This window comes from Paenalcaligenes sp. Me52 (genome assembly GCF_050487965.1).
Classification (GTDB): Bacteria; Pseudomonadota; Gammaproteobacteria; order Burkholderiales; family Burkholderiaceae_B; genus Paenalcaligenes.
This window is the reverse complement of sequence record NZ_JBKQFO010000001.1, coordinates 346,029-807,401: the sequence shown is the minus strand read 5'-3', so window position 1 is coordinate 807,401 and position 461,373 is coordinate 346,029. Positions and strand designations below refer to the sequence as shown.

At 50.6% G+C, this 461,373-nt stretch carries 419 protein-coding genes, 9 tRNA genes, 1 pseudogene and 1 riboswitch (2 of these 430 running past the window's edge); of the genes and pseudogenes, 209 read left to right on the top strand and 220 right to left on the bottom strand.

The genetic code is table 11. From position 1 onward, the window contains the following. Together ACLO87_RS03745 and ACLO87_RS03740 are read right to left on the bottom strand one after the other, a co-directional pair. On the bottom strand, window positions 1-299 hold the 5' portion of the coding sequence (locus ACLO87_RS03745; RefSeq protein ID WP_135866357.1) for an ArsR/SmtB family transcription factor. Its footprint begins 43 nt before the window's first position; the window shows 299 of its 342 coding nt (coding positions 1-299); its start codon is at window positions 297-299; its stop codon lies beyond the left edge, outside the window. Between the two features lie 80 nt (window positions 300-379). Beyond that, complete coding sequence (locus tag ACLO87_RS03740; protein WP_430222821.1) at window positions 380-1,252, bottom strand: MBL fold metallo-hydrolase; 873 nt, start codon at window positions 1,250-1,252, stop codon at window positions 380-382. A gap of 75 nt (window positions 1,253-1,327) precedes the next feature. Between ACLO87_RS03740 and ACLO87_RS03735 the strand changes: the two genes are divergently transcribed. After that, window positions 1,328-1,639, top strand: coding sequence for an ArsR/SmtB family transcription factor (locus ACLO87_RS03735; RefSeq protein WP_135865628.1), 312 nt, complete (start codon window positions 1,328-1,330; stop codon window positions 1,637-1,639). 46 nt (window positions 1,640-1,685) lie between these two features. Then, window positions 1,686-1,880 (top strand): YgaP family membrane protein, encoded by a 195-nt coding sequence (locus ACLO87_RS03730; protein ID WP_430222820.1) that lies wholly within the window; start codon window positions 1,686-1,688, stop codon window positions 1,878-1,880. A 799-nt stretch (window positions 1,881-2,679) separates the two neighbouring features. Here the strand turns inward: ACLO87_RS03730 and ACLO87_RS03725 are convergent. The 4 genes from ACLO87_RS03725 to ACLO87_RS03710 form a co-directional block, all read right to left on the bottom strand. Next, window positions 2,680-4,074: an amino acid permease gene (locus tag ACLO87_RS03725; protein WP_135865631.1), complete on the bottom strand. Its 1,395-nt coding sequence runs from the start codon at window positions 4,072-4,074 to the stop codon at window positions 2,680-2,682. Between the two features lie 233 nt (window positions 4,075-4,307). Next, on the bottom strand, window positions 4,308-5,801 hold the full coding sequence (putP, locus tag ACLO87_RS03720) for a sodium/proline symporter PutP (RefSeq protein ID WP_430222819.1): 1,494 nt from the start codon (window positions 5,799-5,801) through the stop codon (window positions 4,308-4,310). Window positions 5,802-5,890: 89 nt separating this feature from the next. Beyond that, window positions 5,891-9,826, bottom strand: a complete 3,936-nt coding sequence (gene putA / locus ACLO87_RS03715; protein ID WP_430222818.1) for a trifunctional transcriptional regulator/proline dehydrogenase/L-glutamate gamma-semialdehyde dehydrogenase — start codon at window positions 9,824-9,826, stop codon at window positions 5,891-5,893. Window positions 9,827-10,011: 185 nt separating this feature from the next. Further along, window positions 10,012-10,719: a peptidoglycan DD-metalloendopeptidase family protein gene (locus ACLO87_RS03710; protein WP_430222817.1), complete on the bottom strand. Its 708-nt coding sequence runs from the start codon at window positions 10,717-10,719 to the stop codon at window positions 10,012-10,014. A gap of 331 nt (window positions 10,720-11,050) precedes the next feature. On the opposite strand from ACLO87_RS03710, the gene ACLO87_RS03705 reads away from it, so the two are divergent. Beyond that, window positions 11,051-11,124: transfer RNA gene (locus tag ACLO87_RS03705), tRNA-Cys, on the top strand. A 397-nt stretch (window positions 11,125-11,521) separates the two neighbouring features. On the opposite strand, the gene ACLO87_RS03700 is transcribed toward ACLO87_RS03705, so the two are convergent. Further along, window positions 11,522-12,733 carry a hypothetical protein gene (locus ACLO87_RS03700; RefSeq protein WP_430222816.1) on the bottom strand — a complete coding sequence of 404 codons (1,212 nt, stop codon included), beginning with the start codon at window positions 12,731-12,733 and terminating at the stop codon, window positions 11,522-11,524. Between the two features lie 151 nt (window positions 12,734-12,884). Between ACLO87_RS03700 and ACLO87_RS03695 the strand changes: the two genes are divergently transcribed. Together ACLO87_RS03695 and ACLO87_RS03690 are read left to right on the top strand one after the other, a co-directional pair. Continuing rightward, on the top strand, window positions 12,885-13,214 hold the full coding sequence (locus tag ACLO87_RS03695) for a hypothetical protein (protein WP_135866557.1): 330 nt from the start codon (window positions 12,885-12,887) through the stop codon (window positions 13,212-13,214). Between the two features lie 154 nt (window positions 13,215-13,368). After that, window positions 13,369-14,313 carry a 5'-nucleotidase gene (locus ACLO87_RS03690; protein ID WP_430222815.1) on the top strand — a complete coding sequence of 315 codons (945 nt, stop codon included), beginning with the start codon at window positions 13,369-13,371 and terminating at the stop codon, window positions 14,311-14,313. A gap of 148 nt (window positions 14,314-14,461) precedes the next feature. Here ACLO87_RS03690 and ACLO87_RS03685 read toward each other — a convergent pair whose 3' ends face one another. Continuing rightward, complete coding sequence (locus ACLO87_RS03685) at window positions 14,462-15,328, bottom strand: pirin family protein (protein ID WP_430222814.1); 867 nt, start codon at window positions 15,326-15,328, stop codon at window positions 14,462-14,464. 109 nt (window positions 15,329-15,437) lie between these two features. Between ACLO87_RS03685 and ACLO87_RS03680 the strand changes: the two genes are divergently transcribed. Together ACLO87_RS03680 and ACLO87_RS03675 are read left to right on the top strand one after the other, a co-directional pair. Then, window positions 15,438-16,343 carry a LysR family transcriptional regulator gene (locus ACLO87_RS03680; protein WP_430222813.1) on the top strand — a complete coding sequence of 302 codons (906 nt, stop codon included), beginning with the start codon at window positions 15,438-15,440 and terminating at the stop codon, window positions 16,341-16,343. A gap of 283 nt (window positions 16,344-16,626) precedes the next feature. Beyond that, on the top strand, window positions 16,627-18,144 hold the full coding sequence (locus ACLO87_RS03675; protein ID WP_430222812.1) for a tetratricopeptide repeat protein: 1,518 nt from the start codon (window positions 16,627-16,629) through the stop codon (window positions 18,142-18,144). A 107-nt stretch (window positions 18,145-18,251) separates the two neighbouring features. Here ACLO87_RS03675 and ACLO87_RS03670 read toward each other — a convergent pair whose 3' ends face one another. From ACLO87_RS03670 to ACLO87_RS03655, 4 genes are all read right to left on the bottom strand, one after another. After that, on the bottom strand, window positions 18,252-18,584 hold the full coding sequence (locus ACLO87_RS03670) for a YggL 50S ribosome-binding family protein (protein WP_135862198.1): 333 nt from the start codon (window positions 18,582-18,584) through the stop codon (window positions 18,252-18,254). 76 nt (window positions 18,585-18,660) lie between these two features. Beyond that, a complete protein-coding gene (locus ACLO87_RS03665) occupies window positions 18,661-20,064 on the bottom strand; it encodes a sensor histidine kinase (RefSeq protein ID WP_430222811.1) in 1,404 nt (467 codons plus the stop codon). Continuing rightward, a complete protein-coding gene (locus ACLO87_RS03660) occupies window positions 20,054-20,722 on the bottom strand; it encodes a response regulator transcription factor (RefSeq protein WP_430222810.1) in 669 nt (222 codons plus the stop codon). Before ACLO87_RS03660 ends, ACLO87_RS03665 begins: the two co-directional genes overlap by 11 nt. A gap of 21 nt (window positions 20,723-20,743) precedes the next feature. Beyond that, the gene (locus ACLO87_RS03655; protein WP_430222809.1) at window positions 20,744-21,070 is read right to left on the bottom strand and encodes a PepSY domain-containing protein; all 327 of its coding nucleotides are present in this window, start codon (window positions 21,068-21,070) and stop codon (window positions 20,744-20,746) included. A gap of 172 nt (window positions 21,071-21,242) precedes the next feature. Here ACLO87_RS03655 and ACLO87_RS03650 point away from each other — a divergent pair, with 172 nt between their 5' ends. Together ACLO87_RS03650 and ACLO87_RS03645 are read left to right on the top strand one after the other, a co-directional pair. Then, complete coding sequence (locus ACLO87_RS03650; RefSeq protein ID WP_430222808.1) at window positions 21,243-21,548, top strand: PepSY domain-containing protein; 306 nt, start codon at window positions 21,243-21,245, stop codon at window positions 21,546-21,548. 66 nt (window positions 21,549-21,614) lie between these two features. After that, entirely contained in the window at window positions 21,615-22,931 is a 1,317-nt protein-coding gene (locus ACLO87_RS03645) for a ferredoxin reductase family protein (protein WP_430222807.1), read from the top strand. 4 nt (window positions 22,932-22,935) lie between these two features. Here ACLO87_RS03645 and ACLO87_RS03640 read toward each other — a convergent pair whose 3' ends face one another. Continuing rightward, a complete protein-coding gene (locus ACLO87_RS03640; RefSeq protein WP_430222806.1) occupies window positions 22,936-23,577 on the bottom strand; it encodes a LysE family translocator in 642 nt (213 codons plus the stop codon). A gap of 92 nt (window positions 23,578-23,669) precedes the next feature. Between ACLO87_RS03640 and ACLO87_RS03635 the strand changes: the two genes are divergently transcribed. The 8 genes from ACLO87_RS03635 to ACLO87_RS03600 all read left to right on the top strand — a co-directional run bounded on the left by ACLO87_RS03635 (window position 23,670) and on the right by ACLO87_RS03600 (window position 29,809). Then, entirely contained in the window at window positions 23,670-24,581 is a 912-nt protein-coding gene (locus ACLO87_RS03635; RefSeq protein WP_135862211.1) for a LysR family transcriptional regulator, read from the top strand. Window positions 24,582-24,638: 57 nt separating this feature from the next. Further along, a complete protein-coding gene (locus ACLO87_RS03630) occupies window positions 24,639-25,295 on the top strand; it encodes a hypothetical protein (protein ID WP_430222805.1) in 657 nt (218 codons plus the stop codon). A 32-nt stretch (window positions 25,296-25,327) separates the two neighbouring features. Further along, window positions 25,328-25,963, top strand: coding sequence for a DUF2946 family protein (locus ACLO87_RS03625; RefSeq protein ID WP_430222804.1), 636 nt, complete (start codon window positions 25,328-25,330; stop codon window positions 25,961-25,963). Further along, entirely contained in the window at window positions 25,960-26,550 is a 591-nt protein-coding gene (locus tag ACLO87_RS03620; RefSeq protein WP_135862217.1) for an NUDIX hydrolase, read from the top strand. Before ACLO87_RS03625 ends, ACLO87_RS03620 begins: the two co-directional genes overlap by 4 nt. Window positions 26,551-26,552: 2 nt before the next feature. Continuing rightward, the gene (gene aat, locus ACLO87_RS03615) at window positions 26,553-27,317 is read left to right on the top strand and encodes a leucyl/phenylalanyl-tRNA--protein transferase (protein WP_430222803.1); all 765 of its coding nucleotides are present in this window, start codon (window positions 26,553-26,555) and stop codon (window positions 27,315-27,317) included. After that, complete coding sequence (locus ACLO87_RS03610) at window positions 27,314-28,036, top strand: arginyltransferase (RefSeq protein ID WP_135862221.1); 723 nt, start codon at window positions 27,314-27,316, stop codon at window positions 28,034-28,036. Before aat ends, ACLO87_RS03610 begins: the two co-directional genes overlap by 4 nt. Window positions 28,037-28,054: 18 nt before the next feature. Next, a complete protein-coding gene (locus ACLO87_RS03605; protein ID WP_135862223.1) occupies window positions 28,055-29,098 on the top strand; it encodes a quinone-dependent dihydroorotate dehydrogenase in 1,044 nt (347 codons plus the stop codon). Window positions 29,099-29,224: 126 nt separating this feature from the next. Further along, the gene (locus ACLO87_RS03600; protein ID WP_135862225.1) at window positions 29,225-29,809 is read left to right on the top strand and encodes a TetR/AcrR family transcriptional regulator; all 585 of its coding nucleotides are present in this window, start codon (window positions 29,225-29,227) and stop codon (window positions 29,807-29,809) included. 95 nt (window positions 29,810-29,904) lie between these two features. Here ACLO87_RS03600 and phaP read toward each other — a convergent pair whose 3' ends face one another. The 4 genes from phaP to ACLO87_RS03580 form a co-directional block, all read right to left on the bottom strand. Further along, window positions 29,905-30,495 carry a TIGR01841 family phasin gene (phaP, locus tag ACLO87_RS03595; RefSeq protein WP_135862226.1) on the bottom strand — a complete coding sequence of 197 codons (591 nt, stop codon included), beginning with the start codon at window positions 30,493-30,495 and terminating at the stop codon, window positions 29,905-29,907. A 244-nt stretch (window positions 30,496-30,739) separates the two neighbouring features. Further along, window positions 30,740-31,537, bottom strand: coding sequence for an IclR family transcriptional regulator (locus ACLO87_RS03590; RefSeq protein WP_135862228.1), 798 nt, complete (start codon window positions 31,535-31,537; stop codon window positions 30,740-30,742). 64 nt (window positions 31,538-31,601) lie between these two features. Beyond that, complete coding sequence (locus ACLO87_RS03585) at window positions 31,602-32,399, bottom strand: competence/damage-inducible protein A (protein WP_135862230.1); 798 nt, start codon at window positions 32,397-32,399, stop codon at window positions 31,602-31,604. Window positions 32,400-32,432: 33 nt separating this feature from the next. Further along, window positions 32,433-33,218: an EI24 domain-containing protein gene (locus ACLO87_RS03580; protein WP_135862231.1), complete on the bottom strand. Its 786-nt coding sequence runs from the start codon at window positions 33,216-33,218 to the stop codon at window positions 32,433-32,435. Between the two features lie 79 nt (window positions 33,219-33,297). Here ACLO87_RS03580 and ACLO87_RS03575 point away from each other — a divergent pair, with 79 nt between their 5' ends. After that, the gene (locus ACLO87_RS03575) at window positions 33,298-33,684 is read left to right on the top strand and encodes a thioredoxin family protein (RefSeq protein WP_430222802.1); all 387 of its coding nucleotides are present in this window, start codon (window positions 33,298-33,300) and stop codon (window positions 33,682-33,684) included. Here the strand turns inward: ACLO87_RS03575 and ACLO87_RS03570 are convergent. The 3 genes from ACLO87_RS03570 to ACLO87_RS03560 form a co-directional block, all read right to left on the bottom strand. Further along, window positions 33,661-35,037 (bottom strand): DEAD/DEAH box helicase, encoded by a 1,377-nt coding sequence (locus ACLO87_RS03570; protein WP_135862235.1) that lies wholly within the window; start codon window positions 35,035-35,037, stop codon window positions 33,661-33,663. The genes ACLO87_RS03575 and ACLO87_RS03570 overlap by 24 nt on opposite strands. A gap of 108 nt (window positions 35,038-35,145) precedes the next feature. Beyond that, window positions 35,146-35,484 (bottom strand): AzlD domain-containing protein, encoded by a 339-nt coding sequence (locus tag ACLO87_RS03565; RefSeq protein WP_135862236.1) that lies wholly within the window; start codon window positions 35,482-35,484, stop codon window positions 35,146-35,148. Next, complete coding sequence (locus tag ACLO87_RS03560) at window positions 35,481-36,164, bottom strand: AzlC family ABC transporter permease (RefSeq protein WP_135862238.1); 684 nt, start codon at window positions 36,162-36,164, stop codon at window positions 35,481-35,483. Before ACLO87_RS03560 ends, ACLO87_RS03565 begins: the two co-directional genes overlap by 4 nt. A 282-nt stretch (window positions 36,165-36,446) precedes the next feature. Between ACLO87_RS03560 and ACLO87_RS03555 the strand changes: the two genes are divergently transcribed. After that, window positions 36,447-36,641, top strand: a complete 195-nt coding sequence (locus ACLO87_RS03555) for a zinc-finger domain-containing protein (protein WP_135862239.1) — start codon at window positions 36,447-36,449, stop codon at window positions 36,639-36,641. A 67-nt stretch (window positions 36,642-36,708) separates the two neighbouring features. Beyond that, on the top strand, window positions 36,709-37,800 hold the full coding sequence (locus ACLO87_RS03550) for a YheT family hydrolase (RefSeq protein WP_430222801.1): 1,092 nt from the start codon (window positions 36,709-36,711) through the stop codon (window positions 37,798-37,800). Between the two features lie 2 nt (window positions 37,801-37,802). Here the strand turns inward: ACLO87_RS03550 and ACLO87_RS03545 are convergent, their stop codons facing one another. From ACLO87_RS03545 to ACLO87_RS03535, 3 genes are read right to left on the bottom strand one after another with little or no spacing between them, the layout of a single operon-like run. Further along, entirely contained in the window at window positions 37,803-39,290 is a 1,488-nt protein-coding gene (locus tag ACLO87_RS03545; protein WP_430222800.1) for a M48 family metalloprotease, read from the bottom strand. Window positions 39,291-39,306: 16 nt separating this feature from the next. Continuing rightward, complete coding sequence (locus tag ACLO87_RS03540) at window positions 39,307-40,170, bottom strand: cytochrome c oxidase assembly protein (RefSeq protein ID WP_135862245.1); 864 nt, start codon at window positions 40,168-40,170, stop codon at window positions 39,307-39,309. A 27-nt stretch (window positions 40,171-40,197) separates the two neighbouring features. Beyond that, window positions 40,198-40,536 carry a hypothetical protein gene (locus ACLO87_RS03535; protein WP_135862247.1) on the bottom strand — a complete coding sequence of 113 codons (339 nt, stop codon included), beginning with the start codon at window positions 40,534-40,536 and terminating at the stop codon, window positions 40,198-40,200. Window positions 40,537-40,946: 410 nt separating this feature from the next. Here ACLO87_RS03535 and ACLO87_RS03530 point away from each other — a divergent pair, with 410 nt between their 5' ends. From ACLO87_RS03530 to ruvA, 6 genes are read left to right on the top strand one after another with little or no spacing between them, the layout of a single operon-like run. Further along, window positions 40,947-42,104 (top strand): FAD-dependent monooxygenase, encoded by a 1,158-nt coding sequence (locus ACLO87_RS03530; RefSeq protein WP_430222798.1) that lies wholly within the window; start codon window positions 40,947-40,949, stop codon window positions 42,102-42,104. A gap of 40 nt (window positions 42,105-42,144) precedes the next feature. Beyond that, on the top strand, window positions 42,145-43,155 hold the full coding sequence (dusB, locus tag ACLO87_RS03525) for a tRNA dihydrouridine synthase DusB (RefSeq protein WP_430222797.1): 1,011 nt from the start codon (window positions 42,145-42,147) through the stop codon (window positions 43,153-43,155). 38 nt (window positions 43,156-43,193) lie between these two features. Continuing rightward, window positions 43,194-43,433, top strand: a complete 240-nt coding sequence (locus ACLO87_RS03520; RefSeq protein WP_135861587.1) for a helix-turn-helix domain-containing protein — start codon at window positions 43,194-43,196, stop codon at window positions 43,431-43,433. Between the two features lie 25 nt (window positions 43,434-43,458). After that, window positions 43,459-45,051 carry a bifunctional phosphoribosylaminoimidazolecarboxamide formyltransferase/IMP cyclohydrolase gene (gene purH / locus ACLO87_RS03515; RefSeq protein ID WP_430222796.1) on the top strand — a complete coding sequence of 531 codons (1,593 nt, stop codon included), beginning with the start codon at window positions 43,459-43,461 and terminating at the stop codon, window positions 45,049-45,051. Then, window positions 45,051-45,593: a crossover junction endodeoxyribonuclease RuvC gene (ruvC, locus tag ACLO87_RS03510; RefSeq protein WP_430222795.1), complete on the top strand. Its 543-nt coding sequence runs from the start codon at window positions 45,051-45,053 to the stop codon at window positions 45,591-45,593. The genes purH and ruvC overlap by 1 nt, the downstream gene beginning before the upstream one ends. A gap of 10 nt (window positions 45,594-45,603) precedes the next feature. Continuing rightward, on the top strand, window positions 45,604-46,188 hold the full coding sequence (ruvA, locus tag ACLO87_RS03505) for a Holliday junction branch migration protein RuvA (protein ID WP_135861584.1): 585 nt from the start codon (window positions 45,604-45,606) through the stop codon (window positions 46,186-46,188). On the opposite strand, the gene ACLO87_RS03500 is transcribed toward ruvA, so the two are convergent. Next, window positions 46,144-47,166 (bottom strand): threo-3-hydroxy-L-aspartate ammonia-lyase, encoded by a 1,023-nt coding sequence (locus tag ACLO87_RS03500; protein ID WP_430222794.1) that lies wholly within the window; start codon window positions 47,164-47,166, stop codon window positions 46,144-46,146. The two genes, ruvA and ACLO87_RS03500, sit on opposite strands and share 45 nt — an antisense overlap. A 119-nt stretch (window positions 47,167-47,285) precedes the next feature. Between ACLO87_RS03500 and ruvB the strand changes: the two genes are divergently transcribed. Continuing rightward, the gene (gene ruvB, locus ACLO87_RS03495) at window positions 47,286-48,356 is read left to right on the top strand and encodes a Holliday junction branch migration DNA helicase RuvB (RefSeq protein ID WP_135861583.1); all 1,071 of its coding nucleotides are present in this window, start codon (window positions 47,286-47,288) and stop codon (window positions 48,354-48,356) included. Here ruvB and recQ read toward each other — a convergent pair. The 4 genes from recQ to ACLO87_RS03475 form a co-directional block, all read right to left on the bottom strand. Next, complete coding sequence (gene recQ, locus ACLO87_RS03490; protein WP_430222793.1) at window positions 48,345-50,168, bottom strand: DNA helicase RecQ; 1,824 nt, start codon at window positions 50,166-50,168, stop codon at window positions 48,345-48,347. The genes ruvB and recQ overlap by 12 nt on opposite strands. Before the next feature lie 94 nt (window positions 50,169-50,262). Continuing rightward, window positions 50,263-52,014 (bottom strand): ClcB-like voltage-gated chloride channel protein, encoded by a 1,752-nt coding sequence (locus tag ACLO87_RS03485; RefSeq protein ID WP_430222792.1) that lies wholly within the window; start codon window positions 52,012-52,014, stop codon window positions 50,263-50,265. Between the two features lie 35 nt (window positions 52,015-52,049). Beyond that, on the bottom strand, window positions 52,050-53,099 hold the full coding sequence (locus ACLO87_RS03480) for a cytochrome d ubiquinol oxidase subunit II (RefSeq protein WP_135861580.1): 1,050 nt from the start codon (window positions 53,097-53,099) through the stop codon (window positions 52,050-52,052). Beyond that, entirely contained in the window at window positions 53,096-54,433 is a 1,338-nt protein-coding gene (locus ACLO87_RS03475; protein WP_135861579.1) for a cytochrome ubiquinol oxidase subunit I, read from the bottom strand. The genes ACLO87_RS03480 and ACLO87_RS03475 overlap by 4 nt, the downstream gene beginning before the upstream one ends. A gap of 113 nt (window positions 54,434-54,546) precedes the next feature. On the opposite strand from ACLO87_RS03475, the gene ACLO87_RS03470 reads away from it, so the two are divergent. The 4 genes from ACLO87_RS03470 (at window position 54,547) to minE (ending at window position 58,275) form a co-directional block, all read left to right on the top strand. Then, entirely contained in the window at window positions 54,547-56,304 is a 1,758-nt protein-coding gene (locus ACLO87_RS03470; RefSeq protein ID WP_430222791.1) for a glutamine--tRNA ligase/YqeY domain fusion protein, read from the top strand. Between the two features lie 2 nt (window positions 56,305-56,306). Continuing rightward, window positions 56,307-57,083 (top strand): septum site-determining protein MinC, encoded by a 777-nt coding sequence (minC, locus tag ACLO87_RS03465; protein WP_430222790.1) that lies wholly within the window; start codon window positions 56,307-56,309, stop codon window positions 57,081-57,083. 102 nt (window positions 57,084-57,185) lie between these two features. Continuing rightward, window positions 57,186-58,001, top strand: coding sequence for a septum site-determining protein MinD (minD, locus tag ACLO87_RS03460; RefSeq protein WP_135861576.1), 816 nt, complete (start codon window positions 57,186-57,188; stop codon window positions 57,999-58,001). Window position 58,002: 1 nt separating this feature from the next. Continuing rightward, entirely contained in the window at window positions 58,003-58,275 is a 273-nt protein-coding gene (gene minE / locus ACLO87_RS03455) for a cell division topological specificity factor MinE (protein ID WP_135861575.1), read from the top strand. Window positions 58,276-58,449: 174 nt separating this feature from the next. On the opposite strand, the gene ACLO87_RS03450 is transcribed toward minE, so the two are convergent. From ACLO87_RS03450 to ettA, 3 genes are all read right to left on the bottom strand, one after another. Next, on the bottom strand, window positions 58,450-58,683 hold the full coding sequence (locus tag ACLO87_RS03450) for a glycine zipper 2TM domain-containing protein (protein ID WP_135861574.1): 234 nt from the start codon (window positions 58,681-58,683) through the stop codon (window positions 58,450-58,452). Window positions 58,684-58,798: 115 nt separating this feature from the next. Then, window positions 58,799-59,335 carry an isochorismatase family protein gene (locus ACLO87_RS03445; protein WP_135861573.1) on the bottom strand — a complete coding sequence of 179 codons (537 nt, stop codon included), beginning with the start codon at window positions 59,333-59,335 and terminating at the stop codon, window positions 58,799-58,801. Window positions 59,336-59,353: 18 nt separating this feature from the next. Further along, window positions 59,354-61,027 (bottom strand): energy-dependent translational throttle protein EttA, encoded by a 1,674-nt coding sequence (ettA, locus tag ACLO87_RS03440; RefSeq protein ID WP_135861572.1) that lies wholly within the window; start codon window positions 61,025-61,027, stop codon window positions 59,354-59,356. Window positions 61,028-61,195: 168 nt separating this feature from the next. Here ettA and ACLO87_RS03435 point away from each other — a divergent pair, with 168 nt between their 5' ends. Beyond that, the gene (locus ACLO87_RS03435; RefSeq protein WP_135861571.1) at window positions 61,196-61,669 is read left to right on the top strand and encodes a hypothetical protein; all 474 of its coding nucleotides are present in this window, start codon (window positions 61,196-61,198) and stop codon (window positions 61,667-61,669) included. Between the two features lie 3 nt (window positions 61,670-61,672). Here ACLO87_RS03435 and ACLO87_RS03430 read toward each other — a convergent pair whose 3' ends face one another. Both ACLO87_RS03430 and ACLO87_RS03425 read right to left on the bottom strand, forming a co-directional pair. Then, the gene (locus ACLO87_RS03430; protein WP_135861570.1) at window positions 61,673-62,608 is read right to left on the bottom strand and encodes a glycosyltransferase family 2 protein; all 936 of its coding nucleotides are present in this window, start codon (window positions 62,606-62,608) and stop codon (window positions 61,673-61,675) included. Between the two features lie 138 nt (window positions 62,609-62,746). Further along, window positions 62,747-62,875 (bottom strand): hypothetical protein, encoded by a 129-nt coding sequence (locus tag ACLO87_RS03425; protein ID WP_278249003.1) that lies wholly within the window; start codon window positions 62,873-62,875, stop codon window positions 62,747-62,749. Between the two features lie 148 nt (window positions 62,876-63,023). On the opposite strand from ACLO87_RS03425, the gene uvrA reads away from it, so the two are divergent. From uvrA to ACLO87_RS03410, 3 genes are read left to right on the top strand one after another with little or no spacing between them, the layout of a single operon-like run. Further along, window positions 63,024-68,633, top strand: a complete 5,610-nt coding sequence (uvrA, locus tag ACLO87_RS03420) for an excinuclease ABC subunit UvrA (protein ID WP_430222789.1) — start codon at window positions 63,024-63,026, stop codon at window positions 68,631-68,633. 3 nt (window positions 68,634-68,636) lie between these two features. Continuing rightward, window positions 68,637-69,749, top strand: coding sequence for an aminodeoxychorismate synthase component I (pabB, locus tag ACLO87_RS03415; protein WP_430222788.1), 1,113 nt, complete (start codon window positions 68,637-68,639; stop codon window positions 69,747-69,749). A 10-nt stretch (window positions 69,750-69,759) separates the two neighbouring features. Then, window positions 69,760-70,386, top strand: a complete 627-nt coding sequence (locus ACLO87_RS03410) for an aminotransferase class IV (protein WP_430222787.1) — start codon at window positions 69,760-69,762, stop codon at window positions 70,384-70,386. Here ACLO87_RS03410 and ACLO87_RS03405 read toward each other — a convergent pair. Next, entirely contained in the window at window positions 70,383-71,174 is a 792-nt protein-coding gene (locus tag ACLO87_RS03405) for a tRNA threonylcarbamoyladenosine dehydratase (protein ID WP_430222786.1), read from the bottom strand. The genes ACLO87_RS03410 and ACLO87_RS03405 overlap by 4 nt on opposite strands. A 218-nt stretch (window positions 71,175-71,392) precedes the next feature. Here ACLO87_RS03405 and ACLO87_RS03400 point away from each other — a divergent pair, with 218 nt between their 5' ends. Genes ACLO87_RS03400 through purU form a run of 4 tightly spaced genes read left to right on the top strand, consistent with a single transcriptional unit; the run spans window position 71,393 to window position 74,032 of the window. Then, window positions 71,393-71,977, top strand: coding sequence for a gamma-glutamylcyclotransferase (locus ACLO87_RS03400; RefSeq protein WP_135861589.1), 585 nt, complete (start codon window positions 71,393-71,395; stop codon window positions 71,975-71,977). Between the two features lie 2 nt (window positions 71,978-71,979). After that, window positions 71,980-72,609 (top strand): pyridoxamine 5'-phosphate oxidase, encoded by a 630-nt coding sequence (gene pdxH / locus ACLO87_RS03395; protein WP_135861565.1) that lies wholly within the window; start codon window positions 71,980-71,982, stop codon window positions 72,607-72,609. 19 nt (window positions 72,610-72,628) lie between these two features. After that, window positions 72,629-73,141, top strand: coding sequence for a flavin reductase family protein (locus tag ACLO87_RS03390; protein ID WP_135861564.1), 513 nt, complete (start codon window positions 72,629-72,631; stop codon window positions 73,139-73,141). A 39-nt stretch (window positions 73,142-73,180) separates the two neighbouring features. Beyond that, window positions 73,181-74,032 carry a formyltetrahydrofolate deformylase gene (gene purU / locus ACLO87_RS03385; RefSeq protein WP_135861563.1) on the top strand — a complete coding sequence of 284 codons (852 nt, stop codon included), beginning with the start codon at window positions 73,181-73,183 and terminating at the stop codon, window positions 74,030-74,032. Between the two features lie 938 nt (window positions 74,033-74,970). Here purU and ACLO87_RS03380 read toward each other — a convergent pair. Beyond that, a complete protein-coding gene (locus ACLO87_RS03380) occupies window positions 74,971-75,864 on the bottom strand; it encodes a LysR family transcriptional regulator (RefSeq protein WP_135861562.1) in 894 nt (297 codons plus the stop codon). 149 nt (window positions 75,865-76,013) lie between these two features. On the opposite strand from ACLO87_RS03380, the gene ACLO87_RS03375 reads away from it, so the two are divergent. From ACLO87_RS03375 to ribB, 3 genes are all read left to right on the top strand, one after another. After that, window positions 76,014-77,711: a thiamine pyrophosphate-binding protein gene (locus ACLO87_RS03375; RefSeq protein ID WP_430222785.1), complete on the top strand. Its 1,698-nt coding sequence runs from the start codon at window positions 76,014-76,016 to the stop codon at window positions 77,709-77,711. Between the two features lie 17 nt (window positions 77,712-77,728). After that, complete coding sequence (locus ACLO87_RS03370; protein ID WP_135861560.1) at window positions 77,729-78,922, top strand: acyl-CoA dehydrogenase; 1,194 nt, start codon at window positions 77,729-77,731, stop codon at window positions 78,920-78,922. Between the two features lie 150 nt (window positions 78,923-79,072). Beyond that, a riboswitch (FMN riboswitch) is annotated at window positions 79,073-79,242 on the top strand. Window positions 79,243-79,354: 112 nt separating this feature from the next. Beyond that, entirely contained in the window at window positions 79,355-80,041 is a 687-nt protein-coding gene (gene ribB / locus ACLO87_RS03365) for a 3,4-dihydroxy-2-butanone-4-phosphate synthase (protein ID WP_430222784.1), read from the top strand. Here the strand turns inward: ribB and ACLO87_RS03360 are convergent. Beyond that, on the bottom strand, window positions 80,038-80,667 hold the full coding sequence (locus ACLO87_RS03360) for a TetR/AcrR family transcriptional regulator (protein ID WP_135861558.1): 630 nt from the start codon (window positions 80,665-80,667) through the stop codon (window positions 80,038-80,040). The genes ribB and ACLO87_RS03360 overlap by 4 nt on opposite strands. Window positions 80,668-80,754: 87 nt before the next feature. Here ACLO87_RS03360 and ACLO87_RS03355 point away from each other — a divergent pair, with 87 nt between their 5' ends. Together ACLO87_RS03355 and ACLO87_RS03350 are read left to right on the top strand one after the other, a co-directional pair. Beyond that, window positions 80,755-81,975, top strand: coding sequence for an arabinose transporter (locus ACLO87_RS03355; protein ID WP_430222783.1), 1,221 nt, complete (start codon window positions 80,755-80,757; stop codon window positions 81,973-81,975). Then, complete coding sequence (locus tag ACLO87_RS03350; RefSeq protein WP_430222782.1) at window positions 81,968-82,705, top strand: siderophore-interacting protein; 738 nt, start codon at window positions 81,968-81,970, stop codon at window positions 82,703-82,705. The genes ACLO87_RS03355 and ACLO87_RS03350 overlap by 8 nt, the downstream gene beginning before the upstream one ends. Before the next feature lie 25 nt (window positions 82,706-82,730). Here ACLO87_RS03350 and ACLO87_RS03345 read toward each other — a convergent pair whose 3' ends face one another. Continuing rightward, a complete protein-coding gene (locus ACLO87_RS03345) occupies window positions 82,731-83,645 on the bottom strand; it encodes a LysR family transcriptional regulator (protein WP_430220677.1) in 915 nt (304 codons plus the stop codon). A gap of 204 nt (window positions 83,646-83,849) precedes the next feature. Here ACLO87_RS03345 and ACLO87_RS03340 point away from each other — a divergent pair, with 204 nt between their 5' ends. The 9 genes from ACLO87_RS03340 to ACLO87_RS03300 all read left to right on the top strand — a co-directional run bounded on the left by ACLO87_RS03340 (window position 83,850) and on the right by ACLO87_RS03300 (window position 92,244). Further along, on the top strand, window positions 83,850-85,187 hold the full coding sequence (locus ACLO87_RS03340) for an aminotransferase family protein (protein WP_430222781.1): 1,338 nt from the start codon (window positions 83,850-83,852) through the stop codon (window positions 85,185-85,187). 79 nt (window positions 85,188-85,266) lie between these two features. After that, the gene (locus ACLO87_RS03335) at window positions 85,267-86,034 is read left to right on the top strand and encodes an ABC transporter substrate-binding protein (RefSeq protein ID WP_430222780.1); all 768 of its coding nucleotides are present in this window, start codon (window positions 85,267-85,269) and stop codon (window positions 86,032-86,034) included. 12 nt (window positions 86,035-86,046) lie between these two features. Further along, window positions 86,047-86,709, top strand: coding sequence for an amino acid ABC transporter permease (locus ACLO87_RS03330; protein WP_135861661.1), 663 nt, complete (start codon window positions 86,047-86,049; stop codon window positions 86,707-86,709). Window positions 86,710-86,712: 3 nt separating this feature from the next. Further along, a complete protein-coding gene (locus ACLO87_RS03325; protein WP_135861662.1) occupies window positions 86,713-87,471 on the top strand; it encodes an amino acid ABC transporter ATP-binding protein in 759 nt (252 codons plus the stop codon). 21 nt (window positions 87,472-87,492) lie between these two features. After that, on the top strand, window positions 87,493-88,188 hold the full coding sequence (locus tag ACLO87_RS03320; protein ID WP_430222779.1) for a CoA transferase subunit A: 696 nt from the start codon (window positions 87,493-87,495) through the stop codon (window positions 88,186-88,188). Then, the gene (locus tag ACLO87_RS03315; RefSeq protein ID WP_430222778.1) at window positions 88,175-88,822 is read left to right on the top strand and encodes a 3-oxoacid CoA-transferase subunit B; all 648 of its coding nucleotides are present in this window, start codon (window positions 88,175-88,177) and stop codon (window positions 88,820-88,822) included. The genes ACLO87_RS03320 and ACLO87_RS03315 overlap by 14 nt, the downstream gene beginning before the upstream one ends. Before the next feature lie 17 nt (window positions 88,823-88,839). After that, window positions 88,840-90,147 carry an ArgE/DapE family deacylase gene (locus ACLO87_RS03310; RefSeq protein ID WP_430222777.1) on the top strand — a complete coding sequence of 436 codons (1,308 nt, stop codon included), beginning with the start codon at window positions 88,840-88,842 and terminating at the stop codon, window positions 90,145-90,147. After that, window positions 90,144-91,337, top strand: coding sequence for an acetyl-CoA C-acyltransferase (locus ACLO87_RS03305; protein WP_430222776.1), 1,194 nt, complete (start codon window positions 90,144-90,146; stop codon window positions 91,335-91,337). Before ACLO87_RS03310 ends, ACLO87_RS03305 begins: the two co-directional genes overlap by 4 nt. Window positions 91,338-91,428: 91 nt before the next feature. After that, entirely contained in the window at window positions 91,429-92,244 is an 816-nt protein-coding gene (locus ACLO87_RS03300; protein ID WP_430222775.1) for an alpha/beta fold hydrolase, read from the top strand. Window positions 92,245-92,255: 11 nt separating this feature from the next. Here the strand turns inward: ACLO87_RS03300 and ACLO87_RS03295 are convergent, their stop codons facing one another. The 6 genes from ACLO87_RS03295 to mog all read right to left on the bottom strand — a co-directional run bounded on the left by ACLO87_RS03295 (window position 92,256) and on the right by mog (window position 97,757). Continuing rightward, the gene (locus tag ACLO87_RS03295) at window positions 92,256-93,284 is read right to left on the bottom strand and encodes an L-threonylcarbamoyladenylate synthase (protein WP_135861667.1); all 1,029 of its coding nucleotides are present in this window, start codon (window positions 93,282-93,284) and stop codon (window positions 92,256-92,258) included. After that, entirely contained in the window at window positions 93,277-94,449 is a 1,173-nt protein-coding gene (locus ACLO87_RS03290) for a 5-(carboxyamino)imidazole ribonucleotide synthase (protein ID WP_430222774.1), read from the bottom strand. The genes ACLO87_RS03295 and ACLO87_RS03290 overlap by 8 nt, the downstream gene beginning before the upstream one ends. Before the next feature lie 23 nt (window positions 94,450-94,472). Next, on the bottom strand, window positions 94,473-94,982 hold the full coding sequence (purE, locus tag ACLO87_RS03285; protein WP_135861669.1) for a 5-(carboxyamino)imidazole ribonucleotide mutase: 510 nt from the start codon (window positions 94,980-94,982) through the stop codon (window positions 94,473-94,475). Window positions 94,983-95,002: 20 nt separating this feature from the next. Beyond that, window positions 95,003-95,884, bottom strand: a complete 882-nt coding sequence (locus tag ACLO87_RS03280) for a phosphoribosylaminoimidazolesuccinocarboxamide synthase (RefSeq protein WP_430223718.1) — start codon at window positions 95,882-95,884, stop codon at window positions 95,003-95,005. 104 nt (window positions 95,885-95,988) lie between these two features. Then, window positions 95,989-97,053 (bottom strand): class II fructose-bisphosphate aldolase, encoded by a 1,065-nt coding sequence (fba, locus tag ACLO87_RS03275; RefSeq protein ID WP_135861670.1) that lies wholly within the window; start codon window positions 97,051-97,053, stop codon window positions 95,989-95,991. Window positions 97,054-97,136: 83 nt separating this feature from the next. Beyond that, entirely contained in the window at window positions 97,137-97,757 is a 621-nt protein-coding gene (mog, locus tag ACLO87_RS03270; protein WP_135861671.1) for a molybdopterin adenylyltransferase, read from the bottom strand. A 97-nt stretch (window positions 97,758-97,854) separates the two neighbouring features. On the opposite strand from mog, the gene ACLO87_RS03265 reads away from it, so the two are divergent. Continuing rightward, window positions 97,855-98,694 carry an NAD-dependent epimerase/dehydratase family protein gene (locus ACLO87_RS03265; RefSeq protein WP_430222772.1) on the top strand — a complete coding sequence of 280 codons (840 nt, stop codon included), beginning with the start codon at window positions 97,855-97,857 and terminating at the stop codon, window positions 98,692-98,694. Between the two features lie 18 nt (window positions 98,695-98,712). Here the strand turns inward: ACLO87_RS03265 and ACLO87_RS03260 are convergent, their stop codons facing one another. From ACLO87_RS03260 to tkt, 3 genes are read right to left on the bottom strand one after another with little or no spacing between them, the layout of a single operon-like run. Then, complete coding sequence (locus ACLO87_RS03260; RefSeq protein ID WP_430222771.1) at window positions 98,713-99,909, bottom strand: phosphoglycerate kinase; 1,197 nt, start codon at window positions 99,907-99,909, stop codon at window positions 98,713-98,715. A gap of 60 nt (window positions 99,910-99,969) precedes the next feature. Further along, complete coding sequence (gene gap / locus ACLO87_RS03255) at window positions 99,970-100,986, bottom strand: type I glyceraldehyde-3-phosphate dehydrogenase (protein ID WP_135861674.1); 1,017 nt, start codon at window positions 100,984-100,986, stop codon at window positions 99,970-99,972. 15 nt (window positions 100,987-101,001) lie between these two features. Beyond that, window positions 101,002-103,047, bottom strand: a complete 2,046-nt coding sequence (gene tkt, locus ACLO87_RS03250; RefSeq protein ID WP_430223717.1) for a transketolase — start codon at window positions 103,045-103,047, stop codon at window positions 101,002-101,004. A gap of 165 nt (window positions 103,048-103,212) precedes the next feature. Here tkt and ACLO87_RS03245 point away from each other — a divergent pair, with 165 nt between their 5' ends. Then, on the top strand, window positions 103,213-103,962 hold the full coding sequence (locus ACLO87_RS03245) for a 16S rRNA (uracil(1498)-N(3))-methyltransferase (RefSeq protein WP_430222770.1): 750 nt from the start codon (window positions 103,213-103,215) through the stop codon (window positions 103,960-103,962). A gap of 6 nt (window positions 103,963-103,968) precedes the next feature. Here ACLO87_RS03245 and ACLO87_RS03240 read toward each other — a convergent pair whose 3' ends face one another. The 3 genes from ACLO87_RS03240 to ACLO87_RS03230 all read right to left on the bottom strand — a co-directional run bounded on the left by ACLO87_RS03240 (window position 103,969) and on the right by ACLO87_RS03230 (window position 108,172). Then, window positions 103,969-104,451, bottom strand: coding sequence for a barstar family protein (locus ACLO87_RS03240; RefSeq protein ID WP_135861676.1), 483 nt, complete (start codon window positions 104,449-104,451; stop codon window positions 103,969-103,971). Window positions 104,452-104,834: 383 nt separating this feature from the next. After that, window positions 104,835-107,126 (bottom strand): NADP-dependent malic enzyme, encoded by a 2,292-nt coding sequence (locus ACLO87_RS03235; protein ID WP_135861677.1) that lies wholly within the window; start codon window positions 107,124-107,126, stop codon window positions 104,835-104,837. A gap of 119 nt (window positions 107,127-107,245) precedes the next feature. Then, window positions 107,246-108,172, bottom strand: a complete 927-nt coding sequence (locus ACLO87_RS03230; RefSeq protein ID WP_430222769.1) for a hypothetical protein — start codon at window positions 108,170-108,172, stop codon at window positions 107,246-107,248. Window positions 108,173-108,264: 92 nt separating this feature from the next. Between ACLO87_RS03230 and ACLO87_RS03225 the strand changes: the two genes are divergently transcribed. Next, the gene (locus ACLO87_RS03225; protein WP_430222768.1) at window positions 108,265-109,425 is read left to right on the top strand and encodes a pyridoxal phosphate-dependent aminotransferase; all 1,161 of its coding nucleotides are present in this window, start codon (window positions 108,265-108,267) and stop codon (window positions 109,423-109,425) included. 61 nt (window positions 109,426-109,486) lie between these two features. Here ACLO87_RS03225 and ACLO87_RS03220 read toward each other — a convergent pair whose 3' ends face one another. Further along, complete coding sequence (locus tag ACLO87_RS03220; protein WP_430222767.1) at window positions 109,487-110,320, bottom strand: lytic transglycosylase domain-containing protein; 834 nt, start codon at window positions 110,318-110,320, stop codon at window positions 109,487-109,489. Window positions 110,321-110,395: 75 nt separating this feature from the next. Here ACLO87_RS03220 and ubiD point away from each other — a divergent pair, with 75 nt between their 5' ends. Beyond that, complete coding sequence (gene ubiD, locus ACLO87_RS03215) at window positions 110,396-111,940, top strand: 4-hydroxy-3-polyprenylbenzoate decarboxylase (RefSeq protein ID WP_430222766.1); 1,545 nt, start codon at window positions 110,396-110,398, stop codon at window positions 111,938-111,940. Between the two features lie 41 nt (window positions 111,941-111,981). On the opposite strand, the gene ACLO87_RS03210 is transcribed toward ubiD, so the two are convergent. The 5 genes from ACLO87_RS03210 to dacB all read right to left on the bottom strand — a co-directional run bounded on the left by ACLO87_RS03210 (window position 111,982) and on the right by dacB (window position 115,468). After that, the gene (locus ACLO87_RS03210; RefSeq protein ID WP_135861682.1) at window positions 111,982-112,368 is read right to left on the bottom strand and encodes a hypothetical protein; all 387 of its coding nucleotides are present in this window, start codon (window positions 112,366-112,368) and stop codon (window positions 111,982-111,984) included. Continuing rightward, the gene (locus ACLO87_RS03205) at window positions 112,361-112,768 is read right to left on the bottom strand and encodes a phage holin family protein (RefSeq protein ID WP_430222765.1); all 408 of its coding nucleotides are present in this window, start codon (window positions 112,766-112,768) and stop codon (window positions 112,361-112,363) included. The genes ACLO87_RS03210 and ACLO87_RS03205 overlap by 8 nt, the downstream gene beginning before the upstream one ends. A 64-nt stretch (window positions 112,769-112,832) precedes the next feature. After that, entirely contained in the window at window positions 112,833-113,150 is a 318-nt protein-coding gene (locus ACLO87_RS03200; RefSeq protein ID WP_135861684.1) for a DUF883 family protein, read from the bottom strand. Window positions 113,151-113,307: 157 nt separating this feature from the next. After that, window positions 113,308-113,943 (bottom strand): uracil phosphoribosyltransferase, encoded by a 636-nt coding sequence (gene upp, locus ACLO87_RS03195; RefSeq protein ID WP_135861685.1) that lies wholly within the window; start codon window positions 113,941-113,943, stop codon window positions 113,308-113,310. Window positions 113,944-114,031: 88 nt separating this feature from the next. Further along, on the bottom strand, window positions 114,032-115,468 hold the full coding sequence (dacB, locus tag ACLO87_RS03190; RefSeq protein ID WP_135861686.1) for a D-alanyl-D-alanine carboxypeptidase/D-alanyl-D-alanine endopeptidase: 1,437 nt from the start codon (window positions 115,466-115,468) through the stop codon (window positions 114,032-114,034). 134 nt (window positions 115,469-115,602) lie between these two features. On the opposite strand from dacB, the gene queA reads away from it, so the two are divergent. The 10 genes from queA to lnt all read left to right on the top strand — a co-directional run bounded on the left by queA (window position 115,603) and on the right by lnt (window position 126,769). After that, on the top strand, window positions 115,603-116,670 hold the full coding sequence (queA, locus tag ACLO87_RS03185; RefSeq protein ID WP_430222764.1) for a tRNA preQ1(34) S-adenosylmethionine ribosyltransferase-isomerase QueA: 1,068 nt from the start codon (window positions 115,603-115,605) through the stop codon (window positions 116,668-116,670). Next, complete coding sequence (gene tgt, locus ACLO87_RS03180; protein WP_430222763.1) at window positions 116,667-117,803, top strand: tRNA guanosine(34) transglycosylase Tgt; 1,137 nt, start codon at window positions 116,667-116,669, stop codon at window positions 117,801-117,803. Before queA ends, tgt begins: the two co-directional genes overlap by 4 nt. A gap of 92 nt (window positions 117,804-117,895) precedes the next feature. Then, the gene (yajC, locus tag ACLO87_RS03175) at window positions 117,896-118,240 is read left to right on the top strand and encodes a preprotein translocase subunit YajC (RefSeq protein WP_135861689.1); all 345 of its coding nucleotides are present in this window, start codon (window positions 117,896-117,898) and stop codon (window positions 118,238-118,240) included. A gap of 59 nt (window positions 118,241-118,299) precedes the next feature. Next, a complete protein-coding gene (gene secD / locus ACLO87_RS03170) occupies window positions 118,300-120,174 on the top strand; it encodes a protein translocase subunit SecD (protein WP_430222762.1) in 1,875 nt (624 codons plus the stop codon). Window positions 120,175-120,186: 12 nt separating this feature from the next. Continuing rightward, window positions 120,187-121,149 carry a protein translocase subunit SecF gene (gene secF, locus ACLO87_RS03165; protein WP_135863743.1) on the top strand — a complete coding sequence of 321 codons (963 nt, stop codon included), beginning with the start codon at window positions 120,187-120,189 and terminating at the stop codon, window positions 121,147-121,149. 159 nt (window positions 121,150-121,308) lie between these two features. Further along, window positions 121,309-122,703, top strand: a complete 1,395-nt coding sequence (gene miaB / locus ACLO87_RS03160) for a tRNA (N6-isopentenyl adenosine(37)-C2)-methylthiotransferase MiaB (RefSeq protein ID WP_135863745.1) — start codon at window positions 121,309-121,311, stop codon at window positions 122,701-122,703. Beyond that, on the top strand, window positions 122,700-123,740 hold the full coding sequence (locus tag ACLO87_RS03155) for a PhoH family protein (RefSeq protein ID WP_430222761.1): 1,041 nt from the start codon (window positions 122,700-122,702) through the stop codon (window positions 123,738-123,740). Before miaB ends, ACLO87_RS03155 begins: the two co-directional genes overlap by 4 nt. Continuing rightward, a complete protein-coding gene (gene ybeY, locus ACLO87_RS03150) occupies window positions 123,730-124,221 on the top strand; it encodes an rRNA maturation RNase YbeY (protein ID WP_430222760.1) in 492 nt (163 codons plus the stop codon). Before ACLO87_RS03155 ends, ybeY begins: the two co-directional genes overlap by 11 nt. A 59-nt stretch (window positions 124,222-124,280) precedes the next feature. Then, window positions 124,281-125,156: an HlyC/CorC family transporter gene (locus tag ACLO87_RS03145; RefSeq protein WP_430222759.1), complete on the top strand. Its 876-nt coding sequence runs from the start codon at window positions 124,281-124,283 to the stop codon at window positions 125,154-125,156. Next, entirely contained in the window at window positions 125,096-126,769 is a 1,674-nt protein-coding gene (gene lnt, locus ACLO87_RS03140; RefSeq protein WP_430222758.1) for an apolipoprotein N-acyltransferase, read from the top strand. The genes ACLO87_RS03145 and lnt overlap by 61 nt, the downstream gene beginning before the upstream one ends. A 19-nt stretch (window positions 126,770-126,788) precedes the next feature. Here lnt and ACLO87_RS03135 read toward each other — a convergent pair whose 3' ends face one another. After that, window positions 126,789-128,918, bottom strand: a complete 2,130-nt coding sequence (locus tag ACLO87_RS03135) for a putative bifunctional diguanylate cyclase/phosphodiesterase (protein ID WP_135863756.1) — start codon at window positions 128,916-128,918, stop codon at window positions 126,789-126,791. A 340-nt stretch (window positions 128,919-129,258) separates the two neighbouring features. Between ACLO87_RS03135 and ACLO87_RS03130 the strand changes: the two genes are divergently transcribed. The 3 genes from ACLO87_RS03130 (at window position 129,259) to ACLO87_RS03120 (ending at window position 129,553) form a co-directional block, all read left to right on the top strand. Next, window positions 129,259-129,334: transfer RNA gene (locus tag ACLO87_RS03130), tRNA-Ala, on the top strand. Window positions 129,335-129,363: 29 nt separating this feature from the next. Further along, window positions 129,364-129,439, top strand: a tRNA-Glu gene (locus tag ACLO87_RS03125). A gap of 37 nt (window positions 129,440-129,476) precedes the next feature. Next, window positions 129,477-129,553 (top strand) — tRNA-Asp (locus ACLO87_RS03120). 184 nt (window positions 129,554-129,737) lie between these two features. Here the strand turns inward: ACLO87_RS03120 and ACLO87_RS03115 are convergent. Continuing rightward, window positions 129,738-130,331 carry a pseudouridine synthase gene (locus ACLO87_RS03115; RefSeq protein ID WP_430222757.1) on the bottom strand — a complete coding sequence of 198 codons (594 nt, stop codon included), beginning with the start codon at window positions 130,329-130,331 and terminating at the stop codon, window positions 129,738-129,740. A gap of 283 nt (window positions 130,332-130,614) precedes the next feature. Here ACLO87_RS03115 and ACLO87_RS03110 point away from each other — a divergent pair. Further along, a tRNA-Glu gene (locus ACLO87_RS03110) sits at window positions 130,615-130,690 on the top strand. A 37-nt stretch (window positions 130,691-130,727) separates the two neighbouring features. Further along, window positions 130,728-130,804 (top strand) — tRNA-Asp (locus ACLO87_RS03105). A 104-nt stretch (window positions 130,805-130,908) separates the two neighbouring features. Here ACLO87_RS03105 and ACLO87_RS03100 read toward each other — a convergent pair. The 3 genes from ACLO87_RS03100 to ACLO87_RS03090 form a co-directional block, all read right to left on the bottom strand. Continuing rightward, window positions 130,909-131,520: a LysE family translocator gene (locus ACLO87_RS03100; protein WP_430222756.1), complete on the bottom strand. Its 612-nt coding sequence runs from the start codon at window positions 131,518-131,520 to the stop codon at window positions 130,909-130,911. 77 nt (window positions 131,521-131,597) lie between these two features. Then, window positions 131,598-132,407: a helix-turn-helix transcriptional regulator gene (locus ACLO87_RS03095; RefSeq protein WP_430222755.1), complete on the bottom strand. Its 810-nt coding sequence runs from the start codon at window positions 132,405-132,407 to the stop codon at window positions 131,598-131,600. An 18-nt stretch (window positions 132,408-132,425) separates the two neighbouring features. Further along, entirely contained in the window at window positions 132,426-133,346 is a 921-nt protein-coding gene (locus ACLO87_RS03090; protein WP_135863759.1) for a LysR family transcriptional regulator, read from the bottom strand. A gap of 153 nt (window positions 133,347-133,499) precedes the next feature. On the opposite strand from ACLO87_RS03090, the gene ACLO87_RS03085 reads away from it, so the two are divergent. Then, window positions 133,500-134,213, top strand: a complete 714-nt coding sequence (locus ACLO87_RS03085; protein WP_135863761.1) for a pirin family protein — start codon at window positions 133,500-133,502, stop codon at window positions 134,211-134,213. A gap of 52 nt (window positions 134,214-134,265) precedes the next feature. Next, complete coding sequence (locus tag ACLO87_RS03080; protein WP_135863763.1) at window positions 134,266-134,865, top strand: nitroreductase family protein; 600 nt, start codon at window positions 134,266-134,268, stop codon at window positions 134,863-134,865. Between the two features lie 72 nt (window positions 134,866-134,937). Here ACLO87_RS03080 and ACLO87_RS03075 read toward each other — a convergent pair whose 3' ends face one another. Continuing rightward, window positions 134,938-136,218: an acyl-CoA thioester hydrolase/BAAT C-terminal domain-containing protein gene (locus tag ACLO87_RS03075; protein ID WP_430222754.1), complete on the bottom strand. Its 1,281-nt coding sequence runs from the start codon at window positions 136,216-136,218 to the stop codon at window positions 134,938-134,940. Window positions 136,219-136,517: 299 nt separating this feature from the next. Between ACLO87_RS03075 and bioB the strand changes: the two genes are divergently transcribed. Together bioB and ACLO87_RS03065 are read left to right on the top strand one after the other, a co-directional pair. Next, window positions 136,518-137,537, top strand: a complete 1,020-nt coding sequence (gene bioB / locus ACLO87_RS03070) for a biotin synthase BioB (RefSeq protein ID WP_430222752.1) — start codon at window positions 136,518-136,520, stop codon at window positions 137,535-137,537. Window positions 137,538-137,549: 12 nt separating this feature from the next. Then, the gene (locus ACLO87_RS03065) at window positions 137,550-138,407 is read left to right on the top strand and encodes an EamA family transporter (RefSeq protein ID WP_135863991.1); all 858 of its coding nucleotides are present in this window, start codon (window positions 137,550-137,552) and stop codon (window positions 138,405-138,407) included. Here ACLO87_RS03065 and ACLO87_RS03060 read toward each other — a convergent pair. From ACLO87_RS03060 to ACLO87_RS03040, 5 genes are all read right to left on the bottom strand, one after another. After that, window positions 138,355-139,713: an MFS transporter gene (locus ACLO87_RS03060; RefSeq protein WP_135863993.1), complete on the bottom strand. Its 1,359-nt coding sequence runs from the start codon at window positions 139,711-139,713 to the stop codon at window positions 138,355-138,357. The genes ACLO87_RS03065 and ACLO87_RS03060 overlap by 53 nt on opposite strands. Before the next feature lie 101 nt (window positions 139,714-139,814). Next, window positions 139,815-140,318 carry a peroxiredoxin gene (locus ACLO87_RS03055; protein WP_135863995.1) on the bottom strand — a complete coding sequence of 168 codons (504 nt, stop codon included), beginning with the start codon at window positions 140,316-140,318 and terminating at the stop codon, window positions 139,815-139,817. Window positions 140,319-140,515: 197 nt separating this feature from the next. Continuing rightward, window positions 140,516-141,841: a TRAP transporter large permease gene (locus ACLO87_RS03050; protein WP_135863996.1), complete on the bottom strand. Its 1,326-nt coding sequence runs from the start codon at window positions 141,839-141,841 to the stop codon at window positions 140,516-140,518. Beyond that, window positions 141,838-142,458: a TRAP transporter small permease gene (locus tag ACLO87_RS03045; protein WP_430222751.1), complete on the bottom strand. Its 621-nt coding sequence runs from the start codon at window positions 142,456-142,458 to the stop codon at window positions 141,838-141,840. The genes ACLO87_RS03050 and ACLO87_RS03045 overlap by 4 nt, the downstream gene beginning before the upstream one ends. A 136-nt stretch (window positions 142,459-142,594) precedes the next feature. Then, window positions 142,595-143,581, bottom strand: coding sequence for a TRAP transporter substrate-binding protein (locus ACLO87_RS03040; protein WP_135864000.1), 987 nt, complete (start codon window positions 143,579-143,581; stop codon window positions 142,595-142,597). Between the two features lie 184 nt (window positions 143,582-143,765). On the opposite strand from ACLO87_RS03040, the gene ACLO87_RS03035 reads away from it, so the two are divergent. The 6 genes from ACLO87_RS03035 (at window position 143,766) to ACLO87_RS03010 (ending at window position 148,837) form a co-directional block, all read left to right on the top strand. Continuing rightward, on the top strand, window positions 143,766-145,658 hold the full coding sequence (locus ACLO87_RS03035) for a PAS domain-containing sensor histidine kinase (protein ID WP_430222750.1): 1,893 nt from the start codon (window positions 143,766-143,768) through the stop codon (window positions 145,656-145,658). Continuing rightward, window positions 145,651-146,292 (top strand): response regulator transcription factor, encoded by a 642-nt coding sequence (locus ACLO87_RS03030; protein WP_135864004.1) that lies wholly within the window; start codon window positions 145,651-145,653, stop codon window positions 146,290-146,292. The genes ACLO87_RS03035 and ACLO87_RS03030 overlap by 8 nt, the downstream gene beginning before the upstream one ends. 80 nt (window positions 146,293-146,372) lie before the next feature. Next, window positions 146,373-146,912 carry a cyclic pyranopterin monophosphate synthase MoaC gene (moaC, locus tag ACLO87_RS03025; RefSeq protein WP_135864006.1) on the top strand — a complete coding sequence of 180 codons (540 nt, stop codon included), beginning with the start codon at window positions 146,373-146,375 and terminating at the stop codon, window positions 146,910-146,912. Beyond that, window positions 146,905-147,162 (top strand): molybdopterin converting factor subunit 1, encoded by a 258-nt coding sequence (gene moaD, locus ACLO87_RS03020; RefSeq protein ID WP_430222749.1) that lies wholly within the window; start codon window positions 146,905-146,907, stop codon window positions 147,160-147,162. Before moaC ends, moaD begins: the two co-directional genes overlap by 8 nt. Window positions 147,163-147,164: 2 nt before the next feature. Next, window positions 147,165-147,623 (top strand): molybdenum cofactor biosynthesis protein MoaE, encoded by a 459-nt coding sequence (locus ACLO87_RS03015; protein WP_135864015.1) that lies wholly within the window; start codon window positions 147,165-147,167, stop codon window positions 147,621-147,623. 8 nt (window positions 147,624-147,631) lie between these two features. Beyond that, a complete protein-coding gene (locus ACLO87_RS03010) occupies window positions 147,632-148,837 on the top strand; it encodes a molybdopterin molybdotransferase MoeA (protein WP_430223716.1) in 1,206 nt (401 codons plus the stop codon). 20 nt (window positions 148,838-148,857) lie between these two features. Here the strand turns inward: ACLO87_RS03010 and mobA are convergent, their stop codons facing one another. The 3 genes from mobA to ACLO87_RS02995 all read right to left on the bottom strand — a co-directional run bounded on the left by mobA (window position 148,858) and on the right by ACLO87_RS02995 (window position 151,781). Further along, entirely contained in the window at window positions 148,858-149,448 is a 591-nt protein-coding gene (mobA, locus tag ACLO87_RS03005; RefSeq protein WP_430222748.1) for a molybdenum cofactor guanylyltransferase MobA, read from the bottom strand. Between the two features lies 1 nt (window position 149,449). After that, a complete protein-coding gene (moaA, locus tag ACLO87_RS03000) occupies window positions 149,450-150,523 on the bottom strand; it encodes a GTP 3',8-cyclase MoaA (protein WP_430222747.1) in 1,074 nt (357 codons plus the stop codon). A gap of 154 nt (window positions 150,524-150,677) precedes the next feature. Further along, complete coding sequence (locus tag ACLO87_RS02995) at window positions 150,678-151,781, bottom strand: substrate-binding domain-containing protein (RefSeq protein ID WP_135864014.1); 1,104 nt, start codon at window positions 151,779-151,781, stop codon at window positions 150,678-150,680. A 198-nt stretch (window positions 151,782-151,979) separates the two neighbouring features. Here ACLO87_RS02995 and ACLO87_RS02990 point away from each other — a divergent pair, with 198 nt between their 5' ends. The 7 genes from ACLO87_RS02990 (at window position 151,980) to ACLO87_RS02960 (ending at window position 159,802) form a co-directional block, all read left to right on the top strand. Then, the gene (locus ACLO87_RS02990; protein WP_135866643.1) at window positions 151,980-152,486 is read left to right on the top strand and encodes a formate dehydrogenase subunit gamma; all 507 of its coding nucleotides are present in this window, start codon (window positions 151,980-151,982) and stop codon (window positions 152,484-152,486) included. Then, window positions 152,483-154,054 (top strand): formate dehydrogenase beta subunit, encoded by a 1,572-nt coding sequence (locus ACLO87_RS02985; RefSeq protein WP_430222746.1) that lies wholly within the window; start codon window positions 152,483-152,485, stop codon window positions 154,052-154,054. The genes ACLO87_RS02990 and ACLO87_RS02985 overlap by 4 nt, the downstream gene beginning before the upstream one ends. A 10-nt stretch (window positions 154,055-154,064) precedes the next feature. Beyond that, window positions 154,065-157,001 carry a formate dehydrogenase subunit alpha gene (gene fdhF, locus ACLO87_RS02980; protein ID WP_430222744.1) on the top strand — a complete coding sequence of 979 codons (2,937 nt, stop codon included), beginning with the start codon at window positions 154,065-154,067 and terminating at the stop codon, window positions 156,999-157,001. Window positions 157,002-157,015: 14 nt separating this feature from the next. After that, the gene (gene fdhD / locus ACLO87_RS02975; RefSeq protein ID WP_135865234.1) at window positions 157,016-157,864 is read left to right on the top strand and encodes a formate dehydrogenase accessory sulfurtransferase FdhD; all 849 of its coding nucleotides are present in this window, start codon (window positions 157,016-157,018) and stop codon (window positions 157,862-157,864) included. A 16-nt stretch (window positions 157,865-157,880) separates the two neighbouring features. Next, window positions 157,881-158,138 carry a formate dehydrogenase subunit delta gene (locus ACLO87_RS02970; RefSeq protein ID WP_135865236.1) on the top strand — a complete coding sequence of 86 codons (258 nt, stop codon included), beginning with the start codon at window positions 157,881-157,883 and terminating at the stop codon, window positions 158,136-158,138. 107 nt (window positions 158,139-158,245) lie between these two features. After that, complete coding sequence (locus tag ACLO87_RS02965; RefSeq protein ID WP_135865238.1) at window positions 158,246-159,655, top strand: L-lactate MFS transporter; 1,410 nt, start codon at window positions 158,246-158,248, stop codon at window positions 159,653-159,655. 12 nt (window positions 159,656-159,667) lie between these two features. After that, window positions 159,668-159,802, top strand: coding sequence for an MFS transporter small subunit (locus ACLO87_RS02960; protein WP_135865240.1), 135 nt, complete (start codon window positions 159,668-159,670; stop codon window positions 159,800-159,802). 169 nt (window positions 159,803-159,971) lie between these two features. Here the strand turns inward: ACLO87_RS02960 and ACLO87_RS02955 are convergent, their stop codons facing one another. Continuing rightward, a complete protein-coding gene (locus ACLO87_RS02955; RefSeq protein ID WP_135865242.1) occupies window positions 159,972-160,439 on the bottom strand; it encodes a universal stress protein in 468 nt (155 codons plus the stop codon). 94 nt (window positions 160,440-160,533) lie between these two features. Continuing rightward, on the bottom strand, window positions 160,534-160,875 hold the full coding sequence (locus ACLO87_RS02950; RefSeq protein WP_135865243.1) for a protein tyrosine phosphatase family protein: 342 nt from the start codon (window positions 160,873-160,875) through the stop codon (window positions 160,534-160,536). Between the two features lie 175 nt (window positions 160,876-161,050). Here ACLO87_RS02950 and ACLO87_RS02945 point away from each other — a divergent pair, with 175 nt between their 5' ends. Both ACLO87_RS02945 and ACLO87_RS02940 read left to right on the top strand, forming a co-directional pair. Further along, window positions 161,051-161,464, top strand: a complete 414-nt coding sequence (locus tag ACLO87_RS02945; protein WP_430222743.1) for a group III truncated hemoglobin — start codon at window positions 161,051-161,053, stop codon at window positions 161,462-161,464. Beyond that, window positions 161,455-161,895: an RrF2 family transcriptional regulator gene (locus ACLO87_RS02940; protein ID WP_430222742.1), complete on the top strand. Its 441-nt coding sequence runs from the start codon at window positions 161,455-161,457 to the stop codon at window positions 161,893-161,895. The genes ACLO87_RS02945 and ACLO87_RS02940 overlap by 10 nt, the downstream gene beginning before the upstream one ends. Window positions 161,896-162,711: 816 nt before the next feature. On the opposite strand, the gene serA is transcribed toward ACLO87_RS02940, so the two are convergent. The 3 genes from serA to ACLO87_RS02925 form a co-directional block, all read right to left on the bottom strand. Next, window positions 162,712-163,917: a phosphoglycerate dehydrogenase gene (serA, locus tag ACLO87_RS02935; RefSeq protein ID WP_430222740.1), complete on the bottom strand. Its 1,206-nt coding sequence runs from the start codon at window positions 163,915-163,917 to the stop codon at window positions 162,712-162,714. Window positions 163,918-164,070: 153 nt separating this feature from the next. Beyond that, window positions 164,071-165,024 (bottom strand): cytochrome-c peroxidase, encoded by a 954-nt coding sequence (locus ACLO87_RS02930; RefSeq protein ID WP_430223715.1) that lies wholly within the window; start codon window positions 165,022-165,024, stop codon window positions 164,071-164,073. 292 nt (window positions 165,025-165,316) lie between these two features. After that, window positions 165,317-166,513 (bottom strand): amino acid aminotransferase, encoded by a 1,197-nt coding sequence (locus ACLO87_RS02925; protein ID WP_135865252.1) that lies wholly within the window; start codon window positions 166,511-166,513, stop codon window positions 165,317-165,319. A gap of 198 nt (window positions 166,514-166,711) precedes the next feature. Between ACLO87_RS02925 and ACLO87_RS02920 the strand changes: the two genes are divergently transcribed. Then, the gene (locus tag ACLO87_RS02920; RefSeq protein ID WP_430222739.1) at window positions 166,712-168,814 is read left to right on the top strand and encodes an LTA synthase family protein; all 2,103 of its coding nucleotides are present in this window, start codon (window positions 166,712-166,714) and stop codon (window positions 168,812-168,814) included. A 31-nt stretch (window positions 168,815-168,845) separates the two neighbouring features. Further along, window positions 168,846-170,240: an amidase gene (locus ACLO87_RS02915; protein WP_430222738.1), complete on the top strand. Its 1,395-nt coding sequence runs from the start codon at window positions 168,846-168,848 to the stop codon at window positions 170,238-170,240. Window positions 170,241-170,290: 50 nt separating this feature from the next. On the opposite strand, the gene ACLO87_RS02910 is transcribed toward ACLO87_RS02915, so the two are convergent. From ACLO87_RS02910 to ACLO87_RS02895, 4 genes are read right to left on the bottom strand one after another with little or no spacing between them, the layout of a single operon-like run. Further along, window positions 170,291-171,742, bottom strand: a complete 1,452-nt coding sequence (locus tag ACLO87_RS02910; RefSeq protein WP_430222737.1) for a TolC family protein — start codon at window positions 171,740-171,742, stop codon at window positions 170,291-170,293. Continuing rightward, a complete protein-coding gene (locus ACLO87_RS02905; protein WP_430222736.1) occupies window positions 171,739-173,571 on the bottom strand; it encodes an FUSC family protein in 1,833 nt (610 codons plus the stop codon). Before ACLO87_RS02905 ends, ACLO87_RS02910 begins: the two co-directional genes overlap by 4 nt. Beyond that, window positions 173,571-174,629: a multidrug transporter subunit MdtN gene (mdtN, locus tag ACLO87_RS02900; RefSeq protein WP_430222735.1), complete on the bottom strand. Its 1,059-nt coding sequence runs from the start codon at window positions 174,627-174,629 to the stop codon at window positions 173,571-173,573. Before mdtN ends, ACLO87_RS02905 begins: the two co-directional genes overlap by 1 nt. Window positions 174,630-174,634: 5 nt before the next feature. Further along, window positions 174,635-174,901 (bottom strand): YtcA family lipoprotein, encoded by a 267-nt coding sequence (locus ACLO87_RS02895; RefSeq protein ID WP_135864971.1) that lies wholly within the window; start codon window positions 174,899-174,901, stop codon window positions 174,635-174,637. 126 nt (window positions 174,902-175,027) lie between these two features. Here ACLO87_RS02895 and ACLO87_RS02890 point away from each other — a divergent pair, with 126 nt between their 5' ends. Then, complete coding sequence (locus tag ACLO87_RS02890; RefSeq protein WP_430222734.1) at window positions 175,028-176,671, top strand: Na+/H+ antiporter; 1,644 nt, start codon at window positions 175,028-175,030, stop codon at window positions 176,669-176,671. A gap of 111 nt (window positions 176,672-176,782) precedes the next feature. Here ACLO87_RS02890 and ACLO87_RS02885 read toward each other — a convergent pair whose 3' ends face one another. After that, window positions 176,783-177,271 (bottom strand): GNAT family N-acetyltransferase, encoded by a 489-nt coding sequence (locus ACLO87_RS02885; protein WP_430222733.1) that lies wholly within the window; start codon window positions 177,269-177,271, stop codon window positions 176,783-176,785. Window positions 177,272-177,319: 48 nt separating this feature from the next. Then, window positions 177,320-177,628, bottom strand: a complete 309-nt coding sequence (locus ACLO87_RS02880) for a glycine zipper domain-containing protein (RefSeq protein ID WP_430222732.1) — start codon at window positions 177,626-177,628, stop codon at window positions 177,320-177,322. A gap of 257 nt (window positions 177,629-177,885) precedes the next feature. Between ACLO87_RS02880 and ACLO87_RS02875 the strand changes: the two genes are divergently transcribed. The 5 genes from ACLO87_RS02875 (at window position 177,886) to yfaE (ending at window position 184,016) form a co-directional block, all read left to right on the top strand. Further along, window positions 177,886-178,620, top strand: a complete 735-nt coding sequence (locus ACLO87_RS02875; protein WP_430222731.1) for a response regulator — start codon at window positions 177,886-177,888, stop codon at window positions 178,618-178,620. Continuing rightward, window positions 178,617-179,675, top strand: coding sequence for an ATP-binding protein (locus tag ACLO87_RS02870; protein WP_430222730.1), 1,059 nt, complete (start codon window positions 178,617-178,619; stop codon window positions 179,673-179,675). Before ACLO87_RS02875 ends, ACLO87_RS02870 begins: the two co-directional genes overlap by 4 nt. 595 nt (window positions 179,676-180,270) lie before the next feature. Further along, complete coding sequence (gene nrdA, locus ACLO87_RS02865; protein ID WP_430223714.1) at window positions 180,271-182,532, top strand: class 1a ribonucleoside-diphosphate reductase subunit alpha; 2,262 nt, start codon at window positions 180,271-180,273, stop codon at window positions 182,530-182,532. 18 nt (window positions 182,533-182,550) lie between these two features. Beyond that, a complete protein-coding gene (gene nrdB / locus ACLO87_RS02860; protein WP_135865470.1) occupies window positions 182,551-183,705 on the top strand; it encodes a class Ia ribonucleoside-diphosphate reductase subunit beta in 1,155 nt (384 codons plus the stop codon). Beyond that, on the top strand, window positions 183,702-184,016 hold the full coding sequence (gene yfaE / locus ACLO87_RS02855) for a class I ribonucleotide reductase maintenance protein YfaE (RefSeq protein ID WP_135865471.1): 315 nt from the start codon (window positions 183,702-183,704) through the stop codon (window positions 184,014-184,016). The genes nrdB and yfaE overlap by 4 nt, the downstream gene beginning before the upstream one ends. Before the next feature lie 61 nt (window positions 184,017-184,077). Here yfaE and ACLO87_RS02850 read toward each other — a convergent pair whose 3' ends face one another. The 5 genes from ACLO87_RS02850 to ACLO87_RS02830 are packed head-to-tail and all read right to left on the bottom strand — an operon-like array spanning window position 184,078 to window position 189,916. Continuing rightward, on the bottom strand, window positions 184,078-184,956 hold the full coding sequence (locus ACLO87_RS02850) for a phosphonopyruvate hydrolase (RefSeq protein WP_430222729.1): 879 nt from the start codon (window positions 184,954-184,956) through the stop codon (window positions 184,078-184,080). Between the two features lie 10 nt (window positions 184,957-184,966). Next, the gene (locus ACLO87_RS02845; RefSeq protein ID WP_430222728.1) at window positions 184,967-186,193 is read right to left on the bottom strand and encodes a pyridoxal phosphate-dependent aminotransferase; all 1,227 of its coding nucleotides are present in this window, start codon (window positions 186,191-186,193) and stop codon (window positions 184,967-184,969) included. A 7-nt stretch (window positions 186,194-186,200) separates the two neighbouring features. Continuing rightward, complete coding sequence (locus tag ACLO87_RS02840) at window positions 186,201-187,859, bottom strand: ABC transporter permease (protein ID WP_430222727.1); 1,659 nt, start codon at window positions 187,857-187,859, stop codon at window positions 186,201-186,203. Beyond that, entirely contained in the window at window positions 187,856-188,920 is a 1,065-nt protein-coding gene (locus ACLO87_RS02835) for an ABC transporter ATP-binding protein (protein ID WP_135865473.1), read from the bottom strand. Before ACLO87_RS02835 ends, ACLO87_RS02840 begins: the two co-directional genes overlap by 4 nt. Window positions 188,921-188,932: 12 nt before the next feature. Further along, window positions 188,933-189,916 (bottom strand): ABC transporter substrate-binding protein, encoded by a 984-nt coding sequence (locus tag ACLO87_RS02830; RefSeq protein WP_135865475.1) that lies wholly within the window; start codon window positions 189,914-189,916, stop codon window positions 188,933-188,935. A 121-nt stretch (window positions 189,917-190,037) separates the two neighbouring features. Here ACLO87_RS02830 and ACLO87_RS02825 point away from each other — a divergent pair, with 121 nt between their 5' ends. After that, on the top strand, window positions 190,038-190,931 hold the full coding sequence (locus ACLO87_RS02825) for a LysR family transcriptional regulator (RefSeq protein WP_430222726.1): 894 nt from the start codon (window positions 190,038-190,040) through the stop codon (window positions 190,929-190,931). 52 nt (window positions 190,932-190,983) lie between these two features. Here ACLO87_RS02825 and ACLO87_RS02820 read toward each other — a convergent pair whose 3' ends face one another. After that, window positions 190,984-191,235 carry a DUF2061 domain-containing protein gene (locus ACLO87_RS02820; RefSeq protein WP_430222725.1) on the bottom strand — a complete coding sequence of 84 codons (252 nt, stop codon included), beginning with the start codon at window positions 191,233-191,235 and terminating at the stop codon, window positions 190,984-190,986. A 643-nt stretch (window positions 191,236-191,878) separates the two neighbouring features. On the opposite strand from ACLO87_RS02820, the gene ACLO87_RS02815 reads away from it, so the two are divergent. Next, window positions 191,879-197,104 (top strand): retention module-containing protein, encoded by a 5,226-nt coding sequence (locus tag ACLO87_RS02815; RefSeq protein WP_430222724.1) that lies wholly within the window; start codon window positions 191,879-191,881, stop codon window positions 197,102-197,104. A gap of 68 nt (window positions 197,105-197,172) precedes the next feature. Here ACLO87_RS02815 and ACLO87_RS02810 read toward each other — a convergent pair whose 3' ends face one another. The 4 genes from ACLO87_RS02810 to ACLO87_RS02795 all read right to left on the bottom strand — a co-directional run bounded on the left by ACLO87_RS02810 (window position 197,173) and on the right by ACLO87_RS02795 (window position 201,809). Beyond that, a complete protein-coding gene (locus tag ACLO87_RS02810; protein ID WP_430222723.1) occupies window positions 197,173-198,327 on the bottom strand; it encodes an MFS transporter in 1,155 nt (384 codons plus the stop codon). 229 nt (window positions 198,328-198,556) lie between these two features. After that, window positions 198,557-199,174 carry a flavin reductase family protein gene (locus ACLO87_RS02805; protein WP_135866807.1) on the bottom strand — a complete coding sequence of 206 codons (618 nt, stop codon included), beginning with the start codon at window positions 199,172-199,174 and terminating at the stop codon, window positions 198,557-198,559. A 7-nt stretch (window positions 199,175-199,181) separates the two neighbouring features. After that, window positions 199,182-200,135, bottom strand: coding sequence for a carbon-nitrogen hydrolase family protein (locus ACLO87_RS02800; RefSeq protein WP_135866805.1), 954 nt, complete (start codon window positions 200,133-200,135; stop codon window positions 199,182-199,184). 21 nt (window positions 200,136-200,156) lie between these two features. Beyond that, on the bottom strand, window positions 200,157-201,809 hold the full coding sequence (locus tag ACLO87_RS02795) for an MFS transporter (RefSeq protein ID WP_135866803.1): 1,653 nt from the start codon (window positions 201,807-201,809) through the stop codon (window positions 200,157-200,159). A gap of 188 nt (window positions 201,810-201,997) precedes the next feature. On the opposite strand from ACLO87_RS02795, the gene ACLO87_RS02790 reads away from it, so the two are divergent. Beyond that, window positions 201,998-202,810 (top strand): IclR family transcriptional regulator, encoded by an 813-nt coding sequence (locus ACLO87_RS02790; protein ID WP_430222722.1) that lies wholly within the window; start codon window positions 201,998-202,000, stop codon window positions 202,808-202,810. Between the two features lie 144 nt (window positions 202,811-202,954). On the opposite strand, the gene ACLO87_RS02785 is transcribed toward ACLO87_RS02790, so the two are convergent. From ACLO87_RS02785 to tyrS, 6 genes are all read right to left on the bottom strand, one after another. After that, window positions 202,955-203,045: transfer RNA gene (locus tag ACLO87_RS02785), tRNA-Ser, on the bottom strand. 39 nt (window positions 203,046-203,084) lie between these two features. Further along, window positions 203,085-204,206 carry a bifunctional diaminohydroxyphosphoribosylaminopyrimidine deaminase/5-amino-6-(5-phosphoribosylamino)uracil reductase RibD gene (ribD, locus tag ACLO87_RS02780; protein WP_430222721.1) on the bottom strand — a complete coding sequence of 374 codons (1,122 nt, stop codon included), beginning with the start codon at window positions 204,204-204,206 and terminating at the stop codon, window positions 203,085-203,087. Between the two features lie 19 nt (window positions 204,207-204,225). Beyond that, entirely contained in the window at window positions 204,226-204,699 is a 474-nt protein-coding gene (gene nrdR / locus ACLO87_RS02775) for a transcriptional regulator NrdR (RefSeq protein ID WP_135863710.1), read from the bottom strand. 36 nt (window positions 204,700-204,735) lie between these two features. Next, window positions 204,736-205,986: a serine hydroxymethyltransferase gene (gene glyA / locus ACLO87_RS02770; RefSeq protein WP_135863712.1), complete on the bottom strand. Its 1,251-nt coding sequence runs from the start codon at window positions 205,984-205,986 to the stop codon at window positions 204,736-204,738. Window positions 205,987-206,169: 183 nt separating this feature from the next. Continuing rightward, entirely contained in the window at window positions 206,170-206,796 is a 627-nt protein-coding gene (locus ACLO87_RS02765) for a YbhB/YbcL family Raf kinase inhibitor-like protein (RefSeq protein ID WP_135863714.1), read from the bottom strand. A gap of 19 nt (window positions 206,797-206,815) precedes the next feature. Continuing rightward, window positions 206,816-208,042, bottom strand: a complete 1,227-nt coding sequence (gene tyrS, locus ACLO87_RS02760; RefSeq protein WP_135863716.1) for a tyrosine--tRNA ligase — start codon at window positions 208,040-208,042, stop codon at window positions 206,816-206,818. Window positions 208,043-208,285: 243 nt separating this feature from the next. Here tyrS and ACLO87_RS02755 point away from each other — a divergent pair, with 243 nt between their 5' ends. Beyond that, a complete protein-coding gene (locus ACLO87_RS02755; RefSeq protein WP_135863718.1) occupies window positions 208,286-209,674 on the top strand; it encodes a M23 family metallopeptidase in 1,389 nt (462 codons plus the stop codon). A 48-nt stretch (window positions 209,675-209,722) separates the two neighbouring features. Further along, the gene (locus ACLO87_RS02750; RefSeq protein ID WP_430223713.1) at window positions 209,723-210,826 is read left to right on the top strand and encodes an anhydro-N-acetylmuramic acid kinase; all 1,104 of its coding nucleotides are present in this window, start codon (window positions 209,723-209,725) and stop codon (window positions 210,824-210,826) included. Window positions 210,827-210,856: 30 nt separating this feature from the next. On the opposite strand, the gene erpA is transcribed toward ACLO87_RS02750, so the two are convergent. The 7 genes from erpA to pmbA all read right to left on the bottom strand — a co-directional run bounded on the left by erpA (window position 210,857) and on the right by pmbA (window position 216,942). Then, window positions 210,857-211,225, bottom strand: a complete 369-nt coding sequence (gene erpA, locus ACLO87_RS02745; protein WP_135863720.1) for an iron-sulfur cluster insertion protein ErpA — start codon at window positions 211,223-211,225, stop codon at window positions 210,857-210,859. A 41-nt stretch (window positions 211,226-211,266) separates the two neighbouring features. Further along, the gene (locus ACLO87_RS02740; RefSeq protein WP_430222720.1) at window positions 211,267-212,022 is read right to left on the bottom strand and encodes a DUF6776 family protein; all 756 of its coding nucleotides are present in this window, start codon (window positions 212,020-212,022) and stop codon (window positions 211,267-211,269) included. 47 nt (window positions 212,023-212,069) lie between these two features. After that, window positions 212,070-213,140, bottom strand: coding sequence for an N-acetyl-gamma-glutamyl-phosphate reductase (gene argC, locus ACLO87_RS02735; protein WP_135863723.1), 1,071 nt, complete (start codon window positions 213,138-213,140; stop codon window positions 212,070-212,072). Between the two features lie 175 nt (window positions 213,141-213,315). Continuing rightward, window positions 213,316-213,708 carry a 30S ribosomal protein S9 gene (rpsI, locus tag ACLO87_RS02730; RefSeq protein ID WP_135863725.1) on the bottom strand — a complete coding sequence of 131 codons (393 nt, stop codon included), beginning with the start codon at window positions 213,706-213,708 and terminating at the stop codon, window positions 213,316-213,318. 9 nt (window positions 213,709-213,717) lie between these two features. Beyond that, on the bottom strand, window positions 213,718-214,146 hold the full coding sequence (gene rplM, locus ACLO87_RS02725; protein ID WP_135863727.1) for a 50S ribosomal protein L13: 429 nt from the start codon (window positions 214,144-214,146) through the stop codon (window positions 213,718-213,720). Window positions 214,147-214,328: 182 nt separating this feature from the next. Then, window positions 214,329-215,435 (bottom strand): TRAP transporter substrate-binding protein, encoded by a 1,107-nt coding sequence (locus tag ACLO87_RS02720; protein ID WP_135863729.1) that lies wholly within the window; start codon window positions 215,433-215,435, stop codon window positions 214,329-214,331. A 139-nt stretch (window positions 215,436-215,574) separates the two neighbouring features. Next, the gene (pmbA, locus tag ACLO87_RS02715) at window positions 215,575-216,942 is read right to left on the bottom strand and encodes a metalloprotease PmbA (protein WP_135863731.1); all 1,368 of its coding nucleotides are present in this window, start codon (window positions 216,940-216,942) and stop codon (window positions 215,575-215,577) included. Between the two features lie 61 nt (window positions 216,943-217,003). Here pmbA and yjgA point away from each other — a divergent pair, with 61 nt between their 5' ends. Both yjgA and ACLO87_RS02705 read left to right on the top strand, forming a co-directional pair. Continuing rightward, the gene (gene yjgA, locus ACLO87_RS02710) at window positions 217,004-217,540 is read left to right on the top strand and encodes a ribosome biogenesis factor YjgA (protein ID WP_135863733.1); all 537 of its coding nucleotides are present in this window, start codon (window positions 217,004-217,006) and stop codon (window positions 217,538-217,540) included. Window positions 217,541-217,551: 11 nt separating this feature from the next. After that, a complete protein-coding gene (locus tag ACLO87_RS02705) occupies window positions 217,552-218,226 on the top strand; it encodes an alpha/beta hydrolase (RefSeq protein WP_135863735.1) in 675 nt (224 codons plus the stop codon). A 20-nt stretch (window positions 218,227-218,246) separates the two neighbouring features. On the opposite strand, the gene ACLO87_RS02700 is transcribed toward ACLO87_RS02705, so the two are convergent. The 6 genes from ACLO87_RS02700 to ACLO87_RS02675 all read right to left on the bottom strand — a co-directional run bounded on the left by ACLO87_RS02700 (window position 218,247) and on the right by ACLO87_RS02675 (window position 227,934). After that, window positions 218,247-219,623 carry an efflux transporter outer membrane subunit gene (locus ACLO87_RS02700; protein ID WP_430222719.1) on the bottom strand — a complete coding sequence of 459 codons (1,377 nt, stop codon included), beginning with the start codon at window positions 219,621-219,623 and terminating at the stop codon, window positions 218,247-218,249. 3 nt (window positions 219,624-219,626) lie between these two features. Continuing rightward, entirely contained in the window at window positions 219,627-221,597 is a 1,971-nt protein-coding gene (locus ACLO87_RS02695; RefSeq protein WP_135865079.1) for an ABC transporter permease, read from the bottom strand. Next, window positions 221,591-222,721: an efflux RND transporter periplasmic adaptor subunit gene (locus ACLO87_RS02690; RefSeq protein ID WP_135865081.1), complete on the bottom strand. Its 1,131-nt coding sequence runs from the start codon at window positions 222,719-222,721 to the stop codon at window positions 221,591-221,593. Before ACLO87_RS02690 ends, ACLO87_RS02695 begins: the two co-directional genes overlap by 7 nt. Window positions 222,722-222,760: 39 nt before the next feature. Continuing rightward, on the bottom strand, window positions 222,761-223,921 hold the full coding sequence (locus tag ACLO87_RS02685; RefSeq protein WP_430222718.1) for a YncE family protein: 1,161 nt from the start codon (window positions 223,919-223,921) through the stop codon (window positions 222,761-222,763). Between the two features lie 32 nt (window positions 223,922-223,953). Next, a complete protein-coding gene (locus tag ACLO87_RS02680; RefSeq protein ID WP_430222717.1) occupies window positions 223,954-226,404 on the bottom strand; it encodes a TonB-dependent siderophore receptor in 2,451 nt (816 codons plus the stop codon). Window positions 226,405-226,542: 138 nt separating this feature from the next. Then, on the bottom strand, window positions 226,543-227,934 hold the full coding sequence (locus tag ACLO87_RS02675) for an aminotransferase-like domain-containing protein (RefSeq protein WP_430222716.1): 1,392 nt from the start codon (window positions 227,932-227,934) through the stop codon (window positions 226,543-226,545). 115 nt (window positions 227,935-228,049) lie between these two features. Between ACLO87_RS02675 and ACLO87_RS02670 the strand changes: the two genes are divergently transcribed. After that, window positions 228,050-228,910 (top strand): DMT family transporter, encoded by an 861-nt coding sequence (locus ACLO87_RS02670; protein WP_135865088.1) that lies wholly within the window; start codon window positions 228,050-228,052, stop codon window positions 228,908-228,910. 4 nt (window positions 228,911-228,914) lie between these two features. Here the strand turns inward: ACLO87_RS02670 and ACLO87_RS02665 are convergent, their stop codons facing one another. The 3 genes from ACLO87_RS02665 to cynR form a co-directional block, all read right to left on the bottom strand. Further along, entirely contained in the window at window positions 228,915-229,910 is a 996-nt protein-coding gene (locus ACLO87_RS02665) for a FecR family protein (protein WP_430222715.1), read from the bottom strand. Continuing rightward, a complete protein-coding gene (locus ACLO87_RS02660; protein ID WP_430222714.1) occupies window positions 229,894-230,403 on the bottom strand; it encodes an RNA polymerase sigma factor in 510 nt (169 codons plus the stop codon). Before ACLO87_RS02660 ends, ACLO87_RS02665 begins: the two co-directional genes overlap by 17 nt. Before the next feature lie 283 nt (window positions 230,404-230,686). Further along, complete coding sequence (gene cynR / locus ACLO87_RS02655) at window positions 230,687-231,574, bottom strand: transcriptional regulator CynR (RefSeq protein WP_135867200.1); 888 nt, start codon at window positions 231,572-231,574, stop codon at window positions 230,687-230,689. Window positions 231,575-231,684: 110 nt separating this feature from the next. Here cynR and ACLO87_RS02650 point away from each other — a divergent pair, with 110 nt between their 5' ends. Further along, the gene (locus ACLO87_RS02650; protein ID WP_135866410.1) at window positions 231,685-232,341 is read left to right on the top strand and encodes a carbonic anhydrase; all 657 of its coding nucleotides are present in this window, start codon (window positions 231,685-231,687) and stop codon (window positions 232,339-232,341) included. Window positions 232,342-232,426: 85 nt separating this feature from the next. Here ACLO87_RS02650 and ACLO87_RS02645 read toward each other — a convergent pair whose 3' ends face one another. Beyond that, a complete protein-coding gene (locus ACLO87_RS02645) occupies window positions 232,427-233,818 on the bottom strand; it encodes a heavy metal sensor histidine kinase (protein ID WP_430222713.1) in 1,392 nt (463 codons plus the stop codon). Beyond that, a complete protein-coding gene (locus ACLO87_RS02640) occupies window positions 233,808-234,479 on the bottom strand; it encodes a heavy metal response regulator transcription factor (protein ID WP_135866406.1) in 672 nt (223 codons plus the stop codon). The genes ACLO87_RS02645 and ACLO87_RS02640 overlap by 11 nt, the downstream gene beginning before the upstream one ends. A gap of 165 nt (window positions 234,480-234,644) precedes the next feature. On the opposite strand from ACLO87_RS02640, the gene msrP reads away from it, so the two are divergent. The 5 genes and pseudogenes from msrP (at window position 234,645) to ACLO87_RS02615 (ending at window position 237,800) form a co-directional block, all read left to right on the top strand. Further along, on the top strand, window positions 234,645-235,640 hold the full coding sequence (msrP, locus tag ACLO87_RS02635; protein WP_430222712.1) for a protein-methionine-sulfoxide reductase catalytic subunit MsrP: 996 nt from the start codon (window positions 234,645-234,647) through the stop codon (window positions 235,638-235,640). After that, window positions 235,640-236,275 (top strand): protein-methionine-sulfoxide reductase heme-binding subunit MsrQ, encoded by a 636-nt coding sequence (locus ACLO87_RS02630; RefSeq protein WP_430222711.1) that lies wholly within the window; start codon window positions 235,640-235,642, stop codon window positions 236,273-236,275. The genes msrP and ACLO87_RS02630 overlap by 1 nt, the downstream gene beginning before the upstream one ends. A gap of 216 nt (window positions 236,276-236,491) precedes the next feature. Next, a complete protein-coding gene (locus ACLO87_RS02625; RefSeq protein ID WP_430222710.1) occupies window positions 236,492-236,806 on the top strand; it encodes an ArsR/SmtB family transcription factor in 315 nt (104 codons plus the stop codon). Continuing rightward, window positions 236,803-237,159: an SRPBCC family protein gene (locus ACLO87_RS02620; protein ID WP_430222709.1), complete on the top strand. Its 357-nt coding sequence runs from the start codon at window positions 236,803-236,805 to the stop codon at window positions 237,157-237,159. Before ACLO87_RS02625 ends, ACLO87_RS02620 begins: the two co-directional genes overlap by 4 nt. A 36-nt stretch (window positions 237,160-237,195) precedes the next feature. Further along, window positions 237,196-237,800 (top strand): annotated as a pseudogene (locus tag ACLO87_RS02615) (ATP-dependent Clp protease proteolytic subunit). Between the two features lie 151 nt (window positions 237,801-237,951). On the opposite strand, the gene ychF reads toward ACLO87_RS02615, so the two are convergent. From ychF to ACLO87_RS02570, 9 genes are all read right to left on the bottom strand, one after another. After that, the gene (gene ychF, locus ACLO87_RS02610; protein WP_430222708.1) at window positions 237,952-239,043 is read right to left on the bottom strand and encodes a redox-regulated ATPase YchF; all 1,092 of its coding nucleotides are present in this window, start codon (window positions 239,041-239,043) and stop codon (window positions 237,952-237,954) included. A 66-nt stretch (window positions 239,044-239,109) separates the two neighbouring features. Next, complete coding sequence (locus tag ACLO87_RS02605) at window positions 239,110-239,925, bottom strand: CPBP family glutamic-type intramembrane protease (protein ID WP_430222707.1); 816 nt, start codon at window positions 239,923-239,925, stop codon at window positions 239,110-239,112. Next, window positions 239,925-240,521 carry an aminoacyl-tRNA hydrolase gene (pth, locus tag ACLO87_RS02600; RefSeq protein ID WP_430222706.1) on the bottom strand — a complete coding sequence of 199 codons (597 nt, stop codon included), beginning with the start codon at window positions 240,519-240,521 and terminating at the stop codon, window positions 239,925-239,927. Before pth ends, ACLO87_RS02605 begins: the two co-directional genes overlap by 1 nt. 108 nt (window positions 240,522-240,629) lie before the next feature. Then, window positions 240,630-241,238: a 50S ribosomal protein L25/general stress protein Ctc gene (locus ACLO87_RS02595; protein WP_135862398.1), complete on the bottom strand. Its 609-nt coding sequence runs from the start codon at window positions 241,236-241,238 to the stop codon at window positions 240,630-240,632. Window positions 241,239-241,329: 91 nt separating this feature from the next. After that, on the bottom strand, window positions 241,330-242,280 hold the full coding sequence (locus tag ACLO87_RS02590) for a ribose-phosphate pyrophosphokinase (RefSeq protein ID WP_166407318.1): 951 nt from the start codon (window positions 242,278-242,280) through the stop codon (window positions 241,330-241,332). A 105-nt stretch (window positions 242,281-242,385) separates the two neighbouring features. Beyond that, a tRNA-Gln gene (locus ACLO87_RS02585) sits at window positions 242,386-242,462 on the bottom strand. Window positions 242,463-242,466: 4 nt separating this feature from the next. Then, a complete protein-coding gene (ispE, locus tag ACLO87_RS02580) occupies window positions 242,467-243,399 on the bottom strand; it encodes a 4-(cytidine 5'-diphospho)-2-C-methyl-D-erythritol kinase (protein ID WP_430222705.1) in 933 nt (310 codons plus the stop codon). 5 nt (window positions 243,400-243,404) lie between these two features. Then, on the bottom strand, window positions 243,405-243,941 hold the full coding sequence (locus ACLO87_RS02575) for an outer membrane lipoprotein LolB (RefSeq protein WP_430223712.1): 537 nt from the start codon (window positions 243,939-243,941) through the stop codon (window positions 243,405-243,407). Between the two features lie 54 nt (window positions 243,942-243,995). Further along, window positions 243,996-245,771: a tetratricopeptide repeat protein gene (locus ACLO87_RS02570; RefSeq protein WP_135862404.1), complete on the bottom strand. Its 1,776-nt coding sequence runs from the start codon at window positions 245,769-245,771 to the stop codon at window positions 243,996-243,998. 88 nt (window positions 245,772-245,859) lie between these two features. Between ACLO87_RS02570 and mutM the strand changes: the two genes are divergently transcribed. Then, entirely contained in the window at window positions 245,860-246,687 is an 828-nt protein-coding gene (gene mutM, locus ACLO87_RS02565; protein ID WP_135862406.1) for a bifunctional DNA-formamidopyrimidine glycosylase/DNA-(apurinic or apyrimidinic site) lyase, read from the top strand. On the opposite strand, the gene ACLO87_RS02560 is transcribed toward mutM, so the two are convergent. Further along, a complete protein-coding gene (locus ACLO87_RS02560; RefSeq protein ID WP_430222704.1) occupies window positions 246,684-248,102 on the bottom strand; it encodes an FAD-binding oxidoreductase in 1,419 nt (472 codons plus the stop codon). The genes mutM and ACLO87_RS02560 overlap by 4 nt on opposite strands. A 101-nt stretch (window positions 248,103-248,203) precedes the next feature. Here ACLO87_RS02560 and ACLO87_RS02555 point away from each other — a divergent pair, with 101 nt between their 5' ends. Further along, on the top strand, window positions 248,204-249,589 hold the full coding sequence (locus ACLO87_RS02555; RefSeq protein WP_135862409.1) for a phosphomannomutase/phosphoglucomutase: 1,386 nt from the start codon (window positions 248,204-248,206) through the stop codon (window positions 249,587-249,589). On the opposite strand, the gene ACLO87_RS02550 is transcribed toward ACLO87_RS02555, so the two are convergent. From ACLO87_RS02550 to ACLO87_RS02515, 8 genes are all read right to left on the bottom strand, one after another. Next, window positions 249,578-251,899 carry a glycosyltransferase gene (locus ACLO87_RS02550; RefSeq protein ID WP_430222703.1) on the bottom strand — a complete coding sequence of 774 codons (2,322 nt, stop codon included), beginning with the start codon at window positions 251,897-251,899 and terminating at the stop codon, window positions 249,578-249,580. The two genes, ACLO87_RS02555 and ACLO87_RS02550, sit on opposite strands and share 12 nt — an antisense overlap. A gap of 4 nt (window positions 251,900-251,903) precedes the next feature. Further along, entirely contained in the window at window positions 251,904-253,013 is a 1,110-nt protein-coding gene (locus ACLO87_RS02545) for a glycosyltransferase family 4 protein (RefSeq protein WP_430222702.1), read from the bottom strand. A 19-nt stretch (window positions 253,014-253,032) separates the two neighbouring features. Beyond that, window positions 253,033-254,142 (bottom strand): glycosyltransferase family 4 protein, encoded by a 1,110-nt coding sequence (locus ACLO87_RS02540; protein ID WP_135862416.1) that lies wholly within the window; start codon window positions 254,140-254,142, stop codon window positions 253,033-253,035. Window positions 254,143-254,179: 37 nt separating this feature from the next. Then, complete coding sequence (gene murJ, locus ACLO87_RS02535; protein WP_430222701.1) at window positions 254,180-255,493, bottom strand: murein biosynthesis integral membrane protein MurJ; 1,314 nt, start codon at window positions 255,491-255,493, stop codon at window positions 254,180-254,182. A gap of 32 nt (window positions 255,494-255,525) precedes the next feature. Beyond that, window positions 255,526-256,551, bottom strand: coding sequence for an SDR family oxidoreductase (locus ACLO87_RS02530; protein WP_135862420.1), 1,026 nt, complete (start codon window positions 256,549-256,551; stop codon window positions 255,526-255,528). A gap of 10 nt (window positions 256,552-256,561) precedes the next feature. Next, window positions 256,562-257,836 carry a Vi polysaccharide biosynthesis UDP-N-acetylglucosamine C-6 dehydrogenase TviB gene (gene tviB / locus ACLO87_RS02525; protein WP_135862422.1) on the bottom strand — a complete coding sequence of 425 codons (1,275 nt, stop codon included), beginning with the start codon at window positions 257,834-257,836 and terminating at the stop codon, window positions 256,562-256,564. 44 nt (window positions 257,837-257,880) lie between these two features. Then, complete coding sequence (locus ACLO87_RS02520) at window positions 257,881-258,993, bottom strand: MraY family glycosyltransferase (protein WP_135862432.1); 1,113 nt, start codon at window positions 258,991-258,993, stop codon at window positions 257,881-257,883. An 84-nt stretch (window positions 258,994-259,077) separates the two neighbouring features. Further along, entirely contained in the window at window positions 259,078-260,043 is a 966-nt protein-coding gene (locus ACLO87_RS02515; RefSeq protein WP_135862424.1) for a LysR family transcriptional regulator, read from the bottom strand. A gap of 166 nt (window positions 260,044-260,209) precedes the next feature. On the opposite strand from ACLO87_RS02515, the gene uraD reads away from it, so the two are divergent. The 3 genes from uraD to ACLO87_RS02500 all read left to right on the top strand — a co-directional run bounded on the left by uraD (window position 260,210) and on the right by ACLO87_RS02500 (window position 261,653). After that, entirely contained in the window at window positions 260,210-260,743 is a 534-nt protein-coding gene (uraD, locus tag ACLO87_RS02510) for a 2-oxo-4-hydroxy-4-carboxy-5-ureidoimidazoline decarboxylase (protein ID WP_135862426.1), read from the top strand. Window positions 260,744-260,848: 105 nt separating this feature from the next. Further along, window positions 260,849-261,346 carry an ureidoglycolate lyase gene (locus tag ACLO87_RS02505; RefSeq protein WP_430222700.1) on the top strand — a complete coding sequence of 166 codons (498 nt, stop codon included), beginning with the start codon at window positions 260,849-260,851 and terminating at the stop codon, window positions 261,344-261,346. 112 nt (window positions 261,347-261,458) lie between these two features. Further along, window positions 261,459-261,653, top strand: a complete 195-nt coding sequence (locus tag ACLO87_RS02500) for a tautomerase family protein (RefSeq protein WP_430222699.1) — start codon at window positions 261,459-261,461, stop codon at window positions 261,651-261,653. Here the strand turns inward: ACLO87_RS02500 and ACLO87_RS02495 are convergent. Next, a complete protein-coding gene (locus ACLO87_RS02495; RefSeq protein WP_135865016.1) occupies window positions 261,650-262,573 on the bottom strand; it encodes a LysR family transcriptional regulator in 924 nt (307 codons plus the stop codon). The two genes, ACLO87_RS02500 and ACLO87_RS02495, sit on opposite strands and share 4 nt — an antisense overlap. 115 nt (window positions 262,574-262,688) lie before the next feature. On the opposite strand from ACLO87_RS02495, the gene gcl reads away from it, so the two are divergent. From gcl to pyk, 6 genes are all read left to right on the top strand, one after another. Further along, window positions 262,689-264,464, top strand: a complete 1,776-nt coding sequence (gcl, locus tag ACLO87_RS02490; RefSeq protein ID WP_430222698.1) for a glyoxylate carboligase — start codon at window positions 262,689-262,691, stop codon at window positions 264,462-264,464. 24 nt (window positions 264,465-264,488) lie between these two features. After that, a complete protein-coding gene (hyi, locus tag ACLO87_RS02485; RefSeq protein WP_430222697.1) occupies window positions 264,489-265,268 on the top strand; it encodes a hydroxypyruvate isomerase in 780 nt (259 codons plus the stop codon). Next, the gene (glxR, locus tag ACLO87_RS02480; protein ID WP_430223711.1) at window positions 265,244-266,188 is read left to right on the top strand and encodes a 2-hydroxy-3-oxopropionate reductase; all 945 of its coding nucleotides are present in this window, start codon (window positions 265,244-265,246) and stop codon (window positions 266,186-266,188) included. The genes hyi and glxR overlap by 25 nt, the downstream gene beginning before the upstream one ends. Before the next feature lie 118 nt (window positions 266,189-266,306). Continuing rightward, complete coding sequence (locus ACLO87_RS02475; protein WP_430222696.1) at window positions 266,307-267,569, top strand: glycerate kinase type-2 family protein; 1,263 nt, start codon at window positions 266,307-266,309, stop codon at window positions 267,567-267,569. A gap of 24 nt (window positions 267,570-267,593) precedes the next feature. After that, a complete protein-coding gene (locus tag ACLO87_RS02470; RefSeq protein WP_135865005.1) occupies window positions 267,594-267,989 on the top strand; it encodes a GlcG/HbpS family heme-binding protein in 396 nt (131 codons plus the stop codon). Between the two features lie 20 nt (window positions 267,990-268,009). Beyond that, window positions 268,010-269,428 (top strand): pyruvate kinase, encoded by a 1,419-nt coding sequence (gene pyk, locus ACLO87_RS02465; RefSeq protein WP_135865003.1) that lies wholly within the window; start codon window positions 268,010-268,012, stop codon window positions 269,426-269,428. A 298-nt stretch (window positions 269,429-269,726) separates the two neighbouring features. Here the strand turns inward: pyk and coq7 are convergent, their stop codons facing one another. Continuing rightward, window positions 269,727-270,341 carry a 2-polyprenyl-3-methyl-6-methoxy-1,4-benzoquinone monooxygenase gene (gene coq7, locus ACLO87_RS02460; RefSeq protein ID WP_430223710.1) on the bottom strand — a complete coding sequence of 205 codons (615 nt, stop codon included), beginning with the start codon at window positions 270,339-270,341 and terminating at the stop codon, window positions 269,727-269,729. Between the two features lie 288 nt (window positions 270,342-270,629). Between coq7 and ACLO87_RS02455 the strand changes: the two genes are divergently transcribed. The 3 genes from ACLO87_RS02455 to ACLO87_RS02445 are packed head-to-tail and all read left to right on the top strand — an operon-like array spanning window position 270,630 to window position 272,352. Continuing rightward, entirely contained in the window at window positions 270,630-271,052 is a 423-nt protein-coding gene (locus tag ACLO87_RS02455) for an OsmC family protein (RefSeq protein WP_135864999.1), read from the top strand. 5 nt (window positions 271,053-271,057) lie between these two features. Continuing rightward, window positions 271,058-271,858 (top strand): thymidylate synthase, encoded by an 801-nt coding sequence (locus tag ACLO87_RS02450; protein WP_135864997.1) that lies wholly within the window; start codon window positions 271,058-271,060, stop codon window positions 271,856-271,858. After that, a complete protein-coding gene (locus tag ACLO87_RS02445; protein WP_430222695.1) occupies window positions 271,855-272,352 on the top strand; it encodes a dihydrofolate reductase in 498 nt (165 codons plus the stop codon). The genes ACLO87_RS02450 and ACLO87_RS02445 overlap by 4 nt, the downstream gene beginning before the upstream one ends. Before the next feature lie 208 nt (window positions 272,353-272,560). Here the strand turns inward: ACLO87_RS02445 and gcvH are convergent, their stop codons facing one another. The 7 genes from gcvH to apbC form a co-directional block, all read right to left on the bottom strand. Continuing rightward, complete coding sequence (gcvH, locus tag ACLO87_RS02440) at window positions 272,561-272,941, bottom strand: glycine cleavage system protein GcvH (RefSeq protein ID WP_430222694.1); 381 nt, start codon at window positions 272,939-272,941, stop codon at window positions 272,561-272,563. 46 nt (window positions 272,942-272,987) lie between these two features. Then, window positions 272,988-274,214 (bottom strand): BaiN/RdsA family NAD(P)/FAD-dependent oxidoreductase, encoded by a 1,227-nt coding sequence (locus tag ACLO87_RS02435; protein ID WP_430222693.1) that lies wholly within the window; start codon window positions 274,212-274,214, stop codon window positions 272,988-272,990. Then, window positions 274,214-276,475 carry an arginine/lysine/ornithine decarboxylase gene (locus ACLO87_RS02430; protein ID WP_135863177.1) on the bottom strand — a complete coding sequence of 754 codons (2,262 nt, stop codon included), beginning with the start codon at window positions 276,473-276,475 and terminating at the stop codon, window positions 274,214-274,216. Before ACLO87_RS02430 ends, ACLO87_RS02435 begins: the two co-directional genes overlap by 1 nt. Window positions 276,476-276,485: 10 nt before the next feature. Further along, entirely contained in the window at window positions 276,486-277,052 is a 567-nt protein-coding gene (dcd, locus tag ACLO87_RS02425) for a dCTP deaminase (RefSeq protein WP_135863179.1), read from the bottom strand. Window positions 277,053-277,125: 73 nt separating this feature from the next. Next, entirely contained in the window at window positions 277,126-280,689 is a 3,564-nt protein-coding gene (locus ACLO87_RS02420) for a translocation/assembly module TamB domain-containing protein (protein WP_430222692.1), read from the bottom strand. Further along, window positions 280,686-282,455: an autotransporter assembly complex protein TamA gene (locus ACLO87_RS02415; protein ID WP_135863183.1), complete on the bottom strand. Its 1,770-nt coding sequence runs from the start codon at window positions 282,453-282,455 to the stop codon at window positions 280,686-280,688. The genes ACLO87_RS02420 and ACLO87_RS02415 overlap by 4 nt, the downstream gene beginning before the upstream one ends. 26 nt (window positions 282,456-282,481) lie before the next feature. Beyond that, window positions 282,482-283,570 carry an iron-sulfur cluster carrier protein ApbC gene (gene apbC / locus ACLO87_RS02410; protein ID WP_135863185.1) on the bottom strand — a complete coding sequence of 363 codons (1,089 nt, stop codon included), beginning with the start codon at window positions 283,568-283,570 and terminating at the stop codon, window positions 282,482-282,484. Window positions 283,571-283,676: 106 nt separating this feature from the next. Here apbC and ACLO87_RS02405 point away from each other — a divergent pair, with 106 nt between their 5' ends. From ACLO87_RS02405 to ACLO87_RS02395, 3 genes are all read left to right on the top strand, one after another. Further along, on the top strand, window positions 283,677-283,955 hold the full coding sequence (locus ACLO87_RS02405) for a hypothetical protein (protein WP_135863187.1): 279 nt from the start codon (window positions 283,677-283,679) through the stop codon (window positions 283,953-283,955). An 87-nt stretch (window positions 283,956-284,042) separates the two neighbouring features. Beyond that, the gene (metG, locus tag ACLO87_RS02400; protein WP_430222691.1) at window positions 284,043-286,112 is read left to right on the top strand and encodes a methionine--tRNA ligase; all 2,070 of its coding nucleotides are present in this window, start codon (window positions 284,043-284,045) and stop codon (window positions 286,110-286,112) included. A 159-nt stretch (window positions 286,113-286,271) separates the two neighbouring features. Next, on the top strand, window positions 286,272-287,213 hold the full coding sequence (locus ACLO87_RS02395) for a LysR family transcriptional regulator (protein WP_135863191.1): 942 nt from the start codon (window positions 286,272-286,274) through the stop codon (window positions 287,211-287,213). Window positions 287,214-287,230: 17 nt separating this feature from the next. Here the strand turns inward: ACLO87_RS02395 and ubiE are convergent, their stop codons facing one another. Next, window positions 287,231-287,995: a bifunctional demethylmenaquinone methyltransferase/2-methoxy-6-polyprenyl-1,4-benzoquinol methylase UbiE gene (gene ubiE / locus ACLO87_RS02390; RefSeq protein WP_135863193.1), complete on the bottom strand. Its 765-nt coding sequence runs from the start codon at window positions 287,993-287,995 to the stop codon at window positions 287,231-287,233. 177 nt (window positions 287,996-288,172) lie between these two features. On the opposite strand from ubiE, the gene phoB reads away from it, so the two are divergent. Next, window positions 288,173-288,883, top strand: a complete 711-nt coding sequence (gene phoB / locus ACLO87_RS02385; RefSeq protein WP_135863195.1) for a phosphate regulon transcriptional regulator PhoB — start codon at window positions 288,173-288,175, stop codon at window positions 288,881-288,883. Further along, a complete protein-coding gene (gene phoR, locus ACLO87_RS02380; RefSeq protein ID WP_135863197.1) occupies window positions 288,880-290,172 on the top strand; it encodes a phosphate regulon sensor histidine kinase PhoR in 1,293 nt (430 codons plus the stop codon). Before phoB ends, phoR begins: the two co-directional genes overlap by 4 nt. Before the next feature lie 52 nt (window positions 290,173-290,224). On the opposite strand, the gene ilvA is transcribed toward phoR, so the two are convergent. Then, the gene (gene ilvA / locus ACLO87_RS02375) at window positions 290,225-291,733 is read right to left on the bottom strand and encodes a threonine ammonia-lyase, biosynthetic (protein ID WP_135863199.1); all 1,509 of its coding nucleotides are present in this window, start codon (window positions 291,731-291,733) and stop codon (window positions 290,225-290,227) included. Between the two features lie 120 nt (window positions 291,734-291,853). Between ilvA and ACLO87_RS02370 the strand changes: the two genes are divergently transcribed. From ACLO87_RS02370 to ACLO87_RS02355, 4 genes are all read left to right on the top strand, one after another. After that, window positions 291,854-292,417, top strand: a complete 564-nt coding sequence (locus tag ACLO87_RS02370; RefSeq protein WP_135863201.1) for a YqaA family protein — start codon at window positions 291,854-291,856, stop codon at window positions 292,415-292,417. A 235-nt stretch (window positions 292,418-292,652) separates the two neighbouring features. Next, a complete protein-coding gene (locus tag ACLO87_RS02365) occupies window positions 292,653-296,588 on the top strand; it encodes a DUF3683 domain-containing protein (RefSeq protein WP_430222690.1) in 3,936 nt (1,311 codons plus the stop codon). 124 nt (window positions 296,589-296,712) lie between these two features. Further along, window positions 296,713-297,915 (top strand): nicotinate phosphoribosyltransferase, encoded by a 1,203-nt coding sequence (pncB, locus tag ACLO87_RS02360; RefSeq protein ID WP_135865067.1) that lies wholly within the window; start codon window positions 296,713-296,715, stop codon window positions 297,913-297,915. Between the two features lie 29 nt (window positions 297,916-297,944). Continuing rightward, window positions 297,945-298,433 carry a HugZ family pyridoxamine 5'-phosphate oxidase gene (locus ACLO87_RS02355; protein ID WP_430222689.1) on the top strand — a complete coding sequence of 163 codons (489 nt, stop codon included), beginning with the start codon at window positions 297,945-297,947 and terminating at the stop codon, window positions 298,431-298,433. A gap of 741 nt (window positions 298,434-299,174) precedes the next feature. On the opposite strand, the gene ACLO87_RS02350 is transcribed toward ACLO87_RS02355, so the two are convergent. The 7 genes from ACLO87_RS02350 to ACLO87_RS02320 all read right to left on the bottom strand — a co-directional run bounded on the left by ACLO87_RS02350 (window position 299,175) and on the right by ACLO87_RS02320 (window position 306,766). Continuing rightward, window positions 299,175-299,750 (bottom strand): adenine phosphoribosyltransferase, encoded by a 576-nt coding sequence (locus tag ACLO87_RS02350; RefSeq protein WP_135865071.1) that lies wholly within the window; start codon window positions 299,748-299,750, stop codon window positions 299,175-299,177. 117 nt (window positions 299,751-299,867) lie between these two features. Continuing rightward, window positions 299,868-301,526 (bottom strand): thiol reductant ABC exporter subunit CydC, encoded by a 1,659-nt coding sequence (gene cydC, locus ACLO87_RS02345; RefSeq protein WP_430222688.1) that lies wholly within the window; start codon window positions 301,524-301,526, stop codon window positions 299,868-299,870. Further along, window positions 301,523-303,304 (bottom strand): thiol reductant ABC exporter subunit CydD, encoded by a 1,782-nt coding sequence (gene cydD / locus ACLO87_RS02340; RefSeq protein WP_430222687.1) that lies wholly within the window; start codon window positions 303,302-303,304, stop codon window positions 301,523-301,525. The genes cydC and cydD overlap by 4 nt, the downstream gene beginning before the upstream one ends. Window positions 303,305-303,306: 2 nt before the next feature. Continuing rightward, on the bottom strand, window positions 303,307-303,444 hold the full coding sequence (cydX, locus tag ACLO87_RS02335; protein ID WP_430220904.1) for a cytochrome bd-I oxidase subunit CydX: 138 nt from the start codon (window positions 303,442-303,444) through the stop codon (window positions 303,307-303,309). Window positions 303,445-303,461: 17 nt separating this feature from the next. Then, complete coding sequence (cydB, locus tag ACLO87_RS02330; RefSeq protein ID WP_135863068.1) at window positions 303,462-304,616, bottom strand: cytochrome d ubiquinol oxidase subunit II; 1,155 nt, start codon at window positions 304,614-304,616, stop codon at window positions 303,462-303,464. Window positions 304,617-304,629: 13 nt separating this feature from the next. Then, on the bottom strand, window positions 304,630-306,204 hold the full coding sequence (locus tag ACLO87_RS02325; protein WP_135863070.1) for a cytochrome ubiquinol oxidase subunit I: 1,575 nt from the start codon (window positions 306,202-306,204) through the stop codon (window positions 304,630-304,632). Continuing rightward, window positions 306,197-306,766, bottom strand: coding sequence for a GbsR/MarR family transcriptional regulator (locus ACLO87_RS02320; protein WP_135863071.1), 570 nt, complete (start codon window positions 306,764-306,766; stop codon window positions 306,197-306,199). The genes ACLO87_RS02325 and ACLO87_RS02320 overlap by 8 nt, the downstream gene beginning before the upstream one ends. Window positions 306,767-306,923: 157 nt before the next feature. Between ACLO87_RS02320 and ACLO87_RS02315 the strand changes: the two genes are divergently transcribed. The 10 genes from ACLO87_RS02315 to ACLO87_RS02270 all read left to right on the top strand — a co-directional run bounded on the left by ACLO87_RS02315 (window position 306,924) and on the right by ACLO87_RS02270 (window position 314,444). Beyond that, window positions 306,924-307,913 (top strand): KpsF/GutQ family sugar-phosphate isomerase, encoded by a 990-nt coding sequence (locus tag ACLO87_RS02315; protein WP_430222686.1) that lies wholly within the window; start codon window positions 306,924-306,926, stop codon window positions 307,911-307,913. Window position 307,914: 1 nt separating this feature from the next. Then, window positions 307,915-308,523: a KdsC family phosphatase gene (locus ACLO87_RS02310; protein ID WP_135863075.1), complete on the top strand. Its 609-nt coding sequence runs from the start codon at window positions 307,915-307,917 to the stop codon at window positions 308,521-308,523. A gap of 8 nt (window positions 308,524-308,531) precedes the next feature. After that, window positions 308,532-309,137, top strand: a complete 606-nt coding sequence (gene lptC / locus ACLO87_RS02305; RefSeq protein ID WP_430222685.1) for an LPS export ABC transporter periplasmic protein LptC — start codon at window positions 308,532-308,534, stop codon at window positions 309,135-309,137. An 8-nt stretch (window positions 309,138-309,145) separates the two neighbouring features. Then, window positions 309,146-309,769 carry a lipopolysaccharide transport periplasmic protein LptA gene (gene lptA, locus ACLO87_RS02300; RefSeq protein WP_135863078.1) on the top strand — a complete coding sequence of 208 codons (624 nt, stop codon included), beginning with the start codon at window positions 309,146-309,148 and terminating at the stop codon, window positions 309,767-309,769. A 9-nt stretch (window positions 309,770-309,778) separates the two neighbouring features. After that, complete coding sequence (gene lptB, locus ACLO87_RS02295) at window positions 309,779-310,555, top strand: LPS export ABC transporter ATP-binding protein (protein ID WP_430222684.1); 777 nt, start codon at window positions 309,779-309,781, stop codon at window positions 310,553-310,555. A gap of 153 nt (window positions 310,556-310,708) precedes the next feature. Next, complete coding sequence (gene hpf, locus ACLO87_RS02290) at window positions 310,709-311,035, top strand: ribosome hibernation-promoting factor, HPF/YfiA family (protein ID WP_135863082.1); 327 nt, start codon at window positions 310,709-310,711, stop codon at window positions 311,033-311,035. 157 nt (window positions 311,036-311,192) lie between these two features. Next, window positions 311,193-311,681 carry a PTS sugar transporter subunit IIA gene (locus tag ACLO87_RS02285; RefSeq protein WP_135863084.1) on the top strand — a complete coding sequence of 163 codons (489 nt, stop codon included), beginning with the start codon at window positions 311,193-311,195 and terminating at the stop codon, window positions 311,679-311,681. Beyond that, window positions 311,656-312,591: an HPr(Ser) kinase/phosphatase gene (gene hprK / locus ACLO87_RS02280; RefSeq protein WP_430222683.1), complete on the top strand. Its 936-nt coding sequence runs from the start codon at window positions 311,656-311,658 to the stop codon at window positions 312,589-312,591. The genes ACLO87_RS02285 and hprK overlap by 26 nt, the downstream gene beginning before the upstream one ends. A 72-nt stretch (window positions 312,592-312,663) precedes the next feature. Further along, window positions 312,664-313,539 (top strand): RNase adapter RapZ, encoded by an 876-nt coding sequence (gene rapZ / locus ACLO87_RS02275; RefSeq protein WP_430222682.1) that lies wholly within the window; start codon window positions 312,664-312,666, stop codon window positions 313,537-313,539. After that, window positions 313,536-314,444, top strand: coding sequence for a septal ring lytic transglycosylase RlpA family protein (locus ACLO87_RS02270; protein ID WP_430222680.1), 909 nt, complete (start codon window positions 313,536-313,538; stop codon window positions 314,442-314,444). The genes rapZ and ACLO87_RS02270 overlap by 4 nt, the downstream gene beginning before the upstream one ends. Here the strand turns inward: ACLO87_RS02270 and rsmI are convergent, their stop codons facing one another. Beyond that, window positions 314,445-315,383, bottom strand: a complete 939-nt coding sequence (gene rsmI / locus ACLO87_RS02265; protein ID WP_430222679.1) for a 16S rRNA (cytidine(1402)-2'-O)-methyltransferase — start codon at window positions 315,381-315,383, stop codon at window positions 314,445-314,447. A 34-nt stretch (window positions 315,384-315,417) separates the two neighbouring features. Here rsmI and ACLO87_RS02260 point away from each other — a divergent pair, with 34 nt between their 5' ends. The 6 genes from ACLO87_RS02260 (at window position 315,418) to ACLO87_RS02235 (ending at window position 319,604) form a co-directional block, all read left to right on the top strand. Next, window positions 315,418-315,879 (top strand): YraN family protein, encoded by a 462-nt coding sequence (locus ACLO87_RS02260; RefSeq protein WP_430222678.1) that lies wholly within the window; start codon window positions 315,418-315,420, stop codon window positions 315,877-315,879. Window positions 315,880-316,033: 154 nt separating this feature from the next. After that, a complete protein-coding gene (locus ACLO87_RS02255; RefSeq protein WP_135863109.1) occupies window positions 316,034-316,627 on the top strand; it encodes a phosphoheptose isomerase in 594 nt (197 codons plus the stop codon). Then, window positions 316,627-317,349 (top strand): BON domain-containing protein, encoded by a 723-nt coding sequence (locus ACLO87_RS02250; RefSeq protein WP_135863093.1) that lies wholly within the window; start codon window positions 316,627-316,629, stop codon window positions 317,347-317,349. Before ACLO87_RS02255 ends, ACLO87_RS02250 begins: the two co-directional genes overlap by 1 nt. Continuing rightward, a complete protein-coding gene (locus ACLO87_RS02245; RefSeq protein WP_135863095.1) occupies window positions 317,346-317,855 on the top strand; it encodes a TlpA disulfide reductase family protein in 510 nt (169 codons plus the stop codon). The genes ACLO87_RS02250 and ACLO87_RS02245 overlap by 4 nt, the downstream gene beginning before the upstream one ends. A 91-nt stretch (window positions 317,856-317,946) precedes the next feature. Then, entirely contained in the window at window positions 317,947-318,846 is a 900-nt protein-coding gene (argB, locus tag ACLO87_RS02240) for an acetylglutamate kinase (RefSeq protein ID WP_135863097.1), read from the top strand. After that, window positions 318,846-319,604, top strand: a complete 759-nt coding sequence (locus ACLO87_RS02235; protein ID WP_430222677.1) for a pyrimidine 5'-nucleotidase — start codon at window positions 318,846-318,848, stop codon at window positions 319,602-319,604. Before argB ends, ACLO87_RS02235 begins: the two co-directional genes overlap by 1 nt. On the opposite strand, the gene ACLO87_RS02230 is transcribed toward ACLO87_RS02235, so the two are convergent. The 4 genes from ACLO87_RS02230 to gpmA all read right to left on the bottom strand — a co-directional run bounded on the left by ACLO87_RS02230 (window position 319,601) and on the right by gpmA (window position 324,238). After that, a complete protein-coding gene (locus tag ACLO87_RS02230) occupies window positions 319,601-320,353 on the bottom strand; it encodes a HesA/MoeB/ThiF family protein (protein ID WP_135863101.1) in 753 nt (250 codons plus the stop codon). The genes ACLO87_RS02235 and ACLO87_RS02230 overlap by 4 nt on opposite strands. A gap of 12 nt (window positions 320,354-320,365) precedes the next feature. Continuing rightward, window positions 320,366-321,856: a S41 family peptidase gene (locus ACLO87_RS02225; RefSeq protein ID WP_135863103.1), complete on the bottom strand. Its 1,491-nt coding sequence runs from the start codon at window positions 321,854-321,856 to the stop codon at window positions 320,366-320,368. A gap of 116 nt (window positions 321,857-321,972) precedes the next feature. Beyond that, window positions 321,973-323,490, bottom strand: coding sequence for a murein hydrolase activator EnvC family protein (locus ACLO87_RS02220; RefSeq protein ID WP_430222676.1), 1,518 nt, complete (start codon window positions 323,488-323,490; stop codon window positions 321,973-321,975). A gap of 1 nt (window position 323,491) precedes the next feature. Then, window positions 323,492-324,238, bottom strand: coding sequence for a 2,3-diphosphoglycerate-dependent phosphoglycerate mutase (gene gpmA / locus ACLO87_RS02215; RefSeq protein WP_135863107.1), 747 nt, complete (start codon window positions 324,236-324,238; stop codon window positions 323,492-323,494). Window positions 324,239-324,329: 91 nt separating this feature from the next. Here gpmA and ACLO87_RS02210 point away from each other — a divergent pair, with 91 nt between their 5' ends. From ACLO87_RS02210 to ACLO87_RS02195, 4 genes are read left to right on the top strand one after another with little or no spacing between them, the layout of a single operon-like run. Then, entirely contained in the window at window positions 324,330-324,740 is a 411-nt protein-coding gene (locus ACLO87_RS02210; RefSeq protein ID WP_135867045.1) for a rhodanese-like domain-containing protein, read from the top strand. Window positions 324,741-324,767: 27 nt separating this feature from the next. Then, on the top strand, window positions 324,768-325,025 hold the full coding sequence (gene grxC / locus ACLO87_RS02205) for a glutaredoxin 3 (protein WP_135867043.1): 258 nt from the start codon (window positions 324,768-324,770) through the stop codon (window positions 325,023-325,025). Window positions 325,026-325,068: 43 nt separating this feature from the next. After that, on the top strand, window positions 325,069-325,581 hold the full coding sequence (gene secB / locus ACLO87_RS02200; RefSeq protein WP_135867041.1) for a protein-export chaperone SecB: 513 nt from the start codon (window positions 325,069-325,071) through the stop codon (window positions 325,579-325,581). Window positions 325,582-325,586: 5 nt separating this feature from the next. Continuing rightward, window positions 325,587-326,633, top strand: a complete 1,047-nt coding sequence (locus ACLO87_RS02195) for an NAD(P)H-dependent glycerol-3-phosphate dehydrogenase (RefSeq protein WP_430222675.1) — start codon at window positions 325,587-325,589, stop codon at window positions 326,631-326,633. On the opposite strand, the gene ACLO87_RS02190 is transcribed toward ACLO87_RS02195, so the two are convergent. The 3 genes from ACLO87_RS02190 to ACLO87_RS02180 are packed head-to-tail and all read right to left on the bottom strand — an operon-like array spanning window position 326,634 to window position 328,586. Next, the gene (locus ACLO87_RS02190) at window positions 326,634-327,500 is read right to left on the bottom strand and encodes an MOSC domain-containing protein (RefSeq protein WP_430222674.1); all 867 of its coding nucleotides are present in this window, start codon (window positions 327,498-327,500) and stop codon (window positions 326,634-326,636) included. A 30-nt stretch (window positions 327,501-327,530) separates the two neighbouring features. After that, complete coding sequence (locus tag ACLO87_RS02185) at window positions 327,531-327,998, bottom strand: tRNA (cytidine(34)-2'-O)-methyltransferase (RefSeq protein WP_135861817.1); 468 nt, start codon at window positions 327,996-327,998, stop codon at window positions 327,531-327,533. A gap of 15 nt (window positions 327,999-328,013) precedes the next feature. Next, window positions 328,014-328,586 carry a ComF family protein gene (locus ACLO87_RS02180; RefSeq protein WP_430222673.1) on the bottom strand — a complete coding sequence of 191 codons (573 nt, stop codon included), beginning with the start codon at window positions 328,584-328,586 and terminating at the stop codon, window positions 328,014-328,016. Between the two features lie 246 nt (window positions 328,587-328,832). Between ACLO87_RS02180 and ACLO87_RS02175 the strand changes: the two genes are divergently transcribed. Then, the gene (locus tag ACLO87_RS02175) at window positions 328,833-329,735 is read left to right on the top strand and encodes a methyltransferase domain-containing protein (protein WP_135861813.1); all 903 of its coding nucleotides are present in this window, start codon (window positions 328,833-328,835) and stop codon (window positions 329,733-329,735) included. A 70-nt stretch (window positions 329,736-329,805) separates the two neighbouring features. Here ACLO87_RS02175 and ACLO87_RS02170 read toward each other — a convergent pair whose 3' ends face one another. From ACLO87_RS02170 to rsmB, 4 genes are all read right to left on the bottom strand, one after another. Continuing rightward, on the bottom strand, window positions 329,806-330,525 hold the full coding sequence (locus ACLO87_RS02170) for a response regulator (RefSeq protein ID WP_135861812.1): 720 nt from the start codon (window positions 330,523-330,525) through the stop codon (window positions 329,806-329,808). 9 nt (window positions 330,526-330,534) lie between these two features. Beyond that, window positions 330,535-332,835, bottom strand: coding sequence for a sensor histidine kinase (locus tag ACLO87_RS02165; RefSeq protein ID WP_135861825.1), 2,301 nt, complete (start codon window positions 332,833-332,835; stop codon window positions 330,535-330,537). Then, complete coding sequence (locus tag ACLO87_RS02160; protein ID WP_430222672.1) at window positions 332,835-333,434, bottom strand: DUF4390 domain-containing protein; 600 nt, start codon at window positions 333,432-333,434, stop codon at window positions 332,835-332,837. The genes ACLO87_RS02165 and ACLO87_RS02160 overlap by 1 nt, the downstream gene beginning before the upstream one ends. A gap of 78 nt (window positions 333,435-333,512) precedes the next feature. Beyond that, window positions 333,513-334,850, bottom strand: coding sequence for a 16S rRNA (cytosine(967)-C(5))-methyltransferase RsmB (gene rsmB, locus ACLO87_RS02155; protein WP_430222671.1), 1,338 nt, complete (start codon window positions 334,848-334,850; stop codon window positions 333,513-333,515). 137 nt (window positions 334,851-334,987) lie between these two features. Here rsmB and ACLO87_RS02150 point away from each other — a divergent pair, with 137 nt between their 5' ends. Next, on the top strand, window positions 334,988-335,509 hold the full coding sequence (locus tag ACLO87_RS02150; protein WP_135861809.1) for a gamma carbonic anhydrase family protein: 522 nt from the start codon (window positions 334,988-334,990) through the stop codon (window positions 335,507-335,509). Further along, window positions 335,506-336,525, top strand: coding sequence for a UDP-glucose 4-epimerase GalE (gene galE, locus ACLO87_RS02145; RefSeq protein ID WP_430222670.1), 1,020 nt, complete (start codon window positions 335,506-335,508; stop codon window positions 336,523-336,525). Before ACLO87_RS02150 ends, galE begins: the two co-directional genes overlap by 4 nt. Window positions 336,526-336,821: 296 nt before the next feature. Here galE and rarD read toward each other — a convergent pair whose 3' ends face one another. From rarD to pdxR, 3 genes are all read right to left on the bottom strand, one after another. Beyond that, window positions 336,822-337,718 carry an EamA family transporter RarD gene (gene rarD, locus ACLO87_RS02140; RefSeq protein WP_430222669.1) on the bottom strand — a complete coding sequence of 299 codons (897 nt, stop codon included), beginning with the start codon at window positions 337,716-337,718 and terminating at the stop codon, window positions 336,822-336,824. Between the two features lie 316 nt (window positions 337,719-338,034). Then, complete coding sequence (locus tag ACLO87_RS02135) at window positions 338,035-339,486, bottom strand: NAD-dependent succinate-semialdehyde dehydrogenase (protein WP_135861805.1); 1,452 nt, start codon at window positions 339,484-339,486, stop codon at window positions 338,035-338,037. Between the two features lie 195 nt (window positions 339,487-339,681). After that, a complete protein-coding gene (gene pdxR, locus ACLO87_RS02130; protein ID WP_135861803.1) occupies window positions 339,682-341,166 on the bottom strand; it encodes a MocR-like pyridoxine biosynthesis transcription factor PdxR in 1,485 nt (494 codons plus the stop codon). A gap of 298 nt (window positions 341,167-341,464) precedes the next feature. Here pdxR and ACLO87_RS02125 point away from each other — a divergent pair, with 298 nt between their 5' ends. The 3 genes from ACLO87_RS02125 to ACLO87_RS02115 are packed head-to-tail and all read left to right on the top strand — an operon-like array spanning window position 341,465 to window position 344,599. Beyond that, window positions 341,465-341,761, top strand: coding sequence for a cupin domain-containing protein (locus ACLO87_RS02125; RefSeq protein WP_135861802.1), 297 nt, complete (start codon window positions 341,465-341,467; stop codon window positions 341,759-341,761). 34 nt (window positions 341,762-341,795) lie between these two features. Beyond that, complete coding sequence (locus ACLO87_RS02120; RefSeq protein WP_135861800.1) at window positions 341,796-343,052, top strand: Zn-dependent hydrolase; 1,257 nt, start codon at window positions 341,796-341,798, stop codon at window positions 343,050-343,052. A gap of 50 nt (window positions 343,053-343,102) precedes the next feature. Beyond that, window positions 343,103-344,599 carry an aldehyde dehydrogenase gene (locus ACLO87_RS02115; protein ID WP_135861798.1) on the top strand — a complete coding sequence of 499 codons (1,497 nt, stop codon included), beginning with the start codon at window positions 343,103-343,105 and terminating at the stop codon, window positions 344,597-344,599. 381 nt (window positions 344,600-344,980) lie between these two features. On the opposite strand, the gene ACLO87_RS02110 is transcribed toward ACLO87_RS02115, so the two are convergent. From ACLO87_RS02110 to ACLO87_RS02085, 6 genes are all read right to left on the bottom strand, one after another. Continuing rightward, complete coding sequence (locus ACLO87_RS02110) at window positions 344,981-346,636, bottom strand: thiamine pyrophosphate-binding protein (protein WP_135861796.1); 1,656 nt, start codon at window positions 346,634-346,636, stop codon at window positions 344,981-344,983. Window positions 346,637-346,876: 240 nt separating this feature from the next. Continuing rightward, complete coding sequence (locus tag ACLO87_RS02105) at window positions 346,877-347,785, bottom strand: HpcH/HpaI aldolase/citrate lyase family protein (RefSeq protein ID WP_430222668.1); 909 nt, start codon at window positions 347,783-347,785, stop codon at window positions 346,877-346,879. 10 nt (window positions 347,786-347,795) lie between these two features. After that, window positions 347,796-349,079 (bottom strand): TRAP transporter large permease, encoded by a 1,284-nt coding sequence (locus ACLO87_RS02100; protein WP_135861794.1) that lies wholly within the window; start codon window positions 349,077-349,079, stop codon window positions 347,796-347,798. A 2-nt stretch (window positions 349,080-349,081) separates the two neighbouring features. Next, window positions 349,082-349,567 carry a TRAP transporter small permease gene (locus tag ACLO87_RS02095; protein ID WP_135861793.1) on the bottom strand — a complete coding sequence of 162 codons (486 nt, stop codon included), beginning with the start codon at window positions 349,565-349,567 and terminating at the stop codon, window positions 349,082-349,084. 3 nt (window positions 349,568-349,570) lie between these two features. Then, complete coding sequence (locus tag ACLO87_RS02090; RefSeq protein WP_135861791.1) at window positions 349,571-350,554, bottom strand: TRAP transporter substrate-binding protein; 984 nt, start codon at window positions 350,552-350,554, stop codon at window positions 349,571-349,573. Between the two features lie 33 nt (window positions 350,555-350,587). Continuing rightward, a complete protein-coding gene (locus ACLO87_RS02085) occupies window positions 350,588-351,313 on the bottom strand; it encodes a FadR/GntR family transcriptional regulator (protein ID WP_135861789.1) in 726 nt (241 codons plus the stop codon). 531 nt (window positions 351,314-351,844) lie between these two features. On the opposite strand from ACLO87_RS02085, the gene gabT reads away from it, so the two are divergent. After that, a complete protein-coding gene (gabT, locus tag ACLO87_RS02080) occupies window positions 351,845-353,110 on the top strand; it encodes a 4-aminobutyrate--2-oxoglutarate transaminase (RefSeq protein ID WP_430222667.1) in 1,266 nt (421 codons plus the stop codon). A gap of 176 nt (window positions 353,111-353,286) precedes the next feature. Then, entirely contained in the window at window positions 353,287-353,979 is a 693-nt protein-coding gene (locus ACLO87_RS02075) for a dienelactone hydrolase family protein (RefSeq protein WP_430222666.1), read from the top strand. A 22-nt stretch (window positions 353,980-354,001) separates the two neighbouring features. Here ACLO87_RS02075 and ACLO87_RS02070 read toward each other — a convergent pair whose 3' ends face one another. Next, window positions 354,002-354,781 carry an alpha/beta hydrolase gene (locus ACLO87_RS02070; protein WP_135865988.1) on the bottom strand — a complete coding sequence of 260 codons (780 nt, stop codon included), beginning with the start codon at window positions 354,779-354,781 and terminating at the stop codon, window positions 354,002-354,004. Window positions 354,782-354,869: 88 nt separating this feature from the next. Here ACLO87_RS02070 and ACLO87_RS02065 point away from each other — a divergent pair, with 88 nt between their 5' ends. The 13 genes from ACLO87_RS02065 to dhbA all read left to right on the top strand — a co-directional run bounded on the left by ACLO87_RS02065 (window position 354,870) and on the right by dhbA (window position 370,857). Beyond that, window positions 354,870-355,922 carry a FecCD family ABC transporter permease gene (locus tag ACLO87_RS02065; RefSeq protein WP_135865986.1) on the top strand — a complete coding sequence of 351 codons (1,053 nt, stop codon included), beginning with the start codon at window positions 354,870-354,872 and terminating at the stop codon, window positions 355,920-355,922. A gap of 6 nt (window positions 355,923-355,928) precedes the next feature. Next, window positions 355,929-356,714 (top strand): ABC transporter ATP-binding protein, encoded by a 786-nt coding sequence (locus ACLO87_RS02060; protein WP_135865984.1) that lies wholly within the window; start codon window positions 355,929-355,931, stop codon window positions 356,712-356,714. Between the two features lie 67 nt (window positions 356,715-356,781). Continuing rightward, window positions 356,782-357,903 (top strand): ABC transporter substrate-binding protein, encoded by a 1,122-nt coding sequence (locus tag ACLO87_RS02055; protein ID WP_430222665.1) that lies wholly within the window; start codon window positions 356,782-356,784, stop codon window positions 357,901-357,903. Next, a complete protein-coding gene (locus tag ACLO87_RS02050) occupies window positions 357,903-358,679 on the top strand; it encodes an alpha/beta hydrolase (protein WP_135865980.1) in 777 nt (258 codons plus the stop codon). The genes ACLO87_RS02055 and ACLO87_RS02050 overlap by 1 nt, the downstream gene beginning before the upstream one ends. Before the next feature lie 158 nt (window positions 358,680-358,837). After that, window positions 358,838-359,530: a 4'-phosphopantetheinyl transferase family protein gene (locus tag ACLO87_RS02045; protein ID WP_430222664.1), complete on the top strand. Its 693-nt coding sequence runs from the start codon at window positions 358,838-358,840 to the stop codon at window positions 359,528-359,530. Between the two features lie 8 nt (window positions 359,531-359,538). After that, window positions 359,539-361,182, top strand: coding sequence for a (2,3-dihydroxybenzoyl)adenylate synthase (locus tag ACLO87_RS02040; protein ID WP_430222663.1), 1,644 nt, complete (start codon window positions 359,539-359,541; stop codon window positions 361,180-361,182). Next, entirely contained in the window at window positions 361,179-361,418 is a 240-nt protein-coding gene (locus ACLO87_RS02035; RefSeq protein ID WP_135862051.1) for a phosphopantetheine-binding protein, read from the top strand. The genes ACLO87_RS02040 and ACLO87_RS02035 overlap by 4 nt, the downstream gene beginning before the upstream one ends. Before the next feature lie 27 nt (window positions 361,419-361,445). After that, window positions 361,446-365,420 (top strand): amino acid adenylation domain-containing protein, encoded by a 3,975-nt coding sequence (locus tag ACLO87_RS02030; protein ID WP_430222662.1) that lies wholly within the window; start codon window positions 361,446-361,448, stop codon window positions 365,418-365,420. A gap of 5 nt (window positions 365,421-365,425) precedes the next feature. Next, the gene (gene entS, locus ACLO87_RS02025; protein ID WP_135862050.1) at window positions 365,426-366,664 is read left to right on the top strand and encodes an enterobactin transporter EntS; all 1,239 of its coding nucleotides are present in this window, start codon (window positions 365,426-365,428) and stop codon (window positions 366,662-366,664) included. Window positions 366,665-366,844: 180 nt separating this feature from the next. Further along, window positions 366,845-368,155: a YncE family protein gene (locus ACLO87_RS02020; RefSeq protein WP_430222661.1), complete on the top strand. Its 1,311-nt coding sequence runs from the start codon at window positions 366,845-366,847 to the stop codon at window positions 368,153-368,155. A 64-nt stretch (window positions 368,156-368,219) separates the two neighbouring features. Next, on the top strand, window positions 368,220-369,443 hold the full coding sequence (locus ACLO87_RS02015; RefSeq protein ID WP_430222660.1) for an isochorismate synthase: 1,224 nt from the start codon (window positions 368,220-368,222) through the stop codon (window positions 369,441-369,443). Continuing rightward, complete coding sequence (locus tag ACLO87_RS02010) at window positions 369,440-370,084, top strand: isochorismatase family protein (RefSeq protein ID WP_430222659.1); 645 nt, start codon at window positions 369,440-369,442, stop codon at window positions 370,082-370,084. The genes ACLO87_RS02015 and ACLO87_RS02010 overlap by 4 nt, the downstream gene beginning before the upstream one ends. Beyond that, window positions 370,084-370,857 (top strand): 2,3-dihydro-2,3-dihydroxybenzoate dehydrogenase, encoded by a 774-nt coding sequence (gene dhbA / locus ACLO87_RS02005; RefSeq protein WP_430222658.1) that lies wholly within the window; start codon window positions 370,084-370,086, stop codon window positions 370,855-370,857. The genes ACLO87_RS02010 and dhbA overlap by 1 nt, the downstream gene beginning before the upstream one ends. Window positions 370,858-371,023: 166 nt before the next feature. Here dhbA and ACLO87_RS02000 read toward each other — a convergent pair whose 3' ends face one another. The 5 genes from ACLO87_RS02000 to apaG all read right to left on the bottom strand — a co-directional run bounded on the left by ACLO87_RS02000 (window position 371,024) and on the right by apaG (window position 376,444). Then, the gene (locus tag ACLO87_RS02000; protein WP_430222657.1) at window positions 371,024-372,559 is read right to left on the bottom strand and encodes an EAL domain-containing protein; all 1,536 of its coding nucleotides are present in this window, start codon (window positions 372,557-372,559) and stop codon (window positions 371,024-371,026) included. A 240-nt stretch (window positions 372,560-372,799) separates the two neighbouring features. Then, complete coding sequence (locus ACLO87_RS01995; protein WP_135862042.1) at window positions 372,800-373,543, bottom strand: DsbC family protein; 744 nt, start codon at window positions 373,541-373,543, stop codon at window positions 372,800-372,802. A 26-nt stretch (window positions 373,544-373,569) separates the two neighbouring features. Then, window positions 373,570-374,757, bottom strand: a complete 1,188-nt coding sequence (locus tag ACLO87_RS01990) for an FAD-dependent monooxygenase (protein ID WP_430222656.1) — start codon at window positions 374,755-374,757, stop codon at window positions 373,570-373,572. Further along, a complete protein-coding gene (mltA, locus tag ACLO87_RS01985) occupies window positions 374,754-376,061 on the bottom strand; it encodes a murein transglycosylase A (RefSeq protein WP_135862039.1) in 1,308 nt (435 codons plus the stop codon). The genes ACLO87_RS01990 and mltA overlap by 4 nt, the downstream gene beginning before the upstream one ends. Before the next feature lie 8 nt (window positions 376,062-376,069). Then, window positions 376,070-376,444, bottom strand: coding sequence for a Co2+/Mg2+ efflux protein ApaG (gene apaG / locus ACLO87_RS01980; RefSeq protein ID WP_430222655.1), 375 nt, complete (start codon window positions 376,442-376,444; stop codon window positions 376,070-376,072). Window positions 376,445-376,553: 109 nt separating this feature from the next. On the opposite strand from apaG, the gene rpe reads away from it, so the two are divergent. After that, window positions 376,554-377,252, top strand: a complete 699-nt coding sequence (gene rpe / locus ACLO87_RS01975) for a ribulose-phosphate 3-epimerase (protein ID WP_135862035.1) — start codon at window positions 376,554-376,556, stop codon at window positions 377,250-377,252. Between the two features lie 3 nt (window positions 377,253-377,255). Here rpe and ACLO87_RS01970 read toward each other — a convergent pair whose 3' ends face one another. Beyond that, window positions 377,256-379,064, bottom strand: a complete 1,809-nt coding sequence (locus ACLO87_RS01970; protein ID WP_135862034.1) for a GGDEF domain-containing protein — start codon at window positions 379,062-379,064, stop codon at window positions 377,256-377,258. 194 nt (window positions 379,065-379,258) lie between these two features. On the opposite strand from ACLO87_RS01970, the gene ACLO87_RS01965 reads away from it, so the two are divergent. From ACLO87_RS01965 to ACLO87_RS01940, 6 genes are all read left to right on the top strand, one after another. After that, window positions 379,259-379,945: a phosphoglycolate phosphatase gene (locus ACLO87_RS01965; RefSeq protein WP_135862032.1), complete on the top strand. Its 687-nt coding sequence runs from the start codon at window positions 379,259-379,261 to the stop codon at window positions 379,943-379,945. A 254-nt stretch (window positions 379,946-380,199) separates the two neighbouring features. Continuing rightward, window positions 380,200-381,720 carry an anthranilate synthase component I gene (gene trpE, locus ACLO87_RS01960; RefSeq protein WP_135862030.1) on the top strand — a complete coding sequence of 507 codons (1,521 nt, stop codon included), beginning with the start codon at window positions 380,200-380,202 and terminating at the stop codon, window positions 381,718-381,720. A 49-nt stretch (window positions 381,721-381,769) separates the two neighbouring features. Then, complete coding sequence (locus ACLO87_RS01955; protein ID WP_135862029.1) at window positions 381,770-382,333, top strand: anthranilate synthase component II; 564 nt, start codon at window positions 381,770-381,772, stop codon at window positions 382,331-382,333. Between the two features lie 25 nt (window positions 382,334-382,358). Then, window positions 382,359-383,390, top strand: coding sequence for an anthranilate phosphoribosyltransferase (trpD, locus tag ACLO87_RS01950; protein ID WP_430222654.1), 1,032 nt, complete (start codon window positions 382,359-382,361; stop codon window positions 383,388-383,390). Between the two features lie 104 nt (window positions 383,391-383,494). Next, entirely contained in the window at window positions 383,495-384,289 is a 795-nt protein-coding gene (gene trpC, locus ACLO87_RS01945; protein ID WP_430222653.1) for an indole-3-glycerol phosphate synthase TrpC, read from the top strand. 10 nt (window positions 384,290-384,299) lie between these two features. Continuing rightward, the gene (locus ACLO87_RS01940) at window positions 384,300-385,028 is read left to right on the top strand and encodes a uracil-DNA glycosylase (RefSeq protein WP_430222652.1); all 729 of its coding nucleotides are present in this window, start codon (window positions 384,300-384,302) and stop codon (window positions 385,026-385,028) included. A 315-nt stretch (window positions 385,029-385,343) separates the two neighbouring features. On the opposite strand, the gene ACLO87_RS01935 is transcribed toward ACLO87_RS01940, so the two are convergent. Then, a complete protein-coding gene (locus ACLO87_RS01935; protein ID WP_135864978.1) occupies window positions 385,344-386,567 on the bottom strand; it encodes a CaiB/BaiF CoA transferase family protein in 1,224 nt (407 codons plus the stop codon). 242 nt (window positions 386,568-386,809) lie between these two features. On the opposite strand from ACLO87_RS01935, the gene ACLO87_RS01930 reads away from it, so the two are divergent. Then, window positions 386,810-387,001, top strand: a complete 192-nt coding sequence (locus ACLO87_RS01930) for a hypothetical protein (protein ID WP_135864979.1) — start codon at window positions 386,810-386,812, stop codon at window positions 386,999-387,001. A gap of 56 nt (window positions 387,002-387,057) precedes the next feature. After that, a complete protein-coding gene (locus ACLO87_RS01925) occupies window positions 387,058-387,183 on the top strand; it encodes a hypothetical protein (RefSeq protein WP_430220988.1) in 126 nt (41 codons plus the stop codon). Window positions 387,184-387,308: 125 nt separating this feature from the next. On the opposite strand, the gene ACLO87_RS01920 is transcribed toward ACLO87_RS01925, so the two are convergent. The 5 genes from ACLO87_RS01920 to ACLO87_RS01900 all read right to left on the bottom strand — a co-directional run bounded on the left by ACLO87_RS01920 (window position 387,309) and on the right by ACLO87_RS01900 (window position 394,725). Then, a complete protein-coding gene (locus ACLO87_RS01920) occupies window positions 387,309-389,354 on the bottom strand; it encodes a UvrD-helicase domain-containing protein (RefSeq protein ID WP_430222651.1) in 2,046 nt (681 codons plus the stop codon). Window positions 389,355-389,366: 12 nt separating this feature from the next. After that, a complete protein-coding gene (locus ACLO87_RS01915) occupies window positions 389,367-391,463 on the bottom strand; it encodes a primosomal protein N' (protein ID WP_430222650.1) in 2,097 nt (698 codons plus the stop codon). Between the two features lie 282 nt (window positions 391,464-391,745). After that, the gene (gene hemE / locus ACLO87_RS01910; protein ID WP_135864985.1) at window positions 391,746-392,819 is read right to left on the bottom strand and encodes a uroporphyrinogen decarboxylase; all 1,074 of its coding nucleotides are present in this window, start codon (window positions 392,817-392,819) and stop codon (window positions 391,746-391,748) included. A 32-nt stretch (window positions 392,820-392,851) separates the two neighbouring features. Continuing rightward, on the bottom strand, window positions 392,852-393,655 hold the full coding sequence (locus tag ACLO87_RS01905; protein WP_430222649.1) for a hypothetical protein: 804 nt from the start codon (window positions 393,653-393,655) through the stop codon (window positions 392,852-392,854). Between the two features lie 134 nt (window positions 393,656-393,789). Beyond that, window positions 393,790-394,725 (bottom strand): cation diffusion facilitator family transporter, encoded by a 936-nt coding sequence (locus ACLO87_RS01900; RefSeq protein ID WP_135864987.1) that lies wholly within the window; start codon window positions 394,723-394,725, stop codon window positions 393,790-393,792. Window positions 394,726-394,854: 129 nt separating this feature from the next. Here ACLO87_RS01900 and ogt point away from each other — a divergent pair, with 129 nt between their 5' ends. Beyond that, window positions 394,855-395,412 carry a methylated-DNA--[protein]-cysteine S-methyltransferase gene (gene ogt / locus ACLO87_RS01895; protein ID WP_135864989.1) on the top strand — a complete coding sequence of 186 codons (558 nt, stop codon included), beginning with the start codon at window positions 394,855-394,857 and terminating at the stop codon, window positions 395,410-395,412. A gap of 32 nt (window positions 395,413-395,444) precedes the next feature. Continuing rightward, window positions 395,445-396,278: a bifunctional DNA-binding transcriptional regulator/O6-methylguanine-DNA methyltransferase Ada gene (gene ada, locus ACLO87_RS01890; protein ID WP_430222647.1), complete on the top strand. Its 834-nt coding sequence runs from the start codon at window positions 395,445-395,447 to the stop codon at window positions 396,276-396,278. Window positions 396,279-396,397: 119 nt separating this feature from the next. Here the strand turns inward: ada and ACLO87_RS01885 are convergent, their stop codons facing one another. From ACLO87_RS01885 to ACLO87_RS01875, 3 genes are all read right to left on the bottom strand, one after another. Continuing rightward, a complete protein-coding gene (locus ACLO87_RS01885) occupies window positions 396,398-398,128 on the bottom strand; it encodes a porin (protein ID WP_430222646.1) in 1,731 nt (576 codons plus the stop codon). Between the two features lie 227 nt (window positions 398,129-398,355). Continuing rightward, window positions 398,356-398,880: a carboxymuconolactone decarboxylase family protein gene (locus ACLO87_RS01880; protein WP_430222645.1), complete on the bottom strand. Its 525-nt coding sequence runs from the start codon at window positions 398,878-398,880 to the stop codon at window positions 398,356-398,358. Between the two features lie 18 nt (window positions 398,881-398,898). Next, window positions 398,899-400,230: an aspartate aminotransferase family protein gene (locus ACLO87_RS01875; protein ID WP_430222644.1), complete on the bottom strand. Its 1,332-nt coding sequence runs from the start codon at window positions 400,228-400,230 to the stop codon at window positions 398,899-398,901. A 164-nt stretch (window positions 400,231-400,394) separates the two neighbouring features. Here ACLO87_RS01875 and ACLO87_RS01870 point away from each other — a divergent pair, with 164 nt between their 5' ends. The 3 genes from ACLO87_RS01870 to ACLO87_RS01860 all read left to right on the top strand — a co-directional run bounded on the left by ACLO87_RS01870 (window position 400,395) and on the right by ACLO87_RS01860 (window position 403,492). Next, a complete protein-coding gene (locus tag ACLO87_RS01870) occupies window positions 400,395-401,285 on the top strand; it encodes a MurR/RpiR family transcriptional regulator (protein ID WP_135866636.1) in 891 nt (296 codons plus the stop codon). 239 nt (window positions 401,286-401,524) lie between these two features. Continuing rightward, on the top strand, window positions 401,525-402,562 hold the full coding sequence (locus ACLO87_RS01865) for a C45 family autoproteolytic acyltransferase/hydolase (protein ID WP_430222643.1): 1,038 nt from the start codon (window positions 401,525-401,527) through the stop codon (window positions 402,560-402,562). Between the two features lie 6 nt (window positions 402,563-402,568). Further along, a complete protein-coding gene (locus ACLO87_RS01860; RefSeq protein ID WP_430222642.1) occupies window positions 402,569-403,492 on the top strand; it encodes a MurR/RpiR family transcriptional regulator in 924 nt (307 codons plus the stop codon). A gap of 60 nt (window positions 403,493-403,552) precedes the next feature. On the opposite strand, the gene argE is transcribed toward ACLO87_RS01860, so the two are convergent. The 6 genes from argE to ACLO87_RS01830 form a co-directional block, all read right to left on the bottom strand. After that, window positions 403,553-404,719, bottom strand: a complete 1,167-nt coding sequence (gene argE / locus ACLO87_RS01855) for an acetylornithine deacetylase (RefSeq protein WP_430222641.1) — start codon at window positions 404,717-404,719, stop codon at window positions 403,553-403,555. Next, on the bottom strand, window positions 404,712-405,389 hold the full coding sequence (locus tag ACLO87_RS01850; RefSeq protein WP_430222640.1) for a DUF1028 domain-containing protein: 678 nt from the start codon (window positions 405,387-405,389) through the stop codon (window positions 404,712-404,714). The genes argE and ACLO87_RS01850 overlap by 8 nt, the downstream gene beginning before the upstream one ends. Window positions 405,390-405,404: 15 nt before the next feature. Beyond that, a complete protein-coding gene (locus ACLO87_RS01845) occupies window positions 405,405-405,836 on the bottom strand; it encodes a RidA family protein (RefSeq protein ID WP_135861965.1) in 432 nt (143 codons plus the stop codon). A gap of 38 nt (window positions 405,837-405,874) precedes the next feature. Beyond that, the gene (locus ACLO87_RS01840; protein WP_430222639.1) at window positions 405,875-407,158 is read right to left on the bottom strand and encodes a flavin-containing monooxygenase; all 1,284 of its coding nucleotides are present in this window, start codon (window positions 407,156-407,158) and stop codon (window positions 405,875-405,877) included. Window positions 407,159-407,334: 176 nt separating this feature from the next. Beyond that, complete coding sequence (locus ACLO87_RS01835; RefSeq protein ID WP_135861961.1) at window positions 407,335-408,741, bottom strand: sodium:solute symporter family protein; 1,407 nt, start codon at window positions 408,739-408,741, stop codon at window positions 407,335-407,337. A gap of 22 nt (window positions 408,742-408,763) precedes the next feature. Further along, on the bottom strand, window positions 408,764-408,970 hold the full coding sequence (locus ACLO87_RS01830) for a DUF3311 domain-containing protein (protein ID WP_135861959.1): 207 nt from the start codon (window positions 408,968-408,970) through the stop codon (window positions 408,764-408,766). Between the two features lie 329 nt (window positions 408,971-409,299). Between ACLO87_RS01830 and ACLO87_RS01825 the strand changes: the two genes are divergently transcribed. After that, complete coding sequence (locus tag ACLO87_RS01825) at window positions 409,300-410,238, top strand: LysR family transcriptional regulator (protein WP_430222638.1); 939 nt, start codon at window positions 409,300-409,302, stop codon at window positions 410,236-410,238. Between the two features lie 96 nt (window positions 410,239-410,334). On the opposite strand, the gene ACLO87_RS01820 is transcribed toward ACLO87_RS01825, so the two are convergent. From ACLO87_RS01820 to ACLO87_RS01805, 4 genes are all read right to left on the bottom strand, one after another. Beyond that, on the bottom strand, window positions 410,335-411,207 hold the full coding sequence (locus tag ACLO87_RS01820) for an outer membrane protein OmpK (RefSeq protein WP_135861955.1): 873 nt from the start codon (window positions 411,205-411,207) through the stop codon (window positions 410,335-410,337). 189 nt (window positions 411,208-411,396) lie between these two features. Further along, a complete protein-coding gene (locus tag ACLO87_RS01815) occupies window positions 411,397-412,881 on the bottom strand; it encodes a nucleobase:cation symporter-2 family protein (protein WP_135861954.1) in 1,485 nt (494 codons plus the stop codon). 472 nt (window positions 412,882-413,353) lie between these two features. Continuing rightward, complete coding sequence (locus tag ACLO87_RS01810; RefSeq protein ID WP_430223709.1) at window positions 413,354-414,151, bottom strand: EamA family transporter; 798 nt, start codon at window positions 414,149-414,151, stop codon at window positions 413,354-413,356. A gap of 164 nt (window positions 414,152-414,315) precedes the next feature. Beyond that, entirely contained in the window at window positions 414,316-415,485 is a 1,170-nt protein-coding gene (locus ACLO87_RS01805) for a benzoate/H(+) symporter BenE family transporter (protein ID WP_430222637.1), read from the bottom strand. 333 nt (window positions 415,486-415,818) lie between these two features. On the opposite strand from ACLO87_RS01805, the gene ACLO87_RS01800 reads away from it, so the two are divergent. Then, window positions 415,819-417,651, top strand: coding sequence for an ABC transporter ATP-binding protein (locus ACLO87_RS01800; RefSeq protein ID WP_430222636.1), 1,833 nt, complete (start codon window positions 415,819-415,821; stop codon window positions 417,649-417,651). Between the two features lie 75 nt (window positions 417,652-417,726). On the opposite strand, the gene ACLO87_RS01795 is transcribed toward ACLO87_RS01800, so the two are convergent. Continuing rightward, a complete protein-coding gene (locus tag ACLO87_RS01795; RefSeq protein WP_430222635.1) occupies window positions 417,727-418,971 on the bottom strand; it encodes an MFS transporter in 1,245 nt (414 codons plus the stop codon). 384 nt (window positions 418,972-419,355) lie between these two features. Here ACLO87_RS01795 and ACLO87_RS01790 point away from each other — a divergent pair, with 384 nt between their 5' ends. After that, on the top strand, window positions 419,356-420,009 hold the full coding sequence (locus tag ACLO87_RS01790; RefSeq protein ID WP_430222634.1) for a hypothetical protein: 654 nt from the start codon (window positions 419,356-419,358) through the stop codon (window positions 420,007-420,009). Between the two features lie 3 nt (window positions 420,010-420,012). Here the strand turns inward: ACLO87_RS01790 and ACLO87_RS01785 are convergent, their stop codons facing one another. From ACLO87_RS01785 to ACLO87_RS01775, 3 genes are all read right to left on the bottom strand, one after another. Beyond that, window positions 420,013-422,448 carry a TonB-dependent siderophore receptor gene (locus tag ACLO87_RS01785; protein WP_430222633.1) on the bottom strand — a complete coding sequence of 812 codons (2,436 nt, stop codon included), beginning with the start codon at window positions 422,446-422,448 and terminating at the stop codon, window positions 420,013-420,015. A 272-nt stretch (window positions 422,449-422,720) separates the two neighbouring features. Then, a complete protein-coding gene (locus ACLO87_RS01780) occupies window positions 422,721-423,713 on the bottom strand; it encodes a FecR family protein (protein WP_430222632.1) in 993 nt (330 codons plus the stop codon). 84 nt (window positions 423,714-423,797) lie between these two features. Then, a complete protein-coding gene (locus tag ACLO87_RS01775) occupies window positions 423,798-424,304 on the bottom strand; it encodes an RNA polymerase sigma factor (RefSeq protein ID WP_135861940.1) in 507 nt (168 codons plus the stop codon). A gap of 162 nt (window positions 424,305-424,466) precedes the next feature. On the opposite strand from ACLO87_RS01775, the gene ACLO87_RS01770 reads away from it, so the two are divergent. From ACLO87_RS01770 to ACLO87_RS01750, 5 genes are all read left to right on the top strand, one after another. After that, window positions 424,467-424,982: a MarR family winged helix-turn-helix transcriptional regulator gene (locus tag ACLO87_RS01770; protein ID WP_135861938.1), complete on the top strand. Its 516-nt coding sequence runs from the start codon at window positions 424,467-424,469 to the stop codon at window positions 424,980-424,982. 153 nt (window positions 424,983-425,135) lie between these two features. Then, window positions 425,136-425,774, top strand: a complete 639-nt coding sequence (locus ACLO87_RS01765; protein WP_430222631.1) for a hypothetical protein — start codon at window positions 425,136-425,138, stop codon at window positions 425,772-425,774. 369 nt (window positions 425,775-426,143) lie between these two features. After that, window positions 426,144-429,497: an autotransporter family protein gene (locus tag ACLO87_RS01760; protein ID WP_430222630.1), complete on the top strand. Its 3,354-nt coding sequence runs from the start codon at window positions 426,144-426,146 to the stop codon at window positions 429,495-429,497. Window positions 429,498-429,674: 177 nt separating this feature from the next. Then, entirely contained in the window at window positions 429,675-430,127 is a 453-nt protein-coding gene (locus ACLO87_RS01755; protein ID WP_430222629.1) for an energy transducer TonB, read from the top strand. Window positions 430,128-430,167: 40 nt separating this feature from the next. Further along, the gene (locus tag ACLO87_RS01750; protein ID WP_430222628.1) at window positions 430,168-430,596 is read left to right on the top strand and encodes a hypothetical protein; all 429 of its coding nucleotides are present in this window, start codon (window positions 430,168-430,170) and stop codon (window positions 430,594-430,596) included. Between the two features lie 68 nt (window positions 430,597-430,664). On the opposite strand, the gene ACLO87_RS01745 is transcribed toward ACLO87_RS01750, so the two are convergent. From ACLO87_RS01745 to ACLO87_RS01695, 11 genes are all read right to left on the bottom strand, one after another. Then, window positions 430,665-431,720: a DUF72 domain-containing protein gene (locus ACLO87_RS01745; RefSeq protein WP_430222627.1), complete on the bottom strand. Its 1,056-nt coding sequence runs from the start codon at window positions 431,718-431,720 to the stop codon at window positions 430,665-430,667. Window positions 431,721-431,884: 164 nt separating this feature from the next. Beyond that, entirely contained in the window at window positions 431,885-433,174 is a 1,290-nt protein-coding gene (locus tag ACLO87_RS01740) for a TRAP transporter large permease (protein WP_430222626.1), read from the bottom strand. Beyond that, window positions 433,174-433,581, bottom strand: coding sequence for a TRAP transporter small permease (locus ACLO87_RS01735; RefSeq protein WP_430223708.1), 408 nt, complete (start codon window positions 433,579-433,581; stop codon window positions 433,174-433,176). The genes ACLO87_RS01740 and ACLO87_RS01735 overlap by 1 nt, the downstream gene beginning before the upstream one ends. Before the next feature lie 118 nt (window positions 433,582-433,699). Then, window positions 433,700-434,707 carry a TRAP transporter substrate-binding protein gene (locus tag ACLO87_RS01730; RefSeq protein ID WP_430222625.1) on the bottom strand — a complete coding sequence of 336 codons (1,008 nt, stop codon included), beginning with the start codon at window positions 434,705-434,707 and terminating at the stop codon, window positions 433,700-433,702. 55 nt (window positions 434,708-434,762) lie between these two features. Continuing rightward, window positions 434,763-436,310: an aldehyde dehydrogenase (NADP(+)) gene (locus ACLO87_RS01725; RefSeq protein WP_430222624.1), complete on the bottom strand. Its 1,548-nt coding sequence runs from the start codon at window positions 436,308-436,310 to the stop codon at window positions 434,763-434,765. Window positions 436,311-436,329: 19 nt separating this feature from the next. Then, a complete protein-coding gene (gene araD1 / locus ACLO87_RS01720; protein WP_430222623.1) occupies window positions 436,330-437,322 on the bottom strand; it encodes an AraD1 family protein in 993 nt (330 codons plus the stop codon). Between the two features lie 18 nt (window positions 437,323-437,340). Continuing rightward, entirely contained in the window at window positions 437,341-438,513 is a 1,173-nt protein-coding gene (locus ACLO87_RS01715) for an L-rhamnonate dehydratase (protein WP_430222622.1), read from the bottom strand. Window positions 438,514-438,537: 24 nt separating this feature from the next. Then, window positions 438,538-439,554: a 4-hydroxythreonine-4-phosphate dehydrogenase PdxA gene (locus ACLO87_RS01710; RefSeq protein WP_430222621.1), complete on the bottom strand. Its 1,017-nt coding sequence runs from the start codon at window positions 439,552-439,554 to the stop codon at window positions 438,538-438,540. A gap of 10 nt (window positions 439,555-439,564) precedes the next feature. Beyond that, window positions 439,565-441,073: a tripartite tricarboxylate transporter permease gene (locus tag ACLO87_RS01705; protein ID WP_430222620.1), complete on the bottom strand. Its 1,509-nt coding sequence runs from the start codon at window positions 441,071-441,073 to the stop codon at window positions 439,565-439,567. A 15-nt stretch (window positions 441,074-441,088) separates the two neighbouring features. Then, on the bottom strand, window positions 441,089-441,580 hold the full coding sequence (locus ACLO87_RS01700) for a tripartite tricarboxylate transporter TctB family protein (RefSeq protein ID WP_430222619.1): 492 nt from the start codon (window positions 441,578-441,580) through the stop codon (window positions 441,089-441,091). Window positions 441,581-441,668: 88 nt separating this feature from the next. Next, window positions 441,669-442,688 (bottom strand): Bug family tripartite tricarboxylate transporter substrate binding protein, encoded by a 1,020-nt coding sequence (locus ACLO87_RS01695; protein WP_430222618.1) that lies wholly within the window; start codon window positions 442,686-442,688, stop codon window positions 441,669-441,671. A gap of 189 nt (window positions 442,689-442,877) precedes the next feature. Here ACLO87_RS01695 and ACLO87_RS01690 point away from each other — a divergent pair, with 189 nt between their 5' ends. Together ACLO87_RS01690 and ACLO87_RS01685 are read left to right on the top strand one after the other, a co-directional pair. Continuing rightward, window positions 442,878-443,822: a LysR family transcriptional regulator gene (locus ACLO87_RS01690; protein ID WP_430222617.1), complete on the top strand. Its 945-nt coding sequence runs from the start codon at window positions 442,878-442,880 to the stop codon at window positions 443,820-443,822. Between the two features lie 201 nt (window positions 443,823-444,023). Next, on the top strand, window positions 444,024-445,652 hold the full coding sequence (locus ACLO87_RS01685; protein WP_430222616.1) for a hypothetical protein: 1,629 nt from the start codon (window positions 444,024-444,026) through the stop codon (window positions 445,650-445,652). A 160-nt stretch (window positions 445,653-445,812) separates the two neighbouring features. Here ACLO87_RS01685 and ACLO87_RS01680 read toward each other — a convergent pair. Then, a tRNA-Gly gene (locus ACLO87_RS01680) sits at window positions 445,813-445,886 on the bottom strand. Between the two features lie 120 nt (window positions 445,887-446,006). On the opposite strand from ACLO87_RS01680, the gene trmB reads away from it, so the two are divergent. The 3 genes from trmB (at window position 446,007) to lysM (ending at window position 447,483) form a co-directional block, all read left to right on the top strand. Further along, complete coding sequence (trmB, locus tag ACLO87_RS01675) at window positions 446,007-446,711, top strand: tRNA (guanosine(46)-N7)-methyltransferase TrmB (protein ID WP_135864189.1); 705 nt, start codon at window positions 446,007-446,009, stop codon at window positions 446,709-446,711. Window positions 446,712-446,740: 29 nt separating this feature from the next. Further along, entirely contained in the window at window positions 446,741-446,941 is a 201-nt protein-coding gene (gene thiS / locus ACLO87_RS01670) for a sulfur carrier protein ThiS (RefSeq protein WP_430221025.1), read from the top strand. Window positions 446,942-447,039: 98 nt separating this feature from the next. Continuing rightward, window positions 447,040-447,483, top strand: a complete 444-nt coding sequence (gene lysM / locus ACLO87_RS01665; protein ID WP_135864193.1) for a peptidoglycan-binding protein LysM — start codon at window positions 447,040-447,042, stop codon at window positions 447,481-447,483. A gap of 146 nt (window positions 447,484-447,629) precedes the next feature. Here the strand turns inward: lysM and ydiJ are convergent, their stop codons facing one another. Further along, on the bottom strand, window positions 447,630-450,677 hold the full coding sequence (ydiJ, locus tag ACLO87_RS01660) for a D-2-hydroxyglutarate dehydrogenase YdiJ (RefSeq protein ID WP_135864195.1): 3,048 nt from the start codon (window positions 450,675-450,677) through the stop codon (window positions 447,630-447,632). A gap of 127 nt (window positions 450,678-450,804) precedes the next feature. On the opposite strand from ydiJ, the gene ACLO87_RS01655 reads away from it, so the two are divergent. Next, entirely contained in the window at window positions 450,805-451,710 is a 906-nt protein-coding gene (locus ACLO87_RS01655) for a LysR substrate-binding domain-containing protein (RefSeq protein ID WP_135864197.1), read from the top strand. 2 nt (window positions 451,711-451,712) lie between these two features. Here the strand turns inward: ACLO87_RS01655 and ACLO87_RS01650 are convergent, their stop codons facing one another. The 4 genes from ACLO87_RS01650 to ACLO87_RS01635 are packed head-to-tail and all read right to left on the bottom strand — an operon-like array spanning window position 451,713 to window position 455,444. Next, on the bottom strand, window positions 451,713-452,621 hold the full coding sequence (locus ACLO87_RS01650) for an amidohydrolase family protein (RefSeq protein ID WP_430222615.1): 909 nt from the start codon (window positions 452,619-452,621) through the stop codon (window positions 451,713-451,715). Window positions 452,622-452,627: 6 nt separating this feature from the next. Next, complete coding sequence (locus ACLO87_RS01645; protein WP_135864201.1) at window positions 452,628-453,908, bottom strand: TRAP transporter large permease; 1,281 nt, start codon at window positions 453,906-453,908, stop codon at window positions 452,628-452,630. Next, window positions 453,905-454,402 carry a TRAP transporter small permease gene (locus ACLO87_RS01640; protein ID WP_135864202.1) on the bottom strand — a complete coding sequence of 166 codons (498 nt, stop codon included), beginning with the start codon at window positions 454,400-454,402 and terminating at the stop codon, window positions 453,905-453,907. Before ACLO87_RS01640 ends, ACLO87_RS01645 begins: the two co-directional genes overlap by 4 nt. Before the next feature lie 43 nt (window positions 454,403-454,445). Beyond that, window positions 454,446-455,444, bottom strand: a complete 999-nt coding sequence (locus tag ACLO87_RS01635; RefSeq protein WP_430222614.1) for a TRAP transporter substrate-binding protein — start codon at window positions 455,442-455,444, stop codon at window positions 454,446-454,448. A 334-nt stretch (window positions 455,445-455,778) separates the two neighbouring features. Between ACLO87_RS01635 and ACLO87_RS01630 the strand changes: the two genes are divergently transcribed. Continuing rightward, window positions 455,779-457,389: an amidohydrolase family protein gene (locus ACLO87_RS01630; protein WP_135866018.1), complete on the top strand. Its 1,611-nt coding sequence runs from the start codon at window positions 455,779-455,781 to the stop codon at window positions 457,387-457,389. A gap of 72 nt (window positions 457,390-457,461) precedes the next feature. On the opposite strand, the gene ffh is transcribed toward ACLO87_RS01630, so the two are convergent. Continuing rightward, a complete protein-coding gene (ffh, locus tag ACLO87_RS01625; RefSeq protein ID WP_430222613.1) occupies window positions 457,462-458,922 on the bottom strand; it encodes a signal recognition particle protein in 1,461 nt (486 codons plus the stop codon). Between the two features lie 94 nt (window positions 458,923-459,016). Between ffh and ACLO87_RS01620 the strand changes: the two genes are divergently transcribed. Genes ACLO87_RS01620 through ampD form a run of 3 tightly spaced genes read left to right on the top strand, consistent with a single transcriptional unit; the run spans window position 459,017 to window position 460,710 of the window. Next, entirely contained in the window at window positions 459,017-459,868 is an 852-nt protein-coding gene (locus ACLO87_RS01620; RefSeq protein WP_135866014.1) for a cytochrome C assembly family protein, read from the top strand. Then, complete coding sequence (locus ACLO87_RS01615) at window positions 459,861-460,118, top strand: PP0621 family protein (RefSeq protein WP_135866012.1); 258 nt, start codon at window positions 459,861-459,863, stop codon at window positions 460,116-460,118. The genes ACLO87_RS01620 and ACLO87_RS01615 overlap by 8 nt, the downstream gene beginning before the upstream one ends. Then, entirely contained in the window at window positions 460,102-460,710 is a 609-nt protein-coding gene (ampD, locus tag ACLO87_RS01610; protein WP_430222612.1) for a 1,6-anhydro-N-acetylmuramyl-L-alanine amidase AmpD, read from the top strand. Before ACLO87_RS01615 ends, ampD begins: the two co-directional genes overlap by 17 nt. 7 nt (window positions 460,711-460,717) lie before the next feature. Here ampD and ACLO87_RS01605 read toward each other — a convergent pair whose 3' ends face one another. Then, a protein-coding gene (locus tag ACLO87_RS01605) for a helix-turn-helix domain-containing protein (protein ID WP_430222611.1) crosses the window boundary here: on the bottom strand, window positions 460,718-461,373 show its 3' portion. 13 nt of this gene lie beyond the right edge of the window; only the last 656 of its 669 coding nucleotides appear in the window; its start codon lies off the right edge, out of view — the gene reads right to left on this strand; its stop codon occupies window positions 460,718-460,720.

The window sequence follows — 461,373 nt, the reverse complement described above, 5'->3', positions numbered from 1 at the left end:
TCCCACAAGGTTTGCATTAACCGCATCGTGCTGGGATCAGCCAAACGGTAATACACGTATTTGCCTATCTTTTCTGTCTCTACTACGCCCTCTTGCCGCAGCACAGCTAACTGCTGCGATAAGGTAGGCTGATGTATGCCTGTTCGCGCCTCTAACTGCCCTACATTCAATTGCTCAAAGGCAATCTGGCACAGCAACATCAAGCGATCTTCATTGCCTAAGGTTTTGAGCAATGCACATGCTTTGCCCGCGTGCTCACGCATCTTTTCTGGCGATAAATGGATGGAAGGTGTGGTCATGGTAAGGATTCACTGAAAACAATATATTTAATTATATATTGTTGAATAAAAAATCTACCATCCTCTTCCTACATAAGGGGTTAACTCGTCCACTTCACCGGAATTTTCAGATACGACACGCCATTATTTTCAGGCTCGGGTAAGTTCCCTGCTCGGATATTCACTTGCACCGATGGCAGCAACAGCACCGGAGCAGCCAAGGTAGCATCACGTGTTTCGCGCAACGTTACATAGGCGGTTTCATCCACCCCGTCGTGTATGTGAATGTTCTTGGCACGTTGCTCAGCCACCGTGGTTTCCCACGCATATTCATCACGCCCTTCTGCTTTGTAGTCATGGCACATGAACAAACGAGTATGCGGTGGCAACGCTAGTATTTTTCGTATGGACTGGTACAACTGCTTGGCACTACCACCGGGGAAATCTGCACGAGCCGTGCCGTAATCTGGCATAAACAAGGTATCGCCCACAAACACAGCATCGGCAATTTTGTAAGCCACACAAGCCGGTGTATGACCAGGCGTATGCAAGACCTCTATACGCAAATTGCCTAAGGAGAGCACCTCGCCATCGCTCAGCAAGGTATCAAACTCCACACCCTTACCCGACACATCATGCACATTGAACACCTCGCTAAAAATGCGCTGCACCGTACAGATATGTTCGCCTATCGCTACCTTCGCCCCTGTGTGCTGCCTTAAAAATGGCGCTGCACTTAAATGGTCCGCATGCGCATGGGTTTCCAAGATCCACACAATCTTCAAATCTTGCTCGGCAGCATAATCCAGCAATTTCTGTGCTGAGCGCGTAGACACCGCACCACTGCGGTGGTCGTAGTCCAAAACAGGATCAATCACTGCCGCCTGCTTAGTCGCGGGATCAGACACCACATAACTCACGGTATAAGTGGGTTCATCAAAAAAAGCCTGTATATGAACAACATCCTTAGACATGGCATTTTCCTTTCACTGGATTTTTTAATTTAGAATATGCTAAATTAGATAAAACTAAAATACAAGACCCACATCATGACAGCCTCACCAGACTCCATCGCGTTCTTACAAAAAGGTGCTAGCCAAGCGGCAGCTATGCTGCGTACTGTCGGGAACGAACACCGATTACTGATTCTATGCTTATTGATAGAACATCAAGAAATGACGGTAGGCGCATTAAATAGTTACGTAGACTTAAGCCAATCGGCGCTGTCGCAACATCTGGCCAAGATGCGAGAAGAAAACCTGATCACTTACAGACGTGACGCCCAAACCCTGTATTACCGCATCGCCGATCCAAAAATTGAGCAGTTAATTAGTACCCTGAAAACCATTTTCTGTCCGTAAAAAACGGATTACACCCATTACGTACCTGTGTACAACTGGAGTCCATATGAAAACCAACGTAGGCGGTATAGATAGAATTTTGCGCGTCGTTATAGGGCTAGTCTTGGTGATACTTGCCAGCAGCGGCACGGTAGGCTGGTGGGGTTGGCTGGGCTTGATTCCACTGCTAAGTGGCTTGTTCCGTGTTTGCCCGTTGTACTCGATGCTGGGAGTTAATACGTGCGGGGCATGCCGTAAGTAAGAGTGTGTGATGAGTGCTGCATCAACACACTCACCATCAGCTGCTGTAGCTAGCACTGCGAAAAATATTTTTTAATTTGACCACCAAATAAAAAAACACTTTCCTCCGTTTTCCCTCCGTCGCTTGCCACGGTTTTAGTGTGGTTGCTGTTGAAGATGGTGAGTACTTCTATGGCCAAGGAAGAGGCATGTTTAGCAATCTCTGAAGATGCCTGCTTCCTCTCTGTGTTGATAATTTCGGCACTTGCTACCCTCTCAAAACAACTCGGCTGCCTTTTCTGATGGTACAGCCAACATTACAGACGATCTCAAAAACCGCTTACCAATTGGATCAAGCCGTGCCAACGCCCCAAAAGAAAGGGCTGTAAGCATCATCACATTCAGAACAATCGGGGGGTGGAGGGAAACTTTTTTGATTTGGTGTCTCAAATCACAAAAAGCTTTTCCGCAATCCCCAGCGTATGCGATGAATGCTGTTCCCCCCTACAGACTGCTATAGCCGTAGACGGCAGAAGAAAGGGCTGTAAACCTCACACACTCACAACAACCGGGGGACGTAGAGGAAACTTTTTTGATTTGGTGTCTCAAATCACAAAAAGTATTCCTGCAGTTCCCGGCGCGTGCGATGAACTCTGCCGCAACGTGCTCACCAGCAACAGAAGCCCCCTCGGTTTGACGTGCAATGAATACAGCATATCAACCTACTCAGTACTACTCATAAAACACAAAACCAAAAAAACTAACAGCCATAAAAAAACCGCCCGTAAACACGAGCGGTTTTCTTTGCGAATAGACCAGCGTTATTCTGCTGCCACAACTGGAGTAGCCGTGGCTGCCTGACGGCGATCCACAATCACACCTAACAGCACAATCACCAACGCTAAACCTGTGGTGTAGAGCACTTCTGTACGGTATGTACCCTCAATCACCATCACAATCAGCGCACTGATAATAGTGACAATCACCGCGTAGGTTAACCAAGGGAACAACCACATCTTGAAGCTAAGCTCGCGCTTTTCTTTGATCAGCTTACGACGCATACGCAATTGCGAGAAAGCAATACACAGGTACACATACAACGCAATCGTACCGGTAGCTTGCATCAGCACATCGTAAATATCCATCGTCTCAGTTGCCGTCAAATACACAGCCACCAACGCAAACACACTGGACACCACCACACCTACGTACGGTGTACCGGTGCTGCGACCTACTTTCTGGAATGACTTAGGTGCATCACCACGACGTGACAAGGAATACAGCATGCGAGATGAGGTGTAGAGTGCCGAGTTAAAGCAACTGCACACTGATGTCAGCACCACAAAGTTCACGATTTCGCTGGCATGAGGGATACCCAATGCATTCAAAGTAACGGCATACGTACCTTCTGTGGATAACTCCAAGCCTGGGCTGTTATAAGGAATCAAACACACCACGATGAAAATCGAACCCACATAGAACAGTGAAATACGCCATGCTACGGAACGTGTGGTCTGCACAATGGCCTTACTAGGGTTCTCGGATTCTGCCGCCGCAATGGTCACGATTTCCGCACCAATAAACGCAAACATCGCCCCCAGCAACGCCACCACCACCGCCCCAAAGCCATTAGGCATGAAACCTTGTGATGTCAGGTTAGACCACCCTTGGGTAGTGCCTGAAGGCCATAGATGCACGATCGCAAGCGAGCCAATGATAATAAACAGCACAATGGCAACTACTTTGATCAAGGCGAACCAGAACTCGAACTCACCGTAATTGCGCACGTTCATGAAGTTAACAACCATTAACCCCGCGGTCACAATCAGCATGTAGCCCCAGATAGGAATCATAGGGAACCAACCGTGCAAAATCGCTCCGGCCACGTAGGCTTCCCATCCCATCAATAACGACCAGAAACTCCAATACAGCCAGCCAATCGTAAACCCAGCCCAGTGACCAATAGCTCGGTCGGCATAGGTAGAAAAAGACCCTGTATCAGGCTGAGCAACGGCCATCTCGCCCAGCATTCGCATTACCAAGATTACGAGCGCTCCTCCGCCCATATACGCCAGAATGGCAGCCGGTCCAGCATTCGCAATTACTTTCCCGGATCCTACAAATAACGCTCCACCAATGACTCCTGCTATAGATAGCATAGTCAAGTGACGGGATTTCAGCCCGCCCTTTAACTTATTTTCTTCTGCGCAACTCATTTTTGCCGCCTTTTAAAACGGATTAACTCTTAATGCCCATTAAGTGTTTGACAAGATAGTCATGGAATGTGTTTTGCCCTCCTTTGCAGACAATTGAACTAGTAATAATTATTTTTTAATGGCAAAACTATAACGCCATATGTCTCAACAGTACGTTTTTTTGTCTAAAAATTTATGATGTAAGACAAGAAAACGGGGCTTAAACCCCGTTTTCTTGAATACTTCTAGTCCTATTAGTGACTAACGTGACTCAGATCTTCTTTAACCGAATCAAAGACTTCAGTCACACTGCGCTGCGGCTCTTTGCCCATCACGCTCACTATCACGATTGCGATAGCACCCAAGATAAAGCCTGGGATAATCTCGTACAAGCCGAACCAAGCGTAGTGATTCCAAATCAGTACCACTACCGCACCCACGATCATGCCTGCCAGCGCGCCGTTGCGAGTCATTCTGCGCCACAACACGGACAGCAAAATCACTGGACCAAAGGCCGCACCAAAACCTGCCCATGCATAGCTCACCATAGACAGCACACGGCTATTTGGATCCCATGCCAAGATAATGGCCACAATGGCTACCAGCAATACCATCGCACGACCAAACCACACCAATTGCGCATCTGTAGCATCGCGTTTGATGAAGGTTTTGTAGATATCTTGAGTCAGTGAGCTTGAGCACACCAGCAACTGCGCCGACAAGGTACTCATCACCGCAGCCAAAATAGCGGCCAACAAAATACCAGCAATCCATGGGTTAAACAGCAACATGGACAACTCAATAAACACACGCTCAGAGTTCGCATTCACGCCAGCAGCTTGGCCTGGGTTCGCGGAGAAGTACGCAATACCGAAGTAACCCACTGCTACGGCACCAGCCAAACACAGAATCATCCATGTCATACCGATACGGCGTGCGTTAGGGATAGTTTTTACCGATTCTGCTGCCATGAAGCGCACCAGAATGTGAGGCTGACCAAAGTAGCCCAGACCCCATGCCAACAAGGAGATCACACCCACGAATGAGGCGCCCTGCCACAAATCAGCATGCAAAGGGTTAATAGCAATCACTGCAGCGTTTGCATCCGCAAAGCCACCAGCGCCCAAGATCACCACCAGAGGGGTCAAGATCAGCGCGGTAAACATCAAGGAAGCCTGAATGGTGTCTGTCCAGCTCACCGCCAAGAAACCACCAATGAATACATAAGCAATGGTGCAGAATGCGCCCACAAACATCGCTGTGGTGTACGACATACCGAACATGCTTTCAAACAATCTGGCACCTGCCACCACACCGGATGCACAATACAGCGTGAAGAACACCAGAATTACCACGGCTGACACAATGCGCAGCACGTTGGATTTATCGTCGAAACGATTTGAGAAAAAGTCAGGTAATGTCAGCGCATTCCCAGATTTTTCGGTGTACACACGTAAACGTGCGGCCACGAAGCGCCAGTTTAGATACGCCCCCAAGGTTAAGCCAATGGCAATCCAGGATGCGGAGATCCCGTTGTCATAGACCGCGCCTGGTAAGCCCATCAGCAACCAACCGCTCATATCCGAAGCCCCAGCGGCAAGTGCCACCACGAAAGGCCCCAGTCGGCGTCCGCCCAAAATATAGTCGGACAAGTCATTTGTAGCCCTGTAGCCCAGCCATCCGATCAACAGCATCCCTACGATATAGATTACGAACATGGTCGTAATCTGCATATTGGCTATTTGCATAGCATTCTCCCTTTTGAGGCAGACAAGGGGTGTAAAACCCCTTGTCCCTGCACATTGCTATCCGTGCATATCGCTTGTTGTAGTAAAAATTAGACTACTGCCATTAGCGTGGCATTCCCTCCCGCAGCCGCGGTGTTTACGCTAAGAGAACGTTCTGCTACCAGCAGCTCCATCCTATAGAGCTGACCATTAGCCAACTCTGCACTGGTACGACCCTGCGCTTGTAACACTGGGCCATCCTGCTCCGCTAAGAACTGCGATAGCGATTTCAGCGCATCACAATCCCCCTCGAATACCACACCCCCTACGCGACGTGTCATCGCGTCTTTCAGAGAGTCCACCACAACCACCTGCTTACGAGCAGCTTCAGGCAGTTGGGTTAAAACGGGTTCCAAAACTTCTGCAGCAACACCTTCACGCACGATCAGTGCTTCGTTACCACATGCCAAGCTAGTCGCTACCTGTACCAACAAACCATGTTTGGTGGCTGGCACACACACGACTGCACCACGGCCTTGTAGGCTGTAGGTGTTCGTTTCGCCGGTAGGCCCTGGCAACTCAACGCGTGTGTTGAACAACGACACTGCAGACAAGTGTTTCAAGCTTTGGCTTAGATCTTTTTCGCCATGTTTGTCGGCCCACTGCTGCAGGCTTTCCAAGGCTTCGTTGCTAGCGGTTTTTTGTGCTTTACCACCCAGTACCAACTGGTCTGGACGCTGGCTTAACAAACGATTCAAGTAAATAGGACCGCCCGCTTTAGGACCTGTACCCGACAAGCCTTCACCACCAAATGGCTGTACACCCACTACCGCACCCACAATATTGCGGTTCACATACATATTGCCGGCGTGTACTTGGGCTACCAAACGGTTGATGGTTTCATCAATACGTGAATGCACCCCAAAGGTCAGGCCGTAGCCAGTGTCATTGATGGCTTTCACCAATGCATCTTGCTCGGAACGCTTGTAGGTCATGACGTGCAGCACAGGGCCGAACACTTCACGCTCTACATCAGAAAGGCTCTTGATCTGGATGATGGTTGGCGGCACAAAAGTACCGTGCTGGCATGCATCGCCCAACGGTAACTGCTCCACATCAAAACCACGGCTGCGCATAGTATCAATGTGGCTGCGGATATTGCCTTGTGCTTCAGCATCAATCACGGGGCCCACATCGGCGTACAACACGTCAGGGTTACCTACTCGCAGTTCACGCATCGCGCCACGCAACATGGTGATCACGGTGTCAGCTACGTCTTCCTGTACACACAAAATACGCAGAGCCGAACAACGCTGACCAGCCGAGTCAAAGGCCGAGTTCAGTACGTCAGCAATCACCTGTTCTGGCAATGCAGAAGAGTCCACGATCAACGCATTCTGGCCACCGGTTTCAGCAATCAGCGGGATAGGTTGACCATTGTTATTCACACGCTGTGCCAAGGTAGTAGAAATACGTTTAGCCACTTCGGTAGAACCGGTGAACATCACGCCTTGAACACGATCATCGCCCACTAACATCGCGCCCACATCGCCCTCACCAGGCAACAGTTGCACAACATCGTGTGGCACACCCGCTTCGTGCAAGAAGCGAATACCTTGGGCTGCAATCAAGCCAGTCTGTTCAGCGGGTTTAGCCAACACGGTATTACCGGCAGCCAATGCCGCAGACACCTGACCCAAGAAAATAGCCAGCGGGAAGTTCCAAGGGCTAATACACACCACAGGGCCCAAAGGACGGTGGCTGTCATTAGAGAAATGCTGGTCGATACGATTAGCGTAGTAGCGCAAGAAGTCTACCGCTTCACGAATCTCTGCTACAGCGTTAGCAAAGGTTTTACCCGCTTCACGCACGATCAAACCAATCATGGTGGTTTGCTGGGCTTCCAACAAATCAGCCGCACGCAGCAAGCAACGCGCACGCTCTTCTTCGGTTGTGGACTGCCAAATTGGTGCTGCCGCGACTGATCGTGCCAACGCGGCATCCACTTCAGCAGCAGAGCTGAAAATCACTTTACCCACTACATCGCGATGGTCTGCAGGGTTCAGTACAGCTTGTTCACGCGCTTCATCTACCACAGCCAATGTAGCAGGGCTGGCGTGCCAGTTGTTGGTAGTGCTGGACAACAGCGCTGCCGACAACGATGCCAAACGGTGTTCGTTGGACAAGTCCAAACCTTGGGAATTCTGACGGTTCTCGCCCTGCGCTTTGTACAGCTCTGCTGGCAGCGGAATCATAGGGTGAGGTGCGCCTACTGGGCTGATGCTTTCAGCTTCATCAATAGGATCACGAATCAGCTCATCAATAGAGACGTTTTCATCAGCAATACGGTTTACGAACGAGGAGTTCGCACCGTTTTCCAGCAAGCGTCGTACCAAGTACGCCAACAGTGTTTCGTGTGTACCCACTGGTGCGTAAATACGGCAAGGACGTGCCAATTTACCTTGGCTAACAGGACCAACCACTTCTTCGTACAGCGGCTCACCCATACCATGCAAGCACTGGAACTCGTACTGACCCAAGTAGTAGCTAGAGCCTGCCATTTCATAAATAGCAGCCAAGGTTAAGGCGTTGTGTGTCGCAAACTGCGGGAAGATCGCATCCGGCGCGCTCAACAGTTTTTTCGCACATGCCAAGTAAGCGATATCGGTGTAGATTTTGCGGGTGTAAACAGGGTAGCCTTCCAAGCCATCAACCTGCGCACGTTTAACTTCTGTATCCCAGTACGCGCCTTTCACCAAACGCACCATCAAACGGTGATTAGTGCGTCTACCCAAGTCGATCACGTAGTCGATCACGTATGGAGCACGTTTTTGATAGCCTTGAATCACAAAGCCAATACCGTTCCAACCTGCCAGATCTGGGTCCTGACACAAGGCCTCTAATAGATCCAACGAAATTTCCAGACGATCCGCTTCTTCCGCGTCGATGTTCAGACCCACATCGTATTGGCGTGCCAACATCGTCAACGCTTTAACACGTGGCAACAACTCGCTCATCACACGGTCGTACTGAGCACGTGAGTAACGGGAGTGCAGCGCAGACAATTTGATGGAAATACCGGGGCCTTGGTAAATACCTTTGCCGCCTGATGCTTTACCAATTGCGTGAATGGCTTGCTCGTAAGATGCGTAGTAGCGTGCCGCGTCTTCTTCGGTCATCGCTGCTTCGCCCAACATATCGTAGGAGTAGCTAAAGCCTTTGTTTTCCCATTTTCTGCCATTTGCCAAAGCGTCAGAAATGGTTTCACCACACACAAAGTGCTCGCCCATCAAACGCATCGCCATGTCCACACCTTTGCGGATCAATGGCTCACCACCTTTGCTGATCAATCGACCAATGGCGGAACTCAAACCTTTTTCACTGCTGGTGCTGACCAACTTGCCGGTCAACATCAAGCCCCATGTTGCGGCATTCACAAACATAGAGCCAGAGCTCAAGTGTGACTGCCATTCGCCTTTGCTCACTTTGTCGCGAATCAACGCATCACGGGTGGCACGGTCAGGAATACGCAGCAAGGCTTCAGCCAAACACATCAAGGCCACGCCTTCTTGGCTAGACAATGAGAACTCGTGAATCAAGCTGTCTACGCCACTGCCTTGGCCTTTAGCACGCAACGCTGTCACCAGCTTACGGGCTAACTCACGTACTTTAGCTTGATCTTTACTGCGCGCTTGGCTAATCAAGCCAGGCAAACAGTCTTCTTCGGCGCGACGGTAGGCGCTAGTGATCGCAGCACGCAACACAGATTGCGGCGCAATAGATTGGGCAAATTCCAAGAACGGCTGTGTAGGCTCATTGTCGCCCACGCTCAATCCGGCTTGTTCCAGATCCACCCCTTTCTCACCCTCTGTCTGGGCAAGATAGGCTAAGGATGGCGGTAACTTACCCGACTCGATTTCTTCCAAAAACGAAAAAATGGCTTGCTTGATGAACCAATGCTGGGTTCTTCCAATGCGTTCAGCCGCCTCGCGTATACGCCCGCGTAATTCGGCGTCTACTTTCACCCCTAGTGTCGTTGCACTCATAACCCTCTCACTTACAGACAGAGAGGTTGCAACCTTATAAATTTAAAAGGTGCAACCTTAATAATAGATATGCGAATTCTAGGTGCAACCTTTTTGAAGTCGTATAGGTACTTACCCTAGATCACAGGGAAAACTGTTTCGTACACTTACAAAAAAGCCCGGGTTTACCGGGCTTTTTTACATCATCACTTCTTAGGCAGATAGCGCAGGGCATCTACCGGTTTACCGTTATAACGCAGCTCAAAATAGAGCTGCACCTGCGATGTACCCGAATTTCCCATCTCGGCAATGGTTTGACCTTGAGTCACCGTTGCCCCCTCGGACACCAGCAAGCGACGGTTATGCGCATATACCGTTAAAAAGTTATTAGCGTGGTTCACGATCAACAAATTACCGTAGCCACGCAACCCATCACCTGAATAAATCACTTTACCTGCCGCCGCCGCTTTGACTGGCGTACCTGCTGTATTAGAGATATATACACCTTGAGAGTGCGCTGCCGACACACCACGCTTAGACGTACCTGCTGCCGGCCAAATCAAATTAATATTGCGCGGCGCGGCCACTGAGTTGGTAGACGCATTACGCGGCGGCAACGCGGTACTGCTGCCTGCACTGCCTGTAGGCCCGCTTGACGCTGCCGCAGGCGCTGCCGAACCACCTTGTACTTTCAAGCGCTGCCCCACCGTTATACGGTTAGGGTTAGAAATATTATTCATGCGCATCAGTGACGACAAACTTTGATTATGCTGACGCGCCACCTTACTTAAGGTGTCGCCACGCTGCACCACATAATAGCCATCCTTAGTTCCACTCGTGCTTCCACATGCCGCCAACGTCACTGCCACAGCGCCATACAGCACCCAGCGCAATACAGAAGTACGACCAGACATGAAACGGGAATAAAGCGATAACAAAGACACGGTATCAGGCTCACACCAAAGTAAAAGCAGTCTTAACACTGCGCAAACAGTAGCATAGCAAGAATTACAGCTAGGCAAAAACCCCGCTTGTAACGTTGACGGAACCTAACAATGACGGCAACACCTGAAATTTCATGTACACAAAAGGCCAACATTAACGCCACACACCTTGCCAAACCGTCCTATACACGCTATAGTTCTTTTCTTTTGGAGCAACGCGCTCAGGTCTGCATCGTACTTGTACGGCTGCATGAAACCATCGCGAATTACTCCAAAAATAATTTCCGCAAGGAAATGCTATGGCGCAATGGCAGATAGGTTATGCACCGGATTGCAAATCCGTGTAGGTCGGTTCGATTCCGGCTTGCGCCTCCAAGAATTTAAGAAAGCCCCTAGGTTTAACGACCTAGGGGCTTTTTGTTTCATCAACCATATCAGTAAGTGTAGGGGTTTTGTTACTTGCGGATAATCTAGTACGTTAATAGTTCTATTCCGAAAAATAGACACGAAAACAATCAAATCAAAATTCTGCCAGTACAACCTTACTCCATTTTCAATGGTCAATTACTACACAGCAAATTTATAAAGAAAATATATTTCCACTGCTACTAAAAATACAAAAAACCGACCAAATTTATTATCAAAAATCCATTAACATAAAAAATATTGTCCGAAAATTAAGCGTGAACCCATTAAACTATATCGACCTAAGACTCCGAACAAAAAAATCAATACATTTAAAAAACCAAAGAATTTTAAATTCCAAAAAAATCTAAAAATCCAAGTCCTTCAAAACGTAAGCATTTTTTCTCATAATATCATTTAAATAAAAAACAACACAACCAAAACCAGAAATTTGCCTAGTTATTACTCCACATTTAAAAATATACTCAGCAACACTCAAATTAAAGAAATCACTAGAGCCCTCACTAGACTTATACATCAAAGAATTCTTATTAGTATCATGCCTGATCCATCCATGATATATTGCATTTCTTAGCTTACTATCATACTCACTTGTTTCATTATACAAAAAATCATTATTAACTAAGTTATTTCTTTTCTTTGCAGCATCAGATTTTGAATATTTATAAAGATCTATATTTTCCAAAGAATCAAAATCCCTACCATTCAATATATTATTAAAAGCTGTCAAAACCACTAACTGCTTAGACCTTTCTTCAAATGCAGATGCATAATACTTGGAAATATCATCAAAAAAATCAGACGTAACAAATCCATTTTCAGGAAATTCCCTAGAGTTTTTAACATAAATAAAAGCCTCTCTATGATATTTAAAATTCTTAAAATACTCATTCAATATAGAAAAAATACCATCCATTCTTTCTTTTTTTATGAATTCACTATACCAACATAAAAATTTTCTGAAATTTACACTATTCTTATCATAAGTTTTTTTTACAAAATCATACCACCCAGAGTCTCCATAAACCTCTTTATGAAAGCAACATAAGGCATAATCAATTCCTTTTTTTCTACCAGAATCATTACCTAATACCCCTTCAATTTTACGGCTGGAAAGAAAATACTCACCAACCCCATAAAGCCTATAAGCAGATGAAATACTACCCCAAAAATCAAGAATAATATTTGTTTCATCTCTATAACTAATAAATTTACCCCCAATAGAATCAAAATCCGCCAATCCTCTATCCTTTATAAGAGAATTGACCTCCCTTATAGACGGAAAAAAAAATGGATTTCTAGAATCCTCCTCATTAACAATAAAATCAGAAGACAAAAATAAAGTTTCTAAGCTCGCACCATCACCATCATAGATACTCAATCCAGAAAAACTCTCAATTTCCACCACACCTTCAGATAAATCCAAAACCAGAGTCATTGGCTCTTTGCATCTTAAGCATTTAAACTTATGCTCTTGCTTATCCAAATGACCAATTTGAACTCTTAAAGCAAAAACATCATTACAAGTACTACAAACCACTGGCAATCTACTTATCACATTCACCTCCAAAGAAAACTCTTATTATCATAAAGAACAAAATAGAAAACAAACATACAATTATTGCAGTATTCAGAAAATAGAGAAAACTGTCACACCTCCACCGCCCCCCCCCAAGTACAATACCCTCGACTTACACACTGGAAGCACGATGGATAGAAACACAGAAGACCGCTTTACCGCGTTTTTGCACAGTAAAGCAAATGAGATGAAAAGAGAGCTGAAGTACACCCCTAGGCAGTTTATTGCCATGTTGGGTAGTGACGGTGGTTTGGCTACGGCTCAAAAATTGGTGCGCAAGGAAGAGCTGTCCTACGGTATATCTGAGCTGTACATGGGTAACAGACTGGATCTATCCATAGAGGCGTTGATTCTAGAGACTGAATGGATCAGCTACTTCGATGAAGAGTTGTTAGCACAAGCAGAAAAGAAGCTTAAAAAACTGAATTACCCCTACACACGATACGCAGAAAACGATTAACTGGCTGTGATCGTGATAGTTATCGCCAAGGCTTAGGCTTACCCCTAAGCCTTTTTGTTGACCATCGTTTTCAGGCTCTGCGCTTGCACGTAGAATAAGTGCTCATTACCCAGATACATTGTCTTTCGCACACAGCACTTCACAGGGAACCGGTTTGGCATACGAACTAGAACACCGCCTTGTTATAGGCCTCGCCTCCAGCGCGTTATTTGATCTATCCGAGACAGATAGAATTTTCCGCACCGAAGGTGAAGAGGAATACCGTAAGCATCAGCGCGAGAATCAAAGTATTCCGCTTACCCCTGGCGTGGCTTTCCCTTTTATTAAGCGTTTGCTGTCGCTAAACGATGTGCGCCCTGATGACCCGCCTGTTGAGGTTGTGCTGCTCTCGCGTAATGATCCTGATACCGGCATGCGGGTGATGCACTCTATTCGCCATCACCATTTAGATATCTCACGCGCCGTGTTTTTAGAAGGCGGTAACCCACACCGCTATATTCCAGCGTTTTCTATTTGTTTGTTTTTATCGGCCAATGAAACTGATGTACAGCAAGCGACACTATCCGGCTACCCTGCAGGGCAAGTGCTACCTTCTACGCATTTAGACACCCAAGGTGATGATGAGCTTAGAGTAGCCTTTGACTTTGATGGTGTGCTGGCCGACGATGAAGCCGAAACGGTATTCCAAGCGAACAAAGATTTAAACGAGTTTCATGTTCATGAGCAAAGCAAGATTAATGTGCCGCTAAACCCCGGCCCACTGCTGCCCTTTCTACAAAAGCTTTCTGAAATTCAGCAGCTAGAACGCCAGCGTTCTGAGGTAGACCCGTCGTACACACCTAAGCTGCGGCTAATTATCGTCACCGCTAGAAATGCCCCCGCCGAAGAACGCGTGATCAACACTATGCGTAGTTGGGGCATCAATGTGAATGAGGCATTTTTCTTGGGTGGCGTGGAAAAGAAACGGGCATTAGAAGTGATCAACCCGCACATTTTCTTTGACGATCAGAAAACACACCTAGTGCCCGCGTCGGACATTCTGCCAGCGGTGCATGTACCTTTTGGTATTACCAACAGCGTGAAGTCCAAAATTAGCTAAATAAAAAACACACTATTGAGCCGCAGCCCAATAGTGTGAACATGAAAAACTCGCTATTTCTACCCTACTGCCACTTACCGTGCTGAATCCAGCACCTCTTGGGGTTGGGGACAGCACCCTGATCAAGGGTGCTGTGGTTGTTGCATCATTAATGTGGGATTTGCCCGAAATTACCGCTATTGAAGTCTTGCAATGCTTGCTCTATTTCTTGCGAGCTGTTCATCACAAAGGGGCCATACCCTACTACTGGCTCATCAATAGGCTCACCGCTTAGCAGCAGCACAATGGCATCGTTGTTGGCTTCCACAGAAACGGTTTGACCCGCTCTATCCAACACCACCATTTGTGATTCACGGGCAATGGTTTGGCCATTCACCTGAATCGTGCCATGCAGCACCACCAAAGCGGTTGTCCACCCATCAGGCAATTCCAGCGTGCTGTAGCTGCCTTGTTTCAAGCGCATATCCCATACGTTCATAGGCGTAAAGGTATGGGCTGGGCCGCGTTTACCCTCTAGCTCACCAGCGATAATTCGGGCCACACCCGCACCATCAGGCAAATTCACCTGTGGGATAGCGCTGTCCACAATGGCTTGATAGTTAGGTGGGGTCATTTTGTCTTTGGCTGGCAGGTTCACCCACAGTTGCACCATTTCCAGTGCACCTCCGGATTTAGTGAAAGCCTCAGAGTGAAACTCCTCATGCAAAATACCCGCACCCGCTGTCATCCACTGCACGTCACCGGGGCCAATCACACCACCTTGGCCGGTAGAATCCATGTGAGCCACTTCGCCTTTGTAGACGATGGTCACGGTTTCAAACCCACGGTGAGGGTGCTGCCCTACACCACGCGGCTGCGAGGTAGGAGTGAAATCGGTAGGGCCTGCATAGTCCAACAGCAAGAATGGACTCAGCTGTTTAGCGTGTGTGTGGTACGAGAACATTGAGCGTACTGGAAAGCCATCACCCACCCAGTGAGGACGTGGTGCGCTGTAGATGCCAAGAATTTTTTTCATGTGACTCTCCTGTTGAGGTATCGTTAGAGCTATCTTATTCTTGTGCTCTTTTTGCGTGTAGCCCCTTAAAATAAGGCTCAGTGTCCTATTTATGGAACGATAAATAACCATGCAAGACTTGAACGATCTGTATTACTTTGTGCAGGTGGTGGATAACGGGGGCTTTGCTCCTGCGGGTCGCGCCTTGGGTGTGCCCAAGTCCAAACTCAGCCGCCGTGTCGCCATCTTGGAAGAACGCTTAGGCGTGCGCTTGCTACAGCGCTCTACCCGCCGCTTTGCCGTCACCGAGATTGGTCGCACCTATTACGAGCACTGCAAAGCCATGCTGGTGGAAGCTGAGGCCGCTCAAGAGGTGATCGATGCATCTCGTGCTGAGCCACGTGGTGTCATCCGCATGAGCTGCCCTATTGCTCTGCTACACGCCCATGTGGGTGGGATGTTGGCCGACTTCATGAAAGAGTGCCCACACATCAGTATCTATTTAGATGCCACCAACAGACGGGTGGATGTGGTGAGTGAGGCCATTGATATCGCTATTCGTGTGCGCCCGCCGCCATTGCAAGATAGCGACTTGGTGATGCGTGTGCTGTCTAACCGTAGGCAGTGTTTGGTGGCCAGCCCCAGCTTGCTGCAAGAACACGAGTTTCCAGCCGTTCCTGCCCAGCTTAATGGTATGCCCAGCCTAAGCCTAGGCAGCCCGCAAAATGAGCACAGCTGGACGCTATACGGCCCCGATCAAGCGCAAGCCACAGTGCACCACAACCCTCGCTTTGTCACCACCGACATGACGGCGCTACGAAACTCTGCCTTAGCAGGCGTAGGTATAGTGCAATTGCCTTTATTGATGGTGCGCGAGCATCTGAATACAGGAGCTTTGGTACGCATCGTGCCGGAATGGGAACCTAAGCCTGAAATCATTCACGCCCTCTTTCCATCACGACGTGGACTATTACCTTCGGTGCGAGCCTTGCTGGATTACCTGGCCAAACGCTACGAGGAAATAGACGAGGAATAACGCTCATCGCGCTGTCATCCCCCTATAGCTCAGCTCAGGCTGGGCTATTTTTAGGGCTACTGGCACGTCTTAGCCTACAAGCACATATTTCCTCACGGGTGGCGATAACAGCGTGATTCTCGTGTTTTGTTGTGACCACGGGACATCCTTACACTATTTAACCCTCTTCATGCCTAAGCATTGTTACTCTGCCTCCACCTAAACATGGGCAAGTTTATGTATTCGCGCCCTATGCGAAACGACTAATTAGTCTAAAATTGGCGCGAAACAACAGGAGAGGTTAATGGGTTTTTTTTCTAAATTACTACAACGTTTGACGGGATCATCCTCCCAAAATTCTGCACCTGCGCAGTCGCAACAGAATCGTGCTGACTACGCACATGGCGAGATGGAAAGCTATGATGCTGTCATCACGCGCTATGGCAATTCCACCGAAGTACAGTTTCAAGAGCAAGTTGCTAAAGCCTTGCGCAACAAAGGTATTGCACAAAGTGAGCGTGGCGACTACCAAGCTGCATTGAGCACCTTCAATGACGTTGTGACACGTTTTGGTGAGTCCACTGAACCCGTCTTGCAAGAGTTGTTAGCTAGAACCCTTCTGAGCCGCGCTACGGCACAAGACGAGCACGGCGATCCTCATGCTGAAATGGCTACCTACGACGAAATGGTTCGCCGCTTTGGTGCGTCGGAGACCCCAGTGCTGGCAGGCTTGGCCGCTAGAGCCTTGTTGAATAAAGGCATCACACTAGGCCAACTGGAAGACCCCAAAGCCGAAATGGCTGTCTACGATGAGATCGTAAGTCGTTACGGTGACTCTGATGAGCTGGTGTTGCAGCAATGGGTTGCCCGTGCCTTGATGAACAAAGGTATTACTCAGGGTCAACAAGACGACTCTCAAGCCGAAATCGTTACTTACGACGAACTGTCTAAACGTTTTGGTGCATCCGATGACGAAGTTCTGCAAGATCAAGTTGCTAGAGCTGTTGTCAACAAAGGCATTACGCAAGGCATGCTGGACGATCACGAAGGCGCTATTGTGACCTTTGATGGTCTGGTTGCTCGTTACGGTTCTTTTGACACAGAAGAGCTGCAAGATCAAATCGGTAAAGCACTGGTAAACAAAGCCGTTGCGCTGGATCAGTTGGGCCGTCATGACGAAGAAATCGCCGTGTACGACGAGATCATTCGCCGCTTTGGTGATTCCACTCTACCGAACATGCAAGAACGTGTAGCGAAATCGTTGCTGAACAAAGGCATTACACAAGCCCAAGCCGATGATTTCCAAGATGCGCTGAAAACCTACGACACCCTGATTAACCGTTACGATGCGTCCGCTTCTATTGACGTGCAAGAACGTATCGCCAGCGCGATGCTGAACAAGGCACTGTTGTACGATCAACGCGATGAGCACGACAAAGAAGTTGAAACCTACGATGAAATTATTCGTCGTTTCAGCAACTCTGAGTCTACTTACATCCAAGAGCGTGTTGGTCGATCCATGATCAACAAAGCCATGGTAATGGATCAAAGCGGCGATCACCGCAAAGAGATGGCGCTGTACGATGAAGTAATCCAACGCTACAGTGGTTCCCCAGAGCAAGCGCTGCAAGAGTTTGTCGCTCGATCCCTGATGAACAGCGGTATTACGCTGGACGATATGGGTGATCTAAAAGGTGCAATTCGCAGCTACGACGAGCTGATCAAACGCTTTGGTGAGTCTACCGACGAGAACCTGCAAGAGTTTGTAGCTAAAGCGCTGGTTAACAAAGGCGCAGTACAAGGTAGACTGGGCTCGGCCTAATCTACGCAACGCTATTGCAAGGTGGGCCTAACGTCCACCCACAAAAAAGGCCAGGAATTTTCCTGGCCTTTTTTTGACTGTAGCCGCTGTGGCTACCTCACCCAAGCTTATTCGCTTTGGTTGATGTCAGCCAATTCGCTCACAACTACGTCGGAGCATTTAGCTTGTTCGCTCAGCCATTTCTGAACAGCTGCACGATCATCTTCGCTTGGAGAGTCGTAACGGCCAGCAGCCACTACAAAACCGCCGAAGGATGTGCTGTTTACACCGCCACCCAACAACAAGTTACGGTCTTCGATGAAAGCAGTGAAAGATTCCACCAGCGCATCGATTTCTGTTTCGCTTTCCATTGCTAGCGTGCAAGAGAATTCAAATCCCAGTACGACGAATTCACCGGTGTACAGTTTTTTTCTCAAGCGTCTGCTGCGTTGTTTTGCCATCTTTATACCTTTGCCTTAGCAATTTACATGGTATGGGCCATACTGCACTATGCACACACGCCCACTCATCCCGCTATTACACCACACCCGGCAAGCGTAGCGCCATCTTCAAGCCGCCTAGCTCAGAACGCTCGGCCTGTATGCTGCCTTGGTACAACTCCGCCATTTCAGCCACTATATGCAGCCCTAAGCCAGAACCGGGGATCTGATTATCCAACCGCACACCACGCTTAAATGCAGCAATACTTTCTTCTGCCGATAAACCCGGGCCATCGTCTTCTACTGAAAACACCACCCATGGCCCCTCTGCATAGGCAGTTACTTGCACCTGTGCACGTGCCCATTTGCACGCGTTATCCAGCAAGTTACCCAGCATTTCATGCAGATCTTGCTCTTCCCCTTTAAACGATAAACCCACAGGATTAACCTGCGCCTGAATCGTTAATTGACGCCCTACATATAAACGCTGCATGGTACGCACCAAAGCTGACACAGCAGGCTCCACAGGGGTAAACAACCCGCTAGCCTGCATAGCCGCCGCCGCTCTGGCTCGCGCTAAATGATAGTCAATTTGCCTACGTGCTATAGACACCTGCTCACTGACTAACGCCCCCAATTGCCCTGAGTCGTTATAGGCGGCATTTTCCAAAATACTCAAAGGCGTTTTAATGGCGTGCGCTAAGTTACCTGCTTGAGTACGAGCACGTTGCACGATATCAGTATTTGTGGTGAGTACGGCGTTGAATTCATCCACCAAAGGCTGCACCTCATTGGGGAATTCGCCTTCCAACTGCGACGCTGTACCTTTACGAACCAAGGCAAGTTTCTGACGCAATCTACCCAGTGGGCGCATACCCCCTGCAATCAACGCTACAGACGCTACCCCCATACCCAAGGCTAATGCTCCCAATGCCACACTCAACATGGTTGTAAAGTGCGCCAAGGGTTCATTCAAATTTTCTTGGTCTGCCGCGACAACTAAACGCCAATACTGATGCGCCTCGTCTTCGTCGCTTAAGGTAATACGACGTGACAACACTTCTAGGGTTTTCAAGGTGGGGGAATCGTAGGTGTACAGCATGTCACGCTTACCGTCTTCTGGCTCAGGGCCTGCCGGTAACACCTGATCCCATAGCGAACGTGAACGCAACACCCCAGCTTGTTGGATATTACCTGCTGCATCTAGGCTATCCACCTGCCAATATAAACCTGATAAGGGTTGCTCTAGACGCGGATCACTTAACGCCACCACCAATGCCGGCGTACCATCCTCCAAGGAAAACGCCCCCGTTAGCTGGTTTAAGTGCAAATTTAATTCATTACGAAATTGCTGCGAAGCGTGCTGCGCAAACAGCTGCTGCAATGCCCACCCCGCCACCGCCACTGACACTACAATCCAAATCAAACTGCCCACCAACATGCGAAATCGCAGCGATTGTCCACGTTTTGGTTTAGCCGATTGTGCAGACTTAGTTGTCATTATTCGTTGCCAACCTATAGCCCATGCCGCGCACCGTTTCTATAAACCCCTCGGGTAATTTGCGTCGTAAGCGGGCAATAAACACATCAATGGTGTTGGAATCTCGATCACCATCTTGGGCATAAATAGCGTCTATCAGTGCCGAACGAGACACCACCTCGCCGGGTTGGCGCATCAATACTTCCAATACTTTGTATTCGTGACTGGTCAAGCTTAAAGGCTGTTCATTCACTAGAACTCGCCCACTAACAGTGTCCATCACCACTGGCCCACACTGCCATTGCGCACTAGCGTGCGCACCTGTTCGTCTATTTAAGGCGCGCAACCGGGCTAATAGCTCCTCCATATGAAAGGGCTTCGTTAAGTAATCATCAGCACCAGCATCAATACCTGCTACTTTTTCATACCAATGATCGCGGGCAGTAAGTATCAAGACAGGCATCGTCAGCCCTTCAGCACGCCAACGCTTCAGCACACTAATGCCATCCATTACCGGCAAACCCAAATCCAATACCACAGCATCGAAGTGCTCAACACTACCCAGATAGTGGCCTTGCTCACCATCGGCAGCGCTATCCACCACATGACCAGCGGCTTGTAGCGCTGTGACTAACTGCGCTTGCAAGGTGGGTTCATCTTCTACAACCAGAATACGCATTTGCCCCTCTGCTGGTATGGATTACTTGCTTTTCACCCTAAGCACGTCGCCTGTGCGGGCATCCAAAATGAGTTTGAGCCGTTGCCCCGATGCTTGCAGCACCTTAATTTCATACACCAACAAGCCGTCTTCATCCTCAAGCTCTACCTCTACCACCTGACCGGGATAAGCGCTTTCTATAGCATCCAATAGGCTTCGTAGTGGCATGATCTCGCCTGCTTCTACTGCACGGCGTGCCTGTTCATGATCTGAGCGACTGGCATCGGCAGGGCCTACCATCATTGCTAGACCCAAACCACCCGCTAAAAAAAGTGCCGCAATCTTTCTGCTTACTGTGTTCTTCCACATACTTACCTCTGCAAACGCAAAGTGTGACTAGACCCTTTTTATACCGTTTGTAACATGAACAGAACATGAACAAGCGCTTCAGAATAGGTTCATACAGGAAGGCGCAAACTACTCAACATGGATTCCACCTTTGCGAATCTTTTCTTCATGTTGACGATTAGGAGTCTACCTTATGAAAACCCGCCACGCTGTTATCACTAGTGTTTTGTGTTCCGCTCTGTTACTGGGCGGTGCTGCTCAAGCACAAACCCAACCTACTACCGCTGCTGCCCCTCAGGCCACTAGCCAGCAACAAACCGCATTGACCATTCGCGATGTTTACGACCGCCTAGAAAAACAAGGCTACAAGAACTTCCGCGAAATTGAACGTGAACACCGCCACTTTGATGTGAAAGCCGATGATGCACAAGGCCAGCGCGTCAAAGTACGTGTAGACATGTACACCGGTGAGGTACTGCGCAGCCGCTTTGATGACTAAGCCCCGCTTGCTCAGTCCTACTCAGGGCTGAGCCCCCCACTTTATCTACCCGTTTGGAGAATACACATGATTGGGACACGCAAGGCCTTAGTAGCATTTAGTGGCGCATTTGGCCTCGCCTGGTTATTGGAACTGTTTCTAGCTGCTCCGCTTACTGGAGACAGCCTGTGGATTTTGCGACAGCAATCGCTATACATCACAGGAATACTATCCATTGCCTTCATGTCTCTATCTATGTTTCTCGCTGCCAGACCTGCGTGGTTAGAAAAGCCCTTAGGCGGTTTAGACCGCATGTATGTCTTGCATAAACAAAGTAGTATTTGGGCCATTGTCATGGCCGCCGCTCACTGGCTGAGCAAATTAGCGAGTGGCCCTATACGCGATCTTATTGGTACTGAAAACCGCCCTGCTCGCGACATTGTGCTGTACGGCATGGAAAGCCTGCGCGGCATTGCCAAAGACATGGGCGAATGGACGCTGTATCTGATGTTCGGCATGTTAGTACTCAGCTTGTGGAAACTGTTTCCTTACCGCCCTTGGCGACTACTGCACCGTAGTATGCCTGTGCTGTACTTGGTACTGGTGTTCCACACCATTGCACTAAGCCCTATGCGTTACTGGCTGCAACCCTTAGGTGTAATGTTGCTGGTCATGATGGTATTGGGTAGTTGGGCCGCCCTGCGTGCCTTGAGTAACCGTATTGGTAAACAGAAAAAACACCACGGTGTGGTGCAATCTGTGACCCCGCACGATGACTTGGTAGAGGTGCAATGTAAGGTGGATAGCAACTGGCAACACCACGCAGGCCAATTCGCATTGGTCACCTTTGATGCTAAAGAGGGTTCACACCCGTTCACGATTTCTAGCGCCTGTCTGCCCGGCACTGGTTTAGTCAGCTTTCACATCAAAGCGTTAGGTGACTACACCTCTACCTTGGCAAACTCGGTACAACCGGGACAAACCGTCACCATTGAAGGCCCTTATGGTTGTTTTAACACCCAAGATGCCGACGACCGTTACGAACAAGTATGGGTAGCAGGTGGTATAGGTCTTACCCCTTTCTTAGCCATGTTGCAGCAACGTCAGCAGTACGCTACTGACACACGCACATCGGTACACATGCACTACTGTACTCGTGATGCAGCGCAAGATGCCTTACTGCCTACCTTGCAACAGTTATGCGTGGAAGATGGCCATGTAGAGCTGACCCTACACGATGCCGCCTGTAAGCAGCGCTTTAGCGCCCAACAACTGCCTACTGCCTCTGCTTTCCAAGTATGGTTCTGTGGTCCCAAAGGCTTACGTAGCGCGCTGAAAACTGGCATTGAGTCACTGCAACTGCGCTGCAAAGGCTTTCACCACGAAATGTTTGATATGCGCTAAGGCCTTATACGCTGCCCAGCAACAAGCGCAACGCAAACCCCACTAATACAACGCCCATCCCGCGGTCTACCCAGTAGCCACTGCGGGTAAAGCGTTGTCGTACTTGCTGATTAGAAAACAGCAAACACACCAACACAAACCAAGCGGCATTCACCAAACACATCCACAACCCATACAGCGCTTGTACGGACAATGGCGTTGTGGCTTGCACTACTGATGTAAACACTGCCAAAAAGAATAGCGTCGCTTTAGGGTTTGTGGCATTGGTCATAAAACCAATCCAAAACGAGCGTGAGGCACTCTGCCCTGCATCTTCTGGTTTGCAATCTGGGTCTAGCGCATCCGGCGATGTAGGTTTGCTGCGCAAGAAGTTAATCCCCAAATACAGCAAATACGCGCCCCCAATAAACTTGGCTGCAGTCATTAACCACGGCGTGGTGTGCATCAATGCACTCACCCCGATTAGGGTGTACAACACATGCACAGAAATACCCGCTCCAATACCTAAGGCCGTAAAAATCCCCGCACGTCGGCCAAAACGCACACTTTGTCTAATCGTAATGGCGAAATCTGGCCCGGGGGCCAACACCGCCAAGAAGTGAATCAGCGCTAATCCTAAAAATTCCTGCCAATATGTTGCCAACATGCTCAACTCATACCTGTGGGATTCAAGGTGATTATTGTAGCCACCTCTTAGTGCTGCGATAATCATCCAAAATATCAAATAATTATTTCCCTATGAGCACAAATCAATTACTGCCTTTACTGGCTGAAATGGCGATATTTGTTAGGGTGGTAGAGGTAGGCAGTTTTTCTGAAGCCGCTCGCCAGCTAGGTTCTACGCCCTCTGCGGTTAGCCGCGCTATTGCACGGTTAGAAAAAGCGTTGGGTAATCGCTTGCTACAACGCACCACCCGCAAGCTACGCTTAAGTGATACAGGCAAAGCGGTGTACGCCCACTGCCAAGATATGTTGCATGCCGCCCAAGCAGCTATTGAGGTGTCCGGCCATCACCATGAAGAACCATATGGACAATTACGCCTCAGCGTTCCTAAAGCGGTAGGCCATTTTTTAATTCACCCTCATATTCCAGATTTTCTCGCACGTTACCCAAAAGTAGATATTTCCATGCGTTTGGATGACCGCTATGTAGACCTGATTGATGACGAAGTAGACGTTGCCATACGCATCACCAATCAACCACCACCCGGGCTGATGGGTCGCCCCTTGCTGTCTATTGAACACCTATTGTGCGCCACACCAGAATACTTAGCGCAACATGGCACGCCACAGCACCCGCACGACCTTAAACAACACAGCTGTATTTACTTAGGGGAAGAACCCAGTGACTCGCGTTGGAAGTTCACTCAAGGCAATAAACAGCTCACCGTACAAGTGCAGGGGCGCTATGCCGCCAACCATACCGGCGTGCGTTTAGACGCCGTACTGCAAAATCTAGGTATAGGTAGCCTACCTTTTTTCACCGCGCGACAGGCTTTGGCAACGGGTCGTATTGTGCCTGTACTACCTGAGTGGAATTTCAAAACCAATTACAGCGGCATGGCATGGGCACTGTATCCGCCCACCCGGCATTTACCCTCCAAACTACGGGCATTCTTAGAATTTCTCTCAGATCGCCTAGAGCACTAGTAGCCACCATATAAACTGCCTCATAATAGAGTCTTGGCCTTTTTACACCGCATCTCGATGAAACGTTCCCATATAGAGCAGCTGAAACAGCGTGCTAAACAATTCCACCAGCACCAGCCTCTGCCATTATTGCAAGGTCTATACAACCTGCAGCGCCTAGGCCGTTCAACCGATGCCTTCACGTATGAAGCCAATGCTATCTTTGTGCAAAATGACCATCGTGTGTATTTGCACTGGGAACACCCTCGTCTGCGTTACATGCGTCTGGTCGAAGAGCTGGCATGGCAACAGTTGCAGCACCAACCTACCTTGGAACAAGAGTTGTGGATTGCGGATAACAGCGCGAACTACCGCAACCTAAGCTTGTCATCGCACCAACTCTTAAGCTGGTCACCTGCTTCGCACGAAGCCAGACAAGCCTTCTACCAAGAACTTAGCCAAAAGATTCAAGAAGTGGGTCAAGACACCGACTTCCATATACGCCCTGAGCTGCGTAGCTACTGGACTACACAAGGTCGTGTGGTAGAACTTTGTTGCCCCATAGAGGTGCGTAACATTCAAGACCTACAAGCACTCACCACCTTAGCTAAACAACTGCTACAAGGTGAGCAAAACGTACAAAGCTTGTATGGTGATGCCGACTACACACAAGCTGATTGGGCGCGTGAATTTACATCCCCCTCTTCGGCAGCCACGCCTATAATGCCTGAGTGACTGTTTGATAACGCTGCTCAAGCGTAGATCTGATGGATGAACTTGTGCTGCAAGGCCAGCAAAAATGGCCTAATGTTCCGCATGCTTATGGCTACTTGGCGCTTTCAGCACAGGGCCATTGGCATATTTATGCTACCCCCCATGCTGCACCTGACTTTGCTGCATCAAGCCGCGTTACCTCGCCGGCATTGCAGCATTTCATTGAGCGCAACTATGCAGCAGATGAACGCGGTTGCTGGTACTTTCAAAATGGCCCACAGCGCGTTTATGTGATGCTGGAAAAAGCACCTTTGTTGCTGCGATTGAATGCAGAGCTACAACTGTGCAGCCATACACACCATCCTATTGAACAGACCTCAGCGTGGTATATCACCGATCTGGGTGAGCTTTATCTACAAAGCCCCGAAGGTTGCGGTCTGATTGCTGGCAGAGATCTGCCTGCGCTGGCAGAACAATTACGTCTTAGCGATGACATCTCGTTGCTGGACTATCTGGAACATCACGATCCCCAAACCCTGCATGGCAAAGCGTTACAGTACCACTGTGCAATGTTAGCCATACCGCAAAGTGCTACGGTGTACTACACTCAGGATCAAGATCTGCCCGGGCTATCCGGCTTTGTTAGGCTCCCTGCCCCCACTCCTATCACAGACCAATCATCATTATGAGCAGCCCCTCTCCCGAATTTTATTTTCCCGTTCCACGCAGTCAAAAATATTGCAGTCAATGCGCTCATCCCCTGACACAAATGGTGCCTCCTGAGGACAACCGTCTGCGTGATGTATGTGAGAACTGTGGGGCTGTGCATTACCAAAACCCGCGTAACGTAGTGGGTGTGCTGCCTATTTGGGACGGCAAAATTTTGCTGTGCAAACGCGCGATTGAACCGCGCTATGGGTTGTGGACCTTACCCGCAGGCTTTATGGAACTCAATGAAACCACCGCAGAAGGGGCATTGCGGGAAACAGATGAAGAGGCCGGGGCATCGGTAGAGTTAAGCAAACTATACACGGTGATTGATGTACCTCACGCCGAACAAGTGCACTTTTATTACTTGGGTAATTTGCGTAGCCCTGAACTCAATCCTGGGCCAGAAACGCTGGAAACCATGTTTGTCACCCCCGACGAAATCCCTTGGGATGACTTGGCTTTCCGCACGGTACGCACCACCTTAGAACACTACTGCAACGACGTGAAACGTGGCCGTTTTGATTCTCACTTCTACGCACTGGAAACCCCTTTCCACATACGCTAGTCATGACCACTCTGGCGCTGCTGTCACCCCATAGTCCTTTTCCTCCTGTGGAAGCCGCCTTACCAGGCGGTTTACTGGCGGTGGGTGCAGACTTAAGCTTGCAACGCCTGATTACCGCATATCAACACGGTATTTTTCCATGGTTTAGCAAAGGTGACCCCATATTGTGGTGGAGTCCCGATCCGCGCATGGTACTGGCTACTGAGCACTTCAAGCTGTCGCGTTCCTTAGGTAAAAAGTGTCGGCAAATTGCTAGACAAGAACAAGCACCTAACGCTTCCATACAAGTACATACGGATAGAAGCTTTAGTGACGTCATACGCCATTGCTCGGAAACCCGTGCCGAACAAGGCACGTGGATCACACAAGACATTATGGATGCCTACGAACGTATGCATCACGCTGGGTACGCCCACAGCGTAGAAACCTGGGTAGATGGCCAGTTGGTAGGTGGGCTGTATGGCATTTGCATGGGCCGCTTCTTCTTTGGCGAGTCCATGTTTGCCTTGCAAACGGATGCCAGCAAAATTGCCCTCTATTACTTAGTACAGTTTTTGCGTGCCAATCAGGTGCCCTACATAGATTGCCAACAAGAAACTGCCCACTTGGCTAGCCTAGGTGCTACCGCGATGCCTAGGGCTGATTTTGTACACCTGCTACAACAAGGACAGCGTCATGCCGCACCAACGTGGCATCAAGGACAACTGCTGCACGATGGTGTGCTATGTTCAACAGTCCACCTCTTAGCAGATCAGAGCGCCCTATGATGCATGCGCCAGACCCCACCGTACAACCTTTGCAGTTTTACACCACTGCGCCCTACATCTGCAGTTACCTGCCTAAACGACAAGCACGTTCCAAGGTTGCAGTTCCTGCCGATGCCATTAGCTCCAGCACGTATTCACAATTGGTGGATCAGGGCTTTAGACGTAGTGGCACATTTGTGTATAAACCCAACTGCCAACAATGTAAGGCCTGCACCTCGTTACGCATTGATGTGCATAACTTTAAGGCAGACCGTACTCAGCGCCGTGTGTGGAAACGTCTGCAGCACCTGAGTGTGCAATTGCTGCCACTAGCATGGAACGAAGAGCACTACTTGCTGTATCGCGACTATCAGGCACAACGCCACGACTTGCATCAAGACGACCACGAGGTGCGTGCGCAATATGCCCAGTTTTTATTGTCCAGTCAGGTGGACTCCCGTTTAATTGAGTTCCGTGACCCCGAGACACAAGCGCTAAAAATTGTGGCGCTTTGCGATATGCTCGACCAAGGGCTCTCTGCGGTCTATACTTTTTTTTCGCCAGACTCTACAGAGAGTCTGGGAACTTATGCCATACTTTGGCAAATACATTTATGCCAATCCTTGGGGCTACCTTGGCTATATCTAGGCTACTGGATTGAGCAGAGCCGGAAAATGGCCTACAAGACCCGATTTACTCCCTACCAGCTTTTACAAAACGGGAGTTGGTCGGCCCCCTAACCCTAGTTCTTTGTGCCTATGTCTCTACTATTCAAAAGTTACGCTGCTGTTCGCCCACTTCTGTTTTCCATGGATGCAGAGCAGGCCCACAACTTTACTTTGCAGCGCTTGAGTACTCTGCACCAGAACCCGGTTACTCAACGCTTGCTACCCAAACCACCCGAAGGTAAACCCATTCAACTAATGGGGCTAACCTGTAAAAACCCGGTGGGTTTGGCTGCCGGCTTGGACAAAAATGGCGCGCATATTGATGCGCTGGCGAGCTTGGGCTTTGGTTTTGTAGAGGTGGGCACCGTGACCCCTCTAGCACAGCCTGGCAACCCACAACCACGCCTGTTCCGATTGCCAGAGCGCCAAGCACTGATCAACCGTTTTGGTTTTAACAACGATGGTTTAGATACCTTCTTAAGCAATGTCAAACGCAGCAACTGGCGTAAGCAAGGCGGTATTTTAGGGCTGAATATTGGTAAAAATGCCAGCACACCTATTGAAGCGGCTGTGGATGATTACCTCAAAGGTTTGGTAGGTGTCTACCCTGAAGCGGATTACATCACCGTCAACATCTCGTCGCCCAACACACAAAACCTGCGTGCGCTACAAGCGGCTGACGAACTGAATAGCCTGCTACGTGCCTTGTCCGAGAAGCGCAAAGAACTAAGCGATCAACATCAGCGCTATGTACCCATCGCCGTCAAAATCGCTCCTGATTTGAACCAAGAGCAAATTGCCGCTATTGCTGACAGTCTGCGCGAAAACGGTATTGATGGCGTGATTGCTACGAACACCACATTAAGCCGTGAAACCGTAGAAGGCTTACCACACTCAGATGAGCAAGGCGGTTTGTCTGGCCCTCCGGTACATGCCCTGTCATTGTCTGTTATTCGAGGCCTGCGCCGCCAATTAGGCGATGACTTCCCCATTATTGGGGTAGGTGGTATTCAATCTGCACACGATGCCCAAGACAAGCTGGATGCAGGCGCTAATGCCGTGCAGTTGTACACCGGCTTAATCTACCGTGGCCCGGCACTGATTCATGAATGCATTCGTGCCCTGAAAGACTAAAGCTATAGTCCTCACAGTTGAAAAGGCAGAGCCGCATACGCGCTCTGCCTTTTTCTTTAGCTACTACCTTGCGGGTTCTTTGCTCCCCAGCGACAATACATGCATACCGTATGTAAGGAGAACGCAATGGCCAGACGCACCCGCGCCGAAATGGAAGAAACCCGCCAACAGCTCATCACATCAGCCAGACAAGCTTTTAGTGAACACGGCTATGCCGACACCTCCATGGATGAGTTAACCGCTCAGGCAGGCTTTACTCGCGGTGCGTTATACCATCACTTCGGGGATAAGAAAGGCTTGCTGCAAGCCGTAGTAGAGCAAATAGACGCCGAAATGGATGCACGTCTACATACCATTTCCAGCAGCGCTGACGATGCATGGGAAGGCTTTTGCGCCCGTTGCCGTGGCTATTTAGAAATGGCTTTAGAGCCTGAAATACAGCGTATTGTGCTGCGTGATGCCAAATCGGTTTTAGGTGGTGCCACACCGGAATCTCAACGCCATTGCATCAGTTCTATGCAAGGCTTGATCCAGAACCTGATTACACAAGGTACGGTTGCCAGCGTTGACCCACAAGCACTAGCGTCATTGATTTACGGCAGTTTGGCCGAAGCGGCCTTTTGGATTGCCGACGGTGAAGATGGCAACACTAGGCTTAGCCAAAGCATCACGGCACTAGACCTGCTGTTACGTGGCCTGCGCGCGCACTAGACAAAAAGTAGACAAAAAAATCCCCCGAACCAGCCGGGGGAAAATATACAACGCAGATGAGGTACTGGCAGCCCTACTGGCTGCCATGCAGCATATTAAGCTGGTGTGGAAGCAGCGCGTGTTGCACGGCTTACAGTTTTCTCTACAGCTTCAGCAGCTTTTTCTGTTGCTTTAACAGCGGCGTTACGTGCAGCAGTGATGTTGGAATCAACCACATCGCTTACTTGGCGACCAGCTTTAACCATGCTGTCAGCCACGTGAGTGGAGTTCAACACAGCCGTTTTAACCATTGCAAAGAAGCTTTCGCTACCGGCTGGAGCATTTTTCTCGGCTTGCTCAATCAGTTGGCTAACTTGCTGTTGGTTTTGGTTGATTTGAGCTTCTGTCAGGTTGCCCAGATCACGTTGCAGACCGGCAATGATGTCAAACACTTGCTGGCTGTAGTTCAGTGCGCCTTCAGCGGAAGGCTGCAACAAAGTAGTAGCGAAGGAAGATGCTTGCTCTGGGTTTTTCAGGCTAGCAACTTGTTGGCTTTTTTCAGCCAAGTTTTCCAAAGAGGATTTGAACACTGTCAGGTTCAAATCGATCAGCGCTTCAAAACCAGCAAACATGCGATTTTGTGCTGCGACCAAGTTATCCAAATTGGCTTTGCCTGTGGCGATGAATTGCTGTTGTGGGGTGCTCATGTCGTTAACCTCGGTGGAGTAAAGAGTAAGGATACAGCTTACGAGGAAGGCTGACCGTTAACGCTACCCTACGGTTACCTTCATGTTGCAACGCAACATAACAATCATTTTACATCTTACTTTGCTGTGGTCAAGTACATACGACCAAATAGTTGGTTTGCATGCACAACAGAGAGCTTTTTATTATCAGTAGGTTATATAGATATAAAAAAACCGGACTACGTTTTACGGTGTCCGGCTATTTTTAGTGACCATGTCCCAATGCGTGGGAAATAGTTTTAGCGGTACTCATTAATACCGGTATCCAATCATCACGCATACGCTCTGCAGGGGCTGATAACGACAAACCAGCCAGTAGTTTGCCCGTGTCATCGTAAATACCTGCTGCTATACAACGCACACCCAATTCCAGCTCTTCGTTATCACGCGCGTAACCGTGACGTCGCACTAAGGCCAGCTCGCGATCCAGATCTTCGATTTGTGTAATGCTGTTGCGTGTGGTGCCAGACAGCCCGGTACGCATCACATAAGCACGTACTTGGCGGCTTTCCCATGTAGACAAAAACAATTTGCCAGTAGACGTTAAGTGCAATGGGGCATGACCACCAATGGCTCTTACCACCTGCATGCCAGAGTTTTCACTCCACGCACGCTCTACATACACAATTTCGTCAGCTTGTTGCAAAGACAGGTTTACCGTTTGTCCGGTAATGCGATGCAATTCGCGCATAGGCTCTAACGCTACAGCACGTACGTCCAACCGCCCTTTTACCAATGAGCCCAATTCCAGCAAGCGCATACCCAAACGGTACAAGCCGCTGTCCACACGCTCCACATAACGCCCCACTACCAAATCATTCAGAATTCGGTGTGCAGTAGAGGTATGCAGGCCTGTAGCCTTAGAAAGATCTTTCAGGGGAACAGGTTCAGATTGACGTGCCAATTCATCCAGAAGGATCATGGCGCGCTCCAGTACTTGAATGGTGATTACACCTGAGCCAAACGGAGAACTGGAGGAAGGATTAGTAGCTGGTCGTGACATAAGATTATTTGATGCAGCGCAACATTCCCATATTATGGAAATGTATCAACTAAAGCAAGTCATTTTAGGAAGCGGAGAGCTCACCACCCAAACGTTCTACTTCTAGCCGTAAAAACTGCAGGGCCGCTGCCGCCGCTTGAGCTTCGCCTTTTACGCCCAGTTCGATGTGGGGGCGTCCGCCCTCCTCACCTACGCTAGGCAAACTAAAGACTTTAATTCCTGGCCATTGTTGCTCTACTGATTCCAGCGCTGGAGTAATACGCGATTCTGGCAAACTAAAGGCCAAAAAAGAATACTCCATGGTTGGCTGCAAATGCTGCAACGCTTGATAACGCGTATCTAGCGTCCATTTCATCATGGGCCAAGCCATCACAGGAAAACCAGGCATGAAGGTATGGTTCTGTATATAGAAGCCGGGAATCTTATTAAACGAGTTTGGGACAATCTCTGCCCCTTCAGGAAACACACCCATTTGCAAACGTTGTTGGTTTTCAGGGTGGTTAGGGTCTGCACTGCCTTTACCTGCAGCGGCCATTTCTTGGCTACGCTCGTTAATCAGCGCAGCCGCCTCTGGGTGCAGTTGTAGCGGCACCCCTAAGGCGCGCGCAGCAGCTTGTCGTGTTTGGTCATCGGGCGTAGCACCAATACCACCACAGCAAAACACAATGTCAGGGCTTGCAAAACTACGGCGTAGTGTAGCTTCGATGTGATCCGCGTCATCCGAGATAATTTCGGCGCCGTGCAGCTTCATACCGCGTTGCCCAAGCATCTCTACCAAACTAGCGAAATGCTTGTCTTGACGTCGTCCAGAAAGAATTTCATCACCAATAATAATCAGGCGAATTCGTTGTTGCTCTGCCATGCCGTATGCTATCCCATCAATGACAAAATGCCATTATCCTCTAGTTAGGCGCTCTTGAGAACGTAACTGGTGCAATTGCTGCAACGAGAAATGAGAAAAGGCTAACGCCGAGAACACCGGCAGCACTAACCAGGCTGGCGGCAAAAAGTTTAGCAGCGCCATTGCCAGCCCTAACAGCCAGTATTCACGCTTGTTCTTCGCCATAATTTCGTCGCGCTCAGCACCATCCGCATGCTCAACCAACGAGTCCATACGTAGCAAACGGGTAAACAAGAAACTACCCCAAAACAACGGCACTAAGAATCCCAAAAATGGAATGAGCCAAAGTGGCATGGTTAATACCCAACCCACCATAAAAATAATGCCCACACTGATTGCATTCGACACGCTCAACAGCGTGGCATTACTGCTCTCTTGTTTGAGGTCTGGGTAATATTTTTGCTGCACATGGCTTAGCGCCAAGGGCATCACAAAAATAGAGGCAACGATCATTCCCAGCGCACCCGAGGCCGGAAAAATAATTAACACCACGATAATAGGGATCAGGCTCGCGCTTAAGCTAAACCAGCTCAACCACCCTTGTTGCGCAAACCACCCGTCAGTCTGATTCACCCACGCGGAATGATCCATCCAATTACCTACATATAGGCTTAATGGAGTCCACAACGTCCAGATCATAATGATCGCCCCCACCAATGCCACGGCTATAGGCAGCAGCAAAGCTGCCAGCATTTTGGGGTGTAACTGTGAAATAGCGGCTTGTTTTAGGGTAAACAGCACGCGTCCCACGCTAGAAGAAAAAGGTTGTTGCGTCGTCATCAAAACATCTACAAAGGTTGAATGGGGCTATGATAATGCATACTTAGACACTTCTAACCTATAACGTTCAACCACCACCATGCATTTTTTACCTGACGACCTACCAGCCCTGCAACAGCGTCTACAAGGGCCACACCCAGAACTGTTGGTAGTGTGTTACTGCGCCGCATGGTGCAAAACTTGTACAGCCTATCAACCACTGTTCACGTCATTAAGCGCACAGTATCCGCACGCTGTTTTTGTATGGGTAGATGTGGAAGAGAATGAAGAACTGCTGGGCGATGCCGATGTAGACGACTTCCCCACTCTATTAGTGCAAAACAGCGCAGGCACGCTATTTTTTGGCAGCGTACTGCCGCACATAGAGCATTTACAACGATTGCTGGATCATGCCGCAGAAATGCCCGTGCTCACTGACACGGGCCCTGGGCAGTTTACTGACTTAGTAGCGGCCGCCACCAAGTAACACACCTACCGAACGCTTACGGGTCTCGCCATTACTAGAGCGGGACTCTTGCGTTGCGTCAGCTGCTGCAGATTGTGGCTGATAAGGTTTGGTGAAGAAATCATCCAACGGCGCTTGATTACGGCTATAGCTACGACGACTGTTGCCGCTGCTGTTGCTCTTACCACTGTTGCTACGCTCGCGCGGCTCGGCCAACTGCGGAACTTCTTGTTTAATCTTTCTACCGATCAGCTTTTCTATAGCATCTAGCAACTGTTGCTCAGCCGGTGAGTACAACGAAAACGCCTCACCACTCGCCCCAGCACGACCTGTACGACCAATACGGTGTACATAGTCTTCAGCATTAAATGGCAAGTCTACGTTAATCACGCAAGGCACACCGGCCACGTCTAAACCACGCGCTGCTACATCAGTAGCCACCAGCACATCTAATTCTTCTGCTTTAAACGCATCCAATACTTTCATGCGCTCAAGCTGGCTTTTATTGCCGTGAATAGACTCGGCTTTCAAGCCATCACGTTCCAACTCACGCGCTAGGCGTGCCGCACCCGCTTTGGTGTTGGTGAACGCAATCACTTGCTTCAAGCCTTTGGACTTCACGATATGACTAACCGCCGCGCGCTTTTGCTCGGGGCGTAAGGCATACACCACCTGAGTCACGGTATCAGCGGTAGCGTTACGTGCTGCCACTTCGATGGTGACAGGGTCACGCAAGAAGTTAGAGGCTAGTTTGCGAATTTCAGGGCTAAAGGTAGCCGAGAACAACAAGCTTTGGCGCTGCTTAGGCAACATCTGCACAATACGCAGCAAATCGGGCATAAAGCCCATGTCTAGCATACGGTCAGCCTCATCCAGCACCAAAATGCCGACTTGAGACAAGTTCACCGTTTTTTGTTCAATGTGATCCAACAAGCGCCCTGGTGTGGCCACCAGAACTTCGCACCCACGACGCAGCGTATCTTTCTGAGGTGCTATATCTACACCACCAAACACGACTGCTGAACGCAATGGCGTACCTTTAGTGTACAAACGCACGCTAGCAGCCACTTGGTCAGCTAATTCACGGGTGGGTGTCAGAATCAATGCGCGCACAGGATGACGAGCAGGCGATGCACTGCTATTAGCCAACGGCATCAGTCTATGCAAGATAGGCAGCGAAAACGCTGCCGTTTTACCGGTTCCTGTTTGCGCCGCCCCCATCACGTCTCGGCCATCCATCACAGGAGGCAAAGCTTGTGCTTGTATGGGCGTAGGTTGACTATAGCCAGCGCCTAAAACGGCGGCAAGAATGGCCGGATGTAGGCCAAAGTCAGAAAAAGATTGTGTAACGTCGAAACTTGTGGCTTCTTTCATGGAAAAAGTATAAGACCTGAGTGGCATGTCATCAGGTGAATGCAAGGGCAAGGGAGCATCATCACGACGCCATCCCGTTTACTATATGGGCCCGAGGCAGGCCGGTAATCAGGCAAAGAAGTACTTCAACAGCCAAAACATCACCATACCCGCAATAATCACGACAAGCGTGCTACGCGTACGCAAATAAGCCAGTACCGCAAAGATTGCTGCAATTGCCTTGATATCAATTTCAGGGCCCCCGCCTGCTCGCCAAGGCAGAAGTTCGGGAACAATAATAGCAATCAGCGCTGCCACCGGTGCATAACGCAACGCTCGGCGTACCGAGTCCGGCAATGGTAGGTGGTCACCAATTAACCAATAACCGGAGCGGGTTATTAAGCTGCATACAAACAGCAACCCTATAACCGCTAAAACATACCAATCATACTGCCATTGCGTACTCATGGGGTCGTCCTCTTGCGTTGCAGTTGTTCAACTACCACGCCCGCTATCACGCCACAGATGACGGCAGCAAGCAAGCCCAAGCGCAGTGGCAACAGTTGCCCAGCCCATGCCACAACACCCGCCACCACGAGACAAGCGAAGAGCGGACGCGTCGCTACCAACGGTAACAAAACTGCCAGCAACGCCAACACCGCCGCAAATTCTAACGACCAATCATCAGGAATAAAGGTGCCAAAAAAGATGCCGGCAATAGACGCAACTTGCCAAATCACCCAACCAGGTACTACCGCACCCATCAAATACCACACGTGTTGGGGAATACCGCGCTGGGCACTTTCACCGAAACGCGCCATGAACAGCACAAAGCTAATATCGCCGGTTAGATACCCCAACCCTAAACGCTTCTTCCAGCTTAAGTGCCTAAAGAAGGGATACATAGCAGCTGAGAAAATCACAAACCGTATATTCACAATACAGGCCGCCACGAAAACCAGCCATAACGGTGAATGAGACTCGATCAAAGGAAGTGACGTCAACTGCGCAGAGCCGGCATATACCAATACCGTCATCCACGAAGCCATTGCTTCTGTAAGGCCTGATTTCAGCATAGCTACGCCAGTCACAAACCCCCACACGGAGGTAGCGATCATGGTGGGCAGCAAGTCTTGTACCCCTTGCATAAACCACGCCCGCCGCGTTGCATCCGGCCAGTGCCGTTTTATTTTTCTAATTGCTCCCACAACCCTTTCTCTACACGCAGTTTCTATGCTTTCATGTGGATAAATGGTAGCGCAATTCCCCTACACACCCCAGACGCAACCACGGAGTTATGGGATCAAAACAACAAACTGCTCATACACCAAACAGAAAGCAAACAGAATCTTACTGAACCGCCTAAGCCCGCATGGGCTTGCTACAATAGACGGCATGGAAAAAACACCTTGTTGATACAGGATCGCACCATGAGCAACACGCAACACCAAAACGACATTATTGAAGTACCTAGCGAAGACCTTCCCGTACATTGCCCAGGTCCACACACACCTTTGTGGAATATGCACCCACGCGTGTTTATTGACACCAGCAAAACTGGCGAAGCTAGCTGTCCTTACTGCGGTACTACGTACAAAGTGATCGGTGATCATTCTCACCACTAAGCTTTTCACGTTCACTGCTGCCTAGCATGACTGCCTGCTTAGGCTCATCTCCATTACGCTTCATCCTGTGACAGCCAAACTCGATCTCTCGCCGTGCCCTCTTCCCGTCTGGTTACCCGGAGGACACCTGCAAACCATTTACAGCGCGTATTGTGCCCAACACCACAATATTGCGTTTGTACGAGAGCGCGTGGACACCCCGGATGGCGACTTCGTTGATTTAGATTGGGCTGGCCCCGGTTTATTTGCCGACCGCCTTGCCGATGGCACCATGGCAGGCAAAGATGCCCATCTGCAAAAAACGGCTGCGCGTCGTTGGCTGCAACCCGAAGATTGGAAAAGCCTAACCCAGCACCACAACCTACAAGCCTTGGTTTTGTTTCACGGCTTGGAAGGCAGCAGTAACAGCCATTACGCTCAGGCTATCGCTCAGTACTTTCGTGCTCGTGGCTGGGTAGTGGTGGTAGCCCACTTCCGTGGCTGTTCCGGATTCCCTAATCGTATGGCGCGCGCCTACTACTCCGGCGACAGCGAAGAGATTGCTTTCATGCTGCAAACCGTACGACAACGCCTACCCCAAGCCAGTTGGCACACCGTAGGGGTATCGTTGGGCGGTAATGCCATGCTTAAGCATTTGGGTGAACACGCCGAACAAACCGATTGGATCAAAGCCAGCGCTGCCGTTTCTGTACCCACAGACTTAGTAGCCTGTGGTGAACGTTTATCTACGGGATTTGTAGGCCGCTATATTTATTGTCCGTATTTTCTACGTAGCATGAAAAGCAAGATTTTTGACAAGTCACGCCGCTTCCCCGGCATGATCGATATCCTGCGCTTAAACCATGCTCGTACACTGCGTGACTTTGATGATGTATACACTGCTCCCATGCATGGTTTTAAACACGCATTGGAATATTGGACCAAGTCATCCAGCAAACAGTTTTTGAATCGCATCCAAATACCCACGCTGGTGCTGAATGCGCGCAACGACCCATTTGTACCGCCTAGCTCCTTGCCTACGCTGCAAGACGTATCTGAACACGTAGTGCTGCACCAGCCATCTCAAGGCGGACACGTAGGCTTCACTACCGGCGCCTTTCCCGGCAACATCAATTGGTTGCCGGCACGATTAGCGCTGTTCTTTGAAACCGGCCAATAAGCTTAAGAGCGGAAACGTTCTAACAACAAACGCTCGGACTCCAAGCGGCTACGCAGTTCCCTAATTTGCACATCCAGTTCAGACTGCTCATAGAAGTCTTTACTGCGTGAGCGTGCTTGCTGTAACTGCTCTACCGCTGTAGGTAGCGCACCAATCATTTGGTAATACTTCGCCATCGCCTTACGTGCAGCAATAGGCTCGCCCAAGCGCTCATAGCCTTCTGCCAGCAATTTTTGGAATTGCGGAATATGTGGCCACTTGCGTAAAGCTGTCGTTAAATAATCTACTGCTTGCTGCTCTTGACGCTGTTGCTGCAACGACTGCACATACACCAAAGCCACTGCTTGGCTATCCGGCCATCTTCGGCGCGCCTGATCTGCCAATGTAGCCGCTTGCTGGAATTCACCTTGGCCTTGCGCCAAGTTAATAGCCAATACATCTAGTGCACTAGCCTGATACCGCCCACCGTCACGAGCAGCAGCCAAATGCTGTTCAGCAGTAGCAAAATCTCTGCGCTGCCACGCGGCATACGCTAAGCCATACTCGGCAGCCGATCGCTGCACACCACTGCCACTTTCAGCCTCGCTACGCATGGCTTGCATGGCATTTTGCAGGTTACTTCCGCTTTTAGCCTGTATTACCCGTAGCGCCGCACGCACATACCAGAAGGCCGGATCTTGGTGGAAGTTCTGTCCGCTCAGCGACGTTATACGACTTTCTATATCAGACAAACGCTGCAATGACAGCGGGTGAGTACTCGCATAGACGTTACGCGGCCCTTCATTCAAGCGCGAGACCTCCATCAAGCGCTTAAACATGTCTGCCATACCGGTAGGGTCGTACCCTGCTTTTTGTAGCATTTGAAAGCCCACACGGTCAGCCTCTTGCTCAGCCTGCCTGGAAAACCCCAGTTGTCTATCTATAGCAGCCGCTTGACCAAAGGTTGCCACACCCATCGCCAAATCTGCACTACCGGATAAGGCGGCCAGCAGCGCTCCCACCATCGCCGCAATCATAATATGACCCGACTGCGAACTTTGTGTCATGCCGCGTGCAATGTGGCGCTGCGCCACGTGGGCAATCTCGTGCCCTATTACGGATGCGAGTTCAGCCTCACTTTTAGAAGCCAATACCAAACCGCTGTTAATCCCTATATAACCACCCGGTAACGCAAACGCGTTGATTTCAGGATCACGTAGCGCAAAGATGGTGATGTTCTGCTGTAAAGAGTCAGGCGCATATTTGGCCAGACGCTGCCCTACTTCACTTAAATACTGCTCAACCATCAAGTCGGCAATATAAGTAGGATCACGACGCCCTTGCTCCATAATGGCGTCGCCCAGCAGTTTTTCTAGTCCGGGGGTCAATTCCGCGCCGGATGCCGCCCCCATGGACGGTATACCCACAGGTTGCGCCTGAACCATGACGGTTGGCTGTACCAACAAGGAAAGCGCCAGCGCTGATGACAGCAAGGTTCGCTTGAAACTCATAACCATTCCTTCCGAGTTAGGAGGCGCTTTTTTTTAGTTGCGCAACAGCGGAGTTTTTACGTAGCGGCAAAGGCAGACGATTACGGCTAGACAAGCGCATAACCGTTGCCAACGCATAGATAACACCGAAGGTTTCTACCAAACCAGCCAATACCCACATGATGATTCCGCCCATGCCTTGGTCTTCCAACGCATTAATAGAGGGGATCGCCCGACCACATAAATCAAAAATGGGGTAGAGATCATTAGCAGAAAAGGTAATCCATACACCCACAATAATTTGTGGCGTCATGGTGATAATGGGCGACAACACCCTACCTACTGGCCGCATGGCTGCAGGTGGGCTTGGACGTCTATCCAAAATCAAATTCCAGTACAGCACACCACTAATCACTACTGACCAATTCATGAAGCGATACAAACGCCAATCAATCATGGAGTAGAACTGCGGAATAGGCAGTAACCAGATGAGAACAAAGAATACGAATAAAAAGGGAATTAGGATGGGGTGTGTGAGCAGACGCTCAGTCACTTTACCTATGCCAGTTTCACGGAAATCGCGCAATTTATAGCGCCATGACATAGGTAGCCCAGCACGCATCACCTGCCCAGGGTAGGCACCCATGATGATGAGTGGACCTAAGTGGTGTAACACCAAGTGCTGCAAACGGTGGATAAAGAACATGCGCTCAGCATAATAATCCACGCGAGTATGCAGCGAGAGATACAGCATGATCAGGCCTACCCAGAACAACCACTGCCTGAATCTACCTACGTGGTGCACCTTGGCACCACGCCAGAATAGCCATGCGCTGGCGATGAACACCACCACCAGCGTAGGAGAGAATTCCCAAGGGGTAAGCCAGTCAATAACGATCATGAGAGCCCGTATTCAACATAACAGGCTCTAGTTTAATGCATTACTGCGCTGACGCGGTTCCCATTGCACATTCAAAATAGAAGGATGATCGCGCAGCCTGCGGGCTTGCGTCATCAGCTCTGGGCGCATCTCTGGTGGGCAACTGATGGTTACACACGCCTTGGCATTTTCATGCGAAGCATGTTCCACACTTAAGTTGCTCACACGCAGGCCTGCTGCCTGAAAGTCGGTATAAATACGTTTGCGCACAGACGCCATATCTTGACGCATGCACAACACAGACAGCCGCGACTCAGAAGCCGATGCTGGACGAATCACAGGCTGCTGTACACCAGCCCGACGTAAAAAACGATTGAAGATTTTCATCGCCATCTCCCATCTCCCGGCAACGCGAGACGCGCCCAGGATCAAAAACATAGAGGGACAGTAATGACGTGAGATTCTAGTGAGGAATAACACGCCCTTTTGCTTTGTGTAGCACCAGGGCGTGGCTGTGTAGAGAAGGCTCTAGCCTAACGCGCCTGGTTAATAAGTTGCCAGCCAATGCTGGCTGCTACTTTCACCGGGGTCTGGATTCACCACACAGTCCTTATAAAGTTAAGTTGGCAATATTTTAGCCAATCTAGCCCAATGACTCAAGCCGCGACCACATAACGCGCTCTATGCGCAACATCAGTACCACAGGCTGTAAAAAGCCGTTCGGTTTTAGCATTATCAAGGCTTGGCCAGCAGGCATCCGTTACAATGCCAGCACTCTTTGCTTTGACTCAAACGCCATGCACGCCACTGATTACGATCTAGTCATTTGCGGCGCCGGGCCGGTAGGTTGCGCCCTAGCATTACAGCTAGCACAACTGGCTCCCGATCCCAGCCGCATCGCCCTTATCGGCCGCCCCCTGCCTGAGCACAGCACGGTTACGCCTGGAGATCCACGCGCCTTAGCGTTGAATCACGGCAGTGCCATGCTGCTGCAAGGCTTGCAAGCGTGGCCAGACACGGGCTTGGCCACAATGGAAACCGTGCATGTTTCCCAGCAAGGCAGATTAGGCCGAGCGTTGATAGAAGCGTCAGAATTACAGGTACCGTTTTTGGGTGCCGTCATACGCTATGACACCCTTTTGCGCACCTTACATGCCGCTATTGCGCGCAGCCCCATACAGTTCTTACACGCTGACATCGATGCGACAAAAAGTCTGCAGAACGCCAACCTGATCGTGACTAACCAAGGTCAGTTCAGCACCCGCGTACGAGTGCTCTCAGATGGCGTGCGTCCGCAAGGCATGCATAGCAATTACAAACAGCACGGCGTGATTAGCACCCTTCGCAGCCAACTACCAAAAAAAGGGTGGGCGTACGAACGTTTCACCCAAAATGGCCCCTTCGCCCTGCTACCCCACCCAGATGGCGACGATTTGTATGCCTTGGTATGGTGCAACCCACCAGAAATCGCAGCCAATCTTGCGGCCATGCCCGAGGAAGAGTTCAACCGACACGCACAAGCCGCTTTCGGCTCACGCATGGGAAACTTAAGCGTTGTAGAAAAACGATCGGTGTTTCCATTAAGCATGTACGCAGGCGCTACGTTGCCCGACCACCACACTGTAACCATTGGTAATGCGGCGCAAACCTTGCACCCAGTTGCGGGTCAGGGGTTAAACTTAGGACTGCGCGATGCAGCGCAACTTGCGCAAGTGCTACGCCCTTGGCTAGCCTGCCCCACAAATGATGCTGCACCCGTACTTGCCCACTATGCCAACACGCGACGACAAGACCGATGGCTGACCCTTGGTGTCACCGACATACTGCCGCGTGTTTTCAGCACCACCAATCCACTCGTACAACATGCCTGTGGCTTGGGTTTGCTAAGCATGGACCTGTTTGCTGCAACGAAAAACACCTTAGCCACGCACCTGTTGCAAGGCACCCGAATCTGAACCTTGGCCTGCATTGCGCAGGCCTCACTATCTCTGTTTTATGCATATAGGCTCCTGGTCCTTCGCTAACCCCGTCTTTGTTGCCCCTATGGCAGGGGTAACGGATCGTCCTTACCGACGCCTGTGCAAGGCGTTGGGGGCTGGGCATGCAGTATCAGAGATGGCAGCAAGCAACCCCAAACTATGGAATAGCGTTAAGACTTCCAGACGCATAGACCATCAAGGCGAAACCGCGCCTATTGCCGTACAAATTGCTGGCTCAGACCCTGAAATGATGGCTGAAGCCGCTCGCTTCAATATAGAGAAAGGCGCACGCATCATTGATATCAACATGGGGTGCCCCGTCAAAAAAGTCTGTAATGTTGCCTCCGGCTCCGCCTTGCTGCGTGACGAGCCACGCATTGCTGCTATTTTGGAAAGTGTTGTAACTGCCTGTCAGCCCCTAGACGTACCGGTTACACTTAAAACCCGTACTGGCTGGGATAGAGAGTCTAAAAATGCGTTGCGTATTGCCCGCTTAGCACGTGAAAGCGGCATTGCAGCACTCACCTTACATGGCCGCACACGCTGCGACCTGTACCAAGGTGAAGCCGAATACGACACCATTCGTCAAGTTAAGCAAGAGGTAGATATACCCCTTATTGCTAATGGGGATATCGATAGTCCCGAAAAAGCCAAATACGTACTACAGTACACTGAAGCAGACGCAATTATGGTCGGCCGGGCAGCCCAAGGCCGTCCCTGGATTTTCAGAGAAATTAATCATTACCTGCAACATGGCGAGCACCTCGCCCCACCCACCTTTGGTGAGTTGCGCGATGTGTTGCTGGAACACCTAGAAGACCATTACGCCTTCTACGGTGAGTTCACGGGAGTACGCACTGCCCGTAAACACATAGGGTGGTATTTCGCCCATCTTCCGGATATCCGGACGTGGTTAGATCAGATTAACAAGATCGAAACTACCCACGAACAGTTTCACGCTATATCGCAGTGGTTTGATCAACGCGATCCTACTGCACCTTTTGTAAACGAACCTGCTGTTGCCTGATCGGAACAGCGTTGCCTGTTACACCCAATTTAGAAAATATGTCTACTACCAACCCACTAGAACAATCTGTCAGAGACCGCCTAGAGCGTTATTTTGCTGACCTAGGCGAATCTGAGCCGCGCGATATGCTGGCCATGGTCATCAGTTGTGTCGAACGCCCTGTTCTTCAAGTGGCACTGGAGCGTACCCAGGGCAACCAGTCCAAAGCAGCCGAAATGCTGGGTATTACCCGCAGCACGCTGCGCAAAAAGCTGCAATCGCATAATCTACAACCCTGATTCTTAACTACTCTCGTCTACTCTCATGAAAATCCAGACCGCTTTGCTCTCGGTTTCCGACAAAACCGGCATTGTTGATTTCGCCCAAGCACTAGCTAGCCGTGGTGTGCGCCTGCTTTCCACTGGTGGCACAGCTAAGTTGCTGAAAGAAGCCGGCTTGTCCGTTACCGAAGTGGCCGAGCACACCGGCTCCCCAGAAATTCTGGATGGCCGCGTTAAAACCTTGCACCCAAAAATTCACGGTGGCCTGTTGGCTAGACGTGACGATGCAGCTCACCTGAAAACACTGGAAGAGCACGGCATCAGCCGCATCGACCTGTTGGCAGTGAACTTGTACCCATTTCGCGAAACCATTGCGAAGAAAGACTGTAGTTTTGGCGATGCCATCGAAAACATCGATATTGGCGGCCCAGCTATGTTGCGTGCAGCGGCGAAAAACCACGGTGGCCCAGCAGGTGGCGTAACCGTTGTGATCGACCCTCTGGATTACAGCCGTATCTTGGCTGAAATGGATGCTGACGAAGGTCGTACCAGCTACGCATTGCGTTTGGAATTGGCTGGCAAAGTATACGCACACACAGCCTCTTACGACGGTGCTATTGCTTCTTACCTGAGCAGCCTGACTAACCCTGAGCCTGCCGCTGAAAGCACACCTGAGCGCGAAGAATGGCCTCAAGTATTGAGCCTACAATTGCACCAATCTCAAGCATTGCGTTACGGCGAAAACCCACACCAAAGCGCAGCCTTCTATAAAGACCAAGAAGTAGGCCGTGGTTTGCTGGGTAACTACCAACAACTGCAAGGCAAAGAACTGTCCTACAACAACATTGCCGATGCGGATGCAGCATGGGAATGCGTACGCAGTTTTGACAACGGCGCATGTGTGATTGTTAAGCACTCCAACCCTTGTGGCGTAGCCTTGGGTGACACACCATTAGCAGCCTACCAACAAGCGCTGAAAACTGATCCTACGTCGGCATTTGGTGGCATCATCGCCCTGAACCGTACCGTAGATGCTGCAGCAGCAACAGCCATCAGCGCTCAGTTCTTGGAAGTCTTGCTGGCCCCTTCTTACTCCCCAGAAGCGCTGGATATTCTGGCTCAGAAGAAAAACGTACGCGTGTTGGTAGTACCTGATGGTCAATCCCATAACGACTTCAACGTGAAGCGTGTGGGCGGCGGCTGGTTGGTACAAACTCCTGACACCTACCGCGACGCTGTGGAAAACTTCAAAGTGGTTTCCGAGAAGCAGCCTACAGAACAGCAATTGCAAGACATGCTGTTTGCATGGAACGTGGCTAAATACGTGAAATCCAACGCCATTGTGTTTACTGCTGGCGGTATGACATTGGGCGTAGGCGCTGGCCAAATGAGCCGCGTAGATTCCGCACGTATTGCTTCTATTAAAGCCTCTAACGCTGGTCTGACCCTGCAAGGTTCAGCCGTTGCGTCTGATGCTTTCTTCCCCTTCCGTGATGGTCTGGACGTGGTTGCTGATGCAGGCGCTACCTGCGTGATTCAACCCGGTGGCAGTATCCGTGACGATGAAGTAATTGCAGCCGCTAACGAACGCGGTATTGTGATGATCTTCACTGGCACACGCCACTTCTATCACTAATGCGCATACTTGGCATTGACCCTGGCCTACGACGTACCGGTTTCGGTGTGATCGAGGCTCAGGGGTCCAGCTTGACCTATGTGGCCAGTGGCACCATCGTGGTGCCCACTGAGCTAGCTCTCTCAGAGCGTTTAAAGGTCATTTTGGATAACGTGCGCGAAGTCGTTGGCCTGTATACGCCTGATCAGGCGGCCATTGAACACGTGTTCGTCAATGCCAATCCGCAATCTACCCTACTACTGGGGCAAGCCCGTGGCGCTGCACTGTGCGCCTTAGCGGACAAGAACCTCCCGGTCATGGAATACACCGCCCTACAAATCAAAAAAACCACAGTAGGTCGCGGTCACGCTGCCAAAGAACAAGTACAAATGATGGTGCAACATCTGCTGCGTCTGGATGGCCCTCCTGCACCTGATGCCGCCGATGCCTTAGCATGTGCCATCTGCCATGCCCATCACTATCCACTGACCAGCCGTTTAGGTATTCAGCTGGAACAAGCAAGCTCTACACCCCGCATACGCGGAGGCCGACTGATTTCTTAATGGAGTCCTCATGATTGGACGCATTACAGGCACGCTCATTGAAAAACAGCCCCCCACCATTTGTGTGGATGTAAACGGTGTGGGCTACGACATTGATGTGCCCATGAGCACCTATTACGATTTGGGTGAACTGAACAGCCGTATCTCGCTGTTTACCCACCTCACGGTGCGCGAAGATGCACACGTACTCTACGGTTTTGGCAACGCCTCTGAGCGCGCTGCATTCCGTACCTTGATCAAAGTAAGCGGCATTGGCGCGCGCACTGCCTTGTCTATTTTGTCAGGGCTCAGCGTGCAAGATTTAGCGGCTGCCATTCATCAGCAAGACGCGAGCCTACTTACCACTGTTCCTGGCATTGGCAAAAAAACAGCAGAGCGTTTGTTGTTGGAATTGCGTGGGAAATTTTCTGCAGACAGCGCGATTGCTGCCAACCTGCCTGAGCAGGCACATAACGAACGCAGTGACATTCTGAATGCCTTGCTCGCTCTGGGTTACAACAACACCGAAGCCAGCAAAGCACTTAAAGCTCTACCCGAAGACGTGTCGGTATCAGACGGCATCCGGTTGGCACTGCAAAGCCTGTCCAAGCGCTAAATACTTGCATAGCTGCAGGCTATCCAAATTACCACCACTGACTATCACCCCTACACGCTTACCGCGAATCTGCTCGGCAGCCTGCACGGCTGCTGCTGCAGCCAAACAGCCAGTAGGCTCTACTACCATCTTCATACGTTCAGCAAAGAAACGCAGCATATTGAGCAACTGCTGATCGTTCACAGTCACTATGTCAGTCACATTCTGCGTGATGATATTGAAGGTGGTGGTAGATAAGGACTGCGTTTGCGCGCCATCCGCAATAGTTTGTGGCGTAGCAATACGCACCAACTGACCTTGACGCAACGACTGCTGCGCATCATTACCCAGTTCTGGCTCTACACCAAACACCTTGCATGCTGGCGATAACGCTTTAGCGGACAGTAATGAACCCGACAGCAAACCACCACCACCTATAGGCACAAACAACTGATCCAGTTCGCCTACATCGTCAAATAACTCTTTTGCTACGGTGCCCTGCCCTGCGATGATGCCTTCATCACCAAAAGGTGGAATGAAATACAGGCCTTGCTCAGCGGCCAATTGCCGCGTCAGGCTGTCTCTATCATCAAGATGACGGTCATACTCCACAATGGTGGCGCCATAACCTTGGGTAGCTGCTTTTTTAGCCTGGGGGGCATCAGCAGGCATCACTATCGTTGCATGCACACCTTGCATGCGCGCAGCCAATGCCACGGCCTGTGCCATGTTGCCAGAAGAATACGTTATGACGCCTCGCGCTCGCTGTTCCGGCGTTAGCCGGGCAACCGCGTTGTAGCCCCCTCGGAACTTAAATGCACCTACACGCTGGAAGTTTTCACATTTAAAGAAAACTTCTGCGTCCAACCAGGCATTCAAGGTAGAGGATTGCAATACCGGTGTACGATGCGCCACACCTTTTAAACGCTGTTCAGCCCGCTCAATCTCTTCAAAATCGAGCCCATTCGACACAGCATACATCTTCGTAAATTCTCCCATGGCTCTGTCATAGAGCAGACAGATAAGTAAAGCATTATGCCACCAGCGAGGCTTGCGCGACACTCCCACGGGACTATGTGATTGGTGTACCATACTGTGTATTCATTCAGTGAACTGCTATGGCCATTTATTCAGACTCTCTTCGCAGCGATCCGTCCCCAGCACCTCGTATGGTTGAGGCTACTGCACAGTCTCCCAACGAAGAATCCATCGAACGCGCACTACGCCCTAAAACGCTGCATGACTACGTAGGTCAGCAGCGTGTACGCGATCAATTAGAGATCTTCATTACCGCTGCGCGTGGCCGTCACGAAGCACTGGATCACGTGCTGCTATTTGGCCCTCCGGGTTTGGGTAAAACCACGCTAGCGCATATCGTGGCGCAAGAAATGGGGGTACGTCTGCACCAAACCTCTGGCCCTGTACTGGAAAAACCCGGTGACTTAGCTGCTTTGCTGACGAATCTGGATAAAAACGATGTGCTGTTCATCGATGAAATCCACCGACTATCGCCCGTGGTAGAAGAAATCCTCTACCCCGCCATGGAAGACTATCAAATCGACATTATGATTGGCGATGGCCCGGCCGCCCGCAGCGTCAAAATCGATTTGCAGCCCTTCACTTTAGTAGGCGCTACAACACGCGCCGGGATGCTCACCAACCCACTGCGTGATCGTTTTGGTATTGTCTCCAGACTAGAGTTCTATAACACCGCCGATCTACAGCATATTGTGGAGCGCAGCGCACGCTTATTGAATGTGGAATGTGTGGGTGACGGCGCTCAAGAAATTGCCCGACGCTCTCGTGGCACACCACGTATCGCTAACCGCTTACTGCGTCGTGTACGTGACTACGCTGACGTCAAAGCCAACGGCACGATCAGTTCACAAACAGCTAACGATGCCCTAGCATTGCTAGAAGTTGACCCATTAGGCTTAGACTTAATGGACAGAAAATTACTGGAAGCCATCATTCATCGTTTTGATGGCGGCCCTGTAGGCGTAGACAGCTTGGCTGCGGCCATTGGCGAAGAACGCGACACTATCGAAGACGTGATAGAACCCTATCTGATTCAACATGGGTTTATGCAACGCACCCCCCGTGGGCGTACCGCTACCCGTATGGCATGGACACATTTGGGGCTTACGCCTAGTGCTAACGTAGCCGCTGGTGGTGCGTTATTCGACTAACGATTCAGCAACGCTGGCCACGCAGGCCAGCAAATCGTCACCGTAGGCTTTAAGCTTACGCACGCCCACACCCGAAATACAGCGTAAATCGTCTAAATCTTGAGGCTGCTCTATGGCTATCTGCCTCAAGGTCGCATCATTAAAAATAATGTAGGCGGGCACTTCGTGCTCTTTTGCCACCACGGAACGCCACTCACGCAAAGCTTGGAAAAAGGGCTGAGCTTCAGGCGGCACCTGTGTGGCGGGTTTACTGCTGCGTGTAGCCTTGGAGGCAATAGTGGCTTCACGTCTGAACATCAGTTGCTGCTCACCTTTAAGCACCGGCCTGGCCTTTTCCGTTAACCCCAAAGTACCGTAACCTTGCGTGTCCACGGCCAACACATTGAGTGCCAACAACTGTCGCAATACGCCACGCCAGCCTTGGTCGTTAATATCACTGCCTATACCAAACACGCTGAGGCTTTGATGGCCGTACTCTTTGACTCGCTCAGTTTCTTTGCCGCGCAAAATATCAATCAAGTGCCCTGCACCAAAGCGTTGGCCTCGCTCTCGCCATAAACGATATACCGCTGACAATAATTTCTGAGCAGCTACCGTGCCGTCCCATGATTCTGGGGGCTGCATACACGTATCGCAGTTTTGGCAGTTATGTATGGTCTCGCCAAAATACGCCAATAACGATTGGCGTCGGCAGCTCACGGTTTCGCATAAGCCCAACATGGCATCCAACTGACGTCCTTGTGTACGCCGGTGGCTTTCCTCGGCCTGTGAGTCACTAATCATGCGATGCAACTGCACCACGTCTTGCAAACCATACGCTAACCATGCTGTAGCCGGTTCACCATCGCGGCCTGCACGCCCGGTCTCTTGGTAATAGCCTTCAATAGATTTGGGTAAATCAATGTGCGCCACAAACCGCACATCGGGCTTATTCACCCCCATACCAAAGGCGATGGTCGCCACCATCACCACCCCATCCTCTCGCAGGAAGCGGGATTGGTTCTGCGCACGTACCGCCGCACTTAAGCCAGCATGGTACGGCAACGCATTAACACCTTCTCGTACTAAGAACTCAGCCGTATCCTCTACTCGCGCACGCGATAAGCAATACACAATACCGCTTTCGCCCGGATGCTCATCTCGAACCAAACTCAATAACTGACGACGCACATCGTTTTTCTCTACGATGCGATAGCAAATATTGGGCCTATCAAAGCTGGACACAAAATGCTCAGCATGATGCAGCGATAAACGCTCAGCAATTTCATGACGAGTTTCGGCTGTGGCCGTAGCCGTCAGTGCGATACGCGGTACATCTGGCCAACGCTCGGCCAAATAAGACAAGCCCAAATACTCAGGACGGAAGTCATGCCCCCACTGGGACACACAGTGCGCCTCGTCAATGGCAAACAAGGCAATATGGCCACGTGCCAGCAAATCTAGGCAACGGTCAGTCAACAAACGCTCGGGAGCCACATACAACAGGTCTAGCTCACCTGCCAGAAACGCACGCTCAACCTCACGGGTTTGCGCCCATTCTTGAGTGGAGTTTAAATAGGCCGCACGCACCCCTAGCTCGGTCAGGGCATCAACCTGATCTTGCATCAACGCAATAAGGGGGGAAATCACAATGCCTGTACCCGGCCGTATCAGGGCGGGAATTTGATAACACAGCGACTTACCGCCACCGGTTGGCATTAATACCAGCGCATCACCGCCAGTTACTACTTGTTCGATAATCGCGCGTTGGTCTCCCCTGAAGGCATCATAGCCAAACACATTTTGCAGGGTTTCCAGAGCGGGATCAGACATGAAAATTTTCAATTAAAACAAGAGATAAGCGTGCTGCAGAAAGGGCAACGCTTTGACTTCAGCCCGTAGACTGTACCAGAAAACCCTAGGCGACTCACGATTTGGTGCTATTAAAAACTGCTGTAACTTCTGCCGCATCCAGAGAGCGCTTGATGGCCGTATATTTTTCCAACAACGCCGATTTATAGACTACCCCCAGTAAACGGGGTTCGGCCTCTTCGCTTAACACTGGCAAACGCTCACCACTAAAACTCACAAAGTAATCTTGAGCTTCATCCAAACTCATATTAGGCGTTAAGGTTTTCACAAAGTCTGGGCGCAACACATCAGCCAAAGTGAGTTTTTCGGTGTCCAAGTGATGCAATAACAAGCGGGTTAAATCTTGTTGAGCCACCACCCCTTGGAACACATTATTCGCATCCACCACGTACACGTATTTGACGGGGTAATCTAAGAACATCTGCAACGCTTCGCTAATCTTGGCGTCGTCTTTGAGTACGGTTTCGGCGGGCCGTACCAGCTCGTTCAAACGCGTATGCCGCAAGGTGCTACGCAAACGTTCGTTTTGTTCGCGTACTAGTACCACGTCATACATAGCAACTTCGGCGAGTAAGCGTGCCACAAAATATGCCACTACCGTCGCAACAATCAGTGGCAACACCAACGCATAGCTAAGCGTCATTTCAAACAGCATCAAAATAGCCATGAGTGGCGCACTAGTAGCCGCGCCCAAAAACGCCCCCATGCCCACTAAGGTAAACAGGTGCAAGGGAATGCTCAGACCCGGCACCACAGACAACAACAGTTGCCCACACAAGGTACCAAATGCAGCACCCACAAATAGCGCTGGGGTAAACACACCACCAATAGCCCCAGAACCTACGGTTAACGCTGTAGCCAACACTTTAGCAAACAGCATCCCTACCACCATGTACCATGCCCAAGGTTCATGCAATAAGGCAGTCACTACGCTATAGCCATTACCCGCCACATCAGGGATAGCAATCAGCAGTAAGCCTAGCAGCACACCCCCTACGGCCAAACGCAAAAATAGCGGGATACCTGTGCGCTCAAAGTAGGATTTAAATACCGTCATCAGTTTCAGAAAACCGGGTGCTGCCACGCCTACCAAGACACCCAGTAGCACAAACACCCAGATATCCATGCCTACCACGCTTTGCACGTCAGGCATCTCGTATAAGGGCTGATAAATCCCCACGATACGCATGGTTAGGTTGGCTACTGCTGCCGCCACTAATAAGGGGCCTAGGCTTTGTATATTTAACGTACCCAGTACGATCTCGGCCACAAACACCGCACCCGCTAAAGGAGTGCCATACGCAGCGCTCACGCCTGCTGCGCCACCACAGGCAACCAACAAGCGCAGGTGTGTTGCGCCCACCTGCAGCAAACGCCCCAACATCGATGCCACTAGCGAGGCCAAGTGGATCATGGCCCCTTCCCTACCGATGGATCCACCCGTCGCTACCGTAAACAAGGAAGACAACGTACGCAACAACCCTTGGCGAATAGACAAGCGCCCATCGCCCAAGGTAACAGCTTCCATATAGTCATCGGCCATAGTACTTTTGCGCCGCTTTGCTAGCCACAACAAGATACCGGCCACCAACCCGCCAATAGTAGGCAGCAATAAACGCCACCACCATGACAAGTCACGCATCACATCGGAAATTTCTCCGGATTGCCCCGTTAATAAACGTTGCACCAGAAACATGGCTTCATGAAACAGCCAAATTGATAGGGCGCCAGCAATACCCATTAACACAGCCCAACCCAGCACCCACAGCATGGTAGATGCTTGCCCCAGCTTTTGTCGGGTAGACATAAGCCCGGGGGATGAACTTGGGGTGTCCTGCACTGTTAACCTCTGAACTCAGGAGGCTGAGGCGGTTTAGAAAGCCCGAACATTCCCTTATAAACCCAAATATTGAAGAGCAACATGATAGGAATGATCAGTACTGCCACACCACCCACTATTTGCATCACGGGCAATGAGGCTGCCGCATCCCAGATGGTGATTTCATCCAGCACCAAAAAGGGGAAAAAACTAAAGGCCAAACCGGACATCACGGCAACAAACACTAGCAGGGTCAGCATAAACGGCAATGCGGTTGTGCGGTAACTACTGTTAATCATGCGCTGTAAACACATCTCTAGTGAGATAAAGCACAGCAACAAGGCGCCCCACAACACCAACACAACCACACGCTGTAGACCTTCACTCCATTTCAGCAGTACACCGGGGTTCGCCAACGCCAGCACCACCGACGCAGCAATCGCTCCAGCAGCAAACCAACGTACGGTCACGCTTCCCCAGCGCACAGCTCTAGCACGCAGCTCGCCGGCTTCACGCATAATTAACCAGCTAGCACCCAGTAACGCGTACGCTGCAACAGAGCAGAGCCCCATGAAAATACTGAACCAAAAGTAGCCTGCGCCGCTATTAAAGCTGACCACCACTTTGGCTAACAACACACCGTGTACAAAGGCTGTAATCACCGAGCCCACACCAAAGGCCACTTGCCACTTGGCTTGCAATTCAGCGGGGGCACGTAAGCGCATTTCAAAACTGACCGAACGCAGCAAGACGCCTAAGGCTAATCCACATAGCGGTAAGTACAAGCTGCCCATCACGGCTTCCCACGCATAGGGGAAAGCGCAGAAAAACAGCACCATACCCAAGAACAGCCAGTACTCATTGGCATCGCGCCATGGACTAAGCAAGGACAGCATACGTGGGCGCAGTGCCGCAGGCGCAATCAGCGACAAGCTGCCTACGCCTATATCAAAACCATCCAGAATAGTGCCCGCCAGCACAACCACAAAAAACAGCCCTAAGAATACCAGCGGCATCCAGAACACAGGGTCAGTAATGGCCAGCCCCATCGCATTAGCTAAGACTTCTATCATGCACGTCCCCTTCTACGAGCCACCGGCACCACACCGTAACGCACGATATAGCGAACCAGCATGAAAAATCCTACTAAGCAAAAGCCATAGACAACGGCATAGCTCACCAATGAAGCCAAGGCTGACTCAAACGGTACGTCGGAAAATACGTCGGTAAACTTGATAGACCCGTTCACCATATACGGCAAGGCACCTGAGAAGTGGTACAACAAGCCTACAACTAGTAGTAGCCATCCGGCTGCGCCCATAGCGATTAACACTCTACGCCAGCCTACGGACAATGCAGAAGGGTCGTAATGCTGTGGTCGTACGCGCCAGCATGTCAGTACAGAAACCAGGAGAATTGCAGCACCTAACAGTAATGCAATTCTGAAGCTGAAAAAAACTAGTGCTACTGGCGGCAAACTACTTTGCCCTTCCAAGTGCAGATACTCACCAGTTTCAGATAGTGGGATCCACATCGCCCCCATACCTCGCCAGCCATAGCTATATAAGTTACCGGCTTCGGGGCCTGCTGGATACGCAATAAATGGCCAAAACACTTCGGTGTTTGCATGCCAGCGCGCTACTGTGGCGAGAGCTTTTAAAGGTTCGTATTGCACTACCATTTGCCCATAGCCCCATACTGCGGCCACTAGCAAGACTGTGCTTAGCAACAACACCCACAGCACCAACCTAAAAGCACGGCGCTCACTTTCATCGGCTGGCCTTCGCAAACTCTTAGCCGCTGTGACTGCCATCACAAAGCAGCAGGCAACCACCATGCTCAACAGCAAAAACACCGCCAATTGCCATACAAAGGCAGGACCTGTTAGCAGCTCATACCAATCGGTAACCAGATAGCCCTTATCTTGCCACTGCACGCCTGTAGGAACCTGCATCCATGACGACAAGGCAATCAAAACACTCACCGTTACGGTACTACCTATAGCTACTATCGCTACCACAATAGTGTGCAGCCAATGAGGTAAGGTCCTGTAAGCAAAGAGCATTAAGCCCAAGAAGCCACTTTTAAAGACTAAGGTTACGGCCAAGGCTAACGCGATCAATGGCCCAGATACTTCGCTGGTACGGCTACTAAAACCTGGCCACAAACTACCTAATTGAATCAGTATGGGCAAGCTGGAAGCAAAGCCCAACACCACGGTTAACGCAAATACCCGTACCCAAAAACGGTAGCTAGCCAGCCAAACTGAATGCAAGCCAGACAAGGTACGTAACCTAAATATCAGCAACAGCCACGCAAGTCCAAGCTCCATTGCAAAGAAGATTGCCATGAAGCTCAGACTGCTAAAAAACTGCAACTGTGATAACCAAAGGGCAGAATGCGTCATAATGTCAGCTAGTTTAGAACGTGTTTATGAATTGTGCTGATGAAAAGCGCATGATATGAACAGAACATGGCAAAATGGGTGATTCACCCGATTATTTTCTTTGTATTTTACGTATGACCACTGAATCTACAACGGCTCCTGTTTCGAATTTCCTACGCTCCATTATCGACCAAGATCTGAAGGCTCAGCGTCATGCGTCCAAACGCTGGGGCGGAAAACCAGGTCCAGAGCAGGTACACGCCGCTGCAGACATAGACCCTGCCCGCATTCGCACTCGCTTCCCTCCCGAACCAAACGGTTATTTGCACATTGGCCATGCCAAAAGTATTTGCCTGAACTTCGGTTTGGCACGCGACTATTTAGGCGCCTGCCATTTGCGTTTTGACGACACCAACCCTGAAAAAGAAGAACAGGAATACGTAGACGCCATTATTGATATGGTGCACTGGTTAGGCTTCGATTGGAATTTCCAAAATGAAACTAACTTGTACTTTGCCAGCGATTATTTCGATGACATGTACGCGTTTGCTGAAGCGCTGATCAAAGCCGGCTTCGCTTACGTAGACGAACAAAGTCCAGAGCAAATGCGTGAAACCCGCGGCACCTTAAAATCGCCCGGCACTAACTCTCCATGGCGTGATCGCCCTGTAGAAGAGTCTCTGACATTGCTACGTGAAATGCGTGATGGAAAACATCCAGACGGCAGCATGGCGTTGCGCGCCAAAATTGATATGGCATCGCCCAACATCAATATGCGCGACCCTGTTATGTACCGTATTCGTCATGCTGAACACCACCGCACTGGCAACAAATGGTGCATTTACCCTATGTACAGCTGGGCGCACCCAGTAGAAGACGCACTGGAAAAAATTACGCACAGTATCTGTACGCTGGAATTTGAAGACCAACGCCCCTTCTACAACTGGACATTAGAGCGTCTACGCGACTTAGGCTTCTTGGCTGACCCACTGCCACAACAGTACGAATTTGCACGCCTATACCTAAGCTACGTGGTCACCAGCAAACGCAAACTGCGTCAATTGGTAGTCGAAAACCACGTTAACGGTTGGGACGATCCACGTATGCCTACCTTGGCTGGCTTGCGCCGTCGTGGTTACACCCCTGAAGCTATTCGTCTATTCTGCGAACGCATTGGTGTGTCCAAAGCCGATTCCCGTATTGATTACAGCATTCTGGAACAAGCACTGCGTGACGATCTGGACCCTAAAGCACCTCGTAGCGTTGCGGTGTTGGATCCTATCAAACTGATCATCACCAACTACCCGGAAGGTCAAAGCGAAGAGTGCTCTGCACCTGCTCACCCCAAAGACTCCGAAGCAGGCGTACGCACCTTCCCATTGAGCCGCGAGTTGTGGATTGAGCGTGACGACTTCCGTATTGAACCAGAGAAAAAATACTTCCGTCTGTACCCTGGCAACACCGTACGCCTGAAATACGGCTACGTCGTAACATGCACAGGCTACAAGCAAGACGACAACGGCAATGTTACTGAAGTGTATGTAGAGTACATGCCTGAAACAAAGAGCGGCACGCCCGGAGCAGACTCCGTCAAAGTAAAAGGCAATATCACATGGATTAGCGTACCTCACGCCATCCCTGCTCAAGTACGTCTGTACGACCGCCTGTTCAGCGATCCACATCCAGACACCGGTGACAAAGACTTCTTAGCATTGCTGAACCCTAACTCGCTGACTACCGTAGACGCATGGGTAGAGCCTGGCTTGGTAGCTGAACCTGGTGCTCGCTGGCAGTTTGAGCGTTTGGGTTACTTTATGGCTGATCCTATTGAGTCCACGCCAGAAAAACCTGTACTGAATCGTACAGCCACCTTGCGTGATACTTGGGTGTAATAATGTCTGGAACACGTAAAGGTCCTCAGGCGCTAGACTTCAAAAGCGCCACCTTATACACCGTACGACTGGTCCTGCACAGCAGCGACCAAGACGAACTACTGACTGCATTGGCACAGCGCATGCACGACGCAGGTTCCTTCTTCGAGAACGAACCTGTAGTCGTGGATGCCAGCCAGTTAGCTGACGACGCTTCGTTGGACTGGACTGCCCTACTGGAAGCCCTGAACACTCACAAACTTAACGCTGTGGGCGTGGTGGCCAATGGTGCATTGTTGAAGGCCGCGCAAGACGCTGGTTTACAAGAAGTAGACCTTTCTAATGCGCCTACGCGACCAACGGCTAGCCCTAACGTACCTGAAGCTGAAGTGCCTACGCTGTCTACCGCACAGGAACACAGTGCAGAACCCGCCGCTGTTACCCCTGAAATCATCACCCAGATCGCTCCTGCAGCGATGGTCATCAACCGACAATTACGTTCTGGTCAACGCATTTACGCGCGTGATACTGATTTAGTAGTGATTGGTGTGGTAGGTCAAGGCGCCGAAGTCATCGCCGATGGTAACATCCACGTGTATGGCCCCTTGCGCGGTAAAGCGATGGCAGGAGCCCGTGGCGACACCAACGCTCGCATTTTCACTACCGAGTTAGACCCGGAACTGATTGCGATTGCTGGTGTGTACCGCGTCGTGGAAGAACCGCTGGAAAAACCGGTGCATAAACAACCCGCTGTGATCCAGCTAGAAGGCGAGAACCTGAGTATCCACCCGCTTTCTTAACAGTTGATTACAAATGAAGTCTGCCAAGCAGTTACACTTGCCAGATGCGTCCCGTACGGCCTAGCCGTATAACCGATCAAAAACCTGAGGAATAGCTCTATCATGACGCGAATTGTTGTGGTGACATCCGGTAAAGGTGGTGTAGGCAAAACCACCACTAGCGCCAGTTTTGCTTCCGGCCTTGCCATGCGCGGCCACAAAACCGTAGTAATCGACTTTGACGTAGGCTTGCGTAACCTGGATCTCATCATGGGTTGCGAACGTCGTGTGGTTTACGATTTTGTTAATGTCATCCAGGGTGAAGCCACGCTACATCAAGCCCTGATTCGCGACAAACAGCTTGAAAACCTGTATATCCTGCCAGCCTCACAAACTCGTGATAAAGATGCGCTGAGCAAGGATACTGTTCGCAAGGTTCTGGATGACCTGAAAGCCATGGACTTTGAGTTCATCGTCTGCGATTCCCCTGCTGGGATTGAAACAGGTGCATTGATGGCCTCCTACTTTGCAGACGATGCATTGGTGGTCACCAACCCTGAAGTATCTTCTGTACGTGACTCTGACCGTATGTTGGGTATTTTGTCTGCTAAATCCCTGCGCGCAGAAACGGCTCAAACCCCTATTAAAGAGCACCTGCTCATTACACGTTACAGCCCTAAACGTGTACTTGATGGTGAAATGCTTTCCCTCAAAGATGTGGAAGACATTTTGCGCATTAAGTTAATTGGCGTGATTCCAGAATCCGAAGAAGTCTTGCAAGCCTCCAACCAAGGTGTACCCGTGATCCATGATCGCGGCTGCGATGCAGCAGCAGCGTATCAAGACGTGGTTGATCGTTTTCTAGGTGACGAAAAACCCCTGCGTTTTGTTGATTACGAGAAGCCAGGCCTGTTTAAACGCCTTTTCGGAGGAAAGTAATATGTCTTTCCTTTCTTTGCTACTGGGCAAGAAAAAAACGTCTGCCAATGTTGCCAAGGATAGACTGCAGCTAATTTTGATTAATGAACGGGGCAAAGGTGGCGTTACGCCTGATTACCTTCCCCGCTTGCAAAAAGAGCTGATTGAGGTTATCTCACGCTACGTCAGCATTAATCCTGACGACATCAAGGTCAACCTGGAACGCCAAGACGACCTAGAAGTTCTGGAAGTGAAAATTGAAATGCCACAAGCAGAAAACGAAAAGGCTAGTTAATTCATAGCCCTCGTTTTCCTGTGGTGTAAGGCATTGCCCTTACATTAAAAAGGCCTGAGTCCACACTAGAACTCAGGCCTTTTTGCTATAGTTTTGCCCACAAAAAAAGCTTGCCTAGAATAGACAAGCTTTTTAGTTTTCGCCTGACTATGCATCAGGCTGATGTACTACTGCTTAGTTGGAGTTCTTGCCGATTTGATCACCGATCAAACCACCCAAGGCTGCACCGCCAATAGTGCCCAATACACCGCCATCCGTAATCACAGCACCAGCTAAACCACCAACCCCAGCGCCGGATACCGCACCTTTTTGACGGCCAGTCATGCCATCCCAAGCGGTACATCCTGCTACAGATGCTAACAACGTTACCAAAACACCAACTTTAGCAATACGGCTGTGAATTTTCATGACGATACTCCTTAAAACTCTGTCAGATAGATATAGCTTAACGGACTTCACTGTCAGGAACGTGTACGGTTTACGACAAATTGTATGGAGAAGAAACAGCCCACTCCAACTTATTTCATTTTACCAGCTTCAACACCGACTTAAAGGCGGGGTTTGCTGGTGTTTCCAACCACTCAAATAAGGCCATTTCCATGGTGACACTTTCTAAACCATGGTATGCCCAACGCTTGCAAGCAGCCTCGTAACTGGAGGGCAAACGTGAACCTATGCCATCTAACACCAAAATAGGATGATAGCCCGCCTGATGCAAGCTCAAGCCTGTTTGCAGTACACAAATATGCGCTTCTGCCCCCAACAACAAAACCTTAGGTCTATGCGTAGGCAGGCTCTCGCGTACCGCTGGTTCACGCAACGCATCAAAATGCGTTTTGGCGATCACTGAATCTACATGCGGCAACAACGACGGATGTGTAGGCCCTATTTTGTCAGGCCAATGCTCGGTAGCCACTACGGGTACCGAGCATAGCTTTGCCCCCTCTATGAAGCGCTGTACTCGCTCCAACAATGCCTCGTGATCCGCAATAGCAGGCAATAATTTCTCCTGCATATCAATCAATAACACACTGCACTGATGTGCTTTCAATAACGCCATAGAGGACTCCTTTAAGGATTATTTCAGGGCTTTGTAACGAATACGTGTAGGTTTGGCAGCTTCCTCACCCAAACGACGACGTTTATCTTCCTCGTACTCTTGGTAGTTACCAGCGAAAAACTCCACATGGGAATCGCCTTCGAACGCCAAAATATGAGTAGCAATACGGTCCAAGAACCAACGATCATGGCTGATCACCATCACACAACCGGCGAATTCCAGCAACGCGTCTTCCAAGGCACGCAATGTTTCAACGTCCAAATCGTTAGACGGCTCATCCAGCAGCAACACGTTACCGCCAGAGATCAATGTCTTGGCCAAGTGCAAACGACCACGCTCACCACCGGACAACTCGCCCACGATCTTGTTCTGATCGGAACCACGGAAGTTGAAACGGCCTACGTATGCACGGGCAGGCATTTCAAAGCGGCCTACGGTCAGGATGTCGGAGCCTTCCGAGATCGCATCAAATACCGACTTATCGTTAGGCAATGAGTCACGCGACTGATCAACATAAGACAAGTTCACTGTTTGACCAATCTCTACGCTACCGGAATCTGGTTGCTCTTCGCCAGCAATCATGCGGAACAGCGTGGATTTACCCGCACCGTTAGGACCGATAATCCCAACAATCGCGCCTGGTGGCACTTTGAAGCTCAGGTCTTCAATCAGCAAACGATCGCCGAAGGACTTATTCACGTTTTTGAACTCAATCACTTCGTTACCCAAACGCTCTGCTACAGGAATAAAGATCTCCTGAGTTTCATTACGTTTTTGGTACTCGTGGGATGCCAATTCCTCAAAGCGATTCAAACGTGCTTTGGACTTAGCCTGACGGCCTTTAGGATTCTGGCGCACCCACTCCAGCTCTTTCTGAATGGTACGTTGGCGAGCGCTTTCAGACGCTTCCTCTTGCTTCAGGCGATCTTCTTTTTGCTCCAACCACGAGCTGTAGTTACCTTTCCAAGGAATACCGTGCCCACGGTCAAGCTCTAGAATCCACTCAGCAGCGTTATCCAAGAAGTATCGATCGTGCGTCACCGCCACAACGGTACCGGGGAATTTGCTCAAGAACTGTTCCAACCAATGCACGCTTTCCGCATCCAAGTGGTTAGTAGGTTCGTCTAGCAACAACATATCTGGTTTGGACAGCAGCAACTGACAGAGCGCTACACGGCGCTTCTCACCACCAGACAGGTTAGCGATTTTGGCATCCCATGGCGGCAAGCGCAGTGCGTCTGCAGCAATTTCCATTTGGGTAGCGATGTCATCACTGCCGCTAGTGGCAGCCGCTTCAATAATTGCTTCCAGCTCACCCTGCTCAGCAGCCAATGCATCGAAGTCAGCATCGGGCTCGGCATAGGCAGCGTACACTTCTTCCAGACGCTGTTTAGCGGTAAATACTGCACCCAAACCCGCCTCTACTTCTTCGCGTACGGTGTGCTCTGGGTTCAGCTTAGGTTCCTGCGGCAGGTAGCCAATGTTCAACCCCGGCATGGGGATGGCTTCACCTTCAATTTCTTTATCCACACCTGCCATAATTTTCAGCAAGGTAGACTTACCTGACCCGTTCAGACCCAGCACACCAATTTTGGCACCAGGAAAGAAAGACAGGGAGATATCACGTAGAATCTGACGTTTGGGAGGGACGATCTTGCCCACCCGGTTCATGGTGTATACAAACTGAGCCATAAATACTCGATGCTAAGAAAAAGGGGAAATAGCAAAGCCCCAATTGTAGGCCAGGCACGGCTCATTACGCTAATGTCAGACGCAACAATGCGGGAAAGCTGCAACCACTGACAAGCCAAAGCTGTGCATCTGCTTTAAAATGATTTTTTATTCTTTTACGACATAAACATGACTGACTCCGCTTCCCTGCTGTTCACCGAAGCCGATATAGACCTGCTGGCACGCACTGCAGACGCCTTGAGCGCCTACTTAGGCAAACCAGTACTCGCCGAAGTCATGGATGCTGGTGAAACGGGTTTTGAATGGGTGATATTCGCCATTCCACTGAATGTGGAAGATGACTCCACCGACATGACGGTTGTGCAAATAGGCGGCGCTAACTCTCGCTTATTGGGTAGCCAAGGTGGTGTGCAATTAGCCGAAAACGAAACCTACAGTTGTAGATTCTTGTGGGCCGTGCAGCGTATAGACATGGAAGGCATACGCTACGTGAAGCTCGACGAGCAAGGCGATGATGTGGGTTGGAGCGAAACGCTGAACGAACTGCTGCCTTTCGACCTAAGCATTGACGACGAGCCTGACGATGAAGAAAGCGATGCACAGATCTTCATCCCCGACGCCCCAAGCCGCACCCTGCACTAATAATTAACGTCGTTTATCCCGCATATATAACGCCCATCCTACTGGCCACATAAGTGCCACCAACAGATGGGCGGTTATGCCTTTCAAGGTATAGCAAGGCGGTTTAGTCTGCTGCGTGGCTTTGCAATGCAACCTGAAACGCGTGTAGCGCGCTGCCGCTTTCAGAAACTCTACCGGTGCATACCTAAACCACGGCATACAGTTGCTCAACGTATCTTGTGCGAGCAACCACAACCCCAGTGCATGTTGTTGGCTATGCCGCCCTTGGTTAGACAACGAGTCTGCGCTGTCGTAATACACCCTAAATACCTGATTCACAAAACGGGTCAAAAATCCGGCTCGCGCAATGGCACGCCACACTAGGCTTTCAGGCACGAAACCCGATACGTGTTCTGGGAACGGGAACTGCCTCAACACCATAGTGTTTAAACAGCCAAACTTCTCGCCCCGCACTTTGTATTGAAAGTTTAGGTCTAACGAGGTCACATCCAAGGGGTCCTCTGGAAACCTATCGCCCACGACCTGGCCGTCTGGCCTTTGGCACAGTCCAACTACCGCTACATAAAAGTGCCGGGACTCAGCAGGGATATTCAGCCACTCTTTTTCTAAGCGACTCAGAGCGTCATCCAGCAGACTATCATCGCTATCTAACGCCACGATCAACTCGCCCTGCGCTAGACGCACCCCTGTATTAAAGGCTGTTTTTTTATGTTGATTAGGTTGCCAGTGATACACAATGGGGAAATTAGCCTCGCCCTGCCAACTCTGTATCAAGCTACGAGTTTCGTCAGTGGATCCATCGTCCACCACCACCCACTCAAAGTTTCGTACGGTCTGTGCACAGAGGGAACGGTAAACCCGCTCTAAGGTATGAGCACGGTTGTAAGACGGGGTCAGTACCGTAAACCGGTACGCCCAACAGGCAGTTGCAGGAGCCATACACCCTCACAAAAGGGAAGTGTTGAGTGAACACCAACTATATTGCTACAAACAGGCATAAAAAAACCACATCCTACTTTCGTAGTTGTGGTTTTTTTATGCTAAAGCATACTGGGCGGAAATCCGCCTACACTACACTTAGGCGCGTTTTACTTTCTCAAGCATTTTGAACACGCCCTTAGGGGAGCGAATGAACAAACGTTTGAAAGCTTTACCCAGGCAACGACGCTCAAGCGTGTTGCGGCGAGTGCGTTTGATTTCTGCCATGCTGATCTCCGAATTCTATAACCCGGCGACAAATAAAAAGCCGCCTTTAGGGACAATCCGAAATTCTACCGTAAACCGCGCTAAGATACAAAGAACCGCGGTCTAATCCTTGGCTACTTTCCTTCCTAACTGTCGTTTTCTCTGCACCATGAGCTCTCAAATACGTCTGTATGGCGCCCGCCAAAACAACCTAAAAAACCTGGATGTCAGCTTTAACAGAGGCGAACTGACAGTGCTAACGGGTGTATCTGGCTCAGGAAAAAGCTCGTTAGCCTTTGATACCTTATATGCTGAAGGCCAGCGCCGCTACGTAGAAACCTTCTCTCCGTATGCGCGACAGTTTTTGGATCGTATGGACAAACCACAGGTAGACCGTATAGAAGGTGTGCTGCCTGCCATTGCCATCGACCAAGTTAACCCTGTGCGTAACTCGCGCAGCTCAGTAGGCACCATGACTGAGCTGAACGACTACCTAAAACTGCTCTATGCCCGTTTAGGAAAACTGTACTGCCGCAGCTGTGCCCACGAAGTAAAACCAGATAGCGCGCAATCCATCGCTGAAGACTTGCAGCAACGCTGCGCAGAGCACGATCCCCGCTTAGTGATTAGCTTTGCTGTCACTGTTCCCGCTAACTTCACCCAAGAAGAAGTAGAAAATTTCTTGGCGCAGCAAGGCTACACCCGCGTTCACAAAGAAAAGCCAGAAGACGCGGTATCTCTGCGCACACTCTATGTAGTGCAAGACCGATTCCGCCTAAGCAAAGCCGAACCCGCACGACTGATGGAAGCCTTAGATGCTGCCCTCACCCACGGTAACGGACAAGTCAGTATCTTTGCATCTCAATCCGCTGACGGTCCTGAACAGGAATGGCGCTACAACAATCGCCTACACTGCACACGCTGCGATATTGATTACCAAACTCCGCTGCCCAGTACCTTTTCGTTCAACTCGCCGTTAGGGGCATGTGAACATTGCCGTGGCTTTGGTCGCGTTATGGGCATTGATTACGGCTTGGTCATTCCTGACGAAAACAAAAGCTTGTTGGAAGGCGCTATACGCCCCTGGCAAAGTGCCTCAAACAAGCAATGCCAAGACGATATGCAACGCTATGCACCTGCTGCTGGCGTACGCTTATCTGCTCCATGGAACACCCTCAGCGAACACGAAAAACATTGGGTAATCTACGGTGCAGACGATTGGAAAGAAAGCCGCAAAGCATGGGAAACCCAATGGTATGGTGTGGCCCGCTTCTTTGATTGGTTAGAAAGTCGTAGTTACCGTATGCACGTGCGAGTGATGCTGTCTAAGTATCGCAGCTACACTCCCTGCCCACACTGCAAAGGCTCGCGTTTAAAACCGGACGCCTTGTTGTGGCGTGTAGGCACCGAATCGCATGATGCCGAAGGCAGTTATCAGCGCTTCATGCCTGTACGCGCGCTGTGGAGCCAAGCACAGCTAGACGCCCTACCCGGCGTACACATCCACGACTTGATGCGTATGCCCATAGATCAGGTCAATGAGTACTTCAAACACTTCCAAACCGGTGGTGTTTTTGATGTAGCTACAGCATTACTGCGCGACGAAGTATGCTCGCGACTGCAATTCTTGTGTGATGTGGGCTTGGGCTATTTGTCCTTAGACAGACAAAGCCGCACCTTATCCGGTGGTGAGGTTCAACGTATTAACCTGACAACGGCACTGGGCACCTCTTTGGTGAACACCTTATTTGTGTTGGATGAACCATCCATAGGTTTGCACCCTCGTGATATGCACCGCATCGTAGAGGTAATGCACCGTCTGCGTAACAACGGCAATACCCTGGTGGTGGTAGAACACGATCCACAAGTCATGGTGGCCGCAGACCGCATTATGGATATAGGCCCCGGCCCCGGTGAACGCGGTGGGCAAATTCTGTTTGATGGCGCGCCTAAAGATCTGCGCAACGCCAACACGCTCACTGGCGATTACCTCAGTGGTAGAAAACGCATACTCGCCCCCAACCCTATGCCGGTGCAAGACAATACACCGCGCCTATTGTTGGAAAACGTCAGCGCTCATAACCTGAAAAATATCAACGTCTCTATTCCATTAGGGCGCTTGGTGTGCGTGACTGGGGTATCCGGTTCAGGCAAATCCACGCTTATTCAAGATGTACTGTACCCCGCCATCCTCAAACACAAAGGCTTAGCTACCGAAGCTCCTGGTGAATTTGGGGCGCTGCTAGGGGCAGAACAGATCGCTGAAGTCTTTATGGTGGATCAAAGCCCCATAGGCAAAACAGCGCGTTCCAACCCGGCCAGTTACGTGGGTGCGTTTGATCCCATACGCAAACTCTTTTCCCGTGCACCGCTGGCACTGGAACGCAGCTATACCCCCGGCATGTTCAGCTTCAACAGTGGCGAAGGCCGCTGCCCTACCTGTGGCGGCACTGGCTTTGAACATATAGAGATGCAGTTCTTGTCAGACGTGTATTTACGCTGCCCTGACTGTGATGGCAAACGCTTCCGCCCCGAAGTGCTAGAAGTAGAAATTGAACACTTAGGTAAACGCGCCAACATTGCCGATGTTTTAGACATGACTGCGCACGAAGCACTGGCATTCTTTGCTGGCCTGCGCGATGTACAACTGGCCCTGACGCCGTTATGCGACGTGGGCTTGGATTACCTGAAATTAGGGCAACCCGTGCCCACCCTATCAGGTGGTGAAGCACAGCGATTGAAACTGGCTGGCCACTTGGCTGGTGCAGCAAAAAGCCCTCTCGCCCAAGCCAGAGTCGCCAAAAAAGGTAACCTATTCCTGTTTGATGAGCCCACTACTGGCCTGCACTTTGATGATATCGCCAAACTGATGCTGGCCTTCCGCAAGTTGTTGGCAGCCGGGCATTCATTAGTGGTGATTGAGCACAATCTGGATATGGTACTGGCAGCCGACTGGGTGATAGACCTAGGCCCTGATGGTGGCTTGTATGGTGGCGAACTGGTCGCCACGGGCACACCTGCCGACCTGATGCTCAGCACCTCGTCCTACACTGGTAAAGCCTTAAAAGAATACCAAGCTAGCATTGTGGGCGAAGGCGCTATCCCTATGCCGGCAATCAAAGAGCCTGCTGCATCGTATGAGCTGCAAAATGTGATCAGCATTTTGAATGCCAAAGAGCACAACCTACAGAATATTAACGTCACCATTCCTCGCGATACCTTTACCGTGATTACCGGTGTATCGGGCTCGGGGAAATCCACCTTGGCCTTCGACATTCTGTTCAATGAAGGTCAGCGCCGTTATTTAGAATCGCTGAATGCATACGCACGCTCTATTGTGCAGCCTGCAGGTAAGCCAGATGTAGATGCCATCTATGGCATTCCGCCTACCGTGGCTATCGAACAGCGCACCAGCCGTGGGGGGCGTAAGTCTACTGTGGCCACGATGACAGAAATCCACCACTTCCTACGCTTGTTGTATGTGAAGTTGGCCACGCAATACTGCCCTACTTGCCATGTGCCCGTTGAGCCGCAAACGGCAGAGCAGATCGTGGCGCAAATCATGACGCAGCATCGTGGTGAACACATAGGTATTTTGGCGCCGTTGGTCAGTGCCCGCAAAGGCTACTACACCGACTTGGCCACATGGGCTGGCAGCAAAGGCTACAGCCATCTGCGTGTGGACGGTGAGTTTATCCCAGTCTCGCCATGGCCGCGCCTAGACCGCTATAAAGAGCACAGCATTGATCTGCCTATTGCTGATCTGATCGTAGACCCCAAAGAAGAACAAGCGCTTCGACAAGCGCTGCACACAGCGTTGGATCACGGCAAAGGTAGCGTGATCGTACTGGCCCCTATTAGCCAAGCCACTAGCGGCACCGTAGAAAGCAGACGCGACAGTGGCCTGCAATTGCAACCGAACACACAGCGCTTTTCTACTAAACGCTCTTGCCCATGCTGCGCCACCAGTTTCCCTGAACCTGATCCGCGCATGTTCTCGTATAACTCCAAGCACGGTTGGTGCCCTAGCTGTTTTGGCACAGGCTTGCAGTTAAAAGGTTTCACTAGTGAGCAAAGCGGTGAAGAAGCTAGCTGGACCACCCAATATGAAGGCGAGGCCCATACCTGCCCAAGCTGCCAAGGTAAACGGTTAAACCCTGTGTCGCTGGCTTTCTCGTGGCGCGACCGCTCTATTGCCGAGCTAGCTGCTCTGCCTGTGGATGAAGCCTGCTCCTTCTTTACCGGCCTGAATACCAAAGGTCGCGAAGAAGATATTGCCCGCGACTTACTGGCTGAAATACGTAGCCGCCTGCACTTTATGGAAGAAGTGGGGCTGGGGTATTTAGCCTTAGACCGCGCCGCCCCCACCCTGTCCGGTGGTGAAGCACAGCGTATACGTCTCGCATCACAACTGGGATCAAACCTGCAAGGGGTGTGCTACGTATTGGATGAACCCACCATTGGGCTGCACCCACGCGACAACAAAATTCTGTTGAACGCCATGCAAAGGCTGGAGTCCAACGGCAATACGTTGGTGGTGGTGGAACACGACGAAGACACCATACGCCAAGCCAAACACATTATCGATATGGGGCCAGGCGCTGGTTCTCGCGGCGGTAAAGTGGTTGCCGAGGGAACGGTAGAAGAAATCATGCAGAACCCTGACTCCCTGACAGGTCGCTATCTGCGTCAGCCTATTGTTCACCCTATGCAGCCACGCCGTCCCATCAACGATGAACATCCTATGCTCACCGTAGTAGGCGCACACCTGCATAACCTGCGTAATGTAGAGGCTCAAGTACCTATAGAACGTCTAACCGTGGTCACTGGTGTATCAGGCTCAGGAAAGTCCACCTTCGCCCGCGAAGTGCTGCTGGATAACCTGCTGCGTACGCTGCCCAAACGTGAAGATGGCCCATGGCAAGGTTGTGTCAGCATCAAAGGCTGGGAACCTTTAGACCGTGTGTTAGAGGTAGACCAAACACCTATTGGTAAAACACCGCGCTCTTGCCCTGCCACCTACATTGGCTTCTGGGACAACATCCGTCGCCTATTAGCCGACACCCGCGATGCCAGAATGCGCGGTTGGAATGCCTCTCGCTTCTCGTTTAATACCGGCGATGGTCGCTGCGCGGCCTGCGGTGGCCAAGGGATGTTGACGCTAGAAATGAGCTTCTTGCCAGACATTAAAGTGCCTTGCGAAAGCTGCCACGGTCAACGCTTCAACGACGATACCCTCAGCATACGCTGGCAAGGTAAAAACGCTGGCGAGATTCTGAAAATGGAAGTGGATGAAGCGGTAGAGTTCTTTGCTACCAGCCCCAAAATTGCCCGCCCATTGAAGCTGATGCAAGACGTAGGCTTGGGATATTTAACCTTAGGCCAAGCCTCGCCCACCTTATCGGGTGGTGAAGCACAGCGCGTTAAACTGGTGACCGAACTCAGCAAAGCCCGTTTGGACGAAGGTGTGATCCGCACAGGTAGAGCCAGCCGACTGCCCCACACCTTGTATGTGCTAGACGAGCCTACTGTTGGTCTGTCTATTCCCGATACCGAAAAACTGATCCATGTGCTGCACCGTCTTACCGATGCGGGCAACACGGTCATGGTGATTGAACACAACTTGGATGTGATTGCCGAAGCCGACTGGATTGTAGACTTAGGCCCCGAAGGGGGTTCTGGTGGTGGTCGTTTGGTAGTACAAGCAGACCCAGACGTTGTTCGTCGCACCAAAGCCTCCCATACCGGTATGGCTCTCAACGAATTTTTAACCCCCTGATTCATGTATTGTCGTTTTGAAAACCGCCTGACTCGTCAGGCGTTAGTGCTAGAAAACCCAGTTGATCGCGTGGCTGCTTACCATGCAGACGAATTGCCGGCGGTCTTTGAGGCTATTCGTCGCGCTCAGCAAAAAGGGCTGTGGACAAGTTTATTGCTGGACTATGAGTTAGGCGCTGCCATGTTGGGCATAGCCCAAACCACAGGCTCTAGTGCAGCCCCTTTGCTCACCGCCCAGTTTTATCACTCTGCACAACATACCCAACCGTGGGAGTCCGCAGAACACGAACCCACTTTGCGCTGTACATTAGTACAGAAAAAAGCAGATTACATTCGTGCCATAGAACGCATACGCACTGACATTCACAACGGCGAATACTACCAAGCCAATTACACCGTCCCCATTCACGTACACAGTGACCAAGCGCCCGAACAGGTGTACAGAGCATTGGCTCAACGTCACCCCACAGCCTACTCGGCGTTCATCCAAGACGAAGACCGCCAGATCGCCTCGTTTTCTCCAGAGCTATTTGTAGAACGCACAGGTGATCTACTACGCGTGCGCCCCATGAAAGGCACTCGCCCACGCTTCACTGATCCAATTGAAGATCAAGCTTCTGCCCACGCCTTACGCCACAGTGAAAAAGACTGTGCGGAAAACGTCATGATTGTTGATTTGCTGCGTAATGACTTGGGGAGGTTGGCACGCCCAGGCAGCGTTAAGGTGGAATCCTTACTGAGTGTGGAACAGTACCCCTCGGTGTGGACCATGACATCCACCATCCAAGCGCTGTGTGATGAACACGATATTGAACAACTGCTACTGGCTTTGTTCCCTTGCGGCTCCATCACTGGTGCACCCAAACTGGCTGCAATGACCGCTTTACAAGCCCTAGAACAACGCCAGCGCGGTATTTATTGCGGCAGCATAGGCTGGCTAGCACCTCAGGGGGATTTCCGCTTTAACGTGGCAATACGCACGCTGGAGTTCCACACCAATCATGAGGCCATTTTTGGTGTGGGCGGAGGCATTGTGCACGATTCCGATCCCGAACTAGAATGGCAAGAACTGCTTTGGAAAGCACGTATTCTGGGCAGCCCTATTCTTACCCAATAAGGACGAAGTCATGAGCATACATCCCACGCTAATTGAAACCATGCGCGTAGAACATGCCCAGATCGCCCTGCTGCAACCGCATTTAGATCGCTTGCAACGTTCAGCACAGCAACTGAATTACACCTTTTGCCGCGACAACATCAGCGCACACATAGCACAGTACGTAGCCTCACTTGAAGATGGGGTGTGGCGCTTGCGTCTTACCTTGGATAACGAAGGGCAGCCCGTTTTAGAACACTCTGCTCTTGCACCGGATATAGAGCCTGTGCCTATCCTGCTGGCAGACACTCCCTTACCCGAAAGCCCCTGGTTAGGCATCAAAAGTAGCCATAGACCGTGGTACCAAGCCGCCACCCAAACGTTGCTCCATCAGCCACAATTGTTTGATGTGATTTTCTGCAATCAACAAGGCGAGCTATGCGAAGGCAGTCGCAGCAATATTTATGTGCAACGCGATGGCGAGTGGCTTACACCGCCTTTACGCTGTGGACTATTACCGGGGGTAATGCGTGAACAATTGCTGCAAAGCGGCCAAGCTAAAGAAGCGGTGTTAACCCCCGCTGACTTGCAACACGCGCAAGCCATACGGGTATCCAATGCCTTACGTGGCTGGCTGAATGCCACACTGGTGAATTAACCCGCCTGTTTCGCCACAATCCTATTAATGGCTAATTGCGCAGCGGCCAGCCCCATGCTGGCCGTTAGTGTCACTGCTGAACCATAACCCGCACACGACAACCCTTGTGGCGCTTCTGGGCTTTCCCCCTGCTTCCACAGTTCAGGCATTACAGCGGTCTCTTCCACCCACAAACATGTCACACCCATTTTAGGAATGCGTGCGCCCTTTTCTGCTTTGGGTCTAGGAAAACCGTGTTGGCGGCGTAATTGATTACGTAATCTGGCCAATAATGCATCGTGCGAGGTTTGTGAAAGGTCACTGCTACGCAACGCCAACACATCACGTTTTCCACCAGCAGCACCGCACACAATCAAAGGCACCTTGCACCGCTTAGCCTCCACCACCATCGCTAACTTAGCGCTAATCTGATCGGTGCAATCAATCAACACATCAGGCTGCAACTGCAGCAGCTCAGCGATGTTGTCGGCACTGACAAAATCATCCACGATCTCTACCTGAGCCTGTGGATTAATGTCCGCGATACGTTCGGCCATGGCCAGAGCTTTGGCCTTACCGATGGTGCTACCTAAGGCGGGTAACTGGCGATTAATGTTGGATTCGGCAATATGGTCCAAATCGATCAGCGTGATTTTCCCTACGCCATGACGCGCCACCGCTTCCGCACACCAGCTACCCACCCCGCCAATACCGGCGATCATAATGTGTGCAGCGGCAAAGCCAGCTGTACTGCCTGCACCGTATAAACGGTCCAGAGCACCAAAACGTCGTTCAAAGCTTTCGCTCATTGCTACTATCCTTTGCATTCAAAACAGCGCGCTTGCGTGAATTACCCCACATTTTAACGCGTGGTTTCGCCAGTCGTGGCCGGTTGTTCTACAATACAAGACTATATTCTGTCAATGGAATCTTCTACTAAGCCATTACCGTGAACACCTATCCTGTTTCTGACGTACCCACTCCCGCATCCTTTAAGGTGCTTAGTGACGCTGAACGTAATCAATCCATGCAACATAGCTTGGCACACTGGACTCCCGGAACGGATGTCTGGGTCTATGGCTACGGTTCTTTGATCTGGCGCCCAGAATTTGATTTTCTGGAGCAACGTCATGCCAGATTGCATGGTTACCACCGCTCGTTGTGTTTGTGGTCGCACATCAACCGCGGCACTCCGGAACGCCCGGGAGTAGTTTTTGGTCTGGATAATGGTGGCTCATGTCGTGGTATGGCCTTTAGGATTGCCGGTCACGAAGTACCCGAAGCCTTTGACGCCTTATGGCGCAGGGAAATGCCTAGCGGTGCATATATTCCGCGCTGGTTGCCATGCCATACCGAACACGGCATGGTGAATGCACTGGTGTTTGTGATGAACCGCAGCTATCAAGGCTACGTGCCCCGCATGCCGTTAGAGCAGTTGATCCATGTGATTTATGGTGCTCACGGCATCAATGGCCCCTGCATTGAATACGTAATGGAAACAGCCGAGGCCCTAAAAAGGTCTAAAATTGAAGACAAACGACTGCAATCCTTAGTGCAAGCATTGCAAAACAGTTCGTCACTACTCTCTTCCTCAGCTTTACAGACAGCCTGACCATGAAACTTTCTGATTACCGCAACGAATACACCCGATTCACGCTGGACGAAAGCGGGCTGGACCCTAATCCCCGTGTTCAGTTTCACCACTGGCTAAAAGAAGCCATGGACGACAATGCCATTGAGCCTACTGCCATGACATTGTCCACCGTGAATGCCGAAGGCCAACCTACCTCACGCATTGTTTTGCTGAAGAACTACGAAGAAGATGGTCTGCGTTTCTTCACAAACTTCGACTCACGTAAAGGCCAAGACTTGGCCCATAACGACCGTGCTTGCTTGATGTTCTTCTGGCCTAGCCTGCACCGCCAAGTACGTTTTGAAGGCCGTGTACACAAGCTGAGCGCGGAAATTGCTGAGGAATACTTCCACAGCCGCCCTGTAGAATCCCGTATCAGCGCGCTTGCTTCACCACAAAGCCAGCCCGTACGCCGCAGCGATCTAGAACAACGTGTGCAAGAGTTGCAAAAACAGTATGGTGATCACCCACCACGCCCAGAAAACTGGGGCGGCTACGTGTTAGTGCCTGAGCACATTGAATTTTGGCAAGGTCGTGCCTGCCGTTTGCACGACAGATTTGTGTTTAATCTCACAGATTCTGAGTGGACTGTATCGCGTTTAGCGCCTTGATATGGTAGTGTATGCCGCCATGTCTGAACAGCTTTCTCCCCCTGCATTTGATACACCTTTTTTCAAATCTGCGCTAAGCCGCTTTGCTACAGGTGTCACCGTAATTACTACCGAAGGGCTCGCGCCTGAGTGCGAGCCGTGGGGTCTTACGGCCAGTTCATTTAACACGTTATCGCTGGACCCTCCACTCATCGTTTGGTCGCTGGATAAAAAAGCCCGATCATTGCCACACTTTCTACACGCACCAAGCTACGTCATCCACGTGCTGGGGGCTTCTCAAGAAAAAATGGCCAAACGCTTTGCAATGGGCCCTCAAGCCGAACGTTTTCACGGCCATCCATTAGGTCGTGCACCGGGTGGCACCTTAATGCTGGAAGATCAGGGCTTGTGCGCCTGGTTCGAGTGTCGCAATGTTAGCCAACATGAAACAGGCGATCACTACCTGTTTATTGGTCAGGTAGAACACTGTATGCACACTGATACCGCCCCTCTGATTTATCACGCCAGCAAGTTTGCGCTGACCCCGCGTTAAGCTTTACCAAACAATTTTAATTATCTTCTACACCTCACAATGTCTGACTACATCCTGACCCTTTCCTGTCCTGATCGCACAGGTATCGTCCACGCCGTTACTGGTTGGCTGCTGGAACAACACGGTAACGTGGTTCAAGCCCAGCAATTTGGCGATGCAGAAACCGAGCGTTTCTTCCTGCGCATTCACTTTTCTTTGTCAGGTAAAGAGACCAATGTCACAGAACTGAACGAGGCCTTTTCTCCACTGGCCACCGAGTTCAACATGGATGCTCACATCTATGATGCCAGCCGTAAAGCACGCATCTTGATTCTGGTCAGCCGTCAGGGTCACTGCTTGAACGACTTGTTGTTCCGCACACATAGTGGTCAGTTGCCTGTAGAAATTGCAGCGGTGTTGTCCAACCACCAAGACCACGCCACGCTGGCATCGTCTTACAACATCCCCTTCCACCACCTACCTGTTACGGCTGAAACCAAGCAAGAACAAGAACAACAAATTCTGCGTTTCGTAGACACACTGGGTATTGATCTGGTTGTGTTGGCCCGTTACATGCAAATCTTGTCACCTGAACTGTGCCGTGCGTTGTCTGGTCGTGCCATCAACATTCACCACAGTTTCTTGCCTAGCTTCAAAGGCGCACGTCCTTACCACCAAGCGCATGCTCGCGGTGTGAAGATCATTGGTGCAACGGCTCACTACGTGACTGAAGATTTGGATGAAGGCCCAATCATCGAGCAAGATATCGAGCGCGTGAACCACTCTATGAGTGCCCACGAACTGACCCAAGTGGGTAGTGATGTGGAATCACTGGTGCTGTCCCGCGCAGTAGCGGCACACGTTCAGCATCGTATTTTGCTGAACGGTCAGCGTACGATTGTGTTCCGTTAAGACGGTAAGCTGTTGTACAGGGGCTGAGTTTTCTCTTCCCCTAGGTAGCTAGACTGAAGAACCTCTGGTGTTGTTGCGCCAGAGGTTCTTTGTTTTTGCTGTGCTAGCCACTACAGTCAGTGGTGGGAACTTTGATACCGCATTCATCGCACATGTCGGGGAACTGCAGGAATACTTTTTGTGATTTGAGACACCAAATCACAAAAGTTTCCTCTCCGTCCCCCGGTTGTTCTGAGTGTGGATAGGTTTACTGCCCTTTCTTCAGTAATAGTGGCTTCGTATTTGGGTATCCTGCTTGGCTCTCGGTTACTTGCTAAGGTGGCTGCGAGAATGCCACATTCATCGCACGCGCTACCAGTAATGAGTATGCGTGGTGCTGTATTCATCGCACATGTCGGGGAACTGCAGGAATACTTTTTGTGATTTGAGACACCAAATCAAAAAAGTTTCCTCTCCGTCCCCCGGTTGTTCTGAGTGTGGATAGGTTTACTGCCCTTTCTTTTGTGTTATTGGCACAGCTTGATCCAATTGGGATGCAAGTGTTTAGATCTTCTGTAATGTCAGCTGTACCATCAGAAAATACAGTTTAGTTGTTTCGATGAAGGCAGAAAATGCCGAGATTATCAGCACACAGAATAGGTAGGCGTCTTCAGAAACTGCTAAACATGCCCCTTCATCTGCCACAGAAGTACCCATTAGCTTCAACGGCAACCACACTAAAAACCGTGGCAAGCGATGGAGGGAAAACGGAGGAAAGTATTTTTTTATTTGGTGGTCAAATTAAAAAATACTTTTCGCAGTGCTAGCTACAGCAGCCAGTGGTGAGTACGTTGGTGCTGCATTCATCGCTCACGTTGAGAATTGCAGGAGTACTTTTTGTGATTTGAGACACCAAACCACAAAGACTTCCTCTCAGTCCCCCGAAATCCTAAATATCGTTAGCCCTTCGCCGGCAATCCCAATCTACGTTTCAACCAATCCCTGAAGGCCACTAACGCTTCCATATTTTCGTTATCCACAGGATAGCTGAAGAAATAAGCCTCGCGCCCAGCCAAAGTACCTTCGTGCGCCGTCACTAAACTGCCGTTTTGCAATTCGGTCTCAACGAGAAATCTTGGGATTAGCCCTACACCCATACCAGCACGCACCGCCAACAGAGTTAAGGAAAACAGTTCATAACGTGGTCCAGCTTCGGCCAACGGTAAGTGCTCAAGCCCCTGTTCTCGATACCACATGCGCCATGCATCTGGCCTAGAGATCATGTGCAAGTGCGTCATCTTTTGTATCTGGCCTTGGGCATGCTCCAAGGTAGCAGGTGTGCACACTGGCACTAGGTCACTTTCCTCAAATAGCTTGATGCCCTGCGTGCGTGGCCATAGTTGTGCGGCGTGATAAATAGCCGCATCAAAGGGGTTATCCGCAAACTGAAAGGGCAATGTGCGTATGGATAAGTTGATGGTGATGTCGGGACGCACTTTGGCAAACTCAGCCAGAATGGGCATCAACCACACTGTCGCCAACGTGGGCAGAACGGCTAAGTGCAAACTGCGCCCCAAGGCTGAGCGCGTCATCAAACTGAGCGTGTCTTTTTCCAGTTGTTCTAGATGCAAACGTACGCGCGCAGCGTATTCTGCCCCCGCATCCGTCAATGCAATACGACGTCGTACTCGTGTGAGCAATTGCACGCCTAGGCTTTCCTCTAGCCCGGAGACCTGTCGGTACACCGCACTATGTGTGAGCGACAGCTCTTCTGCCGCACGCGAAAATGACCCCAATCGCGCAGTGGCTTCAAACGCCTGTAACGCCCCTAAACTTGGTACTCCGTGTCTCATGGTTTACCCGTATCCCATAACAAATGTTGCGCTGCAACTATCTGCTGCACCAAACATTCTCTACTATATTTTTTGGTCGTGCATTTAACACACGATGTTGTGCAATTTTATCAATTGATTTGTGCCACAAACGCACATAACCTGCAACTATGACTACTACTACAAAAACACATATGCAACACTCCCGTTTAGGTGGCCATCTGCTGGTAGACCAGTTGGTCAAACAAGGTGTTGAGCACGTATTCTGCGTGCCAGGTGAAAGTTACCTGGCCGTATTAGACGGGCTGCACGACGCCAAGGTTGATATTACCGTATGCCGTCAAGAAGGAGGCGCAGCCATGATGGCTGACGCTTATGGCAAGCTGACGGGCCAACCCGGGATTTGTATGGTCACACGTGGCCCCGGTGCATCCAACGCACTGGCTGGCATACACATTGCTAAACAAGATTCCACCCCTCTGATTTTATTTGTAGGCCAAATCGAACGAGGCATGCGCGAGCGCGAAGCCTTCCAAGAAATGGATTACCGCGCTGTGTTTGGTACGCAGTGCAAATGGGTAACTGAGATCGATCAGGTTGATCGCATTCCTGAAATCATTGCTCGCGCCTTTCATATTGCCACCAGCGGACGTCCCGGCCCAGTAGTCATAGCCTTGCCGGAAGACATGCTGGTAGAAACCAGCACCGCCCCTGATGCTCGTATTCCTGAGCCTGTCAGTGGTGGCCTAAGTAGTAGTCAATTGCAGTCACTGGATAGCCTACTGTCTAACGCCAAAAAACCATTGGCGATTCTGGGTGGTAGCGGCTGGACAGCGGAAAGCCGCAAAGCTTTCCAAGATTTTGCTGAAAAGAATCACCTACCAGTTGCCGTACAGTTCAGACGGCAAGCGCTGTTTTCAGCAGACCACCCTAACTACATTGGGGATGTGGGCTTGGGCGTGAATCCTAAACTGATTGCTGCCATCAAAGAAGCCGACACAATTTTGCTGTTGGGTGGACGTATGTCCGAGGTGCCTAGCCAAAGCTACACCTTGTTTGATATTCCTACCCCGCATCAAACCCTGATCCATGTACACCCCGACATCAGCGAGCTAAACCGCACCTACCAAAACACGCTTGGTATTGCCCTTAGCCCCAAAGATTTCGTGGCTGCTTTGCCTGAACAGCTAAGTAACAAAGCAGATGCAGAACGCGTCAAAACGCTGCATCAAAGCTATTTGGACTGGAGCAACCCAGACGCCATTCGCAGCCCTGGCAAGTTCCAGATGGCGGATGTAATGCGTCATTTGCGTACTGCTTTGCCCGCTGATGCCATTATGTGTAACGGCGCTGGCAACTATGCAACGTGGCTACACCGCTTCCACCGCTTTAACAAATTTGGTACACAGCTAGCCCCTACCTCTGGCTCTATGGGCTATGGTTTACCTGCTGCGGTAGCGGCCAAACGTATTAATCCTGAATCCACCGTAGTCTGCTTTGCGGGTGACGGCTGCTTCATGATGCACGGCCAAGAATTTGCCACAGCCGTGCAATACGACCTGCCTATTATCGTTTTGCTGATTGATAACGGTATGTACGGCACCATCCGTATGCACCAAGAACGTGAATACCCTGGCCGTGTTTCTGCCACGGTATTGAACAACCCCGACTTCGCCCGTTATGCTGAAGCCTTTGGTGGCTACGGCGAACGGGTAGAAAATAGTGCCGATTTCCCAGCCGCTTTTGAACGAGCACGGGCAAGCGGCAAACCCGCCATTTTGCATTGTTTGCAGGACCCCCAAGCCATTACACCAAGTATGAGTTTGGACCAGATCCGCGAACATGCGCTTAACACTCAACATCGTTAGAACACTAGGAGAATCACATGTCCAGCAAGCCTTCTTTTCACTGGGAAGACCCTCTCTTGCTATCCACGCAGTTGACGGAAGAAGAGCGTATGGTGCGCGATGCGGCGCATGCGTATGCCCAGGAAAAACTGGCACCTCGCGTGCTGGAAGCTTTCCGCAATGAGCAAACAGATGTATCCATTTTCCGTGAAATGGGTGAGCTGGGCTTGCTGGGACCAACTATTCCTGAAGAATACGGTGGCTCTGGCCTGAACTACGTGTGCTACGGTTTGATCGCTAGAGAAGTGGAATACGTAGACTCCGGTTACCGTTCCATGATGAGCGTACAGTCCTCTTTGGTGATGGTACCTATCAACGAATTCGGTAGCGAAGAGCAGAAAAAGAAATACCTGCCTAAACTGGCTTCCGGCGAATGGATCGGTTGTTTTGGTTTGACAGAGCCTAACCACGGTTCCGACCCAGGCGGCATGGAAACACGCGCCGTTAAAACTAGCGACGGCTACCTGCTGACCGGTGCCAAAATGTGGATCACTAACTCCCCTATCGCGGATGTATTCGTTGTATGGGCGAAGGTAGTTGGCGGTGAAGACGACGGCAAAATCCGTGGCTTCATCTTGGAAAAAGGCATGAAAGGTTTGTCCGCTCCTGCTATACACGGCAAAGTTGGTCTGCGTGCTTCCATCACGGGTGAAATCGTCATGGACGAAGTGCCTGTATCAGAAGCTCAAATGCTGCCTAAAGTGACTGGTCTGCGTGGCCCATTCACTTGCTTGAACTCCGCTCGTTACGGTATTGCTTGGGGTGCTCTGGGTGCTGCAGAAAGCTGCTGGCACACTGCACGTCAGTACACACTGGATCGCAAACAGTTTGGTCGCCCCTTGGCTGCTAACCAATTGATCCAGAAAAAACTGGCCGACATGCAAACTGAAATCACATTGGGCTTACAAGGTTGCTTGCGCTTGGGCCGCATGAAAGACGAAGGTATTGCTGCTGTAGAAATCACCTCCATCATGAAACGCAACTCTTGCGGTAAATCTTTGGATATTGCACGTTTGGCACGTGACATGCTGGGTGGTAACGGTATCTCCGACGAGTTCGGTGTTGCCCGCCACTTGGTGAACTTGGAAGTTGTGAACACCTATGAAGGTACACACGACGTTCACGCCCTGATATTGGGCCGTGCACAAACAGGTCTGCAAGCCTTCTATTAATCAAAAGCAGTGCTGGTCTTTTTTACGTGAAGATCCGCTTTTTTGGAGCACCCTTACCCAAGGGTGCTTTTTTTTGCTTATAACCAAACGCGAGTTGAACGCCGTGGCTAGGCTCTATAAAATCGAGTGATTGGTACTTCTGCCAATACTAAGCGTCTTCAGGGCGGGGTGTAACTCCCCACCGGCGGTAGGTAAAGCAACAGCATCGCGCTGATTGGTCTTTATAAGCCCGCGAGCGCCCATGCAGCAATGCGTGGGGTCAGCAGATCTGGCACACAAACCAGAGCCGACGGTCATAGTCCGGATGAAAGAAGATGTGTGGTATTACACGACCTCATCACGTAGGCACGCGCCTAGGAATTGGGTATCGTGTGTGCTGCTGCATGCCCCGAAAACGTCTTCTCATTATTGTTGTCTACGAGGAGCGTTTATATGTCTCATACCACTCTAGCAGAGCGCGCAGCGCCTGCCCTTGCGAACTTCCCTTCTACCACTGAAGCTGTACACCAACGCGTGTATGCTGCCTTAGATGCTGTGCGTGCCGGTATTCCTGTTGTAGTCATGGATGACTATGACCGCGAGAACGAAGCTGACCTAATCTTTGCTGCTGAATGCTTGTCTGAAAGCGGCATGGCGCAAATGATCCGCGATGGCAGTGGCATTGTCTGCCTATGTCTGACTGAAGACACTCTGGCTCGTTTAGGCTTACCGCAAATGGTGCCCAACAACGAAAGTCCCTACGGTACTGCGTTTACCGTCACCATTGAAGCGCGTGAAGGCGTTACCACCGGTGTGAGTGCTCGCGACCGACTGACCACTATTCAGGCAGCTATCGCCCCCACAGCACAGCCTCATGATTTGATCCGCCCCGGACACGTATTCCCGTTGCGCGCTCATCCGGGTGGCGTATTGGCCAGACAAGGCCATACCGAAGGCTCCGTATGTTTGGCTGCCTTAGCTGGCTTACGCCCTATGGGCGTGTTGTGCGAGTTGATGAACCCAGACGGCACCATGATGCGTGGCGATGATGTATTTGACTACGCCGAGCGTAATCAATTGCCCGTACTGGCCATCGCCGATCTGGTGACCTACTGTCAAGACACGGGTTCAGTGTATTAACAGGGACTAGGCTGTCTGCTCAACAAGTAGCCAGCCAAGGTATCCACAATCGCCTGCTCTACATCGTCCATAGAATGCTGCGGCAATGGCGTAATCACTGCCGCATGAATCAGCGCCTCCATCGTCTGTAATACCACCCAGGTGGCTAAATCCAGATTGGTGGGGGCGACTTCATTGCGGTGGTCTTCCAGCAATTTCCGTATACGCAAAAAGATGCTTTGATCCGCAGGGCTTTGATCCCGTGGTGCATCAAAAAACGGAAACTCTTTCTCTAGCACCCTATGCAATTCAGGTGATACCTGATGGGCTGCCAGCAACGCATGCACAATAGCTCGCAAATGCTCATATAGGCTACGTGGCTGTGCAGTCACTAATACGGTTTCTATGGCTGCCTGCATTTCTGCGGCATGCCGTTCATGTAACGCCGTGATCAGTGAATCCTTGTTAGGAAAGTACTGATACACCGATCCCACACTAACTCCGGCACGTTCTGCCACCACATTGGTATTGGTGCCAGCATAGCCTCGTTCGGTTAAAACGCGAGCCGTTGCTTCCAAAATTGCTTCTACTAACGCCCTAGAACGGGCTTGACGCGGGACGCGCCGTGGTTGAGGTAAGGCTTCCATATACGCCATCCAAACATGAGTTTTCAACGTGAGTAAACATTCATATTATATCAAATATCGAGTAAATGCTCATGTTCGGAGTTTTTCATGTCTGGTCGTTTGAAGGCTACCTCTGCCGCCACGGCGGCATCACCAGTAGCGAATATTTTTGTGACGTTGCTGCCTATTACCTTGGCAGTGTTTATAGGTTTTCTCACCATCGGGCTACCTTTACCCGTTCTGCCTCTGCATGTGCATGACGGGTTGGGAATGAGCACGTTGGTGGTTGGGATTGTGATAGGTGCACAATTTGCTGCCGCTCTACTTTCCCGTGCATGGGCTGGCAATTTAGCCGATACCCGTGGTGCTAAACGCGCCGTAGTCATGGGCTTTCTTTTGGCCTCAAGTTCGGGGATTGCTTACCTAGCCTCCTTGGCTTTCACCCAGTCCCCCACTACCTCTGTGTGGATACTGCTTCTAGGACGTGTGCTGCTAGGCTGCGGTGAAAGCTTGGTCGTCACCGGGGCACTCAGTTGGGGCGTAGGTCTGGTGGGCCCACAAAATGCGGGCAAAGTCATGGCATGGGTAGGTATTGCCATGTACGGTGCATACGCTGTGGGAGCTCCCGTTGGTGTTGCTATCAATGACCTACAAGGCTTTGCTGGTATCTCTGTCGTGGCGGCGGTACTGCCCATTCTTTCTCTGGCTGTGATTGCCAACCTACGCTCCTTACCACCCACGGCGAATCGTCGTACTCCTTTCTACAAAGTGTTGGGCCTTGTATGGGGGGCAGGGATGGGCTTAGCGCTGTCCAGCGTAGGCTTTGGGGTGATTACTGCCTTTATCGCGTTGCTCTTTGCTGCGCACGACTGGGGTAATGCCTCGCTCGCCTTCACGGCCTTTGGTTTAGCCTTCATCGCTGCGCGTATTTTCTTTGGCCACTTACCCGACAAACTGGGTGGCGCTCGCGTTGCACTGGTTTGCGTACTCATCGAAGCGTTGGGCCAACTGCTGATCTGGGGTGCAGATACCGCCGTCATTGCTTACGTTGGTGCAGCCCTTACCGGTTTTGGTTACTCGCTTGCTTTCCCTGGTTTTGGCGTAGAAGCCGTGCGCCGTGCGCCACCACAAAACCGTGGTGTAGCCATGGGTGCTTATGTGGCTTTCTTAGATATTTCGTTAGGAATTACCGGCCCTGCATTGGGTGCTGTAGCCGGTACATGGGGCGTTGATGCCGTGTATTTGGTGGGTGCTATTGCCGTAGCGTCCTCCTTGCTGGTCGCGGTACGCCTGTTGATTTCAGCACCCAAAGGAACACAACATGTCTGAAGTAATACAAAAGCCTCGTACCGCCCGCGCCGTAGGCGTGGTGCGTGATGTACATGCCGTCACTCCACTGATGCAACGCATTACCGTTGGTGGCGACGAAATTGCTGAATTTTTAACCGTAGAAGGCGTGACTGAGCCTGCTGCATGGGTGAAAGTCTTTCTACCTTCTGGTGAAGGTAGGGCCTACACCATCCGCCATATAGACCACGAAGCAGGTACTGTGGATCTGGATTTTGTACTGCATGGCACAGATGCTGACTCTGGCCCTGCATCATTCTGGGCATCGCAAGCCACTGCAGGTGAACATCTAGGTATTGCTGGCCCGCGCAGTGGGGGCTTCTCTCTACCTTGCGATGCTGAATGGGTACTTATTGCTGGTGATACTACTGCCTTACCCGGTATACAAAGTATTACGGCTCAGCTTCCACCTGAAATTGATGCCCGCGTCTTTATTGAAGTGCCAGATAAACTGGAGCAACAACCCATACCCAGCCCTGCTATCTTGCGTACACAGTGGGTCATCGCATCGTCTGAGCCTTGCCAAAATCTGTGCAAAACACTGCTGTCGCAATCGCTGCCCGTAGGCCCTGGCTATATCTGGATAGCGGGTGAGTCTACCGCCATACGCACACTGCGACTGCATTATTTGCAAGATTTAGAGCTACCTAAGCATCGCGTTAGTGCCAAAGGCTATTGGAAAGCTGGCGAAGGCGATCACAAAGATTCGTAACGCCTACGTCCTTTACCTTACGAGCTTAGTGCCCCATCTGCGTATACTTCGTTAAGTCAGGCAGATTGTTTTTCAGTAACTCAATCAGCCTGTTTTCAGACCAGTTCTGTTTATATACCAAACCAAAACGGTATTTAAACGCTGGTCTGAATGGCTTAATAGACAAGCCACCATTAGTATTCATGTCATGCGCCGTCAGCGGGTTAATCAACCCCACCCCCACGCCATTCGCGACCAAACTGCAAATACTGGCGATATTGGATTCGGTTTTCCCTGCAATATTCACCCCATGTTGAGCAATCAACAGCAGCAACTGATCTGCCGCCAAGTTAGGCTGATTAGGAATCACCAAATGCTGATCTTGTAAGTCTTCCAGCCCTATTTGTTCACGCGATGCCAAAGGATGATCGGAAGGAATCAAGCACACCGCCTCAACATCAAACAGTTCCTCTACCACCAGCGACTGCGTAGACACTGGTAGCGTGACAAAACCAGCATCAAATAAGCCTGACTCCACGCCGCGTACAATTTCGGGGCTAGATAAAATGTCGAAGGAAAAACTGTAGTGCGGATTAATGCGCAGTACGCTGGCGATCAGTTGCGGCACATAACCAAAGCCTAACGCCGGTGCAGACACCAGACGTAAGCGCGACACCCCAAACTCACGCAACGCCACAATACTGTGCTTCATTTCTTCTAAATTACCAATCAAGCGCAGTATCTCGTTATACAGCTCATCGGCCTCGGGTAACGCCACCAAGCGTTTTTTATGCCGCATGAACAACTGTATGCCTATGTTCTCTTCTAGTTGTGCCAGTGAACGACTTACCCCCGATTGCGTAATACCCAAATCTTTGGCGGTACGGGTCGCCGTACCCGTTTCGTATAACACTTTGAAAATAATCAGGGATTTCAATGAATTCAGATTGATATCCGACATAAAGCTTGGTCTCCGAATAGCCGTCATCATCCGCCTATCTCTGCAGCGTTACGGCTCTTTTTACTTGTTAATCTGGCCCCAAAGTTGATGATTAAAAATCATCAAATAATGAAAAAACATTATAATTTACAATAAAAAAACACACACCTATAATCTGCTCAAATACCTCAAATCTTGAACCTTTTCTTTAGTTCAGAGATAACAATGACCACAAATACCGAGACAGACAACAGCCCACTTTTTTATCAAGCCAATACCCAGCTGCCGCTGGTCAGCCATGCTGACGGCGTGTATCTGTGGGATCAATCCGGCAAACGCTATTTGGATGGTTGCTCGGGCGCAATCACCTGCAACTTGGGGCATAACCACCCCAAGATCAAAGCAGCCATGAAAGCTCAACTGGATAAAGTGGCCTTCAGCTATCGCACCCAGTTTGAAAGCTCCGAAGCCATTGAGTTGGCTTCCATGCTGGCCGACATGACGGATCGCTACCTGAACAAAGTATTCTTTGTAGGCAGCGGTTCCGAGGCCGTAGAAAGCGCCATCAAATTAGCCAGACAATACTTCTTTGCGACCAACCAACCGCAACGTACACGTTTTGTCTCGCTCACACCGTCCTACCACGGCAGCACCTTAGGTGCGTTGGGGCTAACCAGCTACTTCCCATTGGAAGAGCCTTTCGAACCCATCACCAATACCGCGGTGAAAGTACCTTCTCCGGATTTGTACCGCTATACCGAAGCGACACTGGAAGAGCACATTGCTGCCGTCTTAGCTGAAACCGAAAAACGCATTGAGGCCGTAGGTGGGGACACTATTGCCGCCATCGTTATCGAACCCGTAGGCGGTGCCAGTACCGGCGCTCGCATGCTGACTCAGCAATACTTTGAAGGCATCCGTGCTCTGTGTGATCGTTATGGTTGCCTGCTGATTTTTGATGAAGTGCTGGCAGGTATGGGCCGTACCGGTCAATGGCTGGCCTATCAAAACTGGGATGTTAAACCTGACATCGTGTCACTGGCTAAAGGCTTGGGCGCAGGGTACTACCCCATTGCAGCTATCTTGTCTCGTGGCGAAATCGTGAATGCAGTTATGGCATCGGGCGGCTTCCAACACGGTCACACCTATGCAGGTAACCCGATGGCATGTGCTACAGGTGTAGCCATTATGCGTACCATGCTGGACGACGACATTATTGCCAAGTCCAGAGAAACCGGTGCTTACCTAGGTCAGCAGTTACATCAACTGGCTGAAAAACACCCCATCGTTGGTCATGTACGCGGCATAGGCATGCTGTATGGCATAGAGTTAGTACAAGATCGCGATACTAAAGAACCTTGGCCTGCCGAACTGAATATCTTTAACAAAGTGACTCAGATCGCTAAAAGCAAAGGCTTGTTGATTTACCCACGCCGTACGCTAAACGGCCTTAAAGGCGACCACTTCTTGGTCTGCCCACCCCTGACGATTACACCAGCAGAAATAGACACATTAATCCAATTGCTGGACGAGACACTGACAGAGCTGCGTAGCTCTCTCTAAGACCAGGCTTTGCCTTTTGTTCTGCCCCCACTCACCGGGGGGCAGAACGCCTGGTGTACACAAAAAAAGGAGGACAATCATGATAAAAATTGCCATTGCCACGGCATCCCTAACGTTGGGCCTGCTTGGTCCGGCACATGTTCACGCTGATACGCCTGATCATGGTCTTAAAAACCAAACGCTTTCTTTTGCAATGACGGGCGCTTACCCACCCTTCAGTTTTGTCAATGAACGCGGTGAGCTTACCGGCTTCGATATAGAAATAGGCAATGAGGTTGCCAAAAGACTAGACGTCAAAGCACAACCCCTTACCACCGCGTGGGACGGCATTATTGCCGGACTGATGGCCGATCGTTACGACACCATCATAGGCTCCATGGCCATTACCCCTCAGCGCCTAGAAGCCATCGACTTCTCCGAGCCCTATTACCGTGACGGTGCTCAACTCTTCGTGAAACAAGGTTCAGGCTTACAAAGCATTGAAGACCTCAAAGGCAAAACCATTGGCGTCACCCTAGGCACTACCTTTGAAGACTGGTTGCGTCAGAACGTACCAGAAGTCGAAGTACGTACCTACAAAGGCGATCCACAAATCATCATGGATGTAATGACTGGACGTTTATCTGGTTTCGTCACCACTCGCCTCACCGGCCTGATGGCCATTAAAGAACGCAACGCCCCCATGGAAATGGCGGGTGACCTTTTGTACCAAGAAGAAGTCGGTATTGCGATCAAAAAAGGCAGACCTGAGCTGCAACAAGCCATCAACACCGCCTTGCAAGACATGCGTGACGACGGCACTTACACCCAAATCAGTGAAAAGTACTTCGGTACAGACATACGCTAAAAAGAGATTCTCATGTTTGACTGGAGCATCATTGCACAGTACCTGCCCGTACTTTCCGAGGCAGCTCTGTTGACCCTCTATTTGTCTATCGTTTCGCTTGTCCTAGGCCTGATCTTTGGCCTAGGAGCGGCGTTAGCCAAACTGTCCCACAACCCTATTTTGAATGTGATCGCCAGCTTTTACGTATGGTTGATTCGTTCTACTCCGCTGTTAATTCAGCTGTTCTTGATTTATTACGGCTTGCCTCAGTTGGGCTTTGACCTATCGCCCTTTACGTCGGGTGTATTGGGCTTGGCATTAAACGTAGGTGCTTATAACGCAGAGACCATTCGTGCAGGGATTCAATCCGTGAACTTCGGCCAAACCGAAGCTGCGCTGTCTATTGGTATGTCGCGTGCTAAAGCCATGCGCCGCATTATTTTGCCGCAAGCCATTCGCAACATTATTCCACCACTGGGTAATAACTTCATCATTCTGGTGAAGGATACCTCGCTGGTTTCCACCATCACTTTGGTGGAGCTCACCATGAAAACCCAACAGTTGGTGGGCACCACCTACAAGCCTTTCGAGCTGTACTTGGGTGCTACCCTGCTGTACGCCATCATGACCACGGCTATCGCCTTGTTGCTGCGCTTGGTTGAAAAACGTCTACACCTGAAAACAAGCCGGAGATAAGCCATGACAAAACCTATTATCCGTATTAAAGGTCTGAAAAAAAGCTATGGTGACCTAGAGGTATTGCGCTCTGTAGACTTAGAGATCATGCCCGGTGAAGTGATTGTGGTGATTGGCCCCAGTGGTTCAGGAAAAAGTACATTGTTGCGCACGGTAAACCATCTTGAAGTTCCTACCGGTGGCACGATTTTCCTCAAAGATACGCTGATCAATGACACCAGCCTTAAAGGCCGTGCCTTTGAGCGTCACCTGTGCCATATACGTACCAACTTGGGCATGGTGTTCCAGCACTTTCATCTGTTCCCGCACTTGAGCATCCTGCAAAACATTATTGAAGGCCCCACTCAAGTACTGAAGCGCGATAAACAGCAATCTATAGAACAAGCTGTAGAACTGTTGAACAGCGTAGGTTTGGCAGACAAAAAAGACGTCTATCCTGACTTGCTCTCTGGTGGTCAAAAGCAACGTGTTGCCATTGTGCGCGCACTGGCGATGAACCCCGACGTAATGCTGTTTGATGAACCCACCTCAGCACTGGACCCTGAACTGGTAGGCGAAGTGCTAAGCGTGATGGAGTCCTTAGCGACTAAGGGTATGACCATGATGGTGGTCACACACGAAATGGACTTTGCTCGCAAGGTGGCTGATCGCGTCATTTTTATGGACGGCGGTTACATCATCGAGCAAGGCACACCTGAGCAGATTTTCAATAACCCCCAGCATGAGCGCACCCAGAAATTCCTGGCCAGCATTCACCTCTAGTTTTATCGGTTAGTGAACAGCATGAATAAATGTATTTCTTTGGAATCCGCAATTGCTCAGATTCCGTCCGGCGCCAGCATTATGGTTGGTGGCTTTGGCAGCCCCGGCACTCCATTTGCGTTGATTAATGAGCTACTGCGTCAAGGTCAAACCAACCTAACTTTGATCAAAAACGATGCCAATGAAATGGGCTTAGGCATCAGCAAGCTCATTGAGGCAGGCCGCGTACGCAAACTGATCGCCACGCACATTGGCTTAAACCGTAATGTGATCGAACAGATGAATGCCGGCACCTTAGAGGTAGAGTTTTATCCACAAGGTATTTTGGCAGAGAAGATCCGTACTGCTGGCGCAGGCAGCTACGGTTTTTTATCCGACATTGGCCTGAACTCCGAAATCACCGCAGCTGATGATGTGTTGTCATGGAAAGGCGATCGCTACAAAGTAGAAATGGCTCTGCAAGCCGACTTTGCCTTGATACACGCTGCGCGTGCAGACCATCTAGGTAACTTGTCTTACCACGGTTCTGCCATCAACTTTAATCCATTGATGGCCATGGCTGCAGAGCATGTGATTGCGGAAACTGCAAACTGCTGCCCACCCGGCGAACTGCCCCCTGCCGTTGTACAAACCCCCTGCGCTTTTATTAAGAATGTGGTGGTACTAGACGGCTTGTCTACTGAATACGGAGTGATGGCTCATCATGTCAAACACTGATCGCATCATCGCGCGCGCTGCCCGCGAAATTACTCCCGGCAGCATTGTGAACCTCGGCATTGGCTTGCCTGCTCAAGTGGTGAACTACTTACCCGATAATTTGGAAGTGTTGATTCACGCTGAAAACGGCATTCTGGGTGTAGGTCCACAACCGGCTGTGGACAACATTGATCCACAAATGATTGACTCAGCGGGTAACTACGTCACCACCTTGGCGGGTGGTAGTCACTTCGATAGCGCCGTGTCCTTTGCCATGATCAGACGTGGAAAACTGGACCTCACCATGATTGGTGCGTTTGAAGTAGACCAACACGGTAACTTGGCTAACTGGAAAATTCCTGGCAAGTTCTCGCCCGGCATTGGTGGGGCCATGGAATTGGCTCAAAAAACCCCTCGTATCGTCGTACTCAGCACGCACTGCGATAAATACGGCAATTCCAAAATCCTTAAAGAATGCCGTTTGCCTCTGACCGCAGAACGCTGTGTGTCACGCATCATCACCGATAAAGCCGTCATGGATGTCACGCCTGAGGGTTTACTACTGGTAGAAAAAGCGTCCGACGTCACGCTAGATGAGCTCATTGCCATGACCGAAGCACCGCTCATTCTGCCTGAACACATCGCGGAATTCTAAGCGCAAAGGGAATCAATGTGAGTCACAACACTACTTTTCCCGCCGTACGCGACATTACGGCGGCGGAGCAGCGCATCCTAAACAGTTGCGATAGCGTCTTTGAAGAGGTACTGGAATTCACCGAAAACATGGTGAGTCAGTACGGCGTACTAAACCACGAGCAAGGCGTTTTGGATGTGGTTGAGGACAGGCTGACACGTCTAGATCTCGCTCCACAACGTGTGCACATGAAGCACCATGCCTTGTGCAGCCACCCACTGTACGCCCCCGTGGATTGGGATCACGACCATAAATACAACTTGGTCTCCCAACTTAACCCCGGTGCTGCAGGTAAATCGTTGGTGCTAAATGGTCACTTGGATGTGGTCAGCGCTGAACCTTCTGATATGTGGTCACGCCCTCCACACCAACCTTGGCGTCATGAAGGCTGGTTGTATGGCCGTGGTGCAGGTGATATGCAATCAGGCGTAGCCGCGATGATCTATGCGGTACACGCCATACGACACGCTGGCTTTACGATTACCTCGCCATTAACCATACAGGCTGTGGTAGAAGAAGAGTGCTCAGGTAACGGTACATTAGCCTGCTTAAACCAAGGTTTTGGTGGTGACTTTGCGCTGATTCCTGAACCTTTTGGCGCACAGATTTACACGGGCCAAGTGGGTGTGCTGTGGTTCAAACTTACCGTCAAAGGTAAACCGGCACACGTGCTGGACACCTCTGCGGGGATCAACGCCATTGAAAAGCTGCAACGCTTGATTCCGTGGCTAAAAGGCTTAGAGGCCGAGCTAAACGAGCACCATAGACAAGCCCCTTACGACACGATGGCACAGCCCTTCAACTTGAACATAGGCAAGATGGAAGGTGGCAACTGGGCATCCAGCGTGCCTTCACATGCACAGCTAGAAGCCCGCATAGGTTTCCCGCCCGGCATGTCTGCCAATGAAATCATGCAAAAGGTCAGTGACTGCATTGAAGAAGCCATCGCCAAAGACCCTGCTTTTGCAGACCAGCGCCCTATTCTACGTTTCCATGGTTTCCGTTCTGAAGGCCACTTGGTAGACATGAAACACGATGGCATACGTGAGCTTTCTGCCGCACACCAAAGCCTGACACATGCTGAGCCGGCCCATTATTTGTCTACATGTACAACTGACCTGCGCGCGTTCCACTTCTACAGTCGCACCGCTGGCACTTGCTATGGTCCTGTCGCGCAAAACATTCATGGTGTAGATGAGTGCGTCAACATCGAATCCATACGTCAAACCCTTAAAACCTATGCACTGTTCATCAGCCGCTGGGGGCAGTTGGAGTCTCGTTCATGAACCCCGTATACCTGAGTTACTACAAACGCTCGGCCTTTAGTCGTGCTAATTCGCGCAAGCCTGAAGTAGACAGTTTTGCCGAACAACGTGCCGATGTCTTATTGGCCCATTTGATTGATCATTGCTTGGAAGACAATGGACTCAATGCCGATAGCGTAGACGACTTGAGCATTGGTTGCGCCTTGGGCGTTAAAGAACAATGGAGCTTCGGCGGGCGTTACCCCTTGCTATTAAGCCAGTTAGGTGACCAGTGTGCTAGCCGTAGCATTGACCAACAATGCGGCTCCGGTATTGCTGCGCTACGTGCTAGTGCACTGAACATTGCATCAGGAGCAGCGGACTTGGCGATTGCAGGCGGCTACGAACACATGACGCGTATCCCTATGGGCCCCAGCCTGTTCCAAGAGGGTACGCTGACAGTTCCACAACTTTCTGCCGCGATACAAAACAGCAAAGCCTACGACATGACACACGCCATGAACATGGGGCTCACTGCGGAAAACTTAGCTGCCTTTGCTGGAATTAGTCGTGAGCAAATGGACCTCTTCGCCGTGCGTTCCCATGAGCGTGCCGCACAAGCACAAGCAGATCAGTATCTGGCGGGAGAAATCATAGCGCTGCCTGCCGTAGAAAACGGTGCAGCAACGGTACACCTCGACAGTTGCATACGTGCAGGCACCACAGCAGAAGCCCTATCCGAGCTGAAAACCGTGTTCAAAGAAGATGGTGTGATTAGTGCGGGTAACAGCTCTCCTCTGACTACCGGTGCAGCGTTAGGATTGCTGGCCTCGGAATCTGCCATACAGCAATACAACCTCACCCCTATGGCCCGTATTGTGGCGTGCGTAGACCGTGGTGTGCGCCCAGAAATGATGGGGCAAAGCGTAGTCCCGGCCGTGCAGCGTTTGCTACAACAAACCGGTTTCAGCGTGTCGGATATTGATTTCTGGGAAATCAACGAAGCCTTTAGCGTGGTACCGCTGTATGCCATTCAATCGCTAGGCATTGATGCTGAACGCGTTAACGTGCATGGTGGTGCCTTGGCACTGGGCCACCCACTAGGCGCAACAGGCATACGCTTAGTCGGCACACTGGCACGCACACTGCATCAACAACAAGGTCGCTACGGCATTGCTGCTGCCTGCATAGGTGGCGGGCAAGGTATTGCCATGCTCATTGAACGCGTCTAATAAGCCCGCACAGCCTAACGGGGGTACTGAGAGCCATACGTGGTTTTCACGTATACTCAAAAGGTTTTCCTTCGTTAGGCTAGGCTTTACCATGCGTCAACCTGCTACACATCAAACGCTGCAAATCACCGAAGACGGCAACTTGCTGGACATTGAGTATCAATGGGTAGGTAGCCAAGACCCTCAAGCGCCACTGCTGGTGTTTTTACATGAAGGGTTAGGCAGTATTAATCATTGGTCTTTCTGGCCCGAAGAGCTGGCCTCTTTCTTAGGCTGCCGTGGCTTACTGTACTCACGTCCAGGCTACGGTCAAAGCACACCACGCAACCCTAACGAAGACTTACCCATCAACTACCTGCATCGTGAAGCACAACAGCGTTTGCCTGCTGTGTTGGCTGCTTTAGGCTTAGCCCACGAGCGCCCCATTTTGTTTGGTCACAGCGATGGCGGCTCTATCGCCCTATTGAATGCAGCTATGGACAACAGTGCTGCACGCGCCATCATTTGTGTTGCCCCACACATCAATGTAGAACCCTTTATGCACCACGGGTTAGAACATTGCATCAACTGGTACGACAGTGGCGATCTGCGCCAACGACTGGCTCGTTATCACCAAGATGTAGATGGCACCTTCAAACCATGGAGCCGTGCGTGGAGCAGCCCTGACTTCCAGAAAAACTGGAACATAGAAAGTGATGTAACGAACATCCAATGCCCTACGCTGCTGATACAGGGCGACGAGGATGAGTACTCATCCTTGCATCAAGTGTATGGGGTGCAATGCTTAGTGCCTCATGCTGAGGCACTGGTGTTGGCAGGCATCCGGCATAGTCCACATTTTGAACAGCCGGAACGCCTTAAGAAGCGCTGCTTGCGCTTCTTACAAGACCACAACTTGCTAGATTAAATAGCAGCGATTTATTCGAACGCGGCAGCCGCTCTGTTGAGTCTGTCTGCCACAGCCAGCCATTCTGCCGTAGTAGGCAACTGCTCAATATAGAAGGCATCAAAACCTTGCTCATCCAGCTCACGCAGCAATGCATACAACGCGTGTGCAAAGTGTGCTGGCTGACTAGGTAACTCTACCCACTGCAACCCAGCGGCTAACGCTGCGGGAGCTTTCCCAAAGCCTAACAACCCTACCTTCTTAGGTGCTGTAGCCTCGGCTGCTTTGGCGTGCAACGCTGCACGCGACAAGCTAAAAAGTGGTGTTGTTGGTGCATAGTGAGCTTTTAAGCTACCCGACACACGTGGTGCATGGTGCTTAGCCCCTATTTGTACCGAACGCCCTAGTGCTGCCTCTATTTGTGCCACGCTAATGCCGCCAGGGCGCAAGACGGCCACTTCACCGGTAGTCGCCACACGTGATACATCCACAATGGTGGACTCAATCCCTACCTCGGCAGGGCCACCCTCCAAGATCATCTTGGGCTGCAATACACAACCTTTGAATTCTTGTTGTACATGGTAAGCCTGCGTAGGCGAAATACGCCCAAAACGGTTTGCGGATGGCGCAGCCACTCCACCCTGCCCACCTTTGCACTTAGCAAAAGCAGTCAACAAGGCTTGTGCTACCGGGTGCGATGGGCATCGTACTCCTACGCTATCTTGTCCACCGGTAATTTGCAGCGGCACATGATCTGCCTTAGGCAAAATCAAGGTTAACGGGCCAGGCCAGAAACACTCTACCAAGCGCCAACCTTCATCGGGAATTTGTTTGGCCCAATAGTACAAATCAGCCCCGGGGGCGACGTGCACAATCACCGGATGATTGCTAGGACGTCCCTTGGCTTCATAGATACTGGCCAGCGCTGCTAGGTTTTCCGCATCTGCCCCTAAACCGTAAACGGTCTCGGTAGGAAATGCGACTAGCTCGCCGGCATATAGCAATTCAGCAGCCTGCTGCACAGACTGCGCATCAGACGGGCTGATTACAGTCTCATGCATGGTACACAAAACCCAAAGGCAATGCGGCTTGTGCTGCACGTTGTTGTGCTTCTTCCAGCGTGCTACCGATCACGTTGATATGACCCATCTTGCGGCCTTTACGGGCTTCTGCTTTGCCATACAAATGCAAGCATGCACCCGGAACAGCCAACACACCCGCCCAATCAGGCTCACGGTATGTGCCTTGCTCGTCAAACCACAAGTCACCCAACAGGTTCAACATCACGGAATAGCTGTGTGAGGTTGCAGAACCCAGCGGCAAACCGGCCATCACACGCGCTTGTTGTGCAAACTGGCTGGTCACACACGCATCCATCGTGAAGTGACCACTGTTATGGGGACGTGGTGCGATCTCGTTAGCAATCACCGAGCCGTCTTGCAGAATGAAAAATTCCACACAGAACACACCGTAGTAACCCAAGGTCTGCGCAATTTTCGTGGCAGCAGTAATGGCTTCTTGGTACACCGGCAAGTTAGCGGATGCCGCTGTGGAAACTGCCAAGATACCGTCACGGTGCTCGTTATGTGAAGGTACAAATGCCGCCACATCACCGTTTAGCGATCGTGCCATCACCACAGAAATTTCATCTTTCAATGGCTGCAAAGCTTCTAGCACACAGGGTACTTCGCCAAATTGAGCAAACGCATTCAGCGCCTCTTCACGGCTGCTCACACGTGCTTGGCCTTTACCGTCGTAACCCAAACGTGCTGCTTTCAAAATGCCGGGGAACAATGCCGCATCGGCATTTTGCAAATCTGCTTTGCTGTGTATAGGCGCATAAGGCGCCACAGGTACACCTGCAGACACGATAAACGCTTTTTCAGTAATACGGTCTTGTACAACCGCTACGGCAGATGAAGAAGGCGTCACACGACTGCCTTGCTCCAAGAACTGCAAACTGGCTGCTGGTACGTTTTCAAATTCAGTCGTGATGGCTTTGCACTGTGCCGACAACGCACGCAAACCTTCTTCATCATCGTAAGCGGCGCGAATATGTTTGTCCGCTACAGCGCCCGCAGGGCTGTTGAGATCGGGATCCAACACAGCCACTTTGTAGCCCAAGCTTTGGGCTGCATGACAAAACATACGTCCCAATTGACCGCCACCAATCATACCTAGCCAGTCGCCAGGTTGGATCACGGCCTCGTTTGTAACCTTGTTCATATACTGCTCGTTTCGCTTAAAAATCAGGCTTGCTCAGGTGGAGGCACCTGCATGTTACGTGCCACTTCAGTTTGGCGCGCACGGAATGCGTTTAACTTCACACGCAACGCATCATCATACATAGCTAAGTTAGCCACCACATGCAATGCGGCATTGGCTGCACCGGCTTCGCCAATAGCAAAGGTTGCTACAGGCACGCCTTTAGGCATTTGTACGATAGATAATAGCGAGTCTTCGCCACGCAAGTAGCGTGATGGCACCGGTACACCATAGACCGGCACTTCAGTTAGGGCTGCCAACATACCTGGCAAATGCGCAGCACCACCCGCACCAGCAATAATGGCTTTCATGCCAGTTTCACTGGCTTTACGACCATATTCCACCATATCCAACGGCATACGGTGAGCCGATACCACTAGGGTTTCAAAGGCAATACCAAACTCTTCCAGAATGGCGGCTGCATTTTGCATTACCGGCCAGTCGCTGGAAGACCCCATGACTACCCCTACTGTTACGGGTGCTACTGTGCTCATGTCCTTACTTACTCCGCGTATTACTTAGTCAATTTGTCCAAGGCTTCTTGGTACTTGGCAGCCGTGCGAGCAATCACATCAGCAGGCAAACGTGGCGCTGGCGGTGTTTTGTCCCAATCTTGGGTTTCTAGCCAATCACGTACAAACTGTTTATCAAAGGAAGCTGGGCTAGTACCAACTTGGTAGCTGCTCGCATCCCAGAAACGGGAAGAGTCTGGTGTCAGCACTTCATCCATCAAGTGCAATACACCGTCTTCGTCCAGACCAAACTCAAATTTTGTGTCGGCAATGATAATGCCGCGCGTTGCTGCGTAAGCAGCGGCTTCTTTGTACAAACGCAATGTGATGTCACGAATTTGCTCAGCCAACGACTGGCCTACTTCTGCCACAACGTGCGAGAAGCTGACGTTTTCATCGTGAGAGCCCATTTCTGCTTTAGCAGCAGGTGTAAAAATAGGCTCAGGCAATTGGCTAGCTTGTTGCAAACCCGCAGGCAGTGGAATGCCGCAGATTGCGCCTGTTTTTTGATATTCTTTCCAGCCCGAACCAATAATATAGCCGCGTGCTACGGCCTCTACCATGATAGGTTTTAAACGCTTTACTACTACCGCACGGTCTTTAACCTGAGCTTGCTCATCTGCAGCCACCACGTCAATAGCACGTACAGTTGTAGAGTGATTAGGTACGATGTGCGCCAGCTTCTTCAGCCAAAACTCCGTCATGTTCGTCAGCACAGCCCCTTTACCAGGGATGGGATCATCCATGATCACATCAAAAGCTGACAATCTATCGGAAGCAACCACTAGAAGTTTATCGTCTCCCACCTCGTACATGTCACGCACTTTACCGCGTGCCAACAAAGGTAGGGATTTCAGAGTGGATTCGAAAAGCGCCTGTTGCACCATGTTTTCCTTAAAAAAGCGCCTTGCTGCGGGCGAGCAGCAAGTCAGAGGGACCTAACCCCGCAAACAAATCAGGCCATCCGTGGGATGGCCTGTATTAAGCCTTACTGTACCTTTTGGGCCAGTTCGCCCGAGGCATAACGGCGGGCAATTTCATCCAAGGCTATAGGTTTGATTTTGGATGCATTACCTGCAGTACCAAACTGCTCGTAACGAGCTACACACACTGCTTTGGCAGCAGCACGTGCTGGTTTCAGGTATTCACGTGGATCAAACTTGTCTGGATATGTAAACAAGAAACGGCGGATCGCAGCAGTCATCGCCAAACGGATGTCTGTGTCGATGTTTACTTTACGCACACCGTATTTGATGGCTTCTTGAATTTCCGCTACGGGCACACCGTAGGTTTCTTTCATGTCGCCACCGAATTCACGGATTTCAGCCAACAACTCTTGTGGCACGCTAGAACTACCGTGCATCACCAAGTGCGTGTTAGGCAAACGAGCGTGGATTTCTTTCACGCGCTGGATGGACAAGATATCGCCTGTAGGTTCGCGAGTGAACTTGTACGCACCGTGGCTAGTACCAATAGCAATCGCCAACGCATCCAACTGAGTGCGACGAACGAAGTCAGCGGCTTGCTCTGGGCTAGTCAGCAACTCGTCTAGTGTCAACACGCCATCAAAGCCGTGACCGTCTTCTTTGTCGCCTTGCATGGTTTCCAATGAACCCAAGCAACCCAACTCGCCTTCTACTGTCACGCCCAACTTGTGAGCCATCTCTACGACGCGACGAGTCACGTCTACGTTGTATTCGTAGTCAGCAACTGTTTTACCGTCTTCTTCCAAAGAACCGTCCATCATCACGCTGCTAAAGCCCATCTCGATGGCGCCTTTACATACAGCTGGTGACTGGCCGTGATCTTGGTGCATCACCACAGGAATGTGCGGGTAGCTTTCAACGGCGGAACGAATCAAACCTTGCAGGAATTTTTCGCCTGCGTATTTGCGGGCGCCTGCCGAAGCTTGCATGATAACGGGGCTATCAGTCTCAGCTGCCGCTTCCATGATTGCCTGGACCTGCTCCAGATTGTTCACGTTAAATGCGGGAATGCCGTAGCCATTTTCAGCCGCATGATCCAACAGCTGACGCATGGAAACCAAGGCCATGAAGATCTCCTGAGTACTTGAATAAAATAACTAAATCACCCGTAATTTTACGGGTGAAAACGAATTCTTGCTTGTTTTGCGTATTATTGTTTAGGCCTACGTGCCGATTTTGGGCGAAATGCCGACACTATGTGCTCGTGTGTTTCCACATACGGGCCACCAATAAGATCAATGCAGTAAGGCACGGCCGCAAAAATACCGGGCACTACAACGTTACCTTGATCGTCTCTCAAACCTTCTAGCGTTTCTTTGATCGCTTTAGGCTGACCGGGCAAGTTCAAAATCAATGCCGCATGATCAGCCGTTTCGCGCAGCACACCCACTTGGCGTGACAAAATCGCTGTCGGTACAAACTTCAAACTAATTTGGCGCATTTGCTCACCAAACCCCGGCATTTCGCGTGTAGCTACTGCCAAAGTGGCTTCAGGTGTCACATCTCTACGCGCTGGCCCCGTACCACCAGTGGTCAACACTAGGTCACAACCCAACTCATCCACCAACTCTTTCAAGGTGGCCGAGATAGTGTCTGTGTCATCGGGTACTAAACGCGACACGCACTGTGCAGGCTGCACCAACGCTGCCGCTAACCATGACTCCAAGGCAGGGATACCTTCATCTTGATATTGACCGCCTGAAGCTCTATCAGAAACCGACACCAGCCCCACCAACAATTCATCTGGATGCGTACGCTGTAATTTTTTCACAAGTCCCTCACAGTACAATGGAACAAACTATTTACTATGCCCAAAAAGCAGCCGTAGCGCAAACGCATAACCCACCGTCAACCTAGGAGTTTTTGCCATGTCAGCCCAGCCACTTACCGGAATTTTATACGCAGGCGCAGGCGACATTGCCAAACGCTGTTATCAACAGCTTAAACACCTCGCCGTTCCGCAGTGGGCCTTACGTCGTAACCCCAACCCAGCAGAAGCCGACATACCTTCTATTCAAGCGGACCTCACCCAAGCAGATAGCCTGCAGCAACTACCTGTGTGCAGCCATGTACTGTATACCGCGACACCTAGCGAACGCTCCGAAGCGGGTTATGCTGCCGTTTACGAAACCGGCCTAAATAACCTATTAAACGCGCTGGATCTTACTGCCTTACAACGCTTTGTTTTTGTATCGTCCACCGCCGTCTACGGTGCGAGTGAATCTTGGATAGATGAACGCAGCCCTACTGCCCCTGCTCAATTCAATGGCATAGCCTTAGTAAAAGCTGAACAGTTATTGCGCGAACGCTTGGGAGACAAACTAGTAGTCATTCGCTTTAGCGGCATCTACGGCCCAGAACGCCTGCAATGGCTGCAACGTTTACGTAAACCGGGTTGGGTCGTCCCCTCTTCACCCGGCAATTGGGCAAACCGCATACATATTGATGATGTGGTGCAAGCGTGCAGTCTACTGCTACAACACCCACATCCCGAAGCTCTGTATGTGGGCACCGACGACACGCCATTAGAACAAATAGACCTATACACCAGCTTGGCCGAATATCTAGGGATCACCCCACCACAGCGCGATGATCAAGCTCCCGCTCAAGGCAAGCGTTTTAGTAACCAACGTTTAAAACAGCTAGGCTGGACACCAAAATGGCCTGACACCCTAGCAGGTTATCAGGCCATTTTGAGCGCGTTATAACTCCCAACTACGTTAGGCTTACTCCGCTGCGCGTTCCTGCAATACCGCTACGGCAGGCAAACTTTTACCTTCCAGGAATTCCAGGAAAGCGCCGCCGCCAGTCGAGATATAGCCAATCTTATCGGCCACATCAAAGGCTGCAATCGCTGCCAAGGTGTCACCACCACCAGCGATAGAGAAAGCGTTTGAGTCAGCAATAGCTTGTGCCAACACGCGTGTGCCGCCTGCAAAATTCGGGAACTCAAACACGCCCACTGGGCCGTTCCACACAATAGTGCCTGCGTTGCGCAAAATGCCCGCCAACTGTTGAGCTGTTTCAGGACCGATGTCCAAAATCAGATCATCGTCTTCTACATCTGTAGCCGCTTTCACGGTAGGTTCAGCGTCAGTAGCAAAGCTTTTGGCACACACCACATCCACAGGAATAGGTACTTCAGCACCACGCTCTTTCATCACCGCGATGACTTGGCGCGCTTCGTCTAGTTGGCTTTCTTCTACCAGAGACTTACCTACTTTCAGGCCCTTAGCCAGCATGAAGGTGTTGGCAATACCACCGCCCACGATCAACTGGTCTACTTTGTTCGCCAAGGCCAACAAAATGGACAGCTTAGTAGAAACTTTTGCACCGCCCACTATCGCCACCAAAGGACGAGCTGGGTCAGTCAACGTACGGCTCAACGCATTCAGCTCGGCTTCCAACAACGGACCAGCACAAGCAATAGGAGCGTAACGCGCCACACCTTCGGTAGAAGCTTGAGCACGGTGAGCCGCGCCAAATGCATCATTCACGTAGATGTCGCACAATGCAGCCATTTTTCGAGCCAGTGTTTCGTCATTGGCTTTTTCGCCAACATTGCAGCGGCAGTTTTCCAACAGCACGATCTGACCCGGAGCGATATCTACCCCTTCGATCCAATCGCGTTGTAGGGGTACGGAAACGCCCAGCAGCTCACTCAAACGCTCAGCAATAGGAGTCAGTGTGTCGCGAGGCATTATTTCGCCTTCTTTGGGACGGCCCAAATGGCTCATCACCATCACGGCGGCGCCGGCATCCAATGCCATGTGAATGGCTTCCAGCGACGCACGAATGCGTGTGTCCTCAGTAATAGCACCGCCGGCCATCGGTACGTTCATATCGGAACGTATCAGCACGCGCTTGCCTGCCACTTGGCCTTCGGCCACCAGTTGGCTTAGTGTTTTAATCGTAGTAATCATGATTGCTTTATCCTAGGCACGACAAAGGCGGGGAACCCCCGCCTTTTTGAGCCGCTGAATTTATTTGGCGGTCATCATCGCATGAGCCGTATCCAGCATACGCACGGAGAAAGCCCATTCGTTGTCGTACCATGCAGCAACTTTCACCAAGTTACCACCCGATACTTTAGTCAGCATAGAATCCACAGTGCTAGACGCTGTGCTGTGGTTGTAGTCGGTGGACACCAGCGGTTCATCGCTGTAGTCCAGCACGCCTTTCAATGCACCTTGGGAGGCTTTTTTCAGGATGCTGTTTACTTCTTCTACGCTGGTAGGACGAGCCGACATAAATGTCAGATCAACCATGGACACGTTGATGGTCGGCACGCGTACAGCGTAACCATCCAACTTGCCGTTCAACTCTGGCAATACCAAACCTACTGCTGCAGCTGCACCAGTTTTAGTTGGGATCATGCTCATTGTGGCTGCACGCGCACGGCGCAAATCTTTGTGCGCAACGTCGATCAGCACTTGGTCGTTTGTGAAAGCGTGAATAGTAGTCATCAAGCCGTTCACAATTCCCAACTCTTGGTTCAAAGGCTGAGCCAATGGTGCCAAGCAGTTAGTGGTGCAAGAAGCGTTAGACACAACGGTATCAGTCGCTTTCAGCACGTTGTGGTTCACACCGTACACGATAGTCGCGTCTACATCTTTGCCACCAGGAGCAGAGATCAACACTTTCTTAGCACCAGCTTGCAAATGCGCGCTTGCTGCTTCTTTGGTTGTGAAGCGGCCTGTGCAATCCATGACCACGTCTACGTTCAGTTCACCCCAAGGCAATTTAGTAGGATCACGCTCGGACAACAAACGAATACGGTCACCGTTGATAACCAAGTACTCTTTGCCTTCCAGCTCTACCTCGGCGTTGAAACGGCCATGTACCGTATCAAAACGTGTGAGGTGTCTAGCCACTTCGTCTTGGCCAGGAGCGTTAATCGCTACGATTTCAATACCGTGTTTCTTACCGTACTCGTAGTGAGCACGCAGTGTCATACGGCCAATACGACCATAGCCATTGATAGCGACGCGAATCGTCATCTTGGATCTCCTAATTTACAGAATCTTTTCTACAGCTTCGACCAACTTCTCAGTGGTCAGACCAAAGTGCTTGAACAGTACATCAGCCGGCGCAGACGCACCGTAGCTGTCTATACCCAGAACCGCACCATCTAGGCCTACATATTTGTGCCACAAGCCAGTGGAACCTGCTTCAATCGCCACACGAGGCAAACCAGCAGGCAACACGGCATCACGCCACGCTTTATCTTGTGCATCAAAGATATTGGTGCAAGGCATGGAAACCACGCGCACTGGAATACCTTTTTCTGCTAATTCAGTTTGTGCTTTCAACGCCAGTTCTACTTCAGAACCTGTAGCCATGATGATGGCACGTGCGTTAGCCGCATCACGCAATACATAACCACCGCGCGCAATCGCTGCAACGGTTTGGCTATCACGCTCAATGAAAGGCAGATTTTGACGGGACAACAGCAGCGCACTTGGGCCACCGTCTTTCACGTTCAAACCTACGCTTGCTGGACGGCGAACGGATTCAATCCATGCCACAGCAGTTTCAGTGGTGTCGCAAGGACGCCATACGTGCAGGTTAGGAATCAAACGCAAGCTGGAAGCATGCTCGATGGACTGGTGAGTAGGGCCGTCTTCGCCCAAACCGATGGAGTCGTGTGTGAACACGTGCACCACGCGCTGTTTCATCAACGCAGCCATACGAATGGCATTACGTGAGTAATCAGAGAATGTCAGGAAGGTACCGCCAAATGGCAGGTAACCACCGTGCAATGCCATACCGTTCATCACGGCAGCCATACCGAACTCACGCACACCGTAGTTGATGTGACGACCGAACTGTACGCCGTCGTCGGTTGCACGCACAGGAGCAACGCCAGGCCAGTTAGTCAGGTTAGAACCGGTCAAGTCAGCCGAACCACCCAGCATTTCAGGCAAGCCATCTACCAGACCTTCAATGGCCAACTGGGAGGCTTTACGTGTAGCAACGGTTTGTGCTGCCGCTTGGGTTTTGTTCAGTAACTCTTGAGCCAACTCGTCGAAGTTAGCAGGCAATTCGCTGCGCAGACGACGGGCCAGTTCTTTAGCCAGTTCTGGGTGTGCAGCTTGGTATGCGGCAAAACGCTGTTCCCACTCGGATTGAGCAGCAGCACCTTTGCTGCGGCCATCCCAGTATTCGTACACGTCTGCTGGAATTTCAAAAGCAGCATGAGGCCAGCCAATGGCTGCGCGTGTGGCAGCAATTTCTTCATCACCAAATGGAGCACCGTGAGATTTCTCGGAGCCAGCCAGTTTAGGTGAACCCTTACCAATTACTGTCTTACAGCAAATGATGGTTGGGCCGTTGCCTTCTTTAACGTAGGCTTTGGCTGTTTGTACTGCTTTTTCCAGTGCCTCTACGCTGTGGCCATCAACGTTTTCTACAACGTTCCAGCCGTAACTACGGAAGCGCTCTGGTGTGTTATCGCCAAACCAAGATTCCACTTTACCGTCAATGGAGATGCCATTGTCGTCGTAGAACACGATCAATTTGGACAGTTTCAAGGTACCTGCCAACGAGCATGCTTCATGGGAAATACCTTCCATCAAGCAGCCATCGCCCACAAACGCATACGTGTTGTGATCCACAACATTATGGCCTGGACGGTTGAATTCTTTAGCCAGCAAGGCTTCGGCCAATGCCATACCTACGGCGTTGGAAATACCTTGTCCCAATGGGCCTGTGGTAGTTTCCACACCAGCGGTTTCGCCCACTTCAGGGTGGCCTGCGGTACGCGAGTGCAATTGACGGAAATTACGCAGCTCTTCCATAGGCAGATCGTAGCCTGTCAGATGCAACAGGGCATAAATCAGCATGGAGCCGTGGCCGTTAGACAATACGAAGCGGTCACGATCAAACCACGCAGGATCAGCTGGGTTATGTTTGAGGTGGCGTGTCCACAGCACTTCGGCAATTTCTGCCATCCCCATAGGCGCACCAGGGTGACCCGATTTAGCTTGTTGCACGGCATCCATCGCCAGTGCACGAATGGCATTCGCCATGGGCGATACGGAGGAAGAGGATAAGTCCATTGGAAACTCTTGAAGGGCAAATGACACTGTGGCCTGCCCCATCATCAACAGGTAGTTATTAAAGCCATTCATTTTACCACCGCAATGCCCGCTGCACCGCCACCCAAGCACTCCAGAGCTCGGTTATGCTGTAACAAGCATGACTCTTCAAACTCAGCCAAGCATATGAATCTGCCACGTTTTTTTTGTGAAATAGACCTGCAAACAGGCACTACCGTTGAACTTAGCACCGAGCTGGCCCACTATATGCTCCGTGTTTTACGTCTCAAAGACCAATCTAAGGTCTGGCTTTTTAATGGCCAAGGCGGACAATTTTTGGCATCTTTACAACATCAAGGTAAAGGTGTGCTAGCACACTTGCTGGAATTTCAAGATCTTGAACGCGAGCTTCCGCAACGCATTACGGTTGCCCAAGGCTTAGCCTCTGGCGACAAAATGGATTGGATTGCAGAAAAATGCACCGAGGTAGGCGTCACTGCCCTCGCCCCCATTGCCGCTCGCTACAGTGTTCTACAACTGCAAGGCGACAGACTACAAAAGCGTGTACAACACTGGCAAAAAGTTGCCCGATCAGCCAGCGAACAATGTGGGCGCAACCGCGTCATGCACGTATCGCCCCCACAACAACTGGCAGCCTTTCTACAGTCGCTCCCTAGCTCTGCTCATACACGCGTTATTTTTTGTGATCCAGACGCTGAGCACGACTTAGACAGCGCTTTGGCGGAAGTCTCCGACTGGCCTGATGCTCATATAGTGTTTTTGATTGGCCCAGAAGGTGGGTGGTCAGAAGAAGAAAAGGCCCAAGCAATCGCTGCTGGGGCCTTGTCTATGCGTTTCGGTGCTCGTATTTTGCGTACCGAAACCGCTGCTATCGCATTGGTATCAGCAGCCAGCGCAAGAATGGGCTGGCTGTAGTCATTCTCAATCTTCGTAGCTTGGTTCCACGTCACCACCTGAGTATGGCGTGGGCGCTACACCAGGCTCAGCATCAGGGTGCTTGCCTGCGTGAATAACAGTGTAGGCAAACATCTTGTCTTTAGTGCTGACAAAGTCGGCCACATCATTACACACACTCAAAATAGCCTGCGCATGGGTTTCCAGCGCGGGGTCACCTGTGTGCAATTTATCAAACCACAGATACAACCCTGTTTTTTGATCCAAAACGGTATCGCACAAACAATCATAGAGCGCATCCAGATCACTACCGAAAAAGTCGGGGTAATCCACTGCCTTCACAATAGCGCGCAGTACTGCTGAACAACTACGAGCGCGATCACAATCTACTTCACCTACTGTGATCTCGGCCGCTTGTGCCATGGTGAAAATTTTACTTTTTTGTGCATCGGTTGCATTAATCAGGCCACCCTGCTGCAACAGCTCTTGCAAATTGAGGCTTTGACTCATTGCGATGCCCTTCTAAAAACGTTGACTTCCTGTCGATCCATAATACCTGCTCAATCTGAACCGATCAGCCTTTTACCTCTGGCTAATCCGAACAATAAATTAGAAACTTGTCTATCGCCAGTACATTCGTCATGACTGAGAATTTTCCGTTGACGGTAAGAGACGTGCGGTGCGCACAGAAACAACCCGTAACGTTTTTATCTTAGGCGATATTTAGACGTAGCGAATGGGTTTTTAATCCATTTAGCAGTCTCTGTGCAAGCGGTCGAAGAATCCGTTTCTTTCCCTCAACACTTCAATTCAGGTATTGCAAAATACCTACAATAGCATACGCACAAAAAAACTGGCCTGCGCTCCGTTAAGAGGCAGGCCAGTAGCGAAACTTAGTCGCGTGCGGTGTTGGCATCCACCACCGTCAGTGCCGTCATATTGATAATACGACGTACCGAGGAGCTGGAGGTCATAATGCTGATAGGAGCATTAGCGCCTAGCAAGAATGGGCCTACAGCAACGTTACCACCTGCCTCTGTTTTTAACAGGTTGTAAGCGATATTACCGGCATCTACGTTCGGGCAAATCAGCAAGTTTGCTGCGCCATTCAACGTAGTGTGAGGCAGAATGCGTTTACGCAGGCTTTCATCCAATGCACAATCACCGTGCATTTCACCATCTACTTCTAGCTCAGGCGCTTGTTGACGGATTAAATCCAACGCTTCGCGCATTTTGCCGCCAGATGACGAGCTGCCTGTACCAAAGTTAGAACGGGACAACAACGCTGCTTTAGGCTCGATGTTCAGCTCACGCATACGACGTGCAGCCGCAATCGTGATTTCAGCGATCTGTTCTGCGTCGGGGTTGTCATTAACATGTGTATCAGCCAATGCCACGGTACGTTCACGCAACAGCAAGATGTTCATCGCACTGTAGGTTTTCGCACCAGGACGTTTACCAATCACTTCGTCAATGAACTGCAAGTGGTTAGCGTAGCTACCCACGGTACCGCAGATCATGCCGTCGGCTTCGCCCAGATGCAGCATCATGGCACCAATCAGAGTAAAGCGACGACGCATCTCTACGCGTGCCATTTCTTTGGTCACGCCATCGCGGCAACGCATTTCCCAGTAGGCTGTCCAGTAACGGTTAAAGCGATCATCTTGCTCTGGGTTGGTGACATCTACGTCAACACCCAAACGAATACGCAAGCCAAAACGCTCAATACGTTGTTGCAACACGGCTGGGCGGCCAATCAGGATAGGTGTAGCCAATTTCTCGTCTACGATTACCTGTACCGCACGCAGCACACCTTCGTCTTCGCCTTCTGCGAACACAATACGTGATTTGCCGCCGTTTTTAACAATCTCTTTAGCTGCACCATACACAGGCTTCATGAAAGCGCCAGAACGGTACACAAACTGCTGCAACTGGTAGACGTATGCGTCTAGGTCTTCGATAGGACGTGTAGCAACGCCTTCGTCCATACCGGCTTTAGCAACAGCAGGAGCTATACGTGCGATCAGGCGAGAGTCAAAGGGTTTTGGAATCAGGTACTCAGGACCAAACTCCAGATTCTCGATGTTGTAAGCCGCAGCAACCAGCTCATCTTGCTCTTCACGCGCCAATTGGCAAATAGCGTGTACAGCCGCAATTTCCATGCCACGTGTAATGGTGGTTGCACCAATATCCAGCGCGCCACGGAAGATGTACGGGAAGCACAGCACGTTGTTGACTTGGTTAGGGTAGTCAGAACGACCTGTAGCAATCACCACGTCATCACGTACCGCGTGTGCGTCTTCGGGCAGAATTTCTGGGTTAGGGTTAGCCAACGCCAAGATCAGTGGGCGAGCAGCCATGCGTGCCACCATTTCTGGTTTCAACACGCCACCAGCAGATAAGCCCAAGAATACGTCGGCATTCTCAACCACATCGGCCAATTTACGTGCATCTGTATCTTGTACAAAACGCTCTTTGGTTTCATCCATCAAGACGGTACGGCCTTTGTAGACCACGCCTTCGATGTCTGTCAGCCAGATGTTTTTCATTGGTAGGCCTAGGTCTACCAACAACTCCAAACACGCCAAAGCAGCTGCGCCCGCGCCGGACACTACCACTTTTACTTCTTCTAGCTTTTTGTCTACCACTGCCAAACCGTTCAGGAATGCAGCAGCCACACAGATAGCTGTACCGTGCTGATCGTCGTGGAAGACAGGGATCTTCATGCGTTCACGCAGCTTTTTCTCTACGATGAAGCACTCTGGCGCTTTGATATCTTCTAGGTTGATACCACCGAAAGTGGGTTCCAAACCAGCAATGATATCTACCAGTTTCTCTGGATCGGTTTCATTGATCTCGATATCGAATACATCGATACCAGCAAAGTTCTTGAACAGAACAGCTTTACCTTCCATCACAGGCTTAGATGCCAATGCACCAATATTGCCCAGACCCAGTACAGCAGTACCGTTGGTGATAACACCAACCAAGTTGCCACGACCGGTGTAACGGAACGCATTTTGCGGGTCAGTTACGATTTCCTCACACGCGGCTGCAACACCTGGAGAATACGCCAACGCCAGATCACGCTGGTTGGATAACTGCTTAGTAGGTGTCACTGACAGTTTGCCAGGGCGACCTTGCTCGTGATACTCGAGCGCTGCCTTGCGAAGATTTTCATCCATAACGTTTAACCACTTACTCTAGAAATTCAAATACTAAATACAGGGCTAACCCTAAAGAGCCCCATTCTATCCTCTAGGTCACACGGAACACATGCTGCAGGGCAGCAAAAATAGTAGAACTATAGTTTTAGCCCATCCCACTCTTGGGCAGGGTGTGTAAAATTCCCTTGCGGATCAAAGCATTGCTTCACTTCCATCTCTATATCGGCGGCGGCAATCTGTAGGCTTTTTTCACGCAGTAAACCAGCTTGTGAATGCTCCCACACAGCCTCTGTGGATAAACAGCGCGCATCCAACACCACCCACTCCAACCAACCTAGATCGCCCCCACTACCTAATAGTAGGTGAGCTAAGTTCAAATCATGATCTGCCTGCACAGGCAGCAAGGCATCTAATCTATAGCGTGCTTCCCACAGCGGTAACGCCAAACACGCTTGCCCCATTTCACTATTTTGCAACTGAAACAGCTGAGGCACCATTTGACGCAACCGTGGCGTATTCAACGGTTTGGTGTTGTTCTGCCCAAAAGCCCCCAAACTCGATACCGTGCCATCGTCCATGACTAATGATGCATGAACCACACCCGACAAGTGAGTGTGGCCTGTGCGCCAGCTTTGGCTGTGTCTATCTAGCAACCACGCCGCAATCGTCCACTCTGCTGGCCACGCCGCTAAACCGCGTAAGCCCGCTTCGCTTAGCTCTCCCAACAAGCAGCCTGGCTGCACAAACCAGTGCCCGTTTTCCGGCTGCAAAATCTGAAATTTATTCAAGTTTTTGGGATCTACCCACAAGGTGGGTAACGTGTCGTCACTTTGCCGGTGAGGCACACCCTCTACCCCCATCATGACCTGATGCAAGGCACAGAGGTTGCGAGCGTGATGTACATCTGCCGGTGTTTCTGGCGTAAAACATAATTGCTCCCCGCCCAACACTCGCTTCTCACCTTGCGCTTTTTGGCCCAGTTGTAAGCAGAACTGATCCCATGCACTGACCTGCTCCACATGCCTACGACCCGACAGAAAAGCCCGACGCGATTCAGAATGCATTGTATTTTCCTGCCATATGCTTATGATTAATGGGTTAATCCTGACTCAGCCACCGCTGCAATGCGGCCTTTTATACCGAGATTCTCTGCTTTATGTTTCGCCCAGCGCATCGAACTGCACACATCACTCCCTTTCATGCGGTAGAACTGTTCAAAGAAGCCAATGCCTTGATAGCTCAAGGCAAAGATATTATCAGCCTGGGCATAGGTGAACCAGACTTCACCGCCCCTGCCGCTGTAGTACAGGCACTACATGCAGCGAGCGAAGCCGGGCGTAGTCAGTACACTCCACCGCTGGGTGAGCCCGCTCTGCGTGCTGCCATCAGCCGTTACTATCAAAGCTTTTTTGGCGCCACTCAAGTCACCCCTGATCGTATTGTAGTCACCGCTGGCGCATCTGGCGCACTAACCCTAGCAGCCTTGGCCTTGATCAATCCCGGTGATGAAGTGCTGATGCCCGACCCCTCCTACCCAGCCAACCAAAATTTTGTGACGGCCGCTGGTGGTAAAACGGTTTTAGTGCCTACAACGGCTGAGCAACGTTTCCAACTCAACGCTGAACACGTACGCCAACACTGGAACGAGCGCACACGTGGAGTGCTGATTGCTTCTCCAAGCAACCCTACCGGTGCCACCATTAGTCGTGAAGCGTTGCAAGAACTGATTACCGAAGTACGTGCTCGTAACGGTTTCATCATCATGGATGAAATCTACCTAGGCATTTACTACGAAGAACAGCCCCTGAGCGCGCTGACACTAGACGATGACATCATTATCATCAACAGTTTCTCTAAGTACTTCCACATGACTGGTTGGCGACTGGGCTGGATGATTGTTCCCCCTGCGCTGATTCCTACCATTGATCGTATGGCCGCTAGCTTAGCTATTTGTGCACCAGCGCTGGCGCAACACGCTGCCTTAGCTTGCTTCACAGAAGACAGCATGGCAATTTATGAAGAGCGTAGGTTGGCATTTAAAGCACGCCGTGATTTTCTGTTATCAGCCTTTGAGCAAATTGGTGTAGATGTACCCGTCAAACCTGACGGCGCTTTCTATATCTACGCTGATATTAAAGCGCACAGCAACGACAGCGAAGATTTCTCCAAACGCTTGTTGCACGAAGCCGGCGTCGCTGCCGTACCCGGCCGCGACTTTGGCCCTAGCATGGCACACCACACCCTGCGCTTCTCATACTCCACATCCTTGGAACGCCTGCACGAAGCCGTAGAACGTATGCGCCGTTTCTTAGCCTAAGAAGCTCGGCTAGCCTACTAACAAAAACGCCACGTAATTATCGTGGCGTTTTTTGTGAGCATTAATCGCGTATAGGTATCCCTGATGCCAGCGCCATACGTCGACGCTCTGCCAGTACACGTGCACCGTATCCTCCATCGCTAGGGCCAGTAGCCCCCACGTAACACGCTAAAGCACCGGTTAATGAGCCCCTACGCTTTCTACAGTCGTACAAAATCTGTGTGCCTGCTCGAATATTGGCTTCTGGGCTAAACACAGCTAGTTCTCGCTCTACGTAATTCTCTAGCTTATCGCGGTGCACTCGGGTCATCACCTGCATCAAACCTTGTGCTCCGGCATGACTTTCCGCAAAAGGATTGTAGCTAGACTCTATCGCGATAACTGCCAAAATCAGCTGTGGATCTATGCGTTTTTCAGCTCCCACCGTGAAGGCCGTTTGCACCAATGCTCCCGACACACTGTGCGCGATTTTATATTTGCGCGCAATGTAGCTGCGTAAAGCCTGAAACTGCGTTTTGGATATGCTATTCACATTAGCGCCGGCTACAGTGCGCTGTAAGGTATCCACAAAACCTTGATAGGCAGAATACTCCACCACCTCCTCTTCAATAGGGGGAGGCGGTTCATTACCTTCTTCAGTGACTTCTTCCTTATTGGCGTCCGGCATCATCCACGCGAATTGTGCGAAATTGTCGTTATTCAGCACTTCAGGGCGTAGAGCATCTACCATCACCGAGTACAACTGACGGGCCTGTTCTCGGATCGACGGCACAACCAGCCCCGCCGCGATCGTTACCAGCACAGCAATACCCAAGTAAATCGCACACATATGTACGAACTCGCTAATGCGATAACGTACGAGGCGTAAGCCTTGATGTGCCCAGTCTGGATTCATGTCCGGACTCCTTCTTAATCCTGTAGGTATAATCTTAACAACCTTTACCCCAGAAAACCGGAGTATCTCTTCACAGTGAAATACCGCGACTTACGAGATTTCATCGCCCAGCTTGAGCAGCACGGCGAGCTAAAACGCATACAAACACCAGTGTCTACACACTTGGAAATGACAGAAATCGGGGATAGAGTCCTGAACGCAGAAGGCCCCGCACTGCTGTTTGAAAATGCCATGCATCAGGGCAAAAAAGCCACAATGCCGGTGCTCACTAACTTATTTGGTACCCCTAAACGAGTTGCCTGGGGAATGGGAGCACAAGAGGTTTCCGCCCTACGTGAGGTAGGCGAACTACTGGCCACCCTACGTGAACCCGAAGCCCCTCGCGGCTTGCGTGATGCTTTCTCTAAAGTATCCATGCTGAAGTCGGCACTGTGGGATATGGCCCCAAAAATGATACGTAACCCCGCCTGCCAAGAGATTGTATTGGAAGGTGACGACGTAGATTTAAACGACATTCCCCTACAACACTGCTGGCCTGACGATGCAGCACCACTGCTGACTTGGGGTTTGGTGATCACCAAAGGCCCACACGCCAAACGCCAAAACCTGGGCATTTACCGCCAACAGCAAATAGGCCGTAACAAGCTCATCATGCGCTGGTTATCACACCGCGGTGGTGCGCTGGATTTCCGTGACCATGCCTTGGCCAACCCAGGAAAGCCTTTCCCTATCGCTGTAGCACTGGGATGTGACCCTGCCACTATTCTGGGTGCGGTGACTCCTGTGCCGGATAGCTTGTCTGAGTACCAGTTTGCTGGCCTATTACGTGGTTCACGCACCGAACTGGCTAAAGCCATCGGTAGTGACCTGTCTGTACCCGCCTATGCTGAGATTGTTCTGGAAGGCCACATTCTGCCTGCCGATCACCCCGACGCATTGCCCCCTGTAGTACCTGAAGGCGCACCTGCTCCGCACAACAGTGCTTACGAACAGGCACTGGAAGGCCCTTATGGCGACCACACCGGTTACTACAACGAGCAAGATTGGTTCCCCGTCTTTACCGTAGATCGCATCACGATGCGCCGCAACCCTATTTACCACAGCACCTACACAGGCAAACCGCCTGATGAACCTGCGGTATTGGGCGTGGCGTTGAACGAAGTGTTTGTACCGCTACTTAAACGCCAGTTGCCAGAGATCGTAGACTTCTACCTTCCACCCGAGGGTTGCAGCTACCGTTTAGCGGTCGTATCCATCCGCAAACAATACGCTGGCCATGCTAAGCGCGTGATGTTTGGGGTGTGGAGTATTTTGCGTCAGTTCATGTACACCAAGTTCATCGTGGTAGTCGACGAAGACATCAACACCCGTGATTGGAAAGAAGTGATCTGGGCCATGACTACACGCATGGACCCTGTGCGTGACACCGTTCTGGTAGAAAACACACCCATTGATTATCTAGACTTCGCCTCACCCGTATCGGGACTGGGCGGCAAAATGGGTATGGACGCTACCAACAAGTGGCCAGGCGAAACCAACCGCGAGTGGGGCCGCTCCATCAACATGAGTGATGACGTGAAAAAACGTGTGGATGATTTGTGGGCTGATCTGAAGCTGTAATCGCCTACCGCGCGGCAGAAAAAAACCCTGAGCACTACTGCTCAGGGTCCCATAACACGATCGCTACGTTCATCATCGCCCTGGCGCTTCTTGGCCGAGCGTGAGGTAAACATACGGAACAAACGCCAACCTATTAGCGCAGCAGCCCCAGTTTTCAGTTTTTTACCCCCAACGCCACCCAACAGCGATGAGAACAATGACAACAGCAAGGGATAGCGCGTGGATGCAGAGAACAGCAAACTCCCCCAACCACCCAACAAACTACTGCGTCCAGCTCCTAGTGCAGAGCTAAGCAAATTTGCAGGTTGAATTTTCCCGCTGAACGTTTGTACTTGCTTACGTAAATCATCACGTTCTATCGCGGCACGAGCACGCAGCAACTCAATGCGAATTTCAGCGTCTAGCTCTTTATTGCGTCTGTTACTCATGATTGCCCCCCCCTGCCTCATCGCGTGACGATTGGCGTAAGTTCTCAATCACTTGTATGTCTTTTTTGATTTCTTCGACGGTCGCTTCAAACGGATATGACCCCGAATTCAAACGACGCATTACCATCAAACCAAAGCTCAGCCCTAAGACGGCATACACCACAAACAAGCTGGCTATAGCCCAATAACGGTACTCCGTAGGCCAAAACAAAAGCGCAATAAACAGCGTAAATACCAGCAATGCTAAGGTGCTAAAGAGTAGCGCACCAAACAGCATCACCATGATGCGTGCCAATCTTGCTTTTTGCTGACCGGCTTCTACCGCCGCCAATTCCAAACGGGTGCGGAAGATCGCCAGAACGGTGCAACCTATGTCGCCCACAGATTGTCGTAATGTCATGTGACCTCTTTGCAATAAAACGGCCGCCTGAGTTCAGGCAGCCGTAGTGAACAACCGGAGGTGATTAGCGACGGCTTACCAACATACCAAATAGCAAACCTACTACTGCAGCCACACCAATGGCTTGCCAAGGATTGTCATGCACGTAGTGATCCGTTGCTTTCACTGCTTGACGACCACGCTCCACAACGGCTTCCTGCGTATCATGCAAGACTTCACGTGTGTTGCGCAGCGCACGCAATGCGCTTTCACGCAATTCCGTTGCTTTATCACCGGAGGCAGAAGCGGCTTCACGCAACAATTTCTCGGCTTCGTCCAAGCTGCTTTTCACATCGTCGATGAAGTTTTCTTCCACTGCTTGTACACGTTTTCTAGTCACCATAGTTCGCTCCTTGAAAAGCAAAAAGTTGAACAGTCTGCAGATCCTACTTTCATAGCACCTGCTGCACTACGTCTACATTAAGCTTACCTGATTTTTACAACTAGCCTGAAGGCCCTCGTTACAAGATTTGTAAAAATTAGATTCAGCTCAAACTTCCTTAAATTTTCTGGCGAGTACCAAAAATTCTATCACCGGCGTCACCTAGGCCTGGCACGATGTAACCATGCTCGTCCAAACGCTGGTCAATAGAAGCAGTATATACATGCACGTCAGGGTGGGCATCTTCGACGGCCTTAACGCCCTCAGGTGCAGCCACCAACACCAATGCACGAATGTTCTTGCAACCGGCTTTTTTCAGCATATCAATGGTTGCAACCATCGAACCGCCGGTTGCCAGCATAGGGTCAATAATCAGAGCCAAACGCTGATCTAACTCACCTACCAAACGCTCAAGGTAGGTTTGCGCTTGCAAGGTTTCTTCATTACGTGCAATACCCACTACGGATACTTTAGCACCGGGGATCAGGCTTAACACGCCATCTAGCATCCCTATGCCCGCACGCAAAATAGGTACAACCGTCACCTTCTTACCTGCCAGCTTTTCCACATCAACCTGGCCACACCAGCCTTCGATTGCTGTAGTTTCCAGCGGTAAATCTTTACACGCCTCGTAAGTTAGCAACGCCGCAATTTCCTGAGACATCTCACGGAAGTTTTTAGTGCTTAGATCCGCACGGCGCATCAAGCCCAGTTTGTGGCGAATCAAAGGGTGGCGTATTTCATGTATGGGCATGGAAACTATATTCCTTATCGTTAGAATCCTGACACGGTGCCAGTCTGACACCGCACCAGCTCTCTATTTTAAACCAAACTGCGAGAGACTAACGACCTGCCAGCCATTTCACTAGCGCATCATCAAAAGGACGCACCACATCAGAGCGTGGATCGTTCACCAAACTCACCATGATGTACCGCTTACCTTGGCTGTCTACTACATAACCCGCCAACGCACGTGCATCACGCAACGTACCCGTTTTCAGGTGGGCACGCCCCTCGGCATCGCTATTTCTAAAGCGACGCCCTACCGTACCATCTACCCCTGCAATCGCTAGGGAAGAAATAAATTCTGGCATGTAATTAGAGCGCCATGCTTGTTGCAGCATTTGCGCCAACCCTTGAGCAGTCAATCGTGCTTCGCGCGACAACCCTGAACCGTTATCAATGCGCCAACCTTGTGTATTCACACCTTGGCGATTCAATACCTGCTCTACCGCACGCTCAGCCGAAGCTGTGGTCGCCCCACGGCCTTGCAAGTTTTCACCGGCAGACAGCAGCAGCATGGTGGCCATCAGGTTATTACTTTGCTTGTTAATCATGCGAATTTGTTCTAGCAGCGGGCGAGAGTCATGCCACACCATAGTCTTGGCGTTACCAGGAATGCTGCCGGCTTTCACATCACGCGACAAAGTACCTCCCAGCTCTTTCCACAACATGCGGAATACGGCCTCAAAAAACTCAGGCTGAGAGTGAGACAGTCTGTAAACGCTAAATTCACCACATGAACCAGCGGCTCTACCACTCAGGGAAATCACAACATTACCTGCGGTTTGCCCTACTCGTGTGCTAATTGCTGGTGAGCCTGGGCAACTACCATTGGCCCATTCCACATTGCCTTCCACGCGTACGCCAGGTAGCGGGGGATCAACAAATGCCAGCCACTGTTTAGTATCGGCATCGGGTTGCAACACAATGCGAGAAGCCCCCAAACCCACCACCATCGCATCAGGGCTAGCGTTATAAGGTCTGTCGCCTGCCCCATCAAAAGCGTAAGGATCAGTAGAGATAGTGCCAAAGACGGATCTATCTATCACGACATCGCTAAGATTTTTTACACCACGCATGCGTAATTCGCGCAGTAAATTCCAGAGCTCAGGAATAGTCAGAAAAGGATCACCGCCTGCTTTGATATACAGCGGCCCTTGCAATGAGCCTTGAGCATCTATCACGCCCCCTTGCTGCGCCATCAAGCTGGTTCGCCACGTATGCTCCGGCCCCAAGGTAGACAGTGCCGCCCATGTGCTGACCATTTTCATGACAGAAGCCGGGTTACGCGGCACAGTTGGGTTATGGCTAATCAGTACATTGCCATCCACATCCTGCACCACTAGCGACAAAGCGCTATCGGGTAACCCTGTGCTTTTCCAAATTCGTTCCAGATCGTCTGGTAATCCCTCTATACGCGCTTGTACAGCGGTCAGAGGTAGAAACAACGCTACGCAACACAACAGGCTTTGACACAGACGATATAGGGATTTCATAACATGCTCTGGCGGCAGAAAATCAAAGCATCAGCATAACGAAATTTCCCTTGTAAGAGTGCAAAACCAAACGTTTTTTCTGCAACAGCGTTAAAATGGCGGGTTTCCCACCTTGCACGGCCAAAGTTTCTGTTATGCCCGTTGATCCCTCTTTGGAACTCTCCCAGTTTGACTACGATCTGCCGCCTGAGCTGATTGCCCAGACTCCAGCAGCCACGCGTACCGGTAGCCGTTTGCTACATCTGAACGCAGCAGGCCAGCTCACCGATATGCAATTCAGCCAGATCAGCCAACTTTTGCGTCCAGGCGATCTACTGGTGTTCAACAACACCAAAGTGATCAAAGCCAGACTACTGGGTGAAAAACAAAGCGGCGGAAAAGTAGAAGTACTGGTAGAGCGTATTACCTCTGCTCACCAAGCGCTTGCGCACATACGTGCTAGCAAATCGCCCAAACCAGGTACTCGTTTGGTACTGGCTGATGGCCAACTGGAAGTCACTGTCACAGGCCGTCAAGACGCGTTGTTTGAACTATCGTTTGAGCAGCCCGCCTTAGAGGCACTGGAACAATTCGGTGCCACGCCTCTGCCCCCTTATATTCAGCAAGTACCTACTGCCGAAGATGATCAACGCTATCAAACTGTTTACGCTGAAGCCCCTGGTGCAGTGGCCGCTCCTACGGCGGGTTTGCACTTTGATGAAAACCTGTTGAACAGTTTGCAAGAACTGGGCGTAGATCAAGCCTTTGTCACCCTGCATGTGGGTGCGGGTACCTTCCAACCGGTACGCAGTGAGCAGCTTAGTGAACATCAAATGCACGCCGAACGTTTCTTCGTACCCGCCCAAACCTTAGAAAAACTACAACGCACTCGTGAACAAGGCGGACGCATTATTGCCGTAGGTACCACCAGCGTGCGTGCACTGGAATCTGCCGTGCGTTATCAAGAATGCAATGGCCACCAAAACGCTGATGGCAGCATTGAAGGCGATACCCGTTTATTTATTACACCGGGCTACACCTTTACGTGGGTAGATGCCTTGGTCACTAACTTCCACTTGCCGCAGTCTACCTTGCTCATGCTAGTTTCTGCGCTGTCCAAACTCCCCTTTATTCAGCAGGCATACAGCCATGCTATAAAGCAACATTACCGTTTTTTCAGTTATGGCGATGCCATGTTTATTGAGGCCGCCCAACAATCATGAGTGGATTAGATTTCAAGCTACTTAAACGTGATGGCAAAGCCCGTCGAGGCCAAGTCACGTTGAATCACGGCGTGGTTCAAACTCCTATTTTTATGCCTGTGGGCACGTATGGCAGCGTCAAAGGCATGCTGCCACATGAGCTGACCGAAATTAAATCGCAGATTATTCTGGGCAATACCTTCCACTTGTGGCTGCGCCCTGGCACTGAAGTCATTAGACAGCACGGTGGTTTGCATGGCTTTATGCAATGGAATGGCCCTATTCTTACCGATTCGGGCGGTTTTCAGGTATTTAGCCTTAAAGGTATGCGCAAGATCACCGAAGAAGGCGTGAAATTTGCCTCGCCCATTAACGGCGACCAAATGTTTTTAACACCTGAAGAATCCATGCGCATTCAACATGCGTTGAATTCCGATATCGTCATGGTGTTTGATGAGTGTACGCCCTATCTTATAGATGAGCGCCCAGCTACTCACGAAGAAGCCGCTAAATCCATGCGTATGTCATTACGCTGGGCTAAACGTTCTCGCGATGAGTTCAACGCATTAGAAAACCCCAATGCCTTGTTTGGCATTGTGCAGGGCGGCATGTACGAGGATCTCCGCGAAGAATCCTTAGCTGGCCTGACTGACATTGGCTTTGAGGGCTACGCTATAGGCGGTTTGTCAGTAGGTGAGCCCAAAGAAGACATGTTCCGCATTCTGCAGCACACTACCCCTCGTTTGCCTGAACACGCCCCTCGCTACCTAATGGGTGTAGGCACACCAGAAGACTTGGTAGAAGGCGTGAGCCAAAGCGTGGATATGTTTGACTGCGTTATGCCTACCCGTAACGCACGTAATGGGTGGTTGTTCACACGCTTTGGCGACGTAAAAATCCGTAATGCGCGTTACCGCGATGACACCAGACCACTGGATCCTAGTTGCCATTGCCACACCTGCCAGAACTTTTCGCGCGCGTATTTGCATCATTTGCAACGATCCAATGAAATCGCGGGTGCTCGCTTGAACACTTACCATAACTTGCATTTTTATTTGCAAATCATGCAGGAAATGCGCGATGCTATCGAAGCTGAGCGTTTTGAAGAGTGGAAAGCGGCTTTCGCACGCGACCGTTCCCGCGGTATAGAATAAGTCTTACAGACGAAGAAGATGTCGCTACAATAACGCTTTGCTTACATAAAGCTTAATTTTTTAAGAACAATTCCGATCACACAGGAGCCTCTATGTCTATTGCTGACATTCTGACAGTTATCCCCGCCCAAGCCGCAGCCGGTGGCGAAAACGCTTTGGTAGGCATGCTGCCTATCATTTTGATGTTCGTCATCTTGTACTTCCTGATGATCCGTCCTCAAATGAAACGTCAGAAAGAGCACCGTAATCTGGTAGCCAACTTGAGCAAAGGCGACGAAGTGATCACATCCGGTGGTTTGCTGGGCAAAATCACAAAAGTGCAAGACAACTACGTTACTGTTGAAGTTGCTTCCTTGGCCGAAAAGCCTGTGGAAATCCTAATGCAACGTCAAGCTGTTGGTTCTGTTCTGCCTAAAGGCACTATCAAAAGCTTGTAATTCCCTCTCCAGCCCGAACATCCGTTCGGGCTTTGTGTACCGTTTCTGCCGAAGTACCCATGAACCGTTATCCTATCTGGAAGTATCTCACTGTACTGGTCGCACTGATCATAGGCGTGATCTACACACTGCCTAACTTCTATGGCGAATCGCCAGCAGTGCAGGTAGCCTCCGCCAAGTCCACGGTCAAAGTGGATTTAAGCACCTTGTCGCGCGTTGAAAGTATTTTGCAACGTCACAACCTTGTATCCACGGGGTCCTATTTCGAGCAGCACGGTACCTCCGGCACTATTCGTGTACGGTTTGACTCAACCGACACTCAGTTCCGCGCCAAAGACATTATTGAGCGTGAACTGGTACCCGACGCAGCCGACCCTGAATACACCGTAGCCCTGAACTTGATGCCCGCATCCCCCAGTTGGTTGACTGCCATTGGCGCACAACCTATGCACTTGGGTCTGGATTTGCGTGGTGGTGTTCACTTCCTGCTGGAAGTAGACATGCAAGGCGCTCTGACAGGTCGTTACGAGTCCTTGGCCTCCGAAGTTCGTACCGCATTACGTGAAGCTGACATTCCGCAAAAAGGCGTAGAGCGTCAGAACTTATCGTTGGTCGTGAACTTTGGTTCTACCGAAGCACGTTCCGATGCCATCACGGCATTACGTCGCCAAATTCCTGATCTGCAATTCGTCAATGGCGGCCAAGATGGCAGCATCGAATTGATAGGCACGCTGTCTGAGACAGCACTGATTCAGGCACAAACAAACGCCCTGCGTCAGAACATCACTACATTGCGAAATCGTATTAACGAGCTGGGCGTATCTGAACCCGTGATTCAGCAACAAGGTGCTGATCGTATTGTGGTGCAGTTGCCTGGTGTGCAAGACGTAGCCAAAGCCAAAGAAATTCTGGGCCGTACAGCTACCTTGGAAATCCGCCTAGTGGATGACTCCCCAACTGCTACTGCCGCCTTAATGGCCGGTACTGTACCGTTTGGTTTGGAGCGTTACACCGACCGTGATGGTCGCCCATTGCTGCTGCGTCGTCAGATTGTACTGACAGGTGAAAACCTGCAAGATGCGCAACCTGGTCGTGACCAACAAACTCAACAACCCACTGTTAACCTGACACTGGATAACAAAGGTTCCCGCATTTTCCGTGACGTTACTCGCAACAACGTCAACAAACGCATGGCTATCGTGCTGTTTGAGAAAGGCAAAGGCGAGGTTGTTACTGCCCCTGTAATCCGTTCGGAAATCCCTAACGGCCAAGTACAGATCTCCGGCAGCATGAACGCTCAGGAAGCCACCGATATCGCCCTGCTGCTACGCGCAGGTTCGTTGGCTGCTCCGATGAAAATTATTGAAGAACGTACTATTGGCCCAAGCTTGGGTGCAGAAAACATCAAACAAGGTTTTGATTCCACTCTGTACGGCTTTATCGCCATTGCGATCTTCATTATCATTTACTACCAGCTGTTTGGTGTGTTCTCTACACTGGGTCTGACCTTCAACGTTTTGCTGTTGCTGGCCATGCTATCCATGCTTCAAGCCACACTGACCTTACCAGGTATCGCTGCGATTGCGTTGACACTGGGTATGGCTATTGACGCCAACGTGCTGATTAACGAGCGTATACGTGAAGAGTTACGAAACGGCGCAAGCCCGCAGCAAGCGATCAACTTAGGTTTTGACCGTGCTTGGGCCACCATTTTTGACTCCAACTTGACCAGCTTGATCGTTGGTATTGCGTTGCTGGCATTCGGCTCCGGCCCCGTACGAGGCTTTGCGGTGGTGCACATTCTGGGCGTTCTAAGCTCAATGTTCTCCTCCGTCGTGGGTGTACGTGCCCTGGTAAACCTGTGGTATGGCAAACGTCGTCGCCTACAGAGTCTGGCTATCGGCCAGGTCTGGAAACCTGATAACAAACAGTAAGCTGGGAATAACATGGAATTTTTTAGAATTTCCCGCACTATCCCCTTCATGCGCCACGCGTTGGTGCTGAACTTAATTAGTGCCATTTTCTTTGTTGCAGCGGTATTTTTCATTGTTACTCGAGGCTTCAACCTGTCTATTGAGTTCACTGGCGGCACCGTCATTGAAGTCAACTACGAAGAAGCTGTACCGCTAGACGATGTACGCCAAACCATTGGCGGTCTAGGCTACCGTGACTACCAAGTGCAAAACTTTGGTACACCACGCGATGTCATGATTCGCCTTCCTACCCATGGCGATGGCGACACTAACGCCAGTACCGAGCAAAGCCGTGCCGTATTAAGTGCATTGCAAGCAGCAGATGCCGCCAGCAGCAACAAAGTTGAACTGCGCCGCGTTGAGTTTGTAGGCCCACAAGTGGGTCAAGAGCTGGTGCATAACGGCTTGATGGCTCTGCTCTTTGTAGTGGTAGGTATCATGGTGTACTTGGCATTCCGCTTTGAGTGGAAGCTTGCTGTCTCTTGTGCGCTGGCCAACTTGCACGACGTGGTGATCATTTTGGGCTTCTTTGCCTTCTTCCAGTGGGAATTCTCTCTGGCAGTACTGGCAGGTGTGCTGGCGGTATTAGGTTACTCCGTGAACGAGTCTGTGGTGGTTATGGACCGTATTCGTGAGAACTTCCGCAAACAGCGCCGCATGTCCACCTCTGATGTGATTGACACCTCCATCACTCAAATCATCTCGCGTACTGTGATCACTCACGGTTCCACTCAGATGATGGTGTTGTCCATGCTGTTCTTTGGTGGCCCCACACTGCATTACTTCTCACTGGCGCTAACCATCGGTATCTGGTTTGGTATTTACTCCTCCGTGTTTGTGGCAGCTGCAATTTCCATGTGGCTAGGCATTACCCGAGAAGACTTGATCAAACCCGTCAAAAAAGACGAAGACTCCGAAGCAGAAGTGCTTGGGTAAACAAAAAAGCCAGAGTTCTTACTCTGGCTTTTTTTATGCCTATTTTCCGCACATACACCACACCTGCAACACCAGCATCACAGTCGCCCTGCCGGTCGCGTTATACTAGATGCTTTCATTTTTTTGCCCCCGGGGTCTACACCCGCCACGGCACCTATCATGCAAGATACCATCTCTAGCTCTCCTGCTACTCAAGACGAGCAGCTCCCTACCCGCAAACTGTTTATTCGCACCTTTGGCTGCCAAATGAATGAGTACGACTCGGAAAAAATGGCCGACGTACTGAATCAGCAAGGCCCTGTGGAATTAACATCCAATCCTGATGAAGCGGACATCATTCTGTTCAATACCTGTTCCGTGCGCGAAAAAGCGCAAGAAAAAGTCTTTTCTGACTTAGGTAGAGTGCGTCACCTCAAACAGCAAAACCCCAATCTGGTGATTGGCGTGGGTGGCTGTGTAGCAAGCCAAGAAGGCCAAGCTATTGTTGAACGCGCTCCCTTTGTAGACGTGGTATTTGGCCCGCAAACTCTGCACCGCTTGCCTGAACTGATCAAGCAACGCCGTCATAGTGGCCGTTCGCAGGTAGACACCAGTTTCCCTGAAATTGAGAAATTCGATCACCTACCGCCTGCCCGTATTGATGGTTCTACCGCTTTCGTATCCATCATGGAAGGCTGTAGCAAATACTGTAGCTTCTGTGTGGTGCCGTACACACGCGGTGCTGAAGTATCTCGCCCCTTCGAAGACGTATTGATCGAAGTCGCTGACTTGGCAGACCAAGGCGTAAAAGAAGTCACCTTGCTAGGCCAAAACGTGAACGCTTACCGTGGCCCTATGCAAGACAGCACCGAAATTGCTGACTTTGCGATGCTGCTGGAATACGTACACGACATTCCTGGTATTGAGCGTATTCGCTACACCACCTCTCACCCCAAAGAGATGACTACCCGTTTGATCGAAGCGCACGGCAAACTACCTAAACTGGTACCGTTCCTGCACTTACCCGTACAAGCTGGTAGCGATCGCGTGCTCGCAGCGATGAAGCGCGGTTACACATCCTTGGAATTCAAATCTATTGTCCGCCGCTTGCGTGCTGCTCGCCCTGGTATCACCTTATCGTCCGACTTTATCGTGGGCTTCCCAGGTGAAAGCGAAGACGATTTCCAAAAAACACTGCAACTGATTCAAGATGTAGGCTTCGACACTTCTTTCTCGTTTGTGTACTCTCGCAGACCCGGCACACCTGCCGCTGATCTCGAAGACACCACCAGCAAAGAAGAAAAATTTGAGCGCCTACACCGCCTGCAGGCCTTGATCAACGAACAGGCCACGGCTATTGGTGAAGCCATGGTTGGTACCGAGCAGCGTGTGTTGGTAGAGCGTTTGTCCCGCCGTGACGAAAACGAAGTGATGGGCCGTACCGAGAACAACCGCATTGTGAACTTCCCTGCAAATTCCCGCCTCATAGGCCAAATGGTGACTGTACGCATCACACAAGCGATGACCAACACGCTACGTGGTGAAATGGTGACCTCGGAAACTACTACTGCATGAGCCAACACGACACATCAACCGACCCTATTCACACCATCCACCTAGATGGTGACAACACCCATCTGGCCAACTTTTGTGGGCCACTGGATGAAAACCTGAAACAGATTGCCCACGCCTTTGACGTTACGCTCAAACGCCGTGGCAATCACATCACCTTGCAAGGTAACGATTTACGCCTCGCCACGGAAGCCGTTGAGTGGTTTCACAACAGAGCCGTACACAAAGCACTGAGCATTGATGATATTCAGCTAGGGTTGGTTGAGCTGAAAAGCCGTGAACAACGCACGCAATCAACCAGTGGCAAAGGCAAGCATCGCAACAGCCTGCCACTGGTTGACGCCAGCACACCTGCTCCTGCCTTGGATGATGACGAGCTTAATCTGCGTACCCGTCGCAGTGACCTGCGTCCGCGCACCCCACGCCAACGTGATTACCTAAGCCAGATTCTTAGCCACGACATCAGTTTTGGTATTGGCCCTGCCGGTACAGGTAAAACCTTTTTAGCAGTAGCCTGCGCCATTGATGCGCTGGAGCGCGAAGCGGTACAACGCATTGTGCTGACTCGTCCTGCGGTAGAAGCAGGCGAACGCCTAGGCTTCTTGCCTGGCGACTTAAACCAGAAAATTGATCCCTATCTGCGCCCGCTCTACGATGCACTGTACGACTTGATGGGCTACGACAAAGTACAACGTTTGTTTGAAAAACAAATGATTGAGGTCGCACCATTGGCCTACATGCGTGGTCGTACACTGAATCACAGTTTTGTGATCCTGGATGAAGCACAAAACACCACATCCGAACAAATGAAGATGTTCCTGACCCGCATTGGCTTTGGCAGCAAAGCCGTCATCACAGGCGACCCTACACAAGTAGATTTGCCACGAGGACAGCGCAGTGGTCTAGAGCATTCTGTGCGCGTACTGCAAGCTGTGCCTGGCATTGCCATTACCCAACTAACCAGCAAGGACGTCGTACGTCACCCGCTGGTTGCCCGAATCATTGATGCCTACGAAAGCCATCAGAACGATGAAAACTGAACTACACCTCAGCATCCAATACGCCAGTGACTGCCAAGATATTTTGCCTCGCTGGCGCTTGCGCAACTGGGTACAAAAAGCACTGGATAACGCCGTAGCTGTCTACCACGAAGCCGGAGAAGTACCTCCTTTTACCTGTGCTCAATTTGCACTGCGTATGGTGGGCCCAGAAGAAATGACCGAACTGAACGGTCAATACCGTGACAAAGCCTACGCGACCAACGTACTGACTTTTGAGTATGGCGTAGACGAAAACCAGCGTATTACTGCCGACATCATCATCTGTGATGAGGTACTGAAACGCGAGGCGGTAGAACAAAAGAAAACACTTTTACAACACGCTGCACACCTCACCGTGCACGGTGTGTTGCACGCTCTGGGTTACGATCATATTGACCCAGAAGATGCGGAAGATATGGAAAGTTTGGAAATAGAGATTCTTCAATTACTGAAAATCCCTAACCCTTATCTGGCAAAATAACTATTACTTGCCCGCTGTTTCGGTTATGCTCAGTGTTTTAATTACGCGTCCAATGGACAATGTCAGACTCACATTCATCAGACCCTGAGCCCCGAAAGAAGAAGCGTCTATCCCGTTTAAGTGGGATATTTAAACGCCGCCCTGAACCCGAAGATCGCGAAGACATCAAAGCGATACTTCAAAGTGCCCAACAACGAGGCATCATAGACAGCGAAGCCGCTGCCATGATCTCCGGTGCACTGGATGTTGCCAGCAAAACTGTGGCAGACATCATGGTTCCCCGCGCAAAAATCGACCTACTGGATATTTCCACCCCTCTGGCAGAACTGCTGCCTATCATCATCGAAACAGGTCGTTCCCGTTTCCCGGTGTATGAAAATGACAGGGACAACATCATTGGTATCTTATTAGCCAAAGATCTCTTGCTCTCCATTGCCAACCCAGGCATTGATTTGCGACCTTTGGTAAGACCAGCCGTCTTTATCCCTGAGACCAAACGCTTAAACGTTCTGCTGCACGAGTTCCGTGTCAGCCGAAACCACATCGCCATCGTCATTGATGAGCACGGCAGCACTGCCGGCTTGATCACCATGGAAGACGTGTTAGAGCAAATCGTAGGTGACATCGAAGACGAATACGATGACGAAGCCGAACAAACCATCTTCCAAACTGGCCACAACGGCTGGCGTGTGATGGCGATTACCGAAATCGAAGATTTCAACGATGCATTCGGCACACATCTTACCGACGACGAATTCGACACCGTAGGTGGTTGGCTAGGCGCCGAATTAGGACACATTCCCCGTCGTGGCGAAACCCTAACAAGCCAAGGTCTACGCTTTACTGTCTTACGTGCTGACCCTAAACGGGCACTATGGCTGCACGTACAACGCGACCTCCCGAACACGGACGATTCCTCTACTCCTACGCCATGAACGTCAGTTCCTCTAAGTCACGGCAATCCAATTACTTTTTAGTGCTGCTAGCTGGTGTCGTACATGCCACCAGCTTTGCACCTGACCCACTGCCTCTGCAGGCTCTGCCTTTCGTCCAACTCATTACATTGGCCGTTTTATTTGCCTGCAGCATTAACGCCAACAGCACACGACAAGCGTTGCTACAAGCATGGCTATTTGGGGTAGGTAATTTTGCGACTGGGCTGTATTGGCTCTACATCAGCATGCACGACTTCGGCCATTTGCACCCTGCACTTGCCGTGCTTGCTGTGGCGTTGTTAGCCGCTGCCCTAGCCTTCTTTATCGTCGCAGCTATCTGGCTTATACGCCTACTGCAACCACGCCGTGGACGCCCTTGGTTACAAGCCCTGCTGCTAGCCACGATCACCGCATCGGTATGGACGCTCTTTGAGTGGTTGCGCGGTAGCCTGCTAACAGGTTTTCCGTGGCTTAACATCGCTTACGCTCACGTAGATGGTTTCTTTGCGGGGTGGGCTGCCATATTGGGTAGCTATGCCATTAGCTGGAGCGCCGCTTTTTGTGCCGCTGCACTCAGCCTCTTAACACCATCGCAAATGCAGAAAAAATCACCTGCTGTTGCGTTGTTGGTGAGCATATTCATTGGAGCTGCAAGCTTATATTGGCAACAAATAGAGTGGGCAAAGGCAGAAGGCTCGCCCATATTAGCCAGGCTGGTCCAAGGCAATGTGCCACAGTCACAAAAGTTCGACCCGCAATACCTGCTAGATGGCATTCGCTCCTATCAACACATGAGTGCGCTGCCACCCAAAGAGCCCGGTGCTGAGCCACAAATCATTGTGCTGCCTGAAACCGTTGTACCCATGATGCAGTATTTAATCCCTGAGCAAGAATGGCAGGTCTGGATTGATATTGCTAAGCGACAAAACGCGACGCTGATTCTGGGCGTGCCTATGTCCGACCCCAACAATCCGTCTTACTACACCAACAGTTTGATCACGATTGGGCCAGACACCAGTGCGGCAGAAATACTGCAGCGCCAAACCATGCAGTACAACAAGTACCACTTGGTGCCTTTTGGTGAGTTCGTACCCCAAGGCTTCCGTTGGTTCATCGATATGATGCAAATTCCTTTAGGTGAATTTGCTCGTGGTGACACACGTCAACGTAACTTTTCCCTAAACAATCTATTGATTGCCCCTAACATCTGCTACGAAGACGTGTTTGGTGAAGAGATTATCCGCGCAGTACAACCTGCAGAATACGACAACGGTGCCAACCTACTGGTCAACAGTAGCAATCTAGCCTGGTTTGGCGACTCGTGGGCGTTGCGCCAGCATCTGCAGATGTCCAGAGTAAGAGCAATGGAAACTGCTAGACCTATGCTGCGCGCAACCAATACTGGTGCCACAGCAGCCGTTGATCATACTGGTGCGATTATCGCCATGGTGACACCAAATCAACGAGCCATCTTGGATGTGGAAATCCAAGGCATGAGTGGGCTTACCCCGTACGTACGCTGGGGCAATACGCCTATTATTGCGTTCTCGCTCTTAGTGTGTGTGCTCGCAGGAGCAGGACGCATACTGCGCCGTCGCTCCACCCAAGACTAATCTAGGCAATAAACTGGCGTTACTGATAACGCCAGTTTTGCATCCACTGTTGAAACTGCTCGGCAGGCACAGGTGGGCAGAATAAAAAGCCTTGCAAGTAATCACAGCCAGCATCTTGCAGTAAGCTTAGCTGCACCTCTGCACTCACGCCCTCAGCAATGACCTCCATACCCAACTTATGTGCCATCACAATCATGGCATCACATAAGGCTTGGTCTTCCGAACCAGGCTCAATATTGCGCACAAAAGACTGGTCAATCTTGATGAAATTGATGGGGTAACGTTTCAAGTAGGTAAGTGACGAGAAACCCGTGCCGAAGTCATCCAAGGCGATAGCAATGCCGGCATCCCGGAACACCCGCAAAATCTTGGTGACGTTGGCATTGGTATCCAACAGCAAGCGCTCAGTGATCTCTATCACTATAGACGACATATCCAGACCAGCTGATTCTATACGCTGCAGCCAATCTTTAGGGTTCACACCATTCGCGTAAAACTGGGCCGGAGACACATTCACACTGATCTGAAAATCTTTACCAAAAGACTGCCATGCCACAGCCTGATCTACTGCCGCATTGAACACCCAGTTACCTATCTCTACGATCAAACCAGAATCTTCCGCAAACGGGATAAACTCCGATGGTGGCACTAAGCCTAACTCTGGATGCAACCAACGTATCAAGGCTTCTGCCTTGCACACCTTACCAGTTTGCACATCAATAATGGGTTGGTAGTACAGCCTAAACTGGTTCTCAGCCAACGCAATATGCAAATCACGCGAAAACTGTACACGTGCTTGCACCGCTTCTCGCATCGCCGGTAAGAAGAAACAGTATTGATTGCGCCCGCACTCTTTGGCGGCGTACATAGCCATGTCAGCATTTTTGAGCAGCTCACCTGCATCGTTTGCATCGGCCGGATACATCGTGACGCCTAAGCTAGCAGAAATCATCGCCACTTCTTCACCTAACTTGTATGGCTTCGCCAATGTACCTAGTATCTGCTGGCAAATTCGCTCTACTACCGATAAATCCTCTACGCCCGCAACAATCACTGTGAACTCATCGCCACCTAATCGCGCTACGGCATCGGTATCTCGCACGCAAGTTTGTAATCGCCTACCCACTTCTTTCAGCAACTCATCGCCTACGTTATGCCCCAAGGTGTCATTCACATCTTTGAACATATCCAGATCCAGAAAGATCAGCGCAAAGGGGCTACCTTCCTGAATGGATTTCTGCATGGCCTCATGCAAACGGCCTTGGAAACGCTGCCGATTAGGCAAATTGGTCAAATGATCATAATTAGCCTGACGCCACACCAAGGCTTCACGTTTTTTATGACTTGTAATGTCAGAAAAAACGCCTATGCGCCTATACACCGTACCGTCAGGGTTCCAGCTCGTACTAATGTGTAAACGCTCGGCATATTCTTCGCCATTTTTACGGCGATTCCAAATATCTCCCTGCCATTGGCCAGACTCAGCCAGCTCCGCCCACATTTTTTGATAGAACTGGGGACTTTGTTTGCCAGACGCCAAAATATTCAACCGCTGCCCTAGCACCTCATCAATGGCATAACCAGTAATAGCACTGAATGCCGGGTTCGCATCCACCACGATGCCGTCTTCATCGGTCACCACAATAGCTTCAGAGGTACTCTCATACACTAGCCCTGCTAATCTGGCAGACGCTTCGTACTGTTTGCGAACACTGATATCGTTCACCAGCACAATAGATGCTTGATCTTCCCCCCAAGGGACTACAACCGAGTACACCTCTACATCGAGCAACTTACCTTTAGGCGTTTGCCATCTACACTCGTAATGCACATCTTCTATTGAATGCGCCACCTTTTCTGTTTTCCCCGCACACGCTGGCAACGCATAAGGCTGCAGTCGCAAGGAGGAATAGTTCAAGGTTTGCTTGAGTGTTCCCTCTGCACTATCCAGCATGTGCTGCAATACTGAATTAGCAAACAGAAAACTATCGCGCTGCACCACTGCCACCCCAAGCAGGGCTGTACTCAGCAATTTAGACACCATGTGTTCTAAGCTGCTCTGAGCCGACGACTGTTGTCGTAACACCTCCGCCAACTCTACTAATGTTGTACTGGAGAAATCATCAGAGCAAGAATCAAGTTTTTTCATTCGTGATGCAAAAAATCGCGGAGTAAAAAGATGCGCGTGAATCAGCGTTGCCAACCACACAACCCTGAATAGCCTACAGAGCCTAAAAACGGAGTACAGAAGATACAGCAGGCTATAGCGAGTCAAAAGAACGAACTCCACCTGATAACGGCCTCTTTGATGGTTTCTTAACTATTTTTGTCAGATTTGATTTCTTAACCCTAAAAAATGTGTCAAAAAACTACAAACCAAATTCACCAGAGAGGTTTTAGGCCTTTTTATCAAAAAACTTGCACAAACTCTAAAACTCATGCATAATTTCATTTCTTCGTTGATGCAGCAGTGAAATGCAAACATCTAAGGGGGTATAGCTCAGCTGGGAGAGCGCTTGCATGGCATGCAAGAGGTCAGCGGTTCGATCCCGCTTACCTCCACCAAAAAAACGAAGAAGCAGTTTAAGTCCTACGTCCCCATCGTCTAGAGGCCTAGGACACTACCCTTTCACGGTAGGTACCGGGGTTCGAATCCCCGTGGGGACGCCAAAGCTTGCTTTGGAAAAGAGTTAAACATACTACTGCTGGAGCGGTAGTTCAGTTGGTTAGAATACCGGCCTGTCACGCCGGGGGTCGCGGGTTCGAGTCCCGTCCGCTCCGCCAAGAATTTAAAAGAAGCCTTTGAGAAATCAAAGGCTTTTTTGTTTTCTACGCTCTATAGAAATCACCACCGCATGCGTGATCCCCTTAGTTCCTTGGCACTTCTTTCCCGCTCACTTACCCATTGCCACAGCAGAGCATTCTCACGGCGTAGCTAGCCACGAGCCAAAGCAACAAGCCCTGTCCACTACAGCATAACTTCGCGCCATTCCCCAGGTTGCAAGCCATTCAATTGCCATTCACCAATACGCACTCGCACCAAACGTAAGGTTGGCAATCCCACCGCAGCCGTCATACGTCGTACTTGTCGGTTTTTACCTTCGCTAATCGTTAGGCTAATCCAGCTTGTTGGAATACTCGCTCTATATCGTATGGGTGGATTACGCGGCCAAAGCTCGGGGTCATTAAGTAACTCCGCCTTCGCGGGCTGAGTCATACCATCTTTAAGCAACACACCTTGTCGCAACTGTTGTAGCTGCTGCTCCGTTGCCGCTCCCTCTACCTGCGCCCAATAAGTTTTAGACATTTTATGGCGTGGTTCTGCAATGCGCGCTTGCAAACGCCCATCATTCGTCAGCAACAACAGCCCTTCGCTATCCCTATCAAGACGCCCCGCCGGATACACCTCTTTTACGGGCACATAATCCGCTAATGTTTGCCTACCTTGATCATCACTGAATTGCGTCAACACACCATACGGCTTATTCAACACAATCAACCTACTGCGCTTAGCCACTGGCTGCACAGTTTTTTCGCGTTTATTGCCATATCCGTTTCGCATTATTTACTTCCTTCGCTCTGCACTATCTTGACCACCAACCCAGTGATGGGACACAGATTATCGCATCCCGCTCAGTAAAGCAGCCATCACTACTTTTTATGCGCACCAGTTGAACCAAAACCAAGCACAAACTGATGCAGAGCTGCGCTCAAAAGCCACCCGCACCAACAATGTCATTGCCATGGCTACTTTTATAAAAATAGTTAACAATATTGCATAAAAGTGTTGACATGAAAAAGAAATCGTTGCTATACTCTTTTTCTTAGCTGGTTGAAGTCCTAAAGTCCCCATCGTCTAGAGGCCTAGGACACTACCCTTTCACGGTAGGTACCGGGGTTCGAATCCCCGTGGGGACGCCAAAAATTATTTTGGCAAAGCTTCAAACATACTACTGCTGGAGCGGTAGTTCAGTTGGTTAGAATACCGGCCTGTCACGCCGGGGGTCGCGGGTTCGAGTCCCGTCCGCTCCGCCAAGAATTCAGAAAAAGCCTTTGAGAAATCAAAGGCTTTTTTCTTTTCTAGCCCCCCCCTCTAATCACTACCCGTGATCCCCCACACTTCCGCAAGCCAGTACTCTTTATCGCTGCGTTAACGCTAACTGCATCGAAAGCCCCAAGAAAGCAGCACCGAACAAACGTCGCATCCATACTTGCACACGCTCATTGGTAATGACATAGCGCCTCACGCTCACCGCACACGCACCATACAGCATAAAAACCAACTGCGACATCAGCATAAACACAGCACTTAGCCATAACATTTGGCTCATAGGCATTGCTGTATCCACACGCACAAACTGCGGCAAGAACGCAAAAAAGAAAATCGACAGCTTTGGATTCAGCAGATTAATCAAGACAGCGGAAAGAATCACACCTTTGTTTGACCGCTCTACCGGCGTATCTTCAAAACGCAATGCGCCCTGTGCCCGCAACATAGCTATGGCCATGTAGATCAAATACACCACTCCCACATACTTAAGCAGTTGAAATGCCATTGCGCTAGTATGCAGCACCACAGCCAACCCGCTTATTGCCACCAACACGTGCGGAACAATCCCTAAAGTACAACCTAGGGCTGCCACCATGCTGGCGCGCAAACCACCCGACAACCCCGCCGCAATCGTATAGATCACGCCAATCCCTGGCGACACAATAATCATTAACGAAGTCAGCACAAACTCCATACTCATAAAAAAGCCTCCATCACAATGAAGGCCTCACTATCTCAGTATGTGTTCAGCGTATCTTGGACGAAATTGCAGCCGCACTACGAACAGCGCCGTGCATATAAACCGGGTGAGAACCCAAAGCTGCGCACAAAATGCCGTGTCATATGACTTTGATCTGAAAAGCCACTGGCATACGAGGCCTCGGCCAACGCCACACCTTTGCTAATCAAACGCTTAGCCAAATGCACTCGTTTCTGCACCACATAAGCATGCGGCGTTAAGCCTGTCAGTCGAGAAAAAGCACGCACTAATTGGAAACGACTTAAGCCCGCCTCATTCGCCAACTTCGCTAAAGACAGTTCAGCCAGAGGATCATCATCAATCATGTTTTGCGCCTTAGAAGCAGCGCTACCCAATAGCGACGAAGCAGGGATAGGCCTATCTACAAATAACTCCAGCAACAAGAGCAAATGCTCCTCCAAAGCCAAATGCATAGGATGCGTAAGCGGTTTGGTTAAAGCACTATACAAGGCACTAAACCGTTCTGCCGCATACGGCCGCGTTAAGACTGGGTACGCGAGCTCATGCCAAGCAAACCCCGTATCTGCTGTCATCTCTGTGAATTGCGTAGCAATAATCGCCGGATCAAAGTACAGCATGTGCCACCTACGCACATCCCCTATAGGCATACCATCATGCACCTCAGCGGGATTCACAGAAATCAAATCACCCGCAGTCGCCTCTACTTGCCCTCTACCACTTGAGGAACGCTGCGCGCCCTGAATAAGCATTCCTATGCCGTACTGCTCATGCACATGCTTAGCAAAATGACGGCCGCTCTCGGCTTCTACAATCTCAATACCTAAATCAGCTATGCGCTTTATGCTGAAAGCATGTCTGGACACCATAGCCTCCTGATCTGGTAATTACTCAGCCCGCACCCACGGCGCCTGAGCCAAACTACTAGCCAAGTAATCCATAAATACCTGCACCCGCATGGGTCGCTTGCGACCTGGTGGCGTCACCAATGACAGCGAAACAGACTCGGCTTCCCAATCTTGCATCACATGACGCAACTCACCGCTTTGCAGATGCTGCCATACCAAGAAGTCAGGCAACAATGCCAGCCCCAACCCATCCAACAAAGCTGGCTGCAATCCATCAGAGTTATTGGCACGCAACGATACTGGTGGCAAATGCTGCACGAATTCGCCTTTTATTGGGTGCTTGAAACGCCAGCTCATACCCGCTTTGGAGTAGGTGTAAAGCAAGGCCTTGTGATGTGCCAACTCCATAGGGTGTTTGGGCTCGCCGTACTCTTTTAAATAGGCGGGCGCCCCCACCAACAAAATACGTACTTTGCAGATATTACGCGCCAACAAACTGGAATCCACCAAGTTTGAAATACGCACCGCCACATCAAAACCCTCGGCCACTAGATCTACATGCTCATCATTGAACTGTATATCTAGCTCCACTTCAGGATTAGCTTTTAAAAACGTAGGCAATAACGGCGCCAAACTAGACAGACCAAAAGACATAGGCGCAGACACTCGAATCATGCCACGCAAGCTTTGTGACTGCTCAGTGATCTCGGCCTCTACCGCTTCACCCTCTTCCAATATACGGGTAGCACGCTCTAATGCCACATGCCCACTTTCAGTCAGCGACATGCTGCGCGAAGTACGATGAAACAGCATGGTTTTCATACGCTGTTCTAATCGGGTAATCGCTTTGGAGACTGTCGCGGGAGATAACGATAACTCTTCTGCTGCGCGCGCAAACGACCCCGTGGAAGCCACGGTAGCAAAGATAGCCCACGCCTCAAGATCTGGTAGTTTTCTCATGTAGTTCACAGCAAAAATTTCATGTATCCACCCACTTACTCTAGTGATCACATCAAAAATGGAAAGGATGCTATTCCTGATTTTGGATTCTCAGTGGAGTTTTGGACTCGTACACTAGACACATGATAAAGATTGTTCTGACAAGGAGCAGCCATGATTGAACATCGTCCTTTTACTAGCTTAGGTGGCGCACACCACGGCTGGCTAGATGCTAAACATCACTTTTCCTTTGCTGAGTATTACGACCCTAAACGTATGCACTGGGGCGCTCTACGTGTCTGGAACGATGATACCATCGAATCGAGCACCGGCTTTCCGCCACACCCTCACTCAGACATGGAAATCATTACCTATGTACGTGAAGGTGCCATCACGCACCAAGACAACCTGGGCAACCAAGGTCGCACCGAAGCGGGTGATGTGCAAGTTATGAGCGCAGGCACTGGCATTGTGCATTCTGAGTACAACCTAGAGCCTACTACTACACGCATCTTCCAGATTTGGATTCTGCCCACCCAACGCGGTGTAGCACCGTCTTGGGGCGCTAGACCATTTCCTAAAGATGATCGCGCCAACCGGTTTGTGGTACTGGCCAGTGGCTTCGCTGAAGATGGCGATGCCCTACCTATACGCACCAATGCTCGCGTATTAGGCGCCACCCTCAAAGCCGGTGAAAGCATTGACTATGATTTTGCGTCACCAGAACGGTATGGCTACTTAGTACCTGCCAGCGGTCAGGTGAAAGTGAATGACAACCTGATTCTGAATGCCAGAGATGGGGCCGCCATTCACCAAGAATCTACGATACGTATCACAGCCATCGAAGATGCTGAGTTGGTATTTGTAGATGCACCTGCTGTGAATTAACCGTTATTATTACCCGCTATTTTTGACCAAACACTCAAACAGGAACATCACCATGAGCAACACCTACCTTGCCGCACTAAAAAACCGTCGCACACAATACGCTTTGGGCAAAACACTGCCTATGTCACAAGCTGACGTGACTACCCTGATCCAAGATGCTATTCGTCTGTCGCCTTCTTCTTTCAACTCACAAAGCTCCCGCGCTGTGATCTTGTTTGGCAAAGAAAGCGAGAAATTCTGGGACATCGTGAAAGCTGAATTGCGCCGTATTGTTCCTGCCGAGTCGTTTGCTCCTACCGAAGCCAAAATCAACAGCTTCGCCGCCGGTGCAGGTACTGTGTTGTTCTATGAAGATCAAGACACCGTACGTGGCTTGCAAGAGAAGTTTGCGGCCTATGCAGACAACTTCCCTATCTGGTCTGAGCAAGCTAGTGGTATGGCTCAGTTGGCTGTGTGGACAGCATTGGCAGAGGCTGATATTGGCGCCAGCTTGCAGCACTACAACCCTCTGCCAGACGAAGCGGCCGCTAAAGAGTGGAACTTGCCTGCATCATGGAAACTGCGTGCACAAATGCCATTTGGCTCTCACGAGCAAGAGATTGGCGACAAAACTTTCATGGATGATGCAGAACGCTTCTACGTATTTGCCTAATCACCCTTGAGTGTTTGCTGCTCAAACCTATACAGCCCTTCACAATGAAGGGCTGTATTTTTTGCGCCATCGTTATTGGCTGACAGTACGCAGAAACTCTAGAACGGCAGCCCAAGACTCACGCCCAGCCCATGCATCGGCATAAGGCTGCCCACCGGTCGTGCATAACAATCTAGAAACAGGGTGCAAATACGTAGATTGCGACGTAGGCACATACGGAAAACGTATGGCATGGCCAGCATGTGGTGTGTTAATCCATTTCACCAGCGCAGGTTCAGCCCTGGATGCCAAGCGATCTACCACCATCTGACAAAAACGGCTGGCAGGCCACACCCCATCATCGGTACCTGATGACAACAACACAGGCCCTTGTATGCGCTCTACAGGAATACGTGCAGCATCCATAGCCGCTATATCTTGCAGTGCTGTCTGTATGGCCAACTCATGCCTATGTGGCACGCTGCTATCAAACGCATCCCAAGAAGCATGACTATTATTTTGCCAAAGATGACACAAAGGCTCGCCCTGCAATAACCATGCTGGCGCCTCTCTACCCTCATCAGGATCAGCCGCATTTTGTGAGCTGTGCACAAAAGCACTGGGAGCAAATGCAATCACAGCTGACACCGCTTGGGGATACGTAGCGGCTAACAATAGGGCAAGCTCAGCCCCTCTGGAAAAACCACTGATTGCCACAAAGTCGTTCAGAGGCTGCACGCGTGTACGTAACCACGCTAATGCCTGCTGAAAATACTCTAGATCAGTATGAGAAATATAGTCAGAGCGCCCAGGCACCCTAAAGTAGCCTAATGCCAAAGCCGCGTAACCATGTGACGCATAAAGCGCAGCTTGATGCTCTTGCACGCCACCTTCTGAACCACCCAGCACCATTACTGCAGGGCAAGGGAGAGCGCTCTCGGGTAGAAACAATACGCCGTAGACGCCATCTTCTTCTACTTCGATGCGCTTCACACCTGCCGCAGCGACTCGCTGTATTAAGGTAGCGCTCACATCATTTACACCGCTACGCACACCTATGGTGGTGACCAGCGGATCAAATACCGATTGATTAAATACCTCGCGAGCCATTTCTACCTGCGGTAACTGTGACCAAATTAAGCCCATTGCATCGGCCACATCATAGGTGCTGTTTTCGGACTCAGGCACTTGCTTAGCCAGCTCTACGTACCCTCTATCATCTGCCACAAACTCTGCATAACTAGTCCAGCGCACGCCCCGCCTTACCGTTGAAGCACTGATAGCGACAGTTTCACCTGGAACTGCCCCGCGTATAGAGATCTGGCGCGGAACATCTATCCCTGCGTCCGCAGGTGCCACCACTAGATTGAGCATGCCACTCTCCTGTCATTATTTGAGTACCGATCAAGCCTACACCCAGCCTACCTACATTACCGCATTTGCCGAATATTTTGCCGCATCACTCCCCCTACACTCTATTTGTAATATTTATTTACACCATTGTATGTAACAAAAATTAACACCAATAGAGCGAAGTAAGGTTATAAAAATGCATATTTATCCTTATTTTCTGCTTCTTACGCTTTTTCAATGACACATTTATCGCCGCAAACCAACTTTAATTTGTCACACACTTCCCTATAGTGAGACCTCTGTTTTCAAGGAGATTGGACATGACCGCTCTTCATATCGCCCCCTGGTCCGTCAACGCTGTTTTAGCTCTGTACGAACAACCTTTTATGGACTTAGTTTGGCAAGCCCAGACCGTACATAGACAACATCACGATGCCAATCGTATACAGCTATCTAGTTTGCTTTCTATTAAAACGGGCGGCTGTCCTGAGGACTGCTCGTACTGCTCCCAATCATCCAAATACAATACCGGCATTAAGTCTGAAAAACTGCTAGATAAAGAAGCAGTTATTGAGGCTGCCTTGAATGCCAAAGCTAACGGCGCTACGCGTTTTTGCATGGGTGCGGCATGGCGTTCTCCTAGCGAAGCACAGTTGGATAAAGTGATTGAGTTGATTCAAGCCGTAAAATCATTAGGGATGGAAAGCTGTGTGACCTTAGGTATGCTAAAGCCCGGTCAAGCAGAACGACTCAAAGAAGGTGGCTTGGATTACTACAACCACAACCTAGATACCTCAGAAGACTACTACAGCAAGATCATCACTACACGCAGCTATCAAGATAGGCTAGATACCTTAGACAGAGTACAAGCTGCGGGCTTGAATACCTGTAGCGGTGGCATTGTTGGCCTAGGTGAGTCCCGCGAACAGCGTGCCGCACTGATTACTCAGTTAGCCAATCGCAACCCCTACCCTGAATCGGTACCCATCAACCAACTGGCTCCCATTCCCGGCACACCCATGGCCGATAATGCAGCATTGGATGATTTAGAATTCGTACGTACTATCGCTATTGCGCGTATCACGATGCCTACCGCAGCAGTACGTTTGTCAGCAGGCCGTTCCAGCATGAGCGACACCATGCAAACCTTATGCTTTATGGCTGGCGCGAATTCTATTTTCTATGGCGATCAATTGCTCACCACCGAGAACCCACAGTTCATGGCTGATAAGCAACTGCTGCAATCATTAGGGTTAAATAGCCACTGCTATACACAACCGCACGACGCGCACACCGCACACACAGCACCTGGCCCACAAGCCGTGCTAGAAGCCCTGTAACTCTGAACCACCATGCACTTACTTCTTTTCAGCATTGTCTGCAGCGTAGGCGTTTCCATCTTCTTGAAGTTGGCTCGCCGCTATCAGTTAGATGTAGGTCAGGCTGTTGCTATCAACTATCTGACAGCTATTTCGCTGTGCCTACTGTTGCTGCGCCCCGATCCCATGAGCGTGCTCGCAGGGAACACACCATTTTGGGTATTGGGCAGCTTAGGATTTCTATTGCCCAGTGTCTTTGTCATTATGGGCAAGGCAGTTGAACAAGCAGGTATAGTGCGTAGCGATGCTGCCCAACGACTATCGTTACTCATTCCATTACTGGCAGCCGTACTGATCTTTGGCGAATCTATTAGCGGTACCAAAGGCTACGGCATAGCCCTAGCCCTACTGGCGTTGTTGTGCCTGTTGTCTCGCCCCAAAGCCGCAACTAACACCCTCACCCAACCCCGCAACAATCACGCCTCTCTCTGGCTGGTCGTCGTGTGGGTAGGTTTTGGGGTGATCGACATTTTGTTTAAGCAACTATCCAAAGCTGGCGCACAATTTGCAGGCAGCTTGGTCGTTAGCTTTACCATTGCTGGGCTGGTAATGCTGGCATGGCTGCTGCTACAACGTACTCGTTGGTCTACGCGCAGTCTGCTCTCTGGAGTACTGTTAGGCGCATTGAACTTCAGCAATATTTATTTCTATATACGCGCCCACCAGCATTACTCCGAGAACCCCACCCTCGTATTTTCTGCCATGAACATTGGCGTGATCAGTATGGGTACACTGATAGGAGCAGGGTTCTTTAAAGAAAAACTATCTTGGCTCAATATTATTGGGATTGTTTTGGCTGTTGGGGCGATTCTGCTGCTGTTTCCCCGTTAAGTGAAGCCTCCGGCTCCGGCGGGGTGAATTCATCCAGCTCGGGGCCTTCGTCTTCGATGACTGGGTCGTGAGAAATATCACTGCTAATATCCACCCTAGGGTCTAGCACTACCGCCACACTGGACTCAGGCATAGGCACGAACTCAGTAGGCGCATCAGGACTTAAATGCTCACCGGTCACTTTCTGTGGTCGTACGACTAAGATCAATGATGCGCTACATGCCGCCACAAACATATAGAACAACGCGCTGCTTAGTGAGTTCATCAACACACCCACCAGCAACGGACCAATACAGGCCCCTAAGCCGTACATGATGTACAAGATGGCACTCAAGCCTACCCTACGCTCTGGGTCTACGTTATCGTTCGCCAGCGCTGTACCCAACGGATACAAGGTGAATTGCAAAATACCAATGGCCGCCCCCAACCCCAACAAGGCCTGAAACGGGATATCTAACCACCCCCATAGAGGGATCGCTAACACCGTCAAACTAATGGCATTAATACGTATCAACACCACGCGATTGAAACGATCAGCCAGCCACCCTACTGGCCACTGCGCCACCACACCTGCTGCCACCGAGACCGCCACGAACAACGCAGCCTCGTCATTGCCCAAACCTACTCGTACTCCATACACAGGCGCTAAACCGTAGAACGAGCCAGTAATCATGCCCGAGACAAACAACACCGCCATAGACATGGGCACACGCTCAAAGTAGTAGCGTGCATTAATAGGTGCTGGCACTTGCAGGGCCGGACTCATGCGTCTAGTAAGTGCGATAGGCACCAAACTAAATACCGCACACATGGCCACAAACACCAGCGGTTTGTAATCCAGCTCAGGGAACAGCGTCAGCACCACCTGCCCTAGCACCGTACCCAAACTGGACATCAGCATGTAAAACGCAAAAACCACGCCGCGCTTTTCATTATCAGTTTGCTCGTTTAGCCAGCTTTCAATGCCCATGTACTGGGTCACCATGGCCGCACCAGCCAAAAAGCGCAGACCCAGCCAGAACCACATGTTGTCTACGAGTATCTGCGCCAGAATACAGACCGTTAGTATCGCGGCGCTCGCTGCATACGCACGTATATGGCCTACCCCAATGATCAATCGATGACCCGCTCGCGCGCCCACCACCAAACCAAAGTAATACGCTGCAATCAGACCACCGATCCATACCTCAGACACGGATTGTTCTGATAATCGCAAACCAATAAACGTATTGAACAGGCCCGAGCCTGTTAACAACACTAGGGTTGCCAAATACAAGGAGAAAAATGCGCCTACAGAGCCTGCCATGCCACGGTCCATTCTCTAAAAAATTGCCGACCCAAAGGTCGGCAGATTTACTTCAATCTATCCCCTTTGCGCACGCAACACCAAGGGGAAAGCTTTCTGCCCTACAGCTGTTTCAACAGTGTCTCGGCATCGCTACGCTCGTAGCCACCACCATCTTCCAGATTCAGGATTTTGACCACACCGTCTTCCAGCAATGCGGAGTAACGACGTGAACGCACACCCAAGCCCTTAGCTGTCAAATCCAGCTCTAGACCCAGTTTGGCTGTCCAGTCGCCACTACCATCTGCCAACAGGCGTACTTTGCCGTCAGCTTTTTGATCTTTAGCCCATGCGCCCATTACGAAAGCATCGTTAACAGCTACGCACCAGATTTCGTCCACGCCTTTAGCTTTGAATTCAGCCGCTTTAGCAATAAAGCCTGGCAAGTGCTGCTCAGAGCAAGTAGGTGTGAATGCACCAGGAACAGCAAACAGTACAATTTTCTTGCCTGCTACTGCATCTGCTACTTGAAAGCTATTTGGGCCCAGCGCGCATGTGTCTGTCGCTGTATGTACGTATTCAGCCAATGTGGCGTTAGGTACTTTGTCACCAACTTTAATTGTCATGGTTTCTCCACCTCATAAACCTGCAAAAACTACGGCTATGCCGTTCACTGTAAATATGATGCCGTATTCTGCATGACAATCTCGTAGACAGCCTCATAACACTGCATCACTCGTCTACATGATACAACAAGACCTGGGGGTGACAGGCACCTACCAGGTCTTGTTTGTATCAAGCCATAACCTCTATATCTAGATCGCTATAGCCAGCCTGTCAGTCGTGGGAACCACAGGGTCACTTCAGGGATGAAGGTTATGATCATCAAGAAGGTCAAACCTGTGAGCAACCATGGAATGGTGGACTTGGTCACTTCCGTTAACCCTAGCTTCGATATACTCGACGCCACATAGAGGTTTAACCCCACCGGAGGCGTTGCTAAGCCGATCTCCATGTTCACCACTAGCATGATCCCAAAGTGTACTGGGTCCATACCCAATTTCATCGCTACCGGGAACAGAATAGGTGCCATGATCAGAATCAGACCGGATGGCTCCATCACCATACCGATGATCAACAGCAGCACGTTCACGAACAGCAAGAACGCTACCAAACCCATGCCCTGATCAACAATCCACGCCGCAATATCTTGAGGGATTTGCTCGGAGGTCAAAATGAAGGCAAACATCACTGCGTTGGTAATGATGTACAGCAGCATTGCACTCATCGCGGCAGATTCCAACACAATCTTGCGCACGTCTTTGAGCTTAACGTCTTTGTATACCCACACCGCAATCACGAATGCATACACCGCACTGATGGCAGCCGCTTCCGTTGGTGTGAACACGCCACTGTAAATACCGCCCATTACCACAACCACTAGCATCAGACCCCATACGGAATCTTTAAAAGCAGCCCAGCGCTCACGCATACTGGCTTTAGGCATACGTGGGTAATCCAGCTTCCATGCGCGATACATGGTGGTCATACCCAGCATGAAAGCCAAGATCAAACCTGGCACCACACCCGCAATAAACAACTGACCAATAGAGGCTGTACCAACACGTACACCATCTGGGCCTTCTACCATCATGCCGCTGGTAGCAACCGCATACATCACCATCACAATGGAAGGTGGCAGCAAGATACCCAGACCACCCGATGTGGACACGATACCGGTACCAAACTGTACTGGGTAACCCTGTTTAGCCATGGCGGGAATCATGATGGAACCAATAGCCGCAACAGTTGCTGGAGACGAACCACTAATAGAGGCAAACAGAGCACATGCCAATACCGCAGCCAAACCCATACCACCCGGCAAGTGACCTACCATTGAGGACGCAAACCGGATCATCCGCTGCGCCACCCCACCGTGTGTTAAAAAGCCCCCCGCCAAGATAAAGAACGGGATCGCCATGATTTCAAACTTCTCAATACCGGTGAAAAGCTTGAGAGCAATACTGTCCATAGGCACGCTGGTCATGGTGAACAAGAACGTCATCACCGTCAGACCTAACGCAATGGATACCGGCATCCCTGTGAGCAGTAGTACGCCTAACAGCGCGAAAATAATAAAACTGGTCATGCGGATTCTCCGTCTTTCCTCATATCATCCAACCACTCTTCGCCAGGCTCTTCGTGCTCGTATTCGCCTTTATTGAGGAACGCGTACAACGCCTGCAAGAAACGGAAACACATCAACGCTGAACCAGCTGGCACCGCAAGGTAAACAATCCACACAGGCACTTCCAAGTCAGCCGATACTTGAGCTGTCTGGCTGATGCCATACACGAAACTGCCACCAATCCATGCCACCAGTGCCGTAAACAACGCACCACCCAGCAAAGAGATCACGATCAGTACTTTGCGTTTACCAGGTGACACCGCATTCACCAGCACGTCTACACCCACGTGAATGCCTGTGCGCACACCGTAGGCTGCACCAAACTTAGCCATCCACACGAACAGGTAAATACACAGTTCTTGCGCCCACAGCATGTTCACACTCACCACTGAACGGTAGGCAGACCTAAACATGGAGGACATTTGCTGATATTCATGTGCTCTGGACCACGCGACCATATCCGCTAGTAGGGACACAGAGTAACGCTGCGTCACGGACACGAAAATAATCAGTACGGCCGCAATCATCAACAAAGAGATAAATATCTCTTCAAACTTATCTAAAAAACGTAGAAACATGGCTTCTCCGAGACCCGCATACCCCACGCAGCACCGCTACAGTGGGGTGTGGTCAAGCCTATAAGATGTGGTCTATACCACCGACCAGAAAACCAGAAAAACTGGCGCATGCCTGCGCCAGTTAAAGATTTGGTTTTTATTCGACCGCTTTGTACACAGCGTCAATGGTTTCCTGACCAATGCGGGAAGCCATTTGCTGATGCACAGGGCGCAACTGTTTAATCCACTCTTGACGCTCTTCGTCAGTCAGATCGTAGAAAGTGGTTTTGCCAGATGCTTTCATCGCAGCCATGGACTCGTCGTTTTCTTGCTGAGCAATTTCGTTCGCGTACTCAGTAGCCTCTTCCATCGCTCTTTCTAACTGTGTACGGGTTTCTTCATCCAGACCTTCCCAGAACTTCTTGTTCACGATCACGGCATAACCCAAGTAACCGTGGTTAGACGTAGTCGCGTGTTTCTGCACTTCGTGCATTTTCTGGGTGTACATGTTGGATGGTGGGTTCTCTGTACCATCTACCACGCCAGTTTGCAGGCCTTGGTATACCTCAGAGAAAGCCATTACCTGTGGCACGGCATCTAAAGCTTGCATCTGGGCTTCCAATACCTTGGAAGACTGAATACGCATTTTCAGACCCAAGAAATCGTCAGGAGTGTGCAAAGGAGAGTTTGCACTCATGACTTTGAAACCATTATCCCAGTAGGCCAAACCTTTAATGCCTTTAGGCTCTAGTTTTGCCAGCAAATCTTTACCAACTTGGCCGTTGGTGACTTTACGCAGATCATCTTTGTTTTCAAAGATAAATGGCAAATCGAATACTTCAAATTCACGCACACCCAATGGACCAAACTTAGCCAAGGATGGGGCTAGCATTTGCACCGCGCCCAATTGCAAGGCTTCCAGTTCCTCTTTATCCTTGTACAGTTGGGAGTTTGGATATACCTCTACCACTACATTGCCATTGGTATATTCTTCAGCCAGTTGTTTAAAACGGTCTGCGCCTTTACCTTTTGGTGTATCAGGGGCCACCACGTGACTGAACTTGATCACGAGTGGATCAGCAGCCCACGCGCTAGATGCCATCAGTGCTGAAGCAACCAGCGTCAGTGTAAAGATCTTTTTCATTCTTTCCCCTCCATGACCCTGCAGGTCTATTTGCAAATGTTATAAAAAAACCAATATCCCGCAGAGTAAAAATATTTTTTTTCTTCCTCTATTGTGGAAATCCGAAGTAAGCACCTATATGCGTATTTTTAGCAGCACTTTTCAGGGTAAACACCTAAGCGGTTCATCCAGGTTAAATGCCTTTATGAGCTACGCACCGATAATAGCGATCGCTATTATCGTGATCCTGATTACGCTGTTTATTCTGTTATTACGTAAAGATAGGGTGGATGAGTTACGTACCAAACTGATTGAAGATGCTCTATGGGTAGAGCAAAACTTGTTCTTCCAATTACGCACACACGAAGAGAACCTAGAACGCCTCGCCTTGGAAATCAGCAAAGGCCAAGACCCAGAGGTAGTGCTCACCCGTTTAGAGCACATCAAAGGCATACATCCTGAATTACAAATTATTAGTTGGTTCGACCTACAGCGTGATGAACCGCTGACGTTGCCTCGAGGCTATAACGCACAACCCATCACCGCCCCCTTGCCGCGTTTCAAAGCGTGGTTTCCTGCCCGTAAAGACGAACAGCTAAACGAAGTACTAGTGGATTTCCAAGTCCCTATTTTTGGGGCGAACAATCAACCTACTGGTCTGTTACGTACATCCCTGTCGCTTAACCAGCTACTGACCAGCCAAATACCGTGGTGGGTAGCCGGACAATATGAAATTGTGCTGGTGGATAACAATAGCGATAGGGTCATTGCCAGACGCGTCAACACAGCGCTCAAAACCAGCGAACTGAGCTACAGCATGTCGGTAGACCCGCCGTTACACGGCGTACGGCTGCAATTAAAGCCTTACACCTCTGGCTCTACCTCTACCCAAACACTGCTGATCATCGTGATCGTAGGTTTGGCGCTTTTTGCCATCATCAGTTTATTAGTGCAGTACTACTACGCCCGCAAACGCCAACAAGCAGAACACGCCTTACTAGACGAGCAAGCTTTTAGACGAGCCATGGAAAACTCCATGACTACCGGTATGCGTGCTCGTGATTTAGAAGGTCGTATTCTGTATGTGAACCCAGCTTTCTGTAGGCTGGTAGGCTGGGAAGCCAATGAAATTACTGGCCTAGCGCCCCCTATGCCGTGGTGGCCGCCCGATATGGTGAATGAGACGCTAGATAGGCATTATCAACAAAATCGCATGCCTACTGCCCAAAGCTTTGAAACACGCTTTCAACACCGTGACGGCTCTATCCTAGATATACAGGTGCACGAAGCCCCGCTGATTAACAATCAAGGTAAACACGTGGGCTGGATGGGTTCGATTATTGATATTTCATCACGCAAAGCTCAAGAGGAACGTACTAGCCAACAAGCCGAGCAGCTACAAAAAACCGCCCACTTAATGAGCATGGGCGAAGTGGCCTCAACCTTGGCACACGAACTGAATCAACCGTTATCCGCCGTTGCTAGTTATGCCGCAGGTTGCCTGAACTTACTAGAAGATACAGACAGTAGCCCTGACGATCTACGTAGTGGGCTGCAAAATCTTGCTGCGCAAAACAAACGCGCAGGGGAAATCGTACGACGCACTAACGACTTTGTGCGTAAGCGCGAGCCGTTGCTAAAGCAAGAACAGTTGCGCCCCATAGTGCTGGATAGCCTAAGCTTTATCCACAATGAGATGCTGAAGCACAAAGTACGTGTGATGCTGGATATTCCTGAAGCCGATCTGTACGTGATGGCAGACCGCATCATGATTGAACAAGTGTTGTTCAACCTACTGCGTAACGCATTGGAAGCACTCAAAAACCAGCCACTTGATCAGCGTAAAATAGACATCAACATTCAAACTCGTGGCCAATACGCCTTAATAGCCATCAGCGACCAAGGGCCCGGCGTTGCTCCTGAAATGATGCCTTTGCTGTTCCAGCCTTTTTCCACCAATAAGGTCAATGGCATGGGAATAGGATTAAACATCTGTAGATCGATCATTGAACTTCACCGAGGTACGTTATGGTATGAGTCTTCTGCCAGCCACGGTGCCACTTTCGTCTTTACCTTACCGCTTGCCAAACATGACTAACGCACGTTCACCAGCCATCGTACATATTATTGATGATGATCAGGCTATACGAGACGCCCTAGCATGGTTGTTCAAAACCCGTAAAGTGCCTACCGAACAGTGGGACTCGGGCGAAAGCTTTCTGCAAGCCTGGCATCCCGAATTAAACGGCTGTTTGCTACTCGACATACGTATGGAAGGCTTATCGGGCCTAGAAGTGTTTGATCAGTTGCTAGAAAAAGGAGCGACACAACCCGTGATCTTTTTAACAGGACACGGCGATCTGCCCATGGCGGTAGCATCACTCAAACGAGGCGCTGTAGATTTCATTGAAAAGCCATTCAATGACAACGACCTGGTGGATAGGGTGTTGGAAGTTCTCAAAGACTATCAACTGCACCGTGATGAGCACCTGCGTCAGCTAGAGTGGCACGACAAACTGGCCTCATTATCGGCGCGTGAAAAACAAGTGTTGCAACTCGCTCTACAAGGCATGCTGAACAAACAAATTGCCGAAGTGCTGGACGTTAGCATGCGTACCATTGAAGTACACCGCGCCCGTATTTTGGAAAAAACCGGCACCAAGAATTTGTTGGAATTAGCCCGTATCTGTGGGAACGAACATTTCCTGCCCGCCGATAACCTTGAATCCTGAGCCAGTTCAATACTGTGCCACTATGACATGCCTATAATAAGGCAACCCAGTAGATCAACTTCTAGCTTCTGTTTCTCATCATGGCGAATACACCTTCCTCTACCGGCTTCGGTATCCCCGGCTCAGACGCTCGTTTGAGTCACCTTGACGAAAGCGGCAGCGTTCGCATGGTGGACATCAGCCATAAAAACCTCAGTGCACGTTCTGCTACCGCATACGGGCGCGTACGTCTGGGCGAACACGCCTTTGCCTTACTTTCTGCACAAGATAATGCTAAAGGTGAAGTGCTAACCACCGCGCATATTGCCGGGATTCAAGCGGCCAAACGCTGCGCAGAACTCATTCCTTTATGCCATAGCCTGCCGTTGGCTGTGGTCACTATAGAATTCACCATCGACGCCCCCAACAGCAGTGTGATTATCCACGCCACCTGTAAAACCACTCATGGTACCGGAGTAGAAATGGAAGCCATGACCGCATGCAGTGTGGCTGCACTGACTATTTATGACATGTGCAAAGCCGCCGACAAAGGCATCGTGATTGAAACGCTGCGCCTGCTGCACAAATCAGGTGGAAAAAGCGGGGAATGGCATGCCACAGAGGAGTCCGCTCATGACTAATGCATCGTCCATTACTGTGCTGTATTTTGCCCAAGTAGCAGAGCTTATAGGCACACGCCAAGAAAACTGGCCCTTGTCTGCCGAGTTGTCCGTAGCTGATTGGGTTGAAAGCTTGGTTGCACGCTATCCACAATTAGCACCACTACAACGCCGATTAAAAATTGCCGTCAATCAAGAATACGCACACAAACAAACACTAATACGCGTCGGTGATGAGGTTGCTGTGTTTGAGCCTGTCACTGGAGGCTAATGATGGTCACCGTACAAGAAGCCGATTTCAACGCGCAAGAACTGATACAGCAACTGTACGACCAGCACCCTGGTCATACCGGCGCTTTGCTGAGCTTTATTGGTTATGTACGCGACTACCAACCCGAACACCCAACTGAAGCCCTGATACTAGAACACTATCCGGGCATGTGCGAACGCGAAATCGAAGCCCTTTGCACGCAAGCCAAAGAACGTTGGGACATTCTGGCCACACGTGTTGTACACCGCGTAGGCACCTTGCACCGTGATGAACAAATTGTATTTGTGGCCGTCAGCAGCATTCATCGTGGCGAAGCCTTCAAGGCCTGCGAATACATTATTGATGCACTTAAAACTCGCGCCCCCTTCTGGAAACGCGAACAACTGCAAGACGGCCAAAAAATCTGGGTACAGCAACATGAGTCTGATGCCCAAAAAACTGCTTTATGGGATAACGACTGATCATGAGCCTGCTAGATTTTGATATTGCCCAACAACGCCTGGTAGATGCAGGAAAACCGCTAGAGCGCACAGAGTCAGTTCAGTTGCAGCATGCCCGAGGCAGGGTGCTGGCAGAAACAGTCAATGCCGCATTGAACATTCCGCCTGCTGATAACAGTGCGATGGACGGCTACGCCATTCGTTTTGCTGATTACCATGCCGATAAAGCGTTACCCATACAACAACGCGTGTATGCCGGTGATGTGCCTGAAGCACTGCAACCTGGCTATGCAGTACGTTTATTCACAGGCAGCTTAATTCCTGCCAATGCCGATACCGTCGTCATTCAAGAGTTGTGTTCAGAAGAAGATAATCAACTGCGTATTTTGGAGGCGCCATTCAAAGGCCAACACGTACGTTATGCCGGCGAAGACATGGCGCAGCAGCAGCCTATTTTGCAACGCGGTACGTTGCTAGATAGCAGCCATATTGCCATGTTGGCAGCACAAGGTATTGTTGACGTACCCGTATATGGTCGCTTGCGCGTTGGGATTCTCACCACTGGCAACGAACTCACTGAGCCCGGCCAACCCTTAAAAACCGGGCAAATTTATAACTCTAATGCCTCTATGCTGCGCGCCTTAGCTCAAGAAATGCAGACAGAGGTTACGCACGTTATACACGCTCCCGATACCTTAGAAAGCATTCAGTCGGCGTTAGAAAAACTCAGCCATGACTGCGATCTCGTACTGACCGTAGGTGGTGTGTCCGTCGGTGATAAAGATTTAGTCAAACCTGCTATTGAGGCTGCTGGCGGTGAGTTACAGCTGTGGAAAGTGCGCATGAAACCCGGCAAACCTGTCGCGCTGGCTAAGCTGAACAACACACCTATCATTGGCCTGCCGGGCAATCCCGTATCGGCCTATGCCGTATTTGCCTTGATGGTGACGCCTTTGGTTCGTGTGCTGCAAGGTCGCTCACAAGCCTTGCCGCGTACCAGCTACGGCAAGCTAGACTGCGATGCAACCCTGCATGGGACCCGCGAGGAATTTTTACGCGTGCAAGCCATTACGCATGAAGATGGCTCATTACACCTCACGCCCTACCCTCAGCAAGGCTCTGGCATTATTAGTTCTTTAGCGTGGGCTACCGGCTTAGCTAGAGTACCTGCCGACACCGATGTCACGCCAGGCACTCAAGTACGTTATTACGACTTTGCCCACTGGTGCGCGTAAAAGCACCCAGCGATTGGCAGCTAGCGGCGTAGTGATTGTGCTTGCTGCCAATCTTCAGGTGTATTCACATTCAAGAATTCCGCCTCAGCAGCTTCACCAAAGTGCAGGGCTTTAGCCTGTATAGCCGCATACCAGCTTTGCACCCTACGTTGCCCCTGTGCCAAATACTCATCTAAGGATGGAGCTAGGTCTGTGCGCAAGATCGCGCATAACGGATGCGTTTGAGCGGCGCATGCATAATGCACTGTCGTAGCAGGCGACTGTTTAGCCTGCTCTACCAGCATACTAATCACCTGATCTGACACAAAAGGGCTATCTACAGGAAGCGTCACAATGTATTCAGCCTGACTACGACGCATCACCGCTAGCATTCCTGCCAACGGCCCTTGAGCTTCGTACTCGCCATCACCCACCACTTCGCCCCACGCCGCATAATCGGCCTGATGTGCATTGGCACTAACAAAGAGTTTCTGACAATAAGGGCCTAAACGTTTGGCGGCATGGCCAGCAAAAGATAGCCCCTCTAACGTAAGCAAACCTTTATCCACTGCCCCCAAGGCTTGCATGCGGCGGGACTGCCCACCCGCTAGAATCAGGCCATCAATACGCATCTCAACCACCTATGTAGCTCATCTCTACTTTTTCTGCCTTGTGCCCTACTTCACCACGCACTTCAGAATAACGGTCTTTTCTGGCGCGCCATGTACCGGCTAATAAGCCAGCCAAAGCATCATCGGTCGCCCCCGCTCGTAGCGGGCCACGCATATCTACACCTTGGGAAGCAAATAAGCACAGGAACAAACGCCCTTCTGGGGATAAGCGTATACGGGAACAGTCGCCACAGAAAGGTTGGGATACGCTGGTGATCATACCGACTTCACCTGCGCCGTCCAGATAGCGATAGCGCCCCGCTACTTCTCCTGTGTAATTCGCTTGTACAGGTTCCAAGGGATAATGCTCATGAATACGGGCAACGATCTCAGCGCCTGTAATCACTTCCTTCATGTTCCAACCATTACTATTACCCACATCCATATACTCAATAAAACGCAGTATATGTGGCGTATTACGGAAGTATTCGGCCATAGGCACGATTTGGTCGTCGTTCAAACCCTTGCGCACCACCATGTTGACTTTGACGGGGAAGAGGCCTTCAGCACTGGCTTTTTCTATACCGTCCAAAACTTGGCGCACCGATACTTTACTATCACTTAAATGGGTAAAACGCGCATCTTCCAAAGCATCCAAACTTACCGTGACACGGTTTAAGCCCGCTTGCTTCAAATCACGCGCTTTTGCGGCCAGTAACGTACCATTAGTCGTCATGGCCAGCTCTACCGGCTTCCCCTCAACGGTGCGCAACTGGGCCAACATGTGTACTAAGTCTTCCACACGTCTGCGCAGCAACGGCTCACCGCCGGTGAGGCGAATTTTGCGTACGCCCATGCGTACGGCTAACTCCGCAACACGGGTAATTTCTTCAAAACTCAATAACTGTTTCTGCGCTAAGAATTCGTGCTCTGGCCCGAATATCTCGCGCGGCATACAGTATGTACAACGGAAATTACATTTATCCGTAACGGAAATACGCAAATCATGCAGTGGACGCCCTAACTGATCCCTCACCCCGCTTTCGGCAAGAGGGATCACTCGTGGTGATGCCTGCTTGGGAGACGAATTTGTCATGCTTGTAGTGTGCTGATTAATTTGTGTAAGGCTTTTATTCATGGCCCCTCCGCAGTACCGTAACGGAGAAATTATTTTATGGTTCCATTATCAGCTATCACGCTGATATTGAAGATTTTTCGCAGCAAAAGTGTTGCGCATACCGTTCGCTAGGCTACGATATAGCGGGCAACTTTTCCGTACCAAAAGCTTCATCCAAACTCATCACCGTACCTATGCCTTCAGCCTGATAGCCTATTAACTGACTCATATAGCCGCGGTAGTCGTCGCCTCGTATTAAGGCTAAAAACCGCTTAATCAGTTCAGACTCCAGGATGTCTTTGTGTACCGCGAAGAAGTAACGTTCTCTGGCAATAGGGATGAAATCCAGCCCACATCTACAGGCAGCCGTTTCTACTCCGAAGCCCACATCAGCCATGTCGCTAGCAACGTGTGCTGCCACCGCCATGTGCGTTAGCTCGGTGCTGTCATAACCTTGGATATTGTTGGAATCCAGATTTAAGTCTTGGATAATCAGCCCCAACAAATGACGCGTACTAGAACCTATTTGTCGGTTCACAAAGCGCACATCGGGACGCAATAGATCTTCTACACCACGTACCCCTTTAGGGTTGCCGTGCTGTACAAACAATCCGGTATTGCGATCACTCAAGAAAATCAATTGGTGCTGATCTGGGCGTAACCATGCACTGTAATGGTGCAACGCCTGAGACTGGTACTTACCTAGTGGTACTTGGAAACCTGCAATGTCGCACTCACGTCGCAACAGCGAGTTCAAAGCCTCTATAGCTGTTCTATAGCGTAGTTCTAGCGGCAAGTACGACAAGTCATTAGCCAGACGCATCAAGCCCTCTACCGCAAAGCCATGGCTAGCATGCAAGCGCAAGCGCGGTGGCTCGGTTGCATATAACCTAGAGAGTTCTTCTTGCAGTTCGGACGCCATACTTTCTAGCATAGGCGTCAAACGAGCATGTACACGGCGGTTTGCCCACAACAATCTTTTAGAAAATTGTGTCAGGGTTGTCCCTTGTCTGCGCGATGTTTCAATGAGGGTAGCTTGGAACTGTTGTTCCGCCTGACGCAATACCCCCCACGCATGCCTATATGACAAAGAACAGGCCTTAGCCGCCCCGGTAATATTTCCGGTGCTTTCGATAGCGCCCAATAAATTCAACACTTCGCCTAATTTAAAGGCGACGCCATCGTGATTTTCCAGTACCCATTCGGCCTCAATTTGGGCCTTAAATTGGTTGCTCATCTACTGTCCTTTTGATGAGTAATAACCCTTAATTATGCAATTTTTTGCATATTACGCTTGTTTAATATGCAACTGTTTTCCTATTGATATATTTGTGTTTGCTTTGTAGATTAAGGAAAAACATTATTTATATTATGCAAATAAATTCATATAAGCAACCTCAGAATACCCAAATTCTGATGTTTTAGGATGTACACCATGCATATCCCCTCTCATGCCAGTCAGTTCGAACCCGCTGACGGCCAGTATCAAGCAATCGTGGACGCCGCTATCGCCGCCCACGCCCACAAAAAGGGTAATTTGCTACCTATCCTGCATCATGTACAGGATGAAATCGGCTACCTACCCGACAGCGTAGTCGTGCTGGTCGCTCGTGCGCTTAGCCTATCGCGTGCGGAAGTACATGGCGTGATCACTTTCTACAGCCATTTCCGTCAGAAACCCGCTGGTAAACATGTGTTGGAAGTCTGTATGGCCGAGGCCTGTCAGGCCATGCGTAGCGAGGCCTTGGCTGAGCACGCACGTCAAAAGCTGTCCTGTGATTTCCACCAAACTTCGCCCGATGGCGAAGTTACTCTTGAGCCTGTGTACTGTTTGGGCCTCTGTGCCCAATCTCCTGCTGTGATGCTAGATGGAAAACCGCACGCACGCATGAACCCTGATCGCTTGGATGCACTGCTTGCCAAGGAAGGAGCGCAGAAATGAGCACAGCCCCTTTACGACTTTATGTACCCGCCGACACCGCAGCTGTTGCCATGGGTGCCGATGATGTAGTTGCTGCCATTCTGCAACATGCTGCCCAGAAAAATGTAAACGTTGAGCTAGTACGTAATGGCTCACGCGGCATGCTATGGCTAGAACCTTTGGTTGAAGTCAGCACGCCTGAAGGCCGCGTTGCCTTTGGTCCGGTAACCCCTGATGACGTAGAAAGTCTCTTTGCTGCTGAGTGGAAAACGCACCCACTGTGCCACGGTCTCACCGAAGAAATTCCATACCTAAAAAACCAAGAGCGTCTGACTTTCGCCCGTGTAGGTGTGATTGATCCGCTGAACCTGGATGAGTACCAAGCTCACGGTGGTTTTGAAGGCTTGAAACACGCCCTAACCATGGCACCGGCTGACATCGTCAAAATGGTGACGGATTCTGGTTTGCGTGGACGTGGTGGTGCGGCCTTCCCTACAGGTATCAAATGGAACACCGTTCTGAACGCTAAAGCAGACCAAAAATACATTGTCTGTAATGCCGACGAAGGTGACTCTGGTACGTTTTCTGACCGTCTCTTGATGGAAGGCGACCCCTGTACGCTGATTGAGGGCATGACCATTGCTGGTTTGGCAGTGGAAGCTACCTCTGGTTATATCTACGTGCGCTCCGAATACCCATTGGCTATTCAGGCACTAGACCAAGCCATCCAACGTGCTTATGAAGCGGGCTGGTTGGGCAAGAATATTGCTGGCAGCGGCAAAACCTTTGATCTAGAAGTGCGCAAAGGCGCAGGTGCTTACATTTGCGGTGAAGAAACATCCTTGCTGGAAAGCTTGGAAGGTAAACGTGGTGTGATCCGCTTCAAACCACCACTGCCAGCGCTGCAAGGTTTCTTGGGTAAACCTACCGTCGTCAACAACGTTATCTCGCTGGCTTCGGTGCCTACCATTTTGGCTAAAGGCGCTGAATACTACCGTGACTTCGGTATGGGACGTTCACGTGGCACCTTGGCCTTCCAATTAACTGGCAACCTGAAGCAAGGTGGCCTAGTAGAAAAAGCCTTTGGTATTACCCTGCGCGAACTGCTGTACGACTACGGTGGTGGTTCGGCGACTGGCCTGCCTTTACGTGCCGCCCAGGTCGGTGGCCCATTGGGTGCGTACCTGCCTGAAAAACACTGGGATGTGCCGATGGATTACGAAGCCTATGCTGCCGTATCCGCGATGGTAGGCCACGGTGGTATTGTGGCTTTCGACGAAACCGTAGACATGGGCCACATGGCTGAATACGCCATGAAGTTCTGTGCCATCGAATCCTGTGGTAAATGCACCCCCTGTAGAGTGGGTTCTACCCGTGGTGTGGAAGTTATTCAGAAAATCCGTCGTAACGAAAAACGAGAAGACAACGTAGAACTGTTGCGCGATCTCTGTGACACCATGCTTGCTGGCTCACTGTGTGCGTTAGGTGGCATGGCCCCTGTGCCTGTGCTGTCCGCCCTTGAGCACTTCCCCGCCGACTTTGGTCTGGAATCGAAGGCAACTGCAGACGCAAGTCAGCAACCCGCCTAAGGAGCCCACTATGCTAGAAACAGTTGCCGTACGCGAACGCGATCTAGGGACTCCGGCATCCCTAAGCACCACCATGATTGAACTGACCATTGATGGTCAGCACGTCGTGGTGCCTGAAGGTACTTCTGTGATGCGCGCTGCAGCCCTGAGCGGCATCAATATTCCTAAACTCTGTGCCTCTGACATGCTGGAGCCTTTTGGTTCTTGCCGTGTCTGTTTGGTAGAGATTGAAGGTAGACGCGGTACGCCAGCGTCATGTACCACCCCTGCAGAACAAGGCATGGTGGTAACTACCGAAAACGAAAGACTGAACAAACTGCGTAAAAACGTAGTTGAGCTGTACGTTTCTGATCACCCGCTGGACTGCTTAATGTGTCCTGCTAACGGTAATTGCGAACTGCAAGACACCGTGGGTGTGGTGGGCCTGCGTAACGTGCGTTACGGCTTTGAAGGCGCTACCCACGTACACGAAAGCAAAGACACCTCTAACCCCTACTTCACCTACGATTCCTCGCACTGTATTGTGTGTAGTCGTTGCGTACGTGCCTGTGAGCAAGTGCAAGGTACCTTTGCTCTGACCGTAGAAGGTCGTGGTTTTGAGTCCCGTATTGCAGCCGGTCAGAGCGACAACTTCATCGACAGTGACTGTGTGTCCTGTGGTGCGTGTGTACAAGCCTGCCCTACTTCTGCATTGATGGAAAACTCCGTCATTGACCTAGGCCAACCCGAACACGCCGTCATCACTACATGCGCTTACTGTGGCGTGGGTTGTGGTTTCAAAGCCGAAATGAAAGGCGAAGAAGTGGTACGCATGGTGCCGTGGAAAGACGGTAAAGCCAACCGTGGCCACTCCTGCGTTAAAGGCCGTTTCGCCTTCGGTTACGCCACACACGCGGATCGTATTCTGAAACCCATGATCCGTAAAAGCATCCAAGATGCATGGACCGAAGTATCGTGGGAAGAAGCGCTGAATTACGCAGCGTCTGAAATCCGTCGTATTCAAGACAAATATGGCCGTGACTCTGTAGGCGGTATTACATCTTCACGTTGCACTAACGAAGAAACCTACTTGGTTCAGAAATTGGTGCGTGCGGCATTCGGTACCAACAACGTGGATACCTGTGCTCGTGTGTGTCACTCCCCTACCGGTTATGGTCTGAAGCAAACACTAGGCGAATCTGCGGGTACACAAACCTTTGACTCGGTGATGCACACTGACGTAGTGATCGTGATTGGTGCCAACCCTAGCGATGCTCACCCTGTATTCGCGTCACGCCTGAAACGCCGTATACGCGAAGGCGCACGTCTGATCATTGTTGATCCTCGTGCTACTGAGCTGGTGGATTCTCCACACATCAAGGCCGACTACCACTTGCCACTGCGCCCAGGTACTAACACTGCCATGCTGACGGCATTGGCACACGTGATTGCTACCGAAGGCCTGATCGCTGAAGAATTTGTACGCGAACGCTGCGAAGACCAGTCCTTTAACGACTGGCGTGAGTTTGTCAGCCGCCCAGAGAACTCTCCAGAGGCTACTGAGGACATCACTGGTGTTGCTGCGCATTTGGTACGTGGTGCCGCACGCTTGTACGCGACTGGTGGTAACGGTTCTATTTACTACGGTTTGGGTGTTACTGAGCACAGCCAAGGTTCTACAACCGTGATGGCTATTGCTAACTTGGCGATGGCTACCGGTAACATTGGCCGCGAAGGCGTGGGCGTGAACCCACTGCGTGGTCAGAATAACGTGCAAGGTTCGTGTGACATGGGTTCGTTCCCACACGAGTTGCCAGGCTACCGTCACATTTCCAACAACGAAGCACGTAGCGAGTTTGAAAGCGAATGGGGCGTAACACTGCAACCTGAACCTGGCCTGCGTATTCCTAATATGTTTGATGCAGCCCTAAGCGGCTCATTCAAAGGCTTGTACTGTCAAGGTGAAGACATTGTTCAGTCTGACCCTGACACTCAGCACGTTGCGGCTGCCTTGGCATCGATGGAGTGCATTATCGTTCAAGACCTGTTCCTGAACGAAACCGCTAAGTACGCTCATGTGTTCTTGCCTGGCTCTTCCTTCATGGAAAAAGACGGCACCTTCACCAACGCCGAACGCCGTATTTCTCGCGTACGCAAAGTGATGGAACCCAAAAACGGCATGGCAGACTGGGAAGTGACCTGCGCGTTGTCCAACGCCTTGGGTTACCCAATGCTGTACAAACACCCACGCGAAATCATGGACGAAATCGCACGCCTCACACCTACCTTTACGGGTGTGTCGTACCAGCGCATTGATGAGCTGGGCGGTAGCGTACAGTGGCCATGTAACGAAGAAGCGCCTGAAGGCACCCCAACCATGCACATTGATGAGTTCGTGCGCGGTAAAGGTAAATTCATCATTACGCAGTACGTACCTACGGATGAGCGCAGCACCCGCAAGTTCCCCTTGCTGCTCACTACCGGTCGTATCTTGTCGCAGTACAACGTGGGTGCACAAACCCGTCGTACCGCTAACGTGGCATGGCACAAAGAAGACATTCTGGAGCTACACCCACACGACGCGGAAGACCGTGGCATTCGTACCGGCGACTACGTAGCCGTGAAAAGCCGTGCTGGTGAAACCGTGCTGCGTGCTACGGTGACATCCCGTATGCAACCCGGCGTGGTCTACACCACCTTCCACTTCCCTGAATCGGGTGCAAACGTGGTTACCACCGACAGCTCTGACTGGGCTACTAACTGCCCTGAGTACAAGGTAACAGCGGTACAGATCAGTAAAGTCACGTCTGGCCAAGTATCCGACTGGCAGTCACGCTGGTCACGCTTCAACGAAATCCAACAGCAGTTGTTGGACGAAGCGCGAGCACCTGAAGCGGAAGAAACCGCTGCAGTGGCAACAGCCCCTACCAGTCAGGAGAAAAAGCCCGCACTGAGTACCCAGAACTAAGAGTGGGAGGCGTCATGCTCACGGATGAATGCATCTCCCTCAATCAGGCCGAAGATGGTCTGGCAACGTTTCAAATCGTCAGGTGCGAGACCTCTAGTCTTGCACTGAGCGAACTGCCGGACCTCATCGCGCAAGAAGTGCCTATCGCGCTGCAATTCAATGGCATTAGCCATGCAGTGTTGCTAGGCACCCCTCTGGACTTGGAAGACTTGGCCGTTGGTTTTTCCTACACCGAAGGCATCGTACGCAGCAGTAGTGATATTTACGATATACAGGTGCAGCATACGCCAGACGGCATTGTGATCGATCTAGACATTGCCAGCGCATGCCTGCAACAGCTCAAGCTGCGCAGGCGGCAACTGGCAGGCCGTACAGGCTGTGGTTTATGCGGTTTAGAAAGTCTACAAGACGTAAAACGCGCGTTACCAGCTTTGCCTGAACCTGCTTATAATGTGGCCCCTGCCACGGTAGTTCGGGCCTTGCACCAGTTGCGCCAACAGCAAGTTCTGCACGAGAAAACCGGTGCTACCCATGCGGCGGCACTGGCCAACCAAGCAGGTGAGATTCAAGTTATTCGTGAAGATGTAGGCAGACACAATGCGCTGGACAAGCTCATTGGCCACCTACTGCGTCATGACGCCATGGCAATGGCCGCACAAAGTCTAGCGTTGGTTTCCAGCCGCGCCAGTTTTGAGATGGTACAGAAAACAGCTGCTGCTGGTATTCCTACCTTAGTCGCCGTTTCTGCACCCACTACCCTTGCCACACAACTCGCAGAGGAACTCAACCTATTACTCATAGGTTTTGGACGTGAACAGCATTTCAATGTTTACAGTCACCCACAACGTTTAACTTCTTTTTAATTTTGGGCGATGGATTATGAATAGTAAAAGCCTGATACCGATGGTCAATCGCATAGGAACTTTTTTTGAGTCTCAACCTAATCGTGAGGAGTCTCTAGAAGGTATTGCCAACCATATCCGCTTGTTCTGGGATCCCCGCATGCGGCAATCATTGTTCAACTACATAGATGAACATCCTGATGGCAAAAGTGACAAGGGCGAACTCTCTGCCATAGTCATGGAGTCAATCACTCGCTACAGGGCCAAACTGGATCCTGCAGCACTAACCGCCTGAGCTGTTTGTAGTACCTGACCGGGGCAGTCTATCCCCGGCTCCTAACTTCCTAAAAAACAATAGTACTAAGCGCCTTATTACAAGCATAAGCGCATAAGGAGACAAATATGAGCATATCCAACGCTCAAGCTTCCAATGGCTTTTTCAGTAAAGCCCGTATTACGGCAGGCCCTGGTTTTAACCGCTGGATGATTCCTCCAGCTGCTCTGGCTGTGCACCTGTGTATTGGTCAGGCTTATGCTTTTTCTGTTTTCAACGAACCCATGACTCGACTGCTGGGGATCACCTCCTCGGCACCCGATGACTGGACACTCCCTACCTTAGGCTGGATTTTCAGCTTGGCCATCGTCTTCCTGGGTTTATCCGCTGCATTCGCGGGTAAATGGTTGGAAGAAGTAGGCCCCCGCAAAGCCATGTTCACGGCTGCCTGCTGTTTTGGCGGTGGTTTTATGGTCGCGGCGCTAGGTATACACCTGCACCAGATTTGGCTTGTCTATTTAGGCTATGGAGTGCTGGGTGGTATAGGGTTAGGTGTAGGCTATGTTTCACCTGTTTCCACCCTCATAAAATGGTTCCCCGATAAGCGCGGTATGGCAACTGGTATGGCCATCATGGGCTTTGGTGGTGGTGCCTTTATTGCCTCGCCACTGTCTGTAGGGTTGATGGATTACTTTGCCTCCCCCACATCTATGGGCGTTACCCAAACCTTTGTGGTGATGGGGTGTTTGTACTTTATTTCCATGACCATTGGTTCGCTGGCCGTGCGTATTCCCGCACCAGACTGGAAACCTGAAGGTTGGACACCACCCGTAGTACAAAACGCTCTGATTTCCCGTAATCACGTGCATATTGACCAAGCCTTGAAAACACCGCAATTTTGGTTGCTGTGGTGGATTCTGTGCTTGAACGTGACCGCTGGTATTGGGGTACTGGGCCAAGCATCGGTCATGATCCAAGATAGTTTTGCTAGCATCACACCAGCCGCAGCAGCTGGGTTTGTGGGCTTACTGTCCTTAGCCAATATGTTGGGTCGTTTCTTCTGGTCATCCGTATCCGATTACATTGGCCGCAAGACCACCTACATGATCTTCTTCATCTTGGGCTCTGTACTGTACTTCACCGTACCGGGCTTTGGTTCTGCTGGTAACGTAGCGCTGTTCGTAATTGCGTACTTCGTGATTATGTCTATGTATGGCGGTGGCTTCGCGACTATTCCTGCCTACTTAGCTGACCTTTTCGGTACACGCTTTGTGGGTGGTATTCACGGCCGTCTGTTAACCGCATGGTCAGTAGCGGGTGTGCTGGGCCCTGTACTGGTGAACTACATTCGCCAGTACCAAGTCGATAATGGTGTACCCGCATCGCAAGCCTACACCACCACCATGTACATCATGGCGGGGCTATTAGTGGTTGGTTTCTTGTGCAACCTGATGGTTCGCCCTGTCAGTGCCAAACACCATATGCCTTCCGATAAACCTGCGGACGCATCACTGCGCTCTCTGCAGCCCGCTGAGTAACAGGAGACCGTTATGACACAACCTACCTCTACCACTGTCAAAAAGACCTCTCCCGTGCTGTTAGCGCTGTTCTGGCTATACGTAAGCATCCCTTTGCTTATCGGTGTATGGGAAACGCTGTTAAAAGCCAGCGCCCTGTTTAAATAAGCAATAAAAATGCTACTGTGCCCAGCGCAGTAGCATTTTCTATTTCCCTATACCTTGGCTACCGTTCGGTGTGAGTTGCACCTTTCACACAGAAACCAAGCAGCTTACACACAATAAAAAAGCCACTTTGCGTGGCTTTTTTATTTGCTCAACAACAGCGCAGCAATACTTAGTCGTTCTCTTGTTGATTGACACGGTACACCAGTACTGCGCAGCGAGCCATGTTCAATACTTTGGCAGTTACGCTACCCAGCAACAAGCGGGACAAACCGCTACGGCCGTGTGAGCCGATGAAAATCAGGTCGCAACCTTCTTCTTCAGCTGCTTTTACCAGACCATCAGCCACGTTGAAGTTGGACACGGAACGGGAAGTTACTGGCACGCCAGCAGTTTCTGCGCGATCCAATACAGCTTTCAAGTATTTATTCGCTTGCTCAGAAGCCGTTTTTTCGTAGTCTTCGTCGGTGATAGCATAGGCAGCTGCCATACCATCAAAACCCACGGTGGCTGCAAAAGGCTGAGTAACGTGCAACGCTACCACTTCGGCACCAATCTGCTTGGCAAAACATACACCTTTGTTGGCTGCCTGAGCGGACAACGCGGAACCATCTGTAGGGATCAGAATTTTTTTGAACATGAGAGTACTCCCCATTGAATAAATACGATTATCAATAGCCTAAGCCTATTACTCCGTCGCAGCAATACTGAATTACCGCAATACTTGAGTTATATCAGGCTTCCGTGGCCGCATAGTACAAGTTGGCACAACGCGTGCCGGTACGACAATATGCCAAGATGGGCTGAGGCATACTTTGCAGCAAACCAGCAAAGGTCTCTACGTTATCTACTGTCATCTGGCCGCTAATCACTGGCTGATACACCACTTGCAGCCCAGCGGTTTTTGCGGCGTTCATTACATCGTCCGAGGCAGGCTGATTCGCGCCACCCTCACCGTCTGGGCGATTAATAATCACACTTTTAAATCCGGCTTCGGCTACTGCTTGCATATCGTCTGCACTCAGTTGAGGGGCCACGGCAAAATCATCATTAATACGGTGAAAATCAAATGCCATCCTACACTCCGAAAATACTGAAAATCATCAAGCCCCTATAGTAAACAGTAGTCATCACTTTGTGATAGCCCTTTTTCACCCTGTCACCAGACTATACGTCTTTTATGCTTGACCACTCTCAGACACAATCATAAGATGATTTTTATATTCATCTTTAAGCGCAGCGTTTCTTGCCATGACACTAGACACTTATACCGAAGCTGAGATTCACCAGTTGGTGCATGACTTTTATGACGACATACGTCAACACGACGTACTAGGCCCTATCTTCAATAAACACATACAAGACTGGGATCATCACTTAGCCATCATGGTGGACTTCTGGTCTTCCTTGCTGTGTCGTAGCGCACGCTACTCTGGCTCGCCCATGATGAAACATGCTCGTTTATCCGAACTTAGCGCCGAGCTATTCTGTGCATGGCTGGCTCAGTTTGAGATCAGCACTGCACGCCACCCTAATCAACAACTAGCGCGTCATGCCCGCGAGTTCTCTAAGCGCATCGCCCGCAGCTTGTGGATGGGCTATCAAATTGACAAAAACCCAGACCAGCCCCCTCGTGAACTGAACTGTGGCGAGTCATGCGCTTAAACCGCAGCAGTGATCACGCGCTGCGGTTAATGATGTACTTAGCAGCCAACCCCGAACAACGCCACACCATCGCAGACATCGCCGCCCACCACGACATTTCCCGCATGCACCTGATGAAGATTGCTCACCAACTGAGCCTACACCGTTGGATAGATAGCAGTCGTGGCAAAGGAGGCGGGCTACAGCTAGCACGGCCCGCCCACACCATACTCATAGGTCAACTGCTGCGCCAGACCGAAGCAGACTGCCAACTAGTGGAATGCATGGGTCCAGAGTCATCCTGTGTGCTGCAAGGCTGCTGCAAACTGACCGGCATACTCTACGGGGCATTGCAGGCTTTCTTTGCCCACCTAGATCGTTATACCCTGGCTGATCTGGTTAATGATGATGGGCTACAACGAATACTGCAGCCTCAAAAGAAAGGGCTGTAAACCTACCCACATTCAGATCAACCGGGGGACGGAGAGGAAACTTTTTTGATTTGGTGTCTCAAATCACAAAAAGTATTCCTGCAGTCCCCCTGCGTGTGCGATGAATGCAGCACCAACAGACTCACCACTGGCTGCAGTAGCTAGCACTGCGAAAAGTATTTTTTAATTTGACCACCAAATAAAAAAATACTTTTCTCCGTTTTCCCTCCGTCGCTTGCCACGGTTTTCATTGTAGTTGCCGTTGAAATGAGTGCGTACTTCTGTGGCCAATGAAAGAGGCATGCTTACCAATTTCTGAAGAGACCTGTTTATCCTGTGTGCTGATAATCTCGGTACTTACTGCCTCCATAAAAATAACTGAGCTGTATTTTCTGATGGTATAGCTGACATTACCAACGATCTAAAAACCTGCTTCCAAATTGGATCAAGATTTGCTACAACACCCAAAAGAAAGGGCTGTAAATCTCACCACTAACTGCCGTAGCTTGCAACGAGTTAGGGATATGTTGCCATTGAAGGGGATGGATAATTCTGTCGCTGAAAATACCGCGACTCAAGAAAGGGCTATAAACCTACCCACATTCAGATCAACCGGGGGACGGAGAGGAAACTTTTTTGATTTGGTGTCTCAAATCACAAAAAGTATTCCTGCAGTCCCCCAGCATGTGCGATGAACACAGCACCACGCCTACGCACCACTGCTAGTCCTAGCCCTCATCTGCCCCCACCTCAGCAATAAGTACCGCCATAAACAAAAAACCTCTGGCTACACACCAGAGGTTTCTCTACAACCTACGCACTATAAGCAGAAGCTGCTTACGCTTTCAACGCATCACACCGTACAGTGCCAGGTTGTACACGCAGTTTATTCAGAATCTCATCAGAAACTGGTGCATCCACATCTGTCACGGCGTAGCCCAGTTGACCACGCGTTTGCAGTTGCTGGCCGACAATATTCAAACCGCTTTCTGCCAACACATTACTAAGCGCCCCCATCGCACCGGGAACGTTCTGATGCATGTGCAAAATACGCGCTTCACCAGCACATTCTACGTAAGGCACCTCAGGGAAGTTCACTGCCCCTTTAGTCGCACCACTACGTGAGAACAGCACCAGTTTTTCGGCTACTTCACGGCCAATGTTTTCTTGAGACTCTTGTGTGCTGCCACCAATGTGCGGTGTCAGAATCACGTTATTCAAACCACGCAGTGGACTATCCAACGGCTCATTCACGCCTTTAGGTTCGGTTGGGAACACGTCTAGTGCTGCACCCGCCAAATGACCGCTTGTCAGCGCTGCGTGCAAGGCATCAATGTCTACCACCGTACCACGCGACGCGTTGATCAAAATAGAGCCTGGCTTCATCTGCGCCAGTGTTTGCTCATTAATGATGTTCTTAGTGCGTTCGCCACCGGGTACGTGCAAGGTCACGATATCGGACTGTTCCAACAAACGCTTCAGGGATACAAAAGGTTTGGTATTGCCCAAAGGTAGTTTGGTTTCTACGTCGTGGAACAACACACGCATACCCAAAGCCTCTGCCAAGGTACCAATTTGCGAACCAATATTCCCGTAACCAATAATACCCAGTGTTTTGCCGCGAATTTCGTAAGCGCCGTCTGCTGATTTATCCCAGAAGCCTTGATGTACACGGGCGTTCTTTTCAGGAATACGGCGCAACAGCAAAATAGCTTCGCCCAACACCAACTCGGCCACCGAACGGGTATTGGAGAACGGTGCGTTAAACACAGGAATACCGGCTTGCGCAGCAACGTTCAAATCAACTTGGTTGGTACCTATACAAAAACACCCAATAGCCTGTACTGAAGGCGCTGCCAACAATACATTCTGATCCAACTGGGTACGAGAGCGTATACCTACAATATCCGCGCCAGACAGCGCGTCCAGCAGCTCTTCACCATTGAGCGCAGACTTATACGTCACGATATCGGTATAGCCGGCTGCTTCAAATACTTCGCGAGCACTGGGGTGAATATTTTCGAATAGAACAATACGCTTCATGAGAGTTCCCAGAACAAATAGGATAAAAATAGTACTGTTTATATCGTAAACCCTGCCCCAAGTTAATAGCAAGTGCAGAACACTGCTGTGCAGCTACGCCACACCCACAAAAAAGCCCAGCGCAGTGCCGGGCTTTCTAGGCATAACCGTTGATTAGGAATCAAACGGTGTAGGACGTGGTGTGTCATCAGCCGATGGCGGCAGGATTGGCAACACGATTTGTGGCTGCTTACCTGTCAGCGACTTCAGGAACGCCACGATTTGGGCATTTTCTTCAGGTGTAAATTTCTTGCCCAACTGCAATCTACCCATGATGTCTACCGCTTCAGGCAAGGTGTTTACCGCACCATCGTGGAAGTAAGGATAAGTCATTTCTACGTTACGCAGGGTAGGCACTTTGAAGTTGAAACGATCCGCATCAATACCCGTTACCGCTGCACGACCTTCGGCCGCATTCGCTGTTTGGTATGGCTCAATTAGACCCATTTTCTGGTAGGAGCTACCACCCAAGTTTGGACCGTTGTGACACGCAATACAGCCACTGTTTTTAAACAGCTGGTAACCCGCTAACTGCTGATCTGTGATGGCATCTTTATCGCCTTTCAACCATAAGTCAAAAGGAGAGTCTGGTGTGACCAGCGTCTCTTCAAATGCTGCAATCGCATCGGTCACTTCGTCTATACCAATAACAGGCTTGTTGTACACAGCCTGAAACTCAGCAACGTACTGAGGAATAGAGTTCAACATGCCAACAGCCAATTCATGGGTAAAGCCCATTTCCATTGGGTTAGCAATAGGACCACCGGCCTGTTCGCGCAAATCACCAGCACGACCATCCCAGAACTGTGCCAAGTTCAGGCTGGAGTTCAAGACGGTTGGGGAGTTGATAGGGCCTTGCTGCCATTTGTCCCCGATAGAGGTAGGCAGGTTATCTGAACCACCACGGCTCATGTTGTGACACGAGTTACAGGAAATAAACCCAGATTTGGACAAACGTGGTTCAAAGAACAGTTTTTTACCCAACTCGATTTTGGCTGGATCGCCTGCTTTTGCTTCGGGAATTGGTTGCACTGGTTCATTGCTTTGCGCCATGGCAAAGCTAGACATACCCAGTGCAATCGACAAAGCAAGTACAGAGGCTCTTAATGGCTTCATAATGACTTCCTTCAAATTAAGTAGTGCCAGAATGACGGCAGGTAGAATCTTGGTAAAACCCTACTGCTGTCACAACTACTCTAGCCCCCTTCCTCTGGTCGTCCTTTGAGCCAACTCAAGTACCATTAAAACTTTGTCACATTTGCGGTAACAGTGCCCTAAATGCGACAGGCAAAAAAAAGGCCCATGAAATGGGCCTTAAAAATAGACTTGCGCCATACAGCACCATGTACCTTTTTGGTATTTACGGTGCTACTACAGCGGCTACAGCGTCCACGAAGTAATCGATATTGCCGCTATTCAAACCAGGTACGCAAACGCGACCGGATTCCAGCATGTACACACCAAACTCATCGCGCAAGCGCAGGATTTGCTCTTTGGTCAAACCGGTGTAGCAGAACATACCGAACTGATCCACAAAGTAGCTGGAGTCATAGTTCGGTGCTTTTTGCTTCAGCTTTTCATGAGCCAGTTTACGCATGGTCGCAATACGATCACGCATTTCAGCTACTTCAGCATCCCACTGTTTGAACAGTTCAGCGTCTTGCAACACGGCGGCAATCGCTTGAGCACCTTGTGTAGGTGGGTTGGAATACACACGACGAATCGTGGCTTTCAACTGACCTTGTACGCGGTTCGCTTCTTCTTTACTTTGGCATACGATGGACAATGCACCGCAACGCTCGCCGTAGTAAGAGAAGTTTTTAGAGAAGGAGCTAGCAACCAAGAAAGTCAGGCCAGCATCTACCATGCTGCGAATAACGGAAGTGTCTTCTTCCAGACCACGACCAAAACCTTGGTAAGCGATATCCACAAATGGAATCAGGTTGCGCTCTTTCAGCACAGGGATCAACTGAGCCCATTGCTCTGCGCTAGGATCAACACCAGTAGGGTTGTGACAGCACGGGTTCAACACCACGATAGTGTGTGCTGGCAACGCGGCGATGTCTTCCATCATGGCTGTGAAATTCAAGCCTTGAGTTTTAGCATCGTAATAGCGGTATGACGACGTAGGCACGCCAGCACCTTGGAACACTGCGTAGTAGTTATCCCAAGCTGGATCGCTCACACGTGCTTCAGCAGCAGGAAATGCTTTGTGCAGGAAGTCGGCACCAATTTTCAGTGCACCCGTACCACCCAGCGTTTGCACGGTGACAACACGCTCGTCTTTAACAGCAACGCTGTCAGCACCAAACAACAACTTCTGAACAGCCTGACGGTAGCTAGCCAGACCTTCCATAGGCAGATACGCTCGTGGCTTTTTCAACGCCGCGCTGCGCTTCTCCGCTTCCTGGACTGATGCCAGTAAGGGAATTTTCCCTTCTTCATCATAGTAAAGGCCAATAGTCAGGTTCACCTTATCTTTACGTGGGTCAGCTTGGAACAGCTCAACCAACTTAAAGATAGGATCGCCAGCATATGCGTCAATATGTTCAAACATTATTGAAAATCCTCAGGATTCATGCGTTCACATCATTCAATCAGGAACGCTTGCTATAAAACCGATGCAATTATCATAGAACCACATCTTAGTGAATTGTACTCATGCAAGGGGCCATTTGTCCGCACAGTTCCCAGCTATACTGTATCCATCGCATACAGACAACATATTCAAACCTAAAATAGCCTCCTGCACTTCATGCGCACCGTCTTTCACGCTTCACCCAACCACACTTTCCGTACTCGCTGGTCTTGCCTGTTTCGCACTGTATGGATGCTGATACTGCTGGCTGTACTAGGATTAGCACTGGCCAGATTTGCCCTACTGTACTTTCAGGGGCCCGCCAACATTTCATTGTTCCAAGCAGATGTGGGGCGCGCATTCTGGATAGGTCTACGCTTTGATCTTAAATTCTTGGCCATCCTAATGGGGCCTTTTATTTTGATCAGCTTGGTGTTTTATAGGGTCTCAGCAACACTTTGGAAAGGTTTTTACGCCTTCTTCCTGATTTACGCCTTTGTATTGCTGGTAGCGCTGAATCTGCTGAGCGCAGTGAACTTCTATTACTTCACCTTTTACCAAGGCCCCATCAATGCCTTGATCTTCGGTTTTGCTGAAGACGACACCTCTGCCGTTGTGCAAACCATGTGGCAAGACTTCCCTGTCATTTCGTTGCTAGCCCTAATCTTGATTGGTAGCAGCATGCAATGGTGGTTGGCTAAACGGTGGGGGCAATACCGACTATCGCATCCTCTTTCACACAGCAGTGCCGCTGGTTTAGCTGTGCTAGTGATTGGTAGCGTTGCAGTATTGGTCTTGCTGGGACGTGGCAGCATAGGCAAGTTTCCATTACGCAGCATGCACATGACGGTTTCACAGGATGCGTTTGTGAATAGTATGGTGCCCAGTGGGCTACATGCGTTGGATTTAGCTCGTAAAGAACGTAGCAGCAACGATCTGGGTAAAGATCCTGATAAAGCCCTACGCTTAGCAGGCTTTGCTACGTGGCAAGAGGCTGCTCAACAATGCTATGCAGACCCTACCCAAGCCATCGACGATACCAGTTTGCTATTTCAGCAATACCCTGCCACGTACACAACCGATACTCCAGCACCTCATGTTGTGGTAGCGCTGATGGAGTCATGGGGACGCCATCTAATGGACTATGACGACCCCAAACAAAACGACGTTTTGGGTCAATTGCGTCCTTGGGTAGAAGGCAAAGCTGACTACTTTGACCATGCTATTTCCTCTGATAACGGTACACACCCAAGCCTAGAAGCAGTGCTGCTAGACACGCCCATCTCGCCGCTTACGCAAAGCCGCTATGGTTATCAAAGCTACGACACCTCACGTATCAAGCCTTACAAAGATGCAGGTTACCGCACCATCTTCTTGACGGCAGGCCCTGGTAGCTGGCGACAACTGAACACCGTTTTGCTACGCCAAGGCTTTGATGAAGTACACGACGAAAACGACATTCGCACGCGCTTCCCTGATGCGTCTTCCCACACATGGGGCTTAGATGACGAGTGGATGTTCAAATATGCGGCCGAACTGCTCAAAGACGCTGATGAGCAAGGTGAAAAAGTCATGCTGTTTATGCTGTCTGTCACCAATCACCCGCCTTATCGCATTCCTGCCCACTACACACCGGCAGCATTGGATACGGCTGCGCTGGGCTCAGACATGGCTACAGATGCCGCCACCGGCTTATCTATTTTGCAGACTTACCAGTATGCCAACAATGCGCTGGGTGAGTTCCTCAACACTCTAGAGCAGCAAAAATTGCTGGATCACACGCTGTTTGCTGCCTCAGGAGATCACAACGGCCGAACATTGTTCGCCTACCCTGACAACACAAAACTGGCCTATAAGTTTGGTGTGCCAATCCTGTTCTACATTCCTACTGCTTACAGAGACGATGACGTGCCTGTGGACCTACACGCGTGGAGCAGTCACCAAGACATATTCCCAACACTATGGGCGCATTCTTTACCTGCTCAAACGCTCCCCCGCTCATCCGGTCGCGACTTGTATACGCCGTCACCCACAGAAGCCACGGCAGTATCGTTATCCTCATCAGATGGCGGGCGAGGTGTCTCCATCAGTCGTGAGGGTGCCATCAGCAACTTGTGGAAACCCCATTACCTGAGTTGGAATGAGCGTGGTGAACTACAACCTACTGACACCCCTTCAGCCCAACTCGTGGCACAAGGAAAACGTCAGTTGGCTTGCCTAGCACTGAGCGACTGGCGCATTCGCCATCAAGCTATTTCGGCTACGCAGCATAAGCACTAATACCAGCAACAATCAGAATACGAGACTACCCATGACCACACAGACAGCTTCCTTACAGTCTTTGCACCAACAGCTACGCGATGGCGTGCTCAGCGCCCACACTTTGATGCAAGCGTGCGCACAAAACTATGCCCAACACGAACCTGTGTTGCAAGCCTATAAACACTGGAATGGCGCAGCCGCACAGAAACAAGCTGACGCCATTGATAGTTTGCTTAAACAAGGTATTGATCTGGGTCCATTGATGGGGATTCCTACATCCGTCAAAGACTTGTACGGCGTGCCTGAGATGCCTGTGTTTGCAGGTTCCTCTCATGCACTGCCCAGCAACTGGCAACAAGCAGGTCCTGTGGTACGTAGTTTGTTGTCTCAGCTCGCCCCCATTACCGGCAAAACCCATACAGTGGAATTTGCCTTTGGCGGCATAGGAACAAATGCCCACTGGGGTACACCCGTTAACCCATGGTCTGTACAAGGTGAGCACCGTGTACCTGGCGGTTCTAGCTCTGGTGCAGGAGTAAGTTTGCTGCAAGGTAGTGCGTTGTTAGCACTGGGTACAGACACCGCTGGCTCGGTACGTATACCAGCATCGTTTACCGGTACAACCGGGTTGAAACTGAGTGCTCAGTTGTGGTCAAACCAGCATATTGTGCCGCTATCCCCTACTCTGGACACCCCCGGGTTGCTAGCACGTAGCGTAGAGGATTTAGCATTTGCTTTCTGCGCGATGGATAGCCGCATTAATCACGATGACAGCGCAGTACCAACCTTACACAACCTACAAGGTTTGCGCATTGGTGTACCGGAGCACTTCTTCTGGGATGACGTATCGCCCGATATTGAACAACTCATACGCCAAACCTTAAACAAATTCGAGCAATGGGGCGCCACCTTAGTACCTGTACACATTCCTCACTGCAATGAGGTGTATGACGTGTTTAAAGTGGGTGGATTAGGTGCGCCTGAGCTGTCCGACCTGTTGCACAACAGCTTGCCTGAGTGGTTAGACCGTTTAGACCCTATGGTGCAAATGCGTGTAGAGGCCGCCAGCACCATGACATCTAACGAATACCTGCGCCGACGCCGCGTGTTGCGCACGGGTGCTGAGCAAGTTAAACCGCTATTCCAAATGGTAGATGTGGTGATGACTCCCACTATCGCTATTGCCCCACCTACTATTGAAGCGATGCGCCAAACCGATGCGTACCGCCACGCTAACCTGCTGACACTGCGCAATACCTCTATCGCTAACTTACTGGATTTGTGTGCGTTGAGTATGCCGGTAGGTGCAGACAGCTTGGGCCTACCTGTAGGCTTGCAGTTGATGTGCGCAAATAGACAAGAACGACGCTTGTTATCTATTGGTCGTGCCATAGAAAAACAACTGGGTACAGGCCAGCAGATTCTAGGTACTCCAGCGCTGTAACCGTCGCGCATGACTCACAACAAACAGGCCGCATCATGCGGCCTGTTTTGTTATTCACCCATCACAAAGGCTAAGTTCGCCGCAGCGATTAACGATGCACTGTGCGCATCCACCTGCGCTTGCTTGGCCAGCAGCACGGCACTGGCTGCTTCGGTTGCCATGGTAATGGTGCCCACACCTACTTGGTAAGCATCCAATGCAGCGTCATACGCTGTCTCTGCTGCGTTCACTAAATCGGTCGCGGTTTGATAGCTTTGTAATGCTGAGTCCAACATGGTTTCAGCAGCGATAATTTCACGCAATGCATCACGCTGCAACGCTTGCAAAGTGTTTTCTGCTTCTTGCCTATGGATCTCTGCTTTACTCAATAAGGTACTGCGCAAGCCACCGTCAAAGATAGGGATGCTCACACCCACCAACACCCCAGTAGAAGTAGAGCGGTTGGTTAACCCAGGTAAAGGAATAGGTAGGTCTTGCACATCAAACTGTGTGCGATTTTTCGCGAGTACAGCGCCCATAAAGACGCTAGGCATAAAGTCAGCCTTAGCCACTTTAACGCCTGCTTCTGCGGCTTTTAATGCCGCATATGCTGCCGCTACATCGTCCCGCTCCAGGATGGCTTTCTGTAATACCTGTTCTGTCATGGGGTCAGCGGGTGCCGGTAAACGGTGATCTACCGCTGAAGCAATATTGACCTGTTCGGCGGGGTTCACACCCACCACTTTCAACAAAGTCAGGTACGCATTTTTCTCTAGACCTTGGCTGGTCACCACATACAACTTGGCTTGAGCTACGGCCTGCTGCGCCATCACCAGATCTAAACGTGTCGCCACACCCGCGTTCAAACGCGCCGTCACCGCGTCTTCTACTGCTTGGTAATTTTTCAGAGCCTCTTGCGCTAACTGTGCTCGGTGTCTGGCCGTGTTGTATTGATAAAACTGATCCGTCACATCACGTATGACTTTTTTATGCACGGCGTTAAACAGCACATTACTCGCGAACGAGATATGTTCAGCCCCTTCTAACAAGGCTTCACGCTTACCGAAGTCAAACAGTAACCACCCTAGGGTTAAGGCAGGTACCACGCCCTCTACCGAGGTACGGATACGATCACCGCCCCCCAGATTCGCTAAGGGGGATGGTCTAGAGGAACGCTGATGCCCTGCAATCACGTTGGCACTTAACACCGGCAAAAAGGTGGCTTCTACCAAGCCCACTGACAACGCTGCCTCACGTGCTCGGTTCCACGCCTGTCGCGTTTCCATGTTGTTGCGCTGACCTAAATCTATAAGTTCAGCCAAGCCGTACTCGTGCCCTTCTTGCAGCGTTACCCCTGCAGGTTGGTAAACCATAGAAGCCACCATGCTTCTATTTCCCTGCCACGGCTTATCATGCTGTTCCGGTGCGCGCTCTATGCTGGTGTACGCGCAGCCACTGAGCAGCGCCCCCAGTGTAATCACCGTCATTCGTTTCAGTGCCGTTGTACGTAATGGCTCTTTCATTCTTGTCCCTTTGCCATAGCCAACGAGCCCACATCGTCCGTTGCGCTATCCAACAGCTGTTGATCCAATTGTTCTAAGGCCTGCACTAACTCGGCTGCCTGTTGTTCCGTAATGTCTTGCTGCGGGAAGGCTGCCTGCAAATACAACGCTTCTAAGGCATCGGGCATAGTTAGCAATACCTGCTGTTGCTGTGTAGCGGGGCGTAAGGCAGTAGGTTCAAAGTGCCGCATCACCAACTGCTCTCTTACCGTTGCCACTTCACCCACAATGTACTCACCCACATCCTGCCATTGCGATGCTTGCCATGTAGGCTGCGCAGCGGCTTTTTCTCGCCACCAACCTAGCAACTGCTGTAAACGCTGCGTTACCGCTTTAGTGGTGCTCCACGGCCAAACCCGCGTAAACATCACATACATCACGGCGTTCCCCAGCAACACCCCTAGAATACGATCCATCGCTACCGACAGCTCTACATCCGGCCCAAAACCTTGTAGTACCGTCAGCAAAAATGCGAGGCCAATTTGTACGCCAGCATATGAAATACGCTCAGAGCCTACTGACACCCACGCGGCACATAAGGTACCTGCAAACACCAGTAGCATCAGCTCGCCTATGGACGTCATGTATGGCATCAACAATAAGAGCGAGCCTACACCTAACGCTGCACCAATCAAACATCCCACGATACGTAGAGTCAGCTTGTGTACCGTTTCACCTGTAGTGCCCAAGGCCACCACGTAGCAGGTAATCATGGCGGTGTGTATATCTTGCCATTGCAAAGCGGTGTACACCAGATAACAAATGATGGCCGCTGCGGTCGTTTTCAGCGCGTAATACTGGTAGGTAGGATTGCTTCGTGCATCCGGCAAAAAGAAACCCGACGTAGGGCTTTTTTCTTTTGGTGGCAAAGACTCCACCACATGCTCTACCAAATACGCGATACGTTGCCAGGCGCTATTAGGCAGTTGCAACGTCGGCACAGTGGCATCTTCGGCTGCTTCACCACACAACACGGCAGCAGCCCATGCCTCGCAACGTTGTGCCAACCACTCGGCGCTATCTGCATCACGCTGTGATGATCGTGTTAGAGCCTTACACGCTAATAACAACTGATAGCTATTGTGTTGCAGTGCTTGTATGCGCTGCAGTTCGGCGCGTGGGCTCAAACTAAAGAGCTTCACAAAAATAATGGTTTTAGTGAGGAAATCATTGCCCTCACGCAAAGCCGTTTCTAAGTCTGACGGATCAGCTGTTTGTCGCAGGCTGGTAGCAATCAACTGCAAACGCTCTGCTAATCGCTGGCGGGTCAACCGGCGTGGCGAAGGCCCTACCACCGCTAAGAAGGCTAACAAGACGCCCATGGGGGTCAGCGCCATTAACCATGCATACAAAATGGCGCGGGTCGCGACTTCACCAAAAGGTACGTAGCCCACCAGCGTCATAATGAATGCCACTACTAAGGCCAAAATACTGCCTGCCGGCCCTAGCTTGCTGGCGGCACCTAAATAAAGAAAGACAAACGAGCCCACTGCAATAATGGTCATGATCCACAACGGGCTTTCTACAGCCAGCCGGGTCAACATGAACAGCATCACCACCACTAACGACACCAGCACACAAATGCCAATGGCCATCAGCATACTTTCAGCAGTATTGGGGCGAATCAGAAACAGCACTAAATAGCAGCCAATCGCTACCAGTGGTATTTGATAAATCATGAACACCATAGCGGTGAGCGAACAAATCGCCGCTACACGCCACGCCATCCCTAGCCTACCTTCAAAAGGTACTAGCTCTGCTTTGATGGCTTGCCACAGTGCTGCCGACATCAGTGCTCCTGACACGCATCGCCAGAGCGTATAGAGACGGAGGCAGATGCTCCCATGCGCATTAATTCAGCAGGAGGGTTATCTAATTGGACACGCACGGGGAAGCGCTGTGCCACCCGAACCCAGTTCAGTGACTTCTGAACAAAAGGCAATGAGCGCGGTAGCGACAACATGTCTTCGGTGCTTACTCCCCAGCCAATATCTACCACCTTACCTTCTATAGTGCGCTTAGGCGCCATCATGGTATAGACCGTCGCGCACGACCCCAACTCTATGGCGGGTAAATCGGTTTCGCGGTAGTACGCCGTAGCAAACCAGTGATCAGAATTAATCAACGTGAATAACGATTGGTCAGGCAACAAGCGCTCGCCTTCCGACACATGCAGGCCCACTACTAAACCATTATTAGGGGCTCGTATAACAGTGTCATCCAACGCTTTTTCAGCTAACGCCAAGGCAACTTGTGCAACTTCCAAGGTCGCTTCGGCGGCGGCTGTTTCACCAATCAACGCTTCAGCCGCTTCGGCTTGCGATTGGGCTTGGGTTAGGCTCACACGTGCATCACGCTCTACCGTTACGGCCGTATCCAATTCTTGTTTGGTCACATAGCCTTTTTGAGCCAAAGGGCGTAAACGTTGTACGGTTCGGCTCGCTAATTCTAAATTCGTCTGTGCCCGGCGTATTTGCTCATCGGCAATAGACGCATTAGAGGTTTCAGCGCGTATATGACGTTTAATGGTTGCCAAGGTTGCCGTCGCTACAGCCACTTCGGCTTTAGCTTGCTGCACACGCAACTCATAGACTTCAGGATCTAAACGAAACAACACCGCATCTTTAGTGACGCGATCACCCTCTTTCACATTCAGTTCTATGATTTTCCCTGGCACAGCAGAACTAATATGCACAATCTCTGCTTGAATGGTGGCATCTTCTGATACAGGGTGATTTTTAAGAAAACCCCAAAAAAGATAACCAATGAATACTGCCAGGGCGACCACCAGCACAGCGATTACCCGTGCCAGATTTTTTTTTGCAGGATGCTGTCTGGTATCAGCCATAACGTTCAACGCGGAGAATAAATAAAAGCGAACGCCATGGTGCACAACACCACCATGGACACATAAACCAATAAACGTGCAGGTATATATTCTTCTATGCCTGTACGTATCATCACCATTCTAATCAGCAGCACGATAGGAATAGAGACGCCTACGCCTATTAACCAAGAAGGGAAATACGAGCCGAATAAAAGAAAAGATGGTGCTCTAGCCTGGCCACACCCAGATAAGGTGGCTATAAAAAAAAGAAACAACAGCTTAAGGGGTTTCATTCACAATACCTTTGAGCCAGGACACGACAAACTCGTAAAATGCAAACAAGATAGTAACACTGCCCCCATCGATCAAACGATGCCCCTTTAGGCTTTCAGTAGAATAAAGACAACAGAGGAAAAACCGTGGAACTGATCAGTCTTATTCTGACCATTTTTATTGCAGTTTTAATTAGCGGTGCCATATTACGGGTTTTACCCATTCCCTTTCCGTTGCCGCTTATTCAGATAGCCTTGGGTATGTTGATTTCGGGCGTGTTTAATGAGGGAATTACGCTTAATCCAGATATCTTCTTTTTCCTCTTTCTGCCACCACTCTTGTTTATGGATGGTTGGCGTATTCCCAAAGACAGCCTACGTCGCGATAGGTTAGGCATTTTCCATCTAGCCTTTGGCTTGGTGCTGATTACGGTTCTGGGCCTCGGGTATTTGATCAATTGGATGATCCCAGCCATGCCTTTGCCAGTGGCGTTTGCCTTGGCAGCTATTGTGTCTCCCACAGACGCTGTAGCGGTATCCGGGATCACGCGCAAACTGCCCGTACCTAAACGCATCATGTCGCTCTTAGAAGGCGAGGCACTATTTAATGATGCCAGTGGTTTGGTGGCCTTCAGGTTGGCGGTAGCCGCGACGGCGACTGGCACCTTTGTCTTGTCATCAGCCACCCTGTCTTTTTTATGGGTAGCCATCGTAGGGCTGTTAGCCGGTGTGGTGATTGCCCGCGCACTGATTTTCGTTCGCAATCAATTCATCAGACGCTATGGGGAAGAAGCGGGTTCAGAAATACTCTTTAGCCTGCTGATGCCGTTTTGTGCTTACATGCTGGCAGAACACTTAGAGGCCTCAGGCATTCTTGCGGCCGTAGCGGCTGGTATTACCTTGGCACACTCCGACCTGTCTGGTCTAGAAGGCGCAATGACTCGCGTACGCCGCTACGTCGTATGGGACATGCTGCAATTCACCCTAAACGGTACGATGTTCGTGTTACTGGGCGAGCAGTTACCGGGGATTTTCCACGGTGCGATGGACGTGGTTCGCGAAACCGGCCACCAAAACCCGAGTTGGATGCTGCTCTATGCCTTGGTCATTTGTATAGTGCTATCGCTTTTCCGATTCGTGTGGGTAGCTGCCATCTTGTGGGTATTAAATAAGCTGCCCAAACGCTATCGCCCCCAAAACCTGCCAGAACAATTAAGCTCACGCGTATTGTGGTTGATTTCATTTGGTGGGGTAAGGGGAGCTGTCACCTTAGCTGGTGTGATGTCATTGCCCCTAACTTTAGGGCCTAACACCCCTTTCCCCGCCCGAGACTTGGCTATTTTCCTTGCGGCCAGTGTAATTATTGTCTCACTGATCTCAGCCAGCATTGCCCTACCCTATTTTCTAAAAAATCAGGCTAAAGCCCAGTACACCGAGCGTGAAGAACAACGTTTACTTGCCTGGAATAGCGCCCACGACGAAGCCAACCGAATTCTGGCCACCCTTGTGGAAAAAGAAAAGGAGCTGTATCACGACTTCTTTGAGCATCATGGTGAAGACACCCTACAACGTGTGCTCGATAATTTGCATGAAGCCTTAGGCAGTCCAGATCAATCCGACACTCAAAGCGTGACGCGCCAACAATACGAGATGGAAATGCGTTTAACCAAAGCCGCTCTACACGCGGCTCGCAGCACTATTTTTAAGCTCGCCAGACAACAGAAGATCTCTGATGAACTTGCACGTGAAATGACTCATCGCCTAGATATGAACGAGATGCGTCTGGGATAAAAGTAGGTTATCCCCCGCCCCTGTGTATAACACTGAGGACAAAGCGGGGGTAATAGCGCCAACGCTAACAACGACGTTGGCTAGCTATGTGCTGATCAAAAATTGATCACATTACGAAAAACGGCGCTTCATCCACACCGCTTCGCCACCATAGCTTTCACACGTAGCAGCCGAAGCAGCTTGCGCTTCAAAACCGTAGCGAGACCAGAAAGGCGTAGAGCCTTGCACGGCAATCAAACTCACCGACGCAACATTCATGCGCTGCACGTTGTCCATCACGTGCTGCACCAATAGATTCGCCACCCCTTTGCCTCGGGCTAAAGGAGAAATCGCTAAATCGTGTAAATGCCAACTTTTGACTGGCAAACCAGCTTGCAGATTTTCGTGCAAACCTGGTGGCTCTTCGGTATGCCACGGGTGATTCAGCAAATAGCCCAATATCGTATTGTGATCATCTACACACACCACATTGTGCTGCGGTGCAGATGCCCATTTGCTACGTAGTACTGCTTCATCCTCAAGAATATCTGCTGCATACGACTGGGCTTGAATGCGCAAAATATCAGCCCAGTTAGCAGATTCTATGATTTGAATCCTCATAAAACACTCTTCATCAACAACAAAACATGCTGCCTAAACGCAGCCTTACTAGCGATGATGACGTCTTTTATGCTTGTTGTGGTTGTGTTTATGCCAACCGTTGTCGTGTCTATACCCATGACGCCCTGCACGACGATCACGATGTGACTCAGACGTTAATACATTACCAAGCAGACCACCCACAGCGGCTGCACCCAATGTAACGCCTGTATCACCATCGGACAGCACAGCGCCTGCGGCGGCTCCTAGCCCAGCACCGATCACCGTATTGGCGGTTTTATCAGAGACTGCCCAAGCAGGTGTTGCTAAGGCCACCGCTAAACCACCAGCCATCATCAATCGTGTAAAAATTTTCATGCTACTTCTGCTCCGTCTACGCACCTACCGTGCCAACTACTACACTGGAGGCAACCGTAGCATGAAGCCCCAAACCCATTATTGCCATTTGAAACAAATCGCATCTAAACGTGTAAATTACAAGAAAAAACACGCTGCTCAACAGCCGCACTCTCTATATAGTCAGTAGCCATCACTACCCTCTGATACCAATAGGATATATATCTACAAGGTGATAGATATAGAATGCTAAGCATCCGTTATAAGAAGGAATTTCTGTGCTGATACAGCCCACTCGTTCTACGCCTAAAAACTTATCGCAAGCGTTAATTTTGATTGTTGAAGATGAACACGAAATCGCTGCTATTTTAGAAGCCTATCTAGAACGCAGTGGCTTACGCACTGTCCACGCCCCCGATGGTCATAGTGCATTAACACTGCATCAAAGCCTAAAGCCTGATCTCATTTTGCTGGACATACAGCTACCCGGCATGGATGGCTGGCAAGTGCTGAATGAAATACGTCATAAAAGCGATACCCCTACCATCATGCTGACAGCGTTGGATCAGGATGTGGATAAGTTAATGGGGCTGCGCATCGGTGCCGATGACTACATCGTCAAACCCTTTAATCCCGCTGAAGTCGTTGCTCGGGTGCAAGCGGTATTACGTCGTACACGTGTACAAACGGTAGACACCCGACAAGTCATACGTGTGGGCGACTTTCAAATTGATCTGGAAAGCCACGAAGCTTGTGTATTTAAAGATGGTCAAGCCATCACACTAGATATCACCCTCACTGAGTTCAAGCTATTGGAATGCATGATGCGCACACCCAATCGCGCTTTCTCTCGCGGTGAATTGCTAGAAGCCTGCTTGCCTGAAGGTGATTCACTAGAGCGCACCGTAGATAGCCACATCAGCAAGCTGCGTAAGAAAATCGAACAATTAGGTATAGAAGGCGTGCCAACCAGTGTACGTGGCATAGGCTATAGATTTGGGAATCGCTCATGAGCCAGCGCTTTGGCCTGCGTCGCCTCGCCATCCTCTCGCTAGGCTTACTGGTATTTTGCGTACTCTTACTGTGCTTTGTAGGCTCTTATGTGTTCTACAGCATACTAGCGATCTATTCGCCAGACAGCATAGACGAAGACACCATGTTTACCAGCGTAGACTTGGCTTGGTTAGGCGCAATCTTCATCATCACCCTAACCAGTGCAACGCTGATTGCCATCAAACTATCACGACGCATTTTGTCGCCACTGGAATCGGTAATACAAAGCCTACGCCAAGTGGCTGAGGGCAATCTGCATGTACGCGCCATTTCCAGCAAGAACTCCCCCAATGAAACCTCGCAATTGGTGGATGACTTTAACTCCATGGCCGAGCGTTTAGAGTCCATGGAAACACAGCGCTCATTTTGGAATGCCGCCATTGCGCACGAGTTACGTACTCCTGTGACGATTCTGCGAGGGCGCTTGCAAGGCCTGACCGACGGGGTATTCACGCCTGATGCTGCCTTGTTTCAAGGGCTGCTGCACCAAGTTGAAGGGTTAAACCGACTGATTGAAGACTTACGCATCTTGAGTCTGAAAGAAAGCGGCCACTTGGAACTAGACCTCTTCCCGGTCAATTTGAGTGACGATATAGAGTCGGTAGTACAAATGTTCAAACCTACGCTTGAAGCCAGAGGCTTTAGCGTACAAGCCCATTATGAAAATACCCGCGACGTACTGTGCGATCCTGTACGCATCCGTCAGGCATTAATTGCCTTACTTGAGAACGTACAAAAACACGCTCTACCTGGCGAGGTCGTGGTCAGTGCCTACGCAACTGACCACCAATGCCGTATCAGCGTGGCAGATAGCGGCCCCGGCATTGAACCCGAGCAAGCCTTGAACATCTTCGATGCTTTCCATCGTGTGGAACCCTCCCGCGCACGCCACAGTGGCGGCACAGGACTAGGACTGGCAGTAGTCAAAGCTATTGCAGAAGCGCATGGCGGCACGGCGTCCTGCCATGCCTCACTCAATCAAGGCACCTTGCTACGTATAGAGTGGCCGCTTTAGCAACATTTCACATACCAAAAACTAGTGGATTACCCTAGGTTACTGGCGTATCATCGTGCTCTTTCGCACTCAGGCAACGAGTGTAACGACCAGCAAATTGCTCATGACAGCACAGGAAAAAGCTTCCTGCGCGCTAAAACGCCATGCCCGAACTGGTCACAATCGTATTTGGTTGTAACAGAAGCCCCCTAAACTCCCCTCCAAAAAGCGGCATGCTTATTGGGTGTTATCAGCTAAAAAAACTGTCACTTTAGCTTACACAATAGGGGCAAAGCCGCGACCAGAAACGCCTTTATTCGCCTCCCTTAACGTGTTCAACTGCTACATGGAAGGGAAAGTATTAGGCGAAATAGCCACAGAGTTGCCACACACAAATCCACTACATATGGTGTATACTCTCAGCCGTAAACACTATATATAGATGTATATCTAGTGACCAAGCTTTCTACACAAAAGATGTGCTAACGCGCTGACCTATTGCTTCCAACGTTCTTTAGGTACACCCGCCTCCTCTGATCGAGGCGACATTCTTTCTTTTGTGCATCACACAGTCCAAACACATTTTCCAGGTAGCCAAATGAACCAAACCACACAAATGATGGTCACTAAGCGCGATGGACGGGTTGAACCCATCGACCTAGACAAAATTCATCGCGTTATTGACTGGGCCGCCAAAGACCTGAACAACGTATCCGTTTCCCAAGTAGAGCTGCAATCACATATTCAGTTTTACGATGGCATCCGTACTAACGATATTCACGAAACCATTATTAAGTCTGCGGCAGATTTGATCTCTGAAGAGACGCCCGACTACCAGTATTTGGCCGCTCGTTTAGCTATTTTCCACCTACGTAAAATTGCCTACGGTCAGTTTGAACCGCCTCACCTGTACGATCACGTGAAGCATCTGACAGAAATCGGCAAATACGATCCTCATCTGCTAGCCGACTACAGCCGCGAAGAATTTGACCAGATCAATGACTTTATTGATCACTGGCGCGATATGGATTTCTCCTACGCTGCCGTCAAACAGCTGGAAGGTAAATACTTGGTGCAAAACCGAGTCACCAAACAGATCTACGAAAGCCCACAGATGTTGTACGTGCTGGTAGCAATGTGCTTGTTTGCCAAGTACCCTGCCGAGCGCCGTCTGGACTACATCCGCCGCTTCTACGAAGCTATTTCACTGTTCAAAATCTCGTTGCCTACGCCCATTATGTCTGGCGTACGTACACCAATGCGTCAGTTCAGCTCCTGCGTATTGATCGAGTGTGATGACAGCCTAGACAGCATCAACGCAACCACTAGCGCTATCGTGAAATACGTATCGCAACGTGCTGGTATTGGTATTAACGGTGGCCGCATCCGCGCGCTGGGTAGTGAAATCCGTGGCGGCGAAGCGCAACACACTGGTTGTTTGCCTTTCTTCAAAATGTTCCAAGCGGCCGTTAAATCGTGCTCGCAAGGTGGCGTACGCGGTGGCGCAGCAACGCTGTTCTACCCTCTTTGGCACTTGGAAGTTGAATCACTGCTGGTTCTGAAAAACAACCGTGGTATTGAAGAAAACCGTATCCGTCACTTGGATTACGGTGTACAGATTAACCGTACGCTGTATCAGCGCCTGATCAAAAACCAGAACATCACTCTGTTCTCACCGCACGACGTGCCTGATCTGTACGAAGCCTTCTTCGCAGACCAAAACGAATTCGAGCGCTTGTACACCCAATACGAACAAGACAGCTCCATCCGTAAGCGCAGCATGCCTGCTGTAGAACTGTTCTCGTTGATGATGCAAGAGCGTGCCAGCACTGGCCGTATCTACATTCAGAACGTTGACCACTGCAATACGCACAGCCCATTTGATTCCAAAAAAGCACCGGTACGTCAGTCCAACCTGTGCATGGAAATTTTGTTGCCTACCAAACCGCTGGAAGACATCAACGATCCAAATGGCGAAATCGCGCTTTGCACGTTGTCTGCTTTCAACTTGGGCGCATTGGAGTCCTTGGACGAACTGGAAGGTTTGGCCGACCTGATCGTACGCGCATTGGATGCGCTGCTGGATTACCAAGACTACCCTGTTAAAGCCGCACAAATCTCTACCGAAAAACGCCGTTCATTGGGCGTAGGTGTGATCAACTACGCTTACTACTTAGCGAAGAACAACACACGCTACTCTGATAACAGCGCATTGGGTCTGACACACCGTACGTTTGAAGCTATTCAGTACTACCTGCTTAAAGCGTCCATGCAATTGGCGCAAGAGTTTGGTCCGTGCGAAGCCTTCAACGAAACCAACTACGCTGCTGGTTTGTTGCCTATTGATACCTACAAAAAAGACTTGGATGGTGTCAGCGCAGAAGCTCTGCAATACGACTGGGAAGCACTACGTGCCGAGATCCTAAAACACGGTCTGCGCAACTCCACTCTGACCGCCTTGATGCCTTCGGAAACGTCCAGCCAGATCGCCAATGCCACAAACGGTATTGAGCCTCCTCGCGGTGTGGTGTCCGTGAAGCAATCCAAAGACGGTATCTTGCGTCAGGTTGTGCCTGAGCTAGATAGACTCAAAAACCAGTACGAATTGCTGTGGCAAATGCCTAATAACGATGGCTACCTGCGTTTGGTAGGCATCATGCAGAAGTTTGTGGATCAGTCCATTTCTGCCAACACCAACTACGACCCTCAACGTTTCGCCGACGGTCGAGTTCCGATGCAACAGCTGCTCAAAGACTTGCTGCACGCTTACAAGCTGGGCGTGAAAACGCTGTACTACCACAATACCCGCGATGGGGCAGATGATGCTCAGGGCGTTGCAGCCGAAGACGACTGCGCAAGTGGCGCGTGCAAGATTTGATACTGAGGTACTCCAAAGATGAATGACAGTACTCAACCAAGTACTTACAGTACTTTTTCGCGTAACGACAACGACCAGCTCAAAGAACCTATGTTCTTTGGGCAACCGGTTAACGTTGCTCGTTACGATCAGCAAAAGTACCCAATTTTTGAAAAACTGATTGAGAAACAACTCTCGTTCTTCTGGCGTCCTGAAGAAGTCGATATCACACAAGACCGTATCGACTACCAAAAACTGCCAGATCACGAAAAGCACATTTTCATCAGCAACCTGAAATACCAAACGCTGCTGGACTCCATTCAAGGGCGTAGCCCCAACATGGCGTTCCTGCCGCTGGTATCGTTGCCTGAGCTGGAAACATGGATTGAAACGTGGGCGTTTTCTGAAACCATTCACTCACGTTCCTACACCCACATCATTCGCAACATCGTGAACGACCCTTCCGTCGTGTTCGATGACATCGTACGTAACGAAAACATCAAGCTGCGTGCTGCCGATATTTCGTCCTACTACGACGACCTGATTCGTGATGCCATGTTCTACTCGCAACTGGGTACAGGCAAACATATCATCAACGGTGTAGAGCACGACATTAATCTCTACTCGCTGAAAAAACGCATGTACCTGTGCATCATGAATGTGAACATTCTTGAGGCCATCCGTTTCTACGTGAGTTTTGCGTGTTCTTTCGCGTTTGCTGAGCGCAAACTGATGGAAGGTAACGCCAAGATCATTCGCTTAATCGCACGCGACGAAGCCCTGCACCTGACTGGTACCCAGCACATTCTGAACATCATGCGCTCCGGCCAAGATGATCCTGAATTTGCGCAAGTGGCTCAAGATTGCGAACAAGAGTGTTTTGACATGTTCAGAGACGCTGCTATTCAGGAAAAACAATGGGCAGAATACCTGTTCCGTGACGGTTCCATGATCGGTCTGAACAAAGACATTTTGAGCCAGTACGTTGAGTACATCACCAACATCCGTATGGAAGCAGTGGGCTTGAAACCAGCGTTTGAGCGTATCAAAAACAACCCAATTCCTTGGATCAACACGTGGTTGTCTTCGGATACGGTACAAGTTGCACCACAAGAAGTAGAGCTTAGCTCGTACTTAGTGGGTCAGATCAATGCCGAAGTCTCGGTTGATGACTTGAGCAATATCGAACTGTGACCACCGTCACCACCAGCAGTACAGTCATCCGTGTCCTAGACGGGGAAAGCTTGCTGGAGGCATTGGAACGCACAGGCCACGAGGTCGAATTCCAATGCCGCAGCGGCTACTGTGGCATGTGCAGAGTTCCGTTAATAGACGGCGAAGTGGACTACCCCGATCCGCCGTTGGCTTTCATAGGCCCTTCGGAAATTCTGCCCTGCTGCTGCCGCGTGACCCAAGCGATTACCATAGAATGCAGAATCACCCGCGTACCCGAGCAATTGCAGTTTGATATGCCAGGTAAACAGTTGGAACTGCCAGAAGAATAAGAAAAAGCCCTCACAGTTTGTGTAGGGCTTTTTTCTTGTACTCCTAAACAGTGCAACCTGCTTACCGCAAAAACTCGCTCTCCAGCTTACGCATCGCCGCGTCGCCTTGTAAGTCCAAAATATCTTTCACTGTAGGCAAAGCCGCATTCACGTTTTGTATGCCACCATCAGCACGGATTTGGGCAAACACCGAGCGCATGGCTTGCACTGCCGCACGAATGGCATGATTACCGTAAATCACAATCCCTACTTTTTTCAGGTCACGGATTGCTTGCTCCGTTAACTGTGGATAAGCGGTTGGCACCAACACCAATGGCACTTTGCCGGACCAACCGTTAATGAACTCCACAATCTCGTCCGGTGTTTTCTGCTTAGAGTGAATCAAGATGGCATCGGCACCTGCTTCGGCATATGCCTCTGCTCGGCGCAAGGCTTCCTCTTGCCCCAAACCTGCAATCAGCGCTTCTACACGTCCTACTACTACAAAGTTAGGGTCGTGCCGGGCAGCACACGCCGCAGCGATTTTCCCTTGAAATTCCTCTATGCGTACTAATTCTTGGCGGCCATCGCTGCGCAAGCTCGTGTCTTTAGGAAAGCTTTTATCTTCCATTACAATCGCCGATGCGCCCGCCGCTTCGTATTGTGGAATCACATAGCTCACATTGATGGCATTACCAAAACCAGTATCGATGTCTGCAATCAGAGGGATGGAGGTACGCTGTGCAATCGCACGCATCATATCCAAATGCTGGCCCATAGACAGAATATTGGCGTCTGGCACAGCAAAGCTGGCAGAAAGCTCGAAACCGCTGCCCCAGATGGCATCAAAACCCGCCTCTTCCGCCAATACAGCAGCCAATGGATTGTGTGCCGCCATTGCCGTTTGAAAACGGCCCGACTCTAGTGCCGAACGTAGTTGTTGGTGTTTAGTGGTAGTCATCATCTGTCTCCTAGAACGATTCGCAAGCGGTTTTGATGCGGCTTAACGCGGCTTCCAAATCGCTGTCTGAAGCGGCATAGGACAAACGTAAGTATCCTGGCAAACCAAAGGCCGACCCAGGCACACCCGCTACGCCTGCTTCACGCAACAAATACAAGGCGAAATCTTGATCAGTAGCGATCAACTGGCCTATAGCATTACGTTGCCCCAATAGTGCTTGGCAATCAATCAACGCATAGAAAGCACCATCCGGTTTCAGGCACGACAAGCCCGGTGTTTGCGCTATAGAGTCCAACAGGTTGTCTCGTCTACGTTGATAGTGGCTGACAAATTTCCCTAAGAAATCCATAGGGCCATCCAACGCAGCAATGGCAGCATACTGGCTGATAGTGCAGGTGTGTGATGTTGCTTGAGATTGCACCAAATTCATGGCTTTGATCAGCTCAAGCGGGCCGGCAGCATAGCCTACGCGCCAGCCGGTCATAGCAAAAGCTTTGGAGACACCATTAATGGTCAATGTGCGTGCAGCCAAGTCTGGCGCAATAGCCGCTGGGGTAGAAAAAGCCACGTCTTCGTAACGGATTTTTTCATAAATATCATCCGCCATAATCCACACATGTGGGTGACGACGCAGCACCTCTGCCAGTGCGTTCAGCTCTTGCTTGGAGTACACCGCACCACTGGGGTTAGATGGCGAATTCAGCATTAGCCACTTGGTTTTGGGCGTGATGGCATCTTCCAACTGCTCTGGCGTTAGCTTAAAACCCGTATCGGCACCACAACGCACCAATACAGGTTTACCACCGGCTAACACCACCATTTCTGAATACGACACCCATGCTGGCACAGGGATGACTACCTCATCACCCGCTTGCACAGTCGTCTGCAAGGCGTTGTACAGAGTTTGCTTAGCCCCACACCCTACTTGAATTTGGTCAGGGCTATATACCAGCCCATAATCACGCTCAAACTGGCGACTTACCGCCTCGCGTAATGCCAGTAATCCGGCCACTTCTGTGTAGTAGGACTTGTTTTCATCAATAGCTTTTTTCGCTGCATCCAGCACATGCTGTGGTGGCGCAAAGTCTGGCTCACCCTGGCTTAAAGTAATCACATCACGACCTTCGCGGCGCAACTGATTGGCTAAGCGGGTCATTTCTTTGGTTGCGGACGGCTTGGCTGACAACACCCGTTGAGCAAAAAAACCGTTGTCCTGAGAACTGGAACTGTGGTCCATGGGAGTCCTATATCTTTAATCTACAAACAAAACGAGCAAACAATAAGGGGATGAAAATGCTCAGCAATAAGATCACGCTGTACGCACTGGCTTGGGCTAAGCGCCCACTATCCACTAACTGAAAAATCTCAATAGGCATGGTGTTCATGCCACCAAAATACAAAACCACCGTTGCGGACAACTCCGACAACGTAGTGATCCACATTAAAACGGCTGCCGCCCATACGGCTGGCATCACCAAGGGCAGCACTACTCGCACAAAACTGCGAAATGGCGACACACCTAAGCTGATAGACGCCTCTTCAATAGAGGACTTTAGGTTAAACATAGGCCCCATTGCGGCACGTACACTGGTAGGAACTCGACGCAAGAAGTACGCCAATCCCATAATCATCCACGTACCGGTTAGTACCAACCAGCCACTGTTAAAGGCATTGATTAGCGCTATACCCAACACGGTGCCTGCGATGGTCAGAGGCAGCATGACTACGGCATCCAAACAATGCGTTAACCACGAACGTCGCTTGGTAATTAAATACGCCGTCAGCACCGAGAACACCACACCACCTATGGTGGCAATAGTGGCTAAAAACAAAGAGTTGTACAAAGGTTCTGGCGCACGCATCAAGGCGTGCTCCATGTGCTGCAATGTCCAAGAGCCATAACGTAAAACGGGCCCCATAGACTTAGTAAAAGCCGTTACACACACCACCACGACCGGCACAATAGACACCAGCACCACACTACACACAAACACCACGGCAAGCGCCGAAGGAATCCCTGAAATGCGAATGGCGAGAGGCGTTCTACCTGACTCCATTTGGTACTGACGACGCTCAACAATGCCTTTTTGCACCATCAGCACCAACAACCCCAACACAATCAACACTGTCGCCAAGGTGCTTTGCATTTGCGGGCTACCACCCATTTCACTCACAAATTCGTTGTAAGTTTTAACGGCTAAAACCGGGGTATGTGCCCCCAACAAAGCAGGTACACCAAAATCACCTATAACGTGCATAAACACAATCAACGCACCTGCGCCTATAGCAGGCAGCATCAACGGTTGCGTGACAGTAAACAGGACTTGCATGGGCGGCCTGCCCAAACTGGTAGCAGCCTCCTCTAAAGACCTGTCCATACTTTTCAAGCCGGCCAAAATAGGCACAAACGCATACACATAGTTGGTAAGCGTCATTACGAAAATCAGCCCCCACCATGAGAACAAGGAAGGTAACTGTACGTCCCATGCGCTTAACCAGTTGTTGACCAGGCCTTGCTTACCCAGCACTACTATCCATGACGCGGCCACCACCACATCGGGCACTACTAACGTAAGTAAAGGCAACGCACCAATCAATGCAGCAACAGGGAACGACAAACGCGCTAGCACGAGAGCCAACCCACCGCCCAACAGCACGCTAGTGCAGGTCACCGCAACGCCTAGAATCAGCGTATTTACCAAGGCATCTCGGTAGGACGCTTCTGACCAAAAACGCTGAAAACCGTTAAAGGAGAGTTGGCCAGAGTCATCTCGCCACGCATCCATCATCACGCCCAAAATAGGCCACAACAGAAAATAGCCCAGCACTAACAAGCTCAGCAGTGCCCACGCCAACCAGACAGGATCTCGACGTAATGGCCCTAGCAACGTAGATGCCATCATGAGCCCCTTACCAAAACAGCATCAGCAGGTATAGCTAGCCACACCTGATCCTGTACTTTTTTGCGTTCGCCATAGGTGTGACTCCACGCATTTAGCCATAGGTCACCACATGCTGTGCGCACCTTGTAACGTGTCAGAGCCCCCAAGAACTCTACGGTTTGTATTTGCCCGGCGATCACAGCCTCTTGCTTATCAACTGCTTCTACAAAACGCAGTTTCTCGGGCCTTACTGCCAAACACAAACCTTGTTCCCATGGTCTGGAATGCAACGAATGCAACACGCCCGCACTACTACTAAAGCGCCTCACCTCAGCCACGCTTTTAATCAACTCTTGTTGCAGGGGGATGATATTGGCGCCACCCACAAAGTCTGCCGTGAATCGCGTTTCTGGTTGAGCATAAATAGCGTGTGGCGTCCCTACCTGTACCACTTCACCACTACGCATCACCGCAATATGATCAGAAATAGACAAAGCCTCTTCTTGATCATGCGTTACAAACACGGTGGTTAGTCCAGCCTCTTTTTGCAGTTCACGCACCATGTCGCGAAGCTCTACACGCAGCTTCACATCCAACGCTGACAACGGCTCATCCAGCAGTAACACACTAGGCTTAATCACTAGTGCACGCGCCATTGCCACACGTTGACGTTGCCCACCGGAAAGCTCTGACGGCATGCGATCAGCCAACGTGGCCAAGCCCACACGAGCCAACATTTTCAATGAGGCTGATTTCGCATCAGACTTGGAATAGCCACGTGCCCATAAGCCATAATTCACGTTATCCAAAACCGATCTATCAGGAAACAGGGCATAGTCCTGAAACACCATCCCTACATTGCGTTTATGGGCTGGGATTCGAGTGACATCCTGATCACCAAAATAAATTTGCCCCGCATCAGGACGCACAAACCCCGCCAACATCCGTAACAAGGTGGTTTTACCGCACCCAGACGGCCCCAAGAGAGTGAAAAAGGAGCCGCTAGGAATGGTCAACTGCAATGCATTAAACAGTTGCTGCTGACCATAAGACTGCGAGATGGAAGAAAACACTAAGTCCATACTGTCCTCAAGTTAACGCGCAGCAACCAATGCACGCCACTCAGCTAGAAAAGCTTCGCGCTCTTCACCCATTTTCTGATCGCTCAACTCAAACTGTTTAATGCTGCCCAGATCAGGTAAGTCCACGACGGCATTCACAGAAATATCCTCGCGCAGTGGGCGACGGAACGCCGTTTCTAGCACCAATGTTTGTGCGTCTTTAGACGCTAAGTAGTCATAGAACTTCTTAGCATCTTCACTGTTCTTGCCATCCTTAATCAACGCCATCCCTTCGGGTGACAAGAAGGTGCCCTCGGCGGGATACACTAACTTGATCTCGTCCATACCACCATCTACATATTGGTAAGCGGCGTACTCCATCGTGACACCCACAGGGAACTCGCCCAGTGCCACCCCTTCATAGGCTCCCGCTGTAGTACCTACAAACACCGCATTCTGTACTACCTTTTTGTATAGCTCCTCACCCATCAAGGCTTTCAAACCATACAACGCCACATAAGAGGAACTGCTACGCTCAGGATCAGGAATCACAATCTTGTTTTTCCATTCTGGTTGCCCTAAATCTTCCCAACTGGTTGGCGCTTTCAAACCATCTAATTGCTTGTCATTTACCATCAACACGCTGACATGCGTATTGGTGCCCAACCACAGTTGCTCCGGACCATGAAAGGCGGCGGGAATTTGCTCTGCCTCGGTCGTTTGGTACGACTCAAAATACGGTGCATATTGTGACAAAGTGGAAAAACCGCCAGACCAGAAAATATCCCCTAATGGATTCTGCGCTTCAGCCTTAATACGTTGCATCAACGCACCACTACCGGCTCGCACCACTGACACTGAAATGTCTGGGTGCTTTTTGGTGAATTCATCGATAACGCGGTTCACTACCTCAACATTATTAGAGGAGTACAACACCACTTCTCCAGCGTGAGCAGAGCCAAAAGCCCCTGCCATGACCATGAGTAAAACTGATAGCTTGCGTGTGATTTTTTGCATGAAAAACTACCTTTTTCGTAATTGAAACGAGATTTTCATACATGCTATATAGGCTATATGACTAGAAAGTTACATCCCACCCTAACTATGCGCATAGCGCCATTAAGGATGAGTTTTAGTCATGATGAAGGATCTACCGCTCACAGCATTGCGTGTTTTTGTTGTTGTTAACCAATACGGCAGTTTTACTAAGGCTGCCCACGCCTTGGGAATTACACAAAGCGCCGTGAGTAGGCACATTGCCCACTTGGAACAAGTTTTCAAAGCGCCACTATTTTTGCGGCAAGGCCCTCGCATACACCCTTCAATCATTGGCCAACAACTCAATGACAACATCAAAGATGCCATGATGACCATTGAGCTAACCGCTCAGCAGTTAGCTCAAAAAAACCATCATCACAACCGATTGCAGGTGCGCACCTCTACCCCAAGTTTGGCCATGACAGTGATCGTGCCTATGCTGGGCTCCTATACTCAGCAAACAGGTGTACAAGTAGATTTGATCACATCGCTTTCCGCACCCTCTATGCAGGATAGCTACGATGTATTGATCAGCCGAGATCTACATTTAGAAGGCTGTGAACATTGGGAACTACTGCAGGAGGAGTTAATTTGCGTAGGACAGCAAGAGTTAATTAATCAGGTACAGCACCTACCGCCTGCGCAATGGCCTTTGGTGACGTCACGATCACGCCCCGATGTACTCACCCACTGGTCTCTAACCTATGGGGTCAGTCCTAATCAGTTGCAAGTGTGCGCGACCTATGATCATTTATTCTTTGCTATCTCAGCCGCTATTGCTGGATTAGGGCTATTGGTAGTACCTAAAGTATTGGTGCTAGAAGCCTTGGAAAATAACAGTTTGCGCATTGCCCCTGTGGACATACATCCCACAGGTGCTTGTTACTCTGCCTATATCAACCACCAGACCCAGCACTTAGATACTGCACGGCATTTTTGCCGATGGCTCAAAGCCAGTTTAAAAGAACGCAGCACCACCAATACCAACACATAAAAAAGCCCCCACCTTGTTTAGGTGAGGGCTGGAATATCTTGTGCAATAAGGATTACGCCGCAGTAGCTACTGCCTCAAGCGGTGTAGAGGCTACAGCCTCTGGTGGCTGTTTAGCACTCTGACGACGCTGGCGCATACGCTCCCATAACTTATCGTGCAGCGGCATTAAGGTCACATTGCAAATAGGCTCTACCACCGCTGCTACACCACCCACCGCTAGCGACCCCGTGAACGCATAGGCTACGGCAAAGGCCACACTCATGTGAAGACATATTTGGCTGGTTTTAAAGGCGATGAGTTGCATGTTCTGCTCCTAAGACAATGACTCTATTTTAATGAGAATAAATCTTATTTGCAGTAAATTATTTTTACTACCCCTATAGGTACAGACTATGAGCGTAGTACCTAACAGACACTTTCGGGGCAACCTACTGTATGCGCTGTTAAATCAACCACTTAACACCGTCTTAAATATTTTAAACCTAAAACAATAAACAACTGAAGCTATATGACAGTAAAAATATCCAAAAGATGCGAATAAAAAATAGGATATATCTCTTATTTTCCAAATCGTTAATAAAATAATCTCTATATCCAGAATAAATTAGGAAATCAATCAATCACTATCAATTTATAGTCGTGAACTTATGTATAGGACATTATTTTTCGCCCTCTACACCATGCTCGCCTTACACACCAAACCCTAGTCTACAAGCCCATCTGCTCTAGGAAATCACCAGACTAAGACCCCAGCTCCAGTCTGAAACCATCAACAATTGTGAATCAGTAATCAAAAACACCTAATTTAATAAAATCAATTACCAAACCTGTCGCCGCGGCCAATACTCCTAGCTCCCAATCACCCGTAAAATTTAAATAATTATTGTGGGTTTATATTGCGCTATTTTCCCACCCAAATATGGCGTAATCCTTATGGAGCGTAGTAAATGGCTGTAGATACGGTTTTAGTAAACAATGTTTCAGGTAATGCTTGGGTACGCCAAGCTGACGGTTCTCTGCTGGCCTTGCGTGCTGGAATGCGTGTCCCTGTAAACGCTGAAGTGGTCACAGACAGTGGTGCAAACGTACAACTGCAAGCAGATGGCATGCCATCGTTGATGGTGGGTGAAAACCGTCAATTCCAAGTAACAAACGATCTCTTCAATGATGACGTAGATCCCAGCGGTCAAACCCTAGCAGCACAAGTAGACCCAGACATTGCACGTGTGCTTGCGGCAGTGCAGGCTGGTGAAGACCCTTTTGAACAATTAAACCCTACTGCCGCAGTGACTAGCGGCGGTGGCGATGGTGCGGGCGGTAGCAGCTTCACACGCTTGATGAGCATCGTAGAAAGCACCTCTCCGTTAGCATTGGCCTATCCTAAACCCATCACCCCAGCCGGCGAGCTGCCTCGCATGGGTGGCTATGGTCGTGCAGATGGCACCGATAACGCTGAAGAGCCTACTACCCCTACCGCACCAACACTCAAAGTCACCATCAATAAAGATGGCACCGTAAGCTTTAACTTTAGCGAGAAACCTGTAGGCTTCGACGCAACAGACGTACACGTTTCAAACGACGGCCGCATTGAAAATCTGCGCCCAGACCCAACCGACCCAACCAAATGGGTGGCCGATTTAATCGTGCCAGACAACTACGAAGGCGATATCGTGGTGCGCGTGCCAGATGGCAGCTACACCAACGAAGCTGGCGTACCCGGTTTGGGCGATCAAGACACTACGACGGTAGACACATTAGCACCAGAAGCGGACATCACCATTGATGTGATCGCAGGTGACGACGTGATCAACAAGGCTGAGTCCGAAAAAGACGTGACCATCACTGGTACTGTTGGCAAAGATGTTAAAGCTGGCGACACAGTGACTGTGACCGTCAACGGCAAAGACTACACGACCACGGTAAACACTGACGGCAAAACTTGGGCCGTAGACGTTCCCGGTGCTGAATTAGCCAACGATGACAACGTACATGCTACGGTCACCACTACAGATGCCGCGGGCAACAGCACTACCGCTGAAATTGATCGTGGCTACAGTGTCAGTACCGATCTGCCAGAGGCAGCAATCACCATCAACTCCATCACGGACGACGATGTGATCAACAAAGCTGAGTCTGAGAAAGATGTCACCATCACCGGTACCGTCGGTAAAGACGTTAAAGCGGGCGACACCGTCATCATCACTATCGGCGGCAAAACCTACACCACTACCGTAAATACAGACGGTAAAAGCTGGAACTTGGATGTTCCCGGCAAAGAGCTATTGGGCCACGCCAAAGTGGAAGCCAAAGTTACCGTGGAAGATGCTGCTGGTAACACCGCTACCGCTAATGCTGGGCGACCATACGGAGTAGATACTGATCTGCCAGAGGCTGAAATCAACATCGACACTATTACTGGCGATGACGTGATCAACAAAGCCGAGTCTGAATCTGATGTGACCATCACTGGTACTGTCGGTAAAGACGTTAAAGCGGGCGACACCGTCACCGTGACCGTGAACGGTAAAGACTACACCACCACCGTTAACTCCGACGGCAAAACATGGACCGTAGACGTTCCCGGTGCTGAGTTGGCGCAAGACACTAACGTTCACGCTAAAGTCGAGACTGAAGACGATGCCGGTAACACTGCTTCCGCTGAAACCGATCGCGGCTACGACGTGAAAACAGGCTTGCCTGAAGCAGAGATCACCATCGACACCATCGCTGGTGACGACGTGATCAACAAAGCTGAGTCTGAAAAAGACGTGACCATCACCGGTACCGTTGGTAAAGATGTTAAAGCAGGTGACACCGTCACTGTGACGGTTAACGGTAAAGACTACACGACCACGGTTAATACTGACGGCAAAACATGGAACGTAGATGTTCCGGGTGCTGAACTCGCCAAAGACACTAACGTTCACGCTAAAGTCGAGACCGAAGACGACGCCGGTAACACAGCATCGGCTGAAAACGATCGTGGCTACAGCGTTAACACCACAGAGCTTGAGGCTGAAATCACCATCGACACTATTGCTGGCGATGACGTGATCAACAAGGCTGAGTCTGAATCTGATGTGACCATCACCGGTACCGTTGGTAAAGATGTTAAAGCAGGTGACACCGTCACCGTGACCGTGAATGGCAAAGACTACACGACCACCGTGAACACCGATGGCAAAACTTGGAACGTAGACGTTCCGGGTGCTGAGCTTGCTAAAGACACTAACGTTCACGCTAAAGTCGAGACTGAAGACGACGCCGGCAATACCGCATCGGCTGAAACCGACCGCGGCTACAGCGTTAACACGGCAGAGCTTGAAGCCGAGATCACCATCGACACCATTGCTGGTGATGATGTGATCAACAAGGCTGAGTCTGAGTCCGACGTGACCATCAGCGGTACTGTCGGTAAAGACGTTAAAGCTGGCGACACTGTCACTGTGACGGTTAACGGTAAAGACTACACAACGACTGTTAACACCGATGGCAAAACATGGACTGTAGACGTTCCGGGTGCTGAGCTCGCTAAAGACTCTAACGTTCATGCCAAGGTAGAAACGGAAGACGACGCCGGCAATACCGCATCGGCTGAAACTGACCGTGGTTACGACGTAAAAACTGGCTTGCCTGAAGCTGAAATCACCATCGACACCATTGCTGGCGATGATGTAATCAACAAAGCCGAGTCTGAATCTGATGTGACCATCACCGGTACTGTCGGTAAAGATGTTAAAGCGGGCGACACTGTCACCGTGACCGTGAACGGCAAAGACTACATCACCACCGTTAACACCGATGGCCAAACCTGGACTGTAGATGTTCCCGGTGCTGAGCTCGCAAAAGACACTAACGTTCACGCTAAAGTCGAAACCGAAGACGACGCCGGCAACACTGCTTCCGCAGAAACTGACCGCGGCTACGACGTAAAAACCGACCTGCCCGAAGCAGAGATCACCATCGACACCATCGCTGGTGACGATGTCATTGATCAAACCGAATCCGAGTCCGAAATAGAGATTACCGGTACCGTAGGTAAAGATGTCAAAGCGGGCGACACCGTGACTGTGACCGTGAACGGCAAGGACTACACCACCACGGTTAACAGCGACAACAAAACATGGGGTGTTAAGGTGCCAGGCTCAGAGCTGGCCCAAGACACCAATGTACACGCCAAAGTCGAGACCGAAGACGCCGCGGGCAATACTGCCTCGGCTGAAAACGATCGCCCATACGCTATTGATATGGACACGGGTGGCGAAGTAGGCTGCAACGGCAACGTAGTCTGCAGCACTAACTACCTAGGCTACAGCAAGAACCCTGATGCAGACCCAGACGGCAGCTTGAACCCAAGCAAAGACGTAGGCTTGGACAATTACATGGAGTTCTTGGTCACGCTCAACAAGATTGAAGAGCGCAATGGCGAACACTTTGTGGCCGGTAAGGACGGTAAACCTGTCTTCACGCAGAAGCTTCTGGGTGACGAGCATGAGTACATCAAAATCTCCTTGCACGCATCCGACAAGATTTTTGGTAATGCCCAAAATGAACTCAACCGCACAGGCGTTGAAACCGAGACCGATGTTACGGTCAGTGGTGCCACTCGCTCAAATGCCATTAACGATGGCGAATACCCTGAGCTTATTCAAGGCGTAGGCGATAAAAGCAATGAAGTTTATGTGCGCGCCGACGTTTGGAATCAATACGCCGACAAGGGCCTCAATGTAAACGTCAACCACGATGGCGGTAAATACTTCGAGGAAACCGAGTGGAAACTGGGCGCACGCTACGAGCCTGACATCAACAATCCTCAAAAAGATGAGGATGGCAACGTCAAGTACCCACTGGATAACCACCCAGCCAATGGTGCTGAGTTGGATAATGGTAACCGCGTCATGGAAGGCAATCACGATTCACAGTACGCCTTCTCTGAAACCGTTAACCTGAAACCTGTGGCTATAGAGATGTCTAGCGTCGACATCAGCCTGACTCACGTTGACGTGGTGGAAGACAAGAAAATTGAGATCCCCATCAAGGATGGTACCGTTATCATCCCCGGCGATTACAGTGGCATTGACAGCAACGGGCTCAAAATTAGCACCGTTGTACCGGGTTCGTTCGTCAGCCAAGGCTCTGAGCTTATTTACGCAAAAGGTATACACCATGTAGGGTCTATTGATGGCCGCTATGAAGGTGCCGCAGGTAAAGGCTTTAACTACTTGGTACTGGAAGGTGATCCTAGCCGTTACCAATTCTCAGACATAGACTTCAAATCACCCAAAACAGATACGGCTTGGGACATGAAGTTTTACGGTGGCCGCGTTACAGACACCCAAGGCCAGGAAGGCTTAAATACAACCACCTTCAATCACATTAAAGGCATCATCTTTACCGATGGTACTGTGATCGAAGACGGCACCATCACCAAATACGGCTCTTCCTTTATGGAGTATGACTTTACGTTGGCCGCCGTATTGGGTGACGACGTTGGCACAGAGACGGGGGTATTTCTGTCGTTCACAGGGCTGACACTGGAGCAGATCAGCAAACTGTCCATCAGCAAAGATGGCCAAGAGTTGCAGTGGGAAAAACAAGATGGCAAGGTGTTTATCCCTAATGCTTCTGGTGAAGACTTGGAAGGCATCAACATCCATGTAGTAGTGCCTAAAGCGGATCAACCTACCGACTGGTCTATTTCGGCTGAGTTGCAGGCTAAAGATGGTAATGGCGACCCTATTGCCTCCGATAGTGCCTCTACTACCGATGCGCTGGCACAAGCCTTGTCTCTGTCTCATGAGCAACTGGATGAGCTGTCTCCAGCCCACTTGTTGCACGAAGAAGATGAGTTGGGGCTGTTCCTGTCTAACCATGCTGAACACGACAATGCCTTGCAACAAAACGAACCGCTCAGCCTGAACCATGATGAAAGCGATGCTGCAAATCGCCTCAATTTGGCAGATATTCTGGGCACACCTAAAGGCGTGGAAGGTTTAGAACCCACCACAGCCCCAGGGGATGCACAGCGTACTGCTGAGACAGTCTCGCAGGATCAAGACAAAGGTCGCGCTGCAGAAGCAGGATTGCACGATGAGGATCAACCTAGCTTGATGCAAGAGTTAGGCAGACGTTTGATGGACGAAAGCCAGAAACTGAATAATCCGGATCTCTAATCCGTTCTAGTCATGCGTAAAACAGCCCCCATTCTCCAAAAAAAGAATGGGGGCTTTTTGTTCTATGCTCAAACGCCCTGCACCGCACGACGCCGTACACCACCTAACCACACTAGACTCAAACCTCCTGCGGCTAACACAGCCCCCGCCAACGGCACGGCCATATAGCCCAAACCCTGCTCTATCACGACACCACCCAGCACCGCCCCCACCGCATTACCCAAGTTAAAAGCACCCACGTTCACTGACGAGGCCAAACCTGGCGCCTGAGCCGCTGCCTGCATGACTCGCATTTGTACTGGTGGCACGATACCAAAGGCAGCGGCACCCCACACCACCAAACTAATGCCAGCACCAATTTTTGTTGTCATCATGAAAGGCATCACAATCATGATGATAGTCAGCGCGGCAAGAATCAGTTTGGCTGCACCATCCAGAGACCAATCAGCCAACTTCCCACCTATGCTATTGCCTAGGGTGAAACCCATACCAATTAAGACCAGAGCAAGCGCCACAAAACTTGGTTCTGCATGAGTGATCTCAGCCAATACAGGCGCCACATAGGTGTACAACGTGAACATCGCGCCGGCACCCAACACGGTAGTACCCATGGCCAATAACACCTCGGGACGACTCAGCACCTTCAGCTCACGGCGCACATCGGGGCGCTGACCAGGCTCGCCTTTGGGTAAGGCCAACCACAGCGCGGCGATAGTGATTACACCCAGCACAGCCGTACCACCAAAAGCAGCACGCCAGCCTACTTGTTGGCCAATCCACGTAGCAGCAGGCACCCCGCCCACATTCGCAATAGTCAGGCCCATGAACATCGTAGCAATTGCACTGGCCTGCTTATCTTTAGGCACCACACTAGCCGCCACTACCGCACCTATGCCAAAAAATGCACCGTGATTCAAACTGGTGATCAAACGCGATAACAGTAACGTTGTATAAGTAGGGGCGAAAGCCGATAGCAAGTTCCCTACGGTGAATAGCACCATCAATGCCATCAACGCACCACGTTTCCCGAAGCGGCTAAAGAGCAAGGTCATCACTGGTGCACCCACCATCACACCAATGGCGTAGGCAGAAACCAGCATACCGGCAGTAGGAATACTAACTTGCACTCCATCAGCGATCACGGGCAACAGGCCCATTGGTGTAAATTCGGTGGTGCCGATGGCAAACGCACCGATGGCGAGAGCTAGTAAAGCAAGAGGCATGATGACAATCCAATGTGTTTTTTCTCAAAGGAGTAGATTGTCTCAAGTTAATATTCGCAGATTAAGTCGTATATTTACGAAATACTATTGAAATTTATTCAATAATAAATCGTGCTAATTGTGTATAAAAAAGCCCCTAGTGTTAGATAAAACATCCAACACTAGGGGGCTTCGTTCCTGCTAGCGTTACCCTCATACTTGAATACCTAGCTAGGGCAGCTACAACACATTACATAGGTGCTTCCGGTCTATTCAACTGGAACAAATCAGTACTACGGGCATACCAGCCACCACCATGCATACGACTAATCAAGCCTAGTTCTGGCGTTTTCACAAAACCGCGTCCAGCATCCAGAATATAGCGTTCATCTATATGCGCAGCCAGCACTTGGCCAATGACCACCAACTGTTCCGGGCCTGTGACTACTGTAGACAAGCTACGGCACTCAAAAGACACCGGGCTAGATTCAATCAATGGTGGACGTACATGGGTGGCAGGCTTAATCTGCACCCCTGCTTTTTCCAGCTCATCGACCTCTGCTGGGTAATCGGCACACGTCACATTCATCGCTTGCACCAAGTCTTCTGGGACTAAGTTAACGACGAACTCACCATTTTGCAGAATGTTCGCACCCGTATCTTTAATGCCGCCACGAGCCTGACGCATCAGACCTATTGCTACGGTAGGCGGTTGATGCCCCATCACATTAAAAAAACTAAAAGGCGCGGCATTCAGCACACCGCTTTCTGAAATCGTAGTCACCCAGGCAATAGGCCTAGGTGTCACGGTTGCCGCCATGAGGTTATAACAAGTCTGTGCAGGCAAACTACCAAAATCAAAATACATACCTTAACTACTCCCGCACACATCCTGCAGGCTGTATTTCCTGCACGGGCTCTTTGCTCTGTGTGTCAACAAACAAGCGGAATACATCCGGACGAGCATAATGCCCAGCCACATCAAAGTCATACTTGCCACGGATGACCTGCTCTGGGCGAATATCCGCATACAGTATGGTTTCTTGAGTGAAATCTGGCCCTGCCAATACTTCACCTAAGGGATCAATAATGGCACTACCGCCGCGCATCAAGACAGTGTTCTCGTCGTTGCCTAAGGCACACTCAAAGTCTTGAGGGTACGCACTGCGCAGCAAGTATTGGCAAGAGGTCAGCACATAGCAGCGTCCCTCTAGCGCAATATGACGCATGGTAGACAACCAACTATCACGGTCATCTGCCGTAGGTGCGCAATACAAACTGACACCTTGGCTGTACATATACATGCGTAGCATAGGCATATAGTTTTCCCAGCAGATCACAGCCCCCAACTTACCGTAGGGAGTGTCAATCGCAGACATGGTAGAGCCATCACCAAACCCCCAGATCAAACGCTCGCCAGCGGTAGGCATCAACTTTCTGTGCTTACCTACCAAACCATGCGTACCGTTAAAGTACAGCACCGTGCAGTGCAATGTGCCACCACTAGCCTCTATACACCCCAACACAACTACGCTATCGGTTTCAATGGCCGCTTGTTCAATCAAAGCGACCTCTTCACCCTCTAGGCTAATCGCCTGAGCATGGTATTCCGCAAAGGCATCACGCCCTTCTGGTTTGCGTATTCCGATGGGAGCACCAAAGGAATTACCTTTAGGATAACCACCCAAAAACGCCTCCGGAAATACCAGCACTTTGGCACCATTACCTGCTGCTTGATGGATCAACTCTACCGCTTTAGCCGCTGTTGCCATGCTATCGGTGGGAATAGATGCCGCTTGAATAACGGCTGCTTTATATGACTGTTGCATGATGCTTTTTCCTTTTCCTAATTAATGCAGTGGGTCCTGGTCTATAGCTTGTGGCTTTGTATTCGGCAAGAATATGCAGCCGATCACACCAACAATACTGACCATCACCACGGGGTACATCAGACCACCAAAGATATTTCCACTCGCTTGTGCCAAATAAGTGGCTGTGAACGGTACCATCCCACCAAATACACCAGCCCCAATGTGATACGGGAAGGACAACGCTGTATAGCGAATACGTGGAGGGAACAGTTCTACCAAGTACGCGGCTACTGGACCGTAGATCATCGCCACCATGGCGGTCATCAAGACCAAAATGAAGATGATTTTGCCTTTTTGTACCTGAGCAGGATCCGCTTTCTCTGGGTAGCCGGCTTCTTTCAGGGCACTGGCATACGCTGTAGCGTCGAAGTCTGTCAGCACCGTTTCGCCTACGCTTAAGGCAATCTCATGGCCAGCAATTGCCGGTGCGTACTCAAAGTTCACTCCTTTGCCTACCAAGAGTTTTTTCGCTTTCACACATGTTTTAGCGTGGTCTGGATGTGAGCCTACTAATGACGCAGCCAAGCGGAACTCACACTTATCATCGCTAGTATCCACATGCAGGCGTACTGGCTTTTCTTGCATCACTTGTGTCAGGGCTGGGTTAGACGCTTGCAACAACGCTTCGAACATAGGGTGATAGCAAATAGCGGCTAAGAACAAACCCGCCATCATTAACCACTTACGACCAATGCGATCCGACAAACGACCAAACAAGACAAAGGTTGGCGCCCCAATAATGAAGCCAATCAACACCAACTCATACACCGTTTTAGGCTCTACCTGCGCGGCTTGCTGCAGGAAAATCATCACGTAGAACTGGCCTGTGAAATACGTGGAACCCATACCAGCGGTAACACCAAACAAGGCCAACAATACCAAACGCAAGCTGCTCCACTGACCAAAGGTTTCTTTGATAGGGTTACGAGACAAGCGTTTTTCCTGCTTCATGCGTGTAAATACAGGGGACTCATGCAACTTGGCACGGATGTAAATAGAGATCACCAACATCACGATAGACAGGATGAACGGCAAACGCCACCCCCACTGTTTGAAGTCCTCTGCGCTCATGGTTGCTTGAGTACCCAGAATCACCAACAAGGACAAAATCAAACCGGCTGAAGACGTAATCTGGATCCAACCTGTTAACAAGCCACGGCGCTTAGGCTGACAATGTTCGGCGACGTAAATTACCGCACCACCGTACTCTCCACCTACGGCTAAACCTTGTAATACACGCAAGGTCAGCAACAAAATCCATGACAAGTGACCTGCACTTTCATAAGTAGGCAAGCAACCAATCAACACGGTTGCACCACCCATGATGATGACCGTAATCAAAAAGGTGTATTTGCGTCCCCACTTATCGCCCAAGTAGCCAAATAGCACGGCACCAATGGGGCGAATCACAAAACCAACCGCCAACGCACCCAATGCGGCTAGCAACGCTACCGTTGGGTTGTCTTGCGGGAACAGCACTTGGCTCATAAAGACCGCCAACGTGCCATAAATAAAAAAGTCATACCACTCAAATAAGGTCCCCAATGTCGAGGCAATGACTACCTGCCTCTCCTCCTTTTTGCTCATCATTTGTGCATTTGTGGTCTGCACACCTGTACTTACTGCATCCATAGTGTTCCCCGCGGTTATTAATGTTCATTTTTTAACTATTATCAAATCAATTTGATGAAATTAAAATATAGGAAATACCCGTACACGCGAAGTTAGTTCCAGGAACAGACACCGCATTGCTTTCACGCCTTTCACAAAGCCATTACACTTAAGGCCCATTTAGAGGCTACGCGTAGGAAGAGCAAAATATGGCCAGCAGCGATAAAGCAAAAAAGACAACATCGTCCACTACGGCACGGCGAGGCATTCAGTCCATAGAAATAGGTTTTCGTATATTGGATGTAGTCCGTCAGGCAGGCACGCCTTTGGCACTTAAAGACTTGGCTGACAAATGTGAGTTAAGCGTGCCTAATGTGCACTACTATCTGGTCAGTTTTCAAAAAGTAGGTGTGATACAGCAGCATGCAGATACAGGCCTGTATGGACTAGGCCCCTATGCGTTGCGCTTAGGTTTAGCCGCACTAGAGCAATTTGATGTATTCACTACCGCTAGACCCATCATGGCCGAGTTGGCTGCGGCTACAGGGCAAACTGTATTTTTGGGGGTATGGGGTAACAAGGGACCAACCATTGTTTACCGTGTGGAAGGCGGGAGCAGCCGCCCCTTGTTAGAGCTACGCGTAGGCAGTGTATTGCCACTATTGTCCTCGGCCCTGGGCAGAAATTTCTTGGCGCATCTACCCGATAGCCGCACACGAGAACTCTTGAACAGTGAACTAAAAAGCGAGGCAGACAACTACAGCACAGAAAAAATTGAAGCCTTAAAGCAAGATGTGCTGCAGCACCATGTGAGTCGCTGTAAAGATGCGCTATTGCCCCACTTCATTTCGCTATCAGCCCCTATTTTTGACATGTTGGGCGAAATGACAGCAGCCATCACCGTAATGGGCCCCATAGGCTCTATAGATGATAGCCCCAATTCCGAAACCATCACCTTGCTTAAACAAAAAGCACGCTCTATTTCGGCCACAGCAGGTTGGATAGACCCTTCAGACGCTTAACAGCCACCATAAAAAGGTTTTTCTGCCTACGTGCTGAAAAACCTTTTTTACTGAATACTAGCTGTTTGATAACGGCGTTTTCTATGACTACCCAAAGCCCAAACGCAAAAAGGCCCTTGATTGCTCAAGGGCTTTTTTAAATTCTGGCGGACAGGGGGGGATTCGAACCCCCGATACGCTATAAACGTATACACGCTTTCCAGGCGTGCGCCTTCAACCACTCGGCCACCTGTCCTATCTGTTACTGCCAAGCCTGCTATTATAGCCAAGATTACTAAAAAAGCAAACCTTCCTGCAAAGTATTCCAACGTTGAGGATCACGTAGCAATAAACGCACGTCTTTACCTAGTCGTTCTGCATCACAGAACTCGAAACGCTGTGCCAAACTTAATTGCTGCAACTCAGGCAAAGTGACTATAGGCTGCCCTGGCCCCAACAACGTAGGTGCAACATAACTGAGAATTTGATCTACACGACCCGTTTGCAGCATGGCCCCACTAAAGAGCCCACCCGCTTCCACATGCACTTCATTAATAGCTTGTTCATCAATGAAGGCCAACACCTCGGCTAAATCGGCATGACCAGCAGCACTCTTCCCTACCTGTATCACCTGAGCATTTTTATCGGCAAGCTGCTTAGTCTTGGACGCATCGTTGCTCGTGGTGAAAACCCAAACCGGATCACCATTAAGTAGTTTCGCATCAGTGGGCAAACGTAGATGTGTATCCATGACAGCACGAATAGGCTGTCTAGGCGTTTCTATACCCCGTACATTCAGCAAGGGATTATCAGCCAACACAGTGCCTATACCTGTTAACACCACGCATGACCTAGCGCGCCATTGGTGTCCATCCTGCCTAGCTTCTGGCCCTGTTATCCACTGCGATTGCCCATTTAGCAATGCACTGCGTCCATCTAAAGAACCCGCTACCTTCAACCATAACCAGGCCTGCTTACGCAGCATGCGGGATACAAAGCCGGGGTTTTGCTCTAACGCCATCTCAGCACAAACACCTGTTTGCACAGGGATATTGGCTTCTTGCAAAGCTCGTATACCACGACCTGCCACCAATGGATTAGGGTCTAGTAACGCCACTACCACACGCAGTGGTTTAGCTTGAATAAGGGCTTGCACGCACGGCGGCGTACGACCATAGTGACTACAAGGTTCAAGCGTGACATACACCGTACACTGCGATAAATCTATCTGCCGTTCACGTGCTTGAGCCAATGCCATGACTTCAGCGTGCGGGCCACCCGCTTGCTGTGTAGCCCCTGCGGCCACCATTTGACCATCTTGAACAATGACACAACCCACACGGGGGTTGGGCGAGGTCAAATGCATGACGGATTGCGCTTGGGCCAAAGCCTGCTGCATCCACTTCACGTCATCCACACTACTCACCGGTATGCCCTTATTCTGGGGAATGGTTCACCGGACCATCCTGCATTTCTTGGATAGTCCGCATAAATTCATGAATATCATTAAAACTTTTATAGACGGAAGCAAAGCGCACATAGCCCACTTGGTCTAATTGCTTCAACTCGTCCATAGCCAGATCGCCTATATGCTCAGTAGAGATTTCTCGCTCGCCACTGACCATCAGACGTTCGACGATGCGACGCACAGCAGCATCCACATCGGCACTGGCGACAGAACGCTTGCGCAATGCCAGATCTAAACTGGCACGCAAGCGTTTGTCATCAAATTCCATACGGCTGCCATCACGCTTGACCACCGCAGGCATCAACAACTCCATGCGCTCATATGTGGTGAAGCGACGATCGCAGGCCGCGCAACGGCGACGGCGTCGAATAGAATCGCCTTCTTCTGATACGCGAGAGTCTACGACCTGAGTATCGCTATTTCCACAAAATGGACATTTCATCGTTTAAAAAGGCCCCTTACGGGGCCAGTAGTGATATTACTTAGCACTATACACTGGGAAACGCGCCGTGAGTTCATTGACTCGTTGGCGAACCGCCTCAATGTTGGCTTCATCATGCGGATTATCCAACACATCTGCAATCAGGTTAGCCGTCAACTCAGCTTCAGCTTCTTTGAAGCCACGAGTTGTCATGGCAGGCGCACCCAGACGGATACCGCTAGTCACGAATGGAGACTCAGGGTCGTTAGGGATGGCGTTTTTGTTCACAGTAATGTGAGCGTCGCCCAATACGCGCTCAGCATCTTTACCGTTAATGCCTTTAGCACGCAGATCCACCAACATAACGTGGCTTTCTGTACGGGAAGACACAATACGCAGACCACGTTTAACCAAAGTTTTGGCCATTACGTCAGCATTTTTCACAACTTGTGCAGCGTATTCTTTGAAGCTAGGCTCCAGAGCTTCTTTAAAAGCAACGGCTTTAGCAGCAATCACGTGCATCAATGGACCACCCTGAATACCAGGGAAGATCGCAGAGTTAATGGCTTTTTCGTGCTCAGCTTTCATCATGATCACGCCGCCACGAGGACCACGCAAAGATTTGTGCGTAGTAGTGGTTACGAAGTCAGCGTGAGGTACTGGGTTGGGGTATGCACCACCAGCAACCAGACCTGCGTAGTGAGCGATGTCTACCATGAACAATGCACCGTTTTCGTGTGCAATGCGAGCCATGCGTTCGAAGTCAATGCGCAAGGAGTAAGCAGAAGCACCACCAACGATCAGTTTAGGCTTGTGCTCTTTAGCCAAAGCTTCTAACTGGTCGTAGTCCAGCTCTTCTTTTTCGTTCAGACCGTAAGGAATGAAGTTGTACAGTTTGCCAGATGCGTTCACTGGGGAACCGTGGGTCAAGTGGCCGCCTTCAGCCAAGCTCATACCCAACACGGTGTCACCGGGTTTCAGCACAGCCATGTACACGCCTTGGTTGGCTTGGGAGCCGGAATTAGGCTGTACGTTAGCAGCTTCTGCACCAAACAATTCTTTCAGGCGCTCTATAGCCAAGCGCTCAACTACGTCCACGTACTCACAACCGCCATAGTAACGACGACCGGGATAGCCCTCTGCATACTTGTTAGTCAGTTGGGTACCCTGCGCCTGCATCACTGCAGGGCTAGCGTAGTTTTCCGAAGCAATCAGCTCAATATGCTGTTCTTGGCGGGTGTCTTCTTTCTGGATAGCATCCCAAAGAGCGGGGTCTACAATATCCAGCGTACGTGAACGATCAAACATGAGAGATCCTAAAAAATAAGGAAACTAAAATGAAGCTGCCATTTTAGCGCCTAAGCGTTGCCTAGGGCTGAAATAAGGCAAAGGTGGCACTCAAACCAACAACCTTCTTCAAAAAAAAGACAGTTGTGTGAAAGAGTGCCACCTTTTAGGTGAATATTTTTCAACCTGTTTTGTCAAAACTGCTTATAACAGTTTCTCATTCAAGGTGTAGGTGCCCGTCAAACTAGCTTGCGCCAGAATGTGGCCTTGCATTACTGCTTTGGCCTCTGCTCCACCAAATTTGCCTTCCAGTGGAAGCTCTTCCAGATCCAGCGCATAAATGGTGAAGGTATAACGGTGCTGCAAAGCGTCGTTCCACGGCGGGCACGGACCGTCGTAACCAAAGTAATCTCCGCTCATGTCACGATCATGCGCAAAAAACTTACTGTAGTCATTCAAGCCTTGGCGTGTACCACTAGGAGCCAATGGGCCCGCTTTACCTCGGGGGGTAACACGATCCGAATACGCGCCTTCGGAAATTTCACGAACCTCAGCAGGAATATCCACCAAGACCCAGTGATAGAAATCAACGCGCGGCGTATCGGCGGCCACCTCTTTGCCAGGCTGATTTATATCATCCGGCACTGCAGGCACATCATGGTCTACGCACAATACAACGAAAGAGCGGGTTCCTTCTGGAACATCCTCCCAGGCCAGATGCGGGTTGGCATTACCTGCCAAGGCCACTTTTGTCGCGGCATCTGCCCGACCAAAAGCCAAACGCTCTGGGATCACAGCCTGATCAGTAAAAGAGTCACTACGTAACTTCATAATCCGCCCTCACAAACAGTCAAGAGACACTTACACGGGCAAAACGTCGTTTGCCCACTTGCAGCACATACGTACCGGCTACAAGTTCTAAGGCCTTATCTTCAACCTTCACGCCATCAATGCGAACACCACCTTGTTCGATGCTGCGGTTAGCTTCGCTATTTGATGGAACCAGTCCTGCTTCGCGCAATAGTTTTACTATACCAATTGGCGCACCATTTACGCTAACTTCAGGCATGTTCTCGGGGATTTCACCATGACGGAAACGCGCCTCGAAATCATGCAATGCAGCATCAGCAGCTTGTGCCGAGTGGAAACGTGTAATGATTTCCTGTGCCAACGCTACTTTAATGTCGCGTGGGTTTGCACCCTGCTCCACACTGGCTTTCAATGCATTGATGTCTGCCATGCTCTTGAACGACAGCAACTCGTAGTACATCCACATCAACGTATCGGAGACAGACATGATCTTACCGAACATGGAGTCTGCATTTTCAGTGATACCGATGTAGTTGCCTTTGGACTTGGACATTTTTTCAACGCCATCCAAACCTACCAACAAAGGCATAGTCAGAATGCACTGCTGTTCTTGACCATATTCTTTTTGCAGTTCACGGCCCACCAGCAAGTTAAATTTCTGATCCGTCCCCCCCAGCTCCAGATCAGCTTTCAACATGACGGAATCATAGCCTTGCAACAACGGATACAAGAACTCGTGTACCGAAATAGGTGTGTGTGACTGGAAGCGCTTGGTGAAGTCATCACGCTCCATCATACGAGCCACGGTATAACGTGACGCCAGTTGAATCATGCCGCGAGAACCCAGCTGATCACACCACTCAGAGTTATATCGCACTTCCATGCGACTCTCGTCCAGGATCAGTTTGGCCTGATCGTAATAAGTCTGCGCATTTGACTTGACCTGCTCTGGGGTCAGTGGCGGACGAGTAGAGTTGCGACCACTAGGGTCACCGATAGTGGAAGTGAAATCACCAATCAGGAAAATGACGGTATGACCTAGGTCTTGTAGCTGACGCATTTTGTTCAGCACTACAGTGTGACCCAGATGAATATCAGGGGCGGTAGGATCCAAGCCCAGCTTGATACGTAGAGGCTTGCCAGACGCTTGGCTACGCGCCAATTTCTTAGCAAACTCAGCTTCTACAATGAGTTCATCACAGCCACGTTTGGCGATATCAAGTGCGGCTTGCACTTCTGGAGTAATAGTAAAGTCGGGGGAGGACATAATCTGCCTAATTTTTTCTCGAAAAAACTCGATAAATTGAGTCAAATGCGCTAGGATACTAGTGTTTATCAGATCATCACGAATGATCAGTATAAACCCCTATATCTTAACAGAACGCTAATAAGCTTCGCTACGAAGAATAATTTAACGTTCTGACTCCCTGCTACGTTACTTGCATTGCTAGGCTATATGCCCTGCGACAGGACATATTTTCTGCAATGCCAACCGCTAGGTTTTGCTTCAATGCTAGAAAAAGAGATCAACGGAACCACCACCGCCACTGTCCGCAGCAAACGCACAACCAGCCCCGCACGTCTGATACAAAAAGGCCTGCTAGTTCTTGCCCTTGGCATGTTCGCAGGCGCTGCCGCTATTGCTGTTAACCCTTCCTCAGGAGATGACAGCAAACCTGTGCTTTATCAGGCTCGCACTACGCTGGACTTGCCTTTTTCTATTGAGTCACTGGACAGCAGCTTCTCCGACCCCTTTATTCAGGAAACCCGCATACGCCGTGGCGACACGCTGGCCTCGGTGTTGCAACGTCTGAATATTCGTGAAGAGGGCCTGCAGCAATTCCTGACGCATGACAAAGATGCGCGCTCAATTTACAAGCTGTACCCCGGTCGCACCGTGCGTGCCGCTCTGGACGAAAACAATCAACTGCAATCGCTAAGCTATTTCCACACCCCTTCCAGCACAGAAAATGGCAAACCTGCCTCTCGCTGGTTAGAAGTTCGCACTAACGGCGAAGGTGGATTTACAGCAAGCGAGGAAGTCTCCGTCGCTACCCCAAACATACAAGTCGCTGAAGCCGAAATTCGCACCTCGCTTTTTGGAGCTACCGATACTGCCGGCATTCCTGACAGTATCGCTTTGCAGATTCCCGAAATCTTGGGCAGTAAAGTAGACTTTATTAAAGATTTGCGTGCTGGCGACAAATTGCGCGTCATCTACGAAACCTACAACCTAAATGGTCAACAAGTAGGTTCTGGCCGTATTTTGGCTCTGGAGTTCGACAACCAAGGCAAAACCCACGAAGCCCTGTGGTTTAGTGAATCCAGTTCTGGCAACGGCGGTAGCTATTACGATGCCAACGGCCAAAACCTGCAAGGGCAAGGTTCTTTCTTACGCAACGCGCTGAAATTCACGCGTATCAGCTCCACCTTTGGTGGTCGCCGTCACCCCATCAGCGGTAAATGGCGCGGTCATAAAGGCGTAGACTATGCCGCCCCAAGCGGTACACCCATTCATGCTACAGCTGATGGCGTTGTAGAGTTTGTAGGCGTACAGAACGGTTACGGTAACGTCATCATTCTGAAGCACCACAGCAACTACAGCACTCTGTACGCTCACCAAAGCCGTTTTGCCCAGGGCTTACGCAATGGTGATCGCGTAGAGCAAGGTCAATTGATTGGCTACGTAGGCTCTACAGGTTGGTCCACTGGCCCGCACTTGCACTATGAGTTCCGCGTAAACGGCACACCGGTGGATCCATTAGCGATAGACCTTCCCGTCGCTCGCAAACTAGAACCCGTCCGACTGCAAGCATTCCAAAATCAGGTAGGTCAGTACAAAACACAATTGGCTTTATTACAAAGCCGTCATGAACTGCTAGCCGCCAACAGCAACTAACTCTCACTACACTAACGGCACCGACAGCGGTGCCGTTTTTTTATGACCATGTCGCAACCAGAACTGTATATAGGCTTAATGTCCGGCACGAGTACCGATGGTGTGGATGCTGTGTTGGCTCGCTTTGACAACGACCAAACTCCTGTGATTGTAGATGCCGCTTCGTGCGAGCTTCCGCCATCGTTACGCCAACAGCTGTTGGACTTAAATCGTCCTGGCGATAACGAACTGGAACGCGCCAACCTAGCCGCTATTGAATTAACACACTGCTATGCCAGCGTGTGCCACCGCTTACTAGAACGACACAATCTAGCAGCCAGTTCGGTGCGCGCCATTGGCGCTCACGGTCAAACCATACGTCACCGCCCGGAACTAGGCTTCACTATTCAGTTAAATGCTCCTGCTCTGCTAGCTGAGTTAACCAACATCGCGGTTATCGCCGATTTCCGTAGCCGCGACATTGCTGCTGGCGGACAAGGCGCACCGCTAGTTCCCAGCGTTCATCACGGACTTTTTGCCAGCGATCATCCCCGCGTCGTCTTGAACTTAGGCGGCATCGCTAACATTAGTATCTTGCACCCCAACCAGCCACTACGTGGTTTTGATACAGGGCCTGCCAGCATGCTAATGGATTACTGGATAGGTAAGCACCAAGGTCTGCCTTATGACGCCTCTGGCGCGTGGGCCAGCAGCGGCACAGTGATCCCCGCTCTATTAGATAGCATGCTTGCTGAGCCTTGGTTTACTATTGCCCCGCCCAAATCTACTGGGCGCGACCTATTCCATGCAAACTGGCTAGAACACCATATAGCGCAACAAGCCCCCAACGCTAGCCCTGAAGATATTCAAGCCACTTTATTGGAGCTTACCGCGCAAAGTGTGAGCCAAGCCATACAGCGCTATGCAGCAGGCACAGAAGAAGTTGTAGTCTGTGGTGGTGGCGCATTCAATCATGCGTTATTACTACGCATCACACAGCTCTTAGGCGTTCCAGTACACAGCACCGAGGTACTGGGACTACACCCCCAGCATGTAGAAGCGCTGGCTTTTGCGTGGCTTGCTCATGCTCACATGCATGGCATCAAAGCAAATGCCCCGGCGGTTACCGGGGCACATCATGCGGTAATGCTTGGAGCGTACTACCCGGCCTAATAATTGGCAGGGTTGTACGCAAGCCAGCGTTTATACCGAGAAGGAAGATCCGCAACCACAGGTGGTGGATGCGTTAGGGTTACGAATAACGAATTGAGCACCGTCAATATCGTCTTTGTAATCGATTTCAGCCCCAACCAGATATTGGAAGCTCATAGGGTCGATCAGCAGCTGCACGCCGTTTTTATCGATGGTGGTATCGTCGTCGTTCACCACATCGTCAAATGTGAAACCATACTGAAAACCGGAACAACCACCACCCTGCACAAAAACGCGCAGTTTCAAGTCGGGGTTACCTTCTTCCAGCAACAGCTCACGTACCTTTTCCACCGCTGCATCACTAAACAGCAACGGAACAGGAGGCGCCTGCAAATCAATAGTTTCGGTAAGGGTACTCATACAATACTCCAGCAATGACCTTTGTCATTTATTTTAAGCTTTTACGATTCGCTTGTCGCCTCTGTGGTATTCAGCTCCACTTTACGGGATGCTCGCACCGTTTTTCCTTCCAGAATACTCATGGTTAATGCCTGAATATGGAAGTCGTCGGGTAATACCAACCAGCCTTGCTCTCTATTAAACTGCTCGAAGTTCAGGGGAAATTGGTTCTTCCCGGCTGTGACCGCAGCGTTAGCTGTACCCAACTCTTGGCCTTCTGCCAATTCTGCCGTGGCTTCTTCTAGCGTAATAGAAACAGGCTCACCGTTTCGCAGCCCTTCTGCAGTAAAGTACATCGTACCGTCAAAGGGCTTTCCGTTCACCATGCTACGTTGCAACAATACCTTATAACGCAGCAAAGGCCCCATCATTTCCACATCAAATGCCCGGATACTGATGGTACCTTGAGGCCCTGGCGGCAATAGTGTTTCGTAAAACGCTAACTGCTCGCCCAAGCGGCTTTTTTCCAACTGCATTTTTTGCAGTTCATCTTCCAAGCCTTTAATTGTGCCTTGCTCTACCTGCAGTTGTCCCTGCAGTGTATCTACCTCTAACTGCTCTTGATACAACTGCTGCTGCAGCTGCTGCATCGCCACTTGAGATGCGTAATCTTGAGTAGTAGAAGGCTCTGGCAGTATCCAGTCGTCTATTGCCATTCCGCCAGCCACGCCTAATAACAGCGCGAAACACCAGGAAAGGATACGACTAAAACTACCAGAACGCGTAGCGTGCGATGAGGGAGGGACTGATTCTTGCATAGTCTAGAGACCGTTTTTCATGGCACAAGTTCCCTGCCCTTGCTGCATCAAGGCAGAATAGCAACCAGTTCCAAACCAGTAGACTCTGGCAAATCAAACATCACGTTCATATTTTGCACAGCCTGACCTGCAGCGCCTTTTACTAGGTTATCTTGTACGACTAAGATAATCAATTGATCACCATTGCCTGGGCGCTGAACCGCAATACGCACATTGTTCGAGGCCTTAACCGTGCGCGTTTCTGGCAAACGCCCAGCAGGCAACACATCAATAAAGCGCTCGTTGGCGTAACGCTGTTCGTACAAGGCTTGGAAATCAGTATCCAATGCTTCAGGCAAAATACGCGCATAGATCGTAGAGAACATGCCTCGAATCATAGGCACCAAGTGTGGCACGAATGTCAGCCCTACCTCAGCACCATGAATGGTTTGCAAATGCTCAGAAATTTCTGGGTGATGTCGGTGACCTGCTACGCCATATGCCTTGAAATTATCACTGGCTTCAGAAAACAAGTTCGCTTGCGAGGCTGTACGCCCAGCACCAGACACACCTGATTTGCAGTCCGCAATAATACGTGACGTATCAATCAGTTTTTTGCCACCTTCCAACACAGGCAACAAACCTGTGAGCACGGTCACAGGATAGCAACCTGGGTTACCAATGATTTTTGCAGAGCGGATTTTCTCGCGGTTTAGCTCAACCAAACCGTACACAGACTCGTCTTTAAGCAGGTCTGGACACTCGTGTGGCATTTTGTACCACTGTTGGAATACGTCTGTATTTTGAATACGGAAGTCTGCCGCCAAGTCTATAACTTTTACACCGTGTTCTAGCAACTTACGGGCTTCCTTCATCGCTACACCGTGTGGCGTAGCAAAGAATACTACATCGCATTTTTCCAGTTGTGCGGCATCTGGCGTTTGAAATACCGCATCAATATGGCCACGCAAGTTAGGGAACATGTCAGCTACCGGCATGCCATCTTCTTGGCGTGACGTTACCGCAACTACTTCTGCGTTAGGGTGCAGCGCGAGCAATCGCAGCAGTTCAACCCCAGTGTAACCAGTCGCCCCAACAATCCCTACTTTAATACGTGTCGCCGTATCGGATGCAGCCATATCACTAACCCTGAAAAATGCGTAAAAGACAATAAACTATTATGCAGTAAATTGAAGCTCAATGAGGCAAAGCGCGCCCAAAGAGCTCAGCGCTGTTGCCATACAACAAAACCCCGGCATAACCGGGGTTTTGTTGAGGTGGGCATAGCAAGCCATGCCCAAGCCATAAACAGGATTAGCGTTTGCTGAACTGTTTACGACGACGTGCTTTGTGGAAACCAACTTTCTTACGCTCAACTTCACGTGCATCACGTGTTACCAAGCCAGCTTGTTTCAGCGTTGTTTTCAACGTTTCGTCAAAGTTGATCAATGCACGTGTCAGACCGTGGCGCACTGCACCAGCTTGGCCACTGTTACCACCACCGTGTACGTTCACTTTGATGTCAAAGCTTTCCAAGTGGTTTGTCAGTACCAAAGGTTGACGAACGATCATGCGACCTGTTTCACGAGCGAAGTACTCGTCTACAGGTTTACCATTGACCACAATAGCGCCGGAGCCTTTTTTGATGAATACGCGAGCTACCGAAGATTTGCGGCGGCCTGTACCGTAGTTCCAATTACCGATCATGATCTGTCCTTAGATTTCCAGCGGTTTAGGTTGCTGAGCAGTATGTGGGTGCTCTGCACCAGCATATACCTTCAGTTTTTTGGCCATGGCGTAACCCAGAGGACCTTTTGGCAGCATGCCTTTAACCGCTTTCTCCATAGCACGACCGGGGAAACGCTCTTGCATGGTTTCGAAATTAGTTTCTGTAATACCACCTACGTAACCGGAGTGACGGTAGTATTTTTTATCCTGAGCTTTGTTACCCGTTACACGGATATCAGCTGCGTTGATGATGATGATGTAATCACCGGTATCAACGTGAGGAGTGTATTCAGGTTTGTGTTTGCCACGTAGGCGACGTGCGACTTCGCTGGCCACACGACCCAGGACTTTGTCCTTGGCATCGATCACAAACCACTCACGGCGAACTTCCAGCGGCTTAGCCACGAAGGTTTTCATGATGGTTCCTAAGTATAAAAGGTTGCAAAATATCTTTTGCAACAGTGCTGCTTTCCACCCTAGCCAAGACGTTATTATTCGCCCGTGCCAAAAGCAGATAAGCCAAAGCAGAAGATATTAGCACAAAAAAGCCCCAAAAGCATAGACTTAAGGGGCTTTTTGCCGTATCAGCGCAACGCTAATTAGGAACGGCGGCGATTTGCCAAGGCCATACCTAAGTAGTTATCGTAGGCGCCTTCAGCTACGCGGAACCAAGGCACCAGCTCGTCACGGAAGGCCATGTAGTTGTCGTAAATTTTCTTGAAGCCTGCGTTTTGGTCGCAGAATTCTTTGTACACAACTTGAGAAGCCTCGAACGATGCATCCATTACGTCACGTGGGAAAGCTTTCAGTACAGCACCGGAAGCGATCAAACGACGCAATGCACCAGGACCTTGTGTGTCGTATGTAGTCAGCATTTTACCGCTGGCTGCACGAGCACAAATCGCGATGATATCTTGGTAATGCTTAGGCAATGTAGCCAACGCATCTTGGTTGATGTACAGGGATACCTGTGCGGAACCTTCCCACCAACCGGGGTAGTAGTAGTATTTAGCTACTTTATGGAAGCCCAGTTTTTCGTCGTCCACTGGACCTACGAATTCCACGGCATCCAATGTACCTTTTTCCAAGGATGGGTAAATATCACCTGGAGGTACTTGCTGAGGCACCACACCCAAACGCGCCAATACTTCGCCAGCAAAACCCGCTGTACGCATTTTCAGACCTTTAAGGTCTTCTACGGAGTTGATTTCTTTACGGTACCAACCGCCCATTTGCGTACCAGTATTACCCAAGGGGAAGTTCACAATATTACGTGTAGCAAACAGCTCACGCATCAACTTCATCCCATCGCCTTCGTACATCCAGGCTTCCATTTGACGTGCGTTCAGGCCAAATGGCACCGCAGTATCAAACGAAAAAGCAGGATCTTTACCGTAGAAGTAGTAAGACGCAGTTTGACCTGCTTCCACCGTACCGTTACCCACAGCATCCATCACCTCAAAGCCGGGAACAATCTCGCCAGCTGGGTACAGACGAATCTGGAAGTTGCCTTCTGTCGCCTCTTCTACCATTTTGGTAAACAACTGGGCTGTACCGAACAGTGCTGGCAGTGAAGGCCCATAAGTGGAAGTCATCTTCCAGTTAATTTTTGGATTGCTTTGCGCAATCGCTGGTGCGGCAAAGGCTGCTGTAGTCCCTGCAACGGCCCCTACACCCGCTTTCTTCAGAAATGAGCGACGCTCCATGTTTGCTTTCTCCTTGGCGTTCTTAGCATAGGCAGGTGTCTACTGAGCGCACCTGCCGATTCGGTGATAATACACTGTCTTAAAACTCTCTGTGCAACCGCACCGCACTTTATTGCACAGACATGACAAGTCTCATGCGTTAACTGCCCGCAATCGCCATTTTGCTGATTAATACAGAGCCTGTAGCCTTGGAGCCTTTATCAAACACATCGGCACCCACCGCCACAATGTCCTTAAACATCTGCTGCAAGTTTCCAGCAATAGTGATTTCTTCTACGGCATGTTTAATCTCGCCGTTTTCTACCCAGTAACCAAACGCACCACGGGAATAATCACCCGTCACATAGTTAATGCCCTGACCTATTAGTTCAGTCACCAGCAAGCCTGTACCGAGTTTACGCAACATCTCTTTGAAGTCGTCTTCAGGACGTGTTTGGCTGGAGATCAGCGACAAGTTGTGTGAGCCACCCGCATTACCAGTAGTGGTCATACCCAATTTGCGCGCGGTGTAGGTAGACAAGAAGTAGCCTTTTAGCTCGCCTTTGCTGATGATCTTACGACGTTGCGGTGTTACGCCTTCACTATCAAACGGTGAGCTACCAAACGCACCTAAGCGGTACGGGTCTTCAATCACGCTTAAATGTTTAGCGAAGATGTCTTTACCCAGTGCGTCGACCAAGAAAGACGTTTTTCTATACAGTGCACCACCACTGGCTGCCTGCACCAACGATCCCAACAAACCTACCGCTACCGGCGCTTCAAACAGCACAGGGTAGTGACCAGTTTTGATAGCACGAGCCGACAACCTAGACATAGTACGGTCAGCTGCGTATTCACCTACTGATTCTGGGCTTGCCAAACGACTGGCACAACGCGCGGATGTGTACCAGTAGTCGCGCTGCATATTGTCGCCACGACCAGCAATTGGCAACACCGACAAACTGTGGCGGCTATAAGGATAGCCACCCATAAAACCTTTGCTGTTCGCCAATACAAAGTGGCCTTCCGAGCTATTGACGGAAGCGCCTTCGCTGTTGGTAATAATGGGGCTACGTTCCAGTGCAGCGATTTCGGCGCGCAATGCCAAACGTCGTGCTTCCTCTGCATCCACCAACCACGGTGAATACAACTGCAAGTCTGGGTATTCCATTGCCAACAGTTTTTTCTCTGGCAACCCAGAAGATTCATCAGTAGCGGTGTGGCGCGCAATATGCCATGCAGCCTCTACTGTTTCTTGAATGGCTTTAGTCGCAAAATCCGAAGTGGAGGCCGAGCCACGTCGCTGCCCATCAAACACTGTGATGGTCAAGCCACGATCTCTAGTCTGCTCTACGGTTTCCAGATCTCTGTTGCGTACAGACACCGAGAGCCCTTTGCTTTCGGAAACCTCCACAGCCGCATCAGAAGCACCGCGTTTCTTCGCGTATTTCAACGCCTCTTCAGCCAATTCGGCGAAGTGCGACTGGTTTTCCACAATGGGCAAACTGGAAATTGTTGATGTGGTCATTGATACTCTTTCCGCTCAGGCGGTTATGATAGCCAATTAATGAATAACTCTTTGCTCTATTATGTCTGATCCTACTCTGGAACCCGATGAAAACGGCTACTATGGCCCCAGCAAATCCCAAGTCAAACGCGAAATGCATGAACTGGTGGATCTTGGCAAGGAGCTTATCACGCTGCCGGATAGCAAGCTACGTCAACTAGACCTTGGCGAGAAACTGCATGCTGCCATTAAAGAGGCACAACGCATCAGTACCGCACGCGAAGGCAAACGACGCCAAATCCTTTACGTAGGTAAGCTGTTACGCCAAGTCGACGCTGATGCCATACGCCATCAGTTGGACATCTGGACCAACGGTTCCAAGGAGCAGGCACGTTCCATGCATAAACTGGAAGCATTACGCGACCTGCTCATGCGTGATGATAATGCCTTAACCGAGTTCTTGAACACCTACGGCCAAGATCAGGCGCAAGAATTGCGTACGCTCATACGTCAAGCACGTAAAGAAGCCGAGCAAAACGCCGTACTACCAGAAGGCAAAGAGCCTTCTCGCAAGCACTTCCGTAGCCTGTTTCAAGCCATCAAATCCATCGTTGCGTAACTGGAGCCGTTATGACCCCTTTACTTGAGTGCATTGAAATCGAAACTGCCCCCAACCCAGAGTTTTCTGTCATCTGGCTGCATGGGTTAGGTGCCGATGGCAACGATTTCGCACCCGTCATTCCTGAACTGCATCTGCCCAAGCATTTGGCAATACGCTTTATTTTTCCTCATGCCCCAGTACAGCCAGTCACCATTAATGGTGGAATGAGCATGCGCTCTTGGTACGACATCTATACCTCTGACTTGGTACGCCATGAAGATGAAGGTGGTCTACGTGCATCACAAAGCTCGGTACAAGATTTGATTGCGCGTGAAAATGCACGCGACATCCCTACTGAACGCATCGTGCTGGCTGGCTTCTCACAAGGCTGTGCCATGACCCTGCAAACGGGTTTGCGCCTGGAGGAATCTCTGGCCGGCATGATTTGTTTGTCTGGCTACTTACCCCTGATAGACAAAGTGGACAAAGAACGCCACAAAGCTAACCAAGACACCCCCATTTTCATGGGACACGGCACACAAGACCCTGTTGTACTGATTGACCGAGCACAGCAATCGCGTCAACGTCTGCAAGACTTGGGCTATCACGTGGAGTGGCACAGCTACCCCATGATGCCGCACTCGGTATGTGCCGAAGAACTGGCTGATATCAGCAACTTCCTGCAACGCGTACTGGTGAAGTAACGCGTCACCATCTTAGGGGGCTAGGCCACAGGCCAACCGCCCCCTAATGCTCTATACAAATCCATCACTGCCCACAAACGAGCGGCCTTGTGCTGAATCACGACATCACGCGCTTGGTACCATTGCCGCTGTGTTTCCAATACGCTTTGCGCTGTTTCTGCCCCCGCCTCGTAACGTTGTTGCGCCAGTCGCATAGCCTCAGACGCCAACTGCACGATTTCTTGTTGCACCGCCTCTTGTTTCGCCAGCCCAGCCACAGCCTCTAGGGCCACCTCTACTTCCACAAAAGCCTGCACGATAGACTGCTGATACAGCATCAATAATTCTTGCTGCTTCGCTTGTGCCAACGTATATCCTGCCTCTAAACGGCCTGCATTAAAGATAGGTGCCAACAAATTGGCAGCAGCGTTATACAGGGGATTGCGCAACACATCACTCAAACTACCAGCCGAGCCTCCGGCATACAGCGATAGATTGAGCTGCGGCAGCATGGCGGCTCTGGCGACAAGCACATCAGCTTTGGCAGCCTGTAACTCAGCCTCGGCAGCCAACAGATCAGGCCGGCGCACCAACAACTGTGATGGAACACCACTCTCCACCGTAGGCACAGGAACCTGCTCTAAGCGGCTAGCAACAGTTGTCTCAGATGCCCCTAAGGTGCCTGTCCAAATCTGCAATCTAGACTGTGCTTGATGTTGCTGCTGAGTCAGCCTCTCTACCTGCTGGCGTTGCTCCGCCCACAGTTGCTGTTGCCTAACTACCGCCAACTTATCCTCAGCACCTGCTTCAGAACGATGCGTCATCCACTGCAATAGCTCATAGGCTACCGCTTGATTCTGCTGAGCAATCTGCAAGCGCTCATTCAGACTCAGTACATCCACCCATGCTTTGGCAGCCTCGGTGCTGACTCTCAGTTGCGTGGCCTGCCACAACGCCCGCTGCCTCACTAACCTACTTGTGGCCGCATCGCTGCCTGCTCGCACGCCCCCCCACAAGTCCACCTCATAGGCTGCCCGCAAACCAGCGCCGAATCGCCCTCCAGCATAATTTGCATCGCCCCCCAAGCGCCCCTCTCTAGAAGTAGACAGCTCCACCTTCACATCTGGCCACAAGGCAGCACCCGCGCTTTGGGCTTGCGCCTCGGCCTGCCGTATACGTGCGGCGGCAGCTTCCAGATCCCAGTTCTGCGTTTGTACTTGCTGCAACAGTGACAACAACTCTGGGCTTTGGAAACTTTGCCACCACGCTGCACTAAGCAACTCGTTATTTTTTGCCTCAGACACCTGCGTACTTTGCCACGCGGAAGGCAAGCTGACGGTTTTCTCCGTTTCATCAGCAGGCAGGGCTGCACACCCTGCTAGCCACAGCGCACCCAGCATTACATAGACTGTCTTCATGTTTTACTCACCTGCCAATGCCACCACAGGATCCATTCTGGCAGCGGTACGTGCCGGCATAAATCCAAATACCAGCCCCGTTATCACGGCGCACCCAAAAGCCCCCACGATGGCACTAACAGAAAACACCATGTCCATGCCCACCAAAGCCAAGCCAATGCCCAGTAACGCTGCCAATGCAATACCTGTCATGCCGCCACTCACCGTCAGCACCATAGACTCCGTCAGAAACTGACGCAGAATATCGCGTTGTCTTGCTCCTGTTGCCATGCGTATACCAATCTCCCTCGTACGCTCTTTGACGGACATCAGCATGACGTTCATCACACCTATACCCCCCACCAACAACGATACGGCGGCAATTAAGCCCAACATGATGGTCATACTACGACGTGTGGACGCCTCTGCTTGTAAACGGGCAGCCGCATTACCGATGCTGAAATCCTCTCGGTCGCCATGCCTAGCCATCAACAAGTCACGCACCGATCGCTCTGCCTCAAACACCACATCAGACGATGCCGCTTCCATCACTACATAATCAGGTTGCGTCTGTGCTTGATATACGCGCGCGCGCCCAGCCTGATAGGGAATGAACACCATATCGTCATAGCTTTGCGCACCTGAATCGGCCCCCCGCTCTTCCATTACGCCAATGACTTCAAAAGGTGAATTACCAATAAGTAATAATTCGCCTACTGGGCTTTTATCCCCAAAAAATCGTTTACGCATGGCTGCGCCTAGCACCACAACGGGAGCCAAGCTTTTGTCTTCTTGTGCCGTGTAATAACGCCCCTCTGCTACACGCCAATGGTGCATGCTGGGCATTTCCTCGTTAGCGGCAAACACATACACCTGCAAACTCACATTCGCAAAGCGCACGGTAATAGGATCACCAATCACCGGCATTACCCTGCTAATCTCCGGCAAGGTACGTACCGCAGCTAAATCTTCATCACTTAATATGCCGCGCGGCCCACCTGTCACAGGCTTAGTCCCGCTCATATACATAATGGTGGTGCCCATGGTGCCCATTTGTGCCATCACCCGTTGCCGCGCGCCTTCGCCTACCGCCATCATCACAATCACTGATGCCACACCAATAATGATGCCCAGCAAAGTCAGCAAGGTGCGCGCTCTATTCACACGCATGGTGCGCCATGCTGCTCGTAATGCCTCGCGTAACTCTTCACCCTGTACGGCACGTTCAGTGGGCTGCGCAGTAGGTTCCCAAAAGTTGGCTAACGCATCAGGCATAGGCGCTTGGGTCTGCTCCGCTTTACCGGAGTCACCCACAATTTGGCCATCACGAATTTCGATGACTCGCCTTGCTTGCGCGGCTACTGATCTATCGTGCGTGATCAAAATGATGGTGTGCCCGGCATCCGCCAACTCGTGGAATAAGGCCATCACCTCTTTGCCACTTTGCGAATCTAGAGCCCCAGTGGGTTCATCAGCCAAAATAATATGGCCACCATTCATTAAGGCCCTAGCAATAGACACGCGTTGCTGCTGACCACCAGACAGTTGGTGTGGCCTGTTCGCCTGCCGTTCTGCTAAGCCCAAGCGCTCTAATAACGCACTGGCTCTGGCATTACGTTGCTCTATAGGCGTACCTGCATATACAGCAGGCACTTCCACATTTTCGCGCGCACTTTCGGTAGGAATCAGGTGATAGCCCTGAAACACAAAACCAAAGGCCTCTCGACGTAAGCGCGCTAAGGAATCCGCATCCAAACGCGCAACGTCTTTACCTTGGAAAAAATAATCACCACTACTGGGACTGTCTAAGCACCCCAGTATGTGCATTAAGGTGGACTTACCCGACCCAGATTGCCCCACAATGGCTACGAACTCGCCCGCGTGTATGCGCAGGTCTATACCATGCAGCACCTCTACTACGGGTGCCCCATCTAGCCCACCGTACTGTTTACGTATAGCCTTCAGCTCAATGAGCGGCGTGACGGCTTCTACCATTGCAACCAGCTCCAGCTTTGCTCTGGCTCATTTTCTCGCAATACGATTTGGGTACCTTCGCTTAGACCATCTACTATTTCCACCAAATGGCGGTTACGCACCCCTACCGTCACATCTTGCCTCACGGGTTTATCGTTAGCCGCTATGCGCCATACCCATGATTGGCCTGCATCACGCTGTAATGCCACAATCGGTATGCTCAACACGTTATCAGCCTGCAAAACCGTGAAGGTCACTTGCGCCGTCATTTGAGACATCAATGCTGCATCGGCATTATCCACATCGAACAACACGGTATAAGTCACTGCTGTGTCTGATTTCGCCTCTGCGCCTTCCGTTGTCGTTTGTGGCGGAGCTGGCAATACCTGACGCACTTTGCCATGCCAACGCCTAGGCTCTTCCTCTATCCCCAACGTCGTAAAAGACACAGCCTGCCCCGGCTGCACTTGCCGCACATCGGCCTCGGACACATCCGTCCATACCGTCATCACCGACAAATCGGCAATGCGCAAGATGTCTGGCGTTTGATAAGTAGCATTCAGGGTTTGGCCTTCCCGTGCTTTGACGCTCACCACCGTACCCGACATAGGAGCATAAATGCGGGTGTAGCCTAATCGTGTTTCCTCGGCTCGCTGGCTAGCTTCACTTTGTGCAATTTGTGCACGCAAGTGTTCCACCTTAGCAGCGGTAACCGATAGCTCCGCTTGCGCTTGCTGCAGCGACTCTTCCCGTGTCGCTCCCACTTTATGCAAACGCTGTTCACGCGCCAGCATTTGGCGTGCCAATAAGTTTTTGGCTTGTTGCTCTTGTAGCTGCGCTTCTAAACCTCGTAACGCTGCTCTACCTGCATCTACCACGGCTTGCTGCACGCTAGGATCAATTTCCACTAACAGTTGACCCTGCTCTACTTTGTCCCCAGGTTGTACGGGCAGACGCATAATCTGCCCGGACACCTGAGCACCTACATCCACATACTGGCTGGGTTGTAGCGTGCCAATGGCATTTACGGTGATCGCAATATCGGCGCGTTCTGCCACAGTAGTTTCCACCTGCTGTGCCGCCGAAGATTTCCACCCTATGTAGCCCCCACCTGCCACCAGCAACACTGGCGCAGCAAACAACATGCGCTTGCACCAGCGCCCACATCTCCCAGCTTTCTGCATTTAGCCGCCTTGCAAATCAATACGTACGATGCTGTCTTGTGCATCTTTGCGCCATGCCGGGTGATCCTTGCCATGCGGCACTTTCACAGTCACATAGGCTGTCTGGCCATTAGCAGACAACGCAACGCTGTTAGGATGTACGGGCAAATCTATGCGACGGTTCACGCCATAGTTAGTGCCATCAATCACTGTCAGGCTACCTGTACCCGCTGGGCTACCACGAGACACACCACGGTTAGTGGCAAGGATTTCATTACGCTGTTCGCTGTAGGCAATATCCAGCAAGCCTTCACCTACGGGAACAATCTGCACCACTTTGCCATTGCCCAAATCAAACACATACACCGAACCTGTGTTGGCATCGGCAGCAAACAAGCGCTGGTTTTTCTCATCAATCGCTATGTTCACAAAGAAGTGCTTGGAGTCTTTAGGATTGGTGCTGGTGGTATCGCCTGTGGATAACGTCTTAACGATCTCACCACTTTCTGGGTTGATCACTACTACTTCATTTAGGCCGCCTTGGCCTACGTACAAGCGATTATTTGCACGATCAAATGCCGCACCTGCTGGCCATGGACCATTGGTCTCTACGGTGTGACGCAAGCTATTTGTAGCACCATCCACAATCCACACTTGGCCTTCACTGTCTGGGCTAGTCACAAAGATCTGATTGCGCTGAGAATCCACTACCACTTTACGCGTATGTGGTGCTGACACTTGGCCTTTGCCATCCACAACACGCTCGCCCAACTGGATCATGCCTTTTACAGCACCGCTCTTCGCATCCACAACTGTCAGCGAGCCATCCAAGGTATTGCCCACATATAAAGTGTCTAAAGTGGGGTTAACGCCCAATGCAAACGAACGACGTGGCAACTGAATGCTCTGCACAATTTGCAGACTACGCGGATCCAGTCTGTGCACCACACCACCAGTGTTAGGCTCAAACGCAGGCACAGCAGCGACAAACACGCTATCCACGCTTGGGGACACCGCTACCTCATACGCACCAGCAATGGTGTCTTGGCGTAGCATAGGTACGCTAGACAACTGCTCAATAACTGTCTGTTGACGCGCTTCAGGCACGCTTTGGCAACCTGCCAACACGCCCATAGAAGCCAGCACTACTGTTGCTACCAATGTTTTTTTGAATGTAATCATCAGTACTTCCTTAGAGAAACATGATTTGGTCGTTAGAAACGGTGGCTAAGCGACAGCATGAAGGCACGCGGCTGACCGTAATAGCTATTGCCGGTACGCGTTCTATAGCGCTTATCCAAAACGTTGTTGATATTCAGTCCTACTGTGGTGGATTTTGTCACGTCATAGCGCGCCATCAAATCCACAACCGCATATGATTTTTGCTCGGACTCTACTTTCTTACCACTGACGGTTAGGTCACTGTAAATACGGCTTTGCCAACGCAGGCCACCACCCAGCGTCAAACCATCACCCACACCGTCTACCCTATAGGTAGTAAATAGCTTAAAAGTGTTGCGCGGCAAGTTAGTGTTTAAACGTTCACCGGCACGGTCTTTTGTGCTGTTTTGCGCAAAGCTAGCGGCCAGCTCCCAACTGGGAGTCACCATACCAGCCACTTCCACTTCAAAACCACGTGTACGTGTACCCGACTTTCCTTCATAGGCAGGCGAACCATCAGGCGCATACTGATCCACCAAGGCAACCGCTTTATTGTCTTCCTTAACTTGGTACACCGCACCCGACACATTCAGGCGCTCATCAAAGAAGCTACCTTTCAAGCCCACCTCATAGCTCTCGCCAGATAAGGGATCAATGTAGGAGCCATCGACTTTTTTGTAGTCTTGAGGCGTGAAAATAGTGGTGTAGCTGGTGTAAGCCGTCCAGTTTTCTGATAAGTCGTAGGTCAGCCCAAAGTACGGCACCAACTCATATTCGGTACGGCGCAGTGAGGTGCCCGTTTGTTTAGCATAGTTAAAGCTGCCTGTAGTACGTCGCCAGTCCACATAGCGCGTACCCGCAATAATAGAGAAAGCTTCAGTAGGACGTAAACGTATAGAAGCATACGCACCCAGGTTTTTCTCACTCATGGAGTGAGTACCAATTGCGGGGTTGTACGGCTTACCAGGACTGCTGCCATCCCATGTAAAGATATTATCAATACTGCCATCCCAACCCGGTGGATACCAATTAGTGTAAGACGGCGTTTCATTGGTGGAGTACGACCACGCTACGCCCATGGCGACTTCGTTCTCGCGCCCAAACATATCGAAGCTGCCCTTCACCGCCACATCTAGCGAGTCTTGCTTGGGTTTGTAAGCCCAACGGGTAGTCCAGATACCGCTGCCCGCACCCGTTACCGGATCAGGGTTGCCACGCCCCGCATAGCCCAAGAACTCGTCAGAGTCAGTCCATACCCTAGAGGCGTTCACACGCAAAGACCACTTATCTGAGAGTTGATGTTCTAGCTCACCAAACAAGGTAGTGCTGCGTCGCTCAGAGTATGCCCACTCCGCAGCCGCTGACTGAGAGCGCCCCCAGCTTAGCGGATTACCGTTGCTATCAAAGACAGGTAAACCACTGTCCGACTGACCACGCAAATCGTGACGTTGATGACTAATACCACCGCGAATCAGCGTGTTCTCGCCCACATCAGCTTCAAGCACACCATAGAACACTTTACGCTTGGCATTAAAGCGCTCAACGTAGGCATTGGTATCTTGCGCCACGGCGATCATACGGCCACGCACAGAACCAGATTCATTCAACGGCGACGAGATATCGAACATACCGCGTCTATTGGCCCATGAGCCCCAATCTAGCTGCACTTCTGTACGGAACTCATCCAACGGGCGTTTGCGCACCATATTGATCGCACCGCCGGGGTTCCCCATACCATTCATTAAACCTGTAGCACCACGCACCACTTCCACACGGTCATACAAGCTCATGTCTTGTGTTAAGAACATGTTGTTGTAGTTAGAAACCATGCGCACGCCATCCACCATGATGGTGTTGACCGCAAAGCCCCTAGCGTAAATCGTTCTGTCTGAGCCCCCCATACCTGACTCAGACAAGGTCAAACCCGCCGTATTTTTTGCCACGTCTTCCAGCTGCATTAAGTTCTGATCTTTCATGCGCTGATTGGTCATCACACTAATAGACTGTGGTGTTTCGCGTAGCGATAAATCCAAGGCGGACGACAATGCACTATCGCCAGTCGCCGTGTACGCGCCGCTATCTTCTGTCGTGGAATCCGTACGCCCTTTGACTACAACGGCGCCTAATTGAGTAGGACTTTGCGGTGTACGCGACAACGACACCTGACTACCATCGCGACTAAACCCTATGCCGGTGCCAGCCAATAAACGCTGCAACGCTTGGTCTGGTGTTAACACACCGGATACCGCCGGAGCCTGTAGCCCACGCACGGTTTCAGGTAAATAGAAAATCTGTAGCGACGCCTGTTCACCTAGCTGTATTAAGGCTTCACTTAAGGACTGTGCTGGCAAATTAATTTGCACGGGTGTGGTCTGTGCCTGTACTGTACCTGTCACCGCTGGCAAGCCCAACAATGCTGCCGTTAAGCACACCTCCCGTCCTACCTGCCCCAACTTACTTGACCGTTTTATCCAACCCTGAATTATTGTATGTTGCGTGTTCATTGCACCCGTTCCAGACATCATGTAGTAGTGACTGCATTCATCGCTACCCTCTTGATGGGGTATGCAGTGTCATAACTAAGACGCTGTAACGAGAATTATTCCGCAATGATTCTCATTATTAAATAGTAACCAAATGTATCAGTGTCGTAGGGCTTTTGCTAAAACCTCAAACAAACGCGGGTCATCAGCCTGTGCAATATTGAAGCGTAAAAAATCTTCAGCTTGATGTGATTGGCTAAATGCATTGCCTGGGGCAAGCACCACATCGTGCTGCAAACAATAGCGTGCCATGCGTGTAGCATCCGCGCCATCCGGCAACCTACACCACACAAAAATTCCCGCCTGAGGCACTAGCCACGGCTCAATCCCTAGCTTACGTAAACGTGGTAATAACCGCTCTAACGCCTGCGCTAATCGGGTACGTACTGTTTCCATGTGACGCCTATAGCCACTGCCCGTTAGCACATGTAAGGTGACTTCTGCCGCCAATCGCCCCCCTCCAAAACTGGTAGCGATACGTAAATCCGTCAGCCCGCTAATCCACTCTGGCTTGGCCGCAATGTAGCCACACCGTAATGCGGCAGATAAGGTTTTAGAAAAACTGCCTATATGTATCACCCTATCCAACCCATCAAACGCGGCTAAGCGTGGGGCAGGCTGCCATTCAAAGTCTGCAAATAGGTCATCTTCCACAATGGTCAAATTGGCATGCTCAGCCAACTGCAAAATGCGGTGTGCAGTGACTGACGACAATACGCTGCCCGTGGGGTTATGAATACCGGAGTTCGTAATATACAGACGCGGTTTGTGTTGCTCTATGATCTGTTTGAACACCGCTACATCAGGCCCGTGCGGGGTATAAGGCACCCCCACCACATTGACCCGGTGCGCACGTAGCAAGGCATGAAAATTAAAATAGCAGGGGTCATCCACCACCACGGTATCACCCGCTTCCAACAGAAAACGGCAAATCAAATCGATGGCTTGTGTACTGGAATCCACCAGCATGACCTGCTCAGGCGTGGCCTCAATACTTAAACCTGCCATACGACGCGCCAACACTTGTCTCAGTGCAGGCAGCCCCTGAGGCGTACCGTAATCCACCAAACTGCTAGCCTCACCTCTGGCCATATACCGTAAGGCACGCCGCATACCTTCTTCATACATCCATGAAGGCGGCAGCCACCCACAACCCGGTTTCAATGTGGTGGCATTGGTTTCCAACGACTGACTAGATAACCACAATGGGTCTATCTCTCTATCCAACCTAGGACCCAACTCTGACAGATCTAACGGTGCAATCACACCCACCACATAAAAACCCGACCCAGCCCTAGCCTTAACCACTCCCTCAGCCACCAAGCGCTCATACGCCTCTACAACCGTAGAAACAGAACAGTTCATGGCTGTAGCTTGGGCGCGTACAGAAGGCAGTCTAGCGCCTGGCACATACTGGCGTGCGGCAATACGGCTGCGCACGGTTTGCATCACGATTTCGATGCGGCTGGGAGTTTTAGTAGTAGCTGTCATAGGCTCACTGTACTGCCAAACCAACCAATACAGTTATTAAAAACTGTACTGTTCCGTATATGGAGTAGCAGCGCTACCACATGGTTTACTGTACTCCTATCCCTGAGGAGTACGTATGAACACATCCACCCGTGGTTGGGTCAATGGCTTAATTGGCGTTGTTATTTTCGCTGGCTCCATGCCCGCCACACGCGTTGCCGTTGTTGATATCCCACCGCTATTTTTGACGGGTATTCGTGGCTGTATTGCGGCGGCTTTGGCTATACTTTTGTTAGTCACATTCAAACAACCGCGTCCAGTCCGCTCAGACCTAATGTCTCTGCTCATTACAGCGATAGGAGTCGTACTGGGCTTTCCACTGTTCTCCGCCTTAGCGCTGCAATACATTAGTTCAGCCCATGCGTTAGTGTTTGTTGGATTACTGCCAGTGTGCACCGCTATTTTTGGTGTGTTACGTGGCGGCGAACAACCACACCCAGCTTTCTGGCTATTCTCTCTCTTAGGCAGCATTTCGGTGATCAGCTATGCCGCATTAGGCGGCATCGCCATGTCCATAGAGGGCGATCTGCTCATGTTAGCGGCCGTAGTAGTATGTGGTTTGGGCTATGCCGAGGGCGCTAAATTGTCACGTCGCCTGGGAGGCTGGCAAGTCATCAGTTGGGCCTTGGTCATCTCACTGCCATTAATGCTGCCACTCGCTGTGTTTTACTGGCCTGACAACCTCAGTGAAGCGTCAACTACCGCTTGGATTGGCTTGTGGTATGTGTCTATTTTCAGCATGCTAGTGGGCTTTATCTTCTGGTACAAAGGCCTAGCACTGGGCGGCATTGCAGCCGTAGGTCAATTGCAACTGCTGCAACCTTTTATGGGCTTAGGTTTGGCTGCGGTGCTGCTGCACGAACAAGTGAACATGTCCATGATCCTAGCTACTTGTGGCGCTGTATTTTGTGTGGCTCTGGCTAAACGCTACGCCTAAGTCCTTAGCCCCCAAGCGGCAAGAGAAATACCCCTCGCTCCGGCACACGCACAACGCTGACTGGAGCAATTTTGGGCAAAATATCCAAAATCGCATCTGGATTTTCTACACTTACCGTACCCGACACCCGCATACGTCCTAATGCTTTGTCTTGTACCTGTATGGGCTGCGCCATATACCTGTTCAACTCGCGCACAACTTCTGACAACGCATTGTCTTGGAAAACCAACCTGCCTCGCTGCCACGCCAATACACTTTCCACAGCAACCTGCTGTGGATTACCGATAGCCGTTGCGGATGCAGCAACCGTATAACCAGCGGATAACCGCACTCCCGTTAAGCCTGTAGAGGTGCTAGGAAACACTTCCACCACCCCCTCTCGCACCACCACGGAAGTTTGGCTGCGCTCTTGGCGCACACTAAACTGCGTACCCACAACGCGCACATCCAACTCGCCACTACGCACGGTAAAAGGTCTATTCACATCAGGCAGTACGCTAAATAAGGCCTCACCACGCACAAACTGTATGTCTCGTCTGTCGGCATAATAAGCAATAGCCACCTCGGAATCGGTATTCAGCAAAATTTTGGAGCCATCTGGCAGCATCACCTCACGCCGTTGCCCTTTGGCAGATGCCACTACATCGGTGAACAACGGCTGGGCGGGCCACACCAAGGGCAAGACAGCCCCTACACTCAGCATCGCCAAGGCACCACCGCCCCACCCTAGCATGCGACGACGGGTCTGTTTTTTGGCCTGCTGTTCGTTATGGCGTAACCAGCGGTGCATAGCCGTTTTAGGTAATGCATCAGCTAGTTTCCAAGAGGTCTCCAACGCCTGATACGCCGCCTCATGCTCAGGATACTGCGCACGCCACCGATCACGCTCTTGGCACTGTTCAGCACTGAGTGAGCCTAAACAGGTGCGCGTGAACCAATCTAGGGCCTGTTCCTGGATATTTTCCTGCGAGAGCGGACTGTGCTTAACGATGCGGTCCATAATCCTGCAATTGGTGTTGGATGTGGCGCAATGCCCGTTTCATATGCTTTTCCACCGCGCTAGGCGTTAATCCCAAGCGTCTAGCGACCTCTTCTTGTGTATAACCCTCTATCTTATTCCATAGAAAGACTTGCTGACACTTCAGGGGTAAATCTTGTAGCGCTTCACACAGAGCATCCAACAACTCTGTGGTCTGCAACGACATATCCATATCCCCGGTTTGAGGGTGCTCGTGCTCCAACAACGAGTCTAATGACGTCTGCTCGTGGCGAGACTGTCTACGGATTTCACTGACCAACTGATTCTGGGCCGCCCTAAATAAATAGGCTTTGGGATCTTGAATACTGTCACGCTGATCTGCCAACACGCGCATGATGGCATCTTGGGCTGCATCTTCAGCATCGTGCTTCAACGCATTGTTTTTCACCCAAGAACCCAGCAGGTCGGTGTAATACGATAACCAGCCTTTGACTGACAAAGGACGGCTATGCATGGCAGGAAACAGGCAACATGAGAAACTTAAAAACAGACAATCACATCAACAATAATAACAATAATTCTCATTATTAAATCGTGATTAAGAGTTCGTGCAAAAAATGACACACTCCCCTACGGCATTTTGGCTCTCTGCATTTATCCCCACAGCCTGTGCATAAGGTTGAGGAAAAGCCGTGCGCTCCTTGCTATGCGCTAGCAAAACCAAGCCCTCTCAGGGCACTGGACAAAGAATAGCCAACCCGAACTTCCGTGCAGCAATTAGGGCTTGATTGGGATGATTAGGAGGCTGAAGCCGCTCCGTATTTCTGGGCTAGCTCAATAAAGGCTCGCATCGCTGCCGACTGATACGCCCCTTTACGCTGCATCAAGATGGCACGTCGTCTAGGCGGTGTGGGATCTAAACCTATGGCTACCAAATGCTCATCATTCATGGCAATAGCAGCAGGCAGCAAGGTAGCTAGCCCTGTACGCCGTACTATCTCCATTACGGCATTCAACGAGTTGGATTCCATCTGCACATGCAGTTCTAGTTCATGCTGCTGACAGTAGCGCTCAATTTGTCTACGCGTTGCAAACTCTGGTGTTAACAACACCAACGACTGCTCTATTAAGGTACTCCGTTCTATCATGCGTTGGTCAGCCAGCGGATGCGTCACACTCACGGCCAATGCCAAGGTTTCCACCAATAATGGGTGCGACTCCACTGCGCTAGACGTAGGCTTATCAAACGCAATACCTATATCTAACTCGTCTTTTACCAGTTGAGTTTCCACATGCTCTTGCAACATTTCGCGAATCATCAAGGTCACGTTAGGGTAGCGTCGATGAAAAGACTCTACCAAAGGGCCTATCAAATATGAGGCAAACGTAGGCGCCATAGCAATACGCAACGACCCTCTACTTAAATCGCTAACATCGTGTACAGCGCGTCGCCCTTCTTCTAAGTCTTGCATGGCTTGGCGGGCAAATCGCACATACACCTCACCCGCGTCGGTAAGCTTGACCTGCCTATTGCTACGATCCAGCAACTGCGCCCCCAAACTTTCTTCAAGCTGCCGTATCTGCTGCGACAATGCGGGCTGTGACACGTGTAAAGCATTGGCAGCACGGGTAAAACTGCCGTATTGCACCACGGCTAGAAAATAAGTCACATGGCGTAAGATCATCGCAATCCCATAAGTAATAATTATAGAACTTATCAGAAATCAGTATTTTACCTTATAAATAAGACGGGTTAAGCTTCTGCTATATTGTTCGTATAACCATAATAGTTGCCATGAAAGAAATCATTGAGGGCTTTCTCAAGTTTCAAAAAGAGGCCTACCCAAAACGTGCCGGTCTGTTCAAAGATTTGGCCCATCAGCAAAATCCCCGTGCTTTGTTTATTTCCTGTTCTGATAGCCGTTTGGTGCCAGAACTGGTCACTCAGCGCGAACCCGGTGACCTGTTTGTGATCCGTAATGCCGGTAATATTGTGCCTTCCTACGGCCCAGAGCCGGGCGGTGTCACGGCCTCGGTAGAGTACGCTGTTGCAGCACTAAAAGTATCTGATGTTGTGATCTGTGGTCACTCTGACTGCGGCGCGATGACTGCCATTGCTAACTGCCAGTGCTTGGAACACATGCCTGCTGTTGAACACTGGCTGCGCTATGCTGACTCGGCCCGTTTAGTCAACGAAGCCAAACAGCACAAAAGCGATCGCGAGCGTGTAGCCTCTATGGTGCGCGAAAACGTCATTGCCCAGTTAGCCAACATTCAAACGCACCCCTCTGTACGTCTTGCCATTGCTGAGGGTAGACTAACCCTACACGGTTGGATCTACGATATTGAAACCGGCTCTATAGACGCCTATGATGGGTTGTCCATGAAATTTGTGCCGCTGGCTGATAATGTAGATACGCGCGTTGCACCGTTGCAGCGCCCAGCAGCCTAAACGAGTAGTCCCTGGGGCCAAGAGCGAAGCAGAGTCCGCTCTTGGCCCCTTTTATCATGGCGTCCTACCTAGCACCTACTTCCCGTCATACTCGCTCGTTGTTATGCGCTGGGAAATGTAAGGTGAATTGAGTCTCTGCTTCTGTACTACTTACCATGACATCGCCACCATGCATTTGCATGATGGACTTCACGATCGCCAGACCTAGCCCACCGGAATCATCGGGCCTAGAACGCGACGCATCACAACGATAAAAACGATCAAACAAGCGGGGTAAATGCTGGCTATCTATACGTGCCCCTTGATTGCTCACTATCACATCCACACCGCTATCACTGACCACCGAGCGCAGCACAACCTCACTATCTGGCTCGCCATAACGAATGGCATTAGCAAGCAAGTTCGCTATTGCACGACGCACTAATAGCGTATCAGCGTAAAGCACGCCCTTTGCCTGTGACGCTATACGCATTCCACGCTCTTGCGCCATACCTTCAAAATAACCAGCAAGCTGTTGCGATAAGCTAAACAGATCCACCTGCTCACGCTGCAACACCGTATCTTGCTTTTCCGCCCTAGCCAGAAACAGCATGTTGTCTATCATTCGCGATAAGCGCTCGTACTCTTCTTGCTGCGAATCCAATAGCTGCTCGTAGCCTTCCAAGGTAGGCAATTGGGACAAAGCCAATTGATTCTGAATCATGAGTGTATTCAGTGGCGTGCGCATCTCGTGCGCTAAATCCTCAGAAAATTGTGAGAGCCTGGCATAGCCCTCTTCTAACCGTGACAACATCAAATTCAATGCTGCTGTCAGGGCTTGTAATTCGTGAGGCTGACTACGTTCATCCAACCTTAACTTGAGATCGCGTGGGCCTATAGCCGCTGCGCGAGCACTCAAATAGTGCAAGGGTTTTAGCCCTCGGCGCGCCGCCTCCCAACCCACCACAAAGGTTAGCAACACACCAACCAACCACGCCACCATCAGGTTATGTCTATACGCGGCCATCATGCTGTTGCGCTCAGTCAGGACTTTGCCTGCAATCACAAACACACGCTTATCACCCTCTCCTACTTCGGCCCATGCCATGCGAGCAGGCTCTGGCGTCGCTACCGTAAACAACATAGGAGCGGTCAATGTGCTGGGTGCTGGCATGGTAGCATCGGCCGGATTCACCTCAATCAGCACCGTAGCGTCAGCAGCGACTATCCATAGCAAGTTCTCTTTGTTGCCCATCATGTTGTCGTACAGATCAGGCTGATTTTTTAATGACTCTATATTCTGATTGTCGTTAAGAATGGCCGTGATTCTTTCTACACGCCCAAGCAAAGATTGATCATCACGATGCGACACTTCGCTTTCAAGCGAGCTAAATACGTAGGCTCCCATCAACGCGAACAAAACCGCACTGATCAGCGAAAAGAGTATCGCCAACCTTAACCGTAAGCTGATATTTCTGTTAGAGCGTTCAACCCTCATCTTCTATCCTGTAGCCCATGCCACGCACGGTCTGAATCAGCTTAGGCTCGAAATCATCATCTATCTTGGCTCGCAAACGGCGTATGGCCACATCTACCACGTTCGTATCACTATCGAAATTCATGTCCCAGACCTGAGAAGCAATCTGACTACGGGACATCACCTCGCCTTTGTGCTGCAACAACAAGTGCAATAGCGCGAACTCTTTATTGGTCAGGTCAATGCGTTGCCCACCTCTAATCGCTCGACGCTTTAAGACATCAACTTCTAAATTTGCCACTGTATAAAGTTCTTGCTGTCGCATAGGCTGTCGGCGTAATAACGTACGCACACGAGCCAGTAGCTCTGCGTACGAAAAGGGCTTAATCAAATAGTCGTCAGCGCCTAACTCTAAACCCTTAACCCTGTCTTCCACTGCGTCTCGAGCCGTCAAAAACAACACAGGAACCTGACTGGACTCACGCAGCCTACTGATCACGCCCCAACCATCCAGCCCGGGCAGCATCACATCCAGAATCAATAAATCGAAATCAGTCGCGCGCGCCATAAACAGCCCATCAATACCATCATGAGCAACATCCACCTGATACCCTGACTCTACCAGCCCTTTTCTCAGGTACTGTGCAGACTTGATTTCGTCTTCAACAATTAAGATTTTCATGGTTCATTATGTAAGGTGTTTGGCTGATTCTACTGAAGTTACGATCAGAAATTACATACATTACAAAACTGTAATGCCCACGCAATCATTAGGTTATGCACAATATGGACAATGAGCCTTATCCTATAAATACAGAACACCGCTGTTTTACTCTGGGACTTGGTAATGAAAAAACGCAACATCACCCCTTGGTTTACGCAACCTCTACCTAGTGAGATCACACCTCCTGAGGTAGTTGCCAACCGTCGCAAAATACTCAAGCTGCTCGCAGCAAGCGCCGCTACCCCGGCATTAGCAAACTGGGCCATGCGTGATGCCAAAGCCAGCATGGTGTCATCTGACTCTCGCCAACTACTTAGCAGCACGCCCAGTAGCCTAGCTGGCGCCAGATTAGATGACGCGCTAACCCCCTATGACGACGCTACCACCTATAACAATTACTACGAGTTTGGTTTAGACAAAAGCGACCCCGCTAAAAATGCTGGTGCCATGCCCATCAGACCGTGGAGCGTCAACATAGAAGGCTTGGTGCATAAACCCGGCGTCTGGTCTTTAGAAGACTTGCTAGGGCTGTCAGCGATGGAGGAACGCATCTATAGACTGCGCTGTGTGGAAGCCTGGAGCATGGTTATCCCCTGGGTAGGTTATTCACTCGCCGAACTCATCAAAAAAGTAGAACCTATGGGCAATGCCAAGTTTGTAGAGTTTGTGACCATGGCCGACCCACGAACCATGCCCGGGTTACGTAGTGGCGTCTTGGATTGGCCCTACACCGAAGGGCTACGCATGGATGAAGCCATGCACCCACTGACTATGCTGGCCTTTGGCATGTACGGTGAAGTATTGCCCAATCAAAATGGCGCACCAGTACGATTGGTCGTACCGTGGAAATACGGTTTCAAAAGTGCCAAAAGTTTAGTGAGCATACGCTTCGTAGAAGAAATGCCTGCTACCGCGTGGAACAAAGCAGCTCGACACGAATACGGCTTTTACTCCAACGTGAACCCCGACGTGCCACACCGTCGCTGGAGCCAAAGCTCTGAGCGTGTGATTGGCCAAGGAGGTATATTCTCACCCAAACGCAAAACTCAACTGTTTAACGGTTATGCCGAACAAGTAGGCCAGCTATACGCCGGAATGGATTTAGAGCGTAATTTCTGATGAATGTCACTAGCGTGAACCGTGCACTGCTGCACAGCATCACAAAACCCATCATCTGGCTCTTGTGCTTAGCGCCGGCAACATGGTTAGTCTATGGTCTTTTTACTAACAGCCTAGGGCCCAACCCCGCTGAAGCGTTGATTCGCGGCACAGGTGATTGGGCACTGCGCATGCTGTGTCTAGCCTTAGCTATCACCCCTATACGACAGATATTCAACCTATACGCACTAGCAAAAATACGTAGATTAATTGGGCTATTTGCCTTCTTTTATGTAGTGCTACACGCCGTGTGTTATGCCTGGTTCGACATGTACTGGCAATGGGCAGACATCTGGCAAGACATACTACAGCGTCCCTTTATCTTGGTAGGCATGCTCACATTCTGTGTGCTGTTGCTCATGACGTTAACGTCCCCCAAAGCGGTACTCAAAGCCATGGGTGCCAAAAACTGGCAGCGACTACATCGCTGTATACACCTTGCAGCATGGTTAGCGTTGTTGCATTTCTACTGGATGCGACTGGGCAAGAACAACCTCAATGAAGTATTTATCTACGTGGCTATAGTCGTCGCACTGCAGGGTTGGCGTGTGTATAAACACACTCGCCCTATGCCTCAGCAGCATAAAGCCATCTAACTATCTACAGAAACGACGTAGGTCTAGACTACATACCCTCTCTCGCTCGTCTCAGTAGCCAAGCAAGCCTACTCGTCAGCACCACGCGAATACCACTGTGAGTTCCGTCCATTTTTAGAACACACGCCAGCCACAACACACAGGAAACACAGCCAGAAACCTACATTGTTGAAATAACATCTTGCTCAACACATAAGTAACTACTAATATATTTTCATGATTGAAAATGATATTTTTAAGGCACTGGCCGATCCTACTCGCAGAGCCATCTTCGAAAAACTCGCTACAGGCAGCATGAATGCGAGCGCCTTACGTATTGGCATGGAGATTAGTCAATCCGCCATGTCACAGCATCTGGCGGTATTGCGTAAGGCCAGTCTCGTGCGAGAAGAGAAACAAGGCCGCTTCGTGAACTATGAGGTGAATCCTGAAGGCTTGGCTCAACTAGCCAGCTGGTTTTCCAAATACCGTTCCTACTGGCCTGCGCGAGTTGAGGCCCTGCAAGCATTACTCAAGGATATGGACCAATGAGCGAGATCACCACCGAAAGTAGCGATGACACGTTGATACTTGAGTATCAACTGGAGGCACCGCCTGAAAAAGTCTGGCGTGCCATCAGCATTCCTGAATTTCGTGAACAATGGCTGCCCAGTGATGCCTTAATTGAAAGCACACCCATATTCACTGTGCAAAACGAAGAACAGCATTACCGTATACGTGATGAGGACTTCCCACTACTAGAAAGTGTAGTTGTTTTTCAAGTGATCCCACATGAAGAAAATCACAGCATCCTGCGCATCACACACAAAGTATCCATCATAGCCACTACACCGTGCTCGCGTGCCGCTAATGACGCATCACCATGGCTAGCGCTCGCTGCCTAGTTATCTCGCAAAATAGAATACGAATAAGGAACCACCATGCGTGAAACCATGCAACTTATCCCCATGGTCATAGAACAATCAGGGCGTGGAGAGCGATCTTTTGATATCTACTCACGACTACTACGTGATCGCATTATTTTTCTCAATGGTGAAGTCAATGACAACGTGTCTGCTCTGCTGTGTGCGCAGCTACTATTTCTAGAGTCCGAAAACCCTGAAAAGCCCATACATCTCTACATCAACTCACCAGGTGGTATGGTGACTAGCGGTCTGGCTATTTATGACACCATGCAATTTATCTCTGCGCCGGTGTATACCTTGTGCATGGGTACCGCCCGCTCTATGGGGTCGTTCTTATTAATGGCTGGTGAACCCGGTTACCGCATGTCCCTACCCAATGCCAGCATACTGGTTCACCAACCATCCGGAGGCGCGCAAGGCCAAGCATCTGATATTCTCATTCACGCCGAAGAAATTCAGAAAACCAAACAGCGCATGACTAGGCTATATGCAGAACATTGCGGTCGCAGCTACGCCGAAGTAGAAACTGCGTTAGATAGAGATCGCTTTTTAACAGCAGAAGAAGCCCTAGAATGGGCTTAATTGATGGTGTTTTGGATAAGCGAAAAATGGCTGCGTAACGCTATTACTGCTCTCAACACAATCCACATTGCACGTTTAAGTAAAACGGTGAGTTACAGATTGAGCACGCACCAACTAATTTTTAGGCAAAACAAAAGGGGCATAAAGCCCCTTTGTGTTTGATAACGGCAAAGCGCCTTGTGATCAAGCTTACACGTTGAACAAGAAGTTCAACACGTCGCCATCTTTCACAATGTACTCTTTACCTTCAGCGCGCATTTTGCCTGCTTCTTTGGCACCTTGCTCACCTTTGAACTGGATGAAATCATCGTAAGCAATAGTTTGCGCACGAATGAAACCACGCTCAAAGTCAGTGTGAATCACACCAGCAGCTTGAGGGGCTGTAGCACCCACAGGCACAGTCCAAGCACGCACCTCTTTCACACCAGCGGTAAAGTAGGTTTGCAAGCCCAGCAGGTTATAGCCAGCACGAATCACACGATTCAAACCAGCTTCTTCCATACCCATGTCTTCCAAGAAGGCAGCTTTGTCTTCGTCGTCCAACTGAGCGATTTCAGCTTCCACTGCAGCACACACCGCTACGACTGGGGATTTTTCTTTATTAGCGTATTCGCGTACTTTGTCCAAGAACGGGTTGTTCTCAAAGCCGTCTTCTTTGACGTTCGCGACGTACATAGCTGGTTTAGCAGTAATGAAACAGAACTGCTTCAGATCAACCAATTCAGCTTCATCAAAATCCAATGCCCGTACTGGTGTACCTTGGCCCAATGCTTCAATGATGCGCTCTAGTGATTTGCACAAACGAATAGCGTCTTTGTCACCGGAACGCGCAGTACGACTATTACGTTGCAATGCACGCTCAGCACTCGCCAAGTCGGCCAATGCCAATTCAGTGTGAATCACTTCCAAGTCGTTCAGTGGGTCGATTTTACCGGCCACGTGAACCACGTTCTCGTCTTCGAAACAACGCACTACGTGCACGATGGCATCGGTTTCACGGATGTTAGCCAAGAACTGGTTACCCAGACCTTCACCTTCTGATGCGCCAGCTACCAAGCCCGCGATGTCCACGAACTCCACCACTGCGGGCAGAATGCGCTCGGGGTTAACGATTTTGGCCAGCTCACCCAAACGAGCATCCGGCACTTCCACAATCCCTACGTTAGGCTCGATGGTGCAGAACGGATAGTTTTCTGCAGCAATACCAGCTTTGGTAAGGGCGTTGAACAGAGTAGATTTACCTACGTTGGGCAAGCCAACAATGCCGCATTGAAGTGACATGACGTTTCCGAAAACAAGAGAAATTAAAAGGAGTATTGTAGCGGCTTAGCGGCCGTTTCCGAGCATTTACAACATTTGCTCTGGCAAAGTACTGACAATGATCCAAACCAATAGCAACGGGCCACTATTAAAAATGGCATGCAATGCCATAGAGGCGGCAATACCGCGTCGTACGCGCAACCACGCCAACACCAATCCGGTGACCAACTGTGGCAGTACCAATAGCGGTAACAGCAACCACGGCCCATTACCAAAATTGAAATTATAAAGATGCAAACACGCAAAAGCGATGGTTGCCAAATACATCACCCAGCCAAAGTAACGCACATACCAACGCGCAAACTTCATGGGAATAGGCTGTTTTCCACTAAGGCGTTGCATCCACAAACGCCAGCCTGTAGCCGTTGTAGCACTGGCTCGCAGTGATGCATTACTCCACGCAGGTTGCATCAAGAGCAACACTAATAACGCGACTAAGGCAATGCTGTACCACACAGGACCACTAAACAAACACGTAACAACTATAGGCCCTAACCACACAAACTGTAGTGGCCTACGTAAACCGTACCTAAAGACTAATTCTTCTACGATGGGAGCCCAGATCAAGGCCTGCAACCACGGAAGATTAGTAATATCCAAACGATGCTGCGCACCTGTAGCCCCAGCCACCGAAGCCGCCAAGGGGCCAAACAACGCCATATTGATCGCCCACAAACACACAGCCCAACATAACAAACGCTTAAACGTTGCCGCGGCAAACCAATCCACTTGCACCGCATTACCTGTTCTACGAATCACGTGACGACGGCTCAGTGTTGGCCGTCTTAAGAAGGCAAAGAAATCCTTCAGTTCATCACGAAAACGCACAGGTTTAACATTCATTAGGGGCGGTTCTCACTATGCAGTTTGGCGGTTGCTATATCCATTTTCCCAGCCAAGATGTCGGGCAAAATAGCATCGCAACGATACAGCACATCCTCAATTTGAGACAACTCTTCTTTACGCGGTGCATTCAATACAAAGCCAGCCACCTGCTGAGCCAAGCCCAATGTGCGTGGGTGCCCTATACCTATACGCAAACGCCAATAATCTGGCGTTCCAAACACTTGGTGTATATCATGCAAACCATTGTGTCCGGCGTGACCACCTGCAAATTTCATTTTTGCTTGACCTGGTAATAGGTCTAGCTCATCGTGCACTACCAATACTTGATCTGGCGTGAGCTTATAAAAGCGCATTAATGGACCAGCCGCCTGACCTGAACGGTTCATGTACGTCATAGGTTTAGCGATGATCACTGCCTCGCCCTCAAACCTACCTTTTGCTACCCACGCATTAAAGTTTTTTTCTAGCGTGAATGAAGCATGTAGTTGTTGCGCCCAACGGTCAGCCAGCCAAAAGCCCGCGTTATGGCGAGTTGCTTCATATTCTGGGCCGGGATTTCCCAAACCAATAATCAAACGTATTGCTTTAGACATTGTTTATAGGCCTACAACAAACTAACTAGATCAACAAAAACAAACCCCCGACAGAATTTCTGGCAGGGGTTTTGTACTGCTATAGATAGCTGAGATCTAAGGACAGACTTAAGCTTCTTCGGAGGACTCGCCTTCTTCGCCTTCGTCTTCAGCCTTAGCACCGCCAACAGCCAAAGCTGCTGCCAATACTGGATCTTCTTCAGTACCTGCGTACTCAACACCAGCTGGCAACTTGATTTGGCTCAGCAACATGTTGGCGTTTTCGCCCATTTCACCCAAGTCTACTGTGATTTCAGTAGGCAGGTCTTTTGGCAAGCAAGTGATTTCCAGGTCAACAGCAACGTGGCTGATAACTTGGCTGTGCAGTTTAACTGCTGGGGATGCATCACCGTTTACGTAGTTCAGTGGTACACGTGTAGTGATTTTCTCGCCAGCCATAACGCGCTGGAAATCAACGTGCATAACTTGCTGTTTGTATGGGTGCCATTGCACAGCACGTACCAGTACGTCTTGAGCTTTACCGTCCAGTTCCATTGTCAAAATGGAAGCGTGGAAAGCAGGTTTGTTCAAGTCGTGGTAAATCTGGTTGTGGTCCAGAGCAATTACTTGTGGCTCAGCGTTACCACCGTACACAACGGCAGGCACCTGACCAGCGCGACGCAGGCGGCGGCTCGCACCCGAACCCTGTACGCTACGCGAGGAAGCAGCAAATTTCATGTGAGACTCCAATATGGCCTATAAGGCCGATTCAAAGACGTCGTTTAAACGTCGACAATTAGGGCTGCCGCGACCAGCAACCCTAGAAAAATCAATCTACAAACAGTGAGCTAACCGACTCAGCGTTATAAATACGCATCATAGTTTCGCCCAGCAAAGGCGCACAGGACAACTGGCGGATTTTGCTGCATTCACGTGCTGCGGCGGACAGAGGAATCGTGTCAGTAACCACCAGTTCGTTCAACTGGGAGTTGCTAATACGCTCAATGGCTTCGCCAGACAACACAGGGTGTGTGCAGTATGCGTATACAGCGCCAGCGCCACGCTCTTTCAGAGCTTCGGCAGCTTTACACAACGTACCGGCTGTATCAACCATGTCATCCATGATCAAACATGTACGACCGTTTACATCACCGATGATGTTCATTACTTCGGACACGTTGGCGCGAGGACGGCGTTTATCGATAATCGCCAGATCAGCTTCCAACTGTTTAGCCAAGGCTCGAGCTCGTACCACACCACCGATATCAGGAGACACCACTACCAAGTCTTGGTAGTTACAGCGCCAGATATCACCCAACAAAATGGGGGATGCGTAGATATTATCTACGGGGATATCGAAGAAACCTTGAATTTGGTCAGCGTGCAGATCCATGGTCATGACTCGATCTACCCCAACCACTTGCAGCATGTTTGCCACGACTTTGGCGGTAATAGATACACGCGCAGAACGAGGACGTCGGTCTTGGCGGGCGTAACCAAAATAAGGGATTGCTGCTGTAATGCGGCCTGCGGAAGCACGGCGTAGTGCATCCACCATCACCATGATTTCCATCAGATTGTCGTTCGTAGGCGCGCAGGTGGGCTGAAGAACGAAAACGTCACGACCACGCACATTTTCATTAATTTCAACCATCACTTCCCCGTCGGAGAAGCGACCCACTGTCATTTTGCCCAGAGACATATCCAGATGATTGACAACGTCTACAGCCAAACGAGGGTTAGCTGTCCCAGTGAAAATCATGAAGCGGTCGTTTGCCATGAGATGTGCTGTGTAGGTGATGCAAACAAAAAAGCAAAGCTGTTGGCCGCAGCCCTTCGGGTACGACACAACAGCTTTACGATTTCAGGTGTAAACCTGATTGATTGGCTGGGGAAGAAGGATTCGAACCTTCGCATGCTGGAATCAAAATCCAGTGCCTTAACCAGCTTGGCGATTCCCCAAATTCTATTTTAACCAGGAGTATAACGGGTGATAATCAAGCCCTTGGCATAACCATTGACCTTTTACCAGCAACTTCCTGCCATGTGTCAGGTTGAGTAGTTTACCGCTAATTCTTCTGTTTTGACTAGTGGCCGTGGTGAAATTGTCATACTCCACAAAAACACACGAACCAGAGCCTGTCATTCTAACATGTAAATTATTGTTTCGCAAGATCCTAATTACCGCATCTAACGCCACATGATTTTTACATGCGATGGGCTCCATGTCGTTCTTCCCAAAAAGCAAAGAAGATGTTTCTTTTTTACTTTCGTTACGAGAAGCAACCTGCCATCCATCAAAGAACGTAATTATTACACTCTTAGAATTACGTGTCAACCCTTTATCTGCAAAAACTTCTGCTGTACTCACAAACGCGTTAGGTTGCACCACTGTGTACCACGCTGGTGACAGACTTACTGCCCGCAGTTGCTCGCCAATGCCGGTAGCAAACGCATTTTGCCCAAACACAAACACAGGAACATCAGCCCCTAACTGTACAGCCAAGCGCATCAGTTGCCCCCGACTCAAGCCAGTTTCCCATAGTTTATTCAGAGCTATCAGTGTACTGGCAGCATCACTAGAGCCGCCGCCTAAGCCACCGCCTGCGGGAATACGTTTAATACAATCGAGCTCAACACCGTACGAGGTACCTGTAGCCTGCTGCAATAAACGCGCTGCTCTCACCATTAAGTCATCTTCGGCAGCTAAGCCGCTTAAGGTTTCTTGGGCACGTACGATTTGACCATCGTTACGTCGTTCAAAATTCAACGTATCTTGAAGGTCAATAAACCTAAATACAGTTTCTAGCTTATGGTAGCCATCTAACCTGCGTCCCACTAAGTGCAAAAACAGGTTGAGCTTAGCTGGAGCAGGCACATCGTATAACGCTTTACCCATGCTGCTTACCTATCTACAACCAAGCGCACACTGATATCGCGCTGCGCATCGTTGCGATTCAATTGCAATATTCGTGGTCCAGTTTGGTCGTAACGCTGCAAACGCACACGCCAACCATCCTGCACAAAAGCTTCAGGACGGCCTTCGGCATCACGCTCGGCTGTCACACCAGTCTGCCCTTGCAACCAAGCACGTAAATACGCAACGGGAATGGGGCTACCCAACAACTGCTCTACCAGCTCATCCGGCCCTGCTGCATATTCCATGCTGCCATCGGTGCGCTGCAAGCTCGCGCCTTGAGGCATGACCAGCACACGCGCCAATACTGTGCCCATAGGGTTGGTCAAATCTATTTGCAAAATACCTTGCTGATCTAACCATGTAAAACCGCCCTGCACTGCTTGACGCTCACCCGCAAACTCTTGCATGGTGACGGCAAACCTACCACTGCGCTCAAACGATTGAGCTAACTCTACCTCGGCACCATCAGAAGATGGTGGCAATGGTGTAGCACACGCACTCAACAACGCGGCAAGAGCCACCCATGTCAAATGTCGCCAAGAACGAAAAAAAGAAAATACAGCGTTCATAATGAGTTAAGGCAGTGTGACGCCCAAGCGTTTCAAGGTATTGAGCAAAGCTTCATTCGTAGGATCGTGCGCCAAGGCGTCTGCCCACACTTGTTTTGCCTGTTCTGGACGGCCATCTACCCAGTACACCTCGCCCAAATGCGCCGCCACATCAGCAGAAGGCATGAGCGCATAAGAACGCTCTAGGTACTCAGCCGCAGCTTGATAATCGCCCACACGGAACAAGTACCAACCCACACTATCCAAAATATAAGGATTGTTTGGCTCAAGCTCCATGGCTTGTTCTAACAAATCTTGCGCTTCATCCAAATTACGATTCTGATCTGCTAGGGTGTAACCCAACGAGTTATACGCATTGGCCTCCGCAGGCTCTAGCTCTATGACTTCGCGCATGAGCTTTTCAAATTCAGGATAACGCCCTTGGCGTTCGTACAGCATTGCTAAGTCGTACTTGATCTCTGCCGTATCCGGTAATTCTTTATTGGCGCGTTCCAGCACCGTTGTTGCCGTATCAGTACGGCCTGCTTCACGATAAATGGATGCACGAGTCAGTGCCACCACAGCTTGTTCTTGGCGATCCTGTGTACCCAAGGTATCTAGAGTGCGCTGCGCTTTTTTCAGATCACCCGATCGTGCCTCCAATACCGCACGGTGCACACGCGACTGGAACCGCAGCATTGGCTCTTCGATCAGGTCTAGCTGTCTGATAGCCTCTGCATAATCTTTGCGCTCTTCGGCAATACGCACCAACAGCAAGCGCGCATCGGAAATGCCTGCTAATGCATTGCTAACGCCGTCATTCACGCTACGTCTACGTTGACTTTGTACGCTGATGAACTCATTCAGCCCTTCTATAGCCTCATCGTAACGTTGAGCACGCAACAGCACTTCTGCCTTGGTGTACAGCAAATCAAAATCTTCAGGATTGCGAGCCTGCATGCTATCAATCAAGGCTAATGCCTCGTTGAATTTGCGATGATCCACAAACCGGCTAATCAGCAGCAGCTGCAATTTCCGCATCTCTGGATTGCGCTGCACGACTGCTGACGCTTCTTTGAGTGCGGTTTCTACATCCACATGCAAACCGTACTCCAACACACGCTGCGCAGCGGCCTCGGAATCAGGAGAGCGCTCTAGTGCCTGTCTAGCCTCGTACAACGCGCGCGCTGGACGCTGCGCTGCCCATGCCACATCCGATAACGCCAAATGCGATACCGGTAATTGACGTAAATCGGGGGGAATAGCTTCTTCTAATACTTCCAACGCCAAGCGTGGATCTACCATGCGAGCTGACAAAGACATTGCCTGGATAATAGCCTGCTCTTTGTTTTTAGCGCTATCAATACGCTGACGCAACGCTTGTGCCATGCCTCTGGTGTTACCAGCGGAGGCTTCCAACGCCAATACGGTCGCTTTGGCTTCGGCATTTTCGGGCGCTAAGCTGTTCCACTCACGTGCTGCACGCAGCGCACGAGACTGGTTGTAATCAATCATAGATAGCTGAAAAGACTTTTCAGCAAAACGAGGATCTAAAGTGTCTTTGGCCAAATCCAGAAAGGTTTGGCTTGCCGTGTCGAAATCACCTGCTTGTGCTGCTACTTCTGCCACCAAGACTCTATACATGATGTCAGCGCTCAGGCTGACTTCTGGCAATTCTCCGCTGCGCAAGTAAATATGCTCAACCTGCTGCTCGGGTGCGAGCGGGTTTGGAGCGGCATGCAGCAGCCCCGAATAAAGAGGAGCAAGCAAAAAGGAGCCAAATACTAAGGAATACAGATTCATCCAGAAAAACCGTCGCAAAAGCGCGTAAGATTAAGCAGTCAGATGGCTTATTGAGGCCGCCCCGTTCACCAAATGTTAGCACCCCACTATGCCTGAATTGCCAGAAGTTGAAACAACTCGTCGCGGAATTGCGACGGTTATGACTGGCCATACGCTACGTACTTTGATCGTACACGAACCTAGAATGCGTTGGCCAATTCCCGAAGAATTACCCCAACTTGTACATGAACAACCTGTGCTGGCCTGTGGTAGGCGCGGCAAGTACTTGTTAATACAGTTTCCTCACGGTACGCAGCTTATTCACTTGGGTATGTCCGGCTCGCTGCGCCGTGTGCCCTTAGACGCCCCTCGTTTAAAACATGACCATGTAGAGTGGTTGTTCGACGAGTCCAGATTTCTGTTACATGATCCCAGACGCTTCGGTTCTGTGTTATGGCACCCAGCCCAAAATGGCGATGTGCTGCAACACCCTTTGTTACAAAAACTAGGCGTAGAACCCTTAGGAGAAGACTTCACTCCTGCTATGCTATTTGCCCATTTGCAGCAACGTAAGCTCGCTATCAAACCCACACTGCTTAGCGGCCAGATTGTCGTAGGTGTAGGCAATATCTATGCATCAGAGTCACTCTATAAAGCTGGCATACACCCTGAAGCACCTGCCAATACTATTTCTAAGCCTCGTGTCGCCAAACTACATACTGCTATTGTTCAAACCTTAAGTGATGCCTTGGCCTCTGGCGGCAGCACTCTTAAAGACTACGTGAATGCCAGTGGTACGCCAGGAGCGTATTTCGAACTGCACTCCAAGGTGTATGACAAAGAAGGCAAGCCCTGCCCTCAATGCCAAAAGCCCATATTACGTCTAGTACAAAACCAGCGGGCCACTTACTTTTGTAGTCGCTGTCAACGCCGTTAACGCTCTTGCAATACTTTGCCTGGATTCATCACACCATTGGGGTCTAAGGCTTGCTTGATTTTCTGCATCAGCGCCAACTCCACGGGATCTTTATAGTGTGGTAGTAGATCCCGTTTAAGCTGACCTATGCCGTGCTCGGCGCTAATAGAACCATGGAAAGCGTGCACGCTACCGTGCACTAGTTCATAAATAGCCTGTTGTTTGCTAAGTAGCTCATCTTCGCTATACGCCGTGCCACGCGCTACGTTGTAATGCAAATTACCATCACCCAAGTGCCCAAAGATTACGTGCTCTACTCCGGGAAACTGTTGCTGCAGCATGGCGTTCGTTTTTTCCACAAAAGCGGGAATAGACGACACGGGAATGGACACGTCGTGCTTCACGCTTTTGCCAAAGCTTTTCTCTGACAACGGAATGCTTTCACGCAAATGCCATAGTGCTTTGCTTTGCGCCACGCTTTCAGCAATGACGGCATCCTGCACGATACCAGCGTCAATAGCATCACTCAGCACCACCTCAAAACGCTCACGCGCATGCGCTTCGCTTTCGTTATCGGATAGCTCTAATAGCGCAAACCACGGAGATTGCGAGCCTTCCTCGTCAAAAGGTAAGCGTTGCTCAGGATAGCAGCGTATAACACCGTCTAAGCAGTTGTTACGCATCACCTCGAAACCGGTCAGGCTAGCCCCAAAACCTGCTCTGGCTAGGGATAGCATTTTTACGGCATCTTCCAACGAGGCCAATGTCAGCATCGCGGTACATTGCGCCACGGGCAGTGGATAGAGTTTTAGGGAGGCGGCGGTAATAATACCCAGCGTCCCTTCACTGCCTATGAACAAGTCACGTAAATCATAGCCAGTGTTGTCTTTACGTAGCCCGCGCAAACCATGCCAAATCTGGCCGTCTGCGCACACCACCTCTACACCCAAACACAGCTCACGCGTATTACCGTAGCGCAGCACCTGTGTACCACCAGCATTAGTGGCCAAGTTACCGCCAATAGTACAACTACCTTCAGCAGCCAAACTTAAGGGAAATAACCTACCCACTTGCTTTGCCGCTTCTTGCACATTTTGCAGAATGCAGCCCGCCTCTACGATCATGGTGTCGTTATCGGTATCCACATGACGGATACGATTCAATCGTGTCAGTGACAGCACTATTTGGCGTCCACGATGATCAGGCGTTGCGCCCCCGCATAAGCCCGTATTACCACCTTGTGGCACGATACTAAACCCATGCTCTACACACCACTGCACAACCTTAGCGACTTCCTCGGTGCTGTCTGGGCGTACTACTGCTTCTGCCTCACCTGAATAACGTTCTCTCCAGTCGGTCAAAAACGGGGCCATCGCTTCGCCCGTCAACACATTGTCCGCACCTAATAAAGACCGTAAGCTCGCCAACTCTGCCATGCAATGCCTCTAAAAAAAACCAAAGCTGTGTTTATCTGTTTCATAGCATACTCCCCTGAGCGATAATAAGGGGTTAATCATTGCCTTTCATGAGGATTTTCATGACCTCCACACTCTTGCCTGATGCCGTTTTCAAGGCCTACGACATACGGGGAACCGTCCCTGTACAACTCAATGCCACCTTTGCTCACTTGCTAGGGCAAGCATTGGGGACAGAAGCACTGAAAAATGGTGTTGAAAGCGTTGTCGTTGGCTATGATGGCCGGCACAGCAGCCCTGAATTGGCCAAAGCCTTGCACGCTGGTATCAATAGCGTAGGGGCAAACAGTATTGATTTGGGCCTAGTGCCCACACCGCTGGTGTATTACGCGGCTCATGTACTAAAAACAGGTACAGGCGTTGCCATTACAGGTAGCCATAATCCACCAGAGTACAACGGCTTCAAGATGATGATGGCTGGCCGTACACTGCACGGTGAAGACATCCAACAACTCAAGCACGCTATGCAAGCTGGTTTTACCCCAGCCGCTACAGTTGGCGAGTGCACACAGCAAAGCTTGCTGGATCAATACATAGAAGAAATTCATAACAGCGTACGTTTGGTACGCCCCATGAAAGTCGCTGTTGACTGCGGCAACGGTGCTGCAGCTATAGTGGCTGAAGCCTTGTTCCAATCCATAGGCTGTCAAGTAGACATGCTGTACGGTGAGGTAGACGGCGATTTCCCTAACCATCACCCCGATCCTGCTGACCCCGCCAACCTAGCAGACCTGATCCATCACGTAGAAAACAGTGATTGCGAACTGGGCTTAGCTTTTGATGGTGACGGCGACCGTTTAGGTGTAGTCACCAAATCTGGCGAAATCATTTGGCCTGATCGCCAACTGGTGCTGTTTGCTCGCGATATTTTGCAGCGCGAACCTGGCGCATCCATTATTTATGATGTGAAATGCAGTCGCCACGTTGGTCTAGAAGTCAGCAAAGCTGGTGGTACACCGCTGATGTGGCAAACCGGCCATTCACTGATTAAAGCCAAACTGGCTGAAACCGGTGCCCCGCTGGCGGGCGAAATGAGCGGCCACATTTTCTTTAAAGAGCGTTGGTACGGCTTTGATGATGGCCTGTACACTGGTGCGCGTTTATTGGAAATTTTGGCACGTAGCCATGAACCATCAGAGACTCTGGAAGGCTTGCCACAAGACTTGTCCACACCTGAGCTGAAACTGCCTATGAACGAAGGCGAACCGCATGCGTTTGTCGCTCAGCTACAGCAGTCTGATGCTTTTGAAACCGCTCAAGAGCGCATTACTATTGATGGTATTCGTGCTGAGTACGAAGATGGCTTTGGCTTGGCTCGTGCCTCTAACACAACGCCAGTAGTGGTGCTACGTTTTGAGGCACAAAACGAAGAAGCGCTAGTACGTATCCAAAATGAGTTCCGTACAGCTATTCAACGCCTGCGCCCTGATCTAGCTCTACCCTTCTAAGCGCTGAGGACTAGGGGCTGGCCGCTCTGTTGGCACGGCCCCTAATGCTTTATAGACTTCTAGGTGTTGCAGCACAATTTTGTGCACATCAAACGCCTCTTCCGCCAATTGTCTACCTGCTTGCCCCATCTTTTGACGCAAGGCATAATCTTGCGCCAAACCCTGCACTGCCAACCACAATGCTTTGGCATCTTGTACGGGCACTAACACGCCGCTCACACCGGGTTCGATGGCATCTCTACAACCAGCCACATCAGTAGTCACTACAGGAATACCTGCGGCTGCCGCTTCCACCAAGGATTTAGGCAAACCCTCACGGTAGGATGGCAATACAGCAATGTGGCTCTGTGCATACAACGTGGGAATATCGGACCGTTCACCCAGCCACTGCACAATACCTTTATCGTGCCATTGCTGCATTTGCTCTTTGCTTACACTCGCAGGATTACCTGCATCAGGGCCGCCAGCAATACTCCATACTATAGCGCCACCGGCCTCACCACTTAGGCGCGCTGCTTCCACATACTCACGTACCCCTTTATCGTTCAGTAACCTTGCCACCATCAGCACCTGAACAGGAGGTTCTGGTGGGCTAGGATGTAGCGGAAATTTCTGTAACTCCACACCTGAACCGCGAATCATCACTACTTGGCTTTGCCGCACCACTTTGGCCTGCAATAAAACGTCTCTATCACTGGCGTTCTGGAAAATCACTCTGCTGTTCTTATGCCCTAAAGCCACACGGTACAACATGATGGCTAATTTACGTACTAGGCCGGCCTGCTCGTTAATGAACACATAACCCAGCCCTGAGACCGCCGCTACAAAAGCGGGTACTCTGGCCAACCTAGCAGCGATACCGCCATAGATGACTGGCTTGATGGTGACAGCATGCACTACAGCTGGTTTGACCTTACGAAATAGCTTGTACAACACATGCAGAGTTTGCAGCTCTTGCAATGGATTCTTGCCGCTACGACTCATAGGCAAAACATGATGCGTGAAACCCAAGGCGCGTATCTGCTGCACTGCTTCGCCTGCCATGGTCGCAATGTGCACGGCATACCCTTGCCGCTTCGCTTCCATCGCAATCTGAGCACGGTGCGACAAAAAGAACGCTGGATTATTCACCACCATCAAGAGTCGGCACTCAGCCCCTACTTTTGGTGCTCCGTCTTGCCACAATGTGATGTAACGCTGCACCATTTTGTCTAAGCCAAACTGTTGCACCCGCAACAAGGCTTGGTCACGCTGCTTTTGTCGTTCAGACGAATGCACATCACCCAGTACTTGGTTAATGCCTTGAGCCAATGCTTTGGCATTACGGGGAGGGACCACCACGCCAGTTCCTGCCAAAATACTGGCGGCATCACCCACGTCCGTAACTACGCAACTTACGCCCGCCGCCATAGCTTCGCACACCACATTAGGAAAACCTTCTGCTTGGCTAGACAACACGTGGATATCCAACGCCGCCATGATGGCTGGAATGTCATCCCTACGACCTAACAGCAGTACCCTATCCACCAAATCATGTTGTTCCAAAAACGCCATAACATGGGCATTATCAGCGCTTAAACCCTCGCCCACCAGTACACAGCGCGCTTCGGGAAAGCTTTTTACCACTTGCGCAAAAGCGGCTAGTAAATTGGCATGATCTTTAAGCGGATTCCATCTAGCAATAGCACCAATGACTGGCTGATCTAGCGATAGCCCTAGCTCATGGCGCATTTTTTCATGCGTGCCTTCTGGCACTTTCCAACGTCGCAAATCATAGCCATTAGGGATCACCACCATCCTGTCGGCGTCATAACCCCATGCTTGATGACGCTGAGCAGCATTTTCTGCACACGCCACAATCGCCGTAGGAATACGGGTAGAGAGCTTGGCACACACCCACGCTACCACGCGGGACTTTGGGCTACCCTTATGCAAGTTTTCACCAGAGTTACGTATGCCCCATACGATGCGCTTCACGCCGGCACCGCGTGCTGCCATACCGCCTATCAGGTCAGCATGGTACATCCACGTTTGCACCACATCGGGGCGCAAGCTTTTCAGCAAATTACGTAGTTTAAAAAAACCAGGAATCAGCCCTAGCACACCGCCCATCTGCAAGCAGTACAACCTGATGCCAGCCTGACGCAATCGCTCACCGTAAATATCTTCACCACCCATGGAAATCACGATGTGTTTCACATTAGGATTAGGAGCTGTCACCAAACGGAACAGTACGGCTTCAGCACCGCCCTGCCCTAGGCCAGAAATAATATGTACAACGACTAAAGGCTGTGTAGCGTCTTGGTTCATAGCACTACTCTTTTTGCATAACCTGTTTGAATACCTGATCCCACTGCTGCAAGACTACATCCAGCGCATAACGATCACGCACGGATTGCGCTGCGCGTTGCCCTAATGCTCCACGCAAACGCCTGTCATCCATCAACTCTGCTAACGCTTGTGCCATAGAGGCTTTATTGCCTACTGGCACTAATCGCGCATCTTTACCTTGCTGCGAAATATCAGCTGGCCCACTAGGGCAGTCGGTAGTCACACAAGGCAAACCCAATGCCATCGCCTCTAGCAAAGCATTAGGGAAACCTTCGTACTGTGAACTCAACACAAAAATCTGCGAATGCGCTAATTCATGCCATGGGTACTCGGTACGACCAGGAAGGTGAATACGATCTTTCAAGCCTACTAGCTCGGCTTGTCGTTCTAACTCTGCACGCTGTGGGCCTTCACCATGTATGTATAAATGCCAATCAGGGCGCTGTTCAGCCACTTCCGCAAAAGCATTAATTAACAGAGAAAACCCTTTGGCAGGCACGAGCCTACCCAACGCATCAATGCGCGCAGGCGTTTCTTTTTCTACGGATTCCTGACGCTGAATATGCCAAATATCATTGGGCAACGGATTGGGTATAGCGACCACTGCAGGTAGACGCTGCACCATCGTACGCAAGGCTTTTTCCGCATCAGACGTTTGCACGCACACTGCTGAGGCAGTGCCATAGTATCGGCGTCGCAACCACCCTAACACACGGCCCACATTGGTGGCATGAGCCGGATTAGTACGCTCGCACACCACCACAGGTACATTCAACCCACGTAAACTCAGCAACGTAGCCACGTTTACGTTGGTCAGAAAACTCAACACTACGTCGGGCTTTTCTTGGCGCACTACTCGGCGCATCCCCAACCATTTACGTAGCGCACTGGGCAGCGGCAACGCAGGCAAATGTTGCTTTAGCCAATGCACCCGCACATTATCGTTGATGGGATAAAAACTACGAGACGAGCCTAAATGAGTGGGCACTAGCACCACCTCATCACCACGCGCCGCCCACGCATTGACTAACGTGGCGGCTACTCGCTCAGCCCCGCCGGCATTCATTGCGCCCACAAAAAAAAGTATTTTCACTCTTACACCCGTAGAGTTCTCAACGTTTGGTTCGCGTTGGTGCCTTCAGCAATTGCTCCCATTGTGCCATGATCCTAGCCGCTGAAAAACGGTCACGCACATCCACAGCACGACGAGAAAATGCCACTCGCTTCAACGGGTGCGCCATCATGTCGGAGAGGTGTGCGGCCAAGGCTTCTGGGTCTTCAACAGGTTGCACTAAGACACCATCCAAGTCGGCTCGAATGATTTCGCGTGGTCCGGTATCACAGTCAAAAGCAACAGCGGGCAAACCGCACGCCATGGCTTCCAACAAGGTGTTAGACAACCCTTCAGTGCGCGAACTCAGCACATACAAGTCAGAGGCTTCGTACCACTCACGTATGTTGCCAGCCCTTCCTACTAAAGAAATACGCTGCCCCATATGCAAACTATCAATTTGTGCTTGCAAGGTCTCACGCTGAGCACCTTCACCTACGATGGCTAAATCCCAATGGGGGAAATACTTGGCCAGCAAAGAAAAAGCCTGAATCAATACATCAAAGCCTTTCACGGGGTGTAGCCGCCCTACCGCCAATAGACGCTGCCTACCTTCACGTTCAGGTGGCGTAATTACCGGCTGCGCATCTGGCAACGGCCAGCGCACCGAATTAGGAATAATCACCACATTGGAACCGGGTACATTTTTCTGTATCCAGCTAGCTGTGCCTGAGGTTAATGCCACAACTGCCTCTGCACGCGGGTAGGCCCACCGACGTAGCTTCTGCCACACTTCGGGCAGCTTCTGATAAGGCGGGTGTGTATGCTCCGACACGATCACTTTGCATGGCAACTTCTTGGCAGCGGCAACCGCCAATACGGATGACGTCGTCATCATGCCCAGCACACAGTCTGGTTTTTGTTTACGGAAAATTCTGCGTAATTTACGTATGCGTTTCCAGTTGGCCAAGGCACCACGCCAACCACCACCAGAATCCCCTGCTGTGCCCAACACAAAGCGCTGCACACTATCCGGCAGGCTATAGACATCCGACTCGCGCGTACTTTGCGTCACCAAGGACACCTTGTGCCCAAGCTTCTGCCAGTATGTGGCTAGATCCACTGCCACTCGTTCTGCACCACCCCCACCTAGGGAATGGATGACAATCATTATATGCATCATGCGATCAGAAATAGGTCACAGAAATTTAGTTAGTAGTCGCTTTTACGGGGCGACTGGCTGCCAGAAAATAGCATACAAACGAACTGGTATACATCAAACTGGTGGCCAGCATAATACCCTGTACACCCAAGCGCGGGGCCAGGGTTAAGGTCAATATAGCCTTCACCACAAAATTCAATACAGCAATGCTGGCCATCAATCGGTAACGCTGCTGACTGGCTAGCAACTGCACTAAGACTAGAACGCCAAAATAAAATGGCAACTGCATCACGCCCCAGCGTAATACTTCAGCCACTTTAGCGGTATCTGCAGCCGTAAAAGCACCACGCTCATACAGTAATGCTATACCCCACGGCGCCAACACCCATGCTATCAATGCCACTACCAAACCCGCTAGCACCATCAACAATGACCAACGCAATGCCATTGCTCGTGCGCGCTGCGTATCGCCTTGGCTAATAATGTCAGCTAATACTGGTAATGCTGCACGGCCTACCGAGGCTGCGCCCACCCCCAGCATTAAGGAGATAAAACGGTTGGCATAGCCAAATGTCGCGTTGGCATTACCGCCTAATTGTGCCGCAGCATACTGATCCACTGGGCCCACAAAGCTCATGGCCACCTGACCAATCAGCATGATGGTGGCAGCTTGCATTAATGCAGGCCATTGCTCAGCCTGCCAACCCCACTGCGGACGTACAGAAATTTGGTCGGCTCGTTGCGCCAAGATATGCAGCCACACGCACTGCACTATATAGCCTAGCAACGTACCCCATAACAGCGGCCCTGCCATAGCACCCGGCGGTGCCAGCAGTACCCAAATTAGTATAGAAAACGCTGGCACACTGTCCAGCAATGTATTGATGTGGCGCTCTCTGGCGCGCAGTCGTGCCGCACTAAGACCAATCAACAGCGTAAACAAAGCCGCCGGTGCAAATGCATGAATAAGCTCCATGCTCATGGCTTTGGTACCGGCATTCAAGCCCGTACCCATGATTTGCATCACCCACGGCCAGCAAAACCAGAGTAACGCTCCCAACACCAAGCCCAAGAGCATCGTGCTGGTTAACAGCTCACCTAGAAATCGTTGACGTTGTGCATCCGGCTGATTACGTGAACGCACCAGTACGGGAATCAGCACTACCGACATGGCACCCACTAGCGTAACGGGTAACCAGTTCGCCATCACCATCGTGAATTGGTAGGCATCCACCACATCACTGATACCGTAGCGGTACGCCACGGCCATTTCTTTTAAGGCACCTGCAAACTTACCGAGCAGCAAAAAGACCGCCACGCGCATTGCCCCTCTGGCAATGCGGTGGTGGTCTGTATGCATTGCGCTCCAGCGCTGCCACAACCGTTTAAATATCACCCCAAGAACCGCAAGTACCAGGGCATAGCTTGTGCTAACCCTTGCTGGATGGTGAAAGCTGGTGCGTAGCCCAGCAAACGGCCTGCCTTAGAAATATCCGCTTGAGAATGGCGTACATCGCCTGGACGGAAGTCACCGTGTACTGCATCCAAGGTGTAATCCACACCATTGGCTTTCAACTCGGCTTTTAGGTAACCAAACAGCTCGTTCAGTGTGGTTCTACCACTCACGGCAACGTTATATACCTGAGCGCGTGCCTCACCTTCGGCCAACGCTGCCAAAATATTGGCTTGGATAACGTTATCGATGTAGCAGAAATCACGGCTGGTTTCGCCATCGCCATTAATGGTAACAACGTCGCCTGCAACCATAGTGGCAATCCAACGCGGGATTACCGCAGCGTATGCGCCATTAGGATCTTGGCGTCGGCCAAACACATTGAAATAACGCAAGCCCACACTGCTGAAACCGTAAGCACGGTTAAACACATCAGCATAAAGCTCGTTCACGTATTTAGTCACAGCGTATGGCGACAATGGCTTACCAATGGTGTCTTCTACTTTAGGCAAACCAGGGTGATCGCCATAGGTGGAGCTGGATGCGGCGTACACATAGCCTTTTACACCTGCATCACGCGCTGCCACCATCATATTCAAGGCACCACTGATATTCACCTCGTTGGTGGTCAGAGGATCATTTAATGAGCGGGGCACCGAACCCAGTGCCGCTTGATGCAACACGTAATCTACGCCTTTGCACACTTGTTGGCAGGTTTCAGGGTGACGGATATCGCCTTCAATGAAACGGAAGCGCGCCCAGTTTTCTGGGCCCACGTTTTGCTGCACGCTATCCAAATTGTGCTGGTGTCCGGTAGCAAAGTTATCCAGACCCACTACATTTTGTCCATGCTGCAACAAGGCTTCTAAGAGGTTGGAACCAATAAACCCAGCACACCCTGTCACCAACCACGTACGTGGTTGGGCTTCTAGGGCTTTCCATGCTTTTTGCAATGCTTCACTCATAGCGTTCGCCTTACAGACGCAGATCGGACGCGTCTTGTGGAAGTACGTATTTCAAGTCGTACAGTACGTGATCGGCTTTACCCAAGGCACGCAAGCGCTCTGCACCCATTTCCACGAACTGTTTATGGGCCACAGCGATAATCACGCCATCATACTGACCATCATCCAGCTTGCTTACAACGTCCACACCATATTCGCGGCGAGCCTCGTCGGCTTCCACCCAAGGATCGTATACATCTACGTTCACATCGTACTGAGCCAGTTCGCGAATAATATCTACCACACGTGTATTACGCAGATCAGGGCAGTTTTCTTTAAATGTCAGACCCAACAACAATACGCGCGAACCTTGCACTTGAATACGTTTTTTGGTCATTGCTTTGACCAACTGGGATGCCACGTATGCACCCATAGAGTCATTCAAACGTCTACCGGCCAGAATCACTTCAGGGTGATAACCGATGGATTGCGCCTTGTGCGTTAGGTAGTAAGGATCCACACCAATACAGTGACCGCCAACCAGACCCGGTCTGAAAGGCAGGAAGTTCCACTTCGTACCGGCAGCTTCCAATACCGCTTGAGTATCAATACCCAATTTATTGAAAATCAGCGCCAATTCGTTGATCAACGCGATGTTGACGTCACGCTGCGTGTTTTCAATCACTTTGGCGGCTTCAGCCACACGGATAGAGGCTGCTTTATGCGTACCAGCAGTAATGATTTCACCGTACAAGCTATCCACCAATTCAGCCACTTCTGGCGTAGAGCCGGATGTGACTTTGCGGATGCTAGGTAAGCGGTGAACTTTGTCGCCGGGGTTAATACGCTCAGGGCTGTAACCTGCATAAAAATCTTCGTTGAAACGCAGGCCGGAAACTTGTTCTAGCACAGGCACACACACCTCTTCGGTGGCGCCTGGGTACACCGTGGATTCATACACCACGATATCACCTTTTTTCAGCACTTTACCAATGGTTTCGCTGGCGCGTACCAAGGGTGTCAAATCCGGCTGTTTGTAATCATCGATAGGGGTAGGCACCGTCACAATGAACACATTGGCCTCAGACAATTGAGCTGTCTCATGAGTGAAGCGCAAATGAGAGGCTTCTTTCAGCTCTTCGGGCTCTACTTCCAGAGTGTGGTCCTGACCGGCATTCAATTCGGCGATACGCGCCACATTGATATCAAAACCGATAACCGAACGCTTTTTGCCAAACTCGACAGCTAGTGGCAAACCCACATAGCCCAGTCCGATCACGGCGAGTTTAATGTCCTTGACTTGCAAGATGTTCTCCCCAGAGGATCAATAATCAATACACATTTGTCATTCTACTGCTGTCGTTCGCGACGTGCGCGTCTCACCGACGGCAGCAATAACCAAGCTGGTCTACGCCAATGTACCAGTCGAGCATATAGCCAGACATAACTACAAGCAAAGGCCAGAATACTAAGCGCTAATGCCCACGTGTTGTCCCACCAAATGGTGGCAGGAATCAACCCTACCAATGCAATACCCCACAAGTATGGTGAAGCCATGGCATTAGACATGGGCGGCACATGACGACGCCCGGAGGCCACGACGCTCACTCGCACCATTCTGCGGAAAATCAGTTGGTGTAAGTGCAATGCATCAGGCCTGTCTACAGGCACACCACGTTTAAACTTTCGACGCCAAATTGTGAATAAGGTTTCAAACACGGGATAAAACAATACGGCTAGTGCATAGAAAGGCGATACGGTGGGGTTGCGAATTACCAGTTGCACGGCTAATTCGGCCAACATAAAGCCTAAGAAGTATGCTCCGCCATCCCCAAGGAACACGCGTCCAAAGGGAAAATTCCATGCCAAAAAGCCCAACGTGGCCGAAGCCAGTGCGGCAGCAATTAGGAAGATGGGATAGTCGCCCACTTGCCAGGCGACCAACGACAAGGAAATGGCCATCAGGATGGCAATCATGCCCGCCAGACCATTAATACCGTCAATAATATTGAGTGCGTGTGTACAACCACCCACCGCAATCATGGTAAACAGCAGGGAAATAGGCCAGAAGTCTAGGATCCAATCTACCCAGAACACACCCACACGTGATACACCGCCCAACAGCCACCACGCAATGGCAGCCGAGGCAAAAGCGGCTAGCAGCCGCTTCATGGAACCCACGTCTTTGGTGATGTCTTCCACCAAACCAGCAACAAACACCGGCATGGCTGCTACAAACAGCACAGGCCACAACCAGCTCAAGGTCATGTGAGCAGGCCCCAGCACGAGCAGCCCAGCTAACGTGCCTGCCAAAATGGCCAGCCCACCTACCCGCGGCGTAGGACGCAAATGCGTTGCCTGCGGTTTGCTCATGTCACTGTCGCCGGTCAGTTTTCCATGCCAGCGTTCGGACATAACAATTAGCCCACCCACTAGGAATGCTACGGCGCAAATCGATAGCATTGTTAGCGGATCCCATACTTGCAGCGAGCTCACTTCTATTTCCCTCGGGAATCTATGCTAGGGACGTCATCATACCGCGCTTTACTATGCGGAAGCAGTGCTGTCCTGAACATTCTTTGCATTTAATGCCCCTCCACATTCCCCTAACAAACGCCGCAACCAGCGATGGCTGGGGGAGTGCTGATGACGCTCATGCCAAAGCTGGTAAAAACGCATGGGGGGGAACTCTACCGGGGCTTCTAAAATAGTTAACGGCAGTAAACGTGCATAATACTCCGCAAAGTGGCGTGAGGTGGTGAAAACCAGATCAGTATTCTGTAACAAATAGGGAGCAACTGAAAAAGATTGCACCATTACGCTTTCCTCTCGGCGCACGCGTAAGGTAGCCAAGGTCGCATCGATCACACCACGTTGATTAATGGCATAGGGCAAAGGCACCACGTGTCTGGCTTTAACGTAGTCATCTAAGCTTAACCCCGCTTTTCTACGCGCTAACGGATGACTATTTGCCATCAAACACACAATTTCGTCCTCTAACAGCATAGATAAGTGCATACGATCGGGTGGCTCTGGCCAGTTACCAATCACGATATCCAACTCACCCTCAGCCAGTGCACGCTCGAAATCCGATTGCGCATCTAAGGTATGCAGGCTCAATCTGGCCTCAGGTGCTTCTCGTCGCAAACACTCTACCACTCGACTCACAAACACCGGGGCCAAGTAATCGGGAGAGCCTATATGAAATTCATTTTTGCTGGTTTTAGGATCGAAGCTCTCTGAGACATTCACCATGCACTCGATTTCAGCCAATGCTCCTTTAGCATGCGCCAATAACGACAATGCACGCTCCGTGGGGACCATCCCGCCTTTTTCGCGCACTAAGAGTGGGTCGCCAATGATGTCTCTCAGCCGTTTTAATGCAGCACTGACAGCGGGTTGAGACTGATTCAGCTTGAATGCTGTACGCGATACGCTGCGCTCAGAAATCAACAAACAAAACACGCGTAACAAATAGGTATCCAGCGGATTATCATCGCGCTTGGTAGCCATTACTGCCTCCTCCTACATATATGACTATCAGCCAGACCACACTACGATCAGTCAAGATAATCGGTGACGTATATATGTTATACGTTTTATTCTATTTCAAACGAAAGCAAAATACTTAAACTGTTATGACGCTATACAATAAAGTCTTATACAGGGATCTACCGCCATGACTGCATACGCCCACCCTGAGCATGCTATCACTCAGTTATCGCACCAATCACAGGCTGAATTCATTGCCAGCTTGGATGGTATTTTCGAGCACTCTCCATGGGTGGCTGAACGCACTTGGGAGAAACGTCCGTTCGCTGATGTAGATGCTTTACATCAAGCCATGTGCGATGTGATGCTCAACGCCCCCAAGTCAGAACAACTCGCATTGATCTTGGCTCACCCGGAATTAGCGGGTAAAGAAGCCGAAGCAGGCACCCTCACCAAAGAATCCACTGGCGAACAACGTGGCGCCGGTTTAGACCAATGCACCGCGGAAGAATTAGTACGCCTACGCAGTCTGAATGCACGATACAAAGAAAAATTTGCCTTCCCCTTCATCGTTGCGGTGAAAGGTATGTCGCGCCACCAAATCATGGACTCAGTGGAAGAGCGTCTGCAAAATAACGAAGAACAAGAGTTTCTGCGCTGCTTGACCGAGATCGGCAAAATTGCCGGCTTCCGATTACACGCCCGCTTTGGCGAAGAATAGCCACTGCGCGCCACTATCCTGCCTTGCTAAAACGCACTGGGCCTGTCACTGTATGTTGCAGGCCCTCGCTTTTGCCCATGCTTAGCTTCATTCTAGGATCACACCATGACCCTTACTTTACGCTTAGAAAAACTGGATCGTGACACATTTGCCCCTTTTGGTGATGTGATTGAGGCCTCTGATAAAGCCCAACACTTTTCCATTAACGAAGGCAACACCGAACGCTATCACGACTTGGCCAACATAGAACCCGGCCCTGACGGCAAAGCCATCGTGTCTATTTTCCGTGGCCAGCCTCGTACCTTGCCGTTTACCGTCACCATGATGGAACGCCACCCTAAAGGTAGCCAAGCCTTTATTCCACTGTCGGGCTTGCCTTATCTAGTCGTCGTGGCCGAAGCTGGTCCTACACCCGAGGTAAAAGACCTGCGCTTATTCCTCGCCCAAGGCAATCAAGGTGTGAACTACGCTACCGGTGTATGGCATCACCCTTTGCTGGGTTTAGATGAGGTCGTAGACTTCTTGGTGATTGACCGTAAAGGTCCTGGTGACAACTGCGATGTCATCACGTTGTCTGAGCCTGCACTGATCGCTGCGCCCTAAGACAGCCATACCCTACGATTACAGAGGCGTGTGCATAGCACACGCTTTTCGTCGTTGAGTCTTCAGCAGCAAACCGTTATCCTGCGTACTTGTGACCTTGATAGGAATCATCATGCCTGCCATTACGATACGCGTGCCTGCTGAGTTAGACACCCAAACCAAGCACGAGCTAGCTCAGGCCTATACGGCCGCCGCCTGCCGTGTATTTGATTGCCCACCCAAGGCGGTGTATGTGCGTATTGAAGAAGTGGCGCCACACAACTGGCTATCAGCCGCTCCTTCAACAACACAATCAGGACAGCCTTAGCGCATAGGCGGTGCTTCACCTTCCCAATAGCCTGGCTGGTTATACACCACGCGTAAATAGTCGATAAACGCACGCACTTTGGCGGGCAAATAACGCTGCTGCTGGTACACCGCCTGTATGTCATAGCTGGGCAAAGAATAGTCATCCAGCACGGTAACTAACTCACCACGCTTAAGCTCAGCTTGGATTTCCCACGTAGACCTCCAGCCAATACCCCAGCCTTGCTTTACCCAACCGTAAAGCAACTCGCCGTCGTTGCAGTCCAAATCACCATCTACGCGTACCGCAAATGGCCTGCCGTCACGCATAAAGGACCAACCACGCTGCTGCCCACCCTGTAAGTTAAACGCCAAGCAGTTATGTCGTGCTAAGTCTTCAGGCACTCTAGGCACGCCATAGCGTTCAAAATACTCAGGCGTGCCACACACGACGCGACGATTCGGGAACAAACGCACCGCCACATAGTTGGGATCCGTTACCTCTCCGATACGCAAGGCCATGTCGTAACCTTCACGCACTAAATCCACCACACTATCCGTGAAGTTGAACGATAGCTTCAGCTCGGGGTAACGCTTGCGGAAATTGATCACGTGTGGCGCCACATGCTGACGACCAAACGCCGCCGGCGCAGACACCACCAAGTGCCCTCGCACCACCGTACGCTGGGCGCTAATACTAGCTTCTGCCGCATCAAAATCTTTAAGCAACTGGCGGCTTTGCTCTAGAAACTGCTCTCCCAAATCGGTAAGCGTCAATCCACGCGTAGAGCGGTGCATCAAGCGCACGCCCAAACGTTTTTCTAGGGCATCCAGCCTGCGTCCCATCACCACTGGCGTTACGCCTTCAATGATAGACGCGGCGGCAAAGCTCCCTTTCTCTGCCACCAAAACAAAACTTCGAATTTCCGTATATCGACTCATTCAATACTCCTAGTATCGGCAGAAGCAATATTATCACCTCTTTTAAGCGATGACAGCCATACCTATCATAACTAAAACTATCGTTTACACATAGAACCAACAAAAGGAGATCACTATGGCCAGAATGCGTGCCGTTGACGCCGCCGCCGCCGTTCTGCGTGCAGAAGGCATCAGTACAGTCTTTGGCGTACCAGGCGCCGCCATCAATCCGTTTTATTCCGCAATGAAGAAAAACGGTGGCTTCGAGCACATTCTGGCTCGACACGTAGAGGGTGCTTCTCACATGGCTGAGGGCTACACACGTGCGGCTCCTGGAAACGTTGGTGTATGTATCGGTACTTCCGGCCCAGCCGGTACCGACATGATTACCGGTTTGTACTCTGCTTCCGCAGACTCCATTCCTATGCTGTGCATTACAGGCCAAGCGCCACGTGCACGTCTGTACAAAGAAGACTTCCAAGCTGTAGATATCGAGTCCATCGCTAAGCCTGTGACCAAATGGGCTGTGACGGTACGTGAGCCAGCGCTGGTACCTTTTGTATTCCAGCAAGCCTTCCACATCATGCGTTCTGGTCGCCCCGGCCCTGTGCTGATCGACTTGCCTATTGATGTGCAGATGGCTGAAATTGAATTCGATATAGACACCTACCAGCCATTAGAGGTGTACAAACCAGCCGCTACACGTGCTCAAGCCGAAAAAGCACTGGAAATGCTGAACAGCTCTGATCGTCCATTAATCGTAGCCGGTGGTGGCATCATCAATGCCAACGCCAGCGACAAACTGCAAGAGTTTGCTGAGCTGACCGGTATTCCTGTTGTGCCTACATTAATGGGCTGGGGCACTATTGCTGATGACCACCCGTTGATGGCTGGCATGGCTGGTTTGCAAACCTCACACCGCTACGGTAACGCTACCGTATTGGCATCTGACTTTGTGATTGGTATTGGTAACCGTTGGGCTAACCGTCACACTGGCTCTGTAGAGGAATACACCAAAGGCCGTCGCTTCATTCACATTGATATTGAACCCACTCAGATTGGCCGCGTATTTGGCCCTGACTTCGGTATTGTGTCTGACGCAGGCGCCGCACTGGAACAACTGTTAGCCGTTGCTAAAGAAATGAAAGCAGCCGGCAAACTCAAAGACCGTTCCGCATGGGCTGGCGAGTGCCAAGAGCGCAAAGCTACCATGCAGCGCAAAACACACTTTGATGCAGTACCTATGAAACCGCAGCGCGTGTACGAAGAGATGAACCACGCTTTCGGCCGTGACACCCGCTACGTCACCACTATTGGTTTGTCGCAAATCGCGGCAGCTCAGTTCTTGCACGTATACGAGCCACGCCACTGGATCAACTGCGGTCAAGCAGGCCCATTGGGTTGGACTATCCCTGCGGCTCTGGGTACGGTTGCTGCCTTGCCAGGCAAAGAAGTAGTGGCCATTTCGGGCGACTACGACTTCCAATTCATGATTGAAGAATTGGCCGTGGGCGCACAATTCGGCCTACCCTATATTCACGTGCTGGTGAATAACGCCTATCTGGGTCTGATCCGCCAAGCACAGCGCGGCTTTGAGATGGACTACTGCGTACAGTTGGCCTTCGATAACATCAACGCCCCCGAAACAGAAGGCTACGGCGTGGATCACGTTGCTGTAGCAGAAGGCTTGGGCGTGAAAGCCATCCGCGTACGCAAACCAGAAGACATTCAACCAGCTTTCGCACAAGCCCGCGCTTGGATGAAAGAGTTCAAAGTACCAGTGGTCATTGAACTGATTCTGGAGCGTGTCACCAATATCGCTATGGGCACCGAGCTGCACAACGTCAACGAATTTGAAGCCTTGGCTGAATCTTCTGCTGACGCTCCCACAGCTATTCTGCCCATTCAATAAATACGTTTTACATCGGAGACCCTCATGCCAAAATTTGCTGCCAACCTGACCATGCTTTTCAACGAAGTGGACTTTCTAGACCGCTTTCAAGCAGCTGCTCAGGCAGGCTTCAACGCCGTGGAATATCTGTTCCCCTACGATTTTGATAAGCAACAGCTGGCAGACTTGTTGAAACAACATGGCTTGACGCAAGTTCTGCATAACCTGCCCGCAGGAAACTGGGCGGCAGGAGAGCGAGGCATTGCCTGCTTGCCGGATCGCGTAAACGAGTTCAAAGAGGGCGTAGCACGTGCCATTGAGTACGCCACTGCGCTGAACTGCAAACAAGTGAACTGCTTGGCTGGCTTAGTACCTGCTGGTCTGGACAAAGCGGTAGCCCACAAAACCTTTGTGGAAAACTTGCGCTACGCCGCCGCAGAACTGAAAGCTGTCAACATCCGTTTGCTGATCGAGCCTATCAACAGCTTTGATATGCCTGGCTTCTTCCTGAACTACACCGCTCAAGCCGCGGCCATTCTGGACGAAGTAGGTTCGGACAACTTGTTCATTCAGTACGACATCTACCACGCACAACGCATGGAAGGTGAACTGGCGAACACCATCAAAGCCCATCAGTCCCGCATTGCCCACATCCAGTTGGCAGACAACCCAGGCCGTAATGAGCCAGGCACAGGCGAGATCAACTACCCGTGGTTGTTCCGCTATCTGGATCAAATTGGCTATGACGGCTGGGTAGGCTGCGAATACAAACCTGCAGGTGTCACCACCGATGGTTTGGGCTGGATCAAAGCACTGACGAACTAAGAACACGTACTACACGAATTTTTAAGGAGAATACTATGGCCAAGATTGGTTTTATTGGTTTGGGCATCATGGGTACACCCATGGCTATCAACCTGATCAAAGGTGGACACGAACTGTATACCTACACTCGTGGCACTACCCCTGACAGCATCCCTGAAGCCGGTGCTACCGTATGCGCTAACGCTACAGAAGTCGCACAGAAAGCAGACATCATCATCACCATGGTGCCAGACACCCCACACGTTGAAGACGTGCTGTTTGGCGAAAATGGTGTTGCCGCTGGTTTGAGCGCAGGCAAAATCGTGGTGGACATGAGTTCCATCTCCCCTGTTGCAACCAAAGACTTTGCCAAACGCATTACTGAGCTGGGCGCTGAATACCTAGACGCGCCAGTGTCTGGTGGTGAGGTAGGTGCTAAAGCCGCATCTTTGACCATCATGGTAGGGGGTAAGCAAGCGACTTTTGACCAGGTCAAACCACTGTTTGAGCTGATGGGTAAAAACATCACTCTGGTAGGTGGTTACGGCGACGGCCAAATCACTAAAGTTGCTAACCAAATCATCGTTGCACTGAACATTGAAGCAGTAGGCGAAGCCTTGTTGCTGGCAGCCAAAGCTGGCGCTAACCCAGCCAAAGTTCGTGAAGCGTTGATGGGTGGTTTCGCTAACTCTCGCGTACTTGAAGTACACGGTGAGCGCATGGTGAAACGTACTTTTGATCCGGGCTTCCGCATTGAACTGCACCAGAAAGACCTGAACTTGGCACTGACTACAGCACGTCAATTGGGCGTGTCATTGCCAAATACTGCGTCGGCACAAGAGCTGTTCAACACCTGCTCGGCTCACGGTGGTAGCGCATGGGATCACTCCGCTATCGTGCGCGCGCTGGAGATCATGGCAAACTACGAAATCGGCCAATAATCCCTTTCGCCGTTTTGAGGAAGGTGGGTGTCATACCCACCTTTTTCATCCGCGCCCAACAGGGATCACGGTCTTTTCTACTTGTCATATACCTAGCACTAACAAAGGAACAAGCCACATGACCACCACACCACGCGAACTTCTACAGAACATGTTTACTGCAGCAGTGCGTGCAGCATTGCCTGAAGCCTGCATTCCCCCTTTCCTCCCTGCCGCCCCAAAAGGCCGCACTGTTGTGATTGGTGCGGGTAAAGCATCAGCAGAAATGGCAAGAGCACTGGAAAAGCATTGGCCCGGTAAGCTAGAAGGCGTTGTGGTCACCCGTTATGGTTATGCTGTTCCATGTGAACATATTCGTATTTTGGAAGCCGCTCACCCGGTTCCCGACGAGGCGGGACTACATGCCGCTAAAACGTTGTTGGAAACCGTGAGCAATCTGACTGAAGACGATCTGGTGATTTGTTTGATCTCGGGTGGTGGTTCATCGTTACTGCCTTTGCCTGGCCCAGGCATTTCGCTGGAAGACAAACAACACATCAACCGTGAGTTGCTGCGCTCTGGCGCCAACATCACCGAAATGAATTGCGTGCGCCGCCACCTATCCCTCATTAAAGGGGGACGCTTGGCTGCTGCATGCCACCCCGCCAAAGTCGTGAATCTGCTGATTTCAGACGTGCCGGGCGATAACCCTATTGATATCGCCTCTGGCCCTACCGTGCCTGACCCCACCACCTGCGAAGAAGCGTTAGAAATCGTACGTCGCTACGGCATCAAACTGCCTGAGGGAGCGCGCCGCTTTCTGGAGTCTGGTGACGGGGAAAGCATCAAAGCAGACGATCCTCGACTGGCACATGTCACTACACACTTGATTGCCACACCACAATTGGCGCTGCAAGCCGCTGCCAAAGTCGCTCAAGACGCTGGCGTAACTCCAGTACTACTGGGTGACAGCATTGAGGGCGAAGCCCGTGATGTAGGCAAAGTCATGGCTGGCATTGCGCTCAGCGTACGTGCGCACAACCAACCGGTAGCTGCTCCTTGCGTTTTGCTGTCTGGCGGTGAAACCACCGTCACGATCAAGGGTACAGGCCGAGGTGGCCGCAATGTGGAGTTCTTACTTTCTACCGCCATCGCATTGAATGGTGCCGAAGAGGTCTATGGCCTTGCCGGCGATACCGATGGCGTTGATGGGCAAGAGGAAATTGCAGGCGCAGTCTGCACCCCTGATACACTAGCACGAGCTTGGAAACTTGGAATACGTCCACGCGATAGTTTGGACAACAACGATGGGCACGGTTTTTTTGAAGCGCTTAGCGATTCTGTGATTACCGGCCCTACCCTGACTAACGTCAACGATTTCCGAGCCATACTAATTCTTTAACTTTTGCTAAGAGAGTATCTGTCCATGAAAACCGTTCAACAACTAACACTGGATGACCTGAAACGTATTGCTCAGGCAGCTGAACAAAAAGCTCAAGAAAACCAGTGGAAAGTCAGTATCGCTATTTGTGATGCTGGTGGTCACCTACTTTGGCTGCAACGCCTTGATGGCGCGCCAGTGATGAGTGCCACCATTGCACCCGATAAAGCCCGCGCCAGTGCGCTGAGTGGCAAACCCACCAAAGCATTGGAAGATATGGTCAACGGCGGTCGTGTTGCTGCTTTGGCTATGCCTATCAAACCTCTAGAAGGTGCCGAGCCCATCATTGTTGATGGCAACGTTATCGGTGCGGTAGGTGTATCCGGCGTAGCGGCGGCTGACGATGCCCGCATCGCTCTTGCAGGCGTAAACGCCCTGTAATTTTCATCAAAGGATCCATCATGAGACGTCAAAGACGTGCACGCATTCTCGCTACACTAGGGCCAGCCAGTTCTACACCGGAAAAAATCCGTGAACTGTTTGAGGCTGGTGCGGATGTTTTCCGCTTAAATTTCAGTCACGGTACCCATGAGGATCACGCAGCTCGACTGCGCATCATCCGTGAACTAGAAATGAACAGCGGTCGCACTATTGGCGTCCTGATGGATCTACAAGGCCCCAAACTCCGTGTTGGTGCCATGGCAGGCGGCAAAGTCATGCTAGAGAAAGGCCAGAAATTCCGCCTTGATCTGGATACTAGCGAGGGCGATAGCACTCGCGCTTGCCTGCCTCACCCCGAAATTTTTGCTGCACTGGAAAACGGCACTGACCTCTTGCTGGACGATGGCAAACTGCGCTTGCGCGTAGACAGCTTCGGCCCTGACTTCGCGGAAACCACCGTTATGGTGGGTGGCGCCTTGTCGGATCGCAAAGGTGTGAACGTTCCCGGTGTGGTTCTGCCTATCTCCCCTCTAACCGAAAAAGACCTTAAAGATCTGGAGTTCGGTTTGTCTTTGGGCGTAGATTGGGTGGCGCTGTCTTTTGTACAGCGCCCTAGCGACATCGAAGAAGCACGCAAACTGATTGGCAACCGTGCTTGGATTATGTCTAAACTGGAAAAGCCTGCGGCACTAGATCACTTGGATGAAATCATTCGCCTAAGCGATGGCGTGATGGTTGCCCGTGGTGACTTGGGCGTAGAAGTACCGCCACAATCCGTACCGGTACTACAACGTAGAATCGTGAAAAAAGCCCGTGCGCATGGCCGCCCTGTAGTGGTTGCTACGCAGATGCTGGAATCCATGATCACATCGCCTGTACCTACGCGTGCTGAAGCCTCCGACGTGGCAACCGCGATTTACTCTGGCGCGGATGCTGTGATGCTGTCTGCTGAGTCTGCTTCCGGTCAATTTCCACAAGCTGCTGTACAAATTATGGACAGCATTATTCAGGAAGTGGAGCACGACCCTGAATGGCGCAAAGGTTTGGATGACAACCACAGCAACCCCGACGAAAACACACCCGATGCGATCTGCTGTGCATTGCGCCGTGTCACGGATATTTTGTCGCCAGCGACGACTATTGCTTACACCACCAGTGGTTTTAGTGCCCTGCGTGCCAGCCGTGAGCGCCCACATGCGGCCATCATGGCTTTGACACCTAGCCTGCACACTGCACGTCGCTTAGCCTTAGCATGGGGCGTGCATCCCGTACCGTTTGAGCACGTATCTGACGTCACGCAAATGGTTCACCACGCCACACGTATCGCTCAACGTTATGAGTTCGCTAAAGTTGGGGATACCGTTGTGATTATTGCCGGCCTACCTTTTGGGCATAGCGGCAGTACCAACTTGCTGCATGTCGCCACGATTACTGAGTAAATCGCTGCAATGAGATTGCAAATGGGGGGCTGAGTCATATCAGCCCCCATTTTTTGCATAAAAAAAAGCCCGAGATCTGTAGATCTCGGGCAAATCCACCAAAGGAGGAGGGTGGAGGAGACAACCGGGGCATGTAGGGCTACTAAGGATTTACCTGAGCCTAGAACGTTAGGGTTATTACTCTTGCGTTCTGTTCTACATCCATTTGTTATTAGTGTATACCCTAGTTTTGTGCATTGCAAGAACAACGCGTATTTTCCACCACTTTGTAGTAAAAATGCGGCAGCGCAACATTTGCCTAAATATAGTACGCCGTACCTGTCATTACCTTAGACATGCAACGCATGGCAAAGCGTATAGGCCCCGGCAATGCCACAGCACCATTTGCCTCAGCACTCATACGATGACCGGCTTCGTCTTTGAGCATCTGCTCCAAAATAGGACGACTGCGGTTATCTTCGGCAGGTAGCTGTTGTAAGTGACTATCCAAATGCTGCTCTACTTGGCGCTCCGTTTCGGCCATGAACCCTAAGTTGTAAGGCGCTCCTGCTTTACTGGCAATGACTCCCAAACCAAACGAGGCCACATACCAAAAGGGATTAAAGATACTGGGCCTACTATTTAGCTCTTTTAAGCGCTCGTCGCACCACACTAAGTGATCCACTTCCTCTACCGCAGCCTCTCGCAACAACTGACGCAGGGATTCTTGCTCACTTAATAGGGCCTGCCCTCTATACAAAGCCTGAGCGCACACTTCCCCTACATGATTGACGCGCATCAATCCTGCTACGTGACGGGTTTGCTGTGCATCTAAGCTTCCATCTTGGTCGGTTTTCTTACCTGCAGGATTAGGGCGTGATGCCTGAGCAGATCGGCTTAATACCGATAAAGCAGCATTCAACTCACCCATCATGTTGTCAAAGAGAGTGTTTTGGCGAATCAATGGCTTATGGGCTGGGCGCGCAGAGTGGTGCGCTACCAACGCCTGCTCTGTATTAACAAGCTTTTCTGTCATATGTTTATCCTTACACGCGTTTAAGCGAATCAGGACAATGTTAACACTGCCCTACTTCGCTACTGGTTATAACCTACGGTTTAGTAACCTCATTTCTAGTGCTACAAAGGCGGCTATACGTGTGACACCATCACGGTACAATAAGCGGTTGGCAACACAGCCAGAAGACTTTCGGAGATTTCACACATGGAATGCACAATCAACTGGGGTGGCCCAGAAGGCATGCTTTTTGTTGCTACTACAGGTAGCGGCCACGTAACCGCCATGGATGGCGCTCCTGAAGGTGGTGGTCACAATCTGGCCCCCAGACCTATGGAAATGCTGTTGGCTGGCACTGGTGGCTGTGCAGCCTATGATGTGGTACTTATCCTTAAGCGTGGTCGTCACGATATTCAAGGCTGCCAAGTCAAACTGGAAGCCGAGCGTGCCGGCACCGATCCTAAAGTGTTCGAACGTATTCACTTCACTTTCATTGTGAGTGGTAAAGGCCTGACTGAAGCGGCTGTAGAGCGCGCGGTAAAGCTGTCTCACGAGAAATACTGCTCGGCATCGGCGATGTTGGCTAAAACAGCCGAGATCACCCACTCCTTTGAGATTCGCGAAGTCTAATCGCCATGGTCACTAATCAATACGAACAACTGATGCGCCATGTGTACGAACATGGCACCGAGAAAGCTGACCGTACAGGCACAGGCACCCGCTCGGTATTTGGCCATCAAATGCGCTTTGACCTACAGCAAGGCTTCCCGATGGTCACCACAAAGAAACTGCACACCCGCAGTATCTTCATTGAACTGCTGTGGTTCTTGCGTGGCGACTCTAACATTGCTTGGCTCAAAGAAAACAACGTCAGCATTTGGGATGAATGGGCAGATGCCGATGGTAATCTGGGCCCCGTGTACGGTGTGCAATGGCGCTCTTGGCCTACCCCAGACGGCGGCCATGTAGATCAGATCAGCCAAGTGGTAGACCAAATTCGCAATAACCCCGACTCCCGTCGCCTAATTGTGTCGGCGTGGAACGTGGCAGAAATCTCTAACATGGCGCTGCCTCCGTGCCATGCTTTTTTCCAGTTCTACGTGGCTGACGGCAAACTATCTTGCCAGCTGTACCAACGCAGCGCCGATATTTTCTTGGGTGTACCGTTCAACATTGCGAGCTACGCTTTGTTGACTCACATGGTGGCTCAACAGTGTGACTTAGACGTAGGTGATTTCATTTGGACTGGCGGCGATTGCCACTTGTACAGCAACCACTACGAGCAAGTAGAGCTGCAACTATCTCGTGAACCCCGCGCCTACCCAAAACTGAATATCAAACGCAAACCCGCGTCGATTTTTGACTATCAATTGGATGACTTCGAAATCGTTGATTACGATCCACATCCACACATTAAGGCACCGGTAGCCGTATGAGTTCTGTACGCCCCCACATCCGCATGGTGGTTGCCTATGCGCGCAACCGCAGCATAGGTATGGATAATCAGTTGCCGTGGCGACTGCCTGCCGATTTGGCACACTTCAAAAAACTCACCTTAGGTCTGCCTATTATCATGGGTAGAAAAACCTGGGAAAGCTTGGGCCGCCCACTACCGGGTCGTCCTAACCTAGTGATTAGCCGTAATGCTACCTACATGGCTGATGGTGCCAGCGTACATGGCAGTCTGGATGCTGCCTTAGCAGCATGCCAAGACACCGAGGACTGCTGCATTATTGGTGGCGAACAGATTTTCACTCAAGGTCTGGACGTTGCCGATGACATCTACGCCACCGAAGTACAAGCAGAAGTACCGGGTGATACCTTCTTCCCCGAGTTAGACCCTGCTGTATGGCAAGAGGTTTCTCGTAGCCCACAGCCAGAAGAAAACGGCTACCGCTACGATTTTGTGCATTACACCCGCAAGCGTTAACACACTCGTTACGCCCTACTTTGTAGCGTGTACCTACGTTAGCTACCGCACGCTGTGCCAAAGCTACTGTCATAAAAAAATCCCTACGTGGCAATAACGCACGTAGGGATTTTTTATTGGTAGTGTGACTAACCGCTGGCTATACCGTTAGCACCACCGGCATTTTGTGTTGAGCCTTCTACTGGCTCAACAAACACAATCGCACAACTTAGTTATCATCTTTCACGGCATCGTACTCATCCGCATTCAGCAGACTCTGCACATCAGCCGCATTTTGTGGGCGCAGTTTAAAGATCCAGCTTTGGTATGGCTCGGTATTCAACAGTTCAGGCTGATCAGACAACGTGGTATTAAATTCCACCACTTCACCCGCTACGGGTGCATAAATATCTGATGCTGCTTTAACCGACTCCACCACACCCGCTGTCTCACCAGCTGACAAGGTTTTACCCGTAGCAAAATCACCCACAAACACCAAATCACCCAACTGCTCTTGGGCATGATCGGTAATACCTACCTGCAATAGGCCGTTGTCTTCCAATACCCATTCGTGGGTAGGCGCATACTTGCGATCTCCAGGCAGATTCATGCTGTTCCTTTTTCTCTATAGTAGTGTTTATGCGGCATGCTTTAGGTCATGCTGCTGGCTGTAGTGCTCGCCCACACGCCACGCCTGATGCCCAAGCCCATTGAAAATTATAGCCGCCTAACCAACCCGTGACATCCACGGCTTCACCGATAAAATACAACCCCGGCACAGAACGTACCTGCAGACTGCGCTGATCCAACATGGCGGTGTCTACACCACCGCGCATCACTTCTGCCTTTTTGTAGCCAGCAGTACCTGAAGGCTGTAGTTCCCAACGATGTATAGACGCGGCTAGCTGCCTTAATACCTTATCAGGCACATCGGCCACGCGTTGCTGCAACAACCCCTCAGGTAACTGAGGATGTGCAGGTAACCAATGCTCTACCAATCGCTTGGGCCAATGTTGGCTCAATAAATTACCTACCTGCTGCTTACCGCCAGATTTGGCTTCCAACAGCAGTGCTTCCATATCCGTATCAGGTGCCAAATCAATGGCTAAGGCCTCGCCCGGCTCCCAGTAACTGGAGATTTGCAAAATACCTGGGCCTGATAAGCCTCTGTGGGTAAACAGCAGATCTTCGTCAAACTTCATTCTAGGCTTAGCCACAGCAGGCACACTCAGGCGCACAGGCGACGACATGCCGCTCAGTGTCACAAAGGGCTGCCACTCACCACCATCGAACTGTAGCGGCACCAACGCAGGCCTAGGCTCTATAACTTTCAGGTCAAATTGGCGGGCCAGTTTTAAAGCGAAGTCGGTCGCGCCCAACTGCGGAATTGCCATACCACCTGTTGCAATCACCACTTGCTTAGCCGCAATTGTGCCGTGACTGGAACGTATAGCAAACCCATTGTCTTGTTGATCTATGGCATCCACTGCACACGGCATGCGCCAAGATACCTGCCCTTTCTCGCACTCTTGGCGCAGCATCTGAATGATGTCTTCCGCCGAGTCGTCGCAAAAAAGCTGGCCCTTATGCTTCTCATGCCAAGCAATACCGTACTCTTTGAGCAACCGCAGAAAGTCCTGAGGGGTATACGCCGATAGCGCCGACCTACAGAAATGCGGATTCTTAGAAATATAGTTGGCTGGTGTAGTGCCCAAGTTGGTGAAGTTACAGCGCCCACCACCCGAGATACGGATTTTTTCACCCAGCTTGGTGGCGTGATCAATTAAAACCACACGCAACCCACGCTGACCAGCCACACTGGCCGCCATCATGCCGGCAGCACCGGCACCGATGACGGCTACCTCATAAACAGGAGCAGCCATTAATACTCGCGAATGCAATCCACGTAATAACGGGAGTTGCCATCCGCATCCGTATCTTGTGCCAACCCGTGTACGTAGGTTTCAAAGCCAGGGAACTGGGCATTGAACTCACGCGCGAACTTCAAGTAATCCACAATCATGCGGTTGAAACGCTCGCCAGGAATCAACAGAGGAATACCGGGTGGGTACGGTGTTAACAGCACACCTGTTACGCGCCCTTCCAGCTCGTCAATGCCTACACGCTCTACTTCGCGGTGCGCCATTTTGGCGTAAGCGTCTGATGGCTTCATGGCTGGAACCATGTCGCTCAAGTACACCTCGGTAGTCAAACGTGCCAAGTCGTACTTGCGGTACACCTCGTGAATGTGCTGACACAAATCACGCAGACCAAAACGCTCGTAGCGTGGATGCTCTTTGCAGAAGTCAGGCAGAATGCGCCACAACGGTTGGTTGCGATCGTAGTCGTCTTTGAACTGCTGCAAGGCGGTCAACAACGTGTTCCAACGGCCTTTAGTAATACCGATAGTGAACAAGATGAAGAAGGAGTACAAGCCGGTTTTCTCGACCACCACGCCGTGCTCAGCCAAGTATTTGGATACCAATGCTGCCGGAATACCTGTGTCAGCAAACGTACCGGAAATATCCAAGCCCGGAGTCACCACAGTGGCTTTGATTGGATCCAGCATGTTGAAGCCATCAGCCAAATCACCAAAACCGTGCCATTCGTCGTCGGACTCCAGCAACCAGTCTTCGCGTGTACCAATGTCTTCGCTAACCAGGTGATCGGGGCCCCAAACCTTGAACCACCACTCATCATCGCCGTACTCGGCATCCACTTTACGCATGGCGCGGCGGAAGTCCAGAGCCTCTTTGATGCTTTCCTCAACCAAGGCAGTACCACCCGGAGGCTCCATCATCGCAGCAGCCACATCACACGACGCAATAATGGCGTACTGCGGTGATGTGGATGTGTGCATCAGGTACGCTTCGTTAAACACGTTGCGATCCAATGGACGGTCTTCCGCATCTTGTACCGTAATTTGTGATGCTTGCGACAAACCAGCCAACAGCTTGTGCGTGGAGTGCGTCGCGTAAATCATGGTGTCTTTGCTACGTGGACGCCCTGGGCCAATCGCGTGCATATCCCTATAGAACTCGTGGAATGCTGCGTGTGGCAACCATGCTTCGTCAAAGTGCAAGGTATCTAGCGTAGAGCCTAAGGTCTCTTTGATCATCTCTACGTTGTAGATCACGCCGTCATACGTACTTTGCGTCAAAGTCAAAATACGTGGGCGTTTGTCAGCAACGAGGCTTGCAAAAGGATTAGCTTCGATTTTGCGCTGAATGCTCTCTGGGTGGAACTCTTCCAGAGGAATAGGACCAATAATCCCCAAGTGGTTACGCGTTGGGCGCAAGAACACAGGGATAGCACCCGTCATAGTGATCGCGTGCAAAATGGATTTGTGACAGTTACGGTCAACCACCACGATGTCATTGTTGGCCACGTTCGCGTGCCACACAATTTTGTTAGACGTAGACGTACCGTTGGTCACGAAAAAGCAGTGATCAGCGTGGAAAATACGCGCTGCATTACGCTCGGCTTCGGCCACAGGGCCCGTGTGATCCAACAACTGCCCCAATTCGTCTACCGCGTTACACACGTCGGCACGCAGCATGTTTTCACCAAAGAATTGGTGGAACATTTGACCTACAGGGCTTTTCAAGAACGCTACACCGCCGGAGTGACCGGGGCAGTGCCACGAGTACGAACCGTCAGAAGCGTACTTCACCAGCTCACGGAAAAACGGTGGTGCCAAGCTATCCAGGTACGCACGTGCCTCACGGATAATGTGGCGCGCTACGAACTCTGGCGTATCTTCGAACATGTGGATGAAACCATGTAGTTCGCGCAAGATATCATTAGGGATATGCTGCGAAGTACGTGTTTCACCGTACAAATAAATAGGGATATCCTCATTGCGAAAACGCAATTCGCCAATGAATTCCCGCAAATTCTGAATGACTGCAGCGACGTCTTCCCGCGAGTCCACACTGAACTCTTCGTCATCAATGGAGAGAATAAATGCGCTAGCACGACTCTGCTGCTGCGCAAAAGAACTAAGGTCACCATAACTGGTGACCCCTAACACTTCCACCCCTTCGGCCTCTATGGCATCGGCTAATGCTCGAATGCCCAGGCCGGAGGCGTTTTCGGAACGATAATCTTCGTCAATGATGACGATAGGAAAACGAAATTTCATGCCACAGCTCCTAAGTGCGAGGCAGGGTTACACCACGCTGACCTTGGTATTTACCACCACGGTCTTTGTACGACACTTCACAAATTTGATCGCCACCAATAAAGAGCATCTGTGCACAACCTTCGCCAGCGTAGATTTTCGCAGGCAGCGGTGTGGTGTTAGAAAACTCTAAAGTGACGTGACCTTCCCACTCGGGTTCCAGTGGTGTGACGTTAACGATAATACCGCAACGCGCATAAGTGCTTTTACCCAAGCAGATGGTCAATACATCACGAGGAATACGGAAATACTCCACGGTACGAGCTAATGCAAAAGAGTTCGGTGGAATAATGCATACATCACCCACGAAATCCACAAACGAACCCTCGTCAAAGTTTTTAGGGTCCACAATGGTGGAGTTAATGTTGGTGAAAATCTTGAACTCGTTGGCACAACGCACGTCGTAACCGTAACTACTAGTACCGTAGCTTACGATTTTCTCGCCATTTATCGCACGCACTTGGCCTGCTTCAAACGGCTCAATCATGCCATGTTGTTCAGCTTGTTCACGAATCCAACGATCACTTTTAATACTCATATTTCCCTCTATGATGTAAGGCGCTATTTTATGCTGTTACAGCACAAATGCAGCATCACAACATGAATAACCTTTAATCCGTGGAAGAGAACCAACGGTACACCAACGCCAAGCCGTTCACCGTACCCACATTCAGTTCTGCAGTCAGCCTGCGTGTGAGCTGATAACTGGCTCTACCTACCGTTCCAGTGTCGGACAGTGCTTGCTGCAAACTCAAGGTAATGTTAGACCCTATCTGTTTGCTGATCTGCAAGAATTGGCGTTCCATATCGGTGGTACCACTATCAATGCCACCAATGGTGCTCTCTACCGGCAAGATACTACCCGCACTGCCTAACTCACCGGACTTCATGGTGACTTCATCAACACCGAACTTACGGTAGAACGGTTCACCCGTATCATCACCACCAATAAATGAAGCCCCTACCGAGAATAACAGCGCCAAATCACTACCGTTATCATCGGTACCGTGACCGAACAACAGCCACGACAGTTTCTCTACGTTATCAACATCTGGGTACGATACCAAGTCAATACGTGGTTTACGTGCTGTACCCACCACCTTCACACCCGCCTGCACAGCCAGCCCTGTACGCAAGGCTTCTATATCCAAAATGGGATTGGTGATGTCGCCTTGGAAGGTGATAGAACCTCGGCGCAGTTGCAAGCGCTGGCCGTATTGTTCGATTGCACCACCACGCGTACGCAACGCACCAAAACCATTCAACTGACCATCAAACATACTGACTCGCAGTTGCCCCACCAAACCTGAGTTCACCCCATAGCCGGTTAAGTAGAAACGTGGGCCCAAATCGACTTCCACGTTCATACTGAGGTCAGTCGTACTTGGTGGTGGCTGATCCTCTATGGTTTGGCCAGCTCGCAACACCACGATATCGCTATCAATAGTAGGAATGCCGCCCAGCATATCTAGGTTAAACCAACCCGCATCTACCATGACCTTACCAGTAAGCGCAATTTGCGGCATCACCAGATTGGCCTCGATATTACCACTCACCATCGCATATCTATCAGCACGCTGCAAGATGGGGTAACGGAATAGCTCTGTCAGGAATTTACCCGTAGAGTTTTCCAGATCCCACTCGCCAGAGACCTTCAAGAAACCGCCCTTCGCTTCTGGATTTTCACTAATCCAAGTCGCAGTACGCCACTCCTTAGGCTCTACACGCAGTACCGCCGGGAAATACAACTGATCCAGAATAAAACGTTGGTCATCAATGCGTGCGTCTAAACTGCCATCCATCAGACGAATACCATCATCCAAACGAGTCACGCGCAATTCTCGACCTTGGATCTGCCCCTGACTGGAGAAATACCCAGATGGACGCATTTCCATGTCTAACTTCGCATTCAAGCGGCCACGCAACTCCATGGCATCGCCCAAAATCAAGTTCGTCCACCCCAAGTCTGCCACATTGGCTTCTACCGATGCTTTGACCAAATCGGAGTCACGTAGATGAAAACCTTGTTCTGGTGTGAAGCGCAATAACGCATTCACATCCCCCAGCACTTCGCCCATCTTGTTGGTTTTAATTGCTAACCTAGCCTGCACACGACTATCGCTGCCTGTAGGCACCAAATTCACTTGCAGACCTAACTCTGTCAGCCCCAAGGGGAAGGAGGGCTCAGCAGGGATCATGATATCGCCTGCCAAATGACGCACTGAAATTTGACCGCCCAATGCACCTTGGAAACGAATGTTCCAATCTGCCTCCATGCGCAAGTCTTCCAAACGATTAGTTTGGCTGCTGGCTCGCATGTCTTTCACACCACCGCGCTGCTCTGACTCTTTATCCAAGCCCAGTTTGGTCTGCAACACTTTTAAGCGTGCTGGGGAAATAGAAAACGGCTCTAAACCACCTGCGGTTTGCCAGTTCTCGCCGTCTAAAGCAGACAACTGGTGCACCAACGTCACCCACGGTTGGTCATTAAGGAAGCTTTGTATGCGAGTAGCTTCTGCCTTGAATTGCAACGGCTGCTCGCCCTCTGGCAATTGCAAGAACAAGGGCCATTTGCTCAGCGTTTGAATACCAAACCCCGAGTGATTTACCTTCAAACGCTCTACCGCAGCACGCCACTGTATGGGTTGGTCTGCAACGTAGTTCAAGTTTCCATCCAGCGCCACATCTACGTCTACAGGCCCTTGGCCTAACTCTTGCCCAGAAGCATCACCACCTAAGTCATACTTCGCTTTCAAGGCCAAATTGTGCTGAACAATACCGCCTTTAATCTGCCCTTTGACAGTGGCCGCCCCTACACTGCTTAAGCTGGCCAATATCTGTTCTGCCGCAGGCAAAGCCACATCCAGATTTAAGACATCGGTAGCCTTACCAAAACCACCAGCCAAGGTGACGGTATTGCGGCCCAAGTTCAGTTGTATATCGCTATTTACCAGTTGGTAGCCTGCCCATTCAGGCATGCCGCTAGGCGCTGTACCCGCTTGCGCCTCAACAGCCACCTTGCCACGTAACGGCTGACCATTCCAACGTGACCCATCGTGCACGGCTAAATTTAACTTGGCATTATCTAACTGCATTTCTGGCTTGAAACGCACATCGTAATCAGCATCCAAGCTCAACAAAGCCGGCAATGATGCATCTGCCAATAAAGCGGCTACATCTAGATTTTTACTGTGCACCGTGCCTTGTATGCGATCTGTACCATTGTCATCAGACCAATCTAACTTGGCTTGCAACTCAGTCTCACTGCCTATTTGCAAATTGACTAGCGCTTGACGTAATGGCATGGCTGCTTCGGGCAGCAAATCGGCAGCGGCCTCAAGGCTTACGCCCTGACCCTTACCATCCACATTAACTTTCACACCTTGCAACGAGCCTTCTAGCCCTGCTTGCAACTCAAACTCGCACGCGGCCGCGTCTGCAGACTCTGTTGTAGGCGTTTTACCCGCCAAACCTGGCAGGTACTGCTGCGCACAAATCACAGCATCGTGCTGTTCTGTGCTGGCGTTCACACTCAAAGCGGCCTGTATTGGCCACGGCGCTGCTAATTGTTCGCTACGTGCTTGCAACTGAATAGCAGCGTGAATCTGCTCGTAAATCACATCCAGACTACGCACCGATACGCTGGCCCGCCCATCTTCTAAACTGGCGGCCGCGGTCAAACCACCCACTGTAATGGGCAGATCAATACCATCTTGTTTGAAATCTAGCGTGCCTAACGCCAACTGATCCACCTGAATATTCACAGGCAAACTGGGCATTTCAAACGGCGTGTCAGACGGCGGTTCTGGCTCTTCGTCGGGTAGCGTTTCTAGCGCTACCGCCAAATCGCCCACAGACAACTCGCGCACATGCACTTTGCGTTGTAGCAACGCAGGCCATAACACCTGCAGCTTGGCATCTCGCGCAGCAACTTTAGTGCCCGGAATATTGATGTCCAAACTGTCTATTTGCACACCTTCCCACAACGAACCACGTACTCCACGCACTTCACCATCAACAAAAGACACTGCTGTACGTAAAAGCCATTGTGTTCCCGGTTGTGATGCCACGGCCCAATACAAGAACCCGCAAATCATCAACAGCAACATCACTACGATGGGGCCTACCCAAAAAACCAAACGCCACCAGAAGGATTTTTTGCTTCGCTTGCTCAAAACGCGATCCCCAGCGCAAAGTGTAGACGTAGTTTGTGGTCACGCTGACCATAGGCCAGATCCACATAAATAGGGCCTGCCGGTGTACGGACCGCAGCACCCAAACCGTAGCCCAAGTAGGCTTTCATATCACCAAAGGACTCTGCTGCATCACCCACATCCACAAATGCGGTCATACCAAACATGCTGGTGAAATAATGTGTGTACTCAACACTGGCCAATGCCAATGCAGGCGCCCCTACTGTGGCATCACCTTGCTGACGACCAATGCTTTGATAGCTATAACCGCGGATGCTGCGTGCGCCCCCCGTACGGAAGCCAAAATCAGGCGGTACATACTCGGTATCTTTCCAGACCTTGCCTACCTCTCCCCGTATGGTTAGCACGTCATTGTTACCAACTGGCCACCATTGCTGAGCGCGCAAACTGGTGCGATAAAACGGTTTTTTATTCTTTAAACTTACACCACTCGCTAGGTTCAGATCTAGCAAGTTGCCGGATGTGGGGTCATACAAGCTATCCACATCGCGACGCAACCACTGCCATGTTCCGATTACTGAAGGCGTTTTAAAACGGCCCACACCATCAATACGGTTTTCATCCCACGAACCGATCAGGCTCCACTGCACTTTATAGTCCACACCTGCGCGGCTTTTATGCTCATGACTAAGCTTCCAGCCACCCGCCAAACGTGTAGTTTCCAGACCTTGAATGTCTTCATGCTGTACCAGAACCCCAAGACTGTTCTGGTAACCGCCAATGGTAGGGGGCAGGTAAACGTCAGTAAAGAAACGCTGACGATCTTTATCCACCCCAATCCCCGTTTCGGTCCACACAGGCAAACCAAACACCACGTTTTGTCGGTACAACCCTTCCGCGCGTACACCGTGATCGCTGTCTGCACCTAATGAGCCCGTAAAACGGCGCGCTGGCGCTTCGGTCACACGAATACTCACCGGAATTTCCACTTCACCATCAGCACGTACCCGCTGGTTAGGCGAGGTATCGTCCATGGTGACAAAAGCCCCCATAAAGAAACTGGTGTTTTGCAGTGCTTGCTGCCATTCGTCTAGCTTATCTTGATCGTAAGGATCGCCGGGGGTGTACCGCACATAACGTTGGATTAGGCTTTCAGGTACACGTTTCAGGCCTGATGTGTAGAGCTGCCCCATACGCACTCTAGGGCCACTACGTATAGCTAGCTCCAGATCAGCCTTGCCCTCTTCGGCATGTACCACAGCACGTGTTTGTTCATAACGTGCGAAATAGAAATCTTTACTTTTCACGCCCAGCAGCAAGTCTTGCTTCGCGCTGGACCATTTGTTGTTGAGGAATACATCCCCTACTTTCAGCGGCAAGTCGGCACGCAAGCCTTCTACCCGCACCGCAAATTCGGGCTGGTTAATTTGTCCGCTTAGCTTGATGTCTACCTTGTCCACCACGGTACGCACGCCTGGTTGGATCAAGATGTCCCACGTTTCCTGTTCGCCGATTTCACCAATTTCCACCGTCACGATGGAGTCGTAATAGCCTTGCGTTTGCAAAGCAGACACTGTGGCGTCATGCGCTCTACGGCGCAGACGTGAAATCTCAGATAAATCCTGGTCTTCTGCCAGGCGGGTGATGGCCTCCACAGCACCATGGATAACGCGTAACGCTTCGGGGCCTACACCACCAGGATCAATCACTACCTCAGGCACCATTGCGGCGCTTACGCTCTGACTACATGCCAGAGCGAGCATCCATCCCGCCGTGCGTACACCCATAAAAACCCGCCTGTACCAGAATTATCTTATAAAGCTCGGGGCACAACCTTAGGACGTTGCGCCGACATATCCACGGGTAGTACCGCGACATTAGCAGCCACGCGGCTGGCGATTTCATGATAAATCGCCGCTTCTCTACTTTGTGGCGCCGCCAAAACGGTAGGTAAACCCGAGTCAGTTTGCTCCCGAATACTCATTGCCAAAGGCAGTGCCCCCAGCCAGGGTACATTGTACTGACTTGCCATATCACGGCCACCATGTTTACCAAAAATTGCTTCTTCGTGACCGCATTGGCTACACACGTGCACCGACATGTTTTCGACCACACCAAGCACTGGTACATCTACCTTTTGAAACATCTTCAACCCTTTACGGGCATCGATCAACGCCATGTCTTGTGGCGTGGTCACGACGACTGCTGCCGTCAGTGGCACCTTCTGCGACAAGGTCAGTGCGATATCACCTGTACCCGGAGGCATATCGATGATCAGGTAATCCAAATCTTCCCATGCTGTTTGCGTCAACAACTGCAGCAACGCTTGGGTGACCATAGGACCACGCCAGATTGCCGGCGCATCGTCATCGATCAAAAAGCCAATAGAATTTGCCTGCAACCCATGGCCAATCATGGGCTTCATTAGGTTTTCTGGTGTCATTTGCGGCTTGCCACTTAGGCCCAACATTGTCGGTACGCTAGGGCCGTAAATATCCGCATCCAGCAACCCTACGCGTGCGCCTTGCATATGTAGTGCCAACGCCAAGTTCACCGAAGTCGTACTTTTACCCACGCCGCCTTTACCCGAGGCCACCGCAATAATATTGCGCACGTTACCCATAGGGCGTAAGTCAGGTTGTACTGCGTGTGTCAGCACTTTTAGCCCCAGAGTAAGTTTGCCCAACGTTACTCCTACGCTTTGCAATGCTGGAACCAAGCGTTCCTTGAACTGTTCCTGACCACTACTGTCGGTGGTGTAACCCAAGTTCAATGCAATATCTGCCACCTGCCCATTCAGCGTGACACAGCAACTTTCAGGGCTAACTTCCAGTTTTTTACGTGTATAGGGATCCGTTACGTTACGTAACGCATTCACCACATCAACTGTGTTTACATTCATTTAATCATCTTCCTGCACAGATACGTGCTAACACTACAACAACCGCCACTGTAAAAATAGCGGAACGAGGGAATTTTTTGCATCAAAAGCTGTCATACTTAATGCTATGAATACATTTACTCAAATACTCCGAGCTGTACTATTCGCAATGCTGACTGTCATAGGCATGATTATGGCGGTTATTTTCATGGCGTCTACAGCCTTAGCCATTGCCATCCTATATATAGTTGCGCGTATTAGTGGCCGTCCATTTGGTATTCGCTCTTACTGGCAAAACCGCCGCCGTCCAAACCCTGCTCAAGCTTTCCAAGAGCGTCAGCAAAACAAGGCGCGACCACCCAAGCCACAAAACGTCAGCGACATAGAGATGCGCGAACTCAACTAGCAGATTTTTACCACAGCATCTGCTATCCTTTCTGGGCTTCCCTCATCAGCATGAGGGTATACCCTTCTTTAACCCTAGATAAAGCATATGTCACGCACGATTTTCGTTACTACGGCCCTACCCTACGCCAATGGTTCTTTTCACATCGGCCATATCATGGAATACATCCAAGCCGATATCTGGGTCCGGTCAATGCGAATGTCGGGCCACACAGTGCACTTCGTAGGGGCGGATGATGCGCACGGCGCACCCATCATGCTTAAAGCAGAGGCCGAAGGCATTACGCCTGACCAACTGGTTGAGCGTATTGCGTCCGAGCGCCCTCACTACCTAAACGGGTTTCATATCAAATTTGATCACTGGCATCGTACCAACTCGCCAGAGAACAAAGAGCTGTCACAAAGCATCTATAAAGAGCTAAAGGCTGCAGGTTTCATTGAAACCCGCACTATTGAACAGTTCTATGACCCAGTTAAAGGTATGTTCCTGCCTGATCGCTACATCAAAGGCGAATGCCCTTCCTGTAAAGCTAAAGATCAGTACGGTGACTCCTGTGAAGTATGTAGCTCGGTATACTCCCCTACCGACCTGATCAACCCATACTCCACTCTGACTAATGCTACGCCTGTAATGCGTAGTTCAGAACACTTCTTCTTCCGTCTGTCTGACCCTAAATGTGTGGCCTTCTTGAAAGAATGGACCACCGGTGTAGACCGTCACGGCAATCCACGCCTGCAATCTGAAGTGCTGGGTAAAACCCGTGAGTGGTTAGGTAAAGATGACGACGGTGAAAGCAATCTGAATGACTGGGACATCTCGCGTGATGAGCCCTACTTCGGCACACCTATTCCTGATGCTCCCGGCAAATACTTCTACGTATGGCTGGATGCGCCAGTAGGCTACTTGGCCTCGCTGAAATCCTACTGCGAAGTCAAAGGCATGGACTTTGATGCCTTGATGGATCCCAATGGCGACACCGAACAGGTGCACTTCATTGGTAAAGACATTGTGTACTTCCACGCATTGTTCTGGCCTGCTATGTTGAAATTCTCTGGTCGTAAAACACCAGACTCCTTGAACGTACACGGCTTCATTACCGTCAGCGGCGAGAAAATGTCCAAGAGCCGTGGTACAGGTATTTCGCCACTGCGTTACTTGGATATAGGCATGGACGCCGAGTGGATGCGTTATTACATCGCCGCCAAACTGAACTCTCACGTTGAAGACATGGATTTCAACCCAGATGACTTCATCGCGCGTGTAAACAGCGACTTGGTGGGCAAATACGTCAACATTGCTAGCCGTGCTGCAAGCTTCATTAGTAAGCATTTTGATGGTCAATTGGCTTACGTGGGTGACACCACTGAAATGCAAGCCAACTTCGCCGCTGTGGCCGACACCATTCGCGCCGACCTAGAACGTCGTGAATACGGCCGTGCTGTGCGTCAAATCATGGCCTTGGCTGACCAAATCAACCAAGCCTTTGATAACGCCAAGCCATGGCTGTTGGCCAAAGGTATTGCTGATGCGTCTGCAGAGCAGAAAGCTGAATTGCAAGACATCTGCTCGCGCGCCTTGGCTGGTTTCAAAGCTTTGTCTGTGATGCTGTCCCCAATCTTGCCGCAGCTAAGCCAAAAAGTGGCTCGCGAACTGCTGGAAATGGACCGCGACTTTGTATGGACCGATGCAGCAGAACTGCCTACACGTATCGCCGCATTCAAACACTTATTGCAACGCGTAGAACCCACCAAACTCGACGAACTGTTGGCCCCTCCTGAGGCGCCAATCGTAGAACCTGGTGGCGAAGTCATTGCTGACACTATTGATATCAAAGATTTCGGCAAAATCGATCTGCGTGTAGCCAAGATTGTGAACTGCACCGAAGTAGAAGGCTCTGACAAACTACTGTGTCTAACTCTAGACTTAGACGAAGGCCGCCACCGTCAGATTTTCTCCGGCATTAAATCTGCCTACAAACCCGAAGATCTGATTGGCAAGCTAACCGTGGTAGTGGCTAACTTGGCCCCTAGAAAAATGCGTTTTGGCGTGTCCGAAGGCATGGTACTAGCAGCCAGCCACAACGACAGCAAAGTAAACAACGGCCTGTTTATTCTGGAACCACACAGCGGCGCCACACCAGGTATGCGCATCAGCTAATTTCTGCTGATAGCTACACCGCATAAGGGGGAAAGCTCACACAGCTTTCCCCCTTATTTTTTAACCGCTCACCACCGCGCTCGCTACGTAAAGAAACCCCTGTAACACCTACAACTTCGTACAATAGAACCTTATCTATTACTTCAGTGCCGCACCACCATGAATCTACGTTTTCTAGAAACGTTTATCTGGATCGCCAAGCTAGGCAGCTTTAAAGCCGCCGCCAATAAGCTACACCTGACCCAAGCGGCTATTTCCAGCCGCATAGCCTCGTTAGAAAGCGATCTAGAGCAACAACTCTTTGAGCGTGGCAAACGCGGTTTACTGTTAACGTCTGCGGGGCAGAAGCTACTGGGCTATTCCAAACAGATGCTGCATTTGGAACAAGAGTTGCTTAAAGAGCTTAAAGCGCCAGTTACTGTGCGTGGCCGCGTCAGACTAGGCATTATTGATTCTGTGGTGCACACCTGGTTTACCTCATTTATCAGCACCCTGCACGAACACCACCCCGAAATTGAAATCGAGCTAACGGTAGAGTCCAGTATGCGTTTGCATGACCTGCTCAAGCGCGGACTAATAGATGTAGCCTTGCAGACTGACCCTATTCTCGCCGAGGGAGTACATAACGCCCCCGTAGGGACCATGAAAATGGGCTGGATTATTGCTTGTACGCAGTTGCCCCAGCAACCAGTCAAACTGGCTGATATCCTGCAAAATAGTTCTATAGTGACCTTCCCCAGACACTCTCAGCCACATTTGCTGCTGTTGAATATTCTGGAACAGGAAGGCTTACAGCACACCAAAATTCACCACGTATCTTCTATTGCAGCAAGCATGTACTTATTGGAAGCGGGAATTGGTGTAGGGGCTGTACCGCTGGCGGCGTATCGTAGCGGCTTTTTGGAAGGACGTTTTTGTGAGCTGAAGTGCGATATCAGCTTGCCCGATATGAGCTTAGTCGCCAGTTGGCGCCCGGATGTGATTGCATCGCTCACCACTACTATTGTGAACGCTGCCATGCAGGAAATGCGCCGCTTTGCGGAGCTAAATCCTGCAGACTCTAAAGCCAGTTTAGATGCTAGCGTGTGGCTAAGCAGTTAAGACGTATCGGGTACGTCTTACTCTAGACGTACGCCTTCGTGCAGCGCAGCGATGCCGGCTGTCAGATTGAAATACTGCACACGCTCCAAACCCACCGAACGCATCATTTCAGCCAAGGTATCTTGGTCGGGGTGCATACGAATAGATTCCGCCAAGTAGCGGTAGCTTTCTGCATCGTTCGCCACAACCTGACCTACTTTAGGCAGGATATTAAACGAGTACCAGTCGTAAGCTTTTTCTAGCGGCTTAGCAATACGCGAGAACTCCAACACCAGCAGCTTGCCACCGGGTTTCAACACGCGACGCATTTCAGCCAAAGCTTTGTCTTTGTGTGTCATATTACGTAGGCCAAAAGCCACCGTCACACGATCAAAGTAGCCCGATGGGAAAGGCAGGAACTCGGCATCACAGACCGCAACGGGTAACACCAACCCGTTATCCAACATGCGATCGCGGCCAACCCCCAGCATAGAACTGTTGATATCCGTTAACCACACTTCGCCAGAAGGGCCTGCTTTTTTGGCCAATGCTTTAGCAATATCACCTGTACCCCCAGCGATATCCAGTACTTTCATCCCCGGGCGCACATCGGCTCTGCCCACCGTGAAATGCTTCCATATACGGTGCAAGCCGCCAGACATCAAATCGTTCATGACGTCGTATTTAGTGGCTACGGAGTGAAATACCTCGGCAACGCGTGAAGCCTTTTCAGCTTCGCGTACCGTCTGAAATCCGAAATGCGTAGTGCTTTCGTTTGGAGGGGTTTGGTGATTTTTTTCCATGATGCGTATCGTACCTCAAAAAGCGCTTTTGGCGTTACTTCGCTACCAAGAAAAGCCGTAAAAGCCCATTCAGTTCATAGACTCTGGTTTTCGTCACAAACCTGAAATATAGACGCCATATCATATGGGCTATGATTCACGTTATATGCGTGCAAACCACTGTTTGGAATGAAGAGTATGAGTACGACTATTCTTGTTGTTGAAGACGAGCCGGCGATCCAAGAACTGATTGCTGTTAACTTGAGTTTTGCAGGCCACAAAGTGCTACGCGCAGCCGATGCAGAGCAAGCACAAACTCTGATTAATGCCGAATTGCCTGATCTAATTCTACTAGATTGGATGCTACCTGGCGCTTCTGGCATTAGTCTGGCTCGTAAGCTACGCACAGATGAACGCACCCGTGAAATTCCTGTTATTATGCTCACCGCAAAAGGCGCTGAGCTGGATAAGGTAGAAGGTCTAGAAGCCGGTGCGGATGACTACATCACCAAACCCTTCTCTCCCAAAGAACTCTTGGCCCGCATCAAAGCTGTACTGCGCCGTCGCGCACCTCAGCTTACTGATGACTTGATCCAGATAGGCTCTCTGCAACTGGACCCTGCCACACACCGCGTAACAGGTAGTGAGCAGGTACTGAATATCGGACCTACAGAGTTTAGACTGCTGCACTTCTTCATGACTCACACTGAACGCGTTTTCTCTCGCACCCAGTTGCTGGATCAAGTATGGGGTGACCACGTATTTGTGGAAGAACGCACCGTAGACGTACATATACGTCGCCTGCGTAAAGCACTGGAACCTAGCGGTCACGATGCGCACATTGAAACCGTACGTGGTGCTGGCTACCGCTTTTCTGCCGTGCTTTCTGCCAGCTCCGGCAAATCATGAACAAAACCCTTTATTCCATTGCTGCTTGGGCCATCTTGGCCGTGTTATTAGGTTCTTGGCTAGGCAGCACCATAGGCTGGGCCGTTTTTGCCCTAGGTCTGCTGTTGATGGTGTTAATCAGCGGCATGCAATTACAAAAAATACGAGGTTGGGTGCGTGACTTGCATCAACCTCCACCAGTCTCTATTGGGCCATGGGATGAGATTCTCGCTCCGGTCTACAGACAGCTCAAAGCTGACCGTGAGCAAATCGCGTCGCTAAATCGTGGCATCGAAGCCATTATGCTTGCGGCAGAAGCCCTACCTGATGGTGCGATCACTTTAGATGAAAGCATGGGGCTACAGTGGTGCAACCAAACTGCCGCAGAGCATCTAGGTTTGAACCTAGATACCGACATGCACCACAGCATTTTCAATATTCTGCGTGCACCGGAATTCACACAATACGTGAGTCAGAATAAGTGGGATAGCCCGCTGCTGCTGCATACCGAGCAAGCAGGTTTGGATAAGTCTCTGCTCATACAGCTTAGCCCGTATGGATTTGGCCAGTTCTTGATGGTGACCCGTGATGTCACCCAAGTAGAAAAACTGGAAACCACCCGCAAAGACTTCGTCGCTAATGTGTCGCATGAATTGCGTACCCCGCTGACGGTGCTATTTGGTTTCTTAGAAACCTTACGCGAACACCCTGCGGACAGTTTCAGCGTAGAACAACGAGAGCGCTACGAACAAATGATGTTCGAACAAGCGCAGCATATGCAGGCTATTGTGGCCGACTTGCTTACTCTATCGACGCTGGAATCCTCGCCCCCTACAGAAGGTAGACCCGTACGCGTTAGCTTGATTATTCAACACGCCTTGGAACAAGCCAAAGCGCTTTCCAACGGGCAACACCAGTTCGTCGAAAACATAGACCCAGCCTTGTGCATTGTGGGCTCTGAAAACGAATTAACCTCTGCCATTTCCAACCTGCTGACTAACGCCATACGCTACACCCCTAAAGATGGCACGATCACCGTCAGTTGGTACAGTACTGAAGATGGTGGCGCCTGTTATTCAGTGCAAGACACTGGCATAGGCATTGCACCACAAGACATTCCCCGCCTAACCGAGCGCTTCTACCGCGCCGACAAAGGCCGCTCCAGAGCCACTGGTGGCACAGGCCTAGGCTTAGCCATCACTCGCCATGTAGCCATGCGCCACAACGCCGAACTGTTGATTCAAAGCCAGTTTGGTACGGGAAGCATGTTTACACTGCGGTTTGCTCCGCTACGTGTACGCACCCTATAAAAAAATGCACCCGCTAGGGTGCATTTTTCGTTGTGGTGTATAGACTCAATGCTTACAAGAACATCTTGTACACAGGGTTATGCGTCTCACGCCAGTGTGGGTAACCCAACGCGTTCACAAACTCTTTGAACGCTTGTTTATCGGCTGGCGGCACCTGCAAGCCCACCAAAATACGACCGTAGTCATCACCTTGGTTACGGTAGTGGAACAAGCTGATGTTCCAGTCAGGGTTCATGCTGCTTAGGAAGCGACGCAACGCACCTGGACGCTCAGGGAACTCAAAGCGATACAGTTCTTCGTGCTCAGCCAATGGCGATCTACCACCCACCATATAACGAATGTGAGTTTTAGCCATTTCGTTATCGGTCAGATTTAACGTTGGGAAACCTTTGCGCACAAAGTGGTTTTCCAGCTTGGTAATATCGGCTTCTGATTGAATCTGCAAACCCACAAACACATGGGCTTCCTTAGCATCAGAGATACGGTAGTTGAATTCGGTCACGGAGCGATCACCCAATGACTCGGTCAAACGACGGAAACTACCCTGCTCTTCAGGCAAGCTCAATACAAATACCGCTTCACGCGCCAAACCAACATCTGCACGTTCTGCCACAAAGCGCAAACGGTCGAAGTTCATATTCGCGCCAGAGGTAATGGCAATCAGCGTTTTATTTTTCAGCTTATGCTCTTGTGCATAACGTTTCAAACCGGCTAAGCCCAACGCACCGGCGGGTTCCAACACGCTGCGTGTTTCTTGGAACACATCTTTGATACTCGCACAGATGGCATCAGTATCCACCAACACGAAATCATCCACATATTCACGCGCGATACGGAAGGTCTCCTGACCTACTTGTTTCACCGCGGTACCGTCTGAGAACAAACCCACATCTGTCAGGTTCAATCTGCGGTTAGCTTTGACGCTACGCGCCATTGCAGCGGAGTCTTCTGTCTGTACACCAATAATTTTGATTTCAGGACGCAATTGCTTGATGTAAGCCGCCACACCCGAAATCAAACCACCACCACCAATAGGCACAAATACGGCATCTATAGGGCCTGGATGTTGATGCAGAATTTCCATACCAATAGTGCCCTGCCCCGCGATCACATAAGGATCATCAAAGGGGTGCACAAAGGTGAGCTTTTCTTTCTTTTCCAGCTCTTGCGCATGCGCGTAAGCATCGGAATAGCTTTCGCCTGCCAGCACAACTTCACCACCGAAACGTCGCACGCCATCGATTTTTAATTGTGGGGTGGTCTCAGGCATCACAATCACAGCACGCGTGCCCAAGCGCTTGGCAGAGTATGCAACGCCTTGAGCATGATTACCCGCTGAGGCCGCAATCACGCCGCGCTTCAACTCTGCAGGGGTAAGGTGAGCCATTTTGTTGTACGCACCGCGCAGCTTGAAGCTGAACACATCCAGCTGGTCTTCTCGCTTGAGCAAAATTCGGTTGTTCAACCGCGCCGATGCCAAAGGGGCATGCTCAAGTGGTGTTTCTCGCACCACGTCATAGACTCTAGAAGTTAGAATGCGTTTAAGATAGTCGTTGGACATAATACTGACTGCCGAAACCCCGCGACAGATATAAAAATAGACAAGAAGAAAAAAAGGATAACATAGAGTGCCATAAAATCAGCGCCCGTGGCACGCTATACACAAGGTACTCATTCCCCTATGGAAGCATGGCTGCAAACATCCATCAACTGGTTGCTACAAACTTTGGCGTTACCCGAGATAGGACTGACAGCCATTTTCATGGTCAGTTTTATTTCGGCCACACTTTTGCCACTGGGCTCTGAGCCCGCCGTTTTTGCTTACGTCACCGTTTCACCCCATATGTTTTGGCCTGCGGTAGTCATCGCTACCATCGGTAATACCTTGGGCGGCGTAGTCAGCTACTGGATGGGGGCCGGCGCACACCGTGCCTACGAGGCCTGGAAAGAGAACCACCCACAAGCCAATGGCGACGAAGAGCAGAAAAATGCACGCACAGGCCGCTGGCATCAAACCGTACAACGCTGGTTAGATAAACTGGGGCCTCCCGCATTATTGCTGTCATGGTTACCCGTGGTGGGTGACCCTTTATGTAGCGTCGCAGGTTGGCTACGTTTACCGTTAGGCCCATGTATCGCGTACATGGCTGTAGGTAAATGTTTACGCTACATCATCATGACCACCTTCTTGCTGTGGGTGTTTCCGATGCTGGGCTGGGGCGATCTATCGTTACCTCAGTCGTAATAAAGGCCGCAATAACCGCCGCATCTTTGCCCTATACGCACAAGCCACTCATCCTGCATGCCTTTTCACGACGCAGGCTGAACTGACAGTAAAAATGGTAAAGCAGCCACAGTTTGACCCGTTTTAACCCCTAGAACGGCCAATCCACGCACTTAGCCAAGCCGAACACCAACGAATGAATTAAACTAAGACGTTCAGTCAATCCTTGTTCGCCTTGTAGGCCACACCAGATTTTATGAACGCCCCCATCGCCAGCCAGTATCTTGCCGCCCATTCCTCCACGGTGCTCAATACACGCCTGCGTGAAATCCCCTACAACTACACTTCTTACTCCGATCGCGAAATTGTTTTGCGTCTACTCGGGGATGAAGCATGGGAAAAACTCAGCGAGCTACGTTCCGAACGCCGTACCGGCCGTTCTGCCAAGATGCTTTTTGAGGTGCTAGGCGACATCTGGGTAGTGCGCCGCAACCCCTATCTGCAAGACGACCTGCTGCACAACCCAAAACGTTTGCACCAGTTAATCGAAGCCTTGCAGCACCGCTTGAACGAAATCGACAAGCGCCGTGATGTAGACGTTGCTGAGCGCGACCAGAAAGTACAATTTTTGCTGCACAGTGCTAAAGACGCTGTCACGGCATTTGAAAATGAATTCACCACCATGCGTGACTTACGTCAGCGCACGGTGAAACGCCTAGGCGCCATCACGGCGGCTGACAACATTAAGTTCGATGGTTTGTCCCGTGTTTCCCATGTGACTGATGCCACCGACTGGCGTGTGGAATACCCCTTTGTTGTACTGACCCCTGACCATGAAGCTGAAATGGCTGCGTTGGTACGTGCCTGTATGGAGTTGGGTCTGACCATCATCCCTAGAGGGGGTGGTACTGGATACACCGGTGGTGCTATTCCGCTTAGCCCTCGCTCTGCGGTGATCAACACTGAGAAATTAGAAGCGCTTGGCCCTGTTGAGGCCATTGCCATGCCCGGCCTAGACACGCCTGTACACACAATTTTGTCCGGTGCTGGTGTAGTGACTCGCCGTGTAGCTGATGCCGCGACGGCAGCAGGCCGTGTATTTGCGGTTGACCCTACGTCGATTGATGCCTCCTGTGTGGGCGGTAACGTTGCCATGAACGCCGGCGGTAAGAAAGCCGTGCTCTGGGGTACTGCACTGGATAACCTCGCTTGGTGGCGCATGGTAGACCCAGAAGGTAACTGGTTAGAAGTTACCCGTGTTAATCACAATCTGGGCAAAATCCACGAAGTAGACGAAGCGGTTTTCGATCTGCAATGGTTTGATGGTGCGTTTGCACCCGGCGCTAAACTGCTACGCAGCGAAACCCTGCGCATCAAAGGCCAGTCTTTCCGTAAAGTAGGTTTGGGCAAAGACGTTACCGACAAATTCTTGTCCGGCTTACCCGGTGTGCAAAAAGAAGGCTGTGATGGCCTAATTACCTCTGCACGCTGGATTTTGCACCGCATGCCTGAACACACCCGTACCGTCTGTATGGAGTTCTTCGGCAGCGCGCGTAATGCTGTGCCTTCCATTGTCGAAGTGAAGAACTACCTAGACACCGACGGTAAAGAACGCGGCGCACTATTGGCAGGCCTGGAACACTTAGATGAACGTTATCTGCGCGCGGTAGGCTATGCCACCAAGAGCAAGCGCGGCGTACTGCCCAAAATGGTTCTGATTGGCGATATCGTGGGTGATGATGCCGATGCCGTTGCTCACGCTGCTAGTGAAGTAGTTCGTATTGCCAACAGCCGTCACGGTGAAGGTTTCGTAGCTGTTAGCCCTGAAGCCCGTAAGCGCTTCTGGCTGGACCGCTCCCGCACTGCAGCGATTGCCCGTCACACTAACGCCTTCAAGATCAACGAAGACGTGGTGATTCCACTCAACCGTATGGGCGAGTACACCGACGAAATCGAACGCATCAATATTGAACTGTCCACACGCAACAAACTGCGTTTGCTGGATTCGCTAGAAGAGTTCCTGCAAGGTGATTTGCCCATCGGCAAACTGGCCGACCCAGCCGATGCAGATCACACCCGCGAAGAGGTACTGGAAAACCGTAGGCACGATGCGTTGGCCACCCTGCAATCCGTGCGTGAGCGCTGGAGCTGGATGCTGCAAAATCTGGATGCACCTGTTGCCGAGCAACTGGATACCTTGCGTACCCATGGCTTGGAGGCGGTAATCCCTGCCTTGCAAGAACGTATTGCTGCTCAACCCGATGTACGCATTGTAGAAATGCTGCAAGACCACACACTGCGTATCTCGTGGAAAACCGAAGTGCGCTCGCGCTTGGAAGAACACTTCCCAGGCGCTGACTGTGCAGCGGTATTGGCTGAACTACAAGCCATTCACGACAAAGTACTGAAAAGCCGTGTGTTTGTGGCTCTGCACATGCACGCTGGTGACGGTAACGTACACACCAACATTCCGGTCAACTCTGACGACTACGGTATGTTGCAAGAGGCCAATGAAACCGTAGAACGCATTATGCAAATCGCCCGTCGTCTGGATGGCGTGATTTCTGGTGAGCACGGTATTGGCCTGACTAAGTACGAGTTCTTAACACAAGAAGAACTGCAACCCTTCCAAGATTACAAACGTCGTATAGACCCGCAAAACCACTTCAACGCTGGCAAACTGATGCCAGGTGCTGATTTGAGTCGTGCGTGGACGCCTAGCTTCAACCTGCTGGGTTACGAATCGCTGATTATGCAGCGTAGCGAAATTAGCTCGATTTCCCACGCAATCAAAGACTGTTTGCGTTGCGGTAAATGTAAGCCAGTCTGTGCCACCCACGTGCCACGCGCCAACTTGCTGTACTCCCCACGCAATAAGATTCTGGCCACATCACTGCTGATCGAAGCCTTCTTGTACGAAGAGCAAACGCGTCGCGGTATTAGCCTAAAACACTGGGAAGACTTTGAAGGCGTAGCTGACCACTGTACGCTGTGCCACAAATGTTTTACCCCCTGTCCGGTAGACATCGACTTTGGTGACGTCACCATGGCAATGCGCGCCTTGTTGAACCGCATGGGCAAGAAATCGTCCAACCCCGGCTCATCGGCCGCCATGTTCTTCCTGAACGCCAAAGACCCTCGCGTGATCAACACCACACGTAAAGTCTTGGAAGTAGGCTACAAAGCCCAACGCATGGCGAACAACTTGCTCAGCAGTGCGGCACACAAACAAACCGAAGCACCTCCAGCCTCGGTAACTAAGCCCAGCATTCGCGAACAAGTCATCCACTTTGTGAACAAGAAAATGCCCGGTGGTTTGCCTAAGCAAACTGCACGTAAACTCTTGGACATTGAGGATGCCGACTACGTACCTATTATTCGCAACCCAGCCACCAGCGCTGATAGCGAAGCGGTGTTTTACTTCCCTGGCTGTGGTTCTGAACGTCTGTTCTCACAAGTAGGTTTGGCTACCCAAGCTATGCTGTGGCACGCTGGTGTACAAACCGTATTGCCTCCTGGTTACTTGTGCTGTGGTTACCCACAACGTGGTAGCGGCCAGAAAGACAAAGCCGACCAGATGATTACCGATAACCGCGTGCTGTTCCACCGTATGGCCACCACGCTGAACTACTTGGATATCAAAACGGTCGTTGTTAGCTGTGGTACCTGTTACGACCAGCTCTCCATGTATGAATTCGAGAACATCTTCCCTGGCTGCCGCCTGATTGATATTCACGAGTTCTTGCTGGAAAAAGGTATTCAGCTAGAAGGCATCAACGGTACACGTTACATGTACCACGATCCTTGCCATACCCCAATGAAACGTCAGGACCCAATGAAAACCGTAAAAGCCTTGGTGGGCGATCAAACCATCAAGAGCGACAGATGTTGCGGTGAGTCGGGTACCTTAGCGGTCACCCGCCCTGACATTTCTACCCAGATCCGTTTCCGCAAACAGGAAGAATTGCAGAAAAACCAAGACAGCATCCGTGCTGACGGTTTTAATGGCGAAGTCAAAATGCTGACTTCCTGTCCATCATGTCTGCAAGGTTTGTCCCGTTACCAAGACGACACTGGCGTAGAAGCTGACTACATCGTAGTAGAAATGGCCAAGCACATTTTGGGTGCAGACTGGCTGCCTAACTACGTAAAATCGGCCAATAACGGCGGTATTGAACGCGTACTGGTGTAATCACATCCTTTCCCAGAATAGCCGTTGTGAGTTTTCTGGGAAATTATGCACAAAATGAGCATTATGCAGAGAAATGCAGGTAGACTGTAGTTCTCTGCATGATGCATTTGGTGTGTAGTTCACGATGAATGTCCCGTTTTCTCCAGTAATTACGTCGTTACTGGAAACTGATCTCTACAAATTTACGATGTGGCAGGCCATGCTGCATCGCCATCCAGCCACTCAAGCACGCTACGAGTTCTTGTGCCGTAACCAGACTGCCTATCCTATGGCTGAGCTGGCAGAAGAAGTAGAGGCACAACTGAATCACCTGTGCAGCCTGCACTTCAGCCAAGAAGAATTAGACTACCTGAGCCAACTGCGCTACTTGAAGTCTGACTTCATCGACTTCCTATCGCTATTCCGTTTCCAACGCCGTTTTATACGCGTAGAAACCGATGGCGAACGCCTGATCATCATTGCCGAAGGCCCACAAGTACACGTAATGGGCTTCGAGATTTTTGTGCTCGCCATTGTGAACGAGCTGTACTTCAGACGCTTTGATCCGCTGACACTGCTGACCGAAGGCCGCCAACGTCTGGCAGACAAAATCCAACGCCTGAAACGCTTCGGCCAAGAAAAACAAGAAACCTTCAGTTTCGACGTATCGGATTTTGGTCTACGTAGACGCTACAGTGCTGCGTGGCACGATGAAGTCATCGGCACCTTGGCTCGCCAAGTACCTGAGTTTTTTAAAGGTACCTCTAACGTTTACTTAGCCAGAAAACACAACTTGGTGCCCATCGGCACCATGGCACACGAATACTTCCAATCCTTCCAAGCTTTTGGTTCCGTGCGTTTACGCGATTTCCAAAAAGCTGCTATGGAAGACTGGGTACAAGAATACCGTGGTGACTTGGGTATAGCCCTTACCGACACCGTAGGCATGCAAGCCTTCCTCAACGATTTCGACCTGTATTTCGCCAAACTGTTTGATGGTTTGCGCCATGACTCTGGCGATCCATACTGGTGGGGCGATCTGGCCATTCAGCACTACCGAAAACTGCGTATAGACCCTAAATCTAAACGTCTGGTATTTTCGGATGGCCTGACTATAGACAGCGCCATTGAACTGTATAGATACTTCGGTAGCCGCATACAGGTTGGTTTTGGTATAGGCACCAGCCTGACTAATGACATGGGCACACAGCCCCTGAACATCGTTATGAAACTGGTCAGCTGCAACGGTGCGTCTACCGCAAAACTGTCTGACTCTGCAGGTAAAACCATGTGTGATGATGAAACCTTCCTCGCCTACCTGCGTCAGGTGTTTAACCACTACCAGTAAACTCACTCTGGCTTTTCCATTAAGCGCTTATGTCCACACATCAAGTTTTTTTGGATTCGCTGTACCAGTTGCTGCAACAGCAGCGACTGGCTTCATTCGGCACCCTAACGAACCAAGGCCTGCCTTTTGTGTCCATGGTGCCCTTCGCCCTAGATACAGAACATGGCCGACTGCTGATACACATCAGCGACATGGCCGCACACACACGCTATATCAAAGAGCGACCTCTAGCCTCGCTGATGATTTGCCAAACACCGACTGAAAATGCCGGTGTGCACGATCTGCCCAGAGTCACATTACAAGTAGAAGCTACGCTACTAGAGCGCAACACTCCAGAACGAGAAGCTGCCCGCGACGCCTACTTGACCCGCTTCCCTGATGTAGCCTTTATGACGGACTTCACCGACTTCCATTTCTTTGCGCTGACCGTACAACGCGTACGACACGTAGCAGGATTTGGTGCCGCTCGCACGCTCAATGCGGAAGACGTTTGCGCTCGTATACGCCAAGGGGCGTAAGACGTGGCGATGAGTGTGACATCAACATGCTCACCACTGGCTGCAGTAGCTAGCACTGCGAAAAATATTTTTTAATTTGACCACCAAATAAAAAAATACTTTCCTCCGTTTTCCCTCCATCGCTTGCCACGGTTTGGGAGTGGTCACAACTGTGGCTCATGAGTACTTCTGCAGCCAAGAAAGAAGCATTCCCACACCCCCGTCAACAAGCAGCTCTATCACTAAGAATAGATAAAAACAGCCAAACGCCACAAGACCATCGCCACAGAATAAAGGGCTGTAAGCCTCACCGCATTGAGAACAATCGGGGGGTGGAGGGAAACTTTTTTGATTTGGTGTCTCAAATCACAAAAAGTATTCCTGCAGTCCCCCCTGCGCATGCAATGAATGCTCCCTCAACATGCTGACCGACAACTGCTGTCGCTTGCAACGAGTTAGAGAGAAGTTGCCATTGAAGGTGATGGATCTTTCTGTCGCTGAAAATACCGCGACTAAAGAAAGGGCTGTAAACCTAGCCACACTCAGAACAACCGGGGGACGGAGAGGAAACTTTTTGATTTGGTGTCTCAAATCACAAAAAGTATTCCTGCAGTCCCCAGCGTATGCGATGAATGCAGCGGCTCAGCTTACCCCTTACTCACAGTAAGAAGCAAAAAACCACCACCACAAACAACAAACCCCCGGCAAAAACCAGGGGTTTAGTCGCTAACAGTAGATCAGCCTATACCGGCAACCTCTGTATTACTGACCGGGTAAAGCATCTGGATCAGGCAACGACTCATCAAACTCACAAACGGTGTACACCGGCAAGCCTGTTTCGCGCACACCTGCTGAACCACCCAAGTCAGGCAAGTCGATGATAGCAGCTGCTTCAATCACGTTCGCACCCAAACGCTGCAACAAACGAGATGCAGCAATCATGGTACCGCCCGTGGCGATCAGGTCATCAATCAACAAGACACGTTGGCCGGGACGCACTGAATCCGTATGCATTTCAACGGATGCATTACCGTATTCCAATGAGTACTCTTCAGCGACGGTCTGGAAAGGCAATTTGCCTTTTTTGCGTACGGGAACAAAGCCCAGATTCAGTTCGTAGGCCAATACAGACCCAACGATGAAACCACGCGCATCAATGCCTGCTATTAGGTCCAGACGCTGACGCATGTAGCGGTATACGAATAAATCAATCAGTACACGGAACGCTTGAGGATCTTGCAACACAGGCGTAATGTCACGGAACATCACGCCTGGCTTTGGCCAGTCCGGTACGCTGCGTATCGTGTTACGGATGTAATTAGCGGGATCAGTATGCATGTTTCTACTAACTCTAGACACAAAAAAGGCCACAGCGCAGGATGCACTGCAGGCACATGTGCAGTGTACACAATAGCACCAGATAAAACCGGGAACGTATCCTAAAAGGAACGTTCCCTAGGCGACCCGCTGCAATGTCTCACCTTGCACTTGCCATTCTTGCTCAAAGCATCCTTCGGGCACTTCATCATGGCTCACCATGATGACGCTACGTGTACCGGCAAACTGCAGCACGTCCTGTAGCAAGGCATGCGCGTTGGCTCTATCCAGGCCGCTAGTAGGTTCGTCTAAGAACCACACACTTGCCGGGGCTAACACAATACGCGCTAAACACAGCCTACGCGCTTGGCCGGTGGATAAGGTATTACCACCCTCACCTATCCAACTGTCTAAACCTTCTGGCAAGCTGCGTACAAAATCAGCAAGGCGTACGCGCTGTAGCGCATCCCATAGTTGCTCATCCGAGGCATTTGCGCAGCCCAACGTCAGGTTATAACGTAGGCTACCCATGAACACGGTAGAGTGCTGCGACAACAAGGCAAAACGTTGGAAACGCTGATCCGTAGGACTTTGCTGCACATCGACTTCACCATACAGCACCTGTCCGACTAACGCAGGCTGCACACCCATCAAGGTTTGTAGCAATGTGGTTTTCCCTGAACCACTGACACCACGAATTAAACACCTACCACCTTGTGGAATGCGTAATGTCACGTCTTTCAACAGCGGTACGTTCACATCGAAACCCACATGCAAATCCTGCGTCAACAGCTCGCCGTGATCGGGTAACAGGGTAGAACCAGAAGGCATTTTCTCATCAGCGCTGCGCAGCATACCCAAGCGCGACGCCGCCGCACTGGCCACGCCTAAACCTGCTGCACCACGCATTAAAGGCGCCATGATTTCGAATAGCCCTAACGCCCCCAACACCAAGCCCACCCACATTGGACCAGTCAGTAGTTCTTTACTGTACGCATCTACACCTATAGCGACCAAAGCCACAATAGTGAGCGCCATACAACACTGTTGCCACAAACTTCCCCAACTAGCGATGGCTGCTAATTTTTCACGCTGCGCAGATAACAAACGGCTTAACTGCTCAAACCGTGCTTTAGCACTGTCGGTTGCGTTAAATACGACCACATCTACGTGCGCAGCAATGGTGTCATGCAAAACACTACGTGCCTGCGCCACCTGTGCTGCCAATTGCATACCACCGGCTGCCGCTTTGCGCGCAACCACATACGGTATCAGCACAGCAGCAACAATAATCACTGCGGCCAACGCTACGCCACCCCATGGCATTTGTGATCCTGTTAGCCACGAGTACATACCGCCACCCAACAAAGCAGTACATGTGGGCACCACCAACAGCAGATACACGCTATCTAAACGTTCTACGTCGTTGACCAACCTAGCCACTAAATCGCCATCTCGGTATTTAGCTAACTCAGAAGGCGGTAACTGCATCAGTTGTGCAAAAGTCTGCGCCCGTATTTCGGCCTGCAACTCCAAGGTAACGGTATGGCCTGTAATACGTTCCACGTAGCGTGAGGCAATACGCCACATAGACAAACCACGTACCAGAGCGGAAGGACCAAACAAGTTAAAGCTAAGCATAGAAGCAGCAATAAAGGTCCCCGTCAGGAACCACCCCGCTACCGCTAACAGCCCCACCCCTGCCACTACCGTGCCCAAGGCCACCAAAATACTGCCCAACACCAACCAGCGACGTCGTACTAGCCAATCACGACATAATCCCCACCATAGCGTCATGACTGTACCCCGCTTAATGTTTGATCTTGTAAGCTCCATTGCCGCTGCAATCGTGCTGCTACGGCTGGATCATGAGTAGCAATAATCAACGCTTTGTCTGCACAGAAGGCCAAAATAGCATCTAACACCACATCGCGAGTACGTGCATCCAAGTGTGCGGTAGGTTCATCCATCAGCACCAAATCGGCCTCGCACAAGAAAAGTCTAGCCAATGCGATACGCTGCAATTGCCCACCCGATAGACCATAGCCCCGAGTACCCAGTAACGTTTGCAAACCGGCATGCTGCGTACGTAGTACATGCTCCATATCTACTTTTGCCAAGGCGTTCCACATTTGCGCTTCAGAAGCCTCAGGTGCAGCAAGTTTTAATACCTGCTCTACGGTTTCACCGGATAAAAAGGGATGTGCACTCAATAAGCACACACCCGGTAAAAATCCGAGCTCACCATCGTTGCTGCCTGCACCTTCTGTATAGAGACGCACTTCCCCGCTATGCCGTGCACGTAACCCCACTACACTTTCTAGTAAGGTGGTTTTGCCACTGCCACTGCTACCCTGCAGGGCAATGGACTCGCCCTTATTCACCGTAAACGAAACAGGCTTAAGCAGTACTGTCTCGGTACCTGGCGCAGTCAAACTAAAACCTTCTACCTGCAAAGCAGGTGTTACACCGTTAGAGTCTGTCATGGGTAGTCGCACGCTTACGCCTTCCCACTTGGCTTCTGGTGCCTCATTACTAGTGAGTTCCACGTTCTTATTAGGAACAGCAGGCAAGGTTTTGAAAATAGCTTCCAACGAGGTAATGGCTGATTTTGCTTGTGCTCGGTCGTGATAGCTCGCTGCCAGCTGGCGCAAAGGTTGATACACCTCGGGCGCTAAGAACAAACAGAAAAGCCCTTGCTGTAAGGTCATGCCCGTGAAGTTATCACCCAACATGCCCAAGTAGCTCAAACCTATATATACCGCCACACCCGCCACACCCAGTGCGGCAAACAGTTCCAACACCGCCGAAGACAAGAAGGCAATACGCAACACCTTCATGGTGGTTTTGCCTAAGTCTTGGCTGGCTTGTTGTACTGCTTCTACTTCTTCCTTGGCTCTGCCAAACAGTACCAAGGTAAATACGCCTTTGACGCGATCGCCAAAAATGCCCGACAAACGTTGCAAGGCTTGATGGTATTTTTGGTTAGCAGCTTCTGCCCCCCAGCCTACCAATGCCATAAAAACGGGAATCAATGGTGCGGTCAGCAATAACAGCAGCCCCACGACGATGTCCACGCCCATTGCCACGACCGCCAATAACAACGGTAAAAACACCGCCGCTACGGCTGCAGACATGTAACGCTGCAAATAGCCTTCTAAGGCTTCCACGTGATCTATTAATGCGGTGGTCAGCTCACCCGATGGGTGTTGACGTGACCACGTCGGCCCCTTATTCAGCAAGCGCTGCATCAAGGTAGCCCGTAGCCAATGTTTAATGTGTTCAGCACCTGAGCTTGCCGCCCTCTCACCAGACCAGACCAACAACGCTCTGACCAACAAGAGTCCTGCCACGATGCTGATAGCGGGCCATAACTGCTGTAGCGCGGCATGACCAATCACAGCTCGGTCCAAAATATCTGCCAGCCACCAGGCCTGAAACAAAAATAGCACCCCTGCTAACAAAGGTGCACATAATGCCCAGAGCATACGTCTGGGGGCTAGTCGCCAAGATTGCGCTAGCCACCCCCCGCTACGTTTCGCGCGGGGGGAGGAAACAGCCAATGATTTAGTCACAGTTACTCATTAGACAGCGTTGACGTATCGTTCTGTTGTCTATTCTGTGAATTCACTACCCTTAACTCAAACCACATGGCATTCAGGATAGAGAACGCACAAGCTAGACTCAAACCCAATATCCAAGAAAAGTACCACATAATACAGCCCTCGCAAATCAATAGGAATGGGGAGCGTTATGCACGCTGTCTGCCGTTACCTTGCCGCGCATCACGCTATACACCCAACTGGTGTAAGCAATGATCATTGGTAAGAAAATGCAAGTAACCAACAGCATTACCCATAAAGTGAGATGGCTTGCGGACGCATCGTAGATGGTTAACCCGGCATCTGGCTGGGACGACGATGGCAGCAAGAACGGAAATAACGCGAAACCAAAGGTCAGCACAACAGCAATCACAGATACCGACGAGCAGAACACCGCGAACAGTGAACCACGCGCAACTAAGAAAACGGCTACCAATGCGGCCAACACCGCAATCATGGGGGCTAACCACATCCAGCTGTAAAGGCTGAAGTTCAACATCCAACCACCCGCTGCTGTCACTTCTACTGTTTTGCTCAATGGGTTAGAGAATGCGCCAGGCTCAATCGCAGAAGTAACCACTTGGCCTTCTAAGCCTGTAGCCACCCACACGCCCGCCCCAATAAAGAGCAGCAACATTAGCAAACCAGTAACTCGGGCGCACCGTATTGCGCGCTGTGCAATCAGCCCTTCGGTTTTCCACGACAGCACAACAGCACCTTGGAAAGCCAACAGCAAAATACTGACCACGCCGGTCAACAAGGCAAAGGGTGTAAACAAGCCAAAGAAACTACCGGTATACAGTGGGCGCAGCGTTTCAGGATCAAAACCAAATGGCACGCCCAACAGCACGTTACCAATCGCCACACCAAACACCAGAGCGGACACCACACCACTCAAGCACCAAATAGCATCCCAACGATTACGCCACTGCTGCGATTCTAATTTGCTGCGGTATTTGATCGCTACCGGACGCACAATCAGCGCGACCAACAGCAGCAGCATAGCAAGGTAGAAACCCGAAAATGCCATCGCATACAGCACTGGCCATGCCGCAAAAATCGCACCACCGCCTAGAATCAACCACACTTGGTTACCTTCCCAGACAGGGCCAATCACGTTGTACAACACACGTCGTTCATCATCGGTTTTGGCTACGGCTGGCAACAGCATCGCCACACCAATATCCGCCCCGTCCATCACTGCGAACAGTGCCAACAATACGCCTAGCAACAGCCACCAAATAATGCGCAGGGTATCGTAATCAAGCAAAATAAATGAATCCATGGTTTTCCCCTTATTACTCCGCGCCTAGCACACTAGTCTTTGGTGTGAGCGGTACATTAGGCTCTGGGCTCTGCTCATCTGGACCTTTACGTATGGAGAGCAGCATCACCTTGATACCAATCACTGCCAACGTGGTATATAGCCCCATAAAGACGGCCATACTGATCACTAGATCGGTCACGCTCAAGCCTGAAGCGGCGTAGTAAGTAGGCAGTACGCCTTCAATAATCCATGGCTGACGACCAAACTCGGCGACAAACCAACCACACTCAATCGCAACCCACGGTAAAGGAATAGTCCATAGCGCCACTTTAAGGAAACGTTTGCTGTTGGTAATGCGGTCTTTGGAAGCCAAGAAGAAAGCCACAGCAAAGAAAGCAATAAAGTAGAAGCCCAGTGCCACCATGATTCGGAAGCTCCAGAACAGCGGTGCCACTTGTGGAACGGTATCCCACGCAGCTTGTGCAATTTGTTCGTCGGTGACTTCGCTCATGTCACTCACATGACGTTTAAGCAGCAAGGCATAACCTAAGTCTTGCCAGTGAGCGTCAAACACAGCACGTGCTTCGCTATCGGTTTTATCAGCACGCACTTTTTGCAAAGCATCGTAAGCCAACAAACCATTGCGTATACGTACTTGCGCATGGGCAACCAAATCATTGATACCGGCCATTTCGGTACTCAATGAACGCGTACCGATAATGCCCATCGCCCATGGAATATCCAGCTCTATAATGTTTTCACGTTTTTCCTGATCAGGAATCGCGAACAGTTTGAAGCTAGCTGGTGCGGGTTCTGTTTCCCACATTGCTTCCATAGCCGCTACTTTCATTTGCTGGTGCTCTGTAGTGAGGTAACCACTTTCATCACCCAACACCACAACAGACAATGAAGCAGCCAAACCGAAGCTCGCAGCAACAGTCAGGGATCTACGTGCGATTTCCAGGTGACGTCCGCGCAAAACGTACCAAGCACTTACCCCTACAACAAACGCTGCACCCAACACGTAGCCGGAGCTAACCGTGTGTACAAACTTCGCTTGTGCCACAGGGTTAAACAGCACCTCAGCAAAGTTGGTCATTTCCATACGCATGGTTTCAGGATTGAAAATGGCACCTACTGGGTTTTGCATCCAGCCATTAGCAATCAGAATCCACAGCGCGGAGAAGTTCGCACCAAAAGCTACCAACCACGTCACCACCAAGTGGCTTACTTTGGACAGCCTATCCCAACCAAAGAAGAACAACCCTACAAAAGTTGCTTCCAAGAAGAAGGCCATCAAACCCTCAATGGCCAGCGGTGCCCCAAAAATATCACCCACGTAGTGACTGTAGTATGCCCAGTTCATCCCGAACTGGAACTCCATCACTACCCCGGTTCCCACCCCTAGCGCAAAGTTGATACCAAACAGCTTGCCCCAGAACATGGTCATACGGCGCCAAATGGCTTTGCCCGTCATGACGTACACGCTCTCCATAATGGCAAGCAAGAACGATAACCCTAAGGTTAAGGGAACAAAAAGAAAGTGAAACATTGCGGTAGAGGCAAACTGCCACCTCGACAATGTCACCACGTCTAAATCAATCATGTTGATCTCCGGATAACTTCACACTTTTTCGGACCTTGCCCACTAGGCCCAACACCTTCTGTACCTTAGAACCGAGCTTCATCAAGCTCTGTAAGGTTTCTGGCGGCAAATTTTGGATCTCATCAAACCAACCCGTAGCCAGTTCTATCAGTTCCAACATTGCCGCAATTCGTTGATGTTCGTATTCCTCACGTGCACCGTCTGGTTGCTCCATCAACATGGAACGCAACAGGGTCAGCGTAGGATCAATCTCGCGCTTACGTTTCTCCTCAACTAGGATGCGAAAGATCTCCCAAACATCTTTGGGTGATTCAAAGTAATCCCGGCGATCACCCACTTTGTGGCTCAGCAACACCAGTCGCCAAGACTGCAACTCGTGCAGACTCATGCTCACATTGGAGCGTGAGATTTTTAAGGTTTCTGCAATCTCTTCTGCGTGCAAAGGCTCAGGAGACAAAAACAACAATGCGTAAATCTGCCCCACTGTTCGATTTACGCCCCAGCGCCCACCCATTTCACCGAAATGCAAAATAAAGCGTTCGGCCTGCTGGTCCAATACCATCTCTAACTCCTGAAGTTTCAGTAATTACTGAAATTGCAATAATTACAGAATCATAGTCCTATGCACTGGCCTATTCAAGCCTCAAGCTTTAAATCATTACTTCTCCGCAAGTAGGCAAAGACCAGCTAAAATACGCGATTAGGGTAGAAATTTTGCTATGAGAGCCTTCATCACACCGGATCCAAAACGCGTTATTGCTTCGGCTCAGCGCACATTCGATATAGAGACTCATGCTTTGCAAGCATTGCGAGGCAGGCTAAATGACAACCTCGTCAAAGCGGTAGGCCTGTTGCTGAATTGCAAAGGTAGAGTGGTAGTCACAGGTATTGGCAAATCTGGCCATATTGCGCGAAAAATCGCTGCGACCTTAGCTTCCACTGGTACCCCTGCTTTCTTCATGCATGCAGCAGAAGCCCTGCATGGCGACTTGGGCATGATTACCGAAGACGACTTGGTGATTGCCTTGTCCTATTCAGGCAAAGCGCAAGAACTCATCACTGTACTCACCGTAACTCGACGTCTAGGCATCAAATTGATTGCCATGACCGGTAACGACCAGTCTGAGTTGGCACAAAGTGCAGACCTGCATTTAGATGTACATATAGATCAAGAAGCCTGCCCTCTGAATTTAGCGCCTACTGCCAGCACCACCGCCTGCTTAGTGCTAGGCGATGCGTTAGCTGTAGCATGTTTAGAGGCGCGTGGTTTTAGCGCTGAAGACTTTGCTCGCTCACACCCTGGTGGCGCGCTAGGCAAACAGTTGCTCACCTTTGTGCGTGACGTCATGCGCCAAGGCGATGCGCTACCTATAGTACATACCGACACACTGGTTACCGATGCTTTGGCAGAAATGTCAGCCAAAGGTATGGGGATGACCATCGTAGTTGACGCTCAACGACGTCCTGTGGGTATTTTTACCGACGGCGACCTACGTAGGCTGATTGCTAAGCAAGGCGACATACGCGAGGCCACCGTTTCCACAGGCATGACTCCCTCGCCGCGTCAAATTTCTGCCCAAGCTTTGGCTATAGAAGCCGCCCGCATGATGGACGACAACCGTATCCATCAAGTACTTATCACAGACCCGCAAGGCCAGCTCATTGGTGCACTGCATATGCATGACTTGCTGGCTGCGAAGGTGATCTAACATGTCTCAAAACACACCACTCACTGCTCCACACCCTGTAGAAGCCTTAATCTTGGCGCGTGTAGACGCGTCACTGCAGCAACGTCTCAAAGCCATCCGACTGATGGTCTTTGATGTTGATGGCGTACTGACTGATGGCCGCCTCTGGTATGGTGAGCACGGCGAAGCCCTCAAAGCTTTCCATGCTTTGGATGGTTTGGGTCTGCGTCTACTCAAAGAAAACGGCGTACACGTCGCGTTGGTAACAGGCCGACAAGGTGCTATTGTGGCCCGACGCGCTGCCGATCTGGGCATTGCTGAAGTACACCAAGGCATTAGCGACAAGCTGCCAGTAATCCAAGAAATCGCCACCAAAATGGGGCTAAACCTTTCTGAAATTGGCTACATGGGCGATGACATTATTGATTTGATGGCGATGCAACGTGTGGGCTTTGCTGCTAGCGTACCGAATGCGCCCCCTTACATTTCACAAGTGGCCCATTGGGTAGCTGCACAAGATGGTGGCTCAGGCGCTGTGCGCGAGTGCTGTGATCTTATTTTGGCCGCACAAGGCAAACTGGGCGCGTGCTTACAACCCAGAACCTTTAACACGGCTGGCTCCATCCAGTAAGGCTTAACATGCGCGAAAAACTGCCTTCACTCGTTGCGATGATACTGCTGACCATTTTGGTTGCAGGCACATGGTGGGCGGCCGACTATACGCACCGTTCTATTGAAGTAGACCCCCCACGACGTTTCACCCATGAGCCTGACTCATGGGCCAAGAACTTTATCTTGGTGCGTAGTGACGAGCAAGGTCGTGCGTTAAACCGTCTAGAAGGCAAGCATATGCTGCACTTCCCTGACGACGACTCTTACGAAATCACTGACGCTCGTGCGGTTAGCAATCAAGTAGACTCTCCCATTATGATTGCCACGGCAAACACCGCCATCATGGACCAAGACGGTAGCCGCATCACCTTGGTAGGCGATGCACATGCTCAACGTTTGCCTGATGCCGAACGTAAGCCCTTAGATGTACGCAGTGAAGTGCTGGTGATTTTGCCAGATGAAGACGTAGTACACACCGAAGAACCTGCCTTGGTGGTGAATGGTAATTCCACCATGCGCGGCACCGGCATGCGCTACAACAACACCACGCGTCAACTTGAGGTATTTTCCGCCTCAGATGTCAAAATATCAGGCCAAGACCGACAAGAACGTCAGTCTTCCTCCAACCCTTGAAGATCTCTATGATTCCTGCACTTTCTACTCTTACGCCACGTCGCTCGCGCCCATTGCTTTGGTGTGCCGGGGTTGTTTTGGCGCTAGGTACTACGATGGCTGCGGCGCAAACCACGCCCCCTGCAGAAGAGCCTGACACGCTGATTTTGTCCGATACGCTGCACTACGATGACATCAAGCGCGAAAGTGTTTTTGTGGGCAATGTCACCATGACTCGCGGAAATATGACGCTATCGTCTGACCGCCTAACCATGCGCGAAGATGCCGATGGTTTTCAATATGGTACGGCCACAGTAGAACAAGCTGATCGCGTACACCTGCGCCAAGAAAAACCTGAAAAATTTGAGAACATCAAATCAGAAAGCCTACGTGCTGAATACGATGGCAAAGCCAAACAATTGATTCTGATCGGCCAAGCCGTGGTAACCCGCTATGTATGCGGCCAACCTCAAGACAACATTCGTGGCGAGCGTATTGTGTACCACCAAGATACCGATACCTACGAAGCTTTCGGTGGCCCCCAATCAGCTGGCCCTAACCAGCGCGTGCGCTCTGTGACGCGTCACCGTTCCAAATCGGATGCTGCTCTGGCCGAGTGCACTAACAAATCCTCTGCTGCCGCCAAACGCTAATCACGCATTATGGAAAACACCGTTTCTACTCCTAATGAGCCCACAGGCCACCTGATCGCCACTGGGCTAAGCAAAACCTACGGCAAGCGTACCGTCGTAAAAGATGTGTCCATCACCGTGAACAGTGGTGAGGTAGTAGGCTTACTAGGGCCTAACGGGGCAGGTAAAACCACCAGTTTCTACATGATCGTAGGGATTGTGGCCGCTGACCGTGGCCGTATCGAAATTGATGGCACTCCTATTGCTGCTCTGCCTATGCACAAGCGTGCTCAGTTGGGCTTGTCGTACTTGCCTCAGGATGCCTCCGTATTTAGACGCCTGACAGTAGAGCAAAACATTCGTGCCGTTCTAGAACTGCAAATCGACCGCCAAACAGGCAAGCGCTTTAATAAGGCTCAAATCAACGAGCAGCTAGAGCGCCTCATTGACGAACTGCAGATCGGCCACATCCGCACCAATACTGCATTGTCGTTATCTGGTGGTGAGCGTAGACGTGTAGAAATCGCCCGTGCATTGGCCACACAACCGCGTTTCATCTTGTTAGATGAACCGTTTGCAGGGGTGGATCCTATTGCTGTGATCGAAATTCAGCGCATTGTGCAGTATTTGAAATCCCGCCAAATTGGGGTGCTCATTACCGACCACAACGTACGCGAAACACTGGGTATCTGTGACCGTGCTTATATTATTAGCGACGGCACTGTACTAACTAGTGGCCATCCCGACGAGATCATTAATAACGAAGCCGTACGTCAGGTATACCTGGGTCAGCACTTCAAAATGTAGGTACGGGAAAACACGGATTTTTGACCAGAATCATGCTCAAAGGCGTTGACTTATGTATACTGAAGTCATCGATAACAGATATGGAGAACACGCCTTACTTACTGTCCTTCGCACACGTACGCTGTGCATATTGACCTCACAGGAGAGCTTTATATGAGTCTGAGCATTACCGGTCGCAACGTAGAAATCACTCCAGCCATCCGCGAATACGTGGAAAACAAAATTGGCCGCGTCGGCAAACATTTCGATAGCGTCATAGGCATTCAGGTCGTTCTTTCAGTTGAGCGCGTACAGCACAAAGCCGAGGTTACCCTGCGTCTAGCGGGCAAAGACCTACACAGTGAAGCTGCCGAAGAATCCATGTATGCTGCCATTGATGTACTGGCTGATAAGGTTGAAAGGCAAATCATCAAAGCCAAGGACAAAGTTGGGAATCACGCACACACTCCGCACAAGCGTATGGAATCCGCCTCACTATAAAGTCAGAGTTACTTTATAATCAGTAGGCCTATACATTGCTGCATCTACCTAGCCCCGTAACATGGGGCTTTATTATTTCCGCAGTTTCGTATTAAATGGCGCTTAACTCTCATTAATGTGACGGTGCTTACCCGCACTAGTCTCTGTACTGTAAATCATGAACTTACTGTCGCGAATTCTGCCTCCCTCAAATGTTGTACTGGATCTGGTAGCCACCAGTAAAAAACGTGCATTTGAGCAAGCAGGTTTGTTATTCGAAAACAATCAGGGCATTGCTCGCACGGTTGTTTTCCAAAGCCTTTTCTCACGCGAACGCCTAGGATCGACCGCGCTGGGTCACAACGTTGCCGTTCCACATGGCCGTATCAAAGATCTTAAAGAGCCGCTAGCGGCTTTTATTCGTTTATCGGAACCCGTTCGTTTCGACGCCTGCGATGGCCGCACTGCGAGTCTGTTGTTTATTCTGTTGGTTCCCGAAAATGCCACTCAGGTGCACTTGGACTTGCTGGCTGAAATCGCCCGCCTGATGTCCGACCCTGACCTGCGCCACGCGCTGAACACAGAAACAGATCCTGCTGTCATCCACCAACTTCTCACCAGCCATGTGGATAAACCAGACCATGTTGACGATACAGGAACTTGTTAGCGATACCACTGAACGTCTGAATTTCAAATGGCTGGCCGGTGAATTATCCGCCGCCCATATCCTGCTGGATCCCGGCATGGCTGCCGCCGATCTGCTTGGGCACTTGAACTTGATTCACCCAGCCCGTATTCAGGTTTTTGGTCTGGAAGAGCTCTCGTACTACCACCGCTTTGATGTAAAGCGACGTCAACACCACTTGGAAGAACTAGCTCAAGGCGGCGTACCTGCCATTATTATTGCTAGCAATGCGCCTGCCCCTGAAGACTTGGTGAGCTTTTGCGCACATCACCACGTTCCTCTACTGGCCTCACCTCTAGATGCCGCTGAGATCATTGATCTACTGCGCGTGTACCTCAACAAGCGTCTAGCACCCAGCACCATTTTGCACGGCGTGTTCTTGGATGTTCTAGGTTTAGGCGTATTGATTACTGGCGAATCAGGCTTAGGGAAAAGCGAACTAGCACTGGAATTGATCTCTCGCGGCCACGGCCTAGTAGCCGATGACGCAGTAGAAGTGTTTCGCACTGCCCCTAGCGTGATCGAAGGTCAATGCCCTGCTCTACTGCAAAATCTGCTGGAAGTACGTGGCTTGGGCCTGCTGGATATACGTACAATCTTCGGCGAAACCTCTGTACGCCGAAAAATGAACCTCAAGCTCATTGTGCATTTGATGCGTGCCAACCCCGCCGACTTCGAACGTTTACCTATGCAAGATCGCACTCAATCCATTTTGGGTGTGGATATCTTACAGGTAATGCTGCAAGTGGCAGCAGGTCGAAACTTGGCGGTATTGGTAGAAGCTGCTGTACGAAATACCATCCTGAAGATTCGTGGCATTGATACCATGCGTGATTTCATTGAGCGCCAAGCTCAAGCCATACAGGAAAGCAGTCAACAGCGCGTAGTATAGAATTGGTATGATAGTTGGACAGTCCTGGTGTAATGCCGGCCATTTTTTCCTTCTGTATGTCGCTGACCATCCATGCTGAAAGTCGTACTTATCACCGGAATTTCCGGTTCTGGTAAATCCGTTGCCCTACGTTTGCTCGAGGACACAGGCTACACCTGCGTAGACAATTTGCCGGTGCCCTTCCTGCAAGAATTTATCACTCGTTCCGTTGAAACCCAGCTGGACCGTGTCGCTATTGCTATCGACGTACGTGCCCCCGGTGACTTGAACAGCTTGCCTGGTATTCTCACGCAGCTACGCAATAGCGGCGTGGCATTGCGCGTCATTTTCCTAGATGCCAACGACCACACACTTAAACAGCGCTATTCTGAATCTCGCCGTCGTCACCCGCTGACTGACCGCCTGCGCCAAGACAACCAAGCTCCTTCACTGCAAGCCTGTATTGATGCCGAGCGCCAAATGATGGCTGCTCTGCGCGAACAAGAGCACGTGATAGACACCAGCGACTTGGCCCCAGGGCAATTACGTGCTTGGGTACGTGACTTGGTTCAAGCCGACCGTGCGCCTGTAGTGCTCACATTTGAGTCCTTTGCCTACAAACGTGGTGTACCTGGTGATGCCGACTTAGTGTTTGACGTGCGCTGCTTGCCTAACCCGCACTACGATGCCGAGCTACGCCATCTTACTGGCCGTGACGAACCCGTTGCTCAATGGCTAGACCGTTTTGGCAGCGTACAAAACATGGTGGATGATATTGCCAGTTTTGTTGAACGTTGGCTGCCACTCTACATGCAAGACACGCGGAACTACCTGACTGTAGCCATTGGCTGCACTGGCGGCCAGCACCGCTCTGTCTATGTGGTGGAACAATTGGCCAGACGCTTCTCGCATCACTCGCCTTTGTTAGTACGCCATCGTAACCAACCACCCATCAATCCGGTGCCATGATACGTAGCAAATTATTCTTCGTTCTTTTACTTAGCGCCATCCTTGCTGGATGCGGCACCACAAGCAAACGTGGCGGCGGTGGTTACTATCAAGATGATGGTCCTGATGTTAACCCACCCAAAAATCTGCAATCCATCCCCAATGCGCAGCCTCGCATTGAACAACACGCCCCCGCCAATATGCGCCCTTACACAGTAATGGGCAAACAATATGTACCCATGACAGGCAATCAACCCTTTAGACAAACGGGTACTGCCTCATGGTATGGCAAAAAATTTCACGGTCGAAAAACAGCGAATGGCGAAATCTACGATATGTACGCCATGACAGCTGCTCACCCTACACTGCCCTTACCTAGCTACGCTAAGGTCACACGCCCCCAAACAGGTCAAAGCATCATCGTACGTATTAACGATCGCGGGCCATTTCATGGCGGAAGAATTATTGACCTATCCTATGTTGCAGCCACCAAGCTGGGGCTTATAGGGCCAGGCAGTGGTGCGGTGATCGTTGAAGCCATAACCCACGACGATATACGTACTGGCGCCTATGCCCAAGGCAGCCCCACACCTGTCACGATACAAAGCCCAGCGACGATGCAACCTGTTCAAGATGGTTACCAAAGCGCGTCCACAGGCAAGCTCACCACCATTAGTGAAAACAGTGGTGTGCCACAGGTATATCTACAGTTTGGCGCGTTCTCTGCACAGCAAAGCGCAAACTCACTGGTGGATCATCTGAATCAGAAAATCAGCAGCGTGGAATTTCGTGAAGCTCACGTAGTGCCAACCAATGATTTATATCGTGTGCAAATAGGCCCTTACAACAGCCGTACCGAAGCGCTGGATGCCGGCCGTCGCATTGAGCAAGAGACCGGTATAGTATCCAGTTTAGCTATACGATAGTTAGCCCTGCTCTTTTAAGTGTAATGCGCAGTCGTAAAGCGCATCACGCTTATACGAACTGGCCTGCCCCGCAAGTTTCACTACGTCTTTCACAGATAACTGCGTGAGCAATACACGCATCCATTGCTGCGTGACCTCGTCTATATCAGACTCTTCTGGAGTGCTGGTCTGAGCCTTGGCATGCACCACCAACACAAACTCACCCTGTTCGTGATGACTGTCCGCATCCAACCATGCCTCAACCTCAGCCAAGGCTAAGGTGTGTACTTGCTCAAAGCGCTTAGTGAGTTCACGTGCCACACTTACCTGACGATCTGGGCCATACACTTCCAGCATATCCAGCAAAGTAGCACGTAAGCGGTGCGGCCCTTCAAACATCAGTACTGGACCATCAAACCTATCCCACTGCTGCAGCCATTTACGTCTGGCCATAGATTTAGACGGTACAAAACCTGCAAAAGCAAAAGATGGGTTTTCGTCAGTGGTTACTCCTGTCGCCATCAACGCTGTAATCACGGCAGAAGGGCCCGGTAACGGTAATACCCTATAACCTGCCTCGCGCACTTTACGCACAATACGCGACCCTGGATCGCTCACCGCAGGCGCCCCAGCATCAGACACCAAAGCCACTCGCTGACCGGCTTCTAGCTTTGCCACAATTTGCTGAGCGGCTTGCTCTTCGTTGTGACGATGGGCGGCCATCAAGGGCGTATCTACACCCCATGCTTGCAGCAACGGACGGGTAGAACGGGTATCTTCGGCGGCAATCACATCACAACGACGCAAGGCTTGCCATGCACGCAAGCTCATATCTGTCAGATTGCCTATAGGCGTCGCTACCACATACAAGCAGGATTCAGGCCAAGACTGCTCTTCCGTACGTTGCAACAGGCTCTGAACTGTCACACCCATGCCCTGCTCTATCTTGATCTCATCCATACTACGTAGTCACCTTCTCAAATTATCCTTCACCATGAGCCAGCCACTTACCCCTGCCGCTCTGGCACGTCTTGCTCAACGTCGTGCACTGCAACGACGCACCCGTGGCGGCATCACTCAACCTAAGCACCTGCGGCAATCCCCCACCCAACGCATAGGACAACGCTATGAGGATCGTGCTGCACAGTATTTGCAAGAGCAAGGTCTATGCATACTGACGCGCAATGCTACTAGCCCTTTCGGGGAAATAGATCTCATCGCCACAGATCAACACACGCTAGTGTTCGTTGAAGTTCGCTATCGTCACCACGCATACTTTGACGGAGCAGCCGCCAGTGTAAACCGAAGCAAACAACAACGTATCCGCCTATCTGCATCTTTCCTGCTTTCCCACCTTTGCCAACAACATTTCGGTGGAAAACTGCCACCTTGTCGCTTCGATGTTGTGGCTTTTACTGACGCTGAACTGCTCTGGATTCCTGATGCGTTTACATAAGGTTGCGATTTTTTGCACTTTCACGCTATAACCTGTAGAAAGCGCCCCCACTCTATACTAGAGTACGCCCCATTATGCAGGCAGAAGTGTCATAATCGTGGGAACTGTTGCTACGGCATTCACCTCAATTCTTGATCATGCGATAATCAACATCATGGATCTGATCGCTAAAATGACCCAGCACTTCGACGATTCTGCCGAAGCGCTTTATCTCAGCGCCCAGGAGCTCACCGAGCCACTGGCTGCCTCTGTTGAACTTTTATTCGCCACCCTGACGAACAACGGCAAAGTACTTGCCTGCGGTAACGGTGGGTCGGCTGCAGATGCCCAGCACTTTATTGCTGAATTGGTAGGGCGCTTTGAGCGCGATCGCCTACCATTGGCGGGTATAGCCCTGAACACCGACACCTCTATTCTGACTGCTGTGGGTAACGATTACGGCTTTGATGCTGTGTTCGAGCGCCAAGTAGCTGCCCTTGGGCAAACCGGCGATATTCTGGTAGCGATTTCCACCAGCGGTAACTCAGAAAACGTGATGCGTGCTATTCAGGTTGCCCACGAACGTGATCTGGTCGTAATTGCTCTCACCGGTAAAGGTGGTGGCAAAATCGGTAAGATGCTACGTGACACCGATATTCACCTGTGTGTTCCACACGAACGCACCATGCGTATTCAAGAAGTACACATGCTCATGCTGCATGCGATGTGTGATGGTATTGATGCGCTCCTACTCGGAGATGTTGAATAATGTTTTTTTCTGTTCGTACCACCCGCCTTTCTCTTATCGCTCTAGGTTTAGCTGGCAGCATCACGCTTAGCGGTTGCGCTGCTATTGCCGTAGGTGGCGTAGCTGCTACAACGGCTAGTGTCGCAACCGACAGACGTACAGCAGGCGAGCAGGTTGAAGACCAGAGCATTGAAATGAAAGCGGGCGCGGAAGCCCGTAAACTGGTTGGCGAACAGGATGCACGCATCAACACCAACTCCTACGCTGGGCATCTACTGCTGGTAGGCGATGTACCTACTGAAGAACTGCGTCAGCAAGCTGAAGCAAACATCAGCAAAGTAGCCAAAGTACGTAAGGTATATAACTACTTGCGCGTGGGTGACGTCACCTCGTTAAGCGTACGCTCGAACGACAGTTGGCTCACCACCAAAGTACGTACGGCCTTGATCAACACCAAAGAAGTACCTAGTCGTACCATCAGTGTCACCACCGAGCGTGGCGTGGTTTACCTGCAAGGTAAAGTCACTACCACCGAAGGCGAACGCGCGGCCATTGCCGCTGCCGGCGTAGAGGGTGTGAACAAGGTTGTTAAGCTGTTTGAATATGTGAGTCCTGCCAGCGTGCAGCAAGAACAGAACCAAACCAGCACAAACAACTCTAACACCAGTAGCAATACCTCCTCTACTCCACCCGCCTCATCCGGCTCGCTGGATAATGGCCCTGTCGCGATGCCTGTTCAATGAGCAAACTGTTTTCATTACTGTCTAAACTGATGCTGATTGGCGTGCTAGGCTTCCTAGCCGCCTGTGGTGACTCTGACTCTGATTCCAGCACTAAAGCCCCTGATGTCACCTTCCACACACTGGAAGGCGAAGACATCAGCATGGCGTCCTTACAAGGCAAAGTAGTACTGGTGAAATTCTGGGCCACAGATTGCACTACCTGTGTAGCGCAAATGCCCGATACCAGCCAATACGCCACTGACTATGCCGATCAAGGTTTTGAAGTCATTGGCGTCGCCATGAAGCACGATCCCGAAGAGTACGTACGTAACTTTACCAGCACACGACAACTGCCCTTTATGGTGGCGCGTGACGCAGATGGCAACATTGCTAAAGCCTTTGGTGATGTACGCTTAACCCCTACGGCTTTCCTGATTGATAAAAAAGGGAACATCCTGCGGCGTTATGTGGGAAATTACGACAAGCAAACCTTCATCAATACCCTTGAAAAAGCACTTGCCAGTTAAAATTTCCGTCATTTGGTAGTACAGTATTCATTCAGACCCCGGGCGCTAACGCTTCCCGGGTTTTCTTTCATCTTTGCATGTGAACACCGAGATGACCACTTCCAGCGAATCACCAAGTTCCTCCCCCACCATTAAAGCGGAAGTTCTTTCCGAGGCCCTGCCCTATATCCGTCGATTCCACGGTAAAACGGTAGTGATTAAGTACGGCGGCAACGCCATGACTGAAGAAGCATTGCAGCGCAGTTTTGCCCACGACGTGGTGCTACTGAAGCTAGTTGGCCTAAACCCTATTGTGATCCATGGTGGTGGACCACAAATTAACGACGCCTTAAAACGCGTTGGCAAAGAAGGTACCTTTATTCAAGGTATGCGCGTCACCGATGCCGAAACCATGGAAGTGGTGGAATGGGTGCTAGGCGGCCAAGTTCAACAAGACATCGTCATGATGATCAACGAAGCTGGCGGTAAAGCGGTGGGCTTAACCGGTAAAGACGGCTGCTTGATCCAAGTGAAGAAAAAATACCTGCCTGATGCCAGCGATCCTGACAACATGATCGACATCGGTTTTGTGGGCGACATTACTCGCATCGAACCTGCGGTAGTGAAAGCCTTGCAAGACGACCAGTTCATCCCCGTGATTTCTTCTATTGGTTACGGTGAAGACGGTCGTGCCTACAACATCAACGCAGACGTTGTGGCTGGAAAAATGGCTGAAGTGCTGGGTGCAGAAAAGCTGATTATGCTGACTAACACCCCAGGTGTACTGAACAAGAATGGTGATTTGCTGCGTCGTTTGTCAGCACAAACTATTGATGAGCTATTCCAAGACGGTACGATTTCCGGCGGCATGCTGCCGAAGATCTCCTCTGCTTTGGATGCAGCCCGCAACGGTGTGAACTCTGTGCACGTAATTGATGGTCGTGTACCGCACTGCTTGCTGTTGGAAATCCTGACCGATCGTGGTGTAGGCACCATGATTAGCGCGCACTAATGCAGCATCCTCCGCAACGCCCGCTGCGTACCCGCAGTGGGCGGCATTATCCGCAAACAACAGCTCCACATACTGTCTGGCTCTTTGATCTGGACAACACCCTGCACAATGCCTCTCACGGCATCTTCCAAGCCATTGATCGCAGCATGACCGAAGCCGTCGCTGAATTCGTGCGTGTAGACATGGATGAAGCCAACGCATTGCGTCAGAAGTACTGGAAGCGCTATGGCGCCACCATGATTGGCCTACACCGCCATCATGGCGTAGACGCACAAGCCTTCTTGCACCGTAGCCATAATTTTGATTTGCAGCCGCTGCTGTCTGCTGAAGATGACATCATCCATCAGTTGAACCGCCTACCTGGCCGCAAAATAGTGCTCACTAACGCACCAGAGCATTACGCACGCGACGTCTTGCAGCTATTGGGTATGCAGTCACTGTTTGATGAGATTTGGGCGATTGAGCATATGCAGTTGCAAGGTCGCTTCAGGCCCAAGCCTTCACTGGCATTGATGCAACAGCTACAAGCCCGTTTTGCCGTTCCTGCTGAACAGTTCGTCTTAGTAGAAGACACTCTGCGCAACCTAAAAAGCGCCAAGCAATTGGGCATGCAAACCGTGCACATTTTTAACCCCGGCACACCGCATTCGGCGCTGCACCGAGGTAGAAATAGTTATGTGGATTTACGCACTCATAGCATACGAGACTTGGCTCAACGCCATCGTAAGCTAAAACTGGTGGAGTACAGCAGCCGTTAATCTGGCTGCCCGCATACCTCGCAACCAGGGTCTTGCTGGAAGCGTATGCTGTGCCATTTGGCAGTTAATGCGTCAAAGCTCAGCAAACGCCCTACCAGCGGCTCACCGAACTCACCCAACAGCTTCAGTGCCTCTGCTGCTTGCATACAGCCTATCGTGCCCACAACAGGCCCAAACACCCCTGTAGTCGCACAACGCAGTTCTTCCACGTCATCCGCCTCAGGAAACAAGCAGCTATAGCAGGGTGCGGTAGGTTGGCGCAGATCGTACACGCTGATCTGACCCGAAAACCGTATACCAGCTCCCGATACCAATGGCTTACGGTGACGCAAGCAACTACGATTAATGGCATGGCGCGTAGCAAAGTTGTCGGTGCAATCCAGCACCACATCAGCCGCCATCACCAACGGTTGCAGCGCGTCTTCATCTAAACGCTGGCATACCGTATTAATCGTAATAGAAGGATTCAGCGCATGCAGGCTGAGCTTGGCAGATTCTGCCTTGTGCATGCCTATGCGATCAGTGGTGTGCAGAATTTGACGCTGTAGGTTGCTTAACTCTACTTCGTCGTCGTCCACTAACGTTAAGGTACCCACACCAGCAGCTGCCAGATAAAAGGCAGCAGGAGAACCCAATCCACCAGCCCCTACGATAAGGGCATGTGAGGACACTATGCGTTCCTGCGCTTCCACGCCAAATTCATTTAAGAGAATATGGCGTGCATAGCGCATCAAATGCTGATCGTTCATCGCTGGCTCAGCTTAAGGCTTGGCAGGCTCTAGTCCGTGCGGTGTGACTTTAAACCGCTCAGCCCCATCACTATTGCGTGTCGGCGCTACTCTTTTTTTTTGAGCATCGTCAGACTCAGCATCAGCTGGTGTCTCAACCACAGTGCTAGGGTCTGATTTTTTTACTTCACGGCCTTCCAAGAAGTTAACAGCCTGCATTAACTGGAAGTCGTCAGCACCACCGAACTCAAACATTTTGGGCTCAGCCACGTATTCTTCCGTATCTTTCTGCGCATCTTCGTCGTCGCCGTTTTCGTTATGAAAGTGGCGCTGCAAATCAGCTTCACGTGGCAAGCGGAACAAATTACCTTGTGCAGTATCGTCTACCAAAATATCTGGCTCTACACCCGTAACCTGAATACTGCGGCCTTGTGGTGTGTAGTACAACGCTGTAGTCAGCTTGATACCGGAATCTTCGCCCAAAGGCAGTACGCTTTGTACCGAACCTTTACCAAAGGATCTGCCACCTAAAATCGTTGCACGTTTGTGGTCTTGCAATGCACCAGCCACAATCTCAGACGCTGACGCAGAGCCTGCATTCACCAACACAACGATTGGGATTTCACGCAACCAGCCTAGCGAGCGCAAGGCTTCTGGATCACCACGCAAATCACTCAATACCGATGCCATAGGTTTAGCAAAGTATTCGCGGTTAGACGATGGGATACGGCCTTTAGTAGAAACCACCAATTTGCCTGGTTCCACAAACGCCGAGGTTACGCCAATAGCGCTTTCTAACAAACCACCTGGGTCGTTACGCAAATCTAGCACCAGACCACGTGGCGTGGAGCCTTCGCTCAAAGTGCGCAACTGGCGAATCAAGTCAGCTGCAGTACGCTCTTGGAACTGTGCAATACGCACGTACATCAAGTCGTTATCCAGCTTCTTACCACGTACGCTCTGTACTTTGATCAGATCGCGAACAATGGTGATGTCTATAGGCTTATCTTGCCCAGCGCGTTGAATCGTTAATTTCACAGAGCTTTGTGGCTCACCGCGCATTAACTTGATGGCGTCGTTCAGGCTCATGTCTTTGGTAGCTTTACCATCAATTTGCGTGATGATATCACCCGCCATAATGCCGGCCTTCGCAGCTGGGGAGTCTTCGATAGGAGAGATCACTTTAGGGCGACCGTCTTCACTACCGATTTCAATACCCAAGCCACCGAAACCACCCTGCGTCATATTTTCCATTTCTTGGAATGCTTCAGCATCCAAATAAGTGGAGTGAGGGTCTAGTTCAGCGAACATGCCACGGATCGCATCACCAATCAGTGCTTGATCGGAGACGGGCTCTACGTAGCTGCTTTTGATGGCTGAAAACACATTGGCGAACTGTTGCAGTTCACGCAATGGTAGCGGCTCACCTCGTTGGGCCACTGCACTGACGGTTAGACTGATCAGCACCCCACCCAATGCACCTAAGCCTATTAATCCAATTCCGCGAAGCCTGCGATTAGCCATGTATTTCCTGTAATCTCGAATTATTTGGTACTGCCCTATGGGACAGCACTCGCACTATTTTTAAAGGTTGAGCAACAGACACTTCCTGCGTAGAGGTAAAGAATACCGCCATCTGCCTAGCCCCGCAACCATAGTTGAGGGTTAACGGGCTGCCCATTTTGACGGATTTCAAAGTACAAACCGGGTTCAACCTGCCCCCCTGTTGCTCCTACTCTCGCCACCTCTTCACCAACACCTACCACATCACCCACTTGCTTCAACAAGCTTTGATTATGCCCATAAACTGTGAGCAAACCGTTACCGTGATCAATAATTAACAAATTCCCGTAGCCATTCAGCCAGTTGGCATATACCACCTGCCCTGCGCCTACGCTTTTCACTGCACGGCCTTGGTCAGCACGAATCATGATGCCGCGCCACTTACCTCCACCGTCTGGTCTATCTACACCAAAGCGCCCCTGCACGGTACCTTGCACAGGCATAGGCAAGCCCTTAGACAAACCATTAAAACCACCTCTAGGCACTTCACGTATAGGCGTAGCAGGCGCAGGAGTGGGTTCTGGTGGAGCCGCACGCACCACTTCACGTACTGGTGGAGGTGGCGGCGGTGTAGCCACGGGGGGAGTGGATTCCGTAATACGTATACGTTCACGAGGTGTTTCTGCCGCATCTACCGCCACCACACCATCTCTGGGGCGCACTTGCACTACTTGCAATGGCTCTCGAGCCTGTTCAGCACGGCGGCGCTCTTCAGCTAAACGTATCTCTTCCGCACGTCTGGCAGCTACTTCACGTGCTTGGCGATCTGCTGCCTGTTGGCGAGCGGCCGCTTCTGCTGCTTCGCGGCGTTGACGCTCAGCGGCTTCACGACGCCGCTGCTCAGCCTGTCTGGCCAATTCTGCTTGTCTAGCAATTTCAACATCTAAGCCGCTAATCAGCCTGCCCAGACGCTCATCATTATTTTGCAAGCGCGACGCTTGTCCGCGCTGTTGGTTCAACTCTGTCTGTACCCGCGCCAATACTTGGCTGCGTTCAGCTTGCTGAGCCACTAATTCTTCTTTCTTTTTTTCGCTTTCTTCACTGAGCTGTGCCAGCTCACGCTGCGATAACTGTTCGTTCGCTTTCAACCGCTCTAGGTTGCGCAACGTAGCATGCAAGGCTTGAATTTTCTCTGCCTGCGCTTGTGAGACATACGACAAGTAACCGAGTTCACGCTGTATAGCCTGAGGATCATCCCCCGACAATAACGCGGCCCATGGCGATAAACCACTGGCATACATAGCACGTAGTTGCTCTGCTAGCTCTTGTTGACGCTGGTCACGCAGTTTTTCTTGCTCACTGGTTTGTGCTTGCAGCTCGCCCAAGTGTTTTTGCACCTGTTTGGAGCGCTGCTCTAATTCCAGTAAACGTCTGTCCGTGTCAGAAATAGCACTTTCCGTAGTACGCAACGCTTGGGCTGCATCTTGGCGGGAAGTTTCCGCTTTTTCTATATTTCGCTGCAACGACTGTATGCGTTGGCGTAACTCTTGCTGCTGCTGTCTCGCCTCATTTTGTCGGGACTGTAAGTCTTCTGCCCCCACCGCGAGCGGGGAAGCAGCCAATAATGACCACAGCAAGAGCACGCCACGACGCATATTATTTCGCCTTACCCTGAGCAGCTACGGCTTGCATTTGTGCCGCAATAGCGTCTTCGTCGCCCAGATAGTAGTGACGAATAGGCTTCAGGTTTTCATCCAGCTCGTATACCAGAGGTTGGCCTGTAGGGATGTTCAGATTAACGATTTCTTCTTCGGATACGTTATCCAAGTACTTGATCAACGCACGTAAGCTGTTACCGTGAGCAGTCACCAGTACGCGACGACCAGCACGAATAGCAGGAGCAATAGATTCGTTCCAGAAAGGAACTACACGCTCTACGGTTGTCTCTAAGCATTCTGTAGCAGGCAATTGCTCAGCTTTCAGACGGCTGTAACGTGGATCAAAACGTGGGTGGCGAGGATCGTCTTCAGCGACGGGCTCAGGGCCGATGGAATAAGCACGACGCCAGATATGTACTTGCTCTTCGCCGTACTTTTCTGCAGTTTCTGCTTTATTTAAACCCTGCAACGCGCCATAATGACGCTCGTTCAAGCGCCAACTCATGCCTACGGGCGTGTACATAGCATCCATGGTATCGAGAACGATCCACAGAGTACGGATGGCGCGTTTGAGCACTGAGCAGAATGCGATGTCGAACTCATAGCCATTGGCTTTGAGTAACTCGCCCGCTTGACGGGCCTGTTCACGGCCAGCTTCAGTCAGATCTACATCTGTCCAACCGGTAAAACGGTTCTCCAGATTCCACTGGCTCTCGCCATGACGCATCAATACAAGTTTATACATGGTAAAAATACAGCCTCTAAGTTAAAAATTGCTGTCCATTTTATAATTAAACCCTTCAACCATTCATTTCCGGCTTTCATCAGGATTTATCGTGGAATTCTTATACAGTCAAAACAATCTGCTAATTTTAGTCGTTGCCGTGCTCTCCGGCATCATGCTTCTATTACCAGCCTTCACTAAAAACCGTAATGGCCGCCCTATTGGTCCCTCTGAAGCCGTTGCTCAAATGAACCAGCACGATGCAGTGATCATCGACATCCGCTCAGCTGACCAGTTCAAAGCCGCTCATATTGCGCAAGCACAAAACGTTCAGATGGCTGATTTGGAAAGCCGTAGCAATCACTTTGCTAAAGATAAGCCTATTGTAGTGGTATGCGAGCAAGGCCGCACCTCTTCTAAGGCTGTTGCAACTTTGCGTAAACTGGGTTTTGATAAGGTATTTAGCTTGGATAAAGGCCTACAAGGCTGGATTGAAGCTGGCTTGCCTGTGCGCAAGTCCTAACACTTTTTTACGCTTGTTGACACTATCATGGCAAAAGTTCTTATGTATAGCACCGCCGTCTGCCCTTACTGCGTACGGGCTGAGATGCTGCTTAAACAGCGCGGTGTCGAACACATTGAAAAAATCCTGATCGATCGTGACCCCGAGCAACGCTCCATCATGATGGAGCGCACCGGGCGTCGTACCGTTCCCCAAATTTACATTAACGATACCCATGTGGGTGGCTATGATGATTTAGCTGCCTTAGACCGAGCAGGCGAACTGGTGCCGCTGCTGGAATCCTAATTACTCAACGGTATCTGTAACTTTCACTTTTTCTGGAACCCTCATGTCCGAACAGAACACACCCGAAAACAATGCTGCAGCCGCCAACGAACAAGCTGCACAACCTAGCTTCAGCCTGCAACGCACTTACGTGAAAGACCTTTCACTGGAAATGCCAAATGCACCGCAAATCTTCTTGGAACAAGAAGCGCCTAACGTGGAAGTTGAGCTGAAAGTTGGTGCTCAGCGTTTGGCTGAAAGCATTTTCGAAACCTCTGTCACGGCTACGGTTACCACCCGTATTCAGGGCAAAGTGCTGTACCTGATCGAAGCAACACAATCCGGTATTTTTGAAGCAGCAAACATTCCAGCTGAACAGTTGGACCCACTGCTGGGCATCGTATGTCCAACTATGTTGTACCCATACCTACGCGCTACCGTAGCTGATGCGATCACTCGCACCACACTGCCAGCACTGCACCTGACTGAAGTGAACTTCCAGCAGATGTACGAGCAACGCGTAGCCGAAGCTCAACAGCAAGCTGCTTCCGAAGCACAAAACCAACCTATCCAGTAACTCGGATGCACAGTTCTGCGCCTCCACGTGTCAGCGTACTAGGAGCCGGTAGTTACGGCACGGCATTAGCCGTGCTGTGTCACGCCAATGCTCCAACTATGCTGTGGGCACGCGACCCAGTTAGTGTGGCTGAAATCAATCAGCAGCATAGTCTTCAACGCTATCTGCCTGATATACAGCTACCAGAGGGTTTGTCTGCCACTGCATCGCTGGAAACAGCCATGCAACACGCCCTAGGAAACGATGAAAGCCCTGCTTTCATTATTTTGGGGGTGCCCGTAGCAGGTTTGGCGCAGCTCTGTACCCTACTCTCTGATTTTTTACCAAGCACACGCAAACACCCTGTGCATTTGGTACATATTTGCAAAGGCTTTGATGCACAAAGTGGCGATCTGCCACACGTCATTGCTGAGCTACACACCCCTCACCACGACTGGCTACACCACGGTGTGCTGTCAGGCCCTTCTTTTGCGATTGAAGTCGCCCAAGGCCTGCCTGTAGCATTGACCATTGCCAGCAACAACACTGATCTCATGCACTGCGCCGTCAGCTTGTTACACGGTACGCAAGCGCGTATTTACAGCAGTCACGATGTCATTGGTGTAGAAGTGGGTGGTGCACTCAAGAATATTATTGCCATTGCCTGTGGTATAGGCGATGGTTTGGGCCAAGGCGCCAATGCTAGAGCGGCCTTGATCACCCGAGGCCTAGCCGAAATTCAACGCTTAGGCGTAGGGCTGGGTGGCCTACCTGAAACCTTCCAGGGCTTAACTGGGCTAGGCGACCTCGTGCTGTCTTCCACCAGCGATCTGTCTAGAAACAGACGAGTGGGATTGGCCATAGGCCAAGGCGAAGATCTGCAAAAAATATTAAGCTCCGGCATGACTGCCGAAGGTGTGCGTTGCGCTGAAGCCGCTCGCACCATTGCTTTGCGCTTAAATGTACACGCCCCCATTACCGAGGCCGTATATCAGGTGCTGCAACAAGGCTTACCCCCCCGTCAGGCGGTGCAAACCCTGTTAGCGCGTGATCCGCGCAAAGAAAGCGCGTAATTACACGTCGTACTCTACTTCCAGCGTTTGCCCTACCTCAATGAATGGGCTTTCGCTGGCTTGATACAGCGCCATATTAATCCCAAACAATATCCCTGCCTCTGAACGTCTAGAGCTAGCCAAGGCTTTACTTGGCTGGTCTCCTACCTCGGCAGTTTCTGGATTCACGTTAGGCAACGGACAACGGGTGCAGTTTTTCAGGCGTGCAAAATAATGGCCACCACCCTGCAAGCTTTGCACGTAGTCTTCCTCGTACGCATCTAACCCCTGCACCACGATATTGGGTCTGAAACGATTGATACGTATCTCAGTGCCTTGCTGTAGGCGTATCTCGCTATTCAACTCATCTAACGAGCTTTCATTACAAATCAAAAAAGGAAAACCGTCGGCAAAGCCGAACATCCCTTTCTGTAAAAACTCGGCGCTTTCACCTGACCTATCAGCCCACTTACGTGACCATGTAGCACTCACTGCCCTATGCGCGGTAGGGTGCACACGCAATAACCTACACGACATACCCAAAAAGGTAGACAGCCATTCAGCAACAGCATCACCTTCGTCTTGGCCTCGTGTCCAATCAGCCCAGATTTGCACATCTACGATGGGGGGCTGCTCTACACGCTGTAGACTTACCAAAATATCTGGCATGCCAGGCGCTTGCAGGCGCATGTGTTCGGCTTCGATAGTGGGTTGTATTAAGGCCATGCGTGGAATAGTGCGTTGGGTCATTTTTTCACCCTCAGCATTCACCATCACCCATTGCCTGTCCCACTCCAACCCAGAGGGTGAAATAGCACTGCGCGAGAGCTGCACTGCCGCACACGATTTAATGGGATAACTGTATAACGCGCTAATACGAACACTCATGGCCTATTCCACCCAGAAAAGCATCAATCTTTACACTGCACCTTCGTAGCCCAACTGGCGCCATGCTTCAAACACAGTCACCGCTACGGCATTAGAAAGATTCAAACTACGCTGCTCTGGGCGCATAGGCAATCGCAAACGTTGTTCTGTTGCAAAGAGTGCCATTTGTTCCGCATTCATCCCGGCAGTCTCGCAGCCAAACACAAATACATCGCCAGCTTTAAACACGGGTTTGTCCAGAGTTTGGCCTTTAGTGGTTAGCGCAAAACAGCGGTCTGGACTCGCCCCTATAGCGTCCAGTGCAGCAGGTAAGTTTTCGTGCACTTTGACTTGCGCCCATTCGTGATAATCCAGCCCTGCGCGCTTTAACTTACTGTCTTCCAGCTCGAAACCCAAGGGTTTAACCAAGTGCAATTGAGCGCCAGTATTAGCCGCCAAACGAATAGCATTGCCCGTATTGGGCGGGATTTCCGGAGAAACCAGAATAATGTGGAACATAACAACCTGATGAATTCAAAAATGATCACGCCAAGGCGTACGAGCAACCAGTGCTGCATACACGCGGTACGCCCCTGCAAGCCGGCATAATTGTGCGGCATGCTGAAGTGTACTGCCGGTGGTGAGTACATCGTCAACTACTAATACGGTGCTGTCTGCTGGCAACGTCGCACATCGCCAAGCAGGCGCTGTAGCCTTCAATCGTTGCTGACGACTGCGCTGCTTCTGTGTCTCTGTTATCTGTGCGCTCACACTGTACAGCCCGCCCACCAAATAAGGTTGTCGTAATTGCTTTGCCACTAATTTAGCGATTTCGGCCGCAGGATTAAAGCCTCTACGAATCAGCGCCGCCCTAGAAGACGGCACAGACAGCACCAATATCTGTTCAGGTCTCTCAGGCCACTGCCTCACAATTTGCTGATACACAGCATTCGCCATTACTGCCGCTAACCATTGCTGCTGACGAGCCTTATACGCCTGTATCAGCAGCTCAGCCGCATCAAGGTAGTCCCACGCCACAAATACCTGTTCCACGTCCAGAGGGCGTGCTGAGCAGTCTCTACAGCCACCTATAACAGGTAGTTGCACCCAACAACGTTCACAGCGCCTTCCCTGCTGCCGTTGCTGTGCAAGCTCGCATAAACACATTTGGCACACACCATAACGCCACGCTCGCTGCTCACATACCAAACACGGCCGTGGAATATGTATAACCTGACAGAGTGGCTGTAAAAGGTCGCCTAAGCGAAATGCATGCGCCATAATAGTGCCTTGCTCTAACCAAACTTACACTCTAGCGGCCATACGTGGCTGGCGGGGTTCTATTGCGCAATCATGTCACACCCTCTTCCTCTTAGCCTACAGCACGTACAACAACAATTTGATCGTCGCGCGCCCTTAGATGCGCCACAGTTCTTGTACGGTGAAATAGCCCAACGCATGTTGGCACGCCTTGGCTATGTACGCCTAGACGTACACACAGTGCTTGATGCAGGATGCGGCGCTGGGCATGCAATAGATCCTCTACGCTCGCGCTACCCAGACATGGTGTATACCGGCGTAGATATCAGCCCGCGCTTACTGGAAGTAGCTAAAGAGCGCCACACTCATCGCCCCGGTTTGTGGGAGCGACTGCGTAATAAGCCAAGCACCAACAACAACTTTGTGTTGGCGGATATGGCCAATACGCAATTGCCCCCTGAAAGCCAAAATTTGGTCTGGTCGAATCTATCACTGCAATGGCAGCCTGATCCACAAAAAGTATTCCAAGAATGGCGACGCATCCTAGCGTCTAACGGGTTGGTGATGTTCTCTGTGCCAGGCCCCGGTACTTTTTTAGAATTGCGCAATGCTATGGAAGCCGCTGACGCTCAAACCCAAACTTTGGCGTTTGTGGACATGCATGATTATGGAGATCAACTGCTGCAAAATGGTTTTACTGATCCCGTCATGGATCAAGAGGTCATTACCCTGACTTACCAATCGGCCGAAAAACTACTGCAAGACGTGTACGTACTGGGTGGTAATGCCAGCACTTTACGTAGAAAAGGTTTGGCTGGAAAAGCGTGGCACAAGCGTTTGGTGGACGCACTCAATGCCCAGCGCCACATGGATGGCACTATTCATCTGAGCTTGGAGATTGCGTACGGGCATGCATGGCGCGCAACAACGTTGCGTGATACCCAAAGTGGTGAAGTGCGTATTCCTATTTCCAGCATTAGCCGCAAACGCAACTAATTCATAGAATCACACGTACATAACCGCGCCACTCCTAATTGGAATGGCGCGGTCAATTATTCTGCGTCGCTTACTGGTTATTGTGACTACGACGGCGAGCCGACGCATCAATACCCAGTTGCTTCAGCTTACGGTACAAGTGAGTACGTTCTAACCCTGTACGCTCTGACACACGTGTCATGCTGTAATTTTCACGGGCTAGATGGTATTCGAAGTAAATACGTTCGAACTCATCTCGTGCTTCACGCAAAGGCAGCTCTAACGAAATGCTGCCCAAGTGCGAACCACCTTGCTCACCTTGTATGGCTGAAGCAGGCGCTTGCATGCGGTTTTGGGCATTGGCTACCACACCCACATCAGCACTTACCGCAGGTGCCCCACCAACTCGTGGTGCAGCAGCCATGGCTGGTACTTTGGGAGGTACAACCACCCGTTCTAAACCGGAGGCCACTGTTTGCAATAGCTTCTGCATAGTGATGGGTTTTTCTAGGAAATCCACCGCCCCTATACGTGTAGCTTCCAGTGCTGTGTCAACGGTGGCATGACCACTCATCATGACTACAGGCATGTCTAGCAAACCTTGTGATGCCCATTCTTTCAATAGGCTAACGCCATCCGTGTCCGGCATCCAGATATCCAGAAGTACCAGATCAGGCCGTGCCCGTAAACGGGCAGCACGCGCCTGTGCGGCATTTTCTGCGACTTCTACCGTATGCCCCTCGTCATACAGAATCTCAGACAAGAGTTCACGGATTCCGATTTCATCATCAACTACCAGAATTCTGGCCATAAACCGTCCCTACGAGCTTTTTACGCTATTATCATTACCTTCAACAGAATCAGCTACTACTTTTGATCCTGCCAAGCGGGCCAAGAGGATGGTGATGCGTGCGCCCCCTTCACGTTGATTCGTCACGCTTATCTTACCGCCATGTTCCTCTATGATCTTTTTCACAATGGCTAGCCCCAAACCAGTACCTGTCGCCTTTGTTGTTACGTAGGGTTCAAATACTCGAGCCAACAATTGTTCATCAAAACCTGGGCCATTATCCGCCACCACCAATCGTACCCCATGTATGCCCTGTTCTGCATCATGAATGGTACAGGAGGTTTTTACTGTGATGACTCCCTCGCTAGGCTCGCGCCCTTGAGTGGCCGCATACACAGCATTGGCCAACAGATTATGAATCACTTGACGCAACTGTGTTGGATCACCTTCTACGGCGGGCACCCCCGCTCCTAGCGATACTTCCCAGTTTACACGTCCGCTGTTTTCTGCAGAAGCACTTTCCGGATCCCATCCGTACAAAGTCAGTACTTCATGCAGTAACGCATTTATATCCAATTCCTGCATCTGCGCTTGTGGCACCCGAGCATACTCTCGGAAGTCGTCCACCATCTGCTTCAGCGATCCCACCTGATTCACAATGGTGGTGGTTGCACGCTTCAGCATCGCAGCATCGTTTTCATCCAGCTTAGGTTCCAGCTTTAAGGCCAAACGCTCCGCTGACAACTGTATGGGCGTTAATGGATTTTTAATTTCGTGCGCTAAGCGTCGGGCAACTTCTCCCCACGCGACTAGTCGGTTGGCAGAAATAATATCACTGATATCATCAAACACCACCAAATAGCCGCTGGAGCTCTTACCTATACGAAGCTCCATGCCACGCGCCAGCAAAGTAATAATAACAGCACGCATATCATGCCTACTGCCAAAGCTTAATTCAAATTGTTGCTGCCAATATTCGCGCGCACCCACGGCTGAGTGCTCTGCAAACGCATGACGTAATTGATTTGCAAAACCGTTATCGTCAACCACTTCTTCCAAGGGCTTGCCTTTAACCAAGTTCAAATCAGCACGCAAAATATTCTGCGCCGCTTGGTTGAACATAGTCACACAAAAGGCATCATCAAACACCAAAACGCCTGATGACAAACTACTTAACACCGACTCCAGATACAAGTTGGAACGTTCTAGTTGCTGACGGTTGCGTTCTACCGTGCGCCTAGCATCGTCCAATTGTCGGGTCATCATATTAAAGGATCGTGTCAGTTGCCCTACTTCATCTTTATCAGAATTCTCTGGCAAAGGACGGTAATCCCCCACACCCACCGCCTGAGTACCGGCCGCCAGCGCCAACAACGGACGCACCAATCGACGAGAAATCGCAATCGCCGCAGCCATCGCAGCAAACACAGCAAGAATCAACGCCAGCGTCAGGATGATGCCATAGAGCTTACGCAGGCCTTGTCTGGACAATGCCAGTTCTTGGTAATCTCGGTACCCCTCTTCCACCAGCATCGCATGGCGTGCAATATTTTCAGGAACAGGTTCTGTCACTTGCAACCAGCGCTTATCACTAGGCTGCGTAAACTGACCTAGGTAACTATTGCTACTGTCTAAGGGAATCACCACACGTAAACGCAAGCCAGTAGAACCCACTCCTTGGCTATCATCCAATTCTGCCGAGGCATACTCTTTGGCTACGCGTAAGTAGTTCTGCACATTTTGTTTGGGTATCTCTGGCAGTGACATATCAAAACGAGTGGAAGAATACGCAATCAACCTACCCGCACTGGTGAAAATCATGGCATCACCAATATTTGCGCGCTCACGTAGACTGTTTAGCACCAAACCTGGCTCTACGTGACTTTCGTTGAGCATTACCGCCAGACTGGTTGCACGCTTTTTCAGATCACTTAATCGCCCATCCAGAGCAGCCCTACCTAAATCTAAACCCGACTCCAAGGCGCGGTCTACCCGCACGTTAAACCACGACTCAATAGAGCGCGACATAAACTGCACGGACAACACATAAATCAACGTGCCCGGCAATATACCGATAAGGGTGAAATACAGGGCAAAGCGTGCCGTCATTCTGGCGCCAAACTGCCGCTTCTTTACTTGCCTAAATAAACGACCGCCCAACAATACCACCCAAAAAACCAGGGCGACAGCCAAGATGCCGTTGAGCACCAACAGCACATCGTAGTATTCGTTATAGCGTGAAGCGTTAGCCGTGGACCACACCAATAAGCCCAGCAACGCCACTGCACTAATCGCAGCGATGATCAGGGCTATACGCAGCACCCAGCGAATTACGGCTGGTGCTCGGCGTCGGAAATCGAAAAAGTGAAGTTTTTCCATGGGGTGGACAACGTCCAAGCGCGGCGATTCATCGCATCTACTTGGAAGGGCCTAGTCAATAAAGAGGTATCCAGACGCAAACGCATCCGTCCATACAGTTCGGTGTTTTTATCAAAATCACTTACTGGTGCCACAGCCCAGCCTCGAATATGGCGCAATGACGCCAAGGCTTCGTTGAGACTGCTTTCTGGCAATAATAGCTCCCCCGAGCCCACACGCCACTGTCTGGTTAACGCATTGTAGGTGACCCGCCAAGTTTGATTGGCATCCACTATTGTTTTATCAAACCACCACCAGCGTGTACTACGTATCTCCACATCTACAGTGAAGTACAGGGGAATCCCTTTATAGACTACGTCCTGAAGTTCAGGACTTAGCTCAAAATCCACATCGGCGTCTATGTACAGACGACCATCTCGTATTACAGGCTCTACACGTACTACTTCTTCTGTAGTGCCCTGCTGCCCCGTGTCCACCACTGTGGCCATCGTAGGCGTATCGTCAGTCACTGCATCCGTGACACGTAAACCTTGGGCAGAACCAACAGGCACCACAAGACACAAAGCTAATGCTAGCCCTGCCTTGCGAACAAACCGGTTGAAAGATCTACCCGCTCTCATGGTCGACGTTTATGCCTCTTTACGCAATAACTGATAAAAGAACCCATCGCCACATGGCTGCCCGCTTTCAACGGGCTGTGGCAATACTTGTCCTGGACTAGGCAATGCAACCGCATCAGAATGCCTAGCCAAAAATGCTTTGCTTTGCTCTATACCTTCTTGAGGGAAGATAGAGCAAGTGACATACAGCATATACCCGCCGGGCTTTAAAGTCAGCCATAAAGCGTCAGCAATATTGGCTTGCAAAGCTGCCGTAGCCGCCACGTCTTGCGGGCGACGCAGCCAGCGTATGTCTGGGTGACGACGCACAATACCCGATGCGGTACACGGTACATCGGCCAAGATCGCATCAAAGAGCTTACCGTCCCACCACTGCTGTATATCAGCAGCATCTGCTGCTTGTATTTTGACCTGGTCTGAATCCAGACCCAGCCTGTGTAAATTCTGCGGTACACGCTGTAGTCGTGTGGCGTCGGAGTCCAAAGCCACTAACGAAATATCAGCACGCTCTAACAGATGCGCCGTTTTACCACCGGGAGCGGCACACGCATCTAACACATGCATACCATCTTCTACCGGTAACAAGGCGCCTGCTTGTTGAGCTGCGTAATCCTGCACTGACCACCACCCCTGCTCGAACCCAGGCAACTGCTGCACAGGTAATGCCTCAGCCAACACCACGGCTTGACCACCTGGTGCCCAACACGCAATGCCAGCTTCTTCAAACAGCGCCAGCAAACGCGCCACCGAACAACGTCGTTGGTTTACACGTAAGGTTAAAGGGCCGGGACGATTAGAGTGTTGCAAGATAGCTTCCCACTCTTGTGGGTACGCTTTTTTGATTTGCTTAATCCACCAGTTGGGGAAATTCCAACGTGCTTCAGGGTGGCTATTCGCTTCAGCTAATAATTCGGTGCGCTCTCGCAAATAGCGGCGCAACACGGCGTTAATCAATGCTTTGTACACACGCAGCAAACGATGATCAGCGGCGGCTTGTACCGCTTGATTTACGACGGTGTGCGGAGCATAAACAGGAACATCTGGCTGATCAGCAAAGGCGTCTTCGTTTTCTTGTACTTCGGCGGCGCTATCTAATACCGCTAACGACACCAGCAATAACGCTTCGGTTAACCCTGATGGGGCTTTACGGCTTACTAATTGGCTAAGCAACTGCTTTGCCAAGCCCAGACGTCGCAAACTGTGAAAGCTCACGGCCTGAGCCGCAGCACGTACAGTAGCGGGGGTTTGCGTTAAGCATTCGGTGAGAGATTTTCCTGCCAAGACTCCTTGCACGAGCTGGGCGCTGGCCAGCAATACAGTCGATAGGGAAGGAGTAGTAGAAGACATAGCAAAAAAACACTAAAAAAACAGCCTGCCCTTTTATAGTTGGGCACGAGAAACTGTAACATCTTTTATGTAGTGCGATACAGCTTTTATACAGTTGGTGCTACGATCGTAGTTTGGTCCAATCTGGGAAGCGTGGCATGACACAATATAAACTTGATGATAACAGCCCTAACGTACATGACAGCGCCTATGTAGCCGAAGAGGCCGTATTGATCGCCAAGGTGCAGCTTGATGCCCACACCAGCGTCTGGTCGGGTGCGATTCTGCGTGGTGATAATGAACTTATACACATAGGCACGGGCTCTAACGTGCAAGAAGGTGCCGTACTACACACAGACCCCGGCTACCCACTCACTATAGGCACGAACGTCACTATTGGCCACCAAGCGATGCTGCACGGCTGTACGGTGGAAGAAGGCAGCCTCATCGGCATTCAAGCCGTAGTGTTAAACGGTGCCGTCATCGGTAAAAACAGCCTAGTAGGGGCTGGCGCATTGGTCACCGAAGGCAAAACCTTCCCAGAACGATCCTTAATCATTGGCTCACCCGCTAAAGCCGTACGTACGCTTAGCGACGAAGAAGTAGCGAACCTACAGCGCAATGCCACGACCTACCAAGAACGTTCCGCACACTACAAAACCGCCTTACAGAAACTATGAAGCCTTACATCCTTGTGACGGGTGGTACCGGTTTTATCGGTAGCCACACCACTGTTGCCTTGCTACAAGCCGGCTACAACGTACTGATACTTGATAACCTTAGCAACAGCTCGGCTTCAGTGCTGGATGCTATAGAAAAAATCGCTGATATACGCCCTGACTTTGTGCAGGGTGATATACGCGATGCCAACCTGCTTAACGAACTGTTCTCACGCTACAGCATACAAGCGGTTATGCACTTTGCTGGCCTGAAGGCGGTAGGCGAATCCGTACAATTCCCCCTGCGTTATTACGACAATAACGTGCATGGTTCGGTACAGCTGCTGCAAGCCATGCAGGACGCCAACGTGCGCACCTTTATTTTCTCTTCCTCGGCAACAGTCTATGGTGATCCTAAGTTCTTGCCCTTAACCGAAGACCACCCGCTTTCCAGCACCAACCCTTATGGTCATAGCAAGCTGATGGTGGAAGAGATTTTGCAGAATCTTTATAAAAGCGAAGAAGGCTGGAAAATTGCCTGCTTACGTTATTTCAACCCGGTAGGCGCACACCCAAGTGGCCTGATTGGTGAAGCCCCACAAGGCATTCCCAACAATCTCATGCCGTATGTGGCTCAAGTTGCTATTGGTGACAGACCACACCTTAGTGTATTTGGTGATGACTACGACACGCCGGACGGTACCGGAGTACGCGATTACATTCACGTGATGGACTTGGCAGATGGCCACTTAGCCGCGTTGAAATACTGCTTGAACAATGACAGCGAGTTGTTGGCCGTTAACTTGGGCACAGGCACAGGCTATTCAGTGTTGGACATGATCTCGGCTTTTGAGCGTAGCAGCCAACGTCGTATCGCTTACCAAATTGCTCCTCGCCGCCCTGGTGATATCGCCTCATGCTGGGCAGACACCGCCTTGGCTAGAAAAAAACTGGGCTGGACAGCGTCGTCAGGTATTCAACAAATGTGTGATGATGCGTGGCGGTGGCAGTGTCATGCTGCTTCTGCAAACAGCTGATATTTTGCGACGGAGCAAAGCATTCATTGCACACGCTGGGGGACTGCAGGAAAGCTTTTTGTGATTTGAGACACCACATCACAAAAGTTTCCTCTCCGTCCCCCGACGGTTCTAGCATCTGATAGGTTTACAGCCCTTTTTACTGTAGCGCTGCAATAATAAAGACTTCTAGTAGCGACATGCGTTCTTATCTGTCATGTCACAGAAAATGAAATACCTAGCTGCAACCACCAAAACAAAGCCTAAGCAAGCAACGAAGAAAAGGCTGCAGCAGACAGTAGTTGATCAGTAGGCTTTTAAGCCTCTCTTCGCATGGACCGCACACCATCAAGAATCAGCAGCAAAATAGCCGTCCACACGCACCCGTAAGTGATCCACTGCATATTTTCTATGCGCTCACCTAGCAACAGGGCCACCACGACCAACAAGGCTGGCTCTACATAGGCTAGCAGCCCAAATAGTCCCAACGGTAAACGGTGGTTAGCCAATACCATCAAGCCCAACGACGTGGCACTCAAAACACCCAAGCCCAGAATCAACCACAACAGGGTGGCGGTAAAGGTGCCTTCAGGTAAGGCTTTACTGGTTTCTACAATAAACCATGCTGCTACAGGCGCACTCAACAGCAAATCAAACCACATGCCACCTAAGTTACTGGTTTTGAGGATGCGACGTAAAGCAAAGTAAAACGGATAGCCTAGTGCCACCATGAAGGCTGGCCACGATACTTGCGGTGCAAACAATAGCTCATTGGCTACCCCTACGCCTGCAATCGCACATACTATTTTCTGCAATGTGGTGATGCGCTCTTTAAACACCAATCTGCCAGTTAGTACCAAGGTAAGAGGCAACAAGAAATAGCCCAGCGACACGTCTAAGGCATAGCCGTTTACGGGTGCCCATAGAAACAGCCACAACTGCACGCCCACCAAGAAAGACGATACTGGCAACGCCAACCACAACCATGGCTCGTGTTTTAACCGTTTCCAGATGGCGGTCACGTCTTTAGCTTGACGTGTCACGATTAGAAAAAGAGTGAGGCATGGGATGGTAAGCAGAATACGCCAACCATAGATTTGTATGCCGTTTAACGGTGCCAACAAGGTGGAATAGTAGTACAGCACTCCAAAGAGCACAGAGGACGAAATAGAGAAAATAACGCCTGCTATAGAAGCTGGATTATGGGTACTCACGCCACACACCTTGTTGAACAATTATTCATTAGTAAAGCCATTGATTATGGTGTCCCACCAAGGGCCGTGCAAGCCAGATGCCAGAATGCCACAACCTCAACAACACACTGCGCCAGTACTCAGCAATTACCCCGCAACCTGAGCACACGCCGCCTGCCTACACCGTCACAACAACAACAACAACAACAACAACAACAACAACAACAACAACAACAACAACAACAACAACAACAACAACAACAACAACACTGCACTCAGACACAAAAAAACCTGCCCGCCTAAGCGAGCAGGTTTTTAATCACACAGTGATAGAGGCTTAAATGCCGCCCATCAACATGTATTTAACAGTCATGTAGTCGTCCAGACCGTAGAAGGAACCTTCCCGACCTACGCCAGACTGTTTCACGCCACCGAATGGAGCTGCTTCGTTGGACAGGATGCCGGAGTTAATACCGATCATGCCGTATTCCAGACCTTCAGCTACGCGCCATACACGGCTCAAATCGCGGCTGTAGAAGTACGCTGCCAAACCGTAGATAGTGTTGTTCGCCAGAGCGATCACTTCTTCGTCTGTTTTGAAGCGGAACAATGGTGCCAAAGGACCAAATGTTTCTTCGCCAGCAACGATCATATCTGCTGTAGCGTTAGCCACAACAGTAGGTTGGAAGAACAGACCGCCTTTCTCGTCGGACTCACCACCAGTCAACACTTTACCGCCTTTGGATACAGCGTCAGCAATGTGCTCACGGATTTTATCTACTGCGCTTTGCTCGATCAGCGGACCTTGAGTCACGCCGTCGTCCATCCCGTTACCTACTTTCAGTTTTTTCACTGCGGCAACGAATTTCTCAGCAAACGCATCGTACACGCTGTCGTGTACGTAGAAGCGGTTTGCACATACGCAAGTTTGTCCGGTGTTACGGTATTTGCTGGCCATCGCGCCTTCAACAGCAGCGTCCAGATCCGCATCTTCAAATACGATGAAAGGAGCGTTACCACCCAATTCCAACGATACTTTTTTGATCTGCTCAGCACTTTGCTTCATCAGCAAACGGCCGATTTCTGTGGAACCAGTGAAGCTCAGTTTGTGCACAGTTGGGTTGGAGGTCATTTCGCCACCGATAGCGGAAGCGGAACCTGTCAACACAGAGAACACACCAGCAGGTACACCAGCTTCTTCAGCCAACACAGCCAGCGCAAATGCGGAGTACGGTGTTTGTGTAGCAGGTTTCACAACGATAGAACAACCAGCAGCCAAAGCAGCAGCCACTTTACGTGTGATCATGGAGGATGGAAAGTTCCAAGGAGTAATCGCTGCACATACACCGATTGGCTCTTTAGTTACCACGATACGACGGTCGCCAGCTGGGCCGGGGATCACATCACCGTAAGCACGTTTGGCTTCTTCACCGTACCATTCCAAGTAGGAAGCACCGTAAGCAATTTCACCACGAGACTCGGCAATAGGCTTACCTTGCTCGATGGTCATGATTGTTGCCAGGTCTTCTTGGTTTTGCATAACTAAGTCAAACCATTTACGCAGAATGTTTGCACGCGCTTTAGCAGGTTTAGCACGCCACAATTTGAACGCTTCAGCAGCACTCTCGATTGCGCGACGTGTCTCAGCAGCACCCATTTTAGGGATAGTGCCGATAACTTCAGCGGTTGCGGGGTTTTGCACTTCCAGTGTCTCACCGGAATCAGCGTTTACCCACTGGCCATTAATATACGCTTGCTGCTTAAACAGCTCAGGACGCGTCAGTTTCATTTGTGTACTCCACGAGCAAAAATCAATTTCATTATTTACTACCACCTACCCCTAGCTACATTGCATGTAACTGGCGGATTGAGCAACTGGCCTACATTGATACACCAGAATAGGCAAATAACCTAGAGCCATTGGCTCAACGATTCACAGTGCCATTCCCAAGTACCTGATATTTCTACCTATGCGCTGCGGGCCTTACAACGCTGCTTTTATCAATTCTGCCAACTGTGCAAAAGCAGGACGAATGTCGTCTTCATTTTCTACCGCTGCATAACCAAAAAGCAAGCCTGGCGATTTGCGCTCGCCCGCGTAATAACGCGTTAAGGGTCGCACCCAAATACCTGCCTCGTGGGCGGCTTTGGTAATAGCCTCGTCATCCGTCCCTTCAGGCAAATGCATCACTAGATGCAAGCCAGCCTCTTGGTTAGACAACGGCCATTGCGGGCCAAAATGCTCACTAATGGCATCACGTAAGATAGTTTGGCGTCGTGCATACACCGCTTTCATTTTGCGGATATGCGCGGCATAGTGCCCTTCGGCGATGAAATCAGCCAATACAGCTTGTTCCATCAACCTACCTTCTCGATACAACTCAGACAGTGCTACCGATGCTGCCCTAGCAATAGCTTTGGGCAACACCATGAACCCCATACGCATGCTAGGGAACAAGGTTTTGGAAAACGTGCCTAGATAAATGACTCGATCATAACTATCCAGCCCTTGCAAGGACGCAATAGGACGACCGCCAAAGCGGAACTCACTGTCGTAATCGTCTTCAATAATCCATGCGCCGCACTGGTTGGCATATTCCAGCAACATACGGCGTCTGGCCAAACTCATCACATTACCCAGCGGGTACTGGTGCGAAGGCGTCACGAAAATAAACTTAGGCACGTCTTGCTGCATTTGCTCAGGCGTGGGGCTCATGCCTTCTTCGTCCACATTAATGGAACGCAAATGTATGCCCGCCGATGTCAGCACGGTACTGGCTCCCCAATAACCGGGGTTTTCCATCCACGCTAGACACTCTTTGTCGCCCAGCAACTTAGCAATTAAATCCAGCGACTGGTGAATACCAGAGGTAATCACCACTTGTTCAGGGTCGCACTGCACCGAACGCGCCAAGCGTAAATGTTCACTCAAGGCTCTACGTAACGGTTTATACCCGGCGCCGTGCGCATAGGTCATTAACGATGGAATGGGCTCACGCCAATAGCGGCGTTGCAAACGCATCCATACTTTACTGGGGAACATCGTGACATCCGGCACACCCGGAATAAATGGCCCCCACTGATGGCGTGAGGCTTGAGCGGTACTTACTAATGCAGAACCACGCTCAGACAATAGCCCATCACCCGTGACTGGCTGCACCAGTTCGGCGTCTAAGGGCATGACCTGCCCCACCATCACTGGCACAGTGTCGGACACGAAGGTACCACTACCCGTGATAGTGATCACATACCCTTCGGCATTTAACTGTTCATACGCCGCAATAATTGTGTTGCGGGACAAGCCCATGTCTCTGGCCAAAACACGGCTAGCGGGTAGCTTAGTACCCGCACGCAGATCACCCTGCAAAATTAACGCGCTAAACGCCTCGTAGACCTGACGGGATAAAGGCTTCCCGCTATCTCGCTCCAGACGTTGTAAAAGCAACTCATGCAATACGCTTGCGATCATTTTTCTGTCTCATCACACATACGCTTTTGGGGACAGGCAGCACCTATGGAAAACACCATGCACCTTTTTTGGTAATTTTCCATTAAACTGGTCTTGTGGCCTGACCACCTGAATACTAAACCTAAACACCCACATCAGGGAATGCGTTGCCTATGAATAGAAACGCTTTCTACCGGTGATGGTTGAAGGTTATAAAAATCATACCACCCTAAATGGCCCCATGACTGAATGCAAAAAGCTTTTTTCTTCAGCACCATGACCATGATGTAGAAAGTGATTACGAACCAAAGGACAGTCTATGAACCAGCAACGACCAGCAGCCCGCCCTACCGTACAAATTGACAACGATTTCACTCGTGTCACCGAATGGTACTTCGAGCCCGGAGCCGAAACCGGCTGGCACGGCCACGACATGGACTATGTAGTAGTACCAATGACTACCGGCACTCTGCAGTTGGAACTTCCTGACGGTACTCGTCATAGCAATGCTCTTACTCAGGGTCAAAGTTATTGCCGGCAAGCCGGTGTGCAACACAACGTTATTAATCCTGGTCCCGAGCCATTTGTATTCGTAGAGATCGAGTTCAAACGCTAGGAATCATCGTTTTTTTTGCAGCAAGGAAAATCTCATGACCGACATCACCTCCCTAAACATCAACGGCGAACGCCTCTGGCAATCGTTGATGGATCTGGCCAAAATTGGTGCCACACCCAAAGGCGGTAACTGCCGTTTGGCGTTGACGGCACTAGACGGCCAGGCACGCGACATGGTTTGCGGCTGGATGCGTGAGGCGGGGATGACCATTACCGTCGACCAGGTGGGTAACATCTTTGGTCGCCGCCCTGGCCGTAACCCAAGCCTCCCCCCCGTTGCCACAGGTAGCCACATCGACACACAGCCCACAGGCGGCAGGTTCGATGGTTGCTTTGGCGTAATGGCTGGTTTGGAAGTCATGCGCACCTTGCACGAGAACAACATCGAGACAGAAGCTCCAATGGAGTTGATCATCTGGACTAACGAAGAAGGCACACGCTTTGTGCCTGTGATGATGGGTTCCGGGGCATTCTGCCAAGTATTCCCTATTGAAACTGCGCTGGACGCCGTGGATCTGGATGGTAAATCAGTACGCGAAGAACTGAAAAACATCGGTTACGACGGTGACTACCCCGTACCAGGCCACGCCTTTGGCAGCTACATCGAAGCTCACATTGAGCAAGGCCCTGTATTGGAAGCCAACGACAATGTGATCGGTGTGGTCACAGGCTCGTTGGGTCTACGTTGGTACGACGTAGCGGTAACAGGCATGGAAGCTCACGCTGGCCCTACTCCAATGGAATTGCGTAAAGATGCGTTGTATTCTGCGTCTTACATTGTTCAAGGTGTGATTGATATCGCCCGTGAATACGCCCCTCAAGGCCGCGGTACGGTTGGTGTGTTGGACGTATACCCATCTTCCCGTAACGTAATCCCTGGCAAAGTGAGCTTCAGTGTTGACCTGCGCCACGAAGACAGCGCGTTGCTGGATGAAATGGAAGCACGTTTCCGCAAACTGTGCGCAGACGTTGCCCAAGGCGAACACACAGGCTACACCACCGATATCTCTATTACTGATATTCAACAGTTCCCACCAACCCCATTTGCTCCTCACCTGATCAACAGCGTGCGTGCACAAGCTGAGGCTCGTGGTTACTCTCACCAAGATATCGTGACTGGCGCTGGCCACGATGCGGTGTTCGTTGCAAGCAAACACCCCACATCCATGATCTTCATCCCTTGCAAAGACGGGATCAGCCACAACGAAATCGAAGACGCTAAACCTGAACACGTAGCCATCGGTGCCAACGTGTTGCTGGGCGCAATGCTGGAGCAGGCTAAAGTCTGCTAATTATTCGGGCTGCCCACACGGCAGCCCTTTTTGCTCTACGGAAGTTATACATGACTACACCCCTCACCCTGCAGGACTGGGAACAACGGGCAGCCCAGTTGTCGTTCCGCAGCCAAGCCATCATTGATGGTAAAGCCTACCAAGGCAATGGCGACGTTCTGGACATTGTTAACCCTGCAAGCGGTCAAGTTTTGGCCCAAGTTGCCTCCTGCAACGAAGCGGATATTGATGTAGCCGTTCAATCTGCTCGCCGCGCCTTTAAATCTGGCGTTTGGCGCAATATGCCTCGTGTAAAGCGCAAAGAAATTCTGCAACGCTTGGCGCAACTGATTCGTGAAAACCTGGACGATATCGCGCTGTTGGAAACACTGAACATGGGTAAACCCATCAGTGAAACCACGCAATTTGATATCCCAGAATCCGCCACTGCTTACGCGTGGTACGGCGAACTCATCGACAAACAATACGATGAAATCGCTCCTACCGATAACAACGCTCTGGCCACCATCACACGCCACCCCTTGGGTGTAGTAGCTGCTGTGGTGCCTTGGAACTTCCCACTGATGATGTCATCGTGGAAAGTGGCTCCTGCACTAGCAGCGGGTAACAGCGTTATCTTGAAACCCGCTGACGCCACACCGCTGACCGCTATTCGTTTGGGTGAGTTGGCGCTGGAAGCAGGTTTGCCTCCAGGCGTGTTGAACATTGTGCCCGGCACAGGCCCCGGTGCGGGTCAAGCATTGGGCTTGCACCCAGACGTAGATTGCCTGACCTTTACCGGTTCCACCATGACCGGTAAACGCTTTATGCAGTACTCCGGCCAGTCCAACCTGAAACAAATCTGGTTGGAGTGCGGTGGTAAATCTCCACACATCGTGTTTGATGACTGCCCTGATTTGGACAAAGCTGCATTGATGGCTGCCGTTGGCATTTTCAACAACCAAGGCGAAGTATGTATTGCAGGTTCACGCCTGTACGTACAACGTGGCATCTACGAAAGCTTTAAAGAGAAACTGATTGCTCACGCTAAAACCATGCAGCCGGGTAATCCTTTGGATCCCAAAACTGCAATGGGCGCCATGGTGACACAGCAGCACATGGGCACCGTGATGAGCTACATTGCCTCTGGCTGCGAACAAGCCACGCTGCTCACTGGCGGCCAGCAAGTTCGTACCGAAACTGGCGGCTACTACATTGAGCCCACCATTTTTGAAGTGCCTTCACAAGATGTACGCATCATTCGTGAAGAAATCTTCGGGCCGGTGTTGGCGGTAACGGTATTCGACACCGAAGAAGAAGTTCTGCACATGGCTAACGACCACGAGTTCGGCTTAGGTGCCGGCCTGTGGACCAGCAACATCAGTCGCGCGCACCGCATGGGCCGCGAGTTGGAAGCTGGCTTGGTCTGGGTGAACTGCTACTTCAATGGCAATATTGCTATGCCATTTGGCGGTGTGAAACAGTCCGGCTTTGGTCGTGACAAGTCCATACACGCTATAGACAAATACACCAGCTTGAAATCCACATGGATTGATCTGACTGTGTAAGTAGTACCCATGCTTTCGTGCGAGAGACCTTGCACGAAAGCATACCCCTCCAAGGCCTATTCTGCGCCTCTACAGCACGTTTTGATTGGTGCTGGCATAATCACCCACCCAGCGTTCCCATTTATCGTCATAGCAACGCCTCACCAGTCTGAGAAGATGCTGTACTTGCCGTAGCCACACTACCAAGAAACAAAGCCCCGCTCATTATCTACGCCTACAAAGAGATAACTATGCAACGAGGCATAAAGCCGCATCGCCCTCCTTTCCCGCACAAAGAAAAAGCCCGAACCTGCTTTCACAGATTCGGGCCGTTCCTAGGTGCTCAACAGCTTTTAGCCGTAGTGTGGCAAGGTTCATCGCTCTTCGGCGAGTGGCTGCACCTTATGCTACAGACTCTGGCAATGCCAAAGCCTGATCCGTCACGATCTGCAGAATTGCAGGTCGTTTTTCTTCCAGAATTGCTTTGAATGCGGCTTCTACAGCTGCTTCAATTTGAGAGTCATCGGTAATACGCGCACCGTATGCACCAAAGGCTTGTGCCAACAATTCACAATTAGGGTTCTGCAACTGTGTACCCGACACACGGCCTGGGTAATGCTGCTCTTGGTGCAGACGGATTGTGCCGTACTGCTGGTTGTCCATCATGACTACCAAGATTGGTGCGCCGTAAGTCACTGCAGTGGACAGCTCTGCTTCGTTCATAAAGAACTCACCGTCACCAGCGATCACTACCGACACACGCTCAGGTGATTGCAACGACGCCACGATACCGGCTGGAACGCTGTAACCCATTGCACCGTTACGGGCACTCAATTGGCTTGGGAATACGTTAGTAGGCAAATAGCGTTGTGCCCAAATGCAGTGGTTACCTGCACCAAAGCTGTATACCGCATCGTCAGGCAAACGCTTCACGATGGATTCCATCAGCGCTGTCATATGCGCTGTACCAGGTGCAGTACGTGGCAACTCTGTTGGGAAACGGGAGTATTCGCGCTGAACAGCGTGGCAACGGTCAAACCATGCTTGACGCTGCTCTGCACCGGCCAACTCCAGTGTCTCTACAGTACGAGCAAACACTTTAGGGTTTGCCAAGATTTGGTGAGTCATTGCACCGCTGCGACCACGCAAGCTGGTGTCCAGATTCACTTGGTACGTAATAGCGGAGGTATCTTGACGCAATGTGTAGCCATCAGTAGACACGTCGCCTGGTACCACACCTACAGCAACCAGCACGTCGGATTCAGCATACAACGCAGCAGTTGCGTCATCACGGCCATAACCCAAGTAACCAGCATGCGCAGGTGAGTTAAAAGGAATGCGATCAGCAGCACGCCAATCGTGCAGCACTGGAATACGGTTTTGCTCAGCAAAGTGAGTCAATTGACGGGATGCTTCGCTATCCCAGTTCTGACCACCTACGAACAACATTGGTTTTTTAGCGGATGCCAACGCTGCTGTCAGCGCTGCCAATTCGTCTTGGCCTACAGCACCTTGTGCCACTGGCAACACAGGTTGCAACTCACGCGTGAACTCTTCACGGATGATGTCTTCAGGCAAGCCTACCACTACTGGGCCTGGACGACCTTCCATAGCGGCGAAGAATGCTTCAGCAACAACTTCAGAAGCACGCTCGGCGCTATCCAATACAAACACACGTTTGCACTGTGAACCAAACCATGCTTTAGGATCAAACTCTTGGAACGACTCGCGCTCACGGTCTGCTACAGGGATCAAACCTACGAACAACACCATAGGCACGCCATCTTGCCATGCTGTGTGAATGCCAGTGAAAGCTTGAGCGGCACCAGGGCCACGAGTCACCATGGCAACACCAGGTTTGCCAGTGAATTTGCCGTACGCATCAGCCATGTAGGCTGCAGCGGCTTCATGACGGCACACCACGCTTTGGATGTTTGTGTCGTACAAACCATCCAGCACGGCCAGGTAGCTTTCACCCGGCACTACAAACACACGATCAACTCCATGTAGGGCCAAGCTCTCTGCGATGGCTTTACCAGCGTGACGGTTATTGCTCATTTCCATTCCCTATAAACAATGATGGCTACCGCTGCTCTACCGGTACGCCATGGCATATTCTTACAAGTGGCCTAGTGGCCAGACCACCTTAATTACAATCATAGCAGGTTTGTTTGCTACAACGTATAAAAAAACCTGTTAATTACGCTAAAGCCAGCAAGGACTGAGGCGTTAGCGCCCCTGCACGGTCATGTTTAACGCATACAGGGGCTTCGTACTACTTACGAGTGGTCAGGCCAGTTAGGCTCCGCCACGTACATCCTGCTCATAGCCTGCAAACAACGCAGCGCGCATTACTACACGTCTTGCCGTTGCCGCTACCGGACCATCTACCCATTGATTATCCGGTGTGGAAGCGTCTTGGCTGGCAGCTTTAGCAAGCAATGCTTCAGCCGCTGCTACATCTGCAGCCGAGGGAGAGAAGTACTCGTGCACCACGGGTGTTTGACGCGCATTCACTACACATTTAGCTTGCAAACCTACGCTGCGAGCCCACGCCAGATCAGCTTTGAATGCGTCTTCATTTTTGAAGTTGAAGGGGCAATCAATAGCGACCACACCAGCCGCACGACATTCGATCACAAAGCGTTGACGAATGGCATAGAGCGCCGTGCCAGTAGCACTACGTTCCAACCACAAGTCGGCACTAAGATCTTCAGCAGCCAGCAAGCATGCCGATACACGCGATGAGGCTTTCAGCACTGGCGTGCAATTCACCAATGCCAACGCAGATTCCAACGTAGGAATGATCTCGGTTTGGCCTGCTGTCAGACCACACTTAGCTTCCCACTCAGTAATGGCTGCATCCAATGCAGCGATCTGTGCAGCATGCTCGGAGTGAGGCAACAAGATAGCGTGCGGTGCCGCAGCCATAATGCCTGCCAAATCGTCGTGACCGTCTTCTTCCAACTTATTAATACGCACTGCGGCAACCTTGCCCGCCGCTTTGCAAGCGGCGAACAGGTCATGCAGACGTTGGCGTGCTACAGGTCGGTCTTCTGGACGAGTGAACTCTTCTAGATCCGCTACCACCACATCAGCCATACCTTCTACAGCAGCTTGATGTGCAGCTTGATCCATTCCTGGCACAAACTGCCAGGAACGACGCAATGCTGGCGGACGACGTAACAATGAGAACGCTTGTGTCATGCTTGGTCTCCTACGCTACGGTGTTCGGCAAGAACATCACTAGGGATGGCACGAACATCAACAGCATCAAGACGGACAACATGGCCAGCACCATCCACGACAGCGGACGTAGGGTTTGCACCATACGAATACCACCGATTCGACACGCTGCCAGCAAGTCCACACCCAACGGTGGTGTGTTAGCACCAATCGCCAAGTTAACCACCAACAAAATACCAAAGTGCACAGGATCAATACCGAAGTGGTGAATCGCAGGCATCACAACAGGAGCCACGATAATGATCAGCGCGATAGCTTCCATGAAAGTACCCAACACCAGCAGTACAGCCATGATCAACAGCAATACGCCGTATTTGCTATCCGTGAAGTTCACCAAGAATTGCGCCAAGCTGTGTGGCAACTGCTCTGCAATCAGAATCCATGCGAACAACGCTGCTGCACCGATAATCAACAGAATAGATGCACTGATTTCAGCTGTAACTTTCAGGTCGTTCCACAGTTTTTTCAGGGACAAAGAACGGTACCAGAATGCACCAATCAACAGGGCATACACAATCGCGCTGGACGCAGCTTCAGTTGCGGTAAAAATACCGAACCTAATACCACCAATAATCAGCACAGGCACCATCAATGCAGGCAACGCATCAATGAAGGATGCACGCAGCTCTTTAGCATTGAAAGGTTGGCCACCACTCCAGCCATGTTTACGAGACATCCAAACCGCTACCACGATCAAGGACACGCCCAGCAACACGCCTGGAACAATACCAGCCATGAACAGCTTGCCAACAGAAGTATCGGTAATCGTGCCGTAAACAATCAGCACAATGCTAGGCGGAATAATGGTGGAGCTCGCCCCAGCACACCCAATCAGCGCTGCACTAAAGCCGCGATCATAGCCACGCTGCGCCATCGTTGGCAGCATCAAGCTACCAATAGCCACTACGTCAGCCACGCCCGAACCGGACAATGCACCAAACATCATACAAGCCAGAACAGCTACGATCGCCAGACCACCAGGAACATCGCCCACGATGGCTGCACACAAACGTACGATACGTTGTGTCAGACCTGCACTGTTCATTAACTGCGCCGCCAACACAAACAGCGGGATGGCGAGCAATGTAAAACTATCTAAACCGGAAACAAACTGTTGGGCGGCAACCATCGTAGGTGCGGCATCAAACAACAGCAAGTAGGCTACGGAAGCCAGTACCAGGCCGAAGGCCACTGGCACGTCGATTAATAGGGTTACAGCAAAAATACCAAGAAGCGCTAAAGCACCTAACGACATGATCAGCTCTCCTTCGCTTCATCCGAAACCAGCCCGAACAATTGTCCCAGCTGAACGATCACCATGGCAGCACATGCCACGGGTAATGCTAAGTAGACATACCCTGCGTCCACGCCAATGGCGGGCAAAGGTTGTCCCATTGTCAATTCACTCAGTTCCCAGCCGGCGTAACCCAATACGGCCAGACCAAAAATCATGGCAACATCCCCAACCTTACGTACGGCATTTTGCAATGGACCGTCAGGCAGGATGGTAGACAGCAAACCTGCTGTTAAATGAGAACGACGGTAAGTACATGCCACGCCGCCTAAGAAAGCACTCCATACCAAGATGAAGCGAGGCAATTCTTCTGCCCAATGTGGGGTCTGATGCCAGCCGAAACGCAGCACCACCACATAACTGATCAACACCGCCATTAGGGCTGCCCCAAGCGCTGCCAAGTACAGGCAGGCGTGGGACAAACCGGCGATTAGTCGCCGTATAACCATTATTTAGTTCTCCTGACGGTATTTCTGCAAAGTATCCATCAGGTCTTGACCAAATACTTTCTCGTACTCAGCCCACACTGGTTGTACCGCTTCCATGAATGGAGCTGGGTCAACCGTATTCACTTTCATACCTTTTTCTTCTAACAGACGAACAAACTCCAATTCGCCTTCTTGAACCATCTCGCGCTGTTTGTCACGCCATGTAGCGGCAGCTTCCAGAATGATTGCTTTGTCTTCGTCAGAGATTTTCTTCCAGATAGGTTTGGAGATAATCAAGCTGGCAGGACCCCATACGTGGCCTGTCAACGAAGCGTACTGCTGCACATCAAAGAAAGACGATGTGTAGATGATGGACAGAGGGTTCTCTTGTGCATCAAACACTTTTTGCTGCAAAGCGGAGTACAACTCACCGAATGCCAAAGGAGCTGGGTTTGCGCCTAACGCAGTGAAGGTATCCAAACGCATTTTGTCTGGAGTCACACGTGTTTTCAGGCCAACCATGTCAGCTGGTGTATTGATAGGGCCGCGGTTGTTTGTCATGTGACGGAAACCGTTTTCCCACCAAGATACGATAACCAAGTTGCGCTTTTCGGCCAATTCAGCCAATTGCTCACCCAGTTCACCATCGTACGCGTTGTACGCTTGTTGAACGTTAGCCCATGTGTAAGGCAGTTCTACGATACCGAATTTGGCATCAATAGGTTGCAGGGAACCGCTACCAATAATCGCTGCGCCTTGGCTACCAATTTGCAGGCCTTCCAGCATGGTTTTTTCATTACCAAGCTGACCGCTAGGGTAAGTCACGAAATTAACGCGACCATCTGTACGCTCTTTAACTTCTTGAGCAAACCCGTCTGCTGCCACACCCCAACTATGGTTAGGTGCCAACACGTGGCCCAGTTTGATATCCAATGCGTGTGCTGGAGCCATCGCCAACAGCGATGCGCCTGTCATGACTAAACCGAATAAGGATTTCTTCAGTCTCATTCCCTTCTCCTAAGAACAGCCTAAATAAGGTGGCTAACCTATACCTTCATTTCCAAAATCGACGCGTAAACGCGCCAAGATGCTAACCAAGTGGTCATGCATCGCAGATCGAGCTCGCACCTTGTCGCGAGACTTGATGGCATCCAAAATACGGCCATGTTCAAGCTGGGCTTTTTCCCAAACATTGGCATCTACAAAGTGTCTTTCCATACGGGAGAACATGGGGCTGTGCAGCGCGAGTTCCCATACGTGCGCGATCGTAGCCGCCAAGGCGCTGTTACCGCAGGCGGCGGCAATGGCCATGTGAAACGCTCTATCTTCGCGCGCGGGCGTGGAACTACCTTCCATGCTTTCGTACGCAGCCTGAATGGCTTGCAGTTGTTCTTCCGTGGCGAGCGCAGCGGCCAATTCGGCACTTTCCGGCTCTAACAACAAACGGGTTTCCAACAAACCAAAGGGACCAAAATCATTGTCTACTTGAGCTGGTTGACTCACATCGGAGCTTTGATTCAGGTGACGTTGCTGGTCGCTCAGTACAAATACCCCTGTACCCACACGTACCGCTACATACCCTTCCAATTCCAATGCAATCAACGCTTCGCGGATGGAGGCACGGCTAACTTGTAGCTGCTCGGCCAATTCGCGCTCAGACGGCAGCCTACTTCCTACAGGAAACTCGCCCTGCTGGATTTTTGAGGCAATTTGATCGGCGATAACCCGATACAAACGCGGCACTGCGACGGCTTCAAAAACGCTCATGATTGTTCCACATTATTCTGGCCTAGTGGTCAGGCCACTAAGCTACCTGATACCACGGCAATTAATCAAGAAAAAAAACTCAAACCTAGGGTTAACCATCACTCCCTAGATCGGTTACATATTCGACCTAAAATCAGAATCATAACGAAAAAACATTGGTGCTACGGGACCTTCTTCCAACAAAATTACATTGCCTAACACCTGAGGTACATAGTGGCGAAGCCACTAAAGCGTAGGAATGCCACATTATTTTCCCACCAGCCTAGTGGCCTGATCAGTTAGCCACATGTACATTCGTACCAACACCCTCTATATAGAGGCAGGTGATTTTTCCTACCCTAGCGAAGTGGTACGGTAATGGTTCTCTATAATCCATCACAAGTGGCTCTTTTGAAAGCACCAGCTAAGACTTAAGCTATACCCTATTCACGATGACATCGCTTTTTCTTCGGTTACCTGTCAGCAACCAGACAGCCCTGTCTCGCGAAAAAACAGAATACTTGAATACACGAATTGACCCGGAGTCGCCTCATGAGCAACGCAGATCTGAAAAAACGTAAAGATGCCGCCACCCCACGTGGTGTTGGTGTAATGTGTGATTTCTACGCAGAACGCGCCGAAAACGCTGAACTGTGGGATATCGAAGGCAATCGCTACATTGACTTTGCTAGCGGTATTGCGGTGCTGAACACCGGTCACCGTCACCCACGCCTGATGAAAGCCATTGCTGAGCAAATGGACCGTTTCACACACACTTGCTACCAAGTGGTTCCTTACGAAAGCTACGTAGAACTGGCTGAGAAAGTAAACGAACTGTCCCCAGGCACAGGCCCTAAGAAAACTGCATTCTTCACTACTGGTGCTGAAGCTGTTGAAAACGCCATCAAAGTAGCACGTGCTTTCACAGGCCGTCCTTCCGTGATCGCTTTCAACTCCGCTTTCCACGGCCGTACACTGCTGGGCATGGCTCTGACAGGTAAAGTAAACCCATACAAACTGGGTTTTGGTCCTTTCCCTGGCGACATCTACCACGCTCTGTACCCTAACGCACAAGCTGGCGTGACTATCGAAGACGCTAAAGAAGCGCTGAAACACCTGTTCTTGGCTGATGTAGACCCTAAACGTGTGGCTGCAATCATCCTGGAACCTGTACAAGGCGAAGGCGGTTTCAACGTATGTCCTCCAGAATTCATGCGCTTCCTGCGTGAAAAATGTGACGAACACGGCATTCTGTTGGTCGCTGACGAAGTACAAACTGGTTTCGGTCGTACAGGCAAACTGTTCGCAATGGAACACTACGATGTACAACCTGACCTGACCACAATGGCTAAAAGCTTGGCCGGTGGTATGCCTCTGTCCGGCCTGAGCGGTCGTGCAGACGTTATGGACGCAGCTGCTCCTGGCGGTCTGGGTGGTACATACGCTGGTAACCCATTGGCTGTTGCTTCCGCATTGGCCGTGATCGACACCATCAAAGAAGAGAACCTGCTGGCACGTGGTGCTGAGTTGGGTGATCTGTTGCAAGCACGCCTGAACGACATCGCTAAAGACGTTAAAACCATTTGTGAAGTACGTGGTTTGGGCGCGATGGTTGCTGTTGAGTTCCGCGATCCAGAAACTGGCAAAGCTGCAGCACAACTAGTTAAAGACATTCAAAACCGTGCATTGGCCAACAAACTGATTCTGTTGACATGCGGTATTGAAGGTAACGTTATTCGCTTCCTGTTCCCATTGACCATCACCGATGCAGTAATGGCTGAGGCTCTGGATATTCTGGAAGCGGCTATCCGCGGTTAATACAACCGCACGACGCAGTTGCGCCTGCGTCAAACCATGACAACATGGTGCTCTTCACCCCCAGTAACTTTCAAAGTTACTGGGGCTTTTTTTATCTGCGGGCATAAACGCCTTTGTTACACTACGCTTTTTGCTGCACCTGAAAGGCAGCACTCACCATCCACCAAGGAGTGTGCATGAACTACGTACAGATACCTACAGGACAGGGCCGAACCATGAAAGCCCTTTATGTTGCAGCCGCAGATAAAAATGCTCCGGGGCTGGTGCTGATTCAAGAAATCTTTGGCATTAACCAAGCCATGCAAACGCTGGCGCAGTACTGGGCTGCTCAGGGCTTTAATGTGATTTGCCCAGATCTATTCTGGCGCCAAGAGCCTGATCTGGCACTAAACCCCACCAACAAAAGCCAATTTGCATTGGGCGTAGAGCTAATGCAAAACATGAAAGACGACGAGACACTAGCCGATTTGGAAGCCACTCGCAGCTTTTTGGCAAAACAATTGGGACACCAAAACATTGCCGCTCAAGGCTACTGCATGGGCGGTAGATTAGTAGTGTTGATGGCTGCTCATAGCCCTATTCGCTGTGCCGTTAGCTACTACGGCGTAGGCTTGCAAGACTTGCTGCCTACATTACCTGCAAAAGCGGCTCCTGCATTGCTGCACATTGCCGAACTAGACCACTACGTACCTAGCGATGTACGCAAAGTCATTGAAGACAATGTAGCTGAGCGATCTGAATGGGAAGTGGTACTACATGAAGGTTGTGATCACGCTTTTGCTCGCCCAGGTGGCGTTCACTTTGTAGAAAGCGCCGCACAAAAAGCCAATGCACAATCACTGGCTTTCCTACAGCGTTTTACTGCCTAATACAGTAGCTCACACGCCGCCCTTATTCGGCGGCGATCAATACCTTGAAGGCTTGGGCAGATGCGGTTCCGTGATCTGCCCCCTCTAGCACATTGAACGTCAACTCAAAACATCCTGTGGCATCCAGAGTTTCATAAAACTGCCTAGCGCCATCTACCATGCGTCGCCGTTCACGACGCTGTTGGTTTTCCTGCTGTTTTTCTGCAGGCAAAGCCAAATCAGCCGGTGTGAGCCCTTGCTCTAATCCACCCACACTCACATGCACCGTCGGCCTATGCGTTTCCATACTGCGACAACGCCACTCTACCGCCTGACGTAACAAATAAAAGTCGCCCCACCATACCGATGGGCTAGAAATCACATAGCGCTTAAACCGTACTGGTTCTTGCAATAACAATTGTGCAACGAACAACCCACCCAGTGAGTGCCCTACCAAGGTTGCTGCCGAGAGTGGTTTCACCGCCAACCATCGCTCTACCTCAGGCACCACGACATTCACTAAGGTTTGCAACAATACCGCGCTACCACCCGTGCCTGCAGGCTGCTCTAACACGCGCCCTATTTTTGGGGTGTAGAAATAATGGCGACGTTCAGCGCTAGGTATGCCTATGCCCACCAAGACAGCTGGCGTTGCTTGCGCCCCCGCTTCGCGCCGCATTTGCAACAACAGGCGAAACTCTTTTTCATCCAGCACGTAGATCACTGGCCACCCGCCCACAGGGGGAATAGCCTCAGGCCACGCTAGCCAAACAGGTAGTTCATCGCCTTCAGCGGTTTGCACCGTTAATTTTGCATGATTCATAAACGCCTACTATCACGATTCAGTCCAGCAACTCGCGGCTCAATCCACTATACTCATAGTTTCATAAACCATTCTCATTTACACCAGGATGTCCATCGCATCAAACCCTGCGCTTGCAGCCCATACCTACCACCGCCTGCTACGCACGCGCTGGCTACTTATCGCCGCTCTGGTTTTTGTTATTGTACTGTCCACTCTGGCTGATTTTACGCTAGGTCCGTCAGCATTGAGCTGGTCAGAACTCTTTACAACCTTATTGAGTCCTGCCGACGCAGAACCCACTACGCGCGTGATTGTGTGGGAGTTCCGCCTGCCCTACTCCATGATGGCGGTTGCCATTGGTCTGGGTTTGGGCTTAGCCGGTGCAGAGATGCAGACCATCCTGAATAACCCACTGGCCAGCCCTTTTACCTTGGGTATCTCATCAGCGGCGGCTTTTGGTGCCTCATTAGCCATTATTCTGGACTTATCTTTACCTGGCCTGCCCCATGCGTGGATGGTGGCCAGTAACGCCTTTATTTTTGCGCTGCTGTCAGCCTTCTTACTCGATGCCGTCGCCCGCTGGGGCGGCATGAGCAGTTCTGGCTTGGTGTTGTTTGGTATTGCGTTGGTGTTTTCGTTTAACGCGCTAGTGTCCTTGATGCAGTTTGTGGCAAGCGCCGAAGACCTACAAGCATTGGTGTTCTGGACCATGGGCAGTTTGTCGCGTGCCTCATGGCCTAAAGTGGGTGCCATGTTCTTGGCTGTGGCAATCATTCTGCCATTAGCTTTGCGTGATTCATGGAAACTCACTGCTTTACGCTTAGGCGAAGAACGTGCCACCAGCTTTGGTATTAACGTACAACGCTTACGGTTAACTTCGTTATTGCGTATCAGCTTTCTGGCCGCGCTGGCTGTGTCTTTTGTGGGCACCATCAGTTTTATTGGGCTAATTGCACCACACATTTCACGCCGTCTTTTTGGTGAAGATCACCGCTTTTACCTGCCAGGCAGCGCACTGATTGGTGCCATGATTTTGTCCTTGGCGTCTATTGCTTCCAAAAACATCTCTAGTGGCATCATCGTACCGGTAGGTATTGTGACGTCTCTGGTGGGTGTGCCCTTCTTCCTGTCGGTGGTGTTGCGCCGCCAAAGCCGTTAATTGCCCATGCTAGACGTAAGTAACCTGCAACTCTCCTACGGCAAACGTACGATTATTTCTGATCTCAGTTTGGCTCCGATGAAAAGCGGCCAACTGGTGGCCTTGTTAGGGCCTAATGGCAGCGGTAAGTCTACGCTGTTAAAAGCGCTTGCTGGACTACTAAAGCTCAGTAAAGGCGAAGTGGTGCTAGATGGTCAGAACCTCGCACGTAGCAGCTTTGAGCAACGCGCTCAGCACGTGGTGTACCTGCCTCAGTCTTTGCCTGCTTCGGTGCACCTGCGTGTATTTGAATCCGTACTGGTAGCTGCTAAAGCTTCTGCCTTAGCACCTGACAGCACACAAGTTGATGAAGACCACATTCTGGCTTTGCTGAAACGCTTAGGCATTGAACACTTAGCTTTGCATTATCTGGATCAGTTATCTGGCGGTCAGAAACAATTGGTGGGCTTGGCACAAGCCTTGATTCGTCGCCCCCGTTTACTACTCTTAGATGAGCCGCTCTCTGCGCTGGATTTGAACTATCAATTCCACGTTATGGATCTGTTGCGCCAAGAAACCCACGAGCATCAACTCACCACCCTGATTGTTTTGCACGATCTGAACATCGCTTTGCGCCATTGCGACTACGCCGTCATGATTAGAGGCGGTGGTTTATTGGCTGAAGGCCAGCCCAACGATGTGATCAATAGCCAAACATTGGGCGATGCCTATGGCGTTTCTGCCCGTATAGAAAGCTGCTCAAAAGGCATACATCAAGTGTTGATTGATGGCCTGAGAAAACCCATTTTATAGGTAAGACCACATGTTCCGCTCTTGCGTAAATTTGCTTCGTATCGTGGTAGTAAGCTGCTGCAGCATCATGCTGCTTGCTCCTGCCCAAGCTGCTGAAACAGACGCCACCCCTATTGTGGTGACTGACGCCTTAGGCCGCACCGTTACGCTGCCTGCGCCCGCTAAACGTGTAATTCTGACCCAAGCCCGCCACTTACCTGTGCTGGCTTTAGTGCACCCTGAGCCTGCTAGCATTGTCGCAGGCTGGTCCGATGAGTTTCGTACCTCGTTTTCCAACGAATACGACACCTACAAAGCACGCTTTCCTGAGATTGCAAACATCCCTGTCGTAGGCCGCCATACAGCAGAAAGCTTTTCGGTAGAACAAGCCTTGGCGCAACGCCCAGACTTGGTAGTACTGACGTCAAACTTTGCTGGTATTAAAACAGGGGAAGACCCAGAGAACTCACAACTGATTCAACGTTTCAGTGCTGCCAACGTGCCAGTGATCGTGATTGATTTCTTTGTAGACCCATTGAAAAACACCGTGCCTAGCATTCGTGCTTTAGGTACAGCCGTAGGCCAAGCAGAGCGCACTGAGGAATTTATTACGCTGTACGAGTCCCACATGAAAAACGTGGCTGACCGTTTAGCTGATGTAGATGCCAATGATCGCCCCCCAGTATTTGTACACGCTCACGCAGGCAGCACAGACTGCTGCAACTCCCCCGGAACAGGTACCTTCAACGACATGATCAGCTACGCTGGTGGCCACAACATTGGCAGCGACGTACTGAAAACCGCCACAGGCAAACTGAACTTCGAATACATCAATGCACGCAACCCTAGCGTGTACGTTGCTACCGGCACTGGTGCAGGCAAACGTGCAGACAAAGGCCTAACCATTGGCACAGGGGTTGAAGAAGCCCAAGCTCGTGAAAGCTTGCAGCGCATCATTGACGGCAACCGCCTGCAATCACTACCTGCCATGAAAGATGGCAAAGCCTACGGTATTTGGCACGCGTTTAACGACTCACCTCTGCACGTGGTATTCATTGAAGCACTGGCTGCTTGGATACACCCAGAACGGTTTGAAGGGGTCTCTGCGCTAGATACGCTGAATGAAATCAACGAACGCTTTCTAACGATTCCCATGCAAGGCACCTATATGGTGGAACTGCAACCTAGCACTACACCTGCGCAGCCCTAATGTCTGATGTTTTGTCACCTACACATAGCCTGACGCTGCACAACGAAGCTGGTCAGCCCTACACCCTACAGTTATGGCTGACCAACCCCCAAGCCCCTACCTTGCTACTGCTGGATGGGGATTGGCTATACGACTGTATTCAGCACTTCCGCAAACGCCATGCCAATGCGATTAACATCGCCTGCTTGGGTTATGGCACCACACATGCCAAGACCGTTATACGGCGTGCGTATGACTTTACCCCGCCTCATCCGGACGGTATAGAGATAGACCCCCGCGTTAAGGAGTGGAAAAACGGTGGTGCGCCTGCTTTTAGTACCTTCCTAGAACAAACGCTTCTCCCTACGCTTTCCCAGTACGTAGACCTTAGCACCTCAAAGCTGGGGTTGTTTGGCCATTCGTATGCCGGTTTATACGCCCTGTATCTATGGCTGCAGCAACGCCCTTTATTTAGCCAATACGTAGTTGCTAGCCCCTCTGTGTGGTGGCGATGGCCCTACCTGCATCAGTTAGCAGCAGATGTAAGCCCCGCAACACAACAGGTAGCTCCCTTGCATATCCTGCTGGGCGAGCACGAGCAATGGCATGCTCACCCACAGCAACCGGGCCAAGCCCGTCCACCCGGCGAGCCTACCCTACCCTTGATACAAGCGTGGCTACATGCTCTACCTCCGGCGCTACAACCGCATTGTCAGCTAGAACTGTGCCCACAAATGGCGCACGGCCCTATGTTGGCCCACTCGGCCACAATCGCCCTTGAACTGATGCGGCTATAGCGCGATTTACAAGCTTGGCACTGGCTTTCACCACAAAAGCACTTTAGAATGAGAATGATTATTAAATAGAATGTATTTACTCATTCCATATAAACATCACTTATAAGGGCATCCGCACGGGCGCATCTACACGTGGCGGTACTAAAAGCATTGCTGCAATGAACACCATTTACGTCTATCACTTGCATACTCACACAGCGAAGGGGCTACCATCGTCCTTCTTTGCGTGTCTGCGTGACCAAGACTGGGCTCATGTCAACGCAGCACGCCAACCAGCACAACAACAGGTACGTCAGTTAGCCTATGCCACGGCCTACCATCTGTTGGCGCACCACAATCAAGTAAGCTGCACCGCACTGAGTCTGCGCGCTGATGCCTACGGTAAACCTCAGGCTGATTTCAGCCATGACGTTGCACTGCCTTACTTCAATATTAGCCATTCGCATGAACTGATTAGCATTGCTGTGTCTAGCCAACCTGTGGGTGTAGATGTAGAACACATGGCTACCTCGTTGGATACCAGCACGCTAGCCCAACACTTTTTCGCAGAGCCCGAAGCCCAACATCTGCATGGCCCACGGTTTTTCGCCTACTGGACTAGCAAAGAGGCAGTGCTCAAAGCGCATGGCAATGGTTTGCGTACCGACCCCATAGAACTAGGGCTACTGCCCCCTACCGAACACTTCCAACCGCTACGTCACAGCCCTGCATGCTTAGCGCTGCAACACCACCAGGTTAGCCTGTGTCCGGCCCCCGATGACTACTGCTGTGCGGTTGCCTCCCCTTTAACTGACCCTCTGTTGCAGGCACAAGGCCTCCAGAGCGAACAGCTCCACCGTTTATTGCACTGATATCCACTATGAGTCTAGACATCCCTACCCAGATTTGGCCATCCGAATTTGTACAACGCTATCAGCAAGCTGGTCATTGGCGTGGTGAAACCTTTGGTGCCATGCTGCGCCAACGCGCCACACAATACCCTGATCGTGTAGCCGTAGTAGGTGGCACTCAACGGTTGACCTATGCTGAACTGGATCAGCAAGCCTCAGCCATTGCCGCGGGCTTATTGCAAAAAGGGTTGAAAAAAGGCGACCGAGTCATCGTTCACCTGCCCAATATCCCTGAGTTTATCAGTGCTATTTTTGGCCTGTTCCGTGCTGGGCTGATACCGCTGTACTCCTTGCCCGCACACCGCATTACTGAAATCGAGCACTTCGCTAAAACCGGTGGTGCCAAAGCCTATCTGTGCGCCGACAACCATGGCGGTTTTGACTACCGTGAGTTGGCTGCTGAATTGCAAGAACGCTATCCTGAACTGCAAGAAGTCTTTGTAGTGGGTGATGCCGGCAACTACACACCTTTTGCTGAATTGCAGAAAACCGATGTGCCGCATGACTTCCCTGTAAATGTATCGTCACCACAAGACGTCGCCTTTTTGCAAATCTCTGGTGGTAGCACAGGCTTATCTAAACTGATTCCACGCACCCACGATGACTACATCTACACCTTGCGTGAAAGTGCACGTATTTGTGGCCTAGACGAAAACAGTATTTTCTTGGGCGCTTTGCCCTTGGCTCACAACTTCCCTATGAGCTCCCCTGGTTTTCTGGGCACGCTGTATGCCGGTGGTCGTGTGGTGTTGTCGCCCTCCCCTAGTGCAGAAGACTGCTTCTCTTTGATAGAGCAAGAACGTGTGACCTTCACCAGTTTGGTCCCACCACTATTGCTGTTGTGGTTAGAAGCAGTAAGCCGTTCTGCCTACGACATGTCTACCCTCAAGGTGATACAAGTAGGTGGCGCAAAACTGATTCCCGAAGTGGCTAAGCGCGTACACCCCACGTTGGGCGTTACTCTGCAACAAGTATTCGGGATGGCAGAAGGCTTGGTGAACTACACCCGTTTGGGTGATGACCTAGACACCATTGTGGAAACACAAGGCTATCCTATTAGCCCTGACGATGAAATCCTGCTGGTAGACGATAACGATCAGCCCGTAGCACCCGGTGAAACAGGACACCTACTCACCCGTGGCCCCTACACCATCCGTGCGTATTACAACAATCCTGCCGCCAATCAACGTTCTTTCACCGCCGACGGTTACTACCGCACGGGTGACATTGTGCGTTTGACTGACGACGGCTATTTGATTGTTCAAGGCCGTGCTGGCGATCACATCAATCGTGCAGGCGAGAAAATCTCGGCTGAAGAAATTGAAGACCACCTGTTGGCCAATCCACAGGTGTTTGATGCGGCCGTAGTGTCTGTTCCCGACGATTATTTGGGTGAACGCAGTTGCGCCTTCGTGATTGCTAAAGGCGAACAAAAACTACGCGCCATAGACTTGAAAAAATGGGTACGTGAACGTGGCGTGGCCGAGTTCAAAGTACCCGATCAAATCATCTTTGTTGATGCCTTTACCTCTACTGCTGCGGGCAAAATCAGCCGTAAAGCGTTGCGCGCCCAATTGCAGGCTCAACTACAAACTCAATCCACTCAATCATGAGCACAACTTTAACTTTAGAACGCATGCGCGCTGACATTGCTGCCATGCTGCACGAAGACCCTAGCGAAATTGCCGATGACGACAATTTAATGGACTGGGGCTTAGATTCCATGCGCGCCATGACTTTGGCCTCACGCTGGCGCGAAGCTGGTGCTCGCATTGAGTTTTCCCAGATGGCAGAAGACGCCACGCTAAGCCACTGGTGGTCGCTGGTTAGCGCTCATACTGCCTCCTGATTTGTTTCACGCTGTTGTTACCTACTCATGAAGTCTACTGCTCGTACTGATTCATCGCTGGTTATTCCTCGCATGCATTCCGCAGAGGAAGCTGTTCCTCTGACCGAAGCCCAAGAGGGGCTATGGTATGCCCAGCGCCTAGCGCCGGATAACCCGATTTTCAATACTGCACACTGCACTGACTTCATCGGCTCCTTACAACTGCCCGCCCTGCAACACGCCATCAATCAAGCCTTATTGGAAGCCAATGCGCTGTCCTTGCATATGATTGAAAGCGATGCCGGGCCGCTACAATACTTTGACGTAACGCACCGCGTACAGCTGGAAGTCGTAGATCTGCGTCATCAGCCCGATGCTGTTCAGCAAGCTGCGGCACACATGCATGCCGACCATAATCACCCGTTGGACCCCACGCAGGCCTCGCTGTCTAGACAAGTGCTATTTCTGCTGTCTGACACACATTGTCAGTGGTACCAGCGCGTGCATCACTTGGCTGCTGATGGCTATGGGATGTCGCTCATTGAGTCACGTGCGCTAGCGCTGTATCACGAGCAGGTATCCGGCGATAATGCCCCCAGTGCTGCACTCACCTCTTTTGCTGAAGTAGTGGCAGACGACCAAGGTTATAGACAGAGCGAAAAACGCCAAAAAGATGCCAGTTATTGGCATCAAACCTTAGACGCTTTGGGTGACGTAGGTAGTCTAACCAGTGGTGTAGCCTTAAGCGCACCGTATTTCTTGCGTGCGGATGCGCCTATTGCTGCGCCCACGCTATCGCAACTGCTGGAAGCCCAAACACGCCTCCAGATTAGTTGGCCTGATTTGCTCACGCTACTCAGCGCCGCCTACATTCAACGCCACACCGGTCAAAGTGATGTGGTGGTAGGTATGCCGTGGATGGGGCGTATGGGTAATGTGAGCGCCCGTAGTGTCGCCACCGTGATGAACGTGGCACCGTTGCGCTTAACCATGCCGCAACATGAGCCGCTCGCTGATGTACTGAATGCCGGCTCGCGCGCTATTCTTAAAGCACGCCGCCATGGCCGTTACCGTAGCGAACAATTACGCAGAGACTTGGGTTTAGTAGGTGGCCAACGTCGATTACATGGCCCACTTATCAACATTCTGCCTTTTGATGCCCCTTATACCATTGCTGGCGTACAAGCCAAACAACGCGTGTTATGTGCAGGGCCCGTAGAAGACTTGAACTTCAACTTCCGCGCGGCTCCTGATGGCCAAAACTTGCGTCTGGAAATTGAAGCCAACCCTAAACTGTATAGCCAACAAGGCCTGCAAACCCATTTGCAGCGCTTCCAGTATTTCTTGCAGCAAGCCTTGCAAGCCGCAACGTTAGAGAGCGTGCCCAGCTTAACGCCTGCCGAATACGCCCACTGGGTAGAAGGTCAGGACAGCACGGCGCACTCTATTCCGCACACCACGCTGACCAAGCTAATTCGTGAGCAAAGCCAACGTAGTCCGCAAGCCGTAGCCTTGTCGTACAAAGGGCGACACACCGACTTTGCAAGTTTTGATGCGCAAGTACAGCGTATTGCCCAGCATTTGATCAGTGCAGGCGTGACCCCAGGCAGTATTGTGGCCGTAGGTATGGCGCGTAGCGACCAAATGGTCATGTGTTTACACGGCGTGATGGCAGCCGGTGCAGCCTACTTACCGTTAGATACCGCACAACCTGCTGACCGTATCTGCCGTATTCTAGGGTCTGCTAAACCCGCAGCCTTGATACACGACGACAGTTTGTGCACCAGCAGCGCTGAATTTGCCGTGCCCGCCTACGATGCCGCACAGCTATTTAGCACCCAGCCAAGCACTACACACACCCTGCCAGACACACACCCTGATGATGCGGCCTATGTACTGTATACCTCGGGTTCTACGGGTGACCCTAAAGGGGTAGTGGTTAGCCAGAAAGCTATCGTAAACCGATTGCTGTGGATGAAAACCCATTACGGTTTCACTGAGTCGTCACGTTTCCTGCAAAAAACGCCCTACACCTTTGACGTATCGCTGTGGGAGCTGTTCCTACCTATGCTGTGCGGTGCCTCCCTAACGGTGGCTGAGCCAGACCAGCATAAAGACCCACACGCACTGGCACAACTGATTCACAACGAAAACATCAGCGTGGTGCACTTTGTGCCATCCATGCTGGCCGCCTTCCTGAATGAACCACAAAGCCAAGACCTCACCATTGGCCATGTATTCTGCAGCGGTGAAGCACTAAGTGCCCACTTAGCAGCACGTTTTTATGAGCGCATGAACGGTACGCTGCACAACTTGTACGGCCCTACCGAAGCGGCTGTAGACGTCACCTACTGGCCAGTGAGCAAAGAGCACCCTGATGACCCTATTCCTATCGGGCTGCCGGTATGGAACACACAACTGTATATTCTGGACGACTGCTTGCGTCCAGTGCCCCCAGGTGTTGCGGGTGCGTTGTACTTGGGTGGTATTCAATTGGCTGACGGCTACTTGGGTAGACAAGACCTCACTGATAAAGCGTTTATCACTAGCCCATTTGATGCAACACAACGTCTGTATCACACTGGCGATTTAGCTCGCTGGCGTGATGATGGCGCCGTGCTGTATTTGGGCCGTGTAGACCATCAAATCAAATTACGTGGCCAACGTATTGAGTTGGGCGAGATCGAATCCTGCCTGGCACAATACCCCGCTATACGCGATCTGGCTGTGATTGCTAGAGAAGACCGCCCTGGCGATCTGTATATTGCGGTGTACGCCGTGGCCCGCTCTGCCGAAGGCGCAGACAGCAATGCACTATTAAGCTTTGCGCGCGCCCATTTGCCCGAAGCCATGGTGCCCAGCGCGGTTGTGTGGATGGATGATCTTCCTATCAACGCCAACGGCAAACTGGACCGTAAAGCCCTGCCTGCCCCTACTCGTGAACGTCAAGAAGGTGCTCCGTTACAGGGCGAAGTGCAACATCAATTGGCGCACTTCTATCAACAGCTACTGCAACTGCAGCATCTGCCTTATGCGGATGATGACTTCTTCGCGTTAGGCGGACACTCGTTGCTGGCTGCTCAACTAGCTGCCACCTTGCGTGAGCACTACCAAATTACGTTAACGCTGGGTGCTATTTTTGAGCACCCCACCATTGATAGATTAGCCAACCATGTGCAGCGTTTATTGGATGGTCAGCAAGATGCGAATGCGGGCTTTAACCCCATCTTCACCTTGCGCCCACCAGCACATGGCAAGCCGGCACAACCTGCCTTGTTCTGCATACACCCTGCGGGTGGATTGAGCTGGTGCTATAGCTTGTTGGCTCGCCAATGCGGTAGCGACCAACCTGTGTATGGTTTGCAATCGCGTAGCTTGGATGCCGCACAAATTGTGCCCACCAGCTTGCACGATATGGCTGAAGACTACGCCAATCAAATACAAGCGGTACAGCCACAAGGCCCCTACCACTTGTTGGGTTGGTCTGTAGGCGGTCTGTTAGTGCATGAGATTGCCCGTATTCTGCAATCACGTGACGCTGAACTTGGCGTGGTTGCCATGCTTGATGCGTACCCAAGCGATGTATGGCGCGATCGTGAAGAGCCTGCTCTAGAAGCCAGCTACAAAGCGCTGCTATACATTGCTGGCTACGACCCCGACAGCTTAAACGTGCCGCTTACCCAAGACGGGGTAATTGGTTTCTTGCGTCAAAGTGGTCATGCCCTAGGCACGCTGAGTGATACCCAGTTGCAAGGGGTATTCCGCTCTGTAGAACTGAACAACCGCTTGGTGCGCCAGCACTGGCACCAGCCTCTGAACCACACGGTACTGTATTTCCGTGCTGCTCTGGATCATGTGGGCGACACCCTTGAACCAGCCATGTGGAACCCGTGGATCAGTAACTTGCAGGTGCATGACGTGCCCTCTTTGCACGCCCACTTAACAGGTGCTGATGCACTGAAGCATATTCTTCCTGTTCTGCAATCCGCATTACAACGCAGCGTGGCTGCTCAAACGGTATAACAACTATGTCACTGAAGCGTTTTGTCATCGATATCACCCCACTGAAGCAAAGCCGTGCTTTCCGCTTTGCCTACATGGCACGTACCGCTTCGGTATTGGTGACTGGCATGATGTTGGTGGCTGCCAGCATTCACTTGTACGAGTTAACCAAATCCAGTGTGGCGGTGGCCTTCCTCAGTGTAGCGATGTCAGCCCCTATGGTGATTGCGCTACTGATAGGTGGTGTACTGTCTGATCGCATGGATAGACGTAAATTGATGATGTGGTCACGTAGTGTGTACGTCATCAGTGTATTGATGTTCTTGATTAACAGCCTGTTTGCGAACCCATCCATCACCGTCATTTATTTGGCGGCCATGATTGGTGGTGCGGCAAGTGGTATTAGTGTGCCCGCGATGATGTCGGCCACCCCTGCCTTGGTAGGGCGTGAGAATCTGGCTGCGGCGGCAGCGCTGTCTGGTTTATCGTTGCAACTAGGCGGTGTGTTAGGCCCTCTGTTGGCCGGTGCTTTGATTGCAGGCCCTGGTTTAGTAGCGTGTTATAGCATCGTCTTGGTAGGCGTCTTGCTCACCCCTTTCTTGCTTTCCGCGCTGCCCCCATTGCCTCCGCAAGCCAAACCCGGCGGTGCAGCCCCCAACCGTGTACACCATGCCTTCATTGAGGGCTTTCGCTACATGCTGACCACGCCATTGTTGCGTTGCTTGTTGCTCATAGATTTGGGTGCTGTGGTGTTTGCTACACCCTTAGCGCTGTTGCCAGAATGGGGCGATAAGGTGCTAGGCCAAGGCGCAGAAGTCACGGGCGCACTGTATGCTGCACCCGCTATAGGTGCAGCCATCACCGCACTTAGCAGTGGTTGGATACGTGGCTTAGAACGCCCCGGCATCACCATCATCAGCGCCGTGCTGGTATGGGGCTTGTCGGTAGTTGCCCTGTCATTCAGCACTCACTTGTATCCGTCCATGGTGGCATTAGCGGTCATGGGTTCGGCTGACACAATTTCCAAAATGTTGCGCATGACACTAGTACAACGTCATACGCCTGACCATCTTCTAGGCCGCATGTCTGCCTTGTGGATGACGCAATCTTCCATGGGAACAGCGTTAGGTAACCTACAAATGGGTGCCGTATCGCGCTGGTTCTCGCCTTCTACCGCCTTGTTAATAGGCGGCGCAGCCTGTAGTGCCTGTGCGGGCCTGTTTGCTTTGCGGCGTAACGCGCTAAAAAGCACCAGCAGTTCCTAACACAATACGTGTTCCAGCCTAATCTGGCTGGAACCCTCTTATTCGTCTGACGATGTACATAGCATGGGAAGCCCATGCTCACTTAACCAAGGAGCCATAATGCAAATCAATACTCTTTGCATTAGTAATAAAAACACTTTTAAACGCGTTTCACAGGTTGCTCTGGCTGTAGCTCTAGCTATGGGTAGCGCACATGCTCAAGGCATTTTTGATCAAGCCGACATTGACTTCAAAGGCAATGTATCAAGCATGGGCGTTGTCACCCCTGGTAGCGAAGCCACCCTGCAAGGTCGCGGCTTTACTCCTGGTCAGGAAGTTTTGTTGCTGAGCAATGGTCAATCCATTGTGGGCGATCAAAAACTGGTAGCCGATAAAGACGGCGAGTTTGTGAGCAAAACAGCTATCCCTGCCTCGGCATCCGTAGGCTTGCACCCTGTTGTGATTCAAGCAGCTAAACCTTCTGCTGCTGCGGTCTTTGATCTGAAAATTTCTCCTAAAACAGAAATCGTCGGCACCGACCTGTTCACTCAGCAATCTGCTCCTATGACTCGCGGTCTGTACCAAAGTGCTTACAGCCCTAAAGAAAACAAGTTGTACGTGGTGTCTTCCGTAGGTCGTCCACCTGTACAGCAGTCTGAGTTGCTGAAAGTAAACCCAGAAACATTGGCCATCGAAGCACGTATTACACCTGCAGCTGATCCTAACCGTGAAAACCACGTGTACGCGCTGTACGGTGTGAGCGTTGATGACGTTAACGGCAACATCTGGGTATCTACCACACGCAACAACAGCGTCGCTGTGTACAAACAATCCGACCTGAGCTTGGTCAAACAGTTCGACGACAACACGGTTGCTCACTCTCGTGACGTCGTCGTTGATGCTGCGAACAATCGTGCTTACGCTTCTGCTTTCGGTAGCGGCGAGATTGCTGTATTTGACACCAAAACGTTGGAACAACTGCCTTCCATCGAACTGAAATCCAAAGGTCGTCAAGCGCCATCCCCAATGAGCTTGGCATTGGATGCAGCAAACCAGAAGCTCTACACAGTTAGTATCAACACTGGCGAAGCATTTGTTGTAGACCTGAAAGAGCAAAAGCAAGAAAACGTGATCACTCTGCCGCAAACACGTGCTGCTAGTGGTGTGGCCGTTGCTCCTGCTGAGCAATTGCTGTGGGTAGCTGCTCAAGGTACTGACAACGTATTGATGATCGACCTGAAAAACGGTGAAGTAGTACAAGACATCAAAGTTGGTGCAGGCCCATTGAACATCGTATGGGACGATAAAAACAAACTGGCATTTGTCGCTGTACGCGCCAATGGTCAAGTTACTGCCCTGAACGCCAAAGGCGAAGTCGTCGCCAATTTGGAAGCTGGCCGTCAACCTAACCATATCAGCACAGATGGTAAAGGCAACTTGTTTGTGGTGCACAAAGCCGCAAGCACTGACAAAAATGCTGTAGACCAAGTAACACGTCTGCACATGAAATAAGCCTTCCCCCGCCCGACTGCCTCACGTAGTCGGGCGTTTTTCATTTACTACTTACTGCACTGTCGTGACGCCTACTTCTCTACTTGATAACAACGCTGACACAGCCCGCACCGATTCCCCCTTACAGCTCTGGCTGAAGGCTCATCGTTCTCGCAGTAGTCTTTTTTGCTCCCCCACACAGGCGTTGATGGCGCATGGACAGGCTCTTGTATGCCGCGCCAGTAATGCCAACAACGACTTGGATGCACAAGCTACCCAGTTGCTTGCGCAAGCCCACGAACAAGGTTTGCCGTCGCTGTTGATGGGTGTATTGCCTTTCAACACCACACAACCTGCCCATTTATTTGTCCCGCACTCTGTGCAGCGCAGTGCCCCGCTGCACCCTTCTGCCGAGACAGAAGCACAACCGCATCCCGCCGCCACGTTGCAGCCGTTTCCAAATGGCACAGGCTATGCCGATATAGTGGGCCGCTCATTGCCATTGCTGGATGACCAGCCTCTGAGCAAAATTGTTCTGGCCCGCACTATGGATGTGACACTGGAACAGCCACTGCAACGCCAACAGTTGTTGCACAACCTGATACGCCTTAACCCACACGGGTATAACTTTGGCATCAACCTAGATGACCAAGAAGACGATAACCCCTGCTTTTTTGGCGCAAGCCCCGAATTACTGGTACGCCGCAGCGGCTCGCAAGTGAGCGTGAACCCCTTGGCAGGCACAGCGGCTCGTGTGGCCGACCCAGAAGCCGATGCCCGCATTGGTCAGGCACTACTACAATCAGCCAAAGACCTACACGAACACGCTATTGTGATTGAAAGTGTGGTGCAAGCCTTGCGCCCTTTCTGCAGTGAACTGCATGTGCCTGACGGCCCTGAGCTAGCTAAAACAGCCACGCTGTGGCATTTGTCTACACCTATTCACGGTACCTTACGTGCCCCCTATGCCAGCTCATTAGAACTAGCTTTAGCGATGCACCCCACTCCTGCCGTATGCGGTACGCCTACACTAGCTGCTCGCGATGTCATTGAAACGCTGGAGCCTTTTGAACGCCAGTTTTATGCAGGTGCCGCAGGTTGGTGTGACGACAAAGGTGACGGCGAATGGGCCGTTGCCATACGTTGCGGCTTATACCAGCAGCAACACATTCGTTTGTACGCTGGTGCTGGCATTGTGGCAGCGTCAGACCCCGATAGCGAACGCCGTGAAACGGGCAACAAATTACGAACAATGCTCAATGCACTGAATATTGAGCCTGCTACGATTGAAGGAGGCATCACACTATGAGTCACATCCACCAACTACCCAGCTACACCATGCCAGACGTATCTGTGCCTAATCGTGTGAAATGGGAGGTGCAAGCTGACCGCGCTGTACTGTTAATACACGACATGCAGCACTACTTTCTGAACAAGTACGACATGCAGGCCGAGCCTATTCCTACATTGGTTCGCCACATCCAAGCGATTAAAGCGCAATGCGTGAAGTTAGGTATTCCGGTGATTTACACTGCTCAGCCTACCGAACAAAACCCCGCTGATCGCGCCTTGTTAACCGATTTCTGGGGCTTGGGTTTAAGCGCCCCCGAATACGCAGGCCAAGAAGCCATCATTGATGAGCTAGCACCTAGCGCGGACGACATACAACAGACCAAATGGCGTTATAGTGCATTTTTCCGTTCGCCCATGCGTGAGCAGATGCAAGCCTGGGGCCGCGACCAACTGATCGTGACTGGTATTTATGCACACATAGGCTGCATGACCACCTCGTTGGATGCCTTCATGCAAGGCGTACAAGCCTTCATGGTTAGCGATGCTGTGGCGGACTTTTCCGAAGAAGAACACCGTATGGCCTTACGCTATGTGTCGCAGCGTTGCGGCGTAGTACTCAACAGCCAGACTCTACTGACTCAATTAGGAGCAGAGTGATGTACCCCGAGTTCCAACAACAACACGTACTGATCAGCGGTGCTGCCAGTGGTATTGGCGAAAATGTGGCCCAGCAATTACTTGCTCTGGGTGCGCGCCTAACCATTATTGATCTACATGCTGAGGCGCTGAATGCGTTGGCCGCTCAATACCCCGAACACGTATTGGCCTTAGGCTGTGATGTAGGTGATTTTGATGCCGTTGCCAACGTGGTTAGCCAAGCAGAAGCACGCTTTGGTGCTATCGACAAACTGGTGTGTGCTGCAGGCCGTTTACAAATGGGCGATATCACAGACCTTAGCGCTGAACAGTGGCAAAAAACTTTTACCACGAACACCAATGGCGTATTCAACCTATGCCACCATGTAGGCTTGCGGATGAAAGCACAAAAGCGCGGTGCGATTGTGAACATCAGCTCTAACGCCGCTACCTCACCACGTATGAGCATGGGCGCTTATGCCGCCTCTAAAGCTGCTGTGACGCAAATGTCGCGTTGTTTAGCCTTGGAGTTGGCCGCGTATAACGTGCGTGTGAACGTGGTTTCCCCAGGGTCCACCGACACCCCTATGCAACAAGCCATGTGGCAGCAAGGCAGCTCACGCGAAACCGTGATTGCGGGTTCTGGCCCTCATTACCGACTGGGTATTCCGCTGCAGAAAATTGCCACACCAGCAGAAATCGCGAACGGCGTGCTGTATCTGCTGTCTGACCAAGCCAGTCACATCACTCTGCATGATTTACGTATTGATGGCGGCGCTACGCTAGATCAATAAACGCGCTGCTACGTAAGAAATGGCCATACACCTACTGGCCATCAGAATATTCAGGGGGACAAAGTGAGCACTTTTTGATGCAGTGTCTCAACTCATAAAAAGTGTTTCCACACTCCCCCTGCACGATGCAATACGCATCGTCAGCATTTAATAACTAACGTGCTGATTACATGCTTTCAATACTGGCCAAGCCCAGCAACACCCCATCCCTAGACATAGGACTACCCAGAAACTCGCCCTGCACATAGGTAGCCCCTACACGCACGGCAGCATCACGCCTCGCTTTATTCCACACATTGCCTACGATGGTTTTTAAGCCATGCTCAGCGGCTAATCCACAGGCTTGCAGTAAGGTTTGCTGCACATGGTCAGACAGCGGTTGCTCGTCATCTGGATAACAGAAACGCAGGCCTTCTAAGATATCTAAGCCTAGTGTGTGCTGGCTAGGAACGCTTACGTCGTGCTCCAGCCAAATGCTTACCCCTAAGGCTCGCAATGGGGCGCACAAGGTGATCCACGTTAGATCTGACGTTTCGTCCGTGTTACGCAATACCAACTCTATATTTCTGGCTTCCGACGCATAGGACGACAGCAAGCGTAACAAAGAGGGTTGTAGCTCAGGCAAGATACTGACCGGTATGCTTAACTGCACTGGCGTGCTCAATCTATACACTTGCTGCCACTCATGCATATCAGCACACAGCATCTGTATGCTGCGTTCTAATACAGCTATAGTCACAACCTTATCTAGCTGCCCTAATAACGCCGAATGTATGCGCTGTGAGCCGTCCCAATACAGTTGTACCTCTACCCCTTGCTGTATAGCGTCCTTTAGCTGAATGCGGCTTTGGAACTGCAAGCTTAAACGTCCATCAATAGCGGCGTTCTCGTGCCACGCACTTTCTATCTGTTGCAACAACTGCGCTTGTTCTTCCTGCGCAGTTAACGTCTCTGGACTGCGTTCTTCCCGGCTAATACGGCCTGCAAAACTATAGCCCCAGCCATGCACTGAACGTATAGGCAGATCCAGTTTCAGCTCTGCGGCTTTACGCTTTAAGCGGCTGATTAATGAATCTACCGCCCGTTTACTTTGCAAACCACCCGATTTGATCTGTAGAAAATCTTCACGGCTCACTCGCCCATCATGGCTATGGCTAAACAGCTCTATCAGTTGCTTCTCACCGTAAGTGAGTTCTATTACCACACCCGATGGGGAGAGCATGCTCCAACCCTTATCCTGCAATATCCACGGCGTATCGGCAGTAAAAGACGTGGGCATTGGCTCTGTAGCCGCAACAAACGTTTCTGCCGTATAACTTAAGAAACGCTCCGCCCTACGCCGTAACGCATGTTTGGTGGCCACTAATTCCGTCGCACTAACGTGCATGGGCAGCGCGGTATCCGCCCCCGCAAACAATAACTCTGTACGTTGGGCTTCGGACTCTAATTGGCTTACCACCACAATGCCGCTGTGCGGCACGATGGAACGCAAATTTGCCACTACTAACGCCAGATGCGCGCGCTCACATACCAGCAGAATAATCTCTACTTCGGCGTCAATATTTTCTAATGCTGTTCTGAAAACCGAGGGGCCTTGTACTATCGCCTGAACAGAAGTGCCCAGCAAGCCCAGCTCTTTTTCCATCTTTTGACACTGGTTGGCGTCATCAAACACCACCACTACTTTTCTTGCGTGCTTCATATCAACCCTGCCTCGACTTATGCAACAGGAGTCACCGTTACATCAATACACTATTTCTTTTCTGATTGTTAACGTTTTACACATCTAGTCAAAGACAAGCATTGTCAATTTACATCTTTGTTCAGCGTACTTAGAACTACGCAACCCAACGTCAGAGATCATCGCTCAAACTGTCACTTACTGACGTAGATACAAAAACAGCACTGTGAAGCTCAGTGCTGTTTTTGCTGTAACCGACTATTAAGGCTTAACGCTGCTTTGTGTCAGTTTTGCATCAAGTTGATCTTTAGGCAAAAAGCCGCTGACTCGCGAACCATCTTCGAAAATCAGAGCAGGAGTGCCACGAATATCCATGCTCATCCCAGCCGTCAAAATATCTTTGATAGGATGTTCACAGCTACGTGCTTGGGGCGCTGTACCGTTCAACATCCAGTCGCTCAGTGCTTTACCTGGCTCTTCAGCACACCAAATGCTTTCTGCTTTAGCTGCGGAATCTGGGCTCAGAATGGGGTACATCATGGAGTAGATGGTGACGTTATCCATGTCTTTCAGCTCGGTGTGCAACTTCTTGCAGTAGATGCAGTTAGGGTCTTCAAATACCACCAACTGACGACTGCCATCGCCCTTCACTGTTTTAATGGCTTTGTCCAAAGGCAACTGCGAGAAGTCTACCTTGTTCAGCTCTTCCTTACGCTGCGACGTCAAATCAATACGTTCTTTGATGTCTACCAATGAACCTTGCATCAGGAAATCCACTTCAGGATTCACATACACCAGTTCATTCCCTATACGTACTTCCAACAGCCCTGGAAAAGGAGTAGGACGAATTTCATCGATAGCGATATCGGTGAATGTTGCTTCCAGCTTCTGACGGACGTCAGGGTAATCGGTGGTTTGTGCCTGCGCGGTACCAGCCAAACCTAGACCTACACTGAATGCCAGTGCAGCGACAAGACGGCCTGACCACGTGGTTTTTACTTGCATGTTGACTCCATTAATAAGCGATATCGTTAGAGTGGGAAAAACTTGTCTCCCGCCGCATTAGCTATCAAACGTCGCTTGATAAAAGGCAATTGGTTAATGATGGACATTCCGGCATTACGCGCCCACGCTACGGGGGCTTGTTGTGCCATAAACAGGCTATGTAAAGAGTCTGTCACGGTACGCATGGCGGCGATGGGTTCTGCCCGTCGTCGCTTATATCGCTCCAGTACAGGTAATGCCCCTACGGATTGATGAACAGGTTTGGCTGCCAGAACACGTATAAGTTCCTCCACGTCACCCAAACCCAAATTCAGACCTTGACCAGCCAGCGGGTGCACGCGATGCGCTGCATCCCCGACCAAGGCTACACCTTCTGCTACCATGCCTGTGCGTTCAAAAGTCAGCGGGAATGCAAACATTTTTGAACGTACACACACATTTCCTAGACGACCTTGGGTCACGCCCATCAACCATTGCTGCAAACGCTGTGCTTTATCTTCGTCACTCAGCGCCATCAATTCAGCAATTTGCTCGGTAGGGCCAGACCACACCAATGACACTTGTGGACCTTCATCAGTATCAGGCATAGGTAATAACGCCACTACGGCATCGCCGGTAAACCATTGCAAGGCCACGCCTTGATGCGGCAATTCGGTGGTGAGGTGTGTGACTAACCCACTGTCGCCATACGCTTTAAAGTCGTGCCAAATTTCGGCCACGCGACGCACTGTGGATTTCGCGCCATCAGCACCCACCAACAGTTGCGCATTCAGCGTTTTCCCAGATACGGTGTGTACCTGCTCGCCATCACGTGACGCCAGTTGGTCATCGTGCCAACGTACGCCATACACTTTCAGTGCTTGCCGTAGCGCCCGCTCCATTTCGCCGGACTCTACGATCCACGCCAAGGTGTGACGAGCGTCTTGCCACGCATCCAAGGCCAAACGTCCGCCACCGTCGCCATAAATCTCCATGGCTTGCACAGGAGTAAGACGCGTAGCATCCATCAAATCCCAAATGCCTAGCGACGCCAAAAAGTTCTGACTAGAACCTGAGATGGCATACACACGGGGATGGTACTCATCGTGGCGTGGTGGCTGACGCGACATTTCCGGCGCCAGCACTTCCACCGTAAAGGCTTTTTTTGCTAGACCCAAGGCGCATGCCATACCGGCAATCCCTGCGCCACACACCATGATTTTTTGCTGTGTCATCGTGCTGACGGTGCTCCTGCTGATTTAGGCCATAGCACCCACATTTCACCGCGTTGTTTCATGCGTCCGGCCTGAGCACCCGCCTCATCGCCAGTGCCCCAATAAAAGTCGGTACGTGCAGCGCCTTTAATGGCTGCCCCTGTATCTTGTGCAAACACCAAACGCTGCAACGGTTTCTGGCTACCAGGATAGGAGGTAGATAAAAACACAGGGGAACCCAGCGGCACAAAAGTAGGATCAATGGCGACCGCACGCTCGGCGATCAGCGGAATGCCATAGGCCCCTTTAGGCCCCAACAACGGATCGGTAATGGTTTCTTGACGGAAGAACACCATTGCCGGGTTGGCATTCAGCATTTCCTGTATACGGTTAGGATTGCGTTTGGCCCATGCCTTAATGTTTTGCATAGAAGTTTGTGCCAACGGCATTTCGCCCTGCTTGGCCAACCACTGACCAATAGACGCATACGGACGGCCATTATGATCGTCGTAGGCTAAACGCACTGCTGAGCCATCTGGCAACACCGCGCGTCCAGAGCCTTGAATCTGCAAGAAGAAGGCCTCTACTGGATCGGCTGCCCATACCAGCGCTTCAGGCTGACGATGCGACTTAGCAGCGATCTCGGCACGTGTATCGTAAGGCACTACACGTCTACCTTCTACTTTGCCCCGCACACGCTTGCCCGCTAGCTCTGGGTACACAGTTCCCAAGTCGATGGTGAGCAAGTCGTCGGGCGTAGAGTACAGCGGCCATTGGTACGTACCGCCACGCGTTGTAGAAGCTTGAATCAGGGGCTCGTAATAGCCAGTAACGGTATTGCTAGCCACAGCACCATTCGCATCTAACACGCGCCATGGTTGCAAGTGCTGCTGTAAAAACTGACGTACTGCAGCAGTATCTTGACCGGAAATATTGCTGTTCGCTGCGGCGGAACACACACCTTGCCACGCACGCGGAGCCGCACGCGCAGGCATCGTCAACGAGCCGCTTACCGGACGCATCAAGCCCTTACAGTTATTGATAAAGGCTTTCCAAACATGTTCTAAATTATCTTGCTGCCAACCCGGCAAAATGGACCAGTTCACCGCCACAAAGCGGCCAGTCAGTGGGCGTACAGCGGTTTCAGGCAACGCAGACAGAGCAGGCACTTGCAAAGAGCGCAAGGCCACATCATCAGTCGCGGCAGTAGTAGCACTACTACTGGATGAACCCACCGCACTACCAGTTTGATCCAAATCTACTGTAGAACAAGCAGAAACCAAAGCCAGCACGGAAGCCAGCACAGTCAAACGAAGTACAGTCATAGTGTTTATTAGTGCAGAGTGCGTGGGATAGCCAAAACGAATTCCGGAATCGCCACATCAAAGGGGATACCGTCTTCGCTGACACAATGATAAAACCCTCTCATCGTACCAACTGGGGTCATGAGCGGACAGCCACTGGTGTATTCAAATGTTTCACCAGGAGCCAATAATGGTTGCTGGCCTACTACGCCCAAACCACGTACTTCTTGTACATTTTGATTCGCATCAGAGATGATCCAATGCCGGCTGACTAACTGTATAGGCTGCTCAGCGTGGTTAGTGATCTGTACGGTATAGGCAAATACGAACTGCTGGCGCTCAGGTTCGGACTGCTCGGGTAAATAGCGTGGCACAACTTTGACCACTACATTTTCTGACTTCAAACCCGTCTCCCTCAAAAATCAGTTGCAAAACTGCAGGGTCATGGAACATCACCCCTAATCATGACACAATTGCAGTATGTACGTCACAAACCAACTTACTCGCTGATCTATGTCACACAAACAAGCTGCCCGCATTGCTCCCAGTATTTTATCCGCGGATTTCGCCCGTTTGGGTGAAGAAGTCAAAAATGTAGTCCTAGCCGGTGCTGACTGGGTGCATTTTGACGTTATGGACAACCACTACGTCCCTAACCTGACGTTTGGCCCCATGATCTGTAGCGCGCTACGCCCGCATACTGAAGCCCCTATTGATGTGCACCTAATGGTTGAGCCTGTTGACTCTTTGGTTGAGCCTTTCGCCAAAGCCGGTGCCAACTTAATTAGCTTCCACCCAGAAGCCTCTCGCCACATCGACCGCACCTTATCGCTGATTCGTGATCAAGGCTGTAAGGCCGGGTTGGTATTCAACCCTGCAGTAGGTTTGGAGTGGATGGACCATGTCATGGACAAACTAGACTTGGTTCTGATCATGTCAGTGAACCCTGGTTTTGGTGGCCAGAAGTTCATTCCTCACGCATTAGAGAAACTACGCCAAGCACGCCAGAAAATTGACCGCTGGGTAGAAGAAGGCGGCCAGCCTATCAGCCTAGAAATTGATGGCGGTGTAAACGTGCAAAATATTGGCGCTATTCGTGCCGCTGGTGCTGATGCGTTTGTAGCCGGTTCGGCCATTTTTAACCAACCCGACTACAAAACTGTGATTGATGCCATGCGCGTGGAAATCGCTAAAGCCGATTCCCAAGCCTAACCACTACATCAACCAGTTACCATTACGGCCCTGCCCTTTATCTCCGGGCTTTACCGGAGATAAAGGCTTACGCCGCTCAATAAACAGCGAGCTACCCAAGGTTTTCTTGGCCATTGTTTTAGCAGAAGCCGCCATCTCGGCAACTAAGCTGCTGTTATACAGATGCACCGGACTCACCTCTACCACCCCTAGCGATAGCGCCACCAAAGAATGGAACTCTTCCACCTGTTGGCGATTTTCCGCATAGTAGCCGCCCATACGCAAATGCTCAGCGCTATAGAGATGGCTTAACGCCAACGGTAAATTCTGGATAATGCTCTTGCAGCGTTGCTCCCAGTCTGGGCTTTTGAAAATCACGATGAAATCATCGCCGCCCACATGCCCCACAAAATCGTGCTCGGGGTGGCTAGCCTCTACCAGCAAGCTGGCCGTAATCTGTATCACCTCATCACCTTTTCTATACCCGTATAGGTCATTAAAGGGCTTGAAGTAATCCAAATCGCCATAACAAACGGCAAACGGGCTTTGTCCACGTAGCAACTGTTCCAAATGCTCATTAATAGGCACGTTGCCAGGTAATTGCGTTAATGGATTGGCATACCGCGCTGCTTGTAACTGCAACTGCGACACCTCACGCATTAGATCGGCACTAGACCCTACACCTAAGTAGCTGCCATCTCGAGTAATGATGAAGCCATCCGACATATAGTGCTCAGGCCCATCCGTTACCCATTGCGCCAATTCTTGCAACGGCATTTTTCTATCAATGATCAGCGGCGTATTTTCTATCATTTCACCGCAGGCACGATTGCCGTACAGTTCGCGGTGATACAACCTTGCCAACCTATCAAATAACCTGTCGCGTCTAAGCAAACCCACTGGCATGCCGCCTCGTAACACCACCAACGTATTGAGCGAAGCGTCTTTTTGAAAGCGATCGCACACCACATTCGTAGGCACTTCAAAAGCCACCACAGGAACTTGACGTACCAAACGATGGGCAGTCACCGGCTTATCGGCACGCCCCAAGGCGGTTAATGTAGGTGTACCAAACGGTGTTCTAAACAGTGCTAGCAACGCAGTTTCTAGCGAGGTTTTAGGATGTTTTTCTGGCCTGCCCAAGAAAAAGCCTTGGCCACACATCACCCCCAGCCTGCGCAGCATCACGAGTTCTTCTTGAGTCTCTATACCTTCAGCAATCACCGTAGATTGTGCTTGGAAGGCAATTTCGCAAATAGACCGCACCAACTGCTGGCGTAACGGATCTTCGTGTATGCCACGTACAAAAAAACGATCTATCTTGACGTATTCTGGTCGCAGCTCTGTCCATAACTTCAGCGTAGAAAACCCTTGCCCCAGATCATCAATGGCCAATTGCACGCCAGTTTCCCGGTACATTTTGACCACATCATGCAGCATGCTCATAGAGCTAACCGAGCAATCCTCTGTTAGTTCTACGACCACTTGATCGAATTCTCTGTCACGCAGTGTTGAGAACAAGTTGCTCAAACTACGCTCTTCACCACCCGTTTGGTGCAAACTAGGGCTAGTATTTAGAAACAATTTTCCTGTGAGTCCCAGCGCTCTGAACTGTTCCAGATGCAACTCACAACACAAATGCTCTAATTCAAAACGCTGCCCATGCTGATCAGCTAGCTCAAATAACGCTAACGGCGAATACAAGGGCGTGTTTTCCGGCCCACGTATTAATGCCTCATAACCAACAATAGCGCCATGTCGCAGCTCAACTATGGGCTGAAATAAAGGTGTTAATTTTTTATTCTGCAGTACTTCTTGAAAAGCAGTCAGCATGTTCTCCACCTTAACACTGCCGTCTCCTAATTGTATCAGTTTGTATCACCGACACGTTATGCTACAAGCAACACCTTAACTCAACAAAATTACCAAACAATCCAAAGATGACAGACAGTGCAAGAAAACAACTGTCACTCACCATCTGCTCTACAATGCCAAGCAATGCTTTACTTTTACTCACAGAGCCAATCATGCAATACACCGCTGTACTTCTTGACCTAGACGGTACTCTTGTAGACTCCATTCCTGATATTGCCGCAGCGGCTAATGGCGTCTTAACCGACCTAAAACGTTCCCCTTTACCTGAAGATGTGATTCGTTCTTTTGTTGGTAAAGGCTCTGATGTGTTGGTGCAGCGGCTGCTGCGACACACCTCTGAAAATGAGCATATAGACCCAGAAGAATACGAGCGTGCCAAAGCCTCGTTTGCACACCATTATGCGCGTAGCAATGGTCAACACAGCACGATTTACCCAGGTGTAGAAGAAGGTCTAAAAGCATTCAAAGCGGCGGGCTGCAAACTCGCCGTGGTGACCAACAAACCCATAGAATTTACGATTCCTTTGCTGGATGCACTGAAGCTTTCCCCCTATTTTGACCTTATGGTTGGCGGGAATACTACAGATCAGAAAAAACCCCATCCGCTGCCTTTTATACACGCTAGCAACGAGCTCAATGAGCCTGCTACACAGTGTCTGGTCATTGGGGATTCAGTGAATGACGCACAAGCCGCGCGTGGCGCACACATGGATGTTTTGCTGGTGCCTTACGGCTACAACGAAGGAATAGATATACAAACTCTGGATGCTGATGCTATAGTGTCCAGCATTAAGCACGCTGCTGAGTGGGCAACCACACGCAGTTCCATAACGGATTAAATGTTAACGATACGAATTAACACATGATGTCTGCTACCTTCACACACAATGCACAGATCGGCGCCTATTGGCGCTGGTGGCGTTTGTGTTCCGGGTAGCTAACATACTGTCCCGGTGTTTTTGTTGAGCTTCACGTTGTACCCATAAAGTCTCAGCACCTGCACCACCCAGTCAAACCAGCCCGGAATCTATGACAGCCGGGCTGTTTTGTTTTCAGGGCCCGGCCAACAGAACTTTTAAAAAAAGGCCGTACCATGACAGAAATTGAGTTTAAAGCGCTTGCCGCAGAAGGTTTTAACCGCATTCCTCTCATTGCCGAGACCTATGCTGATCTGGATACACCTCTTTCCATTTACCTGAAACTAGCGCACAACGGTCCCGAAGGTGGACGTAACAGCTGCTTGCTGGAATCGGTAGTAGGTGGAGAGCGTTTCGGCCGTTATTCCTTTATTGGTCTACCTGCCAAAACGGTAATCCGTGCCACCGGCAACGTGACCGAAGTCCTGCATAACGACGAAGTGGTAGAGCGCTACGAAGGCGACCCACTAACCTTTATCGAAGAATACCAAGCACGCTACAAAGTAGCGATTCGCCCTGGCATGCCTCGCTTTGCAGGCGGTTTAGCGGGTTACTTCGGCTACGACACTGTGCGTCACATCGAGCCTTCATTGGGCCAACCAATCAAACCTTTCCCTGCTGGTCAGGAAGAAGGCACCCCAGACATCATGCTGTTGCATATTGATGAGTTGGTGATTGTGGACAACTTGGCTGGTCGCACTTACTTGATCGTGTACGCCGACCCTACTCAGCCAGAAAGCTACTCCCGTGCCAAACGCCGTCTGAAAGAGCTGCGTGAAAAACTGCGCACTCCAGTAGTGATTCCATACGCTTACGCAAGCTTGGAAACCAAAGAGCGCCGCGATTTCGACAAAGCCGACTACATCAAAGCCGTAGAAAAAGCCAAAGAGTACATCACTGACGGCGAGATCATGCAGGTTCAGGTAGGCCAAGTAATCGCCAAACCATTCCGTGATGCGCCCTTGTCCTTGTACCGTGCGCTGCGTTCGCTGAACCCATCGCCTTACATGTACTTCTGGAACTTCAGCGACTTCCAAGTGGTAGGCGCTTCCCCAGAAATTCTGGTACGCCAAGAAAAAGAAATGATTGATGGCGAATACAAACAAGTTGCCACCATTCGCCCCTTGGCCGGTACACGCAAACGCGGCTCTACCCCTGAAGAAGACAAACTGTTGGCTGAAGAGCTGCTGGCTGATCCTAAAGAACGCGCTGAACACGTAATGCTGATCGACTTAGCGCGTAACGACATTGGTCGTATTGCAGAGGGCGGCACCGTGAAAGTAACCGACACCATGACGATTGAGCGCTACTCACACGTTCAACACTTGGTGTCCAACGTGTGCGGTGAAGTGAAAGAAGGCTTGTCTTCTATGGATGTGCTGCGTGCTTCGTTCCCTGCTGGCACATTAACTGGCGCACCTAAAGTACGCTCCATGCAAATCATTGATGAACTGGAGCCTGTACGTCGTGGTATTTACGGCGGCGCAGCGGGTTACCTGAGCTACAGCGGCGAGATGGATTTGGCCATCGCCATTCGTACCGGCGTAATCAAAAACGGCATGTTGTATGTACAAGCCGCTGCCGGTGTCGTGGCCGACTCTAGCCCTGAAGCCGAATGGCAAGAGACTGAAGCTAAAGCCCGTGCTCTGCTGCGTGCAGCAGAACAAGTACAGCTTGGCTTAGACGATCCCATTTAATCAGTTCCAGTCTTAACCCATACGTTCTCTTTTTAGCTCAGGTGCTCCCATGATTTTCATGCTCGATAACTACGACTCTTTTACCTATAACCTCGTGCAGTATTTTTACGAACTGGGACAAGAAGTCACGGTTGCCCGTAATGACCAGATCACGATTGAAGAAATAGCCGCACTGCGTCCTGAACGCATCTGCGTCTCGCCCGGCCCTAGCACCCCTGCGCGCGCTGGTATTTCTATAGAGCTGATTCGTCACTTTGCGGGCCAACTGCCTATTTTGGGTGTGTGCTTGGGGCACCAAGCCATTGGTGAAGCCTTTGGCGGCAAGATTGTTCATGCACAACGAGTAATGCACGGTAAGGTTTCCCCCATTACCCACAACAACACCGATGTGTTTGCCGGCCTACCTTCCCCTTTTAACGTTACGCGCTATCACTCGCTGGCTATTGAGCGTGCCAGCTTGCCTGATTGCTTAGAGATCACCGCACAAACCGAAGACGGCGAAATCATGGGTGTACGTCACAAAACCATGCCTATCAGTGGCGTACAATTTCACCCCGAATCGGTACTAAGCGAACACGGCCACGCCTTGCTGCGTAATTTCCTGACCCTCTGAATTTGAAAAAAGAAAAAGGACCATCATGACAACCATTACGCCAACCGAAGCCCTAGTGCGCTGCATTGAGCACCGTGAAATTTTCCACGATGAAATGCTGCACCTAATGCGTATGTTGATGCGTGGCGAAATGCCTGCGCCATTAGCTGCGGCACTGCTAATAGGGTTGCGAGTCAAAAAAGAAACCATAGGCGAAATTACCGCCGCGGCTCAGGTCATGCGTGAGTTTTCCACCCCCGTTGTCGTACCGGACACATCCGACTTACTGGATATGTGCGGCACCGGAGGAGACAGCAGCAATACCTTCAATATCTCTACGGCCTCTATGTTTGTGGCCGCTGCCGCTGGCGTCAAAATCGCCAAACACGGCAACCGCAGTGCCTCTAGCTCGTCTGGTAGCGCTGATGTATTGGAAGCCTTGGGCGCAAACCTAAGCCTGAACCCTGAGCAGGTCGCCGAGTGTATTGAGCAAATTGGCATAGGCTTCATGTTTGCCCCTGCTCACCACGGTGCCATGAAAAACGTTGCCGCCGTACGTAAAGAACTAGGCGTGCGCACCATTTTCAACATTTTGGGACCACTTACCAACCCAGCGAATGCCGCCAACCAATTAATGGGTGTATTCCACCCTGACTTGGTAGGTATTCAAGTACGCGCTATGCAGCGTTTGGGTTCCAAACACGTACTGATCGTACATGGTATGGACGGCATGGACGAAGCCTCATTGGGCGCAAGCACCTTGGTAGGCGAATTGAAAGACGACGAAGTGCGCGAATACCAAATTCACCCCGAAGACTTCGGTTTGAGCATGGTGTCCAACCGTTCTATCAAAGTGAACAACAGCGAAGAATCTCGCGACATGATCCACCAGGCACTGGATAACCAAGCCGGCCCTGCGCGTGACATCGTGATGTTCAATGCTGGTTTAGCCATTTATGCCGGTAACGGTGCCAGCAGCATCAAAGCTGGTTTAGAAAAAGCGTCCGACATGCTGGCTAGCGGTGCCGCCCGCGACAAACTGGAAGAATTCTGTCGCTATACCAAACGCTTTATTTAAGCAGCTACGACCAAGGCATGGTCGCCATATAATGGCGGCTCATGCTATCGTAGCCCTACATTTTCTTAATGACGTCAACCACCTGACGAATTACGCTGAACGCCATGAACGATATTCTCGCCAAAATCCTAGAAACTAAAAAAGCAGAAGTTGCCACGGCCCGCCAGTTGCGCAGTGAAGCTGAAGTCCTGCGCGAAGCCAAAAACCGCAAAGACCTACGTGGTTTTGCCCGTGCTTTGCACGACAAAAATGCGGATGGTAAATCTGCTGTGATTGCAGAAATCAAAAAAGCCTCGCCCTCCAAAGGCGTCATTCGCGAAGATTTTCAACCGGCTGAGATTGCTAGCTCCTACGCTGCTCATGGTGCAGCTTGCCTGTCCGTACTGACTGATGTGCAGTACTTCCAAGGCGGTTACGACTACCTACGCCAAGCACGTGCAGCCTGCGCATTACCTGTACTGCGCAAAGACTTTATTGTGGATGCCTATCAGGTGATTCACTCCCGTGCCATTGGCGCTGACTGCATCTTGCTGATCGTCGCCGCCTTGTCGCCTAGCCAACTGAAAGAATATGAAGCCTTGGCGATGGAATTAGGCATGGACGTACTCGTAGAAGTACACGGCCGCGACGAACTGGACATCGCCCTAGAGCTGAAAACCAATTTGCTGGGCATCAACAACCGCGACTTGCGCAGCTTTGATGTATCGCTGGATAACACTCTATCCCTGTTGAAAGATATCCCTAGCGACAAACTGGTGATTACTGAAAGCGGCATTCTGACCCGTGACGACGTTGCGATCATGCGCGACCACAACGTAAACGCTTTCTTGGTAGGCGAAGCCTTTATGCGCCAGCCTGACCCCGGTGTAGCACTAGAAGAATTGTTTTTCGCCGCCTAAGACATCATTTATGCAGCCATCCAATACCTTACAGCAAAGCCTACTGGCACAACTTCCCCACCTACACGCCGATTGGCAAGGTGTGATGGCAGAACCCGCCATTCGACAAAAACTGCAAGCGTTGGATGACTGGCTAATGCCCCAAGTCGCGGCAGGTACCACTATTTACCCCAAACACCCGTTCAAAGCGCTAGAACTTAGCGCTCCCGAGCAGGTAAAAGTCATTATTCTGGGGCAAGACCCCTACCACGGCCCAGAACAAGCACAAGGTCTGTCTTTCTCGGTTCCCGACCACGTACGCACGCCTCCAAGCCTGCGCAACATGTTCAAAGAACTGCACGCCGAATACCCCGACGTCGCCTCTACGCCCACCAACGATCTAAGTCATTGGGCATGGCAGGGTGTACTGCTGTTGAACACGTCGTTAACCGTAGAGGACGGCAAAGCAGCTTCTCACGCCAAACAAGGCTGGGAAGACATTACCGATGCACTGCTGCTGCACTTGCTGAACTTTGAGACCCCAAAAGTCTTCCTGCTGTGGGGTAACCATGCCCAAGCCAAAGTGCCTCTGATTAAGCGACACGCCCACAAGGGGCCTATAGAGATACTCTGCTCTAACCACCCTTCCCCTCTGTCAGCCTTACGTCCACCCGTACCATTTATGGGGAATGGGCATTTCCGTAAGACCAATGAATGGTTGGTGAGTCAGAATCACGAGCCTATTAACTGGCTGTCCTAAGGTGGTTTATCGGGGCATGAATGTCAGGGTTCGATACTGAGGCACGGCTTTCATCGCACACGCCAGCTAGTGCAGGCAGTCTTAGATCAGCGTAATGCTGCATCCATCGCACGCGCCGGGAACTGCAGGAATACTTTTTGTGATTTGAGACACCAAATCAAAAAAGTTTCCTCTCCGTCCCCTGATGCTTCTAGCTGTTGCTAGGTTTACTGCCCGTTCTTATGTAGCTCATACCTAAAAAAACATGCTGGTAAACCACGCCTAAACATCGTGCATTTACCAGCAATAGCTACCAAGCAGAATTAACCAGCCTACTTACTGATTTGTAAATTTGGCAATTTGCGCCGCATCCAAACCTAACACATCACGCAATACCTCTTCGGTATGCTCACCCAGCATAGGTGGCGCATTGCGGTATTCCACGGGTGTATCAGACAAACGGATGGGGCTACCCACCAAGGTTGCCTGACCCGCAGTAGGGTGAGGCATACTGATTTTCATGCCACGTGCCAATACCTGCGGATTGTTGTGCACTTGATCCAAGGTGTTGATTGGGCCCGCTGGCACACCTGCGGCTTCCAGTTGTTCTAACCACGTTGCGCAAGAACGTGTCAGCATGATTTCCGCTAAGTCGGGAATCAGTGCTTCACGGTTCATCACACGCTGTGGGTTAGTCAGGAAGCGTGGATCTTCGGCCAGTTCGGTGCATTCGGCCACACGGCAGAAGTTACGGAATTGGCTGTCGTTGCCTACGGCCACAATAATGTGGCCATCGCTGGTCGCAAATACTTGGTAGGGCACCAAGTTAGGGTGTGCGTTACCGGCTCGCTGTGGTGCTTTGCCAGAGGTGAGGTAGTTCATGTTTTGGTTGGCCATCATGGCGACTTGGCAATCCAACAATGCCATGTCTACATGCTGCCCCAAACCCGAACGATCACGCTCACGCAACGCCGCCAAGATGCCTACTGTGGCGTACATACCGGTCATCAAATCGGCTACAGCTACACCCGCTTTTTGTGGACCACCACCAGGTAGGTCGTCTTTTTCACCTGTTACGCTCATCAAACCACCCATGGCTTGAATCATGAAGTCGTAACCAGGGCGTGGTGCATACGGGCCGGTTTGACCAAAGCCTGTTACTGAGCAATAAATCAAACGTGGGTTGATGGCTTTCAGTGAGGCGTAATCAAGACCGTATTTAGCCAAGCCCCCTACTTTGAAGTTTTCCACCACGATATCAGAACGCAATGCCAAATCACGTATTAGCTCTGCACCTTCAGGTGTGGCCATGTCTACGGTGACTGATTTCTTGTTGCGGTTAGCAGCCATGTAGTACGCCGCTTCGCTAGTGTTGTTACCAGCTTCATCACGCAGGTACGGAGGCCCCCAACCGCGAGTATCGTCACCCGAACCAGGGCGTTCAATCTTGATAACTTCGGCACCCAAATCAGCCAAGTTCTGGGTACACCACGGCCCGGCCAAAACACGGGTCAAATCCAATACACGGATCCCAGCTAACGGAGCTAAGCGAGTAGACATAAGGGGTAAACCACCTACCAAAAATAAGGGGAAGTAGAGACATACGTTAGCATCAATGCTCGCCACACTTCTTTATTTTTTGACACATCATTGTGCAAATAGCGCTCAGGATTCTCGCGCCATCCCCCTGTAAGCACACGAAAAACAACACCTTTTACAGCACCCTAGGGTAAACCCTTGCATACTGACTAGGGTAAACCCTATAATTGATTCATCTACTCAGAAATGAAGAAGAGACGTACATGATTCCTGCAATGTCTTACCTATACAGCCAGCGCTGGAATGATGTACAGCCTGGATACGCAGCAAAACTGCAGCACATTTCTACACCCACCCATTACGTAGAGAGATCCACCATGAAAAAACTATTGATTGCACTGAAACGTATTATCAAAGACGCACGCGTTCAAGCCGCTCAAGACACCATCTTGTAAAACCTGAGGCTGTATAGCCTACCGAATTCCGTACCCTTGATTGAGGACTATTTGCCATGAAAACTGCACTGCATACATTGAAACGTTGTTCCTACGGCGCTGTTCATATGCTGTGGACGTTGGCAGATACTATTCATGAAGCCCGTATGCGTGACCCACGCTACCGCTCTCATTGGTACTAATGCCTTACGATACCTGCGGTTATCGGCAGTAATGTAGTTACCGCAAATTGCATCACTTCGCTTAGATCCCAAATCGATCTCCCTTCGATTTGGGATTTTTTTATGCCCCGCTGAAGGAGGCTGCGTTACGCACTGCCGGGTTTGGTGAGCAAGTCTTTAAGACGACCCAAACGTTCTTTGGGGCTTAAGGCTTTGTCTTCTGGACTTTCTTCAGGCACAGCCTCCAACCCCATTTCCTCAATAAAACGGGATTTCTCGCGTACCACGTATTCTCGTGCTCTACGACGACGTTTACACCAACTCAAACGCAAACTACGCTGAGCACGCGTAATACCTACGTACATCAGCCTACGCTCTTCTTGTACGCGGTTAGCCAGCACCTCGTGTTCGTCACCCACGATATCTTCGTCTTCGCGCCCTAAGTGAGGCAGTAAGCCTTCTTCTACCCCTATGAGCAGCACGTGTGGGTATTCCAAACCTTTGGATGCATGCAAGGTAGACAGTCGTACTGCATCGGGTTCTTCGTCGTCTTCGCCACGCTCTAGCATGGTGATTAATGCCACATGCTGCACCAGTTCGCGCAGCCCCATGCCATCTTCATCAGCTTTGCGTTTTAGCCAACTTATAAGCTCTAAGACGTTAGTCCACCGCAATTGCGCGGGACGCTCATCAAACATGTCATACAGATAACGTTCGTAGTCGATGGCATGCAGTAATTCGTCTAGCAACTCACCAGCATCTGCACCCGCTTGCTCTGACCTGTCTCGTATGCGTTGAATAAAGTCGGCAAAGGTGCGCAAAGGCTGCAATTGGCGCTCAGCCAAACGGTCGGTAAGCCCTATTTCAAAAACAGCTTCATATAAGGACTGACCACTACTTGCAGCATACTCACCCAAACTCTGTAAGGTGGTTTGACCTATACCGCGCCTAGGGGTAGTGGCTGCACGTATAAAGGCAGGATCATCTTGGTCATTCGCGATAATACGTAGGTACGCCAAAATATCGCGAATTTCAGCTTTATCAAAAAAGCTTTGCCCACCAGCAATCACATAGGGAATACGCATGTCACGCAGCGTTTGTTCCAAGATTCTGGCCTGGTGATTACTACGGTACAAAATAGCAAAATCTTTCCACTGCGCTTTACGATCAAAACGATCGGCTGAAATCGTAACTCCCGCCCATTGGGCTTCGGCCAACTCGTTCTCGGACGCTTTGATAGAAATGCTTTCGCCTATGCCCAAGTCTGACCACAGCTTTTTACCGAACACCACAGGATTGTGGCCAATCACATTATTGGCAGCAGTCAAAATGCGCTGCACGGACCGGTAATTTTGCTCTAGTTTGATCAACCGTAAGTTTGGAAAGTCTACACCCAGGCGTTCTAAGTTTTCTACGGTAGCTCCGCGCCACGCATAAATAGCTTGATCATCATCCCCCACTGCCGTCAGCATGCCTCTAGACCCAATCAGGCTAAGCAAGAACTGATACTGGCACTGGTTGGTATCTTGGTATTCGTCCACCAGCAAATAATGCACCCTAGCCTGCCAACGCTGGCGTACTTCTTCGTGCTCTAGCAAGATTTGCGCGGGTAGCCGTACTAGGTCATCAAAGTCTACTGCTTGGTATGCTGCCAACGTGGCACAGTAATCCCGGTACACGCGTGCAGCTTCTACCTGACTAGGCGTACTGGCGCTACGCTCGGCAGCATCTGGCCCCAAGAGCGCATTTTTCCACAAGGAAATTTCTTGTTGTACGGCGCGTAAACGGCCTTTATCGGTGGTCGCTAATAACTCTTGAATCACACCTAGAGAATCGTTGGAATCCATAATGGAGAAGCTGGTTTTCAGCCCTATACATTTGGATTCTTCACGCAAAAACTTTAGCCCCAACGAGTGGAACGTACTCACAGTAATACCGCGCATCAAGCGCTTATCTACAATCTGTTCCAAACGTTCGCGCATTTCTCGCGCTGCTTTATTGGTAAAGGTGAGCGCCACCACATTACGCCCACTGTAGCCACAGTCACGTAATAAATACGCCATTTTTTGGGTAATTACACGTGTTTTACCACTGCCTGCACCAGCCAATACCAATGCAGGCCCATCCAAATACAGCACGGCCTCGCGCTGTTCAGCATTTAAATCCGTGGGTACTTGATTGCTCACGGTCATAGGGTTCTATCCTTAAATCTCCAAGGGGTCTACTTCTAGTACCCAACGTACCCGATACTCTTTAGCCAATGGCGTCAATACATGGCGCCAGTGACGTAAAAACTGCTGCAACGCTGGACGATGCTGACTTTCGGCCAGCAACTGCGCCCGCTCGCTATTGGCAACTCGCACAATACGCAACGGCACAGGATCATACAACTGCACGTGCTGTATGCCTGTTAAGGTTTGCGCCTGCTCTTTGGCTACCGTCAAAAAACTTAATACACGCGCCAATTCTGGTGCGTCTGCGGTCAACAATGCTTGGTACGAATACGGCGGTAACCCTACCGTTTTACGCTCTTCTAATGTGACACGCGCAAAGCCCACATAATCTTGCCTCAACAACGACTGATACACCACTTGTTCTGGATAACCAGTTTGTATCAGCACGCGCGCACCAGCCGTATGTCGACCAGCCCTACCCGCCACCTGCATTAATTGTGCAAAGAGACGCTCTGGTGCTCGGAAATCTTGGGCAAACAATTGCGAGTCGGCATTTAGCACCACCACCAAGCCTAAATTGGCAAAGTCGTGCCCCTTAGACACCATTTGCGTACCTACCAAGATATCCACATTGCCAGCATGAACTTCAGAAAACAGCTTTTCGGCGCTGCCTTTTAATCTAGTACTGTCGGCATCAATGCGCATGACCCGTGCGCCGGTGAAATGCTCAGCCAAGAATTCTTCCACACGCTGTGTGCCACGACCCATGGCTTTAAGGTCTTGGTCACGACAATCAGGACAAAAACGCGGTACGGCAGCTTGATAGCCACAGTGGTGACACTGTAAATAGGTTCTGCCGCCCTTACTACGGTGCAGCACCGTATAGGCACTACAACGCTTGCACTGGCTTAACCAGCCGCATGAGCTGCAACTTAACACTGGCGCATAACCGCGCCTATTCAGAAACACCAATACCTGCTGCTTATTATCTAAGCAGCTTTGCATGGCATCCAAGAACTGCGGTGAAAAGCCCTCTTCCAGTTGAGCCCGGCGAGTATCTACCAACCGTATTTCTGGCAATGACTGAGTACGCGCACGCTGTGTTAACGAACACAGTTGATAACGGCCTTCTTTGGCATGCGCCCAGCTTTCCATTGATGGCGTAGCAGAACCTAGTACCACCGGTACTTGTGCCGCATGACCGCGCCACACAGCGAGGTCACGCGCTGAGTACCGTAGCCCCTCTTGTTGCTTGTACGAGGTGTCGTGTTCTTCGTCTACGATGATCAGCCCTAGCTCTTCTAGTGGCGCAAAGATAGACAAACGAGTGCCCAATAGCACGCGGGCTTCACCTTGCTCCAACGACATCCAAGAACGCAAACGCTCACCCTCAGACAAACCGCTGTGCAACACCGCTACGTCGTAGGCTTGACCATCTTTTTGCAGCCTACGCCTCAAGGCTTGCTCAAACTGTGGTGTCAGATTGATCTCTGGCACCATAAATAAGACTTGCTTGCCCTGCTCTAATACCTTCAGAGCAGCGGCTAAATACACTTCAGTTTTGCCACTACCGGTAATACCGTGCAGCAATACCGTTTGGTGCCCTTCGACGGATTGAATGTGCTGCACAGCCTGTTGCTGCTCCGCATTCAACACTATAGTTTCTTGCTCGTTTGGCAGCGCTTTAGCAGCGGCTTTACGACGTTTACGTAAACGCGCTACTGGCCCACCCGCAGCGCGCTTACCGGTATAGGCCGCTGGTTTACGTAAACTCAGCGGCAACACCGGTAGCAATACCTCGCCTACTGGTCGCTGGTAATAGCTGGCAGCAAAATGCGCCATCTGCAAACTGGCGGCACTTAATGGCGCAGTATCATCCAGCAGCATATCAATGGCTTTAACCTGCTTAGCCTCAAACACCGGTTGCTCAGGTGTTTCTACCACCACCCCCACCATCTGACGTCGCCCAAAGTGCACCAACACTCTGCTGCCCACCGCCACTGCCGTGTCATGGTAGTAATCAAACAAATCATCCAGCGGCACATCCAAGGCTACCCGTAACCAGTATTTGGCTGTAGATTCAACACTCAAGGTAGGCTCTGCAGATGCAGGAGTTGGATTATGCATAATGACTCGCACTGGTCAATAAGACATCTAGCATGTACTTAGCACCAGCCTGTGGATAACTTTGGGGAAAAAACACCAGAAACTGTGGGGATTGATGTGGACAACCTACTGTAAAAATAAACAGTCCCTGTTGAAAAGAAAGTATATTTCTTTAAATTCAATAACTTGCAAAACAAACCGAAGACTTATGATGAATAACGACTTCTAAGTCAGCTATTTTGTAAAACTGTGTACAACCACAGTATGTCAATCGTGAAAAAGGGCCCAAAGGCCCTTATTTACTTACTTGTGCATGGCTGCACTGTAACTATGTACCTCGTCTACCAACACTTTAACCATATCAGGATCTGTGAAGCGAGAGATCCCGTGGCCAAAGTTAAAGACGTGGCCACCTTTACCTACCACACCATAGTCATCAATAACTCGGCGTACTTCGCGACGAATGGCTTCTTCGCCACCAAACATGGTCATAGGATCCAAGTTACCTTGGAATGCTACTTTGTCTTGAATACGCTGACGTGCTTTAGAAAGGTTCACTGTCCAATCTAAACCCATGGCGTCACAGCCACAATCAGCGATAGTTTCCAACCATTGGCCACCACCTTTGGTAAACACGATCACAGGTACTTTTCTACCATCATGCTCGCGAATCAGGCCATCTACCACCATTTTGGTGTACTGCAGGGAGAACTCTTGGAATAAGCCATCGGCCAACACACCGCCCCAGCTATCAAAAATCATCGCGGCTTGTGCACCAGAACGAATTTGCTGGTTTAGGTATTCAATGGTGGTTTCTGCGTTGATTTTCAAAATACGGTGCAAAAGATCAGGTCGCGCGTACAGCATGCTTTTGATCATGCGGTAATCAGACGAGCCTTGACCTTCAACCATGTAGCAGCCAATAGTCCATGGGCTGCCAGCAAAACCAATCAGTGGTACACGACCATCTAATTCTTGGCGGATTAGCTCAACCGCATCAAACACGTACTGCAGTTTTGCCATATCAGGCACATGCAGTTTATCTACGTCGGCTTCAGTACGAATAGGCGATGCAAAACGTGGGCCTTCGCCTTCGTAAAAGCCCAAACCCAAACCCATTGCATCGGGTACGGTCAAAATATCGGAAAACAGAATTGCCGCATCCAGATCAAAACGGCGCAATGGCTGCAATGTGACCTCACACGCATACTCCCGATTTTGAGCTAGCCCCATAAAAGAACCGGCCTCAGCACGAGTTGCCCGGTATTCTGGCAAATAACGACCTGCCTGGCGCATTAGCCAAACAGGGGTATATGGCACAGGCTCACGTAGCAATGAACGCAACAGAATATCGTTTTTAAGTTGTGGTAAAGACACAGCAATCCCTATAAGAAAAATGCCCGACAATTTTAGCTGTCGGTGTGTACTGGGGGCCCTGATGGGCTTCTAAAGCCTTCCGCCTTGATATCATGCTTACGCATCAGCGCCCAAAATGCACGTCGGTGCTTCTGCACTGAACGCGCCGCCATGGCTATATTGCCGGCACTACGCCCTAATGCTGCTCGTATATACGCTTGTTCAAACCGCGAAACCACAATATTTTTGGCATCCTGAAAGGATTCTCGCGATGTGGCATATCGTGTAGCAACTGCTGCGGCATAGGCTTCAAGGGTGGCCCCGCTCTGCTGCAATATGGTAGCGCATAAATGGTCTTCTTCGACACTGTGCCCTGCGCCTACCTTATTGAGATCCACCGCATAATAGGCCGTGGTTGCCTTATCTTGCAAAGCATGGGCCGCCTGTCGCACCCGTTTCAACATATGAATACGTGTGCGTAACTCTTCCAAACACATTGGCGCCCGTAGAAAATCTGCCACACCTAATTTCAACAGATCATTCATGGCTGCCGCCTTCAGATTTTCCACCAAACAAAACAGCGGCGTCTGAAAGCTTTGTTGAGCAAAAAACAGGTTTTGACGTACCAACGCTAAGTTTTGCTGACACACAGAAAGCAAACACGCATCAAAGCGTCGGGCAGGCATAGCTAAGGCTCGCAATAGTTGGGTGGCTTCAGCCTCTTGTGCCAATAACGAATCTTCACGTTGCAGCATCTGCACGCGCAACCTGCCTTGAGCATACTCGCCAACTACAGCACTAGCCCATGCGTGCTGGCCGTCTAACATTAATACTGCACAGTCGATGGGATCCCTCATCGTTTACCTCCGTGAATGACTGCACTTCAAACATGGAGGTACTGTAGTTAAAGCATAAAGCACTCACAATTCGGTGTTTTAACAACTCAGCAACTACTAAGTGCTAAAGCCTGCCTACTTTGCTAGTTACGTGCTCACTCGCGTAGCTCTGCTGGCATCGCTTCACCATCATCCCACGAAGCAGGGTCTTCCAAAGGCTCTAAATGGCTATCTATTTGGATGGGATTCACCACTTCTGCAATACGCTGCTCTATTTCTTCCAGTAAGTCGTGCCCTGTTTGTACCGACCACTTGCCCGGAACCAAAATATGCACTGACATAAAGCGCTGCGCGCCAGAGCGTCGCGTGCGCAAGGCATGATACAAAACACCCTGTGTTTGGTAGCTATCTAAGACTGCCGTAATTTTGGCAATTTCGTCATCAGCGAGGGCGGCATCCATCAACCCATTGATAGAGCGTTTGACCAAGCCCCAACCTGTACGAATAATATGCAGCCCCACGATGATGGCGACCACTGAGTCCACCCATAGCCAGCCAGTCAGCATGACTATGCCCACCCCCACCAATACACCACCGGTAGTCCAGACATCACTGAGAATATGCTGAGCATCAGCCTCTAGCGTTATTGAGTCATGACGACGCGCTGCTGACAGCAGTATGCGGGCCAACACAAAGTTCACTATTGACGCCAGCACCGCTAGCCCCATACCTAAACCGGGCTGTTCTAGCGCTGTTGGATGCAGTAAATGGTCTACTGCCGTCACAATAATCATCAGCGCGGCTACAAGGATCAGCATCCCCTCAGCACCACTGGAAAAATACTCTACTTTTTCGTGCCCGTAGGGGTGCTTTTCATCGGCAGGCTTGGCAGCAATAATCAACACAATCATGGCCAAAATCGCTGCTACCAGATTGACAACAGACTCCAGTGCATCAGACAACAAGCCCACTGAACCTGTTAATAAATAGGCCCCCGATTTCAGGGCAATAGTAATAATTGCCCCCACAATGGAGAGCACTGCAAACCTTACCAATGAAGGCCTTGCCTGTTGCTGTTCTGCCTGTTGCATACCCGCTCCTGCTCTAGCTTGAAGGCTCAAACATCGATTATACGTTAGCCCATTTTCCCTAAAGAGGATGCGAATCAGACGCGAAAACTCTACACTGTCTTACTGCTTATTCACTGCTGTACAACTGCCATGCCTACCCTTTTCTTACTTGAACGCGCACCCACTCCATTGGGCGAAATGTTGGTCGTTACCGACGAACAGGGAAAGCTACGCGCCCTAGATTGGGAAGACTATGCACAACGCTTGCACACCCTGATGCAGCGGCAATATAAGGGTCAGGCCTATACCGTAAAAAACACCGACCAGCGCTCTACCGCAACCCAAGCCGTACTGCGATATTTTGACGGTGATATGCAAGCCATAGAACAGTTGGCCACCAGCACAGGCGGTACCGACTTCCAACGTCAGGTATGGCAAACCCTGTTGACCATTCCTTGTGGACAAACCATTAGCTATGGTGAGTTAGCAGAACGTATTCATAACCCTAAAGCGGTGCGTGCGGTAGGATTAGCCAATGGTGCTAACCCCATCAGTATCGTGATCCCCTGCCACCGCGTGATAGGTAGTAACCAACGTTTAACCGGCTATGGTGGTGGCTTGCCTCGTAAACTCTGGCTGCTGCAACACGAACGCGCCCATACACAGCAAGAAACGGAGTGTGGCCAATTGCCTTTAGTTTTACGCTAAAGGCTCATAGGACTTGTTTATGAAGCTCTGCCATGCGTACTACTACACACCATACCGCACTAATCGCTGAGGCTTGCCGCCAACTGCAAACACTAGACCCTGCCCCGAGTCTGGCGGAATTGGCTGCAGCAGCTGGCCTGAGCCCTTATCACTTTCACCGCGTTTTCAAAGCAGAAACCGGTTTAACCCCCAAAGCCTACGCCGCGGCATGTCGAGCACAACGCTTACGCGCGGCCCTGCAAGATCCTAAGCACAGCGTCACCGATGCCATTTATGAAGCAGGCTTTAATTCCAACAGCCGCTTTTATGAACAGTCGCAGCAATTACTAGGCATGCCAGCCAAACATTACAAAACCGGTGGAACTGGCTCTGATATTCGCTTTGCCTTAGGACAATGTTCTCTAGGGGCAATTGCCGTGGCACAAAGTCAGCATGGTGTGTGTGCCATCCTGTTAGATGACGAGCCAGAAGCCGTACTACAACAACTGCAAGACCTGTTCCCTAAGGCGCAGCTCATTGGTGATGACCCGGATTTCGACAAACTGGTTGCTCACGTTGTGGGGGCTATAGAGCAGCCAAACATAGGCATACATCTGCCTCTAGACATACAAGGCACCGCATTCCAAGAACGGGTGTGGCAAGCATTACGAGACATTCCACCCGGTAGCACTGTCAGCTATAGCGAACTTGCCCACCGCATTGGTGCGCCTAAAGCTGTACGTGCTGTCGCCAATGCCTGCGGAGCAAATAAATTAGCCTTTGCGATTCCTTGTCATCGCGTGGTGCGTAGCAGTGGTGAGTTAGGCGGCTACCGCTGGGGTTTAGCTCGCAAACAACAACTGTTGCAACGCGAGCAGTCAGCCTAATCAACGTAGGAATTTTCATATAAAAAACACCCCAAACGGTGGGCACGGACCCAACCTTGGGGTGTTACAGATACAGAACGAGTGAGTCAAAACCTGCTCTGCATTCACCACAAAAACGCTTAGAAGTGATGTGTCAGACCGACGGCAACACGGTTTGAGTGTGGCTCAGCCGCTGTCACTACATTCTCAGGATCATAGTGTTTGCCATGTGCCGCAAAGGCGTACAAGCTGGTGCGTGGAGACAGTGGGTACACATAACCCAGCGACATCACCTGCATTTTGCGGGCTTTGCTGCCTGTGTCTTCCCATGTCCAGTTAGGCTTACCAAATGCCCATTGCATTTGCACTTCACCACCACCTAGCTCTACTGCTGCACCCAAATACCAGGTATCTAGTCTGCCGCCTTTCACAAACTCCTCTGGGCCTAAGCCGTCCAAGCCAATGCTTTCTAAACTGGCTGGTGCATCTTCGCCATTACGCCCTACAAAACCATTTTGTTGGCGACTCCATGCAGTGGCCAAACGCACACTGCCAAAGTCATAGCTCAATGCCACCTGCAATGCTTGCGGTGCACGCGCTTTATCACCGTCTACGCTCACGCGTTGTAGACGTTCGTAGCTGGTAGCAACCTGCCATGGACCATTTTCATAACGGCCTGCAACGCTATAGACTTGCTTGCGGTTTTTTTCCCAATCACGCTCGCCCACATCGCGGCTATGCGTTACCCCCAACTGGAAACCAGACCACTCAGGGCTGATCCACGTTGCTGCGCTAGAAACCTGATAGTTATCGGATGCACGCATCAAAGCACCCATGCCAAAGTCTTTCCAGCCTGCAATTTCTAGCTCGGACACAAACTCTTGGCCGACTGTGTACTGGCGACCAAAACGCAGCTCGCCCCACTGCTCGTTACTCAACCCCAACCAGGATTGGTAATTGAACAAACGATCAGGTTCTTCTGCTGAACCAGTTAACAGGTTTAAACCGCCTTCCAATCTAAAATTAGCGTAGGTGCCACCACCTAGGTCTTCTTGGCCTCGCAGCCCCCACAGTGAATCAGTTTGGCCACCCTCTTCTAGACCTGTGCGATGACCTTGCCCAGAGATACGCGTCCAGCTCATGCCCGTATCCAACGTACCGTACAAGGACAATTCAGTTTCAGCATGACTAGCTGCGGAATGCAGGGCCAGACCGCCTGCTACCAACATGGCAGCGCAGCTACCCAACACGCGCAGCAAACTGTGACGCCAACTGGTTAATAATGAATGGTGTTCTTGTGCGGTGCGCTGCTGCTGTGGCATTTGCATTAACAAGCTCAACAAGGTGTGCTCTCCCGTTGCTACCACTACAGCCTGTGCTGTACCGGCGATGACTTTGTCACCCATTGCACAACTATCTGGCCACGCTTGCAATACCATGCGCTCTAGCACCAAGTTGTCTTGACTAATGATGCGCACATCGGCGGGAACCCAATCCCCTGCACCCAACAGCACCATATCGCCAGGCACTAACAAGCTAGCAGAGACTTTACCTTGGTAGCTGCCCTCATGACCTGCTACAGGGTTCTGTCTACGCACCATACAGCTTTGTTGTGACATCAGTTTTGCATAGGCTGCCAAGTCTGGAGCACTGCCTTTTTTGACCGTAATACGGTTCAGACCTTGCTTCATTAATCTGTTCAATACTTCTGTAAAAGACAGACCTTGGTGTTGCGTGCCCAACTTTTTTAATACTGTTGTTAATGACAAGTGAGCGTATGTGGAAAGCTGGCAATCGGCTCTACGCACAGTACGCAGTGGCGTAGCGGCGGAACCTGTAAAAAAGGCGGGGGATTGGTATACATGTTGCATGGGTCTGTCCTGCAAGTGATGCGAAAATACGGGGTTATGTGATGACGTAATCATCCGATAACGCGAACTCCCAGTATTTTCGCACCGCCCCCCATGCGCAGCCAGACTGCCTTGGCATAGTACTGGCATCTCTAAGCATCGCTTCGTTATACACAGGTATAGTGCCCGTGTATAACGTGTACTTAAAGCCCTAATATCATGGCGATGCACGCCATGACGGCTAGGTTTTAGCGATGATCATCACTATGGATTTGCAGAGCTTCCAAGAAACGCGACACCATGTTGTAAGTAGCAATAGTGGCGGTTAGCTCAACAATTTCACGCTTGTCAAAATGCGACTTGATGGCGGCAAAAACCGTGTCGTTCACTTGAACATCACGAGTCATGGCATCGGTATAGGCCAGCACCGCACGGGTGCGCTCGTCGAACAAGGTAGAGCTTTGCCATGTTTGCAGCTCGTCTAACTGCGCTTGGCTTACCCCTTCTTTCAGAGCAATAGGCGCATGCTGGTCGGCCTCGTAAGGCGCGTTGTTCAGCACCGCTACCCGCATGATGATCAGCTCGCGCAAATCGCCCGGCAAACTGCTGTTCAAGCGAATACCAGTCAAATGATTCAACCAACCTTTAGCAATGGGTGGGCTATTTAACAGCATTTGATACAAGTGCAGTACGCTACCGCGCTCTGCAATGATCTGCTCAACCAGCGGGCTTACCTCAGGGTCTTGTAAATCGGCGTAATCAATACGGGCCATCCAGAATTCCTCCGTTACTCAAGATTGGACTGGCAAAACCTGATGAATGGTTTGCGTCAACAGTGCAACAATACGACTGATGTCTTCAGCGGTGCAAATAAATGGGGGTGCCAACAAGATATGATCGCCACGTACACCATCAATAGTGCCACCACCGGGGTACATCAACAGCCCTAGCGACTGCGCTACAGACTTCATTTTGGCATGCGTTTTTAGGGCGGGATCCAAAGGTTCTTTGCTTTGCTTGTCGGCGACCAACTCAATACCTGTGAACAAACCACGACCACGGATATCGCCCACATTAGGGTGTGAACCCAACGCAGCACGCAACTCACTACGCAATTGTTCGCCACGGGCACGTACGTTTTCAAGCAAGTTATCGCGCTCGATAACTTTCTGTACCGCTAATGCGCCTGCACACGCAGTGGCATGGCTCATGTAAGTATGACCGTGTTGGAAATACCCAGAACCAGCCAAAATAGCTTGGTAAATTTTTTCACTTGCTAGCATCGCACCTATAGGCTGATACCCAGCACCCAAGCCTTTAGCGATGGTCAAAATATCGGGAGCAACACCATCTTCTGCACATGCAAACAAATGGCCTGTACGCCCCATACCGCACATAACTTCATCAAAAATCAGCAGCACGCCATGACGGTCGCAGACTTCGCGGATTTTCTTCAAGTAGCCATTAACGGGGGGTAATACACCAGCCGTCGCCCCCACTACAGGCTCAGCCACAAAGGCCGCTACATTTTCAGGGCCTAGGTCTTTGATCATGCTGTCTAGTTCATCAGCCAAGCGCTGTGCGTAAGCTTCTTCGCTTTCACCTGCCAATTGGTCGCGGTAGGCATAGCACGGCGATACGTGATGAGACTCAGTAAGCAGCGGCAAGAACGGCGCACGACGCCATGCGTTACCGCCAATACCCAACGCGCCCAGCGTGTTGCCGTGGTAGCTTTGTTTACGGGCAATGAAAATACGGCGTGAAGGCTGATTGGTGTCTACAAAATATTGTCTGGCCAGTTTTAGTGCTGCTTCTACCGCCTCAGAACCGCCCGACACAAAATACACGTGATTCAAATCACCCGGTGCACGTTCAACCAGGAAATCTGCCAAGTCTTCCACAGCATCGTTGGTAAAGAAGGCCGAGTGAGCATACGGCAATGCATCTAGCTGTGTTTTGATCGCCGCCACCACATCGGGATGGCTATGGCCTAGGCACGATACGGCTGCCCCGCCCGACGCATCAATATAACGTTTACCTTCAGCATCAATAAGATGAATACCCTCACCGCGCACAGCACGTGGCAGCTGTGTTTTGGGGTTGCGATGAAACACATGAGTCATAGCGGCTACCTTTAAATTCCTAGTAGGAACTGCACCAATAGAAACAACATTTGTTGAATATGATAAATACAATACAACAAATAAATCAACTCTAGTGCATAATCCAGAAAAACCCTTTTTTCTGTGGCCTCTTTGCCGCAGCGTAGTTGATATATACTTTGCGAATGACGCGTCCACACCTAGCCCCTCCTACGACTTTTGATGATCTGATTCAGCGCTTACAGGCCGAGTTTGCGAGCCTGCCACCGCAATTTCAGGTCGCTGTTCGCTATCTGCTGGATCACCCTGCCGAGGTGCCTGTGGTTTCCATGCGCACCGTTGCTAGCCAAGCTGGTGTACAACCGGCCACGCTGGTTCGTCTAGCTCAGTCATTGGGCTATAGCGGTTGGGCAGGGCTCAAAACGGTGTTTGTGCATTCACTGCCGCAAACGGTAGTGAAAGGCTATGCCGAGCAAGCACAACGCGTGGTACGCAGCAAACGCTCACCCAACAAGCAGCAAAAAATGCTGGATGCACAAATGCTGAACATCCAAGCGTTGGAAAATCTGAATACCGAAAAGCTAGCTGCTGTGACCGACATGATTCACAAAGCCAAGCGTGTGTATGTGGCGGGGTTTAGAGCCTCGTACCCACCCGCATTTGGTTTTCACTATCTATATAGGCTGTTTCGCCCTTCCGTTTACATGTTGCGCAGCGATGCAGGCACATTGGAAATGGAACTACGCAGCCTAGGCCCTCAAGATGTAGTGCTGCTAATTGGCTTTGCGCCCTACTCTCAGGAAATCGTACGGGTCTACGAAGCAGCTAAAGCCGCGGGTAGCCAAATTGTTGCGCTGTGCGACAGTGCTGTTGCCCCCATTGCGCTAGAGGCCAACGGTTTATTGCTGTTCAACACCGAAACCTCGTCGTTCTTCCCCTCAATAACAGCGGCTTCAGCATTGGTAGAAGTGCTGGCTGAGCAATTGTTAGCACGTACCGGCATGCGTGCCGTCAACGATATTGCTAAAGCTGAGCAGCAGTTGCACCACACGGGTGCTTACTGGACTAAGCACTAACTGAAAAGCCACTCTGGGCACTCGCTAACATGGCATGCCCAGTGCATTCTCTACGTATATCACCGTGCCTTGCTGCACCTGCGGCGATAGCGACTCATACCCCGATTAGGCAAATAAATTTGCATACAATTTTCAATGCAAATTTATTTGCCTAATCTTAACAACCATCCCATAATGTAAAAAACGAAGCGCATACTCGCAGTACGCATGTCTATCCCCTTTTTGTCGGGCCTAGAACGATGTCCAGTCTTCACTATTTGCAGATCAGTGGCTCACACCATGAAATAGGTGTGCAACTTGGTCAATTCGGGGCGCAAGCCATCCATCAAAAACTACTGCCCAGCGATACCTGGCAGCAGTTGCGTAAGTGGTTAGGCTCTGCCGAACTACAGCACATGAAAGCGCAGGTGCAAACTCACTTTCCTACTATTTGGGAAGAAATCGAGGGCCTTGCCGTAGGCTTGCAGCTATCCATAGATGAAACCTTTATGTGGAACTGTAGAGGTGACTTGTGGGCCATGGCGCCTGACGGCTGCACCACTGTGCAGCAAGCTACGCCCTCGCATCGACGCATTACTCACAACGAAGATGGTGACCCTAGCTTTTATAGTCACTGTGCGATTGTGCATGCCACACCCACAGAGGATACTGCCTTTGTATCCTTTGCGTACCCTGGCTCTATACCCGGCCACACCTTTGCCACCAACGTGAATCAGTTGGTCATGACGGTGAACAATATACGTTCATTAGATGCCAAGCCTGGTATTCCTCGTATGGTGTTGTGCCGTGCCATTCTGAGCCAGCCCTCGGTAGAAGCCGCCATTCGTTTGCTACGTAGCCATGTGCGCTCAGGGGCGTTTCACCTTAGCTTATGTGATGCGTATAGCAGCATACACAGTGTGGAATTTAATAGGGCCGATGTATCGGTTGAACCCATAGAGCATCTAGGCTTTCACGCTAACCATGCCATTCATGCGGCACAGCGCGATTACCCACAAATCATCACCGGTTCATCGGGCTATCGACAAGTACAAGGCGAACGCTTGCTGCAAGACGCCCGTACCCGACCAAACAGCACGGTGGATGCGCTCGCCATACTGGGCAATCACGAGCACGACACCTACCCTATTTATAGACGTGAAGCGAACGACAGCGACAACGAAAACACCATGGCAACGGCAGACTTCTTATTTGAAGGTCACAACCTCACCTGGTCGGTCTATGACGGCCCTAGTCGTGCACCGTTGTTCTCATTTACTGGCTTACAGCGTAACTAAAACAATATGAGCATTTCTCGCCCCGCCGATCTAGAGGCCCTGCGCCAACTGGCTCACAACATTAGTGATCAAAACAGTTCCGTGCATTTAGGGGAAAAGACGCTGGCCGCGCTGGGCAAAATCTTGTCTCATCCTCAAGAGGCCGCGCTACTGTCCATCACTGAATTGGCCGAGCGACTCTATATCAACCCTTCTTCCCTGACTCGCTTAGTCAAGAAATTAGGATTTAGTGGTTTTGCCGACTTTCAACGTTTGTTGCGAGATCACTTAGCATCACAATCTTCATCGTTTTACAGTGTGCAGGCCACACAACTACTCAAAGCATCGCAGCCACAATCCCCATTACACGCTGACGATGATGCGCTGGCACATGCCACCACCTTAGCCACAGAAGCCTGTCACACTATCCAGCACAGCCTGCAACTGCTGTCTGCCGAAACTATCATCACGGCAGCACAGGAACTCGCACACGCGCCACGTGTACGCATTCACGGCAAACGCCAATACAGTTCGCTGGCACAGTTTTTTTGTTATGGGTTAGGCCTAATCCGTAGTGACGTAGGGTTGTTAGACCCTGCTAACTTGGGTGCGGCTGAGGGGTTGGCACAGCTAGAACCCGGTGATGTGCTGGTCACCGTCAGTGTCTACCCGTATACCCGCGAAGTCATCGCTGTCGCTGAACTGGCAAACGTAGCTGGCATTACGGTGATTGCCCTTACTGACCAAGAGCTATCACCGCTTGCTCGTGTTGCCACACATACCTTTGTGGTGCCATATCGCAGTAACTTCTTCAACAATAGTGTCAGCGCCTATTTTGTGCTCTCGGAAGCCCTGATCAACCAAACGGCACGTCAGTTAGAAAGCACCGCCATTGCTGCATTGGAGAAACGTGAAAAGTATCTGGTTGCGCTACAAATAGAGCAGCCCTGAGGTCTTGCCGCATCACCAGCACCTCAGGGCCCTCTTCTTCACAACAACACCTACTTATTTTTACAAGCTATGTTGGGCAAGGTGATTCGCCAGTTTCACCAGCATTGCATCGCATGCCGCTAACTGCTGCACATGAATGAACTCGTCTGGCTTATGGCCTTGATCCATACTGCCCGGACCGCAGACCACGGTGGGAATACCGGCTTGCTCAAACAACCCACCTTCGGTACCAAATGCCACCGTACCAAAATCATCTGAACCACTGATGAGCGCCAGCAATTGTGCTGCGTTGCTATCAGGCGGAGTGACCAACCCTGGGTAGGCACTGAGTGGCTGCATTTCAATACCCGTATCTGGCTGCACGGCTTGCATAGCAGGCACCAACTCGTTCTGTGCGTACTGCTGCAATTCATCCGCTACGGTTTGTGCATCAAAATCGGGCAACGCACGCACCTCAAAATCGAACTCGCACTCGGCAGGAACAATATTTAAGGCTCTACCACCCTTAATCACACCGGTCTGAATGGTGGAGTACGGCGGGTCAAAACGGGCATCGTGCAGCTCAGGTTGAGCCTGACGTTTACCCATCTCACCCAAACGGGTGATCAATTGTGCAGCGTACTCAATAGCATTCACACCATAAGGTGCATACGCCGAATGGCATGCCGCACCTTTGATGCAGCAACGCATAGCCAGTTTGCCTTTGTGACCCAGCACGGGCTTCATCTCGGTAGGTTCACCGATCAAGCACAGACTGTATTTCAATGGGCGCTTAGCTAGCTCTGCCAACATAGGGCGCACACCCAAACAGCCTATTTCCTCGTCATAGGAAAATGCCAAATGGATGGGTGTTTTTAATTCAGTTTTGACAAACAACGGTACCGCTGCCAGCACAGAGGCAATAAAGCCTTTCATGTCAGCCGTACCGCGTCCGTATAACTTGCTGTCGTGTTCGCTTAACTGAAAAGGGTCTACCGTCCAGTTTTGGCCATCTACGGGCACTACATCTGTGTGCCCAGACAGCACCACCCCGCCCCTGTCTTTAGGGCCGATGGTGGCAAACAAGCTGGCTTTGGTGCCCTCGTCGTTATGGAACAACTCACTCTCTACACCGTGACTCGCCAAGTAGTCACGCACAAAAGTGATGAGCTGCAAGTTGGAATCTCTACTGACCGTCGCAAAGGAGATCAGTTTTTCCAAGATGTCACGGCTAGAGAGATTACTCATCCCCAGGTACCCCGTAGCTAGGTGCTGCTGTAGGGTTCAACGCGCGGGTTAGGTAATCTTGCATTTGCGGCTTGTAGGCATGCCACAGCGCTTCTAACTTATCTATAGGCGCTTCGTCTGCCCAATCCACACGCAGGTCCACCATAGGCCAACTTACATCGCCAGCAATTTTTAGTGCTGCGGAATGTACAGGACCTGCTTCACCACCAGCGGCCATCGCTGCTTGCATGGCAGCAAGCAGTCTATCTGCCAACATGCCGGTGGTGGTTTCAAACGCCTTGGTCATGGCTTCAATCACCGCCTTGCTGGACAGCAGGTTGCCGGCCGCAACACATTGCTGCCCTTCAACGGCGTGATAAATCCCCAATGCTTCACTACCACTGAACAAGGCTGTACGCCCTTGTGCATCCACCACCGTTACTTGGCGATAGTCGTTCCAGTCATCTGTGGTTAACGCCTGTTTCAACGCATCGGCCGCACTCAGCTTGTGCTGCTGCAACTGATCCAACACACGATGCCCCAACGCCGGCAAGGTCACATTTTGAGTGGCTACCACGCCCACCCCAGCACGTACCCATGGGCATCGCGCACCCACGGCAATACTGGAGGAACTAATGGCCACACCCAACTGACCGGTTTCTGCACAACGTCCAATAATAGAGAAGGTCATGGTCTGACTCCTTACTTAGGCTTTGCTGGCTTCCCAACCTTCAGGGATCACAGCGATTACATCAATTTCCATCAACCACTGGGGCTGGCCCAGTGCTACAACTACCAAACCTGTTGAAATGGGGTACACGCCTTTCAGCCATTTGCCCACTTCTTGGTACACCGGCTCGCGGTAGCGCGGGTCGATGATGTAGGTAGTAGTTTTCACAATGTGTGACAGGTCACTGCCGGCTTCTTCCAGCAACTGCTTCACGTTTTTCATCGCTTGCTCGGCTTGCGCAGCAGGATCGCCCAAACCCACCAAGTTACCGTCAAAGTCCGTACCTACTTGGCCACGAACATAAACAGTGTTACCAGCACGTACGGCCTGGCACAGATCGTTGTCCAACGTCTGGTTAGGGTACGTGTCTTTGGTGTTGAACATACGGATACGAGTATGTGTAGGCATTGCGTTATTCCTCATCAATGGAATGCACTATTAGGTAATTACTCAGCGGTTACTGCTTGGGCTGTAGGGTTTTCTTCGTGGTATGCACGGTAGGTTTGCTGTGTAGCAATGTGACCTGCTACGTGCTTAGCGTCGTGCCATACACCCCAGATAAAGGAGGAACCACGACGTGACTGCCACGGCAAACCCAAGAAGTACACACCGCGTTCTTCAGTAGACACACCACGCTGATGCAGCGGTTTGCCTTTTTCATCAAAGGTGTCCACTTCCAACCAACTGTAGTCTGTGGCGTAGCCCGTTGCCCAAATGATGGTGCGTACACCAGCGTTGATCAGGTCCAGTTCCAGCACAGGGTTCACCATGCAATCTGGGTCGGCCAACAGCGCACGTGCTTCTGGGTCTTCAGGCAAATCCAAACCGTTACGAGTAACGTACTCATCCGCCGCATCCAACAAGGCCATCAAGTTGGCATCGCCAGCGCGAATGTTGTCGCCCAAATCGTTTTGGAAAGACACTTTGCCATCTTCAAACGACTTAGTTAGGCCCACCAGTTTCATGCCTTGTGCAGCCAGTTTGCGGAAGTCGATGGTGTAACCACCGTTTGCACCACTCACAGCAATGGTTACGTGCTCACGACCGGGGGTAACTTTCTCGGCATCCCACAAGCCCAACACACCCAACCACCAGCAGAAATCACGGTTACGGTAGCTACGTGGTGGACGGTCGTGCGGGCCTACTGACAGGTAGACATCACGGCCAGAACGCAGCAATTCTTCTGCGATCTGCACACCCGATGAACCCGCACCGACCACCAACACACCACCCTCAGGTAACTGCTCAGGGTTCAGGTATGCCGCCGAGTGAATCTGGTGCAAGCGCTCGTCTTTAGGCGCAATGGCAGGAATCACAGGGCATTGGAAAGGGCCAGTTGCCACCACCAAGTTCAACGCATCAAACACACCAGCGGAGGTTTCAACACGGAAGCCTGGACGGCCTTCGTTGCGCACCGCTTTTTTCACTTCTACGCCAGTACGAATAGGCGCATCAATTTGTTTGGCGTAGGCTTCAAAGTAATCAGCAACCTGATCTTTGCTGGCAAACGCATCAGGGCTGATGCCAGGAAAGGTCAAACCGGGGAAGCGGTCGTGCCAGGCTGGGCCGTTAGCCACTAGGGAATCCCAGCGGCCTGTGCGCCAACGTTCGGCGATACGGTCACGTTCCAGCACCACGTGTGCCACACCCAATTTGCTCAAATGCTCGCTGGCCGCAACACCAGCTTGGCCGGCACCAATCACCAGCGTATCAATGGATTCAATAGTCATTTTTCGGTTTCCTTCTGAACGGATATAGTCCGGCAGCGTTATGTCGCTGCTACAGCTGCCACCTCACCTGCCCGGATAGGTTTGCGCTGCGTTAAATTTCAAAATTAGAGTTATGACGGCACTGCTCTATCAGTGTTGGCGGTCAGGCCATGTACTGGCCTGACACGCTAGGAAAATCATGCAGTTTTGGTGCTCAAACCTGCTACAGCACTACGCTGTGTCAATGCACTCACCACGAATACGGTGATGGAGTTCAAGACCAAGGCGATCAAACCGATGTTGATGGCGTACAGGTTGAATTCGCTGAAGTACATGGCGAACACGGCTGCAATACCTACCAACAAACCGCTCAATACACCTGCCGCAGTCGCTCGTTTGAAGAACACGACGGACAGCAGACCTGGCAACATCTGGCCAAAACCGGCGTAAGCGGTGTTCATCAGATTCAGCATCAAGCTTGGCAATACCACGGTCAGAATCATGGAGATGATCAGGTACACCAGAATCACGATCTGCGACAAACGCTTCTGTGATTGCAGCGGCACGTTGCTCACCAAGTTACGGGTGAAAATACCGCCTACCGACAAGGAAATTACCGAGATCAGAATCAAGCCAGACAACGCTGCACCAGCGGCCACAAAACCTACCGCCCAGCTTGGCAATACATCAATAGCCGTTGCGATAAACGCGTGGTTAGGACTTGGCAGATTCGGAATCTTCACCATGGCGTAGTAGGCTGCTGCGATCAGGAACGGGAACATCAGCATGTACAGAGGCATAAAACGTTTAGCGCGCTTAATACCGCCTTCGGACTTACTGGTGAACAAGATCGTGATCATGAATGGCAAGCAGTAGAACGCCATGGACTGGAACACGATGGTGGACATAGAGAACACCACTTCATCTTGGTTAGCGTACGCAATGGACGCACCTTGATCACGTGCAGCCGTAAACAGTTCTTCCACGCCACCCATTTTGTGGAATGCCGCCCAACCCACACCAACAATCGCGCCAAACAGCAGAATGTCTTTCAACACCGCAATCATGGCGGGCGCTTTCACACCAGAAATAGAGATGTAGATAAAGGCAATCGCACCCGCAATAATCACTGCAATCACAGGATCGATTTCATAGCCCAGCGCATTCAATGCCACGATCAAACCTTGGAATTGCATTTGTGCCCAAGGGATCAAGAACATCAGGTAGCACACTGCCACTACCAGTTCCAAGGTACGGCTTTTGAAATGGCTTTTAAACAAATCGGGCGCGGTCATTGCATCGTAGTGCTTACCGGCTTTCCAGATTTTGGGCGCCAAAAAGTAGCCCACAGGGTAGATCAACAGCAAGAACGCCATGAACCAAATACCGTAGTTCACGCCCTTAGCATAAATACTGCCGGGCAAACCAATCACGGTTGCCACACTGTAGATTTCACCTACGGCCAAGAAGAACAGGATGATCACGCCAAACGAGCGGCCACCCACCAGAAAATCAGCCACGTCCCCTTTCTTAGCATTGCGATTGACCATCAAGGCCAATAACAACGAGAACAGGATGATTGAAATGAAAATAAAAGCTGCCATGAGTATTCCTTAGCGATTGTTGTTATTCGTCTTGGTAGTCTTTTTTATCCAATAACCACGCTGTGGAAATACAGATGGTGGTCAGGAAGAACCACAAGAACACCCAGAAATACAAAGGCGGAAAACCTAAGATGAACTCGGTACTAAAGCGAAAATGGTAAATACCCAGCATGACGCTGGCGTAGGGAATGATCAGCCCAATAAATAGGCTCAAGAAACGTCTTGTCATGACCCCTCCTCGTGTGATGACTTGATGAGGTTGTGATGCTAGCCCAGGGATGCTTGAATCCTTAACTACTAAAAAGCTTGTCAAGCCATAAGCTAAATATCACTAGTCACGCTAAGCCGCGCCACGATTGGGCTTCAGAGATATGTAAAAAACTCAATCTTTTAAGCTTCTAGGGAAAACCCCAGCACCAACAACCGCCCTCAACATTGCGTTATGAGCACTCAATTGCCGGTATTTAACGTAAAAATCCCTCACGCATCGCTTTTCAACCCCTACAATAGCGGCAAGTACACCGGTGCAAGGACAAGCACCCCAAGCAGGAGGGCCGCATGGCTTTCTACACATTACGACAACTCAAATACTTCGTGACCACCGTACAAGCCGGTAGCGTCGCAGGCGCATCACGCCAACTGCATATTGCCCAACCTTCCATTTCCAACGCTATCAAAAACCTGGAAGACAGTTTTGGGGTGCAATTATTCATTCGTCACCACGCACAAGGCGTGACCCTCACCTCTAGTGGCGAACGTTTTTACCGCAAAGCAGAAGAGCTGCTGCGCATGTCTTACGAGTTTGAACAAAACGCGCTGGCTGATAACGATGTAGTTACCGGCAAGATAGACATTGGCTGTTTTGAAACCGTGGCACCGCTGTATCTGCCTATGCTCTTGGCCGAATTCCGTGATCGTCACCCAGGGCTGAATCTGCGTCTGCGCGATGGCGATCAACAAGACTTGGTGCAAGGGCTTACTGCTGGTACGTTTGACTTGGTGTTTCTGTACGAGCATGAGTTAGACGGCACCATCGAAACAGAACCCTTAATGCCGCCGCAAAAGCCCTATGTATTGCTGCCCGAAAACCATCCCTTTGCGCAGCAAGAAAGCATCTCCATGTTTGATCTGTGTGCTGAGCCTATGATCTTGCTGGACATACAACCTAGCCGCACTTTCTTTGTCAGCTTGTTCCACGATCTAGGGCTAACCCCCAATATCGTATTTGGCTCGCCATCCATTGAAATGGTGCGCGGCATGGTAGCCCAAGGCTTTGGTTTCTCGCTGCTGGTAACGCGCCCCGTCATTGACCGTACCTACGACGGCAAGCGCATTGTGTGCGTGGATATTAAAGAGACAGTAGCGCGTTCTGGCCTAGTATGTGCCCGCCTTAAACGCACTCAGCTTACTAAGCCCGCACAACTGTTCTTAGACTTCTGTCGTACCCGTTTAGCGCAACTGGATTCTGCCGGGCGACTGCCACCGCCCCTAGACTGAAGCCTATTCACAAATCATAAAAAACGCCCCACCACAAGGAAAGCACCTGTGTGTGGGGCGAACTCACTTATCCACGTTTTACCGCAATTTAACTACTTAGAAGTGCCACTCAGCCTGCAACATAGGCGCTGTAGTTTTAATACCTGGTTTTAGGTTGCCATTGGCCATGTAACGGTTACCAAACTTGTTATGCCAGTATTCGTAACCTACGCCTAGCCAGAAGGTGTTTTTGGTGTCGAACATCACCTTACCCACGTCCATCATCAATGAGGCACGCACAAGTACTTCGGACTTAGTGCTGATACCTGCATAGTCACGGCCTTTGGGGCTGTTGTAGTTAGCAAAGCCTTGGAATTTGAAGGGTACAGAACCCACATCAAAGGGTAGATTCCACGCTAGGCTTGCCATAAATTGCGGATCAAACGAGGCATTACTGTCTGGGCACGCCGGAGCACCCAACCCGCAGTGGTTCCACTCTTTACCGTACATCAGGCTCAAATCTAAGAAGCCACGAGGCACATCAAACTTCAAGGTAGGCCCTACCACCAACAACCGCTTGCGCGGGCCAAAGGCAGTGTTTTTAGTGTTCAGGTCAAACCCAGCCGTTAAGGCCACATCTTTCACAGGGCCAAAGCTTAAGTCCGTATCAAACACCTTTCCCATAGACAACTGATGGCGATAGGTAGCGTAGAACTCGGTAGCGCCATTATTACCACCACTAGAGGGATCAGCCTTGCTGGATTGCAGCATGTCTACGTTGAAAAAGTTTTGTCCGTAGTTGTAGCCACTGACGTGCGTGAAGCTGAGGATGTTTTTCGTCACATCCTTATCGTTCATAGGCTCGTGAAACTGTGTGCCATAGCGATAACTAAAGAAGTTGTCGCTCCATGTGATCGCTTGTGCAGACGTGCTGAACGCTGCCATCGCCACTACCGATGCTCCCAACAGCGTAGTACTTAAGGTTTTCATTATTGTCTCCCCTTCGTTATAGAGTGCGCCGTAGATCTTTGTCCGTTGTAGACGCACCTTTGGTGTAAAAAATCGTCGTATTTACTTTCCTTTGATTACCAAAACAGAGGTAGCTGGGCGTTAACCCTTATGAAGGCTAGCCACCAAAGCAAGAAGGCTGCCCACCGGACAGCCTTCTATGTTTTTCGTTTAGTGCTGGGAAGCCAGCTGTTGTGTGCCGCTTGGCTCCTGAGTGACCAGTCTAGGCCCTGTCTCAGTCGCGGTGGCTGTAGCAGGTGCGCTGCTTTCTTGTTTGCGACGCTCTGGGCGGCTGATGCCATTGAAGAACAAGTTCAATGTGATCGCGGATACTGCCGCCAACAAAATACCACTGTGCAGCAACGGTGCCAGTACGCTAGGCATTTTGTCCAGCAAGTGCTCAGCTACCAGAGGAATCATGCCCATACCCAAGCTGATTGCCACAATGTAAGGGTTGTAGCGATTGCTGTTCAGGTCAGCAGACATCAGAATTTTAATCCCTGTGGACGCCACCATACCGAACATCACAATCCCTGCACCACCCAACACATAGTTAGGGATAGAGGCCACGATGAATGCCATTTTAGGGAACAGGCCCAGGGCAATCAGGAACACACCGCCCATCACGCACACCCAACGGCTACGCACACCGGTCACGCTAACCAAGCCTACGTTTTGCGAGAACGAGCTGTGTGGGAACGTGTTCATCACACCGCCAATCAAGGTACCCAGACCATCTGTAGACAAACCACGTACTAAGTCTTCACGGCTAGGTGGACGACCACAAATAGAGCCCAACGCCAAGAACATACCCAGCGATTCCACCATGATCACAACCATGATCAACGACAAAATAGCGGCAGCACCCAATAGGCTCCAGCTCAGTGTAGGCACACCAAAGGCAAAAGGTTTAACAATCGCTACCCAGCTTGCATCGCCCAAACCATCAAAGTTAATGCGACCTTGAGCCAGTGCGATAAAGAAACCCGCCAACAAACCAATCAATACGGCCACGTTAGACAAGAAGCCTTTAGCGAATTTGGTGATCCCCAAGATAATCAACAACACGACCAGCGCCGTACCCAAGTTCTGCATAGAACCGTACTCTGGGTTGGCAATCATTTGACCGGTTACTTGATCTAGGATTTGCGGCTTACCGCCCCCTACCCACTCCAAACCCACACGCATCAAGGTAATACCAATCACGGTAATGATGATGCCGGTAACTACTGGCGGGAACAGCCCCATCATGCGACTAAATATAGGCGCAATCAGAATACTGAAAATACCGGCCAAAATGGTGGCCCCGAAAATACCCGTCAACCCTAGATTAGGATCCAGACCAATCGCGATCATAGGGCTCACTGCCGCGAACGACACACCCATCATCACAGGTAACTTAATACCAAACACGCCTACCCCACGCGCTTGGATAATTGTGATCAGACCACAGCACAACAAGTCTGCATTAATCAACAAAGCAATCTGCTCTTTGGTCAGACCCAGCGCAGCACCGATAATCAACGGCACAGCCACCGCACCCGCATACATGACCATCACGTGTTGAATGCCCAGCGTAGCCAAACTACCTAGCGGTAATTTCTCGTCTACACCACCACAATCAACCGGCTGACTTTTCTCTGTTTGAGCTGACATCTAGGGTCTCCTTTTTTAATATACGTTCAGACTCCCTACATATCCTCAGAAATGGCCTATGGCCGTCAAACAGGTTTAGAGAGTCGGTCAGGCTTCGGGCTTGTTTTGTTTGTCCCTTGAGTTGTGATGACCACAACCACAGCCTGTACATGCTGCGATGTCTAGCAGCACACGCATAAAGTTAAAGGAAGGGTGATATCACCGAAAGGTGGTACGGTTTAATAAGTGGAATATGCAAACGCTTATAGCCCCGAAGCGTTTTCTTGCATTTGCTGATAGAGCCGATGAAATGGGGCTTAGCGTGGGGATAGCGTGATGTATATGCCACGTTTTTCTACGTTTTTTGGCCCTTAGGGGTATTGCCCATCTAGTAGGTGCAAAAAAAGTATGTTATTGCCCGTTTGCTTAATCCTGCGCAACCGTAGCCTGACCTCCTTGTCAGGCTATCTTCCTTCCTGTCGTTGACGCTAGTTTAGCGTCTAGAGCTAACTGCCGCCCCCGCAGAAGCGATAATCACCGCCGCAATGCCTAACCACTGTAGGCCTTGCAACTGCTCGTGCAAGAAGAGCAGACCAAATAACGCCGCAAAAGCGGGTTCTAAACTTAGCATCATGCCAAACACACTGGCAGGCATGCGCGTGAGCGCCATCACCTCTAAGGTAAAGGGAATCGCGGTGGACAATACACCCACCGCCAACGCGACGGGAATCAAAGCAGGGTTTAATAAGGACGAGCCTGCCGTCCACACACCCACAGGCAGCACCACCAAGGTAGCAATTAACGTGCCCCATGCCGCCGTAGACGTACCGTAGGCAGACCCTGCTTTCTTACCAAATACAATATAGAGTGCCCAGCACCCACCTGCCGCTAACGCAAACAGCATACCAATGGGGTCTAGGTCTACGCCGCTTACGCTAGGCAACAGCAGTATCAAACCACCCGCTGCAATCACCACCCAGACAATATCGCGCACCCGCCTAGAACCTGCCAAGGCCACCACTAATGGCCCTAAAAACTCTAGCGACACGGCAATACCCAATGGGATAGTAGACAGTGAGGTATAAAACAGCATATTCATCATGCCTAATGACACGCCATACGCCAGTAACGCTTTGAACTGCCCGCTGCCCGACACAGGCGTACGCCACGGGCGCAGCACCAGCATCATTAACATTGCGCCCACAGCAAGACGCAGCGTGGTAGTGCCCAACGCCCCCACGGCAGGAAACATGCTCTTGGCGAGCGTTGCCCCAAACTGCAATGACGCCATCGCCACCAACAGCACACCAATCGCAAATAATGGCACCGACACAGGCGATGCAGTAGGTTTATTCAACACAGCAACCATCAAAGAAAACGAAATACCCCTTGTGCAGGAATGCACAAGGCCCGTGCAAGCAGCAGAACTGTAGAAAAACAGTGTGATGCTGTGTTTTACGTGCGTTTGGTAACTCTGCCCATTCTGAGTACCCAATACGCAATTAATCCTATCACCACGCCCCAGAACGCTGAACCCAAACCACCTAGCGACATCCCAGACGCGGTCACTAAAAAGGTAATAACCGAAGGCTCTATATACGTAAGGTCATCGGCCAGTAAACGTATGTTGGCCACGATAGCCCCTATTAATGCCAACCCTGCCAATGCCGACACCAGTGCCGCCGGTATGGCCGAAAAAATCAGCACAATACTGCCCGCCAACGTACCACCAATGAGATAAATCACGCCGCTCGCAATACCCGCCACATAGCGCTTTTCTGGGTCAGCATGACTTTCTTTACCTGTACATAGTGCAGCGGTAATAGCAGCCAGCACAATGGTGATACCACCAAAAAATGCCACCACCATAGACGCTAACCCCGCGCCCGTTACCACAGCGCGTGATGGTGCGTTGTAGCCTGCCAAACGCATCACCACCATACCGGGTAAAAATTGCCCTGTCAGGCTCACCACTACCAACGGTAGGGTGAAACTGAAGAATACTTTTAACGAAAACTCGGGCATGGTGAAAATGGGTGTACCCCATTCCAACCTTAAGGTATCCAACTGCGTATGGCCTTGCAGATACGCCATCAAAAAACCCGTAATCGCGACCAGAATGACCGTGTAGCTAGGCCATAAGCGTTTGCTAATCAAATACACGCCCAACATCGCAAACACTACCGAAGGCAAATCCATACTGGCCTGAAAAGCTTGTACGCCAAACTGGAACAAAATCCCTGCCATCATGGCCGCCGCAATCCCCTTGGGGATGTACTGCACAATGCGTTCAAAGTAGCCGGTGAAACCAATCACTGCCGTAATCACCGCAGCACTGAAATACGCTCCCACCACTTCTGCCATGGAAATTTCAGGGAATAAATTAATTAGTAATGCGGTACCTGGTGCCGTCCACGCCGTAATAACGGGCATACGCAACCACAAGCTCAACACCAGACCACTCACGCCCGACCCGATTGAAATTGCCCAAATCCACGAGCTCAACATTTCTGCTGAAAAACCACCTACGTGCGCTGCCTGAATAAAAATTACCAACGGCCCACAATAGGAAATCAACACAGCCAAAAAGCCGGCCACCCATGCCGACAACGACCAATTCTTCATCTAGATGTCTCTCTGTTTTATTCTCCGCCGTCAGTACTGTACACCCATCTTTTAGCCTTAGCGAAAACACGACATTTTGCTGAATTTCTTTTGCATCTTTCATGCATCTGGATATAGACTACTTAGTCTAATTTACAAAAATCCTTTTTAGGGGCCTGCTGAGCCCCTGCGGTCTGTACCCCTTCGTGGTACGTAGCTAGGCCGCCATTCCTTTTATCGTTTACCTTTACAGCCCTGCTAACCAGCTCGGTTGAAATCAACTATCTAAGTCATCACCCCATACGCGTGGTGACTGCTGTTAAAAATTCCGTCTCACCCTTTCGGAGCGTTATAGTGTTACGTCGCTTTGAGGGTCTAGTTGACCCTTTCCCCCCAATGGAAAGCAAAGTCCCGCCTAAGGGCTTGGCTGCTTTCCTGTGGTATTGCACGCAGGGTTCGCGCAAATACCTAGCCTTATTGGCGATATTCAGTGCCAGCGTCTCTATTTTTGAGGCATGGTTATTTGCATTTTTAGGCCAAGTCGTTGATTTGTTGTCGGTATGGCAAGCGGGCGAGCCGCTGTCTAGCCATGAGCAAACTGTGCTGTGGAGCATAGGTGCCGTACTGGCAGGCAGTGTAGTGCTGGTTGCCCTACATACCTTCATACAGCATCAAACCTTGGCGATTAACTTCCCGTTGCGGTTGCGTTGGAACTTCCACCGCCTGATGCTGCGCCAAAGCATGTCCTTTTTCTCGGACGAGTTTGCAGGCCGCGTGACCACTAAAGTCATGCAAACCGCCTTGGCCGTACGAGAGGTGCTATTCACCTTCATTGAAATCGTGCTGGGCATAGGCGTGTACTTCTTAACCATTCTGGCCTTGGCCGCTGGTTTTGACATACGCCTGATCATTCCCTTTGTGGCATGGATTGTTCTCTACTGTTTAACCATGCGGTACTTCGTGCCACGCTTAGGCAAAGTAGGAGCAGAACAAGCGCATGCTCGTTCCTCCATGACCGGTAGAATCACCGATGCGTACTCCAACATCACCACGGTCAAACTGTTCTCGCACACTAAACGTGAAGCACTGTTTGCACGCTCGGCGATGGAAGACTTTCAAGAAACTGGCTACAGGCAAATGCGTCTGATCAGTATGTTTGAAATCGTGAACCAAATACTGGTTGCGGCCTTGATTGCGAGTGCAGGTGGTTACGCCTTACTGCTCTGGCATAACGGTGAAATCGGTACAGGTGCAGTGGCCGCAGTAACGGCAATGGCTGTGCGTGTAAACGGCATGTCGCACTGGATTATGTGGCAAATGGCATCACTGTTTGAAAACATTGGTACGGTGCAAGACGGCCTAGGTACGCTGACGCGTGCTGCCTCGGTACAAGATGCCCCTAATGCCCCTGCACTGGAAGTTAAGCACGGCGAAGTCGCCTTTGATCAGGTGAGCTTTAACTACAACGGCGAACGCCAAGTGCTGGACAACCTGTCACTAAACATCAAACCCGGTGAAAAAATCGGTTTGGTGGGACGATCAGGAGCAGGTAAGTCAACGCTGATTAATCTGCTGCTACGCTTTTACGATGTAGACAGTGGCCAAATCCGCATTGATAACCAAAACATTGCTACTGTCACGCAAGACAGCTTGCGTAGTGCGATTGGTATGGTGACGCAAGACACATCGTTATTGCACCGCTCCATTCGTGAAAACATTGCCTATGGTCACCCCGATGCCTCGGATGAAGACATTCGCGCAGCCGCTATCCGCGCCCAAGCTGACGAGTTCATCCAGCAACTTAGCGACCAAAACGGTAAAACTGGCTACGACACTATGGTGGGTGAACGCGGTGTAAAACTGTCTGGCGGTCAACGTCAGCGTATTGCTATTGCTCGCGTGATGCTGAAAAACGCTCCCATCCTGCTGTTGGATGAAGCAACCAGCGCGCTGGATTCCGAAGTAGAAATCGCCATTCAAGACAGCTTGAACGAAGTGATGGCAGGCAAAACGGTAATCGCTATTGCGCACCGCTTATCTACCATTGCGGCGATGGATAGGCTGATTGTGATGGACCAAGGTCAGATCATCGAACAAGGCAGCCATGCCGAATTGCTGAAACTAAACGGTGTATACGCCCGTCTGTGGCATCACCAAAGCGGTGGTTTCTTAGCGCAAGACGAGTAATTCACGTCACAAAAAAGCCCCAGCAATGGGGCTTTTTTTATGGCGGCAGCAACACCCCGTCATGCGCACAACTGCTTAGTGTTCTGCTTCTTGCTCAGGATAGGTTTCCCTTACCCCTAACGCCGCTACAAAACCTAGCACACTGATCCCCACAGGCAACCATAACGCAGTGATGTAGACCGATGCGCCGTCAGCAGCTGCCGACGCTATTAACCAGCCATATACCGTTTGCACAATTGCAGTCACTAAAAACACGCCCATATTCACCAGTGCAATGGCCGAGCCAGCTACGGCGGCAGGCACACTTTCTTTGGCTGCTGCAAACGCTACCGTTACCTGCGCACCACTTGATAATCCCAAGACTAAAAAACACACTAGGCTCGCAGCGAAACCCACATCTGACCCACACAGCAACCATAACCACGCCACCACATTCAGTAATGACGACAGCCAAATAAAGTGCTTACGGGTACGCCAACTGTCTGAGAGTTTGCCCACGATGGGGGAACAGAGCCCATAAGGCACCAATGCCAGCGTTAACACCAAGGATGCCGACGCCCCAGATAAACCATAGCCATCGCTTAATAAATGGGTACCCCATAAACCAGCAAACGCATAGAAAGTGCCGTTGGTACCCGCAATCGCAACCAGAAGCAGCCATAGCTGGCGGCTTTTTAGTACATCTAACCATAGCTCACGACGTAATACGTTTTGCCCTGCTTGCCCGGCAGGCTGCATGCCATCGCTATACCCGGCTGGGGCTCGCCAACTCAACAAAATCAAGGCCGCCACAATCAGTGTCAGCACGCCCAGCACCATGAAAATCACACGCCAATCAGTCAATGCTAATAAGAGTCTGGCCGGCGCTTCCGACACGATAGAACCCAAGGTACCGATTAAGAGCGTTACCCCTGTGACCAAGCCAAACTGGCGTCCATCAAACCAGATCGCATTGCTCTTCATCACCGCCACAAACACCAGCGACATCCCCAGCCCTACTAATAACGGGCCTAGCAATGCTGCACTATAGCTTGATGCCATGCTTAGAATGATGGCCCCTACACCCGTCAGTAACGTGCCCAACGCAGCAGGTAACCGTATACCAAAGCGGTCTATCACCAAACCCGCTGGTACCTGCATCACGGTGTACACCCAGAAATGCATGGCTGCCAAACCACCCAAGGCGGTAGCCTCTAACCCTAGGCTATTACCTATGGGCGCAGCAAATGTGGCGGGGGCAAATCGATTAAAGAATCCAATAAAAAAAGCCGTTGCCAATAACGCATAACTGATTGCTCTCGCCGTACTTTTCTCCTGCATTGGCGTCCTCCTGTCTACTTCTCTGTTTGTCTCGTTTTCATGGCGCTGCCTCTAGCAGATATCTGTATAGCCAGACCTAACCCTAGCATTTACGTAGCCATAGCAAAACCTATCGCATTACTCAAAGGTAGCGATAGCTAAAAGAAGAAGGGATATACGATGCTGAATAGTGGACCAATAACACAGTGCCCATGCAGCATAAATGTAGAGGTGCAGCGTTGAAGCTAGAGGTTTTACTATACGCGCCTACGAATTACCTATCCACTGCGTATACCCTCTCTTTCGTTTCAAGGGGTAAACCTAAGCGAGCAAACACCTGATTCACCCTGCTGCCCACCGTATAATTCATAGACTTCTTTTGCATATGCGAACACTGCACAGTCTATGTCGTACAACCCACTACTTAGTGCTTACTTCCACCTTCTTAGCGACGGCGACTACAGTCATACGACATTGCTGTCGCCCATTGCGGTGCAAGAGTACAGTGAAGAGTTTTCTTTTCACCCAGCCGTTCAACTGTTTGGCGGGTACGTGCTGGACGACCTAGGTACCAGCAATCACCATTTGTTGATTACCACTGGCCCTCTGGCTGGCTGCGTGTATTACTTGTCGCACGACGATGATTCACGCGTGGTGTTTGCGACCTCTAGCGACTTTCTGGCTGCCGTTTTACAGGCACAGCAAACCGAGCAAGATAGTAGCGATCTGCACCCTGCCATTAGCCCTTTGGCAAAAAACCAAAGCGCGCTAAGTGCGCTGATCACTGAGTTATTGGATTCGGGCGATGATGAAGCGGAAGACCTGCTGCCCTCGCTATTACCATCTGTAGACTTAAACGACCTTGCTTTGCTGCAACGCCTAGCCACCAGTGATAATTTTTACCTAGGTGAGGCGCTGACACATGAAATCATCAAACGCCCTGCCGCACATCTACTACCCATTGCACAATTATGTGCGGCGCATGCGCACAGCCAAGTATCTGGCGTTGGTGCCAAAGCGGTGCGTAGCATCCAAGCCTTACGCTACGCACCAGCTTAGGTTTTAGTACCGGTACTTCACCGTCAGCATCGCATTACGCGGTGCGCCATACAGGTTCAAGAACGTACCGTGCCCTACGCTCTCCAAGTAGCGCTTGTCGAATAGGTTATTAATAACCAGCAGCGCTTCCCAATGCTTGTTAGGTTGGTAACCCAGTTTGGCCGACACCGTGGTGTAGCCGCCCTGATACACCGAGTTGGTGTACAGATTGCTTTGCGATTGCACACCCGCCCCTACCGACCAGCCACGCAAGCTGCCACCAAAATCGTCTGGTGCAAATTTATATTGCGTCCACATGCGGAACAGATGTTTAGGAATCAAGTTAGAGTTAAAACGCTGACCTTCGACTTCGTGGTCGCTGTCTTCACGCACACGCACATCGGTATAGGTATAACCTGCACCCAAGTCCCAGCCTGCCAGTGGACTACCTACAATTTCAAACTCCCAGCCTTGGCTCTGCACCAAACCTGAGCCTCTATAGCAGGTACCCGTAGGTGAATTGCCGCAACCTATGTGATCGGTGTCCACCACGGCACGGTTGGTATCGCGTAATCGGTACACGGCCAATGACGTATTTAAGCGGCCATCCAAGAACTCGCCTTTTACCCCCGCTTCCATCTGCCAGCCTTTACGGGGTTCCAGCGTTTTACCGCTGTAATCACTATCCGACTGAGGAACAAAGGTTTCAGCGTAGCTACCGTACACCGAAATTTGTTCGTTCACGTCAAAGACCAAACCCGCAAACGGTGTGAATTTATTATCCGCTTTGGCATCGCTTTTTTGCCAAGGGGAAGTCGTTGGTTTGAGGTCTCTGCTTTTAAGGTCGTAATTACTCCAACGACCACCCACTACTGCTGTCAGATTGTCCGTTAAGGACAAACGTGTAGAGGCATACAAGCCCGACTGTGTGGTGATGTCTTGGCTCTTGTTCAGCAAAGGCAAGTCCAAAGCACCATAGTCAAAATCATTGAATGCATCCCAATCAGGGAAGGCACTAAATCTAGAGCTGCTAGTTGTGTCGTAACGCGCCCAGTTATAGCCTACGGTCACAAAGTGTTCACGCCCTAGCAACTGGAATGGCCCTGTCACGTTGGCATCCAGTTGATCCCAGGTAAAGGTGTTATTAATGCGTCCTGCCCACCCGCTGGTTAGCCCTGTTTCCACAGACACTGGCGTTAACGCCATCGCACTATAGCCTTTGTAGTTATTTTCTTTATGGCTGTAGTTGGCCTTGAATTCCCACCCCTCACCAAAGCGATGCTTCAGATCAGCCCCTAGCTCAAAGGTCTCGTGACCGGATAACTTAGTGGTGCCCAAAAAGGTGTCATAGCCCGGCAGACTACCATCGTCATACAAGGGCAAGCCGTTAAACACACGGAAGTTCATCTTGCTGTATAAGCCCGTGATGCCCACGGTAGTGTTCTGCCCTAGGTCATATTCCAGCACCCCATACAGCAGTTGCGGATTGTTTTTACCGTAGGTGTAATACTGGCTTTTGTCTTGGTAAACCCCCACCAACCTACCGCGTAAGGTGCCATTTTCGTTCATAGGCCCTGAGATATCAGCTTCAGCTCGGTAATTATCCCAAGAACCTACGCCCACCGCCCCCTCTAACCTGAACTCGTCAGTTGGGCGTTTGCGCACCATATTAATAGAACCACCCGGTTCACCAGAACCTGTCAACAAACCGGTGGGGCCGCGCAGCACTTCCAAGCGATCATAAATAGCCAAGTCTTGATGCGGCACACCAGGGCCTAAAGCACCTTGCTGAGTAGGTACGCCATCGTACTGAATATTGGTATTGAAACCGCGGCTGGTAAACAGCTCCGTATCGGAATAGCTGCTACTGCGTATACCCGTGACATAGTTCAGCGCATCAGCCACACGGGTAAAACCTTGGTCGTCCATTTGCGTTCTGGTCATGACCGACACCGATTGCGGAATCTCACGCAACGACTGTGCCGACTTACCTATGGTGACATCGCGCGCCGCATACGAGCCCGTGTCTTCCGTGGTTGCCAACGAGCGGCCTGTCACCGTGATGGATTTAAGCTGCGTGGTGGAGTCAGTCGGGCGCCACAAATTAATGGTATTGCCTTCACGTGAATACTCAATGCCCGTACCTGCCAATAAGCGTCGCAGAGCCTCTTCGGGTGACATGGTGCCGTTAATAGGCTGTGCCGTATAACCACGCACCAAATCAGAGGCATAAATAAACTGCAAAGACGTTTGTTGTCCCAATTGCAGCAAGGCATCGCTCAGCGATTGCTGCTGAATATGGATCTGTGTTGCCGCTGTCTGTGCATACGCCTGTGGTGCAACACCAAATACAGCCAAAGAGACAGCAACGGTCACATGCCGTAGCGTCGCAGAAAAAGGCACAGCTAAGTGTTTATGACTTCCCGCTAAGCGGGCAGCAGAGTTCTTCCTATCAATCACGAGAATTGTTCCTGGTACATATGCCTAGCGTGTAGACGCTCTATCCCTTTGGCCAAAGGATCCTGAAAGAGGAGGTTCAACACACAAGAACACCCCCTTCAATCAGTGAGACGGATGAACCTACTAAAACCCTCACCTAATTCTTAAAAAAAGTTGTAACCACAACGATTCTTATTAAGAATTAATTGAACGTGAGCAAAAGAGAAAGGTGATGACATAGCACGCACAACAGTGATGTTGTCTTGCTTGTACCCCACCGCTGTTGGGTGTGGTTAACGCAGCAACGCGAGATTCACACTGCCGTCTGGTCGCTGTACCACCACTACCGGCAGATGCGTTTGCAAGGCCTGCAAGAACCCTTCAGCATCCTGAATATTGAAAACGCCTGCCATACGCAATGGCTTCAAGCGGCTATCCGTCAAATGAATAGGATGGCGCAGATAACGGTTCATTTCTCGCACCACATCCTCTAAAGGCTGGTCTCTAAACACCACCTTGCCCTGACGCCATGCGGTCAGTGCGCCCACATCTGCTCGTACTACCGAGAGAGGAGCATTCGCCTTCACTTCTGCCACCATATCGGCAGTTAACATGGCCGTTTCTTTATTCCACCACCGCCCAGCACTGACTTCCACCGAGCCCGACTCCACGGCAACCGCTACACGCTCTTGGTCTCGCCTCACGTTAAACACGGTGCCTGTAACCCGCACACTGGTATCGCCCGCATCCACAATAAAAGGCCGTTCTGGATTAGGCTCCACCTCGAAAGTCGCCTCACCACGCGCAAGCTCAACCACACGGCGGCCGGTGTAATAGCGCACACTCAACTCGGTGTTCACATTCATTGCAATAACGGAACCATCTGGCAGCTCTACATTGCGCTGCTCACCTTGCACCGTCGCATACTGCAAAACATCGGTAGTGGCATCCAACACGCCGTAGTTATGCAGAGCAACGCCCCCTACTACCGCTGCAGCACATGCAACACCAGCCCCTGCCAACCACTGACGTCGACTGACTCGCTTCTGTGATGGGGAATCTGGCGCTTCCAGTAACTCACGCAACTCGTCCTCGGGCAGCATGCCAGTTGCCTGCCAAATCTGATCTAACGCCCTATACTCCTGCTCGTGCTTGGGATTCGCGTTGCGCCATGCCGTAAAACACTCACGCTCAGACACTGTGAAATTACCGGAATGCACACGAGCAAACCAGTAAGCAGCAGCGTCTTGAATATCGTCAGGAGTAGTAGAGTTTTCAGTATGCATAACAAGCCGGATGCCGATGGATAAGCATCAGTAGGATTTCAGCCCTTCATTAAGTAAGACGTACGAGCGACTAAAAAACCTGACTTAATGTGGCGCATGATTTTGTAACTCTTTCCTAAGATGCCTGCTAGCCCGAATCATATATTTTTCTACCATACTGACGGAAATACCTAGCTTGGCTGCAATTTCCTCTTGGGTATAGCCTTCTAATCTATGCAGTAAAAAAACTTGGCGACACTTCAACGGCAACTGAGCCAATGCCACTTTTAATGATGCCAGTAGTTCGGCTGTTCTGGCTTGCGCATCGGGGTCGGTAAGTAGTGGGTGTTCGGCCTCATCCAACTCATGTAAAGGAACCACATCCAATACACCTGAACGCCTATAGCCATCCACCAAACGGTTATGCACGCTGCGGTGCAAGTAAGCGCGGGCATTCACCAACGTGCTGGGATCGTTTTCCAATACCCGCACCACTGCATCCTGCGCGGCGTCTTCGGCATCTTGCCTGTTGCCCGACCACCGCGTCCATACCGCCACCAGCTCACCATAATGGGCGAGCCAACCTTTCTTAGGCGTGGAAGAGCGTGACATAGGGAACCGAATCAGAGCGATGCAAAAGCCGATATATTAGCAATGATTCTCATTATTGTTTTAAGAAGAACGCTTTTACAACAGTCATTAACACCCGACCCCACTTGACTACGCACCCCACACCACCAATAATATGTAGCAAGCTACCTATTTATTGACACCATGTTTGAACTTAAAGATCTTCCCTCTCGTGAAACCCTAGAGCAATTCGGGAAACAGTACGGCAACCCCAGTGTGGAAAGTCTGCATACGTGGCTAGTCTGGGCATCTGCTACCGATGAAATGCTGGCAGCCTTTGAAGCCAATCTTGCTACACACGGTTTATCGCAAACGCCTTTTTTTGTGCTGTTGCTGCTCAAGCGTAATCCTGAAGGTCTGACTATTGGTGAGCTTGCCAGTGGTGTAGCGGTGGCCTCTCAAACCATGACACGCGCCATTAACAAAATGGAAGCCTCGGGCTTGTGCAGCAAACATCCCGACCCCAAAGATGGCCGAATCTCTGTAGTGCGTTTAACCACGCAAGGGGAAGATGCCTTAAACGCTGCTCTACCCAAACACTATGAATGGGTGGCCAACTTCATGAGCGACTTCACGGCAGATGAACTGGCACTACTCAATAAAATGATGCTCAAGGTAGGCCCTGCACTCAAGCGCATGAAACTCACTACAGAACACTAAGCCTTCTTAGCCCTAAGCATTACTGCTGTTTATTTTTTATTTCTCATTTATGTAGCAAGCTACAAAGCCAGCTACTTATATCAAGAACTCAATATGGAGATATGTAGCACAACACATAAATGATCTTTGTTTTTCTTCGCAACCGGAGTCTCTATGAGCTTAGCTAAATCGTTCTTCCCACTAGCGTTGGTTTTCTTACTACTCAGCAGCCCTACCCTTGCCACTACTATTCAGGAACACACCATGACCACATCACATTCCACACTCACTATCCCCACCACACACACTCAATCCATGCAGCAAACAGTTCAGGTAGATGGTGAAACGGCTGTGCTTACCCGCTACAGCCGCACAGATGGCCGTAACAGCGAACTAGGCGGTGAACACTTCAGCACCGTAGTCGCTACCGACGGCACGCTTAAAGGCTTTAGCAATATGTCGTTGGAGTTAGTAAACCAACCTTTGCCTAGCCGAGAAAAAAGCGAGCAAATCGCTAGGGCCTTCCTACAAGAACATGCGCCAGACTTGCTGGAGCGCATGGAAATTAGCTGGATAGACCCACACGACGAACCGCTTACTGTGGAACAAAACGGCACCACTCAAAACCTGACCTTAACCGGCATGAAAGTGAAAGCTCGTAACTTGGCAGATGGGCGCTGGTTTTGGGTAATCGTAGGAGCAGACGAGAAACCCATGGTATTTGAGCGCGATATCGTATGGATTAGTTTTCCCGGTAAACGCCAAACCGAAAAGTGGCTACACGACGCTTGGTTAGCCCAACAAAAAAGCTAATTACTCATTCAAAAAAACCGCCCTCTTTGCTGCACTAAGGCCCACCTACAAACTGGGCCTTTTTTAACTCTAAAGCTGCCCGCTACATTGCCTTAACATCTAGCACGCTCAGTACAGCCCCCCTTTCTCTCTCCCCTATACGACCTTCCAAGACCTAAATCTCGGCTGGCTTGTACGTACTCCTACCGTGTGACGAATTTCTCTTTGGGAAAATCCTGATGGATCTTTGGGATCCAGCCCATGCCTGAACCCTAAAGATTTTTAGATCATGAGTGTTTTATTCACTCTAGAGCCTTTTATCTGTATCGCCTCATCACAAGGCGCCCGAACCTGACTACAGGATACAGCTCGACTAGACAGAGAACCTCTATGCCAATACGACTAAGCCCCATCATGATGGTCCTGCTTGCCGCATCCCTGCCTTCGCTCACACCCGTAGCATGGGCAACAGAGCATGGGCAGATTATTGTGGACGACCCCACAGGCAGCACACACCGCACTTTAAACCCCGGAGATACCGTGACCTTCTCTGGTAATGGTGCCGCTATTGATGTTTCAGTGAAAGGCAATGCGCTAACTGCCGATCAGATAACCATAAAAACAAAGGACAATGGTGTGGGCGTTCGCGCCACAGCAGGTGGCTCTATCACTCTATCCAATAGCACAGTAGAGTCCTCTGGCGGAACTCAACAAAACCACGCCTTACACGCTACAGATACAGATAGCCTTATTACCGCCACTAACGTAACCATCACAACAAACGGTCCCTATGCCCACGGCGTATACGCACAGAATGGTGGTCGCATAGAACTGGATGGTGGCAGCATCAGCACTTCGCTCCTAGGCGCCCGTGCCATTAACGTAGAGCACTCAAACTCTAGCGTAATCGCCAAAAACCTAGATATTTTTGTCACTCAGGATTTTTCCTCTGGTGCTGAAGTCTGGAATGGCAAAATAACCTTAGAAAATGTCAAAATCAACGCAACAGAATATGCCAAGGGGCTGAGCATAACTGGCGCTACTGCCGTTGCCACCCTTACCAACACAGACATCATCTCCGAAGCAGGTAGCGTAAGCATCTCTGGCGGCCAACTCAATATGGATGGTGGTTCAATCACATCCTCTGCGGGGACTGCTCTACACCTATCTACTAACGGTAAAGCTTTTCTTCGTAACACCGCACTTTCGTCGGCAGGCAGCTATGTTTATGGAATTAACATTAACAACAACAACGCTACTGTAGAGCTAGAGAACGTATCTATTTCCGCTACAGGCACAACTGGCGGCACTGGTGTCTGGCTACCTGCAGTAGGTACTACTCTTACAGCTAAAAATTTCAGTCTTAACTCTTCACACATAGGCATTGATAACCGAGCAGGCCACGTCACATTAGAAGATGGGAGCATCACCACTCAAAATACCAACGGCTATGCTCTCTATGTGTCTAGGGAGTACGGTTCGTCCGCCACCATTAAAGCCAAAAACGTGCAAATCGAGACTTTCGGCAATGGTGGAGTGGGAGCGTTAACACGCATCTCGGGTGCAGAAATCCATTTAGAAGACAGTTCAGTAACTACGCATGGTGATGGTGCCTACGGCTTATTTGCCAGCGGAACCAACTCAAAACTTACCACCCGCAATACCAGCATCACTACTTTGGGCGACAGGTCGAGCGGCCTATCCATGAGCAACCGAACCATCATCGATTTAAACAACACCAAAATTGATGTATCCGGTGCAGATGCTCGCGGTATTTGGAGCTACGTCACCGCCGCAGACGTCAGCAATGCTTTCTCACTAACCAACGGTTCCAGCATCAGTACCCAAGATGGTGCCGGCCTATTACTAACCGCAGGCAACCACGCCATCACACTAGATAATGCCAGCATCACTGCTCGCACAGCAGGTGAAGAGGCCGATGGCATACTGCTACATTCTCGTGCGGTGAGCATCACCAGCAATGGCGTCACCACAGACATTGAAACAGGGCAAATAGACCTAGACGCCACTAAAGCCACCTTAACGGGTGATGTGCTGATGGACAGCGGTGTTATAGACATTGCCCTAAAAGACAACTCCACACTCACTGGTGCACTACGCGAGCGAGGTACAGGGCGCATCAACAGCCTGACCTTGGACCAATCCAGCACATGGAATGTACGGGGCAACTCAACCTTAGACACGTTGAACAACACTGGCGTTGTAGCTTTTGTTTCTCCTGACGCTAACAGCTCCTTCAAAACCCTAACAGTCAAAGACTACGTGGGCGGCGGCACCTTGGTGATGAACACCAAATTAGGTGATGACAGCTCACCTACCGACAAGCTCGTCATTGATGGCGGTACTACTACTGGCAATACCGGTTTACGCGTACTCAACGCAGGCGGAGCCGGTGGAGCAACCACCGAAGGCATACGACTTGTGGAAACCATCAACGGTGGCACGACCACGACCGACGCCTTCCACTTAGACAGCGGCTCAACTGGCTACCGCTCCAGCACCACCACTGTGGCTGTGAACGGCTACGACTACAGCTTGATTCGTGGTGGTAATGGCGGTACCCAAGACGATTGGTATTTGACCTCAGAATACACACCACCAGTAGACCCTGAGCCGCCAGTCGATCCTGAACCTCCTGTAGACCCAGAACCACCCGTTGATCCTGAGCCTCCTGTTGAGCCACCCGTGGAACCGGAACCCCCTATTACCCCACCCGTGGTTCCACCTGTAGGCCCTGCGTTTAAAAACGTCTCGCCAGAAAGTGGTGCCTACATTGGTAACCAACTAGCTGCTACACGTCTGTTTATGCACTCGCTACAGGACAGAGCCTCCATGGGTAGCGACTCTGTGAATGTAGACGATGGCCGCCGCATGTGGGCACGCGCACAAGCTCGGCACGACAGCGGCTTGCGCATGGCAGAAGGCAATGTTCGCATCAAAACCGACAGCACCATGCTGCAACTTGGTGGCGACCTACTAAGACGTTCAATTAATACAGACGGCGCCTTGTATGTAGGTGTGATGGCAGGCTATGGTGATGCGCAAACACGCTCTACCTCTACCATGCGTGCCCCACTCACTGGCACAACGTCACAGGTACGCGCCAAAGGTAAAGTCTCCGGTTATTCGGTAGGTATCTACGGCACGCTCTATCAAAATGACAGCACCCGTTTAGGCGCATATGGCGACGTCTGGCTGCAATATGGGCGCTACTCAAACCGTATTAACAGTGAATTGGGTTCTGCCAGCTATCACTCAAATCTTTGGACTGCCTCGGTAGAGTCTGGCTATGCCTTCCAGCCCTTCACTGCCGACTCAACACTAGGCAACCTTGTGGTAGCCCCTAACGCGCAAGTGGTGTATTCCAACTACGATGCTAAAGACGTCACGCTACAAGGCACCAGAATGCGTAGTGGTAACGATGACACCTGGAGCACACGCGTTGGTGTCAGGCTTTACCCCCATGCTAAACCCGGCACCGATCAACCTAGCCTACTACCGTTTTTAGAAACCAACTGGCTCTACAACGGTGATACCGCTTCGGTACAGATGGGCACCAACACCTTAGATGCACGACCTTCTCGTCATGCTCTAGAGTTGAAGCTAGGCGTACAAGGGCAAGTTAGCTCTCGTGTAGATCTTTCTGGCTACCTGTTTGGACAAACCGGCAGCCATAGCCAACGCGGGTATGGTGGTATGTTGAAGGTGGGGTATCGCTGGTAAATAAATAACACCTTAATCCTAATTTCAGGTTACGGAAGGCACCCACAACGCTATATTTTTAATCAGGGAGAAAGTAAGCTATCTTACTTTCTCCCTATTTTTATTCTGAAGGTAGTCATGGGCAACGCGTCCACACGAATCAGACATTGGCTATACGCCTGCATCCTCTCGTTCTGCATGCTTCCGCTTGCAGCACACGCCTCTGCTCCACAAACCCCAGCAGCAGAGCAGCGGTGGCAGCATCAGGTTCGTTCACTCATTTCTAGAAATGTAAGCTACCCCTCTAACGCCCGCACTCAAGGTGCCTCGGGTAAAGTAGTGGTACATCTAACGGTAAAGCGTGATGGCTCTATAGAGTCACTTGAACTCGTTGAGTCCGCAGGAAATCGAGACCTAGACAGTGCTGTACTTAACGCTATTAGACGGGTTAGACAATTTCCACCCTTTCCTGAAGAAATGGCTGGTCAAGACAGCGTAGCCTTTGCAATACCTATTGATTTCCGCATCGACGCCCCATCCCCTAACCCCTATACCCCACCTACTGCCCGACCCAAGGTCAAACCGTCGCCTGCTGCTGATGAGTTTGCTGAGTTTCTGAAGTCGCTGTCAAAACCAGCGGAAAAACGATAGCCACCGTATCTTTACCCCTATTTTTGCGATGGAAGCAGCCATGAGCAACGCGACTTTTAGCATTGATGCAGACCACATTCGGTTCACACAGCCAGCGCTCTCTTTAGCCATTGGCTACCGAACGCTTGCGCAACAATGTTTTAATCACACGCCCCCAACGCCCTATGAAGTAGAAATGGCAATCGCCACGGTAGAAGATCACATTGAGTCCATGCCCGAACTACAGCAAACGGCTTCGCATCAAGTCTGTGCTGATGCTTATCTGCAAGACATAGTGCGTAGGACGGGGGACGAGCAGACACTTAGCCAGCTTGAGCTAGAGCGCCTCTTTAACCGGATGGCAGATGTGGTGTCGGGAAGCCCCATGAAAGACGGTGAGTTTCCCGACGACACAAACTTTTTTAGTTATCTGCTGATCGTGCGAGAACTGTCGCACCATTTGAAGATTCAGCGCATCACGACCGCATAGCGCCTAGCAAAACTTCGCTCAATCATGCTGTGGCGCGGAAGTTTCAATGATGAGGAAGCGTACCGGCACTATGTCGTAATCGCCTGCGCCAGTTTTTGAATGGACAACGGCGCGCAGCCCTCGGCATCATTGCTGATGGTCACGTAAGCAGGCTGCCCAGCACCTGTAATCCCACGAATCGTACGCGCTAACACAGCGCGGGTAGGCTCATCCTCGCTGAGAATGGCATCGAAAGGATCATGCTTTTTCTGCGCATCCGCATAACCATACGCACCAAAGATGCGATTCAAACTCCACCGGCACACCAACGGCCCCGGCCATAATGCGCGCAGTATAGGTAGTTGCGCTTCTATAGGGGGCATTTTTCCGTGCAGACCTAGGCAGAACGTAGCTCCATGAGCCTTTAACGTATCCACCAAGGCTTGCCCTAACAGCTCAGGGTCGCGTACTTCGACGGCAATAATGACCTGCTCATCGTCAGACAAAGCCTCTCGCACAGCCGCCAGCATAATGCCCATTTTTTCAAACAGTTCAGCGGTGCGAGTTAGCCAATCCAATGGTAAAGGGCTTAACTGAAACACCAGCACACCTAGCTTGCCCCGTAACCCTTCTAGCGCAGGCCGCACAAAATCTCGTATAGCTAGTGAGGGATCAAGAAAACCGGGATTCAGCTCGCGCGACCTCCCCTCTTCGCTGCGCACCTGAGCATCAGTAATACTGGCGGGGCATTTCACCACAAATCGAAAATCATCACTCACCTGCCCGGCATACGCCGCATACTGACTTGCCGTTAACGGACGCCAAAACGTGCGATCGATACACACCGTGCGTAACAACGGATGCTGATGATAGGCTCCTAAGCCATGCTTAGACAGCACACTAGGATCATAATCGCCATCCCAGACCAGCCCATCCCAGCCGGGGTATGACCAGGTAGAAACACCAAAGCGCAGTTGTTCTGGAAGCTGCTGTGCAAGCGATTCCCACTCTTTTCCCGCAGGAGCAGGCAGCACTTTGGCTGTGCCTTTGCGTGCGGCAGTTGTAGGTTTCTTACGTGAAGTCGCCGGCGTAGCGGCGGAGGTCTCGGGCAATGGCAGCGCATTGCCGAAAAGGTCGTCTTGCATACTGGTCTACGGGTACTGAATTAAGCGTGGGTACTACCATACAGCATATGCGCCAACCTAACCAAAACACCTCACCAAAAAAATGAGCACCCTAGAGTGCTCATTACAGGTAGCTACCCACCATATCCTATGTAGCGAGTAGCCCCTATGTACTACCGCAATGCTTAGTAAAAATAGTTCACTAAAAACAAGGAAATTGGCGGAAAGTACGTTACCGCTAACAACACCGCAATCATCCCTAGCAAGTACGGAATAATTGCGCGTGTAATCGCCACCACCGAATCACCTGATATGGCACCAGCTACAAATAGGTTCACACCCAACGGTGGGGTACAAAAACCAATAGCGAGGTTAACTACCATAATCACACCAAATACGATGGGATCAACACCTATACCCACGGCCACGGGCAACAGTATTGGCGTAAGAATAATAATCGCCGCAATGGTCTCCATAAACATCCCCACAAATAAAAGGATGATATTGATGATCAACAGCACCAGGATTGGAGAGTCTGTAAGGCTAGCGAAGATGCCACTGACGGCCTCTGGCATACCGGACAACGTTGCTAGCTTCCCAAACGAAGACGCAAAGATAATTAGCGCAAGAATCTGAGAGCTTACTTTTGCACTCTTAATCAAGATATCTTTCAGTGACCAGATAGATATTTCTCTGTACACAAAGAAGGACACCAACAGCGCATACAGCACCGCAATAGCACTGGCTTCAGTGGGGGTGAAAATACCGCCATAAATACCTCCCAAAATCACGACGGGAGCCAGCAATGCCCAAGAGGCTTCCAAGAAAATAGCAAATACTCGCTTTTCTTCTTCTGACTGTGCTGCTGATTTGTTTTTAACGTCGTCTTTGCGCTGTAGAAAGATGCTGATGGCAATAAACATTACCCCCATCATGATGCCGGGGATAATCCCTGCCAAGAACATAGCACCTACCGACACACCTGCCGTCACCCCGTACACAATGAATGGAATGCTAGGAGGAATCAACACGCCTATCATCCCTGCACTGGCCGTTAACGCTGACGAAAAGCTAGATTTATAGCCTGATTTTGTCATCTCAGGGATCATGTTTGAGCCTATGGCTGCCACCGTTGCTGGCGACGATCCCGAGATAGCCGAAAAGAAAATAGACGCTAATACGTTAACAATAGGCAGACCTGCAGGCAGGCGTGCTGTTAACACCTTTGCAAGCAAGATCATTCTTCTGGAGAGACCTCCTTGCAGCATAATCTCACCCGCCAAGATAAAGAGTGGCAAGGCAATTAAAGGAAATGAATCCGAAAGCTCAATCAGCGATTTAGTGAATAACGTTACAGGAGGCGTACCTTCCACAAACATCAGCACCAAAAGTGATGACAACCCCAGTGACATAGCCACCGGTACATTTATTGTTATAAGAATTATAAAAATTGCAAAAAGTATAAATCCGGCCATCACACTGTCTCACTTATTATTTCTTTCTTAAAAATCTTCGCGATTATTCTGCACAAAGAATAAAAACAACTAGCAATCACAGGTATATACAAATACCAAATAGGCAAAGACAGAACCACGGATTTTTGACGCAATATATACGGCTTATTTACATACGTAAAAGCGTAATAAATAATCAGCACATAAAACACAGCTTGAATCAGCAAAGAGAGACGTGACAGCAGCAACTTAGACCAAGGCTTACTGCCTGAGTACCCCACTGATATATGGCCTTCATCCATATATACCGCAGACACACCAAACCATGCCATGTACAAGAAAGACCAAGACACCAACTCCTCAGACCAAGCTAAAGACCCTCCTGTCACATATCTCATATAGATTTGCAACAGAACTAAAAAAGACATTAAAAATAGAAAAATTGATGAGAAGAATAAATCTAGCTTTGAAAGAAAAGTTTTTATCTTAATCATGGCAAGGCCTATAAAAAGCTTGGCCTTGCCAAGCTTTTTACTAATCAATCAGTTAGTTGGAATTATCTTTGATGGATTGAGTCCACAAGTCATAAGTCTCACCACCCACTCGATCACGCATCACAGTAGACAGTGGCTTCATCGCCTCTTGGAATACGGCCATTTCTTCAGCACTTAATTCATTAATCGCGATGCCTTGAGCAGCCATTTGGCTCAGATACTTACTTTCTTCCTCTTTAATAAGATTCTTATCAAACTCAATGGCTTTACGCATAGATTCTTTAATCAGCGCTTGGTCTTCGCTAGACAAGGCTTCATAAAATTCCTGGTTAATCACTGGCAAGTACAGACCTAACACGTGATTGGTTAAGCTCAAGTACTTCTGTACCTCATGGAATTTTTGCGTATAGATATGCGACAAAGGGTTCTCCTGCCCATCGATCACACCTACCTGCAGCCCTGCGTACACCTCACCAAAGTTCATTGGGCTGGGGTTCGCACCTAAGGCACGAAAAGCTTCGATGTGCGTAGGCACCTTCATTGTTCTGAGCTTAATGCCCTGCAAATCTTCAGGCTTATGAATAGGACGGGCATTATTGGTAATGTGACGTGAGCCCATTTCCATCCAACCCAAACCTTCTAAGCCTAGATCATGCAAACGCGCTTGCAATGCATCGCCGGCATCAGACTCCAATACCTTAAACGCCACTTCTTTGCTGGGGTAAATAAATGGCAACTCCGCCACTTCAAAAGCGGGGTCCCATTTAGCCAAGAAAGAAGGCGGCTCTACAGCAATTTCTACCACGCCCATTTGAGCGGCTTCTACCATATTGGTATCACCACCGATCTGACCGGATGGAAAAATCTCTACAACAAATCTATTGTTGGAGTCTTGCTCTAGAATTTTCTTAAACTCCAGCAATGCGGTATGCATGTGGAACTCAGGACTTGCTCCATGCGCAATACGAATTTTCTGCTCAGCAAATGCGCTCTGGCTCACACCCATCATCGCGCCTAATGCCAACACCGCAACGCTAAGTTTTTTCTTTAATACATTCATGACTGTCTCCGTACCATGTTATGTGTAGGAAGGCGTCACCCTTCCTACGTTTGCATCAACTAATTTTTTGTCTAATACCTAGTGAGTTACTGCTACGTAACGCCTGCGGCAAAAACTGCTCAGGGATATCCTGATAGCACAACAGTCGTAAGAAGCGATCAATTGCCGCCGTACCTACTGATGTACTACGCCCATCCGAACTCGCCGGGAAAGGTCCGCCATGCACCATCGCCGTGGCTACCTCTACCCCTGTGGGGAAAGCGTTAAATACAATACGACCTACCTTTAGCTCTAACACGGCGAGCAACGAAGGTAAGAGCGCATAGTCCTCTTCAGCGGCATGAATAGTCGCGGTAAGTTGCCCTTCCAAAGCAGCAATAGTTTGCTCAATTTGTGCCATAGAGTCACAACACACCAATAGCCCACTTGCACCAAAAATCTCGTGCGTCAGTGCGCCTACATTGCGCTGGAAATCTGCGATATCAATGCAATGGAAACTTGCTTGGCACTGATTAGGGCCCTCAACTGCAGCACCTTCACCGGCCACGTTCACACCCTCTATAGCACGTAGAGTCTGAACACCCTTGGTGTAAGCCTGTTGTATACCCGGTGTAAGCATAGTCATTGCAGGCACCTGAGCAACTGCGTGCTTAGCGACTTCAATGAACTGCTCTAACGCCTCTGATTTCAATGCAAATGAGAGACCTGGGTTAGTACAAAACTGCCCTGCTCCCATCGACAGCGACTGAATATACTGCTGAGCCAATGCAGGTAAATCCTGCTGTAACTTTGCTGGTAAGAACACCACTGGATTAATGCTGCTCATTTCTGCATACACAGGAATAGGTTCAGCACGCTTGGCGGCAATATCCATCAGCGCCAAACCACCTTGTCGTGAGCCGGTAAAACCTACAGCCTTAATCAATGGATGAGCCACCAGAGCCTGACCCATTTGGTATCCCGCATCAAAAATCAACGAGAACACACCAGCAGGTAACTCACACACACGAATAGCATTCTGAATCGCTCGCCCCACTAGCTCTGATGTACCAGGGTGCGCATTATGGCCTTTCACCACTACCGGGCAACCTGCTGCGAGTGCCGATGCGGTATCCCCACCAGCCACCGAAAAAGCCAGCGGGAAGTTACTGGCTCCAAACACAGCCACAGGGCCTAATGCGACTTTCTGCATACGCAGATCAGGCTTAGGGGCTGGCTGTCTGGCGGGGTCAGCCAGGTTAATACGGGCGTCGAACCAATCACCATCACGTAGGGTTTCAGCAAAAATGCGTAGCTGAGAGCAGGTACGCCCACGCTCGCCTTGCAGACGGGCCATAGGCAAGCCAGACTCTTGATGAGCACGCTCTAGCAACGCGTCACCCAGCACCATAATTTGCTGTGCAATTTCTTCTAAAAAACGTGCACGTTGTTCTGGCGAAGTATTTCTATAACTTAAAAACGCCTGATAAGCCGCTGTTGCTGCTGCATCCACAATTTCTGGCGTAGCCGTGCTAAAGGCTGGCTCTAACCTTTCATTGGTAGCAGGATTTAAAGCGAAGAATGTCTGCTCAGAACGCTGACACTCTTCCCCTGCAATCAACATGTTTCCCAAAATAGTCACATCAAAGCCCTTTAATAGAAAAGAATTCTGTGCTCTGGTCGCGTTTTAAGGGGTTGCGTAATGCACGGCCGAATTCTTTAATTTCAATCTCAAAAACGTCACCTTCTTGCGTTTGGACGTTATCCGCAAAGCTCAAGGTTGATGTACCGAAGAAGTGAATATGTAGATCACCCGGTTTACGGAAGATCTGATATTTAAAGTGGTGGAATTCCAAGTTCTCTAGGCTGTGGGACATATTGTCCTCGCCTGTTAAGAAAGGTTTTTCCCAGATGGTTGTGCCATCACGCACAATTTTGGATGTGCCCTGTAAGTGAGAAGGCAACTCACCTATGTACAGCTCTGGACCAAAGCTGCACGCACGCAATTTGGAGTGCGCCAACCACAAGTAATTTTCTTTTTCAGTAATGTGATCAGAAAACTCATTGCCGATGGCAAAACCTACACGCACGGGGGTGCCATTCGGGTCAATAATGTACATACCCACCAACTCAGGCTCTTCTCCACCATCCTGCGCAAAGCTAGGCATAGGAAGTGGCTGCTCAGGAGATACAACAGAGCTACCATCGCCTTTGTAAAACCACTCTGGCTGCGCCCCTTCTTTACCTTGACCGGGTTTGCCGTTTTCCAGCCCCAGCTTGAACATGCGCATGGAGTCGGTCAGATTGGCAGGATCAGCATGTAATTTGCTGTGCATACCATCACGAGTGTCTGCGCTACCCAGATGCGTCAAGCCTGTGCCTGTCACCAAACAATGCGCATCATCGGGATGCGTAATAGGTGGCAACAACAGCTTGTTATCAATTAAATCTTGGTAGGACAGCGTGATGTCACTCAGGCGTTGTTGCACCAAGTCAGCCAAGCTGATGTTATGTTGTATAGCCATCAGGGCCAACGCATACACACCACCTTCTACGTCGATCACGCTCACGGAGTCCGCATCGTCCGCTACGGCCACACGCACACCGTCTGCATGTTTAAATTGTATTAGTCTCATTGTGATCTCGTACTTTGCTTATTCAATGATGTTGAAGTGTTCAAGGTGCTGTTCTGATAGGCTCAAACCCAAGCCTGGCTTGTCATCATCTAACTGGATAAAGCCATTCTCAGGAGTAGGATCACCTTCGAAAATGTAGTAGAAGAGTTCATTACCAACTTCTACGTCGTGCACGGGGAAGAACTCAGCCATAGGAGAGGCCAAGGTAGACATAGTCAGGTGGTAGTTGTGCATCTGACCTGCGTGCGGAATAACCGGCACACTGTAAGCTTCAGCCAAGGCATTGATTTTGTGAGCAGCAGTAATCCCACCTACACGATTGGTGTCGTACTGAATCACCGACACGGCTTTACGTTCTAGCAACTGTCTGAAGCCGTAAATCGTGAATTCGTGCTCACCACCAGAAATAGGAATATTGGAGTAGCTATTCAGCTCTGCGTAACCATCCACATCATCCGCAATCACAGGCTCTTCCAACCAGCGCGGCTCGAATTTTTCCAACTTAGGCAAAATACGTTTGGTGTAATCCAAGTCCCAACCCATATAGCACTCAAGCATCAAGTCGGTGTCATAGCCAATGACATCACGTACCGCTTCAACGCTATCCAAGTTTTTTCGTACACCGGCAGGGCCATCTTTGGGGCCATAACCAAAACGCATTTTGAACGCCGAGAAGCCTTGGTCTACATAAGACTGCGCTTCGCGTTGCATTTCCTTCAGGTCAGTACGGTAAAGCTTGGAGGCATAACAAGGAATTTTTTCCTTAGTGCGACCACCTAGCAGTTTGAACACAGGGCGGCCTACGGCTTTACCCATAATGTCCCAAATCGCAATATCGATAGCCGAAATGGCTGCCATGGCTACGCCTTTACGACCCCATGCCAATGTGGAGCGGTACATTCTTTGCCACAGATATTCATAATCAAACGGGTCATGACCCATGATTAACGGCGCTAAGTACAAATCAATAATTTGTTTAGCAATACGCGGAGCAAGTGCTACGTTACCCAAACCCACGATGCCTTGATCCGTTTCGATCTCAACCACTGTCCAACCGTGAAAACGGAACGTATGCATAGAATCGCCCTTGTCCCATAGGGCGTCCATGGCATTGGTGCAGAAGTTAGCTTGCGGGGAAACTGTTTTACCTTTCCACTCAAATACGCGAGCTCTGACGTTTGTGATTTTCATGTATCTGTTCCTAAGTAATACTGGTTAAGCTTTTTTAAAGGTCTTCCCCATGCGGCACGCAATGAGGAAAGCATTTTGCATGGCGCCTAGATTTGCTTTGTTTTTACCGGCTATATCAAAAGCAGTGCCGTGCGCCGGTGTGGTAATAGGAATAGGTAACCCACCTTGAACGGTTACCCCTTTTTCAAAACCCATTAGCTTGATCGCTATCTGCCCTTGGTCGTGATAGAGGGTCACAATGCCATCTATCTCTTTGTCTCTGGCCTTAAGAAAAATGGTGTCCGCAGGAAATGGACCTTGCACTGCGTACCCACTTTGGTTGAGTGCTTGTAGTGCGGGAGCAATGATGTCTAACTCCTCGGTGCCACAGAGGCCTCCTTCGCCACCGTGAGGGTTGAGCGCAGCAACCGCAACTCGCGGTTGTGCATTGCCCGAGGCACGCAAGGAGTCGTACAACAATTTACTGGCTTCGATAATGCGATCTTTGGTGATCCATGACACCGCTTCTTTCAGCGGTACGTGTGATGACACTCTTGAAGTCCATAACCCATCCAAGGTGTTGAATTCGCAGAAGTAGCTCTCTACATTGAGATAATCCGCAAAGAAGTGCAGTTCATCTTCAAACTGCATACCCGACTGCTTCATGGCCGCTTTGTTCAACGGTGCAAAGCAAATAGCATCTACATAACCGTCCTGTACAGCATCCATACATAAGGTCAGCACTGCCAAGGTGGAAGCACCTGCTGCTGCCCCAACCACACCCAGTTGTACCTGCTCTTGCTCAATGGTGTTGGTTTCTAAGTAGTACGCAATACTGCCATCGAGTTGAGCAAGCTCAGCAAAACTAGAAATCGGTTGAGTAGGAACTTGTACATTGGCAACCTTCTGACCAAACTCCCATAGCCATTTGTCACCAACTAGCACGACCTTGGCATGCTCTTGGTAATTAGTTTGACTCAAGAGTTTGGCAATCAGCTCTGAGCCTATGCCAGCAGGATCACCGAGTGTTAATGCAATCACAGGTTTTGAATTTGAATTCATTACATGCCCTCTATTGTTTCTTTGAGCCAAAGCCTAAAGATTTACTGAAAAGTTTTGAGATCAAGGGGAGGAATGCAAACGCAATCCCCATCGTGGTCAACGTGCCAACCAGTGGGTTGGACCAGAATATGAGCAGGTCACCATCCGAAAACAGCATGGATTGTCTAAAGGCGTCTTCGGCTCTATCACCCAACACCGCTGCCAAAACCAAAGGCGCGATAGGGTAATTAAGCTTTTTAAAGAAATAGCCAAACACACCAAAGACCAGCATTAGTCCCACATCAAACAAGGAGTTATTGACGGAGAAAGCACCGATGGAGCAAATAATGATGATGATTGGCGCAATAATAGAAAATGGGATTCGTAGGATGGCGGCAAACAGTGGGATAGTTGCTAGCACCACGATGAGGCCTACGACGTTGCCAAGGTACATACTGGCAATCAAGCCCCAGACAAAGTCCTGCTGTTCTACAAACAAGGTGGGCCCAGGCTGCAACCCCCACACCATCAAACCTCCTAGCATCACCGCAGCCGTAGCTGAACCAGGAATGCCTAGGGTCAACATGGGCAACAGCGCGCTGGTACCTGCAGCATGGTCACCAGCCTCTGGGGCAATTACACCCTCAATAGCACCTTTACCAAACTTCTCTGGTGTTTTAGATACTCGCTTAGCCACGCTGTAACTTAAGAACGAAGCTGCTGTCGGGCCGCCAGGTGTAATGCCCATCCAGCACCCAATTAAGGTGCTACGCAACCATGTCGCCCAGTAACGAGGTAGCTTAAGGATGGTGCTGAAGAACATCTTGAAGGTGATACGAGTGCGTTCACCACGGAACACTAACGACTCTTCAACAGTGCAAAGAATTTCACCAATACCAAACAGACCAATCACAGCGACTTCAAAATCGATACCACGTAGCAAATCAGGGATATCGAAAGTTAAGCGTATATTGCCTGACACGGTGTCCATGCCAATTGCAGCAATCGCAAAACCCAGCATCATTGAGCACACTGTTTTTAATGGAGCGGTTTTGGTTAAACCTATAAAGCTACCAAAGGCCAATACAAAAACAGCGAAGAATTCGGGCGAACTAAAACTCAGTGCAAAGCGCGCGATATAGCTAGAGAGGAAGGTAATCAGCACAACGCCTGCTAATGCCCCCAATAGTGCAGAGGAAAACGCAGCAATCAACGCCTCGCCTGCCTTACCTTGCTTCGCTAAAGGGTGGCCATCAAAGGTAGTAGCAATAGAGGAAGGCTCGCCTGGGATATTAAATAACACCGAGGTAATTGAGCCACCAAATAACGCCCCCCAATACATGCACGAAAGCAAAATAATGGCGGAAATAGGTTCCATTGAAAATGTCAGTGGCAACAACAATGCCACACCATTGGGAGCACCTAAACCTGGCAATACACCTACCAGAATCCCCAGCAAAATACCGGCGATCATAATCATGATGTGGTAACCACTGAGCACCACACCCATACCGTTCATTAATAGTTCAAACTGTTCCATGTGTGTTCTCCTTGCTTAGTGCAACCACTGCAGCCATAAGCCTTCATATAGCGGGACTTCGAACCACACAGCAAAAATGAAATAGATGGCACAAGGAACAGCTACTGAGATTAAAAGAATGAATGACTTTTTATAGGAACCCTCGCCCTCTTTGAGCTTGAGCATGAACCAACAAATAAATAGAAATGCAGCAACGTACATACCAACAACAGGCATGATGGCTACATAGACAACGATTGGAATAAAGACTTTAAGTACACGTTTAAGGTCGCTGGATTTGGTAATGACATATCCCATACGCGACCACGCACGTAGTGTGCTGAAAAACGTACCCAAGCTAGCAAGAAGCAGAATTAAGCCAATGTAAAAAGGAAAAAGACCTGCCTGTGGCCCTGTGTCATCCCAACCAATACCTTGTTCCATTGCCCCATACATCACAATCAGTCCTAACAGCGCTAAGACTATCGATGTACCTATTTCAGCTGCCCTATACGTTATTGCTGGCATGACTTCTCCCTGAACTACTAAAAGTTCTGTGTTTTCTTATGGTGAGAAACGGGTAGCCCCTGTCGCTAGGGGCTCAAGGCGGTGATAGTTATTTCTTTTTCAACCAGCCTGCTTCCGTAAAGATGCCTTCTACGCGCTGAATATCATGCTCTATATAAGTCACAAGCTCTTGCTCTTGAATAAAGCTAGGCGCTAGGGCATTACGCTCCAGATACTCTTGGAACTCTTCAGTAGCAGTAACTTTTGCAAGCAGGTCTGTATAGAACCTACGTTGCTCATCACTTACACCACCAGGCATGAAGACCGTACGAGGGAAGCGGTACGAGTCGATATTGAGCCCTTCAGAGCTACATGTGGGTACATCAGACCAGCTTTGATCATCAACGATTTTCTGTGTGTACACGATGGGCGCTGTACTAAACACACACAAAGGTTTTACTTGCCCAGCACGCCACTGCGAGAGATTCTCTGCAGGATTGTTCACATTAGAACCAATATGACCACCGGCTAACTGCACAGCAGCTTCTGCACCACTTTTAAAAGGGATATAAGTAAAGTTGGTGCCTTCAGCCTGATTGATCAGTAACGTCAAGGTCTGATCTACGTCTTTGGATTGGCTACCACCCATACGATACTTGCTAGGCTCTGCTTTCACAGCGTCCAAATACTCTTTGGCACTCTCAAAACCACTAGCTGTATTCACCCACAAGATGAAGTCATCCTCAGCAACCGCGGCAACAGGAGTTAGCTCTGTCCATTGGTAACCCAAGTTGGCTACTAACGGTAGCAAGTATGCGTTGTTCGTACCGATGATCAGCTTGTGAGGATTGCCGTTATCCATTTTGACATCCAAAAAGCCTTCAGCACCGTTACCACCGCCTTTGTTTAACACTACGGTGGACACATCTAACAGGTGATGTTTAGTAATGATGGACTGTATTAGACGTGCAAGCTGATCCGTACCTCCTCCGGCACCAGCAGACACTACAATTTCTACATTTCGTGTAGGTTTCCATTCCTCAGCCTGAACAGCACCAGCTTGTACAGCCAATGCCGTACCTACGGTGTATAAAGCGGCCTTAGCAAAAGCAACATGTCGCTTGATCATCTTTATCTCCTAATTTTCTATTTTTTGAGCATCGCTTATAGTATGCACACTGCAGGTATTCCTAGGAAATGCCAATAACTAATCAAGTGAACACCTGTAGTTATCATTAAAAAAAGGAGAGACAAGGTGGGCAGCGGAATAAAAAACAGCCACATCCCCAATACTAATATTATTTTCAATAGGTTGCGGATGCGGCAATTAGCTCTACTAATCGCATTAGACCAATTTAAGTCCATACGATTGGCGGCTGAAAACATCAGCATTACCCAGCCAGCAGCATCGAAAATGATTATGGAAATGGAGCAGGCGATTGGACTGTCTTTGTTTGAACGCCACCGCAAAGGGGTAGTGGCTACGCGCTATGGCGAGATATTGACGCGCTATGCAAAAAACGTCTTTGCAGACCTAGGGGGCATTCGCGATGAACTGGTAGCAGTGAAATCAGGGAATATTGGCCGCATTCGCATAGGCTCAATCATGGCCACCATTCCCTCTCCACTGAACCAAACCTTGGTGGAGTTAAAGCAAATGCACCCATTGCTGACACCCAGCGTGCAAATTGATACCAGTGACGTACTGGTTAATGCATTAAACCAAGATCAATTGGACGTAGTGATTGGCCGTTTTACGAATCAAGACCATGAGTCCATTAGGTTTCTGAAATTTGACCCATTGGTAGAGGAAGAGCTCTCTATCATTTCATGCGTAGGACATGAAATTCATCATAAGAAAAACATTAAGCTACAAGACATCATCTCGTACCCCTGGATATTCCAAGCACACCCTAGCCCCATGCGAAAAGTGCTGGAGCATATCTTTATAGAATCAGGCGTAGCGCAACCTATTAATATCATTGAGACCTCTTCACTACTTCTGACCATGTCGCTGATGCATGGCAGTAACTTTTTTGCTGTGTTACCCACCAGTTTGGCAAAGTACTACGAAGAGTTTAGGTCCCTGAAAATAGTAAAGATCAAGCTAAACAGAAAAATCGCCCCCTACGGCATCATCACCAAGACCAATACCACCAACACACCCGCTGTAGAGATTTTCGTGAAAAAGCTGAAAGACAATATGTACAACGTGCAGGCAACTGCACTACAACAGCCAGAGTCTGTGGGTAACAAATCATAAAATGACGTCGCGGATGGTCTCTTACACATCAGATATGCATAATGCGGTAATAGTTTGCAGCAGCCTTATGTAGACAACAGGAAGCAAACTCTTACATGAACATATCTTACGACTTTTAGGACTCTTCTCTAGATATAAACATGAGTGGTTACGTATCCTTGAGCCCTATAGCTAGGACTGACCTGAACAGAGGAAAGGCAAATGACAGCAACACAAAGAAGAATCAAACGCTGGACAATCAAACTGTATAGATGGCTACAGAACAACACCATTAAAGCTCTTGCAGGAGCCCCGCTGATAATCGGCGGTGCCATCCTGCTTAGTTACGCCCTCAGTATCAGAGAATTTCCTGAATTCAGCCTCACAGACCTCACTGGTACGCTACTTGCCATCTTCGTAATAGGGCTACTGGTTTTCATTGCCTTTGGAATTTACTGCCTACTTCCTGGTCTTGCTGCACGCTTTGTTTTGGATTCGTTTTATCCGGAAGCTAGAGAGCCACACGCAAACATTGACGCCAATCAGCCCAGCACACCAACACCTCGAGAACGGCTATCTCGAGGAAAATTTCTACTGTATGCAACCCTCGTAGCATTGCAAACATTACTCACACTTGGCTTCTGTCAGTGGAGTGATGGTCAATTCGCACCGCCGCACAACACTGAGTTTACCTATGCCCTTTGGGCATCATGGATAGCCATTGTATTTTTGATGATCATTGACTGGCAGCCTCCGTTGTCAAACGGTAGAAGAGTCACGCACCATACGCTATTGGCAATGTGGATAGGTTCAGTCTTGGTGATTACCATACTGTTCACTGCGGCCTCAGCAGACCCCGACCAATTATGGCTCCCTCTCCCGCTACCAGAGTCCCAGACGCTGCCTGCTCAGGGAGTAAGCTGGAGAGATATAGCGACTACAGCACTGCCACATCTTAAGTGGATTAGCGCCAGTATCGTATTACTCCCTATGTCCTACCTACTGGTAGCGGCAGTTTTCAGAAAACTGGCAACCTACCTAAAAAACCGTGCTCATACACAGCGTTCGAAGACTGATGAATCTGTCCGCCCCAAGCAAACACCTTGCAAACTATTCCTAGCCAAGCTGTGTATCACTGCTGCACTTACCGTCGGCTTCTTTATCTCGCTTTTGGTCGTAATATTGCTAGTAGATATAAGGCCTGCCAGCACTTGGCTGTCGAGTATCCTCATACTGCTCCCCCTTCAAGTAGTGCTTAACTGGATAGCATTTTCCCTGCGCTCGTTGGTACAACGAATGTTCTTGGTATTAGGGGCCGCCGCTATCTTTCTTGTATTTGTCCCTGTGGTTTTCAATAACCCGTCCTACTTTCCCAAGGCAATCATAGCTACTTTAGGATTAGGAGACATACACCTGCAAAGCATTAGCCTAGCAGGGGATCAGTGTGCCACGCTGGCTCCCTACGGTGTATCCTGCTCGTACAGTGCAGACCAAAATCTAACACTGACGAACGTCAACTTGCTGAATAAAGTAGGTGCATCAACGGTTCTGGAACTAATGATCCAACCCGATACCACCCCTCTCACCAGCCCATCCTTCTCGGGCCTAGGCACGTTCACTACACTGCGTATGCTCGTGCCCAATCCCCCACTACAGCAGGGCGCCAAGCTGCGTGACTGCGATGCTACCTTACTTGAACAGAGCAGCAACTCACACACTAACCCCCTGCTCTGCATCCAACTCATTCTCCCAAAGGAGCAGGTGCTGGGTTACGTCACAACCGGCCGCAGAAACTATAACGCAGGATATTCTGCATTTATGAGCCCCACGAAAACAGATCCTCTTCCCTGACAATAATGATGATTCACTGGCTGGAGCCTTCCGACTTGCAAAAGTCTGATCCCTTTATGCTGATGTGTACATAGCGCAATCTGCGCTTCCTGTATGATTCTTAGTGGAATTCAAAAGCGATAAAAAAAGCCCAAACATCAGTTTGGGCCTTTTGGAATTCTGGAGCGGGTGAAGGGAATCGAACCCTCGTATGCAGCTTGGGAAGCTGCCGTTCTACCATTGAACTACACCCGCATGGTGATATGACGCAATGCTGCGTAAAATAGAGACTTTGTCTAAGCAGCAAAGTATACCGCCGCACTGACAAAGTACCAAGATTTTTTTAGTGCTGGCTTACCCCCTATACCGAACACCATGACACACGATACCCAAGACAACGATAGCCCTGAGTCGCCTCACGGCCACATCAAGAGCTTTGTACACCACCGCTCTCATATCACTCCAAATCAGCAATTGGCGTTGGAACGCCTGAAGCCGCTTTGGTCTATAGACTACCGCAACAACATCCTGCAACCGGCTACCGTCTACAAACGCGAAGCGCCTCTGATTCTAGAGATCGGTTTCGGGATGGGTGAAACCACACTTAGCATTGCCCAACAACGCCCTCAAGACGACTTCTTAGGCGTTGAGGTTTACGATGCGGGTGTGTGCTCGTTGCTGCGCCGTATTGATGACAATAAGGTCTCGAATATCCGTATCATCCAGCATGATGCTGTGGAAGTGGTGCGTGATATGATCGAACCCGATAGCCTCGCTGGGGTACATATTTATTTCCCTGACCCTTGGCCCAAAAAGCGTCACCACAAGCGCAGGCTAGTTCAATCGCCTTTTATCAATCTGCTGAGCACCCGTCTGGCCAAAGGTGGCTACATCCACTGTGCAACTGACTGGGAACACTACGCTCACCAGATGCTGGAAGTATTGTCTGCCGAGCCGCTGCTGCAAAATACTAGCGACGGTTTTGCTGAAAGGCCTGATTACCGCCCCCTCACCAAGTTCGAAGCCCGTGGCTTGCGCTTAGGACATGGCGTGTGGGATCTGATTTTCCGCCGCATTTAATTGCGCATCCTTTTTGACGAGCTACACCGATGAATATTACGTTAAATGGTGAAACCCGCCCGTTACAGACTCCTTGCACCGTGCTGGAGTTGCTGCAAGAACTGGATTACGTTGGCAAACGTATTGCTGTTGAAATCAACGGCGACATTGTGCCTAAAAGCCAGCATGCAACACACCAACTGAACGACGGCGATCAACTGGAAATTGTGGTGGCTGTGGGCGGCGGTTAAGCCAGTCTCACAATCGTTAACAATCAGCGCCATGTCTGTTACACATTTGTGGTGAATAATGAAGGCTCTTTGCTTTATTCACCACAAGGACAGACACCATGAGCGTACTAAGCTTTCTGAAAAGTGTAGGCGAGAAACTGTTGGGTGCCAGCGATGCCAAAGCCGCTACCCCTGATGAATTACATAAAGAACTAGCCAAGCACCAACTGGATGCCGACGGGCTAGATATTAGTGTGAACGGTGACACCGTCACTGTTTCCGGTACTGCTGCAACGACTGAAGCCGCTGAAAAAATCGTATTGGCACTGGGTAACACCTTGGGCGTTGCAGGTGTGGATAACAAACTGACCGTTACTGCCCCTGCTACCGCTGCACGTATGGTTACCGTACAAAAAGGCGATACGCTGTGGAAAATCGCAGAAACCGTTTACGGCAAAGGTAAAGGCAACGAATACAACCGTATTTTTGAAGCCAACAAACCTATGCTGAGCCACCCAGACAAAATCTACCCTGGCCAAGTTCTGCGTATTCCTGAGCTCTAATCAGGCAGACGGCGCACGATACACACACCACTACATGTGTGATTAACGCCTACTACCCGCGACAAAAAAGGCCGTTTACGCGAACCTCGCATAAACGGCCTGTGTATAAGTAAATCGCCTCTGGCCTTAGAACCAGAGGCGATTTCTTATTTAACGTGCTGACTTACATGCGCCAACAACACTTGCAGCGGATGACGCAAGCTTTGTTCGTTCATGCGCTTCACCTGACTTCGGCACGAATACCCCGTTGCCAACACCTCGCCTTTTTCAGCAGGCGCTTCCAAGTGTTTAGCCCATGACTGACTAAAGATAGTCTTGGACGTTTCTTGGTTACGGCTTTCATGACCGTAGGTACCCGACATACCGCAACAACCCGCCGCAGGAATAGTCAGTGACAAACCGCAGCGTTTGAATAACTGTGCCCACGGCTGAATGCTATTCGGTGCATTAGTTTTTTCGGTACAGTGCGGCAGCAATCTATACAGTTGTTCAGTCGTTGCCACAGCTACATCTTCAGGCAACGCCTTGAGCAGCCACTCTTGCGGCAACTGCACTTGCGGCACGATACCAATGTCTGGCACCGAGGTGTATTCCTGACGGTACACCAGCGTCATGGCGGGATCTAAGCCTACCAACGGAATATCAAAGCCCGCGACGGTCTGCAATTGACGCGTATTGTGTATGGCCGCTTTGGCAAAGGCTTTGCGGAAACCCTGTACGTGCAACGGTTTACCGTTTGGGTTCAACGGTGCCAACCACACTTGATACCCCAAGCGCGACGCCAGCTCGATTAAGGCGGCCAACACAGGGGTTTCAAAATAGCGGGTGAACACGTCTTGCACGAGGATCACACTGCGGGCGCGCTCTTCAGCCGTCAACGCTGTTAATGCTAAGGGGGTAGCAGGACGCACATTCCACGCTTTTAGCACGTCGCCAAAATCCATAGAGCTGAACATGGGGCTATCCACCATGCCAATGCGTTTTTCCAGAATACTTTTTACCCACTTCTGACGCAGCATGCCGTTATACAACCACGGCATTTTGCTTAAGTACGGCATGCTGTATTCCAGCGAAGCAATCAGGTAATCGCGCACAGGGCGAGCATAACGGCGGTGATACAAGCCCAAGAACCTAGAACGCAGCTCGGGGATGTTCACTTTAATTGGGCATTGGCCTACACATGATTTACAGGCCAAACACCCCGACATAGCGTCATACACTTCGTGCGAAAAATCGGGTGTTGCTTGTGGGTCTTGTTTAGACGCACGCTTTTTCCACAGCCCTTTCCAGAACGATTGCGGTTCTTGCTCTACGGCTAATACATCCACACCCGACTGTTCTTGCAGACGCAGCCATTCGCGCATTAACGATGCACGCCCTTTAGGGGAATGGGTGCGTTCACGCGTGGCTTTCCACGACGGACACATAGCATCGTTCAGATCGTAGTTAAAACACGCGCCATTACCATTACAGTGCATGGGCGTGCCAAAACTTTGCCATGTACGCAGTGGCATTTGGCGGTCGTACTCACCGCGCAGTGTCACTTTGTCTATCTTGAGCAAAGCCGCTTCAGGCTGTGTGGCTGGCGTTGCAATCTTGCCGGGGTTCAGCTGATTATGCGGGTCAAACGCGGCTTTAAGCTGCTGCAAGGCTGGGTACAAATCACCAAAGAAAGCAGGCGCGTATTCAGAGCGCACGCCTTTACCATGCTCACCCCACAACAACCCGCCGTAACGCTGGGCAAGCTCAGCCACCGCATCCGAAATAGGACGGATCATCGCAGCTTGTGCTGGGTCTTTCATGTCTAACGCCGGACGCACGTGCAACACACCCGCATCCACGTGGCCAAACATACCGTATTCCAGGTTATGGCTATCCAACACCGCACGGAATTCGGCAATAAAATCGGCCAAATTTTCAGGGGGTACAGCAGCATCTTCCACAAAAGGTTGTGGGCGTGCCTCGCCCTCTACGTTACCCAATAAACCTACAGCACGTTTACGCATGCCATACACGCGTGTGACGGCTTCAGAACCTTGCGCAATGGTATGGCCCAAACGGGTAACAGTCTGGTCTTTCTGCAAATGCTCAATAAAAGTGCGTACCTGCTCGTCTACTTCGGCTTCGCTGTCACCGCTAAATTCCACCAAGTTAATACCCAAGGTTGGGCGTTCGTCTTGCGGGAAGTACTCCGACACGCTGTTCCAGACGAAATCTTTCATCGCCAGCATCAGCACCTTGGAATCCACGGTTTCGATGGACAAGGGGTTTTGTGCTTGCAACGCATGCGCATCACGCAGCGCATCCATAAAACTGCCGTAGCGCACGTTAATCAGCGTGGAAAACTTAGGAATGGGCAGCACATTGAGCTTGGCCTCAACCACAAAACCCAGCGTACCTTCGGCACCGCACAACACGCTGTTCAGGTTAAAGCGACCGTCTTGCTCCCACAAGTGAGCCAAGTCGTAGCCCGTTAAACAACGGTTTAATTTAGGGAAGCCTTTTTCAATTTGCTCAGCACGCTCTTCGCTGATTTGGCGCGCTGTACGGAACACCTCACCCACTTTACCGGGCTGCGCACAGGCTTCTTCTAATTGCTCTTTGTTCAGCGGTTCACCGTGCAAGGCTTCGCCGCCCAACAGCACCATGTCTAGTTCTAAGACGTGGTCACGCGTTTTACCGTACTTACAGCTACCCTGCCCGCTGGCATCGGTATTAATCATGCCGCCTAAGGTTGCCCGATTCGAAGTGGATAACTCTGGCGCAAAGAATAGACCGTGGGGTTTTAGTGCGGCGTTCAATTGGTCTTTCACCACACCAGCACGCACTCGTACCCAACGCTCTTCTACGTTGATTTCCAGTATCTGGTTTAGGTGACGTGACAGATCCACCACAATACCGTCGGTCAGCGACTGACCATTGGTACCTGTACCACCACCACGCGGCGTCAGGGTGATATTGCTATACGCCTTCTCGCCCATCAGACTCGCCAGACAATGTACGTCTTCTATAGAGCGCGGAAACACTGCTGCCTGCGGCAAACGCTGGTAAATGGAGTTATCTGTAGCCAACACCGTGCGGTGTGCATAGTCGGCTTGGATCTCACCCGTGAAGCCACGCTGCGCCAGTGCCTTCAAAAATTCGGCATAACGAGGAGCTACTGGATCGAGGGTTTGGACGGAAGCAATATTCATAAAAACAAAACCACAGATTCCTGAGTTTTACTCATGTAAACTAATAAGAAAGGGCTAGTCTATAGTTTCAGTGATTACACGCTAGACCACAAACGAAATCTTCACCGTCGGATGGTGAACAAAATTCATGAACGCTAGACATCTCACTCCTTCCATGTCGTTGCTATTGGTGTTTGAATCCGCCGCGCGCCATGAAAGTTACACCCGTGCGGCTGAAGATTTATCCCTTAGCCAAAGTGCCATCAGCAAGCAAGTACAGGCGCTAGAGAGCCATTTAGGGCTACAGCTATTCAGACGCGAAGGCCGTTCGGTACGCTTGACCGATGCTGGCCGCCGCTACTACCTAGAACTTACGCATGCCCTGGGTTCTATACGTAGTGCTACTCTGCAAGCCATGTCACACCAAAGCGGCAGCAGCACCCTACGCCTCGCCACCTTACCCACCTTTGGTTCAAAGTGGCTATTACCGCGTATTCATGAGTTTTATACCGCCAATTCCGGTATTACCATCCATCTGCACTCACGCATTGGCGATCTGAATTTTGAGCAAGGCGACTTAGATGCCGCCATTACTGTAGGCACGGGATACTGGCCTGATTGCACGGCACACCCACTGCAAAATGAGCAGTTGATTGCCATCATCAACCCCGACATTGCCAAGCAAAATGACATCACCCCAGAATGGCTGGGTAAACAAACCCTGCTGACGATTAACAGCAACCCTCAAGCATGGGCTGACTGGTTTTCACATTTCAACTTACCGCATACTCAAATGCGCATGGGGCCTAGCTTTGAGCTGACCTCGCATTTGATTCAAGCAGTGCGTGCAGGCATAGGTGCAGGTTTAGTACCGCAAGCCCTGATTCTGGATGAGCTGCAACGCGGTGAATTGCAAACCGTAGGCCCTACCTTGATTAGCCCACGTAGCTACTACTTGGTCTACCCCAACCGTAATGCATCGCTGCCATCGCTGATTGCGTTTAGGGAGTGGCTATTACAGCAATCGCCGCATCACGCGGCGATCACTGCATAAACTTAGAAACCATATAACTGCGCCGGATTATCCGTCAGGATCTTCTGGCGTAATACGGGGTCTGGCAACAAGCGCAGCACCTCATTCACCAAGTCTTCATCGCGTGGCATAGAGTTAGGCAACTGCACATGCGGCCAGTCAGTGCCAAACACACAGCGATCAGCACGTTGCTGCACCAAGGCTTCGAAAAACGGGTCTACATCGGTAAATGGAGCAGTATCCAATGTAGAAATACGATTAGGGCCAGTTAATTTCACCCACGTATTGCCTGCTTTCATCAGTTCTAATAAACCTTGAAAGCCCGCTTCTTGTGTACCCTTGGCGGTAGACACATGCCCCATGTGATCAATCACACATGGCGTAGGCAACGCCGACAATCTATCCACCAAATGCTCAAAGCGGGACACATCTACCAAGAATTGGATGTGCCATCCCAACCCCTTCAAACGGTTGGCCAGACTGCGTACATCATCAAAGGTGATACCACCGGGGAACACCAAGTTGATACGCACACCGCGTACACCTAATGCATGCATACGCTCTAGCTCGGCATCGGTCACCGAGGCATCTACCACGGCCACACCACGCCATTGCATGTCATCGTTTTGCGGCAAACCAGCCAAGGTATCCAGCATGAGGCTGTTGTCGGTACCGTACACACTAGGCTGTACCAGCACGGCACGCTGGAAACCCAAGGTACGCAACAACGCTCTGTACGATGCCTCACTGGCATCATGCGGCGTATAACTACGGTTCGCCTGATACGGATATTTCTGCTGCGGCCCAAACAAATGAGCATGGCAATCACAGGCCCCGGCAGGTAAAGCCGCCTTATACAAGGGGCTTACCGCCAATGGACCGGGGATTGTTGGGGCAGCAATTGCTGCCTGTTCTACAACCAAACTAACCATCTATGTTCAACCTACCAAACCTGGCAACCACAACGTTACTGCAGGCACATATGCCACCAACGCAACCACGGCTAACAGCACTACCAGGAACGGCCACAAATGGCGCGCTACTTGTTCTACTTTTAAACCACTAATACTGGATGCTACGAATAAGGAGTAACCCAACGGTGGAGTCACCATACCCACAGCGAAGTTGATCACCACCATCGCGCCCAACTGGATAGGATCCAAACCAATCTGCAAACCAACGGAAATCAGCACACCACTCAAGATCACCATGGCAGACACGGTATCCATGATGGCGCCCAACACCAGCAGCATCAGGTTAATCAACAGCAGCAATACAAAGGGGTTAGAGGTCAGGCTCAGCAGTACATCGCTGATTTGTGATGGGATTTGCTCACTCGCAATCACCCACGCGAAACCGTAGGCCACCACAATGATGAACATGATCACGGTAGTAGTACGCAGTGAACCCATCAAAATGGCGGGCAATGCTTTCCACTGCAGGTCTTTGTATACATACAAACCAATAATCAAGCTGTACAGCGCACCTACCATCGAGGCTTCGGTAGGTGTAAACACACCACCGTAAATACCGCCCAGAATCACAACTGGCGCCATGATGGCCCAGAAGCCTTCACGCAATGCTTTCAACACATCACGGCCACTAGGGCGTTTTTCAGGTTGAATCTTGTGCTTGCGCGCATACAGCACGCTGACCACGCAGAAACCACCTGCAGCCAACAAACCAGGTACTACACCAGCCAAGAACAGTTTGGAAATGGATTCCTCGGCCAACACACCCCAGATAATCATCGGGATGGAAGGCGGAATCATTTGACCCAACGGCCCAATAGATGTCGCCAACGCTGCGCCGTAACCGCGCGAGTAACCACGCTGTTCTAGCTCGTTGATCATGATGGAACCTACCGCTGCCGTCGTAGCAGGAGCAGAACCTGAGATCGCACCAAAGAACGTACCAGCGGCCACGGTGGACATAGACAGACCACCAGTGAAGTGACCAAACAACGACGATGCAATACGCACCAAACGTCGTGACAACCCACCAGCCGTCATCAAATCACCGGCCAGAATGAAGCCAGGAATAGCAATCAAACTGGTGACGGCACTACCGGCCAACAAACGCTGCACCAGAATCATCTGGTCAAAATCAGCCATCCACAAACCTACTGCGGTCAGAATGCCCAGCGTAAACGCAATGGGCACCCCCATCAGTAGCATGATGAACAACCCGGAAATCAGTACGATGCCGACTTCACTCATGATGCCTTCTCCTCGGAAGCTTTAGCAGGTACAGGCTGGAACAACAGCACCAGCGAGTGCAGCACAATCAAGACACCGCTCACTGGTATAGCAGCGGTTTGCAACCACAATGGGTAACGCAACGCAGGCGAGACTTGCCCTGCAGTGAAGCCCACGAATTGCCAACCTGCCCATGCCATCAGCGCACCAAACAGCAGCACTAAAATGCAGCTGATTTTTTCCAGGCTTACCTCTAGCGGACGCGGCAAGGCAGACAACAGCAACGTGATACGCACGTGCCCCTGTTCTTGCACCATCACACTAGAAAATAAAAAGATGCTCCAGCTAAATGCCAATACCGCTACTTCATCTGACCACGTCAGAGAAGCATTCAGCACATAGCGGAAGAACACACCATCCAGCAAGGAAAACACCATAATCAACAAGCAAAGAGCGGCCAGAACGGCCGTTCCTCTGCTTATCCACTTGCTGACATTCTCAAGATACTTGTTCATGTCGCTGCTCACGAGAAAAAAGACATCACACTAGACCTGCGACTTACTGTGTCACTTGACCCAGAGCACGATCAAACACCTCAGCACCAATACTGTCGCGGTATTCGTCGTACACAGGCTTCACGGCTTCGCGGAAAGCGGCAGCATCAGTCACTTCGTTTACTTGCATACCTTCAGCGGCGATACGTTCCAACAGGTCCAGTTCGTTCTGCGCTACGGCAGCACGCTGACGCTCAATCGCTTTGCGAGCAGCAGCTTGCACAATGGCTTGCTCTTCTTCGCTCATGCGGTTGAATGCACGTTTGGACATCAACAATGGCAACGCGTTGTAGGTGTGGTTAGTCAAGGACAGGTATTTCACTTCACCTGCGTATTTGTTGGCGTAAATCACAGCCAATGGGATTTCCAAGCCGTCTACGGTACCTTGTTGTACAGCTGTAAATGCATCGCTCCATGGCAAAGCAACAGGGTTAGCACCCAATGCTTTGAAGCTGGTCAAGAACAAGCTACTAGGCTGAACGCGCAGTTTCAAACCTTTGAACTCGGCAGGCTCAGTGATAGGGCGCTGGTTGTTGATCGCGTGGCGGAAACCGGCTTCAGCAAAGCCCAAACCTACGATACCTTTAGCATCCAGACGTTGCAGCAGGTCTTGACCTACTTCGCCATCCAACACCTCGTGCGCTTGTTGCTTGCTAGCGAACAAGAAAGGCAAGTCAGTCAATTGGAAAGCTGGTTCAATCGTGCCTACCTGTGTACCGGTAATCACGCCTGCATCCAAGGTACCCATCTGCATGCCTTGCAGCATTTCAGTGTCGTTACCCAACTGGTTGCTTGGGAAGAACTTCACGCTGAATTGACCAGGTGCCGCTGCTTCCAGCTCTTCTTGAAAGTAATGTGCAGTAATCGCGTATGGATCCACTGCGCTATCCGATGTAGTCCACCCTAAACGGATGTTAGTCACAGCCTGTGCCGTTCCAACCACACCCAGTGTTAAAGCACACGCCAGCGCTACGCGCCATTTACCTTGTTTGCTTCCAATCATTGCATCGCTCCTAAATGTTCATGTCGTGTGCTGGTTTTATTCCTCTTTGCACACCCTACTTGTACTACAAGTTTTTTTATCATAACATTTAAAACATAGAGCTTTGCAACCAAAAGCCTTGCCACAAAACAAAATAAAGTAATAAACCCCTGTAAAAAACCTGTTTACCAAGTAGTAAAAACAAGGGAAAAACAAACAAAAAACAGACAACTTGACCAACAAGAAGCACAAAATCTTCTGAAAAATAGACCTGAATCCGGTACTTTTCAGGGCCAAATAAACAAGTAACGGCAACTTGTTATCAAGTAACAAGCTCCGATGTTATGATAGCCACATGAAAAAAAGCCCCGCTACCTCTAGACGTCAGCTATCGGAAGACATCTCGCGTTATTTAGAAACCGAGATTGCTCAAGGCCGCCTAAAACCCGGCGATCGCATCCCCACAGAATCACAGCTGACTGCTATGTTTGAAGTCAGCCGTAACGTGGTACGCGAAGCCGTGGCACGCCTGAAGTCAGACGGCTTAGTAGAGAGCCATCAAGGGCTAGGCGCATTTGTGTCTGAACGCGGGCTACACAATAGTTTCAAGATTGATCACGAAGAGCTCAAAACGCTCTCAAAGCTGCGCCAGCTCTACGAGATGCGTTTAGATCTAGAGGTTTCCGCTGCTGGCATGGCTGCCAGAAGGCGTACCCGTAGCCAGTTAGAAGCCATTCAAAATGCCTTCTTAGAACTGCGCGAAGCCCTGCACCTCAATCAAGAGCTGATTGAAAAAAGCTTGGCCTTTAAGCGTGCTATTGCTGAAGCCACGGCTAACGAATACTTTAAGAATTTCATTCTGTTCCTGACAGCCCACATCTTTGAAGTGGCCGCACTGGAACGACGTGTTGAGCACTCCAGCACACTGAAACGAACACTGCTACAAGAATACCAAGCCATCTTTGACGCCATCTTATTGGGCGACCCTGACTTGGCACGACGAGCAACTTGGCAACAAGTGATCAACTCGGCTGAGCGCAATGGTTTACAAGGCTTACAAGGCTGGGAAATCACTAGAATGACCTCCTTGGGTGAGACCTATGCGCCACCCTGCCCTGCACCGTTACCCGTTTCTACACCACCATCCATTACCCTGCCTGAAGGCGCGTGCGACTGCCACTTCCACATTATTGGCGACTCGTCTGTACACCCTTTCACGGCACACCGTTCCTACACACCACCACAGGCCACACTGGAAAGCTATAAAGCTTTACAACAAACATTGGGCCTTAGCCGTGGGGTGATTGTGCAACCTAGCGTGTACGGCTACGACAACAGCGTGCTGCTAGAGGCCTTAAAAGAAGGCGGTGATAACTATCGCGGCGTTGTAGTGATTAGTCAGCAAACCAGCGACGAAGAACTCTGGCGCATGCATGCGTTAGGGGTACGTGGTGTGCGTATTAACTTGTTGTACAAGAGTGGCGTAGAGGTATCTGACGTCACTAGCTTGGCGTACCGCATTGCACCACTAGGTTGGCACCTGCAATTGCTGGTGGATATCTCGGAATTTGCCGACCTGTACGACACCTTGGCCTACCTGCCCGTAGAGGTGGTGATTGACCACATGGGTCATATGCCTGCCAGCATAGGCACTGCCCACCATGGTTTCCAAGCGCTGCTGCGCCTACTGCAAGAAAACAAAGTGTGGGTGAAGCTCTCTGGCCCTTACCGCTTCACCAATCAAGATGCCACGCCCTATCAAGACGTAGCGCCGTACGCCACAGCATTGATAGAGGCCAACGCCTCGCGCATGCTGTGGGCCACCGACTGGCCACACGTGTGCATACGCGTACCTATGCCTAACGACACCACGCTATTGGAAGATTTCTTTAGCTGGGCAAACCACGACGAAAAAATCATCCATCAAATCTTGGTGGATAACCCTGCTCGTCTGTACGGTTTCTAAAGTCAGCTTATAAAAAAAGCCCTGCTTGTTGCCACAACGGACATACAAGCAGGGCTTTTTTGCGATGGTAGATTAACGGCGTTTAGAGCCGCCTTTCTTGCCACCGCCGCCACCAAAGCCGCCCATCATATTGCGCATGCCGTTGGCCATGCCGCCCATACCACTCATAGCGCGCATCATTTTGGCCATACCGCCGCCTTTCATTTTCTTCATCATGCCGCTCATCTGATCGTACTGATTCAGCAAACGGTTTACCTCTTGCACAGGCACACCAGAACCCGCTGCAATACGGCGCTTGCGAGAGGCTTTTAGCAACTCGGGCTTAGCGCGCTCTTGCGGTGTCATGGAGTTCAAAATACCTTCGGTACGACGCAATTGTTTTTCAGCTTCACCACCCTGCAACTGCTCAGCCGCTTGCGCAAATTGCGCAGGCAGTTTTTTCAGCAATGAGCCCATGTCGCCCATTTTTTTCACTTGTTGCAGTTGGTCGCGGAAATCGTTCAGATCAAAGCGGTCGCCCGATTTGATCTTCTGCGCCATTTTCTCGGCTTCAGCGATGTCGATGTTGCGCTGAGCTTGCTCAACCAACGAAACGATATCGCCCATCCCCAAAATACGTTGCGCCATGCGCTCGGGGTGGAAAGGCTCTAGACCATCAACTTTTTCGGACACCCCAACAAATTTCAGGGGCTTGCCTGTGATGTGGCGCACGGACAATGCTGCACCGCCTCGGGAGTCACCGTCCAGCTTGGTCAAGACCACACCGGTCAGTGGCAACGCTTCACCAAAGGCCTTGGCGACGTTCACCGCATCCTGACCCTGCATGGCATCCACAACGAACAGCGTTTCCACTGGCTTCACTGCTTGGTGCAGTTGCTGAATTTCCAGCATCATGGCTTCGTCTACACCTAGACGACCAGCCGTATCCAGAATCAGCACATCGTAGTGATGACGCTTAGCGTGATCTACCGCACGTAATGCGATATCTACTGGTTTTTCAGAAGTGTCGCTAGGCAGGAAATCGACGCCCACTTGTGCGGCGACGGTTTTCAACTGCTCAATAGCAGCGGGTCGGTACACGTCGGCACTGACCACCAATACTTTTTTCTTGCCGGTTTTACGGCCATGCTGGGTGTGGCCACCCTCGTACAACCATTTCGCCAGTTTGGCTGTGGTGGTGGTTTTACCCGCACCTTGCAAACCAGCCATCAAAATTACGGCAGGAGGCTGAGTAGCCAAAGAGAGCTCGCTGGCTTCTTCGCCCAGATCGGCACCCATCAGCGAGGTCAACTGCTTATGCACCACCCCCACCAATGCCTGACCAGGGTTCAGGGAGTCGGCAACATCACTGCCCAAAGACTCTTCTTTGACCTTTGCAATGAACTCCCGCACCACGGGCAACGCAACGTCAGCCTCAAGCAATGCCATGCGCACTTCGCGCAGCATATCCTGTGTGTTGGCTTCGGTAAGTCGCGCCTGACCTCGCATTGTTTTTACAACACGGGCCATGCGCTGAGTAAGATTTTCGAACATATGGCTGGTTTCGCTTAAACTAGTGATTCGTCGGGGTTACTACCCGGTTCAGGGCCAAGCGCCCTGTAAAGCTTTAATCGTCTGTCGGATATTTATGTCTGCAAGCATTGTATTTCACTTGCTGGCCGCTCTGGCTTATATTGTATTAGCGATTGTCTTATGGCGTCCTATTACTCGAGGCAGCCAGCAACCCGTACTCAGCGGAACATGCCGCATAGCCCTGCTTGCTGCCATCGTACTACATGGTGCCGGGCTATTGCTTACCATTATATTGCCACAAGGTCTGCACTTAGGGTGGGCGCTGGCACTTTCAGCCGCAATCTGGCTGGGTATGGTGGTGTTCTGGTTTGAAAGCCTTTTCCTGCGCTTAGACAGCCTGCTGCTTATTCTGCTACCTGCCGCCACCATCGTGAGCTTACTCGCCGCGTTGGTACCGGGTGGTGCCATCATTTTGCACGGCGATAGCGAATGGCTACGCATACACTTATTGATCGCCATTGCCGCCTATGGGCTGATGACAGTTGCTGCGCTGCACGCCATTTTAATGACAGCGCTAGATAGACAACTACACCGCCCTGCCTCGCACCCTGAAATGCCTAGTCTGCTGCATCGCGCACTAGACACTATGCCACCACTACTGGTGCAAGAAGAACTGTTGTTCCGCTTGGTACGCATAGGCTTCGTGATGCTGACGCTTACCATTTTGTCGGGTAGTGCTGTCAATATGCATCTAGTTGGTACGCTGTTACCGATGGATCACAAAACTATCTTCACGCTGCTCTCTTGGTTTACCTTTGGGGGTCTGCTCTTGGGACGCCGTATCTGGGGCTGGCGCGGCCGCACCGCTTTGCGTTGGATGCTGGCAGGCTCAGCCTTTTTGATTTTGGCGTACTCTGGTACCCACTTTGTTTTAGACGTTATTTTGCAGCGAGGCGCTATTGGCTAAGGTTTTACTCTGGGTCATCGTTATTCTGGCCGTTATTCTGGTGATGCGCGTAGTCGCTGCACAAAAAATCAAACAAAACCAGCAGACCCGCAATCCCCAACAAGGCCGCACACAATCCAAACGCGGCAAAGCCGAACCAATGGTGCGCTGCGAACACTGCGGCGTACACCTGCCTCGCTCACAAGCCTTGATGAGCGATGGCCACACATGGTGCAGCCTGGAACACGCCAAACATGGCCCCCGCAAGTAACCCTCTCTTGCATCTACAACCAGACGGCTGGCTTGCCCCCGCCGCTGGTGTCACGCTTGCCCCCTCACCCAATTTCGATACACGCCCCGCCAACGGGCCTATAGATTTATTGGTGATTCACAATATCAGCTTGCCGCCCAATGTCTTTGAGGGCAACGCGATTATTGATTTCTTCCAGAACAAACTGGATATCAGCAGCCACCCGTGGTTTGAGAACATACGGGGCGTTACCGTGTCGGCGCATTTTCTGATTCGCCGTAACGGTGATATTGTGCAGTTTGTGTCTACTTTGGATAGAGCGTGGCACGCTGGCGTTTCTAACCATCATGGCCGCCAAGTGTGTAATGATTTCTCCATTGGCATCGAGATGGAAGGCAGCGACTTCTGCCCTTTTGAAGCCGCGCAATACCAGCGCCTAAACGAGCTTTCACAGGCTTTGGCCGAACGCCACGACCTACATGCTATTCGTGGGCACGAGCACATAGCACCGGGCCGGAAAACCGACCCAGGTCCATTTTTTGATTGGAAAGCCTACGCCAGCAACAGCCCGTGGCCGCGCCCACATTTTCCTGATTTAGCCGATTCTGACTAAGCGGTGTTTACACACCAATATTGCTAGGCACGGAGCTGTGGTTATCGCTCACCCACATCACTACAGCATCTTTTTCTGATGTAGAGATCAGTGCGTGGCCCATCTGACCATCGAAGTAAATACAATGCCCTTCGTGCAGCTCTACGGGGCCGTAGAACTCGGACATAAACATCACACTGCCTTCTAATACGGTCAAAAACACTTCGCCCAAGTGACGAATCAGTTTGCCATTGAAGTCGCGTAAGTTACGTGCCCGCACCACCGTACGAAACGGCAGCATTTTCTTATGGGAAAGGTCAGACGCTAACAGTTCGTGTACGTAAGCCTTACCTTCCAGCAGTGGTCCTTGTTCACCCTGCATCAGGCTACGACGCGCTGCCGCACCTTGATTACTGCCACCCGCCCCAACTAGATCAACGAGATCCAATCGCAGACCAGCAGCAATTTTCTGTATGAGATCAAAGGTAGGCGACATGCCGCCGTTTTCAATTTTAGACAGCGTAGACTTGGCTACCCCTGTTTCGGCACTGGCTTGCTCCAGTGTCCAGCCTAATTCGCGACGCAAGTGTCGCAGACGCTCACCAAATGCATTGCGGCTAATAGGTGCTGCTGGCTCAGTTAACAGAGTATGTTTTGACGCCCTAGACAATACGGTGTCGCTTG

Excerpts from the sequence above, each read along its gene's own strand:
- ACLO87_RS03740 (WP_430222821.1), bottom strand. The coding sequence starts at position 1,252 with ATGTCTAAGGATGTTGTTCATATACAGGCTTTTTTTGATGAACCCACT.
- ACLO87_RS03735 (WP_135865628.1), top strand. The coding sequence starts at position 1,328 with ATGACAGCCTCACCAGACTCCATCGCGTTCTTACAAAAAGGTGCTAGC.
- ACLO87_RS03730 (WP_430222820.1), top strand. The coding sequence starts at position 1,686 with ATGAAAACCAACGTAGGCGGTATAGATAGAATTTTGCGCGTCGTTATA.
- ACLO87_RS03725 (WP_135865631.1), bottom strand. The coding sequence starts at position 4,074 with ATGAGTTGCGCAGAAGAAAATAAGTTAAAGGGCGGGCTGAAATCCCGT.
- putP (WP_430222819.1), bottom strand. The coding sequence starts at position 5,801 with ATGCAAATAGCCAATATGCAGATTACGACCATGTTCGTAATCTATATC.
- putA (WP_430222818.1), bottom strand. The coding sequence starts at position 9,826 with ATGAGTGCAACGACACTAGGGGTGAAAGTAGACGCCGAATTACGCGGG.
- ACLO87_RS03710 (WP_430222817.1), bottom strand. The coding sequence starts at position 10,719 with ATGTCTGGTCGTACTTCTGTATTGCGCTGGGTGCTGTATGGCGCTGTG.
- ACLO87_RS03695 (WP_135866557.1), top strand. The coding sequence starts at position 12,885 with ATGGATAGAAACACAGAAGACCGCTTTACCGCGTTTTTGCACAGTAAA.
- ACLO87_RS03685 (WP_430222814.1), bottom strand. The coding sequence starts at position 15,328 with ATGAAAAAAATTCTTGGCATCTACAGCGCACCACGTCCTCACTGGGTG.
- ACLO87_RS03680 (WP_430222813.1), top strand. The coding sequence starts at position 15,438 with ATGCAAGACTTGAACGATCTGTATTACTTTGTGCAGGTGGTGGATAAC.
- ACLO87_RS03675 (WP_430222812.1), top strand. The coding sequence starts at position 16,627 with ATGGGTTTTTTTTCTAAATTACTACAACGTTTGACGGGATCATCCTCC.
- ACLO87_RS03670 (WP_135862198.1), bottom strand. The coding sequence starts at position 18,584 with ATGGCAAAACAACGCAGCAGACGCTTGAGAAAAAAACTGTACACCGGT.
- ACLO87_RS03665 (WP_430222811.1), bottom strand. The coding sequence starts at position 20,064 with ATGACAACTAAGTCTGCACAATCGGCTAAACCAAAACGTGGACAATCG.
- ACLO87_RS03660 (WP_430222810.1), bottom strand. The coding sequence starts at position 20,722 with ATGCGTATTCTGGTTGTAGAAGATGAACCCACCTTGCAAGCGCAGTTA.
- ACLO87_RS03655 (WP_430222809.1), bottom strand. The coding sequence starts at position 21,070 with ATGTGGAAGAACACAGTAAGCAGAAAGATTGCGGCACTTTTTTTAGCG.
- ACLO87_RS03650 (WP_430222808.1), top strand. The coding sequence starts at position 21,243 with ATGAAAACCCGCCACGCTGTTATCACTAGTGTTTTGTGTTCCGCTCTG.
- ACLO87_RS03645 (WP_430222807.1), top strand. The coding sequence starts at position 21,615 with ATGATTGGGACACGCAAGGCCTTAGTAGCATTTAGTGGCGCATTTGGC.
- ACLO87_RS03640 (WP_430222806.1), bottom strand. The coding sequence starts at position 23,577 with ATGTTGGCAACATATTGGCAGGAATTTTTAGGATTAGCGCTGATTCAC.
- ACLO87_RS03635 (WP_135862211.1), top strand. The coding sequence starts at position 23,670 with ATGAGCACAAATCAATTACTGCCTTTACTGGCTGAAATGGCGATATTT.
- ACLO87_RS03630 (WP_430222805.1), top strand. The coding sequence starts at position 24,639 with ATGAAACGTTCCCATATAGAGCAGCTGAAACAGCGTGCTAAACAATTC.
- ACLO87_RS03625 (WP_430222804.1), top strand. The coding sequence starts at position 25,328 with ATGGATGAACTTGTGCTGCAAGGCCAGCAAAAATGGCCTAATGTTCCG.
- ACLO87_RS03620 (WP_135862217.1), top strand. The coding sequence starts at position 25,960 with ATGAGCAGCCCCTCTCCCGAATTTTATTTTCCCGTTCCACGCAGTCAA.
- aat (WP_430222803.1), top strand. The coding sequence starts at position 26,553 with ATGACCACTCTGGCGCTGCTGTCACCCCATAGTCCTTTTCCTCCTGTG.
- ACLO87_RS03610 (WP_135862221.1), top strand. The coding sequence starts at position 27,314 with ATGATGCATGCGCCAGACCCCACCGTACAACCTTTGCAGTTTTACACC.
- ACLO87_RS03605 (WP_135862223.1), top strand. The coding sequence starts at position 28,055 with ATGTCTCTACTATTCAAAAGTTACGCTGCTGTTCGCCCACTTCTGTTT.
- ACLO87_RS03600 (WP_135862225.1), top strand. The coding sequence starts at position 29,225 with ATGGCCAGACGCACCCGCGCCGAAATGGAAGAAACCCGCCAACAGCTC.
- phaP (WP_135862226.1), bottom strand. The coding sequence starts at position 30,495 with ATGAGCACCCCACAACAGCAATTCATCGCCACAGGCAAAGCCAATTTG.
- ACLO87_RS03590 (WP_135862228.1), bottom strand. The coding sequence starts at position 31,537 with ATGTCACGACCAGCTACTAATCCTTCCTCCAGTTCTCCGTTTGGCTCA.
- ACLO87_RS03585 (WP_135862230.1), bottom strand. The coding sequence starts at position 32,399 with ATGGCAGAGCAACAACGAATTCGCCTGATTATTATTGGTGATGAAATT.
- ACLO87_RS03580 (WP_135862231.1), bottom strand. The coding sequence starts at position 33,218 with ATGACGACGCAACAACCTTTTTCTTCTAGCGTGGGACGCGTGCTGTTT.
- ACLO87_RS03575 (WP_430222802.1), top strand. The coding sequence starts at position 33,298 with ATGCATTTTTTACCTGACGACCTACCAGCCCTGCAACAGCGTCTACAA.
- ACLO87_RS03570 (WP_135862235.1), bottom strand. The coding sequence starts at position 35,037 with ATGAAAGAAGCCACAAGTTTCGACGTTACACAATCTTTTTCTGACTTT.
- ACLO87_RS03565 (WP_135862236.1), bottom strand. The coding sequence starts at position 35,484 with ATGAGTACGCAATGGCAGTATGATTGGTATGTTTTAGCGGTTATAGGG.
- ACLO87_RS03560 (WP_135862238.1), bottom strand. The coding sequence starts at position 36,164 with ATGCAAGGGGTACAAGACTTGCTGCCCACCATGATCGCTACCTCCGTG.
- ACLO87_RS03555 (WP_135862239.1), top strand. The coding sequence starts at position 36,447 with ATGAGCAACACGCAACACCAAAACGACATTATTGAAGTACCTAGCGAA.
- ACLO87_RS03545 (WP_430222800.1), bottom strand. The coding sequence starts at position 39,290 with ATGAGTTTCAAGCGAACCTTGCTGTCATCAGCGCTGGCGCTTTCCTTG.
- ACLO87_RS03540 (WP_135862245.1), bottom strand. The coding sequence starts at position 40,170 with ATGATCGTTATTGACTGGCTTACCCCTTGGGAATTCTCTCCTACGCTG.
- ACLO87_RS03535 (WP_135862247.1), bottom strand. The coding sequence starts at position 40,536 with ATGAAAATCTTCAATCGTTTTTTACGTCGGGCTGGTGTACAGCAGCCT.
- ACLO87_RS03530 (WP_430222798.1), top strand. The coding sequence starts at position 40,947 with ATGCACGCCACTGATTACGATCTAGTCATTTGCGGCGCCGGGCCGGTA.
- dusB (WP_430222797.1), top strand. The coding sequence starts at position 42,145 with ATGCATATAGGCTCCTGGTCCTTCGCTAACCCCGTCTTTGTTGCCCCT.
- ACLO87_RS03520 (WP_135861587.1), top strand. The coding sequence starts at position 43,194 with ATGTCTACTACCAACCCACTAGAACAATCTGTCAGAGACCGCCTAGAG.
- purH (WP_430222796.1), top strand. The coding sequence starts at position 43,459 with ATGAAAATCCAGACCGCTTTGCTCTCGGTTTCCGACAAAACCGGCATT.
- ruvC (WP_430222795.1), top strand. The coding sequence starts at position 45,051 with ATGCGCATACTTGGCATTGACCCTGGCCTACGACGTACCGGTTTCGGT.
- ruvA (WP_135861584.1), top strand. The coding sequence starts at position 45,604 with ATGATTGGACGCATTACAGGCACGCTCATTGAAAAACAGCCCCCCACC.
- ACLO87_RS03500 (WP_430222794.1), bottom strand. The coding sequence starts at position 47,166 with ATGGGAGAATTTACGAAGATGTATGCTGTGTCGAATGGGCTCGATTTT.
- ruvB (WP_135861583.1), top strand. The coding sequence starts at position 47,286 with ATGGCCATTTATTCAGACTCTCTTCGCAGCGATCCGTCCCCAGCACCT.
- recQ (WP_430222793.1), bottom strand. The coding sequence starts at position 50,168 with ATGTCTGATCCCGCTCTGGAAACCCTGCAAAATGTGTTTGGCTATGAT.
- ACLO87_RS03485 (WP_430222792.1), bottom strand. The coding sequence starts at position 52,014 with ATGTCTACCCGACAAAAGCTGGGGCAAGCATCTACCATGCTGTGGGTG.
- ACLO87_RS03480 (WP_135861580.1), bottom strand. The coding sequence starts at position 53,099 with ATGATAGAAGTCTTAGCTAATGCGATGGGGCTGGCCATTACTGACCCT.
- ACLO87_RS03475 (WP_135861579.1), bottom strand. The coding sequence starts at position 54,433 with ATGACGCATTCTGCCCTTTGGTTATCACAGTTGCAGTTTTTTAGCAGT.
- ACLO87_RS03470 (WP_430222791.1), top strand. The coding sequence starts at position 54,547 with ATGACCACTGAATCTACAACGGCTCCTGTTTCGAATTTCCTACGCTCC.
- minC (WP_430222790.1), top strand. The coding sequence starts at position 56,307 with ATGTCTGGAACACGTAAAGGTCCTCAGGCGCTAGACTTCAAAAGCGCC.
- minD (WP_135861576.1), top strand. The coding sequence starts at position 57,186 with ATGACGCGAATTGTTGTGGTGACATCCGGTAAAGGTGGTGTAGGCAAA.
- minE (WP_135861575.1), top strand. The coding sequence starts at position 58,003 with ATGTCTTTCCTTTCTTTGCTACTGGGCAAGAAAAAAACGTCTGCCAAT.
- ACLO87_RS03450 (WP_135861574.1), bottom strand. The coding sequence starts at position 58,683 with ATGAAAATTCACAGCCGTATTGCTAAAGTTGGTGTTTTGGTAACGTTG.
- ACLO87_RS03445 (WP_135861573.1), bottom strand. The coding sequence starts at position 59,335 with ATGGCGTTATTGAAAGCACATCAGTGCAGTGTGTTATTGATTGATATG.
- ettA (WP_135861572.1), bottom strand. The coding sequence starts at position 61,027 with ATGGCTCAGTTTGTATACACCATGAACCGGGTGGGCAAGATCGTCCCT.
- ACLO87_RS03435 (WP_135861571.1), top strand. The coding sequence starts at position 61,196 with ATGACTGACTCCGCTTCCCTGCTGTTCACCGAAGCCGATATAGACCTG.
- ACLO87_RS03430 (WP_135861570.1), bottom strand. The coding sequence starts at position 62,608 with ATGGCTCCTGCAACTGCCTGTTGGGCGTACCGGTTTACGGTACTGACC.
- ACLO87_RS03425 (WP_278249003.1), bottom strand. The coding sequence starts at position 62,875 with ATGGCAGAAATCAAACGCACTCGCCGCAACACGCTTGAGCGTCGTTGC.
- uvrA (WP_430222789.1), top strand. The coding sequence starts at position 63,024 with ATGAGCTCTCAAATACGTCTGTATGGCGCCCGCCAAAACAACCTAAAA.
- pabB (WP_430222788.1), top strand. The coding sequence starts at position 68,637 with ATGTATTGTCGTTTTGAAAACCGCCTGACTCGTCAGGCGTTAGTGCTA.
- ACLO87_RS03410 (WP_430222787.1), top strand. The coding sequence starts at position 69,760 with ATGAGCATACATCCCACGCTAATTGAAACCATGCGCGTAGAACATGCC.
- ACLO87_RS03405 (WP_430222786.1), bottom strand. The coding sequence starts at position 71,174 with ATGAGCGAAAGCTTTGAACGACGTTTTGGTGCTCTGGACCGTTTATAC.
- ACLO87_RS03400 (WP_135861589.1), top strand. The coding sequence starts at position 71,393 with ATGCAACATAGCTTGGCACACTGGACTCCCGGAACGGATGTCTGGGTC.
- pdxH (WP_135861565.1), top strand. The coding sequence starts at position 71,980 with ATGAAACTTTCTGATTACCGCAACGAATACACCCGATTCACGCTGGAC.
- ACLO87_RS03390 (WP_135861564.1), top strand. The coding sequence starts at position 72,629 with ATGTCTGAACAGCTTTCTCCCCCTGCATTTGATACACCTTTTTTCAAA.
- purU (WP_135861563.1), top strand. The coding sequence starts at position 73,181 with ATGTCTGACTACATCCTGACCCTTTCCTGTCCTGATCGCACAGGTATC.
- ACLO87_RS03380 (WP_135861562.1), bottom strand. The coding sequence starts at position 75,864 with ATGAGACACGGAGTACCAAGTTTAGGGGCGTTACAGGCGTTTGAAGCC.
- ACLO87_RS03375 (WP_430222785.1), top strand. The coding sequence starts at position 76,014 with ATGACTACTACTACAAAAACACATATGCAACACTCCCGTTTAGGTGGC.
- ACLO87_RS03370 (WP_135861560.1), top strand. The coding sequence starts at position 77,729 with ATGTCCAGCAAGCCTTCTTTTCACTGGGAAGACCCTCTCTTGCTATCC.
- ribB (WP_430222784.1), top strand. The coding sequence starts at position 79,355 with ATGTCTCATACCACTCTAGCAGAGCGCGCAGCGCCTGCCCTTGCGAAC.
- ACLO87_RS03360 (WP_135861558.1), bottom strand. The coding sequence starts at position 80,667 with ATGGAAGCCTTACCTCAACCACGGCGCGTCCCGCGTCAAGCCCGTTCT.
- ACLO87_RS03355 (WP_430222783.1), top strand. The coding sequence starts at position 80,755 with ATGTCTGGTCGTTTGAAGGCTACCTCTGCCGCCACGGCGGCATCACCA.
- ACLO87_RS03350 (WP_430222782.1), top strand. The coding sequence starts at position 81,968 with ATGTCTGAAGTAATACAAAAGCCTCGTACCGCCCGCGCCGTAGGCGTG.
- ACLO87_RS03345 (WP_430220677.1), bottom strand. The coding sequence starts at position 83,645 with ATGTCGGATATCAATCTGAATTCATTGAAATCCCTGATTATTTTCAAA.
- ACLO87_RS03340 (WP_430222781.1), top strand. The coding sequence starts at position 83,850 with ATGACCACAAATACCGAGACAGACAACAGCCCACTTTTTTATCAAGCC.
- ACLO87_RS03335 (WP_430222780.1), top strand. The coding sequence starts at position 85,267 with ATGATAAAAATTGCCATTGCCACGGCATCCCTAACGTTGGGCCTGCTT.
- ACLO87_RS03330 (WP_135861661.1), top strand. The coding sequence starts at position 86,047 with ATGTTTGACTGGAGCATCATTGCACAGTACCTGCCCGTACTTTCCGAG.
- ACLO87_RS03325 (WP_135861662.1), top strand. The coding sequence starts at position 86,713 with ATGACAAAACCTATTATCCGTATTAAAGGTCTGAAAAAAAGCTATGGT.
- ACLO87_RS03320 (WP_430222779.1), top strand. The coding sequence starts at position 87,493 with ATGAATAAATGTATTTCTTTGGAATCCGCAATTGCTCAGATTCCGTCC.
- ACLO87_RS03315 (WP_430222778.1), top strand. The coding sequence starts at position 88,175 with ATGTCAAACACTGATCGCATCATCGCGCGCGCTGCCCGCGAAATTACT.
- ACLO87_RS03305 (WP_430222776.1), top strand. The coding sequence starts at position 90,144 with ATGAACCCCGTATACCTGAGTTACTACAAACGCTCGGCCTTTAGTCGT.
- ACLO87_RS03300 (WP_430222775.1), top strand. The coding sequence starts at position 91,429 with ATGCGTCAACCTGCTACACATCAAACGCTGCAAATCACCGAAGACGGC.
- ACLO87_RS03295 (WP_135861667.1), bottom strand. The coding sequence starts at position 93,284 with ATGCATGAGACTGTAATCAGCCCGTCTGATGCGCAGTCTGTGCAGCAG.
- ACLO87_RS03290 (WP_430222774.1), bottom strand. The coding sequence starts at position 94,449 with ATGAACAAGGTTACAAACGAGGCCGTGATCCAACCTGGCGACTGGCTA.
- purE (WP_135861669.1), bottom strand. The coding sequence starts at position 94,982 with ATGAGCACAGTAGCACCCGTAACAGTAGGGGTAGTCATGGGGTCTTCC.
- fba (WP_135861670.1), bottom strand. The coding sequence starts at position 97,053 with ATGGCCTTGGTTTCCATGCGTCAGCTGTTGGATCATGCGGCTGAAAAT.
- ACLO87_RS03265 (WP_430222772.1), top strand. The coding sequence starts at position 97,855 with ATGTCAGCCCAGCCACTTACCGGAATTTTATACGCAGGCGCAGGCGAC.
- ACLO87_RS03260 (WP_430222771.1), bottom strand. The coding sequence starts at position 99,909 with ATGATTACTACGATTAAAACACTAAGCCAACTGGTGGCCGAAGGCCAA.
- gap (WP_135861674.1), bottom strand. The coding sequence starts at position 100,986 with ATGACGATTCGCGTCGCTATCAATGGCTATGGTCGTATTGGCCGTATG.
- tkt (WP_430223717.1), bottom strand. The coding sequence starts at position 103,047 with ATGGACTTATCCTCTTCCTCCGTATCGCCCATGGCGAATGCCATTCGT.
- ACLO87_RS03245 (WP_430222770.1), top strand. The coding sequence starts at position 103,213 with ATGAATCTGCCACGTTTTTTTTGTGAAATAGACCTGCAAACAGGCACT.
- ACLO87_RS03240 (WP_135861676.1), bottom strand. The coding sequence starts at position 104,451 with ATGAGTCAAAGCCTCAATTTGCAAGAGCTGTTGCAGCAGGGTGGCCTG.
- ACLO87_RS03235 (WP_135861677.1), bottom strand. The coding sequence starts at position 107,126 with ATGGATGAAAATCTTCGCAAGGCAGCGCTCGAGTATCACGAGCAAGGT.
- ACLO87_RS03230 (WP_430222769.1), bottom strand. The coding sequence starts at position 108,172 with ATGCATTCTGAATCGCGTCGGGCTTTTCTGTCGGGTCGTAGGCATGTG.
- ACLO87_RS03225 (WP_430222768.1), top strand. The coding sequence starts at position 108,265 with ATGTTTCGCCCAGCGCATCGAACTGCACACATCACTCCCTTTCATGCG.
- ACLO87_RS03220 (WP_430222767.1), bottom strand. The coding sequence starts at position 110,320 with ATGAATCCAGACTGGGCACATCAAGGCTTACGCCTCGTACGTTATCGC.
- ACLO87_RS03210 (WP_135861682.1), bottom strand. The coding sequence starts at position 112,368 with ATGAGTAACAGACGCAATAAAGAGCTAGACGCTGAAATTCGCATTGAG.
- ACLO87_RS03205 (WP_430222765.1), bottom strand. The coding sequence starts at position 112,768 with ATGACATTACGACAATCTGTGGGCGACATAGGTTGCACCGTTCTGGCG.
- ACLO87_RS03200 (WP_135861684.1), bottom strand. The coding sequence starts at position 113,150 with ATGGTGACTAGAAAACGTGTACAAGCAGTGGAAGAAAACTTCATCGAC.
- upp (WP_135861685.1), bottom strand. The coding sequence starts at position 113,943 with ATGCCCATACATGAAATACGCCACCCTTTGATTCGCCACAAACTGGGC.
- dacB (WP_135861686.1), bottom strand. The coding sequence starts at position 115,468 with ATGAAATCCCTATATCGTCTGTGTCAAAGCCTGTTGTGTTGCGTAGCG.
- queA (WP_430222764.1), top strand. The coding sequence starts at position 115,603 with ATGCCCGTTGATCCCTCTTTGGAACTCTCCCAGTTTGACTACGATCTG.
- tgt (WP_430222763.1), top strand. The coding sequence starts at position 116,667 with ATGAGTGGATTAGATTTCAAGCTACTTAAACGTGATGGCAAAGCCCGT.
- yajC (WP_135861689.1), top strand. The coding sequence starts at position 117,896 with ATGTCTATTGCTGACATTCTGACAGTTATCCCCGCCCAAGCCGCAGCC.
- secD (WP_430222762.1), top strand. The coding sequence starts at position 118,300 with ATGAACCGTTATCCTATCTGGAAGTATCTCACTGTACTGGTCGCACTG.
- secF (WP_135863743.1), top strand. The coding sequence starts at position 120,187 with ATGGAATTTTTTAGAATTTCCCGCACTATCCCCTTCATGCGCCACGCG.
- miaB (WP_135863745.1), top strand. The coding sequence starts at position 121,309 with ATGCAAGATACCATCTCTAGCTCTCCTGCTACTCAAGACGAGCAGCTC.
- ACLO87_RS03155 (WP_430222761.1), top strand. The coding sequence starts at position 122,700 with ATGAGCCAACACGACACATCAACCGACCCTATTCACACCATCCACCTA.
- ybeY (WP_430222760.1), top strand. The coding sequence starts at position 123,730 with ATGAAAACTGAACTACACCTCAGCATCCAATACGCCAGTGACTGCCAA.
- ACLO87_RS03145 (WP_430222759.1), top strand. The coding sequence starts at position 124,281 with ATGTCAGACTCACATTCATCAGACCCTGAGCCCCGAAAGAAGAAGCGT.
- lnt (WP_430222758.1), top strand. The coding sequence starts at position 125,096 with ATGGCTGCACGTACAACGCGACCTCCCGAACACGGACGATTCCTCTAC.
- ACLO87_RS03135 (WP_135863756.1), bottom strand. The coding sequence starts at position 128,918 with ATGAAAAAACTTGATTCTTGCTCTGATGATTTCTCCAGTACAACATTA.
- ACLO87_RS03115 (WP_430222757.1), bottom strand. The coding sequence starts at position 130,331 with ATGCGAAACGGATATGGCAATAAACGCGAAAAAACTGTGCAGCCAGTG.
- ACLO87_RS03100 (WP_430222756.1), bottom strand. The coding sequence starts at position 131,520 with ATGAGTATGGAGTTTGTGCTGACTTCGTTAATGATTATTGTGTCGCCA.
- ACLO87_RS03095 (WP_430222755.1), bottom strand. The coding sequence starts at position 132,407 with ATGGTGTCCAGACATGCTTTCAGCATAAAGCGCATAGCTGATTTAGGT.
- ACLO87_RS03090 (WP_135863759.1), bottom strand. The coding sequence starts at position 133,346 with ATGAGAAAACTACCAGATCTTGAGGCGTGGGCTATCTTTGCTACCGTG.
- ACLO87_RS03085 (WP_135863761.1), top strand. The coding sequence starts at position 133,500 with ATGATTGAACATCGTCCTTTTACTAGCTTAGGTGGCGCACACCACGGC.
- ACLO87_RS03080 (WP_135863763.1), top strand. The coding sequence starts at position 134,266 with ATGAGCAACACCTACCTTGCCGCACTAAAAAACCGTCGCACACAATAC.
- ACLO87_RS03075 (WP_430222754.1), bottom strand. The coding sequence starts at position 136,218 with ATGCTCAATCTAGTGGTGGCACCTGCGGACGCAGGGATAGATGTTCCG.
- bioB (WP_430222752.1), top strand. The coding sequence starts at position 136,518 with ATGACCGCTCTTCATATCGCCCCCTGGTCCGTCAACGCTGTTTTAGCT.
- ACLO87_RS03065 (WP_135863991.1), top strand. The coding sequence starts at position 137,550 with ATGCACTTACTTCTTTTCAGCATTGTCTGCAGCGTAGGCGTTTCCATC.
- ACLO87_RS03060 (WP_135863993.1), bottom strand. The coding sequence starts at position 139,713 with ATGGCAGGCTCTGTAGGCGCATTTTTCTCCTTGTATTTGGCAACCCTA.
- ACLO87_RS03055 (WP_135863995.1), bottom strand. The coding sequence starts at position 140,318 with ATGACAATTAAAGTTGGTGACAAAGTACCTAACGCCACATTGGCTGAA.
- ACLO87_RS03050 (WP_135863996.1), bottom strand. The coding sequence starts at position 141,841 with ATGACCAGTTTTATTATTTTCGCGCTGTTAGGCGTACTACTGCTCACA.
- ACLO87_RS03045 (WP_430222751.1), bottom strand. The coding sequence starts at position 142,458 with ATGTTTCTACGTTTTTTAGATAAGTTTGAAGAGATATTTATCTCTTTG.
- ACLO87_RS03040 (WP_135864000.1), bottom strand. The coding sequence starts at position 143,581 with ATGAAAAAGATCTTTACACTGACGCTGGTTGCTTCAGCACTGATGGCA.
- ACLO87_RS03035 (WP_430222750.1), top strand. The coding sequence starts at position 143,766 with ATGAGCTACGCACCGATAATAGCGATCGCTATTATCGTGATCCTGATT.
- ACLO87_RS03030 (WP_135864004.1), top strand. The coding sequence starts at position 145,651 with ATGACTAACGCACGTTCACCAGCCATCGTACATATTATTGATGATGAT.
- moaC (WP_135864006.1), top strand. The coding sequence starts at position 146,373 with ATGGCGAATACACCTTCCTCTACCGGCTTCGGTATCCCCGGCTCAGAC.
- moaD (WP_430222749.1), top strand. The coding sequence starts at position 146,905 with ATGACTAATGCATCGTCCATTACTGTGCTGTATTTTGCCCAAGTAGCA.
- ACLO87_RS03015 (WP_135864015.1), top strand. The coding sequence starts at position 147,165 with ATGGTCACCGTACAAGAAGCCGATTTCAACGCGCAAGAACTGATACAG.
- mobA (WP_430222748.1), bottom strand. The coding sequence starts at position 149,448 with ATGCGTATTGATGGCCTGATTCTAGCGGGTGGGCAGTCCCGCCGCATG.
- moaA (WP_430222747.1), bottom strand. The coding sequence starts at position 150,523 with ATGACAAATTCGTCTCCCAAGCAGGCATCACCACGAGTGATCCCTCTT.
- ACLO87_RS02995 (WP_135864014.1), bottom strand. The coding sequence starts at position 151,781 with ATGAGCAACCAATTTAAGGCCCAAATTGAGGCCGAATGGGTACTGGAA.
- ACLO87_RS02990 (WP_135866643.1), top strand. The coding sequence starts at position 151,980 with ATGCATATCCCCTCTCATGCCAGTCAGTTCGAACCCGCTGACGGCCAG.
- ACLO87_RS02985 (WP_430222746.1), top strand. The coding sequence starts at position 152,483 with ATGAGCACAGCCCCTTTACGACTTTATGTACCCGCCGACACCGCAGCT.
- fdhF (WP_430222744.1), top strand. The coding sequence starts at position 154,065 with ATGCTAGAAACAGTTGCCGTACGCGAACGCGATCTAGGGACTCCGGCA.
- fdhD (WP_135865234.1), top strand. The coding sequence starts at position 157,016 with ATGCTCACGGATGAATGCATCTCCCTCAATCAGGCCGAAGATGGTCTG.
- ACLO87_RS02970 (WP_135865236.1), top strand. The coding sequence starts at position 157,881 with ATGAATAGTAAAAGCCTGATACCGATGGTCAATCGCATAGGAACTTTT.
- ACLO87_RS02965 (WP_135865238.1), top strand. The coding sequence starts at position 158,246 with ATGAGCATATCCAACGCTCAAGCTTCCAATGGCTTTTTCAGTAAAGCC.
- ACLO87_RS02960 (WP_135865240.1), top strand. The coding sequence starts at position 159,668 with ATGACACAACCTACCTCTACCACTGTCAAAAAGACCTCTCCCGTGCTG.
- ACLO87_RS02955 (WP_135865242.1), bottom strand. The coding sequence starts at position 160,439 with ATGTTCAAAAAAATTCTGATCCCTACAGATGGTTCCGCGTTGTCCGCT.
- ACLO87_RS02950 (WP_135865243.1), bottom strand. The coding sequence starts at position 160,875 with ATGGCATTTGATTTTCACCGTATTAATGATGATTTTGCCGTGGCCCCT.
- ACLO87_RS02945 (WP_430222743.1), top strand. The coding sequence starts at position 161,051 with ATGACACTAGACACTTATACCGAAGCTGAGATTCACCAGTTGGTGCAT.
- ACLO87_RS02940 (WP_430222742.1), top strand. The coding sequence starts at position 161,455 with ATGCGCTTAAACCGCAGCAGTGATCACGCGCTGCGGTTAATGATGTAC.
- serA (WP_430222740.1), bottom strand. The coding sequence starts at position 163,917 with ATGAAGCGTATTGTTCTATTCGAAAATATTCACCCCAGTGCTCGCGAA.
- ACLO87_RS02930 (WP_430223715.1), bottom strand. The coding sequence starts at position 165,024 with ATGTCTAGCTTTGCCATGGCGCAAAGCAATGAACCAGTGCAACCAATT.
- ACLO87_RS02925 (WP_135865252.1), bottom strand. The coding sequence starts at position 166,513 with ATGTTTGAACATATTGACGCATATGCTGGCGATCCTATCTTTAAGTTG.
- ACLO87_RS02920 (WP_430222739.1), top strand. The coding sequence starts at position 166,712 with ATGCGCACCGTCTTTCACGCTTCACCCAACCACACTTTCCGTACTCGC.
- ACLO87_RS02915 (WP_430222738.1), top strand. The coding sequence starts at position 168,846 with ATGACCACACAGACAGCTTCCTTACAGTCTTTGCACCAACAGCTACGC.
- ACLO87_RS02910 (WP_430222737.1), bottom strand. The coding sequence starts at position 171,742 with ATGAAAGAGCCATTACGTACAACGGCACTGAAACGAATGACGGTGATT.
- ACLO87_RS02905 (WP_430222736.1), bottom strand. The coding sequence starts at position 173,571 with ATGTCGGCAGCACTGTGGCAAGCCATCAAAGCAGAGCTAGTACCTTTT.
- mdtN (WP_430222735.1), bottom strand. The coding sequence starts at position 174,629 with ATGGCTGATACCAGACAGCATCCTGCAAAAAAAAATCTGGCACGGGTA.
- ACLO87_RS02895 (WP_135864971.1), bottom strand. The coding sequence starts at position 174,901 with ATGAAACCCCTTAAGCTGTTGTTTCTTTTTTTTATAGCCACCTTATCT.
- ACLO87_RS02885 (WP_430222733.1), bottom strand. The coding sequence starts at position 177,271 with ATGAGGATTCAAATCATAGAATCTGCTAACTGGGCTGATATTTTGCGC.
- ACLO87_RS02880 (WP_430222732.1), bottom strand. The coding sequence starts at position 177,628 with ATGAAAATTTTTACACGATTGATGATGGCTGGTGGTTTAGCGGTGGCC.
- ACLO87_RS02870 (WP_430222730.1), top strand. The coding sequence starts at position 178,617 with ATGAGCCAGCGCTTTGGCCTGCGTCGCCTCGCCATCCTCTCGCTAGGC.
- nrdA (WP_430223714.1), top strand. The coding sequence starts at position 180,271 with ATGATGGTCACTAAGCGCGATGGACGGGTTGAACCCATCGACCTAGAC.
- nrdB (WP_135865470.1), top strand. The coding sequence starts at position 182,551 with ATGAATGACAGTACTCAACCAAGTACTTACAGTACTTTTTCGCGTAAC.
- ACLO87_RS02850 (WP_430222729.1), bottom strand. The coding sequence starts at position 184,956 with ATGACTACCACTAAACACCAACAACTACGTTCGGCACTAGAGTCGGGC.
- ACLO87_RS02845 (WP_430222728.1), bottom strand. The coding sequence starts at position 186,193 with ATGGACCACAGTTCCAGTTCTCAGGACAACGGTTTTTTTGCTCAACGG.
- ACLO87_RS02840 (WP_430222727.1), bottom strand. The coding sequence starts at position 187,859 with ATGATGGCATCTACGTTGCTAGGGCCATTACGTCGAGATCCTGTCTGG.
- ACLO87_RS02835 (WP_135865473.1), bottom strand. The coding sequence starts at position 188,920 with ATGGACTTAGTGTTTTCTTCCATCTCGCAGTCTTATGGTCAGCAGCAA.
- ACLO87_RS02830 (WP_135865475.1), bottom strand. The coding sequence starts at position 189,916 with ATGCAAAAAATCACACGCAAGCTATCAGTTTTACTCATGGTCATGGCA.
- ACLO87_RS02825 (WP_430222726.1), top strand. The coding sequence starts at position 190,038 with ATGATGAAGGATCTACCGCTCACAGCATTGCGTGTTTTTGTTGTTGTT.
- ACLO87_RS02820 (WP_430222725.1), bottom strand. The coding sequence starts at position 191,235 with ATGCAACTCATCGCCTTTAAAACCAGCCAAATATGTCTTCACATGAGT.
- ACLO87_RS02815 (WP_430222724.1), top strand. The coding sequence starts at position 191,879 with ATGGCTGTAGATACGGTTTTAGTAAACAATGTTTCAGGTAATGCTTGG.
- ACLO87_RS02810 (WP_430222723.1), bottom strand. The coding sequence starts at position 198,327 with ATGCCTCTTGCTTTACTAGCTCTCGCCATCGGTGCGTTTGCCATCGGC.
- ACLO87_RS02805 (WP_135866807.1), bottom strand. The coding sequence starts at position 199,174 with ATGTATTTTGATTTTGGTAGTTTGCCTGCACAGACTTGTTATAACCTC.
- ACLO87_RS02800 (WP_135866805.1), bottom strand. The coding sequence starts at position 200,135 with ATGCAACAGTCATATAAAGCAGCCGTTATTCAAGCGGCATCTATTCCC.
- ACLO87_RS02795 (WP_135866803.1), bottom strand. The coding sequence starts at position 201,809 with ATGGATGCAGTAAGTACAGGTGTGCAGACCACAAATGCACAAATGATG.
- ACLO87_RS02790 (WP_430222722.1), top strand. The coding sequence starts at position 201,998 with ATGGCCAGCAGCGATAAAGCAAAAAAGACAACATCGTCCACTACGGCA.
- nrdR (WP_135863710.1), bottom strand. The coding sequence starts at position 204,699 with ATGAAATGTCCATTTTGTGGAAATAGCGATACTCAGGTCGTAGACTCT.
- glyA (WP_135863712.1), bottom strand. The coding sequence starts at position 205,986 with ATGTTTGATCGTTCACGTACGCTGGATATTGTAGACCCCGCTCTTTGG.
- ACLO87_RS02765 (WP_135863714.1), bottom strand. The coding sequence starts at position 206,796 with ATGAAGTTACGTAGTGACTCTTTTACTGATCAGGCTGTGATCCCAGAG.
- tyrS (WP_135863716.1), bottom strand. The coding sequence starts at position 208,042 with ATGTCCTCCCCCGACTTTACTATTACTCCAGAAGTGCAAGCCGCACTT.
- ACLO87_RS02755 (WP_135863718.1), top strand. The coding sequence starts at position 208,286 with ATGCTAGAAAAAGAGATCAACGGAACCACCACCGCCACTGTCCGCAGC.
- ACLO87_RS02750 (WP_430223713.1), top strand. The coding sequence starts at position 209,723 with ATGTCGCAACCAGAACTGTATATAGGCTTAATGTCCGGCACGAGTACC.
- erpA (WP_135863720.1), bottom strand. The coding sequence starts at position 211,225 with ATGAGTACCCTTACCGAAACTATTGATTTGCAGGCGCCTCCTGTTCCG.
- ACLO87_RS02740 (WP_430222720.1), bottom strand. The coding sequence starts at position 212,022 with ATGCAAGAATCAGTCCCTCCCTCATCGCACGCTACGCGTTCTGGTAGT.
- argC (WP_135863723.1), bottom strand. The coding sequence starts at position 213,140 with ATGGCTGCATCCGATACGGCGACACGTATTAAAGTAGGGATTGTTGGG.
- rpsI (WP_135863725.1), bottom strand. The coding sequence starts at position 213,708 with ATGATCGGTAATTGGAACTACGGTACAGGCCGCCGCAAATCTTCGGTA.
- rplM (WP_135863727.1), bottom strand. The coding sequence starts at position 214,146 with ATGAAAACCTTCGTGGCTAAGCCGCTGGAAGTTCGCCGTGAGTGGTTT.
- ACLO87_RS02720 (WP_135863729.1), bottom strand. The coding sequence starts at position 215,435 with ATGGAGCGTCGCTCATTTCTGAAGAAAGCGGGTGTAGGGGCCGTTGCA.
- pmbA (WP_135863731.1), bottom strand. The coding sequence starts at position 216,942 with ATGACCACATCAACAATTTCCAGTTTGCCCATTGTGGAAAACCAGTCG.
- yjgA (WP_135863733.1), top strand. The coding sequence starts at position 217,004 with ATGTCTGATCCTACTCTGGAACCCGATGAAAACGGCTACTATGGCCCC.
- ACLO87_RS02705 (WP_135863735.1), top strand. The coding sequence starts at position 217,552 with ATGACCCCTTTACTTGAGTGCATTGAAATCGAAACTGCCCCCAACCCA.
- ACLO87_RS02700 (WP_430222719.1), bottom strand. The coding sequence starts at position 219,623 with ATGAAGACAGTCTATGTAATGCTGGGTGCGCTGTGGCTAGCAGGGTGT.
- ACLO87_RS02695 (WP_135865079.1), bottom strand. The coding sequence starts at position 221,597 with ATGGTAGAAGCCGTCACGCCGCTCATTGAGCTGAAGGCTATACGTAAA.
- ACLO87_RS02690 (WP_135865081.1), bottom strand. The coding sequence starts at position 222,721 with ATGTTGTTTGCTGCGCCAGTGTTGCTGGTGGCAGGTGGGGGCTACATA.
- ACLO87_RS02685 (WP_430222718.1), bottom strand. The coding sequence starts at position 223,921 with ATGATTACATTCAAAAAAACATTGGTAGCAACAGTAGTGCTGGCTTCT.
- ACLO87_RS02680 (WP_430222717.1), bottom strand. The coding sequence starts at position 226,404 with ATGAACACGCAACATACAATAATTCAGGGTTGGATAAAACGGTCAAGT.
- ACLO87_RS02675 (WP_430222716.1), bottom strand. The coding sequence starts at position 227,934 with ATGACAGCTACTACTAAAACTCCCAGCCGCATCGAAATCGTGATGCAA.
- ACLO87_RS02670 (WP_135865088.1), top strand. The coding sequence starts at position 228,050 with ATGAACACATCCACCCGTGGTTGGGTCAATGGCTTAATTGGCGTTGTT.
- ACLO87_RS02665 (WP_430222715.1), bottom strand. The coding sequence starts at position 229,910 with ATGGACCGCATCGTTAAGCACAGTCCGCTCTCGCAGGAAAATATCCAG.
- ACLO87_RS02660 (WP_430222714.1), bottom strand. The coding sequence starts at position 230,403 with ATGCATAGCCGTCCTTTGTCAGTCAAAGGCTGGTTATCGTATTACACC.
- cynR (WP_135867200.1), bottom strand. The coding sequence starts at position 231,574 with ATGATCTTACGCCATGTGACTTATTTTCTAGCCGTGGTGCAATACGGC.
- ACLO87_RS02650 (WP_135866410.1), top strand. The coding sequence starts at position 231,685 with ATGAAAGAAATCATTGAGGGCTTTCTCAAGTTTCAAAAAGAGGCCTAC.
- ACLO87_RS02645 (WP_430222713.1), bottom strand. The coding sequence starts at position 233,818 with ATGAGGGTTGAACGCTCTAACAGAAATATCAGCTTACGGTTAAGGTTG.
- ACLO87_RS02640 (WP_135866406.1), bottom strand. The coding sequence starts at position 234,479 with ATGAAAATCTTAATTGTTGAAGACGAAATCAAGTCTGCACAGTACCTG.
- msrP (WP_430222712.1), top strand. The coding sequence starts at position 234,645 with ATGAAAAAACGCAACATCACCCCTTGGTTTACGCAACCTCTACCTAGT.
- ACLO87_RS02630 (WP_430222711.1), top strand. The coding sequence starts at position 235,640 with ATGAATGTCACTAGCGTGAACCGTGCACTGCTGCACAGCATCACAAAA.
- ACLO87_RS02625 (WP_430222710.1), top strand. The coding sequence starts at position 236,492 with ATGATTGAAAATGATATTTTTAAGGCACTGGCCGATCCTACTCGCAGA.
- ACLO87_RS02620 (WP_430222709.1), top strand. The coding sequence starts at position 236,803 with ATGAGCGAGATCACCACCGAAAGTAGCGATGACACGTTGATACTTGAG.
- ychF (WP_430222708.1), bottom strand. The coding sequence starts at position 239,043 with ATGTCACTTCAATGCGGCATTGTTGGCTTGCCCAACGTAGGTAAATCT.
- ACLO87_RS02605 (WP_430222707.1), bottom strand. The coding sequence starts at position 239,925 with ATGAATGTTAAACCTGTGCGTTTTCGTGATGAACTGAAGGATTTCTTT.
- pth (WP_430222706.1), bottom strand. The coding sequence starts at position 240,521 with ATGTCTAAAGCAATACGTTTGATTATTGGTTTGGGAAATCCCGGCCCA.
- ACLO87_RS02595 (WP_135862398.1), bottom strand. The coding sequence starts at position 241,238 with ATGAAATTTGCTGCTTCCTCGCGTAGCGTACAGGGTTCGGGTGCGAGC.
- ACLO87_RS02590 (WP_166407318.1), bottom strand. The coding sequence starts at position 242,280 with ATGGCAAACGACCGCTTCATGATTTTCACTGGGACAGCTAACCCTCGT.
- ispE (WP_430222705.1), bottom strand. The coding sequence starts at position 243,399 with ATGGGTAAAGCGTTATACGATGTGCCTGCTCCAGCTAAGCTCAACCTG.
- ACLO87_RS02570 (WP_135862404.1), bottom strand. The coding sequence starts at position 245,771 with ATGAATCTGTATTCCTTAGTATTTGGCTCCTTTTTGCTTGCTCCTCTT.
- mutM (WP_135862406.1), top strand. The coding sequence starts at position 245,860 with ATGCCTGAATTGCCAGAAGTTGAAACAACTCGTCGCGGAATTGCGACG.
- ACLO87_RS02560 (WP_430222704.1), bottom strand. The coding sequence starts at position 248,102 with ATGGCAGAGTTGGCGAGCTTACGGTCTTTATTAGGTGCGGACAATGTG.
- ACLO87_RS02555 (WP_135862409.1), top strand. The coding sequence starts at position 248,204 with ATGACCTCCACACTCTTGCCTGATGCCGTTTTCAAGGCCTACGACATA.
- ACLO87_RS02550 (WP_430222703.1), bottom strand. The coding sequence starts at position 251,899 with ATGAACCAAGACGCTACACAGCCTTTAGTCGTTGTACATATTATTTCT.
- ACLO87_RS02540 (WP_135862416.1), bottom strand. The coding sequence starts at position 254,142 with ATGATTGTCATCCATTCCCTAGGTGGGGGTGGTGCAGAACGAGTGGCA.
- murJ (WP_430222701.1), bottom strand. The coding sequence starts at position 255,493 with ATGCATACAGACCACCACCGCATTGCCAGAGGGGCAATGCGCGTGGCG.
- ACLO87_RS02530 (WP_135862420.1), bottom strand. The coding sequence starts at position 256,551 with ATGAGTGAAGCATTGCAAAAAGCATGGAAAGCCCTAGAAGCCCAACCA.
- ACLO87_RS02520 (WP_135862432.1), bottom strand. The coding sequence starts at position 258,993 with ATGCTATCGATTTGCGCCGTAGCATTCCTAGTGGGTGGGCTAATTGTT.
- ACLO87_RS02515 (WP_135862424.1), bottom strand. The coding sequence starts at position 260,043 with ATGGCTACCAAGCGCGATGATAATCCGCTGGATACCTATTTGTTACGC.
- uraD (WP_135862426.1), top strand. The coding sequence starts at position 260,210 with ATGACTGCATACGCCCACCCTGAGCATGCTATCACTCAGTTATCGCAC.
- ACLO87_RS02505 (WP_430222700.1), top strand. The coding sequence starts at position 260,849 with ATGACCCTTACTTTACGCTTAGAAAAACTGGATCGTGACACATTTGCC.
- ACLO87_RS02500 (WP_430222699.1), top strand. The coding sequence starts at position 261,459 with ATGCCTGCCATTACGATACGCGTGCCTGCTGAGTTAGACACCCAAACC.
- ACLO87_RS02495 (WP_135865016.1), bottom strand. The coding sequence starts at position 262,573 with ATGAGTCGATATACGGAAATTCGAAGTTTTGTTTTGGTGGCAGAGAAA.
- gcl (WP_430222698.1), top strand. The coding sequence starts at position 262,689 with ATGGCCAGAATGCGTGCCGTTGACGCCGCCGCCGCCGTTCTGCGTGCA.
- hyi (WP_430222697.1), top strand. The coding sequence starts at position 264,489 with ATGCCAAAATTTGCTGCCAACCTGACCATGCTTTTCAACGAAGTGGAC.
- ACLO87_RS02475 (WP_430222696.1), top strand. The coding sequence starts at position 266,307 with ATGACCACCACACCACGCGAACTTCTACAGAACATGTTTACTGCAGCA.
- ACLO87_RS02470 (WP_135865005.1), top strand. The coding sequence starts at position 267,594 with ATGAAAACCGTTCAACAACTAACACTGGATGACCTGAAACGTATTGCT.
- pyk (WP_135865003.1), top strand. The coding sequence starts at position 268,010 with ATGAGACGTCAAAGACGTGCACGCATTCTCGCTACACTAGGGCCAGCC.
- coq7 (WP_430223710.1), bottom strand. The coding sequence starts at position 270,341 with ATGATGGGTGAGTTGAATGCTGCTTTATCGGTATTAAGCCGATCTGCT.
- ACLO87_RS02455 (WP_135864999.1), top strand. The coding sequence starts at position 270,630 with ATGGAATGCACAATCAACTGGGGTGGCCCAGAAGGCATGCTTTTTGTT.
- ACLO87_RS02450 (WP_135864997.1), top strand. The coding sequence starts at position 271,058 with ATGGTCACTAATCAATACGAACAACTGATGCGCCATGTGTACGAACAT.
- ACLO87_RS02445 (WP_430222695.1), top strand. The coding sequence starts at position 271,855 with ATGAGTTCTGTACGCCCCCACATCCGCATGGTGGTTGCCTATGCGCGC.
- gcvH (WP_430222694.1), bottom strand. The coding sequence starts at position 272,941 with ATGAATCTGCCTGGAGATCGCAAGTATGCGCCTACCCACGAATGGGTA.
- ACLO87_RS02435 (WP_430222693.1), bottom strand. The coding sequence starts at position 274,214 with ATGGCTGCTCCTGTTTATGAGGTAGCCGTCATCGGTGCCGGTGCTGCC.
- ACLO87_RS02430 (WP_135863177.1), bottom strand. The coding sequence starts at position 276,475 with ATGAAATTTCGTTTTCCTATCGTCATCATTGACGAAGATTATCGTTCC.
- dcd (WP_135863179.1), bottom strand. The coding sequence starts at position 277,052 with ATGAGTATTAAAAGTGATCGTTGGATTCGTGAACAAGCTGAACAACAT.
- ACLO87_RS02415 (WP_135863183.1), bottom strand. The coding sequence starts at position 282,455 with ATGGGTGTACGCACGGCGGGATGGATGCTCGCTCTGGCATGTAGTCAG.
- apbC (WP_135863185.1), bottom strand. The coding sequence starts at position 283,570 with ATGAATGTAAACACAGTTGATGTGGTGAATGCGTTACGTAACGTAACG.
- ACLO87_RS02405 (WP_135863187.1), top strand. The coding sequence starts at position 283,677 with ATGAATACATTTACTCAAATACTCCGAGCTGTACTATTCGCAATGCTG.
- metG (WP_430222691.1), top strand. The coding sequence starts at position 284,043 with ATGTCACGCACGATTTTCGTTACTACGGCCCTACCCTACGCCAATGGT.
- ACLO87_RS02395 (WP_135863191.1), top strand. The coding sequence starts at position 286,272 with ATGAATCTACGTTTTCTAGAAACGTTTATCTGGATCGCCAAGCTAGGC.
- ubiE (WP_135863193.1), bottom strand. The coding sequence starts at position 287,995 with ATGGAAAAAAATCACCAAACCCCTCCAAACGAAAGCACTACGCATTTC.
- phoB (WP_135863195.1), top strand. The coding sequence starts at position 288,173 with ATGAGTACGACTATTCTTGTTGTTGAAGACGAGCCGGCGATCCAAGAA.
- phoR (WP_135863197.1), top strand. The coding sequence starts at position 288,880 with ATGAACAAAACCCTTTATTCCATTGCTGCTTGGGCCATCTTGGCCGTG.
- ilvA (WP_135863199.1), bottom strand. The coding sequence starts at position 291,733 with ATGTCCAACGACTATCTTAAACGCATTCTAACTTCTAGAGTCTATGAC.
- ACLO87_RS02370 (WP_135863201.1), top strand. The coding sequence starts at position 291,854 with ATGGAAGCATGGCTGCAAACATCCATCAACTGGTTGCTACAAACTTTG.
- ACLO87_RS02365 (WP_430222690.1), top strand. The coding sequence starts at position 292,653 with ATGAACGCCCCCATCGCCAGCCAGTATCTTGCCGCCCATTCCTCCACG.
- pncB (WP_135865067.1), top strand. The coding sequence starts at position 296,713 with ATGAATGTCCCGTTTTCTCCAGTAATTACGTCGTTACTGGAAACTGAT.
- ACLO87_RS02355 (WP_430222689.1), top strand. The coding sequence starts at position 297,945 with ATGTCCACACATCAAGTTTTTTTGGATTCGCTGTACCAGTTGCTGCAA.
- ACLO87_RS02350 (WP_135865071.1), bottom strand. The coding sequence starts at position 299,750 with ATGCATACTGATCCCGCTAATTACATCCGTAACACGATACGCAGCGTA.
- cydC (WP_430222688.1), bottom strand. The coding sequence starts at position 301,526 with ATGACGCTATGGTGGGGATTATGTCGTGATTGGCTAGTACGACGTCGC.
- cydX (WP_430220904.1), bottom strand. The coding sequence starts at position 303,444 with ATGTGGTACTTTTCTTGGATATTGGGTTTGAGTCTAGCTTGTGCGTTC.
- cydB (WP_135863068.1), bottom strand. The coding sequence starts at position 304,616 with ATGGATTCATTTATTTTGCTTGATTACGATACCCTGCGCATTATTTGG.
- ACLO87_RS02325 (WP_135863070.1), bottom strand. The coding sequence starts at position 306,204 with ATGATTGATTTAGACGTGGTGACATTGTCGAGGTGGCAGTTTGCCTCT.
- ACLO87_RS02320 (WP_135863071.1), bottom strand. The coding sequence starts at position 306,766 with ATGGTATTGGACCAGCAGGCCGAACGCTTTATTTTGCATTTCGGTGAA.
- ACLO87_RS02315 (WP_430222686.1), top strand. The coding sequence starts at position 306,924 with ATGAGAGCCTTCATCACACCGGATCCAAAACGCGTTATTGCTTCGGCT.
- ACLO87_RS02310 (WP_135863075.1), top strand. The coding sequence starts at position 307,915 with ATGTCTCAAAACACACCACTCACTGCTCCACACCCTGTAGAAGCCTTA.
- lptC (WP_430222685.1), top strand. The coding sequence starts at position 308,532 with ATGCGCGAAAAACTGCCTTCACTCGTTGCGATGATACTGCTGACCATT.
- lptA (WP_135863078.1), top strand. The coding sequence starts at position 309,146 with ATGATTCCTGCACTTTCTACTCTTACGCCACGTCGCTCGCGCCCATTG.
- lptB (WP_430222684.1), top strand. The coding sequence starts at position 309,779 with ATGGAAAACACCGTTTCTACTCCTAATGAGCCCACAGGCCACCTGATC.
- hpf (WP_135863082.1), top strand. The coding sequence starts at position 310,709 with ATGAGTCTGAGCATTACCGGTCGCAACGTAGAAATCACTCCAGCCATC.
- ACLO87_RS02285 (WP_135863084.1), top strand. The coding sequence starts at position 311,193 with ATGAACTTACTGTCGCGAATTCTGCCTCCCTCAAATGTTGTACTGGAT.
- hprK (WP_430222683.1), top strand. The coding sequence starts at position 311,656 with ATGTTGACGATACAGGAACTTGTTAGCGATACCACTGAACGTCTGAAT.
- rapZ (WP_430222682.1), top strand. The coding sequence starts at position 312,664 with ATGCTGAAAGTCGTACTTATCACCGGAATTTCCGGTTCTGGTAAATCC.
- ACLO87_RS02270 (WP_430222680.1), top strand. The coding sequence starts at position 313,536 with ATGATACGTAGCAAATTATTCTTCGTTCTTTTACTTAGCGCCATCCTT.
- rsmI (WP_430222679.1), bottom strand. The coding sequence starts at position 315,383 with ATGGATGAGATCAAGATAGAGCAGGGCATGGGTGTGACAGTTCAGAGC.
- ACLO87_RS02260 (WP_430222678.1), top strand. The coding sequence starts at position 315,418 with ATGAGCCAGCCACTTACCCCTGCCGCTCTGGCACGTCTTGCTCAACGT.
- ACLO87_RS02255 (WP_135863109.1), top strand. The coding sequence starts at position 316,034 with ATGGATCTGATCGCTAAAATGACCCAGCACTTCGACGATTCTGCCGAA.
- ACLO87_RS02250 (WP_135863093.1), top strand. The coding sequence starts at position 316,627 with ATGTTTTTTTCTGTTCGTACCACCCGCCTTTCTCTTATCGCTCTAGGT.
- ACLO87_RS02245 (WP_135863095.1), top strand. The coding sequence starts at position 317,346 with ATGAGCAAACTGTTTTCATTACTGTCTAAACTGATGCTGATTGGCGTG.
- argB (WP_135863097.1), top strand. The coding sequence starts at position 317,947 with ATGACCACTTCCAGCGAATCACCAAGTTCCTCCCCCACCATTAAAGCG.
- ACLO87_RS02235 (WP_430222677.1), top strand. The coding sequence starts at position 318,846 with ATGCAGCATCCTCCGCAACGCCCGCTGCGTACCCGCAGTGGGCGGCAT.
- ACLO87_RS02230 (WP_135863101.1), bottom strand. The coding sequence starts at position 320,353 with ATGAACGATCAGCATTTGATGCGCTATGCACGCCATATTCTCTTAAAT.
- ACLO87_RS02225 (WP_135863103.1), bottom strand. The coding sequence starts at position 321,856 with ATGGCTAATCGCAGGCTTCGCGGAATTGGATTAATAGGCTTAGGTGCA.
- ACLO87_RS02220 (WP_430222676.1), bottom strand. The coding sequence starts at position 323,490 with ATGCGTCGTGGCGTGCTCTTGCTGTGGTCATTATTGGCTGCTTCCCCG.
- gpmA (WP_135863107.1), bottom strand. The coding sequence starts at position 324,238 with ATGTATAAACTTGTATTGATGCGTCATGGCGAGAGCCAGTGGAATCTG.
- grxC (WP_135867043.1), top strand. The coding sequence starts at position 324,768 with ATGGCAAAAGTTCTTATGTATAGCACCGCCGTCTGCCCTTACTGCGTA.
- secB (WP_135867041.1), top strand. The coding sequence starts at position 325,069 with ATGTCCGAACAGAACACACCCGAAAACAATGCTGCAGCCGCCAACGAA.
- ACLO87_RS02195 (WP_430222675.1), top strand. The coding sequence starts at position 325,587 with ATGCACAGTTCTGCGCCTCCACGTGTCAGCGTACTAGGAGCCGGTAGT.
- ACLO87_RS02190 (WP_430222674.1), bottom strand. The coding sequence starts at position 327,500 with ATGAGTGTTCGTATTAGCGCGTTATACAGTTATCCCATTAAATCGTGT.
- ACLO87_RS02185 (WP_135861817.1), bottom strand. The coding sequence starts at position 327,998 with ATGTTCCACATTATTCTGGTTTCTCCGGAAATCCCGCCCAATACGGGC.
- ACLO87_RS02175 (WP_135861813.1), top strand. The coding sequence starts at position 328,833 with ATGTCACACCCTCTTCCTCTTAGCCTACAGCACGTACAACAACAATTT.
- ACLO87_RS02170 (WP_135861812.1), bottom strand. The coding sequence starts at position 330,525 with ATGGCCAGAATTCTGGTAGTTGATGATGAAATCGGAATCCGTGAACTC.
- rsmB (WP_430222671.1), bottom strand. The coding sequence starts at position 334,850 with ATGTCTTCTACTACTCCTTCCCTATCGACTGTATTGCTGGCCAGCGCC.
- ACLO87_RS02150 (WP_135861809.1), top strand. The coding sequence starts at position 334,988 with ATGACACAATATAAACTTGATGATAACAGCCCTAACGTACATGACAGC.
- galE (WP_430222670.1), top strand. The coding sequence starts at position 335,506 with ATGAAGCCTTACATCCTTGTGACGGGTGGTACCGGTTTTATCGGTAGC.
- ACLO87_RS02135 (WP_135861805.1), bottom strand. The coding sequence starts at position 339,486 with ATGAAACTGACGCGTCCTGAGCTGTTTAAGCAGCAAGCGTATATTAAT.
- pdxR (WP_135861803.1), bottom strand. The coding sequence starts at position 341,166 with ATGATCGCAAGCGTATTGCATGAGTTGCTTTTACAACGTCTGGAGCGA.
- ACLO87_RS02125 (WP_135861802.1), top strand. The coding sequence starts at position 341,465 with ATGAACCAGCAACGACCAGCAGCCCGCCCTACCGTACAAATTGACAAC.
- ACLO87_RS02120 (WP_135861800.1), top strand. The coding sequence starts at position 341,796 with ATGACCGACATCACCTCCCTAAACATCAACGGCGAACGCCTCTGGCAA.
- ACLO87_RS02115 (WP_135861798.1), top strand. The coding sequence starts at position 343,103 with ATGACTACACCCCTCACCCTGCAGGACTGGGAACAACGGGCAGCCCAG.
- ACLO87_RS02110 (WP_135861796.1), bottom strand. The coding sequence starts at position 346,636 with ATGAGCAATAACCGTCACGCTGGTAAAGCCATCGCAGAGAGCTTGGCC.
- ACLO87_RS02105 (WP_430222668.1), bottom strand. The coding sequence starts at position 347,785 with ATGACACAAGCGTTCTCATTGTTACGTCGTCCGCCAGCATTGCGTCGT.
- ACLO87_RS02100 (WP_135861794.1), bottom strand. The coding sequence starts at position 349,079 with ATGTCGTTAGGTGCTTTAGCGCTTCTTGGTATTTTTGCTGTAACCCTA.
- ACLO87_RS02095 (WP_135861793.1), bottom strand. The coding sequence starts at position 349,567 with ATGGTTATACGGCGACTAATCGCCGGTTTGTCCCACGCCTGCCTGTAC.
- ACLO87_RS02090 (WP_135861791.1), bottom strand. The coding sequence starts at position 350,554 with ATGAGACTGAAGAAATCCTTATTCGGTTTAGTCATGACAGGCGCATCG.
- ACLO87_RS02085 (WP_135861789.1), bottom strand. The coding sequence starts at position 351,313 with ATGAGCGTTTTTGAAGCCGTCGCAGTGCCGCGTTTGTATCGGGTTATC.
- gabT (WP_430222667.1), top strand. The coding sequence starts at position 351,845 with ATGAGCAACGCAGATCTGAAAAAACGTAAAGATGCCGCCACCCCACGT.
- ACLO87_RS02075 (WP_430222666.1), top strand. The coding sequence starts at position 353,287 with ATGAACTACGTACAGATACCTACAGGACAGGGCCGAACCATGAAAGCC.
- ACLO87_RS02070 (WP_135865988.1), bottom strand. The coding sequence starts at position 354,781 with ATGAATCATGCAAAATTAACGGTGCAAACCGCTGAAGGCGATGAACTA.
- ACLO87_RS02065 (WP_135865986.1), top strand. The coding sequence starts at position 354,870 with ATGTCCATCGCATCAAACCCTGCGCTTGCAGCCCATACCTACCACCGC.
- ACLO87_RS02060 (WP_135865984.1), top strand. The coding sequence starts at position 355,929 with ATGCTAGACGTAAGTAACCTGCAACTCTCCTACGGCAAACGTACGATT.
- ACLO87_RS02055 (WP_430222665.1), top strand. The coding sequence starts at position 356,782 with ATGCTGCTTGCTCCTGCCCAAGCTGCTGAAACAGACGCCACCCCTATT.
- ACLO87_RS02050 (WP_135865980.1), top strand. The coding sequence starts at position 357,903 with ATGTCTGATGTTTTGTCACCTACACATAGCCTGACGCTGCACAACGAA.
- ACLO87_RS02045 (WP_430222664.1), top strand. The coding sequence starts at position 358,838 with ATGAACACCATTTACGTCTATCACTTGCATACTCACACAGCGAAGGGG.
- ACLO87_RS02040 (WP_430222663.1), top strand. The coding sequence starts at position 359,539 with ATGAGTCTAGACATCCCTACCCAGATTTGGCCATCCGAATTTGTACAA.
- ACLO87_RS02035 (WP_135862051.1), top strand. The coding sequence starts at position 361,179 with ATGAGCACAACTTTAACTTTAGAACGCATGCGCGCTGACATTGCTGCC.
- ACLO87_RS02030 (WP_430222662.1), top strand. The coding sequence starts at position 361,446 with ATGAAGTCTACTGCTCGTACTGATTCATCGCTGGTTATTCCTCGCATG.
- entS (WP_135862050.1), top strand. The coding sequence starts at position 365,426 with ATGTCACTGAAGCGTTTTGTCATCGATATCACCCCACTGAAGCAAAGC.
- ACLO87_RS02020 (WP_430222661.1), top strand. The coding sequence starts at position 366,845 with ATGGGTAGCGCACATGCTCAAGGCATTTTTGATCAAGCCGACATTGAC.
- ACLO87_RS02010 (WP_430222659.1), top strand. The coding sequence starts at position 369,440 with ATGAGTCACATCCACCAACTACCCAGCTACACCATGCCAGACGTATCT.
- dhbA (WP_430222658.1), top strand. The coding sequence starts at position 370,084 with ATGTACCCCGAGTTCCAACAACAACACGTACTGATCAGCGGTGCTGCC.
- ACLO87_RS02000 (WP_430222657.1), bottom strand. The coding sequence starts at position 372,559 with ATGAAGCACGCAAGAAAAGTAGTGGTGGTGTTTGATGACGCCAACCAG.
- ACLO87_RS01995 (WP_135862042.1), bottom strand. The coding sequence starts at position 373,543 with ATGCAAGTAAAAACCACGTGGTCAGGCCGTCTTGTCGCTGCACTGGCA.
- ACLO87_RS01990 (WP_430222656.1), bottom strand. The coding sequence starts at position 374,757 with ATGACACAGCAAAAAATCATGGTGTGTGGCGCAGGGATTGCCGGTATG.
- mltA (WP_135862039.1), bottom strand. The coding sequence starts at position 376,061 with ATGACTGTACTTCGTTTGACTGTGCTGGCTTCCGTGCTGGCTTTGGTT.
- rpe (WP_135862035.1), top strand. The coding sequence starts at position 376,554 with ATGTCACACAAACAAGCTGCCCGCATTGCTCCCAGTATTTTATCCGCG.
- ACLO87_RS01970 (WP_135862034.1), bottom strand. The coding sequence starts at position 379,064 with ATGCTGACTGCTTTTCAAGAAGTACTGCAGAATAAAAAATTAACACCT.
- ACLO87_RS01965 (WP_135862032.1), top strand. The coding sequence starts at position 379,259 with ATGCAATACACCGCTGTACTTCTTGACCTAGACGGTACTCTTGTAGAC.
- trpE (WP_135862030.1), top strand. The coding sequence starts at position 380,200 with ATGACAGAAATTGAGTTTAAAGCGCTTGCCGCAGAAGGTTTTAACCGC.
- ACLO87_RS01955 (WP_135862029.1), top strand. The coding sequence starts at position 381,770 with ATGATTTTCATGCTCGATAACTACGACTCTTTTACCTATAACCTCGTG.
- trpD (WP_430222654.1), top strand. The coding sequence starts at position 382,359 with ATGACAACCATTACGCCAACCGAAGCCCTAGTGCGCTGCATTGAGCAC.
- trpC (WP_430222653.1), top strand. The coding sequence starts at position 383,495 with ATGAACGATATTCTCGCCAAAATCCTAGAAACTAAAAAAGCAGAAGTT.
- ACLO87_RS01940 (WP_430222652.1), top strand. The coding sequence starts at position 384,300 with ATGCAGCCATCCAATACCTTACAGCAAAGCCTACTGGCACAACTTCCC.
- ACLO87_RS01935 (WP_135864978.1), bottom strand. The coding sequence starts at position 386,567 with ATGTCTACTCGCTTAGCTCCGTTAGCTGGGATCCGTGTATTGGATTTG.
- ACLO87_RS01930 (WP_135864979.1), top strand. The coding sequence starts at position 386,810 with ATGATTCCTGCAATGTCTTACCTATACAGCCAGCGCTGGAATGATGTA.
- ACLO87_RS01925 (WP_430220988.1), top strand. The coding sequence starts at position 387,058 with ATGAAAACTGCACTGCATACATTGAAACGTTGTTCCTACGGCGCTGTT.
- ACLO87_RS01920 (WP_430222651.1), bottom strand. The coding sequence starts at position 389,354 with ATGACCGTGAGCAATCAAGTACCCACGGATTTAAATGCTGAACAGCGC.
- ACLO87_RS01915 (WP_430222650.1), bottom strand. The coding sequence starts at position 391,463 with ATGCATAATCCAACTCCTGCATCTGCAGAGCCTACCTTGAGTGTTGAA.
- ACLO87_RS01905 (WP_430222649.1), bottom strand. The coding sequence starts at position 393,655 with ATGAGGGATCCCATCGACTGTGCAGTATTAATGTTAGACGGCCAGCAC.
- ACLO87_RS01900 (WP_135864987.1), bottom strand. The coding sequence starts at position 394,725 with ATGCAACAGGCAGAACAGCAACAGGCAAGGCCTTCATTGGTAAGGTTT.
- ogt (WP_135864989.1), top strand. The coding sequence starts at position 394,855 with ATGCCTACCCTTTTCTTACTTGAACGCGCACCCACTCCATTGGGCGAA.
- ada (WP_430222647.1), top strand. The coding sequence starts at position 395,445 with ATGCGTACTACTACACACCATACCGCACTAATCGCTGAGGCTTGCCGC.
- ACLO87_RS01885 (WP_430222646.1), bottom strand. The coding sequence starts at position 398,128 with ATGCAACATGTATACCAATCCCCCGCCTTTTTTACAGGTTCCGCCGCT.
- ACLO87_RS01880 (WP_430222645.1), bottom strand. The coding sequence starts at position 398,880 with ATGGCCCGTATTGATTACGCCGATTTACAAGACCCTGAGGTAAGCCCG.
- ACLO87_RS01875 (WP_430222644.1), bottom strand. The coding sequence starts at position 400,230 with ATGACTCATGTGTTTCATCGCAACCCCAAAACACAGCTGCCACGTGCT.
- ACLO87_RS01870 (WP_135866636.1), top strand. The coding sequence starts at position 400,395 with ATGACGCGTCCACACCTAGCCCCTCCTACGACTTTTGATGATCTGATT.
- ACLO87_RS01865 (WP_430222643.1), top strand. The coding sequence starts at position 401,525 with ATGTCCAGTCTTCACTATTTGCAGATCAGTGGCTCACACCATGAAATA.
- ACLO87_RS01860 (WP_430222642.1), top strand. The coding sequence starts at position 402,569 with ATGAGCATTTCTCGCCCCGCCGATCTAGAGGCCCTGCGCCAACTGGCT.
- argE (WP_430222641.1), bottom strand. The coding sequence starts at position 404,719 with ATGAGTAATCTCTCTAGCCGTGACATCTTGGAAAAACTGATCTCCTTT.
- ACLO87_RS01850 (WP_430222640.1), bottom strand. The coding sequence starts at position 405,389 with ATGACCTTCTCTATTATTGGACGTTGTGCAGAAACCGGTCAGTTGGGT.
- ACLO87_RS01845 (WP_135861965.1), bottom strand. The coding sequence starts at position 405,836 with ATGCCTACACATACTCGTATCCGTATGTTCAACACCAAAGACACGTAC.
- ACLO87_RS01840 (WP_430222639.1), bottom strand. The coding sequence starts at position 407,158 with ATGACTATTGAATCCATTGATACGCTGGTGATTGGTGCCGGCCAAGCT.
- ACLO87_RS01835 (WP_135861961.1), bottom strand. The coding sequence starts at position 408,741 with ATGGCAGCTTTTATTTTCATTTCAATCATCCTGTTCTCGTTGTTATTG.
- ACLO87_RS01830 (WP_135861959.1), bottom strand. The coding sequence starts at position 408,970 with ATGACAAGACGTTTCTTGAGCCTATTTATTGGGCTGATCATTCCCTAC.
- ACLO87_RS01825 (WP_430222638.1), top strand. The coding sequence starts at position 409,300 with ATGGCTTTCTACACATTACGACAACTCAAATACTTCGTGACCACCGTA.
- ACLO87_RS01820 (WP_135861955.1), bottom strand. The coding sequence starts at position 411,207 with ATGAAAACCTTAAGTACTACGCTGTTGGGAGCATCGGTAGTGGCGATG.
- ACLO87_RS01815 (WP_135861954.1), bottom strand. The coding sequence starts at position 412,881 with ATGTCAGCTCAAACAGAGAAAAGTCAGCCGGTTGATTGTGGTGGTGTA.
- ACLO87_RS01810 (WP_430223709.1), bottom strand. The coding sequence starts at position 414,151 with ATGGCGTCATTGCAGTTTGGGGCAACGCTCGCCAAGAGCATGTTTCCT.
- ACLO87_RS01805 (WP_430222637.1), bottom strand. The coding sequence starts at position 415,485 with ATGAAGAATTGGTCGTTGTCGGCATGGGTGGCCGGCTTTTTGGCTGTG.
- ACLO87_RS01795 (WP_430222635.1), bottom strand. The coding sequence starts at position 418,971 with ATGCAGGAGAAAAGTACGGCGAGAGCAATCAGTTATGCGTTATTGGCA.
- ACLO87_RS01790 (WP_430222634.1), top strand. The coding sequence starts at position 419,356 with ATGTCGTACAACCCACTACTTAGTGCTTACTTCCACCTTCTTAGCGAC.
- ACLO87_RS01780 (WP_430222632.1), bottom strand. The coding sequence starts at position 423,713 with ATGCATACTGAAAACTCTACTACTCCTGACGATATTCAAGACGCTGCT.
- ACLO87_RS01775 (WP_135861940.1), bottom strand. The coding sequence starts at position 424,304 with ATGTCACGCTCTTCCACGCCTAAGAAAGGTTGGCTCGCCCATTATGGT.
- ACLO87_RS01770 (WP_135861938.1), top strand. The coding sequence starts at position 424,467 with ATGTTTGAACTTAAAGATCTTCCCTCTCGTGAAACCCTAGAGCAATTC.
- ACLO87_RS01765 (WP_430222631.1), top strand. The coding sequence starts at position 425,136 with ATGAGCTTAGCTAAATCGTTCTTCCCACTAGCGTTGGTTTTCTTACTA.
- ACLO87_RS01760 (WP_430222630.1), top strand. The coding sequence starts at position 426,144 with ATGCCAATACGACTAAGCCCCATCATGATGGTCCTGCTTGCCGCATCC.
- ACLO87_RS01755 (WP_430222629.1), top strand. The coding sequence starts at position 429,675 with ATGCTTCCGCTTGCAGCACACGCCTCTGCTCCACAAACCCCAGCAGCA.
- ACLO87_RS01750 (WP_430222628.1), top strand. The coding sequence starts at position 430,168 with ATGAGCAACGCGACTTTTAGCATTGATGCAGACCACATTCGGTTCACA.
- ACLO87_RS01745 (WP_430222627.1), bottom strand. The coding sequence starts at position 431,720 with ATGCAAGACGACCTTTTCGGCAATGCGCTGCCATTGCCCGAGACCTCC.
- ACLO87_RS01740 (WP_430222626.1), bottom strand. The coding sequence starts at position 433,174 with ATGGCCGGATTTATACTTTTTGCAATTTTTATAATTCTTATAACAATA.
- ACLO87_RS01735 (WP_430223708.1), bottom strand. The coding sequence starts at position 433,581 with ATGTCTTTTTTAGTTCTGTTGCAAATCTATATGAGATATGTGACAGGA.
- ACLO87_RS01730 (WP_430222625.1), bottom strand. The coding sequence starts at position 434,707 with ATGAATGTATTAAAGAAAAAACTTAGCGTTGCGGTGTTGGCATTAGGC.
- ACLO87_RS01725 (WP_430222624.1), bottom strand. The coding sequence starts at position 436,310 with ATGTTGATTGCAGGGGAAGAGTGTCAGCGTTCTGAGCAGACATTCTTC.
- araD1 (WP_430222623.1), bottom strand. The coding sequence starts at position 437,322 with ATGAGACTAATACAATTTAAACATGCAGACGGTGTGCGTGTGGCCGTA.
- ACLO87_RS01715 (WP_430222622.1), bottom strand. The coding sequence starts at position 438,513 with ATGAAAATCACAAACGTCAGAGCTCGCGTATTTGAGTGGAAAGGTAAA.
- ACLO87_RS01710 (WP_430222621.1), bottom strand. The coding sequence starts at position 439,554 with ATGAATTCAAATTCAAAACCTGTGATTGCATTAACACTCGGTGATCCT.
- ACLO87_RS01705 (WP_430222620.1), bottom strand. The coding sequence starts at position 441,073 with ATGGAACAGTTTGAACTATTAATGAACGGTATGGGTGTGGTGCTCAGT.
- ACLO87_RS01700 (WP_430222619.1), bottom strand. The coding sequence starts at position 441,580 with ATGCCAGCAATAACGTATAGGGCAGCTGAAATAGGTACATCGATAGTC.
- ACLO87_RS01695 (WP_430222618.1), bottom strand. The coding sequence starts at position 442,688 with ATGATCAAGCGACATGTTGCTTTTGCTAAGGCCGCTTTATACACCGTA.
- ACLO87_RS01690 (WP_430222617.1), top strand. The coding sequence starts at position 442,878 with ATGCGGCAATTAGCTCTACTAATCGCATTAGACCAATTTAAGTCCATA.
- ACLO87_RS01685 (WP_430222616.1), top strand. The coding sequence starts at position 444,024 with ATGACAGCAACACAAAGAAGAATCAAACGCTGGACAATCAAACTGTAT.
- trmB (WP_135864189.1), top strand. The coding sequence starts at position 446,007 with ATGACACACGATACCCAAGACAACGATAGCCCTGAGTCGCCTCACGGC.
- thiS (WP_430221025.1), top strand. The coding sequence starts at position 446,741 with ATGAATATTACGTTAAATGGTGAAACCCGCCCGTTACAGACTCCTTGC.
- lysM (WP_135864193.1), top strand. The coding sequence starts at position 447,040 with ATGAGCGTACTAAGCTTTCTGAAAAGTGTAGGCGAGAAACTGTTGGGT.
- ydiJ (WP_135864195.1), bottom strand. The coding sequence starts at position 450,677 with ATGAATATTGCTTCCGTCCAAACCCTCGATCCAGTAGCTCCTCGTTAT.
- ACLO87_RS01655 (WP_135864197.1), top strand. The coding sequence starts at position 450,805 with ATGAACGCTAGACATCTCACTCCTTCCATGTCGTTGCTATTGGTGTTT.
- ACLO87_RS01650 (WP_430222615.1), bottom strand. The coding sequence starts at position 452,621 with ATGGTTAGTTTGGTTGTAGAACAGGCAGCAATTGCTGCCCCAACAATC.
- ACLO87_RS01645 (WP_135864201.1), bottom strand. The coding sequence starts at position 453,908 with ATGAGTGAAGTCGGCATCGTACTGATTTCCGGGTTGTTCATCATGCTA.
- ACLO87_RS01640 (WP_135864202.1), bottom strand. The coding sequence starts at position 454,402 with ATGAACAAGTATCTTGAGAATGTCAGCAAGTGGATAAGCAGAGGAACG.
- ACLO87_RS01635 (WP_430222614.1), bottom strand. The coding sequence starts at position 455,444 with ATGATTGGAAGCAAACAAGGTAAATGGCGCGTAGCGCTGGCGTGTGCT.
- ACLO87_RS01630 (WP_135866018.1), top strand. The coding sequence starts at position 455,779 with ATGAAAAAAAGCCCCGCTACCTCTAGACGTCAGCTATCGGAAGACATC.
- ffh (WP_430222613.1), bottom strand. The coding sequence starts at position 458,922 with ATGTTCGAAAATCTTACTCAGCGCATGGCCCGTGTTGTAAAAACAATG.
- ACLO87_RS01620 (WP_135866014.1), top strand. The coding sequence starts at position 459,017 with ATGTCTGCAAGCATTGTATTTCACTTGCTGGCCGCTCTGGCTTATATT.
- ampD (WP_430222612.1), top strand. The coding sequence starts at position 460,102 with ATGGCCCCCGCAAGTAACCCTCTCTTGCATCTACAACCAGACGGCTGG.